Here is a 325,408-nt window from a genome sequence, read left to right as displayed (position 1 = left end):
AATTAAAACAACCCCTTGGCTTGTCAGCCGAGGGGTTGTTTGCTTGCAGTTCCTGCTTTCCGTGGATATGCCTTTGGCGTCTGTTTTTCTTTTCTGATAAACACAAAGCTCCTGCTGATATCCGAATCGGGAAGTATAAGCTTTTCTACTTTTTCAATCTTACCACCGAGAATATGGATTGCCTTTTTTCCCTGTATGATTTCTTCCTCTACCGTTCCGGTCTTATACGGGATAAAATATCCACCAGCCTTCACAAATGGAATACAATACTCTGAAAGCACTGCCATATTTGCAACCGCACGTGAAACTACAAAATCATATTTCTCACGCATTGCCTTATCTCTGGCACCTTCCTCTGCACGTCCATGTACCGCTGATATCTCATTCAGGTTTAACTCATCAATCACTTCCTGTAAGAATTTAATACGTTTGTTCAAAGAATCAAACAACGTTACCTGCAAATTTGGAAATGCGATTTTTAATGGAATACCCGGAAATCCCGCACCCGTTCCAACATCAATAATCTTATATTTTTTTTCCCACAGCTTCACATATCCGGCAAGTGCAAGACTGTCAATAAAATGCTTGAGTATTACTTCTTCCCGCTCTGTGATAGCAGTCAGATTCATGACCTTATTTTTCTCAATCAGCATGTTATAATACTGTTCAAACTGTGCAAGCTGTGCATCAGTTAAAAGCACTTGTCCTTCTGTAATTTGTTCTACATATGTTCTTACTTTTTCCATATTCTATATTCCTATACCTGTTTCTTCGTCTCCAGATATATCATCAACACCGACACATCTGCCGGTGATACACCGGAGATACGGGATGCCTGTCCAAGCGAAGCCGGTCGGATATTTGATAACTTCTGTCTGGCTTCTTTTCGAAGATTAGCAACATCTTCATAATTGATATCTTCCGGAATCTGCTTTTTCTCCATCTTCTGAAAATGTTCTACCTGTTGCTTCTGACGACTAATATAACCATCATATTTGATTGCAATGTTGATTTGTTCTACTACTTCATCATCCAGAACAATCTCATCTGTCGTATCAATGCCAAGCAATGCCCTGTATGCTTCCTGCCTATCAGTATCCAATTCATCCAGTGCTTCATAAGAAAGCTCCGGTCTACGGATAAGCTCTGCCAATGTTGCAGCTGTTCCAAGAGAAGAACTTCCATATTTTGACAGAAATTCCTGTACATGCTTATTTGCACCAACTGATATTTCATTCATACGTGCGATTTCCGCATCAATCTGTCTGCGTTTCTCACAGAACTTTTCATAACGTGCTTCATCAATCAAACCAATTTCATGTCCGATATCTGTCAATCGCAGATCGGCATTATCCTGCCGTAAAAGCAGTCGATATTCTGCACGGCTTGTCATCATACGATAGGGTTCCTGTGTCTCCTTCGTTACAAGATCATCAATCAAAACACCGATATATGCCTGCGAACGATCTAAAATCACCGGTGGTTTGTTCTGTAGCTTCCGTGCGGCATTGATACCTGCCATGATACCCTGTGCGGCCGCTTCCTCATACCCGGAACTGCCATTAATCTGTCCGGCACTGAACAGTCCATCCATATCTTTAAATTCCAGATTTGCCTTCAAATTCGTTGCATCAATACAATCATATTCAATCGCATATGCATTCCGGACGATTGCTACATGCTCCAATCCCGGTACTGTATGAATCATCGCATACTGCACATCCTCCGGCAGAGACGAAGACATACCACCCATATACATCTCATTTGTAAATTCGCCTTCCGGCTCGATAAACAACTGATGTCGGTCTTTGTCCGGGAACTTCATGACCTTATCTTCGATAGAGGGACAATATCTTGGTCCTGTTCCCTCGATAAATCCAGAGAAGAGTGGAGAACGGTCAATATTATCCTTGATAATTTTATGTGTTTCCTCGTTCGTATAAGTCAGCCAGCAGGAAATCTGATCACGCTTGATATCTTCCTCTTTATTCGTAAATGAAAATGGAACGATATGCTCATCACCTTTTTGCTCTGTCATCTTCGAAAAATCTATCGTCTTTTTATCAAGACGTGCAGGAGTACCTGTCTTAAACCGACGAATAAAGATACCTGCATCCCGCATAGAATCAGACAAGTGATTTGCTGCTGAAAGACCATTTGGACCCGTATAATTTACTACATCACCATAGATGCATCTTGCCTTCAGATACGTTCCGGTACATAAGATAACTGCCTTTGCATGATACACTGCACCCGAATACATACGAACACCACAAATGATCTTCTGATCTTTCATTTCATCCGTAATCTTCGTATCATATAGAAGCTCTGCAACCTCTCCCTGACGAAGTGTGAGATGTTCCTGATTCTGAAGAGTGAGCCTCATTTGTTTTGTATATTCGCCTTTGTCTGCCTGTGCCCGCAGAGAATGTACAGCAGGGCCTTTCGATACGTTCAGCATCTTACTCTGAATATAGGTCTTGTCAATATTTTTACCCATCTCTCCACCTAAGGCATCAATTTCACGTACCAGATGTCCTTTGGAGCTTCCGCCGACATTCGGGTTGCATGGCATTAAGGCAACGCTGTCCATGCTGATTGTGAACAGGATGGTTTCAAGACCAAGTCGAGATGCAGCAAGCGCAGCTTCACAGCCCGCATGCCCGGCACCAACGACGATAATATCATATTCTTCCTCTATATATTTCTTTTCCACGATAAAATCCTCTTGAAGATAATTCAAACCTATCTAATTTCATAAACAAGATTTCTAAATTACCAAATTCTTCGCAGACACACTCCCGTTCGGCTCATCACGCAATGGTACTAAATTCGCAGTAACACTAATTCAACGAATTAGTATCCCTGCTCATTAAGTACCAGCGTGCTTCGACGGTCTGCTTTCGAATTTGTAATATTAGAAATCTTGATTTACATTATGGCTGGTTTGAATTATCAATCTACATATTCAACTTTAACCAAATATTTGTACTTATAAATATTTCATAACTACAATTTTAACTTATTAATTATACCTTGTTGAATAAAAAAAGAAAAGGTATAATAGAGGAAATTGTGATTTTCCCGTATGTTGTTGCATTTACATGCGGGTACCTTATTGAAAGAAAGGTGTTTGGTTATGAGTGAGACGATTGCTGCAATTGCAACTGGGATGGGAGATTCCGGCATAGGAATTATTCGGATTAGTGGAGATACAGCATTACAGATTGTGAATCAGGTATTTCAACCGGTAAATAAGAAAAAAACAATTTTGAATATGGAAAGCTATACCGCCGCTTACGGAAAGATCATCTATGAAGATGAAATCTATGATGAAGCAGTTGCACTCGTCATGCGCGCCCCAAAGACATACACGACTGAAGATGTGGTAGAATTAGATTGTCATGGTGGTATCACCGTATTAAAGCGTGTCTTAGATCTTGTGATCCGGCTTGGTGCAAGACCAGCGGAACCGGGTGAATTTACGAAACGTGCATTCTTAGGTGGACGAATTGATATGTCACAGGCAGAATCCGTCATGGATCTGATTCATGCAAAAAATAATATGGCAGCAAAATCATCCCTGCTCCAGCTTCGTGGTGAATTAAAGACCATAATTACAGACCTGCGTGATACTTTACTTTATAACATTGCATACATCGAATCAGCCCTAGATGACCCCGAAAATTATTCCTTAGATAACTTTCCACAGCAATTACACACCACTGTGGATAACATGTTGATAACTGTCAATCATTTACTGTCAACCAGTGAAAATGGACGTATTATCAAAGAGGGAATCCGTACAGTCATCGTCGGACGTCCAAATGCAGGTAAATCCTCTGTTTTGAACATGCTGTTAGGCGAGGAACGTGCGATTGTCACAGAGGTTGCCGGCACAACAAGAGATACGCTGGAAGAACTGGTTAATATCGACGGAATTACGCTAAATATCGTAGATACAGCGGGTATTCATGATACGGAAGATATCGTAGAAAAAATCGGTGTAACAAAAGCTATGACAACGATTTCTGACGCGGATCTAATCCTTTATATCGTCGATGGAACATGCGCTTTAAATGATGATGATTACCACATTATGGATGCTTTACAAGGCAAAAAGGTTATCACTTTGGTCAATAAAAATGATCAGAATCTGATTGTGGATAAGTTGGGGATAACTTCAAAATTAGAGACTAAAATCTTGGAAATATCAGCCAAAGAAGGCACTGGCAAAGAACAACTTCATGACCTGTTAAAGTCCATGTTCTTCAACCAGGATATTACCTATAACGATGAACTCTACATTACCAACCTGCGTCATAAATCATTGCTCTACGACACAAGAGAAAGCTTAAGCAAAGTCTTAGAAAGTATAGACATGGGAATGGGAGAGGACTTCTTCACAATTGATCTGATGTCCGCCTACACAAGCCTCGGCAAGATCATTGGCGAAGAACTTGAAGACGATCTCGTCAACAAGATATTCGCCGAATTCTGCATGGGTAAGTAAAGGACACTTATTTCACAGAAGAAAATTATAGTATAAAAAATAATTTTATAATATGAATATAAAAATTCAATTATATTCTTAGTGTAAATTAATAATTGCAAAACACAATCAATACTTGAATTCATATATTTCAATATGAATTCATTCTAATATACGATATGTTTGAATCCTAGAAGTTCTTAATGTTCTGTTATTACACTAGCCATGTTTGAACACGATGTTCAAACAAGCCGCCACTGAGCCATGGATGGCGAATTGGCGGCGGTGGCGTATTATATCAATATATAAATCAGAACATTTAGAACTTCTTAGATTCAATACATTGTATATAGAATGAATCATATTGAAATATATGTTTCAACTACTACTATGTTTTGCAATTATTTCGACTCACTAAAAAAGGATAACCGTTTTTCAACGATTATCCTTTTTATAATTAAGCATTTTTCTTCAAGTAAATAACAACCTTACGATAAGGCTCTTCACCCTCACTTCTGGTAGCTACATATTTATCATTCTGAAGAGCAGAATGGATAATTCTTCTCTCATAAGGATTCATAGGCTCCAGAGTAAATGGTCTTCTTGTTCTCTTAACCTTGAACGAAATATTCTTTGCAAGATTCTCCAGTGTATCTTTTCTTCTTGCACGATAATTTTCTGTATCAAGTTTGACACGGATATAAGATTCGCTCTTCTTATTTACGAACAAGCTGATCAGATACTGCAGAGAATCCAATGTCTGTCCACGCTTACCGATCAGGATACCCATATCCGGACCTTCTACGTCGATATCCATGGTTGCTTCTGCTTCATCATAATCGATTGTAACCTTTGCTTCGATATCCATAGCCTTGAACAGATTGTCAAGGTATTCCTGAATATCATCTAAGAAGCTTTCCTTTTTCTTAGCTTTGATTACTGCCGGTTTTGCACCGATTCCTAAAAATCCGGAAGTACCTTTTTCGATTACTTCGTATTCAAGGTCTGTGCTCACGCAACCAAACTCCGTAGACGCAAGAGTGATTGCTTCATCGACTGTTTTTGCCTTAAACTCTCTATACTCCACTTTTCTTACTCCTACTTATCATCTTTATCATTGTTATAACGCTGCATGATATTTGCTTTCGATGCAAGGGAACCTGCACGATATTTTGTTCCGGCATCATTACCAGACTTCATTGTGTTAGAAGAATAACTCTTTAAGCTTGCATTTGATACGCTGCTGGTTGCCTTTCCTTCATCTGAAGAGGAAGAAGATGCCTGTCCATAAGCAGCCTCCTGCATTTTCTCCATAAAGGATTTCTTGTTTTTCTTCTTCTTTTTTGCATTCTTCTTTGCAGCTTTTGCCATACTCTTTTCCAAAATCTTGTCCATATCACAATGCTTAAAGTAAGCATTTGTACAAACAGTTGTAAGGAAAGAGATAAAGGAACCCATTGCCCAGTAAAGACCTACACCACAAGGTACATTCACACAGACAAAGAAGGAGAAGATTGGCATGACATACATCATTGTCTTCATTGTTCCCATCGTAGCCTGCTGTGTCGGATCATCCGAACCCTGCATTGGTGTTACCTTCATGCTCAAAAACTGGAAGATGAGTGATAATACAGGAATTATAATTGCTGCTGTCAATGCAAAATGTGGAACGGCTGTCAGATCCAAACCAAAGAAGTTATAAATCTGCTTGATGTTATCCACATTACCATTTGCTGTCATCGCATCAACGACCGCACCTGAATTACCAAGCTTTGCAGCAAATGTATCCCACAATGTTCTTGGGAAATTTGCAAGCACATCAATGATCGTATTCGTATTTTCATAATTGATGGACTTCATCGCAATTGTAAGCTGCTGTCCACCATCTGCCGTTACCGCTTCCAAAGCCTTCTGTGCTGCGGAATCACCCTGGATTGCAGTTGCAATTGGCTTATACATATCATATACCTTTGGTACATATGCTGGTATATTCTGGATTACACGGTACAAAGCAAGGAAAATAGGAAGCTGTATCAACGATGTCAGACAACCACTTGTCATGCTGACACCATACTTACTCTGAATCTCTTTCGTGATTCTCTGTACTTCCATCATTGACTGCTGATCTGTCTTACCTCTGTACTTCTTAGTTGCCTTGTTGATTTCCGGCTGAATCATTGACATAATCTTGCTTGAACGATTCTGCTTATACATCAACGGGAATATGATCAAACGTACGATCAGCGTAAAAAGAATAATCGCAATACCGATTGATTCTACGCCGATTGCATTCAACCCGCGGTAGAGCAAACTAAGAATGGCTCCTAAAAGCCTCGAAATTGGCTTAATAATAAAGCCACCTGACTGTGTTAAAAACATACTGTCCTCCAAACAATTCGTGTAAAACCTTAGTTTTACATCTTAGGGAACCGGGTCATATCCACCTTTTGAAAATGGATTACACCTAAGAATTCTCCAGACTGCCAGAATCGTACCTTTGAAAAAACCATATTTCTGATATGCTTCTATTGCATAATTGGAACAGGTTGGATAATATTTGCAATGACCATATGGTTTGATGGGTGATATATATTTCTGATAAATACGAATCAATCGAATACATAATTTCTTCATATATCTCACACTCCCTTATGATCCGGGGCATCTGTGTGTTCAATCAGAATTCCATGCTTTCCTGCAAGATGCAGAAATGCGGAATCTACTTCACGAAACCCTTTTCCTTTTGCGGCAACACGTGCCACAACTACAATATCATATCCATCCTTAATACGGTATTTGTTCAACCGGTATGTCTCCCTGATTAATCTGGTCAACCGGTGTCTGACCACACTATTACCAACTTTCTTACTAACAGAGATTCCAATTCTACTGTAATCCAAGTTGTTGGCCCTCAGATACATCACTAAATACTTATTGGCAAACGATTCTTTTTGGTTATACACCTTGCCGAACTCTCTGTTATTTTTAAGTGTAACTATATGTCTCATACAATTCTCCACTTAATGAAAAAGGTCACAGTACCTGTGACCTACGCTGATAACTGCTTTCTGCCCTTAGCACGTCTTGCGGCCAATACCTTTCTTCCGTTCGCTGTGCTCATTCTCTTTCTGAAGCCGTGAACTTTAGAACGCTGTCTCTTCTTTGGCTGAAATGTCATTTTCATAATGAAAGTCCTCCTTTTCTATATAGTTATGCCCGAAAACTGCATACTCGCCTATTATATTGAAAAAATAAGCTTCCGTCAATAGAAGTTATCCACAAATATATAGGGATATACCCACCTAATTTACATAATGTTATCCACAAATTGTTATTAACTTGTGGAAAACTTGTATATTTCATGTTCATTTATCCTCAAAATGCCTATTTTACGTCATTTTGGATATACACAATTTTCCAAGTAAACCTAATTTTACTTTACATAACATCTTATATCACTCATTATTATTTTTCTTCCTATAATTATGTAGTAAAAATCTCCGAAATCCACGCCCAAAACTTGCTAAAATTCTGAATTTATTGTAAAATAGAATCCAAGTGTGCGGATAAAGGAAGCACAGTATTTAGGAGTTATGATATGAAAGAATTAATCGAATCAAAATGGGAAGAGATTCTGTCTCTTCTGGAAACCGAATATGACATTTCCAGTATCATGATCAATACGTGGATTCGTTCTCTTAAAATATATGAGGTAAAAAATAATACCGTATATTTTTACGTAGATGAAAAGCTCGGTGAGAATGCGCTGAAGTTCTTAAAGCGTAAGGAGTTTGACATTTTTTTGCTTTCCTCTATTCGTGAGACATTAAATGACAGTACGATTGATATTGTGATCGACGAAAAGAAAAATCTGATTGAAAGTGACGAAGAAGCCAGAAAAGAGTCTGTACAAAAATCCGACTCTTACAAAGAAGCAGTCAGTCGCAGCAATCTGAATCCAAAATACACATTTGATACGTTTATTGTCGGAGAAGGAAACCGCCACGCTCATGCAACATGTCTGGCAGTTGCCGATCTTCCCGGACAGGATAATTTCAATCCATTGTTCTTATATGGAAACTCCGGACTTGGCAAGACACATCTCATGCAGTCTATCGCACATTACATCCTGCAAAAGGATGATAAAACAAAAGTTCTTTATGTGCCATCCGAGACATTTACGCATGAGATCATCGACGCAATTAAGAATCATACGACAAATGAATTCCGTGAGAAATACAGAAATGTAGACGTCCTGCTGATTGATGACATTCAGTTTATCATCAAAAAGGAAAGTACACAGACGGAATTTTTTAATACGTTTAATGAACTTTATAATAATAAAAAACAGATTATTCTTTCTTCCGACCAACCTCCAAAGGAGCTGCAGTCTTTGAATGAAAGAATCCGTTCCCGTTTTGAATGTGGCATTCCAATTGATATTCACGAGCCTGACTATGAAACACGTATGGCAATTTTAAAAACAAAAGCGGAGATGGATCATTTAAACGATATTCCGGAAGAAGTGTTCCAGTATATCGCAGAGAATGTAACCAACAACATCCGGGAACTCGAAGGTGCTCTTCATAAGATTGGCATTTTCTCCAAGCTTATGAAAGAAGAGGTTACACTGGAGACAGCCAAGGAATCCCTGAAGGATCTGATCAATAAAGAAAAAAATGAAACGATTACCGGTGAAACGATTCTCAAGACGGTATCCGAGCATATGAATATCTCTCCAGATGATATCCGCTCCAAGAAGCGTAGTCAGGATATCGCGACAGCCAGACAGGTCGTTATGTACTTATGTCGAAAGCTTACCGTCATGTCTCTGCAATCTGCGGGCAATATCGTCGGCGGTCGTGACCATACGACAGTCATCAACGGCATTAACCGTGTTGAGGCGAAACGGAAAGAAGATCCGGCATTCAACAATACGATTGAGACCATCATCAAAAAGCTGGATACAAACGCATAGATTTACACATAAATTTGTGATTTGATTGAAGATAACCTGTTGACACTTTTTTGAACCATTCTTATGTTAACTTTAATGTGTGAAGTTATCCAGATGCTTCCACAGAGAGTGAAATGCATTTCAACATGGTTATAAAGGTGGATTTAACCAGCAACCATCAATGTTTTTAAGGGTTATATACATATCCACAGCTACTACTATTACTACTACTAATTTATATTCTATATTTATGACTCAGGCGCAGCCTCGAAAGGAGTTTCAACTAACATGAAGATAAAATGTTCAAAAGTAAACCTGTTAAATTCTCTTAACATCGTTTCGAAAGCAGTTTCTACTAAGACAACGTTACCGATTCTGGAATGTATATTAATTGATGTATATGCAGACAGCATTAAACTGACAGCAAATGACCTTGAGATTGGTATTGAAACAATCTTAGATGGTGAAGTGATCGAGATGGGACGGATTGCGATTGAAGCAAAGCTGTTCAATGATATTGTTCGTAAGCTTCCAAACAGTGAAATATTTATTGAGACAACATCAGATTACAATACAATCATCCGTTGTGAAAAATCAAAGTTCGTTATTCCATCCAAATCCGGTGAGGACTTTACAGAGCTTCCTCAGATTGAGAAGGAAAAGAGTATTGAACTTTCCCAGTTTTCTTTGAAGGAGATTATCCGACAGACAATCTTCTCTATCTCAGATAATGAGAATAACAAGCTGATGACCGGTGAGTTGTTTGAGGTAAAGGATGGTGTGCTTCAGGTCGTATCTCTGGATGGACATCGTATTTCACTTCGTAATCTGGCATTGAAGGGAAATGCTTCGAATGTAAGCGTTGTTGTACCGGGAAAGACACTCAATGATCTGTCAAAGATCATCACAGGTGGTGTCGATGATATGGTAACGGTTTACTTTACAGACAGACATATTTTATTTGAGTTTGAGAATACAATAGTAGTATCCCGTCTGCTTGAGGGAGAATATTTCAAGATCGTACAGATGCTTTCTATGGATCATAAGATCAAGGTTCGCGTAAATAACAGAGAGTTGTTTGATTGTATCGATCGTGCTTCTATCCTTATGCGTGAGTCAGATAAGAAGCCAATCGTTGTCAGTATCAAAAATGATAACCGTATGTATCTCAAAGTCGATACGATGATGGGTTCCATGAATGAAGAAATCGAAATCACAAAGGATGGAGAGGAAATCATCATTGGATTTAATCCAAGATTCCTGACAGATGTGTTGAAGGTTATTGACGATGAAGACATCTTTATCTACATGCGTGATGCAAAATCACCATGTATCATCCGGGATGATGCAGGAACTTATATCTATGTTGTATTACCAGTCAATATCAATGCGGGGGCTTATTAATCATGGGTGAGATGCATATTTTAAAGCTTCGCGAGGGCGAGGAATATATCAAATTAGGACAGGCACTTAAAGCGACTGGTCTTGCAGATTCTGGAATTGGTGCAAAGGAAATCATTCAGCAGGGACTGGTTTTAGTCAATGGTGAGATTGATGAACGTCGTGGAAGAAAGCTCTATGATGGTGATGAAGTCGTGTTTGATGATAATAAGATCAGTATTCAGAAATAATTTCTGTGCAAATGAGGTGTAGGCATGTATATTGAAAATCTGGCACTGCAAAATTACAGAAATTATGCGCGTGCCGAGATTACATTTTCCGATGGTATCAACATTTTATATGGGGATAACGCACAGGGAAAGACCAACATATTGGAAGCTATCTACCTGATTGGAACGACAAAGAGTCACAGAGGAAGCAAGGATCGGGAAATCATACGGTTTGATGCAGATGAAAGTCATATCCGCGCAGAAATAAAAAAAGATGGTATGCATCGACGGATTGATATGCATCTGAAAAAGAGCAAATCAAAAGGAATTGCGATTGATATGGTACCAATCCGCAGAAGTTCTGAGTTGCTTGGCACGATGAATATGGTTTTCTTTTCCCCGGAGGATCTTTCTATCATCAAAAACAGTCCGGCAGAGCGAAGAAATTTCATGGATATGGAATTATGCCAGTTGGATAAGATTTATGTGAGTCTGCTGGCAAATTATAAAAAAGTGTTAGATCAGAGAAATAATCTGTTAAGGCAGATTAGCTTTGATAAAAGTAAAATGGATATGCTGCCAGTCTGGGATGACCAACTGGTAAAATATGGTATAGAAATCATTAAAAAGAGGAATCATTTTATTGATTTGATAAATGAGATAATTCCTGATATACATAGCAATTTAACGTCGGGAAAAGAACATTTGTGTCTGGTATATGAGAAAAATGCAGAAGAGGAAAGCTTTGCATCGATGCTTGCAGAAAAACAGGAGATGGACTTACGTTATCAGACAACACAGACCGGTCCTCACCGCGATGATATCGCGTTTTTGATCGACGGTATGGATGTGAGAAAGTTCGGTTCGCAGGGACAGCAGCGTACAGTGGCGCTGTCATTGAAGCTTGCAGAAATCGAGCTGGTAAAGAGACTGATACAGGATAATCCCATATTACTGTTAGACGATGTAATGTCTGAGCTGGATCGAAGCCGGCAAGATGCGTTATTAGAGTCTATTCGAGGAATCCAAACGATTCTTACATGTACAGGATATGATGATTTTATAAAGGAACGGCTGGCAATCGATAAAGTCTATAAGATTGTTGCCGGAACAATACAGGAGGAATTAGATGGGTAATCAAAATGAAAGCAATTATGATGCGAATCAAATCCAGATTCTGGAAGGTTTGCAGGCGGTTCGTAAAAGACCAGGTATGTATATCGGTAGTACCTCTACAAGAGGACTTCATCATCTTGTATACGAGATTGTAGACAATGCGGTTGATGAGGCATTGGCAGGATTTTGTACGGAAATAGATGTATCAATCAACGAAGATGGTTCCGTGACTGTTATCGATAATGGACGTGGTATCCCGACAGGTATCCACAAGAAGGCCGGTATTCCGGCTGTGGAAGTTGTATTTACAATCCTGCATGCCGGCGGTAAGTTCGGCGGTGGCGGATACAAGGTATCCGGTGGTCTGCATGGTGTAGGTGCATCGGTTGTAAATGCACTTTCGAACTGGCTGGAAGTTGAGATTTCCAGAGATGGAAAGGTCTATAAGCAGCGTTATGAACGTGGAAATGTGGTGTATAAGCTAAAAGAGATTGGCAAGACCGACAAGACCGGAACGAAGGTTACATTTATGCCGGACGATACAATCTTCGATGATGTTATCTTTGATTATAAGGTGCTTCGTACGAGACTCCGTGAGATGGCTTTCCTCACAAAGGGATTGAAGATTAATCTTGAAGATAAGCGTGAGGGCAAGGAACAGAGAGAATCCTTCCACTATGAGGGTGGTATCAAGGAGTTCATCTCTTACCTGAATAAGACAAAGACTGCACTTTACGACAAGATTATCTATATCGAGGGTAATAAAGATGATATCTATGTCGAAGTGGCAATGCAGCACAACGATTCTTACAACGAGCTTACTTTGAGCTTTGTAAATAACATCAATACACCGGAAGGTGGCATGCATCTGACAGGATTTAAGAGTGCTATCACGAAAGTCTTCAATGATTATGCAAGAAGCAATAAGATTCTGCGTGACAAAGAAGAAAACCTGTCCGGTGATGACTTGCGAGAAGGTCTGACCGCTATCGTAAGTATCAAGATTCCGGAGCCACAGTTTGAAGGACAGACAAAACAGAAGCTTGGTAATGCAGAAGCGAGAACCGCGGTAGAAGGACTTGTGACAGAGAAACTTACGTATTTCTTAGAGCAGAATCCTCAGGTGGCAAAGGCTATTGTAGGAAAAGCAGTTGTCGCACAGCGTGCCCGTATGGCAGCCAGAAAAGCAAGAGATGTTGCCCGTAAGAGTACACTTGAGACGAACATGGCGCTTCCCGGTAAGCTTGCCGATTGTTCGGATCCAAATCCAAAGAACTGTGAAATCTACATCGTAGAGGGAGATTCCGCTGGTGGTTCTGCAAAGACTGCCAGATCCCGTGCAACACAGGCAATCCTTCCACTGCGTGGTAAGATTCTGAATGTAGAGAAAGCAAGAATCGACCGGATTCTGGAAAATGCAGAGATTAAAGCCATGATTACTGCATTTGGTACTGGTATTCGTGAGAATTTCAATATTGAAAAGCTTCGTTATGACAAGATCATTATCATGACCGATGCCGATGTCGATGGTGCACATATTGCAACCTTGATGTTAACCTTCTTCTTCCGGTTCATGCCGGATCTGATCAAGGAAGGACATGTATATCTGGCACAGCCACCACTGTACAAGCTCGAGAAAAACAAGAAGACATGGTATGCATACAGTGACGAAGAGCTGGCAGATATCTTAAATGAAGTCGGACGTGACCAGAATAACAAGATCCAGCGATACAAAGGACTTGGTGAGATGGATGCCGAACAGTTGTGGGATACGACGATGGATCCGGAAAAGCGGATTTTATTGCGTGTAGCAATTGATGAGAATAGTGAGTCTGAGCTTGACTTAACCTTCGATACATTGATGGGTGAGAGAGTAGAGCCAAGACGTGAATTTATTGAGGCAAATGCAAAATTCGTTAAGAATCTTGACATTTAAGTAGGAGGAGAACAATGGACGATAGTACAATTTTTGATAAAATCCATGAAGTGGATTTGAAGAAAACCATGGAAGAATCGTATATCGATTATGCCATGAGCGTTATCGCTGCAAGAGCTCTTCCGGATGTGCGGGATGGTTTAAAGCCTGTACAGCGAAGAATTTTGCATTCCATGGTGGAATTGAATAACGGTCCGGATAAGCCACATCGTAAATGTGCCCGTATCGTCGGTGATACAATGGGTAAATATCATCCACATGGTGACAGTTCTATCTACGAGGCACTCGTAAAGCTGGCACAGGAATGGAATACAAGATATCCACTGGTCGATGGACATGGTAACTTCGGATCCGTCGATGGGGATGGCGCGGCTGCGATGCGATACACAGAGGCACGTCTCTCCAAGATTTCGATGGAGATGGTTGCGGATATCAACAAGGATACGGTTGATTTTGTACCAAACTTTGATGAGACAGAGAAAGAACCGGTCGTACTTCCAAGCCGTTATCCAAACCTGCTGGTCAATGGTACAACGGGTATTGCCGTAGGTATGGCAACAAACATTCCGCCTCACAACCTGCGTGAGGTCGTAAATGCGGTCGTTAAGATCATTGATAACCGTGTGAATGAGGACCGTGAGACAGAAATCGAAGAAATCATGGAAATCATCAAGGGACCGGATTTCCCAACGGGTGCATCTATCCTTGGTACAGCCGGTATCAATGAAGCATATAGAACCGGTCGTGGTAAGATTAAGGTACGTGCCGTATCCGAGATCGAGCCGATGGCAAATGGAAAGCAGAGAATCGTTGTTACCGAGCTTCCATACATGGTAAATAAGGCAAAGCTGATCCAGAAGATTGCAGAGCTTGTCAAGGATAAGAAGATTGAGGGTATCACAGCTCTCCGTGATGAGAGTTCCCGTGAGGGTATGCGTATCGTGATCGAGCTTCGAAAAGACTGCAATGCGAATATCGTGCTGAACCAGTTATACAAGCACACACAGATGCAGGATACATTTGGTGTAATCATGCTGGCGTTGGTTGATGGACAGCCTATGGTATTAAATCTCCTGGAAATGCTTGGATATTATATCAAGCATCAGGAAGAGGTTGTCACAAGAAGAACGAAGTTTGACTTGAACAAAGCGGAAGATCGTGCTCATATCTTAGAGGGATTATTGATTGCCCTTGATAATATTGATGAGGTTATTCAAATCATCCGTAGTTCCAAATCCGTTGCCGATGCAAAGCTTGCATTGATCGAGCGTTTCGGTTTGTCCGATGCACAGGCACAGGCAATCGTGGATATGCGTCTGCGTGCTCTGACCGGTTTGGAAAGAGAGAAGCTTGAGAAAGAATACAGAGAATTGATGGAACTCATCAAAGAGTTGAAGGCAATTCTCGCAGATGAGAAGTTGCTCCTTGGTGTAATTAAGGAGGAAATCCTGATTATCGCAACAAAGTATGGTGATGACAGAAGAACTTCTATCGGCATTGATATGGATGATGATATCACAGTCGAAGATCTGATTCCGAAGGAAAATGTTGTAATCGCTATGACAAAGCTTGGCTATGTAAAGCGTATGACAATCAATAACTTCAAGAGCCAGAACCGTGGTGGTAAGGGCATCAAGGGTATGCAGACGATCGAGGATGATTTCATCGAGAATCTGTTCATGACAACGACGCACCATTACATCATGTTCTTCACGAATCAGGGACGTGTATATCGTCTGAAGACATATGAGATTCCGGAATCCGGACGTACCGCAAGAGGAACTGCAATCGTCAATCTGTTACAGCTCCAACCGGATGAAGTGATCACAGCAGTCATTCCAATTCGCGAGTACCATGAGGGAAGATACCTGATCATGGCTACAAAGAATGGTATGATCAAGAAGACAAAGATTACCGAGTATGCAAATGTTCGTAAGTCCGGACTTGCTGCAATCACCCTGAAAGAGGGCGATGAGCTGATCGAAGTAAAGGCAACGAACAATACGAAGGATATAATCCTGATCACAAAGCAGGGTATGTGTATCCGCTTCAATGAGAAGGAGGTTCGATCAACCGGACGTACATCGATGGGTGTGATCGGTATGAGTGTCGCTGGTGATGATGAAGTCATTGGAATGCAGTTAGACACGCAGGGCGAAGCACTTCTGATCGTATCCGAGAATGGTCTTGGTAAGCGTACACTTGTCGAAGAGTTTACACCACAGCACCGTGGCGGTAAGGGTGTGAAGTGTTACAAGATCACAGATAAGTCCGGAACGGTTGTAGGATTTAAGGCGGTCAATGATGATAACGAGATCATGCTGATTACCAATCAGGGTATTGTAATAAGACTCCTGTGTAAGGATATCTCTACATTGGGCAGAATTACAACCGGTGTGAAGCTCATCAACATGGATCTGGAAAGTGACATTACTGTTGCAAGTATTGCAAAGGTTCGTCAGAAATCTGCAGATGAATCCGAGTCCTTGGAAATTATGGAACGCGAGATGAATGAGGCAGATAATGAAGAAGGTAATGTAGAAGAGCCGGAGAGTCCGGAAGATAAGTAAGTCGTGAAAAGAGGGAAAAGCGATGAACAATAGTATTAAAGAGGGCTTGGAAGGTCTTTCCAAGATGGATGGCGTATCCAATTTCTTATATGCACTTATGTACTGGATAGGTGTTATATTTGTATTGTTATTTGTGACATACATTTTCGTATCCATTTATATTCGTGTGCAGAATAAGAAACGCGGGATTGATACGAAGGATAAAGACGATTATCTGGATGATTAAAAAAAGGGCTGCTATATGAGAAATCGTGTAGCAGCCTTAGTATGTTAAAAAGGAGTAAACCATGCGAACATTACACACAGACAAAATCATTGAAGCAGTGAAAGAAATGTGTATCTCAGCCAATCTGTATCTCGCAGATGATATGGATGGCAAGATACGGCAGGCGGCAAAAGAGGAAGACAGCACGCTCGGCAAGCAGATCTTGAATCAGTTGATTGAGAATATGGAGATTGCCGGAGAGGATAAGACACCAATCTGTCAGGATACAGGAATGGCAGTGTTTTTCGTAAATGTCGGACAGGATCTGCATATTGAAGGAATGAATCTTACAGATGCCATCAACGAAGGTGTGAGAAGAGGATATACCGAGGGATATCTGCGGAAATCTGTCGTGAGAGATCCACTCTTGCGTGAAAATACCGGAGACAATACACCGGCAATCATCCATTATGATATTGTACCGGGAGATCAGCTGGAGATCACGATTGCACCGAAGGGCTTTGGAAGTGAGAATATGAGCAAGGTGTATATGTTGAAACCGGCAGATGGGGAAGAAGGAATCCGTCAGTCCGTGCTTGCAGCTGTGAAGGATGCCGGACCAAATGCATGTCCTCCGATGGTAGTCGGCGTTGGACTTGGCGGTGATTTTGAGCTTGCGGCAAAGCTTGCGAAGAAAGCACTCACAAGACCGGCAGGTTCACATTCGGAGAAGGCACATATTGCGAAGCTCGAAGATGAGATATTGGAGCTTGTGAACAAGACTGGAATCGGACCGGGTGGACTTGGAGGAAAGACAACGGCGCTCGCAGTCAATATTGAAACCTATGCAACACATATCGCAGGTATGCCACTTGCAGTCAATATGTGCTGTCATGTAAACCGCCACAAGACAGTTGTGTTGTAGAAATATAAATGATATGGAAGAAATGACAGAGAAAAATGTACAGGAGATTGGATGGATGCATGTGTAAGTTATAAACGAGAATCATCGTGTCCGAAAGAAAGGAGATATGTACTTGGGAAAGGTTTCAAATTATATCAACCAGAATATGGCGAAATTCAAGCAGATTTACATACGTTATGTTGCGAGTATTTTCTGTGCGTTTATCATAGCGGTTGTGAGTATCATAGCAAATCAGAAAAAAGGGTTTGACATAGAATCTATCGTGACTGTGTGTTCTATCTGGCTTGCCGGGAATTTTCTGCTTGAGAGTCTGTGGAAGAAAACAGCAGAAGAAGCACAGAAAAACAAACGGAAATGGCTGATTGGCTATGTCGTAACGTTTGTGATTGCCATAATATTTAAGGTTTTATCAGAGATGATTAAAACGCAGAAAGCGGATATACCGAATCTGATATTTGGAAGTATCCTGTATTTTTACATTGCGTGCATGGTGCTTCTTGCAATCTATGTATTACTCCGGCAGCAGAAATTGGATCTGCCACATTGCATCGGACGAATTATATTCGCATTGCTAAGGGCAGTTGGCGTCTATCTTGTGTTAAATATTGCAGTTATCCTGATTCTTGAAATTATAGATGCATTGCTTGTGGATATAGATACGTTCAGAGTGGAGCTGAATATCCAGTTATTGCTGAGTGCACTTGCGTATTTCCCAACCTGTCTGCTTGCTGTATCGGACACAAGCGAAGATAACGCGGCATTTACGAAGAAATTTGTATCGTATGTGCTACTTCCATGCGTGTGGATTGCGATGTTCGTAATTTATCTCTATGTGGTAAAAATCTTTGTGACGCAGGAGGTTCCGAGCAACGAGATCTTCGGCATCTGTGCGAGTCTTTTTGCGATTGGTATGCCAATCTGGATGATGGCATCCGGGTTCGTGGAGGAGAAGACTTCACGTTATGCGAAACTTATTTCTATTACGAAATATATCTATGCACCGTTTATCCTGCTTGAGATTTATTCGATGTCAGTACGTGTCAAAGCATATGGACTGACGGAGCAGCGATATGCGGCGTGGATGTTTATCTTGCTGCAGATTATCTATATTCTGTGGGAGAAAATCTATGCACGGTATGCAAGACTTGCAGGCAGGAAAAAAACATATACGAATCAGGCAGATACCGGTGATACAGGAACAGAACATGCAAATGAAATAAATCAGACGAAAACACAAATAAACTGGCACTATGAAAATCTGATTCTAGTCTTAGTTGGGTTTTTATTTGTCGGGCTTCTGCTTCCATTTGGAAATGCGCAATATCTGTCGTATCAGTCACAGAAAAGCCGGTTAGTTAAGAATCGGACATTGGATATGGAAGTGGCTGCGGAAGCATATGATTATCTGAAGACAAATGCATATGGCAGACGATACATAAAGACTAATCTCACGGAAGCGGAGCAGGATGAATTACATAGTATGATGTATGATGGAGATGCGTATGGCAGTGACCAATGGAAATCTGTATATTTTTATGCAGATCCGATGGAAGAGGGTGGATTGGCCGTCCATGGTTATGAAAAAATCTATGGGGTAGAGGAACATTGGCGGGATGAAAGTTCTGTTCAAGAATATGAGAGCAAAACAATCATAGCCGGAGACAATGTATATGAGAATGTAGATCTTACTTCCTGCATTTCGTATTATAAGGACTTGGAAGATGAAAATGAAAATCAGGTCGTAGATGAAAAAGACAAAGTCTACGAAATTCAAATCAGTGATACAGAAAAACTGATTATAACGTCTATCAGTTTTGAAATCGATGATGAGCAGACTATGATAAAAAGAATGTTTATAAAGGGATATATGCTGACGAAGTAAATACAATAAAAAATAGGAAGCGCGCTGATGCGCGCGTAGGTCATCACGCTGACGCGTGGTGACAGAAAGTGGAGGATTAGAGAATGGAACGACATATTGCAGTACCATTTAGCGAAGAGGAATTAAAGGAGCTTCATGCAGGAGATTATATCTATCTGACCGGCACAATTTACAGTGCCAGAGATGCTGCACACAAGCGGATGTATGATGCTATCTGCGTGGAGCAGGAGAAACATCCGCAAGTGGATTATACCAGTGCAAAGCTGTATGAGGATAAGATTCTGCCACTGGATATTACAGGAAATACAATCTATTATCTTGGACCAACACCGGCAAAGCCGGGACAGGTGATCGGTTCTGCCGGACCTACCACAAGCAGCCGTATGGATAAATATACGCCGCTTCTGCTTTCAAAGGGGTTGAAGGGTATGATCGGAAAAGGTAAGCGCAGTCAGGCAGTGATTGATGCAATCGTCAAGGAAAAAGCTGTGTATATGGCAGCCGTTGGCGGAGCGGGCGCACTGCTGTCCAAGTGCATCAAGGAGTCAGAAGTGATCGCTTATGATGACCTTGGAACCGAAGCAATCCGTAAGATGCGCGTCGAGAATCTTCCTGTTATTGTCGTAATCGACAGCGAAGGACACAATCTGTATGAGACGGCGGTTGCAGATTATCTGAAGGAGCATAATTAATATGGCAAAAAATAAAGTTAAAGTCGAATATGACGTAGATATGGAAAAGGAGCGCAGGAAGAAACAGCAAAAAAACGGAAAAACAGGATTTGCTATCCGCAGATCAAACATTCTTCTGTATGGGTTGCTGCTCGTTGTGGAAGTATTGTTTTATTATTTCCTGACACCGGCAATCAATGTACATACCTCTGGATTCTGGACATGGGTGATACTTACGCTTGCGGCAATCGGATGTTGCTCCTTTGATTTTAAAGGAACACGTATTACCAAGAAAGGAAATATCAAAGAAGCCGTTGGTTCGACGAAGGTGGTAATGGTTTCATTTACTGCAATTCTTGTGTTAATGATAGGGCTGATTATAGGTGGACTAGCATCCTCCGAGCTGTTCCGTGCATCCAAATATGCAGGAATCATAATGGTAGAAGACGGCGATTTTGCAACGGATGTGCCGGAAAGTGAGAATATCAATAACATTGCACTGATGGATACGGACAGTGCGAGAATCATCGGTGATCGTTCAATTGGTTCCCTGTCTGATGTTGTCAGCCAGTATCAAGTGAGCGAGACATACAGCACCATTGATTATAATGGTGTGCCGATGAAGGTTGCACCGCTTGAATATGCGGGATTTATCAAATATCTGAATAATAAAGATGCCGGAATTCCGGGATACGTGCTTGTTGATCCGGTCAAAAATGAGGCAGATTATGTGAAGCTTGAAAAGCCGATTCAGTATTCTTCCTCTGCATATTTTGGCAAGAATCTGCAGCGGCATGTGCAGCTTTCTTATCCGACGTATGATTTCAACGGATATTATTTTGAACTCGATAACGAAGGAAATCCATATTATATCTGTCCGGTATTAAAGCCGAATGCAGGGTTATTTGGAGCGAAGGACGTGAAGGGAATCGTGCTCTGTGATCCATGCAGCGGGGATTGTGAATATATGGATCTGGGTGATATTCCAAATTGGGTAGATCGCGTGTATGATGGTGATCTCTTATGTGACCGGTATAACTGGTATGGTATGCTGTCAGGTGGATTCATTAATAGCAAGATTGGAAACAAAGGCTGTAAGGTGACAACCGATGATTATGGTTACAAGGTGATGGATGGCGATGTGTGGGTATACACAGGTGTGACATCCGTCAATGGTGACCAGTCGAATATCGGATTCGTGTTGATGAATTCAAGAACTGCGGAAAGTAAATATTTTGCAATCGCAGGTGCAGAGGAGCATTCGGCAATGTCTTCTGCGGAAGGGCAGGTGCAGAACCTTGGGTACACGTCATCATTCCCATCTCTGATCAACATCGGAAATGTACCGACGTATATCATGGTACTCAAAGATAACGCCGGACTCGTAAAGATGTACGCACTTGTCAATGTTGAAAAATACAGCATTGTAGCAACCGGAAGCACGCAGAAGGAAGCACTTGCCAGCTACAAAAAGCTGCTTGCCGAAAACAGCATTGCGACAAATGGAAATGATGTCAGTGAAGATACGCTGAGTAAGAAGATTACAGTCACACAGATTCGGTACATCACAGTAGAAAATGAGACATATGTGTATATCACAGCGAAAGATCGTTCTGTCTACAAACAGAATTTCGCAGAAAATGAGAGCCTGATCAAGATAGAGACTGGCGATGTGATTACGGTGCATTATATGGAAAGTGATGATGGCGTAAATACGCTGATTTCTTATGAATAATTTGTTGGAATAAAATAATAAAAAATAGGAATACATTATACTAAGGGTATATAATTACCCCTTGACATTTGCTGCAATATTTGGTATTCTAATTTAGCGTGTTGACGCGGAACTAAATAACACCGATTGGTAATATGTGTTTTTTAGGCATTGGAGATGTACTCAAGTGGCTGAAGAGGCGCCCCTGCTAAGGGTGTAGGTCGTTCGCGCGGCGCGAGGGTTCAAATCCCTCCATCTCCGTTTGTAGATTACGGATAAAATATTGAAAATAAGTCTTGACTTGATTGGAAATATTTCATATAATCTACTTTGCGTTTAGTTAAATGCAATGATATATTCCTCGATAGCTCAATGGTAGAGCACTCGGCTGTTAACCGAGTTGTTGTAGGTTCGAGCCCTACTCGGGGAGCTTTTAAAAATATTATATGGCGTGATAGCCAAGTGGTAAGGCAGAGGTCTGCAACACCTTCACCGCCGGTTCAAATCCGGCTCGCGCCTCTATAAGAACCTTGATTCTTCGAAAGTGGAATCAAGGTTTTTTTGTTGTTAAGATTCGTAAAGAATCAATTGTATGATTGATATACAATCTGAAATTTAGTATGATATAAAAGAAACGTGGTTGGTATAAGGGGGCAATATCTGTTGAAACGTAGAATCTTTAATTTGGTGAGTATTATTTCTATCCTGACAGCCATCATGTGGCTGTTCTTTTTCTCACTTGTTCATAATATGGATCAGGAAGCGAAGAAATCAGAGGACATTATAGTAATTGAGAGGGAAGAGATTTTATAGATGATACATATATTTTTATGTGACGATGATAGCAGTTATTTAGAATATCTGATTGAAATAGTTGATAGCTTTTTTCGGCAAAATAATATAGAGGCAGGAATAAAGACATTTACAGATGGGGAGAAGCTTCTGGAAGAACCGGAGATGGCAGATATCGTATTTCTGGATGTGGAAATGCCGGGGAAAAGTGGAATTGAGGTCGGACGGAGGATCAAAGAGAAAAATCCATATGCACTGATCTTCATTGTATCATTTACGGAACAGTATCTGGATGATGCGATGGACTTTCAGGTGTTTCGGTATATCGAAAAAGCATCTTTGCCGGATCGAATCGAGCGGAATCTGAGGGATGCGTTGGTGGCGTATCGGAATACGAATCCCAAAATCACAATTATGCAGAATGGAGAGACGATTGTCTGTCGGGAAGCAGACATTGTTATGATTGAGAATCAAAGGCGTTGTGTGTACGTATGCACAAAGGATGCGAAGTATGAAGTGAAGGGAAAGCTGGAGGATTGGGAGCAAAAACTGAATCAGGTAAGATTTTGCAAATCTCATACGAGTTTTCTGGTAAATCTGGATTATGTGAGCCGGTTTACAAAGAATGAAATAATTCTGGCGAAAGGAATGTATAGGGCACATATATCCAGGCGCATGTATCCGAAATTTTGTAAGAAATATGAAGAATATCTGCAAAGGGGATAAGGGAAAGCTATGAAAAGAAAGGTATCTGAAATTCTATTTTTCGTGCAGGGAATCGTCATATTTTTTCTGATTGGATTTCTTATTTTTATAAATAATATGGATCAAGCCCTGCCTTATGTATGGACGCGTGTGATTGTAATTGTGCTTGGTCTGATAATTATAGGTTTGCTATGCATCTATAATTATGTATACAAGAAGGAACAGAGGGTAAAACAGGAACAGGTCCGATTGCAGGAAGTTCTGATGGTTCGCGAAGAGAATCAGGCATGTCATGCGGTGATTCACGATACAAGGCATTTTCTATACACGGTACAGAGTTTATTGGAACATGAAGACATTGAGGAAGCGAAGAAGCTTTTGCAGGATTGCGCGGATGTGAAGCTTACGAAGAAAAGGTTTTGTAATCGGGCGGTGTTAAACGTGATCCTGCAATATTATCAGAGTGTATGTGATAAGGCAGGAATATCATTGACGGTTGATATTCGGGAAGCTGTGCTATCGGATCTGAGTGACACGGAGATGACAGTGCTATTCGGAAATCTGCTGGAAAATGCGTATGAAGCGGCTGGTAATCAGGGATTTATCGAATTACGTGTGGATGTGAACGAGCATTCCGGCATGACGGTTATAGAAGAAAAAAATTCGTATCTTGGGGAAATAAAGAAGGATAAGGCAGGAAAACTCATCACGTCAAAAAATAAAGAGGAGCATGGAATTGGCATGCAGAGCATAGAGAAAATCGTGCGCAGACATGAGGGGGTATATATCTATGATTTCGATAAGAATACACACATATTCCGTTCAAAAATCGCATTGCCTGACCGAAAGTGTTAAAATTTCGACCATTTGTGCAAGATATCTTGATTATTGAGTATGTAACGATGATACTTATACCAGAATGGGTGCAAAAACGGCATCTTATCATGCAAAAATCGATGACAGGGTTGATAAACGGAGTGGCAGAGCAGATAATCAAGTATAGTTGAGAAATCAAGTTATTCCAAAGCTATAAAAGCGGGTACAGCATTTGAAAAAATTAAGGAAAGTAATATATAATACCAATAAAACAATATGGACAAAGAGGTAGGCTTTAATGCAGGTTATAGTCTGTGATGATGATATTGAGAATTTAAACGAGATGATACAGGTCTGTCATGATGTGCTGTCAAAAGGAACGGAGGTTCGCGGCTTTTCAGATGCCAGCATGCTAGCGGAAGCATTGCAGGCAGGCATGGTGCAACCGGCACTTTTGCTTTTGGATATTGAGATGCCGGCACTTACGGGTTTGGAATTGCGAGAGCAAATGGCTTCGAAGCTGCGTATGACAGATATTATCTATGTAACATCGCATGAAGAAATGATGGAGGCTGCATTTGGGCGAAATGTGATCGCGTTTGTCAGAAAAGTGGGAAATTGGGACAGGCTGTCAGAGGTCTTGCATAATTTTCAGCAGGAGCATCAATGCATGGTTGACGTGACGTGGAAAAAAAAGGTTTGGCAGATAGATGTATCCCAGATATTATACATACAGTCTGCGGATAATTACAGTCAGGTGGTCTTTTATTTGCAGGGAGAGCTTGTGCAGGCATTGCAGTCTTATACGATGAAGGAGTGGGAGCGGATTTTACCGGAACAGGGATTTTGCAGGATATCAAGATTTGTGATCGTGAACTATGCGTATGTCGAGGATATCCAGAAGACATCTCTAATTATGGAAGATAGTATGCGTTTTAACATACCAAACGGAAAGGTGAGGAGGCTGCGACAGGAATATATCGCATATGCGCGGGAGCATGAAAGAGTTTTATAGGGATGTTTTTATTGTGTTTTTTTATTAATTGCATAAAGCTGATTAAGGAAACCACGGTTTCTGCGTGTGTGTTTGGCTATCATAGAAAGAAACAGGCACGGAATTTGTGCCTGAGAGATGCAGTTCTTACAGGAGGATTGCTGATTATAGGAACATTTATAGAAACAGAGTTTCTGCATGAGAATGCGATTGTGCTGATTCCGATTATAAATGGAGTTGCATTTTATATCTGGAAGCGGCAATCTATACGAGAATCCATAAAGGCATATGTGTTGTCTTATATGATCGTAGAGGTTGTGGATTCAATTCTATATGTATGCATTGCACTTTTAGCAAATGTAAGTGTCAATGACATCGGGTTTTCCGATCCGATCATGGATGGAATCTGTTCATTGCCGGGACTTTTTTTGTGGGCGTTGATCTATAAGCTGCAAAAGAAAAAGTCGGATGTGTGGACGCTTGTAAACCGCAATTTTGGGGTGTTGTTCGCGGGAGGCATACTTGCGGCAGTTCAGGTTTCATTTCTGACCTATATTGTAGGGGATGGGGAGATCAGGAACGTGGCAGGCGAGACCTATGTTGTACTTATGATGCTATTTGGCTCAGCTGTTATTGTATGTGCGTATTTGATCTACATAGGAAAGCTGAAAAAAAGGAGCGACCGACAGGCAGAGCAAATACGAATATTTGAGCGGGAACAGAAGCTGACCAGAGATTATTATGTACAGTTGTATGAGAAAAATGAGAAAACGCGGGCGCGACAACATGAATTTCGGCACATGATGCAGACGGTGCAGGACCTGCTCAAAAAGGGAGAAATCGCACGAGCGACTGCGATGGTTGATAGTTGGAATCATATGGAAGCAGAGCCGTCGACATGCATATATTCCCAAAATCGGATTGTGGATGCTGTGATTTCGGGCGTGCTTGGAGCTGCGATCTTGAAAGAGCGGATTCAATTTACTTATCAGGGACGACTGCCGCAGGAGCTTGGTGTTGAGGATTTAGATCTGTGTTTTCTTTTGTCGAACATACTGGAAAATGCAAAGGAAGCCGTTGAGAAAATCCCTCTGGATATGGGAGAACGGAAGATTCATCTTATGATTGGAACCTATAAGAATCTGGTTTTCCTTGATTGCATAAATACGATTTTGCCTGAGGAGAAATTGTCTGCGGAGACAGATAAGGATTCGGAGTGGCATGGATTTGGAATTCATAATATTCATAAAATTGTACAAAAATATGATGGAGAGTTTGAACTTTCCATGGAGAAAAATACAGCGGCTGCACATGCCGTTCTGCATAAAAATCTCTAAATCAAACATGCTGTATGCATGGTTTGGGGATTATTGTTGTATAAAATCTTCGCTTGGCGGAAAAAACTTTCGTTTGGCGGAAGTATTGTCGAAAAATCCCCGGAAATTATTTAAACTGTAAACAAAAACAAAGGAAGGGAAACAAGGATGAGTGAGGAAAAAATATTTGATGTAAATTGGGAAGGGGAGCGCAATATCTCTGAGAACCCGCAGGCTTTTAAGATGTATAGTTATCCGCCTGGGACGATACGTAACATGTCTGTTCCGGGATTTATAATATGGCTGGTACTGTTGCTTGGATCCATCGGAGGGTTCGTATATGGAGCATGGATGTGGATAACCGGAGACTACGAGAACGAAACTGTAGTCAGTACGCTGCCACTTGTATGCTTTGTCGTATTTTTGGGTGTTACAATTTACAAAAGCACGTATAAGCAGAAGCTTATTACATATACAGATGTGCTGCATGTGGTATTCGTGGATCAGGCACGTCGGGCATATGTCGTGCATCTGAACGAGGATGCATTCTTAAATGCAACCGGCTTGTCCGGATATAAGATCCAGCAGGTTCAATCACAGGGCGTAAGTATGACGCATGTCGGACAATCCATGGATCGCATGGATATGGAAGTCAAGGCAGGCAAGATGATCAAGCGAAAGGACTTTTTGCTGAAGCGGATTCAGGAGAAGCCGGTTTTTCAGGAGATGATGAAAGACGGCAGCTTTGCGAAGGTGGCACTGCCGGTGGAAAAGGTGCTGAAGCTTAAAAATCCGGGAGGATATTTTACAGTTACCTATGCATATAGATGGAACGGTGCTGAGTATACAGATAAGGTTCGTTTCTATCACTCTATGAAGGATTATAAGGAGCTACTTGCTTATTTTAAGGAGCGGAGCAAGGAGCAGGCGTAGGTTAGCTGGAAGATACGGAAATAGTCACGACTTTTCTTTGCAAAAACGGCATCTTATCATGCAAAAATCGACATAAAAACCGAAATTGGAGGGTATTCATGGGTAAAAGACGAAAAGCTATAAGATGGCTGGTAGCGATCGTAATCGTTGCCCTGATCGGCGGTGTGACCGCAGTAGCGGTTGATAGAAGGATACGAGAACAAGTGGAAGAAGAGTACTTGGATCGGGTAATGGAAATGGTCAATCTAAATGGGTGGTATCGAAAAGCACTGTCGATTACAGGAGAAGCTAAATACAGTTGGGATGGAATAGAATATCCGGAGGGGATGTATATAGATAAAAAGTCAATCTATACGCAAATTCTTTATATTCGGTTATTTACAACCAAATATAAAGAAATGGAGTATTCGGACGTGGATCAACTGCTACAGGAATACGAAGCGTTTTGTGAGACGGGTCAGAAATCGGAAATGCTGGATGAATTTAACATGGCTTGTGAGTATGCATCAAGTGGTGCGCCGGGAATTAATCCCAGCGATATACCCTTTTATGTGAGGCGGATGGGAACAGGTGCCCTGAAAATTGAGAACGGAAATGTTGTTGAAATTAAAAATCTGGGAGATGAAATTTACGACATGGATATTGGTGATGATGAATGGCTGGAATTGTGCAAAAAATTTGAGGAGAATAGTGAAATTCTATTAGACTGGATGCGTGATTAAATGGCGGGGTGTTCCAACAGATGAGGAGATTTTATGAGAAAGAAAAGAATATATATAAAAGTGCTTGCCATTGTAGCAACAGTTTTTGTGATAGGTGTGATAATCACAAAAACTGTAGATAAAAGGCGGCAGATATATTATGAACGAATATCGGAAATGTTGGATGCAAACTGGAATTATCAACACGATCTGTCAATTGAAGGAACTCTGGATTTATTTTCTTTCGATTTCGATCTGGATGGCATAGATTGGAGGAGCATGTCTGTGGATCGGTATTTAATTTATGCGAGAATTCTGGAGATTCGGTTATTTGTGCCGGAATATGTGATTGATTACACGGGCATCGATTCGTTGCTGGAGGAATACGATTCGTTTTGTAATACGGGGCGGAATTCTAAAATACTTGATGAATTTCATAAGGGCTGCGAGATGGCAGCTGCACAGGTATCTGAGAAAGGAATACAGTTTGATGATATCGTTAATATGATGGCATGGCTTGGAAAGGGTAAATTAAAAATTGAGAATGGAGAAATGATAGAAGATAAAGAGACTGGGGAAGGAATCTATTTATCCGATTTTAGTGATGAAGAGTTGATGGAGCTTTGCAGGACGTTTGAAAATAACAGTGATGTAATAATAGATTACATGATGGAAAAAGAAAAGCTGAAAGAAATGGAGAAAAATGAGAAGGGTTAATTCGAGAAATATATATTTTTTATTGTTATGTCTTTGCCTGCTAATATTTTGTGGCTGTGGAAAAAAACAGGTAGAGACGACTACAGAAGAAATGACTACAGAGGAGCCTGCCACGACAGAAGCATTGGAGACGGTAGCACTGAAAGATGCGGAAATTGGTGACATCGTACAGATGGGAACCTACGAACAGGATGGAGATCCGGAGACAGAGGATCCGATCTGCTGGGATGTGCTGGATAAGGATGGGGATGCTATGCTGCTCATATCCCATGATGTGATTGCCTATCAACGATTCTCGGATAGTTTTAAATGTGTAATATGGGAGGATTCGCAGATACGGTCGTGGCTGAATCAGGAGTTTTATGCAGAGGCATTTGACGAGGCGGAGCAGGCAAGTATACGGGAGACTACGCTGGAGAATCCGTCTACGGTGGGATTTGCTGCGCATGTGGACCCATCCGGGGATGTACAGGTACGGGAGAGCAGACCGGATACAAAGGATAAGATATTCCTGCTGAGCTGGAAGGAAGCGGAGCAGTATTATGGAAATTGCTTAACGGATGCATCTGCCCTTGGGCGAAAACCATCGAGAGCAGTATTGCAGAAGCGGGAGGCGATATTTACAGATATTATAATCGAGGAGCTTCCGGCGATGTATCCATATTCCCGGCATCTGGCTGATGGTACGGAGCGGTTACCGTGGATGCTGCGGTCAACGGGTATGAAGGATTACAATATTTTGGTGATTGGATACGAGGGAAAATGGGATCAGGACTATCCGGATTCTTATAACGGCGTTCGACCTGTAATGTGGGTGAACGTGGGCGATTAAAAATGGGCGGATGTTCCTAATGTCGAAGGGAGTAAAAATGTCTCTAAATCGGAAAGAAAAGATCGTTATATTTGCGATAATGCTCTTCGCCTGTGTAATTGTAGCCGGAAGCAGGGTATATGAGAAAAAACAATCGGAACCAAAGGCGAAGAACCGTTTTTTTGAGAATCCATTTTCTGAGGTTGATCCAGGCATTGATCAGCAGAGCGGTAATTATGCCAATGATGCGCTGGTTGTAGACGGCTATGTGTATTTCTACAAAAGCCGGGTGAAGCTTGGAAACTATGACAAGGTAGATGAGCTGGAGAAATGCGGAAACAATGTGATTTACCGGTTGTCTCCGGATGGTACATATGAGGAATTTTATACATTTGAGGAAGGAGATGCGATCTATTATAGTATCGGTTCCAAACTTTACTATTATGAGGGATATTTCTATATCCAGATTGAAAACCGGATTTACCGCATCAATAAAGAAGGCACTGAGGCACAGGTAATCTATGAGAATGTGGGCGGATATGACAGTTACGTGATATTTGGTATCCGGGATCATTATCTGGTGCTTCAAAAACAGACGGAATACTATTATCTTGATATGGATACATGGGACTGGAGCCAGCCGATAGAGGTTGGACGTATGCGGCATCTGGTGAATGTGCGATGTTCTTATGAAGCGGTCAGAAGAAATCAGTTGATCTGCTTTTTTGAGAATGTTATCTACGGAACGGAGAAGGAAGAACCAATCGGTGTCTATTTTGAAAGCAATATGTTATATGGTAGTGATTTTGCATATCTACATGATTTACGTGTCTATGATGAAGATGCGGAGGAAAAAGTATGTGTTGCAGGAAGTGTGTATTGCCTGAATGTTTACAAAAGAGTCATGTTCTACGCACAGAAGGTGGATGATTCTATCTGCATAAAATATTATTCGCTGGAGGACAAGCAGGAAGGCGAACTGATCACGATCGATGCGGGAGCGGATAAGGCGCTAAAATCGCTCGTTGTCAGTGATGATTATATCATCTATGATCTGGGACCAAAAAAGGAGAAAGAAGCTGTCGATACGCGTGTAATCTGGAACCGGCAGACGGGGGAGATACAGCAGACAATCGAGTATTAAGCAGGGACGTAGTTTCTGTCTTAACATGGGAGGAAATAACAATGGAAGAGAATACCGAAAGAGACGAAGTCTATGAGCAGTTTATGCAGGATTTGCAGGCAAAAAAGAAAAGACGGGTAAAGAGTACGATCAAAGAAGTAATCATGGTTGTGATCGTACTTGGGGTAATTGGATTTGTCGTTTGGTTTCTGACAGATCCGGAGGCATCGGAGAAGGTAAGCCTTCGAAAAGAGAAAGAACCAGTTGCTTATGCGGACATTCCATTTACGACGAAGGATGTATCCAGTATGGAATTTGCGATTGCCGGAAAGGTTATGACATTTCCGTGCACAACGACAGATCTGTATGACGCAGGGTATAGCATGAATGAAAGTGATGCGAAGATCATGCTGGGAAAACCAGCCTCTCTGATGATAGATGGATATAAGGCATATGAGACAGCAATCTGCAAGATGGAGGCACGTGATTTTAAGGGGGAGTTTGATGTATCGGTAATCAATACAGGTACGAAGGAGACAGCCGCGATGAATTGTCCGATTCAGACGATATGGTCTGACGAACAATTTATGTTGTGCAATGGACTCAGTCAGGCAAGCACGTATGAAGAGATACTTGCAGCGATGGGAAAACCGGATGAAGAAAAAGAGATTAGTTCTATGAAGGATCTTTATTACGAGTATAAGACGAATATTGGAACCTGTACAATTATCTTTTCATTCCGCGGTACCTATACCGGAATGGAGGGTAAAACCTGTGATCGGATTCGGCTGACGAGAGATTGAAAAGGAATTATTTGATGGAAAAACAAAAAGATGAAGTATATGATACAGGGGTGAAGGGAGAATGGGATGTCTTTAAGTCGGGAACAAAAGATAATTATATTTGCAATTATTCTTGTTGTCTGTACAATTGGCGGCAGAGTGTTTTACAAGCATCATTCTGAACAAAAGGCAAAGAACCGGTTGTTTGAGAATCCGTTTTCCGGAGTCAATCAGGAGATCAATTTGCAAAGTGGAAATTATGCAAATGAGGCATTGGTTGTAGATGGCTATGTGTATTTCTATAAAAGCCGGGTGAACCTTGGAAACTATGACCATGTAGATGAGTTGAAAAAATGCGGGAACAATGTGATTTACCGGTTGTCTCCGGATGGTACATATGAGGAATTTTATACATTTGATTATGGGGATGCAATCTATTATTCTGTCCGTTCAAAGCTTTATTATTATAATGAGTATTTCTATATTCAGATAGGAAATCGAATCTATCGTATCGACAAAGAAGGAACCCGTGCGCAGATCATTTATGAGAATATGGGTGAAGGTTCGCTGGCATTTGGAATCCGTGATCATCATCTGGTGCTTCAAAAAGCGCGCCAATACTACTGTCTGAATCTGGATAAATGGGATTGGAGTCAGCCGATAGAGGTTGGACGTATGCGGCACCTGCTCAATGTAGATACGGAACAACTTTTCGATTTATATGAGGGCGTTATATATGGAAGCAGATATGAACTATCAGACAACGCGGTAGTTTTATTGGATCATCAATTAAAGGTTTGGAATGAAGAGGAAAAGGAATTGGAGAAGATTGCATCTGACGTGTATTGCCTGAATGTTTATAAAGGAGATGCCTTTTATGCACAGAGCGTGGATGATGTCGTCTGCATAAAATACAGATCGTTCGATGGTGAGTCGGAAGGCGAACTGTTTACGATTAACCCAGATGAGAATAAGAGGATAAAATCGCTGGTGGTGAGTGATGATTTCATTATCTATGATCTGGGACCGGACAATTATGAAGATGGTGTGGATACGCGGGTAATCTGGAACCGGCAGACGGGGGAGACACAGGATACGATCGTGTATCGGTAAAGGTGAGATAGTATTCGGCTGAGGTGGAGATGCAATTAATAGTTATAATTTAACTTATTGAGGTAAAGGATTATGAAAAAAAGGGTAGTTAAATTGATTGTATATGTTCTTTTTCTTGCTTTTATTGTATGCACGCTAACAAAATATATAAAACAAAAAAAAGAAGAACGAGAGAGTTATATAAGAAGTGCAAACAGTGAATATCGGGAGTGTCTGGCGATAATGGGGGCGTGTACATCTGATGAAAGAGGTGTAACATACTCTGACAAAAAAGGTATCAACATTGGAACACTTTATGAGAAAATTGCGTTTGTTCGTGTGTTTTATCCTCAATACCGGATAGAGTATGACTCGATAGATGAACTATTAAGTAAGTATGATAATTTTTGCAAAACGGGAAAACGACAAGATAAATTGGATTTGTTCTGTTCTGCTTATGAAGAAGCAATATTTCAAGCGGATTCGTTCCATATGTCCTATCAAAATATGTCAGCTATTATATATGAATTAGGAATTGGCTGCATTGTCATTGAGGACGGAAGGGTTACCAAAAAATCAGATATGAACTTGGTCGATTTATCGGATGAACAGATATTAGATGCCTGCAAATATTTTGAGAAATATAGTGATGTAATAATAGACTGGTGGATGGAATTTAAGAAGCAAAGCAGTGAAAACGGGGGAGCAATATTCAAATGATTAAAATAAAAAAATATATGGTCACAATCGGTATTGGTGTAGTTCTGTTGTCTGGCTGTGGAAAAAAACAGGTAGAGACGACTACAGAAGGCATAGCATGGATGTTGCGATCGACAGGAGGCGCTTGAGGTAGATGGATATATATACCTATACAAAAGCCGCGTAGAACTGGGAATGCATGATCACTTGGATGATTTAGAAAAGTGCGGAAATAACGTGATTTATCGTTTATCTCCGGATGGAACGTATGAGGAGTTCTATACATTTGATTACGGCGATGCGATTTATTATGCGGTCAATTCGAAATTATATTATTATGCCGGGTATTTTTATATCCAGATAGAAAATCGGATATATCGTATAAACAAGGATGGAACGGATGCACAGGTCATATATGAAGATGATAATGGATATGACTGTTATCGGACGTTTGGAATCCGGGATCATTATCTGTTGATAGCAAGTCTCAGAGAAATCTATTATGTGGATCTGGATACATGGGACTGGAGTAAACCGATGCAATTCGGAAATATGCGACGGTTGATTGGTGTACATTATGATTTTGATGTAGAGAGTAACATTGGGTATTTTTATGAAGATATCATTTATGGAACGGGAACGGAAGAACCTGCGCATGTTTCAATAGATGGGTATGGTAAACAAGGAGTTCATAATGTGTCTGTATATGATGAAAATGGAGAAAAACAACGTATAGCAGATCACGTGTATTGTATAAACACCTATAAAGGAAACATATTCTATGCGCAGAGAGTGGATGATTCTGTCAGTATAAAGTATAAATCGTTAGAGAGTGATGATGAGGGTGAGGTATTCACAGTTCCGCTGAAAAAATCGTGTGGAGTGGTATCTTTGGCCATTAATGATAATTATATTATCTATGATATAGGTGCATATAGTAACTATGGATACCAACATGAAGTTTTAACGCGGGTGATCAGGAACCGGAATACTGGGGAGACACAGGAGATTCGTTACAAATAAGAGAATGTGTTTATGTACGGAGGATAGAATACAAAATGAAACGATGGAGAGTAAAAATTATATCGTTATGTTTGCTTTGTCTTATTTCCCTTGTGGGATGTTCCTTTGTGGAAGACAAGGGGGACTATATGCCATGTTTAAAGTTAAAAAGAGGAAAGACGGTCAATATAGAAATGGCTCCAGGCTGGCATGTATCATGTTCTGCTGATGAACAAGCGCAGAAAATGAAAGATGAAAAACGTTGTGTAGATGCGTGGGTAAATGAGGATGGACATTGTGTAGTGAAACTTAACAGGAAGCAATTAAAAGCAGAATATGATAATGTGGTCGATATTATGCAGGAGACAATAAAGTCTTCAAATGAACCTGTTGAAGTGAATTATGCCTGCAATGAAATCATTTATTATGCAAATGATACATCAAGGCTTTCGGATTTTACATACACTTTTATAGTATTGCCAGAATGCTGTACAGCAGTTCAGGCATATTCCGGGATTCCATTTGATGAACTCGGGGTGACACTAAAATTTATCTATCAGCCAACCGGGGAAGTTATGTTTGATCTGCATATAACTAAGGATAATCCCAAAGCATCGGTTGAGGAAGAAGAATTCGAGGAAAAGCTGAGAGAAATGAAACAAGGAGAACACAAATGACACATGATATGGCAGTTGGATTTAAAGTTGGATTTTTCTGGTATCAAATAGGTAGTGGCGATTTTTTACACTGTTTTTTTTCAACAGTTGCTGTAAATTTAGAGAATGGTAGTTGGGGAAGTAGATTTCCACTGATAATGAACAAATTGTATCAAGGAAGTCTTGATAGTGAAAATGTGGGTAAAGCGTTAATAGAGCTGAACACAATTGAAGAAGAGTTAGGAAAAATATCGCCAGATAAGGTAGTTTGGGACATAGATGATATTAAGAAGCAGCCGCCATGGGGTAATAATATTAGTAAGGATATAACCGACTTGTCAAATTATTTTGTGACAAGTGATGGCGAAGATTTTTTAACAGTGTTTAAACATGCTTTAGAGGATAGTCAAGAGTCAGGATTACCAATAGAGATAGAGGCATTATGAAAATAAATTATGTTTAGGAGAAGACGCATATTATAAAATCCTATATGGAAGTACGATTGCATCAGATTTAGTATGTTTAGCTGGGCTTGTTTCTGAACTTAATGCGGTTCCCGGTTCATTGGATGATTTACCTTCAGGGAGACCGGGTACAGCACCGGAAATAGGCGGGGAGAGTGGTAGTAAGACTAATTTTGATAATGAATGGTATGAGTTTGAAATTAATAAGAAAATTAGGTGATTTGTGAATCTTTTGTGAATTGACATCGTGCAAACCCTCATTCTTGCGTGCTTTTTCCAAATGTTCCAAACTTACGCTTTACAATCGCTGCAGGCACGTGGTATGGTTTTGTTGTCGACAAAATCAGATGGACAAACCATCACCCCGGGGCGATGCAGGAGGAGTGTATGGCAAAGATGGAGATGCAAAAGAAACATGCGTGGCAGGAACAACGGGACGCACATTTAAAGAGAATCGAGAAGCTGCGGTTAATGGACGATGATTTTTTCTCGGAAGCGTTGGATGGAAAGTGTGAAGCGGTACAGTATATTCTGCGAGTGGTCTTAAACCGTGATGATCTGGATGTTGTCGAGACGAAAGCGCAGGTAGAGTACAGGAGTGCAACGAAGCGGTCAATCCGAATTGATATCAAGGCAGTTGATCAGACAGGACAGCATTTTGATATAGAGATTCAGTGTGAGGATAAGGGAAGTGGGGCGAAGCGGGCACGCTACCACGGAAGCATGATTGACCGGGAATTGCTAGAGAAGAATCGGGATTTCGAGGAACTGCCGGAGTCGTTTGTGATATTTATAACGGAGAACGATAAGTATGACTGCGGTGTGCCGGTCTATCACATCGAGCGGCGAATCGAAGAGGATGATTATTCGTTATTTGAGGATGGCTTGCATATTGTATATGTAAATGGAGAATATCGGGATACGGATACGCCAGTTGGACGGCTGATGCATGATTTTCATTGTACGAAATCGGAAGATATGTATAGCAGAGAATTGGCGGAAGAGGTACGGTATTTGAAGGAAACGGAAGGAGGTCGGGAGCATATGTGTAAAATATTAGAGGAAATGTGTGACGAGGTTGCGGAGCGCGTGGAGAAAGAGACAGCGGAACGTGTGGAGAAAGAGACAGCAGAGCGCGTGGAGAAAGAAAATAAGATTAACACGGCGAAGAGTCTGTTGAAGCTGAAGAAGCTGTCTTACGAGGAGATTTCTGAGAGCACGGGGCTTCTGCTGGATGAAGTAAAGGAACTGGCAGCGCAGAAAACGGCATAGCGAAGTATGTTGGATACAGTAAGGAGAGATAATCAAGGAGATTATGTTTCGGGCAGGGAAACATAATCTCTTTTTTATGAAATATTTGTGAAAGTCGTTGACGAGGCAATTCCACGTGTTAAAATACTTGACAATTCAAAATGTGAAAGAAAATATCACATTTTAGAGACAAAATCATTATGGAGGAAACCGATGAGACAGAAATTGATGGATTTTATGCGCGGTAGAAATGGAACGGATCAGCTTTCCATGTGTATGATGTGGGCGGCGTGTATCCTGGTTTTAATAGATGTGTTTGTAAGAAGCAATATACTCAGCACGATTGCATTTGTGACCTTTGCATTTGCATATTTCCGTGTGTTTTCCAGAAATATTGGCAAGCGTCGGGATGAGAATACATGGTTTTTAAATAAGACGTATAAACTACGCATGTGGGGACGGAAAGAGAAAAGCCATATGACGATGCGCAAGACGCATCACATCTACCGTTGCCCGGAATGTAAGCAGAAAATTCGTATCCCAAAGGGAAAAGGAAAGATCGAGATACGGTGTCCGAAGTGCAGCGCACGGTTTATAAAGAACAGCTAATGTGTAAAACAGAAACAAGAAAGCCGTTTAACTCGGAGGTAGGACGATGTTTGGATATGTGACGGTGAACAAGCCGGAAATGAAAGTCAAAGATTATGAGCGGTATCGCATGTATTATTGTGGTGTCTGTCAGGCACTCCGGAATACGGACGGTGCGATGGGACAGATGTCACTTACGTATGATTCGACGTTTGCTGCGGTTCTTCTGACTGCATTATATGAGCCGGATACGCAGATGAAAGAAGCAACGTGCATGGTGCATCCGGTTGGAAAGAAAAAATATCTGGAGAATGAGGTCATACAGTACATCGCGGATATGAACCTCATTCTGACTTATTACAAATGTCTCGATGACTGGGAGGATGACCGGAAGTTTACCAGACTTTGTTACAGCAGCTTTATACGGAAGCGTGTGCGCAAGATCGGTCAGGTCTATCCGGAGAAGCTGGCGAAGATCCGGGAGTCTCTGCGGACATTATCTGCCTGTGAGCGAAAGAATGTGACGAATCTGGATTTGCTTGCCGGAACCTTTGGTGATATCATGGCAGAGATTCTTTCATATAAGTCGACACGCGGGATTGACTGGTCAGAGGAGCTGCGGAGACTCGGATATCAGCTCGGCAAATTCATATATATTCTCGACGCATACGATGATGTGCAGGAGGATATCGAGAAGAACCGGTTCAATCCATTGAAGGAGTTATACCATGAGTTGTCGAAAGAGCAGTTCGACAGTTACGTGAAGGAAATCCTTATGATGATCGCCACCGATATGGCGAAAATCTATGAGTGTCTGCCAATTGTCGAAGAGACAGCCATCCTCCGCAATATTATTTATTCCGGAATCTGGGTAAGGTTTATGACGAAACAAAATGACGCAGAAAATAAGTAATTTGTGAAACATTTCATAGAAGTGGATAGAGTTTGCACATGAAACATAATTCTTAAGCAGACCGTTGAAGCACGCTGGTACTTAATGAATGGCAAACTTGTTTGTCATGAATTTAGCACCATTGCGTGATGAACCGAGCGCGGAGGGCGCATCCTAATTATGAATCGAAGATTCATAATTAGGATGCGCCCGACAACTTACCACAGAGCGAAGCGATGTGGTGATACCAGAGAGCGTGTCTGCGTAGAATATGTTTCATGTGTAAACTGTACCACAGATGTATATATGTTTCACAATTACTGATTGAGAAAGGAATTAGCATGAAAGATCCTTATGAAGTTCTGGGGCTTCCGCATGGCGCCTCGGAAGAAGAAGTGAAAAAGGCATATCGAAATCTAAGCCGGAAATACCACCCGGATGCAAATATCAACAACCCAAACGCAGCGCAGGCAGAAGAGAAGTTCAAAGAAGTGCAGGCGGCATATAAGAGCATCATGGACGGAAATACAGGCTCCTCATATGGTGGCAGCAGTTATGGCGGGTTCGATGGATTTGGCGGATTCGGAGGATTCGGTTCGGATGCATTCCGCCGTGCCAGAAATGAAGGTGGCGGTATGAGTCAGGATGATTCTCATCTTGCCGCGGCACAGAATTTCATCATGAACCGGATGTTTACAGAGGCACTACGCACGCTGGAGGATATAGACGACCGGACGGGCAGGTGGTATTATCTAAGTGCGGTTGCAAACTTGGGTGCCGGGAATCAGGCAACGGCGACGGAGCATATCGACCGTGCCATCGCGATGGAACCGAACAACATGGAATATAAGCAGATGAAACAGCGGATGCAGGGTGGCAGCAACTGGTATGTACAGCGTGGCATGGGATATGGAATGCCGGATGTGCGTTCCGATAACTGGTGTATGGATATGTGCCTGTTAAATTTGCTCTGTAATTGCTGTACGCCATGCTAGAGGAGGGTGCATATGTGCGACGCACATATTTAGGATGCACCCGACGACCTGCCGCCGAGCGAAGCGAGGGGGCACTACCCGTTTATTATAAATATACTCAAAGGGGAGAAACGATGGAGAAAATCATTTTAGCGTCGAAATCGCCACGCAGACAGGAAATCCTGTCGCTGGGCGGATATGAATATGAGGTGTGCGTATCTTCGGCGGAGGAGCAGATCCCACCGGAAGAATTGGAGAATCTGACACCACAGGAGCTGGTCGAACGACTGGCGCGTGTGAAGGCAGAAGATGTGTACCGCAGAAACTGTAATAAGAACACGGAAGAATCAACAACGAATGATCAGGCAGCGGATTCTGTGAAATTACCGGGGGAGAATACCGGACAGGTATCGGGAGACATGGAGGAAGAAATCACAGTGATCGGTGCAGATACCGTGGTTGCTGTGGACGGCCGCGTGCTTGGAAAGCCAAGGACAGAGGAAGAGGCATATGTGATGCTTTCCATGCTTGAAGGTCGTACGCATGATGTATTTACCGGGGTATGTATCCTGTGGGCAAGTTCGGATACACCTGCGGAGATACAGGGAAATATCTTTCACTGTCATACGAAGGTTACATTTTATCCAATGACAGAGGAAGAAATCGCTAACTATGTCGCTACGGGTGATTGCATGGATAAGGCAGGTGCCTATGGAATCCAGAGTGGTGCTGCAAAGTATATTCAGGGCATCGAAGGGGATTATCTGAACGTGGTTGGACTGCCTTTGTCAAAAATTTATCACGTTTTAAGTGAAAAAATAACAAATCTTACAATAAAAAGATGATTGGAATTGAAAGAAAATGAAGAAAAATAAAGAAAATTGACGAATTTATGGTAATTATGACTAAAAACAGAAATAAAATTTGTCTATTATGCCATTAAAAAAATATTAAAAAGTGCTACACTAATACATGTAGCAACAAGTTGGGTTGTTGCTTGATTTTCGCAAAACAGCGTCACAGCTTCGTACAGGGGGAAGGGATACGGAGTGTGATGTTGCAATATACACGTGAGCATCAGAGCTCGAAGTTATGTGAAGGTCTTGTTACGTGTAGCAGAGGTATTTCCTTATGTGACAAAAGAGAGGGTGTTACATAAGGGAATATCATCCATGGAGGTTACGAAAAGAGGTTGCTTGGCAGCCTCTTTTTTCTTGCAGAGAAATGTCCGGACAGGTATAATAAAACTATATATAGTGAAAATTAGAGGGAAAGCAGGATATAAATATGTTGGGATTTCATACCGTAAAAGTAAAAGAGAACAGTCGACGAATGTTTGATCTGTGTATGCGTCGTGCGCAGAGTATCGGTCGTGCGGATTATGTACGCACAGATGGACGTATGGATCTGGCACATACCTTTCGTACTGATATGTTGCATTTTCTGATTTATCTGGTGTACTCCGATGGAAAAGTGAACAAAGAAGAAATTAAATATATTAACCTGTTATTTGGAACTCAGTTTGATGAGAAAATGCTCCGGGATTATGCTGATCGATGGGGACTGCGTTCAGAGAGTATCCGGGATCATGCACCGCGGTCGTTAAATTCGTTTGTCCGCTCGAATATCGGCGGAGAAACAGGGGAGATATCTGATGACTACTACGATTTGGTGCAGTTATATGTCACAACCTTCAATTATATCGGAAATGATCTGATTGCATGTAATGAGGAGGTGACAAACTCTGAGATACAGGCGCTTTCTTCCTATATTGAGCTGATCACGCAGGAGATTGACCGGGTGCGCGGGGATATGGAGGAGTATAAACCGACGATCGAATTTAAATCTGGAAGTAAGGTCAAGCAGGAAGAAACACCAGATTACTCGTATTGGTCAGATACTTTGGAGACACGGCGGACGAAGATCACGACACCGGAGTATCTGGCGGAAGATACGCCGACCGTAAGTGAGAACAGAGAAAACCGCGTAGATACAGCCACGCCGGAGAACTTCCGGACAGCAGATATGGCAGCTTCCGGACAGTCATTTCGTATGCGGGAAGAACAACCGGCTGCACAGACGTTGCCAGACCAGAAAGAACGCAAAAAAGAGTTTAATACGGAGATGGATATACAGACATTGTTGCAACAGTTGAATGACCTGACCGGTATGCAGAGCGTGAAAACCGAGATTAATAATATGATTAATCTGTTGAAAATCTGTAAGATTCGTCAGGAAAATGGACTTCAGACACCACCGGTTACGAATCATATGGTGTTTCTTGGTAATCCCGGAACAGGTAAAACGACAGTGGCAAGAATTCTGGCGAAGATATACCATGGACTAGGTGTTCTCTCCAAGGGTCATCTCGTGGAGGTTGACCGTTCAGGACTTGTTGCAGGATATATGGGACAGACGAGTGAGAAGGTTACAGAAGTGATCGAGAAAGCCAAGGGCGGCATTTTATTTATTGATGAGGCGTATGCTCTTGCAAACGGACAGCAGGGCGATTTCGGACAGGAGGCAATTGACATCCTGAACAAAGCGATGGAAGATAACCGGGATGATCTGATCGTTATTGCAGCCGGATATCATGATGAGATGCAGGATTTCTTAGATGCAAATCCCGGACTTCGTTCCCGATTTAACCGGACGATTGAATTTCCGAATTACGATGCAGCAGAACTGTTAGAGATTATGACAAACCGGGCGAAATCACTGGATTATACATTGACAGGTGATGCGGTGCAGTATGTACTGGATACATTTACGAGAATACTCGCATGTCCGCCGGAGAATTTCGGCAATGCGCGTTCCGTGCGTAATTATCTGGATCGGGTAATTCACAATCAGGCAAACCGTCTGATTGCGGAGAATAATTTTAAAGAGGAAGATCTGACGAGGCTTACGCTTGCGGATGTACAGTCAGAGACATTAGAATAGTATGCATAAACAATGGATCAGGGATGGGTTAAGTGAATATCTAAGTGATCCGCATGCGGTATGGCATATGCCGGGGCACAAGCGGAAAGCCTGTTATGGAGATTTTCAGGATGCGTTTCTTGCATGGGATGTAACGGAGGTTCCGGGAACGGATGACCTGTATCTGCCGGAAGGCTTTATCGGAGATTCGCTTGCCATGCTGAAGGAAATCTATCGGACCTGTGGTACATATTATGTGGTAAATGGTGCAACAGGGGGCATCTTTACTGCCATCGCGGCATGCACGAAGCCGGGCGATGCAATATTGATCGCCAAAAACTGCCACAAATCGGTATATAATTCGGCAGCAATGCTGCAGCGCCAGGCAATCTATGTGGAGCCGATGTGGAAGAAAGAAGCAGTAGATACATATGGATTTACACAATTTATGGATGGGTATGTCGATGCAGATGATGTTGAAGCACTTTGTGTGGCTCATCCGGAAATCACGGCAGTTGTGGTCACTTCGCCGACGTATGAGGGCGTCATATCCGACATTGCACAGATTGTGCGAGTGGCACATACACATCATGTACGGGTAATCGTGGACGAAGCACATGGTGCACATCTTCCATTTTTAAAACCGGAATATTCCGCAATCTGTATGGGTGCGGATGTCGTTGTTCAGAGCCTGCATAAGACGCTTCCGGCGATGACGCAGACGGCAGTGATTCACGTCTGCACAGAGGAACTGGTAAAATCGGTGGAGCATGCGTTGGAGATATTCTTAAGCTCTTCGCCATCGTATATTTTCATGATGAATATGGAAGCGGCAATCTGCTATATGGCAGATCATGATTTTACGGAATACGAAGCCCATTTGCAGCAATTCCGGGAAAACTGCGCGAAGCTTCCGCAGATTTCAATGATAGATAAAGAAGCGGTATGTGCCGCGGGTGCATATGGATACGATGAGACGCGGCTTGTATATTCTGCTTCTGTGCCGGGACCGGAGCTGCTTGCGATGCTTGCAGACAAAGGCAGTGTCGTCTGTGAGATGGCTGGGAGAAAGCACGTGGTGCTGATCTCGACGGTGCGGGACAGTCAGGAAGATTTTGAACGGCTATACCGGGCGCTTTGGATGTGCGATGTCGCTCTGACAAAAGAAGGGGATCATGAGAAGGAGCGATGTGCCGGACAGGAGGTATTGAAAAAGCTGGTGGGAACGCGGGCAAAGGCACCCATCTATGTGTATCCACCTGGCAGTTATATCGTGAACACCGGCGAACTCATTACGCCAGAGATTGTGGAGATGCTTTGTACATATCAGGCAGCAGGGCTGCATATTCGGGGGATTTAAAAAGAGGGGAGAAACGTATGACAATTATTTTGTGTGACGACGATGTGAGGGATTTAAAGACACTAAAAAAATATATTGAACGGTTTGGCAGAGAACAGCATATAGAGATTTCAATTATAGAAATTCCGAATCCTAAAACGGTACGGCAAATTGAAACAATTACCGAAAAACAGGAAATCGATGCGATTTTTCTGGATATTGATATGCCGTATATTACAGGAAATAAAGTAGCCGAGGAATTATTAGAACGGAATCCGGATCAGTGCATTATCTTTTTTACGAACCGGGAAGAGATGGTTTACAATGTAATACAGTATAAACCATTTCGATTTATCAAAAAGCAACATGCAGACGAGATTAACGATGCGTTGCTTGCATTGGTTCAGCGTTCTATGCAGGAAGGGCAGGTTCTGATCGAAAAAGGAAAAACAGAAATTGTAAAAGTACCGGCAAAAGAGATAACCTATCTGGAAGCTTCAAATCATAAAATCATATATCATACAGTGGCAGAGGAACTTGAATTCAGAGGCAGTATGAGTATGTCAAAAATAGAAAAGGAGTTAGCGCAGTTTGGATTTATCCGGACGCATGTAGCTTTTGTGGTGAATATCCGATACATAAAAAGAATTGATAAAAAGAATGTATGGATGATGGATGGAACCTGTATTCCTATGGGCGGAAAGTACAAAGAAATGACGATGAAGAATTATAAGATTATGTTGGAGCGAATTCGTTATGGGCAATAATATGGTTGAATTAGGGGCAAATTTAACAGATGCAGTTTTTGAAATTGTATTTTTAACGATCATATTAGGAAAACGTAAAAAGATGCCGGCCTGGCTGTTCCTTATATTATCGGCTTTGTTAACGGTTCTGACCTGCTATTTACAATTACGGTTTCCACAAAGTGATGCAAATACAATCATATATCTGGTGTTTGGGCTTCTCTTCCTAGGTCTGTGTGTAGGGAAAAACTGGGGACAACGGTTGCTGTATTTTACAATATGGAATATTGTGCTTATGTTCTGTGGCTTGGTTTATACCGCTGCGTATAGTTTTGTAAAGCAGGAACAGAAATCAGATATATGGGATATGACGGTGGCAGAACGGATCCATTATCTGATGGGATCAAAGCTGTTATTATTACTGGTAACAGCAACTGTTGTTTTCTTCTTAAAGAAAATACATCTGAAGTCTGCGATGCCGGTTATGAATATGGTAGTGTTTGCGATTAGTATACTGATTGGCATTATTTTAGACATCATGCTGGATTACGAGTATCTGGACCGGCGTGGAAAAGTAGCGATAGAGATTGCGATGTTAGGCATTCTAATAATCAATATTTTTGTCTATATTGCGACGTATCAGCTCAATAAAAATCAGAAGCTGCGGATGGAAAATCAGCTTCTCCGGATGGCACAGGAGGGGCAGAAGGAAAGTATGGAGCGGATGATGCAGTTACAGGAGAGAAATCGTATTTTACGTCATGACCTCCGACATTACTTTACTGTTTTTCAGGAATTGCTTGCGGCTGGAAATATGGAAGAAGCGAAAAAATATGTGGCGGAGGTACTTGATACAAAACTTCAGCCGGAAGGAATCTATATGACAGGGGATGAGATTCTGGATGCAGTGCTGAATCATTGTGACAGTTGCTGTAAGAGCAAAGGGATTTGCTTTCGGGCAGAGGTCAGTGCACATTTGCCGGAAGGACAGATGGAGTTTGCCATAGCACTTTTGAATCTGTTAGAAAATGCGATAGAAGCAGAAGAACGGGAGAAAATAAAACGGATCGAAGTTGAAATCTATGAGAGTGCCGGTTTGCTGCTTGTGACAGTGAAGAACAGGATTAGTCATTCCGTGATGCAGGAAAATCCGGAAATGAAGACACAAAAATCCAATGCAGGACTGCATGGACTTGGAAGAAAGAGTGTCAAACAGCTTGTGCGGGATATGGATGGAGCTTTTTATGAGGAAGAAAAGAATGGATATTTCGTGTCCAATATAGTAGTGTAAACAGGTAAAAATTCTAAAATAACAGCTAAAAAAGAAAATGTACGTCGAAAATCGCGTCAAGTATGCCAAGGTACTTGTTTTTTATAAGAAATCAGTTATTGTTGTGTGTAAGAGATGAAGGCAGGGAGGAAATCCATGGAACGTCTTGCATATGCAATCACTGATTTTTTATTGCAGAGGAATGTAATAGAAAAGGAAGAATATGAGATCTATGTATATGGATATGCAATTCTTTTAGAACAGTTGCTGCAGGTTGCAGGGTTTATCGTGCTTGGAATTGCGACGGGGAACTTGCTTTATACAGTGGAATTTTTGATCGTGTTTCATTTGTTTCGAAGTTCCTTTGGCGGATACCATGCGGATACGGCTCTGCGCTGTATGTTGCTCAGTTATGGCGGATGGGGTGCTGTGATGTTATGTGCACATTACTTTGGTACATATGCAGTGCTTCCGATGTGGTTCTGGGTGCCTTTGGTTTTTGATATGGGGATATTTATGATATTGGGACCGGTAGCACATGCAAACAAACCACTGACACAGAAACAGAGACGCAGGAACAAACGCATAGGGATGGCGTTGTTTGGAATTGGCGCATTGCTGACATTTCTTGGGAGAACTTGTGTTGTTGTTGACATTGTTTATATAGGAACAGTTACCTTTGTAGCAGTGTTGGCAATGGTAGGAAAAAGAAAGGTAGGAACAAAGTATGAAGAAGATTGAGAAACTGATTGCGAAGCTTGGTTACAACACTGCAAAGAAGACGGTGAACAGCGCATCTGCATGGCATTGCCATCAGGTAAAAGAGCCTGCGTCAGCACGTGAACGTCTGATGAAGGAAGCTGTAAAGTAATAGCGCGTAAAAAAAGTGGGCGGATGTCTGTTGGCATCTGCCCTTTCTTTACGTTTGCATTTTAAAAACCGGTATGATAGAATAAGGCAACTGTGTGAGATGGGAGGGCACAGAACTCGAAAGGTAAGAACCTTAGCGCCAGGTCCTGAGGGGACGGAAAAAACTCAGGATGACGAGGAGAAACGTGATCGAAAGATTCGGCGGATGCGTTTCCGTACAAGCTGAGTGCGTATACAGAAAAAAATATGCGGGTAACTGCAAAACAAAGTTCTGTAATCAGTGTGAAAGACATAGAAAATTAAAAATAGAACAGAGGTAGATATTATGTGTGGAATTATTGGTTTTACGGGGAATGAACCAGCGAAGGATATTATCATCGGCGGTCTGGAACGGTTGGAGTACCGCGGATATGACAGCGCAGGATTAGCACTATTGTCGAACGATCAGATTCAGGTGCGCAAGCGTACCGGCAAGGTAGAGGAGTTACGGAAGCTCTGTGAGGCAGAGAAAATGCCTGCTACCTGCGGAATCGGTCATACAAGATGGGCAACCCACGGCGGGGTAACGGACGTGAATGCACACCCACACCGTGTCGGAAAGGTCGTACTGATTCACAATGGTATTATCGAGAATTACCGTCAGATTGTGACAGAGTACGGGCTTGCGGACCAGCTTGTATCAGAGACAGATTCTGAGGTCGTTGCAGCACTTTTGAACAAGTTCTATGAGGGTGATCCGGTCAAGGCAATCAAGAAGACGGTGAAGGTACTTTCCGGTGCATTTGCACTTTGTATTATGTTCCAGGATATCCCGGATACAATCTACGCGATCCGGAATGTAAGCCCGATGGTTGCAACGTCGTGCGAGAGAGGTTCGGTGATTGCTTCCGATCTGACCGCATTAATCGAGTTCTCAAAGGAGTATTTCGTAGTACCGGAGTATCACATTCTGACACTCAAAAAGGATGGTATTGATATTCAGGATCTGAAGGGAAACAAAGTAACCCCACAGATGCTGACTGTAAACTGGGATATCACAAGCGCACAGAAGGGCGGGTATCCGTTCTTCATGCTCAAGGAAATCTATGAGCAGCCGGACGCAATCCGCAACACGATTGCACCGCGTATCAACGAAGAGCTTCCGGATTTCACGGAGGACGGAATTGATGATGCGATATTTAAGGATTGCAAGCGTATTTCTATTGTGGCATGCGGTACAGCGATGCATGCTGGTATGGTTGGAAAGCATCTGATCGAGAAGAAGCTTCGGATTCCGGTGCATGTAGATTGTGCTTCCGAGTTCCGGTATAAAGATCCGATTATTGATGAGGAAACTTTGACAATCGTGCTTTCCCAGTCGGGAGAGACAATCGATACGTTAGAGGCATTGAAGCTTGCGAAAAATCGTGGTTCCAAGGTGCTTTCTATCGTCAATGTGAAGGGAAGCACAATCGCAAGAGAAAGCGATTATGTATTATATACACATGCAGGTCCGGAGATCGCGGTTGCATCAACGAAGGCATATACGGTACAGGTGGCAGCTATGTATCTGATCGCATGCCGGATCGGACTGGTGAAGGAACTTATCACAGAGCATGATGCAAAACGTTTTATGACAAAGCTTACAAATGCATCAAATATCGTTGAGGAAACTTTGAAATGCGCCGATGATATCAAGCGAGTGGCAGATCATATCAAGTTTGCAACAGACACCTTCTATATCGGGAGAGGTCTCGATTACACGATGAGCTTAGAGGCGGCACTGAAGTTAAAGGAGATTTCTTATGTGCACGCCGAAGCATATGCGGCAGGAGAGCTCAAGCATGGAACAATCGCGTTAATCTCCGAGAATGTTCCGGTTATCGCGCTGGCAACCCAGGAGGATGTCTATGCGAAGGTCATCTCAAATATCCGTGAGGTAAAGGCAAGAGGTGCGTATGTTGTGCTTGTCAGCATGGATGAGGAAGTGAATGATCCAAGTATCTGTGACCAGCATATCCGCCTTCCGAAGATGGATAGTGAATTTACATCCTTTGCAACAGCGGTTGTATTGCAGTTAGTTGCATATTATACATCCGAGGCAAAGGGACTGGATGTGGATAAACCGAGAAATCTGGCGAAGTCTGTAACGGTAGAATAATGATAGAGAGATGCAGACCCCATTTGTACATATGTGCAGATGGGGTATTGTATGTGTAAAAAAGATTATGGGACGCAGGAATCCTATGTGCGCGAGCGAGGATGGGATAACATGCGTAAAAATTTACAAGGAATAAAGAACCAATGAAGGATCTGACAAAAGGCTACCCGGCAAAGGTGATAATTTTATTTGCCATCCCGATGATATTCGGCAGCATATTTCAACAATTATATAATATTGCGGACAGTAAGATTGTAAGTACATTTGTTGGCACCGAAGCATTTGCAGCCGTCGGTGCTACAAGTGTTGTATCGAACACATTGATCGGATTTTTGAATTCCCTGACTCTTGGATTCGCGATTCCGATTGCAAATAGTTTCGGAGGAAAGGATTATAAACGTATGCGGCGCATGGTGGCAGGTACTGTGTTACTAACGCTGGCAGGGGCAGTTGTGCTTACCGTGTTAATCCTGCTTTTGATTCCTGCAATCCTGAAACTTCTGGCAACACCGGAAGATATTATGAACCCAGCACTTGCGTATGTGCGCATCATTTTATATGGCATTATATTTGTGTCTGTGTATAACATGTGTGCAAATGTACTGCGCGCGGTTGGCGACAGCCGCACGCCTCTTTATTGTCTGATTGTCTCTGTGTTTGTAAATATCGGACTGGACTTACTGTTCGTAAATGGATTCCATATGGGGATTGAGGGGGCTGCATGGGCGACAATCCTCTCACAGGCACTTTCAGCAGTGCTTTGTCTTGGTTATATCCTGCTTAAGTTCCGGGATATTATACCGGAGAAGGACGAGTGGAAACCGGTGGAAGGGCAGTACAGTGAGCTTCTTACGACGGGGCTTGCGATGGGATTTATGTCGCTTGTTGTGAATTTCGGAACGATTGTGCTTCAAGGTGCAATCAATGGACTGGGAACGGCAATCGTTGCGGCGCATACCGCGGCAAGAAAAGTGTTCGATATATTTACGGTATCACTTTATTGTCTGGGAAATGCAATGACAACGTACGTCAGTCAGAATATGGGAGCCGGGGAACCGGCACGTATTCGCAGAGGGATTCGTCATGCCGTTGTTATGGCAACGGGAATAACAACGGTACTTGTAATTATTTGTTTTGCATTTGGCAGACCGGTATTTACATGGCTTGCGTCTACCGATAATGCGACAATTGTAGATTCTGCGGTGATGTATTCCCGGATTAGTATTGTATTTTTCTATGTGTTAGGACCGCTATTTATCCTGCGGTGCAGTCTGCAGGGGATGGGCCGGAAGGTAATACCGGTGTGCTCGAGTGTTGTTGAGATGACAATCAAGGTACTTTCTGCAACGATTCTGGTGCCGCGGCTTGCTTATTTCGGTGTGGCACTTACGGAACCGATTAGCTGGGTCTGCATGACGATTCTGCTGACTGCGGCTTATTTCGCGAAGCCGCCGGAACAGATGTTGCGAAAGTCCGCTTAAAATGGTATAATGAACATTATATTGGCTGTGTTCACACAAGCCTGAATAATGCGGAAAACACATTATAAATTCGTCAAAGAAGGTGAAACAGATGTCGAAACTGAAGACTCCGAAAAAACCGAAGAAGGCAAAGCCGGTGAAAACGATTCACAGGGAACCGGGGAAGCGTATGTCACGCAAAGAGCGGAAGCTTAAGGAAAAGCGAAGAAAGCAGATGAGTAAGCATATCGACCGGGCTATGGGATTCGTGGCAATCGTATTGTGCACCGTTTCAGCAATCTTGGACGTAAAAAACAACAAAGACTCATAAAAAGAGGATGGAAGAGGAAAGGAAGAGAACAGAACAATGAAGAATTTTGAAGGATTACTTGAGCAGATCAAATCATGCAGCAAGAAGAAGCTTGCCGTTGCAGTTGCACAGGATGATGCAGTTCTTGAGGCAGTAAAGGCAGCGAAGGACAAGGATATTGCAGATGCGATTCTGGTCGGAGATGCTGATAAGATCAAGGAAATCGCGACAAGCATGGATATGAGCTTAGATGGCTTCGAGATTATTGACGTGAAGGATCCGACAGAAGCAGCTCTTACAGCAGTAAAGCTTGTACATGATGGCGAGGCAGATATGTATATGAAGGGTCTCATTGACACAAAGGGATTCTTAAAGAGCGTACTCAATAAGGAAGTGGGACTTAGAACCGGTAAGGCTTTGTCACATGTATGTCTGTTTGAGATTGAAGGCTTCGAGAAGATGTTCTTCCTGACTGACGTTGCATTTATTCCATACCCAACATTGGAGGACAAGGTAGATATCATCAGCAATACAGTTGCAGTTGCACATGCATGTGGTATCGAGTGTCCAAAGGTAGCTCCGCTTGCAGCTGTAGAGGTTGTAAATCCGAAGATGCCTGTTACAGTAGACGCAGCTGAGCTTACAAAGATGAATGAAGAGGGTAAGATTACAGGCTGTATCGTGGACGGACCGCTTTCCATGGACCTTGCAATTGATCCGGAAGCTGCAAAGCATAAGGGAGCAACAAATCGTAAGATTGTCGGTGATGCAGATATCTTATTGTTCCCGGACATTCACGCAGGTAATATCACATATAAGACACTGGTTCACACAGCAAAGGTTAAGAATGGCTGTATCTTAACAGGTACAAAGGCACCGGTTATTCTGACATCCCGTTCCGATACATTTGAGACAAAGGTCAATTCGATTGCCCTTGCAGCGATCGTAGCTGAGAACTTAAAGAAGAACCAGTAATTACAAGCATATTCAAATGTGCAGAAAGATATAGCAGATATGGTTGGGCATACGGAACTGATTCTTAAGCAGACCGTTGAAGCACGCTGGCACTTAATGAGCGACTGTTTTTGTCGCGAATTTAGTACCACTGCGTGCTGAACCGAGCGAGAGCGCGTCTGCGTAGAATAGTTCCGTATGTCCAACCGATATACATATATATTGCACATTTGCATACATATAAAGGAGGATAATAAAATGAGTTATAAGTCATTGATCATCAATCCGGGTTCTACATCTACAAAGATTGGTGTATTCGAAGATGAGACATTGTTGTTCGAGGAGACACTGCGTCACTCGACTGAGGAGATTGCACAGTACGATTCGATTGTTGCACAGAAGGATTTCCGTAAGGATGTCATCGCTAAGGTTTTGGCTGAGAATAATTTCGATATTAAGACACTGGATGTTGTTGTAGGCCGTGGTGGTCTGCTTAAGCCAATCCCAGGTGGTACATACACAGTTACCGATGAGCTGGTAAAGGACTTAGTAGAGGCAAAGCGTGGTGAGCATGCATCAAACCTTGGTGGTATCTTGGCAAAGGATTTCGCTGACGAGCTTGGAATCCCTGCTTATATCGTAGACCCGGTTGTTGTTGACGAGTTACAGGATGTTGCAAGACTTTCCGGACATCCGGAGCTTCCTAGAACAAGTATCTTCCATGCATTAAACCAGAAGGCAGTTGCAAAGCGTTATGCAAAGGAAGTTGGTAAGAAGTACGAGGATTTGAACCTCATCGTTGTTCATATGGGTGGCGGTGTTTCCGTAGGTGCCCATACAGGCGGTAAGGTAGTCGATGTATTCAATGCATTGGATGGCGATGGTGCATTCTCTCCGGAGCGTGCCGGTGGTGTTCCAAACGGCGAGCTGGTTCGTCTGTGCTACTCAGGCAAATACACAGAGAAGGAAATGATCAAGCAGCTGGTTGGTAAGGCAGGCTTCAATGCATACTGTGGTTCAAACGATGCAAGAGATATCGAGGCTATGGCAAAGAATGGTGACAAGCATGCACAGCTTGTATTCGATGCATTCTTATATCAGGTATCGAAGGATATCGGAGCACAGGCAGCGGTTCTCTCCGGTAAGGTTGATCAGATCATCCTGACAGGCGGTATCGCATATGGCAAGTACGCAACCGAAGAGATCACAAAGAGAGTAAAGTTTATCGCACCGGTTACCGTATACGGTGGCGAAGACGAGCTTCTTGCCCTGGCACAGGGCGCACTGCGTGTATTAAATGGCGAGGAAGAAGCGAAGATTTATTAAGAGAGAATGTTTTATGGGAGGGGTAGAATGGACGAAAATAACACACAGCAGGGAGGATTTCCGGATTCATCCGGAAATGTGAATCCACAGCAGCCTGTACAACCGGATATGACAGGATACTACGATCAGCAGTCGGGACAGCCGGACATGACTGGATATTACGGACAGCAGCCGGGACAGCCGGACATGACTGGATATTACGGACAGCAGCCGGGACAGCCGGACATGACTGGATATTACGGACAGCAGCCGGGACAGGCCGGAGTGGCTGGATATTACGGACAGCAGCCGGGACAGCCGGATATGACTGGATATTACGGACAGCAGCCGGGACAGCAGCCGATGCAGCCGCAGGCAGGCGGTGGAAAACCGAAGAAGCCGAAAAAACCGATGACAAAGGGCAGATTAGCTGCAATCATCGGAAGTGGTGTGGCGGTTGTTGCACTTGTTATATGTGGTGTCATTTTCCTTCCGAAGCTTTTCAAGTCGGATAAAGAAGTGGTTCTGGATGCATTGGCAGAGACATATGCCTCTTACACCAAGGAAGAAGCATTGAATGATCTGATTGGCTACGATGATATATTGAATGCCTATAATGAAAAAGGTGGAACGAGTAACGGCAGTTTTTCAATTGCGGTGGGAGAAGGAAGTGATACCAGCAGTGTAGGAGTTTCTGTAGATTCAGAAGTAGATCAGAAGAATCAGGAGTTGTCAGGTACGATGGCTGTAACCATTGGCGACAGTGAACTGCTTAGTGGAGATGTATATGCAGACAGTGAGAAGATGTATGTTGCATTCCCTGAGGTGTTTGATGGATATCTGTCATATCCAACGGATGATCCATTTGGTGCAATTGTGAATTCTCCACTTGGAGATTCGCTTGGTTTAGATGCAGGAAGCATGCCTCATATTGATATGAATGTGTTCGCACAGAGTGCAGACGGTACAGGCGTTCAGAGCGAGTATGTAGATGCACTTGAGACAGTCTGGGATGCAGCGCAGTTTGAGAAGCAGGGAAAGGCAAAGATTACGGTAAATGGTCAGAATGTCACAGCGAAGGAATATTATGTGACCTGGACCAAGGAGGATCTGCAGAAAGCATGTACTACAGCGCTTGATGGACTGACAGAGGCTGTGACAGAGTCAGAATCTGCACTTCAAAACAGTGGCATGAGTGCTGAAGAGTATAAGAGTTCCATGGAGCAGGTAAAGGCGATGATTCCAAGTATCATCACCAGCGACCTGCAGGTAAAGGTATATGTGAAGGATAAGAAGGCTGTCAAGATAACATGCAAAGATTCTGTCTCCCTCATGGGCATGGTTAAGATTGATTATGATTTCTGGGCAGATTATGGAGATAATGATGTATCCGGTAACATAAGCTTTGATGTATCGGGTACAAAGGCCGGAATCAAATATGAGGCACATGATATCAAGGGAAATACGAATGGTACTGTCACAGTATTCTATGGGGATACGGAATTCGATGTTGATATCAACAAAGTAATCACAGAAGCCGGAGATACGACTACATCGAAGACGACAATCTCCGCAACGGATTATTTCACGATTGAGCTTGAGAAGAGCTTCAACAAACAGGATAATTCTGTGAGCGGCGCTGCACGTGCGGATATCGTAGGCGCAGATGTCTATGAAATCAGCTACAAAGGCGGCTGGAAGGATATTAAGAAGGGTGTTGCGTATACGCTTGCTTTAGATTCCTTCGAAGTGAAGGCGGCAGGAAAGACCATATGCACCGGAGCATTCAGCCAGACACTGGATACGTCAAAGATTCAGGTTACACCGAAGGATGACAGTGCAGACGTGCTGGATATCGAGACCATGACGGAAGATGATCTGAACACATTCACGGAGAAGAACGATGCCAAGATGCAGGCTTGGGTAGAACGTCTGGAAAAGGATGCGTCTTTGAATAAATTTTTCAACATATTAGAAGGCTTGTTCTCAGCAGAGCCGATCGTTGAGGATACAGAGGAAGAGTATCCGGACGAAGAAATCGCAACAGATGATGCACAGGAGAAGACTCTGGATGACGCTGTAGTATCTACCTATGACGACTCTGTGAAGTATAAGGTAAATGGAACGATTGATGGATTTGAGTTCAACTATGCGAGTGACTATACCGTCAGCTTTTCGACAGATGAATATTCAACAATCGATTACGCACTTGACCAGAACGATGATCTGCAGTCAGCACTGGACGATTCGTTCTATTCTATGTCGAACATAGATAGCTATGATGTACAGGAATCAAACCTGAATCAGACGGCAACCGTCGATGGCAGAGAGGTTCTGTATAGTGTTGAGAAGTATGTTGCTTTTGAGATGAACTGCATGGATATGACCGCAGTTGTAGAGATCGAGCCGGGCGTATATCTGGTTGAGACTGTCAGTATCTATTTGGATGACGACAGCTTCAGCGTGGAGCAGTTGCTGGAAGGACTTTCTACGAAGTATTTCACGAAGCAGTAGAACTAATAAAATAGAGGAAATTATATGATTCGTTATTGTAAGATAAAACACTGCATCATCGGGTTTGATCGACCGAAGATCTGTGTACCATTGGTCGGACGGACGGCGGATGAAATCATAGCGCAGGCGAATCAGATAAAACAGTCACATAGAAGCTCTGCCATTGATATGGTGGAGCTTCGTGGCGATTATCTGGATATATTGTCTGATTATGAGCAGCTTGATGATCTGCTGAAAAAGGTGGCTGAAGTTCTGGATGACAAGGTACTTTTGTTCACAATCCGCAGCGAAGCAGAAGGTGGAGAGCCACTTGCATTTTCGTCTCCGACGATTGCACAGATCAATCAGCATGTGATTGAAGGGCATCTGGCGGATATGGTAGACATCGAATTGTTCTCCGGGGCAGAACAGGCGAAGGAATTAATCGGGCTTGCAAAGGATAAAGGGGTAAAGATCATCATGTCGAACCATGATTTTCAGACCACACCGGATGCATCCACGATTGTGAACCGGTTGCGGAGTATGCAGGATTTTGGCGCGGATGTTGTGAAGATTGCGGTAATGCCGGAAAACAAACTGCATGTGGTGAATCTGCTTGCTGCAACGGCTATGATGCAGGAAGCGTATGCAGAGGTGCCGGTTGTCACGATGTCGATGGGGAAGATGGGGGCAGTCAGCCGGATCAGCGGTCAGGTGTTTGGCAGTGCAATCACATTTGCAAGCTTTGCGGAAGCGTCTGCTCCGGGGCAGATTCCGGTAGAGAAGATGGACGAAGCACTGGCATTGATTGACAAATATTGTAACTAAAAGAGAAAAAGCAGAAAGACAAGAGGGGTGTTTTTCTGCTTTTATTTACGAGGGGAGACTATATTGAAGGAGAGAAAGATGGTTTTGTTTGTCTTGGGGGATAAACAGATACTGAACAGAAGTCGTATGATCGTGAACCAGCTATCGCTGGAATATTCCGTAAAAATAGCAAGAACTTACAGCGCAGCATATCGTATAATCGTGGAACATCAGGTAGATGTTCTGGTGTGTGGACCATCGGAGGTGCAGTTTCACCAGAATATGGCAGATGCCTATCGGTTTATGGAATCTGCGCGAAGACTAAAACGATATGAAAAAACACCAATGATACTGATATCAGATGTGGAAGATCCAAGCAGTTATTGTGATCAGAAACTGAGCTGTTATGATATTATTGACACACTGGCGATTGAACATCGACTGTGTGAAACGCTCGGTCTCGCATTGCGGGAGTCCCGGTGCAAGCATGCACAGACTTGTGCGATGCCGCGACAGGATAAAATAGAGGCACGGATGCTGTATATTCAGAACCAGAATGTGTTATATCCGGTAAAATGTGCAGAAATCAGTCATGTACAGACATTAAAGCGGGGTGTTGAGGTGAGTTTGCATGATGGTGTTAAATATGAGGTGCATTATATTACCCTGCAGCAATTTCTGGAAGTTGCAGATGTGTGGTATTTGCAACAGTGTTCTCGAAGTGGGATCATCAATGCAAATTATGTACAAAGTATTGACTATACAAATCGAGTAATCACAATGCGAAATTCTGAACAGGTGGCAATTGGATCTACGTACATGAAAACTTTGCATGCGCAATTTCCGAAAATCCAGGAAGTATGGTTGCGCAAGCGGGAACGGCAGTTTATTTTGGATTGAGAAAGATACAGGAAATGTCTGAAAAATAAAACACCGGACATATGAGAATCTCATTGTCCGGTGGATGTGTATGGGTAACAGTTTAAAGAGATTATTCCATTGGGTATTTAATCTGCCATGTATTTCTCAGGGAATCGCAGATCTGCATGATGCGGAGTGTCTCTGCATGCGGCATCTCCGGACACTCAGTCTGACCAACAATGATCGCGTCTCTGGCTGCGATAAACTCGAATTCATAACCGGTTGTCTGCTTGTCCGGTTTTTTCGTCTCAAGCACAAGCTTGTGATCGGTATTATAGATGCGGAATGTCTCCGGACAGTTGATGTTGTCAATCTCGATATATCCGCGGTCACCATAGATTTTTGCATTGTTGTCAGGCTGGTACATCATTGTGACAAATGCGTTTGCACATCTGCCACCTTTGTATGAAATCTGCAGTGCTTCCTGTGCATCCACGCCTGTGTCGAGTTTTGCACAGGTAGAACCGATCATTGGTGGTTCACTGCCGTAAACCATGGAGATAAGGTTGAGTGGATATACACCAAGATCGAGTAATGCACCGCCGGCAAGCTCCGGCTTGGTCAGGCGTTCTTCTTTCAGAAGAGAATAGCCAAGAGAGCAGGTGATATTATTGACACGTCCGATCGCACCCTTTTGGATGTACTCTGCCATCAGACGGTACATCGGCATGAAACGGATCCACATTGCTTCGCCACAGAACAGATTTTTCTCTCTGGCAAGCTTTAAGACGTCTTCGGTAGTAGCTGCATTATAAGAAAATGCTTTCTCTACCAGAACCGGTTTCCCGGCATTTAAGCAAAGCTTTGCATGTTCTGCGTGATGAGAATGCGGGGTTGCGATATAGATGAGCTCTACATCCGGATCCGCAACCAATTCCTCATAAGAACCATAATATTTTGTAACGCCGTGTTCTTTGGCAAAGGTCTCTGCTTTTTCTATATCGCGGGAAGCAATTGCGTATGCTTCGAATGCATCTAAATCTCTGAGAGTATCTGCAATAACACCGGCAATCTTCCCGGCACCCATAATTCCAACTTTAAAATTAATCATATGAAACTCCTTCCGTATCATGTAATGACATATGCTTAAAACATAGCATGATAATCATTTAATTATTATAGCAAAAGAAACATCATATGTCATTTCCTTTTTACAAAAATGAAGATGCATGTTTTTTCGGATATTCATAGAAAAATATATTTATAACTGACAGAAGTGACATAGTATAACTGTAGGAAGTGACATGGTAGGGATTTATTGACATTTCCTTGGGTTATGCGTTATACTGAAAACTTGGATAGGTCTGTGAATCAGTCGAAAATCTATTTTTATGACAGATACAGATATGCATGAAAATCAAACATAATAAGAAAGGAAATATAGAAGTATGTACGAAAAGGTTTCTACAAAGCTGGACTTCACCAGCCGGGAAGAAAAAGTACTCAAGTTCTGGAAAGAGAACGAGATCTTCGAGAAGAGTATCGAAGAGAAAAAGGACCTGCCGACCTATACATTTTATGACGGCCCTCCAACGGCAAACGGCAAGCCGCATATCGGCCATGTGCTGACACGTGTGATCAAGGATATGATTCCGCGATATCAGACAATGAAGGGACATAAGATTATCCGTAAGGCCGGATGGGACACACACGGTCTTCCGGTTGAGCTCGAGATCGAGAAAGAGCTTGGTATCGATGGCAAGGAGCAGATTGAGGCGTATGGCTTAGATCCGTTTATCCGCAAATGCAAAGAGTCCGTATGGAAATACAAAGGTATGTGGGAAGAATTCTCCAACAAGGTAGGATTCTGGGCAGATATGGATAATCCGTATGTCACATATCACAATACATTTATCGAGTCCGAATGGTGGGCATTGAAGAAGATCTGGGACGACGGACTTCTCTACAAGGGATTCAAGATCGTACCTTATTGTCCACGTTGTGGAACACCGCTTTCGTCACATGAGGTAGCACAGGGGTATAAGACAGTCAAGGAACGTTCCGCTGTGGTACGTTTCAAGGTGATCGGTGAGGATGCGTATTTCCTTGCATGGACGACAACACCTTGGACACTTCCAAGTAATGTGGCACTCTGTGTGAATCCGGATGAGAACTACTGCAAGGTAAAGGCAGCAGACGGCTATACTTACTACATGGCAGAGGCTCTGCTTGACAAGGTACTTGGCGGCATGGCAGAGAAGCTTGTCAAGGAAGAGAAGATTGCAGAGGGAACACCTGCATATGAAATCCTCGAGACCTATAAGGGTAAGGAATTAGAGGGCAAGGAATACGAGCCGCTTTTTGAGTGCACAAAGGAGTATGTTGCAAAGCTTCCACAGAAAGGACATTACATTACATGCGATTCCTATGTAACGATGTCCGACGGTACCGGTATCGTTCATATCGCACCGGCATTTGGTGAGGACGATGCAAACGTCGGAAGAAAATACGACCTTCCATTCGTACAGTTTGTCGATGGCAAGGGTGATATGACAAAGGAAACACCTTATGCAGGACTGTTTGTAAAGGATGCAGATAAGCCGGTACTGGTTGATCTGGAGAAGGCAGGACTTCTGTTCGACGCTCCGAAGTTCGAGCATGAGTATCCACACTGTTGGAGATGCGACACACCGCTTATCTACTATGCGAGAGATACATGGTTCATCAAGATGTCCGCAGTGAAGGACAGACTGGTGAAGAATAATAACACTGTAAACTGGATTCCAGAAGGTATCGGTAAGGGACGTTTTGGCGCATGGCTGGAAAATGTTCAGGACTGGGGTCTGTCCCGTAACCGTTACTGGGGAACTCCGCTGAATATCTGGGAGTGCTCATGTGGCAAGCGCCACGCGATCGGTTCGATCGAGGAACTCAAATCCATGAGCAAGAACTGCCCGGATGATATCGAGCTTCACCGCCCATACATTGATGCGGTAACAATTACATGTCCGGATTGTGGCGGCGAGATGAAGCGTGTGCCGGAGGTTATCGACTGCTGGTTCGACTCCGGTGCGATGCCATTTGCACAGTGGCATTATCCGTTTGAGAATCAGGATATCTTCGAGGACAACTTCCCGGCAGACTTCATCAGTGAGGCAGTTGACCAGACAAGAGGATGGTTCTATTCTCTGATGGCAATCTCCACATTGCTGTTTGACAAGGCACCTTACAAGAACGTTATCGTGCTTGGACACGTACAGGATAAGGACGGACAGAAGATGAGTAAGTCCAAGGGTAACGCGGTAGATCCGATGGAGGCTCTGAACAAGTATGGTGCAGATGCGATCCGCTGGTACTTCTACAGCAACTCCGCACCTTGGCTTCCAAACCGCTTCCATGAGGATGCAGTAGTTGAAGGCCAGAGAAAGTTCATGGGTACACTCTGGAACACTTACGCATTCTATGTGTTGTATGCAAATATTGATGAGTTTGATCCAACCAAATATACATTGGAGTATGACAAGCTGTCCGTGATGGATAAATGGCTGTTGTCAAAGCTTAATTCCATGGTGAAGTCCGTAGATGATAACCTGGGCAACTACCGGATTCCGGAGGCAACTAAGGCACTCGCGGAGTTTGTCGATGATATGAGTAACTGGTATGTCAGACGTTGCCGTGAGCGTTACTGGGCAAAGGATATGCCACAGGATAAGATCAACGCATACATGACACTTTATACGGCACTCGTGACACTCTGCAAGACCGCAGCACCGATGATTCCGTTTTTGACAGAGGATATCTACCAGAACTTAGTTCGCACGGTAGATAAGAATGCACCGGAATCCATCCACCTGTGTGACTTCCCAGAGGTGAACGAGTCCATGATCGATCCGGAGCTTGAAGCAAGCATGGATGAAGTACTGAAGGTCGTTGTATTTGGACGTGCCGCAAGAAATACTGCGAACATCAAGTCCCGTCAGCCGATTGCAAATATGTACATCAAGGCTGCCAAGGCACTGGATGATTATTTCGTAGATATCCTGCGTGACGAGCTGAATGTGAAGAATGTAGAGTTCAAGGAAGACCTGTCTGCATTTACCGCATACTCGTTCAAGCCACAGCTTCGTACCGTCGGACCAAAGTATGGCAAGCATCTGAACGCAATCAAGGAATACCTTGCAAATGTCGATGGCAACAAAGCGATGAGCGAGCTCAAGGCAGACGGTGTGATCAAGTTCACAGCAGATGACACAGAGATTGCACTCGCTGAGGAAGATCTGCTGATCGATGTAGCGAAGATGGAAGGCTATGTGACAGAGGGCGATAACTATGTAACAGTTGTTATCGACACAACCCTGACACCGGAGCTGATAGAGGAAGGCTATGTGCGAGAGGTGATCTCTAAGATCCAGACGATGCGTAAGGATTCTGACTTCCAGGTAACAGACCGCATCAAGGTCTATGTAACCGGCAATGCGAAGATCGCAGACGTGATGGAGAAGAACGCAGACGAGATCAAGCGTGTCGTACTTGCCGATGCATTTGTGATGGATGCAGCCTGTGACAACTCAAAAGAGTGGAACATCAACGGCGAGAAGGTTACGATCGGCGTGGAAGTAAGTAAATAATAAGTAAAGTTCTGCAAATCAAACAGAGGATTTGCAAGCAAATTGTATAAAATTTTTTGTTAATTCACACATTCATGGGCAGATGTAACGAAAAATACATTTTTCATTGTATCGTGTAATTATGTCTGCTACACTGAATGTGATGAAATGGAGGCAGAAATGCTTCGCATAACATGTCTCAATATAGATATATGACTGCAATGGGGTGGGACAGGAGACATGTTACGTAAGATAAGTGTGGGCATTTTCGGATGCACATACGCACATAAACAAGGAGGATTAATTCTATGAAGAAGATGGCTGATTTCGATAAGGAAAGCTTCAAGAAGGACGTCATTAACAACGTCAAAAACCTTTTCCGTAAGACAATCGATGAAGCAACACAGGAACAGGTATTTCAGGCAGTGTCCTACGCAGTGAAGGATCATATCATTGATCGCTGGATTGCTACGCAGAAGGCATACGAGGAGAAGAATGCAAAGACTGTTTACTACCTGTCTATGGAGTTCCTTATGGGCCGTGCACTTGGTAATAATATGATCAACCTCACATGCTATGAGCAGGTGAAGGAAGCATTGTCAGAGCTTGGTTTTGACCTGAACGTAATCGAGGATCAGGAGCCGGATGCAGCACTTGGTAATGGTGGTCTTGGTAGACTGGCTGCATGTTTCCTGGATTCCCTTGCTACATTAAACTACCCGGCATATGGCTGTGGTATCCGTTATCGTTACGGTATGTTCAAGCAGGCAATCGAGAATGGTTATCAGATTGAGAAGCCGGATAACTGGTTGAAGAACGGCAATCCATTTGAGGTAAAGCGTCCGGAGTATGAAGTAGAGGTTAAGTTCGGTGGCTATGTAGCGACAGAATGCAGAGAGGGAAAGAATTACTTCGTACACAAGGATTATCAGGCAGTTCGTGCGATTCCATATGATCTTCCAATCATTGGATATGGCAATAATGTTGTAAATACACTCCGTATCTGGGATGCAGAGCCGGTACAGGAGTTCAACCTTAATTCATTTGATAAAGGTGAGTATCAGAACGCAGTAGAGCAGGCAAACCTTGCCCGTAACATCGTTGAGGTACTTTATCCAAACGATAACCATTATTCAGGCAAGGAGCTTCGTCTGAAGCAGCAGTACTTCTTCGTATCCGCTTCTGTACAGAGAGCAATCCTGAAGTTCAAGGAGAACAACGCAGATATCCATGATCTTCCAAACAAGGTTACATTCCAGCTGAATGATACACATCCAACTGTAACAGTAGCAGAGCTTATGAGAATCCTTGTTGATGAGGAGAATCTTGAGTGGGATGATGCCTGGGATATCACTTGCAGAACATGCGCATATACAAACCATACAATCATGGCTGAGGCACTTGAGAAGTGGCCAATCGACCTCTTCCAGAAGCTTCTTCCTAGAGTATATCAGATCGTAGATGAGATCAACCGTAGATTCGTTCTTAAGATCGAAGATATGTATCCGGGCAACCAGGATAAGGTTCGCAGCATGGCTATCCTCTATGATGGTCAGGTTAAGATGGCACACCTTGCAATCGTCGGATCTTACTCCGTAAATGGTGTAGCACAGCTTCATACAGAGATCTTAAAGAAGCGTGAGCTTCGTGATTTCTACGAGATGCGTCCGGAGCAGTTCAACAACAAGACAAACGGTATTACACAGAGAAGATTCCTTCTCCATGCAAACCCATTGCTTGCTGATTGGGCTACAAAGAAGGTCGGCGACGGCTGGATCACAGATCTTCCGGTGCTTGAAGGTCTGAAGAAGTACGCAACAGACAAGAAGGCTCAGAAGGAGTTCATGGACATTAAGTACAAGAACAAGGTTCGTCTGGCTGAGTACATCAAGGAACACAATGGTATCGATGTAGATCCGAACTCTATCTTCGATGTTCAGGTTAAGAGACTTCATGAGTATAAGAGACAGCAGCTTAACATCCTTCATGTTATGCATCTGTACAATGAGTTGAAGGCAAATCCGGATATGGATTTTGAGCCAACAACATTTATCTTCGGTGCAAAGGCAGCTGCCGGTTACAAGACAGCAAAGCTTACAATCAAGCTGATCAACTCTGTTGCAGACGTGATCAACAACGATAAGTCTATCAAGGGCAAGATCAAGGTTGTATTCATCGAGAACTACCGTGTATCAAACGCAGAGATCATCTTCGCCGCAGCAGATGTATCGGAGCAGATCTCAACAGCTTCCCGTGAGGCTTCTGGTACAGGTAACATGAAGTTCATGTTGAACGGTGCTGTTACACTTGGTACGATGGATGGTGCAAACGTAGAGATCGTAGAGGAAGTTGGTAAGGAGAACGCATTTATCTTCGGACTTTCAGCTGAGGAAGTAATGAAGTATGAGAAGGATGGCGGTTACTATCCAATGGACATCTACAATTCAAATCCAAAGGTTAAGAAGGTTCTTGACCAGCTGGTAGATGGCACTTACTCAAATGGCGATAAGGAATTGTTCCGTGACTTATATGATTCTCTTGTAATGAAGGACGTATACTTCACATTGAAGGATTTCGATTCTTATGCAGATGCACAGAAGCGTGTAAACAAGGCATACAAGGATAAGGCTAACTGGGCTAAGATGGTTATGCTGAATACTGCTTGTGCCGGTAAGTTCTCTTCTGATAGAACAATTGAAGAGTATGCACAGGAGATCTGGAAGCTTGAGAAAGTAGAAGTTACATTGTAATTTTATAGATAGGAATAGAAGCGCGCGGATGCGTGCGCAGGTTATACAGAAGGCTGTCACCGATGGTGGCAGCCTTTTTTGGAGCAAAGCAAGCTGGATTAGGAAGCTTGCTCCAAGTGTGGAGATTGGTGAAAAGCTGGAATTGGAGCAAAGCAAGCTGATTAGGGAAGATTATTCCAAGAGTGGAGATTGATGGAAAGCTTTAGTTGGAGTAAAGCAAGCTGATTAGGGAAGCTTGCTCCAAGTGTGGGGGGGATGAAAAACTGGAATTGGAGTAAAGCAAGCTGGTTAGGAAGCTTACTCCAAGAGTGGAGATTGATGAAAAGCTGGAATTGGAGTAAAGCAAGCTGGTTAGGGATGCTTACTCCAAGAGTGGGGTTTGATGAAAAACTGTAGTTGGAGCAAAGCAAGCAGATTAGGAAGCTTACTCCAAGCGGGAAGAGAAAGAAGAAAAATGACTTGGAGCAAGAAAGAAAAAATAAGAGATTTGCACCAAGTCATAAGAAATAATAGAAAGGTGACAAGGAGTAACAATAGAAAAAATAAGAAATTACTCCAAGTCGGAAGAAATAATAGAAAAGTTAGTCGGAGCAAATAACATTAAATAATAGATGTAGCTCCAAAAAAAATTATAAGAAATAATGTTCTATAATTTGTCGAACCCAGTCAGAATCAAGAGGAGCGCGTCTGGCTTCATATGTCAGAATTAAACTGTCATCAGGATAGATGCCATGCTTACAGTAGGAAGAAATTTGCTTATTATACTCAAAAAATGGGGTATAGATAAGAATATAGAAGACTCATTAAAGAAATAAATGAGCTAACCATGGGTAAACAGTAGCATGAATGATGTAGGCTTGTAAAGAACTTTTTGAGTAGAGAATGTAAGTTTAGGAGATTTGCACAAATTTAAAGAAAAATAGAGTGTTGAAAAACAGATAAAATATAAGATTTGCACTAAACGAAGAACATGTGATGGAGTTGCAACAGAGAAAAATCCAAAAATATGTGATGAAGTTACAATATAGTAAATCTTAAAAGTATGTGACAGAGTAGAGGTAAAGTAAGCAAAAAGGGGAAATGCTCCAAATTGTAAGAAATTAATTAGGTTAGTCAAAGTAGGTAATCTGTCAGTAATAAGCTTTATTACCTTATATGGTACGCTCAATTATTCGGATAGAATTGGTTTCATGGACGCCGACATCATGCAATATCCATCTATGTTACAATTACATAACATGGAAACATTTGCATCTGAAATTCCACCGATGGCGTACACTGGAATAGGAACGGCATTGCATATGGATTTCAACCAATCAACGCCCCTCCCTGGAAGCCCTTTTTTACAATCTGTTGTAAAGATATGTCCGGCGGTGATGTAGTCTGCACCATGTGATTCTGCAAAGACTGCATCTTCAACACTGTGAATAGAGGTTCCGATTCTCTGAATGTGAGGATATTTTTCTCGGAAGCTTTTAGACGGAGTTGCTACAGATACAATAGTATTCCCGTGAGTTAAGCCAGTATATGAAGTCACAACGGAAGAGCCATAAGTCAGGGTGTGTCTGTCGGATAGAAAATTATTTTGTACTGAATAGCCTGAGTGACCTAGTAAATCAGTAAACACAGAAAAAGGCAGGTGCAGATCTGTACCGAATGCTTCTGCAATCGCAGGAAAATTATGCACAATAATATTGGAGGTCAAGTTAGCCGCGGAGGGATAGGAATGTTGTGCAGAGAAAATACCAGCTATAAATGTATGGTATTCTTCTTCGCTTAAATCTTTCTCCCGAATCAGAATTTTATCATAAGAATCACTGTTTAGCAGTGCACAAATCTGGCGGGATAAGCAAGTGAGAGGTGTATCCTCTGCGCTTGCTAAGCCTGCTTGTTTGTATAATTCATAGCATATTGTTCGATTTGTTACTGCGATTCGCGTGTTCATTGTCATATTCGTTCAACATCCTTTGTTGTAAAATTCATGATATTTATGGGTTTGCACCAACCAAAGAGAAAGTAAGTCAATAATGGTTGGAGCAAATTGAAAGTAAAAAGTAATTATACTCCAACCAAAGAGAACCCAAGTCGATACAGGTTGGAGCGAATTCAGATAATTAACATAATTGCTCCAAATGGCATGTTTATATGGTCGTATCAGAAGAATACTAACAACCTAATTATGATATTCCTCCGTGTACAAGTAGTCATTCAATACTGGCTGCATGCTCTGAGCGCGGATGGCATCGTAGATTTCTTCAAAACTACGGTTGTCAGCAATCTCGAACTGCTCATCACCGGCATCTGCAGCATCAGCCTGTGAAGCGTTATTTGCGTATGCGTGAGCAGCATCAGCCTGTGAAGCGTTATTTGTGCATGCCAGACCATCATCTGTCTGTTCGCTAGAATTCGCACTTTTCTGGGCAGAACCTATCTTTGTTACTTCATGCGCTTCGTATTTCTCCTTGTGGTCGCCGATACCTGTGGATACACCTGCCGAAATCTTTGTTGCGGCGATGCGGATGATGCCGTTACGGAAACGAGCTTCCTCACGGGAAGAAACGGTGATTGCTGCAAATGGAAGGAACAACCGGTAAGCGCATAAGATTTGGCAGAGGACATTTTCGTGGACATCCTTTGGATTGATCTTGTCGTTGTTGATGATCGGACGAAGGCGCGGACAGGAAATAGACATTTCTGCATGTGGGTACTTCCGCTGTAGGTAATATACATGCAGGGCTGTTGCAAGCGCATCTGTGTGGTAATCGTCAAGACCGAGCAAAGCGGAGAATCCGACGCCACGCATGCCGCCGCGAAGCGCGCGCTCCTGTGCATCAAAACGGTATGGCCATACACGCTTGTGACCCATCAGATGAAGTGTCTCGTATTTGTCTGGGTTGTATGTCTCCTGGAATACGGTGATGTAGTCGGCACCGCACTCATGCAGATAGTGGTATTCGTCAGTATTGACCGGGTAGATCTCCAGACCGATATTCCGGAAATATTTCCGCGCCAGCTTGCACGCTTCACCGATGTATTTCACGTCACTTACAGCGCGGCTCTCACCGGTCAGCATCAGGATTTCCTCAATGCCGGAATCTGCAATGACCTTCATCTCTGCTTCCATTTCCGCTTCGGTAAGCTTTTTTCTATGAATGTGGTTGTAGCAGTTGAAACCGCAGTACACACAGTAATTCTCGCAATAGTTTGCAATGTATAGCGGGGTGAAAATGTACACACAGTCGCCAAAATGTGCCAACCGCTCCTTCTGTGCCAGAGCAGCCATTTCCTCCAAATGTGGAAGTGCAGCAGGAGATAAAAACGCTTTGAAATCCTCGATGCCACAGTGACCCTGCTTTGCATTTGCAAGGGCTGTGCGCACATCTGCGTCGGTGTAGGCGTTGTAGTCATAGGATTGCATGGCTGCACGTACTTTGTCCTTGATATCTGAATCCAGCACTTCCATGCCTTCCATATACTCCATATGGTTGGTGCGGGATGCTGGGTTTTCCTCCAGATCTTTCTTACGCTTTTGCGCTTCCGGTGAGAGGTAAGAATTATCTATTGTATATTCTTGTTCCATTCGTTATTATTCCTCCTTGTTGTAGCCGAGTTTGGAGCAAATCACTCAGAAAAACAGGAAAAGCTCCAAATCATCACATGATTTGTCTGAATACAGAACTTACCGCAAAAATCCGGTTAGTGGATCGGAAGCTGCGCTCCCCTTGTCAAGTACACGACCAGGACCAGCCAGATATGCCTTACGACCGGCGATAATCGCATCTTTAAATGCACTTGCCATCATTGGAATATCGCCAGCTGTTGCAATGGCTGTATTTGCCATAATGGCAGCAGCGCCCATTTCCATTGCTTCACAAGCCTGGGAAGGGCGGCCAATACCGGCATCTACAATGATTGGAAGGTCAATCTCATCAATCAGAATCTGGATGAAATCCTTTGTTGCAAGTCCTTTATTGGAACCGATTGGGGATGCAAGAGGCATGATACAGGCGGCACCTGCATCTACCAGATCGCGGGCAACATTCAGGTCCGGATACATGTAAGGCATAACAACAAACCCTTCTTTTGCCAATACCTCGGTTGCTTTGATCGTCTCCTGATTGTCAGGAAGCAGGTATTTGGAATCGCGCATGATTTCAACCTTGACGAAATCGGTGCCAGCCATTTTCCGTGCAAGGCGGGCGATGCGAATTGCTTCCTCTGCATTTCTTGCGCCGGATGTGTTCGGCAGCAGTGTTACATGCTCCGGGATAAAGTCCAGAATATTCTCTTCCGGTCTGGTATTGGCACGGCGCAGGGCAAGTGTGACGATTTCTGCATCGGCATATTCAACTGCTGCACGTATCAAGTGGGAATTGTATTTTCCGGAACCTAAGATAAAGCGGGAATGAAATTCATGTCCGCCAAGCATAAAAACATCGTTGTTATTCTCCATAGTAAGAACCTCCAATTTATGAAATAGTAGTATTGTTTATATCCGCATTCGTTAAATAAAACAAAACAGTCATGCAGATGCCAGTAATATCAAAAAAGCCACGCGAAAAAACCACACCCGTGGTGGTGTGCCCCTTCGCGCAGCCATATATGACAAAACACTCTGATATTATTATAGACATTCACGGACATATGTCAAGAAAAAGCAACAACAATTATAAACGGAAAAAACAATCATAAACGGGACGCGGCGGAAATGATAAGCAGAATGGCAGCAACACTTAAAATCCCGATATAAGTTTCAAGTAAATAAATAACACACAAAAAACATGGCATGCCACGAAGTATTTATTCATATAATAAAAAGAACAAAAAGAAAGCTGCCGCATATGAAAATATTTCCATATATTATCGCTGCCGTTATATGTGCGATTGTGGCGCCATGTCTGGTTACGTTTTGTATCAATGGGAAGCAGGGGGATCGTATGAATTCCCTGGAGAATGTCTCAACAGGAAGAGATGTGCTCGTGCAGACAAAAGCTGGAAATGACCTGGTTGATGTGGAGGTGTATGTGGCGCATATCATGCCGGGAATTGTGGATGCAAGCGCAGACGACAGCTATATGCAGGCGCAGGCGGTGGCACTTAGGACAAAGGTGTATTATGCGATGGGAGAAGCAACGGTCATACAGGCTTCAGATCTGGAATTTCAATATTTTACAGAAGAGGACTATATTGCGAAATGGGGCAGGGAGAATTACAAATCTGTCAAAGCGCGTTATGAGCGGGCAGTGATGGCAACCAGTGGGAAGATTATTGAGGCACAGAAAGAAGAAAATAATTGAATAAAAGGAAAATAATGTGTCCATACTAGCATTAGCAAACCAAAAGGAGGCAGAGTATGGACCGATTCAAAGAATTTCTACGGACAAAGGGACTTTATATCGCGATTGGTACAGGTGTCTTGGCGTTCGTTGGTCTGATGGTTATTTACAATTACAATACTTACAAAAGCGAGTTTGGAGTGGATAAACAGGCAGTTGACCTGAATACCCCGGAGATTACGGAGACGACGGAGCAGGTTGCAGAGACAAAGGTGGAACCACCGGAGACTGCAGAGGCAAATTCGGGGGACGCAGTAGCAGGAAATACCGATGCACAGCTGACAGATTCTGGGAATGCAGAAGAAAGCAACAACCAAGCCACAGAAGCTGGAAGCGCACAATCTGAAGAAAAACAAAATGCAGGGGATAGTGATGTACAGAATACAGATGCTGAAAATAGTTCAGAACAGGCAGAGAGCAGTAATACGGAGACGGCAGAGACAAGCAGCGATGGTGTTATCGTGAATGAGGATGGCATTGTTGTTGCAAATGCTTACAACGAAGGAGGCACGCTGGTGTGGCCGGTGGAAGGAAAAGTAATCCTGCCATACAGCATGGATACTACTGTGTATTTTAAGACGCTTCGTTCCTATCGTTGCAATCCGGGAATCCTGATTGCTGCGGAAGAAGGTGAAAACGTATTATCTGCATATGAGGGCGTTGTGGAGTCTGTCAGTGAGGATAAGGAGCATGGAACCACAGTTACTGTAATTATGGGAAATGGCTTTAAAGCCGTGTATGGACAGTTGATGAATGTAACAGTTGCAGAAGGAGACACGATTACAACCGCGCAGAATATCGGCGAGGTCGCGCCACCAAGCAGTTATTATACAGAAGAAGGTACACATGTGTTTTTCGAGTTAATGAAAAATGGTGTGCCAATCAATCCGATGATTCTGATGCAGTAGAATATATTGCAAGATAGAAAAATAAAATACAAATAAGAACCCCAATCAAAGCGCGTTTGAAGCGTATATGGTTGGGGTTTTAATTATAGTTCATCCTCTATACAGTCTTCGCATAAGCCTGTAAATAATACGGATACGCTATCCACACGACATGGTGAGATTTCTGAAGCCTGTGAAATCAGGTTATCTTCAAAATTCATTGGAATATCGCGGACAGCGCCACAATTTGTACATAAAAGATGTGCGTGTGGATCTGTGCACGCGTCGTAGTGATCGGTCTTACCATCTACATGCAGACGCAGAATTCGGCCGGACGCTGCCATCTGATTCAGGTTCCGGTAGACGGTGCCAAGGCTGATGGTTGGGAGATCCTGACGCAAATAATGGTAGACAATATCCGCAGTTGGATGGTCTGTTCTACCTGTCAAAAAATTGATGATTGCTTCTCGCTGATGACTATATTTGCTTGTTGTCATACATACCTCCGTTCCACATCCTACTGTGCAAATAGTAATAATTCTTATTATTCAGTATAGAGAAAAATGTATTTCCTGTCAACTGGTAAATAAAAAAATAAATACGGAAGAAAGAACAATTAAAGAAAGCAAATTGTGGATAATTTTTCAATTCTCCTATTGTATAGAAAAATATATAAAATCAAGGGAAGAATATGGTAAAAACATAGAAAATTACTAGCAGATGTAAGTATTTGACTTTTTTCAATTGACATAAAAATCCAACATTGTTATAGTAAATCTGTGTTGTTTACTAAATGAATATTTACCTATTAAAAGGAAGCGAATTTATGAATTTCGGGACGATAGCCGAAGAATTAAATATGCAGGACGCAAAACAGGTCATTCATTCTATTTTAAATACTGGAGGAGAAGCCAGCATGGTGATTGACCGCTCGACTTTTGAAATCCTGTATGAGAATGATAAGGCGATTGCGCTGATGGGAAACCGGATCGGCATGATCTGCCATGAAGTGCTTTGCACGAAAGAAACACCTTGTATGGATTGTCCAATGCATCATATTAAGACACAGGCACCGTTGGTGCGGGAACGTTATGAGGAATTACTCGATGGTGTAGCAACCTGGCGGTATAATGATATTGCCTGGTTTGATGGCAGAGATGCAGTCCTTGCAACATTGGTAGCATTTGGCGACAATGAGCAGGCCGTGATGCACAATATGATGGAACAGGCGGTTAAGCTCATAAATCATACACCGGATGAGATAGATAAGCTGACAGGGATTTCCAATCGGATTCGGTTTTATGATCAGGTGCAGATGGCAATTCAGGATCTGTATAAGAATTATGCCATTGTACTGTTGGATATTGAACGATTTAAGAACATCAATGATATTCATGGAATCGCAGAGGGTGATCAGGTATTGCGATATGTTGCACGTGTTCTGCAGGAGACCTACGGAAATCAGAACAATTACGCAAGATTGCATTCCGATATGTTTGTCTTCTATATGTGCTATGACAAGAAAGGTGAAATCATCAAAGAGATTGAGAAGCTTCGGAAGAAGATCAGCAATAATCCATTTAAGTATGATATCGTGACAAAATTCGGTATTTATCTGGTTGATGATCGAAGTATTCCGGTGAATCTGATGTGTGACCGTGCGATGATGGCAGAGCGGACTGTAAAGGGCAATATTATGAAGTTCTGCGCATTTTATGATGAGCATTACCGGGAAGAAATGTTGCGTGCCGGACAGATTGAGCAGGATATGGAGAGAGCACTGACAGAGCATCAGTACCAGATGTATCTGCAACCAAAATATCGGTTGAAGGATAATACCTTGTGTGGTGCAGAAGTTCTGTGCAGATGGCAGCATCCGGATAAGGGTCTGATTCCGCCGAATGATTTTATTCCATTGTTCGAGAAAAATGGTTTCATCCTGAAGCTGGACGAATATATGTGGGAAGAGGCGTGTAAGAATATCCGTCGTTGGATGGATCAGGGACATTCTGTTGTACCGATATCTGTCAATATATCGAGATATCATATTCAGCACAATGATCTGGAGAAGGCGCTGATGGAGCTGATCCATAAATACGATCTGACACCGGATATGCTGAATCTGGAGATTACAGAATCGTTGTTCCTGGACAAGCCGGAGGAATTAAACCGCGTGCTTGATCGATTGCAGAAGCTTGGATTCAAGCTGGAAGTGGATGATTTTGGATCCGGATTTTCATCTTTGAATCTGATTCGTAATATCTCGGTGGATACGATCAAGATTGACAAAGAGTTCCTCGATAGTGAGATTGCTACTGAGAAGGGTAAGATTGTCGTAAATCACACGATTGGTATGGCAAAGGATCTACATTTGCAGGTAATCGCAGAAGGTGTTGAGACAAAAGCACATGTGGATTTTTTGAAGGATTCGAATTGTGATATTGCACAAGGCTTTTATTTTGCAAAGCCGATGCCGGTACCGGAGTTTGAACGGATTGCATTTTAATATGGCTTTTTAAAAATACGAATACTGGCTTGACATATGGTATAGGGCTGTTGTATAGTTTTTTGTGTAAAAACCACCTGACTCAAGGGCAGGTGTTGTTATAAAATGAAATGTAAAAGGAGACTAATAACATGTTAGAAAAGTTAAAGGAAATTATTGCAGACCAGCTTAGCGTTGATGAGAGCGAAATCGAACTCTCTACATCTTTCAAGGATGATCTTGGAGCAGATTCATTGGATCTTTACGAGCTCGTTATGGCTTTGGAAGAAGAGTATGGTTGCGAGATTCCTGCAGATGACGTAGCTGCTATGGCAACTGTAGAGGATGTTGTTAATTACCTTAAGAACAATGGTATCGAGGAGTAATCCATCGAACCGATACAGGATTTCTGATAATTTAGGATCTACATAAAGAGGCACCGCTATCTGGCAGTGCCTCTTTATGTGCAATAAAATGTCATGCAGAAATCGTGCTTGCACGAATTTCTATATGACGGTCAATGTTCATCGAGCCGTCAGGCGAGATGTATTGCAATAAAATGTCATGCAGAAATCCACAGAATACAAAAGCAGCGGCTGCACATTGTGCAAGCCGCTGCTTTTGTATATCAAATTATCTTGTAGGTTACAGGTGAATTAACCAAGAACAACCTCAACCTTGTGAGCCTTGCCATCACCGGCAACAGGGATTACATTTCCATCGACAACCTTGCCATCTACAGTCATGCTCTTAACACCCTTACATACGTGATCTGGGTTCTTAACCTCAATCTCATATGTGTCGCCACGGAACTGACGGGTTGCCTTCATGCCATCCCATGCAGATGGGATAGAAGGATCTACTTTTAAACCATCGAAGTCAGGCTGTACACCAAGGATGTACTGGGAGATAGCTACCATGTTCCAGGCAGCTGTACCTGTCAGCCATGAGTTCTTGCCCTGACCGAAGTTCTTGCCTGTCTGACCGATATCAGAACCGGCATCCTTACCACCGATCATCTGTCCATATACATATGGCTCTGTCTTGTGGATATCAGATGTCTCTTCTGTGAATGCAGGAGCAATCTCTGAGTAGTACTTAAATGCCTGATCACCCTGACCAGCATAAGCTGCAGCACAGATGATCCATGCATTGTTATGAGTGAAGATACCAGCGTTCTCCTTGTATCCACCCGGATATGTAGAGATCTCACCATACTGGATGTAGTACTTTGTATAAGCCGGGTTGTTCAGAACCAGACCATGCTTTGTGTTCAGTCTCTCATCGATAGCTGCAAGCGTCTTCATATCACAGCCCTGATCCTTACCGATCTCGGACATGATTGCGAAGCCCTGTGGCTCGATGAAGATCTTACCTTCTTCACATTCCTTAGAACCCATCTTCTCGCCGTTTGCATCATAAGCACGAAGGAACCAGTCACCATCCCAAGCGGACTCCATAACATTTGCCTTCATCTTATCGATCTCAGCCTGAGCAGCTGCAGCTTCGTCATCCTTGCCAAGGTGCTTCAGGATAGATACATAGTTCGGACCTGCATAAGTGAAAAGTGTAGCAACCATAACAGACTCAGCCACCTTAGAGTAGCCACCCTCAGCAGCAAACTTAGGGTTTGTATATGTCTGGAAGCTCTCACCCGGTGTGTCAGAGTAGCATGACAGGTTGATACAGTCATTCCAGTCTGCACGCATTGCAAGTGGAAGTCCGTGAGGTCCAAGGTTATTTACAATCTTGTAGAAGGAAACCTTCAGGTGATCAAGCATTGGCTTTGCCTTAGACTCGTCGTTATCATAAGGAACCATCTCATCAAGGATACCCCAGTCGCCTGTCTCCTTGATGTAAGCGGAAACAGAAAGAATCATCCACAATGGGTCATCGGAGAAGTCACCACCGATATCGGAGTTACCCTTCTTAGTCAGTGGCTGATACTGATGGTAGCAGCCGCCGTCCTCAAGCTGAGTAGAAGCGATATCAATAATTCTCTCTCTTGCACGATCCGGAATCTGGTGAACGAAACCAAGGATATCCTGGTTTGAATCACGGAATCCCATACCACGGCCGATGCCTGATTCGAAATAGGAAGCAGAACGTGAAAGGTTGAATGTAACCATACACTGATACTGGTTCCAGATATTAACCATACGGTTAACCTTGTCATCCGGTGTATCAACATTTAAGATGCCAAGGAGATTATCCCATGTGCGTTTAAGCTCTGCAAGACCGGCAGCAACCTTCTCAGGTGTGTTGTACTTGTCGATCATAGCAAGCGCTTTTACCTTATTAATTGTCTTACCATCTGCTTCGAACTTCTCTTCGACTGGCATCTCTACATAACCAAGGATGAAGATGAGTGTCTTAGACTCGCCCGGAGCAAGTGTGATCTTCTTGTAGTGAGAAGCAATTGGTGACCAGCCATCTGCAAATGAGTTATTTGCTACACCAGCTTCAACTGCCTGTGGATTATGGAAACCGTTGTACAAACCGATGAATGCATCACGATCTGTATCGTAACCATCAATGGTATCATTTACAGAATAAAATGCGTAATGATCGCGTCTGTCTCTGTACTCAGTCTTGTGGTAGATAGTAGAATCCTTTACCTCTACACGACCGGTACTGAAGTTTCTCTGGAAGTTTGTGCAGTCGTCCTGTGCATCCCACAGACACCACTCAGCAAATGAGAAGAATGCGAATGTCTTCTCTGCGTTGCTTTCATTTGTCAGAACTACCTGCTGTACTTCACCATCGTAATTCTGTGGTACGAAGAAAGTTACTTCTGCCTTCAGGTCGTTCTTCTTACCAGAGATGATTGTGTAACCCATACCGTGACGGCATTCGTAAGCATCCAGTTCTGTCTTTACCGGAGACCAGCCCGGATTCCAGATGGTGCCATTCTCATTGATATAGAAGTAACGGCCACCCATATCGATTGGAACATTGTTATAACGATAACGTGTGATTCTTCTAAGACGAGCGTCTTTGTAGAAGGAATATCCTCCTGCTGTGTTGGAAATCAAGGAGAAGAATCCCTGTGTGCCTAAGTAGTTGATCCATGGATATGGAGTTCTAGGCGTTGTAATGACGTATTCGCGATTTGCGTCATCAAAGTAACCAAATTTCATGTAATATACCTTCCTTTCATAAAACACTGCTCCCATTATATAATAAAAATGCCCAAAGTACAACCAAAAATCTTTGTTTGGATGGGGTAAATTTACTGTCGGAAAGTAATGGGTAGACTACACCTATGACCTGTTTAAGATTCGATAACTGTCTTTACTATATCCGATTTTTTTTTCTTACATGGATTCCGATGTTAAAAAATGTTTTTCGTATACGAATACAGGATGCAGAAAAAATGCAAAAAATATTGTCGTATTTTGATACAAACAAAAACGTTGCAAAGGCGTTTTTTAGACTTGATAGGCAAGAGTTTTTACTGAGATTGTCAGATATTAAATTTAATATTCCATTAAAATTAAGTAATCTGGTATATTTAGCTAATGCTTATCAAGTTAGAGATGAATATATATTTGGGATTACACCAAAGTCTATATTGAAATTAGTAGAATAAGAAGTGATATATTTTGAGAAAAAATTGGTATACACAGCATCATGAGGTGATGGCAGTTGATATTATCCCGGAGAAAGTAGAGAAAATCAATAACCGGATTAGTCCGATTTAGGATGAGTATATCGAGAAATATTTGTCTGAGAAAGAGTTGAAGCTGACAGCAATGTTGGATGCGCAAGCTGTTTATACGAATGCGGATTTTGTTGTGATTGCAGCACCGACGAATTATGACAGCCAGAAGAATTTGTTCTACTACAACTGATTCACCAAGAATTGCGCTGAGCAGATGTGACAGCCAGTCTGGATGTCTGTCCGGATGGAACATGCATTTGAAGAACGGATCATACGTAAGCGGCATCGTTTTCTTGCCAGTCATGTAATCATCGAAACGCTTCTTCCATGTTTCGTCGAGTAAGGCATAGTCTGCATAGAGATGTTTCTGTTTCATAGCTTCTTCAAGATCATTTACAGTCAGATAGAATGTGTTCTGTGTTTCTGTGATTACAGTTTCTTTTGTCATAAGTTTTGCCTCCTTAAAATAGATGTGTACGCGAAATATCTCTAAGATAGAGCGGAGATTTTTCATGTAATATGAAAGTTGGTAATGGATAATAATTGAAAATTGCGCAAAAGGGTAATAATTTGTATTCGAAGAATCGAATAGGAAATTATAAAATCAATAGACTGTTACCGAACTACGCTATGAACGAACGCTTCTCGACAACAAAGAAACTGTACCATGAACGGAAGCGATTTGTAAAGAGACTTTTGAAAATGCAACAAATTGTTGCATTTTTAAATATTCAAAGTAAAATCCCGTATGGATATCCCAAGCCATACGGGATTTTTTATGAAAAACACACAATCTGAGTTATTGCATTCGAACATCAAAAACCCAGCCCTCTCCTTAAGTGTTCAAGATTGTTTCTTTGAACGTTTTCATGGTAGCATCTTTGAAGAAAATAACAAGGGGGGTGGCATACTTGACGCGATTTTTGACGTACATTTTCGTTTTAGGGGCAAAATGTCATAAATATTGTAAAAAAAAGGAGGATATATTATAATAAAAAAATCTTTGAGACAAAACAGAGGAGAAAGGAATTTGGGAAAATGAGTCAGGAACAAGAGACAACAAAACAGGAAGAAAAAAAGAAGAAAAAAGAGAAGGCAGATGGAAAAATAATTGCACTTCGGGTTTTTCTGATCATCTTGATTGTGCTGGTGATTCTTGCAATTGCATTTGTGATTATTTTCCATTCCTTTTATTCGAAACTGAATTATGATGATGGAAAAGGTACTTATATCACAACAGAATTTGAAGATGACAGTATTGATCCGAATGCAACAGACTCCGATGCTTCGGCGATTGCATCTGTCGAAGACGATATAAAAAAGAATATGGAGGACGGTGGCAGTGAGCTTATGTTTTCCGGTGATGTTTACAATATTCTTCTAATAGGAAACGATTCGAGAGATAAAAACACGCTTGGCAGATCAGATAGTATGATTTTGGTGTCAATCAATAAGAGGACAGAGCAGATTATCATGACATCAATCATGCGTGATTCGTATGTGTATATACCGGGTTATGGAAACTCAAGAATTAATGCGGCTTATGCATATGGCGGACCGGATCTGCTGATGGAAACGATTGAGACAAACTTTAAAATCAAGATTGATAAATATGTAGGCGTAAACTTCTTCTCATTTGTAGATGTAATCGATGCGATTGATGGTGTACAAATCACGGTAGATGGGAATGAAGCTGCTTTGATTAATCAGGAAAATACCGGAAATCAGCTGCCGGGTGCAGGTACATATACATTGACGGGGGCACAGGCTTTGACATATTCGCGTATCCGGCATTATGGAAATTCAGATTATCAGCGTACAGAACGTCAGCGTACAGTTTTGCAGGAGATTTTCAACGAGATGGGCAGTGCAAGCCTGGGCGAGCTGAAGGATGTGTTGAATGCAGTACTGCCAGAGGTGACAACTGATATTAAAGAGAGTGAGATGCTTTCACTTATGGTTGACTTTGTCAGAAAGTATAAGGATTTTGAGATTGTACAATGCCGGGTGCCGGATGATGGAACGATTACAGATCTGGTAATCAATGGCGCAATGGTGCTTGGTATTGATCTGCCCGCAAATATTGATTATATGAAGAAAAATATTTACGGGAAATAAAATAAATTACACACGGGGAGGAACATGTTATGAGAAAAACGTTTAGGAAGAAGGGTGTGGCGTTTGCACTGGCGCTTGCAATGCTCTGTTCACTTGGCTGGACAGGAAATGTGCATGCAGAGGATGCAGCCGGGGCAGAGACCATTGAGATGGTGGAGACGGCTACAACGTTGGATGCATTGCAGGCGGCACCGCTGGACGGGGAGACACAGGCGACCGAGACCCTGCCTGAGCTGGAAGAGGACGAGATTACGGTAGAGTCCAACCTGACAGGCGCGAAGAACCAGCTCTTTAAGACGGCAGATGGATATGAACTGCTCGTGTGGAATCACTCGGAAAAGACGCTGACAGTGGAAAAATATGACAATAGTCTGGGGCGGAAATCAGCTTCTGTGATTGACACCGCATATCTTTTGCCAAAAGACGCAGAAAGTAAAGACGTGCTGCTTGGTGGAATCTATGAAGGAACGGATTACAATTTTGTCGTAACCGGTCGTCATAATCTGAACGAAAATGATAGTGTATGTACGCTTCGTGTGGCGAAGTTTGCAAAGGACTGGTCGTTTGTTGCAGCCTGTGACATCAGTAACCAGGATGATGTTGAAATATATGGTGTATTTCAGGCGAGTGGGATTGATTTCGCTGAGCAAAACGGGATTCTTTGGATATCTACGGGAAGAACCGGATATGGTAGTGGTGGGTATCACCATCAGGGGAAGATGAATCTGATTGTCCGGATTTCAGACATGACGCTGATGGGAAGTGCTGCGGATTTTTACCATTCCTTTTCACAGTATCTGACAGTCTGTAACAATCAGGTCTACCAATATGAGTTATCTGAGGGAACAAGGAAGCTTCTGTTAGAGCGGCTGGATGCACAGAACTATACCGGTGGATGGAACTATAACTGGGCTGCCGGAGCGGAAAAATTTATATCTGTATTGGACTGCTGGTCTACAGATGAATACGGGATGTGGTCCTATGCGATGCATGCGAATACAGTTGGTCTCAGTGCATCTGACACGAAGGGCAGACTGTTAACAGCCTATGTTTCGAAGGATCAGCAGGCGTTGCAGCAGAATGGCGGAGATGAAACGAATCTGCCGGAAGAAATGTGGGTGGCATCGACGACCACAGATCTTGGAGATACAACCTACACGAAGGTATCCGATATAGATATCTGTAGTTATGATTATTACCTGGTCAAAGTAAATGATAATAAGTTTGCTGTGCTGTGGGGTGTTCAGGCATATGTTGACTATACACATAGTGAATCCCGTTCTTATGCGACGCCGATGCAGTATGTCTGTGTAGACGCATATGGAAACCGGTTAACGGATACCATTTCATTGGATGCAGAGCTTGGACCATATCAGCCGGTGACAGATGGAAATGGAAATATTGTCTGGTGTGTGGATGAATACAATGAGACTATAGAAGATAACGAGCCAGTATTTTATACATTGAATACAGATAGTGGAACAGTTACGAAGAAGAATCCGAATGAAAAGAAAACGCCGGCACCGGACTGTAATGTAACCTACAATGGAATTTACATTCCAAAAGCGGATCAAACAGGTGTGACAGCGATTATGGATGTGCAGCTGGATGGAGATGCATCCTGCGTGGATTATAGCTGGTATGCAACCAAGGATAACGGTGCTACCTGGATTCAGGTTGCGGATTGGAATGGTAACCGGTTTATCAACTGGACACCAAAGGAGAGCGGTGATTATATTCTTGTTGGAAAGGTTCGGAAAAATGGGGATGATGCAGGTGCAATTTCGAAGGCCGTGAATTTTACGTTTCATCCTGCAATCAAGGGTATCTGCCAGATGCCATATACGGGAGAAGGCGGCGGATATCTGATTGGTGTAGAAAGCTATGACAATCCGGGAAATGCGTATTCCTACGAAATGCTGATTTTGGATTGTACATTGCTGGCGCAGAACAAACCAGCCTGGGTCTATACAACAGGACAGTGTAAGACAAGTGGTTCCTGCCTGTGGACGATCTGGCAGCCACAGTATGGATATTATTGGACATTATTCAGAATTTATGATGAGAATGGAACCATGATTGATGAGAAGTGTTATCCATTTGTAAATGCATATTAAACTTTTTACGAAGTCGTCAATCGACTGGAAGATATTCCAGTGGATTGACGACTTCGTCGTTTATACGCATCTCGAAATGCAGATGCGGTCCGGTGCTGTTTCCGGTATTGCCGGAAAGACCGAGCAAATCACCCTGTGCGACAGTCTGACCGACTTCGACAGTTGCCTCTGACAGATGACCATAGCGGATGATCATACCATTTCCGCAATCCACATAGACACTGATGCCATAGCCACCGTTCCAGCCGGACTGGATAACTGTTCCGGCGGTACTGCTTTTCACGGGTGTGCCGACATTTACGGCGAGGTCAATTCCATTATGTGTTCTGCCCCAGCGGGGACCGACATAGGAAGTGATGATATAGTCATCGACCGGCATAAGAAAGTCCGGGCGTTCTTTCGTACCGACATGGACTTCGCGGGCGATGGCAGGAGTGATAACACGGGAGTCAACGATCTCCTCAGATATGGCATGTCCATTCAGATAGGTAATTAACGTGGTTGTCTCCTGTTTTCCGGCCACGCCTTCCTGTGTGACGACGACATCTCCCTGATACAAGGCATCATCGTATATCGTGTTGCACGTATCATAATAAGAACAGACCTCTTTTACGCTTTGCAACGAGGTGCCTGTCAGACGGTATTCTTTTTGTGGTAATTTTATAGATGGAAACTCACGTACCTGACTCATCAGACAGACGAGCAGGCTGCTTCCTATCAGAGTAAATGTCAGTAATTTTTGTCTTTTGTAGGAAAACTGAAATTTATGCTTCATGATTTGGTCTCCTACGAAATATGTACTTGTTGTCAGTGTTCCCATATATTGCAGGTACTATTCAAAAATACAGGAGATGTGACGATATATTGAAAAGTACAATAACAAATTTGTAACAATTTTATTGTAGTGTTACAAAACTGTGATGTAAAGCAAATGTGTATACAAAATTCTGACAGACAATGGCAAAATTCTTGTCCGTGCATCCGCTTTGTGATAAACTACAGTTGATGCAGGAAATGAGACATCGGATGATAACAGAGGGAGTTGCAAATGGCGAAAAATTTGATTGATATAGAAGATATTCCACCGCAGCTTGCGAATAAGGTCAAGCAGGATCTGAAATTTAAGACCGGAAATTTTGTATGGCGTGTACGGTTCAATATTCCGCTTGATCCACATACGGTAAATAAGGATACAATGTATGTGACGAATTCGCAGAATCAGAAGCTGCGGTCCAATATCCATTATGATGCGAAAAATGAGATTATTGAAGTGGAACCGCTGGAGCCATATTCGACGAATGAATATTATTTTCTGACGATCACAAAAAATGTGAAGTCGAAAGGTGGACAGTCGTTGAAAGAGCCGGTGCAGATTAAATTCAAATTATAAAAATAAATCACAGGGACCGAAGCAAATCGGTCCCTTTTTATAAAAATGCAACCGTTCGGTGTGTATCTTAGCAAGGGAGAGATAAAATGGCTGTAAAACTCGAAAGTATTTGTGAAAAGGCGGTTGCATGCACGTCTCTATCCATATCATACGCAAAAAGCATGTCTTGTGTTCTTTTTTCCTAGACATAGTATGGGCGATGTGCTATTATTTTATGTGATTTGAAATGAAATTTTTTGAGTGAATTTGCACGGACAGTGCAATCTTGAAAAGGAGGAAAAAACAATGAGTTATTCCGCAGAGATTATTGATTATAAAGGGAAAGAGGCAGTTGCACTGACCGCTGGAAAGTACAGAGCAATCGTGGCTCCTTTTTTAGGCAGTAATGTCATTCGCATGCAGGATGTTGAAAATGGCATTGAGATTTTCCGTTATGACGAATCCCTTTCTGTTGAGGATCTGAAGAAGAGTCCGGAGGTGTATGGACTTCCAACCTTATATCTCCCAAACCGCCTTGCGAATGGTGTGCTGAAGGTCAGTGATGCAACCTATCATTTTCCATTGAATGATCCTCTTGGAAACCATATTCATGGTTTTCTGCACAAACGTGAGCATAAGCTTGTGAGTGCAGTAGTGGACAGCAGGAAGGCAATCGCAAAAACAGAGTATATATATGACAAGAACGACGAATTTTTTGAGACATATCCAGTCAGCTTCAAGGCAGAGTTTACATTTACTTTGTCCGATGATGGTCTGGAGTATGCATTTACGATGACGAATACATCTGACAAGCAGATGCCATATGGTATGTGTAACCATACAACGATCAATGGACCATTTACCAAGGATGGAAATGGTCTGGATATGCGTCTGTATCTTCCGGTTGGCGAGAAGTGGGAGCTCTCAAAATCCTGCATCCCGACAGGAGATATGCTGGTGCAGACGAATCACGACAGACAGTATCTGACAGGCTCACAGGTTCCGGTGCTTCATGATATTGACAATGATGTGTTCTTTGCAGAGGAAGGAAGTCTGGATGGCAAGCCGTTCTATGGAGCTGTGGTAACGGATGCAGCAACAGGCAAGCGTATCTGCTATGAAGTATGTAAGGACTTTAAGTTCTGGGTCGTATGGAATGATCATGGAGACAAAGGATATTTCTGTCCAGAGCCTTGCACATGGATCATTGATGCACCAAACCAGCCGATCCCTGCAGAGGAATCCGGTTACAAGGAGCTTGCACCGGGTGAATCACATACGGTGACAGAGAAGATTTACACAGCATAATTTGACAACCCAAAATGGCAATTATAAGTGACAAAAATCAGACCGGTACACGATGTACCGGTCTTTTTTATGCACAGGATGCGTTGATCGGTGAGATGGAATGTTATAAGAAGTCGATCTAAGATTCGTGCTGCATGAAAGTTCAGAAATTCGTACCATCTGTCGATATAATTCATAGAAATTTCAAGGATCGGTAAAATATAAGGAGCATATATGCAGAATATCAATATAAAAAATACACAGGATGCAGCAAACGCTTATAGCGCATACGAACGTATGGCAGCGAATCAGAAATATGCGTCAACGGCTGCTGGATCAATGGATGCCTTTGAGGCGGTGGAACAGGTGCAGTATGACCGGACAGCGAAGGTTGAAACGAATGCACAGACGGTCATGGACAATTTTGAGGAATATCGTCGTGATATGCAGGAAAAGGCAAAATCGGAACAGCAGCAGGAGATCAGTGACGAGGAGCAGGCACGCGAGGATGCAAAGGAAATCGCCCGTTCTCTCAGCACAGAGGAGATTCAGAAGCTGCGTCAGATGGGAATCGACGTTGGTTCCGCTTCTTTATCCGATCTGATGGATCTCGTGAATACGATGCGGGATCAGGCACACAAAGATACGTTAGCAAATGTACTGGCGCAGGCGAAGGTCGATCAGGGAGATGTATCCAATCTCGTATTTACCAGTGCTGGTGCGAAGATTGCAGGTACAGATGTGGATTTGCAGGTTGGAAATAACGATATTTTGTATCTGTTGAAAAATAAAATGCCGCTGAATCAGGAGAATCTCTACAAGGCGCATTATAGTGGACAGCAGAGCAGACAGACGTCTGACACGACAGCAGAAGCGTGGCAGATGCAGGCGGTTTGGGCATGGAACGAATTGCCGGAGACTTTGCAGACACAGCTGCAGCACATCGTGGAACAGGCTGGAATCCCGGTGAACGATCAAAGTATGGGTGGCGCAGCTTTGCTGCTCGCCAATGACATTCCACTCACAACCGATTCAATGCGCACTTATATGGAGATGCAGGCACAGGTTGGAACACCAATAGAGAAACTGCCGACGGCGGAGATGGCGGATGCGCAGACAGAGCAGGATATCGAGATCAAAGCGGAGAAACTCCAACAGGCAGTCGAGAGTCTGACGGAGACTGATGTGATAGAGACAGTGCGACAAGGAAAGTCGCTTACGATCGCGGCGATGCTGGCAGCACGGGAAGCTGCAGTAGGAATCAACAATGCAGGAAACACGAAATCAGGGACAGAGAATCCGGCAGGTCAGAATCGTTCCGAGTCAGATTCCCAGCCAGATGCAGAGAAGACGCAGCAGTCGCTTCGAGAGGTAACGGCACTGCGGCAGCTAGAGGAACTGCGTCTGTCCATGACACAGCAGGCAGCAGTCCGGATGTTAAAACAGGATATCAATATAGATACGCGGGATCTGTCACAGGTAGTAGCGAAGCTTCGAAACGTAGAAGCGCAGATGACAAGAGAATTATTCGCCAGAAATGGTGTGGAAGCAACCGAAGAAAATGTCTCTATGTATGCTGAGTTACAGCAGGGGCTGCAGACGATTGGGACTGCACCGGCGGTCAGGTTGGGATACCTTTTGGATGCAGAACGGGTTGCAAGTGCTGCCATGAACACAGAGGCAGTACAGACGCAGGCGAATGTGGATAGAGGCAATGTTCTGCAACTGGTTTCTGTGCGTGGACTTGCTGATCTTGTCGCGGAGGGAAATGCCGGTAGTCAGGGAGTAGAAGCTCAGACTGGTAATCCTGCGACAGTAGGCAGCGCATCACAGGCAGGGGAGATCGCATCTGACACTATCCGTCGTCCGGCAAACTTCACGGCGATGGAGCGGGAATACGATGCACTTGGTACCGCACCGCGGGTGGATATGGGAGACAGTATCCGCAAAGCATTTGCTAATGTGGACGCACTCTTACAGGAGCTGCAGCTTCCGGCAGATGCAGAGCATACGCGGGCAGTGCGTATATTGGGATATAATTCAATTGCAATTACACAGGAGAATCTGCAGCAGGTGATCCAATATGACCGGGAAGTAAATGATCTGCTTGCGGCATGCAAACCGAATGCTGTGCTGTCGATGATCCGGGATGGATTAAATCCTCTGGATCTGTCGGTGGAGGAACTGAATCAGACGCTGCGGGAGAAAAACTATCAGGCTGGTGTCAAAGAGACGGAGGATTTTGCAACGTTCCTGCGGGATGTAGAACATCGTGGAACAATCAGCGAAGAGGAACGCTCCGGCTATATCGGTATGTATCGCGTATTGAAGAATCTGGAGAAGTCCGGAGACCGGGAGGCGGGATATCTGTTTGCAAATGGCAGCCGTCTGACGGTACGTAATCTGATCACGGCGATGCGAAGCCGCAGGGCAGCGGGGATAGATGTTTCAGTGGATGATTCATTTGGTATGCTGACCGGCATGCAGGCAGGCGGGACGAAGATGGATGCCCAGATTGAAGCCGCATTCTCGCATGAGGCAAAAAGGAGTGCACAGGAAAATAACAGTGAAAATACCAAACGCACAGAAGAGGCACAAAACATGGATGATGTAGTAAATCCGTGGCAGGAGATTGAAGAGGATGATGTACTTGCAGAAGCAGAACAGCTTTTGCAGGCACAGAAACTGGAAGAAAGTGCCTTGAATGTGCAGGCGGCAAATATGATTCTGCACGGAACTGACACACCGGAAAGTGCAGATATATATAACCTTCTGGCACAGGTGATGAAAAACCTGCATTTTGAAGATCATACAACAGAGGATGCGGTCGACACAGAAACCGATGCGATGGCGAAGTCTCTTGCCGGGGCAGAAATCAGATTGCCGTTTGAGGCAGACAGTCTGTTAGAACAGCTTGGACGGGGCGGAGATCTGTCGCTTACCTATGCGGATTTGCAACAGCAGCTTGTGGAGCAGATGTATACACAGGAACAGCTTGGAGCAGCTTCGATGGATTTCCGGAATTTAAAACTGGTGCAGGCGGGTTTCCGTATTCTTGGTGCAATGGCGAAACGGCAGCAGTATCAGCTTCCGGTTGAAACTGAGACGGGAACCAGGCTCGTCAATCTGACTTTACAGACAGATGAAAAACAGCGGGGGACAATCGAGATACAGTTACCATCCAAGCAGTATGGAAAGCTTTCTGCGACATTACGTGTAGATGCAGAGGGAAAATGGACAGGCTCTATCGTTGCGGATACTTCCGATGGCAACACAGCGCTTTTGGCACAGGCAGAAGCGTTTGATATATTGCTTGCGGATAGTCCGTATGTGGGAACTCGTCCTTCAACACAGAAACTTTGTGAAGCAGCGGTGTTCTTTGTTAAGGCATTGGTGCAACTTTCCGATAAATAACATAGAAACACGAGAACGGATGTAACAGGTACGGCAGCTGATCTAAGTGGCTATGCCGTTGATGACAGGAGGTAGAACATGAGAATTAACTACAATGCGCTGGCGATGAATGCCACGACGAATTTTGGAAAAGTAAATAATAAAGTAGCAAAGTCGATGTCCAGACTTTCTTCCGGATATAAGATTACAAGTCCGGCAGATGATGCAGCGGGACTTGCGATTTCAAAGAAGATGAGTGCGCAGATCCGGGGACTTGACCGGGCAGCATTGAATTCTAACGATGGTATCTCTGTTATTCAGTCTGCGGAAGGCGGTATGGAGGAGATGCACAGTATTCTGGGGCGTATGCGTGAGCTTGCTGTGCAGGCGGCAAACGATGTCAATGATGAGGTCGATCGTGATGCGATTCAGGAAGAGATGGATTCACTTGCAGCCGAGCTGACACAGATCTCCGACACGACAGCATTTAACGGACAGACGTTGTTGAATGGCGATCTGACGAGACGTTCACTGTCCAGTGCCAATGGTGTGAAAGCAACTTATATTTCATCGGAGGTAAGTACAGGTGTTTATTCAATTAATGTAACCGCTGATGCAGAACAGGCATCCATGACGACAGGATTCACCTACTCTACTGCTGTGATCACGAAAGATCAGGCAGGAACTCTGAAGGTGAATGGATTTTCGGTCGAGGTTGAGGAAGGCATGACGATGGAGGATGTGTATGGAAAACTCCAGACCAGTCTTGCCAAACTCAATATAGATGTCTTTGCGTCGAATGACGGAACGACAGAAGAAAACTTTGATAGTGGAGCACCGGTGGTGTTCCGCACAAAGGGATATGGAAGCAGTGAGAAAATCAGTATTTCTGTTGGGAATCCCGAGCTGGCAGCCGTGCTGGGAGTGACAGATGGTACGATGATGCAGGGCAAGGATTGTCAGGCAGCCTTGAACGTCACACAGGATGGATTTTCTACAACTGCAACTTTGAAAACAGATGGAAACAAGATTGAAGTGACAGATCGAAGCGGCTTCGCTATGACAATCGAGGCAGAGGCAGATGCCGTTGATGATAATGGTGGCGCTGTAACAGCGCAGATAGAAGTTTTGTCGGCAGGAACGATGGTTGTACAGATGGGATCCAATGAGGGTGAGCAATTGGCGATTGACATTCCAGAGCTGAATGCAAAATCACTTGGTGTGGATGAGTTGATCATGTACACACATGAATATGCAGGTCAGGCTGTGGAAATCATCGATGAGGCAGTAAAGAAGGTTTCGGCTGCACGTTCCAAACTGGGTGCTTATGAGAACCGTCTGGATGATGTACATTCCAACCTGCAAGTACAGAGTGAGAGTATCACAGAAGCATATTCGCGGATTATGGATACGGATATGGCAGAGGAAATGACGGAATATACGCAGCAGGAAGTGTTGTCACAGGCTGCGATTTCAATGATGCAGAAAGCAAATGACCGCCCGGAATCGATCTTGCAGTTATTGCAGTAGACGGTATAGGACAATGAGGAATATACGGATAAAACCGGGGAAATTCTAACTGAAAAATTTGAGAATTAAACCAGAGAATGATAGGCCAGAATACGAGGAAATTATCATGACACAGGAACAAAAACAGGAATTTACACGGCGCATCAGTCAGGAAAATCATAGTGGACTGATTCTGGTGCTGTGTGATATCTTTCATACATATGGCAGTGATGCGATAGCGGCGTATGAAACAAACGATATGACCACATATCTGCAAACGGTTGGGCAGGCGCGGCGTACGCTGCAGGAACTGATCGACTGCTTCTCGAAGGAAGATGTGCTTGGCAGAAATGTGATTGCCATTTTCAGATTTATCTATGGGAAGCTTGTACGCTCAGAAGTGCGGAGGCAGCCGGATGAACTTGACCGGTGCATACAGCTTGTTGACGCTCTGCGTGTCGGGTTTGTGCATCTGCACGAGATTGATACAGACGGTGCGGTGATGCAGAACGTGCATCAGGTATATGCCGGACTGACATATGGCAAAGGTATGTTAAATGAGAGCGTGCAGGGTGTGGATTATGGTACGCGGGGGTATCAGGTGTAGCGATAGGATTAAAGAAAAGGAGAAGGCGATATTGAAAAGAACCTTACGAAAAAAGATAGCAGTTTTGGTTAGTATGGTATTACTGATTCTGAGTGTTGCAGTTGTTCCAATGACTGAAATCCGCGCAGAAGCGGCTGGTTATACTTATAGTGAAACGGAAACCTTTGGGAGTGTTACATTGAAAGTGGAATGGAATGAGCCGGTACTTGGACAGGCAACGACATTTCATGTGTCTGCAACTGGCGGAAGTGGAAATTATCTGTTTCGTATGGATGCACCAAGCTATTCCAATCCGGGGGAATGGGCATTTGAATCGGTTGCAGATCCGAGCAGAGGTGAATGGATCGAATATACAACGGAGTGTGCATCTCATGATTATGAATTTACGATGATGGCAACCGGAACTTATAATTTTAGATTTTATGTTATGGATAGACAAAGCGGTGTGTATTATTTGCGTGTCAGTAGAAACCTTGCAGTTCAGGATGATGCATATCCAAGTGTTTCCAGTATTGTTGCTTCCGCAGTTGCCCGGTGCAATCAGGAAACAAATGGCTCTGATTATGCAAAGGCTTTGTGGTTACATGACTGGCTGTTGGAGCAGTTAGATTATGATGATTCTCTGAAATGGTCTTCTTCTGAGAGTGCCCTGACAAGGGGAACAGGTACCTGTCAGGCATATGAAAGTGCATATGCTATGTTGTTAACGGCCGCGGGTATTGAAAATGCAGAGACCAGAGATACTTATGATGGACATACATGGAATGCGATGAAGCTGGATGGTGAATGGTATCAGGTAGATTGTACATGGGATGATTCCAATGTCAATTTTTATAATTTTGATAACCGGCATTTGTATTTTGGGCTTACGGATGAGCTGATGGCAATGGCGCATAAAGGTCATGCAAAGATTTATACGGAGGATGGATATGGAACGCCGTCAACCAGTCTGAAAGACAATTATTTTGTAAGAAATGGCGATGCGGCGAATTGGGCAGAGAGTTATCGGGAAAGAATCCAGCAGAATCTGGATGCGCAGTCAACGGAGTTTGTAATTGCAGCGGATAATGCTTCGTATCCTCCGAGTGTATCGGGGATTCAGAATGGAATTATCGCATATGCGATCAATCAGATCGATTGGTCAGATGAAAATATGGAGATTCAGCTGACTGCGGTTGGAGATGCAACACAGTTTACATTTACTGTGCAATATACAGGCAAATCGCCGGAACCGGAGCCTGAGCCAACGCCAGAACCAACACCGGAGCCTAAGCCAACGCCGAATCCGGAACCGGAGCATACACAACATGTATGGGATAGCGGAGTTGTTACGGTAGAATCGACATGTACAGCAACGGGAACCAGATGCTATACATGTACAGTGTGTAAAGAGACAAGGACGGAAGCAATAGCAGCAAAGGGGCATAACTGGGATAGCGGAGTGATCACGCAACAGCCGACATATGAGATAGAAGGAATTAGAAAGTATACATGTCAGAGATGTTCCGCGACAAGAGAAGAAAAACTTGCAAAATGTCGACCGATCATAAAGGGAAAATGTCAGATGCCGTATAGTGGCGAGCAGGGAACCGGTTATCTGATCGGTGTTGAAAGCTATGATAATCCGGGACAGAAATATCAGTATGAGATGCTGATTCTTGACTGTACACTGTTAGCACAGGGGAAACCTGCCTGGACATATACGACAGGTAAATTTACCGTTCCGCAGGGCAATGCCGGGTGGTGTATCTGGACACCGCAGTATGGATATTACTGGACATTGTTCCGTGTATATGATGAAAATGGCGTTCTGATTGATGAGCAATGTTATGGATTTGAAAATATCTGCTAGTGCATAAAGTTTGTAAGACATGAATGACAACCAGAGTACTTGACAAAACAGAAGCATGTATTTACAGTTAGTGTACAAAGAAAAACAGGAGGCACAATTACATGAAAAAAGATGATTGTATTTTTTGTAAGATCGCAAATGGTGAGATTCCGTCTGCAACCGTATATGAGACACCGGAATGTCGTGTGATTCTGGATCTGGCACCAGCCAATCAGGGACATGCACTGATTCTGACAAAGGAGCATTATGATAACATTTATCAGCTTGATGAAGAGACAGCCGGTAAAGTGTTCTCGCTTGCAACACATGTAGCAAAGGCAGTGCAGGAAGAGACAGGCTGTGAGGGCTTGAATATCGTACAGAACAATGGTGAGGTTGCCGGACAGACGGTGCATCATTTCCATATGCATGTGATTCCGCGTCATGCAGGGGATGACGTGCAGGTAACATGGAAGCAGGGTGAGACAGAATCCGAATCCTTAAAGGCGTTGGCAGATGCAATCGGGAAGCATATCTAGAAACAAACAGGCAAAGCCGGGGAGGTTGTCGAAGCGACAGACGGTGTTTATCGTATTGTCGGCATTGTTCGCGGTTATGATCTTTTGCTTTTCTTCCAGAAATGGCGTGGAATCAACGGAGGACAGTTACACTGTCGGCATGGAGTTTGGCCGGATCGTGCATTCAGACTTCAAAAGCTGGTCGGAAGATTCGCAGCTCGCGTTTGCGGAGAAGGTGGATCACCCAATCCGTAAGCTGGCACATGCGACAGAATATGCAGTTTTTGCAATGCTTTTATGTGGTGCATGGTTTGATGACCACCGGAAACGAAAGCTGTCTGTGTTTTTTGCATGGGGAACCGCTACCGTGTATGCGATGACGGACGAGTTCCATCAGTTGTTTGTACCCGGACGGAGCGGACAGATAAAGGATGTGCTGCTTGACAGCTGTGGTGCAGCCGTAGGGGTGCTGCTTTGGATGCTTGTGACGATGCTGCTCCGTGTTATCCGCAAAAAGCATGGCGCACAGAAATGAAAATCGTCGGATTATGCGCAGATACAACGAAAATAACAAATAAAACCATTGACAATCAGAAATAGATGATATATGTTAGACATGTCTCTCTTATTCAGAGTGGTGGAGTCATAAGGGACGAAGAAGCCACGGCAACCCCGGAGACGGAAGGTGCCGACCTGAGCGATACTTAGATTAAGTTGTCGAGCAATAAGAAGATTTGATAACGCCTTTCAAATCCGGTTGCTTGCAACCGGATTTCTTTTTATGAATTACCGCGGATAAAGAGACAACCACAATATACACAACACAATAATACACAAGGTAAAGCAAACCCGTGATGAAAATGTCTGTGTGCATATAGATAAAGTGAGATGTCTATATATAATAATTTCTAAACAGACCATTAAAAACACATCGGTACTTAATGAGTGCGCAGCACGAATTTAGTATCCGCTATGTGCAAAATGAGCATTGCGCTGACTGTGCGTGCACATGTCAGCATAATGCGAACACCTACATGGAGCCGTAGGCGACATGTTTTTATGAGTGCGAACGTGTCTGTGTGAAATTATTATAATAGACATCGTATATAGCCATAGCCTGCATATTTCATCATAAGGAGAGCGAAATTAAAAGGAGGAACAAATGGAGAAGTTATTATTTACTTCAGAATCAGTAACCGAAGGACATCCTGACAAAATCTGTGACCAGATTAGTGATGCCGTATTAGATGCACTTTTGGCGCAGGATCCAATGAGCCGTGTCGCTTGTGAGACAGCCGTAACAACCGGATTGGTACTTGTTATGGGCGAGATCACAACAAAGGCACAGATTGATATTCAGACAATCGTCCGTGAGACAATCCGTGAGATCGGATATGACCGTGCAAAGTACGGATTTGACTGCGATACCTGTGGTGTGATCGTTGCACTTGACAAGCAGTCAACCGATATCGCAATGGGTGTTGACAGGGCACTCGAAGCAAAGGAAAACCATATGTCAGATGAGGAAATCGAGGCAATCGGTGCCGGCGATCAGGGTATGATGTTCGGTTATGCAACGAATGAGACACCGGAGCTTATGCCATATCCAATCTCTCTGGCACATAAGCTTGCAAGAAAGCTGACAGAGGTTCGTAAGAACGGTACACTTTCTTATTTAAGACCGGATGGCAAGACACAGGTATCCGTAGAGTATGATGAGAACGGAAAGCCTTGCAGATTAGAGGCAGTTGTACTTTCTACCCAGCATGACGAGAATGTATCGCAGGAGCAGATCCACGAGGATATTAAGAAATATGTGTTTGATCCGGTCCTTCCACAGGATATGATTGACGATGAGACAAAGTTCTTCATCAACCCAACCGGTCGTTTTGTTATCGGTGGACCAAACGGTGACTCCGGCGTAACCGGACGTAAGATCATTGTAGACACTTATGGTGGATACGCACGTCACGGCGGCGGAGCATTCTCCGGAAAGGATTGCACAAAGGTTGACCGTTCCGCAGCATATGCCGCTCGTTATGTAGCGAAGAATATTGTGGCAGCCGGACTGGCAGAAAAGTGTGAGATCCAGCTGTCTTATGCAATCGGTGTTGCAAGACCGACCTCAATCATGGTAGATACATTTGGCACAGGAAAACTTGCAGATGACAAGCTCGTAGAGATCGTCCGCGAGAACTTCGATCTGCGTCCGGCTGGCATCATCAAGATGCTTGATCTGCGCAGACCGATCTACAAGCAGACAGCAGCTTACGGACATTTCGGAAGAACCGATATCGACCTTCCATGGGAGAAGACCGATAAGGTGGATGATCTGAAGAAATATTTGTAGGATATCTGCAGGAACGAATATAGTAAATTCCGGGACACGGACATGCATATCGTACTATGTCCGTGTGCCTTGCATTTGTGATAAGAAAAGAGGATAAATATCATGAAGAATATGTTGAATTTCAAGAATTTCTCGGCGGAAGAGCTGCAGAAGATTCTTGACCTTGCGCTGGATATGAAGAAGAATCCGGAGAAGTACAGCCACGCACTCGAGGGCAAGAAGCTTTACACATTGTTTGAGAAGACGAGCACCCGTACATTTCTTTCTTTTACGACGGGTATGACAGAGCTTGGCGGAACCTACTACAACCAGCTTTGGAGAGACAGCAATTTTGTCCTTGGCGAGCCGGTTTCCGAGATCAAGTACGTATGCCGGAATGTCGATATTATTATGGCACGTCTCGTCAAAAACGAGACCGTTGAGCTGTTCGGAGACAACGTAACAGTCCCATTTATCAACGGATGTGATAATTCTTATCATCCATGCCAGATTCTGGCTGATGCATTGACGATTATCGAGAAATTCGGCAGCCTGAATGTCAAGTTCTTATATATCGGTGCAAAGAACAACGTATTCAATTCGCTGGTTGAATTCTTCTCCAAGATGAAGCAGGGAACATTGTATGGACTTACTCCGCTTGTAAATGATACAGCCTGCGGACCGGAATTCTACGAGGAAGCAAAGAAGACAGGTTATTATGTAGAGCTTGATCCGGATATGCCGATGGATGAAGTGAAGAAGTATGTGAAGGATATGGATATCTGCTATACTGATACGTGGCTTGACATGGAGTTCTTCAATGATCCTGCATATCAGGATAAGAAGAAAGAACTTATGGACAAGATGATGCCATATCAGCTGAACGACGAGTTCTTAGAGGGTAGTCATGCACTTGTTTTCCACGACATGCCAATGCATGTAGGGTTCGAGATTTCAAAGGAAGTCGAGATGAAGAATCTCAATCATATTCTTGATCAGGCGGAAAACAGAAGACATGCAGAAAAAGCTGTCATGTATACATTGATAAAAGGAATCTAAGTGGTATAATATATGGATGTGTGGCTTTCAGTACTGGCGTTTGTGCTTTTCCTCGGCTTTGGCACGGGCGTGCTTGTCTGCGTCTCTGCTGTGAAAAAACAGTCAGGAATTATCATAAAGAGCCGGCTGCATCACAAATTAAATATCTCTGAGGTCGTCTATGCGAACTTCGGGCTTGTGGGACTTGTTGTGTTAGTGTATTTCAGAATCTACATATTTGTGCCTGCGGTATTGATGTTTGTGTTGTTTATCGTGCTGTCCACCCGGATACAGAGTGGCATCACAGAAGATGGTGTGCTGGTCGGAACCACATTTATTGAATGGGAATTCATGCGGTCTTTCCTCCTGGAAAACCAGGGGGAAGACAGCAATGTAATCGTACTGAAGATTCGTGCGAATCGAAAAACGTATATCCTTGTTTGCAATCGGGAAGACCGGTTTGCAATTGATGAAATATTTCAGAGGCACAATGTCCGGAAGCTTAAGAATCTGCAGGATGGTCACACATCCTGAAACAGCACAGGATTGCGGATGCCCGGATGCAGCAGGGAAAATGCACAGGGTACAATCCCGGAGAAACAGCATAATACCGCGGATGTACCGATTGCTTTTTCACAATCGGCATCTGCGTAATAATTATGGAGGAAACAAGAAATGAAACATGTAATTGATTCAACAGACCTGACCGTGGAAGAGATTGATGGTATTTTGAAGCTTGCGCAGGATATCATCGATGACAAAGAAGCATATAGCGAAGCGTGTAAGGGGAAAAAACTTGCAACGTTATTTTTTGAACCAAGTACAAGAACAAGACTAAGCTTTGAATCAGCAATGATGGAGCTTGGTGGAAATGTACTTGGTTTTTCTTCGGCTGCTTCTTCGTCTGCGACGAAGGGTGAGAGCGTGGGTGACACAACGAGAGTCGTCAGCTGTTATGCAGATATCATTGCAATGCGTCATCCGAAGGAAGGTGCACCGATGCGGGCATCTATGGTGAGCAGCGTGCCGATCATCAATGCGGGGGATGGTGGACATAACCATCCGACACAGACCTTGACAGATCTGCTGACAATTCTGCGGGAGAAAGGAAGATTGGATAATTTCACGATCGGTCTGTGTGGCGATCTGAAGTTTGGACGTACCGTACATTCCTTAATCAAGGCATTGTCTCGTTATGAGAACATCAAATTCATCCTGATTGCACCGAAAGAACTCCGCGTGCCGGATTATATTATCTCCGAAGTGCTTGAGGAAAAGAATATTCCTTATGAGGAAGTAGAGTCGATGGAAGACGTGATGGGCGAACTCGATGTGCTCTATATGACAAGAGTGCAGAAGGAACGTTTCTTCAATGAGGCGGATTATGTCAGATTGAAGGATACATATATTCTCGATGGAAAGAAAATGAAGCTTGCGAAGCCCGATCTTGCCATCCTGCATCCGCTACCACGTGTTAATGAGATCTCGGTAGAGATTGATGATGATCCTCGTGCCTGCTATTTCCGTCAGGTTATGAACGGAAAATTCGTGCGTATGGCATTGATGCTGACACTGCTCAAGGCAAATGGTGAAAAATTGAACTTGTCTGCGGACAAGCTTGCGAAGATTCCGGAGTAACCCGTTGGGGAAATCCACGCGGTGTGTTTTTAAGAACAAAAAAGCGTGAAAAAACCCACACAGGAATATAACAAGGTAAATGACGACAAATGCAAATCAATCAAAGCGTAGATGCGTTGTTTATAATTACAGATTCATAAGCAGACCATTGGAACACGTCGGTACTTAATGAACGACGAAGTCGTGAATTTAGTACCGCTACGTGTGGAAGTGAGCGAGAGCGAGTCTGCGATGAACTGTAATTATGAACAACGTGCTAGACGGTAAATCCGATTTGCATGAAGGAGGTAATCATATGAAGATAGATAGTATTCAAAATGGTATCGTGCTGGATCATATTACGGCAGGCAAGGCACTCCAGGTCTACCATGACCTTGAACTCGACAAGCTCGACTGCTCTGTTGCCATTCTGCAGAACGTAAAAAGCAGCAAAATGGGTAAGAAAGACATCCTGAAGATCGACAAGGAATATGATGTGAACTTAGACGTCCTCGGATACATCGCCCCGGACATCACAGTCAGCATCATCAAAGACGGGCAGACGGTTGAGAAAAAGAAGCTCGCATTGCCGAAAAAACTGATTAATGTGAAAAAATGTAAAAATCCTCGCTGTATCACATCGACAGAACCGGGAATTGTGCATATATTTAAATTAGCCGATGAAAAAAATCGTATTTATCGGTGCGTTTATTGTGAGGCAGATAAGTAAAAAGCTTTACAAAAAAATGGAATGTGTTATAATTATTAAGATTATGGGCTAGTAGCGTAAAAAATAACTGGCAGCACAGAGGTGTGAAATGGAAAAATATGTTATAAAAGGCGGCAATGTTCTGGAAGGAGAAGTATCCATTGCAGGTGCGAAGAATGCGGCACTTGGAATCCTTGCAGCAGCAGTCATGACAGACGAAGAATGTATTATTGAGAATGTACCATATGTAGAAGATACAAAGACATTACTTCGTGCAATCGAGACAATTGGCGCTAAGGTAAAATACATTGATAACCATACAGTTTCTATCTGCGGAGGAACGATCAAAACCGGAGAAGATGTCTGTGTGGATGATGAATATATTCGAAAGATACGAGCATCCTACTATCTGCTTGGCGCTCTGCTTGGTAAATACAATTATGCACAGGTTGCATTGCCGGGTGGCTGTGATATTGGACTGCGTCCGATCGACCAGCATATCAAGGGCTTTGAAGCACTTGGAGCGAAAGTAGAGATTGTAAATGGTGGAAAGGTCGTTGCGAAAGCAGACCAGTTGATTGGAAACCATATTTATCTCGATGTGGTAACAGTTGGCGCAACCATCAACATCATGATGGCAGCCGTGCTTGCAGAGGGCAAGACGACGATTGAGAATGCTGCGAAGGAGCCACATATCGTAGATGTGGCGAACTTCCTGAACAGCATGGGAGCAAATATCAAGGGTGCCGGAACGGATGTCATCCGTATCCGTGGTGTTCAGAAGCTGAGAGGGACGGAATATTCCATTATTCCTGACCAGATTGAAGCGGGAACATTTATGACGATGGCAGCAGCAACAAAGGGAAATGTTCTCATCAAAAATGTAATTCCAAAGCACTTAGAAGCAATTTCTTCCAAGCTGAATGAGATTGGTGCGCGCGTAATCGAATATGATGACGCAGTCCGCGTTATGGCGGACGGCAGATTCAAAGCAACACAGATTAAAACACTTCCATATCCTGGATTCCCGACAGACATGCAGCCGCAGATGGCGGTAACGCTTGCACTATCTCAGGGAACGAGCGTGATTACGGAGAGTATTTTCGAGAACCGGTTCAAATATGTGGGTGAGCTTTCCCGTATGGGAGCACGCATCAAGGTAGAAGGTAATTCTGCAGTCATTACCGGCGTGGATGGCTATACAGGTGCCAATCTGGTAGCGCCGGATCTTCGTGCAGGTGCCGCACTTGTCATCGCAGCACTGGCAGCGGAAGGGTTCAGCACCATCGACGATATCAAGTATATTTTGCGTGGTTACGAGGATTTCGATGGGAAAATTCGTGGACTTGGCGGTCAGATCGAGGTAGTCGATGACGAGCGCGATGTCCAGAAATTTAAATTAAGAGTGGGTTAAAAACAAAAATAAGGGAGGGGTTTCATATGCCTAAAAAACCGTACTACATTACAACCGCAATCGCATACACATCTGGTAAGCCTCATATAGGCAATACGTATGAGGTTGTACTTGCAGACAGCATTGCCAGATACAAGAGATACGTCGGATACGACGTACGTTTCCAGACAGGAACTGACGAACATGGTCAGAAGATCGAGATTAAAGCATTTGAGAATCTCTCCACACCGAAGGAATTCGTGGATGAGACATCGGCTGAGATCAAGCGTATCTGGGATCTGATGAACACTTCTTACGACAAATTCATCCGTACAACGGATGATTATCATGAGAAGCAGGTACAGAAGATTTTCAAGAAATTATACGATCAGGGAGATATCTACAAGGGCGAGTACGAAGGTATGTACTGTACACCTTGTGAATCCTTCTTCACGAAAGCACAGCTTGTGGACGGCAAATGCCCGGACTGTGGCCGTGAGGTACAGCCGGCAAAGGAAGAAGCATATTTCTTCAAGCTCAGCAAATACGCTGACCGCCTGATCGAGCATATCAATACACATCCGGACTTTATCCAGCCGGAGTCCCGCAAGAACGAGATGATGAACAACTTCCTCCTTCCGGGACTGCAGGATCTGTGCGTATCAAGAACATCCTTCAAGTGGGGTATTCCTGTAGATTTTGATCCGGGACATATCGTATATGTATGGATTGACGCATTGACCAACTATATTACAGGGCTTGGCTATGATGTGGATGGCAATTCGGACGAGTTGTACCATCGTTATTGGCCTGCAGATCTGCATCTGATCGGTAAGGATATCATCCGTTTCCATACAATTTATTGGCCATGTATCCTCATGGCGCTTGGAGAGCCGCTTCCGAAGCAGGTATTCGGACATCCTTGGCTGATCCAGAGTGATGGAAAGATGAGTAAGTCCCGTGGAAATGTAATCTACGCAGATGACATGGTAGACTTGTTCGGCGTAGATGCCGTTCGTTACTTCCTGCTGCATGAGATGCCATTTGAGAATGATGGTGTTATTTCATGGGAGCTTGTGATTGAACGAATCAATTCAGAACTTGCAAATACACTTGGAAACCTCGTAAACCGTACGATTTCCATGTCCAATAAATATTTCGGCGGTGTTGTCACTAACGCAGGTGCGCATGAGCCGGTCGATGACGATTTGAAGGCAGTTGTAACCGACACCAGACTCCGTGTAAATGCATGCATGGACAAGCTTCGCGTGGCAGATGCGATTACAGAGATTTTCGCTTTATTTAAGCGTTGCAATAAGTATATTGATGAGACAATGCCTTGGGCACTTGCCAGGGATCCGGAGAATGCAGACCGTCTGAATACCGTTCTTTACAATCTGGTAGAGAGCATCGTGATCGGCGCAAGCTTACTGGAGCCATATATGCCTGAGACTTCCGAGAAGATCTTAAAGCAACTCAATGCAGACAAGCGCCGCGTGACAGAGCTTTCAAACTTTGGACTGTACCCATCCGGAAATAAGGTAACAGATCAGCCGGAGATTCTCTTCGCAAGAATCGATGCACCAAAGATGCTCGAGGAGATCGAGAAGCGTTTCCCATCCAAGGTGGTTGAAGAAGAGCCAAAGCCGGAGAAGAAGGCAAAGAAGGAAGAGAAAGTTGAGATTCCGACGCTCGATGCCGTTGTGAAAGAAGAGATCACAATTGATGAATTCAGCCGTATGCAGCTGCAGATGGGTGAGATCATCTCCTGTGAGGAAGTTGCAAAGTCTAAGAAGCTGCTTTGCTCTCAGGTAAAGGTACAGGGCAGAACCTTACAGATTGTATCCGGAATCAAGCATTACTATACACCGGAGCAGATGGTTGGTAAGAAGGTTGTTGTTATTACGAATCTGAAACCGACAAAACTGGCAGGTGTGTTATCCGAAGGTATGCTCCTTTGCGCCGAGGATTTCGAAGGAAATCTGGCACTGCTTACCGCAGAGAAGGATATGCCGGCTGGAGCGATGATCAGCTAGGAATATAATTAAAGATCTACAGATGTGTGGATAGAAGATAAAAAACGACCGGTTGGGTTTCGAACCAACCGGTCGTTTGGTATATATAGGGTTTTATTGTTCTGTATCTGTAGATGTTCCGGTTTCTGTTACAATCGCGGAACTGATCATAGCAGCATCGATCTTCATAAAATCACGGTCGCTGATATAATATTTATTTCCATCTTCGATAATCTCAACTGTTACGACCTGTGAGTCCGCATAAGTCATATTTTCACAGCCGGTATTTAAGATATCAATCAGTCCCTGTGCGAATACAGTTTCATAATCAGCCAGAGAATAATCGTTGTAGGTTCCGGCCTTGACTTCATTGTTAAAGGTTTCAACATAAGCGGTAACCTCTGCGGATGTCTGTGCAAACAGGTTGATTGGATAAATAGTTATATCTACCAGATAGACACTGCCATCTTTTCTTGCCTTATCTACTTTGTAATTAACTTTGCTGTAGATATTCTTTGCAAGGGATTCAAACTGCTCCCGCATCTCCGGCGCATCGTCAATATTCACACTGTAATAAGTGAGGATATTATCCGTAAGCAGATCAATGTTAGCCTGATAAAGTGCATCTGCATCCTCCTGATTGGCACCGGACGCCTCGATATAATCCTTGGTTGCACCAAGATAGTTAATTGCAATCAAACTCTTGATGTACGTCTGATACCGCTTCTCCACATTTGCCGTACAAGCCGTTAAAGAAAAAATTAAAAGCATACAAATCGGAAAAAGAGAAAATCGTTTGTATTTTTTTGCATGATGTTTCATGACAAAGTTCATTTAAAAATCACCTCGTATTAATTTTTGCATGATTACGCACATCCTTAGTGTATCATAAAGTGAAAGTAAATATCAATACACACATACTATTATTAATCCTTTTAATGTATAGTTTGAATTGACGATAATGGATTTACGAAGGGACATTTGCGACCGCCGGTACTTAATGAGTGTGAAACACGAATTTAGTACCGCTGCGCGGAGCAACTAAGCGGGAGCGGTACCGGAGTGAACCATTATCGTCAATTCAAACGTCCGTTAAAAACAATTTGTATATAGATTATTAATCAGAAATCCCTTGTAAAAAAATGATGCATAAACGAAGTTCTTATGGTATAATTAAGAAACATATTGGATAATAGTCATTCGAAAGGAGAATTGTAGAATGGATGTAACTTTGAAGACCACATCGTTTGGTGGATATGACAAGAAGGCAGTAGAAAATTATATAGACGAATTGACAGCAGAACACGAGAAAGAGGTTGCAGATTTAAAGGCAAACGTATTAAAGCTGTCTGAGACAGTCAAGAATCTTCATACGATGCGTGAGGTGAACCTGAACGAATCTTCCAGCACAATCGAGAACTTGAAGAAGGTGAATGATGAGCTGCAGGTGGAGGTAACACAGCTTCGTGACAAGATGGCAGCGTATGAGACAAGAGAGGAAGAATCAGCCAGCCGTTATGAGTCCATTTCCAGAACTTTGCTGGAGGCACGTGAGAGTGCGGATACTCTGACAAAGCAGACACAGAAGGAATGCGATGAACTTCGTGCAACAACAGAGGCAGAGTGTGACAGACAGACACAGGAGACAAGTGACGCCTGCCGTCAGATGTCAGAAGAGACAACAGCAGAATGTCAGCGTATGCATGCAGAGACAGTTGCAGCCTGTGAGAGACTGGATGCAGAGACAAAGAGCAAATGCCAGGAACGCAAGGAATCCACATATGCAGAGTGTGAACGTGTGAAGCGCGAGACAAGAGAAGAAACTGATAAACTTCGTGCGGAGACAGAGAGTGCATGCCAGTCACTGAATGATCATACAGAGGAAACCTGTGCCAATATGCGTGCAGAGGCAACTGCAGAGTGTGAGGAGATGCGTAATCAGGCAAGAAATGAAGCGTATAATATCCGTATGTCTGTAAAGCGGGAATGTGAGAGTGTAAGTGAATATATGGCACAGATGAAAGCGGCACTTGATAATGTAGTTGTTTCAGTCGATAACACGATCAAGGTTGCAGATCAGGCATTCCCAGAGATCAATAACAACTAGTCGGATTTTGAAAAGCAGTATAAACGGGGCTGTCGCACAATGTGTGACAGCCTTATTAGATACCAATGCTTTATGATACGATAAGGGGGGCAGGGTTATATGGTAATTGAAAACAAATACCTCAGAAAAGCAATTGAAAAAACCGGATATATTGTCCTTGTTAAGCGATATATCGTGGGTATGCCGGGCTCCAGTCTGGTTTATATTTCACCGAATGCATCCGAGATCGGCATGAATGTTGAGATGCTGAACAAGGGATTGAAGTTGTCAGAGGACTATATATATCCTTCTGACCGGGATATGGTCATGAAGACGATTCATAATGCGATTGATAACCGCGTACAGGACTATGTGCATGAGTATCGCATGGTTGGAGATGATGGGGTTCTTCGACAGGCGAGGGTCAATATCTGCATTGGAGTTGTATCGGAAGAGGAAAATACATATGAAGTAGAATTTTATATCCGTGATATCTCTGCAGAGAAGGAAGAAGAAAAAAAGGCGGAGATCAAACAGGCAATCGAGAAGCCGAGCAGTAGAATGCAGATATCTCCTACAGGCTCGATGAATATCAGTAAGCTGGACAATCCGGGGATGATTCCACAGATTCAGAAGATGGAGATGGTTATGAGTGGATTTTCTCAGCTTGCACATCTGTATTCTGTTTTTGTGGATGAGAACGGGAAGGTTGAGTCCACGCCGGTTGGCCCGGCGACGGATCTGGGTGACTTTTACGATTTGTTTGAAACACCGAAATATAAAGAATTTTTCAAGACGATGAAAAAGACAGTGCTGGAAGAACTGAAGCCACACATCTTTGACCGTGAAGAAGGCGGCTATGGTAAGCTGACAATGGCTCCGATCTGTGTGGGTGATAATCTGCAAGGGTTTTGGGTGCTCGGATCATATACGCCGGAAGAGACAAAACAGCTGGAGCAGCTTTGCGATCTTCATTGGTCAACGGCAGAACTTGTTTCGGACTTTTTACTGCAAAGCTATAACTCGATTGTAGAGTCAGCGAAGTCCCGTGGTGCCGGTAAGAAGCTGCGTGAAGAGCTTGCACGACAAAGCATCGTCAACAATGCACTGTCAAAGATTAACAGTAAATTGAGTGAAGATGTAGAACAGGTCATCGCAGAGACTTTGCGGGAAGTTGCGCTGCATATGGATCTGGATCGCATGTTCTTATACACATTTGATAAAGAAAATCCGAAAGCGTATATGTTGCGGAGTTATTTTGATGTATCCGGAGAGACACCGGGGGACGAGGTGCTGACTTTGCTTCCGGAACGTCTGTATCTTGTGATGGATGCAATCAAGCGGGACAATGGCTGCTGTATGCTCGATTGTACGAATATGACACAGCGGGATGTGATCAATCTGATGCGGTATAATTTCCGTGCAGAGATTGCATATCCAATCTATCTGGAAGGAAGGCTGTATGGTATCCTTATTTTTGCGGAGTCCAAATCCGAGCGGATCTGGACAAAAGAGGAGCTTCGTTTCTCGCAGAATATTTCCCTGCTGATTCAGAATATGCTGGAGAATGCGGATGGTGATGATAATGTGCGAAATGTGAATAAACATCTCATAGAAACATACAATAGTTTCCATGAGGGCATTTTTATCCGTGATCTGTATACGGGATATGTATTTTTCTCAAACAAAGCATTGAACGATATGCTTGGATATGATTTGACTGGTGGCGACAGCCGCAAGATCCTGAAAAATCTGCGTGATAAATTCGAGCATATGGATGGTGTCCGCAAGGATATTGCCGGACGTAAGGTTACAAACTGGTGCAGCTATGTGCCGGCGCTGGATGAGATTATGGATATTACGGAAGTGCCAATCGAATGGTTACAGGGTGGAGCTGCGACCATGATTATTATGAAAAAAGCTAAGGATAATTAAGAAATTTCCGATATATAGATAGGAGGAACAAGACGTGGCAAGTTTAGATATTGGAATCGATCTGGGAACTGCCAGTATATTAGTCTATGTCAAAGGAAAGGGCGTTGTGTTGAAAGAGCCGTCCGTAGTTGCCTATGACAGAGATACCGAACAGATCAAAGCCATTGGAGAAGAGGCAAGATTGATGCTCGGAAGAACACCCGGGAATATTATTGCGGTCCGTCCGCTCAGACAAGGTGTAATCTCCGATTATAGAACAACAGAAAAGATGTTGAAATATTTCATTCAGAAGGCAGTTGGCAAGAGCTTCTTCGGAAGAAGACCACGTATCAGTGTCTGTGTACCATCCGGTGTTACGGATGTAGAGAAGCGTGCCGTGGAGGATGCAACCTATCAGGCGGGAGCCAGAGATGTGTATATCATTGAGGAGCCGGTTGCAGCAGCAATCGGGGCGGGTATTGACATCTCCAGACCTTGTGGAAATATGATCGTGGATATCGGAGGAGGCACTTCTGATATTGCGGTTATTTCTCTGGATGGAGTGGTTGTTTCGACTTCAATCAAAGTGGCTGGCGATGATTTCGATGATGCGATTGTCCGATTCATGCGGAAGCGTCATAACCTGTTGATAGGTGAGCGTTCGGCAGAGGAAATCAAGATCAATATTGGAACTTGTTATAAACGACCAGAGAATATATCCATGGATATCCGTGGACGGAATCTGGTAACGGGACTTCCTAAGACGGTAACGGTATCTTCGGATGAGACCGAGGAGGCGCTGCGCGAGGTAACATCCCAGATTGTGGATGCAGTACATTCTGTATTGGAACGGACACCGCCGGAGCTGGCAGCGGATATCGCAGACCGTGGAATCGTGTTGACGGGTGGCGGTGCATTGCTGCATGGACTCGAAGATCTGATCGAGGAGAATACCGGTATCACGACGATGACAGCTGAGGAGCCACTGACGGCAGTGGCAATTGGCACAGGAAAGTATATTGAGTTTTTGAGTGAACGAAAGTAGAAAGCAGGGAAACGATGGTAAGAGGGTTGTACACGGCCTGGACCGGACTTCGCAATGAAGAAAAGAGAATGGATGTTGTTACGAACAACATGGCGAATGCAGATACGACCGGCTTCAAAAAGGTAGATGTCACATCACAGTCATTTGACCGCCAGTTGGCAGTCAAGATTGATGATCCGACGATCGGACCGAACCTGAAGCAGGGAATTGGTGGCGTAAATCTCGGCGTGAAGATTGGCGAGACATATTATGATATGTCGCAGGGAAATTTCAGACAGACAGAAGACCAGTACAATTTTGCATTATCCGGCAGCGGATTTTTTACCATCAGCACAACAGACAAGAGTGGAACAACGACGACGCGCTACACGCGGGATGGCGATTTCACTGTAACCAGGGACGGTTATCTTGTGACAAAGGATGGCGATTATGTGCTGGCGGAAGGCGGTAATCGTATACAGATTCCGGATGCAAATCTGGTCAAGATCAGCGTAAATCAGATGGGAGAGATTTATTCCGGCAACAATTATGTTGCAAAGCTGCAGTTAGTTGACTTTCAGAGCTACGATGCATTATCCAGCTATGGTGAGAATATGTATGAGGCGGTGAATGGCGCCGTACAGACACAGGCGGACGTGACAGTCAATCAGGGATATCTCGAAATGTCAAATGTCAATATGGTTACAGAGATGGTTGATATGATTGCAGTTACAAGGGCGTATGAGACGAATCAGAAGATGGTTCAGACAATCGATCAGACCTTGGACAAGGCAGTCAATGAAATCGGACGGTTATAGTGGAAGATGATAGGAGGTAGCAGCGTATGATGCGATCACTTTGGACAGCAGCATCCGGTATGCGGGCGCAGCAGGTCAATGTAGATACAATTGCAAACAACGTAGCAAATATCAATACGATTGGTTATAAAACACAGCAGGCGAGCTTTAAGTCGCTATTGTATCAGAATCTGCAGTCGACATCGACAAACAATGCAGGGGAAAACAAACCGGTAGCGGCAGAAGTAGGCCTTGGCAGCCGTGTGGCGGCAATCACAGGTACTTTTACCCAGGGGAATCTGACACATGTGGAGAATCCGTTTAGTGTAGCGCTGGAAGGGGATGGCTTCTTCCAGATTCGCACGGAGAGTGGGGAATTGCAGTATACAAGAGACGGCTCGTTTGAAATTTCACCGGTTGCAAATGGAAACATGCTTTGTACATCTGACGGAAATCCAGTTTTAGATGTATATGGAAATGAAATTATACTGCCATCGAACCGTGTGGCAACAGACATGGTAGTGAATGAGGATGGAACCCTGGCCTTTCCGGATGCAACGGGAAATCCTGCCGTGCTCACGGATGCAAACGGACGACCGGTCAAGTTTGGTATTTATCAGTTTAATAATCCGGCAGGTCTTTCCAAAGAAGGCAGCAACAATTATTCGGTAACAGCAGCAAGTGGTGCGGCAGTTGCGGAGAATGGAAATGCAGCAGTGAAGCAGACAAAGATACATCAGTATTATACCGAGGCATCAAATGTCGATGTTGCAAACGAGATGGTTAACCTGATTGTGGCACAGCGTGCTTATGAGATGAATTCCAAAGCAATTCAGGCGTCCGATGAAATGATGCAACAGGCCAATAACTTACGATAATAAATCCGTCATGCACACGCACATCGTGCATGCTTGCAGGCAAAGATGCGCGTGTATATGACGGCTAAACACGAATGAGCATGTAGGACGAAAGTCCGGAATGCGAATACGTGTGGCGCGATTACGGGAGTGCGAAGCACGGAGGAATCGCGGATTTATTATCGAAAAAGATATCAAAAGGAAAGGTGATACAGCGCCATGGAAAACATCACAAACCTTACAAGCAAAGATTATTCCTCATATGTGACACAGGCACAGACGAGTAACCTGACGAATCAGATCAAGAAATCATCTTCCTCGGACGCAACCGATGAGGAGATGCTTGCAGCATGCAAGGAGTTCGAAGCATATCTGGTCGAGCAGGTGTATAAGCAGGTGCAATCCACAATCAAGTCCGATAGCGATGAGGATAGCAACCCATATGCAGATTATGCATATGACCTTCAGGCGCAGCAGTATGCAAAGCTGGTCAGTGATCAGGGTAAGCTTGGTCTGGCACAGCAGCTATATGAATCTATGAAGAAACAAAATGTAGCAGTTACTCCAGAAGAATTACATGAGATGGAGCAGGCAAAACAGGCAGCAGCTACACAGGTGGAACAAACACAAAATACAATAGGATTATGACATGATCAGAGAAGGCTACATAGAAAAAATCGTATATAAGAGCGACGAAACGGGTTATTGTGTGATGTCCGTGGAAGGCGAAGAAGGAGAAGAGATCTTCGTTGGCACCCTGCCGGGGGCCGGTGAAGGTCTCTATGTAATTGCAGAAGGTGAATATGTGAATCATCCGCAGTATGATATCCAGTTTAAATTCTCCTCCTGTGAGATCCAGATGCCAAAGGATATACTTGGAATCGAGCGGTATTTAGGCTCAGGTATTATCAAGGGAATTGGTGCGGTGTTGGCGAAGAAGATTGTCAAGAAGTTCAAGGATGACACGCTGCGTATCATCGAGCAGGAACCGGAACGGCTGGCGGAAATCAGCGGTATATCCAGTCGCAAAGCACAGGCAATTGCAACCTCGTATCTGGAGAAAAAGGAATTCCAGGAGGTGGCTATTTTTCTGGCGCAGTATGGAATCTCTGTCAATCTGGCAATTCGGATCTTCAATACATATGGGAATAAAGTCTATGATATTTTACGTGGCAACCCATATAAACTGGCAGAGGATATCTCCGGTATTGGTTTCCGGATCGCGGATGATATCGCGAAACGCATGGGAATTGCGCAGGATTCGGAATTCCGTCTGCGGTCAGCAGTGCTATATGTATTGAACATGGCAGGTGGTGAAGGGCATATGTATCTGCCGAAGCAGCTTCTACTTCGGCGGTGTGTGGAACTGACACGGGATTCCGCGTCGGATGTTGAAGGAGTCTATGGTCAGTCGGCGCTTGGGTATGCAGAATACGCAGATGCAACAAGCGCAGAATCAGCGTACGAACAGACGGTTTCTCTGTTTGAACAACAGTTGATGGAACTTCTGATTGCAGGTAAGATCATGATTAAACAGATCGATGAGGAGGATGTTGTTTATCTGGCATCCAATTATTATGTAGAGTTAAATTCTGCAAGGCTGCTCACAGATTTACAGCTTCGCTATGATATGGAACAGGAGGAGCTGGAACGTGAGATTCAGAAGATCGAGAAAGAAGAAAAACTGACATTGGATGAGCTGCAACGGGCTGCGGTGAAATCAGCAATTGAAGCCGGTGTAGCAGTTATCACAGGTGGTCCCGGAACCGGAAAGACAACGATCATCAATGTCATTATCAAATATTTCTCCAAGAAAGGTATGGAGATCAAGCTTTGTGCACCGACCGGGCGTGCAGCGAAGCGTATGACGGAATCGACCGGATGGCCGGCACAGACGATTCACCGGCTGCTGGAGATCAGCGGTGCGATGGATGAGGATAGCAAAAATCAGGACGATCATGGAATGCATTTTGCGCGGAACGCAGACAATCCACTTGAATGTGATGCGATCATCGTAGATGAGATGTCGATGGTTGATGCATATATCTTTTATTCACTCGTACAGGCAGTGTCGTATGGAACAAGACTGATTTTTGTCGGGGATGTGAATCAGCTTCCGTCCGTAGGTGCCGGAAATGTATTGAAGGATATTATTAACTCCGGATGCTTCCCGGTAACGACGCTGAACAAGATCTTCCGGCAGGAAGATGGCAGTGATATCGTGTTTAACGCGCATAAGATCCAGCGCGGCGAGCATCTGATCCTGACAAATAAGAGCAAGGACTTTTTCTTTATCCCACAGCGGACAGCACCGCAGATTATCGAGGAAGTACAGACACTTACGATGAAGAACCTGCCGAATTATTATGGATTTTCGCCACAGGAAATCCAGATCCTGTGTCCGATGCGGAAGTACGAGGTCGGCGTGGAGAATATGAACCAGAAGCTGCAAAACCGTTTGAATCCGAAAGCGAAAGATAAACCGGAGCATGTGCGTGGTGACGTGACCTTCCGGAAAGGCGACAAGGTCATGCAGATCAAGAACAATTACCAGCAGGAATGGAAGATCTACGGCGTTTCTAAGACCGGAACCGGAAAAGGCTATGTGTTGGATGAAGGCGTTGGCGTATTTAATGGCGATATGGGTGTGATCACAGACATCAGTGATTATGATGAGGAACTGACAATCCTGTTTGATGACGGGCGTGAAAGTGTGTATAGCTACAAGGAACTGGATCAGATTGAGCACGCGTTTGCTGTGACAATCCACAAATCGCAGGGTAGTGAGTATCCGGCGGTCATCATTCCACTGCTTGGTGGAAACAGGAAGCTTATGAACCGGAATCTGATTTATACAGCGATTACACGTGCAAGACAGCTGGTTATCATCGTTGGTGATGTGAATCTGGTAAACCAGATGATTGATAATTCAGAAGAACAGAAACGTTACACATCACTGGCACTTCGGCTAGAGGAGTTAAATGAAAGTATGGAATAAGTTTGTGAATTGGATATATCCGCCGACCTGCCCGCTGTGCGGAGATGTAACAGGCAGGGAAATCGGGCAGGTGTGTGATGAATGCAGACCGATGATCGAATATCCGGCGCAGCCGGTTTGTATGCGGTGCGGATGTGAGATTGCAGATGCGGAAGCAGAGCTGTGTGAAGACTGTACAAGGCATGCACGTACATATATTCAAGGCTTTCCTGCAATGAAATATCAGTATCCGCTTGATGAGAGCCTGGCACGGTTTAAGTACCACAATCAGCGTGATTATGCTGTGTTTTATGCAGGACAGATCATAAAGCGCCATGGGCAGACATTGCAAAGTCTGGGAATTGATGTATTGATCCCGGTTCCAATCCATAAGCGGAAACTGGAAAAACGTGGTTACAATCAGGCAGAACTTCTCGCCACCGCGCTTGGTAAGAAGCTGGATATACCGGTAGAACGGGAACTGCTTGCCCGCGTAGTGAATACGGAACCACAGAAAAGTCTGGACCCGGAACACCGGGAGCAAAATCTAAAAAAGGCTTTTCAATGCATAGAAAAAAGTGTAAGCTATAAGAAAGCTCTGCTGGTCGATGATATTTACACGACGGGGGCAACGATTGAGGCGTGCACAAAGGGGCTTCACGCAGCAGGTATCCCGGATGTATACTATACGAGTGTGGCAATCGGAACCGGAAGATGAGAAAGACATGGAGACTGTGTCAGCATAGATAAAAATAAGAAAGCATAACAGACTAGGGAGGGAAAAACATGGAACTGATGAATTGCAGAAACTGCAAGAAGCTGTTTAATTATATTACGGGTGAGAAGCTATGCCCAGCGTGTAAGGAAAAGATGGAAGAAAAGTTTCAGGAAGTAAAGAAATATATCGAGGAGAATCCGCGCGAGAATATCAATCAAGTGGCAGAAGCGTGTGAAGTATCAATCAAACAGATCAAGCACTGGGTGCGGGAAGAGCGTTTGTCGTTTACGGAAGATTCTCTGGTTGGTCTGGAATGTGAACGTTGCGGCAAGATGATTCACAGTGGCAGATTCTGTAAGGAGTGTGCAGGTGGGCTTGCCGATGCCATGAAAAACGCTTACAGACAGGAGCATCAGCAGACACTACGAAAAACAGCTTCGGGAAAGATGCGTTTTCTTGACTGATTTTGCAGATGGAAATTGATTAAAATAAATATGCATGACGAAGAAAGGACATATGCACAATGATTGTGTATGTGTCTTTTTTGAATAAAAAGGGTTATGATACAGAGAAAACTTCCGATAATCTTATTGAAGAATCGTGATAGCAGGCAACTGTGAAGCACGAAGTACCGGAAAAAGGAGGGAAAGACAATGAGGATAGGAACCTATAATATGATCAGTCAGATCTATGGCAACACAGGTACCAAAAAGACGAAGGCATCCGGAGCAACCGGGTCAGGAAGCTTTCTCGATCAGGTATCTTTCTCAAGTATGGGAAAAGATATGCAGACAGCAAAGACAGCACTTGGCAATACCCCTGATGTCAGAGAGTCTAAGATCCAGGATTTGAAGCGCCGGGTTGACAACGGCACATACGATGTGAGTGTGGATGATTTTGCACAGAAGCTACTGGACAGTTACAACAAGACAAATATCTAAATGAGGAACCGGTATGGCAAGTATAATTGAGAATCTGATTACGGAATTAAATGATGAGTATGCGTTGTATGAGCAGCTCCTGCAGGTATCGATGGAGAAGACGGGGGCGATTGTATCGAACAATCTCGACCGTCTGTCTGAGACAACAGAGAAGGAACAGCGGCTGGCAGATGCGCTTGCAAGTGTGGAGCACAGACGGCGTGAGACAATGACGAATGTTGCGAACATCTTAGGCAAACGGCCGGAGGAGGTCAAGGTGATGGACGTTGTTACATTTCTGGAAGGACAGCCGGAATTTCATGATCCGCTGCTTGTGATCAATGAAAAACTGGCGAAGCTTGCACGGAGGGTGCGGGAAGTAAACGGACATAACCAGAATCTGATTCAGGATGCACTTGAAATGATCGAGTATAACATCAATCTGATGCAGAATTTGAACCGGGCGCCGGAGACGGCAGAGTATTCGAAGGAGATGTTCAAGGGTAACGCTGCATATGCAGGCGGCGCTGATGCACCGGGAAGATTTGATGTACAAAATTAAAGTGAATGGGAATAAGGGAGTATATGTATGGCAGGAACGATGGGACGGTTGACGGTTGGCGTAACAGGACTTCAGACAAGTCAATATGCGTTAAATGCAACCGCACATAATTTAATAAACACACAGACTGAGGGCTATACCAGACAGCAGGTACTCCTGACAGACCAGTCATATAACAGAGTCGCAACGGACTCATATTATATCAATAACGTAGGTATGGGAGTTGTAACGGCACAGATCCGACAGGTGCGCGACCAGTTTGCAGATGATACCTACCGCACAGAGAGCGGGCGTATGAGCTACTACAAGGCGCAGTATGAAACCGTCTCAGAGATAGAGAATTATTTCGGTGAGCTAGAGGGTAAGGATTTTAACACGACGTTAAACGATATGTGGACATCCATGCAGGAGCTGCAGAAGGAGTCGAACAGTATCGTAACGCGGAGCTCCTTTATCTCCAATGCACTCACCCTGATCGATCGTGTGCAGACGATACGTTCCAGTCTGATCGAGTATCAGCGGAATCTGAACACGGAGATCAAGGATCAGGTCAAGACAATCAATGACCTGGCATCCAGCATCTATGAACTCAACCAGCAGATTCGTGCGGTTGAGGCAGGAAATGTGGAAAAAGCAAACGATTTAAAGGATAAACGGAACCAGGCGCTTGATCAGCTCTCGTCTATTGTAAATACCGAGATCGTAAACAATACAGACGGTACAGTAGAGGTATATCTGGAGGGACATACACTGGTTACCCTCGGAAGAACCTACAAACTGACGACACAGAAGGTGTGTGAGAATGAGAAATATCAGCAAAATTATGGATTCACAGGTTCTTCGACAGACTTCCTGATGCCGGTATGGGAGCAGGATGGCGATCCTTTGTTTAATATAAACCGGGTACCGACCGCGGACAGTAACAGCGATATCGGTTCCCTGAATGGTCTTATGATGTCGCGGGGTTATTTTATCAGTAACTACACGGACGTACCGACAAAGCCGACGAAACCGCTGGAGAAAGATTTTGCCAACAATGCGGATTATCAGACGGCGATGGCACAGTACGAGCAGGACGTCAAAGATTATGTAAAAGATCTGGAATATTTTAATACGTATGTGGAACCATACACGATTACGAATCTGGAGGCGCAGTTTGATGTGCTGATTCATGCGATGGTGACACAGATTAACGATACATTATGTCCGAACAAAACCGTGACGCTGGCAGATGGTTCTACCGTAAAGGTGTTGGACGAGGATACTGCAGGTATCGGCATGGGTGCTGGCAATGAATATCCGGGCACCGAGTTGTTTACGAGAAACAGCGTGGAGCGGTACACAGAGCGTACACTGACACTGGCAGATGGAACGACACAGACGTTCAAGGTATATAACGAAGAAAATCCGGACGATTTCTATTCGCTTTATACGATCGGAAACCTGAAGGTGAACGAGAAGCTGTTACAGAATCCGTCCCTGCTTCCACTTTCCCGTGTATCGGGCGAGGAGGCACAGACGATTGCGGATGAACTGCTGGCACGGTGGAACGATAAGTTCGCAACGGTCAGCCCGAATTCACTGGTACAGTGCAATTACAAAGATTATTACAGCGGTATGATGGACGATCTGTCAGACCGCGGATATACATACAAATCCATGATGGAAACCGGACAGCAGGCAGTGTCTGATGCTGAGAATACGAGACAGCAGCTGCTTGGTGTATCCTCCGACGAGGAGTTATCCAGCATGATCAAATTCCAGCACGCATACAATGCATCTTCCCGCTATATCAATACCGTATCCGAGATGATTGCATATCTGATCGAGAAGCTGGGAGCATAACAATAAAAAGATAACGCATTTGACAAAGGAGTGGAAGCGATGCCATCTACATTTTTAGGACTCAATACAGGTCTTTCGGGACTGTCATATTTTCAGACAGCACTTAATACGACCGCACATAACATATCCAATGCAGATACAAAAGGATATTCCAGACAGAACGTGCAGGCTTCCGCATCGGATGCCTTACGACTGAACAAGACATACGGTATGATGGGAACCGGTATTACCGCTTCTGCCGTAGAGCGCCAGAGAAATGAATATTATGACACGAAATACTGGTCTGCAAATTCCAAATACAGCCAATACAACACACAGCATGCCAATCTTGAACAGCTGCAGACATATATGAATGAGATGACTTCCGATGCCGGCTATACAAAATGGATGTCAGAGTTATCGGATGCTATGCAGGATCTCTCGACGAAGCCTGCAGATTACACAACGAGAATCTCTTTTGCACTCACAGCAGATTCTTTTACGGACATGGTAAATGAACTCGCCAGTAATTTCCAGTCTACACAGAAGACGATCAACGATGAAGTCGAACTTGCGGTCAGTGAGGTAAACTCGCTTTCCAAACAGATCTATGAGCTGACACAGGAGATTATAACAATTGAATTAAAGGGCGGAAATGCAAATGATCTGCGTGATAAGCGGGGCGTATGTATCGATACATTATCCGAATATATCAATGTTGACGTGGATGAGCGAAGCATCATGTATGGTGTGGGAAATGATCAGGTCGAGGCAAACGCCAAAACCCTGACGATCCGTGTGAATGGTGAAATCCTGGTCGATGAGCTTGGTTACAACGAACTGACCGTGGTTCCACGGGAGCAGAAGGTAAACCAGAATGATCAGGATGGTTTGGTTGATATTTACTGGAAGAATGCAGATGGAACGGCAGGAGAATTCTTCAATACAGCGAATATAACAGGCAGAATCGCAGGCCTGTTCAATATCCGTGACGGTAACAATGGTGAGGTGTTCTCGGGTACAACAACCGCAGTGTCGGATAACCCGCCGGAAGTGACGGTATCGCTTGCCGAGAGTGTCGCCATGAAAGATTTGAACATTCCAAGCGAGGGAACGATTACCCTGAACGGTAAAGATTATCTGTACGACGGTTGGACGGCCGAGTATGATGCAACCGGAAAGCTGAATAACTTTACATTTAAAAATATGACGATGATTGATGAGAAGAATGCGGAAGTAACAGCTATCTTCCCGACAGGTATCGACGGACGTCAGGCACAGATTGGCGTCAAAAATATGACGAAGGGTATTCCGTATTATCAGGCGAAGTTAAATGAGCTGGTACGTGTGTTCTCGAAATACATGAATGACCTGACAAGTGCAGGTGCTGATACGGATGGAAATCCGGGACTCGATGCATTTACTGCACAGGCGCCGGATGGACATGATTTTGTATTGAAAGGCAGTATGCAGGGAACCGGAACGATTTCTTCCAGCGACGACAGCTATTACCGTCTGAACGGACTGAACTGGGAGTTAAACCAGCAGTGGAAGACTGATCCGAAGAAGATCGTTGTATCTTACAAGGAAGACATCGATCAGGGCAATATAGAAGCAAGAGGCATCCTGGAGAAGATGATGGCTGGACTGACAGATGCCTCGATGTTCCAGCAGGGTAATATCTCGCATTTCCTGCAGGCAATCACAACGAACATGGCGGTTGACACGAAGAAGAACGAAGTATTTGCGGCAAATCAGGATGATATCCGATACACGATTGATAACCAGAGAGCTTCTATTTCCGGCGTCGATAAGAACGAGGAAGGCTCGAATCTGACGAAGTTCCAGGAGTTGTACCGGCTGGCATCCAAGGTAATATCTGTATTGAATGAAGTATATGACAAGCTGATTAACGAGACTGGTGTATAAGAAGGGCTAATGTAAGAAGCAATTGTGTGAAACTTGATAGACAGAAGTGTATATACACAACTGAGGAGGTAGTATATGCGAATTACAAATCAGATGATCTCTAATAACTCTCTGCGCAATATGCAGAAAACCATGGCAAATGTGGACAACCGTACAACGCAGATGGAGACAGGAAAGAAAATTACAAAGGCATCCGAGGATCCGGTTGTTGCCGTGCGTGCCCTGAAGCTTCGTACGATGGTAACACAGCTGGAGCAGTACAAGGATAAGAATATTGGTGATGCAGAGTCATGGCTGAAGATTACGACAACCTCTCTCGATAACATTACCGCGAGAATTGAGGATATCCAGAGCTACTGTACACAGGGCTCGACGGATTCGTTCAAAACCTCAGACAGAAGCGCGATTATTGACGTATTAAAAGAGATGCAGAATATGATCAACAGCGAGGGAAATTCAACCTATGCAGGTCGTTATATCTTCTCTGGTTATAAAACGGATCGCTCCCTTGCGTTTAATGAGACAGAAGATATCAAGAAATATTCGTACAAGATTACACAGCATTTAAATGCGGATAATCTGGATATGAAAACGGTCGTATTAAACGGCGTGAACAATGAAGATGTAGATGGGATTCTGGCAGGCACAAGTACCTATGTAAAGCCGGACAAGGAACAGGTCTACCGCCTGAATCTGGCATATGAGGGCATTTCAAGTAAGGATAGTCAGGGCAATGCAGCGCTTTCCCTAAAAGCACTGGATGCAAATGGTAACACAATCGATTTAAGCGGATTTAAGCAGACGATTAAGACTACTGCGGATGCAGATACTTATTATCAGGTAGGACCGGATGATATCAACATCATCGAGGAAACCGGCGAAATCATCTTTGGCGAAAACGTGTACAATACACTCAAACAGGCGGACGATATCGTAGTTGACTACGCAAAAAATAAGTTTGAGGCAGGTGACCTCCGCCCGGAGCATTATTTCGATTGTACGCAGTACACGGAGCAGTCGGATGGAAGCATTAAGACTGTGGATTACGATACATATGACCGGACGCAGGCGATTTATTATGAAGTGAATTTCAGCCAGAGTATTCAGGTTAATACCGAGGGTAAAAATATCATTAACGATGATATGAGCAACAACATCAATGATCTGATCTATACACTGCAGGAGTTAGATGCAGCGGAAAAGACAGAGAAGAAGTTAAAGAGTATGCTTACAGATACCCAGTATGCGTCGAATGATGATGCAGTAAAGCAGATCAACGCCATGCTGGAAGACATCAATGTCGAAATCGCAATCAAGAAAGAGACGATGCAGAAGACATTTGCGAAGAATATCACGAACTTCCAGGGCTATATGGATCAGGTATCTGCCATCCAGTCCGATGTCGGAAGCCGCATGACAAAGCTTGACATGATCAGGACTCGCGTGACAGAACAGTACAGCACATTCAAGGAATTGAAGTCTGAAAATGAGGATGTGAGCACGGAAGAGGCAGCATTGAACTTTAAGGAAGCGAATGTCGTATATGAGGCAGCGCTTGCAGCTACAAGCAATCTGGTCAGAGCATCGCTGATTGATTATTTGTAGAAAATAATTCCGTCATGCGTATGTCTGTTACGATTTCGAGAGTTCGAAGAACGGAGAAATCGTTATTATTGTATATATAATGAAGAACGATTTCCAATTTTTGAGGAGGGATAAAGCATGGTAGCAGAAACAAGATTATTTGGTACAGTCGACATCGCGGAGGACAAAATCCTGGAGTTCCCGATGGGACTGATTGGTTTTGAGAATTTAAAGAAATTTGCAATTATTTATGACAGCGACCGCGAGCAGCGCTCGAAGATCAGCTGGTTACAGTCCATGGAGGAGCCTGCATTGGCACTTCCGATCATCCATCCATCTGAACTGATTGATGATTACGGTCCGATCGTGGAGGACGAGCTGATGAAGAATATCGGCGATCCGGCAGATGCGGATATTCTGATGTTCGTTACATTGTCGATTCCTTCGGACTTAACGAAGATGACAGCGAATCTGAAGGCTCCGATCATCATCAACACAGAGGGCAGAAAAGCCATTCAGGTGATCGTGGAGAACGAAGATTACAAGGTGAAATTCAATGCCTACGAGGCAATCCAGAAGATGAAAGAAAAGGCAGGTGAGTAATATGTTAGCACTATCCAGAAAACAAGGCGAATCCATCGTGATAGGCAATAACATTGAGATCACTGTGCTCGAGGCGAAGGGCGATCAGGTCAAGATCGGTATTTCCGCGCCGAAGAGCGTGCCTGTCTATCGCAAGGAAATCTACGCACAGATTCAGGAAGAAAACCGCGAAGCTGTGGCAAACCTCGATGTAGAAAGTTTGAAAAAACTCTTATAAAGTGGTAAAGTATGAGTGATTAGTTGACGATACAACTAGTAGGAAACTATAGGCGTATGCCGTTCATGGATGGAAGGCATACAAGGTTCACGCAAGGAGGCGTATAGATTATGGGAATGGATGGAATCGGAGGCGTAGGAGCCTTAAATGTAAGTTCACAGACAAGAGTGACACGTCCGCAGTCTGAGACGGTGGATGTGAACACAGGCAGTACTGCCGGACAGCAGGTGCAGGTTGCAAGCTTACCACCGGTTGGCGGAAAAGGCAGCAACAAAAATAATAACCAGTCCGGACAGCAGCAGGATCGCGGAGCGGTACAGACGGATCAGGAAGTTGCACCAGACAAGATCAAGGCAGCGGTCGATGATCTGAACAAGACGGTAAAACAGGCAAGTCCGCTTCATCACACCCAGCTTAGCTTCAAGTATCATGAGGATACAAACCGGATTTCGATTACCGTTACAGATAGTGACACCGATGAAGTCATCCGTGAGATTCCGCCGGAGAAGACACTCGATATGCTTGCAAAGGCATGGGAGATGGCAGGACTTCTGGTTGATGAGAGAAGATAGAGGAGAACCCCGTCACGAACGACGTGAGTGATTTAGGATGAGTTCGACGAACTGCCGCCGAGCGAATGCGAGGGGGCGATACCTTGAACAGGAGGAATCAATATGGCAATGCGTATGACAGGTCTCGTATCCGGCATGGATACCGAGAGCATGGTGAAAGAACTGGTCAGCGCCAGCTCTGAAAAAGTAAATAAAATCAAACAGAAAAAGCAGGATGTTGAGTGGAGGAAGGAGATCTGGAGCGGACTCAATACGAAGATTTATAACTTCTACAAGACAGAGCTTTCTGCATTCAAGACTGTAAGTAGCTACAATGCGAAGAAAGCAGTGGCAAGTGATGAGACAAAGGTGTCTGTCAGCGTCGGAGCAAATGCTTCAAACGGTACACATTCGGTATCCGTAGAGCAGACCGCATCTTCTGCATATCTGACGGGGGACAATATCAAGATAAAAGGGAATTCCTATACCAGATACAATGACGCAGGACTTGCTACAAAGTTTGCGGATATGATAGATGCGTCCGGACAGAATCTGAGTCTGGCAGGACAGAAGATCTCTATCTCCGATGGAACCAACACGGTGGAATATGAGCTTGGCGGAACCGGGACAGATGGTGTTGCATCCCTTTCCGAATTGAACGAGAAGCTTGCGAAGGAAGAGAACTTCAAAGGCTTGTCTGCAAGCATTAAGGACGGAAAGCTGACATTCACGAACACAACCGCGAAAACAGCAGATGATGGCAGCAAGAGTGGAACAACTTATACTGTGAAGGCAGATGCACTTGGCATCGACGGTACCGTCGGTTACGACAAGGATGCAGCAGCCGGAAATACCGTGAGCGCTGCATTTACCGCGAAGGTGGCAAATAACTTTACAAGCGCAGATATCTCGGGGACTACGAAATTAGCGGATCTTGGAATCAAGGTTGGAACAACATTTTCAGTCAATGGCAAGGATTTTGTCGTGGATGACAAGTCAACGATCAATGATTTCACGACAGCTGTCTCCAAGATGGGTGTCTCCGCAAGCTTTGATGCCGCACAGGGAAGATTCTATGTCAATGCATCGAAGACCGGTGCTGCAAATGATTTCAATATCACATCGAGTGATAAGAGTGCATTGGAGGCACTTGGACTTGGCAGTGGTTCTAAGAAGGTGGATGCAAGAGATGCCATCATCTATTATAATGGCGTCAAATACACGGGCGACAGCAACACGATGACCATCAACGGCATGACCATCACTGCAAAGGCAAAGACAGATACAGCGGTGAATGTCGAAGTATCCGCAGATACAGATGCCGCTTATAATAACGTCAAGAAATTCGTGAAGGCTTACAATGAGCTGATCGATGAGATGAACAAATACTATAGTGAGAAGGATGCCGGATATGATGCCTTAACAGAGGATGAGAGAAGCAAGCTGTCCGACACGCAGATCGAGAAGTGGGAAGAGAAGGCAAAGCAGGGATTGCTGCGCCGGGATTCTACATTGCAGACATTGCTTTCTGACATGCGTACCATGCTGAACAAGGGCGTACAGGTGACACTTGCAGACGGTAGCACAAAGACGATGTCGCTTGCATCGATCGGTATCGTGACAGGTGATTATACAGAGAACGGTAAATTGCACATTATGGGTGACGAAGATGATGAAAATTATGCGTCACAGGAGAACAAGCTTCGTGCAGCCTTGGAAGGAAATGACAACTTAGTCAGTCAGATCATTGGTGGAACGACAGATAACAAAGGCGTCGGAACACAGATGTATGATTATCTCAGAAAATCCATGACACGTATCGAGGGTGTCCGGAGTACACAGACCTTCTACAACGACAAGACACTTGACAGCGAGATCGACGATTATGATGATGAGATTGATAAGTGGGAAGAGAAGCTGCAGAACTTAGAGGATAAGTATTACAATCAGTTCTCCAAGATGGAAGCTGCGATGGCGAAGATGCAGAGCCAGCAGTCATATCTTTCGTCTTTATTCGGAGGCTGATGAAACATGGAAGACAAAATGGTATCTGGAGGGTTAGAACATGGCATATAACATGGCGGCAAAAGCATATGGAACGGGTAAGGTAGAGACAGCAACACCGGCGGAGCTTACCCTGATGCTCTATGAGGGTGCCGTAAAATTCTGCAATATCGCAGTGGTAGCACTCGAGAAGAAGGATTATGAGAAGACGAATACGAATATCCAGAAGTGCCGGAATATTATAGTAGAGCTTACCTCAACGCTGGATATGAAATATCCGGTGGCAGAGGACTTCAAGCGGATGTATGACTATATCTTTGCACTTCTGACCGAAGCGAATATGAACAAGGATATGGAGCTTTTGAATCGTGCGCTCGGAGAGCTGCGCGATATGCGTGATATCTGGAAGGAAGTTATGAAACGTGCGCGGGGACCGCAATTTTCTTTGAGTTAGGAGGCAGACATGGATCAGATCGGAACTTATGTGAGGATTCTGCGGGAGTCTCTAGAACGCAAGAGGCGGTATCTAGAGGAGATACTCGCGCTTACAAACAAACAAGCAGAGCTTGCCGCGGAAGAGAAGTTTCGGGAAGATGCGTTCACTGAGCTGGTAGACCAAAAGGAGATACTGATTGGTAATATCAATGAAGGAGATAAAGGATTTTCTTCTGTGTATGACCGTGTGAGGCAGGAGATACAGGCGGATCCAATGCGTTACCGGGAAGAATTGCAGGCAATCCAGAATCTGATCCGTCAGTGCGTAGATCTGGGAATGCAGATTGAGGCAGTCGAGGAACGGAACCGTGCGGCGATGGAACAGGTCTTTGCCATGAAGTTTCAGGGCGTGCGTCAGGTCAAGCAGTCGAAGACGGTTGCGAACAAGTATTATAAATCGATGGCGAATGGCATGGTGAATGATTCCCTGCTTTATGATCAGAAAAAATAATTTTTATAAAAATAATAAAAAGAGGGTTAAGGATATGAATCCTTGTCCGATATATAAGGTGTAAGGAACAAACAAGTTCCTATGAACAAGGTTATTACCCGAGCGGGTTCTAACATATATACTATTCACGGGGCGGTGCCCCAGTACTTCTCGCAAGGACGCGGGAATAAATTCAAGGAGGAATTATTATGGTAGTACAGCACAATTTGCAGGCAGCAAACACAAACAGAATGTTGGGACAGAATGTTAAGGCAGTATCTAAGTCAACTGAGAAGTTGTCTTCCGGATACCAGGTTAACAGAGCAGCAGACGATGCAGCAGGTCTTTCCATCAGTGAGAAGATGAGAAATCAGATTCGTGGTATCAATCAGGCTGTTAAGAACTCTGAGGACGGTGTTTCCCTGATTCAGACAGCAGAAGGTAACATGAACGAGATCCACAGCATCCTTCAGCGTATGGGTGAGCTTGCTACAAAGGCAGCCAATGATGTAAATGCTTCTGATGATCGTCAGGCTATCGATGATGAGATGACACAGCTTAGAGATGAGATTAATTCTATTGCTAAGAAGGCAGCGTTCAACGGTACAAAGCTTCTGACAGGTTCTTTCAAGGACAAGCAGCTTCAGGTAGGTGCAGTTGCAGGTGAGAACATGTCAATCACAATCAGCTCTATGACAGCTACAAGCATCGGTGTAAATGCTCTTAAAGTATCTTCACACAAGGTTGCAGCATCCGCAATGACAGCTATTTCAAAGGCTATCAAGGATGTATCTACAGCTCGTTCTAAACTGGGTGCTATTCAGAACCGTCTGAACTACACGATCAACAATCTGGAGAACTACTCTGAGAACCTGACAGCAGCTGAATCACAGATTCGTGATACAGATATGGCTACTGAGATGACAAACTACACGAAGAACAACATTCTTCAGCAGGCAGCTCAGTCTATGCTGGCTCAGTCAAATCAGTCTACACAGGGCGTACTCTCATTACTTCAGTAATTGAAATATTATTGACAAAATTCGGCTGGCTCTATATGGGCCAGCTTGTTTTGTTTCAGGAGGAATTATATGCAGTTTCCACATACATATTTTGAAGATGAAATCCGGGAAGGATTCTATATTACGGGAGCCATGAAGCGTGCATGGGCAGCGCAGCTCGAGGTGCTCGAAGAGATTGACAAAGTCTGCAAGAAACACAATATCCGTTGGTTTGCAGACTGTGGCACGCTGCTTGGAGCAGTCCGGCACAGAGGTTATATTCCTTGGGACGACGATATGGATATCTGCATGCTTCGCCCGGATTATATCAAGTTCAATCAGGTGGCAGAACAGGAGCTTCCGAAGAGTTTTGTTGTATTGAATATGCATAAAGAGGAACTGTATCTCGAATATATGACGCGCGTGACGAATGGACATCGTCTGAATTTCGACTCGAATTATCTGGAGAAATATCATGACTGCCCATATGCAACCGGTATTGATATATTTGTGCTTGATTATATAGCAGAGGATGAGGAAGAAGAGAAAGAACGGAAAGCTTTAGCAACTTTGATCATGGCAGCAGGGGATGAAATAAAGGAAGACAACAGTAATATAGGAGAGTATGAAGATGTTTTGAAGCAGATAGAAGAACTCTGCTTAGTAGAATTTGATTATACACAGTGTATCAGGCAGCAACTGTTTCAGGCAGGAGAGAAAGTATTTTCCCTGTATGCAAGCAAGGGTGGCAGCCATGTAGCGCTCATGCCATATTGGGTATACTTCGATAATCACCTATACCCGGCAGAATATTTCGATTCGACAGTTATGGTTCCGTTCGAGATTACGAAGCTTCCGGCACCGGCATCCTATGATGGTGTCTTGCAGATTGAATATGGGGATTATATGAAGATTGTAAAAAGCGGGGGTGTACACGATTATCCGTTCTTTACAGGGCAGGAAGAGCATTTGAAAGCACTGGTATCGCCATATCCGTTTGAGTATCATTTCTCCAAGGATGATTTAGATCTAAGTCACAGACAGAAGAAGGAGAAGCCGTATGAGGCAGCGATACAGCTCGCAGGCCTTATGGAAGAGGCTCATAACATGCTTCTGAAAGTAGTTGCGGGGAGACAATATACGGAAGCGGTACAGCTTCTGTCAGTTTGCCAGGAAGGCGCTGTCCAGATAGGTAATCTGTTGGAAGAACGATTGGGCGAAGGGACAGAACCTGTAAAGCTTCTGGAGCAGTATTGTGAATTGCTATATCAGATAGACGAATTGACAGGTCAGGCCGTGGAACAGGGTGTTGGAATTGATGTGGATGATCTGGCAGGTGTATTGACAGAAATCGCAGATGGGTTCAAAGAATGTGTGGAGCGATGTGTACCGAAGAAGCGTGTGTTGTTCCTGACATACAAAGCATCCAACTGGAAGGCGTTTGACAGTGTATGGCGGAGAGAAAAAGAGGAAGCAGGGACGGAAGTGACGGTGCTTCCAATTCCGTATTATCTGCGGGATGCGCAGGGTGCGATAAAGGAATCGTATTATGAGGGCAATCAATATCCGGACTATCTCGATGTGCAGGATTATCAGACCTATGATATCGAGAAGGTGCATCCGGATATCATCTTCATACAGAGTCCGTATGATAGCTATAACTACACGACTTCCGTGGCTCCGCAGTATTATTCTTCTGTGATCAAGAATTATACAGACAAGCTGATCTATATCCCGTGGTTCAAGGTGGATGTGCCAAGTGAAGAGAATCAGAAGGCACGGAAGGTGATGGATTATTACTGTCGTATGCCGGGTGTTGTGCATGCAGACCTGACGATTGTACAGTCAGAGGCTATGCGGCAGGCGTATATTGATTATCTGACAGAGTTCGCCGGGGAAGATACACGGGGAATCTGGGAGACTAAAATTCGCGGAGATGGCTCCCCGCTTGATGATGCCGAACGATATGAGCGGGAGCAGGAACGGGAAGAATATCTGCGGAATATGCCATCGAACTGGAAGAACATGATCTGTCGTGCAGATGGCAGCAGGAAGAAGATTATCCTGTATGGTACGAATGTCGCAACGTTGATGCAGCATGGTGGCGCAGCGATTGACAAGATTCACAGAAGTTTGAAAATATTTGAAGAAAGCAAGGAAGATGTGGTACTATTATGGAGACCGCATCCGCTCTTCGGGCAGGCGGTCGAGAAGGCGTGTCCGGAGCGAATCGAAGAATATCGGTCGATTGTCCGAAATTATCAGGAACAGACATGGGGGATCTACGATAATACACAGGATAGTGACTGCGCGGTATATGTATGCGATGCATATTATGGAGATTCCGATAGCCTGGCGCATAAGTGTGAAGTGCTGAAGAAACCGGTTATGATAGAGAATGTAGATATATAAAGGAGATATACGGTCGGTGCAGATGTAGAAATATATGGGATTCGCATATGACCGGCACAGATACAGGATTAATATGTTGTGGCAGAATATATAAGTATCAGTATATGGCAGGAACATAGAGAAGTATGGTTGGGGAACAGGTGAGAAAGGGGTTATGTATTATGTTTGAATTGAATGCATCCATGATGTGTGCGAATTTTGGAAATCTGGAGAAAGAAGTAAAGGAACTGGATACGGCAAGAATCGATTCCTTCCATATTGACATCATGGACGGACGTTATGTAGGGAACTTCGCGATGTCACTCTATGATATGGCATATATCGCATCGGCAACGACAACGCCGCTGGATGTCCATCTGATGATCGAGCATCCGAACAACAATATCCAGATGTTCCTGAATCGCCTTCGAAAAGGTGATACGGTATATATTCATCCGGAAGCGGAGTATCATCCATCTACGACACTACAGAAGATCGTAGATGCGGGTATGGTGCCGGGGATTGCAATCAATCCGGGAACAAGTATCGAGACGGTATATGAGATGTTACATATTGTGGACAAGGTGCTTGTCATGACCGTGAATCCGGGGAATGCCGGACAGATGTACCTGCCTTATGTCGGTAAGAAAGTAGAACGTCTGGTATCTATGAAAGAGGAAATGGGCATCAAGGTCTACTGGGATGGTGCCTGTGGCAAGGATAAGATCGAGGAATTTGCGCCAAAGGGCGTCGATGGGTTCGTACTGGGTACGACGGTTCTGTTCGGAAAGAACCGTCCATATGGCGATATCCTGCGTGAGATACGGGAGATTGGATAGTATAAGAGAAGAAAGGGTGTTTGTATGGGAATCTATCTGAATCCAACGAATGACAAATTTCATAGATCTTTGAATTCTGAAATATATGTGGATAAGTCAGAATTGATTGCATATACGAACAACGTGCTTGGAACGAATCAGCAGTATGTATGTGTGAGCAGACCTCGTCGGTTCGGAAAGTCTATGGCACTTGACATGTTAGCGGCGTATTATGGACGGAATAAGGATTCACGCATGGAATTCGATGGGCTGAGAATCGCGAAGGATCCAGGATATGTAAGATATATGAATCAGTACAATGTAATCAGTATTAATATGCAGGAATTCCTGAGCAACAGCCGGCATGTAGAGGATATGCTGGGGATGCTTCGCAAGAGGCTGTTGTATGACATTCGCACACAATATCCGGACGTTTCACTATTTGATGAGAATAATCTGACATTCACGATGCAGGATATCTATAATCAGGAACAGGTGCCTTTCGTGATACTGATTGATGAGTGGGATTGCATCTTCCGGGAGAAAAAATGCACCGAGAATGAACAGAAACAGTATCTGGATTTCTTACGCGATTGGTTGAAAGATAAGGCATATACAGCACTTGTTTATATGACAGGAATTCTTCCGATCAAGAAGTATGGCAGTCATTCGGCACTTAACATGTTTCAGGAATTCTCGATGACCAATCCGCGGGAACTGGAAGCGTATGTCGGATTCACAGAAGAGGAAGTATTAGACTTATGCCGGAGATACGATCGTAGCTTTGATGATATGAAGGCATGGTATGACGGTTATTCGTTCCTGAAGGAAAAATCTGTGTACAATCCGAAAGCAGTTGTGGAAGCAATGCTGAGTGGTGTATTCGACAGCTATTGGACAAAGACAGAAACGTATGAAGCACTGCGAACATATATAGAGCTGAACTTCGGCGGTCTGAAGGATATGGTAACAGAGATGCTGGCTGGGGCACATCAGCACATCAATACCGGAAGGTTCAGTAATGATATGACAACCTTCGAGGATGCAGATGATGTGTTGACGTTACTTGTACATCTTGGATATCTGGCATATGATTTTGAACGGGAAGAAGTCTATATTCCGAATCAGGAAATCCGGAAAGAATTCTACAATGCAGTGGAAGGCGCTGGGTGGACAGAAGTTGTGACAGCCATTCGGAGTTCGAAGAAATTGCTTGATGCAATATGGAACGGCAATGAGGAACTTGTGGCACAAGGTATGGAATTGGCACATTTCGAGACGTCGAATCTGCAATATAATGATGAGAATGCACTTAGTTACACTATATCATTAGCCTTATATGCAGCCCGACAGTATTATACAGTTATACGGGAATTCCCATCGGGAAAGGGCTTTGCGGATATGGTGTTTCTGCCAAGAAAAAGGTATACAGATAAACCGGCACTGATTGTCGAATTGAAATGGAATAAAACCGCAGATGCTGCGATAGAACAGATAAAAGACAAAAAATATCCAAGCTGTTTATCTGAGTATCAGGGAAATATGATTCTGGCAGGAATCAATTATGATAGAGAAACAAAAGAACATACATGCGTGATTGAGAAGATAGAGAAGTTATAAGATCTGTAAGAATAAAGTATTCTACGCGAAAAGGATAATACTATGAACATTGCAATTATATTAGCAGGAGGAACCGGAACCAGACTTGGCGCGGATATCCCGAAGCAGTATATACAAGTAAATGATAAGATGATTCTGACATATGTGCTTTCAACCTGTGTGCAGGCGCCGGAGATCGATGAAATACGGATAGTCTGTGCAGATATGTGGGAGGACGATATCGAAGCAGATATCCGAAAACACCTGACAGCCTCGACTTGGAAAGAAATATTCATGGGATATTCCGAGCCGGGAGACAACCGGCAACTATCTATCTTGCATGCGTTGGAAGATATTGAAGAGGATATTAGAACAGGACGCATAGTGTCCGAAGATGTCAATGTCATGATCTGTGATGCTGCGAGACCGAATCTGACGATGCAGATAATAAGCGATTGCTTTGTGGCGTTACCAGGGAAAGATGGTGTAATGCCGGTACTTCCGATGAAGGATACCATCTATCGAAGTGAGGATGGAAAGATAATCACTAGTACGCTTCGCAGAGAAGAACTTTTCGCCGGGCAGGCACCGGAGGTTTTTGCGTACGCACCTTACTATGAAGCATGCAAAGCACTGCTCCCGGAGAAAATCTATGCAATCAACGGATCCTCGGAGCCTGCGATACTGGCAGGTATGCAGATCGCGATGATTCCGGGCGATGAGAATAATTATAAGATCACAACACAGGGGGATCTGGAACGGTTTCGGGAAGATCGAAAATATTAGATATAAGTTTATAGATATGTGCACAAGCGCTGGAGAAGATATCGAATTCTCCGGCGTTTGTTGGTTAAGCATTATATGTAAAATGTCGATATATCATATAGATGTATCGTGATTCATGACATGGAGGTCGGATGAGATATAACAAGGCTGATTCTGTGAGATTGTGCGCGGAGTTGGCCTTTTTTATAAGGAGAACAATGGTATGAATGATGTTAATAAAGTGAAATATGAAATGTCGATAAATACTCTTGCGATGTGCGCAAATGATGAGGAAATTTGGATGGCACATGGAACATTGCCATTGCTTATGAAATATGATTTTAAAATTGATAAAATTACGATGGCAAGAGTTATTCCGTGTAACTTTGAAGGTAAGGTTCCTCGGGCCTTGTTTAAGGCAATTTATCAAAAAGGGTCGGATATTTTCTTGATTCCTAATAATGCGAGAGAATTAATAATTTATTCAATTGGAAATGATCAATTTACATCTATTCCTATTGAAAATCCCCGTCAGAATATGTTTTGCGGTTGCTCAGAAAAAGAAAACAAATTATATTTTGTACCATATAAGTATCATAAAATGGTATCTTTTGATTTGGAAACACATGAAGTTGAATATCTTGCTGAATGGAAAAAGTATAATCAAGAACAACTATGTATAAATGATTTTTGTGAGTATAATCAAAAACTGATTTGTGTCATTTGGAATATGAATTTTTTGATGGAATATGATTTTGATAGGAAAAAATGGAATAAGATAGACATAAATACGAAAGAAGATGGATTTTCACAAATATGTAAAACAAGGGATGAACTTTGTTTATACAATTCCAATCAGGGACATTTGTTACTTTTATCTCCAGAAAAATATTATATAAAAAAAACAAGTAAATTAGATATGGGAGATGCTTGTCTTTTCGAATGTATCAATAATAACGTTATCGTTGATTCAATTAATGAAAATACGTGGATGATTATTGACGATGAAATTAATTTAAGAAAATATACCAATACTGCAGAAAAAATAAGTACCGTATCAAAACCGCAATGGAAATTTGGGACATGGATAAATTATCATAATAAATATGAGATAGGAATTGATACGGAAAATCATTTGATAAAAATATCTGATGATAAAATAATAGTTAAAGAACTCATTTTGGAATCGGATGTTCTTGAACAAATCAAAAAAAGCAATGATATATATCATCTTATAAATTATGAAAACGAAATTTGTTTACTTCCAGGATTTATAGATGAAATAATAAAGTAATGTGAATATACAAAGCAGGAGGAAAAAATGGATAAATATATTATGTTTGGTGCTGGGAAAAATGCAGAAGAACTACTAAATAAAAGTAAAGGTATTTTTGAGTTTAGTTGTATTATTGACAATGATGAGAAAAAATGGGGACAAATAATAAATAACATTAAAATTTATTCACCACATTATTTGGAATCCATGCAATATTCTGGTGAAAATATTATAATTTCTGTATCAAATAAAAAATTTACAGCAGATATTTTTAATCAACTTCAAAGCATGGGATTTATATATAATGAAAACTTTTTCTTCGCACATGAGTTGTTGCCTATGGGATCGGCAGTACCAGGGCACGTCTCTGGCTATGTAGATTTACCCCAATTAGCAAATCCGATAAAAAGCTTTGATCCATCATCGCGACTTATAAGAATAGAAAATAAGGATTTTATTTTAAGATGTGTAAGTGATGAAAGTGTAGATAGATATAAAAAAATATATGAAAGATGTCGAGATGCAAAATTATTTGATAAATATATTGTTAATACAGCGTGTTCGGGAAATACGTATGGGTTGCCATACAATCTTGTTCTAGAGCATGACTTTGTGACACCAATTTCTTATTGCTTTGAGTGGTCTCCAAAAATGTTTTTGGATTATACATTATTTATGACAGACATGCTATATGAACTATCAAAGGCTGATTTAGGTTTGTGCGATGGACATGCATTGAATGCGACTGTCTCAAAGGGAAATTTTATATTTTTAGATTTTGGAGCGTTAAAATTAGGGGTTACAAATAGAAATACTTTGATTGAGTTTATAAATACACATTTAATTCCTCTTGTCTTGTTTTCAAAAAAAGAGATGGAAAAGGCATATCTTCTCTTAAAAAATATGGGGCTTCAATTTACTTTAGCTGACATTCAGGGGTTTTTAAGTTCAGAAGAAATCAATGAAATTAGGGGGCTGTATAATCAAGCTATTAGAACGATTACACAGAATGATATATCAGAATTTATAAAAAAAATAAAAAATTGCATAAAACATTTTTCTTCTGTTAAGAAAAAAACACGCTGGGATGGATATCAAAATGATGAATGGGAGTGGTCAACAGATCAGAATAAATGGTCTACAAAAATGAAAAATGCAATCGCAATGATAGAAAAAACTCAACCGGAGACAATAACTGATTTAGCAGGAAATATGGGATGGTATGGATCGTATTTACATGAAAAATCAAAGTATTCGGTTATAATTGACATGGATTATAATTGTGTAGATTATTTGTGGGATAAGATTAGAAATTTGAAAATAAAAAATGTTATCCCAATTACTATGTCCTTATGCGCACCGACATTGGATTATTATCGTGATGAGATGATAGGCGAGACAGGAATTATTCCTTGGAGAGAAAAGGCAACAAGTCGTTTTAAATCGGAAATGGTGTTGGCATTTGCAGTTGTTCATCATCTTGCGTTTGCACAGCAATTAACGTTCGATGAAATAATTAGCCAAATTTTGTTGTTTACGAGTAAATATCTGATTATTGAGTTTGTAGAGCAGACCGACAAATATATAACTGATTTTTTAAAAACAGGGTTTGAATGGTACACAAAAGAAAATTTTGAAAGAGCATTAAAAAAGGATTTTGAAATAATTGATATAGAAAAATCTACGCCAGAAGAAACTAGGACACTTTATCTTTGTAGAAAAAAAAGGAGTTAATATGGAAAAAATAATAATATGTCCATTTACGTTAAATAGTATAATTAATTATCATAGATTAAACAAAATAGGAAAGAATATTGTAGGTTTTTTTGATAATAATGTTTATCTTCATGGAAAAAAATATGGAAATGTAAAAATTGAAACACCTAGATTTGTTTCAGATACAAAAGTTGTAGTTTGCTCTGAAAAGCACTATGATGTAATAAAAAAAAAGCTGCAAAATATTGGATATACACAGGATAATATTAAAAAAATTGATGATTTAGAAATTAGCAATATTGATAAAAATGATATAGTTAAAAATTTAGATTTAGAAAGCATATATAAATTGTTAGGGGATGGAGATGCGGGGACATATGTTAAAGCAAAAAAAATGGTATATTTTTCAAAATTGCTACCAAGTGTTTCGTTTCTGGAAATTGAAGGTCCAAGTCGCAAAGAAATTGTAAATGATATATGGGGGAAAAAACATATAGTATTAAAAAGATTAGAATTGGATTTAACATCAAGATGTACACTGAGGTGTAAAAATTGCTGTAATATGATGCAGTATTTTGAACACCCATCAGATATTGATTCTGACACAGTTATAAAAGATTATAATAGAATCATGGAACTAATAGATTGGACAGATGACATAATGTTGATAGGGGGAGAAACTTTTTTATATAGAGATTTGGCAAAGATTGTCAAAGCAATATTTCAAAACAAATTGACTTTACAAAAAGTCGGAATGGTTCGGGTAGTAACGAACGGGACAGTGTTGCCATCGCAAGAAACCTTAAAAGAATTAGCTAGGCATAATTTGATTGTTGAAATCTCAAATTATGGAGAAAAAAGTAAAAAAATTGATGAGTTAATAGATTATTTAAATTCTTATGGAATAAAATATACGGTTCTAGATATTAAATGGTGGTCGTATGTTCAGCAATATGTTCCAGCTTCTCAATCAAAAACGAATGAACAATTATTGGAACTTCGTAAATCAGGTTGTGTAACTTTGTGTAGGGTAGTTGATCAGGGGAAATTTTATTTGTGCTGTAATTTAAAATCCTTAATATTATTAGATGCATTACCAAAACATGCAAGGGATTGTTATATAAATATTTATGATGAGGATGCTAAGGGAGAAATAATACAGTATTTAAACCATGAAAATATGATGCCAAAAGCCTGTTCGTGGTGTACAGGGTGCTCATTAGAAGATTGGAATAATAGTAGAATCTCTGTTGCGGAACAGTCAAAAAAGGTGTTGCCATATAGAAAATATGAGGAGTAGTACAATGGATAAAAAAGCGGTATATGTGATTTTTGGATCGGGAAATTATGGGCAACGTGCATTGCAATTATTAGGAAATGAAAATATTGCATTTTTTATAGACAATGATTTTAATAAACAAGGTGCATTGTTGGATGGAATTCAAATTATATCCTTTGAGCAAGCATTATTGAAAATAAGAGATCACGTGATTGTAATAGCTGTTTCTGATTTGTATTATAAAGAAATTCAGGTGCAATTGGAACGAGTGGGAATAACAAGATATATATCATTAAAGGAGATTCAGCAATCTATTACAAAACAAAAGATATTATCTAGACCTGATTTTATACAAATATATAAGAAAAATATGTGTTGGATTAAAATGCACACATTAAATAATTTAGGAATTGTTAATAATTCTACTTTAATAAAACCATATCCAGAGGTTACAGGATATTATATTCCTTCGTTAATCCGTTGGGGGTATAGAGACTTGGCGGTACAGTATGCAAATTGGCTTATGGACATCCAAAAGACGGATGGTTCATGGTATGATACCGATGATCAATCGGCTTATATTTTTGATTCAGCTCAAATACTAAAAGGTTTGCTCGCAATATGGGATATTTATCCGGATAAGAACCATTTGGAAAAAGCAATTAGAGATGGAGTTAATTGGATATTAAGTTGTATGACATCAGAGGGACGATTGGTAACACCAGATGAGACTTGTTGGGGAAGTGACGAAGATACTTGTTCAGAGTTAATTCATACATATTGTCTAAGTCCTATTATTGAAGCTGGAAAAAGATTGGATAATGATGAGTATATCCAAAAAGCACATCTTTCATTGGAATATTACAAAAGGCGATATGAAAATAAAATATTAAACTTTAGTTTGCTTTCTCATTTTTATGCTTATGTAGTTGAAGCTATGCTTGATCTTGGCGAAGTTGATATGGCGAGACAAGCAATGAAAAATATTGAGAAGTATCAGAAAACAAGTGGGGCAGTTCCTGCGTATAACAATGTGGATTGGGTTTGCTCTACGGGGTTATTTCAGTTGTCGTTAATATGGTTTCGCCTTGGCGATGAAGAACATGGAAATAAAGCTTTTGAATATGCATGTAAATTACAAAATGAATCAGGCGGATGGTTTGGAAGCTATATTTCTGAGGATAATCCTGAGGAAACAAACACTTATTTCCCAAATCAGGAAATAAGTTGGGCAAATAAATATTTTTTAGATTCTTTGTATTATAAGAATCTTTGCCAATTCCAGAATACGGCAAGTATATTCTGTAATGAGATTTCTGAGGATGATGGAAGATATAAAGTAATAAAAAATGCAATAGAGGGAAAGGACCAGAAAAGTCCATTGAACATACTTGATTTAGGGTGTGGAAAGGGTAGATATCTAAAACACCTGGTTGTTGATTTTCCGAAGAACAGTTATTATGCCGTTGATTTATCGACGAATGTTATGAAGTATTTTTCGGAATTAACAGGAGTAGAAAAGCAACAGGGAAACTTAACAAATATACCCTATGCAGATGATAGTTTTGATATTGTATATACATGTGAAGCTTTGAAACATGCTATTGATACAGAACGAGCAATCAGCGAGATGGCGAGAGTGACAAAAACAGGCGGAATAATCGTCATAATAGATAAGAATAAAGAGATGTATGGCTATTTTGATATTGGCGATTGGGAACAATGGTTTGATGAACATGAATTAACACAAATAATAAAAGAATATTGTTCAGAAGTTCACGTAGAAAAGCAGATTAGTTTTGATGATAATGAAGCAAATGGATTATTTTATGCTTGGATTGGAATGGTAAAGTAATATGAAGATTATTACTATTTTCGGTACACGACCAGAAGCAATTAAGATGTGTCCGGTGATAAAAGAATTAAATAAAAGACCAGAAATTGAATGTAAAGTTTGCTTGACGGGGCAACATAAAGAAATGTTGCAACAGGTTATGGATTTGTTTGATATTCAGGCGGATTATAATCTGCAGATTATGAAGCAGAATCAAACCTTAAGTATGATTACATCGGATGTATTGAATGGCTTGGATTCTGTCTTTGAGAAAGAACAACCGGATTTAGTACTGGTGCATGGAGATACTTCAAGTTCTTTTGCGGCTGCGCTATCTGCGTTTTATCATCACATTCCGATAGGACATGTGGAAGCAGGTTTGAGAACATATAATATGCAGTCCCCGTATCCAGAGGAATTTAATCGACAGGCCGTTGATCTGATTACAGATATATATTTTGCTCCAACAGAACAGGCGAAAAAACAATTATTGAACGAAGGAAAAGATGAAAATAAGATATTCGTAACGGGGAATACCGTAATTGATGCGTTAAAGACAACTGTATCGGAAGAATATCAGAGTGATGTTCTTGACTGGTGTAAAGGAAGTAAGATAATTTTATTAACTGCTCATAGGCGTGAGAACATTGGAACACCGATGGAACATATATTTGAAGCAGTAAAAATGATAGTGGAAAACAATAAGGATGTGAAAGTTATTTATCCGATACATAAGAATCCAAAAGTGAGAAATATCGCGAATCGAATGTTTGAAGGTTGCGATCGAATAAAGCTGATAGAACCTCTGGACGTATATGATTTCCATAATTTTATGGATAGAAGTTATTTGATTCTTACCGATAGTGGTGGGATTCAGGAAGAAGCACCGGCATTAGGAAAACCCGTTCTGGTTATGCGGGATACAACAGAACGCCCTGAGGGGGTTGAAGCGGGTACTTTAAAACTAGTAGGAACGAATGAGAATGCTATTGTGTTAGAAACAGAAAAACTACTTAGTGATGTTAATGCTTATACGAGTATGAGTAATGCTATGAATCCATATGGAGATGGAAATGCATCTAAACGAATCGTAGATATAATTCAGAAAGTATTTAAGGAGAATAATTATGCCGAAGGTGTCAATTGTGTTACCAACATATAATGGACAAAAGTATATTCGAGAATCTATTGAAAGTGTTATTAATCAGACATTTCAAGATTGGGAATTGATTATTGTAAATGACTGTTCTACGGATTCTACTCCCGTAATTGTACAAGAATATGCAAATTTAGATGCGCGGATAAAACTAATTCATAATGGTATAAATAAAAAATTGCCTGCTTCTTTGAATATAGGATTTGACTCTGCAAAAGGGGAGTATTATACATGGACATCAGATGATAATTATTATTTACCGCAAGCAATTGAAGAAATGGTAAATTATTTGGACAATCATGGTGACGAGCAAATGGTTGTTGCAGATATGGATATAATAGATGCAAATAATCAGTTTATAACGTCATGTGAGCAATACAACGATACAAAAATGTATGTAAATGATTGTGTAGGGGCTTGTTTTATGTATCGAAAACAGGTACTAAATACAATTGGAATATATGACGAGAATATGTTTTTGGTTGAAGATTATGAGTACTGGCTTCGGATTTTATTTTACTATGGTACAATCGGACATATTAATAAAACATTGTATATATATAGAGCGCATGCTGGTAATTTGACTTCAACTAGAAAGCATGAAATTAGAAGACAATTGTTAAGACTTCGTTGGGAATATATTTATAAAATTGTTGAAAAGATGAAAGACTCGCCTGATGTATTATGTATGTTATATTATGAGTTCCTTGAGGCTGGATATAGAGAATGTGATTTAAGGGAAATCTTTTTGAAGTATATTCCTTTTTTAAATAATGACGTTAAATTTAAGAAGGAAAAGAAAATAATAGTTTATGGAGCGGGAAAAGTTGGAGATTTAGCCTATTCCCAAAATAAGGACTTAATTATGTTTTATGCAGATAAAGATGTGAAAAAAATAGGAAACACAAAGAATGGTATTCCGATTATATCAATTGAGGATATGATAAGTAAAAAGGAAAAATATCAAATTATGATTGGCGTTGGTACGGATAAAATATATGAAGTGGTAGAACTTTTACAATCCGAAGGTGTTGATCAATATTGTACAGTATATAGTTGAGGGGAAAAGTATAAGCATTATACCAGTATACAACGTTGAGTAATATATAGCAGATTGTTCGGAATTGTCGGACTTTGCGAGAATAATAAAAATTTTTAGAAGAAAGATTACTGGTGTTCTAAGAAAATCTCAAGAAATATTAACGTCACGAGGAAGAATACACAAACGATTAAAGAGATATGGTATGGGAATGAATATAGAGAATTGAAAAATAGGTTAGTTAGAGTTAGAGGAAGAAGATATATAAAAGTGCGTAAATGGTGATACATTTTTGATATAAAATTGGAGTGAATGAGACGAAAATGAAAAAGGTTAGTGTTATTATTCCGGTGTATAATAATGAAGACACAATTGCAGATAGTATTGAAAGTATTAGGAATCAAACATATCATAATTGGGAGTTAATAATTGTTGATGATGGATCAACGGATAAAAGTGTGGAAATATGTTTGAGTTATCAAGAAAAAGACACCAGAATAAGGGTTATTCAATGTAACCATAGAGGTGTATCGGCTGCTAGAAATAAAGGTGTTTTAGAGTCCAAATGTGATTTGATTGCATTTAATGATGCAGATGATGTGTGGAAAGAAGACAAGCTTGACAAGCAAATAAGAAAAATGGATCAAGGAGAATATGGTTTAGTTTATTGTAGGTATGCTTATGTGACAACAGCGATTGAAAAATATATTCCTTCGTTGGATTGTGATACAAAAGATTTAGAAGGGGATATTTTTGAATCATTATGGAAAGTTAATAAGATTGGGACACCAACAATTTTGGTAAAGAAGCAGGTTTTGAACAAAGTAGGTATGTTCTGTGAGGAATTACATAGTCTTGAAGACTGGGAATTTGTGATGCGAGTAGCAGAAAACTTCGAGATTGGATTTGTTGATGAATGTTTATTGATTGCGGATTATAAAAAAAATACAGGGGTTAATAGTAAGTGGCGTGAGCAAATTTTAACAATAGTTTATATTATGAAATTGTATCCAGAAATGGATCGTTTAAGTAAATTAGAATTCATTTTCTTAAACATGCGTAGATTGAATAATGTTGATTATGAAAAAATCTATTTAATGTATAATCTTAAAGAATATATAAAAGGATATGAAGAGAGATTGATTAGAAATTTCAATCAACAAATATATAAAGAAAATTGTAATAATAAACTATACAGAATATTATTAAATGATCAGAGCTTAAGAAAAAAATTGGAAAGATATTTAACAGAATGTAATGCAAAAATAGGAATATATGGAGCGGGGGAATTAGGGTTAGTGTTGGCTAAAGTATTGAGAGAGAAAGGATATAATGTTTATACTTTTTTAGATAGAAATGTTTATTATGTAAAGGGGTATGAATGTATACATCCTGATCAAAATAAGGAAAAAGTTGATTTATTAATCAATACAGTTATGGGTATTGATATTAAAAAATGCAATATTACGGGATGTAAAAAAAAGATTAATATAGCAGACTTTTTGAAAAATAGCTGAGTTGTGGATATTTAGGGAGCAATTATGACGGGAAAGCTAAAAAGAAATAAAATATTATTGGATGAAAAAGATAAATTGCTGGATAATTATTATTTATTAAATCATTGGTTGGAAATAAAAAACCTTGGAAAAAGTGTTTCTATGTACTTTGAATGGAAAGGGTATAAAAATATCGCCATATATGGCATGGCTGAATTGGCAAATCGACTGATGGAAGATTTAGAGGATAGTCCTATTAGAGTGATTTATGGTGTTGATAGAGATGTAAGTTGCACGATTTCTCGAATTAGAGATGTGTATGATATATCGGAAGAATTGCCGAAAGCAGATGTAATAGTTGTGACACCTTTTTATGCATATGAAAATATCAAGCATCAACTAGAAAAAAAAGTAAATTATCCAATTGTGTCGTTGGAAGAAGTTGTGTGGAGTGTATAAGTTATGAATTTGATATCTTTTTATCTACCTCAGTTTCATGAAATCCCTGAAAATAATGATGCATGGGGAAAGGGGTTTACTGAATGGACAAACGTAAAAAAAAGTAAGCCATTATATTGGGGGCATTATCAGCCAAGAGAACCATTTAATGATAATTATTATAATTTATTAGATGAAGAAGTAATTCGGTGGCAGGCACAATTAGCAACAAAGGCAGGGATATATGGGTTTTGTTTTTATCATTATTGGTTTGAAGGAAGGATGGTATTAGAAAAACCTATATATAATTTGTTAAATGATAAAACTGTACATATAAATTACTGTATGGCGTGGGCAAATGAATCATGGACGAAAACGTGGCATGGAGCTGGTGGAGAGAAAGAAATACTGATACCGCAAACTTATGGACGAGAAGAGGAATGGGAAAAGCATTATTTATATTTTTTAGATTATTTTAGGGATGACAGATATATAAAAAATCAAAACCGACCAGTATTATTAATATATCGATTAAAAAATATACCAGAATTTAATGAAATGATTCAATATTGGAATATGCGTGCAAAGAAAGATGGTTTTGATGGTGTTTATATTATTTCAATGAATATGCACAGGGAACACGTGGATAAAAGTATATGGGTAAATGGATCCGTAGATTTTGAGCCAAATAGAACAAAAGCGGAAATGCTGAGACAAGTAACATGGCTGACGCCACATGATAATAAAAAATGTATTTTGAATCGATTTGCTATGAAGACAATCTCGTACAATAAAATCAATAAAAAGATGTTGGAAAGCAAACATAGTAAGGGGCAATATAGAGCTGTATTTATTAACTTTGACGACTCTCCGAGAAGAGGGGTAAAGGGGATTATAACAAGAGGGGCAAATCCGAACAATTTTAAAAAGTATCTTTTGAAAAATATACAGAAGACGGTGGAGGAAGATAACGAATATTTGTTTATTAATGCGTGGAATGAATGGGGAGAAGGTAATTATTTGGAACCAGACAAAAAATATAAGGACTCATATTTGAAGGTGATTCAGGAAACAATGGATAATTATAAAAAGCAATTGAAAAAAAGAGGATAGGATATGGACAAAATCTCGATAATTGTTCCAGTTTATAATGCAGAGAAGTATCTGCCTATATGCCTTGACAGCATCGTATCCCAAACTTATAAAAATTTGCAGATCATACTGGTGGATGACGGATCAACGGACAAATCTTCAAAAATATGTGATACATATGCAGAAGCCGATTCAAGAATTTTGACTATTCATCAAGAAAATCATGGGGCTGTTTATGCGAGAAATATTGGCATTGAAAATGCGGAAGGGGAATATATAGCATTTGCCGATGCAGATGATTGGTTGGAATCAAATATGATAGAACGATTATATAAATCGTTGATGATAAACGATGCAGATGTATCAATGTGTGGAAGACGAGAAGATACAGGCAGCACAAGTATTTCCGTAAATCATGGATTTTTAGTTGGCTATTATGATAAAAATAAAATGATTGAAGAAATATATCCTAATATGATTGTGAATACATCTTTTTTTCAGTGGGGTATTTTTCCGGGACTTTGGGATAAGCTTTTTAAGAAAGAACTTTTAAAAAGAATGCATGCAGATGTAGATATCAGAATCACAATGGGGGATGATGCATTATGTATATATCCGTATTTACTTAAGGCGAATAGTATATATATATTAGATGAATGTCTTTATCATTATCGTCAAACCCCAACCTCAATGGTGCATCAGCAGGGTGATTCGGCAAAAGAAAGAGAACGGTTTCAATTATTATATCATGAGGGTAATCGATTATTTAAGAAATATGCAGATATTTATGATTTGAGAGAACAGTGGAAAGAATATGTGCTGTTTCTTATGCTTCCTCGTGCAGATATCTTATATGAGAATATGGAACAGCTACCATACTTGTACCCATATCCACATGTGAAAAAGGGAAGTCGGATTATTTTGTATGGAGCTGGGTTATATGGTCAGCGTTTATATTCATGGATACAGAGGACAGGATTTTGTGAAGTTGTAGCTTTGGTTGATCGGAATTGGGAAGAACTTTGCAGACAGGGTATTCCTGCCGAAGCTCCGGATATGATTGAGACATTACAGTATGAACATATTGTAATTACTTGTTCATTTGCACGAACTCGAAAAGCAATTTATGATTATTTAAAACAAAAGGTATCAGAAGATAAGATTCAGGTAATGGATGAAGAGCTTGTTATGAGTAATGCTACTATGAAGGCATTTGGTATCTGCACATAAATGGAGGACATATATGTACACGGTTATATTTGGTTGTGGAAATGTAGGTAAAAGGACGTTACATTTTTTGGGAGCGGATGTTGTAAACTATTTTTGTGACAATAACCCAAATGTAATTGGACAATCGGTCGAAGGACATGAGATTATAAGTTATCAGGAACTTATAAATCTTGTACAAACAGAGGAAGTGCTACTTGTACTTGGGGTAAATGGACATAATGCTGAGCAATTGGCAGAACAGCTTGACAGGGATGGCGTCTGCGATTATGTGGTGGCAAAGGAACTCCCGGGATTTGAGACAAAGGAACATATAGATTTTGAAATCCTTGAAAGTTTAAGGAGTAAAGAAGTAAGAAATACATATATGATCCGATATCTGCATACAAGACTAAATAAGGAAAAAAGGCGTGTGGATTATTTTAAAAGACATGCAAGTATTTACCATATGAGCCCGGCAACGGGTAAATTGAGAGAAAAGCAAATGTTAGTTCAAAACAGAGTGGTAAAGGCTTTGAGCTTTCTTGATGAGCATTGTCCTGTTTCGTGCTGGATTACAAGCGGTACACTGATTGGAAGGATGCGGCATAATGGATTTATTCCATGGGATGATGATATTGATTTTGGAATTATGCGTGAGGATGTATATAAATTAATGTTTTTTTTCAAGAAATATTCAACTGTATTTATTCCAGGCGTAAAAACATTAAAAGATGAAATCAATAAATCGGATATTAGTCCATATGATACATGGGGAGAGGTAAAAACTGCGGTTGGGAAAAATTATTTTCTTCTGGTATTTCCGGATTTTATTCGTATTTGCACTATGGACAATGAGGATGTGGTGACTGAATTAGAGTTGTTTGCTTTTGATTATTACAGAGAAGATTTAACAATTCAAGAATATGCGTCTTATGTTAGCGATGCTTTTATAGTGAAGAAAAATTCACCAAGTATGAAAGATTGGTTTGATTATTGCTATAATCAAATAGAGAATAAAGGCATCGTTAGTAAAGAGCCAACGGGTAAGGTTCTTCCCGGAATAGATAGTTTTATTTATAGAGGGTTATGGAATATAGAAGATTTTATACCAATAAATGCGATTTTTCCATTAAAGGAAGTGGAATATGAAGGCGCAAAGTTTATGTGCCCGAGGGATGAAGAACGGTATATGCAGCATGAGTATCCGGATTGGAAGGGCTTTCCATCTGATGTAGGGGACGTAGAAGAGGAGTAAAAAAATGCAAGCAATTATTTTAGCAGCAGGTATGGGGAAAAGATTGCATGAGCTGACGCGGGATAACACAAAATGTATGGTAAAAATAAACGGAGTTCCACTTATTGAACGTACACTAAAGATTCTGGATAGGAAGAAATTATCCAGAATTGTGATTGTGACAGGTTATAAAAAGCAGGGATTAATTGAATTTGTTTGTGGATTGGACATCCAGACTCCAATTGTGTTTGTAGAGAATGATAATTTTGATAAAACAAACAATATATATTCACTACTACTTGCAAAAAAATATTTGCAATCGGAGGATACTTTGCTGTTAGAATCGGATATTATCTTTGAAGAAGCAGCAATTGACTTGTTGTTGGAGGATCCGCGAAATTCACTCGCGTTGGTTGATAAATTTGCAAGTTGGATGGATGGGACGTGTATGGAACTGGATTCGGATGATTCAATTGTAGACTTTATACCGGGAAAGTACCTGCGATTTGAAGAAAAAGAGAATTATTATAAAACTGTGAATATATATAAATTTAGTAAGACATTTGCTTCTGAGGTTTATATTCCTTTTTTGGAGGCTTATTTTAAGGCAATGGGAGTAAATGAATATTATGAATCTGTTATTAAATTAATTGCGATGCTGGAGCATTGTGAAATGAAGGCAAAACGGTTAACAGGGCAGAAGTGGTATGAGATTGATGATATTCAGGATTTGGATATTGCTTCGAGTATATTTGAAGAATCGTTGGATAAAAAGTATGATTTAATTACATCCAGATATGGAGGATATTGGAGATATCCATCGCTTTTGGATTTTTGCTATTTGGTTAATCCATATTTCCCATCCGTAAAGATGATGGGAGAGTTAAAGTCAAACTTTGCACCGTTGCTACAACAATATCCCTCCGGAATGCGGGTTAATTCTTTGCTTGCGGCAAAAAACTTTGGTATTAGACAGGAACATATTGTTGTTGGAAATGGAGCTGCGGAGCTTATAAAGGAACTAACGGAATTGTTAGAGGGAACTTTAGGAATTATAACTCCTACATTTGAGGAATATAGAAATAGATATAATGGAAATATTGTTGAATTTTCAAGCAGTTCTGAGGGATTTCGTTATACGGCAGATGACGTAATTGCATTTTTTGACAAAAATAGAGTGAATAATTTAGTTATTATTAATCCGGATAATCCGAGTGGAAATTATATTTCGCATAATAATGTATTAAGGATACTAACGTGGGCGAAGGAGAGAAATATACATATTATTATAGATGAAAGTTTTGTTGATTTTGCTGACGAAACAGATAATACACTAATTACAGAGGATATATTAGTTGCTTATGATAATTTATATGTTGTGAAAAGTATCTCAAAATCATATGGGATTCCAGGGCTTCGCTTAGGTGTTCTTGCAAGTGGAAATTGTGAAATAATCTCGAAATTAAAAACAAAAGCTACTATTTGGAATATAAACTCTTTTGCTGAATTTTTTATGCAGATATTTGAAAAATATAAAAAAGAGTACGAGAAATCATTGGAAGATCTAAGATTTGCAAGGAAAGAATTGATTGAATCTTTGGAACAGTTTGAACAATTGGAAGTCTTTTCATCACAAGCAAATTATATTCTGTGTGAGGTTCGTGAGAATTCTAGTCACAGGATTGCTGTGGATTTGCTTCGTGAGAATATCTTAATTAAGGATGTGACCTCAAAAACTAAGAATGGAAAAGAATATATCCGCGTTGCTATACGCACAAGAGAGGATAACAAACATTTAATTGAAGCATTAAGAAGAATATTATAATTGGAGAATAAAGGAATGGAAAAAACCGCTTTCCCCCACAACTTAATAATCTTCGGCGCCAAAAGTCTTGCACTTGGCGCTTCCCAAGCGATTCAGACCATTCATCCGGATATTCATGTGGAAGGCTTCGTGGTGACTTCGCGGAAGGGGAATCCGTCTACGTTAAATAATCTGCATGTCTATGAGCTTGCGGAACTGACAGACAAAGAGATCTGTATCCTGATCGCGACGCCGCAGGACATTCAGATGAAAATCGTAGATTTCCTGGATGAACAGGGATTTCATAATCATATCTGTATGACCTGGGAGTTGGAGGCAGAGCTGATGGGCGCGTATTATGCGAAGCAGGGCAGATTCCCGGTATTGCCGGGCGGTGTAGCACCGATGCTTTCTGTGACCGTGCAGGATGAGAAGGAGCGCACATTTGCTAAGGCGTTGCCGGAAGCAAATTGCTATATGGCGAAGTTTTACCGGGACAAGCAGGTGCAGACCGATTACCCGGTTCCTGCATGGGTACAGCCGATTCAGGTTGGAGCCACGTTGACGGATGAGAGAGTCGCGGCACTGACGGATGATATCGGAGAGAATATCTCGGCAAAGAATGTGAATTATTGTGAGCTGACGGCACTTTACTGGATCTGGAAGAACCGGCTGGCTGGAGCACATGTGGGAACTGCGTATACATCCGAAGTCATTGGGATACATGCACCTTCCTCAGATGCATATGTCGGCGTATATCAGTACCGCAGGCTGTTGGATATCAACGATGCACAGCTGGCATACCTTGCCGCATATGATGTGGATGTGGTGCTGCCATATCCAACGATGTGTGAACCGGATATATTCGAGCATCATGAGCGGTATGTGAAAACTTCGGACTGGGATGCGATGGTGCAGGCACTTGAAGAACTGCATCCGGAATATATGGAGACCTATCATCGGATTTTCAAGGGAAATTATATGTACAATTATAATATCCTTCTGGCGAAGAAAGAGGTGCTTCGAGATTACTGTGCATGGTTGTTCCCGATTTTGGAGCGGACAGAAGAACTGTCGGATCCGAAGGGCTGGGAGCGAGCAGATCGTTATATCGGTTATTTAGGAGAGAATTTGGAGACGCTATATTTTATGCATCATGCGGAGGATTATAAGATCATGCATACCGGACGTGTGATGTTGGTGTAGACAAAGGAGGACCTCACATATGAAAGCATGGATATTACATAACCCGAACAATATGACATATGAAGAGACGGAGAAACCACAGCCAAAATCAGATGAAGTCTTGGTTGCGGTCAAGGCAGCGGGGATCTGTGGTTCGGATATTCCCCGTGCCTTTGTGACAGGGGCGCATGTGCATCCGATTATTATCGGACACGAGTTTTCCGGACAGGTCTGTGCGTGTGGAACGGATGTGGATGCGAAATGGCAGGGTAAACCGGTTGGTATATTTCCTTTGATTCCGTGTGGGACGTGCGGACCGTGTCAGAAGAAACAGTACCAGATGTGTCGGAATTATAATTATCTTGGTTCCCGGTGTGATGGCGGTTTTGCGGAGTATGTGGCAGTGCCGGAGAAGAACCTGCTTGAGTTGCCGGAGGACGTGACTTACGAGCAGGCGGCTATGCTGGAGCCAATGGCGGTTTCTGTACATGCGATGCGGAAGGGCATGGTGTTGGCGGGAGATATTTCGAAGTGCCGGGTTGCTGTCTGGGGACTTGGAACGATTGGACTGCTTCTTACGATGTTCCTGAAGGATGCAGGTGTAAAGGATTTATATGTGATCGGAAATAAAGATGCACAGAAGCTCCATGTCGGGGAACTGGGCATTCCAGAGGAGAATTTCTGCGATTCGAGAAAGGAAGATGCCGCTACCTGGCTTATGAAACGGACGGATGGTGCCGGAATGGATCTGTTCTTTGAATGTGTCGGGAAAAACGAGACGGTACAGCACGCGGTAGAACTTTCTGCACCGGGTGGTAGTATTGTATTTGTTGGGAATCCATATTCAGACATGACGCTTCCGAAAGCGGTGTATTGGAAGATCCTGCGGAATGAGCTTCGCGTATCCGGTACGTGGAATTCGTCCTTTACCGGCAGTGAGGATGATGACTGGCATTATGTGGTGCGTGCGCTTGCAGAAGGGCGTGTGCATCCGGAGAAGTTGATTACACACCGACTTCCGATGGAAGAACTGATGCAAGGGCTTACAATTATGCGAGATAAGACGGAAGACTATGTGAAGATCATGGGTGTGAACGAGTAAAGCGACTTTTTCTATAGATAAAAACTGCTTCGCGAATATTTTTCTATAGAAAAATATTCAGATGCGAGATTTTTTCAGTAGTTACAGGAAATGGATGCAATGAAATTAACCACAGAATTTTATCAGGATGAGGTGCGTTACGGATTTTACGTGCCGACGGCAATCAAGCAGGCGTGGGGGGCAGAGCTTCAGATTCTTGCAGAGATTGACCGCATCTGTAAAAAATATAATATTCGATACTTCGCGGAGTGGGGGACGCTGATCGGTGCCGTGCGCCATGGTGGATTTGTGCCGTGGGATGATGATCTGGATATCGGCATGCTACGCGAAGATTATGAGCGTTTCAAGGAAGTGGCGAAGGATGAGCTTCCGGGAGAGTTTGCGATTCACGATTATGCAACGAAGGAGAATCACTGGCTCTTTTTGTCGCGTGTGGTGAACTGTAATCAGATTTGTTTTGAAGAAGAGCATTTGCGCAAGTATCATAATTTCCCATATATCGCAACCGTTGATATCTTCGTGATGGATTATCTGTACAGGGACGAGGAACAGGAGAAAGCGCGCTGCGAGGAGATCAAGCATATTCTGGCGGTGGCGGATCAGATCATAGAGGGACGCATGCAGGATTCTGTAAGAGAAATGTTTTTACAGGAACTTGAAAATAAATACCAGACGAAGCTGCCGAGGCCAAAGAATGCACGGGAACTCGGAATTTCCCTGTACCGACTTGCGGAATTACAGATGGCGCGTGTATCAGCAGATGAATCGGATGCGGTTGCACAGATCTTTCCGTGGGTGCTCAAAGGAAATCGGGGATTGCCGAAGAAGTGCTATGATACGCTTGTGCGGCTGCCGTTTGAAGAGATTACGATACCGGTACCTGCGCGTTATGACACGGCACTTCGCTATCGTTATGGGGATTATATGACGATACGGAAGGTCTGGGGTGGACACGATTATCCGTATTTTGAAGGGCAGCGGAAGAACCTGCAGGCGGTAGCGGATTTTCCGCTGCCGGAGTTTACGTTCCAGCCAGAGATGTTATATGACAGCACAGGCCATGTGTGTAGGAATGCAAATGCATTCGATGGTATATCACAGAATTTATTGTGTGACAACGCAGGTCGTGTGTGCAAGGAAGTGGATAAGAAGTCATCCTGTAAGCAGGAAAAAGATGTAGAGGAGCAGACACTTACAGACATTGCCGGACAATATGTATCGGTACTTGATGAGATGATGGAGAACTGTACGGCACAGATGCAGAAGCAGCAGTATGGGGATGTGCTATCGGTGTTACCGGAATTACAGCAATTGGTCGTAGACTTTGGCACATTGCTCGAAGAGGTACGTGGGGAAACAAATCCATGCGTGCAGAACGTGGTTGCGAAGATACAGGAATACTGTGATGCGCTGTATGCGTTGTATGAGCAGCTGAATACCCGGTTACAGGAGCCGGACACACTGAAAATAGGTCAGCAGCCGGCTGATGTGTCGGATGCAGATGCAACAGTTTGTGCTTCGTATGAGGCGTTTGCTCGCAGCTATACAAAGATGAAAGCGGAGATACAACAATTCTGCATTGCACGCCGCTCTGTGCTATTTATATGTACAGGGATGCAGGAGTGGCATGCGTATGAACATCTATGTGATGAGGAACGGCAAAAGGCAGATACGGATGTATATATCGCCTGTGTACCGACAGCATTCAAAGATATTTATGGACATGCGGAGTATGGGCAGAGCACGGAAGATGCAAACACAATGCGTATACAAGATCATATACAGAATCTGTACGGAGAATTCGCGGATAATATACAGTTCATGCCATGGCAGAAGGTAAATCCGGCACTTCTGGCACCGGGTACGATATATATTCAGGATCCGTATGATGGTGAGAATCCATGTCTGACGATTCCGCCGATATACTATGCGGGAAATCTTCGGAAGTATACGAAGAATCTGATCTATGTTCCGGCGTATAAGGTGAAGGAATTCAGAGCAGAGGACACAACGGATCTATATAACATGAAGCATTATGTGACGGCACCGGCACTTATGTATGCAGATCAGATCTATGTGCAGTCGGAGAACATGCGGCAGCGGTATCTGGAATGTCTGGTGGAATTCTCAGGAGAAGCATACAGGGCAATCTGGGAGCGGAAAATATCCGTATCGGAGCTTGTATTTCAGAATGAAGCAGGAACGGATATAGACCGGAAGACGATCCTTTACTGCATCGGAGAAAATGAGCTTGCCAATCTTGGAAAGCACGCACTTGCTCATGTGGAATCCAGACTACAGATATTTGCTGATAACCATGAGAATTTGCAGGTGCACATATGCTTCTATCCACCAAGATTATCGGACTGGGAGGTTGATTTGCAGCGGGTTAAGACGTTAACGGAGATGCTTCGTACTTATGCAGAGACAAACAAGGCATGGTGTACGTTGGAGAAACCGCAGGAGCAGGAAGATCTTGCAGCTTATCGAGAGCGTCTGGCGATGAACGGAGATGCGTATTATGGTTCTCCATCTCCGTATGTACATGCGTTTACGCTACGCGAGAAACCTGTGATGCTTGCTTCGACAGAGATAGAATATTAGTATAATCTGGTACGTGAGGAGAAAATCATGCGCATAAAGTTAAACATACCTGAAAATAGTGTACAGACGGATACAGCATATATGAGTGATGTTCTGGGTGAACAGAAGAATTTCCCTGTGCTGGTGATTGGCAGAGACAGTTATATTGAAGAAGCCTGGGCAGAGGCCGTTTTTGATTCCGGCATGATATATAATCTGCAGGTTGGACGTTATACGTCAATTGCGGGCGATGTTAAGATAATTGTGGATATGAATCACGATTATAGACGTGTCTGTCAGGGGCGGATTAATGGGGCTCCATATCGCAGACCAGAGAGAATCAGGCGTAAAGGTCAGGTGGTTATTATGAATGACTGCTGGATCGGTGATGATGTTACAATAATGAGCGGGGTAACGATTGGCAATGGCGCTGTCGTGGCAGCGGGAGCAGTTGTTGTGAAGGATGTGCCATCATATGCGATTGTGTCAGGGAATCCTGCAAAAGTAATTGGCTATCGTTTTGAAGAGAGACAAATAGAAGCGCTGGAACTGATCCGGTGGTGGAATTGGACTGCAGAGAAGGTACGTGCTACGGCTGGATTGCTGTATGGAGATATAGATACCTTTATAGAGACATTTCTGCCGGATGCACAGCGGGAACTTCAACAGATTCCGATGGCGGATATTATTCCAATGGAGAAGACAAAGTCCGGACCAGATCGGAGATTGTTGTATATACCGGATTTTGAACAGGATTATCCGACATATCCAAATGTGATTGAAGCATTTGTAAATAGTTATGCAGATACGAATTACGAACTTTTGCTGTATATCAGGGAAGATGCTGATCTGCAGGAAAAGCTAGAGAGATTAGATGATATCTTCTCAAAGTATGAGGATGTGGATTGCTATGTGAATCTATTTGTTGCCAATCCTGAAGATGAGAGGAGCTTGTTTGGGCAGGTAGATGGATATATTACGAATCGTAGTACGGACAATGTAAGATATATGGATATGGCAGATCTGTATGGAATTTCTTGTATCTCGGGTGTTGATGTGCCAATGTTTGCTGAACAGGTTACAGAGCGCATGTGTAGAACACAGACAGATAAAATGCAGATAGATGAACTGGAACGGAAGGTCGGCGAATTGCAGACGATGCTTTCGAATCTTACGAATGCGTACAAGCAGCAGATTGCACAGCTGTCGACGAATCAATATGCTATGAATCTGTCTGTGGACAATCTGAAATACGAAGTGCTTGCCGCACAGGATGAGCTGCAGCTACCAACGATACGATCAGGTCAGGAGGCAATTGATAAAATCATATCTGAGCGGAAGTCTATGGCTCGGTTCGGGGATGGTGAGTTTGCGGTAATCGCCGGTGTAAACCGGCAGAAGTTTCAGCATGCGGATGCGGAGCTTGCCAGACGGCTTATGGAAGTTTTACATATGGAGAACGAAGAAATTTTATTAGGAATTCCAGATATTTATGGGGATTTATCTAAGTATAATACAGAGTGCCGTTACAATATCCGTGCGTATCTGACGGAAGAGGTGCGCAGACAGCATTACGGTCTGTTAGATATGGATCGGACATATTATGATGCATATGTGACGCGCCCGTATGCCAGCTATCTTGATAATAATACAGACGCACCGAAACAGAGATTTGATGCATTGAAGAAGATATGGCAGGGACGGAACCTGGTGATTGTGGAAGGGGAGAAAAGTCGTCTTGGCATCGGAAATGATTTGTTTGCTGGAGCGAAAAGCATTGTAAGAATTTTGGGACCGGCAGAACATGCATTTGATCGATATGAGGAATTGCTTGCAGAAACCAAAAAGCAAGGCAAAGATAAGTTGGTGCTGGTTGCACTTGGACCAACAGCAACGGTTCTGGCATATGATTTGGCAATTGACGGATATCAGGCGTTAGATATCGGACATGTGGATATTGAATATGAATGGTTCTTGGCTGGAAAAGGCAGAAAAACTGAGGTAAAGACAAAGTACAACAATGAGGTTGCCGGGGGAGATCAGGTGGAAGATATTCATGATGCAGAATATGAGAGTCAGATCATCGCGAGATATGTCTGATTTGATGTCGGAGGTGTTAAGTCGTTTTAGGGAATCCGTAATGATTACCAGCCGGGATTAAATAATCCCGGCTGTTTTTAACATTGTCACAATTCTCACATCGTAACTGTGATATTCCTTCACTTTCTCGTATCCGTTTTTTGCGATTTGTTTCCGTTCATCATCGTGTGCCAGATAATAGTCGATTTTGACGAGCATATCCGGGATGCTGTCATAGAGGACGATATCCTCGTCCGGGACGAAAATCTCCGGAATTTCAGCTTGATAATTTGATAGTACGAAGCCGCCACATGCTATGAGATCGAAGATGCGGAGTGGCAGTCCGGTTTTGATTGGGCGGTTCGTCATGTTCAGGTTGATCTTGCTGCATTTGATGATCTGCGGCATCATATTGTTGGAATCTGCACCGCCACGACATCTGACATGTTTTAATGGTGAGGTATCGGTCAGCGTCCACAGGTCAAATTGATAGTTTATCCCTTGTTCCCGTAATTCCTCAAAATGCGATCCGATTGCATTGCAGGTGCGGATGCGTTCCTGTTCGGTGCATTTGTAACCGAGATAGGTGTCGGCGACGATGCCTTTCACATCTTCCACATAGTCTTCGCCAAGAGGTGTCCAATCGGCATATTTCTTGAATTCCTGTGCCCATTCGTCGGTGATGGAATCCTCTAACAGATTATAACCATAGACATTTAACTGGGCATTGATCAGTCCGTCAACATAGCCGCGCATCTCATCTGGGAGATCTTTTTCAATCGAATTATAGCGCGTTTTCTCGGAATACAGAGAACCCACAAAAGAGATATCACAGTCGTAATTTTGATGATCTTTCGCGGTTACCTTTACTTCGTCCCATGTTGCAACATCTGCGCCCATTGGCAGATGGAAGATACAGTCCGGGTTGACCGGGGCGAATTTCTCCCATTGCATACGATCTAAGACGAAGATCCGGTTTGTTGGGTAGGCAATCGTCTCGGAATAGAGCTGGAAACTTGGGCAGTCGACCGTCCATGACAGATACGGGAGTTTAAAAACCTTACAGCAGCGTGCGATAATTGGCTGGAAATTCACAGTAAATACGCAGGATGCATCCGGATGTTTCTGAATCAGATCCGCCAGTGCTTCGAGATAGCCTTTGTCGTAGTCGACGCTTTCGAATTTTCGGCTCATCGTGATAATCGTGATGCCCAGCCGCTGCATTGCATTTGCAATTCCTTTTTCACAGATGCTTCCCCATTTGCAAAAGATGATCTTCATAATTGTAGCTCCCCACTTTCTTCCAAAGTAATATAAGGATATTATAATGGAGATGCAGAACAGATTCAATGTGAAGATAAAAAGAATGAAAATTAGATAAAAATGCAGAGATTCATTGCTTGACGCAAAAGAATACAGTTGGTACAATTAGAATAATAATATGACGGAAAACATTGGAAGGATTAATTGATATCATGAAATTTTTCGTAACAGGTGTAAATGGTCAGCTCGGTCATGACGTGATGAACGAGTTACATAAGAGAGGCCACGAAGGTGTGGGCTCTGATTTAAGTGAGGCATATGCTGGTGTACAGGATGGTTCGGCTGTGACGGGCATGCCATATATGAGTCTGGATATAACGGATGAGACGGCGGTCAGAAAAGTTATATCAGAGGTGAAACCGGATGTTGTGATTCATTGTGCGGCATGGACAGCTGTGGATCTGGCGGAGGAAGAAGATAAAAGGGCGGTTGTAAAGCATGTTAATGTGGACGGTACGAGGAATATCGCACAGGCATGTAAAGAACAGGACTGTAAGATGCTGTATCTGTCGACGGATTATGTGTTTAACGGACAGGGAACGACACCGTGGGATCCGGATTGTAAAGACTATCATCCGTTGAATGTATATGGACAGTCAAAGTTAGATGGAGAACTGGCTGTAAGCTCTGTGCTGGAGAAATATTTTATTGTCCGTATTGCCTGGGTATTTGGACTGAATGGCAAGAACTTTATCAAGACTATGATCAATGTCGGCAAGACACATGAGGAAGTGCGAGTAGTCAATGACCAGATAGGCACGCCGACGTATACTTATGATCTGGCACGTCTGCTGATTGATATGTGCGAGACAGAAAAATATGGATACTATCATGCGACGAATTCGGAACTGCCGGAGGAGCCTGATTCGGAAGACAACTTGAAAACCGATGGATTGGATACAGATGCACAAAAGCCGAAGACCGGTTATATATCCTGGTATGATTTCTGTGTGGAGATCTACCGACAGTATGGCCTGACAACAAAGATTACGCCGGTCACAACAGCAGAGTATGGCCTGAGCAAGGCGGCACGTCCATTTAACAGCCGTCTGGATAAGCGCAAGCTGGTAGAAAATGGATTCACACCATTGCCGGTATGGACCGATGCAGTCAGCCGCTATCTGAAAGAGGCAAAATTGTAAATTACATTGTTGAATCATTGGTGATTATCTTTCCGTGTATGGAATTTCTCAGACAGAGCTTCCAGCGCGGGAAGATAATTTTTTTCGAGCAGATAGATACGCAGAAGTTCGATAACCGTACATCCAAGGAAGACAACTGCGATCACAAGCAGAGAAAAAGGAATCAATACGTGACTGTCACTGTAGGCAGTTGTATGGAAGATTTCAGACCATAGATAGCCGCGGACATACCGGTTGTCGTGAATCAGATATACGCCGAATGTGGCAGAGGATATAACATTGATTATATGATTATATTGGACGTGGAGTCTTGAGAATCCAATCAACAGCAAAATAGAGACCAGCACGATCGGCAGACTCTGCATATCATAGAAAAAGGTCGCGTGGGAAAGCCAGAAGGAGTTCTGCAATCCCAGATAATCGAAGACCACAGCGGTGCCAAAAGTAAGCAGGGTCACGAGAAAAGAAAGACCGATGCATGCAGCACTGCCGAGTTTTCCCGGCATGCCGTAGATACGAAGATATCCGGCAAGTGCATAGAGAAAGATAAACCACAACAGATTATTACTTTCTAATGTACAGCCGGTTACAGTAGGCAGGATACACCAACAGATTCCAAATAAAATCAGCATTTTTGTGTAGCCGGATCTGGTCAGTGCATTCAAAAGGATATTCAGATAAGGGGCTGCAAGATACAGAATAAAATAAGAACTCGCAAACCACCATTGCCCATACAGGATCGGGAAGATATGCTGGATGAATGCTTTGATTCCGAAAGGCTGGATTCCTGCCAATGTAAATACCGCAAACAAGACGATCGAATAAGTAAAGACCTGGAGCCAGAGCTTTAATGTTTTACTGATTTTTGGGAGCTTTGCGGACACAAGAAAATACCCGGAGATCAAAACAAACACATTGACACCGATTTTGCCGCCAATCTGTATAAACTGGATCCAGAGGCGGTTGACGGAGATTGTATCTGTGGAAAAATCGAAGCCTCCATGAACAGAGAAATGATGTGCTACAATCATGACCATTGCCAGAATTCGTAATAATTCAAAATTAGACAGCCGCTTGCCGGCAGATTCATTTGCTTTCATTTCATTGGATACTTTTGCGCACATAAATACAAACTCCTCTCCATTAATACAAATAAAATAATTCTTCTAAAAATATATCATAGCGTGTATTTTACAGCAAGCATTTTCCTTGATGTTTCAGCGTAAGTATGATAATATAAATTTATCCATGCAAATGTTCGTGCTTGGATCAGAAAAGAAAGGGAATGATAGAAAGATGGCAGAAAAATTTGGGAAGATTACAGTTGAAACATGTGAAGTAGAAGGTGTAGAGATTGAAGGACTTCGTGTGATTACTCCGTCCGTGTTTGGTGACGAGAGAGGATATTTCATGGAGACCTATAACTATAATGATTTTGCGGCAGCGGGTATTGACTGTCAGTTCGTACAGGATAACCAGTCAAGCTCCAGAAAGGGCGTACTCCGTGGGCTGCATTTTCAGATCAACTATCCACAGGATAAGCTGGTGCGTGTCGTAAATGGCGAAGTATTTGATGTAGCCGTTGATTTGCGTGAAGGCTCAAAGACTTATGGCAAATGGTATGGTGTCCGCCTGTCTGCGGAGAATAAGAAGCAGTTCTTTATTCCAAAGAATTTTGCACATGGATTTATCGTATTGTCAGAGAGTGCGGAGTTTTGTTATAAGTGTACTGACTTTTATCATCCAAACGATGAGGGTGGCCTGCTTTGGTCTGATCCGGAGATTGGTGTTGACTGGCCGATGCCGGAAGGTATGACACGGGAAGATCTGATTATTTCCGATAAGGATCATAAGTGGAATGGAATCAAGGATTACAGAAAGTAATAGAAAGAAAAATGGGAGGGAGAGACGCGAACGTCTCTCTTTTTCTTTGAATTGTTGCATAATTGTTAAGAAACTGTTACAATACGAACATTAAAGTACAAATCAGATACGTAGAGATAGAAAGGAAATTATCAAATATGCGAAAGAAATTAGTATCAACCATTCTTATAGGTGCAATGTTGGTTGGAAATATGACAGCCTATGCCAAAGAATCGACAGGACCGGAGCTTGCTACGGACACAGATGCACCGATTGCGGTGGAGACACCGGTGGATGAAGATACGACAGAAGAAAATACAGACGCAATACCTGCTGTAGATATCGATGTGCAGGAGGATGGCATTGATGTGCAGGCGAAATTCGATGAGATCAATGAAGATAATGTGTTTTTAAAGCAGACACAGAGTGGAACATGTACCCTTGTGGCGAATGTTAACATGCTTCGTAGAAATGCGCTGATTCATGGCGACACTTCCTGGCAGGATATTACAGTCGAGTCAGCCAGCCCGTATCTCTGGATCGAAGGAACCGGGATGAAGTGGGATTATCAGTATGGAGATACGGCTGTAAAGCGTGCGAGTCTGGCGGACATGACCGGAGAAGAAAAAGTGGCTCTGTTTCAGAACCTGTTGAAGTCCCATCCGGAGGGAATCGTCATTCATCAGTGGAGTACTAGTGCGGGATATCCGCATGCGGTTTTGTTGACAGATTATGCGGATGGTGAATTTTATTGTGTTGACCCATCAAATGCAAATGGACACTCAGGCGTACGAATTCTGATTTCGGACACACTGGTATCGGTAGAGGAATCCGATCAGTACTGGTATGTTACGGAACCGGGATTGCTGGAGGATGGTGTGCTCTATGCAAATCCGGGTGGAATTCTTCCGACAAAAGCAGACCATACTGGTTATACAGCCGGTATTGTAATAAACACAAAGGTTCCAAAGAGCCGGATTGAATATAGCTGGTATGCATCGAAAGATGCTGGTGAAACATATACATGTATTTCAGATTGGAAGTCCGGGTATGAGTGGTTAGACTGGACACCGGATACATTTGGTCAGTATCGGATCATGGGAAAGACACGTGTGGATGGAAATGACGAGTCCGTACAGGAGGTTTATACAGATTTTGCATACAGCCCGATGATCAAGGGAAAATGTCAGATGCCGTATACGGGTGAAGGCGGTGGTTATCTGATCGGCGTAGAATCATACGAGAATCCAAATCAGAAATATCAGTATGAAATGTTGATATTGGATTGCACACTTCTGGCACAGGATAAACCGGCATGGATTTACACAACCGGTAAGTGCACTGTAGACCAGGGAAATGCATTCTGGACGATCTGGCAGCCGCTTTATGGATATTACTGGACACTGTTCCGCGTCTACGATGAGAACGGAACCCTGATCGACGAGCAGTGTTATGGCTTTGAAAACATCTGCAAGTAAGGGATAGCGCAGGGATTTGTATTTCTTGCAGTTATGTTGTTGATGTGATAAAATAAATTGATTATATATCGAATTGTAGGAGATTATAGATCCATGACAAAGAAGAAAAAATGGGTAACTGCTTGCTTTTTAATCCTGCTTGCGGTACTGGCGAATTTGTTTGTGCTTCATTTTGTGAAAGCAGAAGATGCAGGCGACAGCCAGATAGATTTCATAATGGATGTCCGGACCGATACACTGGATGAATATCAGCTTTTTTTCAGTGATACACAGACCTTTGAAGAGGCGCAGAGTCGCAAAGCTTCTATTAAGGAGATTAATGTTTCACAGGAGTTAACATTCAAACAGCGGGCAGGTGCGGGTCTGATCCGACTGGATTTTGGAAACTGGCCGGCACATATTTATATTGACAGTGTCCGTGTAAAGGCGGGAAAGGAAGAAAAAACACTTCCGCTTTCACAGGTTGCAGCGTGTGTGGACAGCCATTCTATCAATACGATGGAACTTCAGGGTGATGTGCTATATCTGGATACCTATCAGGATGATCCGTATATTGTTTTTTCGGTAGACAATGCGGATCTGGTTGATACTTTGCAGAGAGCAGCGGACAAAAAAGCTCTGTATCTCCGAATTTTTTTGTGTATATTAGTCGATGTTGTGGTTCTGGTACTCGCACTTAATATTGATATAGTCGTAGATTCCGGGATCAATGCAATCCGTGATAAGAAGCTGATTTTTAATCTTGCAAAAAACGATTTTAAGACGAAATATGCCGGTTCGTATTTTGGTATGATCTGGGCGTTTGTACAGCCGGTTATCATGATACTGGTGTATTGGTTTGCGCTGGATATAGGCTTACGTTCCGGACAGACGATGTCGTATCCGTTTGTTCTGTGGCTCATGTGTGGACTGGTTCCGTGGTTCTTCTTTTCGGAGGCACTGGGATCCGGAACCAATGCGTTGACAGAGTATAGCTATCTTGTAAAAAAGGTTGTATTTAAAATTGATATTTTACCGATTGTAAAGCTGATATCCGCAATGTTTGTGCATTTGTTTTTTGTAGCATTAGTTGTGGTATTGCATGCATGTTACGGGTACTTTCCAGATTGGCATACGCTGCAGATTCTGTATTACATTATCTGCATGTTTGCGTTTGTTATGGCGTTGACGTATCTGACCAGTTCGGTTGTTGTATTTTTCAAGGATTTGAATCAGATTATTGGAATAATCCTGCAGGTTGGAATTTGGGCGACGCCGATTATGTGGGATGCGAGCGGTATATCCCCGAAGTTAGATGCAGTTATGAAGTTAAATCCTGTTTATTATGTAGTAAATGGATTCCGTGATTCTCTGCTTGGGAAAGTATGGTTCTGGGAAAGACCGGTCTGGACGGTTGGCTTTTGGGCAATCGTGATTCTGTTATATATTATAGGCAGAAAAGTGTTCAAAAAATTACAGATTCATTTTGCGGATGTATTATAAACAGACAAATGTGGAAAGGATATAAACTATGAGAATATTGGTAACGGGTGCAAATGGTTATATAGGAAGATATGTGGTAAAGGAGTTATTGGATAAGGGACAGGAAGTGTATGTGTCCGATGTTCGATATGATGATGTAGACGAGAGAGCTGTGCGTACCGATGCGCAGATATTCGAAGATGATCCGGATATATTTACAAAGCTCGGAAGCCCTGATGCCTGTGTGCATATGGCGTGGAGAAATGGGTTTGTACACAACGACCGGAGTCACATTGATGATTTCCCAAAACATTACCAGTTCATCAAGAACATGGTTGATGGCGGTTTGAAGCAGATTGTTGTGATGGGAAGCATGCATGAAGTAGGTTATCACGAAGGTGCTGTCGATGAAAATACACCATGCAACCCAAGATCCCTGTATGCAGTTGCCAAAAATGCACTTCGCCAGCTGACGATGATGCTTGCAGAGGACAAGGGCATTATCTGTCAGTGGATACGTGGATATTATATTTTAGGCGATGATCTGAAGAACAATTCTATCTTCTCCAAGATCGTGGCAGCAGCCAATGAAGGAAAGAAAGAGTTCCCATTTACATCCGGGAAGAATAAATATGATTTCATCAGTGTGCAGGAGCTTGCAAAGCAGATTGCGGCGGTTGCATCCCAGCAGGAGGTTACGGGTATTATCAACTGCTGTTCCGGACAGCCGGTATCTCTGGCAGACAAGGTAGAGAGCTTTATCAAAGAAAATGGATATGATATTACACTCAAATATGGAGCATTTCCGGACAGACCGTATGATTCACCGGCAATCTGGGGAGATTCCACCAAGATTGAACAGATTATGAAGCATGCACAGGCATAGCCGGATTGCTTAGGAGATAGAAAATGAGCGATATAGCGATCAAGGTAGATCACGTAAGCAAATTATATAAATTATATGATAAACCGTCCGACCGCTTCAAGGAAGCATTGGGATTTACAAAAGAAAAAAAGTACAAGGAACATTTCGCTTTGTCCGATGTGTACTTCGAAGTGAAGAAGGGTGAAACCGTTGGAATCATTGGCACGAATGGCGCCGGTAAATCCACGATTTTGAAGATTATAACAGGTGTTCTCAATCCGACCAGCGGCAAGGTAGATGTCGCCGGACGGATTTCTGCATTGCTGGAGCTTGGAGCCGGATTTAATATGGAATATACCGGTATCGAGAACATCTATCTGAATGGTACAATGATGGGCTACACAAGAGAAGAAGTGGATGCAAAGGTGCAGACGATTCTGGACTTCGCAGATATCGGAGATTTCGTGTACCAGCCGGTCAAGACGTATTCCAGTGGTATGTTCGTGCGGCTGGCGTTTGCGGTTGCCATCAATATCGATCCGGAGATTCTGATTGTAGACGAGGCACTTTCGGTTGGAGATGTCTTTTTCCAGGCGAAGTGTTACCATAAGTTTGAAGAGTTCAAGGAGACTGGAAAGACGATTCTTTTCGTCAGCCATGATCTGGGCAGTATCGCAAAATACTGCGACCGGGTTGTTCTGTTAAACAAGGGAAAGAAGATGGCAGAGGGCGAGCCAAAGGAGATTATCGATCTGTATAAGCAGGTTCTCGTGAGTCAGGCAGAAAACCGGGAGCTGGATGAGGAACAGCCGACGGTTTCCGATGTCACGGATACGCAGGATACGGCATGTGAGGGACACTGGAAAGATACGCTCATGCTGAATCCGAATGTGCTCGAATATGGAGACAAGGAAGCGGAAATTATAGATTTCGCGATTATAGATGATAAGAACCGGATTACGAATAACATTCAGAAGAATACCGATTTTCGGATCCGTATGAAAGTAAAGTTTCACAAAGATATTGAGGATCCGATTTTTGCGTTTACGATCAAGGATTTGCAGGGAACAGAAGTGACCGGGACCAACACGATGTACGAGAAAACGGATATCGGGTTTGTGAAAGCCGGCGAAGAAAAGGTGATTGAATTCTCACAGAATATGAATCTTCAGGGGCGCAATTACCTACTTTCTTTTGGATGTGTCGGTTATCATGAGAATGATTTTGTGGTTTATAACCGGTTGTATGATGTATGCAATATTAATGTGATATCAGATAAAAATACAGTCGGATTTTATGATATGAATTCAACAGTGCGTGTTCTGAAATAGTACGGGGAGAAGAAAACGTGGAGAATAAAACAGAGTACATTGGTAAGGTAAAACTGGATTATCAATATTATGGCGGCACGGATTTGTATGTGGATGGTTCGGAGGAAGAACTGCTGGATATCGTGAAGACGCATACGAAATCAGAGTATAACCGTGTGATTGAGGAGCGGAAAAGCTGGCCGATTCTGTATCATTTGTCCGATATTCGTGGAAATATCGTGGACTGGCTGCCGATATCGAAGGATGATACGGTTTTGGAGATTGGCGCCGGCTGTGGCGCAATTACGGGAACACTGGCGAAAAAGGCAGGGCGTGTGGATTGCATCGAGCTTTCAAGAGCACGCAGCCTGGTAAATGCGGAACGCAATAAGGAATATGATAACATCAATATTGTTGTCGGGAATTTTCAGGACGTTGAGAAGAATCTGACGGAACAGTATGACTATATTACCCTGATTGGAGTTTTGGAATATGCAGCAAGTTATATTGCGTCCGAAAATCCATACGAGGAGTTCCTGAATATCATCAAGAAGCATCTGAAACCGACAGGGAAGATCGTCACAGCAATCGAGAACAAGTATGGCTTAAAATACTGGGCGGGCTGTAAAGAAGACCATCTTGGGACTTATTATTCCGGATTGGAAGGATATGTCGGAGTGGACAGCGTCCGCACATTTTCAAAAAATGGTCTTGCAAAGCTGTTTTTAAACTGTGGAATTTGCAATATAGAATTTTATTACCCATATCCGGATTACAAGCTTCCGCTTACAATTTATTCGGATGCATATCTGCCAGTAACAGGGGCGTTGTGCAATAATTTCAGGAATTTTGATAATGAGCGGATGATTGTATTTGATGAGACAAAGGTCTTTGATAATCTGATTTCGGATGGCATGTTTGATATTTTTTCTAATTCTTTTTTAGTGGTAGCCGGATGTGAGGGATAACGATATGAAAAAGATAATATTTTCCAAATATTCAAATGACAGAAATGTCAGATTTAAAATTCATACAGATATCCTGGAGGATGAATCCGGGAAACGATATGTGCGTAAGGTGGGGATGACCGAGGAAGGAAAGTCCCACCTGAAAGCCATGTCTGAAAAAGCGCAGAAATTAAGTGAGCTGTATCGGGGTTCGATTTTCGAGATAAATACCTGTATGTATGATTCGGAAGGTGTGTTGGAGCTGGAATACGTGCAGGGAAAAACGCTGGAGGATATGCTGGATCATTGGCTGACCAGAGGAAAAAAGGAACAGTTTGAGAAGCTTATCGCAATGTATGGAAATGCGGTACGGAAGCTTGCAACCGAGGCGTTTGAGCCATGTGTGGAATATTACGAAGTGTTTGGCGCAGATGCGTATGTGCCACAGAATGTGCCTGCGATGTCGTACAGCAATGTGGATATGATCTTTCCGAATCTGATTGAAAACGGAGAGAAATGGATTGTGCTTGATTATGAATGGACATTTGCGATGAAGGTGCCGGTTGATTTCATCCTGTACCGGGCAATTCACTATTACCAGACACCGGATCGTGACCATCAGATGGGTGATATTGATTTATATGCGCTGTTAGGGGTAGATCATGAACTGGCACGGAATTTCCAGAAGATGGAAGAACATTTCCAGAAATTTGTCTATGCCGGGAACGCCCCTTTGTGGGAATTGTATGGTACAATGGGAAAGAACTATTATTTCCCGGCGGGCATGGTTGCCGCGAGGCGAACCCAGGAAGAGCGGGAACGGGTACAGATTGTACGGTTTTATGATAATCGCTTTGAAAGCGAACCTGTGCAGGTGGCGCCGGATGAACATGGCAATGTAAGCGTGGAGGTTGCGTGCAGAGGCTGTAACACGTTGCGGCTGGATCCGGCATATGCATCCTGTATCCTATATATGAAGCGTGTGACGGCAAGTACGGCGGAAGGAATCAGAGAACTTGCGTATGGCACCAATGGTGTTTCTTCGGATGGAAAGCTGTTTTATTTCAGTACAGCCAAACCGCAGCTTCTGATCGGGGATATTCAGCCGGACTATCAGACGGTTTGTGTGGAATATAATATTGAGTTTGTGAATGAGACAATGGTGCATTATCTGGAAGAGAAGAATCAGGCGTTTAATGAATTGCGCTGCGAGAATTTAAAGAAGGATCAGGAACTGAATCAGCAGGGCAGGGAATTGTATCAGTATCATGCACAGGCCGATGAACTAAGAAATAAAAACGAATTGTTAGAGAGTAAAATCACTTCTATGGAGAATTCCGCAAGCTGGAAGCTTACAAAACCAATGCGGAGTGTAAAATCACGAATAAGGAGAGACTCATGATACTGGAACATAATGCTAAAAGATTATTGATATTCTTTTTCTATGATAAAAAGGGCATTGTGGATGATTATATCCCATATATGTTGTCCGATATGACAAAAAGTGTGGCAGACACGTTTGTTGTATGTAACGGATTGCTCTCGGACGAGGGAAAGAAAAAGTTCGAGGCTTTTACAGATCAGATCTTTGTGCGCGATAACGTTGGATTTGATGTCTGGGCGTATAAAGAAGCGATGGAACAGATCGGCTGGGAGAAGCTGGATGCCTATGATGAGATCGTGCTGATGAATTATACGATGGTGGGACCGGTGTATCCATTTGCAGATATGTTTGCCAAGATGGATAAGGAAGATGTGGATTTCTGGGGAATTACACAGTTTTTTAAGACGGATGATGATCCGTTTGGTACGATGCCGGATGGGTATATTCCGGATCATATCCAGTCTCATTTTATTGCCGTGCGGAAATCGCTTTGTAACTCCGATGTGTTCCATGATTACTGGAACAACATGCCGATGATTACCGGGTATCTGGATTCTGTCAGTCGGCATGAGGCACGGTTTACCAAGTATTTTGAAGAGGCAGGCTACAAATGGAGTGTTTATGTAGATGCTGAGGATTACAGAGGACTTTCTAACCAGCCGGCAGTCGGTATGGCGGCAGAGATGGTGATCGAGAAGAAATGTCCGATGTTCAAGCGCCGTTCTTTCATGCAGGATTACAATGTCGTGTTGAATGAGTCCTGCGGACAGGAAGCGATGCTGCTGTATGATTATCTGGAGAAACATACGGATTATGATACAGATCTGTTGTGGGATAATCTGCTGCGGGTGGAGAATCTGGCAGATCTCAAACGGAATTTCCAGTGGAACTATGTGTTGTCCGGGGACACAAGCAAGAAGCCGGGGATTGCGGCAGCAAAGAAGTTAGCGCTTGTGATGCATATCCATTTCCCGGAGCTTATAGAGGCTTGTAAGAATTATGCGTCTGCAATGCCGGATACTGCGGATATCTATATTACCACGAATACGGAAGAAAAGAAGAAGCTGATTGAAGAAAGCTTTGCTACACTGCCATGTAATAAGCTCGATGTGCGTGTCGTGCCAAACAAGGGCAGAGACGTCGGACCATTTCTGGTGGAGTTTGCAGATAGCTTTGAACAGTATGATTATATCTGTCATGTGCATGATAAGAAGGCAGGCCAGGTAAAGCCGGGTTCCATCGGAACTTCGTTTGCCTATAAATGTTTTGAGAATACACTGAAATCGAAAACGTATGTGGAGAACGTAATCGCAACTTTTGAGGAGCATCCACGTGCCGGTATGCTTGTACCGCCACCGCCAAACCATGCGGATTATTATATTACCCTTGGACTGGAATGGGGAAGCAATTACGGCAATACAGTAAAGTTGGCAGAGGAGCTTGGCATCGATGTATCAATCCGCGAGGATAAGGAACCGATTGCAGGACTTGGTTCTTATTTCTGGATCCGGAAAGAAGCGTTACGTCCGGTGTTTGCCAAGAAATGGACGTATGATGATTTCCCGGATGAACCGGTAGCGGACGATGGAACCCTGCTACATGCAATCGAGCGTATCTATCCTTTTGCAGCACAGAGTGCAGGCTATTATTCCGGTTGGGTATTATCTGAGCAGGGTGCAGCGATGGAGATTACAAATCTGAACCACATGTTGCGGGAGATCAACAAGATCATATTCTTCGAAGGACAGGATGCGGGAACCTATCATCAGACAAGGATGAATCTGTCACGGTCTTATGGTCTGGTCAATGCAGTGCGGGCAGGGGCATACGAACCACGGAAACCAAGATTTGTATTTCTGCCGCGGTTTATACGGGAACCATTAGCCCGTGTATGGCACAAGATAAGGCACCGTTAGAACCGAAGAATCGGGAGGACACAATATGAGAAAATATGGGAAAAAGTTACTGATATTTCTGATATGTGCGGCGATGTTCATACAAAGCAGTGCTGTGACAAGTCTTGCTGCAACACCGACGGATGCTGCTTCGGAGAACGAGGAAATTCTGACGGGACTTGATGAATTAGAGGAAATCGAGATTTCGGATGAAGAGGCGCAGCAGCTGCTGAACGCTCCGGAAACGCAGGCAGACTCAATAACAGTTTTCTCGAAAGACTGGTCTAAGTATGGGAGTTTATATATTTATGATCATTTGACGCAGGTTGAAAAGACCTTTTATGATGCGTTGCGCGAGGCGTGTGATAACTATATTAACAGTACGGAAAATGCGGAATATACAGAATTTTTGCAGAATGGTGAGACAAAATCATGTTATGCAATCCCAGAATCAATATCGTATGATGGGTTGGAATATGAGAATGCAAGTGGAATTGTGTTTTTGTTCATCTATCAGAATCCACAGTATTACTTTCTGGAATCCAAACTGTTAAGAAATTCGGCTGTCAGTAAAATATGGCTGGTGCCTTATAATATATTTGCAGACGGCGAAGTAAGACAACAGGCAACGCAGGAGGTATTTGACCGTGTAGATCAATGGGTAGCAGATATTAACCGGCAATCAACATTGTATGAAAAGGAAAAACGCGCACATGATATTGTGTGTCAGAATACATATTACGAAGCCGGAACTTATGACCAATCAGCATATAGCATGATCATGGAGGGAAAAACGGTTTGTGCAGGGTACACAAAATCGTTTTCTATACTGGCAAATGCAGCGGGCATTGATACGATTGGTGTGACAGGCTCGAACCATGGATGGAATATGAGTTATCTGGATGGTGCATGGTATAATGTGGATGTTACAAATGATGATGGAACAACCATCCAATACTCCTATTTTAACCGGGCAGATGGATCACGGCAGTATTCCAGCGGACATAAACCATATAAGCAATATACTGGGAGAAGGCCGGAAGCGACGTCTGACTATGTGAATTCTGTCAGACTGGAGGATACGTTGACATTAGAGTCCGGAGCGCAGGATGCGATAAATGTGTATACAGATCCATATGATGCAGTGAATCCGAGGTTTGTCTGGACATCTTCTGACGAGCGTGTTGCGACAGTGTCGCAGGCAGGTATTGTGACGGCAAAAAATAGTGGTACGGCGACAATTAAAGTCACAGTTAATAATAAGACGGCGGAATGTACAGTTACGGTGAAGGTTGCAACAAGTGGCATTTATGTGGCAAATCATACACATGACAGGATCGTGGCGGGTCTTGTTACAACGCCAACGGAGAGTGCAGAGCTGGAATATCGCTGGCTTGCCTGTGATACATCTACAGATGCGCAATCGTGGTTTGTCATACAGGATTGGACAAAAAATAATGAGTGGCTGAGCTGGAATCCTAAGGTTTCCGGCGATTATGTCATTGTTGGTCAGGTGCGCGTGGCAGGAAATGAGGACAGTCAGGCACAGGAATCAATTGGAATATCGCATCACCAGCAGATCAAAGGAAAATGTCAGATGCCATATACCGGTACGGGTGGTGGATACCTGATTGGGATAGAATCATATGATAATCCAAACCAGGAGTATTCCTATGAGTTGCTGGTGCTTGACTGCACATTGCTTGCACAAGGGAAGGATGCGTGGATCTGGACAACAGGAAAATGCAGAGTTCCAGAAACTTCGTTCTGGGCAGTCTGGCAGCCACAGTATGGATATTATTGGACATTGTTCCGCGTGTATGATAAAGATGGAACGCTGATAGACCAGGAATGTTATCCGTTTGTCAATGCTTATTGACAGGTGGAAATACATAGATTAAGCAATAAGAGGTGCGAAGGAATGAAAAAGTTAAGAAGGATTATGGCATGGCTTATATGTATTTGTATGGTTTTTGCCGGCGGTGGCTACACACCAAGGGCAGCAGAACCGGAAGGTAGTACATATGAAGTGCAGACAGACACAGCAACAGACAGTGATGCAGCATCTGCGGTGATGCAGAGTGCGGATGAGGAACAGCCGGTTAGTGAACAGGGAGTATTGAATTATATATATGTGGATAACCCTGCAATTCAGACACCGGATATGCAGAAGGTGCTTGCCGGATTGGGAAATGGTGAAAGCGCGATTGAATCAGCTATGCTGGAGTATACGAATACAACAACGGGTGTAAACTATCAGACAGAGGCGGAATATCTCGATAATGAGTCGGCATTGTTCTCGATGGAGTTTGCAGGTGCTGATCAGGCGGGCGCATATGTTCTTACCGGGATCACATATGTAGTTGCTGGAAGTAGTTATCGTGTGAATCTGTCGGATGCTGGTGTAGATGCCGGTTTCGGTGTCGATTGTGATGTAACAACGAATCCGGATGGCGTTGTCAGCGATGCAGATGACATCTCAGACATGGAAGGCGTTGTAATCACGGATGCAGATGGAAACGCGATTTCCAATCAGGATTTTGAAGATGCAGTGTTTTCAGCGTCTGAGGGCAGAGTCAAGAAAGATTCCAATGGAAATCTGGTTGTAGTTCTGGATCCGGGACACGGAAATGGCGGAGATACAGGGGCTGTCTCAACCTGGGATGGTAAGACTTATATAGAAAGAGATATTAACCTGAAGATCGCACAGTACTGCAAAGCAGTTCTAGATCAATATACCGGAGTCAAAGTCTATATGACAAGAACGGATAACTCCGGAGGTCTGAAGGTTGGTGCGGAAGATGGCGAAGAATTTGGAACAATTGTAAAATATGCGCAGAGTGTAAATGCAGATATTCTGGTAAGTATCCATAATAACTCGGCAGCGGCTTCTGCACATGGCGCGGAGGTTTATTATCCAAACAGCAGCTATAATGCAACTATTGGACAGGTGGGACAGGAACTCAGCAAGAAGGTTATGGAAAAGCTGAAGGCACTCGGACTTGCAGAGCGTGGGGCAAAGATAAGAAATTCCGAGGACGGAAATACATATCCGGATGGATCCCTTGCAGATTATTATGGTGTGATCCGGCAGTCGAAGTTAGCTGGATTCCCGGGAATCATTATTGAACATGCATTCCTGACCAATCAGTCTGATGCAACAAATTTTCTTGGCTCTGATGAAGCACTCAAGAAGCTTGGTGAGGCAGATGCACAGGCGATCGTAGAGTATTTTGGATTGACAGATACAGCAGATCGATATAAAGATGGGGATGCAAAGGTTCGGGTTGTGCAGAATGGCTCTACAAGCACATATACTATGGTAGCTTCCGGGGTTCCGAATGCACCAGGTGCTTTGTTCCAGGTAAAGAATGAAAAATCTGGTGAGGTAAAGGAATATGGAGCAATTCCGGGAAATGGGGATGGATGCTGGTATTCCAGTTTTGATGTAAATGATTTCTCGGTAGGAGGATCCTTTACAATTACTGCATTTGTGAAGCGGAATGCTGTGTCCAGCTACAAGGTTGGAGCAACGACAATCACGATAAAGCTTCCGGAAAAACAAAAACCGCAGGTAAGTGCATTTGATGCGGATGGACAGAAAACATTCATTCTGATTGCAGATAAACTTGAAAATGCTTCCCAGATAACAAGTGTCAAGTTTGGTGTATGGAATCAGGGACTTTCTGATTTGCACTGGTATACCGCACAGAAGCAGGCAGACGGAAGATGGCTTGCTCTAATGGGTGTGGCGGACTATAAAAAAGCAGGAACATATTACACAGACGCGTATGCAACATACACGGATGGTAAACAGATAAAGGTTGGTTCTACATCTTTCAAGGTGTCCAATGTAAGCACAGATGGAATTGTAGTAAGTAATGTAAATGCGAACAAGGGTACTTTTGATATTGTGATTAAGGGTGTAAAATCTGTATCCGGTGTAGCGGGCATCCGGGTTCCGGTATGGACAGCCGGCGATCTTTCTGATCTGTATTGGTATAATGCAGAGAAGCAGCAGGATGGATCTTATGTAGTACATGCGGATATCAAAAATCACAAGTATAATTATGGCGTTTACGCAATGCAAAGCTATGTAACAGGAAATAATGGTGTGGAGAATGTTACATACAGTTATTGCTATAATCTGAAGCAGCCGGAGGCAAAGGTAAGCAGCTTTAATGCCGATCCGGATAAGAGCTTTATTCTGATTGCAGAGGATATTCCGGGAGGCAGCAGAATAACGGGTGTAAGATTTGGCGTATGGAAAGATGGTCTTTCGGACTTGCGCTGGTATCAGGCATCCAAGGATAGTTCAGGAAGATGGCTGTCGGTCGTTGGAGTTGCGGATTATATGAAGTTTGGTACATATTATTCGGATGCCTATGCGACAACCAGTGATGGAAAAACGTTCAAGATTGGAAGTACGAATTTTAAAGTTACAACACCAACAGCAAATATGAGTGTACAGAATGTAAACGATGACGCCGGTACGTTTGATATTCTGATTAAAAATGTAGTCAGTCCATCTGGTGTGAGTGCGATACGTGTACCTGTGTGGACGGCGAGTGATTTAAGTGATATTCACTGGTATACAGCGCAGAAGCAGACGAATAATACATACAAGGTAACAGTGAATGCGAAAAATCATGGTGGACATTATGGCGTGTATGCAATGCAGGCATATGTCGATGCAGGAAATGGTATGTCGGCGATTGCTGATAGTTTATGTTACCGATTTGTTCCAGAATCTGCTTTGTATGAAATTGCAGGAACAACTGGTACTTCGGTTGCACAGATGGTAGCGTATTATAACGCTAATGCAACCTATCCGGCGTTCTACCAGAACTCCGATGCGCCTACTCTTGCAGATTTCTGTCAGATGTATATCGACGAGTGTGCGGCAGAGGGAATCCGGGCAGAGGTTGCTTTCTGTCAGGCGATGAAGGAAACTGGATTCCTGCGATACGGTGGGGCTGTGAAGATCGAACAGTATAATTTCGCGGGAATCGGAGCCACAGATAATGGTGGAACACCGGCAACGTTCGGTTCTGTCCGCGAAGGAATCCGGGCGCAGGTGCAGCATCTGAAGGCATATGCAGCGACCAGCGCTCTCGCGAACCCTTGTGTAGATCCAAGATTTTCTCTGGTAACCAGAGGTACTGCTAAATATGTAGAGTGGTTAGGTATCAAAGAGAATCCAAACGGAAAAGGCTGGGCAAGCGACACTGGCTATGGATATTCCCTGAGACAGGGGTATATAGACAAGCTTTTTGAGAGGTAATTGGTAGGTATAGACAAAAGGGTGTAAAAAACAGAGGAGGGGTTACATGAAGAGATTTTTGGCAAAGATACTGGCTGCAGTCGTGATTGTAGCGTCAGTTTCGACGTATTCGTATGACAGTAGGGCAGCAACGGTGGAAAGCAATTATGCAAAGCTATTACAGTATGCGTTGTATTTTTACGATGCAAATATGTGTGGAAGTGGAGTAGCGGACAATAGTTTGTTGTCCTGGCGTGGAAACTGTCATACATTTGACACAACTACCTATACGAGGAGTGATGGAAGTGTGGCAAATGTCAATCTGGCAGGAGGATTCCATGATGCAGGAGATCATGTGAAGTTTGGATTGCCGGAAGCTTATGCGGCATTCGTTTTGGGGATGAGTTATGATACAAACAAGAACGCATATGCACAGGCAGCTCAGGCAGGACATTTGCAGACAATCACGACGTATTTTGCGGATTATTTTGTGAATTGTGCGGTGCTTTCCTCAGATGGAAGCAGGGTAGAAGCGTTCTGTTGTCAGGTCGGTGACGGCGGAGGCGGCAACGATCATGGATACTGGGGTGCTCCGGAAAATCAGACAAATACAAACCGCAAGATCTATTTTACAAATGCAGGAGCTCCGGCAACGGATATCGTATCTTTGAGTGCAGCGGCACTTGCAATGCAGTATAAGAACTTTGGTGGCAGTCAGTATTTAGAGACAGCCAAAAAACTTTTTGCCTATGCGCAGAGCAATAACAAGGCGGTTGGAACGACAGCAAACGGATTTTATAATTCTTCCGCATGGCAGGACGATTATTGTCTTGCAGCAATTTTGTTGTATCAGATTACGGGAGATACACAGTACCAGACAGAATTTTACAGATATGCCTCAGATGGAAATGCACAGAAGCCATATTGGCCGCTTGGATGGGATAATGTAGGACCGGCAGTTGCTTATTACAATGGAAACTCTGGTGCATTATCAACATTGATGAATATTTCCAGTGGAAATACAAGCAGTGACGGATATCGCTGTATTGATAGCTGGGGCTCTGCGAGGTATAATACATCCATGCAGTATACCGGACTGCTCTATGATAAGATGACGGGAACTTCAACCTATCGAGGCTGGTCAGAAGGACAGATGCAGTATCTGCTTGGAAACAATAATCGTAATCAGTGTTATGTGGTCGGGTATAATCAGTACAGTGCAAAATATCCACACCACCGGGCAGCATCTGGTTACACTGGAGGCACGAAGGGAACGACGACACAGGCACATGTACTTTTAGGTGCATTGGTTGGTGGACCTAAGCTGGATGGCGGATACAGTGATACTGCAGACGATTATCAGTGCAATGAGGTGGCGATTGATTATAATGCAACATTGGTTGCGGCAGCGGCTGCACTGTATGAGAATCATATTGGAGAAGGATCTCAGTATGTAGATACACATTATTATACGGATAACAGTTATGTTGCAAAGCTTACAACAAGTGGTATTTATGTATCAGAGGTATCCAGCAGCCGGATCCAGGCTGGCCTGGTGACAAATTATAAAGATAAAACAAATGTGGAATATCGTTGGCTGGCCTGCAACGAAACAGATCAGCAGTGGTTCGAGATCTCTGGTTGGCAAAGAGGTAATGAATGGGTCAGCTGGACACCGGACAAATCAGGAAATTATATTCTTGTATGCTATGCGCGGGTTGCGGGGGATGATTCGACAATGATCCAGGCAAGCGCAGGCGTGAATTATCATAAGGCAATTAAAGGAAAATGTCAGATGCCATATACCGGAGAAGGCGGAGGATATCTGATAGGTGTAGAATCGTATGATAATCCGAACCAGTCCTATCGGTATGAGCTTTTGGTGCTGGACTGCACGTTGCTTGCACAGGGCAAGGATGCGTGGATCTGGACAACAGGAAAATGTACAGTGCCGGAGACATCTTTCTGGGCGGTATGGCAGCCACAGTATGGATATTATTGGACATTGTTCCGTGTATATGATGCAGACGGAAATCTGATTGATGAAGAATGTTTCCCGTTTGAGAACATTTGTTAGGTAGGAGTGAACATGAAAAAAGAACGATTATTCTGGCTTGATTTTATACGGGCGTTTGCGACATTTATGATCGTGCTTACACATTTTAATGCGATTTATGTGTATAATGTATCTCCGCCAACACCAGAAAAAGCGGTTATCACTTTGAGTATCGCAAACATTTATATTGGCGGATTTGGCGTATCCCTGTTCCTGATTGTATCCGGCGCATCCCTGATGTATGTATATGAAGAAAAGTGCGATGTGTTAAAATTCTACAAAAAACGTTTTTTGAACATTTATCCGATGTTCTGGATGGCGTATATTGCTGTTTTCCTGTATAATTTCTATAAATACGGAGCGATACCGCAGGGCGTGCCGTATAGAAATATAATCTTTTCTATATTAGGTATTGATACATGGCTGGTGAATTTTTCAGTGCCGACATTTGGACTGGTAGCGGAATGGTTTTTGGGGTTGATTATCATCATATATCTTGTATTTCCGTTGCTACGCCTGTTGATTAACAAACATCCACGGATTCTGGCGGTGGCAGCGATCGTGATGTATGTGATATCTCTGTGTACAGTTAATAAAAGCGTTACATTGTTTGCCAGACTGCCGGAATTCTTATTTGGTATGTATTTTATCAAGTATATCAAGAAGATAGACTGGAAATGGGTCGTTCCGGCTGCATTGGTGCTTATTTTGAATACGATATTCAAACCAACATATAACAATATGTTTCAGGTGACATATGTGGGAATCTGTTCATTTATTATACTGGTGTGGATTTCGTATTTTATCAAGGCAAACTGGGTGAAGAGCGTCAGCCGGGAAATCAGTAAATATTCGTATGCATGCTTTATTATTCACCACACGGTCATATATAAGGTGATCGAACATGTTAATCTGGCAACCATCAGTCTGCCGCTTAGCTGGCTGCTGTTTGGATATGTGTGCATTATGGTTTCGGTAGCAACATATATCTTGTATCATGTACATGATAAGATTATGACGATGCTGAAAGAACCATACAACTAAATTACAAAAGGGAGGATGCAATTATGAGGAAGATGAGAAAGAAACTTGCGGCGCTTGTACTGGGCGCATGCCTTGGCGTTGGTCTGCTGTCTCCACTGGGGAACATGGGTAGTGTGAAAGCGGAAGAACTGCCGGCAGAAGACTGGAATGTGACTGTAATTCCGCAGGAGGAAGATAGTAGTTCAGAGGCGGAAGCGGTTATCGGAGATGCTCTGGAGAAAACCGAAGAGGATACAGAAGGTATTGCAGAGGCTTCCATGGAGGTGCAGGCTGCACCCGGCTGTACGACAGTGAGTGGAACAATATATTATAGTAAAGCTTATGAAGTGTTAAATATTGTAAATCAGCGGAGAGCAGAAAATGGACAGGCTGCATTGGCGATGGACAAGTCGTTACTCGAATCAGCGATGCTTCGTGCGGCAGAGATTTCGGTTGATTTTTCGCATACCAGACCAAATGGAGAAGACTGCTTTTCTGTAGACGAGCTTGCGTTTGGAGAAAATATAGCGTATGGATTTAATTCTGCAACCGATGTTATGGCTGCATGGATGGGATCGGAAGGACATAGAAACAATATTCTTGGCAACAGTTATGAGTCAATTGGAATAGGCTGCTTTTATAAAGATGGTGTGTATTACTGGGCACAGCTTTTTGGAATTGAGACACCTGCTTCCTTTCCTCAGCCATCGGATCGGAATGCATCTTATGATGTGGTAATGGATGCACAAAGCTTTGCACAGGGATACACGCTGCAGGCAAAAGAAATCTATGTAAAAGAATCAGATCCAAGATATGGCTTTGAGGCATATATGGAGACAAATGCACCAGCTGGCGCGAATATTGAATACAGTTGGTATGTTAGCACAGACAACGGAGCCTCATGGTCACTGATCTGTGACTGGGATAAGGATGCATATGGAATTGCTGCGGTTCCACGTAAATATGGAGCTTATCTGATTGTTGCCAAGGCAAGAAAAGCGGGGGATGATTCAACAACGGTATCATCATCGTTTGCATATAGTTATCATCCGGTAATCAAGGGTATTTGTCAGATGCCATATACAGGTGCAGGTGGCGGATATCTGATTGGAATCGAAAGCTATGATAATCCGGGAAACACCTATACATACGAGATGTTGATTCTTGATTGTACGTTGTATGCACAGGGACTTCCGGCATGGACGTATACGACGGGTAGGTGTGGCGCACCGGATACATGTCTGTGGACGATCTGGCAGCCGCAGTATGGATATTACTGGACATTGTTCCGGATCTATGACGGGGATGGAAATCTGATTGATGAACAGTGTTATGGATTCCAGAATATCTGCTAATATAGTGTATATTATGCAGTCAAAGGAGGCTTACAAGTATGAGAAGAAATACTAAATTAGCGGTATATGCAGTTGCGTTGGCAATCACTGTAATATCCGTGACAGGTGCTGTGACGAGGACGGTTCATGCACAAGAGGGAACTGGAACAGAGAGCATCAATGTCATTCGGATTGGGGAAGATACGGATACACCTGCAGGTCTGGAAGTGAAAGGAACGACCGAAAATGCGGAGTCAACCGTCTCTGAACCAGAAACAGATGTGCAGATGGATGAACAGACAGTCGGTGCACATGTGGCCCCTTATTATAATTTGAACGCAAATGGCGGAAGTTGGAATGGCGCGAATTATGTGTTGAATGGGCAGGTTATTACAGATGCGTTTTTCTGTGATGGAACTTACACATACTATCTACAGTTTGACGGGACACCGATGAAAGACCGTCTGACTTATCATCCGGATGGCGTGCATATCATTTATTTCGATGAGGATGGACATGAGGTGTTTGATAATTTCGCGCACATCTCAGAGACGATTGAAGGTCAGGAGACAAATGATGTCTGCTATTTTAACACCTATGGATATATGTATGTAGATGTACTTACATGGGATCCCACCGGAGAGGAAATCATCTATATCACACCATATGGTGTAGTACAGACAGATGGCTGGTTCCAGTATTCAGGTACCGTTAAGTGGGCTGATGGAACATCGGCAACCGAATATTGGAACAGCTATGGTGGCTGCTATAGTGGATACGTGATTCGAGATGCGTGGGGCTTCGACTGGGAAGATCGGTTGACATATATGCAGGGAAATGGTGTCTGCACTTACCCGAATATGACAGCAGATGGCGTTGCGAGCATGATTGCTGCATCGATCGGTCCTGGTACGGATCTGGAACGGGTGAGTTATGCAGCAGGTATTGTAGCGTTTATATGTGCGAATGATACATATACAACAGAGGGTAGTTACTATAACAAGCCGGAAGGTGTATTTATAAGGCGCGAGTATTCTTGTGCAGGTGCTACAAGAGCACTTGGATTAGTTCTGAATTACATGGGTTACTCATGGACTCATATCAACGAGAATCAATGGACGCATCAGTGGTGTGAACTTATGATGGATGGACAGAAGGGCTATGCAGATGGCATGGGCGGTTTTGCCGGTTATGGAGCATATCCGTATTAATTGATTCTATGTCAAAAATAACAATATAGTTTAAAAACAAAAAAATTGGGAGTACAATTAACACGTTAAAAATAAAACCTATGAGAGGAGAAAGAATATGAGAAAAACAAAATTAGCAACGTATGCAGTAGCACTCACACTTGCAGCTGCGGCTATGACAGGTATCTCGACAGAGACTGCACATGCAGAGGAAGCCGTACAGGCTGTAGCAACGGATACAGATGCTGCAGAGACAACGGAAGCACCGGAAGCAGAGGAGACGCTGGAAGCGGAAGTGACAGCGGAGGATGTGGAAGCTGATGAGGTAACAGTCGCTGACGGTGGGAATGAATATTACAACATCAACATCAACGGCGGCACCTGGGATGGAACACACTATACCGTAGGAGGAAACGTAATCATTAACGCGTTCTTCTGCGATGGCACGTATACCTACTACCTGCAGGCAGACGGAACACCGATGAAGGACAGACTGACCTATCATCCGGATGGTGAGCACGTCATCTATTTCGATGCAAACGGCCATGAGGTATTCAGTGACTTTGCACATGTCACAAAGTCTATCGCCGGAGATGCGGTCGATGACCTGTGCTTCTTTGATGTATACGGATATATGTATGTGAATAAGCTGACATATGATAAGGCAGGTCAGAATCTGTACTACATCAATGAGTGTGGTGTAATCCAGAGGGGCAACCGCTGGTTCCAGTTCCCTGGTTATATAGAGAATATTGACGGTGAAGATTTATATACAAGTAACGCCTATGGCTTTGGTACAGAGAACGGAGCCCTGCTTACGAATACAATGACTTATAACCAGAACGGACAGCAGGTATATCTGCAGGGAAATGGTATGACTGCAATGGGACTTGTGGATATCGGCGGAACGTGGTATATGTTCGATGTAAATGACGGACATTTCGTGCAGGCATATAGCAGCAAGCCACAGACCTATACGTATACATATTATGAGGATGGTTATACGGATATCTATGTGTACGACAAGAACGATAATGTACTGACGAACGATGAGTACAGAACGGATGGCACCCACCAGTATCATTACGAAGCTGCTTATGATGCAGCCGGAAAGCTGAAGTCTGACAGCTACAGTCGTGTTCGTGAAGATGGTACAGCATGTTCAGGTAAGTATACATATAATGCCAAGGGCGTGGTGTTATCAGGTGTATATACTGAGACATATTATAATTCCGATAATGAACTGATTAATACGAAAAGAGAGAGTAATGCACTTACCTATGCATCCGGATATCCTTCCTATTCGAAATCTATCGGATATAAAAATGGTGTATTAAGCAATGTATATGAGATTTATTATGCCGATACAACCAATGGTGATTATCGTGGTAATGTGACAGGCGAAAAAGATAGCTATTATATAGATGGTGTATTGTATTCTACAAATGAGTATGCATATGATTCAGAAGGCAATCAGATCAGCTGTACAACAAAGTATTATGATGCAAACGGCAATGTAATAGACTCATATGTCTATAATTATAACAATTAATGCATCTGTTATGGTCAGATAACGGATAGAAGAACAGTCAAAGCATTCGAAGAGGGCTTGAGAAATCAAGTCCTCTTTTGCTGTGAACGTGGAATCCTGTCATATATTCGATATATTTCTGTCACATATCCTGTCACATATAGATTTTTCGGGGGAAGTTCACTATAATAAAAAATAGATTGCGCGATAGCATTTCAAAAATACGGGACGTGATATGCTGCACCAGCCATTTGCCGGAGGCAAATTATAAATGGGTTGGTGTTCCGGATAAGAAAGGGAGGAAAAAGAGCATGAGAAAAACCAGATTAGCAACGTATGCAGTCGCACTGACACTGGCTGCAGCAGCCATGACAGGTATCTCGACAGAGACTGCACATGCAGAGGAAGCCGTACAGGCTGTAGCAACGGATACGGACGCTGCAGAGACAACGGAAGCACCGGAAGCAGAAGAGACGCTGGAAGCGGAAGTGACAGCGGAGGATGTGGCTGTTGATGAGGTAACAGTCGCTGACGGTGGGAATGAATATTACAACATCAACATCAACGGTGGCACCTGGGATGGAACACACTATACCGTAGATGGAAACGTGATCATTAACGCGTTCTTCTGCGATGGCACGTATACCTACTACCTGCAGGCAGACGGAACACCGATGAAGGACAGACTGACCTATCATCCGGATGGCAAGCATGTCATCTATTTCGATGCGAACGGCCATGAGGTATTCAACGACTTCGCAACGATTACGAAGACAATCAGCGGAGATCCTGTCAATGATGTCTGCTTCTTTGATGTGCATGGGTATATGTATGTGAATCAGCTGACATATGATAAGACGGGTACAAAGATTTACTTCATTAATGAGTATGGTTTGCTTGAATCAGGCAAATGGGTAAAGGTAAATAATGCAACTTATTTTGATCAGGACTACACTACTTCTGGTTATGCTTATGCACAGGCAGATGGTTCTCTGCTTACAAATCAGTTTACCTATGACAGAAACGGGAATATGGTGTATGTGCAGGGAAATGGACTTCTTGCCACAGGACTGAAAGAGATTGGCTGGAACCAGTTCTATCTGTTCGATCCAAATGACGGACACCTGCTCCAGACTTATACATCTATGCCGGGTGAATATTCATTGACATATTACTATGACGACTCTTACGAAGTAGTAAAATATAAGGGATATGAGAATTTGGGCAGTGACACATATTCCAAGAAGGATCAGTCTCTGATCGGACATTCGGAGATCGGAACATTGAATGGTGTGCGGATACATTCCGGATGGTATATCATGGATGGACAGAAGAGCACTTACACCTATACATATGACATGGATGGAAAAGACCTGACAGACGAACTTGAGTATCCGAAGGTTACGGAAGATGGTAAGACGGTTACCGGGAAGGACTACACGAACTACCTGTACTATGCGGACGGAAGACAGTTCTATTACAAAACCAACTACTATGAGGATGGGGTACTGGTAAGCACATATGAGACATACCGGAATGATGATGAGGATAACTGCAAGTCATCTACGATTCAGAGTGAGTATAAGAACGGCAAGCTGTCTTATACATATACAGAGACTTACTATGAGGAAATCGTAGAGATTACAACTGAGGATGGCTACACATATGAGGACAACCGTGTAAGCTCTTCAACCTATACAGAGTATGATGCAGCCGGTAATGTGATATACACATACACCACAAACTATGACAAAGACGGAAATGCGATTGAATAGCAGATTGGTTGAACCGTTCGAAGAGGGCTTGATTTTTCAAGCCCTCTTTTTCAATGTGCCAGTCCGGCCATTTTTGTATAGATATTTATGTCAATCTATGCTAGAATGAAACCAATTATATAAAAATATAAAGGGAGCTTGGAAGTAGGGGACGTATGAAGAAGAAAATTATCACTTTTGCATGTGGCATGGCGATGGCATTGTTCGGGTTTGGGACGTCAGGCATCACACATGCACAGGAACCGGGTACACCGGCAATTGTAGAAACTGCGACAGAAACCGATGCACAACTGCAGGTAGATACATCGCAGGTTTCTGCACAGCCGCAGGCAGATGCGGTGGAGATGGATGCAGTACACGTATCTGCACAGAATGTCACGATTGGATCGATTGCGAAGATGGATATGGGACGCTATTCAATCGTAGGTGTGCCGAATACGCCATCGGCAGATGTGTATTACCGTTGGCAGATGTATGACTTTACAGAGGAAACCTGGACGACCTTCCATGACTGGGACACAGCAACTTGCGTGTTCTGGGAACCATCGCATGCAGGCGATTATAACGTGTATGTCGAAGCGATGAGTGGCGGGGCGGTTGTTGCAAGCTATGCACAGCTGTATCATTTTTTCGGCTGTGTGACGACACTTGGCAGCATCTCTTATGCATGTGGAACCGGTGAGTGTACATACGACATTTCTTATACAACGAATGATACGGAGCTTCAGTTCCGGTGGCAGGCATACGATGTTGCAAATGGCACCTGGTGTATGATACGGGACTGGTCCGGTAAAAGCACCGGCAGCTGGGTGCCGGAACATGCTGGAGATTACTTCTTGTATGTAGAAGCAAAGGGCGGCGATGGAGCGATCTCTTCCAAGCTGCTTGTATGTCATGTGGACGAGACACACATCACATCCTTCATTCAGAGCTGTACAAGCGGATTTGTGAATGAGCTTGTCGTTATGGCAGGTACTTCCACGGATCTGACAAAGCAGATTGGAAGCTGGAGATATCTGGTGTTTGACGGGACAAACTGGACACCAACCATGATGCTGGATGGACAGGGATTGTGGGTGCCGACGCAGGCAGGACAATATGCAATCTGCTATCAGATCTTTGATAAGAGCGGGAATCTGATTGACCAGCGGATTCAGAGCTTCAAGGTCGAGACACCATACGTGAAGCTTGGAGGAGAACTGCACGAAGCACATACAGACGGATTGAAATTCCATTTTTCTATTGATGCGGAAACCAATGATCCCGGTATCCGCTATCGCTGGCAGTACTACGACATTGCTAACGATGCATGGCATGTCATCGCAGACTGGCCGATCGGAAACGAGATCGACTGGATAGCGCCGGCAGAGGGATATTACTGGGTGATGGTTGAGGTAATCCTGCGGGACGGCACGACACAGTCTGTGACAAAAGGTGTTTTCGCAAATATGATTGACGCGGAGAAGGACAGCATGCAGAAGCTGGCGAACTCCTATGCCAGCAACACAGGCTACCTGCTTCTGGTAAATGGAGCGACGCATAAGGTCGGCGTTTTCTCCGGTTCCAAGGGAAACTGGACGATGCTTGCTTATTGGGACTGCTCAGATGGCAAGGCAAGCACACCAACCGTTCGCGGCGAATTCACGGTGGGATCGAAGGGATCTTATTTTGATTCCGGTGATGCAAGATGCTATTACTACACACAGTTTTACGGAGACTATCTGTTCCATTCTGTGCTGTATAACAAATATAACGGCAATCTGGCAGATGGCAGACTTGGTATGGGATTGTCACATGGATGCGTCAGACTGCAGATTGACAACGCAAAATGGATCTACGACAACATTCCGTCAGGAACAAAGGTTGTTGTGTACAATTAATGACGAGGAGGGGTTACATGAGGAGGGGACAATTTAAGAAACGAGGAATTGCGTGGCTACTGACAGCGATGCTGACAGTAGGTATGGTATTTGCACCGGACGCTTCTGCGCTGGCTGTGCAGGCGGCAGGACATTCGCATGGGAAAGCGACACAGGCGGATGTGATGGAACCAAATGCAAACAACAAGAAGGGTGTGCAGGGAACAGAAGTTGCAGAGTCGGAGAACCTGGCAGACTTAAGTCTGAACCATATCATGTTGAATGTTGACCTGACGCAGGTTATCAGCACGAATGGAACAGGAACACCATACACCTACAATGGCAAGACCTATTATTTTAATGAGGCAGAAGGAAGCTACATGAAAGTGTGGCAGGCCCGCGTAAAGGAATACCGGGATCAGGGTATTACTATGACGTTCTGTCTGGTTATGAGCTGGAGTGATAATGCACAGGTACAGAAGCTGATGTACAATCCAACACCGGGCAAAGTATATTATGCACTGAATGTGACAAACAGTGAGGCGCGGGAAGAGATCGCGGCACTGCTTCATTACATGGCGAACCGGTTTGGATATTCAGATACGTTCGTGCAGAACTGGCGTGTTGGAAACGAAGTAAATGTGTCGCATGATTATAATTACACCGGTGCAGGTACAAATAATATTCCTTTGAAGTCAACGCTTGTGACATTGGCAACACAGTCTTATGATCTGCTTGAGAAGGCACTCGAGGATGAGAACCCGTACGCAAAGGCGTTTGTATCTGTGACGCACGACTGGAATTATTCGAACGAAGGCAAGGGTGTGCCGACGAAGGATTTCATCGATGCATTTGCAACGTCCACAACAACTGCAGACTGGAACCTGGATTTCCATGCGTACCCGCCGAAGATGAGTGAGCAGGTATGGACAAAACAGAGTGCAAGCTATCTGACACACGAGGTAACAACGAATACGGTCTGCGCACCGAATCTGGAAGTGCTGACGGATTATGTGAAGAATACATATGGAACCAATCATAGAATCGCCTTATCTGAGCAGAGCTTTGATTCTGCAGCCGGAGAGGAAGAACAGGCAGCGATGATCGCATATACGTATTATGCAGCTGCAAGAAACGACATGATCGACAATGTCATCTTCACAACATGGAAAGATACAAACTCCGTATATCACGACTTCTATAATATGGGAATGGTTGATATCTATGGAAACAAGAAAGCAGCTTACAACGTATTCAAGTATATGAATACATCACAGGCATCTACCTATGTGGATCCATATCTGGCAAAGCTCAGTGCATGGACAGGACGTACGATCTCATCCTGGTCAGACGATATCCTGTACAAGACACCAGCTACAACAGCCACCCTTGCTTCCGGTTCTCTGTATATGCCGGCAGATCAGCAGACAACCGACATGGTTTATATTGGTATGACAACATCGCCGACAAATCGGGAAGTGGATCTGGAGTATATGTGGTCTGTCTACAATTATACAAATGGCAAGACTACAGTATTAACAGGCTGGAACCTGAATAACGAGTGGTTAAAGTGGTACCCGGAGGAAAATGCAACATACAGGATTACCTGTACAGCACGGGTGGCAGGAAATACAGCAAGCCAGATCTCTGCATCGCAGGATCAGGTAGTTGTGAATATTCCGGGCAAGCCAAATACATCAACGGACGAGATTACTGCCGTCGGGAAATTCGCATCCTACAACGGTTATGATTTCTATCGCGATGCAGCAGGCAACATCACCTGTCAGGATAGCGCCGGCAACCGCGTGATCAATCAGTTTATGTGTGACGGAACCTACACCTACTATTTCCAGTTTGATGGAACAGCAATGCGCAACCGTCTGACGTATCATCCGGATGGCGTGCATGTAATATATTTCAACGAGAACTGTCATGAGGTGTTCGATAATTTCGCATATGTAAAGCAGAGTATCGCCGGTACACCGGTTGATGACATGTGCTACTTCAATACATATGGATATATGTATGTTGATTTTCTGACATATGACATTACAGGGACTTTCCTGTACTATGCAAACCCATATGGGGTTGTGGAGCGAAACGGCTGGTTCCGGTTCTCCGATGGTGGAATCGGATATGCCAATGCAAATGGAACGCTGATGGTAAGCCAGTTCACCTACGATCAATGGGGTAGAATGGTATATGCTCAGGGCGATGGACATCTGGCCCGGGGCTTGATAACGGATGGATTATATTGGTATCACATGGATGAGGCGGATGGACATTTGTTAGGTAAATTTTAGCAGAACGGGGACGGGATGGAATGATTGACATATTATATTGCGATTGCTATAATTAGATTATATGCAAAAAATACAGAAAGCTATAGGGGAATTTAGGAATGTACTCAATAGTAATACCTTGTTATAAGTCTTTTGAGACTATCGAAGAAGTTGTCACAAGTACAGCGGATGTGATGAAAAAACTTGATAAAAATGAGATAGAGTTTGTTCTTGTTAATGACTGTTCACCAGATGGAGGAGAGACGATTGCCAAACTGCGTGAACTGGCAGATAAATATAACTTTGTCAAGGTAATTAATTTGGCGAAAAATGTTGGTCAGCATAATGCGATGATGGCAGGACTTCGGCATGCAAGCGGAGATGTGATTATCAGTATGGATGATGATATGCAGACTAGACCAAGTGAATTACCGAAAATGTTTGAAGCGTTTGAAGAAGGATATGATGTCGTATACGGATGCTATCCGGAGAAAAAACACAGTGCATTTCGTAACTTTGGCAGTTGGTTTAACAGGATGACGGTTACATGGCTTTTGAAAAAGCCAAAGGATATAAGAAGCTCCAGTTTTTGGATCATGCGCAAATTTGTAAAGGACAGTATCATTACTTATACGGGACCACATACATATTTGCTTGGATTGATTCTGCGTACTACGCATAATATAAAGAGCGTAGAAGTACATCATTTTGAACGAGAAAGTGGCAGTTCCGGTTATACTTTAAAAAGTCTGCTTGGACTGTGGTCCAATATAATAGGGTTTACATCAAAACCATTAGAGATTGCTATGCATATGGGATATTTTATATCTTTTTGTTCCATTGTGGCAGCGATAATTGTGTTTATACGGAAATTGGTGCATCCTGCATTGACTGTAGGGTGGGCATCTATGATTATTGCCATTTTCTTTTCTTTGGGAATGATTTTGGCGTTTATGGGATTGATCGGAGAATATATAGGAAGAATGTATATTCAGATTAATAATGAACCGCAGTATGTAATAAAGGAAATAATAAGCAAAGAGGAAGAAAAATGTCAAAAGTAATGATAATCGCTGGAGGAAACTGGCAGATTCCGATAGTTAAAACCGCCAAAAAGTTAGGGAATTATGTTATTTGCTCAAACTTATATGAGGATTCTCCTGCGTTTGCGTATGCGGATGTTGGAGAGGTTGCTGACGTCAGGGATAAAGAGAAAAATCTGATGATTGCCAGAAAATATAAGCCGGATGCAATTCTTACGGATCAGAGTGATATTGCAGTTCCTACTGTAGCATATATAGCGGAAGAATTGGGCTTACGCGGAATAGGATATCGTAATGCCCATTTATTTACAAATAAGTTTGCTATGCGTGAATTCTGCAGAGATAATGGTTTTGCATATCCGAAATATAAAATGTGCAAGAATACAGAGGAGGCAAAGCAGTTCTTTAACGAAATTGGAAAAGCGATTATTAAGCCTCTAGACAGCCAGAGCAGCAGAGGAATTCATATAATTCAAAAAGTAAGTGATATTGACGATTATTTTGATGATGCAATGTATTATTCGAATGAAGAAAAGGCAGTATTACTAGAACAATATATTGAAGGAAGAGAATTTACTGTAGATGGAATAAAGACAGCAGATGACTATTATGTAACTGCGATATCGAAGAAATCACATTATGATTATAATCCAAGCATAGCGAAAGAATTACTTTTTTCAAACTTTGATGAAGAATATGATTATGATGCATTAAGAGATTTAAACAAGAGAATGGTATGTGGCATGAAATTACCGTTTGGGTTGACGCATGCGGAATATAAATATATGAATGGTGAATTTTATTTGATTGAGATTGCGGCGCGAGGTGGTGGAACACGTATATCTTCTGATATAGTTCCCATTATGTCAGGCGTAAACAGCAATGAGATCTATATAAATTCATTACTTGGACATGAACAGAAGATATCTATTGAATATACAAACGACAGGTTTGCGATTCTTGGCTTTTTTGATTTCGAAGAGGGAAAGATAAAGAATATATCTGGACTTTCAGAGGCTCTGGAGCTGCAGGGAGTTGTGGATATAGGATTGGATATAAAAGCAGGCGATGTTATCAAAAATGCAGAAGATGATAGATCAAGAGTTGGATATTATATCCTCAAAGCAGATACCTATCAGAATTTAAGAAATCTGGAGAATGAAATGAAAAGTTTGATCCGGATAGACTATGAAGGAGAATAAAGACTATGGACATTCGGGAGAAAATCATCGAATATATAAGAACAAATAAAGTATCAACGACGGAAGTAGCAGATTGTCTGGGTAAAACAGGGGTGATTCCTGATGTTATGCCAATAAACAGAGGGCAGTTCCGGGTTGGCAAGGTAAAATGGGTATATGCATATAACGAAAGTAACTGGGATGTCCATGAGCAGGTAAGAGACACGCAGAAAGGAGATATTGTCTATATAGAAACGTTTGCGTGTAAGGATCGGGCGATTATTGGAGAACTGGTTTCAAAGTTTATTTTATTATACAGACAAGCGGAAGCTATTGTAACAAATGCAAAGATGCGGGATGCAAATAATCTTATAAAAGAGAGATATGCTGTTTGGTGTAATGGATTCAGTCCGGTAGGTTGCTTTAACAGTAAGAATGAAGAACCTTTTGATACAGAGATAATAAATGACAGAAAGAAAAATATAGATGGAGCAATTATGGTATGTGATGATTCAGGGGTAGTAGTTATTCCAAAATCTTGTCATACGGAGGAGTTCTATCGAAAGCTGGAAGCAATTGAAGAACAGGAAGATATCTGGTTTGATTGTATAGATAGAAGAAAGTGGGATACCTTTGATACAGTATGTATGAAAAAGTATCTGAATGATTAAATAGATAAGTAGCTGTGGGGATGAAAGGGATACTGAAATGATTAATTTTAATTTGCCACCATATATAGGAACAGAAGATAAGTACATTATCGAAGCAATTCATAATAGAAAAATATGCGGGGATGGTGTATTTACAAAAAAATGCAATAAGTGGATTGAAGACGATACAGCAACAGCAAAGGCGTTATTGACAACGTCATGTACGCATGCAACTGAAATGGCGGCAATTCTCATTGGCACTCAGCCGGGTGATGAGGTAATTATGCCTTCTTATACCTTTGTTTCTACTGCAAATGCCTTTGTCCTGCGTGGGGCGAAAGTAAAGTTTGTGGATATAAGACCAGACACCATGAACATTGATGAAAAGTGCATTGAACAAGCAGTTACAGAAAAAACGAAAGCCATTGTTCCTGTTCATTATGCTGGCGTGTCCTGTGAGATGGATACAATTATGGATATAGCAAAAAAATACAATTTATATGTAATTGAAGATGCTGCACAGGGAATAAAAAGCACATATAAAGGTAAGAAGCTTGGTACGTTTGGTGATTTTGGCTGTTACAGCTTCCATGAGACGAAAAATTATAGCATGGGAGAGGGTGGCGCTATCCTGATCAGAGATAAGGATAAAGTTGAAGATGCCGAAATTATACGTGAAAAAGGAACGAATAGAAGTAAATTCTTCAGGGGTCAGATTGACAAATATACATGGGTAGAATCAGGCTCCTCTTATTTGCCGAGTGAGTTAAATGCAGCACATTTGTGGGCACAGCTGGAATCTGCAGATTTGATATTTGAAAATCGAATGAGAAGCTGGAATTTATATAACGAAAAGCTGTCTTCTCTGAGGGATAAGGGAAAAATAGAACTGCCTACGATTCCTGCAGAATGTGAACATAATGCACATATGTTTTATATTAAGGTGGAGGATCTGGCTGAACGAACAGAATTGGTGCAGTATTTAAAAGAAAAAAATGTCAATGCGGTATTCCATTATATTCCATTGCATAGTTCACCAGCGGGAAAGAAGTATGGTGAATTTGTTGGTGAGGATAAGTATACAACCAAGGAGAGCGAACGCTTGCTCAGATTACCAATGTATTATGGATTGAAAGAGGAAGAGGTTCTTTATATCGTCGATTGTCTAGAGGGATTTTGGTCATAAATATGAGTCAGCAAAAAAATAAGTATTTCATTGCGAGTATTTATTATGTCATTGGAAATATAATCGGACAGGGTGTTGTGTTGCTTTCATCCGCGATATTTACCAGAATTATGGACAAGGCTTCCTATGGCATGGTAAATACATATTCAGCATGGGTTCTTGTATTAAATACATTTATTGGGTTAAACTTATTTATTACTGTGAGAAATGCATATTTGGATTATAAGGATGATTATGAAAATTATCAGTCATCTATATTGTTATTTTCCTTAATTGTGTATGTCGTTTTTACAAGTATAATTATAGGAGTTATAAAGCTGGCAGGAATAAATGTAGATACGTTTGTTGTGTTTATTGCAGCATTGCAGGCGATATCTGTTCATACGGTTAATTATTCTATGGCAGTACTTTCCATGGAGGGAAAATATAAACCGCGAACTTTGTTGCTTGTGTTACCAAATGTTTTGCACACCCTGCTTTCGATTATTTTAATCATTATTTATACAGAGCATAAATATTACGCAAAAATAATTGGAAATGCGTTAGGTATTTTTGTATTTGCGTTAATTATTATTATACACACATTTCATGTGAAACGCCCGAAATATAATAAAGAATATTGGGGGTATGCTGCAAAAATAGCAGTTCCTGCCATTATGTGTACGCTTTCGGATTTGATTCTGTTGGAAAGTGACAGAATTATGTTGACTGAATTATCGGGTCCTGCTTCAACGGCAGTGTATTCTTTGATATATAATATTGGCTCGATTCTTATTGCCTTATATACAGCGATTAGTGGGGCATGGACACCTTGGTTTTATAAGAGCGTAGAAAAAGAAAAGGTGTCAGATATCCGCAAAGTAGAAAGCGTATATATAGGTATTTTTTGTTTTGGAGCGATCGGCTTACTCACAATTTCTCCGGAAATTATAAAAATTTTGTCACCGAAAACATATTGGAGTGGCATTGATTATGTCAGTCTCATTATTATAGCGTCTTATTTGATATTTTTATATTCTTTTTTGACTACATATCTGATGTATTTAAAAAAACCGGGAGTCATTGCGGTCAACACAGCGATTGCAGCGGGGTTGAATCTGATATTAAATTATTTTCTGATCAAGCAATATAATGGGATCGGAGCAGCTGTTGCAACAATAATCTCTTATACGGTTTTGTTTGTACTGCATTATTTTGCTGCAATACGGTATAGACGGGATGTATTTTGTTTGAAAACGATGCTGATTTCGATGCTTGCATTAATTGCTTATAGTGTTGTATTTGCATTTATTAAAGATTTGATTGTTGTAAGATATTGTGTAGTTGCAATTATTTTAATAGTGCTTGGGTATTTATATTTTACAAAGAAAAAAGACTTTAAATTTTAGAGGAGAGAGCGATGCGTGCATTTGTAGGAACGGTTCCGTTTACAATCATTGAGGCTGTCCACTTTGTGATTGCCAACAATTATGATGATGCGGATTTATATATGGTCAAGGTTTTTGATGGTGCGGAGGACGTTTGTGAACGTGTAAGGCAGACAGGTGTTTTTAAGAATGTTTATTTGGTAGAGGACGTGTTGCTCACATACCCAATTACAATAGAAAAGTGTATTCGCACAGTAAAAAACGGAAAGGCTTTTTTGAAGAGTACAAGGAATCGGATTTATGATGAAGTGTATTACAATAATAGTGGATGGTTGATTAATTCGATTTTTTATACGGCATTTTCCAGAGCAAATAAAAATATTAAGAACAAATTTCTGGAACATGGGTTCAATTCATATACGACGGTTTATTCAGACAAACCTTTTTACCTCCGGGTACTGATCCGGCTTGTGGGATTGAAATGCATGGATGGTACGATGCTGGATGAGATTCATATGTTTCATCCAGAGCTTATGCATATGAAGCATTATGGCAGGATTGTGAAAATGACACCAATGGATAGGAAAAATACAAGATTGGTGGGGGCATTAAATCATATATTTAATTATCATCCAGAAACGGATGAATTTGCAGATCGGGATATTATAATTATGGAACAGGGCCCGCAGAAGTTCACTTTTGATAAAGAGGGATTCTGGAAAAAGGTATTAAAGAATATTGATAAGCAGAAAACGATCATAAAGCCACATCCAAGACAGAAAAACAGTACATTAGGTGAAAATGGTATTAAGATAAGCACGAATTATACATTGCCTTGGGAAGTGGAGATTTTAAATATTGATATTGAGAAAAAAACACAGATTACTATTTTCTCAGGAGCGTGTGTATCTCCAAAATTGATATTTGATGAAGAACCAACGGTAATATTCCTTTACAAAATACTTCCATTGGATAGCAGTGTATGGGGAAAGGATTTTATCGAATTTGCAAATCAGTTGGGAGCAACTTATAGAAATAAGGAAAAATTCTTTGTTCCGGAGAGTTATGAGGAATATGAAGAGTATTGCAGAAAACATGGATTAGAGCCGGCTTTTTAAGGGGAAGAGGATATAGGTAATTATGCAGAAAAGGATGGAAAACCGCCCAATGGTATATAATAAAAAATTATTACAATGTATAATTATCAATTTGTGCATTCTGATTTTGCTCATGCAAGTGTTAACGCCACATCTGCAAAATGCGGATGATCATCTTATGAGTGTACTACTTATGGGAGGAAAGGGATCTGCAACGGCAGATGTAGTGTTTATTAATATTATTTTATCGAAAATAATATATTTCTTTTGCTGGTTATTCCCTGTTGTAAATTGGCTGGCGGTTTATGAAATTGGATTGGTTTTTGCCTGTTTTGTCATACTGTCCTATATTATTTATGTTAAATCAGATAATATTTTTCTTACATTATCTATAATCATAGTTTTCTGTCCCTATTGGTATATGCGTATTACTTTTTCGACGGCAGCCATTATAGGGGGAGTAGCTGGATTTCTTCTGCTATTATATTCGTATGAAAATAAAAGAAAAAGGAATACAATTATTGCAATTCTTTTAATTGTGTTTAGTTTTATGCTTAGAAATGTGGCAATCCTAGGTGTTCTGCCTATGTTTGGACTGGCATTTTTAAAGATAATATTTAAAAATAGAAAGAGTCTTAAATATTTTTTTGGATCTGTGTTTATTTTGTTAGCTGGATTATGTGTTACCGTTGCTGTTAATAAACTTTATTATAAAAATTGGAATCCCGCATATACGGAAATCAATAAAGCAAGAGCTTCGGTTATTGATTATGGATTGGCTGATTATAATGACATTAAGGAGCAGTTGGATGATATTGGGGTATCTGAAAATGATTATGCCATGATAAAAGCACGAGTGTTTGATGATTATTCCTTTTTTGATGCGGAATTGCTAAATAAGATAGCCCAAATTTCGAAAACACAGATCACAACGCAGACCAGATTGAAAGAGACATTTCGGAATTATCCGGAGGTGTGGAAGGATTCCTGTTTTTATATGGTTCCGCTTGCGACATGTTTATTTATGCTGTTGTGTGGAAATCTATTGTACATTATTGATGCTTTTTACATTAATTTTGTGGTACAGGCATATGTTATATATTTGAATTGTATAGTTGGAAGGTTCCCGATCTATATAAAAAATGGTATATGCTTTGCTGCAATTGGAGCTTTGAGCTATGCATTTTTGCAGTACAGGACTAAAAAGAAGAAGCATACCATTGGTAAAAAATCTTATATTATTTATGGAATTATAACAGTTCTGTTATTTTTTAATGTAAACGAAAAATTAATCATTAATCGTACAAGTGTATATAAACAGGAAGATGCGAGCCAATTTATAAATAGAATATCGAAGGAAGATAAATTTTATTTCGTAGATTTTGTTTCAAGGTCAGAGTGGCTTTATTGCAGAAGCGTCAGTGTTTTTGAGAATATACCAGAAGGGTATTACGGAAACATTATTCGAATTTCAAATTGGGATCGAGGGCTGGGGCAAACGAATGAACAATTGGCACGCGCAGGAATTGATTCTCCTTTTCAGGCATTATTAAATGATAATGTATACCTGCTTTCGAACGAAAGTGGGAATATGGACTTATTGAGAATCTATTTTAAGGAGCATTTTGATATTGACTGTTCTTATTCTATGATAGAAGAGGATGTGCTTGAGGGATTTAACGTCTATAAGTTTACTGATAAAATCAAACAGGCAGACAAAGAAGCTGGGGAGGTGGAACTGTTAAACTCGATGGACAATGGCCAATACAGGACATTATCTTTGTTTGTAAATGTTGATGATGATTCAGATGTCTATTTAGAGATGTCAGATAATAATCAGCGATATATGTATATGGCGGTCGACAGGAAACAGTGGTTTTCAATGGGGGAAGATTCATATGTAATTAAATTTGTGGTTCCCAGTAATGATGTTATAATGGGGAAACGGTATTATTTAAGAGTAGTGAAGAAAAGTAATGAAAAATACAGGTATGTAGATTCTAGAATTATCACAGATTTATAATAGGATAGTGGAATGAAAAAGAAAGCGTGTAATAAACTGAATAATATTGTAATTTCAATTCTGGTTGCGGTTTTGATATTTGTCGTCTATCGATTAATTTTTCCGGTATATAGTATTTCTCAAGAGGACTATTGTATGAGAAGTATCGTTACAGGGCGAGGGATGTCTGGAGACACGCATATTGTGTTTTCAAGTACTATTCTAGGAACAATAGCGAAATTTCTTTATTCTTTATTTGATATAAAATGTTGGGAGTATATGCAGATTGGATTGATTCTTCTGGCGTTTATTGATTTAAATTTACTGATAATCAAGAAAAATGATTTGAATTCTGTTCTGGTAATGACCTTGATCAACGTCGTTTTGGGATTAAGATTATACACACTGATAGACTATAAAACTACAGCAATGTTTGTTGGATGTGTTGGGTTAAGTAATATTGCTCTAGGCAATAAGGAACAGCATACGTGGATATGGATTGCAGAAAATATAGTTGGAATAATATTTTCGGCGTTTTCAGCACTGTATTCATGGAGAATCTCGATTGTATGTGTGTTGTTTATTCTGCCTGTTTTTATTGGTAATATTGAAAGACAAAGTCAAAAAAAGAGAAATATAATAAACAGGGTTGTGTGGATTGTTCCATATTTGCTTATCCTTATAGGCGTTTCTGTTTCTCAGAGTGTTTATTATTCAGATGGTAAGTGGGAACAGTGGCAGGAATATTACAAAGCGTACTCCGATATCCAGGAACATGGTGTACCAGATTGGGAGGAGTATAAGGAAGCGTATGAGGAACTCGGATTAAGTGAAAATGATGTATTGATTTTAGCATCCAATATTGCTCAGGATGAGAACGTGTTTCAGGAAGATGTAATTGTAAAAATCTCCCAAATAAGAGAATATGATGAGAATGTTCTGGACAACGAATTTTGGCAGTCATTTTTGGAGGGAATGATATATGGTTCCTTTGCGATTATGGTTGTGGGTACTTTTATTATATATTTTTTGACTGCTACCAGAAAAGATATCAAATATCTGATCTATAGTTTAATTTTATGTGCAACATTAATGGCTTTTGGCTATATACAAGGTGGGATGATCCTGATGCAACAGGCTTATTATGCAGTTGTGATTGGAGAAGTTATTTTCCTGCTGGATAGCATCGAATTTGTAAAATTACATCGGAAAGATGGAATCAATAGTGTAGTAAAATGTTTATCTGTTTTTGTTTTAGCATTATGTCTGATATACAATTACATGGATACAACGGCATCAGAAGTTTTGTCTGATGAACAGAAAATAGTATTCTCGGAAATAATGGAAGAATTATCTGCGGATGAAACACGGGTATATTGTTTATATGAAAATAATTTATATAATTATCTTCTGACAACAGACATTGAGTTGCCGGATAATGTTTGGATATTGGATGAATCAATAAAAAATTTACCTAATAAAAAGCAAATAGACCTACAGGATTTGTATAAACAAAAGGATGTCTATTTTGTGACTGGCAACGATTTGATGGTATGGACGATGTATAATTATTTAAATGAACATACTACAGACAGAGTTGATGTTTTGTGCGTGGAAGAAGCGTTGAATTACAAAGTACTAAAATACACTGTGAATGAATAAGGGAATTGCATGGGAACTATAAGTAATAAATTAAGTAAAAACAGGTATCTATTATACTTATTGATTATTAGCACTGTGATGTTTGTTATTTTGTATAATAAGATGATTTTTCATGGATATATTTATGCATATTATGACATAGGAAGAGATACCCTGGCTACTTATATTCCACGTTATTTTTTTGATTCGGATTGGATCCGACAGGGAAAAACCTCACAGTATTGCCTTCAAAATGGATTGGGAGTGTACACGTACAATCCGGTTTATAAATATATTTTTCCGTATAATTTTTTGTTGATGTTTTGCAACAACAGTAACCTGAATATTGTATTACTGGTGTCTTTATTTATAAAGATTATGATTATTTGTTCTGTATCATATTTGTATTTTAAAGGGATAACAGGAAATGAAAAGGCTGCTTTTGTTGCAGGGCTTGTTTGGACATTTTCAAGTTATATGGTTGTATGGGGGCAGCATTATCAGTTTGCCTCGTTAGTACTGGAATTTACAGTAGGGATATATGTTCTGCAACGATACTTAGAGGATAAAACGGGAGGAGCCTTGCTTGTTATCCCACTGGTTCTTATGGTGTGGGATAGTTATTTCCATTTGTATATGAATGGAATTTTTTTCGCGATATATACAGTGGTATGGCTTTTTATAAATAAAAGAAATATAAAAATCTATTTGAAAAAATTAGCAGGTTTAATCATTATGGCAGTTGTGGCCTGTGGAATAGCAATGATACAATTATTGCCTGCATTACAAAGTTTTTTTGCAAGTACAAGAACAGAGGATGTCAGTGTATCTGATCAGGGATTAGAACTGTTTTATAGCAAGAAATATCTGATTACTTTTATTGGAAGATTTTTATCTGCGAATATGTTAGGGGTGGGGAATGGTTATACAGGTGCGTATAACTATTATGAGGCAGCGTTACTTTCCTGTAGTGTCATTGTTGTTTTTTCTATTATATTTTTATTTTATGGAAAATATGTCAAGCGTGTGATCGGTTTAGGGATACTTGTCGTGGTATCACTTATAAGTCCGGTTGTGTCACAACTCATTGGTATGAATGACAAGAAACAGAGATGGTCGTATATGATCATTTACATTTTCTGTATTAGTGTGGCGTTTTTTGTAAAAGGTATATTGGAATTTGAGGATCGCCAAACATTGCATAAAATATTGAAAAGGACAGTTTTAGTGTCGGATGTGATAGGTGTAGTTGCGTTAACCGTTCTTTTGATTGTACAGAAGTTGACTGAGATAACGGTTTGTAAACGTGCGTTGTTGTGTTGTGTTGCTTTTTTTGTTATTTATTCAGTTTTGCTTTTAAGTATAGGTCAAAAAAAACAGAAATATATGAGTGGATTATTTGCAGGGATATTAATTCTGGAATTAATACTTTCAAATTATGCATCTATTAATTCAAGATATATTTTACAAGAAAAACAGTGGGATGAAACATATTTTAATGATGGCACAACGGAGGCTGTTACTCAGCTGAAAGAATTGGATTCTGGTATATATAGAGTAAATAAAACGTATATTTCGGTTGGTGAAAATGATGCATTGGTTCAGGGATATAATGGGCTTGCTGTTTATAATTCTTTGAATACGAGTGAATTGATTAATTTTTATAAATCTGCGGGATATGAGCTTATTAATGGTTTTTCTCATTGGTTAAGCGTACCTGTATATGATTATTATATTAATTGCCTGCTTGGAACCAAGTATGTCATTACGTTGCCAGATGAAGATTTATCAACGCCGGAATATAAATTATTACTGGAGACAGAATATAAAAAGATTTATGAAAATCAATATGCACTGCCTTTTGGATATTTGTATTCTGACCGGGTGTATAGCTCCGATATAGATTCGCTGGAACGTGTGAACAGACAGAAGTTACTTACAAAATATTTTTATATTACGGAAGAAAATCAGAAGTATGGAAACGAAATAAAAGCAACTCATGTAGATACCGAGGCTGTAACAAATATTGAGCATACGGCTGTCTTGGAGAATATACAGAGCTTACAGAAAACAGGTATGACTGATATATCTTTTGAAGATAGTATTCTGTGTGGTAAAGTAACGAATGATGACACAGATACAAAAATGCTTGTGATTCCTATTATTTTTAACAAAAACTGGAAAGCTTATGTTGACGGAGAAGCTGTGGATGTGTATAACGTAAATGGTGGAATTCTTGGAGTAAATATTACACAGGGGATACATGAAATAAAGTTGATGTATTCAGCTCCAAATGAGAAGCTTGCAAAAGGCATTAGTATTGGAATGCTGAGTATATATGTTGTTTATGAAGTAATGATGCTAATGAAGAAAAAATGGAAAAGGAGATATAAACAAAATGAAAACAGTTGCATTTGTACCAATAAAATTAAATAATCAAAGAACACCAGGAAAAAATACAAAACGATTTGCTGATGGAACGGCTTTGATAACGGTATTTTTAAAAACACTTGTAAAAGTGGAGGGGCTGGATGAAGTCTATGTGTTTTGCAGCAATCCGGAGATAAAGGAATATTTGGTAGATGGTGTAAAATTTTTGGAGAGACCGGAATATCTGGATACACAGCAGGCAACTCCGCAGGATATAATTGGAGAATTTATGAAAAGGGTTGATGCAGATATATATGCTGTTTGCCATTGTACTTCTCCGTTTGTAACAAAAGAACATTTTGAGGAATGTATAAATGCAGTTAAGAGTGAAAAATATGATTCGTCATTTACAGCAGAACGACTGCAGCATTTAATGTGGACGGATGATAATAAACCATTGAATTTTGATCCGACCTGTGTTCCAAGAACACAGGATCTGCCGGTTTATTATAATGAAGTTTCAGCGGCATATGTGTTTAAAAAGGAAGTTTTTGAATTATATAAAAGAAGGATTGGAGTAACTCCGCATATCACAGAGGTTTCAGGAGTGGAATGTGTAGATATTGATTATCCGGAAGATTTTGAAATTGCAAATGCAATTTATATGTCTATTGTAAAAAAAGATAAAAACTCATGAAAGGAGAAAATATTATGAATCATGCAATGTTATTAGACTGTACTTTAAGAGATGGTGCGTATTTAATTGACAAAAAATTTGGTGATAATAATATTAGAGGGATTATAGATGGTCTTGTGAAGGCAAGAATTGATTGCATTGAAATTGGTTTTTTCCAGGATGAAGGATTTGGGGAAGGAAAAACTGTTTATAAGAATTCTGCTGATGCAAAGCGATTTGTGCCAGAGGAAAAAAATGGTGCAATATTTACGGTGTTAGCTGATTGCAGCAGATATTCTGTCAGTAATCTCGATGAATGTGATGGAACTTCGATTGATGCGGTTAGAGAATGTTTCTTTAAAAAGGAACGTGATCAGGCAATCAATAATTGCAAAGTAATAAAGGAAAAGGGATACAAATGTTTTGTTCAGCCAGTCGATATTCTGGGATATTCGGATATGGAACTGATTGAACTTATTAATATGGTAAATGAGGTAGAACCATATTGCCTGTCGATTGTTGACACATTTGGATCCATGTATCAGGAGGATTTACACAGAGTATTTGAGATTATTAATCATAATCTTACGCCAACATGTAAAATAGGATTTCATTCACATAACAATATGCAGATGTCAAATGCGCTGTCGCAGGAGTTTATAAGGATGACATATGGAAAAAGACAGGCTGTTGTGGATGGAACGATATCCGGAATGGGAAGAGGCGCCGGAAACACACCAACGGAGCTGATTGCACAATATATGGTTTCAAAGCTTGGTTATAATTATGACATGGACGTTCTTCTTGATATTATAGATGACTATATGGATAACATTAAATCAAAATGCAGTTGGGGATATACAACACCATATTTTGTGGCAGGTTGTTATAGTGCGCATGTAAATAATATCACGTATCTGATGCAGAAGAGTAGTATCCGTTCCAAAAATATCAGGTATATTTTAAATAAGATAGGAGCGATCGCCAGAAAACGATATGACTATGATTTACTTGAGAAGACATATTTGGAATATTTATCATCAGATGTCGACGATGGGGATAATCTTGAAAAATTACGTTCCGAGTTAAAAGGTCAGGATGTATTGATTGTGGCTCCTGGAGGATCTGTAGTTGAGCAAAAGGATCAAATTGATGAATATATTCAGCGTTGTCATCCGATTGTGATTAGTGTTAATTTTGTTCCGGCGGAGTTAGAAACAAATTATGTATATATGAGTAATTCCAGAAGATATAATTTTTGGAAAAATAACCCGAATTATGTTCCATTGAAAAAAATTATAACATCTAATCTGAAAACAGAAGCAGAAAACAGTACGGAAATGGTTATATCATTTAACAGACTGGTAAAATGCGGATGGGAACATATTGATAATTCTGCGTTAATGCTATTGAGATTATTGGATATGGCAGATGTGAAGAGCATTGCAATAGCAGGATTTGATGGCTATAGCCATTTGGATGGGAAGTCTGCGAATTATGCATCGCCAGAGCTGGAGTTATATAATGTTACTCAAAATCCGGGGGAATTAAATGAAGAAATTGCAAACATGCTTGTAGATTATGTAAAAACAAGAAAAAGTAATGCAAAGCTGTTGTTCGTAACGCGCTCAAGATTTGAAGCGTGCTTAAATGAATAGGGTAAGAGGGATAAATAGCATGATCAAATTTTTAATAATGGATGTGGATGGAACATTAACAGATGGAAAGATTTATATGGGAAATCAAGGGGAATTGATGAAGGCATTTGATGTGAAAGATGGCTGTGGAATTAAAGATATACTTCCCCAATATGGAATTGTTCCAATCATAATTACCGCTCGAGAGAGTGAAATCCTGAAAAAAAGATGTGCGGAAATTCAGATATTTAATCTGCATCAGGGTGTACGAGAAAAGTTTGCAAAACTTTTGCAGATCATAGAGGAGTATAATGTCCAACATGGAACAAAGTATGGTTTGGAAAATTGTGCGTATATAGGAGATGATATTCTTGATTTGCAATGTATGATGCCGATTAAGGAAAAAGGTGGAGTCGTCGGATGCCCTATGGATGCTGTTTTGAAGGTACGGAATATCTCTGATTTTATATCCGCTTATAAAGGCGGAGAGGGTGCAGTGCGTGACTTCATAGAGTGGTTAGTAGAAGAATAAATAATACTGTAGAAATTGTTAGAAACATAGGGAGAAAGCTTGATGGAAATGCAAGAAAACATGTTTACGAAGACAGAAACTTTAAAAGCAAAATGTTTAGCGGTGCTGTTATTATTATTTCATCATATGTTTTCTTCTCCTGAGGGGATCGCAGAAAAAATAAATACGCATATATTGCCTTTACGGGTGTTAAATACTTTAGCGATTGATGCCAGATTTTGCGTTTGGATTTTTGCTTTTTTATCGGCGTACGGAATGACAGTAGCGTATAATAAATTTGAAGGAGGAAATAATAGATATTTTCTTCATCGTTGCCTGACATTATATAGCTTTTGTCTGCCTATATTAGCCATACATTATGTATTAAATATTATATTTAAAAACCCTGTAGGCATGATTTATAAGCCTATATATATAATATTTAATATATTAGGTATATCTGATTGGGTTTCATATCCTGCATTGGGCGATGTGTATTGGTATATATCTTTTACGCTTGTATTAATTATATTTTTCCCTTTTTTATATAGAGTTTGTGATATATATCAATATATAGTATTTTTTATGGGGATTATTATTTTACACGGATATATAAATCTTGGAATTCATTCGGATGTAGGAGGCTATTATGTACAATATTTATTTGCGATATTAATGGGGATCATATTTGCACAAAAGGGAATATGGAATAAAATATATACATTTAATCAAAGGAAGTATAGCAAAAAATTTCTTTTTGTTGTGACAACATTGTGTATGCTGGTGCTTCCATATATTAGAAATACTTATATTCAGTCGGATGTTTTGCAAGTTAAGCAAATTTTGATGACTTTTGCTGCGCTGGCAGGCTGCAGTTTTACATTTATATGCTGTAGATGGAAGTGGTTAAATATAGTTATGACATTTGTAGGTAAACATTCAGCAAATATTTTTTTGATTCATCCTTTGGTATTAAGATATCTGGGTAATGTGATATATTATACAAAGAATGTGTTAGTATCATATGTTACATGCGTTGGAATTAGTATTTTATTATCAATGGTGTTAGAACAGATATTGGAAAAGACAGGGTATAACGCATTGATTAAAAAAATCGACAATTACATTTGCAAGAAGTAATAAAACGAAAGATACAGGATTTATGTTAGAAAAAGTAAGAAGAAAAAGTGTATAGCGGTGATACTTATAGGTTTAATTCTATTAATAGCAGTTTGTATATTGTTGTGGAATAGAAAAAAACATAAGAACAATTATTATGAAATTACCCAATATGGATTGGATAATGATTCTCAAGCTATGTTTTATACTATAAAGTCTCCGACTGGTCAGTTGGCAGTTATTGATGGAGGAACTAAGGGATATGCAGAATATGTAAGACAAGTTTTGGCAAAGGAAGGAAATAAGGTTGATGCATGGATACTTACGCATGCACATGAAGACCATATGGGAGCCTTTGTGGAAATTATGCAATCTTCGCATAAAATTGAAGTATCAAACGTATATACAATAAATATTGATTATGCGTATTATGCATCTGTCGCACAACCTGTAGATCGATTAGACGTATATGATAAATTTCTGAATTTAGGGCTCTCTAATGTTACATATTTACAGGAGGGGGATAGCATTGATTTTATAGGATTGACACTTGAGGTTTTTAATGCATATTCGGATGCACATAAAAAAGGTGATATACAAGGCAATTTAATGAATGAGTCTTCGTTGGTGTTTAAGCTTACGAATAAGAGGGAAAGTATATTATTTTGTTCAGATACAGGGGATAAAAGTGTACATCAGAAACTTATTTCTACATATGGGGACAAATTAAAATCAGATTATATGCAAGTAGGACATCATGGGGCTGGGTACAGTGATAATTTTTTTGATGTTGTACAAGCATCTGTATTATTTATTGATGCACCGAAAAGCCTTAGAGAGTGGAAAGATTATCCTGTTTATGGAAATCTTGAGTTGTTAAAAGAAAAAGGATATACAGTATATACATATGAAACAGCTCCTAATACAATTTTTTTACATTAAAAATCAGGTACATATAAATAAATGACATGCAAAAGCCCGTATGGATTCCCCAATCCATACGGGCTTCCTATGTAAAACACATTGCGGGGTATTGCATTCGAACATCAACAACCCCATCTCTCCCCAAGATGTTCAAAGGTGTTTGCTTTGAACAAATTCATTGTAGCAAAAATGACCAAAAAAACAACCTATGTGGCATACTTGACGTGATTTTTGACGTACATTTTCATTCTAGGGGATAAAAAAGCGCATTTCACACAAATTATATACAATCCATTCAATTCCATGTATAATATCCCATAACAAACTCTATACAAAGGAATATAAGCAAAGATGTCAGACAAATTGAAACAATTATCCACTTCGAAGAAGCGTTTTTTATTATGCGCCGGTGCGTTTTTACTTACATTAGCGGCGATGTATGCTATGTATATCGTGATGAAGGTTCCGCCTTTTGGAAACCGGTCGATTGCATGGGAGGATGCAGATATACAGTATCTGGACTTTTTCTCTTATTTTCGGGACGTACTCATGGGGAAAAATCGAATTGCATATAGCATGACGAATACACTGGGAAATGGTGGAATCGGATTATATAGTTATTATCTGGCGAGTCCATTTAATCTGTTGGTCGTATTATTTAAACAGTCGCAGTTGGAAGTTTTTTTCTCTTTGATAGTTGCGCTGAAGGTGGCTGCAGCTTCTGCGACAGCATGCTATTTTTTGCAGGTGCGGTTTGCAGATCGGATTGATGCGGTGATTACCGTGTTGCTTGCCTGTGGATATGGGATGATGCAGTATGATCTGGCGCAGTGTTCGAATGTGATGTGGCTGGATGGTGTATATATGCTGCCACTTATGCTGCTTGGCGTGTATAAGGTTGTCGAGAAGAAACAGATTCATCCACTTGCCATTGCGACGGCACTGTCGATTCTGTTTAACTGGTATACGGGTGGCATTAACTGCCTGTTTTCCATCTTTTATGTTGTAATCGAATATGCTTTGTATATGTGTCGGGAGAAAGTATCGGTAAAGCAGGTATTCCGGGCGATTATCCGTTATGGGATTGCCATGCTGCTTGGTGTCTGTATGAGTGCAGTGTTGTTTTTGCCGACGGTATTTGATTTGCGAAAGGGCAAAGGCAGCAGCTTTAATCTGGAAATGCTACGTAATTCATTCTCAGGAAATCCGTTGTTTGTGATTCGTGATTACACGATCGGGGGAATCAGTACGCCGACGGAGGCATCCTTATTTGCCGGAAGCCTGATTCTAATCGGATGTCTGGCTGTGTATTTCAATCATAATTATAAATGGTCTGAAAAAATCGTGCTTGGTATCGGTATGATATGTAGCCTGGTAGTGTTTTTCTATGCACCGACGCATTTGCTGTTTTCTCTGTTGAAAAATGCGTCCAGTTATTGGTTCCGTTATTCCTATGTCAGCATTTTTTATCTGTTGTTTGTGGCGGGAAATGCGTATGCAAAGCCGGATAAAAAGCTGCGGTACTGGATAATCGTGCTTCCATATCTTGCTGTTTATCTGATATTGAGTATCGTGCGGCCGCGCTACACATGGATTCAGGTCGGTTTAACTGCAGCATTTGTAATTGTGATCGCAGTAGGCTTGCAGCTTGGAATACAGAAAGCACCGTCAGGGAAAAAACGGATATCCATATTGGCTTTGCTGACCGTGTGTGCAATTGCAGAGCTGGACGCAAACGCCTGTTATCTGAGTTCTACTTATTGTCTGAAAAAAGCGGATGCATATCGGTCCTATGTGACGGAGACGGACAAGCAGCTTGGTGTGCTGCGCGCCTATGATCAGGGACAATATCGGATTTCGCAGACAAGCCGGCGGTCAAATGTTGCACATCTGGACGAATCATTGGGGTATAATTATTGGGGAAACACAGGTTATACATCGAGCCCGGACAATCAGCAGCTTCAGCTGTTAAACCGGTTGGGCTATAAAATGCATGGGGAGTGTCTGAATGTGGTTGCCGGTTCTATATTAGCTGCGGATTCCCTGCTTGGTGTAAAATATGTTATTTCAGAACAGGCATATCCGGGATTGCTCCCGATACAGGAGCTGCCGGAGGCAAATGGAAAGCAGGTATATGAAAATCCATATTGCCTGCCTCTTGCGAGCAGATACATACCGAAAGATGAGACATATACAAATCCGTTTGAGTATCAGAATCTGCTGTATAGCGAGCTTTGCGGGGAACAGGTAGAGATTTATACCCGGCTGAATGTTACAAGCCATACAGAGGAAAATAAGCGTATTTATGACATACAGATTCCGGATGGAAACCATGTTGTGTATGGAAATATCGAGACAGACCGCTATGTGAAGGGGCGTGTGGGACGTGTCGGAAGTGACGGAAAGGGTTATTCCGACTGGCTTTCTATGGGTGTATTTTACATTGCGCACGAACCGGAAGAATCAGAGATATCGGTTTATTTTTCATATCCGGAGGCGCTTATGATCTGGGACGAACAGTTTTATGCCTTGAATCTGGATGCTCTGCATATGGCATCGCAGAAAATCTCTGAGAAGCAGCCGGAACAGCTGGATATTAAAAATGGTAAAGTTTCCTGTACAGTGACGGCGCGGGCAGGGGAGTATCTGTATCTGTCTGTTCCATATGGTGCCGGGTGGACAGTGACGAGAAATGGAGTTCCTGTCGAAGCGGATATGTTTGCAGAGTGTATGGCATCCATCCCGCTTGAAGAAGGGGAGAATGTAATTGTGATGACCTATCGCATCCCGCATATGCGCAAGGCAATTCTGATATCATTATTTGGTGTGTGCTGCCTTGCGGGAATTCTGATCTTACAGAAAAAACGAAAGCTTGAATTTTAAGTGAATATGGATATATGCCAATCCCTCAGCATACATTTTGCTGAGGGATTTTTATGTTTAGGGGTTGCGATGGACACAGAGTTATATAATTCGGCGTGTGAGGCATATGTATACGATGAAGATGTGCTGGATTTTCTGGTAAAATATGACAACAATTTGGAGGGGGAATTACAGGTATTACAGCCGGACTGTGTGACCGTGATCAACAGCCAGTTTCTGGTGGCATACCGGCGCGCTTATGATGCGAATGGGATGCCTGTTTCAACACAGGAATTGTTCCGGCTTGGGTATGACCGGATTCCAAAGTGCTATGGACTGACAGATACGTCGGCGCTACAGGGAATTGGCGTGGGCGCAGTGCAGAGTGTGCCGGGGCTTTCCCTGTTTGGAAAAGATGTACTGATTGGATTTGTGGATACCGGAATTGATTTTGCAAACCCTCTGTTCCGACGGTCCGATGGTACATGCCGCGTGCGTGCAATCTGGGATCAGACGCAGGAACTGCCGGAGAATCCGATATTTGGGTATGGACGGGAATACACACAGGAAGAACTGAATCTTGCCGTGCAGTCGGAACAGCCATACACACTTGTTTCAAGCCGTGATACGGATGGGCATGGAACCTTTCTTGCCTCTGTGGCTGCTGGGAATATGTATACAGAGGGAGGAGATATTTTTTCCGGAGTGGCACCGGAGACGGAGATTTTGATGGTTAAATTAAAACCGGCAAAGCGGAGGCTGCGGGAATTTTTCCTGATTCCTGCAGACGTACCGTGTTACTCAGAGGCAGATATCATACTTGGTGTCAAGTATCTGATCAATAAGGCGATGGAGTTTGGAAAACCGCTGGTGATCTGTCTGGGACTTGGAACAAATCAGGGCGATCATAATGGGAATCTGAATCTGGAACTATATCTGGACACAATCGTAACATTACCCGGTGTCTGTGTAGTGGGAAGCGCTGGAAATGAGCTTGGTGCAGGCGGACATTTTGCAAGCTTATCTACCTTCCATCCGGGCAATCAGAATGGTATGGTGCGTCCTCAGACACGGACAGTCAGAAATGAGATGGAGATTTACGTGGAGGGCGTGAATCCGGGTTTTTGTCTGGAAATCTGGGGGCGTGCACCGAGCCTGTACCAGATTGCAGTATATTCTCCAACCGGACAAAAATTTGACCAGCTGCTTCCGAACCAGGATACATCTGGTATGATTACGTACCTGTATGAGGGAACTGTGTTATATGCGGAAAGCATCGTTGTGGAGAATAATTCGGGAGATCCGTTTATCTTACTGCGATTTGATCGGCCGGCGTCTGGAATCTGGCGTATCGAAGTGACAGAAAATTACAGTGGATTCCCAGCTGGTTATGATGCGTGGCTGCCAATCCGGCAATTTTTGGAGGGAAATACACGTTTTTCCAGACCAGATCCGGAGGTGATTTTATGTGCCCCTGCAAATGCACGTGGAACGATTACCGTGGCAGGCTATAATCATTTGGACAATTCCCTCTATGTAGAATCAAGTCGGGGATATACCCGGAAAGGACGGATACAACCGGATTTTGCAGCACCGGCTGTCCGGGTTTCCGGTCTGTTGGCAGGAGGGAGTGGCACACGCCCGTTGTTTGTGAGAAGAAGCGGAACCAGCGTGGCTGCTGCACTGACTGCCGGCGCTGCGGCATTGCTTCTGGAATGGGGTATCGTGCAGGGAAATAATTTCAGTATGAATACGGAAGTAATTCGCCAGATACTGATTCGGGGAGCCAGAAACGTTGTGGATATAGGATATCCAAACTCTGCCTGGGGATGGGGCGCGCTGGATGTTGCTCATGCATTTGAGATTCTGCGAGGATGAAAACGACGAAACATGCATCTGGACAAATGACGAAAAAAAGGGTATCATAAAGGAAATATGTCAATACGATTCAAAATAAAAACAGGAGTTGTATAGAGTATGGTATGTAAGCATTGTAAGGCGGAAAATGAAGACGGGGCATTGTTTTGCAGTAGTTGTGGAAAACCGCTGGAGGATGAGGAACACGAGCGCACACAGATGCGTGGAAACACAAAATTATATATTGGAATATCTATTGCGTTGATGGTATTTCTGGCGAGTGGACTGGTCTTTGGTTTCTTTTACTTTAGCAACAAAGTACAGAAAGCAAATGATGAGCGTAACACGATTGCGTCGGAGAGCGATGTTGCAGCGAATTATTTCCGTTCCCAGATTCGGGAACAGGAGGATGCAATCGCAGAGTTGCAGTCTCAGATTGATCTTCTGAAAGCGTCGATTGCAGATTATCAGAACAAAGAAGCAGATTATAAGAAGCAGATTACAGCGCTTGAAGATAAGGAAGAAGCAATGGATGGTCTGGCAAGCTTTACGGATGCAGTGCCATCACAGGGCTATGAAGATATGTTTGTCAGTGATACCTTCTTGAAGTGCACGTCATCCGTGACAGAGACAACAGAGGAAGGCGAGGGCGCAACGGAATCACAGACACCACAGGAGACTGTACTTCGCGTATGTATTTCCGGAGATATTGAGGTAAGCGTAGAATCTTCGGATGAGGATGTTGCAAGCTTTGCATGGGATACTTCACCGGTCGGACCGTCGGTAGCGAGGTTACGTGTGATCCCGGGAAAGAAAGGAACGGCGATTTTAACGTTTACAAACAACTTAAATGACGAACAGATTAAGGTGTATGTCTATGTACAGTAATATAGAATAAATAAAAGAAGCACGGTTCATCTTTGAACTGTGCTTCTTTTTTGCTTTGATTTATACGGTTGGAGCTTTGTAGTTATCGGAGATTGTTCCGAACTCCTTGTACTCCTGAATTCTTGACTGAATACGCTCAGACTGATCCAACAGACTGCTGATGGAAGCATTGTGATTCAGGTGATCAATCAAGGTTGCGATATATTTGCTCAAGTCAGCAGACTCATACCAGTCATGGTTGAAGAGCTCTGGATCCTGATATGTGAGGTTTGTAGTAATAACCTTTTCGATGGTTCCCTCTGCCTTTGCCTGATCAAAGATATCCAGACCGGCAGTAAACAGACCGAAGGTTGCAAGACAGTAAACACGTCTAGCCTTGCGTGCTTTCAGCTGACGGGCAACATCCAGCATACTTTCACCGGAAGCAATCATATCATCGATGATGATTACATCCTTGCCCTCTACGCTGTCTCCTAAGAATTCATGAGCAACAATAGGGTTCTTACCATTTACGATCGTTGTATAATCACGTCTCTTATAGAACATACCAACATCGACACCTAAATGGTTTGCAAAGTAGATTGCACGGTTCATGGCACCTTCATCCGGGCTGATCACCATCATGTGATCGCTATCCAATGTCAGATCCGGAGTTGTACGGAGCAGTGTCTTGATGAACTGATAGGTTGGCATGATATTTTCAAAGCCACTGTACGGAATGGCGTTCTGGACACGTGGATCGTGAGCATCAAATGTTATGATGTTGTCAACGCCAAGTCCGACTAATTCCTGCAATGCGATTGCACAGTCTAAGGACTCGCGGCTGCTGCGCTTATGCTGGCGGCTCTCATACATGAAAGGCATGATAACTGTGATACGGTTTGCCTTGCCCGCCATGGCGGCGATGACACGTTTCATATCGGAATAATGGTCATCCGGGGACATCATATTGGTCTTGCCACAAATCTTGTACTCAATGCTATGGTTTACAACATCCACCATAATATATACATCGGTACCACGCACGGAATCCTGTAAAGTACCTTTTGCTTCACCGGAACCAAAACGTGGACAGGATGACTTCAGAATATAAGAATCTCTCTCATAGCCTGCAAATGTGATGTTATCCTTGTGTTCGTTGTGACGTTCTGCTCTCCAGCGTGCAAGGTAGCTATCGACTTTTTCTCCGAGGGCTTTGCAGCTCTCCAAAGGGATAATTCCGAGCTTTCCGACTGGAACTGTAATAAGATGACTTGAATCTGGCATGATTTTTTCCTCCATTGTGTGATTACAGCTTAGAACCCTGTATCATTTCTTTTTTTCTTTTTTGATACCTTATGTTTTCACCATACAACTGTAGTACAGTGTAACGTTCAATAATACGGGACATAATACGCTCGGAATATCGTTCCTGTAATTCCTTCATGGAAAGATTGGTCGAGATGACCGTTGATTTTCCTGCAAGTCCCCTCTGGTTGATGACCTCGAAAAGCTTTGAGCAGACGAATGCATTCGTTGTCTCGGTTCCTAAATCATCAATTATCAACAATTCGCTATTATAAATATAATTGTATAATTGTTCAAGCTCTAATTTTTTATTCATTACATATTGTCCAAATACCTGCTCAAATAAATCATTTGCTGACAGGTATAAAACAGTATGTCCTTCGTCCAACAATGCCTTAGCAATACAGTTTGTGAGAAATGTTTTGCCAAGACCAGTTTCTCCATATAATAACAGATTTCCGCGATCTGTGCTTTGTACGGCGAATGTATCTACAAAACGGCGGACCAGATACAGGATATTCTTTGCATTGTCATATGGACTGACCGGCCAGCTGCGGTTCTCTGGAATAACAGGATTGTAATAATCCAGATCAAAGGTATCGAAATTCTCAGAATCAAGGATCTGAGTCATGTTCGATTGCAAGTAGAGTGCATCGACAATATGGCGCTCGAAACAGGTACATACGTTTCCGTCCACGTAAGCGAGATCTTTGCAGATCGGGCAGTCATAAATCGGATCCAGATAGGTGGCAGGGTAACCATGTGCCATCAGTAATTCCTGTATACGGGCAGAATTGCTGCGATTCTGACTGGAGATTTCCTGCGCATCAGCATTCTGTCCGAGCGCTTTCTTTTTCGCAAGTGCAATATAGGACAGCTTGCTTTCGGATTGCAGTTTTTTTATCTCAGGAATTTTTGTATAGATTTCTTCCTGTCGTTCCTGCAAGCGGCGTTTGTTCCGTAAGCGAACCTGTTCGTAATCGTGCAGGATATTTTCTTTTTTCAGTAACTCAAAATTCATTTACCGTTTACCTCTTTTTGGAACAGTTTCTCCATTTCGTCAAGTTCAGAGCTCATGTTGCTCTGTGTAAAGTTTGTAAATGCATTTCCGCTTTTTTTTGCAGCAGCAGGGGATTTCTGATTCTTTGCTGTCTCAGCATGTGCAAGATCTTCCTGCTTGATACCGGTAAAGTCTGTCACACCTGCATTATGCCAGGCTGTTAAAATACCATTTACGTATTTGATTGTAGGATTCTGTGTATGTAAAACAGCACGCTTGCAGGCTTCTTCTACGATATCTTCCCCGTAGCCATAATCCTTGGTCCATGTCTTAAAAAATTCCTGCTCTATGGTAGTCGGCGCACCACGTTTGATGCCGAGTGTCTTATAGAATACACGGCAGACGCCGCTCATAAGAGTGTATTGTTCCTTTGCCTGAGCTTTTGTTTTGATACCGTCCTGATACCAGCCGATGGCAGTTGCCTCTAAATATCGGCAGTTTTTCTTCTTCATTGTTGTACAGTATTCAATCAGGTACTCAAATAAGTCCACACTGAATCCAAGTGTATCGTAGATGTACATTAAAGATTGTGTATCCGACTGTGAAATCGGCTTCTCAAATAAAGTCTCTACCTGATATAATATATCTTCCCAATCCTGATCGCGCAAGAGTTTATCGATATCTTTCTGGGTGAATTTCGGCTTTTGCGGTGCAGAAAGCTCCATAGCCGGAGTTGTGATCGGAACAATCTTTGCGGATGCCCGGTTGGAGTCTTCCGACGTGTCAGCTGTTTCGGTACGCGCAGGAACTGTGTCTGAACGAAGCAATGAAAATGCATCCGGCTCTGTGGATAATTCCATCTCCGGAGTCTTCAAAGGAAGTACTACGATGCCGGTCGGCTGTCCCTTTCCGTCAAATGTGAGGCGCAGGGCATCTTTCGTTACCCAGTACTTGATTGCGCGACAGATATCTTTTTCTGTGAGGTTGAAATGATCGGCAATCTCAGCAACTGAGATCTGTTGTCTGCTGTTCAGCAGACGGATCAGATACAGATATACTTTTACAAACTCCCCGTTTGCATCTGTCATATAATAGTCGATAAAAAAGTTTGAGATTGAAGAATAAGTCTCGCTATTTTCAGTTGAAATCGTAATCGTCTTCATAGTTTTTTGAACCTTCCCTTCGTTGCTTCACCTAGAAGCATTTCAAATTATAGCATGAAGAAAATTAAATTCAAGCGAACATCTTTTCGGTCGGACTTTTTACGAAAATTGTGGAAATTGTGGATAATGTGGACAATGAGTTACCATAAAAACAGAGGGTGTGGAATCAAGCCATTTATGGACGATTTATGTTACAATTATGTTAACTAAAAATGAAAAGACCTGTTTGGTAATTTCCCCCAAACAGGTCTGTGGATAATGTGGATAACTATTTTTTTAACAGTGTATTTCCGATAGAATCGACGTTTCCGGCCCCCATAGTTATCAACAAATCATTTTTTTTACAATTTTTTTTCACATACTCTGTGATGCTGTCAAAGTCACCAAGGTAGATTGCATGGCCACCGTTGGCGTTGATCTTGTCGCGGACATCTCTGGATGATACAAGACCTGTATCCTGTTCTCGTGCCGCGTAAATATCTGCAAGAAGCACATGATCACAGGTTGCAAGAGCCTGTCCGAATTCATCTAAGAGCGCCTTTGTTCTGGAGTATGTATGCGGCTGAAAGATGCACCATAGTTCATTGTGTGGTGTGTTTTTTGCGGCTGCCAGAGTTGCGGCAATCTCCGTTGGGTGGTGGGCATAATCGTCCACAATTTTGACACCGTTTTCCGTGACACCTTTGTGCTCAAATCGACGATGGGCACTGGAACAGCGTGCCAGACCGGTAATCGTGTATTTACGGTCGATGCCAAGGAAGTCAGCAACTGCAATGACAGACAGGGAATTCATAACGTTATGGATTCCGGTTGCATGCAACTGAATCTGATCCTGCTTCTCACCTTTTACGACAAGCGTATAGGCAGGGTGTCCGTCTTCGTCAAAAGTAATATCCGTGGCACTGTAATCATTTCCGGCATTCATACCGAAGGTGATGATGTTGCAGTGCAGATCTTTTGTCACATGTTCGTAATATTTCATATCGCCATTGATCACGAGCAGTCCGTCGTCTGGCAGAATCTCGGCAAATGTTTTGAAGGAATCTGCGATTTCCTCAATGCCACTGAAGAAATCGAGGTGATCTGCATCCACATTCAGAATGATACTGATATAAGGATGGAACGCATGATAGCTGTTTGTGTACTCACAGGCCTCTGTGACAAAGTAATCGGAGTGTCCGACGCGGATGTTACCGCCGATGGCATCCAGCATACCGCCGATGGAAATGGTCGGATCGACCTGCGCTTCCAGCAATACATAAGAGAGCATGGATGTGGTTGTTGTCTTACCATGGGTACCACTGACTGCAACTCCGTATTTATAGTTTAGCATGATCTGACCAAGAAGCTGCGCACGTGTGAGCATCGGAATATTGCGACGCTTGACTTCTACAAATTCCGGATTGTCTGCATGAATAGCTGCGGTATATACAACCAAATCAATGTTATCAGAGATATTCTCTGCTTTCTGACCAATAAAAACATTGGCTCCAAGATTTTTCAGGATTTCCGTAATTTCAGATTCCTTCATGTCGGAACCGGATACAGTAAATCCCTCCTGTAATAAAATCTCGGCAAGTCCGCTCATGCTGATACCGCCGATCCCCATGAAATACACGTGGATTGGTTTTTCAAAATCTACATTATACATGATATAATCTGCCTTCCTTAATCTCTATTCGTAATGTATGGACACCGCAACAGGGGATGCAGAGCCATATTTATTCCATATTATAGCACGATTGAACGACATTACAACAAATTTACGAAATTTATATGCAATGTCGATTGACTTCATACGGTATTTATGACATTATATATTTTAGTAGTTTTTTATAAAAATTACGACCTATCAGAGAGGATTTATATTTAGGAGGAAAAGCATGAAAGTATGTGAAATGTGTGGAGCACAGAATGATGATGTCTTCACAAAATGTGCAGTATGTGGTGCAGATCTGCCATCTGCAAATAGCCAGGATGGCGATGACGAGAAAACGGTGTTGATTAATCCGGATCAGGTAGCGGAGCAGCCATCTGGTTTGTCATTAAAGACAGATACGAGTACGTATGGACAGGCAGATGCTGCGCAGACAAACCCACAGCCGGCAGCACCACAGTATGGCGGTATGGGACAGCCGCAGATGAACGGTATGGGTATGAATGGTATGCCACAGCAGGGAATGCCAGGACAGGCTCCATACGGACAGCCGGGATTTGGCGGTCCGGCGCCAGCACAGCCGGCAAAGCCAAAGAAGGGTCTGATCATTGGAATTATTGCGGCTGCAGTTGCATTGCTGGCAATTGCATTTGTTCTGATCTTTAAGGGCGGATTCGGAGCAAAGGGTGGAGCATCTTCCCCAGAGGCAGTTGCGCAGCAGTTTATCGAGGCGATGAATGATAAGGATGTAGATAAGATGGCAGCACTTTGTCCACCTTTCCTTGATCCAGGACAGGAAGATATTGAGGATATGCTTGATTCTTATTCTGGGTATGACGTAACCTTCAAATATGAGGGTGTTGAGAGCAAAGAAATGTATGATGGTGATGATCTGGATGATCTTGAAGAGGATGTCAGTGATTATGCTGACAAAACAATCAAGCTGCAGGATGCCTGTGATCTGGAGTTCTCCTTCAACGTAGCAGTTACGATGAGTGGCGAGACTTACGATCAGTCAAGCACATATCCAATCACATGTATCAAGCACATATCCAATCACATGTATCAAGTACAAGGGAAACTGGTATCTCTATGAGTAAGAAGACACAGACGATTCTGACAATCTGTGTAGATATAAGTATGCTGGCAGTCGTTGCGATTGCCAGCTATTTATTACTCACAGGGAAATTGCATGGGAGCTGGATCCATGTAGCACAGGTTGCAATCATCGTTGCGATTCCGACGCTCTTTTTTGTTAGTTTTTTAAATTTCGGGATGCAGAAATATGAGAATCTGAACCCGGAGGACGCGTGGGAAGAAGCGCACGAGGATGAAGATGAAACAGAAGAACAGGATGAAAATAAAAATGCACCGCAATCCTAATGATTGCGATGCATTTTTTATTGCTGATCGAATGTAATGCTGTCAGCCCATTGCAACATGGATTTTTCCAAAGATTCATACGAACGGTGCTTGCACACGAATTCGCAGATCCAATAGTTGTTTCCTTGCTGAAACATGCAGTGCAGGTAGGTGTATTTGGCACCGGAAACAGTCTGTGTGTTGCTAAAATAATAGTAGTTGTTCCGCTGTACCAGTTTGTCTGTGGAAATGTCATTCAGGTTACAGATTTCCTTTGCATAATCTTTCAGTCCGGCGATTTCGTAGCCCTGATATTCCAGATCAGAGGCATTTTCGGTTTTTACTGAAAATGACACGTCGTCGCTTACGAAGTATGCATCAAAACCGGACATCTTACTTTCTTTGAAATTATCGGTCAGGGTAACTGTCATTGTGCCAACGGTGAAATTCTTCGGATTGCCACTGCATCCGCACAGGAAACAGGCGGTAAGTACAATCAGGCACAAGCCCAGGGTTATTTTCTTAGATTTCGAACGCATAGTTAAACTCCTTTCCTAGTTGCCGTCGTCTTGTTGATGCTGTTTGGAGAGTCCTTCCTGTATAAATGCATCGATGTTACGTTCGGTTGATTTTAAAATCGCTGCCAGTCGTTCCTGCTCGGCGGCTTTTTCTTTTGCAGCGTCGATTTCGCGTTGCTTTTTCGCTTCATCCTCTGCGGCTTCCCGGTTGAGACGCGCCATGATCTCGTTGGCGCGGGCTAACACATCGCCATCGACATCTGCCGGGATTTCTTCCGGATCTAATACAGAATCGGTGCTGCTTATGTCTGGTTCTGCCCCGGTGTCCGGTGCGGATGTCATAGGTTCGGCTGACATATGTGCTGCCTCGGAGACCAGATCATCGACGTTATGCTGGCTTTGACGGTTTGTGTCAAGCACGGCATCTGCAAGTGCCTGTGCATCCAGTGTTGCCGGTTGTGCTGTTGCCTTTGGATTTGCATATTTGACATCGGGCTCTTTTGCTTCTGGCCAATAGCCGTTATGGGTGAGTTTATAGACCGGCTTATATACGATACACCACCATTTGTAGACGGTTCGTTTTGCCCGGAATAGAAAGTTATCGTACATGTATGCCTCCTATATATTGTGTGTAAAAATGTATAACGCTATTACTATAATAACATGATTTTATCTGGAATAAAAGTTAAAAATTTGTTAGATTTTTAGGTGAAAAATAGTTCAGAAATATGGTTGTAAATCTTGACACAAGCGATTATACTAGGGGTGTATGTCAAAATGGGGAAAAAGTTTGGCAAATAAATAAAAACGAGGTAATAAGTGATGAGAAAGACAAAGATTGTTTGCACACTGGGACCTGCAACGGATAACGAGGATGTGCTGCGGAAGCTTATGCTTGCAGGAATGAATGTAGCAAGGCTGAATTTTTCACATGGCACACACGAAGAACAAAAGAGACGTATGGACATGGTCAAAAAACTGCGTGCGGAGTTGGGACTTCCAATCGCAATTTTGCTCGACACAAAAGGACCTGAGATACGTACCCGCGATTTTGATGGTGGAAAGGCAGTACTTAAAGCGGGCGATTTCTTTACACTGACAACGAGAGATCTCGTTGGTGACAGTACGATTACCTCTATTACATACAAAGATTTGTACAAGGATGTACAGATTGGTACGCATATTCTGATTGATGATGGTCTGATTGAACTTCAGGTGACCTCTATCAGCGGCGAGGATATCCTGTGTACAGTCATTACCGGAGGACCAATCTCAAATCACAAGGGTATTAATGTACCAGACGTACATCTGAATATGCCGTACTTAAGTGAAGCAGATCAAAGCGATATTCTGTTTGGTATTGAGCAGGATGTGGATTTTATAGCGGCTTCTTTTGTCCGCTCTGCCAAGGATGTATTGGAGATCCGTGAGTTATTGAATGCGAATGGAGGAAATAATATCAATATTATTTCCAAGATTGAGAATTCCGAGGGCGTTAACCACATCGACGATATCATCTATGTATCCGATGGTATCATGGTTGCCCGTGGCGATATGGGTGTCGAGATTCCTTGTGAGGAGGTTCCGGTTATCCAGAAGATGATTATCAATAAGGTATACATGGCTGGCAAGCAGGTTATTACCGCAACACAGATGCTGGATTCCATGATCAAGAATCCGCGTCCGACACGTGCGGAGACAACGGATGTTGCCAATGCCATCTATGATGGTACAAGCGCTGTCATGTTGTCAGGAGAGAGTGCTGCCGGCAAATATCCGGTAGAGGCTGTGGAGATGATGGCAAAGATTGCAGAGCGTGCAGAGGCAGCCATTGATTATAAGAAAAACTTCTATCATTATGAGCGTGCTGCAAACCAGAATGTGACAGATGCTGTCTGCCATGCAGCATGTACAACTGCCATTGACTTGAATGCGGCAGCGGTTATCATCGTGACAAAGTCCGGTGTATCGGCAAGAAATATTTCGAAGTACAGACCAAGCTGCAATATCATTGCCGGTACAACGAGTGATAAGGCATATCGTCAGCTCAATATGTCATGGGGTGTTACTCCGGTGCATCTGGAAGAGCAGAATGAAGTATTTACATTGTTTGACCATGCGGTGGAAGCAGGTAAGAAGCAGGGATTGTTGCAGCCGGGCGACAAGGTTGTAATCGGAGCCGGTGTGCCGCTTGGTATCTCCGGCAATACGAATATGTTGAAAGTACAGGTAGTAGAGTAGAGAAGAGGGTTTATGAAGACACTGGTGATAATACCAGCCTACAATGAGGCACTGAATATTGTGCATACAGTTGAGAGCTTGAAGGCGGCATGCCCGGATGTGGATTATGTGATTGTGAATGATTGCTCCGGGGATAATACGGTTGAAGTCTGTGAAGAACGTGGATACTCGTATTTGTCTTTGCCAATCAACCTTGGAATTGGAGGCGGCATGCAGACAGGGTATCGGTACGCCGCAGAGCATGGATATGATATTGCAATCCAGATGGACGGAGATGGACAGCACAATGCGGAATATATTCCAGATCTGATTGCACCGATTGAAAAAGGTGAGGCAGATCTGGTTATAGGTTCACGGTTTATCAATAAAGAAGGATTTCAGACATCGGGGATGCGACGCGCTGGAATCAACGTATTAAATACAGTGCTTCGTTTGTTTGGACATGTGCGGATTACAGATGCAACAAGTGGTTTTCGTGCAGCTTCCAAAGGTGTTTTATCGTTTTTTGCACATAATTATGCACAGGATTATCCGGAGCCGGAGTCAATCATTGCAGTGAATGCAAATGGATTTAAGGTAAAGGAAATTCCTGTGATTATGAATGAACGTATGGCAGGAGTATCATCCATCAGTCCGTGGAAATCTGTCTATTATATGGTCAAGGTTACACTGGCGATTGTAATCTATCGGATTGCAGGAAAGAAGTGGGGGAAACGGCGATGATGACAACATTATTTCGAATAATATTATTGGTATGTGTGCTGTTGTACCTAGCTGTGATCTTGATCCTGATGAGAAAAGGCCGCATGAGTTTGAAATATTCCCTCATTTGGTTTTTGTCTGGGGTTATTTTGTTGATCTGTGCGATATTCCCGCAGGTGATCCGGTTTTTTACAAGACTGATTGGTGTGTATTCGGAGGCAAATGCTGTGTTTTTTATAGGGGTTTGTTTCCTGATTTTAATTGTATTGTCGCTGACATCCATTGCATCCGGGCAGTCTGAAAGAATCCGGACATTGGTACAGACGCAGGCGATTTTAGAAAAGCGTGTACGGGATTTGGAGAAGAAAGTGGAGCAGTTGGAGCATGAAGAATAATTTTACGGCAAAGGATCACACATTTGTGATCTGTGCATACAAAGAAAGTAAATATCTGAAAAATTGTATCCGTTCGCTGGAAAATCAGACAATCAAAAGCAGAATTCTGATTGCAACTTCGACAGGAAACTCTTATATCCGGGAACTGGCAAAACAATACCAGATTCCTTTATATGAGAATGATGCACCATCCGGGATTGCGACTGATTGGAATTTTGCATACCGGCAGGCACATACCAGACTGGTAACAATTGCGCATCAGGATGATATCTATAACCCGGATTATCTGGAGAAGATATTATATGCTGTAAATCATGCAAAAGATCCAATTCTGGCGCATACAGCATATTACGAGATTCGGGATGGTAAACCGGTATGTAAGAACCGGTTATTGACGATTAAGAGGATTTTGCTGCTTCCATTTACGACAAGAAAGACATGGAACAGTATTTTTCTGAGACGGCGGTCTTTATCCTTTGGATGTGGGATTTGCTGCCCGTCGGTTACCTATGTAAAGGAACGGCTTCCGGAAGAACCGTTTGCGGTTGGATGTAAAGCAGATCTGGACTGGGAAGCATGGGAACGATATTCCAGATTACCGGGAGCGTTTTGTTATGTAAAAAAACCTGTGATGGGACATCGTGTACATGAGGAGTCCGAGACATCCCATGTGATTGGAGAAAACAACGGACGAAGCCCGGAGGATTATGCGATGTTTCGGAAATTCTGGCCGGAATGGATGGCAAAGCTGTTGATGCGGTTTTATCAGAAGGGGCAGGATAGCAACCAGTTATAGGAAATTGTAAAAATTGCTTGCTATCTGAAGAAAAAAGCGTTACAATGTCAACGTGATAATTATTATCAATAAAAGTTGATTTTATCAATATCAAAGGAAGAGTAAGGAGGATATTACCATGGCATTTAAGATTAATGATGGATGCGTTATGTGTGGAGCATGTGCAGGTGCTTGTCCTGTAGGCGCAATCTCAGAAGGCGATGGCAAGTACGAAATCGACGCTTCTCTGTGTATTTCATGCGGAGCATGTGCAGGAACTTGCCCAACAGGTGTTATCTCTGAGGAGTAATCCATAGCGGTTACATATAGAAAAAGAGTCTTGGTATAGTATCAAGACTCTTTTTCTTTTGCTCTTGAATATACAATATGAAAATTATCTGTTTAGTTTTCCTATCACCTTCTTTCTGTGAGCGCATATCATATCCGTATAAACATAAGAAGTTACTGTGATAATTTTATATATTCCTTCGTATGATATGCAATGGATATAACTATAATGGAAATAAAATTGTAGGAAAAACCTACAAAGAAATAAGAATTGTAAATAACTATGCAAGATTTACCATACTATATTATTGGTAAAAATGCAAGACGCTGGAAACGATTTTCCATCAATAAATTGTGAAAATATTAAGAAATCGCTTTACATGTCGGAGTTTTGTGATAAACTAAGTAATACAAAAAAATAATATTTTTTTGAACACTTGCGAAGGAGTTGACGAGTATGAAGCTAGAACGATTAAGTGAGAATCAGATACGTTGCACACTTTATAAGTCAGACTTGGCAGATAAGGAACTTCATTTGACGGAATTAGCGTATGGAACAGAGAAAGCAAAAGAACTGTTCCGGGAACTGATGCAGCAGGCATCCAGTGAGTTAGGATTTGAAGTGGATAATGTTCCGCTTATGATAGAAGCAATACCTGTATCGCCAGAGTGTTTGATTCTGGTTATTACAAAAGTTGAGGACCCGGAGGAACTTGATACAAGATTTTCCAGATTCACGCGTCCATCCGATGTGGAAGATGTTTATGATGAGGATGAGGATGACGACGAAAATGATGGCGGACTTGGATTGATTGATGAGTCAGAAGATGAGTCAATGGCGGAGAACAATCCGGTAAATGGATTACTGAAGGCAATCGGAGGTCTGGCAGAAGATTTAAGTGGTCTGATGAGCGGCAAGGGTGTAAAATCTGTACAGTCAGGTTCCGATGCATCAGATCGAAGAACAGAGATTCAGCAGCCAGTAGAACAGCCGGAGATTTTCCGTATCTATGCATTCAAGAATCTGGATCAGGTTATCTTATCCGCGAAACTGGTAAAGGATATTTATGACAGTGAGAATTCGCTGTATAAGAATCCGCGAGACAGTCATTTCTATCTCTATATGACGAAGGATAAAAATACGGATAATGAGTTTGTGAAGACCTGTAATCTGCTTGGCGAATATAGTAGCCGGGTACGTGCAACCTATGCGACCCCAAGTCATATGCGTGAGCATTATAAATTGATTATAGATGCGAATGCATTGCAGACGCTTGCAAAGCTGTAAAATCACAGGACTGTATCCGGACAGAATGGATATCCGGATATAGAGATATTAAGAAAATAAAATGAAAATAAAAGATCATCGACGTTGTTATGACATCGATGATCTTTTTGCATTCAGGTTAGTTCAATGTTTTCTTTACGGCTGCAACAACTGCATCCTTTGTAATGCCGAAATGCTCGAAGAGCTGGTTGCCCGGTGCAGAAGCACCAAAGGACTTCATTCCAACGAACGCACCGTTGATACCGATGTATTTGCCCCATCCGAACTCCGAGAGTGCCTCGACACCAACTCTGGCTGTTATGTTCTTTGGAAGAACGGCATCTTTATACTCATCTGGCTGATCTTCAAACAAATCCATACATGGCATGCTGACAACACGCACATCAATATTCTCGGCTGCAAGCTCTTTCTTCGCTTCGACAGCAAGAGAGACTTCTGAACCGGTCGCGATGATAATAGCATCCGGTGTATCTTTCGTGGAATCCTCTAAGATGTACCCACCCTTCAATGCTTCCTGGCTGCTGCCATCTAACTGTGGCAGATTCTGTCTGGAGAGAACCAGAGCGGTTGGTGCATCCTTCTTGTTTGTTGCAAAGTACCATGCGGCTGCACACTCAGTTGCATCTGCCGGACGATATACATAGAAGTTCGGCATAGCACGGAGCATAGCAAGCTGCTCGATTGGCTCATGCGTTGGGCCATCCTCGCCGACACCGATACTGTCATGTGTCAATACATAAGTAAGAGGTACGCCCATCAGAGCGGAAAGTCTTGCCATTGGTTTTACATAATCGCTGAATACGAAAAATGTAGAGACGAATGGACGTAAACCACCGTGCAGAGCAATACCGTTTCCGATTGCTGCCATCGCGATCTCACGGATACCAAAGTGGATGTTCTTGCCAAGCGGATTCTCCTTGGAGAAATCGCCGGCATCTTTCATATTTGTCTTGGTAGATGGAGCAAGGTCTGCAGCACCACCAAACATATTCGGAACAATATTGTTGATAATATTCAAAAGCTTTCCGGATACATTTCTGGTTGCTTCCGGCTTGTCGAAAGAGTTCCAGAACTCGTCCAAGTCATACAGACATTTTGCATTGTCGGTGTTGTGGTAGTTGTCCCACAGCTCCTTCATCTCTGGGTATGCCTTGCAGTAGTCTGCAAATAATACATTCCATGCATCCTCAACCGTTGCCTTCTCCTCAGCAAGCTTGGCAAAATGATCGTAGACATCCTGATCTAATACGAAAGGACCGTTGTCTGCGATACCAAGGTTTGCACGAAGGGCTGCAACGTTCTCAACACCGAGTGGCTCGCCGTGTGCACTTGCTTTGCCTTCCTTGGCAGGACAGCCAGCACCGATCTTCGTCTTGATCTCAATCATGGAAGGTCTGCCTTTTTCTGCCTTGGCGGCTTCAATTGCCTTGCCGATAGCATCTAAGTCATTTCCGTCCTCAACAAGCTGGGTGTGGAAACCGAAGGACTCAAAACGCTGCCTTACATTCTCACGGAACGCGATGTTTGTGTCACCCTCGATTGAAATATTGTTGGAATCATATAATACGATCAGCTTCTCCAGACCAAGTGTGCCTGCGAGTGAGAATGCTTCGTAGCTGATACCTTCCATCATACAGCCATCGCCACCAAGTACATACGTATAGTGGTCAACAACCGGGAAGTTCTCCTTGTTAAAGGTTGCGGCAAGATGCTTTTCTGCCATTGCCATACCAACTGCCATTGCCATACCGGCGCCAAGTGGACCGGTTGTAGCTTCTACGCCAACGGTGTGTCCATATTCCGGATGGCCCGGTGTCTTGGAACCAAGCTGACGGAAGTTCTTCATATCCTCGATTGTGATACCGTAACCGAAGAAGTGAAGCAGGGAATATAACAGGGCGGAGCCATGTCCACCGGACAGAATGAAACGGTCGCGGTTTTCCCATTTTGGGTCCTTCGGATTGTGGTTCATGTGGTTTGCCCACAGCTCATATGCCATAGGAGCAGAACCAAGTGGAAGTCCCGGATGACCGGAGTTTGCCTTCTGGATGGCATCTGCAGCAAGCACACGAATGGAATTTACGGATTTTGTGTCAATTGCACTACTCATGTTCAATGCTCTCCTCTAAATAAGTTTCTTGTATGATTAATTTCTGTTCGCGCGTGCTAAGATCTTCATGATACGCAGGAACAGGTTCACGATATCCAAATACAACTCAGAAGCAGAATCAATCGCGTTATCTACGGTCTTCTCAATCGCGTTTGCTTTTGCCCAGTCATAGCCGACATACAGGCAGAAGATTGCGACAACAACATAGTCGATGATGCCAAGGCTTGCACCTGCAATCAGCATGATTGCTTCAACAACGACGGTTATAAGCAGAGTGATTCCGAGTGTTCTTCCCATGCTTAAAAAGAAATCCGGGTAGATGGAAGAAATAATCATCATCACAAGTGTTACAGCAGCTGTAATACCGAATGCAGCTGCAACTACCATGTTGTATCCGATCGCACTATACAAGGTTACAGATACGGCGATAACCATACCGATTGGAACAACCATCAGATTGTATCCGATAAAGCTGACAACCGGATTGTCAGATTTGCGAACCATAAACGTACCGGCGATGGCGAGAATGAAATACCCGATGTAAAAGGCAATCGGATTCGTCAGCACAAAGCTGACAATCGAATCACCGAAGACGGCGGTCATAATCGCGTTAATGATGAAACCATATAGCAGTACTCCGCCGATAACCAGATTGTACATCTCGCTGGAAATGATCTTTGCGGATGAACCATAGCCGGCATTGTAGCCGTTATTATAACCACTGTTGTAATCATATCCTGCATTATTGTATTGATACTGGTTATTGTATTGATAGTTATACTGGTTATTATCCTGATAATTGTACTGGTTATTGTAATTATTATAACCGTTGTTGGAACCATTAGTATAACCGCTGTTATAGCCGTTGTTATAATCGTTATTGTATGACATAAGATTACCCCCTTTTCAAAAAGATACCATGACAGGCAGTTTTCCTGCCTGCCATGTATGTTATTTATGCATTTGCCTCTTTCTTGGCAAGATATGCGTTGATGTCAGCAATAACTTCGTCGCAATTCATGCCATGAACCATGCATGCTTCCTCAAGGCTTTCCATAGCTGCGGATGGACATCCGACGCAGTGCATACCGGCTGCCATAAGGATAGCGGCATTGCCTGGATCAACCTCGATAATCTCGTGAATTAACATAGATTTATCAATCTGTTTTGCCATAATATAAGACCTCCTTATTCTTCTGTTTTGCTCTTTTCGCAAAACACAACTAAGTATAACATATAATAAAGAAAAAATCTATGGTAAAATCCGTTTAATAATGGTATAGTATAAATAGCTATGCGAAGGAAAAGGTAGGACAAATGAAGGGTATTTTTCTGACGATGGAGGGACCGGATGGTTCCGGCAAGACAACGCAGATTTTGAAATTAAAAAAGCATCTGATGCAGCACGGTTACGAGGAGGTTGTCGTGACAAGAGAACCGGGTGGAACGGTGATCAGTGAAGCGGTCCGCGGGATTTTGTTAAACAGGGAGTATGCAGAGATGGATGACCGCACAGAGGCTTTGCTTTATGCGGCGGCGCGTGCACAGCTTGTGGCACAGGTGATCCGGCCGGCACTTGCTGCCGGGAAGGCTGTGATCAGTGATCGTTTCGTGGATTCCTCAGCGGTCTACCAAGGTATGGCGCGTGGGCTTGGTGTGGAGAGAATCTATGAATTAAACGGATTTGCAATGCAGGATATCTGGCCGGATCTGACGATTCATCTGGATCTTCCGGCGGAGGTAGGACTTGCCCGTGCGAAATCACGCGCAGAGCTGGATCGGATGGAAGCGCAATCTACCGCCTTTCACGAGAAGGTGGCACAGGGATATCGTGATCTTGCGGCACTTGCCCCGGAACGCATTGTGACAATCGATGCCACACAGGACATCGAGACAATCCATGCAGTAATCGTAGAAAAAGTCGAGAAACTGCTTGCCACAAGGTAAGTTGCAACGAAACTTGACGGGAAGCAGATGGATAATTACGAAACTACGAGTGTGTCGATTGAATATGTTTTGATACTGATTCGTGAAATATGCATATGTTTGAAATTTAGAAGTTCTTAGTGCTCTGTGGTTTGTCAGCAATGATTGAACACGACGTTCAATCAAGCTGTCATTGAGCCATGGATGGCGAATTGACAGCGGTTGCGTACGGAATGAAAAACAATATATCAGAGCACTTAGAACTTCTTGATTTCAAGACATCGCATATAGAATGAATCAGTATTAAAATATATGCATTAGAAAAAATGATGTTTCGTAATTATCGCATGAGAAAGGAGGAGAGTAAGTGGACAACAATGTGAAGATCAGCCAACTGCAGCAATTGACGCAGATGGAAGCACCGAAAAGCCAGAAGGCGATGGATGAAGAGTTCAAGTTTACTCTCATCCGCAACATAGATAAGGCCGATCTGAAAGAAAAACTGACCGGACTGATGAAGGATATCGAGGAGCAGGGCGAGAAGATTGCCAAGCACATGGATATCAAGGATATGAAGAAATATCGCACCTCTATCAAAGAATTCATGAATGAGGTTGCAGCAAATGCACATGAGTTTTCAAGAGAAAATTTTCTGGACCGCCGTGGCAGACACCGGGTGTATGGAATTATCCGGCAGGTGGATAAAAACCTTGATGATCTGGCACAGGAACTGATGAAGGATGAGAAAGATCATCTCGCAATTCTCGGTAAGATCGATGATATCCGCGGATTGCTGATTGATATATCAACGTAAATGAATAAAAAGAAAGTGAGGGAACGCTATGGGATTTAAAGGAATAGTGGGCCACGAGGACATAATTGCACATTTTAAGAGCAGTATTGAAACCGGAAATGTCGGTCATGCGTATATTATAAGCGGTGATGCCGGCAGCGGTAAAAAAGCACTTGCTTACGCATTTGCGGAGACGCTGGAGTGTGAGGCAGGCGGTACAGAAGCCTGTGGAACCTGCCAGTCCTGCTTGCAGGTTTCAACCGGAAATTACCCGGATATTATAACGGTTATGCATGAAAAGCCAAACCTGATTTCGGTCGATGAGATTCGTGACCAGCTCATAAATACAATTGATATCAAGCCATATAAGGGAAAATACAAAATATACATTATCCCGGATGCGGAGCTTCTGAATGTTCAGGCGCAGAATGCAATGCTAAAAACGATTGAGGAACCGCCGGCCTATGCAGTGATTTTACTGCTTACGACCAATCTGGATAAACTGCTTGAAACGGTGCAGTCACGTTGTCTGAAGTTACAGACAAAACCAATCCGGGAGCGGGATGTGCTGTCGTATCTGACAAATGTGATGGGTCTGACAAAAGAGAAAGCATATTTTTGCCTGGATTTCGCACAGGGAAATCTTGGAAAGGCAATCAAGCTTGCAGGCAATGACGAGTATGCGGCGATTGTTGACTCGGTTGTTGGTGTATTGGCGCATATCGATGAGATGGACGTTGAGACACTTGGAAAAGCAGTCAAGGATATCGAGCAGTTTAAGATGTCCATGAATGATTATATGGATTTGATGATGATGTGGTACCGGGATGCCATGATGCTGAAGGTAACCGGGAATGTCGATAAAATTTTGTTCAAACATGAGTTTTCAACCTTGAAAAAGCAGGCTGGAAAGCTGACATTTAAGAGCATCGAGGACAAGATTGATGCGATTGCAAAGGCGGAGCAGAGACTGCTTGCCAACGCGAATTTTGAAGTGACAATCGAACTGTTGCTTCTGACTTTAAAAGAGGAGGCATCGGCTGAAGAATGAAAGAAGTAATCGGAGTTCGTTTCCGCGAGAACGGAAAGATATATTTTTTTAATCCGCTGAATTATAAGATTGATCCGGGCAGATATGTTATTGTGGAGACTCAGCATGGCGTGGAGTTTGGAAAGGTTGTGCTTGGATGCAGAGAGGTGGATGAGACGAAGCTGCAGGGCGAGTTGAAGCCGATCATCCGGATCGCAACCGAGGCGGATGAGAAAAAGCATGCAGAGAATCTGGAAAAAAATAAAAAGGCAATGGTCATCTGTAAGGAAAAGATCGAAAAGCGTGGTCTCGAGATGAAGCTGATCGGAGCCGAGTACTCGTTTGATAACAGTAAGGTGCTGTTTTATTTTACTGCAGATGGCAGAGTGGATTTCCGCGAGCTGGTCAAGGATCTGGCAGCGGTGTTCAAGACACGTATCGAGCTGCGTCAGGTAGGTGTCCGCGATGAGACAAAGATTCTTGGCGGCATCGGTATCTGTGGCAGACGGCTTTGCTGTAATGCACATCTGTCTGAATTCGGACCGGTTTCCATCAAGATGGCGAAAGAGCAGAATCTGTCATTGAATCCGGGGAAAATCTCCGGTGTGTGTGGTAGATTGATGTGTTGTCTGTCCCATGAACAGGAAACTTATGAATATTTGAACAAAAAGCTGCCAAATGTTGGTGATGTGGTCCGGACTTTTGACGGCAAAACCGGAGAGGTAACTGCAGTCAGTGTCCTTCGTCAGAAGGTAAAGCTGAAAGTGGCCCAGGAAGATGACACATTTGAAATAGAAGAGTATAAGGTTGATGAAATCCGCTTTAAACCGAGGAAAAAAGGTGGACCGAAGAGCAACGGCCATGGCAAGAAAGGTGGCAATGACGGTTCAGCTGAGAAAGAACTGAAGGAACTGGAGAACCTGGAACGCAAGGAAGGAAAGTCAAAGCTCGATGAGGACTAGTGACGAGAAAGAGAAGTGGCTGAAACCGGGAGAGCGTATCGATGATCTGCAATGCCGGGGCTATGATATTATCCAGAACAAAGATGTGTTCTGTTTCGGTATGGATGCGGTATTGCTTGCGGATTTTGCATCAGGAGCTCCTGATGGTTCTGTGATCGATCTTGGAACCGGGACAGGTGTGATCCCGATGTTGATGCAGGCGCGTGGTAAGGGCAGACATTTTACCGGACTTGAGGTGCAGGCGTACAGTGCAGATATGGCGAGGCGCAGTGTACAGATGAACCGGCTGGAGACAGACATTTCGATTGTGGAAGGCGATATGCGTCGGGTACGGGAGCTTTTCAGACCGGGAAGTTTTTCTGCAGTTACAAGCAATCCGCCGTATATTAAGGGAAACCATGGGCTGGAGAATGAGAATTCTCCTAAGAATATTGCACGGCATGAGATACTGATGGAACTGGAGGATGTGGTAAAGGCAGCGGCATATCTGCTCGCAGAGGGCGGGACATTTGCTATGGTGCATAAGCCGTTCCGGCTGGCGGAGATCATACGTCTGATGTCGGAGTACCGGATTGAACCGAAGCGTATGTGTATGGTTCAGCCGTATGCGGACAAGGAACCAAATATGGTTTTGATTGAAGGAAATAAAGGTGGTCGGACGATGCTCAAGGTAGAGCCGGCACTTGTTGTATATAACAAGGGTGGTTCCTATACTGAGGATCTGCTGACGCGATATGGAGACAGATAAATGGCAGGAACATTGTATTTGATCGCAACGCCGATCGGCAATCTGGAGGATATGACTTACCGGGCGGTGCGGCTGCTTGGCGAGGTAGATCTGATCGCAGCGGAGGATACGAGAAACAGTATCAAGCTGCTTAATCATTTCGATATAAAAACGCCAATGACAAGCTATCATGAACATAACAAATACGAGAAGGCACAGGTGCTTGTAGGGAAGCTTCTGGAGGGAATGAATATTGCAGTGATCACGGATGCCGGAACACCGGGGATCTCTGATCCCGGAGAGGAAATTACGAAGCAGTGCTATGAGGCAGGAATTAAGGTTGTTCCGGTGCCGGGGGCATGTGCGGCGGTCAATGCGCTGATTGCATCTGGGCAGGCAACCAGACGATTTGCGTTCGAAGCGTTTTTGCCAATGGATAAAAAAGAACGGCAGGCGGTGCTTGCAGAGCTTGCGCGGGAGACGCGCACGATGGTTGTCTATGAGGCACCGCACCGGTTGAAGAAGACGTTACAGGAGCTGCTTAGCGTACTGGGGGATCGTTCGATTACGGTTTGCCGGGAAATCACGAAGAAGCATGAGACATTCTGGAAAACGACGCTGCAGGACGCATGCGGTTTTTATGCGGGAGAAGAACCGAAGGGGGAATGTATTCTTGTCATAGAGGGATTATCGCGTGAAGAGATTGAAAAAGAAGCACAGCGTAGATGGGATTCGATGAGTATTGAGGAACATTTGCAGATGTATATAGATCAGGGGATTGAGAAGAAAGAGGCGATGAAGCTGGTTGCAAAAGACCGTGGCATTCCGAAACGGGATGTGTATGCGGCAAGTCTGTGATACCGGCACATCAGGAAGAAAATATTCGGTCTGAGAGCAGAAAAAGGAGGAAGGCTGCTGTATAGTGCGTACAGCCGATTCGTATGAAAGAAAAAAAACATCTGGTACAATTGATACTTGCGATTATTACATTTACTGTACTTTTGATATTTGTAGTCAATCACCTGCACATTATAAGTGGATTTTTCAGTATGGTTTTTTCTGTGCTGCTTCCGTTTTTGATTGGGTGTGGGATTGCATTTGTATTGAATATTCCGATGCGTGGAATCGAACAGGGAATTTTTAAAAATGAAAAAAACCGTCTGTACCGGTTCCGCCGTCCGATCAGCATGGTGCTTACGTATATTGCGGCATTGCTTTTTATTGCGCTTGTGTTATTTGTAGTTGTACCGGAGGTTGCGGATACGGTTGGAAAGGTGAAAGAGCTTCTGCCCGGATTTGTAAACCGGGTGAAGGAGCTTGCACTTTCGTATACAAAGAATGTTCCGGCGATATCGGAGAAGATTGCGGGTATTGAACCGGATTTTGACCAGATATTCTCGTTTTTCAATGATAACGGCGGAGAAATCATGTCGGCGACGGTTTCTATCTTCTCGTCCATCATTGGAACCGTCATAAATATATTTATCGGGATTATTTTTTCGGCATATATTCTGGCACAGAAAGAGAAGCTCGGCAGGCAGACGAAGCTTGTCATCTATGCGTTATTCAAGGAAAAGACGGCAGATGAGCTGATGGTGTTCGGTAAGATAGCAAGTACGACATTCTCCAAGTTTTTTACCGGACAGTTCCGGGAGGGTATCATCCTCGGCATCATGTTTATGATTGCGATGGCAATCGCGGGCATACAATATCCGCTTACGATTGGCGTTCTGATTGCATTTACGGCATTGATACCGGTGTTTGGTGCATTTATCGGACTTTTTATCGGATGCTTTCTGCTTCTGGTTGTTGATCCGAAGCAGGTGCTGTGGTTTGTGTTATTGTTCTTTATTTTACAGTTTATAGAGAATTATTTTATCTATCCGAAGCTTGTCGGCGGAGACATTAATCTGCCCGCGATCTGGGTGCTTCTGGCTGTGATTGCCGGCGGAGACCTGATGGGCGTGGTCGGAATGTTTATCTTCATTCCGCTTGTGTCTGTGCTTTATGCATATTTCCGGTCAATCGTGTACCGGAGAATAAAAAAACGGGAGATTAATGTTGATGACAAACAGGTGCCGGACGATGTAGTCCCACTTGAATCAACAGGCAGGCGGCTTTTTGCAATGAAATCAAAAGTCGAAAAAACGGACAGTAAAAAACAAAACAAGGAGATGTAACAACATGTACAAAGAAGTACCGGGACTCGTTTTATATCGGGACTTAGGAGAAGACAGTATCTTATATTCCATGGCGGATATTTTTGAGGCATGGGAGAAGAAGACGAGTACCAAGGAGGAATTGGTCACGCGGATTTACCAGCAGATCAAGCGGATTTTGGATGTAGCAACGAGCTATGGTTTCAACCGGAATCTGTGGCAGGATTATCTGGCGTTTTTACTGATTACAAATGAGAATTCGTTTACACTTACGTGTGAGAAGGTTGGCGCAGGAGATGGATCAGTCAATGCATTTGCAAAAAATGATTATGCAATCTTCAAACGGCTGTTCCATTTTGACTTTGCTCCGATTGAGAAGGATCTTGATATTGATTGTTTTACAACAATCACAAATTATAAGTCATTACCCAAAAAAGAACAGATGTACAATCAGAATGTAAGCGAAAAGGTGCGAGATATCAGTGACCGTGTGAGTGCCGCTGAAAGCGTCGATGAGATTTTTGATATTATGACCGCCTTTTATAAGCAGTATGGTGTCGGTATGTTCGGGTTGAACAAAGCATTCCGTATCCGCCATGATGAGGGCAGAGAGTTGGAATTTATTCCAATCACGAATACAGACAAGGTGATGCTTGACGATCTGATCGGTTATGAAATCCAGAAGAAGAAACTGGTAGACAATACAGAGGCATTTGTACTTGGGAAAAAGGCGAACAATTGTCTGTTGTTTGGTGACAGCGGTACGGGAAAATCAACGAGTATCAAGGCAATCATCAACCAGTATTATGAGCAGGGCCTGCGGATGATTGAGATTTACAAGCATCAGTTCAAGGATTTGTCTGCGGTAATCTCGCATGTAAAGAACCGGAATTATAAGTTCATCATCTATATGGATGATCTTTCTTTTGAGGAATTTGAGATAGAGTATAAATATCTGAAAGCGGTAATCGAGGGCGGACTTGAGACAAAACCGGACAATGTACTGATCTATGCAACCTCGAACCGGAGACATCTGATCAAAGAGACATGGAATGACCGTGATGATGTTGAAACAGATAACGGTATGCACCGTTCTGATACGATGCAGGAGAAGCTTTCTCTGGTCAACCGTTTTGGCGTAACGATCAGTTATTCGCGTCCATCAAGAAATGAATTTAATGATATCGTACTTGGACTGGCAAAGAAACATCCGGAAATTGGACTCACGGAACAGGAACTTTTAGCAGAAGCAAACAAATGGGAACTTTCCCACGGTGGTGTATCCGGACGTACTGCACAGCAGTTTATGAATTATCTTGCAGGAAAAGCATGATTGCTATTTCAGCCCGGATTTGATAGAATGAAGCTTAATTTGGATTGTCTTGCCAGGCAGAGAGACGACAGTCTCTGCTGTGCGGATTAGTTGATCCAGATGATTGATATCGTGCCGGTCTGCATAGATGGAGGCAAGCATTGTATAGCTGGTTGTAATGTCGGAGCCAATTGTGATTGCATATGCAAGAAACTGTTCGGCGTCTGTGATATCATTTGCATCAATCAATATTTTGCCGATTTTATTAAGGAGCAGAATCAGATCTGCATAGGCATCATCGCAGGCAGAAAGGGTATCCAGATTGGCTGGACCGTACATCAGCTTCAGATCGGTATTCGTGTACATCGAGAGATTTAGTATTTTTTTCTCTGACAGCGTGCATAGTTTATCGGCAAGTTCGGCATGACCACATGCAGAAAGAGCTGTGAGAGGAAGTGTATCGAGTGGAATCCTGATGTAAGGCAGGCTGGAAATATCTGCTTTCCGTACGGAATTCGCTTCGGACTCGCGTTCGAGAAGGTTCTCGCGACCTTGCCCATGTGTTTTCTTAAAACGGGAGACATTTCGAGAGACAACAAAGCATAAAGCAAGAAAAGAACAACAAATGATAATAGTAATGTAATGCATAAAAATAATCCTTTCGGGAGGTAAAATTCATGTTATTTGATTTCAGCAACAAAAAGAAAACAAAGAGAATTGCAGCAATCATCTGTGGTGTACTGGTATTTGCCATGGTCGTTGGACTGCTTGTCTCTGCAATCTAATTTGTAATATTGTATGGTTTCAATGTATCATGGAAATTGGTGAAATTCAACCTTTAGAAAAAGGAGAATTCCAAAGCGTGGTACTGGAAAGAATATGTGCAACGTGAAATATAGATATAAGGTTTCTATATGTTGCAAATAATATCAGGAGGTAGATGTGATGAGAAATGAAATTTTGAAGCTGCTCGAAACTGACAGCAGACTGACAGTGAAGGATATCGCCGCGATGATCGGCGCGGAAGAAGCCGCGGTGGAAGCGGATATCAAGGCGATGGAAGACGAGAGCATCATCTGTGGATACCATACTATGATTGACTGGGATAAGGTTGGCGAGGAAATGGTAACAGCTATGATCGAGGTCAAAGTTACACCACAGAGAGAAGCGGGGTTCGATCAGATTGCGGATCGCGTCAGAAATTTCGATGAAGTACATTCTGTCTACCTGATTGCAGGTGCGTACGATTTTATGGTCGTTATTCAGGGAAAGACATTGCGGGAGATCTCACATTTTGTATCTGAGAAGCTGGCAATCATCGAGGATGTCATTGCCACATCCACGAACTTTGTACTGAAAAAATACAAAGACCATGGTGTTATTTTCCAGACACCAAGTCAGGACGAAAGGTTGGTAATTGCACCGTGAGAAATCCATTGTCAAAAACGATAGAACAGATTAAGCCATCTGGGATCCGGAAGTTCTTTGACATTGTAAGCGAGATGCCGCATGCAATCTCGCTCGGTGTTGGTGAGCCGGATTTCGATACACCATGGCATGTCCGGTCCGAGGGTATCCGTTCGCTGGAAAAGGGACGGACATTTTACACCTCAAATTCCGGACTGATCGAGCTGCGTCAGGAAATCTGTAAATGGTACCAGAGAAAATATAATGTACTATATAATTATAAAAACGAAGCGTTGCTGACCGTCGGTGGCAGCGAAGGCATTGATGTGGCACTTCGTGCTATGCTTGACCCGGGCGATGAGGTTATCATCCCAGAGCCTTGCTATGTATCGTATGTGCCTTGTGTACAGTTGATCGGTGCTGTGCCGGTTACGATTGCACTGAAAAATGAGAATCAGTTCCGCCTGACACCGGAGGAACTGCTTGCAGCGATCACGGATAAGACGAAGATTCTGATCCTTGCATTCCCAAGCAATCCGACAGGTGCAGTCATGACGAAAGAAGATCTTGAGCCGATTGCGAAGATCTGCCAGGAGAAGGATATCTATGTCATCTCGGATGAGATCTATTCCGAGCTTACATATGGCGGTGAGAAGCACTGTTCGATTTCATCCCTGCCGGGCATGAAGGAGCGGACGATTGTCATCAACGGTTTTTCTAAAGCATATGCGATGACCGGATGGAGACTCGGCTATGCACTTGCCCCGGAGGTGATCGCTCACCAGATGACGAAGATCCATCAGTTTGCAATCATGTGTGCACCGACGACGAGCCAGTATGCAGCGATTGAGGCAATCAAAAACGGCGATGCAGATATCGAGAAGATGTGCAAGTCGTATGATCAGAGGCGCCGGTTCCTGTTGAAGAAATTCGAGGAAATCGGACTTCCATGTTTCGAGCCACATGGTGCATTTTATGTATTCCCATGCATCAAGGAGTTTGGCATCACGAGTGATGAATTCGCAACGAGATTGCTCCGCGAGGAAGAGCTTGCGGTTGTGCCGGGAACTGCGTTTGGTGACTGTGGCGAAGGCTTCCTGCGTATTTCCTATGCGTACTCGATTGAGCAGCTCAAAGAGGCGATGGGAAGATTAGAGAGATTTATTGGACGATTAAGAGAGCAAAAGACATGTTAAACATTGTATTACATGAGCCGGAAATGCCGGCAAATACTGGAAATATCGGACGTACCTGCGTGGCAACGGGGGTGCGTCTGCATCTGATCGAGCCACTTGGATTTTTATTAAATGACAAGATGGTAAAGCGCGCGGGACTGGATTACTGGGATCGTCTGGATGTGACACGCTATGACGATTACGATGATTTTCTGGCGAAGAACCCGGGGGCGAAGGTCTATATGGCAACGACAAAATCGAAGCAGAAGTATACCGATGTGAAGTACGAGGATGACTGCTTTATTATGTTTGGTGCAGAAAGCAGAGGGATTCCGGAGGAGATTCTGCTTCAGAACAAGGAAACCTGCGTGCGCATCCCGATGATGCCGGGGGAACGTTCCCTGAATTTATCGAATTCGGTTGGTATCGTGCTGTACGAGGCGTTAAGACAGTTGGATTTCCCGGGATTAGAGACAGAAGGACAGTTGCATCATTATCAGTGGTAGAGATTATGAGACAGGAAAAATGGCTGGATAAGCCGTATTATTCATTGGATGCATATATGAAATACACCTATGGACAGAAGGTGTACAAGATTGCGGTCGACGCAGGGCTTACCTGCCCGAACCGTGATGGTACACTTGGCGAACGTGGGTGTATTTTTTGTAGTGCCGGCGGAAGCGGCGATTTTGCAGTGCCGATCGCGGGTGGTGGCAGGCAGGTTGGACAGAAACCGGTTGGTGCTTCGACGGAGGTTTATCATAAGGAATATGAGCGCCGGGGAAGCTGTGGCGATGTAGAGCGAAAAACGCTTGATGTCAGGCGGCAGATGGAACGCGGTATGGCGAAGTTTCATAAGAAGGTCGGAGAGAAGTTCGTCATTTATTTTCAGGCATACACGAACACGTATGGAAATCCGGCATATTTGGAGCGCATCTGGCGGGAGGCGTTAGAAGAGGAGTCAGTCGTTGGAATCAGCATCGCAACAAGACCGGATTGTCTGGGGATTCCGGGCGTATCTATAAGTGAGAAACATGCGGAACCTATAGCAGGGGACAGGAGACAGGAAACGGAATCTTCCGAGACGGTGATCGGGATTCTTGCAAGACTGCAAAAAGAATACGCCACATGCGGCAAATTCATCTGGATTGAACTTGGACTGCAGACGATGCATGAAAAGACAGCGGAATATATCCGCCGGGGATATCCGCTTTCTACTTACGAGACTGCAATCCAGGCATTGACAGATATGGATATCCCGTATATTACGCATGTGATCTTAGGCTTGCCGGGAGAGAACGAAGCGGATATGCTTGCGACGGTACGGTATGTGTGTGGACAGCAGGAAAAACCGTTTGGAATCAAGCTGCAGCTGCTGCATGTGCTGCGAGGCACCGATCTGTATGAGGATTATGCGGCAGGAAAATTCGAAGTGCTGTCCGAGGATGCATATATCGAGCTTGTTATCCGATGTCTCGAAGTAATTCCGGATGATATTGTGATCCATCGTGTCACCGGAGACGGTCCGAAAAATATTTTAGCCGCTCCGCTCTGGTCGGGCAACAAACGACACGTATTAAATACCCTTCACCAGAAGATGAAAATCGAAAAAAGAGAACAGGGTACATGGGCAAAATAAAAAAAGTTTTGCCCATTTTTTCTAGTATTTATGCGGGCTCCCGCAAATGTTCCAAACTTACGCTTTACAAAATCTATCCAGTCGTGCTATAGTCAGCTCGTGGTCGAGAATCGTTGTTCTGGCGTAGTTCGGTCACAGTCTTTTTAGAAACAATCATAAAGTTTTCCAATTATTTGTTTTACGAATTTCAATGGAATTACCCAACAAAGAATTTGCAGAGTTTGTGAATAACTATGCGTGTGTTAAACTCTGTCTTTTTTAGGAATTTTATAAGCCATGTGAACGGATAATTTGGAAAACTGCATGATTGGAACCGTGTTTTTGCACAGAAAAGGAGGTGCGTAATCTGGAAGCTTATACTTGGTTTATGGTTGATGGGTGCGGTCGTGGTGGACCTTAGAACATATAAGATACCGAACCGGTTCTGCCTGTGTATGATTGCCTGTGGATGTTTGCTGCAAGGGTACATGCTGGGTGTGAAAGGATTGCTGAACAGCGGGTGCGGCATATTGATCGGTTTTGGGATTTTGTATGGACTGTTTTTGATTCGGGTACTGGGAGCCGGAGATGTAAAGCTGTTTTGTGGAATTGGAGCATTTATGGGAAGGGAAACCTGGGATATGCTGTTATATACCTGTATTTTTGCGGGCGTGCTGGCAGCAGGGAAACTCGCAGCTGTATTTGCAAAATCCCATAGAAAAGGAATGGTTGTGGATAAAATGAAAAATATGAGTGAGATCCGGATGCATATGTCAGTGCCTGTTCTGCTTGGATATATGCTATATGTGACAGGAGGTGTACAGATTGGCATATAAGGTGTGTCTGCTGGATTCCGATCCGGCATACCAGAGAGCATTAATGGAATACCTGAATTCCCGGACAACGATTCAGATTCAGTTGTATGTATTTACAATTCCGGCGGCATATATGGCGTTTCGGGAACATGAAAAACCGCAATTAATCTTAGTCGGAGATGCATATGCAGACTGGAAAGATTCAGAAGATTGTCCGGTGTTAGTTCTGACTGGAAATCGTGAATTTATTGGGCAGCCACAGTATTTTTTCCGGTATCAGAGTGTGGAACGGCTGGTCGAGGTGATTCAGCAGATACTTGGTATGAATCGACGATGCGAGGTGGAAACAGGCATGTTTTACGCTGTATATTCTCCGCTTGGACGTTGTGGGAAGACAACATTTGCGAAAAGCCTGAGCAGACAGTTTACGAATAGTTTGTATGTGAATTGGGAAGGTATTTCTGAGACGACAGATGAGGATGAACTTGGTGGGTGGATGTTATATTGCATAAAAAGCAGAAATGAAGAATGTCTGACATATTTACAGACGCATGCAGTTTCAAGTCTGCCACCACCGGATTGCTATGAGGATATCCGGCAGATTGAGATAGAAGATCTGCTGTGGTTTCGGGAAGAATTGAAAAAACGTCAGTTGTATGAGGGCGTGGTTTTTGACATTGGAGGAATGGTATTGGCAAGTTATGCAGTGCTTGACGCATTTGACCGGATTTTTATTCCAACATTGGCGGATGCGGTATCAATCAGAAAACAGGAAGTGTTTGGGAAGATGATACAACGGAAGTATGAGCATGTCGAGAATCTGCAATATGTCCAATTGGAAGGACAGGATGTGGATCGTGTAGCGGAAATGTGTATGAGGTAAGGAAATGGAATTACAGTCTTTGCGCGAGCGGTTAAAACTGCGGGTGGCATCAGAGCTGGATCTGACACGCGATATGGAGGATGCAGAAATTGCCCGGTTGATTGACCGGTGTATTTTGGAGGAAACGAAAAATCAATATGTGCCGTTGAAGGAAAAGGTTGGTCTTCGCGTAGAACTTTTTAACAGCCTCCGAAGACTGGATGTCCTGACAGAACTGCTGGAAAACGAAGCTGTTACGGAGATTATGGTAAACGGCAAGTCGGATATTTTTGTGGAGCAGGCAGGCATGATTTCACGTTATGAAAAAGGCTTTGCATCAGAGGAACGGCTGGAGACGGTAATCCAGCATATTGTGGGAGACTGCAATCGGCGAATCAATGCAGCGTCGCCGATTGTGGATGCCCGGCTGATGGATGGGTCTCGCGTGTGTATTGTGACGCGGCCGATATCACTGGGAGGCCCGGTGATTACAATCCGGCGGTTTCCGAAGCAGCGGATCGATATGGATGCACTGATCGCAATGGGAAGTGTGGATGCCGGCGTTGCAGAGGTGTTACGGATATTGGTACAGGCTGGATACAACATTTTTATATCGGGAGGAACCGGATCCGGGAAGACAACACTGTTGAATGCACTCAGTGATTTTGTTCCGAAGGAAGCAAGAATTATTACAATCGAGGATTCCGCGGAATTACAGATAAAAGGTGTGCAGAATCTGGTCCGATTAGAAGCCCGTACTGCGAATCTGGAAGGAGAGAATGAGATCACAATACGAGATTTGATCAAAGCGAGTCTTCGTTTACGTCCGGATCGTATTATAGTTGGCGAGGTGCGGGATGCTGCCGCAATCGATATGCTTGCAGCGATGGGAACCGGGCATGATGGTTCGTTGTCTACCGGGCATGCAAATTCTGCAAAAGATATGCTTATACGATTAGAGACGATGGTGCTGATGGGAATGGAAATCCCGCTTTCAGCGGTGCGGCGTCAGATTGCCGCCGCGGTAGATATCGTGATTCATGTGAGCCGGTTACGGGATAAAAGCAGAAAAATAATAGAGATATGTGAGGTAAATGGTATGGAGCATGGAGAAATCAGATTAAACACGTTGTTTGAATTTCAGGAGACCGGAACCAAAAAAGGAAAAGTGCAGGGGTTACTGCGAAAAGTAAATGACTTAATTCATATGGAAAAACTGCAAAGCTCCGGCTTGCTGGATGTTTTTGAGGAGGCAGTCTGTGGATTACCGGGAGTATAAAACGAATGTGTGGTTCTGGATTCAGGCGGCTTTGATAAGCAGTGGAATTGGGGGGCTGACCGGCTATCTGTTTTTTGATGCATGGTGGGGAAGTTTGCTGATTCCTGTCTGTCTGCCGGTTGTGTATAGCCGGCTGCGGCGTTGGCATTTAGAAAGACAAACACGACAGTTAAAGATGGAATTTCAAGAAGTTATGACGCTGATATCCGGGTGTATGCATGCAGGGTATTCGCTGGAGAATGCTATAGTACAGGTTCGGCGCACAAGTGGAGAAGAATTTTCACTGATGAGAGAAGAACTTCAAATACTGGTAAATGGAATTGCCTGCCATAAGAGAGTTGAACAGTTACTGCTGGCACTTGCAGAGCGGTGTGATGTGGAAGAAATCCGGGAGCTTGCGATAATGATAGAAATTGCAAAGCATTATGGTGGAAATATTCCGCATTTGATTCGACAGATCACTACACGATTACAGGCATCCGAGATGACAGAGGTAGAGATTCAGACGGTAATTGCAGCAAAGAGACTGGAAGGGCACATTATGCTGATCGTTCCTTTTGGAATCCTGATGTTTCTGCGGCTGACAAATCCTGTGTACATGCAGGTGTTGTACACAACGATTGCAGGACGGTTATGCATGAGTGTGTCGGCTTTTGGCATTGGTGGATGTGCGTACTGGATTGATAAGATAACGAGAATTGAGGTGTAAAAAATGAAGATGTGTATTTTGATACAGGTGTTGCTTGCATGTCTGGCAATCCTGTCAAGAATTCATTTCAGCAAATATAAAGCAGAGAAGCTTAAGGGGTTGATGCATATCCGGGAGGAAGTGCAAAAAATACGGGTAATAACAAAAAAAGAAGCGGAGCTGTTGATACGAAAACGTATGCAGCAAATGATATCCATATCAATTATGATTTTATTTGTCAGTACCTGTATTGCAGAGGTAGTGTTGTGGAACGATACGAGGCAATCTGGAAAAACGGATATGCACGTTTTAGAACGTGATGATTATGATGGGGAAGTGAAAACAGAAGACATCCGGCTATCGGTCGATGACAAGGAATATACATATATGATGGAAATTGAACCAAGAGAATATACGGAAGATCAATTTTATCAGGAGGCACACATGCAGCTCGACATTCTGGAGTCCAAAATTCTGGGGGATAATCCGGATTTAGAGCATGTAAGTTGTTCTCTGAATTTGCCGAGTGAGGATGAAGCAGGTGTATTTGCCTATACATGGAGATCGGATAATCCGACGGTGCTCTCTTCTTATGGAAAGGTATATTTGGAGGAAGTGAAAGGAACAATTGTTGTGCCCTTGACAGTGGAGATATCGTATCGGACATATACGATGGAACATAGCTTTTCTGTATGCGTGGTTCAGGATATGCGTGGGAAAGATGCGGTAGAACGGGCAGAGGAAACACTTCAGCAGATCGAAAAAGAGACAAGAACAGACGAGAAACTGACAATTCCGGAACAACTGGGAGAAGTTGGGGTATCGGTAAAGAGACAGACAAAGGAACGTGCAATGACATGGGTTGCATTTGGTATTGTATTGGCAGCGTTGCTGCCGGTTATGATGTATGCAAGATGGAAGGAAGAACGAAGAAAAAGAAACAGTGCGCTGATCGATCAATATCCATCTTTTGTGAATCGCCTGTGGTTGTTGCTTGGGGCAGGAATGACAGTACAAATGGGAATTCGGAAAATCGCATCGGAAATGAAAGGGGATATATTGTTAAAAAAAGAGTTGGAGTATGCAATGCACCAGTTAGATACGGGAAGCGAAGAAAGCTGGGTGTACGAACAACTGGGGCAGCGGCTGGAGCTGCCGGAATATTATCAGATGTTCCAGCATCTGAGCCAGCATATTCGTATGGGAACAAAGGACCTTCGAAATCTGATGGAACAGGAGATGCAGCTTGCACTTCAAAAAAGACGTGAGCTTGCAAAGAAAAAAGGAGAGGAGGCATCGACAAAGCTGTTATTTCCGATGGTTGTACTGTTGATTCTTGTCATGATTATGATTGTATATCCAGCACTCGTCGGATTGTAGAAAGGAAGTGGGATTTATGGGTGCGTGGAAACGGTTTTTGCAGGAGGAAGACGGAATGGGTGTTGTGGAAGTAATCCTGATTATCGTCGTACTTGTTGCAATGGTTCTGATTTTCAAGGAGCAGATATCTGCACTTGTCGAAACGATATGGTTGACGATCAATAAGGACGCAAAGAAAGTATATTCTTAGAAAAACAGGAGGAGAGTATGAATAATAAGGGAAGAATTGTCGTGTTTATCAGTCTGATTACTGCGGTAATGCTGATATTGATCACACTTGTGCTACAGGTTGTCGTACTCAGTGCAGCACGGTCAAAAGACGTAATTGCCACCCGCCTTTCCATGTCGGATGTCAAAGCCTGTTATAACCGCTACATATTTGAACATTATCATATTCTCCTTTTTGATAAGACAGCAGGTGGAAACGGAGAAGCGTATCTGGAAGAGTGGCTGGAACAGGCGTTTTCGGAGAAACTCGGAGATGCTTATTCGGATATACGGGTTGTGATTACAGATTTTTTGATGCTTACGGATCAATCGTATGCTCCGTTAAAGGAGCAGATGCAGGAATATATGACCTATGCAATAGCAGAAAAAGGTGTGCAGGCAGGTGTTGATAAGATTAAGGAAAAAACAGGTGGACAGGATGGAACATTGCCGGAGGATTTAAAGGAGGACATGGAACATGCGGAGTCGGAAACGGAATATGCAGATACCGGAAATACAGGAGAGCAGGAAGGAGCTGGCTCCGATCTGGAAGAAAATCCAGTGGCGCAGCTGGCTGCGGATGATCCGCGTGACTATACAAAGAAATTGTCCAGCAGTGTGATTCTGAATCTTGTGCTTCCGGATGATAAAACGGTGTCCGATGCATCGATTACGCTGTCGGATGCTCCAAGTTTACGGTTGGGAGGTTTTTTTACCAACTACAAAGAAGTCAATCGAAAATTTGACAACATGGTTTCTTTGTTTGAGGGATTAACAGCGCTTGGTTCCTGGCAGGACTCACTGGCTGATACAGGAATACAGCTTGCATATATAGAACAGGTCTTTAACTGTTACAGGGAAGAGAAAAACGATACAGCGGTGCTTGCGTATGAACAGGAATATCTGATTGCGGGCAAAGCATCTGATTATGAAAATCTAAGGTCAGTTGCGCATCGCATGATCGGGATACGTTATCCAATCAATTATATTGGTCTGTGTAAACAGCCTGATAAAATGGAACGATTGACGGAACTGGCAACCGCGATTGCCGGCGCTGCACCTTATTTGATCCCGGCACTCAAATATTTTCTGGCTGGATGCTGGGCGTATATTGAATCTATTGCAGATGTCCGCGTTTTGTTCGATGGAAAGAAAGCCGCATTCACAAAAAATCAGTCAAATTGGATCACAGATATTGACCACATCAGCGAGAGTCTGTCGAAACAGACAGAGGATGCAGAGAATGGATTGGATTATCAGGCGTATTTGTCTGTTTTGCAGGCAATGAGTATGGAAGGCGTGACGGACAGAATGCTGGATCTGATGCAGATAAATACAATGCAGGAGGAACCGGATTTTCGGATATTACACGGCGCGGTTGGATTTGAGGCAGATTTTGAAAGTACCTTTGATGGATATGTATTTCGGTATCACCAACAGGCATCGTATTAGTTAGATAGAAAACCTTTCGTATTGGTTTCAGAGGATTCCTCAGGATGAGTGAAATTAGAATAAAAACCTCTCCGGGTGCTGGCCAAAGCAATAATTGAATCTTATTTCTCGTGTAGCCTGAGGAATCTTCGGAAAGCAATATGAAAGGGGTGTTTTATGAAACAAAGAAGAAATACAGGAAGTGCATCGGTGGAGGCTTCACTTGTGATACCGGTGTTTCTTCTGGCGATGCTCCGTCTGTTTTTATGTTTCCAGAGTGTGCTGGCAGAGGTACAGGTTTATGAGGCGGCAGCAGAGACGGTTGAATATATGTCCGAAACAGCCAGCGCAGGTGTCTGTGATGCAGCTGTCGCATACTTGCGGTTTCCACGGTATATTGATGAGAAAAAGACTGTGGAACAATATGTAAAATATGGAGAATCCGGGGTGTGCTTTCCCGGAAGCACTATGGACGAAGAGGATTATGTCGTTCTTAGAACGAGCTATGAACTGAAGTATCTGGGGCCACGGACTTTTACAATACGGAAACGGGCATATACGGGGGCGGTCTGGACAGATACGGATTCTGAAGCCGAAAGCGGAAAGGATGCGTATGTATACGTGACAGACAGGCAGTCGGTGTACCATGTGACACGTAGCTGCAGCTATTTGACACTTGATATCCGGATGAGTTCCCTACAGGAAGCGAAAGCGGATGGGTATGCTGCGTGTGCATTTTGTGGAAAGGAACTCCGGGGGGAACAGGTGTATGTGACAGAGGATGGTGATTGTTATCATAGCAGTCTGCGATGCAGCGGGTTAACACGGACAGTGTATCGAAAGAAGAAAAGTGAGGTAACCGGGCTCGGTGCATGTTCGCGATGTGGAAATAGAAAATGAATATTGTTACAGGAGGAGGTTATGAGATGGGAAATAAAGGTAGCTCTGTGGTGGAATTAAGCCTGATTATGCCGATTATATTTGGCGTGCTTGTTATGGTAATTATGTTGTTTTTAGATACGGTCCGGGATGGACTGGTACAGCAGGATGGGTATAGTGTGATTTATACATATGAGGAAAACTCCGGGTTACAGGAAAAAATAGAGGATACAAAGGAAAAAACAGGTGCAGGAGCATCGTATGCGGGAATTTCCAACAGAAATTATTGTTATGAAAAAGAAGGACATGTCTTTGTTACGGAAGTGGACGTATGCAGCAGTCGGCTCAGAAGGTGGCAGGTGTATGGAAATATTGTTTGGGAATAAGGGAATTTACCATTATATGGATGCAAAGATAGGAACGATGCAGATGCTTGAAGAACAGGGCAGAATGTATCAGGTCAAGATGTTGGTGGAAAATGAATTTCCGTATATTCTGGCATCGACCATGATTTGTACCGATGGTGAAGTCTGGTTATCACATAATACAAAGGGATGCTATAGTATGCAGGCATATTTACAGCAAAAAACGATGGACGGACATCAATTACGTTCTTTATTGAATCAGATTATGCAGCAGGCAAAGATGTTGGAGGAGTATCTACTGGATGCATCAGATCTGGTTATACGTATAGAATATCTGTTTTTTCATCGGGAAAAGGAGGCAATACGCATGTTGTGTGTACCGGGATACGAAAAACCATTAAGGGAACAGCTGGCTGTCTTTTTGGGGTATCTGATGCCACGGTTTGATCACCTGGATCGGGAAGGGGAACTGTTCTTATACGAATGTCACAGGATTCTGGCAGATGATTGGTGTGATATGACAGATTTTCTGGCTTTGCTGAATGAGAGAACAGATACGGATGTGAAATGCGTGGATCCGGACGAACAAGATGAGGCAGATATCTCGAAACAGACAGACAAAAAAGAATGTGCAGAAGAAAAGACAGTAATTGTACAGCAGATAAAGCGGGAAGATGTAGATTCTATATTTTCCAAACGTTTTTTATTGTATGCATTAGCAGGAGGCGCTGCACTGGCATTGATTATCAAGTATTTATTTTTTGATGGGACGACAGGGACAGCGATTTTTGGAATCATCTGGCTTTTAACATTGATCATACTTGCAATCATGACAGTACGCGATAAAACCGGAGAGGAAGAACCGGATACTGCGATGCAGGAATATCAGCTGCAATATGGAAGAGATAGGAAGGATATTCGTTCGGAAGCCAGCCTGCCGGAAAAATATAATATAGATTATGCATCCGTATCTCCGCAGACGCCGACAGTTGCGAAAAAAGAAATTATGAAGCTGGTGCCGTTGACAAATGGTGCACTTGAACCATTTCGTATACCGCTGGATAAAACATCGCTCACCATAGGAAGGGACAAGTCGTCGGATTACCGTGTTTCGACGACACAGATCAGTCGCGTGCATGTCCGGCTGTTCTGCCGTCCGGACGGGTTATATATCGAGGATCAGAACTCTACCAATGGAACATATATCAATGCAAAGCGCATCCCGGCGATGACAGAGCAGAAATTAGAGAAGGGCGATGTGGTGGGACTTGCAAATGAGGAGTTTTTTGTTGCGTAAGAAAAAACTATGTAAAAGCAAATGAATGTGGTATACTATGTTCACGAAGCGTGCTTGAAGATCAATGAAGTACTTTCTCTGTTTGAACATAGTGAGATGGAAAAATCAGAGAAAAGGCTTGTCGGAGGTGACAGGTATGGTAGAAGAAGTGACGAATAAGCAATTACAATTTATTACGTGGTTGATAACGACGGCCACGGACAAATGCCAGACAATCGAAGAAGTCAGAGAACTGAATCGAGAGATACGAAAACATTCAGATGGACTGATTGATGATACGGCGTCAGGCAGTCCTATGGATGAAAAAACAGAAGCATAAAGATGAGATGATATTGAATAGAAAAATCTGCATCATTTTCCAGATTGAAAACGGTGCAGATTTTTCTATTTGCTTTTTTCCTCGCAATTATTGTATTTACCCCCTGTTTTTGGTATAGTAATAATGTATGTTTTTGTAGCATGCGAAAGAAAAAATGGCAGTGAATACATGAGGTGTTACAGTGAAGGTAAATGTGTATTACGGAGGCCGGGGATTGCTGGAGGATCCAACACTCTTTGTAGTGGAGAAAATCATTCAGGTTCTGCAGGAGCTTCGGGTAGAAGTCACAAGATATAATATGTATGAGGATAAGTCGGGGATTGCAACACTTCCGAACACGTTGAAGGATTGCGATGGCGTGATTCTGGCTGCGAGTCTGGAATGGTTCGGCATTGGCGGCTATATGCAGCAGTTTCTGGACATGTGCTGGCTGTATGGTGACAAGGAGAAGATTGCGTCTCTGTATATGATGCCGGTTGTGGTTGCGACGGCGTACGGCGAACAGGATGCGGAGCTGTCACTGCGCAAGGCATGGGATGTGCTGGGAGGTATTTCTGAACCGGGGATTGCAACATATGTCGATTCGACGGATGTGCTGGAGCAGGAAAGCCAGTATCTGGATCTGATCGAGAAAAAAGCAGAGGACTTTTACCGCCTGATCAATAAAAAGACGAGGAAGCTGCCGACGAGTAATACAGCGGTAAAGAACACGCTGATTAAACAGAATAATATCAATCTGACACCACAGGAGAGTGAGCAGCTTTCCAAGTTCGTGGCAGATGACGGATATGTGAAGAAGCAGAAAGAGGATATTGAGGAACTCGCTGCGATGTTCAAGCAGATGCTTGGAGACGAGGAGGAAACGCCGGAGCCGCCGAGTGTTTACGAGGACGATATTGTTGAAGGATTTTATGAGAACTTCCATCCGGAGGGCGGATTTGCGGCAAGCTATGTGATCATAGTACCGGATATGGGGAAGAATTTAGTGATACGTGTAGGGAAAGTCTTGCAGTGTGAGTATGGCTCTGATGTGGAAGCCGATGTGAAGCTGAAAGCATCGAGTACGATGCTGCGCAATATCTTAGCAGGTAAGAACAGCTTCCAGAAGGGCTTTATGTCCGGTGAGATAACGGCGAAAGGTAATTTCAAAACACTTCGGATGCTGGATCAGATTTTCCATATATAGAGTTGGAGGCAGTTTATGTCATATATGGCATTGTACCGGAAGTGGAGACCGGACGCGTTTGAGGAGATCAAAGGACAGGAACATATTGTGACGACGATCCGAAACCAGATTGTGCATGATCGGGTGGGACATGCGTATCTGTTCTGTGGAACCAGAGGTACCGGAAAGACAACGACGGCGAAGCTGATGGCAAAGGCGGTCAATTGTGAGCATCCGATCAATGGAAGCCCATGTAATGAATGTAGCAGCTGTAAAGCGATTGCGGCGGGGGCAGCGATGAATGTAATCGAGGTCGATGCTGCAAGTAACAATGGTGTGGATAATATCAGACAGATCACGGATTCGGTGAATTATTCTCCGTCGACCGGAAAATATCTGGTCTATATTATAGATGAGGTGCATATGCTCCGTGATGCGGCATACAATGCACTTTTGAAGACGCTGGAGGAACCGCCGTCTTATGTTATTTTTATCCTGGCAACCACGGAGTCACACAAGATTCCGGCTACGATTTTATCCCGTTGCCAGAGGTATGATTTCCATCGGATTCCATTGGAGGTGATTGCAGATCGTCTGCAGGAGCTTCTGGAACGAGAGAAAATCGCGGCAACAAGAGAAGCGGTCGAATATGTGGCGCGTGCCGCAGATGGTTCCATGCGAGATGGTCTGAGTATTCTGGAACAGTGTATTTCTTACCATCTGGGGGAAGAGCTTACACTGGATAAGGTGCTGGATGCAATTGGTGCTGTGGATGTGGAAGTCTATATCCGGTTATTTGAATATCTCAAAAAACGCGATGTCATTGGTGCATTGAAAATCATTGATGAAGCAATCTGGCAGGGGAAAGACCTCATGCAGCTGGTGAATGAATTCACAGGATTCTTACGGAATATTCTGGTGCTGTCCATCGACCCGGCCATGACGATGGAAGTAAATCAGGAGACGAAAGAGCGGATGATTGCGCTTGCACAGGATGCACAGGAAGATGCACTGATGCATGCGATCTATGTATTACAGGATGCGGCGGCAAAAATCTCGTATACTACATCAAAAAGGGTGATGCTGGAGATTGCGATCATAAAGCTTTGTAAGCCGGAAATGCGATATGATGTCGAGGGAATGAATCAGCGGATTGAGTTGTTGGAACAGCAGTTGGCAGAGACAAAAGAACTGCTCAAAGAGCAGCAGGCGCATCCGGTCGTTATGACGGTTGCACAGCCGACTGCGGAAGGTGCAGGGATGGCGCAACAGCCGATGATACCGCAGACAGGCGATTCATCTGAGCATATCAAACAGAATCTGCGGGAGAAATATCCGCAGGCAGAATATGAGGATCTGCTTCTGATTGCGAAAGCGTGGAAGACGATTGGCAAGCGTGGACCGAGACTGGTGCAGCATTATTATAGACAGGCATCGCTTGTTGCAGGAAGAGAATCTGGTGCGCTGGAGCTTGTTGTGGCAGATACACCGGACAATGATCTGGCGATTTCCTATTTCGCCAGTCAGGACAAGCTGGACGAACTGAGTGAGCAGCTTACCGATATGGCACAGTGTAAGGTACGTGTGACATTCCGCAAGATTGATGGCAGGGAAGAAGTGCATGAATTGCAGAAAGACTGGGATTTGAGCCGGATTGTATTTGATGACATCGAAATGCATGAGTAAGCTTTTAATCTGGCGAGTCCAAATCATATAAAAAGGTAGTACGCATGGGAAACCGTGTATGAATATAAGAATAAGAAATCAGGAGGATATAAAGATGGCAAAAAGAGGTGGATATGGTGGAATGGGTATGATGCCCGGCAATATGAATAATCTGATGAAGCAGGCACAGAAGATGCAGAAGCAGATGGAAGAGACCACCAAAGCACTTGAAGAAAAAGAATATGAGGCAGCTGCGGGCGGCGGTGTTGTCAAGGTAAAGATCAACGGCAAGAAAGAAGTGACAGCGGTTCATCTGGATGAAGAAGTTGTTGATAAGGATGACATCGAGATGCTGGAAGATCTGATCATGGCAGCTATGAATGAAGCCATCCGTATGCAGGATGAGGATCAGAAGAATTCCATGGGTAAGATTACCGGTGGATTGGGCGGAGGTTTGCCGTTCTAATGGATATTTATGGAGAGAAAGTAAACCGGCTGATCGGTGAACTCGGAAGACTTCCCGGCATCGGTGGAAAGACCGCACAGCGGTTGGCGTTCCATATTATCAATATGCCGGAAGAACAGGTGGAAAGCCTGTCGGCAGCAATCACAGATGCAAAAAAGAATATCCGGTATTGCAAATCCTGCTATACGATTACCGATCAGGAATTATGTCCGGTGTGCGCATCACCGAAGCGGAACCACAAGCTGATTATGGTTGTTGAAACACCGAGAGATCTGGCAGCGTATGAGCGTGTGGGACAGTATCAGGGTGTCTACCATGTATTAAATGGTGTGATCAATCCGGCGATGGGAATTGGAACCGGAGATATCCGGCTGAAGGAACTGATCCTGCGGCTGGAACAGGAGGATGTAGAAGAACTGATTATCGCGACAAATTCCAGCGTGGAGGGTGAGGCGACTGCGATGTATATATCTAAACTGGTCAAGCCATCCGGTATAAAAGTTACAAGAATCGCAAGTGGTGTTCCGGTTGGCGGAGATTTGGAATGTATCGACGAAGTGACGTTACTTCGGGCATTGGAAGGACGAACTGTTTTGTAAATGGATTTACCGGGAGAAAAAAAGATTACGGATAAATCCGGGGAACCGCTCAGGTAGGATTGCCGGACAGCGGGAATATATATTAAGGAGGCTGCATAATGAAGAGAATAGGAATGTTGACAAGTGGCGGTGACTGTCAGGCATTAAATGCGACGATGCGTGGCGTCGCAAAGGGGTTGTATAACACGTTTGAAGATGTGGAAGTATATGGCTTTTTAGAAGGCTACAAGGGATTGATTTATGGCAATTATGTAAAGATGAAGCCGTCTGATTTCTCAGGAATTCTGACGAAGGGTGGTACGATTCTTGGCAGTTCCCGTCAGCCATTCAAGATGATTGACGAGCCGACTCCGGAAGGCCTGAACAAGGTTGAGGAGATGAAGAAGAATTATAACAAGCTGAAGCTGGATGCACTCGTTGTTCTTGGTGGAAATGGTTCCCAGAAGACAGCAAACCGCCTGTCACAGGAAGGTTTGAATGTAATCGGACTTCCAAAGACGATCGACAATGATATCTGGGGCACGGATATGACATTCGGATTCCAGAGTGCTGTTGATGTGGCAACGCAGGCAATTGACTGTATTCATACGACTGCATGTTCCCATAACCGTGTATTTATCGTAGAGGTTATGGGACACAAGGTAGGCTGGATCACACTGCATGCAGGTATTGCATCCGGTGCAGATATCATCCTGATTCCGGAGATTCCATATGATATTGCCAAGGTATGTGAGGCACTTGACAGAAGAACAAAGCAAGGGAAAGGATTCTCGATCCTTGCTGTCGCAGAGGGTGCTATCTCCAAGGAAGTTGCGGCATTACCAAAGAAAGAACGCAAGGCAGCGGTTGCAGCAGCAGCTGAGAAATACCCATCTGTTGCTTATGAAGTAGCTGATAAGATCAAGGAATATTCAGGTATGGATATCCGTGTGACTGTTCCGGGACATACGCAGCGGGGCGGAAGTCCGGATCCTTATGATCGTGTGATCTCAAGCCTGTTTGGAGCAGAGGCAGTGGAACTGATCAAAAACAAAGATTTCGGCAAGCTTGTTGTTATGCGTAACAATGAGGTGACGGCGATTCCGATGGAAGAGTCCGCAGGAAAGCTGAAATATGTATCACCGGATGACAGCGTTGTGAAATATGCAAAACGTCTTGGCATCTCCTTTGGTGATGAGTAGGAGATACAGATTCACATGCACAAAAAATGGTTCTAATGCATAAAATAAGAAAAACAGATAGACAATCAGCCTCAAAACTGATTGTCTATTTATGTCATTTTGTATGTGAGGATTCCATGAAAGAAATCGATGAGATGTATGTGCATAAGTTTCGTGCTCCGGAGCTCATGGTTGTGGATGAACAGGAACTAGAGGAAGACCGGGCATATCTGCGTGCGATGTATCCGATGCGTGCAAAGCTGATTCTGGTCATGGTGGAGGATGCCTGCGACCGGCTGGAATATGAAGGAAGTCCGATGTTTGCAGTTTATCCAGACAAGGTAGCTATGTTTTCGATTGCAAAGAAAATCTATGACAAGATCAGCTATAAGGATGCAGATGAGACATTGCTGCATATGATTGAAATTATGGTCTGCCACGAATTTTACATTCGCCGGTGCAGATACCGTAAAAGGAGAAAATATTACTAAACATGAAACGGTTTTTGATAAAGGCGCTCGTGTTCATTGCGGTTGCGGTGGGCACAGCCTTTTTGGTAAATCAATTCAATAACAGAGGTCTGAACCGCGTTTCAAGGGAACTGGAAGAGCCGACACTTCCATATGTGTATCTCGAATTTGAGGGTAAGGTTATAAATCGTACCTGCGGATATACGCAGACGATGTCGACAAGCCTGATGCGGGATGGAATTGTGCCGCTAAACAACAATCATGGTGTGACGGTTCTCGTTGATAATGAAGCAAAATATGGCGAGACATTTACCTATGAACTGCGAAGCATTGCAGGTGATTCCTTGGTGGAACGCGGTGATGCAGTTTCCGGAAGCGTTGAGAATGGACGCAAGAAATATGACGTGAATTTCCGGATGGACATGCAGCAAAACCGGGAATATGTATTTGTGTTTATTATTACAGCGGCGGATGGCACAGAGGTGCGGTATTATAACCGGGTAGTAAATCTGCCGGAACAGCATGCAAAAGCAATCGTAGACTATGCCATGAATTTTCATGATACGACATTTGTCAAGGAAGTGAATGAGTCCGAGGGAAATATCGTATTCGATAATCTGAAGACCGATAAGGCGGGAACAACCTCGAGTCTGGCGCATGTGGACTTAAATGCTACCTATGAGCAGATTACCTGGGGCGGACTGACGCCGGTTGTTGTAACAGGTGTGACGCCAACAATCACGGAGATTGACAACGAGTACGCTGTCGTGCATATGTCCTATGTCGTGGAGTCCATGAATAACAAGAAAAGTCATTATTATCAGGTGGACGAGTACTATAACGCCACTTATGACCGCAGTGCGGAGACGGTGGATCTGCTTGCGTTTGACCGGTATCAGGAAAGCTTCTTCGACAGCGGTTACATCAGCAAGGACAAAAACAGCATCAGCATGGGTGTCACAAATGAACCAGCGGAATATGTGGCAACCGCAGATTACACGACGATTGCATTTGTCCGTCTGGGACAACTCTGGATGTATCGTTATAATGAAAGTTCTCTGACGAATATATTCAGCTATCCGCAGGACAGTTATTCGGATGCGCGGACGCTTAATACAAACCTGGATATCAATATTGCGGATATGGATGCGGATGGAAATATCTACTTTGTTGTATACGGATATATGAATCGTGGCGAACATGAAGGCAAAAACGGTATGTCACTTTATTACTATTCGACGGAGAACATGACAACACAGGAGCTTTTCTTCGTAGAATGTGATGAGAGTTACGACATCATGAAAAAGGAAACCGGGAGGTTTACTTATTACAATGCGCAGACGAATAAGTTTTATTATCTGTTGGATGAAACCCTGTATGAGGTATCCCTTGCTGATATGACACAGACTGCGCTGGTGGAGGGGATTCCTTCTGCCAAGTACCTAGTATCTGCAAATCGGAAGCTGGTTGCTTATCCGAATGCGGCTGAGGACGAGAATGTGACGGCAATCACGATTCGGAATTTTGAGACGGGAGAGACGTATGAGAAAACCTGTGCAGATGGTGATCTGCTGTTGACCCTCGGATTCGTGGAAAATGATCTGATTTACGGTTGTGCACATAGTGCGGATGTAATCATGACTTCCGATGGACAGGCTATATTGCCATTATATGAGCTGTTCATTATGGGGAATGATGGTGGACAGAAGAAGGATTATACCAAGGACGGCGTGTATATCATGAACGCATCCGTTGGGGACGATACGATTTACCTGACACGTGCGCGCAAACAAAATCAGTTTTTCGAGGAGATTGAACAGGATTATATATCCTACAAGAAAGAGGAAAATAACAAGATGATTACGACGGATACGACGTATGACAGTTATGCATGGAGTATTCTGGATATTGTATTTCCGTCGAATTTCTATCTGGCGGATACAGTAAGCTATCGTAAGACGAAATATGGAAAATCAGAAGTTTACAAGGATATGCGGGTAGAGACACAGACACGTGACGGTGCTTATTATGTGTTTGATAATACCGGATATACAGGTGAATATGAGACTGCTGGAAGTGCGATTACACGTGTGGTAGATGATGAGGCAGGTCTTGTTGTGGATAGCAGCGGAAATACGATTTACCGGTGTCTGGCAGCAGACAGTTATAATACAGTTGCGGATGAAATCAAAGAGACATCAAATCCGGATGTGAACCAGTCATTACTTACCTGTGCATACATGTGTGCAGAGTATGCAGGTGGTGCATTGGAACTGCCCGATGCAATCGCGAGTGGAACGTTCGAGAAGGTGTTCGAGGATTACACGAACGGGGTCGGCATCAATATCTCCGGCATCAGTCTGTCGACCGCATTGTATTTCTTAGATCGGGATATCCCGTTTGCAGCATGTATCGATGATGGTAGATATGTGCTTGTAATCAGCTACAATTCAACGCATATCCGGTATTATGATCCAGTGCTTGGTGAAGAGGTAAAGGTGACACGGAAAGCGTTTGAGAATTCGTTAAGTTTGCAGAGTAATACGATGTATACGTTTAGTGTACAGTAAAAGGGAAAGAACCTGAAAGTGTAAGACTTCCAGGTTCTTTTGCACACAGGGGATACGATCAAACCGGAGGAATGCATGAAATATATCGTGACATTACGGAACAAAACATGTAAAAAAGTATGTTAAAAATAACAAAAAGCAGATAGTTCCAAAGTATGAATCATGATAAACTAACCTTAGCAAACAATGGTACGAGATAGTATAAGATAGCATAAGACGGTACATACAGAGGTGAGTAACATGAACAGAATGCGAAAGGTATTAATTGCAGATGATGAGATAAAAGTGGGACAGCTTGTGAAACGATTGATACAGTGGGATCAGCTGGGACTGACTTGTATTGGACTTGTGACAGACGGACAGACGGCGTATGAGAAGATCTTGTCCGAATCGCCGGATATCGTGATCACGGATATCCGGATGCCGATGTTGACAGGATTGGAAATGATCCAGAAGGCATCCGAGCAGGGTGTGAAATGCCATTTTATAGTTGTCAGTGGATATAAATACTTTGACTATGCGCAGAAAGCATTGAAATATGGTGTGGAAGATTATCTGCTCAAGCCGATTGATGAGGATGAGCTGAACAGGCAGCTGCAGAAAATCGTCGCGGAAGAAGAACAACGTGAGGATAAGCAGCAACAGGTGAATCAGATTGAGAAAAAGCTGGAGGATAGTAAATATCTGCGCCACAAAGAATTCCTCAAACAGATACTAAGCCAGAAGCAGGAAAATATTGATGCTGCGAACACGGAGTTTGGGCTTCAGCTTGAGAACAAGTGCTTCCGGGGATTAACCTTCAAGCTTGACCGGGATATTGATGTGGCAGAGAATACACAACAGATGCAGTTTGTTCTCCGCAAGATCATGCAGAGGGCAGAGGATGCGTTTTCGGCATGCACCATCGACCTGATTGCAGCTGTGCAGTCGAATCATTCCGTGCAGGTGCTGTTAAATTATTTTCAGACGGAGCAGGAGAATATCGACAACCGGATTACGGATTTTTTCAATGAGCTGAGCGATTATCTGGAGAGCTTCCAGCATTACAGGATTACTGTCGGGGTGAGCAGTGAAGTCGAGAGCTTCGAACAGATCAGTACTGCGATTGAGATGAGCAAAGAGGCGGCTGCCAGCCGGCTCTTCAAGGGAAACGGCAGACGAATCGAATATTGTCAGGAGCCGCACGCACTATTTTCGCCAAAGGACTTTCAGAATGAATATGAGGAATTCGCAAAAGCGGTTGAGACAATGCAGCCGGATGCCTGTCAGTACCAGATTCACAAGTGCTTTCGGCTGGCAAGCGATAAGGCTCTTTTTGCAAGCGAATTTTATGCAATGGGATTGTGGCTGCTCCGCAGTACTTATGACATTCTGGAAATAGCAGATACATTTGATGTGGATGTGCAGCAGGAGGTGTTGGAGAATCTGTCGACAGTTGCGGATTTGAGAGACTATGTGATCCGTCAGGTGCAGCGTTTGATCACAGAGAGCCGTAGTGAACGGGAAAACCGCGAACGCAAACCGGTATTGGAGGCAATCGCCTATATGAAAGAACATTTTACAGAGAAGATCACGCTGGAGGATGTAGCCGCCACCATAGGCTTCAACACGAATTATTTCTCAGAACTGTTTAAGAAAGAAACCGGTGAGAACTTCTCGAACTACCTGCTCGGAATCCGGATGGAGAAAGCAAAGCAGATGCTTCGGGACACGAAGATTCCGGTGTATGAAATCGGCGAAAGTGTCGGGTATAAGGATGCCAAATATTTCAGTCAGCAGTTTATGAAGGTTGTCGGTGTGAAGCCGGCAGAATACCGGAAGCTATATTATTGACAGACGAAGTGAAACGCGAGGACATAACATGGGAAAAACAATCTGGATATGTGTGGGTGCGTTGATTGTCTGGGCTGGGACAATCCTTTTGATGCATCGGATACAAACAAAGAAGATAAAAAAACTTGAGGATGACTATCGGGAGAAACAGCGCGTGCAGCAGAAGCTGCGGGAGGAATATTCCGTCAAGGTGCAGAATAAGCAGGCGAAAATTGCAGCCTTGCAAAGTCAGATCAATCCGCATTTTTTATATAACACGCTGGAATGTATACGAAGTGAGGCGCTTTTATATGAATGTGACAGCATTGCCCGTATGGCGAAGGCGCTGGCGGCTTTTTTCCGGTATAGCATCAGCAACAAAGAAAACATTGTGACAATCCGCGATGAGCTTCGGAATATTGAGAATTATTTCTTGATTCAGAGCTACCGGTTTGAAAATAAATTCACCCTTGAAATCAATGTGGAGGATGACAGGGATGAAGTCGGGAATTATCTGATTCCCAAGCTTTCCCTGCAGCCGATTGTGGAAAATGCAATTTTCCACGGCTTAGAGACGAAGGCAGAAAACGGAAAGGTGACAATACGGATTTACACGACAGATCAGGAACTGGTTGTTGTCATATCGGATAACGGAACAGGAATTGACTGGGATACCCTTGTTTCCATGAGACAGGCACTGGAACAGACGGAGGAGCACCGGGAGAGTGGCGACGATGGAAGCACGCACGGAGAGACGTCAGGAATGGATGCACATGGAACAGACAGGAACGGGAAGCACGGAAACGGAATTGCATTGAGCAATGTAAACCAGCGGATCCAGCTCGCATTTGGAAACCGTTATGGACTCCGCCTCTACAGCACGACCGGAATCGGAACAGATGTAGAAATCTGGCTTCCTAAGAAGGCAGACAGAAATGATCTGTGATTTAGAAAAACAGGAAAGAAAAAGCAGGCATGGATTATGAGACATGAGATCATTCGGATGGAACATGTGAATATCATCAGACCGGGCAGGCATGAGATTGAAGATTTGAACCTGATTATCTGCCGGGGGTACAGCATGGGAGTTGCAGGCGTGGAAAACAGCAAGGAGATACTGGCGGACTTTTTCGATGGGAAAGGAACGCTCGCAAGAGGCCGGATTTACTTGGATGGAGAACCATGGAAGCCGGAAGGAAAACGGGATTTTGAGGATGCTGGCATTTTTGTGATCTCCAAAGACACGGTGTACATGGATTCGCTCGATGTCAGCGAGAATCTTTTTTTGTTACGAAGAAACAGCCTGCGTAAAATCCGGTTGAATGAAAAGGCGTTGCATATACAGGGACGTGCACTGCTTGAAAAATACGATCTGCCTTATGCGGCAGATGAGCATAGCAGCCATCTGAAGAACGGAGACCGTATTCTGATCGGGATGGTACGCGCTATCACACAGGGGGCGCGTATTCTTGTTTTGCGGGAGATTGTAGCGTGTTTTCCTGGAGAAGAACGCCGGAAGCTGAGACAGTTTGTGAACCGGTTGAAGCAGGACGGGATTACGGTTATATCGATTGATAACCGGGCAGATTTCACGGATCCTTTCTTTGATGAAGTGATTTTGTTCCGGCATCATACAATCTACAAAAAGATCTGTCAAAACGAAGATACATGGATGATTGACGAGATATTAAAACGCGGTCTGGAGGCAGCAGATACTACCATACCGGAAGCACGTGCTGCCAGCGGAAAACCACAGCTAAGACCGGTGGATTCCTTCGTGTGGCAGACGTTCCGGGATGGCAGCTGGCAGCCGCAGATTTCGATGCGGGCAGGGGAAATCCTTGCGGCACTCGGTACACCCGGACAGGTGGATGAAGTATGGTCGGACATCCTTCATTCCAATGCCATACAGTCGCGGTTTGAGTTAGATGGCGAGATCATCGCCTATAAAAACATACAGGAGCTTATGAAGCACCGGATTGCGCTTATGGAGTATGGAAACCATACGGAAATCTGCGAGAATCTGACCAACGAGGAAAACATTCTTCTGCCGACATATCCGCGCATATGTTCAGCATTCGGGTTTTATCAGAAGCGGCAAAAGTATATATTGGAAGACAATTTCCTGGGATTGGACAGACGGGATATCGAGATGCTGAACCCTGAGACAGAAGCCTGGAAAATAGGAATCTATCGTTATAAGCTGTTTCATCCGCGTGTGCTGATCCTGAAAAACATGCTGCAAAATCTAAACGTCCGGGAGGTCGCATGGCTGAAGCGGGAATTGCGGGAGATCGTGGAGAGAGGAAGCAGCGTCCTTCTGCTCGAAAACGAGAGTAAAGTCTGTGTGGATGTTGCGGACCGGCTGGAGGTGATAGCTTGAAGACTGTGTGGTCATTTTATGATAAATATCATATGGAAATCGGAAATATCGTTTTGATCCTGATTCTTGCCATCGCATTGTTCCCCAGACTTACTGCAGACTATGTACTGCATCAGTTTGTGATTATCGTACTGTTGACGATGGGACTTTCGCTCGAGATGCTGAGTGGTGTTTTAGATTTCGCATTTATGGCGGAAATCGCAATGGCGACATGCCTGGGCGGACTATGCCTGCGGGCAGGGGTTCCGGTCTGGGTGAGCTTAACGGTTATGATACTGGCACAGATGCTGTTCGGGATGGCAAAGGGACTTCTGATCGGCAAAATCCGTGTAAACCCTATTTTGCTGACCTTTATTTTGCAGCAGATCTATCAGGGGATAGCTGCTATGTTCGGAGATGCGATACAGGCACCGATCCCGAGGGATTACTATGGTTCCTGCATGTTCTGGATGATTTTTTCCGGTATTGCAGTTGTAATTTATGTGTTCCTGCAGTTTTTGCTTACACATACATATTATGGGAAATACGTACGGATGCTGGGAGAAAATGAAACCTCGGTCAAAAACAGCGGAATCCGTTTTGATATGTGCCGCATGATTATCTGTGGAATCAGTGGTATTGTATTTGCCCAGGTGGCAATGATCTTTTTGTTCATCACCAATGGCGGCAGTGCCGGTATTGGCAGGAGATACCTGTATCCGGTAATTGCGGCAGCGTGTCTTGGCGGAATAAACTTTCTAAAAGGAAAAGGGAACCTGCGCGGCACTGTTTTGGGCAGTCTGTCCATGGTGCTTCTTCTGAATCTGTCTGCGGGACTTTCTCTTTACAGCTATTTTTCTTATATCTGGGAAATCGCAATTCTTGTAATTGCGGTGGTTATTTTCGCAAGGGAGAGAAAGAACTGAAAATCCTCTCCCTAAATCCGAAACTTGTCCGATTGTGGGAAGGGCAGATCCTCCATATAATAAAACCATCAGATAGATACATCGAAATGATCCCACCGGAAGCCGGACGTGCTTCTGCCATTTCCCTGTATCTGACGGAAGAAAAAACAAAGAAAATGAGGAGGAAATGACTATGAAAAAACGAAAGAGATTGTTTGGTATTTTGTTGGCAGTAGTTATGACAGTAGCAATGATGACAGGATGTTCCGCAGGAAAGGGCGGCACATCTGGAAGTGGAGTAAAGGTAGGATTCCTGGCGCCGACACTCCAGACGGAGTTTATGATTGGAATCGATGAGAAGCTTCACGAGGAATGTGACAATCGTGGATGGGATTATGTATCTGCAAGTTTCGATAACGATTCGGCAGCAGCCGTATCTGCAATCGAGAACATGGTAACCGGAAATTGTAATTACATCGTAGCGATGGTATCCGATACATCCTGTGACGATGCGCTCAGGGCAGCACAGGAAAAGGGCGTCAAGATCATTGAATGTGGTGTTGAGACAGCAGTACATGATCTCGTGCTCAAAACTGACCAGTATTCTATCGGAACACAGATCGGTGATATGGCAGCAGACTGGCTGAACAGCCAGCTCGGCGGCGAAGGAAACATCGTAGTATATACAACCTATCAGAACCAGGATATGCAGGATCGTGGACAGGGTATCCAGGATGCAATCAAGGAGAAAGCTCCGAATGTCAATATTTTGGAAGTCGTTGATATCGGTAAGGATGTTGTAGGATCCGGAACAACAACGACAGAGACGATGCTTCAGAAATATTCGAACCTGAACGGAATCGTGTGCTATGGTGATGCGGCAGCGGTAGAATCTGTTGAGGCAGTGAAGGCAGCAGGCAAGGACAACGAAAACTTCGGCGTATTCGCCTGTGACGGTACAAATCAGGCTTTGAAGGGTATCAATGACGGAACATGCATGCGAGGTACGATGTACTTCGAGGCGCTTGGAAGTGTTGTAGCGAAATATATCCAGGAGTTGGTTGACGGCAAGACATTTGATGCGGCAATCGAAACTCCGATCCACGCAGTAACAAAGGCAAATATCGCAGATTACTATAAAGCAGACAAATAAAGATTGCAAAAAGAATGCCTCTGGTGAATCATCGGAGGCATTCTTAGAAAGGGGATGAACTCTGTGAAAAACATACTGAGTGTAAAAAATATCGTAAAAACATATCCCGGCGTTATCGCAATCAATGATGTATCGTTCGATGTAGAAGAAGGCGAGATCCACGCTCTGATCGGTGAAAACGGAGCAGGAAAATCAACCCTGATCAAGGTATTGTCGGGGGCAATTGTTCCGGATTCCGGAACGATTGAACTGGAAGGCAAACAATACAACCAGATGACACCGAAGCTTGCAAAAGATCTGGGAATCGAGGTCATCTATCAGGAATTTACGCTGGTGCCTGGCATAAGCGCAGCGGAAAATGTATTTCTCGGTGACAAGACGAAACCCGGTGCGTTCTGCGACGTCAAAGATCGCGAAGCACGTGCGAAGAAAATATTTGATGACCTTCGGGTAGATATCGATGTATCCCGACAGGTAAAGACAATGTCACCGGCACATCAGCAGCTCGTCGAAATTGCGAAGGCAGTCAGCCGGAATGTAAAGATCCTGATTATGGATGAGCCGACTGCACCACTGACGGTCAGCGAAGTCGAGACGCTGTTTCGTATTGTGCGGGAATTAAAAGCAAAAGGTGTGACGATCATCTTTATCTCCCACCGGTTGGAGGAGTTGTTCGAGCTTGCGGACCGCGTAACGGTTATGCGGGATGGCTGCTATGTTGGCACAGAAAATATAAAAGACATCGACAGGCAGAAGCTGATCACGATGATGGCAGGCCGTGAACTCAAGGAATCGTATCCGTCGCGTATCAGTCAGATCGGCGAGGAAGCATTGCGGGTAGAGCATCTGACAGGAAATGGAGACCATGATATTTCGTTTACCCTGCACCGGGGAGAAATCCTTGGATTTGCCGGACTGGTTGGCGCCGGCCGTACCGAGCTGATGCGGGTAATCTATGGTGCTGATCCGATTGAAAGCGGAAAGATTTTTGTAAATGGCAAGGAAACAAATATCCGTACATGTCAACAGGCAATCCGGCATGGAATCGGATATATCCCGGAGGACCGGAAGGCGCATGGCGCATTTCTCCGGATGAGCATCAAATGGAATGTCGTTGTAAATAACCTGCGTGGCATCTCCAAAGGACCATTCGTTGATGAGAAGCTGGAAAACCGGATTGCCGAGGATTATGAGGAGAAATTCCAGATCAAGACACCATCCCTCGAGCAAAGGGTGGAGAATCTCTCGGGCGGTAATCAGCAGAAGGTTGTAATCGCAAAGACACTTGCGGCAAACAGTGAAATCATCATCTTTGATGAACCGACGCGGGGAATCGATGTCGGTGCCAAGCAGGAGATTTACAAACTGATGAATCAGCTTGCCGGTGAAGGGAAGGCAATCATTATGGTAAGCTCGGATATGCCGGAGCTTTTGGGTATGTCTGACCGGATTATCACCATCTACGAGGGCAGGAAGACCGGAGAGCTTGCGAAATCAGAATTCGACCAGAACTATATTCTGGATTTAGCATCAGGAGGCGAGGAACATGGAAAAAACAAGTAATAAATTTATAACTTTTTATAAGAAATTTGGTATATATGTATTTTTGGTGGCAGTCGTTATTATCTTCTCGATTATTGCACCGAACTTTTTATCTGTAGCAAACCTGATCAATATTTTACGTCAGGTATCTATTTTCGGAATTGTTGTAATCGGCGTTACGATGGTCATGATCGGCGGAGGTATGGATTTGTCGGTCGGAGGAATCATGGCGGTCGTCGGCATGGTTATGGGCTATTGTATGGTAAATGTCGGGTTGCCGATTCCGGTTGCAGTGATTATCGGCATTGCACTTGGCGTTGCATTTGGTGCCATCAACGGCGTCGTCGCCATCAAGCTGCATATCGCGCCCATTATTGTAACACTTGCCATGATGCTTGTGCTGCAGGGCGTGGCATATCTGATCACCGGCGGCTATCCGATTACCGGCATGCCGAAAGCATTTTTGACAGTCGGACAGGGATATGTCGGACCGGTTCCGATTCCGGTTATTCTGTTTGTGATCTTCATTGTATTTGGCTGGATTGTCATGAACAAGACATACCTTGGCAGAAATATTTATGCACTTGGCGGAAACAAAGAAGCAGCCAGACTTGCAGGTATCAATGTCAACAAACTGACTGTACTCGTGTATTCTTTTGCAGGATTTGCAGCCAGCATCGCAGCAATCATCATGGTTGCCAGAACAAACGCATCGCAGCCGGGCGCAGGAAGTTCCTATGCATTTGACTGTATGACGGCAGCCTGCTTAGGTGGTGTCAGCATTGCCGGAGGTGAAGGAAAAATCAGCGGTACGGTTGTAGGTGTTATCATCCTTGGTATCCTCGATAACGGACTTGTGCTGATGGGTGTTAATTCCAACTTCCAGAGTGTTATTAAAGGACTGATTCTGCTTCTCGCAGTCGCAATCGACTGCTACCAGGGCGGACAGAAGAGAAAGAAGGCGTGAGACATGGTGACGAGAAAATTACCGTATTATGAGTTTGCAGATGGAATTTACGAGATTGATGAATTTGACTGTGTGAGCGTGTTTGTGATTATCGGAAGCAAACGGGCATTGGTGATAGACTGTGGAACCGGAATCGGGGATCTCAGATGGGTCATAGAGAACAAAATCACAGATAAACCGTATGATGTTGTGGCGACCCATAACCATGGCGACCATATTGGCGGAGCCGGATTCTTCGACTCTATCTATATTCACCCGGCGGATATGGACTGGGATAGCGGGAATACACTTCCGACTGTGGATTTCCGTAAGAGCTATGCAAGGATCATTGCCGACCGGGCGGATAAACATTACGACTATAATCTGGATGAGGATGTGCGGCCATGGCCGAAGACACCGGAGAAGCTTCCGCTTACGGATGGGCAGGTGTTTGAGCTTGGAGACCGGACGGTGACAGCATATCACTGTCCGGGACACACATTTGGCGAGATGGTATTTCTGGATGACAAGACGAAGACACTGTTGCTTGGAGATGCCTGCAACTGCAACTATTATCTGGCGGTTCCGGAGCCGGGACGGGAAAAAGAACGGATCCGGGAAGCGAAAGCAGGACTGGAACGTCTGCGTTCCATGAAGGACAAATATGATTTGATGTATAATTCCCATCATGATTTCAGGGGATTTGGCAATTCCCTCTATCCGGATATTATAGAAGATGCGGTCCATGCATTTGATAGTATATTAGATGGGACAGCAACGTACATATCCGTGACAGATCCTCTGGATCCGGAACATAAGGCTAAGACGTATGTGTCTTATGGCAGATTCCGTGTCGCCTATCAGGGTGACGGAATAGAAAATGTAAAGTAATCACAATTAAAAACCCTTTCCTTTTTAATATAAAATACCCCACCGGTGCGATCTATGACCGGTGGGGTGTTTTCATCTTACACATTCTTATTTATATGCTTATATGTTCTTACACCTCTACATTCCAGAAACCATCCAGCGTAGCGAAGTAATCTTCCGGTGTCTCGGCACGGCGGATCTGCTTTACGCTGCCGTCCTCACACAGCAGAAGCTCTGCGGATTTGAGCTTTCCGTTGTAGTTATAACCCATTGCGAAGCCATGTGCACCTGTGTCATGGATTACAAGATAATCGCCCATGTCAATCTTCGGAAGCTTGCGGTCGATCGCGAACTTATCGTTGTTCTCGCACAGGGAACCGGTCACATCATAGGTGTGGTCACAAGGTGCAGTTTCCTTGCCAAGGACGGTGATGTGATGGTAAGCACCATACATAGCCGGACGCATCAGGTTGACGGCACAGGCATCCACGCCGATGTACTCCTTGTAGATATGCTTCTCGTGGATTGCTTTTGTAACAAGGTGTCCATAAGGGGCAAGCATGAAACGGCCAAGCTCTGTGAACAGGCTGATATCGCCAAGTCCGGCAGGGACAAGCACCTCATCGAATACTTTGTGTACACCTTCGCCAATCTTCAGGATATCATTGCCTTCCTTATCCGGTGTGTAAGGGATACCGACACCGCCGGACAGGTTGATGTAAGAAAGCGCAATACCGGTCTTTTCCTTCAGCTCAACAGCGACCTCAAACAGAATCTTTGCAAGGGTTGGGTAGTAGTCGTTTGTGACCGTGTTACTTGCAAGGAACGAATGCAGACCGAATTTCTTCGCACCTGCGTCACGCAGCTCGGTATATGCTTGGAACAACTGCTCCTTCGTCATGCCGTATTTGGCATCGCCGGGGTTGTCCATGATCGTTGTGGAGATAGAGAACGTTCCGCCCGGATTGTAACGGCAGAATACTGTCTCCGGAACACCACATGTATCCTTCAGGAACTGTACATGTGTGTAATCATCTAAGTTGATGTTCGCACCGAGCTTCTTCGCGAGGACAAATTCCTCGGCAGGTGTGTCGTTCGATGAGAACATGATGTCAGAACCTGTGATGCCCATTCTCTCTGACATCAGAAGCTCTGTATAAGAAGAACAGTCGGTACCGCAGCCCTCCTCCTTCAGAATCTTCAGGATGGTTGGGTTCGGAGTTGCCTTGACTGCGAAATATTCTTTATAACCTTTGTTCCATGCAAATGCCTGCTTTAATTTTCTTGCATTTTCACGGATGCCCTTCTCGTCGTAGATATGGAACGGTGTCGGGTATGTCTTTACGATCTCTTCAATCTGTGCTTTCGTTACAAATGGTGTCTTCATGATATTCCTCCTGTATATAGTAGGTGTTTCTGTTTATCAGCTTTTTTATTCATGCTCTCTATAATCTAGAAGTAAAACTGCGTTTTGTCAAGTAAAATGGCGTGAAAAACTTGATATCTAATTGAAAATAAATATCGAAGATGGTATCATAAACTATTATGTGCAGTTTTGGTACAGATGATTGCGGATACGTCGCAGGAACATACCGGAAACGACTGCGGACTGCATGCAGTCTGTTGGTGAGATAAAATAAAAAAGAAGACAGGAGTGTTGGATACATGGCAGATAACGGCGAATCAGGAATGAACTACGACAACATATTTATAAGGATGCTGAGCAGAGTGGGTGATGCGATGCTTTTGTCCATTCTTTTCGTGCTTTCGTGCGTCCCGATTATCACGATCGGCGCAGCATTCACTTCACTTTACTATACAGCGATGAAAGGAATCTCCGGCGACGACGGATATATCTGGAAGTTCTATACACGGAGCTTCAAGCAGAACTTCAAGCAGGCAACCGGTATGTGGATGCTCTTTTTAGTCGCATTTTTCATCCTGTCGGTAGATATCTGGTTCTGGATGACACAGTGGAAGGCAACTGGGAATGCAATCGCGAAGCCGTTTCTGTTTGTAAGTGTAGTATTACTCACTCTGACGGTCATGACATTTATCTATACATTCGCCCTGCAGGCGAAGTTCGACAATTCGTGGAAGGTGCAGCTTCGAAATGCATTTTTGCTAAGTATCAAGAACTTTCCGATGACGCTTTTGATGCTGCTTACGTATCTTGTGATTGCATGGTGTTTCTATTATGATATCATTATTTCAATCATAGTATATGTGATTATCGGATTTGGCGCGGTTGGATATCTGTGGGCGTACATTATGCTCAGATGCTTCAAGCCATACCTGCCGGAAGAAGACCTGCATGCACATGATGAGAGTGTATTGTTGCATGAGGTTGATAAGGATTTGGAAGCAGAATCCGGGGACACGGACAATGATACGGAACAAACGGTGGATGATGGGCCTGCAAATGATACGGAAACTGACGCTGCCGATGGAAGTGCAGAGGAATAAAACACCGGGAAGCCGGAAGGATAGAAATGATGAAGGCAAATGCGAAAAAAGGAACTATATATATAAATATCATCTTGCTTGCAGTATTTTTCTTCGCATTTCTGGGAACGGAATACCTGTTTGATAATTGTATGATGTACGTGACAGATGCATCAGGCGTAGTGCGTGCGCAGAATCAGATGCTTGGCGTAAGTGCAATCGGGTTTCTGCTATACAACTGGATTTCCGGTTTCTTCGCGGATAAGAGTCCGTGGGTGACCGGGGGAACCGGATTGTTTGCGTTCGGCATTGGAGCCGGATGCATGGGCTGCATTATCCTGTATGCAGGATATGTGCAGATGATGATCGCGGGCGGAGTACTGTTTTTCCTGCTTGGTGTGCTTGGGGCTGGTGTACATTACCGGATGGCGTACTCGGTTTATGATCGTGCAATGCTTGCGAGATGTGTTGGGTTTGCGTATGCAGGGGGAATCTTCCTCCAGTTTCTGAATAATAATATGATTCATGAAAATCACACCCAGGCAGTTGCACTGTGTGCAGGGACCGGGTATCTGTTGTTTGTGCTTTGTACTCGGGGCAGAAAGGGGAGTCTTCCGTGTCAGGAGCAGGAGGGGGGATATACCATCGCCGGACAACCGCAGGAGGCTGTCGGACAGAAGGACATACAATATCCTGTTTACGTCGGGATTATGCTGATCGGAATTGTCTTTCTCCAGACGATTGTATTTACAACGCTTGACAATGCGGTTACTGCGGTGCATGCATCGGGCGACGTGGATATCGGACAATGGCCGCGCCTGTTGCTTGCGTTAAGCGGAATTGCGGCTGGCTTTCTGTATGATATACGCGGTCGGAGATGGATGCATATGATTATGTATTGTGTGACGCTTTTGTCCACAATCTGCGTGATCGTGATTGGGTTTGGCGGACCGTTCCTGCTGGGACTGCTTGTATTTTATCTGTCTGCAGGCTTTTTCTCGGTATATTTCACAGTTGGATTTATGGATATCTCCTATCATAGTGCGAAACCGAAGCTGTGGGTCGGATTGGGCCGGGCTGTGAATAATGTATGCGCACTGATGATCATGACATTGGCAGGCGGATTCGCTTCAGTGCGATATGAAGTGATGATTGTCGCGGTTATTCTCTTTTTCCTGATCAGCGTGTTGGCGTTTTCGTACCAAAACATTCTGATAGGGATGGAGCTTAGAAGCATGGAAGCTGCGGCATCCGCATTGATGCCACAGACAGGCGGGGCAGCGGAACCGGAGGATAAGCAGGCCGATCTGTCCACGATGGATAAATTCACAGCCTTCGGCGAACAATACAGCTTGACGGATCGGGAGCGGGAAGTGCTTCGGGCGTTGCTTTCCTCGGGGGAAAATGTGCAGGATATTGCACATACACTTGGTATCTCCCGGGCAGCAATCTATCGTCACATCTCGAATATGAATGAGAAGACCGAGACGAAGGCACGTATGGGACTGATTCAGTTCTATTATGGGTGGAACCCTGAAAAATAGCGTATTTTTGTGCATTTGAGACATATGTCAACTACCATAGCAGGCGAAAATCTGCTATGGTTATTTTAGTTTATGGGCATTTTTGCTGAAATAAAATCAAAAAAGAAAGAGGAGGAACAAGGCTATGAACAGGAAGAAAAGACTATTACCGCTTCTGATGGCATTGTTTTTGATCGTGAGCTATCTGCCGGTGAAGCGAAGCTATGCGGCAGGGACGTACACAGTGAAGATTGATGAATCTCACGAAGCGTGTGAAGCGTCCGATGGAACGTTTACTTATAAGGATGGAACCAGTGTGATGGGGACTATGAAGATAGTTTCAAGTGATACAGGTAAAGGGTTCCAGCAGTCGAGCAAGCAGATAGAAGAGGTACAGGAAAATACGATATTTACCATTACTGTTACGCCAAGTGAAGGATATCAGGTAACTCTTCGGTTGAATGGAAACACTGTGCCGCTGACAGGCGGTGAGGGAAGAACCATGACAGCAACCATTACGGCGACAGGCGCAGATCAAAACCTGGGTATTGAAGCGCAATTCACCAAAAGCGGAGGCCAGGGCTCCGGTGTTGATCCAAATCCGGGAGGACCATCGCCATCAGGTTCCGTTACGTTGCAGCTCGAGGGTAATGCATTTTCTGGAAGTGCAAGTGACTTCTACAACGAATTAAAGCAGGCAGACCCGCGCTTTGAAATTTATGCAGATGCAGGTAGTGGGTATAAGACAATGAGCCAGCTGGTTACAGATAGTGTTGTGATATCGAAAGGAAATGGTGTTTATGAATTTAAAACAGAAATTACACCTGTAAAAGTGTATATTACTTACGATGCAGCTAACTATGATTTGTCTGCATTTGGAGGAATAACGATTGGAAATACAGAGAGTACAGCGGCGTCAATCACAGCTGGTATGCAACACATCCAGATTGATAAGAAATCTGAGACATTGACAGTAACCTGGGCGTATGACAGCGATTCCTTCGGCGCGGACGCATATCTGGAACATGGAAAGGCACAGATAACTGCGATTGAGGGTGTGAGTGATTTTTCAACTCTGTTCGGAGGCAATCCGGGAGATGCAAAGGGCGGAAATATTGCGGTTCCGGCAGGAAAGAAGGTAACAATTAAACTTGTCCCGGATTATGGTTATCAGGTCGCAGGATTGCAGTTGAACGGTGGCGTGACCTTACAGCCGGAAGATGCGCAGACATCGACGTTTACATTTGTTATGGGTAATAGTCCGGTTCATATGAAGGGGCTTTTCACGAAGGTATCGGATACAGTGAATTCAAACAGCAAACAGATTGAGGCTGCAAGCATTACCAATGGTGCAAATGCAGCCGCAAGCGGTAATCTGAGACTGACGGTATCGGATGCAGAGAGCTATGACACGACGTCTGCACAGGCGCTGGTATCCGGCGCACAGTCTGCGCAGGCAGTAGATTTGAAGCTGGATCAGATTGTGAGTAAGGGAAATGGTTCGAACTGGGAGAACAATATTACAGAGTTTGAGAAACCGGTCACATTGAATCTGGCATTGGATAATTACGATGCAAACTACGATTATACAGTTGTGCGTAACCATAATGGCAAGCTGACCGAGCTTTCGACAACGGTCGAGCAGGGAACGATTTCCTTCGAGACAAATCAGTTCTCAACCTATATTATTGTGAAGAAGTCGAAGGCTGCAAGCGTGGACAAGCCATCGACGACACCATCAACAACTACACCATCGACGACACCGGCAGCGCCGGATACAGATGTTACGAAGCCGGCAGCCAAGGATACGAAACCGGCAAAGACAAATAACACAGCTTCGCCAAAGACCGGAGATGCGATGCCGGTTGCAGGGATGATGCTTGTTATGGCAGGAAGCCTGACCGGGTATGCCGTAATTCGAAGAAAAAGAAGATAAATCCTCCATTCTGAATGGAAAATGTGTGTGCCGCGTGCAGAGAAGAAAAATCTGTACGCGGTTTTTCGTTTTTAATTGTTCATTACGCACATCCGGACAGGAAAAAAGACTCGAAGCTATCTGTATTGCATTGACAGGAGACATGCAACGGCATTATGATGTATACTATCGTGTGCATGCGCAGAGTTTCGGCTGGCTTGGTTGGGCGGAAAACGGCGCACCGGCAGGAACCGCCGGCTATGCAAAACGATTGGAAGGGATAGAGATCCGGCTTGTGCCGAAGGGACGGGCAGTACAGCAAGATCCAATATCTCTGCATATTAAAAGAAAAACAGGAGAGGAAGACATTATGAACGCAAAATGGAAACAGCTAGTGACCGCAATTTTGATGATGGCGCTGCTGCTTGGACCGATTGTATCGATGCAGACACCGGTGCGGGCGGCGGACGGAGAGGACGACAATACATTTATTGTCGGCTTCGATGCGGAGTTCCCGCCATATGGCTACAAGGACGATAACGGCGAATATGTCGGTTTCGATCTGGATCTGGCACAGGAGGTATGCGACCGGAATGGTTGGACACTGAAGAAACAGCCGATCGAGTGGAACTCGAAGGATATGGAATTAAATTCCGGTTCGATCAGCTGTATCTGGAACGGATTCACGATGAATGGCAGAGAGGATGACTATACTTGGACAAAACCATATGTCGATAATTCACAGGTGGTTGTCGTGCGTAAGGATTCCGGCATCACACAGCTTAACGATCTTTCAGGGAAGGTTGTTGCCGTGCAGGCAGACAGCTCTGCGCTTGCGGCACTCACCGGAGAGGATGCAAGCGAGGAGAATAAAGCACTGTGTGAGACTTTCAAGGATTTGCAGCAGGTCGGCGATTACAACAGTGCATTTATGAATCTGGAGTCGGGCGCCGTCAATGCGATCTGCATGGATATCGGTGTTGCAAACTACGAGATCGAATCCCGCGGAGATAAATTCATGATGCTCGAGGATCGTCTGTCTTCCGAGGAATACGGAATCGGATTTAAAAAAGGGAATACAGAACTCCGTGATAAAGTACAGGCAACATTGCTTGATATGCTTGCCGATGGTACGTTTGAGGAGATCGCAAAGAAATGGGGACTTGAGGAATCCATCTGTCTGACTGCAGACGATGAGGTGCAGGAAGAGACAGCAGTGGATGACAATACGTTTGTTGTCGGCTTCGATGCGGAGTTCCCACCATATGGCTACAAGGACGATAACGGCGAATACGTCGGCTTCGACCTGGATCTGGCACAGGAGGTATGTGACCGGAACGGCTGGATCTTGAAGAAACAGCCGATCGAGTGGAATTCGAAGGATATGGAATTAAATTCCGGTTCGATCAGCTGTATCTGGAACGGATTTACAATGAATGGAAGAGAAGATGCATACACATGGACGACGCCATATGTCGATAATTCACAGGTAGTCGTTGTGCGTAAGGATTCCGGTATCACACAGCTTAACGATCTTTCCGGGAAGGTCGTTGCCGTGCAGGCAGACAGCTCTGCGCTTGCAGCACTCACCGGCGAGGACGTAAGCGAGGAGAATAAAGCGCTTGCAGAGACATTCAAGGAACTGCAGCAGGTCGGCGATTACAACAGTGCATTTATGAATCTGGAGTCGGGCGCCGTCAATGCGATCTGCATGGATATCGGTGTTGCAAACTACGAGATCGAATCCCGCGGGGATAAATTCATGATGCTCGAGGATCGTCTATCTTCCGAGGAATACGGAATCGGATTTAAAAAGGGGAATACAGAGCTCCGTGATAAAGTACAGGCAACATTGCTTGATATGCTTGCCGATGGTACGTTTGAGGAGATCGCAGAGAAATGGGGTCTGGAGGAGTCCATTTGCCTGTCGCCGGACGATCAGGTGCAGGATGGAAATGCCGCTGCGGCAACTGCGACAGATACCACATCCACAGGCAAGAAGAACACAAGCTTCTGGGATAGGTTCTGCTCAATCACAAAGCAGCTTGCAGAAGGTCTGCTCGCATCCCTGCTGATCTTCTTCCTGACACTTTTATTCTCCCTTCCGCTCGGACTTTTGGTTGCAGCAGGCAGAATGTGTAAGATCGCGCCGATCCGCTGGCTGGTGAAGTTCTATATCTCCATCGCACGTGGTACGCCGCTGATGTTACAGCTTTTGGTTGTATTTTACGGACCATACTATCTGTTTGGCGCGACACTTACGACAAGCTATCGTTTCCAGGCAGTTATCATTGGATTTGCCTTAAACTATGCAGCGTATTTTGCAGAGATCTACCGCTCCGGTATTCAGGCGGTACCACAGGGACAGCATGAGGCAGCGAAGATCTTAGGATATAGCAAGAGCCAGACGTTCTTCAAGATTGTGTTCCCGCAGATGGCGAAGAACATCCTGCCTTCTGTCACAAACGAGGTTATCACACTGGTTAAGGATACATCTCTTGCGTTTGCTATCTCTTATACAGAAATGTTTACACTTGCCAAGCAGGTGGCTGCCGCACAGACAACGATCATGCCGCTGTTTATTGCAGGTGTATTCTATTATATCTTTAACTTTGTGGTTGCGTTTGTGATGGAGAAGATCGAAAAACGTATGAATTATTATAGATAGGAGGCCGATTATGAATTTACTGGAAGTAAAAAATATAAAGAAAAGCTTCGACAATCTCGAAGTGTTGAAGGATATCAGTATGTCGGTGGCAGAGAGTGAGGTAATCTCGATTCTCGGTCCATCCGGTTCGGGAAAATCGACCTTCCTGCGCTGTATGACCATGCTGGAGAAGATTGATGGCGGAAGCATGGAGTACTGCGGAAAGGAAGCGGTTAATTCCGACAGCGGTGTTCCGGTTTATGCAGGCAAGTCAACGCTGAAGGAGATCCAGAGCTATTACGGGCTGGTATTCCAGAATTTTAATCTGTTTCCGCATTATTCGGTACTGAAGAATATTGCAGATGCACCGATCCACGTGCAGAAGCGTGACAAGGACGAGGTATATGCCGAGGCGAAGGAGCTGCTTCGCAAGATGAACTTGGAAGATAAGGGCGATTATTATCCATATCAGTTGTCCGGCGGACAGCAGCAGCGTGTGGCGATTGCCCGTGCGCTTGCGTTAAAGCCGAAGATGCTCTTCTTCGATGAGCCGACATCGGCGCTCGATCCGGAACTGACAGCCGAGATCTTAAAGGTGTTGAAGGAGCTTGCCGCAGAGAAGATGACGATGGTAATCGTAACGCACGAGATCGGTTTTGCCCGGAGCGTATCCGACCGCGTGATCTTCATGGATGGCGGTGTAATCGTCGAGGAAGGAAAGCCGGAGGATGTCATCGACAACCCGAAGACCGACCGTGCCAAGGCATTCCTCAAGAAAATGCAAGAAATGTAGTAATTTATCAACACACAGCACAGGGTACAAAAAATAAAATCCCCTGCAGACTGATAGAAACACATCGGCACTTAACGAGCCCGGCATGAGCCGGGGGAGTTTAGTACCGCTATGTGTTGTCTCTCAAGCGAGAGCGTGTCTGCAGGGGATTTCTATTTTTTTTGTACTCTGTGCGTCCGTTTAAGAAGATTACATCTTCTCCGGCTCGTCATACTCGACACCCTTCGTGTCGACGGTAACTGTCTTGATACGCTGATCCTCGAGCGGGCGATCCATGTAGTCGGTTGGAACGTCAGCAATCTTGTTTACGACGTCGAGACCATCTATGATCTTACCAAAAGCAGCGTAGCTTCCGTCAAGATGCGGGCTGTTTTTGTGCATGATAAAAAACTGGGAACCTGCGGAGTTCGGCATCATGGTACGTGCCATAGAAAGAACACCAGGTTCATGCTTCAGGTCGTTAGCAAAACCATTCTGTGCGAACTCTCCGCGGATAGAATATCCAGGCCCACCAGTACCGTTTCCGTCCGGACAGCCACCCTGGATCATAAAACCATTGATGACACGATGGAAGATCAATCCATCGTAAAAGCCTTTCTTAATCAGTGAAATAAAATTCTTTACTGTGTTAGGTGCAATATCCGGATACAGTTCGAACGTCATAACATCGCCGGATTCCATTGTCATTGTAACAATTGGATTACTCAAATTTATCATCCTTTCTTGTATTTTTATATAAAAGATGATAGTATAATACCATTATTGTAAAATTACATCAAGTATGTAATTTTATAAAAAGTTATGTAAACTAAAAATGCAAAGAAGAGGTACAGACAGTGGGAAAAACGGCAGTCAGAATTGTGAAGGGAATCATATTGGTAGTTGCAATTGTTGCACTTGTCAATCTGACCTATAAGCATATACGAACTTATTATGATGATTATATGGACGAATATAAAGGAACGGAGTCGACACAGGGGGAAGATGTGACAGTGGAGATTCCGGAGGGCGCATCTGTCAAGGAAATCGCCCAGATCTTAAAGGATAACGGATTGATTCATTATACACGTGCATTTACGAAGCGTTTGCAGGACTCTGAGTATCGTGGCAAGCTGCATGGCGGCACATACACATTAAATACCGGAATGACAACGCTGGAGATGATGGCGGCAATGAGTCCGACATACGAAGAAGACCAGCCGGTCGATTATCTGGTTGTGCCGGAAGGCTTTACGGTGGAGATGATAGCTGCACGTTGCGAGGATCAGGGTATCTGCTCCGCAACAGACTTTTTAAATGCATGCAAATCTGTGACGAAATCCGATTTTGCATATCTGGCAGACATACCGGCAGGTGCCAATGTCAACTATAAGGTGCAGGGTTTCCTGTTCCCGGCAACGTATGATATTTATGAATCGACAACCGCCGAATCATTAGTTGAGTATATGCTGAGAACCTTTAACAACTATTATACACAGGAATTGCAGGATCGAGCAGCAGAGCTTGGGTACAGTACATTTGAGCTTGTGACAAGAGCTTCCATCGTAGAACGAGAGGCAAAGGTTGAGCAGGAGCGTGCTACAATTGCAGGTGTAATTAACAATCGATTAAAAGCTGATATGCCATTGCAGATGTGTCCGACAGTTTTATATCCGTTGACGGATGGTATGTATGATAAGAGTCAGGTGTTGTATGAAGATCTGGAGCTTGATTCTCCTTACAATACTTACAAGAATACCGGACTGCCGGTTGGCCCGATCTGTAATCCGGGAATGGCTTGTATTCAGGCGGTATTATATCCGGAAGAACACAATTATCTGTATTATCACGTTGGGGATGAAGCATCGGGTACACATATTTTTACAGAAACCTATGAAGAGCATATAGATACGCAGATTATCGGTGGACCAAACGGAGTATCGCCGGATGGAGAAACTTCTACTGAGGAATCAACGACGGAAGAGGAACAATAGGAATAAATAATGTATTAGGAGGGACGTTATGAGAACTTTTAATTTTAGAGCGCGAAATATTGGCGAAGAAAAATATCTGTCATACACAATGGGCGAGGATTGTGAGTTAGATGAAGATGTTTTGGATTATTGTCAGGACAATGCGCCGGAAGAACTGATAGAGATTATCTATGAGGAAGATGACGACTATGATTATCTGACTTATCCGATCACTGGAAAGACATCTCTGGAAGAGTATATTGCACAGGAACATGACTGTGAAAGTGTTTTGCTGATTCTGCGTAACGTTGCACAGGAAATGATTTCCCTGAAAGAGCAGGCAATTCCGCTTTCTTATGTGCTGTTGAACCGTGGATTTATCTATGTGGATGCAGAGAAGAAGACGGTACAGTTCCTGTGCCTGCCGATTGAAAGTAAGGGGGCGCTTTCTGTAGAATTTAAGAGTTTTGTGCGCCGGTTGCTTGCAAACATGAAATATGATGTAGAGGAAGACCTGAATTATGTTGGTAAGCTGCTTACTTATATCAATGGAGATAATTTCAACCTGCGAGGTCTGATTGGACTTGCAGAGGCGTTGATGGAAGAAGAAGGTATCAGCTTTGAGGAGGCTGGAGCCATTGACGCGGACGGGGTCGAGGTTGTAAGTGCAGAGGAGGAAACTCCGGCACAGGATATCAACGATATTATGAACAATCTTGAGGCAGAGGACGATACGCCACTTCCGGAGATTGGTGATGATGAAGAAGATGAAGAGGAAGAAGCAGAAGAAGAGCCTGTAAAGGAAGAGGACGAACTGGAAAGCATTCTTCCAGCAGGTATGCAGACAAAAGAAGAGACACCTGTGCCTGTTGAAGAGACACCAGAACCAGAGATGGAGAAGCAGGAGGATCCAAAACCAGAACCAGTTGCGGAAAAACCAGAAGTTTCTCCGGCAGCAGAACAGATTTTGTCCCAGGTGAAACCGGAAGAGAGAACAAATGATGGTGGTGAGAAGCTTCAGTTAAAGACCAATAAGAAGGAATCGGATATCAATCTGATTAAGGATCGTATCAAAGAACTTGTGGGTGAAGTTCCATCTGCAAAGCCAACGGCACAGCCGACTAAGAATATTCAGACGTTGGAAGATCTGGATCATTTCTTAGATAAGCCGCCGGTGGTTAAGAAAAATGTAGTAAAGGTAAACCGCGCAGCGATTATCCAGCAGACCGAAGCAGAGATGGAGGCGGCAGAAGCAGAGGCAGCAGCGGAGGCAGCTGAGAATGTAGAACCGGAGACAACGGTACAGAACGAAGAGCCGGCAACCGGGCAGACAGAAAATATCAAGGTTCCTGTGATCGAAGATATCTACGACGACATGAACATTGAGAAGAAAAAGGATGATGAAAAAGACAAGGACAAGAAGCCGAAGAGTACATCTATCCTGAATAAATCTGTAACAGAACTTGTAAAGGATGCAGTGGGGGCAGTGAGTGCGGCAACCGTAGCAACCAACACACCAAAGGCGTTGCCATATCTGATTCGGGTAAGTACAGAAGAACGCATTATGTTGAACAAGGCAATCTTCAAGATTGGAAAGGCAACCAGAGGTGTAGATTATACAGTTGGCGGAAATGGTGCAATCAGCCGTCAGCATGCATTTATTATTCAAAAAGACGGGGTGTGTTATATCAAAGATAATAAGTCTACGAATCATACATATGTGAATGGAAAACGCGTAGAGGATGGCGAGGAAGAGATTCTGACACATGATTCTCTCGTAAGACTTGCAGATGAAGAGTTTACATTTAAGATTCGTTAAGTAGGATGATCATATCATGAGGAGGTAGCAAATGAAGGGGTTAGAGTTGAACGTAACAAAACAGAATGGAATGACACTGGTAGAGTACCAGCTTGGTGTGGCAGACGTTTATGATGACAGAGTGTCAGACAAGGTGGCACAGCTTGGAAATATTATTCCATTTCAGTACAAGGACGAAGATGGAAAGAGAAGTATTGTTTCTTATGTACACCACGATACTTCTCTGGAAGTGCTGCTACGCCAGACATTAAAGAAGAAAGACGTGCTTGCTATATTGAAAGGGCTGCTGTGTGCGTTTGAAATTGGTGCAGCAGGCGTACAGATCTGTTATCTTGTGCGCAATCCAAATTATATCTATGTTGATCCGGAAAGTAAGGCAGTTAAATGTATCATGGTTCCTGTGAAGCAGGATGCGTTAGGACAGTCAGACATCCCGGATTTTTTCCGGAATATCGTAGCACATATGCGTTTTGATGAAGCAGATAAGGACGATTATGTAGCAAGAATTCTGACATTGATCAATACCGATCACTATTCCAATATGAAGTTGAAAGCTCTTGTAGATGCAGAAATGGAAAAACTTGGTCTGTTTTATACAAGAGATGAAGGTCTGAAGAAGGAAGCAGACACAACAGTTGCTCCGGATGTACAAAATCAGAATAAAGATGTAAAAGTAAATCGTGTCGGTGTTATGAACAACATGCGTCCTCAGGGCATGCCGACAATGGGACAGTCAGTACCGCCGATGGGTGGACAGCCAATGATGGGACAGCCAGTACCGCCGATGGGTGGACAGCCAATGGGGCAGCCAGTACCGCCGATGGGTGGACAGCCAATGATGGGACAGCCAGTACCGCCGATGGGTGGACAGCCAATGGGGCAGCCGGTACCGCCGATGGGCAGACAGCCAATGATGGGGCAGCCGGTACCGCCGATGAGTGGACAGCCAATGATGGGACAGCCAGTACCACCGATGGGTGGACAGCCAATAATGGGACAGATGCCGAATCCACAGGCACCAGCACCGGAAGCACCGAAGCCGGAGATGCCGAAGCCACAGGCACCAGCACCGGAAGCACCAAAACCGGAGATGCCAAAGCCACAGGCACCAGCACCGGAAGTACGAAAACCAGAAATGCCAAAGCCACAGGCACCAGCACCGGAAGTACCAAAGCCGGAGATGCCGAAGCCGCAGGCACCAAAGCCAGAAATGCCAAAACCACAGATGCCTCCAATGGGACAGCGCCCGGCGATAGGAGGTCAGCCAATGATGGGACAGGTCCCAACGATGGGACAGCGTCCACCAATGGGACAACCAATGGCGGGACAGATGCCTCGACCACAGGCACCACAGATGTCAAACGGCAATTTGATGGGACAACTTGGCGGAGCTCGCCCGATTCCGCATTTTGTGCGTAAATCAACAGGTGAGATTATCAACATAACAAAACCGGAATTTGTAATTGGAAAGTCAAAAACAAAAGCGGATTATGCGATTGAAAACAACAGCGCTATCAGCCGCGAACATTGTATTGTGGTTCAAAGAGATGGCGTGAACTATATCAAAGACAACAATTCTACGAACCATACTTATGTGAATGGCGTAGAATTGCAGCCGGGAAAAGAAGTGCTTCTGAAACATAAGACAGAAGTTCGATTGGGAGATGAGGAATTTACATTCCTTCTGAGAAAAGGAGAGTAATATGGAGTACATTGCAACTTATCACACCGATGTAGGAACAAGAAAAGAAACAAATCAGGACTCTCTTGCAATCAAGGTCGTGAATACAAAAGAGGGAAATGTAGCGTTTGCAATCGTGTGTGATGGCATGGGAGGACTTGCAAAAGGCGAGGTTGCCAGCAAAGAGGTAATTGAAGCTTTTTGCGCATGGTTTGACGATACACTGATTGACGAGATTTTGAATGGAACATTTACAGAGCAGGAGCTTGTGACACAATGGGATGATATTATTCAGAACCAGAACCGTCGTTTAGGTGCATATGGGGAAGAAAATCATTTGCAGCTTGGAACGACGGTGTCCGCTATTTTAATGTATAAGGATCAGTACTATATTGTGCATGTAGGAGACAGCCGTGTCTATGAGCTGACCAATACTGCAAAACAGTTGACAAGTGATCAGACATTTATAGCCAGAGAGCTTGCGGCAGGACGTATGACACCCGAACAGGCAAAGGTGGATCCGAGACGTAGTGTATTGTTGCAATGTGTCGGAGCGTCTCCGGTTGTAGAACCGGAATTTTCAAAAGGTACCGTGAAGAGAAATGCAGTGTATATGGTTTGTTCAGATGGATTCCGTCATGTGATCACACCGGAGGAGATTATTGAAAAGATCGGTCCTGGGGAAGCGTCGGATGAGGAAAAAATGAAATATGGAGCAATATATCTGACAGAGTTAGTAAAGAACCGTGGGGAGCGTGATAATATCACGGTAGCGATGGTTCGCACGATTTGATTTAGAGAGGGTTTGCCATGACGAAGGAAGGAACCGTATTAGACGGAAAATATGAAATATTGGCAGAAGTTGGTCGAGGTGGTATGTCCATCGTGTACCTTGCCCGTGATAAGCGTCTGAACAAGCAGTGGGCGGTCAAGGAAATCAAGAATGATGGAAAGAAATCCGCAAAGACGTTACTTAAGGGATTGGAACGAGAAGCAAATATTTTGAAGAACGTAGATCATCCGGTATTGCCACGAATCGTAGATATTATCAATCAGGATGGAACGATCTATGTTGTGATGGATTATATCGAGGGAGATACGATTCAGGACCGATTGAAAAAAGAAGGCGCACAGCCACAGGAACTGGTTGTAGAGTGGGGCTTGCAGCTTGCAAGTGCATTGAATTATCTGCATAACATGAATCCTCCGGTTATCTACCGGGATATGAAGCCTTCTAATGTTATGATCAAGCCAGAAGGCGGCGTAAAGCTGATTGATTTTGGTACAGCCAAAGAGTATGAAATTGAGAACAATGCGGATACAACGGCACTTGGTACGAGAGGCTATGCAGCGCCGGAGCAGTTTGGAGATTCTAAGGGGCGTGGTATCTATAACACAGATGCGAGAACGGATATCTACAATCTGGGTGCAACTCTGTATCATATTGTAACAGGAAAGAACCCTTGCGAGCCACCATATGAGATTAAGCCAATCCGGGAATGGAATCCGATGTTATCCTCCGGTTTGGAGAAAATTATTTTAAAGTGCACACAGGCAGATCCGAACGACCGATATCAGAACTGTACGGAGCTGATGTATGCGTTGGAACATTATGATGAGCTGGATGACAGCTATCGTAAAAAGAATAAGAAGAAGCTTGGTATTTTTGCCGCAACAGCAGCACTGGCAGTTGTTTCCGGTATTACAGCGGGAATCGGATATTCCGGAATGCAGAAAATTAGGCTGAATAACTACAACCAGTATATTGAGAATGGTATGAATTATTGCCGGGAAGAAAATTATGAGGCAGGAACGGCAGAGTTTAAGAAAGCAATCGAATTGGATGGCTCAGAGGAAAAGGCCTACGAGCAGTATATACAGGCATATATTGATGCGACAAATAAGGCGGAGGAAGCTGGGACGGAGTCCACACTCAATCTGGATGATGCGCTGACATTGGTTTCCAATCGGATCAGCAGTAAACATGGCGGAGTTGAAAAGAATAGTGCAGTGCTCTATAAGCTGGCACTTACATATTTTGAGGAAGAACGTTCTTACAGCCAGGCAGCAAAGTATTTTGGCATGATTGACGAGAAGGATGAGGAATATGGAAAGCTTGCAGGCTTTTATAAATCCATTTCTGAGCTGCGATCTGACAGTACCTCTGATGCAGCAGAGCTGATGCAGGCGGTCAATGATTTTGCTGCTTACAATGAGAACAACTTCACGAATCAGGAGGCGACCAAGTTCATAAATTATCGTATTATCGGTGAGATATACAGTACGAATGTAAGTAAGGATGCGGGTGCAAGTATCGCGGAACAGGCAAGCACGGTAATGGAACAGGCGGTTGCGGATCTGGGCGAATATACCGGAAACGAATTGGATGAAGATGCAGTAATGGATCTGAATTATCGTTATGATGATAATCTGATCGTGATTTATGAACAACTTGCAAGGGAAAATGCAGAAAACGAGACTGCAGCGAACGGATATTATTCAATGACCATTAGTTACTGCGAGGATTATATTGGAATATTGAAGATGAAAGTGGATGCGGATGCAAGTATTTCGCTGGGAGGATCTTCAATCAATGCGTATAACCAGTCTTATTATAATAAGATGATGACGGAAGCACGCTGTTATGATGCACAAGGGAAAACCGATGAAGCGCTCAAGATATATGAAGCAGCAGAAAAGGTATTCGGAACGAAGAACGAATGGAGCGACAATGTATATGCAGAGCATCTCGATTATCTGTACCGCCTTTGTGAGGCGCAGGAACAGGATCCAAAGCTATGGGCTTCGAAACTGCCGGATTTGACAAAGAAGTTGATTCAGGTGTTTGATGATGGCGGTAATGTATTGGGCATCGACAGTAATAAGACATGGTACAAACGAAAAGATACTTTGCAGATGATAAAGAGTGGAAGTTATGATATTGGGGAAGATGAAACAGCGCAGCTGCCGGATGCAAATACAGGTGATACGCAGTCCGCTGAGATGGGAGAGTGATAAGCATGCAAAACGTATATGAGATATGTTTTTATGGCGGTTTAGTATTGGCAATTCTCCTGTTGATTGCGGCAATTGTATTATTCGTTGTTCTGAAGATTCCAAAAGTAATTGGAGAATTATCCGGAAGCACAGCGAAAAAGGCAATGAAAGAGATGCAGGATGGTACTGCAAAGCCGGGCAGTGTAGCGAAAAAAGAACAGGAAAAATACTACAATATGGGTAGCGGAAAGATTACCGCGAAAGAAACGGTTTCTTCAAAGGAAGAACGTAAGAATTACGGAAATGATTCCACGGAGCTGCTGGATAATAAAAAGAAGAAAGAAAAGAAGTTTGAGGAGACTGACGTCCTTCGACCGGGTGTCAATGATTATGAAACGCCGGATGACGGAGAAACGGAAATACTTGGAGCAGACAACGCAGATGAAACGACGGATATCCTGCGGGATGCCACATCTGTCGGTGATGACGGAGCAACGGATGTACATCGGAATGACGAAGGCGATGATGGAGCAACGGATGTACTTCGGAATGACGAAGACGATGATGGAGCGACCGATGTTCTGCGGAATGACGAAGGCGATGATGGAGCAACGGATGTACTTCGGGGAGATGACGAAGATGATGGTGATACAACGGATGTGCTTCGTGGAGATGAAGACGACAGCGATGCAACCGATGTATTACGGGCAGATGATGACGAGGAAGGTACAAGTGTATTGACAACCGGAACATTGGCAGCCAAGGTAAAGGTAGTATACAATATTGTGGTTGTTCATTCGGATGAAAGCATAGAGACGGGGAGGTGAGAAGTGGAATGAAAAGAAAACAGGAAAAACAAAACAATACAAAGCACTCATTGAAGAAGCTCATAGCACTGTGGGTTGTCTTTGTGCTCCTGGTTGTGCCGTTCGCAAACCATGTAAGTGGAAGAGATGACGCGAAAGCCGAGGGGGAGACGCAAACAACAACGGAAGAATATTATACAGCGGTGCTGACAGAAAACCCAGATGCGGATAAATCTATTTTTGATGATGTGACTGGTTCAGGTAATAATTATGATAATGTACATTATTATCTTCGGTCGCAGTTTGGAACAACCCCAACACAAGTGATTGATACAACTTATTTTGCAGATGAGATTAAGATGAAATTACAGGTTACGTTGTCGGGCGTTGACCATAGCTATCATTATGGAGAATCAGATATTTCCAAGGCGGTTATGGATACGGAAAATTTTGATATTCAATATGTTGCATTGACTGATTCGACGAGCACGCCAGACATATATCGTGCTACGATTGATGATGCAATTTCGCAGCCTGCTGGTTTATCATCCTATACAAATGGTGTTGCGGTTTATATTAAGCCGCAGGCAGTTCGGTCAGAAGTTGTGGGGGATACACAGACGTATGGTATATCGTTAGATAACTTTAACGCTAAGATGGGATATACATTGCTGGGTATATATAGGTTTAAAAAGGAAACGGTTTCAAGTTCAAAAAGTATAACCTGGCAGGTTGACTCAAGTGATGTTCAGGCAGATTCTGTATATAATCATGCGAATCTGAACGAGGTATCAAACACTACAGGACAGATCGCTGGCACATGGAAGTACAAATACATCAAAGCAAATGACGCAGGTGAACCTTCTGATGATTCAATCAAAAAAAACACTGGTTGGAGTAGTTCTCTTCCAGCTGTAAATGCGGATACAACAGATATCTCTGATGGTACCTACTATGGGTATGCAGGATACTTTGTAAACAATGCAGATGGAACACAGACATTGCTTACCTATGTAGCTACAGCAACACCGGTTGCATTGGATGTAACAGCTCCGAGCATTTCCGCTTTTAATGCGAAGTGTGGGGAGACGGAGATTACTTTAGATGAATTAAGCGAATCAAAAGTATTCTATATGAATGCCGTGGAGAAAGTGACATTTGGGTTTGAGGTTGGAGAAACAGGATGCACAGTAACGACAACTCCAGCGACAACTCTGACTCCGGATGGAACATCGTATACAACATCGGAATTATCAGCATCCGATTTTGGAGCAGATGATAAATTTCAGGTAACATTGACAGATGTAGTCGGAAATAGCGAGACATATTCTTATCAACTGGGCGGAAGCAATGTACAGTTCCAATTGGCAACACCGAAGTTTGCTGTATCATCAGCGAAGATAATGGGAACAAATGGAACGGAGCTTGCACTTGGTACGTCGGAGTCAGATACGGTATATGTGAACAATGCATGGAAAACTGAAAATGGACCCCCGATTTTACAGATTCAGACCGAATCCGATCAGAAGATTACTCCAGTGACGACAAAACCAACAGCTGATTATGCGTATCAGATTGTTGGCGTAGATGCGGTTGATGTGGGGACGGATCATTTTGACAGACCGATTCATACCACGACGATCACAAAAGAACTGAATGAAGAAAAGGCGTATTCAGGAATTGCGGTAAATACGTTCCGGGCAGGTTTGACAGAAAATAAATATGGCACAGTCATTTGCGATTATACAGCACCGGAGATTATAAAAGCAGAACTGCAGTACAGCAATGATGGAACAAATTGGAACGCGGTTAATCCGGATGACATGAGTGATGGGAATATTTATTATATCAATTATGCGGAAACTACACAGTATCGTTATTATGTAAGTGCAACGGATGCTTTGAGTGGAGTAAAAGAAATCACAAGTGCAGGATATACATATGATGCAGTTCCTGGAGTTGCTGGTGCATATACATGTGCGATTGATAAGACAGCATTACCGGAATCAATTGCTGCTTTGCCAGTGAGTGTAATAGTTACTGCTACGGATAAGGCTGGAAATGTAAGTGGAGAGAGCACATTGCCAAGACTTGCAAAGCAGAACGCTGAGACGGAAGCAAGCTTTACGTTAAAAGATGGTGAGAATGTCATTGATTTAACTGGTGGAAAGGTCACTACAAACAAGCAACTGACATTGACTGTAGATGTGACGTCTTCTGTGATGATTCAGAATGCAAAGCTGAATGCCAGGATAAATGGTGTGGATAATTCTGAAATAGCGCTGTCTCGTGAGGATGGCTCGAATCAGATGAATCCAAAGACAAAAATGTATACGAAGACATATACATTTACAATTCCGGCGGGAACAGACGTAAATAAGCTGATCGAAAATGGCATTGTTACGATTACAACAAACGATCCGGCGAAGAATCTTACAAAGAATGTACGGGATATCTTATATGATGTAACAAAACCAACATTTAAGGTAAATGATGGATCAGATGCATATTTAAAAGATTTACAGGTCGACTGGACAAAAGATTATAATTTGTCATATAAGATTCTAAGCGGAGAGAATGCGAATGTGGAATCTCCGATTGCGAGTGCTTCCTATAAGGTTGAGAATACAACCGATATGGATAAGGATGGCGTACTGACCGGAATTGATACAGCTGGAAATACTGGTGAGGTATCAGGAGCATTCGAAGTTCCGGAATCTGCAACGACAGCCGGTACACGGGTGTATATGACAGCGACAGATGAGGCAGGAAATACGAGTGAACAGGAAACCTTCGTGAAGGTGGATGCAACAAAACCGGAGATTGGCGATATTGTTGTAACTGGCTATACAGATTCTAAAACGCCGGTTGTAGGAACACCGACGATCCGGACACTTGTATCGGATAATCTGACGATCCGGACAGGCGAACTGAAGCTTACATACCCGGATGGCACAGTGAAAAAAGTAACTGTTGGACCAGAGGAAGCCGAGCATATACAGCGGGCACTGGAATATCAGCTTGAGAGCAGTGCTCCGGATGGTGATTACAGCATTGAAGTTTTCGTAGAGGATAAGGTGGGAAACAGCACATCGAAAGCTATGGCATTCCGTCTGGATAACACGGCTCCGATTGTAACAGTCAAGATTACAGATGGAACAACTGCCGGAAAACAGCCAATGACAAACTTTGATGGAACGTCGCGTGATTATTATTATGGTTCAGATGTTACGATGCTTCTGACTTATGAAGATACCAATATCTCTTCTAAGGATGTAGTAGTAACTGACAATGGAACGAAGGTCAATGTGACATGGACACAGGTTGGAAATACGAATAAGTATCAGGCGAACTATGCGGCAACAACAGAAGGCAAGCATGTGCTCTGCATTAATGCGACTGACGAGGCTGGAAATCCGGCACAGGAAAAAACGGCTGAATTTATCAAAGATACACAGAAGCCGACGATGACACTTACGGTCAACGGAAAGTCTGCATGGACAGAACCAATTGAAGGTGCAGTGAAAGTACAGACAGGTGTGTCGGATAATCAGACACTGAATATAGCGAAGATTACAGTGGTAGGTCCAAATGCACAGACAGTTAAGACGCTTTGTGATGCTGGTGATCAGCTGGTAAACAAGCATAATAGCAGCTTTGCGTTGGAAGATCTGGTTGGTAATTCAGTTGTGGATGGGGATTATGCAATCACGGTCGAAGCGTCAGATAAGGCTGGAAATACAGATCGTGCTTCTATATATTTCCGGGTAGATAATACCGTGCCGGTAGTAACGGCAAAGATTGCAGATGGTGTTACAGCAGGAAAACAGCCGGGTGTTAACTTCGATGGAACGGATTGTGATTTCTTCTATCGTTCGGATGTAGCGGTATTGCTTACATATGAGGATAACAACATAGATGCTTCATCTGTAGTCGTAACAGATAATGGAACGCCGGTAGCTGTACAGTGGACACAGGTTGGAACTACAAATAAATATCAGGCAGTCTATCAGGCAACCAGAGATGGTGCCCATACGATTAAGATTGGTGCAACAGATAAAGCTGGAAATAAGGCAGAAGAAAAACAAATCGTATTCATCAGGGATACGGCGGCTCCGGTGATTACAGCAATGATCAATGGCGGCATGGTATACAATGAAAGTATGGGAGTTGTAGATCTGACATCCAATGCAGTTGTATCGTTCTCAGTCAATGATACAAATGAAGACGTGAATGACTTCAACTATCAGTTGATCAAAACGCTTCCGGATGAGAATCCGGTAACTGCGGATGTGTTGCAGACAGACAATCGTTCTTTTGGATACAGCGATGAAGCAGACTATGTAATTAAAGCATATTCTGTGGATAAAGCAGGTAACCGGAGTGCGGAGAGAACAATACAGTTCCGTATTGACAAGACCGCTCCGGAACTGAATATTACCGGAACAGCGTCCGGTTCAACATTGAATGCCGGTACAACGCTGACATTCAGCATGACAGAGGCATTCTGGAGAGATGCATCCGGTACGATCACGATTACGAGGAAAGCAAATGACAGTACGGCAGAGTCGAATTATAAGACGATTGACTTTAAACCGACAGCGCGTGTGACAACCCTGACAGAGACTCTGAGTGAGACGGGTGAGTATAAGGTAACCTTTACAGGAAAAGATCGTGCAGGACATACAGCAGAAGCTGCCACTTATACGGTAAGAATTGATACAGGCAAGCCGGTCATTACATTGAGTGGTGTGTCAAACAACGACAAGACGACAAAACAGGTGGAGTTCCAGGCTCAGATTGAGGAGGACTTTTATCTGACAAAGTCTGTCAGCATTCAGGCAACAAGAACCTACCTGGATCCGGAATCTTATAAGGAAAAGACAGAGGATCTGCAGATTACCGGATACAATCCGACGGCTGCAACGACGCTCATCCGGAATACATTTACAGAAGACGGTATCTACAAGATTCAGGTAATCTGTAAGGATGCCGCAGGCAATGAAGACACACAGGAAGTTTCGTTTACAATTGATAAGACGAGCCCTGTAATCGATCCGAAGGTTATGAGTGCATATCAGGGAACGCTTACATCGTTTGCGTGGGATTATGATCTAAACGATATCATCTACGATCTGACTGTCTGTGATACACATATGTACTTGAATGGTAGTGAGTACGATGGTACTTCAGAGGTTGAAGATGGCGCATACGAGATGAAGATTACAGCCGAGGACGAACTTGGAAATGCAACGGAGGAGACGGTAAACTTTAATCTGGATACAAAGGCACCAACATTTATTGTAACAGGTGTTGAAGATGGAGAGATTAAGAACGCGCAGTACGATATCAACGTATCACTTCAGCTGGATGAAGATACATTGGATGAGGTGACGTTGAATGGTTCGGCGGTTGAAATCAAGGACAATGCGGCGACGATTACAGTCACGGAAAAGGGTGATTACAAGCTGGCAATGAAGGCGCACGATGATGCCGGAAATGTAGCAGAAAAGACGATCAGCTTTACATATGGAGAGAAGAGTCATGTACTTCTGTATGTACTGATCGGAGTTGGCGCGCTGGTATTGCTTGGCGGTGGTACAGCGATCATTCTGGCTGCAAAGAAGAAAAAATAGCTAACCGGAGATAAAACCGGTTCATTTACGACGGGAGCATGGAAACATGCTCCTGTTTTGCTTGCAAACGAAGCGTTCCCATATTATAATCGTAAGAAGCAAAAATGGAAACGGAAATTAGAAATACATGGTAGGAGGTTCACGTATGGTAGATGTTGCGATGCGGACGGAACGAGGGGGAAGAGATCACAACGAGGATTACATACGGAAAGCAGTATACGAAGACCAGCTTTGCCTGATTTTATGTGACGGGCTTGGCGGGCATGCCTGCGGGGAGGTAGCATCGAAGCTTGTGGCAGAGAGCGTAGCGCATACATTTGAGAACCAGGGATATTACAGCAGCTTTTTCAGGGACGCATTTGAACAGGCGCAAAAAGATCTGCTTGCTGAACAGGAACAGCGGGATCTGCGTAATTCGATGAAAACGACGTTGGTTGTGCTGGTGATTACCAAGGAATTGATGCAGTGGGCGCATATCGGTGACAGCCGCCTGTATCGAATCTATGGGTGTGGTACAAAATATCAGAGGACGCGTGATCATAGTCTGGTACAGATTCTAAGCGATACTGGTGAGATTAAGGAATCCGAAATCCGTACGCATGAAGACCGCAACAAGCTGCTGCGTGCCATGGGCGCACAGTGGGGAACGAAAACATATGATATCAGTGCAGTGATAGAACGTGGAGAAACACAGGCATTTGCACTGATGACAGATGGTTTCTGGGAGTATGTGTATGAGGAAGAGATGCTCGATACACTGCAGAAGGCAGACTCGGCGCAGGCGTGGCTGGATGCGATGGAGCAGTTTGTGCTGAAGCGGGCGGATATGACAAAGACCGATAATTATTCGGCGATCGTAGTACGTGTGGAGGAATAAAAAACACATAAACTGACATGGAAGATAGTTTGTGTTATACTAAATAACAAGGGGGATAATATGCGATTTGATGATGGAAGTAAGCAATTTGAATTTCAGACGCGCAAGTTAAATCCAAAAGAACGATCTAAAATAGAACATGAAATAAATACCAATTATAGCAAATATGAAAATCAGGAATTATGTATCCATTACTCATTTGCGTTAGATAATAAATGTTATAAGTATTACTTTGAAAATCACGGATTTAATAGTTATAATATATATTCAAGAAAATTAGTAAAATCAAAGAGGAGGTAAAGACCATGGAAGAATTGATTGAAAAATTAAATAACTTGCCAAATGCATATTTTGAATTTATAGACAGTGTTGTTGATTATGCAGAAGAAAATGAATTACATTTTGAATTGATTATGGAATTTTTAAAAAATAATTCATCGGTGACACCTTCAGATATTATACGACTTATTTCGACACAACCGGATTTTTATGATGATGAGTCGCCTGTTGAGCCAGATGCGCTGGTTGGATAAAAATGAGGGGAGCTGGATATACAGCTTCCTTCTTGTCACGTAAAAATAACGGAGGAATAAACATGTTTCGGGCGGTTGTATTTGATATGGATGGTGTCATTACGGACACGGAGAAGTTATATCGGAGATTTCAGCTGGAAGAGGGAAAGAAGCTTGGGATCCCGGATGATGTGATGGTGGTTGCCTGTGAGCGTATCGCAGGTGGCACAAAGTATACGAACAAGCAGCGGTTTGAGGAAGTAGTAGGTATGGGAATTGATTACTATGAATTCCGAGAGGCTGTCGTGAACAAGCTGGACGCACATATTCAGGCACATGGCGTAGAATTAAAGCCGGGCGTTGCAGATACATTGAAGTACCTGAAAGAAAAGGGCACGAAGGTCGGACTTGCTACTTCGACGGTACGTGAACGTGCTACAGGATATCTGAAGGCACATCAGATTGACCGGTATTTTGACGAGTTAGTATTTGGAGATACCGTGGAACATGGAAAACCGGCACCGGATATTTACTTGAAGGCATGCGGGATGCTGGGTGTAAAGCCGGAGGAAGCAATTGCAGTGGAGGATTCCATCAATGGAATCGTATCGGCGGGACGCGCCGGCATGTATCCGGTCATGGTGATCGATCTGATTGAGCCAAATGACATTACGAAGCAGTATGCAAAGAAGGTATATGAATTCGGACGCATCGACCGTCTGAAGGAGTTAATATAGTGTTGAACGAGACCACTATGTAGATGGAAGATGTATGTAGATATGATTCTAAAACAGACCGTTGAAGCACGCTGGCACTTAACGAACGCAGTGAGTTTAGTACCATTGCGTGCTGAACCGAGCGAGAGCGTGTCTGTGTAGAATCATATCTACATACATCTTCGGAATAAAATATATCTCGTTCGACACGAGAATAATATGGAGGACAGAAAAATGAGTAACATGAATTTGCTGGTTGTTATTTTGAAGCATGAAGATCTTGTGAGTGAGATCTGTAAGGAACTGGTTGAAGAAGGCATCCATGGCGGTACGATTGTTGATGGTACTGGTATGGCAAGTGTAGTTGAGAAAATGGATGATCTTCCGATTTTTGGAATGTTACGTTCAATTCTTGCAGATGATGATGAACATGAAGTGGCAAAGATGATGTTCTTTGTTGTTGATGATGAAGAAATGAAGAAGGCACGCAAGACGATTAATGATGTAATCGGGCTGGATAAGCCAAATACCGGAATTATGTTTGCGCTTCCTGTATCGTTTGTAGAAGGGCTGGGGGCGTAGTTATGGATTTAAATATACTTACTTATCTTGGCATTATGTTGCTGGCTGCGTTGATCGCAGGCAAGATTGTCAAGCAGATGCGGCTGCCGAATGTAACAGGATATCTGGTTATTGGGTTGTTGATTGGTCCAAACTGTTTGAAGCTTCTGAATGAAGAACTGATTGACAGGATGGACCTGGTGACAGAATTAGCGCTTGGATGTATCGCTTTTTCTATTGGTGCGGAGTTTAAAACAACTTTTTTGAGGAAAGTTGGGAAGGCACCGCTTGTTATAGGTATTACAGAGGGCGTAGGAGCAGTGCTCGTTGTGGATACAATTCTGCTTCTGCTTGGCTATGACGTTACATTTGCACTGGCACTTGGTGCAATCGCATCTGCCACGGCGGCAGCATCAACGATGATGATTGTGAAGCAGTATAAAACGAAAGGCCCTGTGACAAGCACTCTGCTTCCGGTTGTGGCATTAGACGATGCGGTGGCTCTGATTGCATACGGACTTTCGATGGCAGTTGCAAATGTAATCAGTTCGAGTGGCAGCGCACCGGTTGGCAAGCTGCTGATTGCCCCTTGTATCGAGATATTCGGCGGTTTGTTGTTCGGCGCAGTACTTGGCGTTATCATGGCATTGCTGGTAAAATTTTACACTGGACGGGGAAACCGCCTTGCAATCACAATTATGATGATCTGTCTGTGCGTGGGTGTTTCTGATATGGTTGGATTTTCTTCGTTGCTTGCATGTATGATGCTTAGTACGATCTTTGTGAATATTTCAAAGCAGAGCGACAAGATCTATGAGCCACTGGACCGGATTACCCCACCGATTTACATGATGTTCTTTATCTTGTCTGGTGCATCGCTGGATGTCACAGTCATTGTATCTGTCGGAGTTGTCGGTGCGGTCTATGTCGTAGGACGAATTATAGGAAAAGCACTTGGCGCAGCGTTCGGAGCGAAAATCTCGAAGGCACCGAAGGTTGTCCAGAAGTGGCTTGGTCTGACGCTCGTGCCACAGGAGGGAGTTGCAATTGGACTTGCAACCTCTGCCGGAAAGTCTCTGCCACAGTATGCCGCGCAGATTCAGACAATCGTGCTGTGTGGAGTCGTAATCTATGAGCTGATTGGACCGGTTATCACAAAGCTTGCCTTAAAGAAGGCAGGGGAACTTGTGGAGGAACCAAAGAAGACCGGCGCAAAAGCATAAAATAGAAAGTAATAAACGCAACTTATTTTTCATATATATAACTAAAGTAAGTGGGAATGGTGAAACTGTCATTCCGGATGATGGGAGTTTATATGGAAAAACGGGTTGCGTTTTGTGTTTTAAAGGCATTGGCTGCAGCGTACATTGTGACCGGGCTGTTACTTTTAATCATGGCATTTGCATTGTATAAGCTTGGCTTAAAAGAGAATGTCGTGGAGCTGGGCGTTGTATTTACCTATCTGCTGTCGAGTGCCATCGGCGGATTCTTCATCGGCAAATGTATGGAAGTAAAGCGACTGTTGTGGGGGATATTGCTCGGATTGTTTTATGCAGTGATTCTGCTTATTTTATCTTTGATCGTGCGTGGAAATGCACAGGGAATTATTCATTCCGGACTTCTCAACATACTGATCTGCCTTGGAGGAGGGGCAATCGGTGCATTTCTGTCATAAAACATACGGGCAATTATTTTACAAACGGAATACAAAAATAAGGCAGTTTATATTACGTATAATGTAAAAATAAGGGATGACATATTACACATAATGTGATAAAATACTCAATAATAATGCTAGTAGGAGGCGATAAAGATGAAGAGAATTAAGACTTTGACACAGAAGACAATGAAAAGCACTGTAGTTAAGGGTGGTTGCGGCGAATGTCAGACATCTTGCCAGTCAGCATGTAAGACAAGCTGTACAGTTGGTAACCAGAGCTGTGAGAACAACTAATTACAGATAAAGAAAGTGTAGTACATACACTTCGCACAGAGAAAAGGGGATGTCCTGCGATGTCCCCTTTCCTTAATGAATAAGAGAAATAGGAGTGACTAAGAAAGTGGTACACCAGTACAAGAACAATGGGTATAATATCGTGCTTGATGTGTGCAGCGGCTCCGTACATGTAGTGGATGACCTTGTATATGATATGATTGCGATGTACAAGGATAAGAAATTCGAAGAGATTGAACAGACAATTTTAGAGAAGTATGGAGATACCTATAGCAAGGAGGATATTCAGGATGCATATTCTGACATTTCCGAATTAGAAGAACAGGAATTGTTATTTACAGAAGATGTGTTCAAGGATGTCATTATCGATTTTAAGAAGAGAAAGACCGTAGTCAAGGCACTTTGCTTACATATCGCACATGATTGTAATCTTGCATGCAAATATTGTTTTGCAGATGAGGGCGAATATCATGGACAGAAGCGGGAACTGATGAGTCTGGAAGTTGGTAAGCAGGCGATTGACTTTTTGATAGAGAATTCCGGAAACCGTGTGAATCTTGAAGTTGATTTCTTTGGCGGCGAGCCGTTGATGAACTTTGATGTGGTGAAGGAAATCGTAGCATATGCGCGGGGCAAGGAGAAGGCGGCAAATAAGAACTTCCGTTTCACCCTGACGACGAATGGTATGCTGTTAAACGACGAAGTCATTGATTTTTGTAACAGAGAGATTTCGAACGTTGTGTTGAGTCTCGATGGCAGAAAAGAAATCAACGATAGGATGCGCCCGACCAGAAACGGCAAGGGCAGCTATGATATCATTGTGCCGAAGTTCCAGAAGTTCGTGGAGCAACGCGGCGACAAGAGCTATTATGTGCGTGGTACATTTACGAGAAATAATCTGGACTTCACGAAGGATTTTGAATTGATGACCGAACTTGGTTTCAAGGAGATTTCCATCGAGCCGGTCGTCACGCCGGATGAGAATGATTATGCCATCCGTGAGGAAGATTTACCGGTGATTTTCGAGCAATATGATAAGCTGGCAGTTGACCTGATCCGCCGGCAGAAAGAAGGAAAGCCGGTGACATTCTTCCATTACAAGCTCGACTTAAACGGGGGACCGTGTGTGTACAAGCGTCTGTCCGGATGTGGTTCCGGAACGGAATACCTGGCAGTGACACCGACCGGAGATCTGTATCCGTGCCATCAGTTTGTCGGACAGGATGAGTTTAAACTTGGCGATGTGTTTCACGGGGTGGAACGAAACGATATCGTGGAAGAATTCAAGCTTTGCAATGTCTATGCGAAGGATAAGTGCAAGGATTGTTTCGCAAGATTTTACTGCAGTGGCGGCTGTGCGGCGAATTCGTATCAGTTCCATGGCAATATATTAGACGCATATGATGTAGGCTGCGAGTTACAGCGCAAGCGTGTTGAATGTGCGATCATGATGAAGGCAGCTCTGGCAGATGATGAAGAAGAGTCAGAGTAAAATAAATGAAGGAGAGACAAAGAGATGAAGAAAACGAAAAGAAAAGCAGTCATCAATCTGATTATTTTCTTCCTGCTTCTGGCTGGCGGTATCTATATGGCAATCGCCGGTGTGGGAAAGAATGAATCCGGTAAGACTGCGAATGTTCCTCTGGGACTTGATTTGCAGGGTGGTTTGTCCGTAACCTATGAGATTCAGGACGAGAAGCCGACAAGCGACGAGATTAAAGCGACTGTGGATAAGCTGCAGCGAAGAGTCGATGAGTACAGCTCGGAAGGCGAAGTGTATCAGGAAGGCGATGACCGGATCACAGTTGAGATTCCTTTGAACACGGAAAAGGTGGATGCACATGATGTATTGGATCAGCTTGGACAGCCGGGACAGCTTCTGTTCCTTGATTCTGAAAACTATACAATCTGGCAGCAGAACCAGAACAATGGCACGAGCGATGCGTACGAGGCAGTTCTGACAGGTTCCGATATCAAGAATGCGCAGGCAGGTGTGGATGATTCCGGCACAGTCAAGGATTATGTTGTACAGCTGCAGTTCACGGAGGAAGGTGCGCAGAAGTTTGCAACAGCAACAGCAGCCAATATTGGCAAGCCAATTTATATTATCTATGACGGTAAGGTTGCAAGTGCACCAACCGTACAGAGCGCGATCACAGACGGAAATGCTGTAATTAACAAGATTTCAAATTATGATGAAGCAGAGAATCTGGCAGCGACAATCAAGATTGGTGCCCTGCCTCTCGAGTTAAAGCAGATCCAGTATAACATCGTTGGCGCGAAGCTTGGTCAGAAAGCAGTATCAACCAGCTTGATCGCCGGTGCAATCGGTTTCGGATTAGTATGTATCCTGATGATCATACTGTATCGTTTCCCTGGAGTTATTGCCAGTCTGGCTCTGACAGGATATGTAGTATTGATGCTTTTGATTTTAAGTATCCGTCACATCACACTGACACTTCCTGGTATTGCAGGTATTATCCTTTCTATCGGTATGGCGGTAGATGCGAATGTCATCATCTTCACACGTATCCGTGAGGAAATCTCTGCAGGCAGTGGTGTGCGTGCAGCAGTAAAAGCAGGTTTTTCCAAAGCGCTTTCAGCGATTCTGGATGGAAATATTACAACATTGATCGCAACTGTTGTCTTGATGATCCTTGGTTCTGGTAGTATCAAGGGATTTGCGGTTACATTGATGCTTGGTATTGTTCTTTCTATGTTCACAGCATTGTTTGTGACAAAGATGCTCTTGAACTCTTTTCTGGAGCTTGGAGTACAGAATCCGAAGATGTATGGAAAAGCGAAAGAACCGAAGATTCATGGATATGTAAAAAATTTCAAGATCTGTGGTATTGCTTCTTTGATTGTGATCATTGCAGGACTTGCATTCCTTGGTGTTAATCATTCAAGAATTGGAAAGTCACTGAACTATAGCCTGGAGTTTACGGGCGGTACATCAACAACCGCTACATTTGCGGAAGATGATGTATATACACTGGAACGTGCAGAGTCTGAGGTTGCACCGGCGATTGCGGAAGCGGTTGGCATTGATGCCGGAACAATTCAGATTCAGACAGTAGAAGGAAACAATCAGGTAATCTTTAAGACATCCGAGCTTACAGAAGAGCAGAGCGCAAAGATTGATGACCTGTTGAAATCACAGTTTAAGGCAACAGAAGTAGACAACCAGAGTATCAGTTCAACTATCAGTGGAGAGATGAAGAAGGATGCTATCGTAGCTATCGCTGTATCTTCTGTATTGATGCTTTTGTATATTGCGTTCCGGTTCTCTGATGTGAAGTTTGGTGTCAGTGCAGTGCTTGCTCTTGTACATGATGTATTGGTTGTATTTGCTGCATATTCGATCGGAACACTGTCTGTTGGTAATACATTTATTGCATGTATGCTGACGATTGTAGGTTACTCTATCAACGCGACAATCATTATCTTTGACCGTATTCGTGAGAATATGCGTACACAGGATAGCAAAGAAAGTCTGGAAGAGCTTGTCAACAAGAGTATCGGTCAGACATTTACAAGAACGATTTATACATCTTTGACAACCTTTATCATGGTATTTGTATTGTTCGTGATGGGCGTAACTTCTCTGAAAGAGTTCACATTTACATTGATGCTTGGTATTGTATGTGGTGCTTACTCATCTGTATGTATTACCGGACCACTCTGGTATACAATGAAGAAGAAATTCTCAAAGAAAAATGCATAAGTAACATAAGGTGGGGCTGTTTCGGCAGCCCCATTTTTAAGTGAAGAAGAGAGGAACACAGATATGTCAGAGTACAAAAAAGAAGAATGGCGGGTGAAAACGCCGGCCGCAGATATTCGTGCACTGGCACAGCAGTTTTCAATCAGTCCGATATTGGCGCATATCATCGTGAACCGGGAAATTACAGAACCGGATGCAGTTGCGCAATATCTGAGTGATGATCTGACATATGCACACGATCCGGCGCTGATGAAGGATATGGATAAAGGCTGTCAGATTATGAAAGAAAAGATACAGACAGGAAAGAAGATCCGGATTATCTCCGATTACGATGTGGACGGAATTACGTCCAATTATATTCTGTATCAGGGACTTCATAAGGCGGGGGCAGATGTCTCGTATGACATTCCACACCGGATTCTGGATGGGTACGGTATGAATGTCCGGCTGGTGGATGCGGCATATGTTGATGGCGTGGATACAATTATTACATGCGATAATGGAATTGCTGCGGAGGCGGCGGTTGACCGGGCGAAGGAACTTGGCATGACGGTGATTGTCACCGATCATCACGAGGTTCCCTGTGAGGTGACAGAGGCAGGTGAAAAGAATTATTTGTATGTGAGAGCAGATGCGGTGATCGATCCGCATCGTCCGGACTGTGCGTACCCATACAAAGGACTGTGTGGTGCCGGAGTGGCATATAAATTTATCCGGCGTTTATACCAGATAATGGAGCTCCCGTGGGAGGACGCGGATGCCTATATGGATATTCTGTCGCTTGGTACGGTATGCGATATCATGCCGCTCACAGATGAGAACCGGATCTTTGTCAAGCATGGATTACGGAGACTTACGAATAGCACGAATCTCGGTATCAATGCCTTAAAGAAAGCATTAAATCTTGATGGTAAACCGATTGCAGTGCATCATTTAAGCTTTCGGATCGGACCAAGCCTGAACTCAACCGGAAGGCTGGAAAGTGCGAAAGAGGGCGTGGAACTGTTGTTGACACAGGACTCTGAGAGAGCGGAAAGCCTGGCACAGGATATGGCAAAGCTCAATGAACTTCGTAAGGAAATGACTGATCGTGGTGTGCGGATGGCAACTGATTGGGTGCGAAAGGATATTCGCCTGATTCCAACCGGAGATGGTGTGAAAGAGACGAAAATCATGGATGATAAGATTATCGTCCTGTATATGCCGGGCATCCATGAGAGTATCGCGGGATTGATTGCGAGCAAACTGAAGGAAGCATTTTATCGTCCGACGCTTGTGTTTACCGATGCGGAAAATGGACAGGGGCTGAAGGGCTCCGGGCGTTCAATTGAGACGTACAATATGTTTGATAAACTCTGTGAGCATAGAGATTTGTTTATAAAGGTTGGGGGACACCCGATGGCGGCGGGGTTTACGATCACGCGTGAGGCGCTCGAGCCGTTGCGCGAGGCTTTGAACCGGGACTGCAAGCTGACAGATGTGGATCTGGTTGAGAAGATGTATGTGGATGAATCCTGCGCTATAAAGCAGCTGACATTACCACTTTATGATGAACTTGCAAAACTGGAACCATACGGAACTGCGAATGCAAGGCCGTTGTTTGGTATTGTGAAAATGGGTATCCAATCGATTAAAATGGTTGGAAATGAGGGACAATATGCGCGTTGTACCTTTGTTGATGGCAGTGGTACACGTATAAACGGTATGGTATTTCGAGGAAAAGAGTTATTGGACAACATAAAAGTGTGGTTTGGAAACGAAGAATGTGATAGAATATTGAAGGGTTTACAAAACCATGCATTGATTGATATTCTGTACCATATGAAGAAGAACGAGTTCAATGGAACGGTTTCGATTCAGATGGAGCCGGTATCAATACGGAAAAGCATATATTATGAGTCATCAAAATAGATCATAAGTGAAGGTAGGAGGAGCACAAATGAAGAGTGTAAAAGATTATATCATCAGTATTCCGGATTTTCCAAGCAAAGGGATTATATTCCGGGATGTGACAAGTGTACTGGAAAGTCCGGAAGGGTACACACTGGCGATTGATGAACTGAACAAGTTATTAGATGGAGTGGACTATGACCTGATCGCAGGTACAGAATCGAGAGGATTTATCTTTGGTGCACCACTTGCCTACAAGAATAAGAAAGGATTTATCCCGGTTCGTAAGAAGGGAAAGCTTCCACGTGAGACAGTTGAGATGAGCTACGATCTGGAGTATGGTTCTGCAACGATCGAGATTCACAAGGATGCGATTAAACCGGGCGATAAGGTTGTGCTGGTCGATGACCTGATTGCAACGGGCGGCACGATTCAGGCAGCAGCCAAGTTGGTAGAAGAATTAGGTGGAGAAGTTGTGAAGATGATTTTCCTGATCGAGCTGACAGACCTTGGAGGAAGAAAACTCCTGGAAGGCTACGATGTTGCGTCTGTAGTGCAGTATGAGGGTGAGTGATTTACTGGAACCTGAAACCAGATTTTAGATAAGTTATACGACTATATTCGAGGAAAGAAGTGATTTCTATGGCCGATACAACCTATAAAATACCACATGATACTCTGAAAAAAGATATTAGTAAACCGGAAGATTTTACTCCGCCGGAAGAATTGTATAAGAAATTGATTGCCACGATTCGGGCGTATCGTCCGACGACAGATCTGTCGGAGATTGAGAAGGCATATAAGATTGCAAGCAAGGCACATGAAGGACAGAAACGGAAGTCCGGGGAACCATATATTATCCATCCGCTTTGCGTAGCAATCATTCTGGCAGAGCTCGAGCTTGATAAAGAAACGATTGTAGCCGGAATCCTCCACGATGTGGTTGAGGATACAGTCATGACACGCGAGGAGATTGCAAAGGAATTCTCAGAAGAGGTTGCTCTGCTTGTCGACGGCGTTACCAAACTGACGCAGCTCGATCTGTCACAGGACAAGATTGAAGTTCAGGCAGAAAATCTGCGTAAGATGTTCCTTGCGATGGCAAAGGATATTCGGGTAATTCTGATCAAACTTGCCGACCGTCTGCATAATCTGCGGACAATGCAGTACCAGTCGCCGGCAAAACAGATTGAGAAATCACGAGAGACGATGGATATTTATGCACCGCTTGCGCATCGTCTTGGTATTTCCAAAATCAAGGTTGAACTCGATGATCTTTCTATGCAGTATCTCTATCCGGAGGTCTACAAGAACCTGAAAGAAGAGATCACAACACGTCTGAATGCGAGTGAGGATTTCATCGTACAGATGGTAGAGCAGGTCAAACAGTACATGAAAGAAGCCGGTATCGAGGCAGAGGTGGACGGACGTGTCAAGCATCTGTTTTCCATCTATAAGAAAATGATCACGCAGAACAAGACACTTGATCAGATCTATGATATTCATGCAATCCGTATTAAGGTTGACACAGTGCGGGATTGTTATGCGGCACTTGGAATCATTCATGAGAAATACAAACCGATTCCGGGACGTTTCAAGGACTATATTGCAATGCCGAAGGAGAATATGTATCAGTCACTCCATACGACATTGATTGGACCGGGTGGACGTCCATTTGAGATACAGATACGTACTTACGAGATGCATCGTACGGCAGAATATGGTATTGCCGCACACTGGAAATACAAAGAGGGCGGAAGCGGTAAGAACGATAACGAAGAGCAGAAGTTGAGCTGGCTCAGACAGATTCTGGAGTGGCAGACTGACACGACGGATAACAGGGAATTTATGAATGCTATCAAGACAGATCTGGATCTGTTCTCCGATCAGGTGTATGTATTTACTCCGGCGGGTGATGTCAAGAACCTTCCGGCAGGCTCTACGCCAATTGATTTTGCGTATAGCATCCATACGGCAGTTGGAAACAAACTGATTGGTGCACGCGTCAATGGACGTCAGGTGCCGATTGAGACAGAACTTCACAATGGCGACCGTGTTGAGATCATTACGTCCCAGAATTCGAAGGGACCAAGTATGGACTGGCTGTCTGTAGTCAAGAGTTCGCAGGCGAAGACAAAGATCAACCAGTGGTTCCGTCAGGAGAACAAGACGGACAATATCCAGCGCGGGAAAGATGCCATTGCTGCATATTGTAAGACAAAGGGAATTGTGTTATCGAATCTTTTACAGCCGGAGCTGCAGGAAAAGGTGATGAAAAAATACAACTTCCTGACCTGGGATGCCGTGCTTGCTTCCATCGGTCATGGCGGACTTAAAGAAGGACAGGTTGTCAACCGCCTGCAGGAAGAATACAAAAAAGAAGAAGCAAAGAAAATCACAGAGGAGCAGATCGTCGACAAGATCAACACGCCGGGCAGAGGCGAGAGCCATAAGCATGCCAAAGGTGGTATTGTGGTCAAGGGCATGGACGATGTTGCAGTGCGTTTCTCCCGTTGCTGTGCTCCCGTACCGGGGGATGAAATCGTCGGTTATATCACACGTGGGCGTGGTGTATCGATCCATCGTACGGATTGTGTGAATGTGCTCTGTATGGATGAGTTTGACCGGAAACGTCTGATCGAGGCGGAATGGTCAGAGGATCTGCTACAGAATCAGAAGATGTATATGACGGAGATCAATATCTATGCGAATGACAGTAAGGGGCTGGTATTCTCGCTGTCAAAGATCTTCAAAGAGGAAAATATCAATCTGACAGGTATGAATGTACGTGTCAACAAGCAGGGCAAGGCGACGGTTTCCGTGAAGTTTGAGATCCGTTCGAAGGAGCAGCTTAACAAGATGATTGCGAAGATTCGGAATGTGGAAGGGATCATCGATATCGAGCGTACGACCGGTTAACGAATCCACGTGTTTCGTGGATATGCCGTATTGGATTCGAGTAATATGTGGAAGAGTTGAACACAACTACGCAATTCCATGCAGACGCGCTCTCGCTCGGTTCAGCACGCAGTGGTACTAAATTCGCGACAAAGGGCAGTCGCTCATTAAGTGCCAGCGTGCTTCAACGGTCTGCATATGAATTGGTAGTTTGCGTCCAACTCAATCTACAGATTGTGGTAAATGCAGTAATTTGTGAATATATATGCCATGTTAATCTTTACTGTATAAATATGTTTGGAACTTAGAAGTCCTTGATGTTCTGAGAATATTCAGCAATGTTTGAACACGATGTTCAAACAAGCCGCCACTGAGCCATGGATGGCGAATTGGCGGCGGTTGCGTACGATATCGATATTTGTAACAGAACATCTAGTACTTCTTAGTTTCAATACATCTTATACAGAAAAGATTAATATGGCAGATATTCACAAATTACGGGTTACCGCAATCGTTACCTTGAAAGGAGATATATGGGAAAGATTGAAATAACGAAGAAAGTGCTTGGAATCTGTGCGACGAATTGTTACACGGTAGTTGATACAGAGACGAAAGAAGCGCTCATTATAGATCCGGCGGATCGCGCAGATGTTCTGATTCGCGATTGGAAGGATAAAGGCGTGACGCCGCAGGCGGTGCTGCTTACGCATGGCCATTTCGATCATATCGGGGCACTGACCGGCGTGAAGAAGGAGTATCCGGATATTAAGGTGTATGCGGCAGCGAAGGAGAAGGAAGTTATGGAGAGCCCAGCTCTGAATCTGTCGTCTTCGTTTGGCGCGGCATTTACGGCGCAGGCGGATATCTATCTGGAGGATGGTGCCGAGATCGAAGTACTTGGACGGACATGTAAGTGCCTGTTAGTGCCGGGGCATACGAAGGGTGGCATGTGTTATTATTTTCCAGAGGAGAATGTTGTCTTTACCGGGGATACGCTGTTTTGCTACAGTGTCGGAAGAACGGATTTCCCGACGGGCGATGCGAAGGCATTGGAGAAAGCCATCCGTGAGAAGTTATTTACACTGCCGGACGAGACACTTGTGCTTCCGGGACACGATGCACAGACAATGATTGGAAAGGAAAAGAAGGGCAATCCTTATTTCTAAGATGATACTGCTAGACCAGAATAACCAATTATATAACAATGACCTGCGGGCGATGATTATGGCGTTTTATCCGGGGGTGAAGATCGTTGAGGACGCAAGTTTATCTGATGATTTTGACCTGCGGCTCCTGATCCGGTATGAGGAAGCATTTACTATCCTGACGGTGTGCAAGCACGGACACGCGTGCGACAAGCCGGATGATCTGCAGGAGGTGCCGGAGCTTCCGGCGTATAAGGATAAGCTACGGATATCGACCTGTGGGCTGCGGGCGAAGATTCTTGCCGATTACCGGGATAAGACAGAGTTTCGGAATGTGCTGAAGATGGCATCGTACCGGCTGCTCGGACAGTTTGCGGACCGGAGACTTCCATGGGGCGACCTGACGGGGGTACGCCCGACGAAGATCGCAATGACAAAGCTTGTGGAGTATATGGATGCAGGTGCGCAGGAGCTTCCGGGTGATTCGGACGCAACAGACGAAACTGGAGTGAACGGACATGGATTCGTGGGAAATGTCGATCTGTCACTTGCAAAACAGCAGGAAATACACGGAAGAATCGTACAATATTACCGCGATATCTATGACACAAGTATGCAGAAGGCAGAGCTTGCAACGACAGTGGCAGAAAACGAGCATCGTCTGGTGAAAGGAATTGATCTCGACAATGATTATTGTCTGTATGTCGGGATTCCGTTTTGTCCAAGCCGGTGTCTGTATTGTTCGTTCACATCGTATCCGATTGGAATCTATGCGGAGAAAGCAAGGACGTATATTGATACGCTCTGCAAGGAATTGGCTTATGTGGCGGAACAATATAAGCACAAGCGGTTAGTCGCAATCTACATTGGCGGCGGAACGCCGACGTCGATCTCACATGAGCTGCTTGCGATGTTGTTGCAGCAGATTCAGACTGTATTCCGGTTACAGGAACCGGAGGTTGCAGATGGACTTGTGGAGTTTACCGTGGAGGCGGGACGCCCGGATAGCATCACCCCGGAAAAACTTGTGGTGATGAGGGAATATGGCGTGACACGGATCAGTATCAATCCGCAGACGATGAATGACGAGACGCTGCGGACAATCGGGCGTGCGCACAATGCGGCTCAGGTGAAGGAAGCATTTGCGATGGCAAGACAGGCGGGCTTTGATAATATCAATATGGATCTGATCGCGGGACTTCCGGGAGAAGACTTAGACAGTATGCGGCATACGCTTGCACAAGTGCGGGCGTTGGCACCGGAGAGCCTGACGGTACATTCACTGGCAATCAAGCGTGCGGCGAATCTGAACCAGCAGATGGACGATTACAAATCCACGATTCATCATGATATGGACGCGATGCATATGGCGGCACAGGAGACGGCGCAGGCACTTGGCATGGAGCCATATTACCTGTACCGGCAGAAGAATATCGGTGGCAATCTGGAGAATGTCGGCTATGCGAAGCCGGGCTGCGAATGTTTATATAATGTTTTGATTATGGAAGAGATGACAGATATCATTGCGGCGGGCGCAGGCGCGTCGACGAAGCTCGTCTACCATGCAGAAAACCGTGTGGAGCGGGTAGAAAACTGCAAATCTGTCGATGATTATATCAACCGTTTTGATGAAATGCTTGACCGGAAGCGCAAAGCGTTTTAAAATCGAACGAGAATGAACACAAGTGGGAGGAAAAAGATGGCAATGAAGAAGAAGCCGGTAACCGGCATGAAAGATATATTACCAAAGGAGATGGCAATCCGTGATTACTGCATCGCATTGATCAAGGATACCTATAAGACATTTGGATTCAATTCGATGGAAACACCTTGCGTGGAACATATCGAGAACCTGAACAGCAAGCAGGGCGGCGAGAATGAGAAGCTTATTTTCAAGATCTTGAAGCGTGGTGAGAAGCTGAAGATCGACGAGGCAAAGGAAGAGATAGATTTGGTTGACGGCGGACTTCGTTACGATTTGACCGTACCACTTTGCAGATATTATTCGAACAATGCGAATGAACTGCCAAGTCCGTTTAAGGCTTTGCAGATGGGAAATGTATGGAGAGCTGACCGTCCACAGCGTGGTCGTTACAGACAGTTCATGCAGTGTGATATAGATATTTTAGGTGAGCCAACAATCTTAGCAGAGATCGAGCTGATCTTAGCGACAACGACATTGCTTGGCAAGCTGGATTTCAAGAACTTCACGATCCGTATCAATGACCGTCGTATCTTAAAGGCGATGGCTGCTTACAGCGGATTTGCGGAAGCAGATTATGATACCGTATTTATTATCCTCGATAAGATGGATAAGATCGGTTTGGATGGCGTCAAGGAAGAGCTTTTGAAGGAAGGCTATGCCGAGGATGCTGTGACAAAATATCTCGAACTGTTCGAGAAGGTGACAGCCGATATCAGCGGCGTACAGTATCTGAAGGAGACTCTTGGCGCGTTCTTGCCGGAAGAGGTTGCTGAGAATTTGAAGACGATCATCGACAGCGTGGAGAGTACGAAGAGTGCGGACTTCAAGATGGCATTTGATCCGACTCTGGTGCGCGGTATGTCATATTACACAGGTCCAATCTTCGAAATTTCGATGGATGAGTATGGCGGATCGGTCGGTGGCGGCGGACGTTACGATGAGATGATCGGCAAATTCACCGGTCAGGCGACTCCGGCGTGTGGATTCTCCATCGGTTTCGAGCGAATCATCATGCTTTTGTTAGAGCGTGATTTCGAGGTACCGGGAAGCAAGAACAAGACCGCATACTTAATCGACAAGAAGATGCCAAGCGACAAGCTGCTTAAGATCTTAGAGCAGGCAAAACAGGCAAGAGCCGAGGGTCAGATCGTGAATATCGCGATCATGAAGAAGAACAAGAAGTTCCAGAAGGATCAGATGATTACAGAGGGATATACACAGTTCGAGGAATTCTATTCGGATTCTTATGAGGGTTAATCGTAACTTAATGATATGAAAATGCTCCCTATCTGGATTAGATAATTGTAAGCTTAGAATGTTGGAGATAGGAGTAAGTCTTTATAAATTAACTTAGACACAGGAGGCTATGAAAATGGCAGAGTCAATGCAGGGACTTCACAGAAGTCACAGATGTACAGAAGTAAATAATACGATGATTGGGAATACCGTCACCGTGATGGGATGGGTGCAGAAGAGCCGTAATAAAGGTGGAATTATCTTCGTCGATCTGCGTGATCGAAGCGGTATTCTGCAGGTAATCTTCGAGGAAGCTAATTGCGGTGCGGAGAGCTTCGCAAAGGCTGAGAAGCTTCGTTCCGAGTTTGTCGTTGCAATCACCGGTGAGGTTGCAAAGCGTGGCGGCGCAGTCAATGAGAACCTTGCAACCGGTGATATCGAAGTAATCGCGAAGGATATCCGTATCCTTGCAGAAGCAGATACACCACCGTTCCCAATCGAGGAAAACAGCAAGACGAAGGAAGATCTTCGCCTGAAATACCGTTATCTGGATCTTCGTCGTCCGGACTTACAGAAGAATATCATGATGCGCAGCAAGGTGACAACACTGGTTCGTTCCTTCATGGCAGACGAAGGCTTTATCGAGATCGAGACACCGACACTTTGTAAGTCAACTCCGGAAGGCGCGCGTGATTATCTTGTACCAAGCCGTATACATCCGGGTGAATTCTATGCATTGCCACAGTCACCTCAGATCTACAAGCAGCTTCTGATGTGCTCCGGCTACGACCGTTATTTCCAGATCGCACGATGCTACCGCGATGAGGATCTGCGTGCCGACAGACAGCCGGAATTCACACAGATCGATATGGAGCTTTCGTTCGTGGATGTCGATGATGTTATCGATGTCAATGAGCGTCTGCTTGCAAAACTGTTCAAGGAAGTCATCGGTGTCGATGTACAGCTTCCGATCCAGCGTATGACATACAAAGAGGCGATGGAGCGTTTCGGTTCCGATAAGCCAGATCTCCGTTTTGGTATGGAGCTTTGCGACGTGACAGATGTTGTGAAGGATTGTGAATTTGTCGTATTCAAGAATGCGATTGAAGCCGGCGGAAGCGTGCGCGGTATCAATGCCGAGGGACAGGGCGCAATGCCGAGAAAGAAGATTGATGCACTCGTTGACTTTGCCAAGGGCTACGGCGCCAAGGGACTTGCCTATATTGCAATCCATGAGGATGGAACGATGAAGTCATCTTTCGCGAAGTTCATGAAGGACGAGGAGATGCAGGCACTTGTTGCGAAGATGCATGGTAAGCCTGGAGATCTGCTCCTTTTTGCAGCAGATAAGAGCAAGCTTGTCTATGACGTACTCGGCGCACTTCGTCTCGAGATCGCGGATCAGCTTGGCCTTCTGAAGAAGGATGAGTACCGTTTCGTATGGATCACAGAGTTCCCGCTGCTTGAGTGGAGTGAGGAGCTTGGCAGATATCAGGCAATGCACCATCCGTTTACGATGCCGATGGAAGAGGATCTGCAGTATATCGAGTCGGATCCGGGCAGAGTCCGTGCGAAGGCATATGATATCGTATTAAATGGTACAGAGATCGGTGGTGGTTCCGTGCGTATCCACCAGGACGATATCCAGGAAATGATGTTCAAGGCACTTGGATTTACAATGGAGCGTGCATACGACCAGTTCGGATTTTTGCTCAATGCATTCAAATATGGAGTACCACCACACGCAGGACTTGCATACGGACTTGACCGTCTCGTTATGCTGATGGCGAAAGAGGATTCTATCCGTGACGTTATCGCATTCCCGAAGGTGAAAGATGCTTCCTGCCTGATGAGTGAGGCACCGAATACCGTTGATGCAAAACAGCTTGAAGAGCTTGGAATCGAGGTTGCGAAGCCGGAAGCAAAGACAGAGACAGATGCCGAATAATTGTAGATGTTTGTGTAGATTTAATCTGACTCAACAAGAGAGATCAACAGATCGTTGGTCTCTTTTTTTATCAGGCTGGAAGAAGAGGGCTGCGTATGTGGACTGATTTGAGCCAAAAAACGCAGAATATAAATATGAAATCGGCATATGATTAAGAGAAGGAATCTCATGGAGTTGCAGGTATGCAGATTCTTCGTTGGAAGAAAATCAGATTGTTGTTCGGATTTGCCGTATTTTTAGTTTTGTTGATTTTGAATTGTGTCATGTATTGTAACAAAGCAGGTATGAAGCGAGACTTAACAGTGGTAATTGATGTTGGGCATGGAGGCAATGATCCGGGAAAAATCGGCGTCGACAATGTAAAAGAAAAAGATGTCAATTTGCAGATTGCTCGTTGTCTGAAAGCGCAGCTGCAGGCGCGTGGGGTGAAGGTAATTCTGACGCGGGAAGGAGATGTGTGTCTGGCTACGGACGGCGCGACAAACAAGAAAGTATCCGATATGCATAACCGCGTGAGTCTCATCAATGCGTCCGGCGCAGACTATATGATCAGCATTCACCAGAACAGTTATCCGGAGGCGGAAATCAGTGGTCCACAGGTATTTTATTATGGCTCATCGGAAATGTCCAAGGAATTGGCGGAAGCGATACAGGCACAGTTGATTGCGGATTTGCAGCCACCGAAAGAACGGGAGATTAAGCCCGGCAACGATTTATATATCCTGAAGAATAGTCAGTGCCCGGGCGTGATTGTAGAATGTGGATTTTTGAGCAACCCGACAGAATGTGACAATTTGCAGGAACCGAAATATCAGCAGGCGGTTGCGGCGGCGATTGCACGCGCCATCTGCAAATTATAATTCGACTGTAAAGCAGATCCATATATGGTCGTGGAACATCTCGTTTTCTAAATAGATTTTGCCGTTGTAGTGGCTTACCAGTTCATTCAGATTTGGTAGTCCCTGCCCGCGGGTGCTGTGCGGGTCAGTTGTCTTGGTGGAATATCCGCGTACGAACATTCTCTTGCGTACTCCGGCGGATAGTTCCCGCCCTTCGTTTTTTGTCTGGATCAGCATATGGCCATCCCGGCTGTCGAGAATCAGATAAAGGGTGTGACCGACATCGGTTGCTTCCGCGGCGTTGTCAATCAGAATGCCGAGAATCCGGATCAGATCATATTCCGGAACTTTGGTAATCAGGGATCTGTTTTTGATTGTGATAGATATCTGTTTCCCTTTTTGTTCAGCTTCTTTGAATTTACTGAATACAAAGCCTGCTACAACCGGAAGGTTGATCTTCAGAAGTTCAGACTCGTTGAATTCTTCCTCTAAGAAAGTGGAGTAGTTTGCAATTGCTTCGCTCAGTGATTCATAATCTTTGTATGTGTATGGCAGCATACGGATGGCGTTCATCTGGTTATTGAAATCATGCTGTTTGCCAAGTATATCCGAAATCAGGTTATGAGCCATTGGTTCGTATGTCTGATAATCCTTGATATCCTGTTGCTGTATGGTGATCGTCCGTTGTTGGTCCAGAACCATGATATCGGCAAGAAACAGGATGATCATAAAGGAGACAGTCAGAGGCAAAACCGCGATGGCATCGATGGAATCCACCTTGGACAGTGCGATAGTGACAAGCAAAAGCAGGGCAATGTAAGAGATAATAAGCTTGATGATCAGATTGCCCTGATTGATATGTACATATAATTTGTTTAACGGAAGGAAAGAAATTCCGATGGAGATAAGCAGTACGATGAAAGTGCCAAGCAGCTGTCCTTTGGAATTATCGCTCATCATGAGCTTCTTCGGAACTGCTAAAATTGCCAGAGCTTCAACTAAACTATATAAAATATAACTTAACAGAAAGGAGAAGATAGCGTTAGAATAATTCAGATTCAATACCTTCTTGCAGGTAAATAAACATGTGAGTAATATAAGTAACCAGCCGAAAAGAGTTGGGAAGAGCATTTCCAGAGCAAAATTAAGTATTGCGCACAATGGAATGAGGGCAAGCTTTGGAGAAAAAACGGCTCTCCATCGAATACCGGTAAGTGAACGCATGAGTGAAACGTCGACAATAATTTCGCACATATAGGTAATGATTAAAATAACGTTATTATGCATTTCAGATTCTCCTTTCCCCGTTTAATATTATAAAATTGAAAAAACAGACATGTCAATTACAAAAATCGGATTTTGATATAAGAATGTAAACAATATATATTTGTGTAAAAAAATGTTGTTTATTCCATCCGAAATGTCGTTCGTTCCAAACCTATTGCGCTTTGGAATGAATCATGATAAGAATAATATAGAAATTCAGTGAAGATGAATTTCCAAAATATACTTTCACAAGGAGGAGATGTGTGATGAAAGATATGAAGAAGTTGGTTGCTGCACAGTTGGAGGATCTGACAGAGGATATTCTGACACTTACCGGATGCATGAGCTTTTGGGGAGAGCCTGAGCTTCCGGACTGTATGAGAGTCCAGATGGAATCTGAGAACTAGTACATCAACAACAAAACAGTTGGGGGGTATCTGTTGCGCGGACCTTTGACGGATATCCCCGTTTTTGAAAAAGAGAAAGAAAAAGTGAGGATGATATGAATATCAATCATAGGATAGGGGAGCACGTGACGCGGTATCTGGTGGGACGTGACTATGATGGTTCAGATGTGCAATGTGCAAAAGTATGCTATGCAGTGGAATCTGTGGTCGGTGATTTGCAGAAAGATCTTATTTTGTTTGTGATCTTTTCTATATCAGGATTATTTCAGGAATTTTTATTTTGCTTTCTGACGGTGAATCTGGTTCGGCGTTATCTTGGTGGAATCCATATGAAAACGAATGTTGGATGTACACTGGTATCAGTCGGGGTATATGTGATTGCTGTGACAGGGGGCATGTTGATACCATTACCGCAAGCTGTTACCATTGGGATTATTCTGTTGACAGTATATCTCATGTGGAAGGTAGCTCCATTGCCGTCACCGAATCGGCCGGTCTATCGGGGAGAACGGAAACGGAAGATTCAGAGACGGGGTATGCTTGGACTTGGCGTTTTGGGAATCTGTACGGCCCTGTATCCTTTTTGCTCCGCATTTATTGCGTGGACTTTGGTTTTACAGATTGTGGAGGTAGGAGTTGTGTTAGTGAGAGAGAATTACCTGAATTATGAAAATATGGATACACCGCTGTCGATATCAGCAGAGGCAGAAAAATTATTTATGAAATATACCAGAAATTATGAACAGCGGATGAACGGACTGCTTCATTTCCCGACAGATTTTGAATCCATGACGCGGAAAGAACGGACAAGTGCGTTCAAAGGATTTACGGAGCAGGAAAAAGATGCAGTGATGGCACTGTTGACTGAGGAACAGAAAGAACGATTGGTGCATGATATTCATTATCAGGCAGTATATGATTTTTGGAGAGAAAAATAAAAAAACAGGGGCTGACCGATGTGTTAAAACACGGGCGTTAGTCCCTGCTGATTATTTTTTTTACATAGTCTTTATATTTCCGCCCGACAGGTGTCGATAATTTGTGTGTTCCGAGATAGAGCAGTGCGTTTGCCGGATCATAGGAAGATACAAAGTCACTGTTAACAATAAAACTACGGTGGCTTTGGATGAAATTTGGCGGGAGCTTCTCGTTGATTTCCTTCAGACGGATACCGGTTGTGTAAATAATATCAGTTTCGGTATAAATTGTCAGGTTCTTGCCGGCAGCCTCGACATATAAAATCGTATCGGGGAGAATACGAAAATAAATACCGTTGACATCGCGCAGTTCAATGGGCGTTACATCCAGAAAACGATTGTGAATCAGCTTGTCGATGGTATAGAGCAGATCTTCTTTCCTGTATGGCTTTACAAGGAAGTCATAACAGTTTGTGACATGTATGGCGCGTGGAGCATCGACAGAGAGAGCAGTCAGATACAAAATTGGCGTTTTTGTATAACGCTGCAGGGAACGGATATAACCTCCAAGTGCAACCCCATCTCGCTCCGATGCCGGATTCCCAAGTGAGATATCCAAAAGAAACAACTGGATTTTGTGAACCCGCATCATTTGTACAGCCTGTTCGTAGGTCGTAGCCTTTATACAATTCATATGTTCATAATTTTCGAGCAGAATAGCTTCGATGCCATCCAATTGTGCCCGGTCATCTTCGACTATCAATATATCCATGAAGCGGCTCCTTTCGCTCGATTATTCATTATAAATATGAGCAGATTTGAATGTCAATATTTTTTCATAAAAAATAAGAATGAAAAATTTAAAATCGGAATTGTAAAGGTACAATCAATATGATAAAATAAAAAGATATTTGATATAGCATGAATTTGGAGGATGCATATGAATATAGCAGCAATTGGAAATTCAAACCTGACACTGGCAGTTAGCGATACCGGGAGTATGAACGCAATAGATATGGCGATGCTCCGGAAATCTCTGGATACGGTGGAGATGAGCGGCTTAATGATTACGCAGATGATGGAGCAATCCGTCAATCCCAATATTGGTGCAAACATTGACATTCGATTATAATAAGCTTAAAAGTCCTGTATTTAATATGCAGGGCTTTTTTCTTTGAATCTACGTCAAAAAAATGTAAAATATGATAATTCCATGTCTTGTTTTTGCGATTGCAATCGCTTACAATGCATCTTGGTTTTGGTGATTTTTCGGATTTTAGATAAGAGGTATAAGATGAGGACAAAGATGACGTCAAAAGAGCGGCTTCCATTAATAGGAATGACTGTTTCTGCATTTATATTTAACACATCAGAATTCATGCCGATTGGATTGCTGACAGATATAGCAAACAGCTTTTCGATTTCTGAGGCAAAGGCGGGTATGCTGATCACAGTGTATTCGTGGATTGTTATGCTGCTATCCCTGCCACTCATGCTGCTGGTAAGCAAGATAGAATATAAGAAGCTTTTCATGGGAACGGTGGCGTTATTCGGTATCAGCCAGGTGCTTTCGGTATTGTCGAACAGCTATGGCATGCTTATGGCGTCACGTATCGGTGTAGCCTGTGCGCATGCAATCTTCTGGTCGATTGCTTCTCCGATTGCGGTTCGCATGGCTTCAGGGGAACATCAGTCACTGGCATTGAGCATGGTAGTGACCGGAACGTCGGTTGCTACGATAGCGGGACTTCCGCTTGGACGGTTAGTCGGACATTATGCCGGCTGGCGGAGTGCATTTCTGATTGTTGCGGTAATTACATTTATTGTACTGTTATATATGGCATTTGTGTTCCCAAAGATGGAAAGCGGGGAACCATTCCGTGTAAAACAGCTGCCGGAGTTATTTAAGAACCGTTCACTGGTGTGTGTATATATTCAGACATTCCTGTTTGTTGTCGGGTATTACACAAGCTATAGTTATATTGATCCATTTTTGCAGAAGGTTGTTGGCATGAAGAGTGGTACGATCACGATCACGCTGTTCCTGTTTGGCGCAGCAGGTCTGCTTGGCAGTTTCCTGTTCTCGAAGTTCTATGACCGGTATCGGTATGGCTTTTTGCGGACAGTCATGATTTCTTTAGTACTTGAACTGGTGCTTCTGCTTCCGGCTGCGAGTCAGCCTGGTTTTGTGATGGCGGTTTGTGCAGTCTGGGGAATCACGGTGCTTGTGTTTAATGTATCGTTCCAATCAGAAACCATCCGTTGTACAGATGAACAGTCTTCCTCTGTTGCGATGTCGATTTTCTCCGGAATCTTTAATTTTGGAATCGGTGCCGGAAGTTTTATCGGCGGTATTGTCTGTTCAAAGAACCGGCTTTCGCACATTGGATTTGTCGGAGCTGCATTTGCTGCGATTTCCGTGCTCTTTTTTGTGATGTGCATGGAAAAGAGTATGAAAACGGCAGAAAAATAGATATCAAAGAAGTTTCCCGGTATTTATTACCGGGAAATTTTGTTTTATGTAAAGTAGTCAGGAAAATGCTTTTAAGCCTTCGGAACGATTTCTATATATTGTAATCTTAATAAAATAGCCACAAGATAAGGTATCAAATATTTCAAATTGTTACAAAATGTAACAATTTTATGTGAACCATAAGAAGAAAAGAGTTTATGGGAATTCATATCGAAAAAATGTTGGAAACATAGCAGGAATGCGAAAAAAATGTGAACTTTTGTGAAAACATCCAAAAACTGGTTGACAATAATATTATAGGTTGCTATAATGTCAAATGTAATAAGTTGTAACACATTCGTAACAAATTGGAGGTAAGGACATGAGGAAACCATCACGAAAGTGGTTGACGGTTGCGGCTGCAGGTTGCATTTTCGCTTCGTCTATGGGTACATATACATATAAGGCATTGGCGAGCGAATTTGTATATAGCGATGCAAATGTCAGCATTACATCGATTGTGGATCATTACATTGAAGAAAATGGCGGAGATGTATTTACACAGGCTACTCCGGAGGATGCAACGGCAGTAGCAGCGACAGCGGAAATTGCAGATGCAATGGCAACGGCAACGGATGCGATAGCGACAGGCGAGGTTCGAGAGGTTGCTGCGGTAACAGGTTCTATTAAAGAAGTTTCAGTAGTAAAAGAAGAGACAACAGAGGAAACAACAGAAGAAATAACGACAGAGACAACGACAGAAGCAGCGACAACAGAGGCACCAGCACAGCAGGATTCAGCCGTCGCTTCACCGGTAATGGACTTTACAGGAAAGGCAATCGTTACAGCATCAGGATCTGTGAATATTCGTCAGTCTGGTGATGTAAATGCGGCAAAGGTTGGAACAATCGATGCAGGCGGACTTGTAAATGTGGCAGAAAAAGGTGACACATGGTCCCATATCACATCCGGAAATGTAGACGGATACATCAGAAATGATCTTCTCGCGTTTGATGGAGATGCAGCAAGCTATGCAAGTGCAAATCTTTCCAAGGTGGCAGTTGTTAACACGGCAGCATTGAAGCTTCGGAGTGAGGCAAGCACAGACAGCGAGGAAATTACTCTTCTGGCACAGGGTGAGACATATCCAATCGTGGAGACAGGTGATGCATGGACAAAGATTCAGCTTGATACAGTAACGGGATATGTTAAGAATGAATACATAACAGTTTCTTATAATATGCCAACGGCGAAAGCGGTAAGCGCACCGGAACAGACTCCGACAACAGAGGCGCCTGTAACAGAGACTCCGACAACAGAGACACCTGCAACAGAGACTCCGACAACAGAAGCACCAGTGACGGATGTTCCAACATCAGACCTTGGACAGCAGATTGCAAATTTTGCATGTCAGTTTGTCGGAAATCCATATGTATGGGGTGGTACAAGCTTGACAAATGGAGCAGATTGTTCGGGATTTGTTCAGAGTGTATATAAGAATTTTGGATATTCACTTCCTCGTACATGTACACCACAGAGCAATACGGGTACTCCGGTCAGTATAGCAGCATTACAGCCTGGCGATCTGGTATTTTATGATCATGGAACAGGTTCCTGTGAGCACGTAGGAATCTATATTGGAAATGGGCAGATTGTACACGCAAGTAGCAGTCGTACAGGAATCAAGATTTCAAACGTAAATTACAGCACACCATTTAAGGCATGCAGAATTGTAAATTAGTCGATAAAGATAGGTAATTGCTTTATCACGAGAAAAAGGGTATTTTCGGTAAGAATCGAAGGTGCCCTTTTCCTTTCTCAAAAAAATGTGAAATTTTGTATATTTTGACGAAAAATCACTTCCCAAACAGGGACTAGGTGTGCTATAATACTAAACATAGAAAGTACATGTGCTTTATGCACATTTTTTATTTTCTATAGTTCGACGTAAAGGAGCTGGGGCATATGAATTACATCATAAGTGGAAAGAACATTGAGGTTACAGACGCACTGAAGCAGGCGATTTACGAGAAGCTTGAGAGAATCGAGAAGTTCTTCGGTGAAGACACAGCAGCACAGGTTACACTTTCGGTAGATAAGGACCGTCAGAAGATTGAGGTTACGATCCCGATGAAGGGACATACGATCCGTGCAGAACAGGCGAGCGATAATATGTATGTATCCATCGATTTGGTTGTGGAGATTATCGAGCGTCAGGTAACACGCCATAAGAAGCGTATTTTGGACAAGGAACAGAATTCCGGTTATATTAACAACGATTTCTTCGATGTAGAAGGACTCGAGGATGAGGATGTCCAGATTATCCGTAGCAAGAAGGTTGTGTTAGAGCCTATGTATCCGGAAGATGCATGCATCCAGATGGATCTGCTTGGACATAATTTCTTTGTATTCCGCAACGCAGAGACAGACAAGGTAAATGTAGTCTACAAGCGTAGAGGCAATACATTCGGATTGATTGAGCCAGAATTTTAACAGTTTCAGTTATGTATAGAGGGTTATGAAAAAACGGTATCCCGGAGACGAAGGTCTCCGGGATATTTGTTATTATATGAATATTATCCGTGTGGTATTTGGGTTTTGGGCAAGGAAACTTCTTGCGTTACCTTGCATTTAATGTTATATTACAAGTTGTGGTATTAGAATGAGTTATGCTCTGGGAGGTAAGAAATGAGCTTATTTGAAAAAGTGTTTGGAACACATAGCGATAAAGAGCTGAAGAAAATATATCCGATTGTAGATAAGATTGAAGCACTGGATTCAACCATGCAGGCGTTAAGTGATGAAGAGCTGAAGGCAAAGACACCGGAATTCAAGGAACGTCTTGAAAAGGGTGAGACATTGGATGATCTGCTCCCGGAGGCGTTTGCGGTTGTCCGTGAAGCGGCAGATCGAGTCCTTCATATGAAGCATTACCGCGTGCAGCTGATCGGTGGTATCTTGCTGCATCAGGGACGTATCCCGGAGATGCGTACTGGTGAAGGTAAGACATTGGTTTCTACACTTCCTGCATATTTGAATGCGCTTGAAGGAAAGGGTGTCCATATCGTAACGGTTAACGACTATCTGGCAAAACGTGACGCAGAGTGGATGGGAAAAGTACATGAATTCCTCGGACTGACGGTAGGAGTCATCCTAAACAGCGACAAGAACGATGCAAGACGTGCGGCCTATAACTGTGATATTACATATGTGACAAACAATGAGCTTGGTTTCGATTATCTGCGTGACAATATGGTTATTTACAAGGAGCAGCTTGTACAGCGGGAACTGCATTATGCGATTGTCGATGAGGTCGATTCCGTGCTGATTGATGAGGCACGTACACCGCTGATCATTTCCGGTCAGAGCGGAAAGTCCACCGATCTGTATAAGATGTGTGATTATCTCGCACGCCGTATGAAGCGTGGTACTGCATCCATGGAAATCAGCAAGCTTGATGCCATCATGGGTACAGAGATTGAGGAAGATGGCGATTATTTAGTGGATGAGAAGGATAAGCAGGTTGTGCTGACGGCACAGGGTGTCAAGGAAGTCGAGCAGTTCTTCCATATCGACAACTTCTCGGATGCAGATAATATTGACATTCAGCACAACATGATCATGGCACTGCGTGCACATGCCCTCATGTTCCGGGATAAGGATTATGTAGTAAAAGATGATGAAGTTCTGATCGTGGATGAATTTACCGGACGTATCATGCCGGGACGCCGCTTCTCAGATGGCCTGCATCAGGCAATCGAGGCGAAGGAAAATGTAAAGGTAAAACGTGAGAGCCGTACATTGGCGACAATTACCTTCCAGAACTTCTTCAACAAATATAAGAAGAAGGCAGGTATGACAGGTACTGCTTTGACGGAGGAAGAAGAATTTCGTGAGATCTACGGTATGGACGTTGTTGTTGTTCCAACAAACCTGCCGGTACAGCGAATTGATCATCACGATTCTATATTTAAAACAAAACAGGAAAAACTCAATGCAATTGTGCAGGCTGTTGTGGATGCGCATGAGAAAGGACAACCGGTATTGGTTGGTACAATCACGATTGATGCATCCGAGGAACTGAGCCGAATGCTCACAAAGCGTGGCATTCAGCACAAAGTATTGAATGCGAAGTTTCATGAGTTAGAGGCAGAGATTGTTGCCGATGCCGGACAGCGCGGAGCGGTTACAATCGCAACAAATATGGCTGGACGTGGTACGGATATTAAACTTGGCGAAGGCGTGGCAGAGCTTGGTGGTTTGAAGATTATTGGTACAGAACGTCATGAGTCCCGTCGAATAGACAACCAGTTGCGTGGTCGTGCCGGACGTCAGGGAGATCCGGGTGAGTCGAAGTTTTATCTGTCCCTGGATGATGATTTGATGCGTCTGTTTGGTTCCGAGAAGGTAAAGGCGGTTTATGATGCGTTGAAGATTCCGGAGGGCGAGGAGATCCAGCATAAGACCATTACCAGATTCGTAGAGAAAGCGCAGATGAAGATTGAGAGTAACAACTTCGCAATCCGTAAGAATCTGATGGAATACGATCAGGTAAATAATGATCAGCGTGAAGTTATCTATGCGGAGCGTCGTCGTGTATTGGATGGCGAGAATATGCGTGATGTTATCTTCAAGTTTATTCAGGATACGGTTGAGAGTTATATTGATAAGACATGTTCGGCTGATCTTGCACCAAGCGAGTGGCAGATTGGAGAACTGAATCAGCTTCTGATTCCAATCATTCCGATGGAACCGATTGCGTTGACAGAGGAAGAGAAGAAGTCCGGAAAGCTGGACAAGTTTAAGCAGAGAATCAAGGAAGAGGCGGCCAAGGTATACGAAGCAAAGGAAGCGGAGTTCCCGGAGCCGGAGCATTTCCGTGAGATCGAGCGTGTCGTACTTCTGAAAGTTATTGATAAAAAGTGGATGGCACACTTAGACGACATGACACAGCTTCGTCAGGGTATTACCTTGCAGGCATATGGCAGCAAGGATCCGGTTGTCGAGTATAAGTTTGCCGGTTTCGATATGTTCAATGAGATGACAGCTGCTATCCGTGAGGATACGGTTCGTATGCTGCTCCATGTGAAGATTGAGCAGAAGGTAGAACGTGAAGAGGTTGCCAAGGTAACCGGAACGAACAAGGACGATTCGGTAAAGAAAGGACCGGTTCGCCGCGAGAGCGCAAAGATCGGACGTAATGATCCATGTCCTTGTGGCAGCGGCAAGAAATACAAGATGTGCTGTGGTAGAAACCTGTAAAGGGCGTCTAAAACACACGTAATTGTGTTTGCAAGATACAGAATAGAATCAGGTAAAGTATATTCAAGGATAGTTGTAGATGGAGTTGGATACCATATATAATTGTTAAGCAGACCATTGGAGCATGTCTGCGTAGAATTATATATGCTGTCCAACTCCGAGAAGAAGTTTATTGGTTAATTACGGAAGGTGGTGACGGAAGTGATAGAGTTAGATCAGTTTCGCTATACTTTAAACGAATACAAAACTCCACTTGCGGAAGTGAGGGATTCACTTTGACATCGCTGGCAAACAGTTACGCATCAAACAGTTAGAACCGATGCTCGAACAGCCCGGTTTCTGGGATAATGTGGAACATAGTCAGCAGGTGATGAAGGAATTAAAGAATCTGAAAGATACGATTGAGGAATTTGAAACGCTTTCAACCCAGTATGAAGATATTGGTACGTTAATTGAGATGGCAGAGGAAGAAAATGATGCGAGTCTTGTGGAAGAGATTGGAAATGAACTCGCATTGTTTGAGGAAAAATTCGAGGAATTTCGTATTGATACGTTGCTTTCGGAAGAATATGATGCAAACAACGCAATCGTGACGATTCATGCAGGTGTTGGTGGTACGGAAGCATGTGACTGGACACAGATGTTATACCGTATGTATACGCGGTTCGCGGAGAAGAAGGGCTTTTCTGTAGAGATTCTTGATTATTTGGAAGGAGAAGAAGCGGGAATCAAATCCGTAACATTTCAGGTGAATGGACTGCACGCGTATGGTTATCTGAAATCTGAGAAGGGCGTGCACCGTTTGGTACGTATCTCCCCGTTTAACGCAGCAGGCAAACGACAGACCAGCTTTGCTGCGGTCGATGTGATGCCAGAATTAGATGACAGCATCCAGGTAGAAATCAATCCGGATGATCTGCGGATTGATACATATCGTTCGAGTGGTGCCGGTGGACAGCATATTAACAAGACAAGTTCAGCAATCCGTATCACACATATTCCGACCGGAATTGTGGTACAATGTCAGAATGAGCGGTCCCAACACAGCAACAAGGATACGGCGATGAAGATGCTGACAGCGAAGCTCTTTATGATGAAGGAAGAAGAAAATAAGGCAAAGCTTGCAGGCATTCGTGGTGAAGTTACTGACAACGGATGGGGCAGCCAGATTCGGAATTATGTTTTGCAGCCATACACGATGGTGAAGGATGCCAGAACCGGCTTTGAGTGCAGCAATGCACAGGCAGTATTGGATGGTGGCATTGATGGATTTATTAGTGCTTATTTGAAATGGATCAACACGAAGGAAGAGACGGAATAATCCGTCATATGAAATAAGGAGGAATGTGCATGGCAGTGACGAAGTACATTGTGTTTCACTTAAACGATCAGAAATACAGCATGAAGCTGACGAAAATCAATGGCATAGAGTATGTGTATCACGTGGTACCCGTGCCAATGGGACCTGCATGCATCAAGGGAATCATTCATTTGAGAAATGAAGTGATTCCGGTGTTCAGTCTGAAACGGCTGTTTGGAATGCCGGAAGACGCGACGGAGACACAACTTTTGATCACAGAGACACACGGTATGAAGCTTGCGATTGAGGTGGACACCGTGCTCGGAATTGTAAATGTAGAGGGAGAAGACATTAAACAGGTTCCGATGGTTGTACATACAGAGGAAACCGGATATTTAGAGGATGTTGTAAAACTGACTCTGCCGGAATCCAATCAAGAGGAAATCGTGATTAGCATCGCGGTTGACACACTGATGTCCGATCACGAATTCGGACAGATTGAAGACGCATTAGAAAAGGAGATGAGCGGAAAATGATTAACATTGCAGTGCTTGGCTACGGTACAGTAGGTTCCGGAGTCGTGGAAGTAATCAACAAGAATCACGCAAGTATTAATAAGCGTGCCGGACAGGAGGTAAATATCAAGTACGTTCTTGACTTGAGAGATTTCCCCGGAGATCCGGTTGAGAAGGTACTTGTACATGATTACAGCGTCATTGTAAACGATCCGGAAGTGAAGATTATCGTAGAAGTAATGGGAGGCATTAAGCCGGCGTATGATTTTACGAGACAGGCGTTGGAAGCAGGCAAGAGCGTTTGCACATCCAATAAGGAACTGGTTGCAGCACACGGTGCAGAGCTTCTGGCAATTGCAAAGGCAAACAATGTAAACTTCCTGTTTGAGGCAAGCGTTGGCGGTGGTATTCCAATCATTCGTCCGTTGAACCAGTCTCTGACTGCAGATGAGATCACAGAGATTACCGGTATTTTAAATGGTACAACAAACTATATTCTGTCGAAGATGACAGACGAGGGCAAGTCTTTCGAGGAAGTGCTGAAGCGTGCGCAGGAGAAGGGCTATGCAGAGCGTAATCCGGAAGCTGATGTGGAAGGCTATGACGCCTGCCGTAAGATTGCAATTCTGACATCCCTTGCATTAGGCAAGCAGGTAGATTATCAGGATATCTATACAGAGGGTATCACGAAGATCACAAAGACCGACATCGAGTATGCAAAGGCGTTGCATGCAAGCATCAAGTTACTTGGTACAAGCAAGTGGGAAGACGATGGCAAGATCTATTCGATGGTTGCACCGTTTATGATCGACAGCGATCATCCGTTAGGTCATGTAAATGGTGTATTCAACGGCATTTTCGTGAACGGAAACATGCTCGGCGATACGATGTTCTACGGCAAGGGTGCAGGCAAGCTCCCAACTGCCAGTGCGGTCGTAGCCGATGTGGTCGATGCCGTGAAGCATCAGGGTACAAATATCATGACGATCTGGGAACAGGATAAGGTGGAACTTGGTGACAGAGCGAACTTTGCGTGCAGGTTCTTCGTCCGCGTGGCAGACACAACATCGAAGGAGACAATCGAGAAGGTCTTCGGGGAGGTTGAGTATGTGACACTTGCAGATGTAAGCGGCGAATATGCATTCCTGACAGAGAAACTGACCGAGGGTGCATTTGAGGAGAAGAGCAAGCAGGTCGATATGATCATGCGCATCCGCACTGCATTATAATGAAGTGACAAACAAAAATAAATGTGATAAAATACAGTTGCATTGCCATGCGGTGATGCAACTGTTTTTCAATTTACGTCATCATGCGGAGTACAAATTCGCGTGTAGAGGTGTGCATTTTATTTCCCGGGAGATGAGGTGGCAGTTTATGAAACGTAGTGATTATATAACATGGGATCAGTATTTTATGGGGATTGCGATTATGTCTGCGAACCGCAGCAAGGATCCGAACACGCAGGTGGGTGCCTGTATCGTGGATCAGGATAATCGAATCTTAACCGTAGGTTATAATGGCATGCCATCCGGCTGTAACGACGATGAGATGCCGTGGGACCGGGAAGGCGAAGGTATGGCGAGCAAATATTTCTTCGTCTGCCATGCAGAGTTAAATGCGATTTTGAATTATCGTGGTGGCGGCACATTACGTGGATCACGATGCTATGTGACTTTATTCCCGTGCAACGAATGTGCGAAGGCAATCATACAAGCGGGAATCAAAGAAGTGATTTACATGTGTGACAAATATGCTGATTCGGAAAGCACGATGGCATCGAAGAAGATGTTCGAGATGGCAGGCGTCAAATACACCGAATACGAGAATCAGCACAAGAAGATTGAATTTGAATTATAAGGATTTGACCGGAGGAAACTATGACAGAAGCAAAGACAAAAAGTGTAAATATGACATTTCCGGCATTGTTTAGTTATGTGATGAATACAAACTATCGAAGCATGAGTGGAATATTAGGCCTGGTACTGAGCTTTGGTGCAATCGTAATGCTTGTGATCGGATGGAATGCGACATCTGGCAGACAGAAAGCAATTTTTATTATCGTAGCACTGATGTTTACCGTGATCAATCCACTGTCACTTGCGTTCAAGACATTTAAGCAGTTGAAGACAAGCCCTTCGTATAAGCAGCCGCTCGTCTATACATTTAGTGACGATGGAATCGGCGTGTCGCAGGGCGAAGAACATATGGATCTGGAATGGAAAGGCGTGTACCGCCTGCTTATGACGAAATACATGCTTGCAGTCTACACGAACCGTATGCACGCATTTGTAATTCCGCTCGACCAGCTGGGCGACGATAAGGGTAAGATTTTGGCATCGGTGGTAAATTTTACTGCCGGATACAAGCCAAGAGTCAGCAGAAGTTTGAAGAGGTATCAAAGTGGAAAAGGTATTTAAGAAAGAAAGTTTTAGCGCAGAGGAAACCTTTACAATCGGCAAAGCGCTTGCGGCACTGGCAAAGCCGGGTGAAGTGTATTGCCTGTATGGCGATCTTGGCTGTGGCAAGACGGTATTCTCGCAGGGCTTTGGTGCGGGGCTTGGCGTGACAGAACCGATTAGCAGCCCAACATTTACGATATTGAAGGAATATGATGAGGGACGTATGCCGTTTTATCATTTCGATGTCTACCGGATCGGCAGTGACGATGAGATGGATGAGATTGGTTACTACGAAGCGATTGACGGCGATGGTGTCTGTCTGATTGAGTGGGCGGAACTGATCTATGATATATTACCGCCCCAATATAAGAAAGTGACGATAAAAAAAGATGTCGAGAAAGGGTTCGACTATCGAATGATTACGGTTGAGGAGATTTTGAAATGAGAATCTTAGGTGTTGATAGCTCCGGTATGGTGGCAAGTGTGGCACTTGTCGAGGATGACCTGCTGGTGGCAGAATATTCAGTGAACTATAAAAAAACACATTCACAGACACTGCTTCCGATGTTGAATGAAATCGTGAAGATGACAGAGTTAGACTTAAATACGATTGATGCAATTGCAGTTGCGGCGGGACCAGGCTCCTTCACGGGACTCCGGATTGGCGCGGCAACAGTCAAGGGACTTGGGCTTGCGCTTGAGAAACCGGTTATATCGGTACCAACCTGCCACGGACTTGCATATAATCTGTGGGGCAGTGACAGACTGATCTGCCCAATCATGGATGCAAGAAGAAGTCAGGTTTATACAGGTATTTATGAATTTACGAAGGATGGCATGCAGGTACTTCTGGATCAGTCTGCAATGGATATCCGTGCACTTGCGGAGAAGTTAAATACGATGGGACGCGAGGTAATCTTCCTTGGAGACGGCTGCCCGATTTACGCATCTGTGCTCGCAGAATGTATGCAGGTGCCGTATGCATTTGCACCGGCTCATTTAAACCGCCAGCGTGCGTCAGCGGTTGCGAGCCTTGGCACAGAGTATTTCAAGCAGGGAAAACAGGGACCGGCAGATGATCTGATCCCGATTTATCTGCGTAAATCACAGGCGGAGCGTGAACGCGAAGAAAAGCTTGCACAAGAAGGACAGGCGTAGAAGTTGAAGATTGGTTATTATAACTGTGAAATTGCAGAATACGTAACGGAAAAGTGGGAAAAGAAATCGGAAATCCTGCCAGCGCAAATAGCGGGAAATGCTCTGTTAATGTCTGGACAGGGGAAAAGATATGATTTGCAGATTGCTGCACGTGAAGTGGCTCAGATGGAAGGTAACTCATTTGCAGATGCGTGGACAGAAACAATGATTGCGGATTCTCTTGCGCAAAGTTACAATCATCTGTGGATTGTGGAGAATGAGGCAGGCGTAACTTGCGGTTATCTGCTTGCGAATATACTTGGCGATGAGACGGAATTGTTGCGTATTGCGGTCAACCCAGAATGTCGGAAAGATGGAATCGGACAGATGTTGATAGATGCGTATCTTGCATTTGCAAGGATAGATGCTGTACGTGGTTTTCTGGAAGTACGGCATGGGAATGGCGCAGCAAAGCATCTATATGAGAAGAATGGGTATCATCTGCTTGCCTGCCGGAAGAATTATTATAAGCATCCGGACGAGGATGCGGATATCTATGAGATAGCATTTACAGAAAACGGAGAATAGAATGTTAGAGTTATGTTTGCTTGGAACGGGCGGTATGCTGCCGCTTCCGTACAGAGCGTTGACCTCACTGATGGTGCGGTACAACGGAAGCAGTATCCTGATTGATTGCGGTGAGGGTACACAAAATCAAATACGTTTGCAAGGTTGGAGCTTCAAACCGATTGATGTGATCTGTATCACACATTTTCATGCGGATCATATCAGTGGACTTCCGGGCATGCTTCTGACGATGGGAAATGCCGAGCGGACAGAACCTTTGACGATGATCGGACCGAAGGGGCTGGAACGTGTGGTCAATTCACTACGGATTATTGCGCCGGAGCTTCCGTTTGAAATCAAATTCATTGAGCTGGAACAGCCGGAGGAAATAATCGAGATCTGTGGTCTTCGGATTCGGGCATTCCGTGTCAATCATCGCGTAACCTGCTATGGGTATAATATTGAGCTTGACCGCGCTGGCAAATTCGACGCTGTGCGTGCGAGAGAACTGGGACTTCCGGTACAGTATTGGAGCCTGCTGCAAAGAGGCGAGACAGTTGATTATGAGGGAAATGTATATACAAGTGATATGGTTATGGGAAATCCACGGAAGGGCTTGAAGGTCACGTATTGCACTGACACCCGCCCGGTAGATGCAATCGCAGAGTGCGCGAAAGATGCGGATTTATTTATCTGTGAGGGAATGTATGGCGAGGAGGAGAAGCTTTCAAAGGCGAAGGAGCATAAGCATATGATGATGCGGGAGGCTGCGGAGCTTGCAAAGGAAGCACAGGTACATGAAATGTGGCTGACACATTACAGTCCGGCAACGAATCGTCCGAAAGAATTCGAGGCGATGGTACAGTTGATCTTCCCGCAGGGATATATTGCGAAGGATCGCACAGAAAAGGTTTTGAAATTTGAAGAGGAATGATGCTGTATGGCAAAAAACAAGAAAAAAGAAGTGACAATCAAAGGCATTATCATAGCAGTGCTGCTTGTCGTACTGGTGTTGTGGTACTTCAATCATTTGAGCAACCGATCTTCGATACAGCGGAGCACGTCGCAGAAGACGGAAGTGGAAGCACTGATGGAGTATGATATGGCAGTGGAATATCCGAAAACGCCACGGGATGTAGCAAAGTTGCATAACCGCTATTTCAAGGTGTTTTATGGACAGAAGCTGGCGGACGATGAACTGGATGCTATGAATAAAAAAGTGCGGCAGCTGTATTGTACGGATCTGCTTGTAGCAAATCCGGAGAGCGGCAGCTTGGCGAATCTGCAAAAGGATATTGAGGCGGTTAAAGAACAGGGATATACTTACAAGATGTGTGAACTTCCGGAAGCAAGTCAGGTGCAGTATTTCAAGAAAGATGGAAAAGATATGGCATCACTGGAAGTGTGCATTACGATTAATACCGGCGACAATCTGGGTTATTTTTACCGTCAGTATGCGATGGTAAAGGAAAATGACCAGTGGAAGATTTATGGCTGGACAGAATCCCAGTTACCGAGCGGTTCTGCGACGACGCAGACGGCACAATAACAGATACATGGAAGATGCCGGGGGATAAATGTATAACTGACTGGAATGTGAATGACTGCAGGGCCGTTGTGATGTAAAAATAAAAGAAAATAGATGCAAAGAGGAATCATTATGAGTACAACGATACTTTCAATTGAATCATCCTGTGATGAGACAGCAGCAGCGATTGTTGTTGATGGAAGAAAAGTAAAATCAAATATTATCTATTCGCAGATTGAACTGCATAAGCTGTATGGTGGTGTGGTGCCGGAGATCGCATCGCGGAAGCATGTGGAGAAGGTCAATCAGGTGATCCGTGCGGCAATCGAGGAGGCACATGTTACATGGAACGATATTGATGCGGTAGCAGTTACCTATGGACCGGGTCTGGTTGGTGCGCTTTTGGTTGGCGTGAGCGCAGCAAAGGCAGTTGCATATGCGAAGAAAAAACCGCTCGTTGGTGTGCATCATATCGAGGGGCACATTGCGGCGAATTATATTGAACACTCGGATCTGGAACCGCCATTTATGTGTATGGTAGCTTCTGGTGGTCATTCCCATCTGGTATATGTGAAGGATTATACAACATTTGAAATCGTGGGACGAACAAGAGACGATGCAGCGGGTGAGGCGTTTGACAAGGTTGCGCGCGCAATTGGGCTTGGATATCCGGGTGGACCAAAGATAGATAAGCTTGCCAAAGAGGGAAATAAGGAGGCAATTCATTTTCCGCGTGCATTTATGGAAGATGCGCCGTATGATTTTTCTTTCAGTGGCTTGAAATCCGCAGTGCTGAATTATCTGAATGGATGTGAGATGAAGCATCAGGAGATCAACCGGGCAGATGTAGCTGCATCGTTTCAGCAGGCAGTTGTGGATGTGCTGACCGATAATTCAGTGCGTGCGGCAAAAGCGTATGGCTGCAACAAACTGGCATTAGCTGGTGGTGTGGCATCAAACAGCTCCCTTCGGGAGAATATGCAGCGGGTGGCATCCGAACAGGGTTTACAGTTTTACTATCCATCTCCAATCTTCTGTACAGATAATGCAGCGATGATTGGTGTAGCGGGCTATCATAATTATATGGCGGGCGTCCGTGATGGGTTGGATTTGAATGCGATTCCAAACTTAAAGATTGGAGAGCGCAGATAATGGTAACAGCAATCGTGCTTGCGGCAGGCATTGGCAGCCGAATGAAAAGTGAAAAGGCAAAACAATTTCTGGAAGTTGCAGGACATGAGGTGCTGTATTATTCTTTGCGTGCATTTAACGAGCATCCGGAGGTAGATGCAATTGTGCTTGTGACAAAGAAAGAATTTGTTAAACACTGTCGGAAAGACTTGGTAGAACGCTATCAGTTTACAAAGGTTCAGAATATCTGTATCGGCGGAAAAGAACGCTATGATTCTGTGTATCAGGGATTATCTATGATTGATGCGGAAGGAGAAAACAATATTGTACTGATTCATGATGGTGCACGTCCATTCGTGACTGCGGAAATGATATCGAATTCGATTGCGTGTGCAAGAGAATGTGGAGGCTGTACGGTTGGTGTTCCTGCAAAGGATACGATTAAAATTGTGGATGCAGATCACTATGGTGTAGAGACACCGGAGCGAAGATTCGTATATCAGATTCAGACGCCGCAGACATTTCAGGTGTCATTGCTACGGTGTGCTTATGAGGCAATGTATGAGGCAAAAAGAAATGGCAACACCCACAATATAACGGATGATACAATGCTTGTAGAGCAATATGCTGGGATACATTGCAAGGTGGTGGAAGGTGCATATGAGAACATTAAAATCACGACACCGGAGGATCTGGCAATCGCGGAAATCTTTGTCGAAAAAACTTTGAAAAAAATTTAAAAAATCTGTTGACAAGTATAATACTTTTTGATAAGATAACAAAGTCGCTGATACAAACAGCGATTTTTAATTGAAAAAAATTAAAACATGGAGAGGTATCGAAGTGGTCATAACGAGGCGGTCTTGAAAACCGTTTGTCCGCAAGGGCGCGTGGGTTCGAATCCCACCCTCTCCGTTCGATACATTCGATAGATCGAACGTATCTCATCGATTTAGGCGCTTGTGGAGAAGTACCCAAGCGGCTGAAGGGGCTCCCCTGGAAAGGGAGTAGGTCGTTAATAGCGGCGCGAGGGTTCAAATCCCTCCTTCTCCGTTTGATTTACCTAGCCTAGATCAAAACGAACCTTTGACAAATTAATAACATGTTAACCCTGAAAATTTCTTTAAGATATTTTCAAGGATTTATACAAATCCTATTTCATTCATCAGAATGGAAAC

At 43.3% G+C, this 325,408-nt stretch carries 275 protein-coding genes, 5 tRNA genes, 2 pseudogenes and 1 riboswitch; of the genes and pseudogenes, 251 read left to right on the top strand and 31 right to left on the bottom strand.

Annotation, left to right across the window (positions count from 1 at the left end; translation table 11 throughout):
* Positions 1-23: 23 nt before the first annotated feature.
* Both rsmG and mnmG read right to left on the bottom strand, forming a co-directional pair.
* A complete protein-coding gene (gene rsmG, locus ACZQK9_RS04070) occupies positions 24-746 on the bottom strand; it encodes a 16S rRNA (guanine(527)-N(7))-methyltransferase RsmG (protein WP_483269701.1) in 723 nt (240 codons plus the stop codon).
* Positions 747-757: 11 nt separating this feature from the next.
* Positions 758-2,719 (bottom strand): tRNA uridine-5-carboxymethylaminomethyl(34) synthesis enzyme MnmG, encoded by a 1,962-nt coding sequence (gene mnmG, locus ACZQK9_RS04065; RefSeq protein WP_483269710.1) that lies wholly within the window; start codon positions 2,717-2,719, stop codon positions 758-760.
* A gap of 420 nt (positions 2,720-3,139) precedes the next feature.
* Here mnmG and mnmE point away from each other — a divergent pair, with 420 nt between their 5' ends.
* Positions 3,140-4,513 carry a tRNA uridine-5-carboxymethylaminomethyl(34) synthesis GTPase MnmE gene (mnmE, locus tag ACZQK9_RS04060; protein WP_483269700.1) on the top strand — a complete coding sequence of 458 codons (1,374 nt, stop codon included), beginning with the start codon at positions 3,140-3,142 and terminating at the stop codon, positions 4,511-4,513.
* A gap of 436 nt (positions 4,514-4,949) precedes the next feature.
* On the opposite strand, the gene jag is transcribed toward mnmE, so the two are convergent.
* Genes jag through rpmH form a run of 5 tightly spaced genes read right to left on the bottom strand, consistent with a single transcriptional unit; the run spans position 4,950 to position 7,676 of the window.
* Positions 4,950-5,579 carry an RNA-binding cell elongation regulator Jag/EloR gene (gene jag, locus ACZQK9_RS04055; RefSeq protein WP_216508193.1) on the bottom strand — a complete coding sequence of 210 codons (630 nt, stop codon included), beginning with the start codon at positions 5,577-5,579 and terminating at the stop codon, positions 4,950-4,952.
* An 11-nt stretch (positions 5,580-5,590) separates the two neighbouring features.
* Positions 5,591-6,871 (bottom strand): YidC/Oxa1 family membrane protein insertase, encoded by a 1,281-nt coding sequence (locus ACZQK9_RS04050; protein ID WP_216508194.1) that lies wholly within the window; start codon positions 6,869-6,871, stop codon positions 5,591-5,593.
* Positions 6,872-6,913: 42 nt separating this feature from the next.
* Positions 6,914-7,126: a membrane protein insertion efficiency factor YidD gene (gene yidD / locus ACZQK9_RS04045; RefSeq protein WP_216508195.1), complete on the bottom strand. Its 213-nt coding sequence runs from the start codon at positions 7,124-7,126 to the stop codon at positions 6,914-6,916.
* Positions 7,127-7,131: 5 nt separating this feature from the next.
* Positions 7,132-7,500 carry a ribonuclease P protein component gene (gene rnpA / locus ACZQK9_RS04040; RefSeq protein WP_216508196.1) on the bottom strand — a complete coding sequence of 123 codons (369 nt, stop codon included), beginning with the start codon at positions 7,498-7,500 and terminating at the stop codon, positions 7,132-7,134.
* 41 nt (positions 7,501-7,541) lie between these two features.
* Positions 7,542-7,676 carry a 50S ribosomal protein L34 gene (gene rpmH, locus ACZQK9_RS04035; protein ID WP_021984100.1) on the bottom strand — a complete coding sequence of 45 codons (135 nt, stop codon included), beginning with the start codon at positions 7,674-7,676 and terminating at the stop codon, positions 7,542-7,544.
* A 414-nt stretch (positions 7,677-8,090) separates the two neighbouring features.
* Here rpmH and dnaA point away from each other — a divergent pair, with 414 nt between their 5' ends.
* The 50 genes from dnaA to ACZQK9_RS03785 all read left to right on the top strand — a co-directional run bounded on the left by dnaA (position 8,091) and on the right by ACZQK9_RS03785 (position 56,902).
* Positions 8,091-9,470 (top strand): chromosomal replication initiator protein DnaA, encoded by a 1,380-nt coding sequence (dnaA, locus tag ACZQK9_RS04030; RefSeq protein WP_021984099.1) that lies wholly within the window; start codon positions 8,091-8,093, stop codon positions 9,468-9,470.
* A gap of 267 nt (positions 9,471-9,737) precedes the next feature.
* Positions 9,738-10,853, top strand: a complete 1,116-nt coding sequence (dnaN, locus tag ACZQK9_RS04025) for a DNA polymerase III subunit beta (protein ID WP_216508197.1) — start codon at positions 9,738-9,740, stop codon at positions 10,851-10,853.
* A gap of 11 nt (positions 10,854-10,864) precedes the next feature.
* Positions 10,865-11,080, top strand: coding sequence for an RNA-binding S4 domain-containing protein (locus ACZQK9_RS04020; RefSeq protein WP_483269709.1), 216 nt, complete (start codon positions 10,865-10,867; stop codon positions 11,078-11,080).
* 24 nt (positions 11,081-11,104) lie between these two features.
* On the top strand, positions 11,105-12,196 hold the full coding sequence (recF, locus tag ACZQK9_RS04015) for a DNA replication/repair protein RecF (RefSeq protein WP_216508198.1): 1,092 nt from the start codon (positions 11,105-11,107) through the stop codon (positions 12,194-12,196).
* On the top strand, positions 12,189-14,111 hold the full coding sequence (gyrB, locus tag ACZQK9_RS04010; protein ID WP_178016872.1) for a DNA topoisomerase (ATP-hydrolyzing) subunit B: 1,923 nt from the start codon (positions 12,189-12,191) through the stop codon (positions 14,109-14,111). Before recF ends, gyrB begins: the two co-directional genes overlap by 8 nt.
* A 14-nt stretch (positions 14,112-14,125) precedes the next feature.
* Positions 14,126-16,681, top strand: coding sequence for a DNA gyrase subunit A (gene gyrA / locus ACZQK9_RS04005; RefSeq protein WP_483269699.1), 2,556 nt, complete (start codon positions 14,126-14,128; stop codon positions 16,679-16,681).
* Between the two features lie 22 nt (positions 16,682-16,703).
* Positions 16,704-16,907, top strand: a complete 204-nt coding sequence (locus ACZQK9_RS04000) for a hypothetical protein (protein WP_483269698.1) — start codon at positions 16,704-16,706, stop codon at positions 16,905-16,907.
* Between the two features lie 61 nt (positions 16,908-16,968).
* A complete protein-coding gene (locus tag ACZQK9_RS03995) occupies positions 16,969-17,811 on the top strand; it encodes a fumarate hydratase (protein WP_483269697.1) in 843 nt (280 codons plus the stop codon).
* 112 nt (positions 17,812-17,923) lie between these two features.
* Positions 17,924-19,693 (top strand): DUF4153 domain-containing protein, encoded by a 1,770-nt coding sequence (locus tag ACZQK9_RS03990; RefSeq protein ID WP_483269696.1) that lies wholly within the window; start codon positions 17,924-17,926, stop codon positions 19,691-19,693.
* Between the two features lie 83 nt (positions 19,694-19,776).
* Positions 19,777-20,385, top strand: coding sequence for a Fe-S-containing hydro-lyase (locus tag ACZQK9_RS03985; RefSeq protein ID WP_483269695.1), 609 nt, complete (start codon positions 19,777-19,779; stop codon positions 20,383-20,385).
* Between the two features lies 1 nt (position 20,386).
* Positions 20,387-22,099 carry a hypothetical protein gene (locus tag ACZQK9_RS03980; protein WP_483269694.1) on the top strand — a complete coding sequence of 571 codons (1,713 nt, stop codon included), beginning with the start codon at positions 20,387-20,389 and terminating at the stop codon, positions 22,097-22,099.
* Between the two features lie 152 nt (positions 22,100-22,251).
* A tRNA-Ser gene (locus ACZQK9_RS03975) sits at positions 22,252-22,339 on the top strand.
* A gap of 97 nt (positions 22,340-22,436) precedes the next feature.
* Positions 22,437-22,508 (top strand) — tRNA-Asn (locus ACZQK9_RS03970).
* 18 nt (positions 22,509-22,526) lie between these two features.
* Positions 22,527-22,597 (top strand) — tRNA-Cys (locus tag ACZQK9_RS03965).
* Between the two features lie 144 nt (positions 22,598-22,741).
* On the top strand, positions 22,742-22,891 hold the full coding sequence (locus tag ACZQK9_RS03960) for a hypothetical protein (RefSeq protein ID WP_483269693.1): 150 nt from the start codon (positions 22,742-22,744) through the stop codon (positions 22,889-22,891).
* Complete coding sequence (locus tag ACZQK9_RS03955) at positions 22,892-23,596, top strand: LytR/AlgR family response regulator transcription factor (protein ID WP_483269692.1); 705 nt, start codon at positions 22,892-22,894, stop codon at positions 23,594-23,596.
* 9 nt (positions 23,597-23,605) lie between these two features.
* Positions 23,606-24,430 (top strand): ATP-binding protein, encoded by an 825-nt coding sequence (locus ACZQK9_RS03950; protein WP_216508206.1) that lies wholly within the window; start codon positions 23,606-23,608, stop codon positions 24,428-24,430.
* A gap of 259 nt (positions 24,431-24,689) precedes the next feature.
* A complete protein-coding gene (locus ACZQK9_RS03945) occupies positions 24,690-25,406 on the top strand; it encodes a LytR/AlgR family response regulator transcription factor (RefSeq protein ID WP_483269691.1) in 717 nt (238 codons plus the stop codon).
* Between the two features lie 2 nt (positions 25,407-25,408).
* Positions 25,409-26,722, top strand: a complete 1,314-nt coding sequence (locus tag ACZQK9_RS03940; RefSeq protein WP_483269690.1) for a sensor histidine kinase — start codon at positions 25,409-25,411, stop codon at positions 26,720-26,722.
* 147 nt (positions 26,723-26,869) lie between these two features.
* The gene (locus ACZQK9_RS03935) at positions 26,870-27,634 is read left to right on the top strand and encodes a hypothetical protein (protein WP_483269689.1); all 765 of its coding nucleotides are present in this window, start codon (positions 26,870-26,872) and stop codon (positions 27,632-27,634) included.
* 98 nt (positions 27,635-27,732) lie between these two features.
* Complete coding sequence (locus ACZQK9_RS03930; protein WP_216508223.1) at positions 27,733-28,356, top strand: hypothetical protein; 624 nt, start codon at positions 27,733-27,735, stop codon at positions 28,354-28,356.
* Positions 28,357-28,389: 33 nt separating this feature from the next.
* Complete coding sequence (locus tag ACZQK9_RS03925; RefSeq protein WP_483269688.1) at positions 28,390-29,052, top strand: hypothetical protein; 663 nt, start codon at positions 28,390-28,392, stop codon at positions 29,050-29,052.
* Positions 29,053-29,143: 91 nt separating this feature from the next.
* A complete protein-coding gene (locus ACZQK9_RS03920; RefSeq protein WP_483269687.1) occupies positions 29,144-29,884 on the top strand; it encodes a DUF6273 domain-containing protein in 741 nt (246 codons plus the stop codon).
* Positions 29,885-29,921: 37 nt separating this feature from the next.
* A complete protein-coding gene (locus ACZQK9_RS03915; RefSeq protein ID WP_483269686.1) occupies positions 29,922-31,007 on the top strand; it encodes a hypothetical protein in 1,086 nt (361 codons plus the stop codon).
* A 41-nt stretch (positions 31,008-31,048) separates the two neighbouring features.
* A complete protein-coding gene (locus ACZQK9_RS03910) occupies positions 31,049-31,789 on the top strand; it encodes a hypothetical protein (protein WP_483269685.1) in 741 nt (246 codons plus the stop codon).
* 66 nt (positions 31,790-31,855) lie between these two features.
* Positions 31,856-32,881 carry a hypothetical protein gene (locus ACZQK9_RS03905; RefSeq protein ID WP_483269684.1) on the top strand — a complete coding sequence of 342 codons (1,026 nt, stop codon included), beginning with the start codon at positions 31,856-31,858 and terminating at the stop codon, positions 32,879-32,881.
* 72 nt (positions 32,882-32,953) lie between these two features.
* Positions 32,954-33,580 (top strand): hypothetical protein, encoded by a 627-nt coding sequence (locus ACZQK9_RS03900; protein ID WP_483269683.1) that lies wholly within the window; start codon positions 32,954-32,956, stop codon positions 33,578-33,580.
* The gene (locus tag ACZQK9_RS03895; protein WP_483269682.1) at positions 33,577-33,708 is read left to right on the top strand and encodes a hypothetical protein; all 132 of its coding nucleotides are present in this window, start codon (positions 33,577-33,579) and stop codon (positions 33,706-33,708) included. Before ACZQK9_RS03900 ends, ACZQK9_RS03895 begins: the two co-directional genes overlap by 4 nt.
* Positions 33,709-33,766: 58 nt before the next feature.
* A complete protein-coding gene (locus ACZQK9_RS03890; RefSeq protein ID WP_483269681.1) occupies positions 33,767-34,582 on the top strand; it encodes a hypothetical protein in 816 nt (271 codons plus the stop codon).
* Between the two features lie 128 nt (positions 34,583-34,710).
* Positions 34,711-35,238, top strand: coding sequence for a hypothetical protein (locus ACZQK9_RS03885; RefSeq protein ID WP_483269680.1), 528 nt, complete (start codon positions 34,711-34,713; stop codon positions 35,236-35,238).
* Positions 35,235-35,663: an immunity 70 family protein gene (locus ACZQK9_RS03880; RefSeq protein WP_483269679.1), complete on the top strand. Its 429-nt coding sequence runs from the start codon at positions 35,235-35,237 to the stop codon at positions 35,661-35,663. Before ACZQK9_RS03885 ends, ACZQK9_RS03880 begins: the two co-directional genes overlap by 4 nt.
* Positions 35,664-36,068: 405 nt before the next feature.
* Positions 36,069-36,953 (top strand): PD-(D/E)XK nuclease family transposase, encoded by an 885-nt coding sequence (locus tag ACZQK9_RS03875; RefSeq protein ID WP_253292314.1) that lies wholly within the window; start codon positions 36,069-36,071, stop codon positions 36,951-36,953.
* 192 nt (positions 36,954-37,145) lie between these two features.
* A complete protein-coding gene (locus tag ACZQK9_RS03870; RefSeq protein ID WP_216507697.1) occupies positions 37,146-37,541 on the top strand; it encodes a hypothetical protein in 396 nt (131 codons plus the stop codon).
* A 46-nt stretch (positions 37,542-37,587) separates the two neighbouring features.
* Entirely contained in the window at positions 37,588-38,433 is an 846-nt protein-coding gene (locus ACZQK9_RS03865; protein ID WP_483269678.1) for a DUF5685 family protein, read from the top strand.
* A 320-nt stretch (positions 38,434-38,753) separates the two neighbouring features.
* Positions 38,754-39,407, top strand: coding sequence for a DnaJ domain-containing protein (locus ACZQK9_RS03860; RefSeq protein ID WP_216507699.1), 654 nt, complete (start codon positions 38,754-38,756; stop codon positions 39,405-39,407).
* Between the two features lie 113 nt (positions 39,408-39,520).
* Positions 39,521-40,231 carry a Maf family protein gene (locus ACZQK9_RS03855; RefSeq protein WP_483269677.1) on the top strand — a complete coding sequence of 237 codons (711 nt, stop codon included), beginning with the start codon at positions 39,521-39,523 and terminating at the stop codon, positions 40,229-40,231.
* Between the two features lie 442 nt (positions 40,232-40,673).
* A complete protein-coding gene (locus ACZQK9_RS03850; protein ID WP_216507701.1) occupies positions 40,674-42,329 on the top strand; it encodes an AAA family ATPase in 1,656 nt (551 codons plus the stop codon).
* 1 nt (position 42,330) lies between these two features.
* Positions 42,331-43,668 carry an aminotransferase class I/II-fold pyridoxal phosphate-dependent enzyme gene (locus tag ACZQK9_RS03845; RefSeq protein ID WP_483269676.1) on the top strand — a complete coding sequence of 446 codons (1,338 nt, stop codon included), beginning with the start codon at positions 42,331-42,333 and terminating at the stop codon, positions 43,666-43,668.
* Positions 43,669-43,685: 17 nt separating this feature from the next.
* Positions 43,686-44,414, top strand: coding sequence for a LytR/AlgR family response regulator transcription factor (locus ACZQK9_RS03840; protein ID WP_483269675.1), 729 nt, complete (start codon positions 43,686-43,688; stop codon positions 44,412-44,414).
* Positions 44,404-45,684: a sensor histidine kinase gene (locus ACZQK9_RS03835; RefSeq protein WP_483269674.1), complete on the top strand. Its 1,281-nt coding sequence runs from the start codon at positions 44,404-44,406 to the stop codon at positions 45,682-45,684. Before ACZQK9_RS03840 ends, ACZQK9_RS03835 begins: the two co-directional genes overlap by 11 nt.
* Positions 45,685-45,819: 135 nt before the next feature.
* Positions 45,820-46,404, top strand: a complete 585-nt coding sequence (locus ACZQK9_RS03830) for an accessory gene regulator B family protein (RefSeq protein ID WP_483269673.1) — start codon at positions 45,820-45,822, stop codon at positions 46,402-46,404.
* Positions 46,391-46,534: a cyclic lactone autoinducer peptide gene (locus ACZQK9_RS03825; protein WP_483269672.1), complete on the top strand. Its 144-nt coding sequence runs from the start codon at positions 46,391-46,393 to the stop codon at positions 46,532-46,534. Before ACZQK9_RS03830 ends, ACZQK9_RS03825 begins: the two co-directional genes overlap by 14 nt.
* Positions 46,535-46,858: 324 nt before the next feature.
* Entirely contained in the window at positions 46,859-48,673 is a 1,815-nt protein-coding gene (glmS, locus tag ACZQK9_RS03820) for a glutamine--fructose-6-phosphate transaminase (isomerizing) (RefSeq protein ID WP_483269671.1), read from the top strand.
* 143 nt (positions 48,674-48,816) lie between these two features.
* A complete protein-coding gene (locus ACZQK9_RS03815; protein ID WP_483269670.1) occupies positions 48,817-50,154 on the top strand; it encodes an MATE family efflux transporter in 1,338 nt (445 codons plus the stop codon).
* A gap of 91 nt (positions 50,155-50,245) precedes the next feature.
* A complete protein-coding gene (locus ACZQK9_RS03810; protein ID WP_216507709.1) occupies positions 50,246-50,464 on the top strand; it encodes a hypothetical protein in 219 nt (72 codons plus the stop codon).
* Between the two features lie 36 nt (positions 50,465-50,500).
* A complete protein-coding gene (ptb, locus tag ACZQK9_RS03805; RefSeq protein WP_483269669.1) occupies positions 50,501-51,418 on the top strand; it encodes a phosphate butyryltransferase in 918 nt (305 codons plus the stop codon).
* A gap of 237 nt (positions 51,419-51,655) precedes the next feature.
* Entirely contained in the window at positions 51,656-52,723 is a 1,068-nt protein-coding gene (gene buk / locus ACZQK9_RS03800; RefSeq protein ID WP_483269668.1) for a butyrate kinase, read from the top strand.
* A 27-nt stretch (positions 52,724-52,750) separates the two neighbouring features.
* Complete coding sequence (locus tag ACZQK9_RS03795; RefSeq protein ID WP_483269667.1) at positions 52,751-55,216, top strand: hypothetical protein; 2,466 nt, start codon at positions 52,751-52,753, stop codon at positions 55,214-55,216.
* Positions 55,217-55,240: 24 nt separating this feature from the next.
* Complete coding sequence (aroD, locus tag ACZQK9_RS03790; protein ID WP_483269666.1) at positions 55,241-56,023, top strand: type I 3-dehydroquinate dehydratase; 783 nt, start codon at positions 55,241-55,243, stop codon at positions 56,021-56,023.
* Between the two features lie 63 nt (positions 56,024-56,086).
* Positions 56,087-56,902, top strand: coding sequence for a LytTR family transcriptional regulator DNA-binding domain-containing protein (locus tag ACZQK9_RS03785; RefSeq protein ID WP_483269665.1), 816 nt, complete (start codon positions 56,087-56,089; stop codon positions 56,900-56,902).
* A 91-nt stretch (positions 56,903-56,993) separates the two neighbouring features.
* Here ACZQK9_RS03785 and ACZQK9_RS03780 read toward each other — a convergent pair whose 3' ends face one another.
* Positions 56,994-57,974, bottom strand: coding sequence for a Gfo/Idh/MocA family protein (locus tag ACZQK9_RS03780; RefSeq protein WP_483269664.1), 981 nt, complete (start codon positions 57,972-57,974; stop codon positions 56,994-56,996).
* 337 nt (positions 57,975-58,311) lie between these two features.
* Here ACZQK9_RS03780 and ileS point away from each other — a divergent pair, with 337 nt between their 5' ends.
* From ileS to ACZQK9_RS03765, 3 genes are all read left to right on the top strand, one after another.
* Positions 58,312-61,491: an isoleucine--tRNA ligase gene (ileS, locus tag ACZQK9_RS03775; protein WP_483269663.1), complete on the top strand. Its 3,180-nt coding sequence runs from the start codon at positions 58,312-58,314 to the stop codon at positions 61,489-61,491.
* 287 nt (positions 61,492-61,778) lie between these two features.
* Positions 61,779-64,220 (top strand): glycogen/starch/alpha-glucan phosphorylase, encoded by a 2,442-nt coding sequence (locus ACZQK9_RS03770; RefSeq protein WP_483269662.1) that lies wholly within the window; start codon positions 61,779-61,781, stop codon positions 64,218-64,220.
* A gap of 28 nt (positions 64,221-64,248) precedes the next feature.
* Complete coding sequence (locus ACZQK9_RS03765; RefSeq protein WP_483269661.1) at positions 64,249-64,413, top strand: hypothetical protein; 165 nt, start codon at positions 64,249-64,251, stop codon at positions 64,411-64,413.
* A gap of 975 nt (positions 64,414-65,388) precedes the next feature.
* On the opposite strand, the gene ACZQK9_RS03760 is transcribed toward ACZQK9_RS03765, so the two are convergent.
* From ACZQK9_RS03760 to ACZQK9_RS03750, 3 genes are all read right to left on the bottom strand, one after another.
* Positions 65,389-66,171, bottom strand: coding sequence for a thiamine phosphate synthase (locus ACZQK9_RS03760; protein WP_483269660.1), 783 nt, complete (start codon positions 66,169-66,171; stop codon positions 65,389-65,391).
* A 222-nt stretch (positions 66,172-66,393) separates the two neighbouring features.
* On the bottom strand, positions 66,394-67,800 hold the full coding sequence (thiH, locus tag ACZQK9_RS03755; protein WP_483269659.1) for a 2-iminoacetate synthase ThiH: 1,407 nt from the start codon (positions 67,798-67,800) through the stop codon (positions 66,394-66,396).
* A 99-nt stretch (positions 67,801-67,899) separates the two neighbouring features.
* The gene (locus tag ACZQK9_RS03750) at positions 67,900-68,673 is read right to left on the bottom strand and encodes a thiazole synthase (protein ID WP_178016844.1); all 774 of its coding nucleotides are present in this window, start codon (positions 68,671-68,673) and stop codon (positions 67,900-67,902) included.
* A 388-nt stretch (positions 68,674-69,061) separates the two neighbouring features.
* Between ACZQK9_RS03750 and ACZQK9_RS03745 the strand changes: the two genes are divergently transcribed.
* The gene (locus tag ACZQK9_RS03745) at positions 69,062-69,517 is read left to right on the top strand and encodes a SpoIID/LytB domain-containing protein (protein ID WP_483269658.1); all 456 of its coding nucleotides are present in this window, start codon (positions 69,062-69,064) and stop codon (positions 69,515-69,517) included.
* A gap of 56 nt (positions 69,518-69,573) precedes the next feature.
* Positions 69,574-70,464 (top strand): peptidoglycan DD-metalloendopeptidase family protein, encoded by an 891-nt coding sequence (locus tag ACZQK9_RS03740; RefSeq protein ID WP_483269657.1) that lies wholly within the window; start codon positions 69,574-69,576, stop codon positions 70,462-70,464.
* Positions 70,465-70,547: 83 nt separating this feature from the next.
* On the opposite strand, the gene ACZQK9_RS03735 is transcribed toward ACZQK9_RS03740, so the two are convergent.
* The gene (locus ACZQK9_RS03735) at positions 70,548-70,940 is read right to left on the bottom strand and encodes a Fur family transcriptional regulator (RefSeq protein ID WP_483269656.1); all 393 of its coding nucleotides are present in this window, start codon (positions 70,938-70,940) and stop codon (positions 70,548-70,550) included.
* Positions 70,941-71,269: 329 nt separating this feature from the next.
* Here ACZQK9_RS03735 and ACZQK9_RS03730 point away from each other — a divergent pair, with 329 nt between their 5' ends.
* Both ACZQK9_RS03730 and acpP read left to right on the top strand, forming a co-directional pair.
* Positions 71,270-72,949 (top strand): putative bifunctional diguanylate cyclase/phosphodiesterase, encoded by a 1,680-nt coding sequence (locus ACZQK9_RS03730; protein ID WP_483269655.1) that lies wholly within the window; start codon positions 71,270-71,272, stop codon positions 72,947-72,949.
* A gap of 131 nt (positions 72,950-73,080) precedes the next feature.
* Entirely contained in the window at positions 73,081-73,314 is a 234-nt protein-coding gene (gene acpP, locus ACZQK9_RS03725; protein ID WP_177970264.1) for an acyl carrier protein, read from the top strand.
* Positions 73,315-73,584: 270 nt separating this feature from the next.
* Here acpP and ACZQK9_RS03720 read toward each other — a convergent pair whose 3' ends face one another.
* Positions 73,585-76,068 (bottom strand): glycoside hydrolase family 94 protein, encoded by a 2,484-nt coding sequence (locus ACZQK9_RS03720; protein ID WP_216507722.1) that lies wholly within the window; start codon positions 76,066-76,068, stop codon positions 73,585-73,587.
* A 236-nt stretch (positions 76,069-76,304) separates the two neighbouring features.
* Here ACZQK9_RS03720 and ACZQK9_RS03715 point away from each other — a divergent pair, with 236 nt between their 5' ends.
* From ACZQK9_RS03715 to ACZQK9_RS03700, 4 genes and pseudogenes are all read left to right on the top strand, one after another.
* Positions 76,305-76,520 (top strand): hypothetical protein, encoded by a 216-nt coding sequence (locus tag ACZQK9_RS03715; protein WP_483269654.1) that lies wholly within the window; start codon positions 76,305-76,307, stop codon positions 76,518-76,520.
* A 10-nt stretch (positions 76,521-76,530) separates the two neighbouring features.
* A pseudogene (locus ACZQK9_RS03710) lies at positions 76,531-76,770 on the top strand (UDP-glucose 6-dehydrogenase); the annotation flags it as partial.
* An 860-nt stretch (positions 76,771-77,630) separates the two neighbouring features.
* Positions 77,631-78,710, top strand: coding sequence for an LCP family protein (locus ACZQK9_RS03705; protein ID WP_483269653.1), 1,080 nt, complete (start codon positions 77,631-77,633; stop codon positions 78,708-78,710).
* A gap of 29 nt (positions 78,711-78,739) precedes the next feature.
* Positions 78,740-80,827 (top strand): hypothetical protein, encoded by a 2,088-nt coding sequence (locus tag ACZQK9_RS03700; protein WP_483269652.1) that lies wholly within the window; start codon positions 78,740-78,742, stop codon positions 80,825-80,827.
* A 16-nt stretch (positions 80,828-80,843) separates the two neighbouring features.
* Here the strand turns inward: ACZQK9_RS03700 and ACZQK9_RS03695 are convergent, their stop codons facing one another.
* A complete protein-coding gene (locus tag ACZQK9_RS03695; protein ID WP_483269651.1) occupies positions 80,844-81,602 on the bottom strand; it encodes a M23 family metallopeptidase in 759 nt (252 codons plus the stop codon).
* A 273-nt stretch (positions 81,603-81,875) separates the two neighbouring features.
* Between ACZQK9_RS03695 and ACZQK9_RS03690 the strand changes: the two genes are divergently transcribed.
* The 15 genes from ACZQK9_RS03690 to metG all read left to right on the top strand — a co-directional run bounded on the left by ACZQK9_RS03690 (position 81,876) and on the right by metG (position 100,463).
* Positions 81,876-82,217, top strand: coding sequence for an Ig-like domain-containing protein (locus ACZQK9_RS03690; RefSeq protein WP_178016835.1), 342 nt, complete (start codon positions 81,876-81,878; stop codon positions 82,215-82,217).
* A 285-nt stretch (positions 82,218-82,502) separates the two neighbouring features.
* Positions 82,503-83,504, top strand: a complete 1,002-nt coding sequence (locus ACZQK9_RS03685) for an aldose 1-epimerase (RefSeq protein ID WP_483269650.1) — start codon at positions 82,503-82,505, stop codon at positions 83,502-83,504.
* A gap of 213 nt (positions 83,505-83,717) precedes the next feature.
* A complete protein-coding gene (locus ACZQK9_RS03680; RefSeq protein WP_483269649.1) occupies positions 83,718-86,897 on the top strand; it encodes a DUF6240 domain-containing protein in 3,180 nt (1,059 codons plus the stop codon).
* A gap of 78 nt (positions 86,898-86,975) precedes the next feature.
* The gene (locus ACZQK9_RS03675; protein WP_483269648.1) at positions 86,976-88,406 is read left to right on the top strand and encodes a flagellin N-terminal helical domain-containing protein; all 1,431 of its coding nucleotides are present in this window, start codon (positions 86,976-86,978) and stop codon (positions 88,404-88,406) included.
* 106 nt (positions 88,407-88,512) lie between these two features.
* Positions 88,513-88,992, top strand: coding sequence for a flagellar protein FliS (locus tag ACZQK9_RS03670; RefSeq protein ID WP_178016831.1), 480 nt, complete (start codon positions 88,513-88,515; stop codon positions 88,990-88,992).
* A gap of 73 nt (positions 88,993-89,065) precedes the next feature.
* Positions 89,066-90,844 carry a transglutaminase domain-containing protein gene (locus ACZQK9_RS03665; RefSeq protein ID WP_483269647.1) on the top strand — a complete coding sequence of 593 codons (1,779 nt, stop codon included), beginning with the start codon at positions 89,066-89,068 and terminating at the stop codon, positions 90,842-90,844.
* 101 nt (positions 90,845-90,945) lie between these two features.
* A complete protein-coding gene (locus ACZQK9_RS03660) occupies positions 90,946-91,362 on the top strand; it encodes an HIT family protein (protein ID WP_178016830.1) in 417 nt (138 codons plus the stop codon).
* Positions 91,363-91,387: 25 nt separating this feature from the next.
* Complete coding sequence (locus tag ACZQK9_RS03655; RefSeq protein ID WP_483269646.1) at positions 91,388-91,876, top strand: VanZ family protein; 489 nt, start codon at positions 91,388-91,390, stop codon at positions 91,874-91,876.
* Between the two features lie 87 nt (positions 91,877-91,963).
* A riboswitch (SAM riboswitch) is annotated at positions 91,964-92,072 on the top strand.
* A 431-nt stretch (positions 92,073-92,503) separates the two neighbouring features.
* Complete coding sequence (metK, locus tag ACZQK9_RS03650) at positions 92,504-93,691, top strand: methionine adenosyltransferase (protein WP_483269645.1); 1,188 nt, start codon at positions 92,504-92,506, stop codon at positions 93,689-93,691.
* 102 nt (positions 93,692-93,793) lie between these two features.
* On the top strand, positions 93,794-94,729 hold the full coding sequence (locus ACZQK9_RS03645) for a Rossmann-fold NAD(P)-binding domain-containing protein (RefSeq protein WP_483269644.1): 936 nt from the start codon (positions 93,794-93,796) through the stop codon (positions 94,727-94,729).
* 12 nt (positions 94,730-94,741) lie between these two features.
* Positions 94,742-95,242, top strand: coding sequence for a DUF5673 domain-containing protein (locus ACZQK9_RS03640; RefSeq protein ID WP_483269643.1), 501 nt, complete (start codon positions 94,742-94,744; stop codon positions 95,240-95,242).
* Between the two features lie 141 nt (positions 95,243-95,383).
* Positions 95,384-96,346 (top strand): aspartate carbamoyltransferase, encoded by a 963-nt coding sequence (pyrB, locus tag ACZQK9_RS03635; protein ID WP_483269642.1) that lies wholly within the window; start codon positions 95,384-95,386, stop codon positions 96,344-96,346.
* 295 nt (positions 96,347-96,641) lie between these two features.
* Positions 96,642-97,055: an aspartate carbamoyltransferase regulatory subunit gene (locus ACZQK9_RS03630; RefSeq protein ID WP_483269641.1), complete on the top strand. Its 414-nt coding sequence runs from the start codon at positions 96,642-96,644 to the stop codon at positions 97,053-97,055.
* A gap of 88 nt (positions 97,056-97,143) precedes the next feature.
* Complete coding sequence (gene murA / locus ACZQK9_RS03625; protein ID WP_483269640.1) at positions 97,144-98,448, top strand: UDP-N-acetylglucosamine 1-carboxyvinyltransferase; 1,305 nt, start codon at positions 97,144-97,146, stop codon at positions 98,446-98,448.
* Positions 98,449-98,474: 26 nt separating this feature from the next.
* Positions 98,475-100,463, top strand: coding sequence for a methionine--tRNA ligase (metG, locus tag ACZQK9_RS03620; RefSeq protein WP_483269639.1), 1,989 nt, complete (start codon positions 98,475-98,477; stop codon positions 100,461-100,463).
* Positions 100,464-100,556: 93 nt separating this feature from the next.
* Here metG and ACZQK9_RS03615 read toward each other — a convergent pair whose 3' ends face one another.
* Positions 100,557-101,276 carry a hypothetical protein gene (locus tag ACZQK9_RS03615; protein ID WP_216507758.1) on the bottom strand — a complete coding sequence of 240 codons (720 nt, stop codon included), beginning with the start codon at positions 101,274-101,276 and terminating at the stop codon, positions 100,557-100,559.
* A 385-nt stretch (positions 101,277-101,661) separates the two neighbouring features.
* Between ACZQK9_RS03615 and ACZQK9_RS03610 the strand changes: the two genes are divergently transcribed.
* From ACZQK9_RS03610 to ACZQK9_RS03410, 41 genes are all read left to right on the top strand, one after another.
* Positions 101,662-102,549, top strand: coding sequence for a hypothetical protein (locus ACZQK9_RS03610; protein ID WP_216507759.1), 888 nt, complete (start codon positions 101,662-101,664; stop codon positions 102,547-102,549).
* A gap of 99 nt (positions 102,550-102,648) precedes the next feature.
* A complete protein-coding gene (locus tag ACZQK9_RS03605) occupies positions 102,649-104,463 on the top strand; it encodes a GAF domain-containing protein (protein ID WP_483269638.1) in 1,815 nt (604 codons plus the stop codon).
* Positions 104,464-104,497: 34 nt separating this feature from the next.
* Positions 104,498-105,487, top strand: coding sequence for a rod shape-determining protein (locus ACZQK9_RS03600; protein WP_178018321.1), 990 nt, complete (start codon positions 104,498-104,500; stop codon positions 105,485-105,487).
* Positions 105,488-105,501: 14 nt separating this feature from the next.
* The gene (flgF, locus tag ACZQK9_RS03595) at positions 105,502-106,284 is read left to right on the top strand and encodes a flagellar basal-body rod protein FlgF (protein WP_178018320.1); all 783 of its coding nucleotides are present in this window, start codon (positions 105,502-105,504) and stop codon (positions 106,282-106,284) included.
* A 26-nt stretch (positions 106,285-106,310) separates the two neighbouring features.
* Entirely contained in the window at positions 106,311-107,141 is an 831-nt protein-coding gene (locus ACZQK9_RS03590; protein ID WP_483269637.1) for a flagellar hook-basal body protein, read from the top strand.
* Between the two features lie 198 nt (positions 107,142-107,339).
* Positions 107,340-107,768, top strand: coding sequence for a hypothetical protein (locus ACZQK9_RS03585; RefSeq protein WP_483269636.1), 429 nt, complete (start codon positions 107,340-107,342; stop codon positions 107,766-107,768).
* Position 107,769: 1 nt separating this feature from the next.
* Positions 107,770-110,118, top strand: a complete 2,349-nt coding sequence (gene recD2, locus ACZQK9_RS03580; protein WP_483269635.1) for an SF1B family DNA helicase RecD2 — start codon at positions 107,770-107,772, stop codon at positions 110,116-110,118.
* Complete coding sequence (locus tag ACZQK9_RS03575; RefSeq protein WP_483269634.1) at positions 110,102-110,815, top strand: ComF family protein; 714 nt, start codon at positions 110,102-110,104, stop codon at positions 110,813-110,815. Before recD2 ends, ACZQK9_RS03575 begins: the two co-directional genes overlap by 17 nt.
* Before the next feature lie 68 nt (positions 110,816-110,883).
* Entirely contained in the window at positions 110,884-111,279 is a 396-nt protein-coding gene (locus tag ACZQK9_RS03570) for a flagellar protein (RefSeq protein WP_483269633.1), read from the top strand.
* A gap of 189 nt (positions 111,280-111,468) precedes the next feature.
* Positions 111,469-111,756, top strand: coding sequence for a flagellar biosynthesis anti-sigma factor FlgM (gene flgM, locus ACZQK9_RS03565; RefSeq protein WP_178018314.1), 288 nt, complete (start codon positions 111,469-111,471; stop codon positions 111,754-111,756).
* Positions 111,757-111,769: 13 nt separating this feature from the next.
* A complete protein-coding gene (locus ACZQK9_RS03560) occupies positions 111,770-112,297 on the top strand; it encodes a flagellar protein FlgN (protein ID WP_178018313.1) in 528 nt (175 codons plus the stop codon).
* A gap of 27 nt (positions 112,298-112,324) precedes the next feature.
* Positions 112,325-114,142 carry a flagellar hook-associated protein FlgK gene (gene flgK / locus ACZQK9_RS03555; RefSeq protein WP_216507766.1) on the top strand — a complete coding sequence of 606 codons (1,818 nt, stop codon included), beginning with the start codon at positions 112,325-112,327 and terminating at the stop codon, positions 114,140-114,142.
* Positions 114,143-114,181: 39 nt separating this feature from the next.
* Positions 114,182-116,050 carry a flagellar hook-associated protein FlgK gene (flgK, locus tag ACZQK9_RS03550; protein ID WP_483269632.1) on the top strand — a complete coding sequence of 623 codons (1,869 nt, stop codon included), beginning with the start codon at positions 114,182-114,184 and terminating at the stop codon, positions 116,048-116,050.
* Between the two features lie 75 nt (positions 116,051-116,125).
* Positions 116,126-117,655, top strand: a complete 1,530-nt coding sequence (locus ACZQK9_RS03545) for a flagellin N-terminal helical domain-containing protein (protein WP_483269631.1) — start codon at positions 116,126-116,128, stop codon at positions 117,653-117,655.
* A gap of 117 nt (positions 117,656-117,772) precedes the next feature.
* Positions 117,773-118,237: a flagellar assembly protein FliW gene (fliW, locus tag ACZQK9_RS03540; RefSeq protein ID WP_216507769.1), complete on the top strand. Its 465-nt coding sequence runs from the start codon at positions 117,773-117,775 to the stop codon at positions 118,235-118,237.
* Position 118,238: 1 nt separating this feature from the next.
* Complete coding sequence (csrA, locus tag ACZQK9_RS03535) at positions 118,239-118,454, top strand: carbon storage regulator CsrA (protein ID WP_021984862.1); 216 nt, start codon at positions 118,239-118,241, stop codon at positions 118,452-118,454.
* Positions 118,455-118,564: 110 nt separating this feature from the next.
* Positions 118,565-119,026 carry a flagellar protein FlaG gene (locus ACZQK9_RS03530; RefSeq protein ID WP_483269630.1) on the top strand — a complete coding sequence of 154 codons (462 nt, stop codon included), beginning with the start codon at positions 118,565-118,567 and terminating at the stop codon, positions 119,024-119,026.
* Between the two features lie 102 nt (positions 119,027-119,128).
* Positions 119,129-121,030, top strand: a complete 1,902-nt coding sequence (gene fliD, locus ACZQK9_RS03525; protein ID WP_483269629.1) for a flagellar filament capping protein FliD — start codon at positions 119,129-119,131, stop codon at positions 121,028-121,030.
* A 40-nt stretch (positions 121,031-121,070) separates the two neighbouring features.
* Positions 121,071-121,463, top strand: coding sequence for a flagellar export chaperone FliS (gene fliS, locus ACZQK9_RS03520; RefSeq protein WP_249321366.1), 393 nt, complete (start codon positions 121,071-121,073; stop codon positions 121,461-121,463).
* Between the two features lie 9 nt (positions 121,464-121,472).
* Positions 121,473-121,955: a hypothetical protein gene (locus tag ACZQK9_RS03515; protein WP_249321367.1), complete on the top strand. Its 483-nt coding sequence runs from the start codon at positions 121,473-121,475 to the stop codon at positions 121,953-121,955.
* Positions 121,956-122,143: 188 nt separating this feature from the next.
* Positions 122,144-122,956 carry a flagellin N-terminal helical domain-containing protein gene (locus tag ACZQK9_RS03510; protein ID WP_118374216.1) on the top strand — a complete coding sequence of 271 codons (813 nt, stop codon included), beginning with the start codon at positions 122,144-122,146 and terminating at the stop codon, positions 122,954-122,956.
* Positions 122,957-123,025: 69 nt separating this feature from the next.
* Positions 123,026-125,347 (top strand): LicD family protein, encoded by a 2,322-nt coding sequence (locus tag ACZQK9_RS03505; RefSeq protein WP_249321369.1) that lies wholly within the window; start codon positions 123,026-123,028, stop codon positions 125,345-125,347.
* A 158-nt stretch (positions 125,348-125,505) separates the two neighbouring features.
* Complete coding sequence (locus ACZQK9_RS03500) at positions 125,506-126,165, top strand: ribulose-phosphate 3-epimerase (RefSeq protein ID WP_483269708.1); 660 nt, start codon at positions 125,506-125,508, stop codon at positions 126,163-126,165.
* A 24-nt stretch (positions 126,166-126,189) separates the two neighbouring features.
* A complete protein-coding gene (locus tag ACZQK9_RS03495; RefSeq protein WP_483269628.1) occupies positions 126,190-127,764 on the top strand; it encodes an AAA family ATPase in 1,575 nt (524 codons plus the stop codon).
* Positions 127,765-127,806: 42 nt separating this feature from the next.
* Positions 127,807-128,529 (top strand): IspD/TarI family cytidylyltransferase, encoded by a 723-nt coding sequence (locus ACZQK9_RS03490; protein ID WP_483269627.1) that lies wholly within the window; start codon positions 127,807-127,809, stop codon positions 128,527-128,529.
* A gap of 202 nt (positions 128,530-128,731) precedes the next feature.
* Entirely contained in the window at positions 128,732-129,802 is a 1,071-nt protein-coding gene (locus ACZQK9_RS03485) for a hypothetical protein (RefSeq protein WP_483269626.1), read from the top strand.
* A gap of 27 nt (positions 129,803-129,829) precedes the next feature.
* Positions 129,830-131,518, top strand: a complete 1,689-nt coding sequence (locus tag ACZQK9_RS03480; protein WP_483269625.1) for a hypothetical protein — start codon at positions 129,830-129,832, stop codon at positions 131,516-131,518.
* 1 nt (position 131,519) lies between these two features.
* Positions 131,520-132,800: a radical SAM protein gene (locus ACZQK9_RS03475; RefSeq protein WP_483269624.1), complete on the top strand. Its 1,281-nt coding sequence runs from the start codon at positions 131,520-131,522 to the stop codon at positions 132,798-132,800.
* Positions 132,801-132,804: 4 nt separating this feature from the next.
* Positions 132,805-134,634 carry a methyltransferase domain-containing protein gene (locus ACZQK9_RS03470; RefSeq protein WP_483269623.1) on the top strand — a complete coding sequence of 610 codons (1,830 nt, stop codon included), beginning with the start codon at positions 132,805-132,807 and terminating at the stop codon, positions 134,632-134,634.
* 1 nt (position 134,635) lies between these two features.
* On the top strand, positions 134,636-135,775 hold the full coding sequence (wecB, locus tag ACZQK9_RS03465) for a non-hydrolyzing UDP-N-acetylglucosamine 2-epimerase (protein ID WP_483269622.1): 1,140 nt from the start codon (positions 134,636-134,638) through the stop codon (positions 135,773-135,775).
* Positions 135,741-136,829, top strand: a complete 1,089-nt coding sequence (locus ACZQK9_RS03460; protein ID WP_483269621.1) for a glycosyltransferase — start codon at positions 135,741-135,743, stop codon at positions 136,827-136,829. The genes wecB and ACZQK9_RS03460 overlap by 35 nt, the downstream gene beginning before the upstream one ends.
* Before the next feature lie 302 nt (positions 136,830-137,131).
* Positions 137,132-138,325 (top strand): glycosyltransferase, encoded by a 1,194-nt coding sequence (locus ACZQK9_RS03455; protein ID WP_249321379.1) that lies wholly within the window; start codon positions 137,132-137,134, stop codon positions 138,323-138,325.
* A gap of 24 nt (positions 138,326-138,349) precedes the next feature.
* On the top strand, positions 138,350-138,763 hold the full coding sequence (locus ACZQK9_RS03450; RefSeq protein ID WP_249321380.1) for a hypothetical protein: 414 nt from the start codon (positions 138,350-138,352) through the stop codon (positions 138,761-138,763).
* A 3-nt stretch (positions 138,764-138,766) separates the two neighbouring features.
* Complete coding sequence (locus ACZQK9_RS03445) at positions 138,767-139,855, top strand: glycosyltransferase WbsX family protein (protein WP_249321381.1); 1,089 nt, start codon at positions 138,767-138,769, stop codon at positions 139,853-139,855.
* A 3-nt stretch (positions 139,856-139,858) separates the two neighbouring features.
* Positions 139,859-141,064: a glycosyltransferase family 2 protein gene (locus ACZQK9_RS03440; RefSeq protein ID WP_483269620.1), complete on the top strand. Its 1,206-nt coding sequence runs from the start codon at positions 139,859-139,861 to the stop codon at positions 141,062-141,064.
* Positions 141,065-141,077: 13 nt separating this feature from the next.
* The gene (locus ACZQK9_RS03435) at positions 141,078-142,298 is read left to right on the top strand and encodes a LicD family protein (protein WP_483269619.1); all 1,221 of its coding nucleotides are present in this window, start codon (positions 141,078-141,080) and stop codon (positions 142,296-142,298) included.
* 4 nt (positions 142,299-142,302) lie between these two features.
* Complete coding sequence (locus tag ACZQK9_RS03430; protein ID WP_483269618.1) at positions 142,303-144,102, top strand: aminotransferase class I/II-fold pyridoxal phosphate-dependent enzyme; 1,800 nt, start codon at positions 142,303-142,305, stop codon at positions 144,100-144,102.
* A 15-nt stretch (positions 144,103-144,117) separates the two neighbouring features.
* Positions 144,118-145,287, top strand: a complete 1,170-nt coding sequence (locus ACZQK9_RS03425; RefSeq protein WP_483269617.1) for a DUF4422 domain-containing protein — start codon at positions 144,118-144,120, stop codon at positions 145,285-145,287.
* A 19-nt stretch (positions 145,288-145,306) separates the two neighbouring features.
* On the top strand, positions 145,307-146,368 hold the full coding sequence (locus ACZQK9_RS03420) for a galactitol-1-phosphate 5-dehydrogenase (protein ID WP_483269616.1): 1,062 nt from the start codon (positions 145,307-145,309) through the stop codon (positions 146,366-146,368).
* 99 nt (positions 146,369-146,467) lie between these two features.
* Positions 146,468-148,972 (top strand): LicD family protein, encoded by a 2,505-nt coding sequence (locus tag ACZQK9_RS03415; RefSeq protein WP_483269615.1) that lies wholly within the window; start codon positions 146,468-146,470, stop codon positions 148,970-148,972.
* A gap of 27 nt (positions 148,973-148,999) precedes the next feature.
* The gene (locus ACZQK9_RS03410) at positions 149,000-151,051 is read left to right on the top strand and encodes a GT-D fold domain-containing glycosyltransferase (protein WP_483269614.1); all 2,052 of its coding nucleotides are present in this window, start codon (positions 149,000-149,002) and stop codon (positions 151,049-151,051) included.
* A 57-nt stretch (positions 151,052-151,108) separates the two neighbouring features.
* Here ACZQK9_RS03410 and ACZQK9_RS03405 read toward each other — a convergent pair whose 3' ends face one another.
* Entirely contained in the window at positions 151,109-152,311 is a 1,203-nt protein-coding gene (locus tag ACZQK9_RS03405; RefSeq protein WP_483269613.1) for a CgeB family protein, read from the bottom strand.
* A gap of 194 nt (positions 152,312-152,505) precedes the next feature.
* Between ACZQK9_RS03405 and rfbD the strand changes: the two genes are divergently transcribed.
* Complete coding sequence (rfbD, locus tag ACZQK9_RS03400) at positions 152,506-153,495, top strand: dTDP-4-dehydrorhamnose reductase (protein ID WP_178018287.1); 990 nt, start codon at positions 152,506-152,508, stop codon at positions 153,493-153,495.
* 14 nt (positions 153,496-153,509) lie between these two features.
* On the opposite strand, the gene ACZQK9_RS03395 is transcribed toward rfbD, so the two are convergent.
* Positions 153,510-154,619, bottom strand: a complete 1,110-nt coding sequence (locus ACZQK9_RS03395; protein WP_483269612.1) for an acyltransferase — start codon at positions 154,617-154,619, stop codon at positions 153,510-153,512.
* Between the two features lie 172 nt (positions 154,620-154,791).
* Here ACZQK9_RS03395 and rfbC point away from each other — a divergent pair, with 172 nt between their 5' ends.
* The 35 genes from rfbC to ACZQK9_RS03220 all read left to right on the top strand — a co-directional run bounded on the left by rfbC (position 154,792) and on the right by ACZQK9_RS03220 (position 206,022).
* Positions 154,792-155,379, top strand: a complete 588-nt coding sequence (rfbC, locus tag ACZQK9_RS03390) for a dTDP-4-dehydrorhamnose 3,5-epimerase (RefSeq protein ID WP_178018285.1) — start codon at positions 154,792-154,794, stop codon at positions 155,377-155,379.
* A gap of 137 nt (positions 155,380-155,516) precedes the next feature.
* Complete coding sequence (locus ACZQK9_RS03385) at positions 155,517-156,836, top strand: hypothetical protein (RefSeq protein ID WP_483269611.1); 1,320 nt, start codon at positions 155,517-155,519, stop codon at positions 156,834-156,836.
* 93 nt (positions 156,837-156,929) lie between these two features.
* Positions 156,930-158,318 (top strand): ABC transporter permease, encoded by a 1,389-nt coding sequence (locus ACZQK9_RS03380; RefSeq protein WP_483269610.1) that lies wholly within the window; start codon positions 156,930-156,932, stop codon positions 158,316-158,318.
* A 28-nt stretch (positions 158,319-158,346) separates the two neighbouring features.
* Positions 158,347-159,183, top strand: a complete 837-nt coding sequence (locus ACZQK9_RS03375) for an NAD-dependent epimerase/dehydratase family protein (protein WP_216507801.1) — start codon at positions 158,347-158,349, stop codon at positions 159,181-159,183.
* Positions 159,184-159,206: 23 nt separating this feature from the next.
* A complete protein-coding gene (locus tag ACZQK9_RS03370; RefSeq protein WP_483269609.1) occupies positions 159,207-160,493 on the top strand; it encodes an ABC transporter ATP-binding protein in 1,287 nt (428 codons plus the stop codon).
* 17 nt (positions 160,494-160,510) lie between these two features.
* A complete protein-coding gene (locus ACZQK9_RS03365; RefSeq protein WP_483269608.1) occupies positions 160,511-161,440 on the top strand; it encodes an SAM-dependent methyltransferase in 930 nt (309 codons plus the stop codon).
* Positions 161,441-161,444: 4 nt separating this feature from the next.
* A complete protein-coding gene (locus tag ACZQK9_RS03360) occupies positions 161,445-162,821 on the top strand; it encodes a hypothetical protein (RefSeq protein WP_483269607.1) in 1,377 nt (458 codons plus the stop codon).
* Positions 162,818-164,719 (top strand): rhamnan synthesis F family protein, encoded by a 1,902-nt coding sequence (locus tag ACZQK9_RS03355; protein ID WP_483269606.1) that lies wholly within the window; start codon positions 162,818-162,820, stop codon positions 164,717-164,719. Before ACZQK9_RS03360 ends, ACZQK9_RS03355 begins: the two co-directional genes overlap by 4 nt.
* A 25-nt stretch (positions 164,720-164,744) precedes the next feature.
* Positions 164,745-166,577 carry an Ig-like domain-containing protein gene (locus ACZQK9_RS03350; RefSeq protein WP_483269605.1) on the top strand — a complete coding sequence of 611 codons (1,833 nt, stop codon included), beginning with the start codon at positions 164,745-164,747 and terminating at the stop codon, positions 166,575-166,577.
* A 42-nt stretch (positions 166,578-166,619) separates the two neighbouring features.
* Positions 166,620-169,982 (top strand): GBS Bsp-like repeat-containing protein, encoded by a 3,363-nt coding sequence (locus ACZQK9_RS03345; protein WP_483269604.1) that lies wholly within the window; start codon positions 166,620-166,622, stop codon positions 169,980-169,982.
* Between the two features lie 46 nt (positions 169,983-170,028).
* Positions 170,029-172,038 (top strand): glycoside hydrolase family 9 protein, encoded by a 2,010-nt coding sequence (locus tag ACZQK9_RS03340; RefSeq protein ID WP_483269603.1) that lies wholly within the window; start codon positions 170,029-170,031, stop codon positions 172,036-172,038.
* 12 nt (positions 172,039-172,050) lie between these two features.
* Positions 172,051-173,061: an acyltransferase family protein gene (locus tag ACZQK9_RS03335; RefSeq protein WP_483269602.1), complete on the top strand. Its 1,011-nt coding sequence runs from the start codon at positions 172,051-172,053 to the stop codon at positions 173,059-173,061.
* Between the two features lie 23 nt (positions 173,062-173,084).
* A complete protein-coding gene (locus ACZQK9_RS03330; protein WP_483269601.1) occupies positions 173,085-174,395 on the top strand; it encodes a CAP domain-containing protein in 1,311 nt (436 codons plus the stop codon).
* A gap of 38 nt (positions 174,396-174,433) precedes the next feature.
* A complete protein-coding gene (locus ACZQK9_RS03325) occupies positions 174,434-175,585 on the top strand; it encodes a hypothetical protein (protein ID WP_483269600.1) in 1,152 nt (383 codons plus the stop codon).
* 97 nt (positions 175,586-175,682) lie between these two features.
* Positions 175,683-177,116, top strand: a complete 1,434-nt coding sequence (locus ACZQK9_RS03320; protein WP_483269599.1) for a hypothetical protein — start codon at positions 175,683-175,685, stop codon at positions 177,114-177,116.
* A 290-nt stretch (positions 177,117-177,406) separates the two neighbouring features.
* Positions 177,407-178,870, top strand: coding sequence for a hypothetical protein (locus tag ACZQK9_RS03315; protein WP_483269598.1), 1,464 nt, complete (start codon positions 177,407-177,409; stop codon positions 178,868-178,870).
* 155 nt (positions 178,871-179,025) lie between these two features.
* A complete protein-coding gene (locus ACZQK9_RS03310; RefSeq protein ID WP_483269597.1) occupies positions 179,026-180,750 on the top strand; it encodes a L,D-transpeptidase in 1,725 nt (574 codons plus the stop codon).
* A gap of 17 nt (positions 180,751-180,767) precedes the next feature.
* Positions 180,768-183,032 carry a DUF5722 domain-containing protein gene (locus ACZQK9_RS03305; RefSeq protein WP_483269596.1) on the top strand — a complete coding sequence of 755 codons (2,265 nt, stop codon included), beginning with the start codon at positions 180,768-180,770 and terminating at the stop codon, positions 183,030-183,032.
* 98 nt (positions 183,033-183,130) lie between these two features.
* The gene (locus ACZQK9_RS03300) at positions 183,131-184,075 is read left to right on the top strand and encodes a glycosyltransferase family 2 protein (protein ID WP_178017811.1); all 945 of its coding nucleotides are present in this window, start codon (positions 183,131-183,133) and stop codon (positions 184,073-184,075) included.
* Positions 184,063-185,256 carry an ATP-grasp domain-containing protein gene (locus ACZQK9_RS03295; RefSeq protein WP_178017810.1) on the top strand — a complete coding sequence of 398 codons (1,194 nt, stop codon included), beginning with the start codon at positions 184,063-184,065 and terminating at the stop codon, positions 185,254-185,256. The genes ACZQK9_RS03300 and ACZQK9_RS03295 overlap by 13 nt, the downstream gene beginning before the upstream one ends.
* A gap of 5 nt (positions 185,257-185,261) precedes the next feature.
* The gene (locus ACZQK9_RS03290) at positions 185,262-185,906 is read left to right on the top strand and encodes an RraA family protein (RefSeq protein WP_483269595.1); all 645 of its coding nucleotides are present in this window, start codon (positions 185,262-185,264) and stop codon (positions 185,904-185,906) included.
* A gap of 37 nt (positions 185,907-185,943) precedes the next feature.
* Positions 185,944-187,071, top strand: a complete 1,128-nt coding sequence (gene rffA / locus ACZQK9_RS03285; RefSeq protein ID WP_483269594.1) for a dTDP-4-amino-4,6-dideoxygalactose transaminase — start codon at positions 185,944-185,946, stop codon at positions 187,069-187,071.
* A 2-nt stretch (positions 187,072-187,073) separates the two neighbouring features.
* Positions 187,074-188,459: a lipopolysaccharide biosynthesis protein gene (locus ACZQK9_RS03280; protein ID WP_483269707.1), complete on the top strand. Its 1,386-nt coding sequence runs from the start codon at positions 187,074-187,076 to the stop codon at positions 188,457-188,459.
* An 11-nt stretch (positions 188,460-188,470) separates the two neighbouring features.
* Positions 188,471-189,556 carry a hypothetical protein gene (locus ACZQK9_RS03275; protein ID WP_483269593.1) on the top strand — a complete coding sequence of 362 codons (1,086 nt, stop codon included), beginning with the start codon at positions 188,471-188,473 and terminating at the stop codon, positions 189,554-189,556.
* Between the two features lie 22 nt (positions 189,557-189,578).
* Complete coding sequence (locus tag ACZQK9_RS03270; protein ID WP_483269592.1) at positions 189,579-191,558, top strand: hypothetical protein; 1,980 nt, start codon at positions 189,579-189,581, stop codon at positions 191,556-191,558.
* 135 nt (positions 191,559-191,693) lie between these two features.
* Positions 191,694-193,199: a hypothetical protein gene (locus ACZQK9_RS03265; RefSeq protein WP_483269591.1), complete on the top strand. Its 1,506-nt coding sequence runs from the start codon at positions 191,694-191,696 to the stop codon at positions 193,197-193,199.
* A gap of 9 nt (positions 193,200-193,208) precedes the next feature.
* Complete coding sequence (locus ACZQK9_RS03260) at positions 193,209-195,614, top strand: YfhO family protein (protein ID WP_483269590.1); 2,406 nt, start codon at positions 193,209-193,211, stop codon at positions 195,612-195,614.
* Positions 195,577-196,245 (top strand): acylneuraminate cytidylyltransferase family protein, encoded by a 669-nt coding sequence (locus ACZQK9_RS03255; RefSeq protein WP_483269589.1) that lies wholly within the window; start codon positions 195,577-195,579, stop codon positions 196,243-196,245. Before ACZQK9_RS03260 ends, ACZQK9_RS03255 begins: the two co-directional genes overlap by 38 nt.
* Before the next feature lie 14 nt (positions 196,246-196,259).
* Entirely contained in the window at positions 196,260-197,882 is a 1,623-nt protein-coding gene (locus ACZQK9_RS03250) for an aldolase catalytic domain-containing protein (protein WP_483269588.1), read from the top strand.
* Between the two features lie 19 nt (positions 197,883-197,901).
* Complete coding sequence (locus ACZQK9_RS03245) at positions 197,902-198,393, top strand: KdsC family phosphatase (protein ID WP_483269587.1); 492 nt, start codon at positions 197,902-197,904, stop codon at positions 198,391-198,393.
* Between the two features lie 42 nt (positions 198,394-198,435).
* The gene (locus ACZQK9_RS03240; protein ID WP_483269586.1) at positions 198,436-199,512 is read left to right on the top strand and encodes an acyltransferase family protein; all 1,077 of its coding nucleotides are present in this window, start codon (positions 198,436-198,438) and stop codon (positions 199,510-199,512) included.
* A 57-nt stretch (positions 199,513-199,569) separates the two neighbouring features.
* A complete protein-coding gene (locus ACZQK9_RS03235) occupies positions 199,570-200,433 on the top strand; it encodes a ComEC/Rec2 family competence protein (protein WP_483269585.1) in 864 nt (287 codons plus the stop codon).
* A 333-nt stretch (positions 200,434-200,766) separates the two neighbouring features.
* Positions 200,767-203,298, top strand: coding sequence for a YfhO family protein (locus ACZQK9_RS03230; RefSeq protein WP_483269584.1), 2,532 nt, complete (start codon positions 200,767-200,769; stop codon positions 203,296-203,298).
* A 69-nt stretch (positions 203,299-203,367) separates the two neighbouring features.
* Positions 203,368-205,155 carry a S8 family peptidase gene (locus ACZQK9_RS03225; protein WP_483269583.1) on the top strand — a complete coding sequence of 596 codons (1,788 nt, stop codon included), beginning with the start codon at positions 203,368-203,370 and terminating at the stop codon, positions 205,153-205,155.
* A gap of 99 nt (positions 205,156-205,254) precedes the next feature.
* Positions 205,255-206,022, top strand: coding sequence for a zinc-ribbon domain-containing protein (locus ACZQK9_RS03220; RefSeq protein WP_216507839.1), 768 nt, complete (start codon positions 205,255-205,257; stop codon positions 206,020-206,022).
* Between the two features lie 60 nt (positions 206,023-206,082).
* Here the strand turns inward: ACZQK9_RS03220 and ACZQK9_RS03215 are convergent, their stop codons facing one another.
* The 4 genes from ACZQK9_RS03215 to murC all read right to left on the bottom strand — a co-directional run bounded on the left by ACZQK9_RS03215 (position 206,083) and on the right by murC (position 211,123).
* Complete coding sequence (locus ACZQK9_RS03215) at positions 206,083-207,288, bottom strand: ribose-phosphate pyrophosphokinase (protein ID WP_021984791.1); 1,206 nt, start codon at positions 207,286-207,288, stop codon at positions 206,083-206,085.
* A gap of 22 nt (positions 207,289-207,310) precedes the next feature.
* A complete protein-coding gene (locus ACZQK9_RS03210; protein ID WP_483269582.1) occupies positions 207,311-208,330 on the bottom strand; it encodes an ATP-binding protein in 1,020 nt (339 codons plus the stop codon).
* A complete protein-coding gene (locus ACZQK9_RS03205) occupies positions 208,327-209,472 on the bottom strand; it encodes a DnaD domain protein (RefSeq protein WP_483269581.1) in 1,146 nt (381 codons plus the stop codon). The genes ACZQK9_RS03210 and ACZQK9_RS03205 overlap by 4 nt, the downstream gene beginning before the upstream one ends.
* Before the next feature lie 268 nt (positions 209,473-209,740).
* The gene (gene murC / locus ACZQK9_RS03200; protein WP_483269580.1) at positions 209,741-211,123 is read right to left on the bottom strand and encodes a UDP-N-acetylmuramate--L-alanine ligase; all 1,383 of its coding nucleotides are present in this window, start codon (positions 211,121-211,123) and stop codon (positions 209,741-209,743) included.
* 232 nt (positions 211,124-211,355) lie between these two features.
* Between murC and ACZQK9_RS03195 the strand changes: the two genes are divergently transcribed.
* Together ACZQK9_RS03195 and ACZQK9_RS03190 are read left to right on the top strand one after the other, a co-directional pair.
* Positions 211,356-212,225, top strand: coding sequence for a Cif family virulence factor (locus ACZQK9_RS03195; RefSeq protein WP_483269579.1), 870 nt, complete (start codon positions 211,356-211,358; stop codon positions 212,223-212,225).
* A complete protein-coding gene (locus tag ACZQK9_RS03190) occupies positions 212,222-212,512 on the top strand; it encodes a hypothetical protein (RefSeq protein ID WP_178017791.1) in 291 nt (96 codons plus the stop codon). Before ACZQK9_RS03195 ends, ACZQK9_RS03190 begins: the two co-directional genes overlap by 4 nt.
* A 17-nt stretch (positions 212,513-212,529) precedes the next feature.
* Here ACZQK9_RS03190 and ACZQK9_RS03185 read toward each other — a convergent pair whose 3' ends face one another.
* Both ACZQK9_RS03185 and ACZQK9_RS03180 read right to left on the bottom strand, forming a co-directional pair.
* Positions 212,530-213,030 carry a hypothetical protein gene (locus ACZQK9_RS03185; RefSeq protein WP_178017790.1) on the bottom strand — a complete coding sequence of 167 codons (501 nt, stop codon included), beginning with the start codon at positions 213,028-213,030 and terminating at the stop codon, positions 212,530-212,532.
* Between the two features lie 15 nt (positions 213,031-213,045).
* Positions 213,046-213,618 (bottom strand): hypothetical protein, encoded by a 573-nt coding sequence (locus ACZQK9_RS03180; RefSeq protein WP_483269578.1) that lies wholly within the window; start codon positions 213,616-213,618, stop codon positions 213,046-213,048.
* A gap of 213 nt (positions 213,619-213,831) precedes the next feature.
* Here ACZQK9_RS03180 and pyk point away from each other — a divergent pair, with 213 nt between their 5' ends.
* From pyk to ACZQK9_RS03150, 6 genes are all read left to right on the top strand, one after another.
* The gene (gene pyk / locus ACZQK9_RS03175; protein ID WP_216507845.1) at positions 213,832-215,250 is read left to right on the top strand and encodes a pyruvate kinase; all 1,419 of its coding nucleotides are present in this window, start codon (positions 213,832-213,834) and stop codon (positions 215,248-215,250) included.
* A 12-nt stretch (positions 215,251-215,262) separates the two neighbouring features.
* Entirely contained in the window at positions 215,263-215,973 is a 711-nt protein-coding gene (locus ACZQK9_RS03170) for a glycosyltransferase family 2 protein (RefSeq protein WP_216507846.1), read from the top strand.
* Positions 215,970-216,347 (top strand): DUF2304 domain-containing protein, encoded by a 378-nt coding sequence (locus ACZQK9_RS03165; protein WP_216507847.1) that lies wholly within the window; start codon positions 215,970-215,972, stop codon positions 216,345-216,347. The genes ACZQK9_RS03170 and ACZQK9_RS03165 overlap by 4 nt, the downstream gene beginning before the upstream one ends.
* Entirely contained in the window at positions 216,337-217,143 is an 807-nt protein-coding gene (locus ACZQK9_RS03160) for a glycosyltransferase family A protein (protein ID WP_178017785.1), read from the top strand. Before ACZQK9_RS03165 ends, ACZQK9_RS03160 begins: the two co-directional genes overlap by 11 nt.
* Positions 217,144-217,261: 118 nt before the next feature.
* A complete protein-coding gene (gene fdxA, locus ACZQK9_RS03155; protein WP_177982640.1) occupies positions 217,262-217,432 on the top strand; it encodes a 4Fe-4S ferredoxin in 171 nt (56 codons plus the stop codon).
* A 435-nt stretch (positions 217,433-217,867) separates the two neighbouring features.
* Positions 217,868-218,698 carry an adaptor protein MecA gene (locus ACZQK9_RS03150; protein ID WP_178017784.1) on the top strand — a complete coding sequence of 277 codons (831 nt, stop codon included), beginning with the start codon at positions 217,868-217,870 and terminating at the stop codon, positions 218,696-218,698.
* A 118-nt stretch (positions 218,699-218,816) separates the two neighbouring features.
* Here ACZQK9_RS03150 and tkt read toward each other — a convergent pair whose 3' ends face one another.
* The 3 genes from tkt to ACZQK9_RS03135 all read right to left on the bottom strand — a co-directional run bounded on the left by tkt (position 218,817) and on the right by ACZQK9_RS03135 (position 221,982).
* Positions 218,817-220,808 carry a transketolase gene (gene tkt, locus ACZQK9_RS03145; RefSeq protein ID WP_483269577.1) on the bottom strand — a complete coding sequence of 664 codons (1,992 nt, stop codon included), beginning with the start codon at positions 220,806-220,808 and terminating at the stop codon, positions 218,817-218,819.
* Between the two features lie 36 nt (positions 220,809-220,844).
* A complete protein-coding gene (locus ACZQK9_RS03140) occupies positions 220,845-221,699 on the bottom strand; it encodes a Bax inhibitor-1 family protein (protein WP_483269576.1) in 855 nt (284 codons plus the stop codon).
* 64 nt (positions 221,700-221,763) lie between these two features.
* Entirely contained in the window at positions 221,764-221,982 is a 219-nt protein-coding gene (locus ACZQK9_RS03135; RefSeq protein WP_021984775.1) for a DUF1858 domain-containing protein, read from the bottom strand.
* 143 nt (positions 221,983-222,125) lie between these two features.
* Between ACZQK9_RS03135 and tmk the strand changes: the two genes are divergently transcribed.
* The 8 genes from tmk to ACZQK9_RS03095 all read left to right on the top strand — a co-directional run bounded on the left by tmk (position 222,126) and on the right by ACZQK9_RS03095 (position 229,738).
* Positions 222,126-222,755 (top strand): dTMP kinase, encoded by a 630-nt coding sequence (gene tmk / locus ACZQK9_RS03130; protein WP_178017782.1) that lies wholly within the window; start codon positions 222,126-222,128, stop codon positions 222,753-222,755.
* A 346-nt stretch (positions 222,756-223,101) separates the two neighbouring features.
* Positions 223,102-223,548, top strand: coding sequence for a YaaR family protein (locus tag ACZQK9_RS03125; protein WP_483269575.1), 447 nt, complete (start codon positions 223,102-223,104; stop codon positions 223,546-223,548).
* Between the two features lie 28 nt (positions 223,549-223,576).
* Positions 223,577-224,578, top strand: a complete 1,002-nt coding sequence (locus ACZQK9_RS03120; protein WP_483269574.1) for a DNA polymerase III subunit — start codon at positions 223,577-223,579, stop codon at positions 224,576-224,578.
* Positions 224,575-225,519 (top strand): PSP1 domain-containing protein, encoded by a 945-nt coding sequence (locus ACZQK9_RS03115; RefSeq protein WP_178017780.1) that lies wholly within the window; start codon positions 224,575-224,577, stop codon positions 225,517-225,519. The genes ACZQK9_RS03120 and ACZQK9_RS03115 overlap by 4 nt, the downstream gene beginning before the upstream one ends.
* A complete protein-coding gene (locus ACZQK9_RS03110; protein WP_178017779.1) occupies positions 225,509-226,267 on the top strand; it encodes a tRNA1(Val) (adenine(37)-N6)-methyltransferase in 759 nt (252 codons plus the stop codon). The genes ACZQK9_RS03115 and ACZQK9_RS03110 overlap by 11 nt, the downstream gene beginning before the upstream one ends.
* Positions 226,268-227,104 carry a 16S rRNA (cytidine(1402)-2'-O)-methyltransferase gene (rsmI, locus tag ACZQK9_RS03105; RefSeq protein ID WP_483269573.1) on the top strand — a complete coding sequence of 279 codons (837 nt, stop codon included), beginning with the start codon at positions 226,268-226,270 and terminating at the stop codon, positions 227,102-227,104.
* Between the two features lie 83 nt (positions 227,105-227,187).
* Complete coding sequence (locus ACZQK9_RS03100) at positions 227,188-228,426, top strand: AI-2E family transporter (RefSeq protein ID WP_483269572.1); 1,239 nt, start codon at positions 227,188-227,190, stop codon at positions 228,424-228,426.
* 4 nt (positions 228,427-228,430) lie between these two features.
* Complete coding sequence (locus ACZQK9_RS03095; protein ID WP_178017776.1) at positions 228,431-229,738, top strand: ATP-binding protein; 1,308 nt, start codon at positions 228,431-228,433, stop codon at positions 229,736-229,738.
* A 3-nt stretch (positions 229,739-229,741) separates the two neighbouring features.
* Here ACZQK9_RS03095 and ACZQK9_RS03090 read toward each other — a convergent pair whose 3' ends face one another.
* Entirely contained in the window at positions 229,742-230,365 is a 624-nt protein-coding gene (locus tag ACZQK9_RS03090) for a hypothetical protein (RefSeq protein WP_216507855.1), read from the bottom strand.
* 297 nt (positions 230,366-230,662) lie between these two features.
* Between ACZQK9_RS03090 and ACZQK9_RS03085 the strand changes: the two genes are divergently transcribed.
* The 30 genes from ACZQK9_RS03085 to ACZQK9_RS02940 all read left to right on the top strand — a co-directional run bounded on the left by ACZQK9_RS03085 (position 230,663) and on the right by ACZQK9_RS02940 (position 261,145).
* The gene (locus tag ACZQK9_RS03085) at positions 230,663-231,145 is read left to right on the top strand and encodes an Lrp/AsnC family transcriptional regulator (RefSeq protein ID WP_178017774.1); all 483 of its coding nucleotides are present in this window, start codon (positions 230,663-230,665) and stop codon (positions 231,143-231,145) included.
* A complete protein-coding gene (locus ACZQK9_RS03080; protein WP_178017773.1) occupies positions 231,142-232,320 on the top strand; it encodes a pyridoxal phosphate-dependent aminotransferase in 1,179 nt (392 codons plus the stop codon). Before ACZQK9_RS03085 ends, ACZQK9_RS03080 begins: the two co-directional genes overlap by 4 nt.
* Positions 232,314-232,805 carry a tRNA (cytidine(34)-2'-O)-methyltransferase gene (locus tag ACZQK9_RS03075; protein WP_483269571.1) on the top strand — a complete coding sequence of 164 codons (492 nt, stop codon included), beginning with the start codon at positions 232,314-232,316 and terminating at the stop codon, positions 232,803-232,805. Before ACZQK9_RS03080 ends, ACZQK9_RS03075 begins: the two co-directional genes overlap by 7 nt.
* Positions 232,806-232,810: 5 nt before the next feature.
* The gene (locus ACZQK9_RS03070; protein ID WP_483269570.1) at positions 232,811-233,938 is read left to right on the top strand and encodes a TIGR01212 family radical SAM protein; all 1,128 of its coding nucleotides are present in this window, start codon (positions 232,811-232,813) and stop codon (positions 233,936-233,938) included.
* 299 nt (positions 233,939-234,237) lie between these two features.
* Positions 234,238-234,753: an A24 family peptidase gene (locus tag ACZQK9_RS03065; RefSeq protein WP_256445832.1), complete on the top strand. Its 516-nt coding sequence runs from the start codon at positions 234,238-234,240 to the stop codon at positions 234,751-234,753.
* On the top strand, positions 234,743-235,615 hold the full coding sequence (locus tag ACZQK9_RS03060; protein WP_483269569.1) for a P-loop NTPase family protein: 873 nt from the start codon (positions 234,743-234,745) through the stop codon (positions 235,613-235,615). Before ACZQK9_RS03065 ends, ACZQK9_RS03060 begins: the two co-directional genes overlap by 11 nt.
* Before the next feature lie 4 nt (positions 235,616-235,619).
* Positions 235,620-236,873: a TadA family conjugal transfer-associated ATPase gene (locus ACZQK9_RS03055; RefSeq protein WP_216507860.1), complete on the top strand. Its 1,254-nt coding sequence runs from the start codon at positions 235,620-235,622 to the stop codon at positions 236,871-236,873.
* Positions 236,854-237,582: a type II secretion system F family protein gene (locus tag ACZQK9_RS03050; protein ID WP_483269568.1), complete on the top strand. Its 729-nt coding sequence runs from the start codon at positions 236,854-236,856 to the stop codon at positions 237,580-237,582. Before ACZQK9_RS03055 ends, ACZQK9_RS03050 begins: the two co-directional genes overlap by 20 nt.
* Positions 237,583-237,585: 3 nt before the next feature.
* Positions 237,586-238,941: a type II secretion system F family protein gene (locus ACZQK9_RS03045; protein WP_483269567.1), complete on the top strand. Its 1,356-nt coding sequence runs from the start codon at positions 237,586-237,588 to the stop codon at positions 238,939-238,941.
* 16 nt (positions 238,942-238,957) lie between these two features.
* Positions 238,958-239,131 (top strand): Flp1 family type IVb pilin, encoded by a 174-nt coding sequence (locus ACZQK9_RS03040; RefSeq protein WP_483269566.1) that lies wholly within the window; start codon positions 238,958-238,960, stop codon positions 239,129-239,131.
* A 17-nt stretch (positions 239,132-239,148) separates the two neighbouring features.
* Positions 239,149-240,600, top strand: coding sequence for a DUF5702 domain-containing protein (locus ACZQK9_RS03035; RefSeq protein ID WP_483269565.1), 1,452 nt, complete (start codon positions 239,149-239,151; stop codon positions 240,598-240,600).
* Positions 240,601-240,756: 156 nt separating this feature from the next.
* Positions 240,757-241,479: a TadE family protein gene (locus ACZQK9_RS03030; protein ID WP_178017763.1), complete on the top strand. Its 723-nt coding sequence runs from the start codon at positions 240,757-240,759 to the stop codon at positions 241,477-241,479.
* A gap of 26 nt (positions 241,480-241,505) precedes the next feature.
* Positions 241,506-241,844: a hypothetical protein gene (locus ACZQK9_RS03025; protein ID WP_178017762.1), complete on the top strand. Its 339-nt coding sequence runs from the start codon at positions 241,506-241,508 to the stop codon at positions 241,842-241,844.
* Entirely contained in the window at positions 241,822-243,120 is a 1,299-nt protein-coding gene (locus ACZQK9_RS03020; RefSeq protein WP_483269564.1) for a DUF6382 domain-containing protein, read from the top strand. Before ACZQK9_RS03025 ends, ACZQK9_RS03020 begins: the two co-directional genes overlap by 23 nt.
* A gap of 136 nt (positions 243,121-243,256) precedes the next feature.
* Positions 243,257-243,439: a hypothetical protein gene (locus tag ACZQK9_RS03015; protein ID WP_483269563.1), complete on the top strand. Its 183-nt coding sequence runs from the start codon at positions 243,257-243,259 to the stop codon at positions 243,437-243,439.
* Between the two features lie 181 nt (positions 243,440-243,620).
* Complete coding sequence (locus ACZQK9_RS03010) at positions 243,621-244,625, top strand: SCP2 sterol-binding domain-containing protein (RefSeq protein WP_178017759.1); 1,005 nt, start codon at positions 243,621-243,623, stop codon at positions 244,623-244,625.
* 15 nt (positions 244,626-244,640) lie between these two features.
* Positions 244,641-246,290: a DNA polymerase III subunit gamma/tau gene (dnaX, locus tag ACZQK9_RS03005; protein ID WP_483269562.1), complete on the top strand. Its 1,650-nt coding sequence runs from the start codon at positions 244,641-244,643 to the stop codon at positions 246,288-246,290.
* A gap of 94 nt (positions 246,291-246,384) precedes the next feature.
* Positions 246,385-246,735, top strand: a complete 351-nt coding sequence (locus ACZQK9_RS03000) for a YbaB/EbfC family nucleoid-associated protein (protein WP_216507866.1) — start codon at positions 246,385-246,387, stop codon at positions 246,733-246,735.
* Positions 246,735-247,334: a recombination mediator RecR gene (gene recR, locus ACZQK9_RS02995; protein ID WP_178017756.1), complete on the top strand. Its 600-nt coding sequence runs from the start codon at positions 246,735-246,737 to the stop codon at positions 247,332-247,334. Before ACZQK9_RS03000 ends, recR begins: the two co-directional genes overlap by 1 nt.
* 98 nt (positions 247,335-247,432) lie before the next feature.
* A complete protein-coding gene (locus ACZQK9_RS02990; RefSeq protein ID WP_483269561.1) occupies positions 247,433-248,515 on the top strand; it encodes a 6-phosphofructokinase in 1,083 nt (360 codons plus the stop codon).
* A gap of 116 nt (positions 248,516-248,631) precedes the next feature.
* Positions 248,632-248,985, top strand: coding sequence for a hypothetical protein (locus ACZQK9_RS02985; protein WP_178017754.1), 354 nt, complete (start codon positions 248,632-248,634; stop codon positions 248,983-248,985).
* A gap of 2 nt (positions 248,986-248,987) precedes the next feature.
* Positions 248,988-251,534, top strand: a complete 2,547-nt coding sequence (locus ACZQK9_RS02980) for a hypothetical protein (RefSeq protein WP_216507867.1) — start codon at positions 248,988-248,990, stop codon at positions 251,532-251,534.
* A 240-nt stretch (positions 251,535-251,774) separates the two neighbouring features.
* The gene (locus tag ACZQK9_RS02975) at positions 251,775-253,367 is read left to right on the top strand and encodes a response regulator transcription factor (RefSeq protein ID WP_483269560.1); all 1,593 of its coding nucleotides are present in this window, start codon (positions 251,775-251,777) and stop codon (positions 253,365-253,367) included.
* Between the two features lie 28 nt (positions 253,368-253,395).
* Entirely contained in the window at positions 253,396-254,292 is an 897-nt protein-coding gene (locus tag ACZQK9_RS02970) for a sensor histidine kinase (protein WP_483269559.1), read from the top strand.
* 36 nt (positions 254,293-254,328) lie between these two features.
* The gene (locus ACZQK9_RS02965) at positions 254,329-255,729 is read left to right on the top strand and encodes a sugar ABC transporter ATP-binding protein (RefSeq protein WP_483269558.1); all 1,401 of its coding nucleotides are present in this window, start codon (positions 254,329-254,331) and stop codon (positions 255,727-255,729) included.
* 5 nt (positions 255,730-255,734) lie between these two features.
* Positions 255,735-256,634: an ABC transporter permease gene (locus ACZQK9_RS02960; protein WP_483269706.1), complete on the top strand. Its 900-nt coding sequence runs from the start codon at positions 255,735-255,737 to the stop codon at positions 256,632-256,634.
* Positions 256,635-256,806: 172 nt separating this feature from the next.
* On the top strand, positions 256,807-257,766 hold the full coding sequence (locus ACZQK9_RS02955; protein ID WP_243029236.1) for a sugar ABC transporter substrate-binding protein: 960 nt from the start codon (positions 256,807-256,809) through the stop codon (positions 257,764-257,766).
* 54 nt (positions 257,767-257,820) lie between these two features.
* Complete coding sequence (locus ACZQK9_RS02950) at positions 257,821-259,329, top strand: sugar ABC transporter ATP-binding protein (protein ID WP_118545641.1); 1,509 nt, start codon at positions 257,821-257,823, stop codon at positions 259,327-259,329.
* On the top strand, positions 259,313-260,275 hold the full coding sequence (locus tag ACZQK9_RS02945; protein WP_118545639.1) for an ABC transporter permease: 963 nt from the start codon (positions 259,313-259,315) through the stop codon (positions 260,273-260,275). The genes ACZQK9_RS02950 and ACZQK9_RS02945 overlap by 17 nt, the downstream gene beginning before the upstream one ends.
* Before the next feature lie 3 nt (positions 260,276-260,278).
* Positions 260,279-261,145: an MBL fold metallo-hydrolase gene (locus ACZQK9_RS02940; protein WP_483269557.1), complete on the top strand. Its 867-nt coding sequence runs from the start codon at positions 260,279-260,281 to the stop codon at positions 261,143-261,145.
* A 109-nt stretch (positions 261,146-261,254) separates the two neighbouring features.
* Here ACZQK9_RS02940 and ACZQK9_RS02935 read toward each other — a convergent pair whose 3' ends face one another.
* Positions 261,255-262,514 carry a diaminopimelate decarboxylase gene (locus ACZQK9_RS02935; RefSeq protein ID WP_483269705.1) on the bottom strand — a complete coding sequence of 420 codons (1,260 nt, stop codon included), beginning with the start codon at positions 262,512-262,514 and terminating at the stop codon, positions 261,255-261,257.
* A gap of 275 nt (positions 262,515-262,789) precedes the next feature.
* On the opposite strand from ACZQK9_RS02935, the gene ACZQK9_RS02930 reads away from it, so the two are divergent.
* From ACZQK9_RS02930 to ACZQK9_RS02905, 6 genes and pseudogenes are all read left to right on the top strand, one after another.
* On the top strand, positions 262,790-263,590 hold the full coding sequence (locus ACZQK9_RS02930; protein WP_483269556.1) for a YesL family protein: 801 nt from the start codon (positions 262,790-262,792) through the stop codon (positions 263,588-263,590).
* 26 nt (positions 263,591-263,616) lie between these two features.
* Positions 263,617-265,113, top strand: coding sequence for a helix-turn-helix transcriptional regulator (locus ACZQK9_RS02925; protein ID WP_483269555.1), 1,497 nt, complete (start codon positions 263,617-263,619; stop codon positions 265,111-265,113).
* A 124-nt stretch (positions 265,114-265,237) separates the two neighbouring features.
* The gene (locus ACZQK9_RS02920; RefSeq protein WP_483269554.1) at positions 265,238-267,028 is read left to right on the top strand and encodes an InlB B-repeat-containing protein; all 1,791 of its coding nucleotides are present in this window, start codon (positions 265,238-265,240) and stop codon (positions 267,026-267,028) included.
* A gap of 142 nt (positions 267,029-267,170) precedes the next feature.
* Positions 267,171-268,907, top strand: a pseudogene (locus ACZQK9_RS02915) (transporter substrate-binding domain-containing protein); the annotation flags it as partial.
* A 132-nt stretch (positions 268,908-269,039) separates the two neighbouring features.
* Positions 269,040-269,675 (top strand): amino acid ABC transporter permease, encoded by a 636-nt coding sequence (locus ACZQK9_RS02910; protein ID WP_483269704.1) that lies wholly within the window; start codon positions 269,040-269,042, stop codon positions 269,673-269,675.
* Positions 269,676-269,685: 10 nt separating this feature from the next.
* Positions 269,686-270,447 (top strand): amino acid ABC transporter ATP-binding protein, encoded by a 762-nt coding sequence (locus tag ACZQK9_RS02905; protein ID WP_178017741.1) that lies wholly within the window; start codon positions 269,686-269,688, stop codon positions 270,445-270,447.
* A 189-nt stretch (positions 270,448-270,636) separates the two neighbouring features.
* Here the strand turns inward: ACZQK9_RS02905 and ACZQK9_RS02900 are convergent, their stop codons facing one another.
* Positions 270,637-271,155, bottom strand: a complete 519-nt coding sequence (locus ACZQK9_RS02900) for a peptidylprolyl isomerase (RefSeq protein WP_253292254.1) — start codon at positions 271,153-271,155, stop codon at positions 270,637-270,639.
* 128 nt (positions 271,156-271,283) lie between these two features.
* On the opposite strand from ACZQK9_RS02900, the gene mltG reads away from it, so the two are divergent.
* The 24 genes from mltG (at position 271,284) to ACZQK9_RS02780 (ending at position 305,367) form a co-directional block, all read left to right on the top strand.
* The gene (gene mltG, locus ACZQK9_RS02895; RefSeq protein ID WP_483269553.1) at positions 271,284-272,420 is read left to right on the top strand and encodes an endolytic transglycosylase MltG; all 1,137 of its coding nucleotides are present in this window, start codon (positions 271,284-271,286) and stop codon (positions 272,418-272,420) included.
* 28 nt (positions 272,421-272,448) lie between these two features.
* On the top strand, positions 272,449-274,218 hold the full coding sequence (locus ACZQK9_RS02890) for an FHA domain-containing protein (RefSeq protein WP_483269552.1): 1,770 nt from the start codon (positions 272,449-272,451) through the stop codon (positions 274,216-274,218).
* A gap of 31 nt (positions 274,219-274,249) precedes the next feature.
* Positions 274,250-275,920, top strand: a complete 1,671-nt coding sequence (locus tag ACZQK9_RS02885; protein ID WP_483269551.1) for a DUF6382 and FHA domain-containing protein — start codon at positions 274,250-274,252, stop codon at positions 275,918-275,920.
* A 1-nt stretch (position 275,921) separates the two neighbouring features.
* On the top strand, positions 275,922-276,692 hold the full coding sequence (locus ACZQK9_RS02880) for a PP2C family protein-serine/threonine phosphatase (protein WP_216507885.1): 771 nt from the start codon (positions 275,922-275,924) through the stop codon (positions 276,690-276,692).
* A gap of 17 nt (positions 276,693-276,709) precedes the next feature.
* Complete coding sequence (locus tag ACZQK9_RS02875; protein WP_483269550.1) at positions 276,710-278,914, top strand: protein kinase domain-containing protein; 2,205 nt, start codon at positions 276,710-276,712, stop codon at positions 278,912-278,914.
* A 5-nt stretch (positions 278,915-278,919) separates the two neighbouring features.
* Positions 278,920-279,723 carry a hypothetical protein gene (locus ACZQK9_RS02870; protein ID WP_483269549.1) on the top strand — a complete coding sequence of 268 codons (804 nt, stop codon included), beginning with the start codon at positions 278,920-278,922 and terminating at the stop codon, positions 279,721-279,723.
* Positions 279,724-279,731: 8 nt separating this feature from the next.
* Complete coding sequence (locus ACZQK9_RS02865) at positions 279,732-285,338, top strand: Ig-like domain-containing protein (protein WP_483269548.1); 5,607 nt, start codon at positions 279,732-279,734, stop codon at positions 285,336-285,338.
* 145 nt (positions 285,339-285,483) lie between these two features.
* Entirely contained in the window at positions 285,484-286,215 is a 732-nt protein-coding gene (locus tag ACZQK9_RS02860; RefSeq protein WP_483269547.1) for a PP2C family protein-serine/threonine phosphatase, read from the top strand.
* A 305-nt stretch (positions 286,216-286,520) separates the two neighbouring features.
* Positions 286,521-286,748: a hypothetical protein gene (locus ACZQK9_RS02855; RefSeq protein ID WP_483269546.1), complete on the top strand. Its 228-nt coding sequence runs from the start codon at positions 286,521-286,523 to the stop codon at positions 286,746-286,748.
* Between the two features lie 62 nt (positions 286,749-286,810).
* Positions 286,811-287,464 carry an HAD family hydrolase gene (locus ACZQK9_RS02850; RefSeq protein WP_483269545.1) on the top strand — a complete coding sequence of 218 codons (654 nt, stop codon included), beginning with the start codon at positions 286,811-286,813 and terminating at the stop codon, positions 287,462-287,464.
* Between the two features lie 213 nt (positions 287,465-287,677).
* Positions 287,678-288,025, top strand: coding sequence for a hypothetical protein (locus ACZQK9_RS02845; protein ID WP_178017730.1), 348 nt, complete (start codon positions 287,678-287,680; stop codon positions 288,023-288,025).
* Positions 288,026-288,027: 2 nt separating this feature from the next.
* Positions 288,028-289,227: a cation:proton antiporter gene (locus tag ACZQK9_RS02840; protein ID WP_483269544.1), complete on the top strand. Its 1,200-nt coding sequence runs from the start codon at positions 288,028-288,030 to the stop codon at positions 289,225-289,227.
* 92 nt (positions 289,228-289,319) lie between these two features.
* Positions 289,320-289,679 (top strand): TIGR04086 family membrane protein, encoded by a 360-nt coding sequence (locus tag ACZQK9_RS02835; RefSeq protein WP_483269543.1) that lies wholly within the window; start codon positions 289,320-289,322, stop codon positions 289,677-289,679.
* Positions 289,680-289,817: 138 nt separating this feature from the next.
* On the top strand, positions 289,818-289,958 hold the full coding sequence (scfA, locus tag ACZQK9_RS02830) for a six-cysteine ranthipeptide SCIFF (protein ID WP_178017727.1): 141 nt from the start codon (positions 289,818-289,820) through the stop codon (positions 289,956-289,958).
* A gap of 106 nt (positions 289,959-290,064) precedes the next feature.
* The gene (gene scfB / locus ACZQK9_RS02825; protein ID WP_483269703.1) at positions 290,065-291,450 is read left to right on the top strand and encodes a thioether cross-link-forming SCIFF peptide maturase; all 1,386 of its coding nucleotides are present in this window, start codon (positions 290,065-290,067) and stop codon (positions 291,448-291,450) included.
* 24 nt (positions 291,451-291,474) lie between these two features.
* Positions 291,475-293,685: a protein translocase subunit SecD gene (gene secD, locus ACZQK9_RS02820; protein ID WP_483269542.1), complete on the top strand. Its 2,211-nt coding sequence runs from the start codon at positions 291,475-291,477 to the stop codon at positions 293,683-293,685.
* Positions 293,686-293,748: 63 nt separating this feature from the next.
* Positions 293,749-295,596, top strand: coding sequence for a single-stranded-DNA-specific exonuclease RecJ (recJ, locus tag ACZQK9_RS02815; RefSeq protein ID WP_483269541.1), 1,848 nt, complete (start codon positions 293,749-293,751; stop codon positions 295,594-295,596).
* A 28-nt stretch (positions 295,597-295,624) separates the two neighbouring features.
* On the top strand, positions 295,625-296,149 hold the full coding sequence (locus ACZQK9_RS02810) for an adenine phosphoribosyltransferase (RefSeq protein ID WP_483269540.1): 525 nt from the start codon (positions 295,625-295,627) through the stop codon (positions 296,147-296,149).
* Positions 296,150-296,217: 68 nt separating this feature from the next.
* Positions 296,218-298,494 carry a RelA/SpoT family protein gene (locus ACZQK9_RS02805; RefSeq protein WP_483269539.1) on the top strand — a complete coding sequence of 759 codons (2,277 nt, stop codon included), beginning with the start codon at positions 296,218-296,220 and terminating at the stop codon, positions 298,492-298,494.
* Between the two features lie 512 nt (positions 298,495-299,006).
* Entirely contained in the window at positions 299,007-299,639 is a 633-nt protein-coding gene (locus tag ACZQK9_RS02800; RefSeq protein WP_483269538.1) for an MBL fold metallo-hydrolase, read from the top strand.
* Between the two features lie 58 nt (positions 299,640-299,697).
* Entirely contained in the window at positions 299,698-301,281 is a 1,584-nt protein-coding gene (gene hemZ, locus ACZQK9_RS02795) for a coproporphyrinogen dehydrogenase HemZ (RefSeq protein ID WP_483269537.1), read from the top strand.
* 36 nt (positions 301,282-301,317) lie between these two features.
* Complete coding sequence (gene hisS / locus ACZQK9_RS02790; protein WP_483269536.1) at positions 301,318-302,580, top strand: histidine--tRNA ligase; 1,263 nt, start codon at positions 301,318-301,320, stop codon at positions 302,578-302,580.
* Between the two features lie 115 nt (positions 302,581-302,695).
* Entirely contained in the window at positions 302,696-304,507 is a 1,812-nt protein-coding gene (aspS, locus tag ACZQK9_RS02785) for an aspartate--tRNA ligase (protein WP_483269535.1), read from the top strand.
* A 182-nt stretch (positions 304,508-304,689) separates the two neighbouring features.
* Entirely contained in the window at positions 304,690-305,367 is a 678-nt protein-coding gene (locus ACZQK9_RS02780; RefSeq protein ID WP_483269534.1) for an N-acetylmuramoyl-L-alanine amidase, read from the top strand.
* Here the strand turns inward: ACZQK9_RS02780 and ACZQK9_RS02775 are convergent.
* Positions 305,362-306,633: a sensor histidine kinase gene (locus tag ACZQK9_RS02775; RefSeq protein ID WP_483269533.1), complete on the bottom strand. Its 1,272-nt coding sequence runs from the start codon at positions 306,631-306,633 to the stop codon at positions 305,362-305,364. The two genes, ACZQK9_RS02780 and ACZQK9_RS02775, sit on opposite strands and share 6 nt — an antisense overlap.
* Positions 306,634-306,878: 245 nt before the next feature.
* Here ACZQK9_RS02775 and ACZQK9_RS02770 point away from each other — a divergent pair, with 245 nt between their 5' ends.
* Complete coding sequence (locus ACZQK9_RS02770; RefSeq protein WP_483269532.1) at positions 306,879-307,019, top strand: hypothetical protein; 141 nt, start codon at positions 306,879-306,881, stop codon at positions 307,017-307,019.
* Between the two features lie 95 nt (positions 307,020-307,114).
* Positions 307,115-307,957 (top strand): accessory gene regulator B family protein, encoded by an 843-nt coding sequence (locus ACZQK9_RS02765; RefSeq protein WP_483269531.1) that lies wholly within the window; start codon positions 307,115-307,117, stop codon positions 307,955-307,957.
* Positions 307,958-307,994: 37 nt separating this feature from the next.
* Here ACZQK9_RS02765 and ACZQK9_RS02760 read toward each other — a convergent pair whose 3' ends face one another.
* On the bottom strand, positions 307,995-308,708 hold the full coding sequence (locus tag ACZQK9_RS02760; RefSeq protein WP_483269530.1) for a LytR/AlgR family response regulator transcription factor: 714 nt from the start codon (positions 308,706-308,708) through the stop codon (positions 307,995-307,997).
* A gap of 168 nt (positions 308,709-308,876) precedes the next feature.
* On the opposite strand from ACZQK9_RS02760, the gene ACZQK9_RS02755 reads away from it, so the two are divergent.
* From ACZQK9_RS02755 to ACZQK9_RS02665, 19 genes are all read left to right on the top strand, one after another.
* Complete coding sequence (locus ACZQK9_RS02755; RefSeq protein WP_483269529.1) at positions 308,877-309,068, top strand: YjfB family protein; 192 nt, start codon at positions 308,877-308,879, stop codon at positions 309,066-309,068.
* Positions 309,069-309,230: 162 nt separating this feature from the next.
* The gene (locus ACZQK9_RS02750) at positions 309,231-310,409 is read left to right on the top strand and encodes a sugar transporter (protein ID WP_483269528.1); all 1,179 of its coding nucleotides are present in this window, start codon (positions 309,231-309,233) and stop codon (positions 310,407-310,409) included.
* A gap of 361 nt (positions 310,410-310,770) precedes the next feature.
* Positions 310,771-312,129, top strand: a complete 1,359-nt coding sequence (locus tag ACZQK9_RS02745) for a C40 family peptidase (RefSeq protein ID WP_483269527.1) — start codon at positions 310,771-310,773, stop codon at positions 312,127-312,129.
* A gap of 224 nt (positions 312,130-312,353) precedes the next feature.
* Positions 312,354-312,881 carry a ribosome hibernation-promoting factor, HPF/YfiA family gene (gene hpf, locus ACZQK9_RS02740; protein ID WP_021986112.1) on the top strand — a complete coding sequence of 176 codons (528 nt, stop codon included), beginning with the start codon at positions 312,354-312,356 and terminating at the stop codon, positions 312,879-312,881.
* A 195-nt stretch (positions 312,882-313,076) separates the two neighbouring features.
* On the top strand, positions 313,077-315,650 hold the full coding sequence (gene secA, locus ACZQK9_RS02735; protein WP_178017710.1) for a preprotein translocase subunit SecA: 2,574 nt from the start codon (positions 313,077-313,079) through the stop codon (positions 315,648-315,650).
* A 201-nt stretch (positions 315,651-315,851) separates the two neighbouring features.
* Positions 315,852-316,971 (top strand): peptide chain release factor 2 gene (gene prfB, locus ACZQK9_RS02730; RefSeq protein WP_178017709.1). Its coding sequence is split into 2 segments (ribosomal slippage): positions 315,852-315,926 and positions 315,928-316,971, totalling 1,119 coding nucleotides; the frame shifts between segments, so codons are not numbered across the junction.
* Between the two features lie 29 nt (positions 316,972-317,000).
* A complete protein-coding gene (locus tag ACZQK9_RS02725) occupies positions 317,001-317,486 on the top strand; it encodes a chemotaxis protein CheW (protein ID WP_483269526.1) in 486 nt (161 codons plus the stop codon).
* Entirely contained in the window at positions 317,483-318,694 is a 1,212-nt protein-coding gene (locus tag ACZQK9_RS02720) for a homoserine dehydrogenase (protein WP_178017707.1), read from the top strand. The genes ACZQK9_RS02725 and ACZQK9_RS02720 overlap by 4 nt, the downstream gene beginning before the upstream one ends.
* Positions 318,695-318,842: 148 nt before the next feature.
* A complete protein-coding gene (locus tag ACZQK9_RS02715; RefSeq protein WP_177981844.1) occupies positions 318,843-319,325 on the top strand; it encodes a deoxycytidylate deaminase in 483 nt (160 codons plus the stop codon).
* A 20-nt stretch (positions 319,326-319,345) separates the two neighbouring features.
* Complete coding sequence (locus ACZQK9_RS02710) at positions 319,346-319,885, top strand: YcxB family protein (RefSeq protein WP_178017706.1); 540 nt, start codon at positions 319,346-319,348, stop codon at positions 319,883-319,885.
* Positions 319,863-320,312: a tRNA (adenosine(37)-N6)-threonylcarbamoyltransferase complex ATPase subunit type 1 TsaE gene (gene tsaE / locus ACZQK9_RS02705; RefSeq protein ID WP_483269702.1), complete on the top strand. Its 450-nt coding sequence runs from the start codon at positions 319,863-319,865 to the stop codon at positions 320,310-320,312. Before ACZQK9_RS02710 ends, tsaE begins: the two co-directional genes overlap by 23 nt.
* Positions 320,309-321,025: a tRNA (adenosine(37)-N6)-threonylcarbamoyltransferase complex dimerization subunit type 1 TsaB gene (tsaB, locus tag ACZQK9_RS02700; RefSeq protein WP_178017704.1), complete on the top strand. Its 717-nt coding sequence runs from the start codon at positions 320,309-320,311 to the stop codon at positions 321,023-321,025. The genes tsaE and tsaB overlap by 4 nt, the downstream gene beginning before the upstream one ends.
* A gap of 3 nt (positions 321,026-321,028) precedes the next feature.
* Positions 321,029-321,592 carry a ribosomal protein S18-alanine N-acetyltransferase gene (gene rimI / locus ACZQK9_RS02695; RefSeq protein ID WP_216508212.1) on the top strand — a complete coding sequence of 188 codons (564 nt, stop codon included), beginning with the start codon at positions 321,029-321,031 and terminating at the stop codon, positions 321,590-321,592.
* 1 nt (position 321,593) lies between these two features.
* Positions 321,594-322,505: a ribonuclease Z gene (locus ACZQK9_RS02690; RefSeq protein WP_178017702.1), complete on the top strand. Its 912-nt coding sequence runs from the start codon at positions 321,594-321,596 to the stop codon at positions 322,503-322,505.
* Positions 322,506-322,511: 6 nt separating this feature from the next.
* A complete protein-coding gene (locus ACZQK9_RS02685) occupies positions 322,512-323,120 on the top strand; it encodes a DUF6715 family protein (protein ID WP_178017701.1) in 609 nt (202 codons plus the stop codon).
* Between the two features lie 111 nt (positions 323,121-323,231).
* A complete protein-coding gene (tsaD, locus tag ACZQK9_RS02680; protein WP_483269525.1) occupies positions 323,232-324,251 on the top strand; it encodes a tRNA (adenosine(37)-N6)-threonylcarbamoyltransferase complex transferase subunit TsaD in 1,020 nt (339 codons plus the stop codon).
* On the top strand, positions 324,251-324,970 hold the full coding sequence (ispD, locus tag ACZQK9_RS02675) for a 2-C-methyl-D-erythritol 4-phosphate cytidylyltransferase (RefSeq protein ID WP_483269524.1): 720 nt from the start codon (positions 324,251-324,253) through the stop codon (positions 324,968-324,970). The genes tsaD and ispD overlap by 1 nt, the downstream gene beginning before the upstream one ends.
* Positions 324,971-325,059: 89 nt before the next feature.
* Positions 325,060-325,145 (top strand) — tRNA-Ser (locus tag ACZQK9_RS02670).
* A 49-nt stretch (positions 325,146-325,194) separates the two neighbouring features.
* A tRNA-Ser gene (locus ACZQK9_RS02665) sits at positions 325,195-325,283 on the top strand.
* The last annotated feature ends 125 nt before the right edge of the window (positions 325,284-325,408 follow it).

The organism is Wujia sp. (assembly GCF_056872695.1).
Note: the sequence above shows the minus strand (reverse complement) of the source record. Positions and strands in the feature narration are given on the sequence as shown.

Coding starts and splice junctions, on each gene's coding strand:
- rsmG (WP_483269701.1), bottom strand. CDS start 746: ATGGAAAAAGTAAGAACATATGTAGAACAAATTACAGAAGGACAAGTG.
- mnmE (WP_483269700.1), top strand. CDS start 3,140: ATGAGTGAGACGATTGCTGCAATTGCAACTGGGATGGGAGATTCCGGC.
- ACZQK9_RS04050 (WP_216508194.1), bottom strand. CDS start 6,871: ATGTTTTTAACACAGTCAGGTGGCTTTATTATTAAGCCAATTTCGAGG.
- yidD (WP_216508195.1), bottom strand. CDS start 7,126: ATGAAGAAATTATGTATTCGATTGATTCGTATTTATCAGAAATATATA.
- rnpA (WP_216508196.1), bottom strand. CDS start 7,500: ATGAGACATATAGTTACACTTAAAAATAACAGAGAGTTCGGCAAGGTG.
- rpmH (WP_021984100.1), bottom strand. CDS start 7,676: ATGAAAATGACATTTCAGCCAAAGAAGAGACAGCGTTCTAAAGTTCAC.
- dnaA (WP_021984099.1), top strand. CDS start 8,091: ATGAAAGAATTAATCGAATCAAAATGGGAAGAGATTCTGTCTCTTCTG.
- dnaN (WP_216508197.1), top strand. CDS start 9,738: ATGAAGATAAAATGTTCAAAAGTAAACCTGTTAAATTCTCTTAACATC.
- ACZQK9_RS04020 (WP_483269709.1), top strand. CDS start 10,865: ATGCATATTTTAAAGCTTCGCGAGGGCGAGGAATATATCAAATTAGGA.
- recF (WP_216508198.1), top strand. CDS start 11,105: ATGTATATTGAAAATCTGGCACTGCAAAATTACAGAAATTATGCGCGT.
- gyrB (WP_178016872.1), top strand. CDS start 12,189: ATGGGTAATCAAAATGAAAGCAATTATGATGCGAATCAAATCCAGATT.
- gyrA (WP_483269699.1), top strand. CDS start 14,126: ATGGACGATAGTACAATTTTTGATAAAATCCATGAAGTGGATTTGAAG.
- ACZQK9_RS04000 (WP_483269698.1), top strand. CDS start 16,704: ATGAACAATAGTATTAAAGAGGGCTTGGAAGGTCTTTCCAAGATGGAT.
- ACZQK9_RS03995 (WP_483269697.1), top strand. CDS start 16,969: ATGCGAACATTACACACAGACAAAATCATTGAAGCAGTGAAAGAAATG.
- ACZQK9_RS03985 (WP_483269695.1), top strand. CDS start 19,777: ATGGAACGACATATTGCAGTACCATTTAGCGAAGAGGAATTAAAGGAG.
- ACZQK9_RS03980 (WP_483269694.1), top strand. CDS start 20,387: ATGGCAAAAAATAAAGTTAAAGTCGAATATGACGTAGATATGGAAAAG.
- ACZQK9_RS03955 (WP_483269692.1), top strand. CDS start 22,892: ATGATACATATATTTTTATGTGACGATGATAGCAGTTATTTAGAATAT.
- ACZQK9_RS03950 (WP_216508206.1), top strand. CDS start 23,606: ATGAAAAGAAAGGTATCTGAAATTCTATTTTTCGTGCAGGGAATCGTC.
- ACZQK9_RS03945 (WP_483269691.1), top strand. CDS start 24,690: ATGCAGGTTATAGTCTGTGATGATGATATTGAGAATTTAAACGAGATG.
- ACZQK9_RS03940 (WP_483269690.1), top strand. CDS start 25,409: ATGTTTTTATTGTGTTTTTTTATTAATTGCATAAAGCTGATTAAGGAA.
- ACZQK9_RS03935 (WP_483269689.1), top strand. CDS start 26,870: ATGAGTGAGGAAAAAATATTTGATGTAAATTGGGAAGGGGAGCGCAAT.
- ACZQK9_RS03930 (WP_216508223.1), top strand. CDS start 27,733: ATGGGTAAAAGACGAAAAGCTATAAGATGGCTGGTAGCGATCGTAATC.
- ACZQK9_RS03925 (WP_483269688.1), top strand. CDS start 28,390: ATGAGAAAGAAAAGAATATATATAAAAGTGCTTGCCATTGTAGCAACA.
- ACZQK9_RS03920 (WP_483269687.1), top strand. CDS start 29,144: ATGACTACAGAGGAGCCTGCCACGACAGAAGCATTGGAGACGGTAGCA.
- ACZQK9_RS03915 (WP_483269686.1), top strand. CDS start 29,922: ATGTCTCTAAATCGGAAAGAAAAGATCGTTATATTTGCGATAATGCTC.
- ACZQK9_RS03910 (WP_483269685.1), top strand. CDS start 31,049: ATGGAAGAGAATACCGAAAGAGACGAAGTCTATGAGCAGTTTATGCAG.
- ACZQK9_RS03905 (WP_483269684.1), top strand. CDS start 31,856: ATGTCTTTAAGTCGGGAACAAAAGATAATTATATTTGCAATTATTCTT.
- ACZQK9_RS03900 (WP_483269683.1), top strand. CDS start 32,954: ATGAAAAAAAGGGTAGTTAAATTGATTGTATATGTTCTTTTTCTTGCT.
- ACZQK9_RS03895 (WP_483269682.1), top strand. CDS start 33,577: ATGATTAAAATAAAAAAATATATGGTCACAATCGGTATTGGTGTAGTT.
- ACZQK9_RS03885 (WP_483269680.1), top strand. CDS start 34,711: ATGCCATGTTTAAAGTTAAAAAGAGGAAAGACGGTCAATATAGAAATG.
- ACZQK9_RS03880 (WP_483269679.1), top strand. CDS start 35,235: ATGACACATGATATGGCAGTTGGATTTAAAGTTGGATTTTTCTGGTAT.
- ACZQK9_RS03875 (WP_253292314.1), top strand. CDS start 36,069: ATGGCAAAGATGGAGATGCAAAAGAAACATGCGTGGCAGGAACAACGG.
- ACZQK9_RS03870 (WP_216507697.1), top strand. CDS start 37,146: ATGAGACAGAAATTGATGGATTTTATGCGCGGTAGAAATGGAACGGAT.
- ACZQK9_RS03865 (WP_483269678.1), top strand. CDS start 37,588: ATGTTTGGATATGTGACGGTGAACAAGCCGGAAATGAAAGTCAAAGAT.
- ACZQK9_RS03860 (WP_216507699.1), top strand. CDS start 38,754: ATGAAAGATCCTTATGAAGTTCTGGGGCTTCCGCATGGCGCCTCGGAA.
- ACZQK9_RS03855 (WP_483269677.1), top strand. CDS start 39,521: ATGGAGAAAATCATTTTAGCGTCGAAATCGCCACGCAGACAGGAAATC.
- ACZQK9_RS03850 (WP_216507701.1), top strand. CDS start 40,674: ATGTTGGGATTTCATACCGTAAAAGTAAAAGAGAACAGTCGACGAATG.
- ACZQK9_RS03845 (WP_483269676.1), top strand. CDS start 42,331: ATGCATAAACAATGGATCAGGGATGGGTTAAGTGAATATCTAAGTGAT.
- ACZQK9_RS03840 (WP_483269675.1), top strand. CDS start 43,686: ATGACAATTATTTTGTGTGACGACGATGTGAGGGATTTAAAGACACTA.
- ACZQK9_RS03835 (WP_483269674.1), top strand. CDS start 44,404: ATGGGCAATAATATGGTTGAATTAGGGGCAAATTTAACAGATGCAGTT.
- ACZQK9_RS03830 (WP_483269673.1), top strand. CDS start 45,820: ATGGAACGTCTTGCATATGCAATCACTGATTTTTTATTGCAGAGGAAT.
- ACZQK9_RS03825 (WP_483269672.1), top strand. CDS start 46,391: ATGAAGAAGATTGAGAAACTGATTGCGAAGCTTGGTTACAACACTGCA.
- glmS (WP_483269671.1), top strand. CDS start 46,859: ATGTGTGGAATTATTGGTTTTACGGGGAATGAACCAGCGAAGGATATT.
- ACZQK9_RS03815 (WP_483269670.1), top strand. CDS start 48,817: ATGAAGGATCTGACAAAAGGCTACCCGGCAAAGGTGATAATTTTATTT.
- ACZQK9_RS03810 (WP_216507709.1), top strand. CDS start 50,246: ATGTCGAAACTGAAGACTCCGAAAAAACCGAAGAAGGCAAAGCCGGTG.
- ptb (WP_483269669.1), top strand. CDS start 50,501: ATGAAGAATTTTGAAGGATTACTTGAGCAGATCAAATCATGCAGCAAG.
- buk (WP_483269668.1), top strand. CDS start 51,656: ATGAGTTATAAGTCATTGATCATCAATCCGGGTTCTACATCTACAAAG.
- ACZQK9_RS03795 (WP_483269667.1), top strand. CDS start 52,751: ATGGACGAAAATAACACACAGCAGGGAGGATTTCCGGATTCATCCGGA.
- aroD (WP_483269666.1), top strand. CDS start 55,241: ATGATTCGTTATTGTAAGATAAAACACTGCATCATCGGGTTTGATCGA.
- ACZQK9_RS03780 (WP_483269664.1), bottom strand. CDS start 57,974: ATGATTAATTTTAAAGTTGGAATTATGGGTGCCGGGAAGATTGCCGGT.
- ileS (WP_483269663.1), top strand. CDS start 58,312: ATGTACGAAAAGGTTTCTACAAAGCTGGACTTCACCAGCCGGGAAGAA.
- ACZQK9_RS03770 (WP_483269662.1), top strand. CDS start 61,779: ATGAAGAAGATGGCTGATTTCGATAAGGAAAGCTTCAAGAAGGACGTC.
- ACZQK9_RS03765 (WP_483269661.1), top strand. CDS start 64,249: ATGCGTGCGCAGGTTATACAGAAGGCTGTCACCGATGGTGGCAGCCTT.
- ACZQK9_RS03760 (WP_483269660.1), bottom strand. CDS start 66,171: ATGACAATGAACACGCGAATCGCAGTAACAAATCGAACAATATGCTAT.
- thiH (WP_483269659.1), bottom strand. CDS start 67,800: ATGGAACAAGAATATACAATAGATAATTCTTACCTCTCACCGGAAGCG.
- ACZQK9_RS03750 (WP_178016844.1), bottom strand. CDS start 68,673: ATGGAGAATAACAACGATGTTTTTATGCTTGGCGGACATGAATTTCAT.
- ACZQK9_RS03745 (WP_483269658.1), top strand. CDS start 69,062: ATGAAAATATTTCCATATATTATCGCTGCCGTTATATGTGCGATTGTG.
- ACZQK9_RS03740 (WP_483269657.1), top strand. CDS start 69,574: ATGGACCGATTCAAAGAATTTCTACGGACAAAGGGACTTTATATCGCG.
- ACZQK9_RS03735 (WP_483269656.1), bottom strand. CDS start 70,940: ATGACAACAAGCAAATATAGTCATCAGCGAGAAGCAATCATCAATTTT.
- ACZQK9_RS03730 (WP_483269655.1), top strand. CDS start 71,270: ATGAATTTCGGGACGATAGCCGAAGAATTAAATATGCAGGACGCAAAA.
- acpP (WP_177970264.1), top strand. CDS start 73,081: ATGTTAGAAAAGTTAAAGGAAATTATTGCAGACCAGCTTAGCGTTGAT.
- ACZQK9_RS03720 (WP_216507722.1), bottom strand. CDS start 76,068: ATGAAATTTGGTTACTTTGATGACGCAAATCGCGAATACGTCATTACA.
- ACZQK9_RS03715 (WP_483269654.1), top strand. CDS start 76,305: ATGCAAAAAATATTGTCGTATTTTGATACAAACAAAAACGTTGCAAAG.
- ACZQK9_RS03705 (WP_483269653.1), top strand. CDS start 77,631: ATGAGTCAGGAACAAGAGACAACAAAACAGGAAGAAAAAAAGAAGAAA.
- ACZQK9_RS03700 (WP_483269652.1), top strand. CDS start 78,740: ATGAGAAAAACGTTTAGGAAGAAGGGTGTGGCGTTTGCACTGGCGCTT.
- ACZQK9_RS03695 (WP_483269651.1), bottom strand. CDS start 81,602: ATGAAGCATAAATTTCAGTTTTCCTACAAAAGACAAAAATTACTGACA.
- ACZQK9_RS03690 (WP_178016835.1), top strand. CDS start 81,876: ATGGCGAAAAATTTGATTGATATAGAAGATATTCCACCGCAGCTTGCG.
- ACZQK9_RS03685 (WP_483269650.1), top strand. CDS start 82,503: ATGAGTTATTCCGCAGAGATTATTGATTATAAAGGGAAAGAGGCAGTT.
- ACZQK9_RS03680 (WP_483269649.1), top strand. CDS start 83,718: ATGCAGAATATCAATATAAAAAATACACAGGATGCAGCAAACGCTTAT.
- ACZQK9_RS03675 (WP_483269648.1), top strand. CDS start 86,976: ATGAGAATTAACTACAATGCGCTGGCGATGAATGCCACGACGAATTTT.
- ACZQK9_RS03670 (WP_178016831.1), top strand. CDS start 88,513: ATGACACAGGAACAAAAACAGGAATTTACACGGCGCATCAGTCAGGAA.
- ACZQK9_RS03665 (WP_483269647.1), top strand. CDS start 89,066: ATGGTATTACTGATTCTGAGTGTTGCAGTTGTTCCAATGACTGAAATC.
- ACZQK9_RS03660 (WP_178016830.1), top strand. CDS start 90,946: ATGAAAAAAGATGATTGTATTTTTTGTAAGATCGCAAATGGTGAGATT.
- metK (WP_483269645.1), top strand. CDS start 92,504: ATGGAGAAGTTATTATTTACTTCAGAATCAGTAACCGAAGGACATCCT.
- ACZQK9_RS03645 (WP_483269644.1), top strand. CDS start 93,794: ATGAAGAATATGTTGAATTTCAAGAATTTCTCGGCGGAAGAGCTGCAG.
- ACZQK9_RS03640 (WP_483269643.1), top strand. CDS start 94,742: ATGGATGTGTGGCTTTCAGTACTGGCGTTTGTGCTTTTCCTCGGCTTT.
- pyrB (WP_483269642.1), top strand. CDS start 95,384: ATGAAACATGTAATTGATTCAACAGACCTGACCGTGGAAGAGATTGAT.
- ACZQK9_RS03630 (WP_483269641.1), top strand. CDS start 96,642: ATGAAGATAGATAGTATTCAAAATGGTATCGTGCTGGATCATATTACG.
- murA (WP_483269640.1), top strand. CDS start 97,144: ATGGAAAAATATGTTATAAAAGGCGGCAATGTTCTGGAAGGAGAAGTA.
- metG (WP_483269639.1), top strand. CDS start 98,475: ATGCCTAAAAAACCGTACTACATTACAACCGCAATCGCATACACATCT.
- ACZQK9_RS03615 (WP_216507758.1), bottom strand. CDS start 101,276: ATGAACTTTGTCATGAAACATCATGCAAAAAAATACAAACGATTTTCT.
- ACZQK9_RS03610 (WP_216507759.1), top strand. CDS start 101,662: ATGGATGTAACTTTGAAGACCACATCGTTTGGTGGATATGACAAGAAG.
- ACZQK9_RS03605 (WP_483269638.1), top strand. CDS start 102,649: ATGGTAATTGAAAACAAATACCTCAGAAAAGCAATTGAAAAAACCGGA.
- flgF (WP_178018320.1), top strand. CDS start 105,502: ATGGTAAGAGGGTTGTACACGGCCTGGACCGGACTTCGCAATGAAGAA.
- ACZQK9_RS03590 (WP_483269637.1), top strand. CDS start 106,311: ATGATGCGATCACTTTGGACAGCAGCATCCGGTATGCGGGCGCAGCAG.
- ACZQK9_RS03585 (WP_483269636.1), top strand. CDS start 107,340: ATGGAAAACATCACAAACCTTACAAGCAAAGATTATTCCTCATATGTG.
- recD2 (WP_483269635.1), top strand. CDS start 107,770: ATGATCAGAGAAGGCTACATAGAAAAAATCGTATATAAGAGCGACGAA.
- ACZQK9_RS03575 (WP_483269634.1), top strand. CDS start 110,102: ATGAAAGTATGGAATAAGTTTGTGAATTGGATATATCCGCCGACCTGC.
- ACZQK9_RS03570 (WP_483269633.1), top strand. CDS start 110,884: ATGGAACTGATGAATTGCAGAAACTGCAAGAAGCTGTTTAATTATATT.
- flgM (WP_178018314.1), top strand. CDS start 111,469: ATGAGGATAGGAACCTATAATATGATCAGTCAGATCTATGGCAACACA.
- ACZQK9_RS03560 (WP_178018313.1), top strand. CDS start 111,770: ATGGCAAGTATAATTGAGAATCTGATTACGGAATTAAATGATGAGTAT.
- flgK (WP_216507766.1), top strand. CDS start 112,325: ATGGCAGGAACGATGGGACGGTTGACGGTTGGCGTAACAGGACTTCAG.
- flgK (WP_483269632.1), top strand. CDS start 114,182: ATGCCATCTACATTTTTAGGACTCAATACAGGTCTTTCGGGACTGTCA.
- ACZQK9_RS03545 (WP_483269631.1), top strand. CDS start 116,126: ATGCGAATTACAAATCAGATGATCTCTAATAACTCTCTGCGCAATATG.
- fliW (WP_216507769.1), top strand. CDS start 117,773: ATGGTAGCAGAAACAAGATTATTTGGTACAGTCGACATCGCGGAGGAC.
- csrA (WP_021984862.1), top strand. CDS start 118,239: ATGTTAGCACTATCCAGAAAACAAGGCGAATCCATCGTGATAGGCAAT.
- ACZQK9_RS03530 (WP_483269630.1), top strand. CDS start 118,565: ATGGGAATGGATGGAATCGGAGGCGTAGGAGCCTTAAATGTAAGTTCA.
- fliD (WP_483269629.1), top strand. CDS start 119,129: ATGGCAATGCGTATGACAGGTCTCGTATCCGGCATGGATACCGAGAGC.
- fliS (WP_249321366.1), top strand. CDS start 121,071: ATGGCATATAACATGGCGGCAAAAGCATATGGAACGGGTAAGGTAGAG.
- ACZQK9_RS03515 (WP_249321367.1), top strand. CDS start 121,473: ATGGATCAGATCGGAACTTATGTGAGGATTCTGCGGGAGTCTCTAGAA.
- ACZQK9_RS03510 (WP_118374216.1), top strand. CDS start 122,144: ATGGTAGTACAGCACAATTTGCAGGCAGCAAACACAAACAGAATGTTG.
- ACZQK9_RS03505 (WP_249321369.1), top strand. CDS start 123,026: ATGCAGTTTCCACATACATATTTTGAAGATGAAATCCGGGAAGGATTC.
- ACZQK9_RS03495 (WP_483269628.1), top strand. CDS start 126,190: ATGGGAATCTATCTGAATCCAACGAATGACAAATTTCATAGATCTTTG.
- ACZQK9_RS03490 (WP_483269627.1), top strand. CDS start 127,807: ATGAACATTGCAATTATATTAGCAGGAGGAACCGGAACCAGACTTGGC.
- ACZQK9_RS03485 (WP_483269626.1), top strand. CDS start 128,732: ATGAATGATGTTAATAAAGTGAAATATGAAATGTCGATAAATACTCTT.
- ACZQK9_RS03480 (WP_483269625.1), top strand. CDS start 129,830: ATGGATAAATATATTATGTTTGGTGCTGGGAAAAATGCAGAAGAACTA.
- ACZQK9_RS03475 (WP_483269624.1), top strand. CDS start 131,520: ATGGAAAAAATAATAATATGTCCATTTACGTTAAATAGTATAATTAAT.
- ACZQK9_RS03470 (WP_483269623.1), top strand. CDS start 132,805: ATGGATAAAAAAGCGGTATATGTGATTTTTGGATCGGGAAATTATGGG.
- wecB (WP_483269622.1), top strand. CDS start 134,636: ATGAAGATTATTACTATTTTCGGTACACGACCAGAAGCAATTAAGATG.
- ACZQK9_RS03460 (WP_483269621.1), top strand. CDS start 135,741: ATGCCGAAGGTGTCAATTGTGTTACCAACATATAATGGACAAAAGTAT.
- ACZQK9_RS03455 (WP_249321379.1), top strand. CDS start 137,132: ATGAAAAAGGTTAGTGTTATTATTCCGGTGTATAATAATGAAGACACA.
- ACZQK9_RS03450 (WP_249321380.1), top strand. CDS start 138,350: ATGACGGGAAAGCTAAAAAGAAATAAAATATTATTGGATGAAAAAGAT.
- ACZQK9_RS03445 (WP_249321381.1), top strand. CDS start 138,767: ATGAATTTGATATCTTTTTATCTACCTCAGTTTCATGAAATCCCTGAA.
- ACZQK9_RS03440 (WP_483269620.1), top strand. CDS start 139,859: ATGGACAAAATCTCGATAATTGTTCCAGTTTATAATGCAGAGAAGTAT.
- ACZQK9_RS03435 (WP_483269619.1), top strand. CDS start 141,078: ATGTACACGGTTATATTTGGTTGTGGAAATGTAGGTAAAAGGACGTTA.
- ACZQK9_RS03430 (WP_483269618.1), top strand. CDS start 142,303: ATGCAAGCAATTATTTTAGCAGCAGGTATGGGGAAAAGATTGCATGAG.
- ACZQK9_RS03425 (WP_483269617.1), top strand. CDS start 144,118: ATGGAAAAAACCGCTTTCCCCCACAACTTAATAATCTTCGGCGCCAAA.
- ACZQK9_RS03420 (WP_483269616.1), top strand. CDS start 145,307: ATGAAAGCATGGATATTACATAACCCGAACAATATGACATATGAAGAG.
- ACZQK9_RS03415 (WP_483269615.1), top strand. CDS start 146,468: ATGAAATTAACCACAGAATTTTATCAGGATGAGGTGCGTTACGGATTT.
- ACZQK9_RS03410 (WP_483269614.1), top strand. CDS start 149,000: ATGCGCATAAAGTTAAACATACCTGAAAATAGTGTACAGACGGATACA.
- ACZQK9_RS03405 (WP_483269613.1), bottom strand. CDS start 152,311: ATGAAGATCATCTTTTGCAAATGGGGAAGCATCTGTGAAAAAGGAATT.
- rfbD (WP_178018287.1), top strand. CDS start 152,506: ATGAAATTTTTCGTAACAGGTGTAAATGGTCAGCTCGGTCATGACGTG.
- ACZQK9_RS03395 (WP_483269612.1), bottom strand. CDS start 154,619: ATGTGCGCAAAAGTATCCAATGAAATGAAAGCAAATGAATCTGCCGGC.
- rfbC (WP_178018285.1), top strand. CDS start 154,792: ATGGCAGAAAAATTTGGGAAGATTACAGTTGAAACATGTGAAGTAGAA.
- ACZQK9_RS03385 (WP_483269611.1), top strand. CDS start 155,517: ATGCGAAAGAAATTAGTATCAACCATTCTTATAGGTGCAATGTTGGTT.
- ACZQK9_RS03380 (WP_483269610.1), top strand. CDS start 156,930: ATGACAAAGAAGAAAAAATGGGTAACTGCTTGCTTTTTAATCCTGCTT.
- ACZQK9_RS03375 (WP_216507801.1), top strand. CDS start 158,347: ATGAGAATATTGGTAACGGGTGCAAATGGTTATATAGGAAGATATGTG.
- ACZQK9_RS03370 (WP_483269609.1), top strand. CDS start 159,207: ATGAGCGATATAGCGATCAAGGTAGATCACGTAAGCAAATTATATAAA.
- ACZQK9_RS03360 (WP_483269607.1), top strand. CDS start 161,445: ATGAAAAAGATAATATTTTCCAAATATTCAAATGACAGAAATGTCAGA.
- ACZQK9_RS03355 (WP_483269606.1), top strand. CDS start 162,818: ATGATACTGGAACATAATGCTAAAAGATTATTGATATTCTTTTTCTAT.
- ACZQK9_RS03350 (WP_483269605.1), top strand. CDS start 164,745: ATGAGAAAATATGGGAAAAAGTTACTGATATTTCTGATATGTGCGGCG.
- ACZQK9_RS03345 (WP_483269604.1), top strand. CDS start 166,620: ATGAAAAAGTTAAGAAGGATTATGGCATGGCTTATATGTATTTGTATG.
- ACZQK9_RS03340 (WP_483269603.1), top strand. CDS start 170,029: ATGAAGAGATTTTTGGCAAAGATACTGGCTGCAGTCGTGATTGTAGCG.
- ACZQK9_RS03335 (WP_483269602.1), top strand. CDS start 172,051: ATGAAAAAAGAACGATTATTCTGGCTTGATTTTATACGGGCGTTTGCG.
- ACZQK9_RS03330 (WP_483269601.1), top strand. CDS start 173,085: ATGAGGAAGATGAGAAAGAAACTTGCGGCGCTTGTACTGGGCGCATGC.
- ACZQK9_RS03325 (WP_483269600.1), top strand. CDS start 174,434: ATGAGAAGAAATACTAAATTAGCGGTATATGCAGTTGCGTTGGCAATC.
- ACZQK9_RS03320 (WP_483269599.1), top strand. CDS start 175,683: ATGAGAAAAACAAAATTAGCAACGTATGCAGTAGCACTCACACTTGCA.
- ACZQK9_RS03315 (WP_483269598.1), top strand. CDS start 177,407: ATGAGAAAAACCAGATTAGCAACGTATGCAGTCGCACTGACACTGGCT.
- ACZQK9_RS03310 (WP_483269597.1), top strand. CDS start 179,026: ATGAAGAAGAAAATTATCACTTTTGCATGTGGCATGGCGATGGCATTG.
- ACZQK9_RS03305 (WP_483269596.1), top strand. CDS start 180,768: ATGAGGAGGGGACAATTTAAGAAACGAGGAATTGCGTGGCTACTGACA.
- ACZQK9_RS03300 (WP_178017811.1), top strand. CDS start 183,131: ATGTACTCAATAGTAATACCTTGTTATAAGTCTTTTGAGACTATCGAA.
- ACZQK9_RS03295 (WP_178017810.1), top strand. CDS start 184,063: ATGTCAAAAGTAATGATAATCGCTGGAGGAAACTGGCAGATTCCGATA.
- ACZQK9_RS03290 (WP_483269595.1), top strand. CDS start 185,262: ATGGACATTCGGGAGAAAATCATCGAATATATAAGAACAAATAAAGTA.
- rffA (WP_483269594.1), top strand. CDS start 185,944: ATGATTAATTTTAATTTGCCACCATATATAGGAACAGAAGATAAGTAC.
- ACZQK9_RS03280 (WP_483269707.1), top strand. CDS start 187,074: ATGAGTCAGCAAAAAAATAAGTATTTCATTGCGAGTATTTATTATGTC.
- ACZQK9_RS03275 (WP_483269593.1), top strand. CDS start 188,471: ATGCGTGCATTTGTAGGAACGGTTCCGTTTACAATCATTGAGGCTGTC.
- ACZQK9_RS03270 (WP_483269592.1), top strand. CDS start 189,579: ATGCAGAAAAGGATGGAAAACCGCCCAATGGTATATAATAAAAAATTA.
- ACZQK9_RS03265 (WP_483269591.1), top strand. CDS start 191,694: ATGAGAAGTATCGTTACAGGGCGAGGGATGTCTGGAGACACGCATATT.
- ACZQK9_RS03260 (WP_483269590.1), top strand. CDS start 193,209: ATGGGAACTATAAGTAATAAATTAAGTAAAAACAGGTATCTATTATAC.
- ACZQK9_RS03255 (WP_483269589.1), top strand. CDS start 195,577: ATGAAAACAGTTGCATTTGTACCAATAAAATTAAATAATCAAAGAACA.
- ACZQK9_RS03250 (WP_483269588.1), top strand. CDS start 196,260: ATGAATCATGCAATGTTATTAGACTGTACTTTAAGAGATGGTGCGTAT.
- ACZQK9_RS03245 (WP_483269587.1), top strand. CDS start 197,902: ATGATCAAATTTTTAATAATGGATGTGGATGGAACATTAACAGATGGA.
- ACZQK9_RS03240 (WP_483269586.1), top strand. CDS start 198,436: ATGGAAATGCAAGAAAACATGTTTACGAAGACAGAAACTTTAAAAGCA.
- ACZQK9_RS03230 (WP_483269584.1), top strand. CDS start 200,767: ATGTCAGACAAATTGAAACAATTATCCACTTCGAAGAAGCGTTTTTTA.
- ACZQK9_RS03225 (WP_483269583.1), top strand. CDS start 203,368: ATGGACACAGAGTTATATAATTCGGCGTGTGAGGCATATGTATACGAT.
- ACZQK9_RS03220 (WP_216507839.1), top strand. CDS start 205,255: ATGGTATGTAAGCATTGTAAGGCGGAAAATGAAGACGGGGCATTGTTT.
- ACZQK9_RS03215 (WP_021984791.1), bottom strand. CDS start 207,288: ATGCCAGATTCAAGTCATCTTATTACAGTTCCAGTCGGAAAGCTCGGA.
- ACZQK9_RS03210 (WP_483269582.1), bottom strand. CDS start 208,330: ATGAATTTTGAGTTACTGAAAAAAGAAAATATCCTGCACGATTACGAA.
- ACZQK9_RS03205 (WP_483269581.1), bottom strand. CDS start 209,472: ATGAAGACGATTACGATTTCAACTGAAAATAGCGAGACTTATTCTTCA.
- murC (WP_483269580.1), bottom strand. CDS start 211,123: ATGTATAATGTAGATTTTGAAAAACCAATCCACGTGTATTTCATGGGG.
- ACZQK9_RS03195 (WP_483269579.1), top strand. CDS start 211,356: ATGAAAGTATGTGAAATGTGTGGAGCACAGAATGATGATGTCTTCACA.
- ACZQK9_RS03190 (WP_178017791.1), top strand. CDS start 212,222: ATGAGTAAGAAGACACAGACGATTCTGACAATCTGTGTAGATATAAGT.
- ACZQK9_RS03185 (WP_178017790.1), bottom strand. CDS start 213,030: ATGCGTTCGAAATCTAAGAAAATAACCCTGGGCTTGTGCCTGATTGTA.
- ACZQK9_RS03180 (WP_483269578.1), bottom strand. CDS start 213,618: ATGTACGATAACTTTCTATTCCGGGCAAAACGAACCGTCTACAAATGG.
- pyk (WP_216507845.1), top strand. CDS start 213,832: ATGAGAAAGACAAAGATTGTTTGCACACTGGGACCTGCAACGGATAAC.
- ACZQK9_RS03170 (WP_216507846.1), top strand. CDS start 215,263: ATGAAGACACTGGTGATAATACCAGCCTACAATGAGGCACTGAATATT.
- ACZQK9_RS03165 (WP_216507847.1), top strand. CDS start 215,970: ATGATGACAACATTATTTCGAATAATATTATTGGTATGTGTGCTGTTG.
- ACZQK9_RS03160 (WP_178017785.1), top strand. CDS start 216,337: ATGAAGAATAATTTTACGGCAAAGGATCACACATTTGTGATCTGTGCA.
- fdxA (WP_177982640.1), top strand. CDS start 217,262: ATGGCATTTAAGATTAATGATGGATGCGTTATGTGTGGAGCATGTGCA.
- ACZQK9_RS03150 (WP_178017784.1), top strand. CDS start 217,868: ATGAAGCTAGAACGATTAAGTGAGAATCAGATACGTTGCACACTTTAT.
- tkt (WP_483269577.1), bottom strand. CDS start 220,808: ATGAGTAGTGCAATTGACACAAAATCCGTAAATTCCATTCGTGTGCTT.
- ACZQK9_RS03140 (WP_483269576.1), bottom strand. CDS start 221,699: ATGTCATACAATAACGATTATAACAACGGCTATAACAGCGGTTATACT.
- ACZQK9_RS03135 (WP_021984775.1), bottom strand. CDS start 221,982: ATGGCAAAACAGATTGATAAATCTATGTTAATTCACGAGATTATCGAG.
- tmk (WP_178017782.1), top strand. CDS start 222,126: ATGAAGGGTATTTTTCTGACGATGGAGGGACCGGATGGTTCCGGCAAG.
- ACZQK9_RS03120 (WP_483269574.1), top strand. CDS start 223,577: ATGGGATTTAAAGGAATAGTGGGCCACGAGGACATAATTGCACATTTT.
- ACZQK9_RS03115 (WP_178017780.1), top strand. CDS start 224,575: ATGAAAGAAGTAATCGGAGTTCGTTTCCGCGAGAACGGAAAGATATAT.
- ACZQK9_RS03110 (WP_178017779.1), top strand. CDS start 225,509: ATGAGGACTAGTGACGAGAAAGAGAAGTGGCTGAAACCGGGAGAGCGT.
- rsmI (WP_483269573.1), top strand. CDS start 226,268: ATGGCAGGAACATTGTATTTGATCGCAACGCCGATCGGCAATCTGGAG.
- ACZQK9_RS03100 (WP_483269572.1), top strand. CDS start 227,188: ATGAAAGAAAAAAAACATCTGGTACAATTGATACTTGCGATTATTACA.
- ACZQK9_RS03095 (WP_178017776.1), top strand. CDS start 228,431: ATGTACAAAGAAGTACCGGGACTCGTTTTATATCGGGACTTAGGAGAA.
- ACZQK9_RS03090 (WP_216507855.1), bottom strand. CDS start 230,365: ATGCATTACATTACTATTATCATTTGTTGTTCTTTTCTTGCTTTATGC.
- ACZQK9_RS03085 (WP_178017774.1), top strand. CDS start 230,663: ATGAGAAATGAAATTTTGAAGCTGCTCGAAACTGACAGCAGACTGACA.
- ACZQK9_RS03075 (WP_483269571.1), top strand. CDS start 232,314: ATGTTAAACATTGTATTACATGAGCCGGAAATGCCGGCAAATACTGGA.
- ACZQK9_RS03070 (WP_483269570.1), top strand. CDS start 232,811: ATGAGACAGGAAAAATGGCTGGATAAGCCGTATTATTCATTGGATGCA.
- ACZQK9_RS03055 (WP_216507860.1), top strand. CDS start 235,620: ATGGAATTACAGTCTTTGCGCGAGCGGTTAAAACTGCGGGTGGCATCA.
- ACZQK9_RS03045 (WP_483269567.1), top strand. CDS start 237,586: ATGAAGATGTGTATTTTGATACAGGTGTTGCTTGCATGTCTGGCAATC.
- ACZQK9_RS03040 (WP_483269566.1), top strand. CDS start 238,958: ATGGGTGCGTGGAAACGGTTTTTGCAGGAGGAAGACGGAATGGGTGTT.
- ACZQK9_RS03035 (WP_483269565.1), top strand. CDS start 239,149: ATGAATAATAAGGGAAGAATTGTCGTGTTTATCAGTCTGATTACTGCG.
- ACZQK9_RS03030 (WP_178017763.1), top strand. CDS start 240,757: ATGAAACAAAGAAGAAATACAGGAAGTGCATCGGTGGAGGCTTCACTT.
- ACZQK9_RS03025 (WP_178017762.1), top strand. CDS start 241,506: ATGGGAAATAAAGGTAGCTCTGTGGTGGAATTAAGCCTGATTATGCCG.
- ACZQK9_RS03020 (WP_483269564.1), top strand. CDS start 241,822: ATGGAAATATTGTTTGGGAATAAGGGAATTTACCATTATATGGATGCA.
- ACZQK9_RS03015 (WP_483269563.1), top strand. CDS start 243,257: ATGGTAGAAGAAGTGACGAATAAGCAATTACAATTTATTACGTGGTTG.
- dnaX (WP_483269562.1), top strand. CDS start 244,641: ATGTCATATATGGCATTGTACCGGAAGTGGAGACCGGACGCGTTTGAG.
- ACZQK9_RS03000 (WP_216507866.1), top strand. CDS start 246,385: ATGGCAAAAAGAGGTGGATATGGTGGAATGGGTATGATGCCCGGCAAT.
- recR (WP_178017756.1), top strand. CDS start 246,735: ATGGATATTTATGGAGAGAAAGTAAACCGGCTGATCGGTGAACTCGGA.
- ACZQK9_RS02990 (WP_483269561.1), top strand. CDS start 247,433: ATGAAGAGAATAGGAATGTTGACAAGTGGCGGTGACTGTCAGGCATTA.
- ACZQK9_RS02985 (WP_178017754.1), top strand. CDS start 248,632: ATGAAAGAAATCGATGAGATGTATGTGCATAAGTTTCGTGCTCCGGAG.
- ACZQK9_RS02980 (WP_216507867.1), top strand. CDS start 248,988: ATGAAACGGTTTTTGATAAAGGCGCTCGTGTTCATTGCGGTTGCGGTG.
- ACZQK9_RS02975 (WP_483269560.1), top strand. CDS start 251,775: ATGAACAGAATGCGAAAGGTATTAATTGCAGATGATGAGATAAAAGTG.
- ACZQK9_RS02970 (WP_483269559.1), top strand. CDS start 253,396: ATGGGAAAAACAATCTGGATATGTGTGGGTGCGTTGATTGTCTGGGCT.
- ACZQK9_RS02965 (WP_483269558.1), top strand. CDS start 254,329: ATGAGACATGAGATCATTCGGATGGAACATGTGAATATCATCAGACCG.
- ACZQK9_RS02955 (WP_243029236.1), top strand. CDS start 256,807: ATGAAAAAACGAAAGAGATTGTTTGGTATTTTGTTGGCAGTAGTTATG.
- ACZQK9_RS02950 (WP_118545641.1), top strand. CDS start 257,821: ATGAACTCTGTGAAAAACATACTGAGTGTAAAAAATATCGTAAAAACA.
- ACZQK9_RS02945 (WP_118545639.1), top strand. CDS start 259,313: ATGGAAAAAACAAGTAATAAATTTATAACTTTTTATAAGAAATTTGGT.
- ACZQK9_RS02940 (WP_483269557.1), top strand. CDS start 260,279: ATGGTGACGAGAAAATTACCGTATTATGAGTTTGCAGATGGAATTTAC.
- ACZQK9_RS02930 (WP_483269556.1), top strand. CDS start 262,790: ATGGCAGATAACGGCGAATCAGGAATGAACTACGACAACATATTTATA.
- ACZQK9_RS02925 (WP_483269555.1), top strand. CDS start 263,617: ATGATGAAGGCAAATGCGAAAAAAGGAACTATATATATAAATATCATC.
- ACZQK9_RS02920 (WP_483269554.1), top strand. CDS start 265,238: ATGAACAGGAAGAAAAGACTATTACCGCTTCTGATGGCATTGTTTTTG.
- ACZQK9_RS02905 (WP_178017741.1), top strand. CDS start 269,686: ATGAATTTACTGGAAGTAAAAAATATAAAGAAAAGCTTCGACAATCTC.
- ACZQK9_RS02890 (WP_483269552.1), top strand. CDS start 272,449: ATGAGAACTTTTAATTTTAGAGCGCGAAATATTGGCGAAGAAAAATAT.
- ACZQK9_RS02885 (WP_483269551.1), top strand. CDS start 274,250: ATGAAGGGGTTAGAGTTGAACGTAACAAAACAGAATGGAATGACACTG.
- ACZQK9_RS02880 (WP_216507885.1), top strand. CDS start 275,922: ATGGAGTACATTGCAACTTATCACACCGATGTAGGAACAAGAAAAGAA.
- ACZQK9_RS02875 (WP_483269550.1), top strand. CDS start 276,710: ATGACGAAGGAAGGAACCGTATTAGACGGAAAATATGAAATATTGGCA.
- ACZQK9_RS02870 (WP_483269549.1), top strand. CDS start 278,920: ATGCAAAACGTATATGAGATATGTTTTTATGGCGGTTTAGTATTGGCA.
- ACZQK9_RS02865 (WP_483269548.1), top strand. CDS start 279,732: ATGAAAAGAAAACAGGAAAAACAAAACAATACAAAGCACTCATTGAAG.
- ACZQK9_RS02860 (WP_483269547.1), top strand. CDS start 285,484: ATGGTAGATGTTGCGATGCGGACGGAACGAGGGGGAAGAGATCACAAC.
- ACZQK9_RS02855 (WP_483269546.1), top strand. CDS start 286,521: ATGGAAGAATTGATTGAAAAATTAAATAACTTGCCAAATGCATATTTT.
- ACZQK9_RS02850 (WP_483269545.1), top strand. CDS start 286,811: ATGTTTCGGGCGGTTGTATTTGATATGGATGGTGTCATTACGGACACG.
- ACZQK9_RS02845 (WP_178017730.1), top strand. CDS start 287,678: ATGAGTAACATGAATTTGCTGGTTGTTATTTTGAAGCATGAAGATCTT.
- ACZQK9_RS02840 (WP_483269544.1), top strand. CDS start 288,028: ATGGATTTAAATATACTTACTTATCTTGGCATTATGTTGCTGGCTGCG.
- ACZQK9_RS02835 (WP_483269543.1), top strand. CDS start 289,320: ATGGAAAAACGGGTTGCGTTTTGTGTTTTAAAGGCATTGGCTGCAGCG.
- scfA (WP_178017727.1), top strand. CDS start 289,818: ATGAAGAGAATTAAGACTTTGACACAGAAGACAATGAAAAGCACTGTA.
- secD (WP_483269542.1), top strand. CDS start 291,475: ATGAAGAAAACGAAAAGAAAAGCAGTCATCAATCTGATTATTTTCTTC.
- recJ (WP_483269541.1), top strand. CDS start 293,749: ATGTCAGAGTACAAAAAAGAAGAATGGCGGGTGAAAACGCCGGCCGCA.
- ACZQK9_RS02810 (WP_483269540.1), top strand. CDS start 295,625: ATGAAGAGTGTAAAAGATTATATCATCAGTATTCCGGATTTTCCAAGC.
- ACZQK9_RS02805 (WP_483269539.1), top strand. CDS start 296,218: ATGGCCGATACAACCTATAAAATACCACATGATACTCTGAAAAAAGAT.
- ACZQK9_RS02800 (WP_483269538.1), top strand. CDS start 299,007: ATGGGAAAGATTGAAATAACGAAGAAAGTGCTTGGAATCTGTGCGACG.
- hemZ (WP_483269537.1), top strand. CDS start 299,698: ATGGCGTTTTATCCGGGGGTGAAGATCGTTGAGGACGCAAGTTTATCT.
- hisS (WP_483269536.1), top strand. CDS start 301,318: ATGGCAATGAAGAAGAAGCCGGTAACCGGCATGAAAGATATATTACCA.
- aspS (WP_483269535.1), top strand. CDS start 302,696: ATGGCAGAGTCAATGCAGGGACTTCACAGAAGTCACAGATGTACAGAA.
- ACZQK9_RS02780 (WP_483269534.1), top strand. CDS start 304,690: ATGCAGATTCTTCGTTGGAAGAAAATCAGATTGTTGTTCGGATTTGCC.
- ACZQK9_RS02775 (WP_483269533.1), bottom strand. CDS start 306,633: ATGCATAATAACGTTATTTTAATCATTACCTATATGTGCGAAATTATT.
- ACZQK9_RS02770 (WP_483269532.1), top strand. CDS start 306,879: ATGAAAGATATGAAGAAGTTGGTTGCTGCACAGTTGGAGGATCTGACA.
- ACZQK9_RS02765 (WP_483269531.1), top strand. CDS start 307,115: ATGAATATCAATCATAGGATAGGGGAGCACGTGACGCGGTATCTGGTG.
- ACZQK9_RS02760 (WP_483269530.1), bottom strand. CDS start 308,708: ATGGATATATTGATAGTCGAAGATGACCGGGCACAATTGGATGGCATC.
- ACZQK9_RS02755 (WP_483269529.1), top strand. CDS start 308,877: ATGAATATAGCAGCAATTGGAAATTCAAACCTGACACTGGCAGTTAGC.
- ACZQK9_RS02750 (WP_483269528.1), top strand. CDS start 309,231: ATGAGGACAAAGATGACGTCAAAAGAGCGGCTTCCATTAATAGGAATG.
- ACZQK9_RS02745 (WP_483269527.1), top strand. CDS start 310,771: ATGAGGAAACCATCACGAAAGTGGTTGACGGTTGCGGCTGCAGGTTGC.
- hpf (WP_021986112.1), top strand. CDS start 312,354: ATGAATTACATCATAAGTGGAAAGAACATTGAGGTTACAGACGCACTG.
- secA (WP_178017710.1), top strand. CDS start 313,077: ATGAGCTTATTTGAAAAAGTGTTTGGAACACATAGCGATAAAGAGCTG.
- ACZQK9_RS02725 (WP_483269526.1), top strand. CDS start 317,001: ATGGCAGTGACGAAGTACATTGTGTTTCACTTAAACGATCAGAAATAC.
- ACZQK9_RS02720 (WP_178017707.1), top strand. CDS start 317,483: ATGATTAACATTGCAGTGCTTGGCTACGGTACAGTAGGTTCCGGAGTC.
- ACZQK9_RS02715 (WP_177981844.1), top strand. CDS start 318,843: ATGAAACGTAGTGATTATATAACATGGGATCAGTATTTTATGGGGATT.
- ACZQK9_RS02710 (WP_178017706.1), top strand. CDS start 319,346: ATGACAGAAGCAAAGACAAAAAGTGTAAATATGACATTTCCGGCATTG.
- tsaB (WP_178017704.1), top strand. CDS start 320,309: ATGAGAATCTTAGGTGTTGATAGCTCCGGTATGGTGGCAAGTGTGGCA.
- ACZQK9_RS02690 (WP_178017702.1), top strand. CDS start 321,594: ATGTTAGAGTTATGTTTGCTTGGAACGGGCGGTATGCTGCCGCTTCCG.
- ACZQK9_RS02685 (WP_178017701.1), top strand. CDS start 322,512: ATGGCAAAAAACAAGAAAAAAGAAGTGACAATCAAAGGCATTATCATA.
- tsaD (WP_483269525.1), top strand. CDS start 323,232: ATGAGTACAACGATACTTTCAATTGAATCATCCTGTGATGAGACAGCA.
- ispD (WP_483269524.1), top strand. CDS start 324,251: ATGGTAACAGCAATCGTGCTTGCGGCAGGCATTGGCAGCCGAATGAAA.